The organism is Dyella marensis (assembly GCF_049532885.1).
Lineage (GTDB): Bacteria > Pseudomonadota > Gammaproteobacteria > Xanthomonadales > Rhodanobacteraceae > Dyella_D > Dyella_D marensis.
Genome location: NZ_CP064029.1, coordinates 3,417,022 through 3,864,287, shown reverse-complemented (window position 1 = coordinate 3,864,287; position 447,266 = coordinate 3,417,022). Strand labels below are relative to the sequence as shown.

At 67.7% G+C, this 447,266-nt stretch carries 421 protein-coding genes, 5 tRNA genes, 4 pseudogenes and 1 riboswitch (2 of these 431 only partly in view); of the genes and pseudogenes, 221 read left to right on the top strand and 209 right to left on the bottom strand.

The genetic code is table 11. The features are described from left to right. Together ISN75_RS16845 and ISN75_RS16840 are read right to left on the bottom strand one after the other, a co-directional pair. Positions 1-219, bottom strand: the 5' portion of a protein-coding gene (locus ISN75_RS16845; RefSeq protein WP_167256749.1) for a hypothetical protein. It extends 156 nt beyond the left edge of the window; 219 of the gene's 375 nt are visible here — the first part of the coding sequence; it begins with the start codon at positions 217-219; the stop codon falls past the left edge of the window. Continuing rightward, positions 216-803 (bottom strand): RNA polymerase sigma factor, encoded by a 588-nt coding sequence (locus ISN75_RS16840; RefSeq protein ID WP_167256786.1) that lies wholly within the window; start codon positions 801-803, stop codon positions 216-218. Before ISN75_RS16840 ends, ISN75_RS16845 begins: the two co-directional genes overlap by 4 nt. Before the next feature lie 138 nt (positions 804-941). Here ISN75_RS16840 and ISN75_RS16835 point away from each other — a divergent pair, with 138 nt between their 5' ends. Both ISN75_RS16835 and ISN75_RS16830 read left to right on the top strand, forming a co-directional pair. Then, positions 942-1,247 carry an NAD(P) transhydrogenase subunit alpha gene (locus ISN75_RS16835; protein ID WP_167256750.1) on the top strand — a complete coding sequence of 102 codons (306 nt, stop codon included), beginning with the start codon at positions 942-944 and terminating at the stop codon, positions 1,245-1,247. Further along, positions 1,247-2,674: an NAD(P)(+) transhydrogenase (Re/Si-specific) subunit beta gene (locus ISN75_RS16830; RefSeq protein ID WP_168647951.1), complete on the top strand. Its 1,428-nt coding sequence runs from the start codon at positions 1,247-1,249 to the stop codon at positions 2,672-2,674. The genes ISN75_RS16835 and ISN75_RS16830 overlap by 1 nt, the downstream gene beginning before the upstream one ends. A 21-nt stretch (positions 2,675-2,695) precedes the next feature. Here the strand turns inward: ISN75_RS16830 and ISN75_RS16825 are convergent, their stop codons facing one another. Then, positions 2,696-3,127: a hypothetical protein gene (locus ISN75_RS16825; protein ID WP_167256752.1), complete on the bottom strand. Its 432-nt coding sequence runs from the start codon at positions 3,125-3,127 to the stop codon at positions 2,696-2,698. A gap of 184 nt (positions 3,128-3,311) precedes the next feature. Here ISN75_RS16825 and sufT point away from each other — a divergent pair, with 184 nt between their 5' ends. Continuing rightward, on the top strand, positions 3,312-3,866 hold the full coding sequence (gene sufT / locus ISN75_RS16820) for a putative Fe-S cluster assembly protein SufT (protein ID WP_167256753.1): 555 nt from the start codon (positions 3,312-3,314) through the stop codon (positions 3,864-3,866). A gap of 640 nt (positions 3,867-4,506) precedes the next feature. Continuing rightward, positions 4,507-7,140 carry a protease pro-enzyme activation domain-containing protein gene (locus ISN75_RS16815; RefSeq protein WP_167256754.1) on the top strand — a complete coding sequence of 878 codons (2,634 nt, stop codon included), beginning with the start codon at positions 4,507-4,509 and terminating at the stop codon, positions 7,138-7,140. 143 nt (positions 7,141-7,283) lie between these two features. Here the strand turns inward: ISN75_RS16815 and ISN75_RS16810 are convergent, their stop codons facing one another. The 4 genes from ISN75_RS16810 to wrbA all read right to left on the bottom strand — a co-directional run bounded on the left by ISN75_RS16810 (position 7,284) and on the right by wrbA (position 10,545). After that, on the bottom strand, positions 7,284-7,769 hold the full coding sequence (locus ISN75_RS16810) for an asparaginase domain-containing protein (protein ID WP_167256755.1): 486 nt from the start codon (positions 7,767-7,769) through the stop codon (positions 7,284-7,286). A 121-nt stretch (positions 7,770-7,890) separates the two neighbouring features. Further along, positions 7,891-9,531, bottom strand: coding sequence for an acyl-CoA dehydrogenase family protein (locus ISN75_RS16805; RefSeq protein WP_168647953.1), 1,641 nt, complete (start codon positions 9,529-9,531; stop codon positions 7,891-7,893). 61 nt (positions 9,532-9,592) lie between these two features. Next, on the bottom strand, positions 9,593-9,946 hold the full coding sequence (locus ISN75_RS16800; protein ID WP_168647954.1) for a DUF2069 domain-containing protein: 354 nt from the start codon (positions 9,944-9,946) through the stop codon (positions 9,593-9,595). After that, on the bottom strand, positions 9,943-10,545 hold the full coding sequence (wrbA, locus tag ISN75_RS16795) for an NAD(P)H:quinone oxidoreductase (RefSeq protein WP_168647955.1): 603 nt from the start codon (positions 10,543-10,545) through the stop codon (positions 9,943-9,945). Before wrbA ends, ISN75_RS16800 begins: the two co-directional genes overlap by 4 nt. Before the next feature lie 107 nt (positions 10,546-10,652). On the opposite strand from wrbA, the gene ISN75_RS16790 reads away from it, so the two are divergent. The 3 genes from ISN75_RS16790 to ISN75_RS16780 are packed head-to-tail and all read left to right on the top strand — an operon-like array spanning position 10,653 to position 12,671. Continuing rightward, the gene (locus ISN75_RS16790) at positions 10,653-11,915 is read left to right on the top strand and encodes a YihY family inner membrane protein (RefSeq protein WP_167256759.1); all 1,263 of its coding nucleotides are present in this window, start codon (positions 10,653-10,655) and stop codon (positions 11,913-11,915) included. Beyond that, positions 11,912-12,400, top strand: coding sequence for a TlpA family protein disulfide reductase (locus ISN75_RS16785; RefSeq protein WP_168647956.1), 489 nt, complete (start codon positions 11,912-11,914; stop codon positions 12,398-12,400). Before ISN75_RS16790 ends, ISN75_RS16785 begins: the two co-directional genes overlap by 4 nt. 4 nt (positions 12,401-12,404) lie before the next feature. Further along, the gene (locus tag ISN75_RS16780) at positions 12,405-12,671 is read left to right on the top strand and encodes an acylphosphatase (RefSeq protein ID WP_167256761.1); all 267 of its coding nucleotides are present in this window, start codon (positions 12,405-12,407) and stop codon (positions 12,669-12,671) included. A gap of 13 nt (positions 12,672-12,684) precedes the next feature. On the opposite strand, the gene ppk2 is transcribed toward ISN75_RS16780, so the two are convergent. Together ppk2 and ISN75_RS16770 are read right to left on the bottom strand one after the other, a co-directional pair. Then, complete coding sequence (gene ppk2 / locus ISN75_RS16775) at positions 12,685-13,467, bottom strand: polyphosphate kinase 2 (RefSeq protein ID WP_168647957.1); 783 nt, start codon at positions 13,465-13,467, stop codon at positions 12,685-12,687. 124 nt (positions 13,468-13,591) lie between these two features. After that, positions 13,592-15,694: a tetratricopeptide repeat protein gene (locus tag ISN75_RS16770; RefSeq protein WP_168647958.1), complete on the bottom strand. Its 2,103-nt coding sequence runs from the start codon at positions 15,692-15,694 to the stop codon at positions 13,592-13,594. A gap of 345 nt (positions 15,695-16,039) precedes the next feature. Between ISN75_RS16770 and ISN75_RS16765 the strand changes: the two genes are divergently transcribed. Then, positions 16,040-17,101, top strand: a complete 1,062-nt coding sequence (locus ISN75_RS16765) for a fimbrial protein (protein WP_343821069.1) — start codon at positions 16,040-16,042, stop codon at positions 17,099-17,101. Between the two features lie 61 nt (positions 17,102-17,162). Here ISN75_RS16765 and prfA read toward each other — a convergent pair whose 3' ends face one another. Both prfA and hemA read right to left on the bottom strand, forming a co-directional pair. After that, a complete protein-coding gene (prfA, locus tag ISN75_RS16760) occupies positions 17,163-18,257 on the bottom strand; it encodes a peptide chain release factor 1 (RefSeq protein ID WP_168647960.1) in 1,095 nt (364 codons plus the stop codon). 68 nt (positions 18,258-18,325) lie between these two features. Continuing rightward, the gene (hemA, locus tag ISN75_RS16755) at positions 18,326-19,600 is read right to left on the bottom strand and encodes a glutamyl-tRNA reductase (RefSeq protein ID WP_167256765.1); all 1,275 of its coding nucleotides are present in this window, start codon (positions 19,598-19,600) and stop codon (positions 18,326-18,328) included. A 105-nt stretch (positions 19,601-19,705) separates the two neighbouring features. Here hemA and ISN75_RS16750 point away from each other — a divergent pair, with 105 nt between their 5' ends. The 56 genes and pseudogenes from ISN75_RS16750 to ISN75_RS16475 all read left to right on the top strand — a co-directional run bounded on the left by ISN75_RS16750 (position 19,706) and on the right by ISN75_RS16475 (position 63,381). Further along, entirely contained in the window at positions 19,706-21,442 is a 1,737-nt protein-coding gene (locus ISN75_RS16750) for a tetratricopeptide repeat protein (RefSeq protein ID WP_343203683.1), read from the top strand. Continuing rightward, positions 21,439-22,047 (top strand): lipoprotein insertase outer membrane protein LolB, encoded by a 609-nt coding sequence (gene lolB / locus ISN75_RS16745; RefSeq protein ID WP_343821071.1) that lies wholly within the window; start codon positions 21,439-21,441, stop codon positions 22,045-22,047. Before ISN75_RS16750 ends, lolB begins: the two co-directional genes overlap by 4 nt. Before the next feature lie 59 nt (positions 22,048-22,106). Continuing rightward, positions 22,107-23,489, top strand: coding sequence for a 4-(cytidine 5'-diphospho)-2-C-methyl-D-erythritol kinase (gene ispE, locus ISN75_RS16740; RefSeq protein ID WP_343821073.1), 1,383 nt, complete (start codon positions 22,107-22,109; stop codon positions 23,487-23,489). A gap of 57 nt (positions 23,490-23,546) precedes the next feature. Beyond that, positions 23,547-23,623 (top strand) — tRNA-Gln (locus tag ISN75_RS16735). Positions 23,624-23,680: 57 nt separating this feature from the next. Further along, entirely contained in the window at positions 23,681-24,619 is a 939-nt protein-coding gene (locus tag ISN75_RS16730; RefSeq protein WP_167256788.1) for a ribose-phosphate diphosphokinase, read from the top strand. 165 nt (positions 24,620-24,784) lie between these two features. After that, positions 24,785-25,438: a 50S ribosomal protein L25/general stress protein Ctc gene (locus ISN75_RS16725; protein WP_167256768.1), complete on the top strand. Its 654-nt coding sequence runs from the start codon at positions 24,785-24,787 to the stop codon at positions 25,436-25,438. A gap of 60 nt (positions 25,439-25,498) precedes the next feature. Then, the gene (pth, locus tag ISN75_RS16720) at positions 25,499-26,104 is read left to right on the top strand and encodes an aminoacyl-tRNA hydrolase (protein ID WP_343821074.1); all 606 of its coding nucleotides are present in this window, start codon (positions 25,499-25,501) and stop codon (positions 26,102-26,104) included. A gap of 64 nt (positions 26,105-26,168) precedes the next feature. Beyond that, a complete protein-coding gene (gene ychF / locus ISN75_RS16715) occupies positions 26,169-27,260 on the top strand; it encodes a redox-regulated ATPase YchF (protein WP_343821076.1) in 1,092 nt (363 codons plus the stop codon). 105 nt (positions 27,261-27,365) lie between these two features. Next, the gene (locus ISN75_RS16710) at positions 27,366-27,875 is read left to right on the top strand and encodes a GNAT family N-acetyltransferase (RefSeq protein ID WP_167256771.1); all 510 of its coding nucleotides are present in this window, start codon (positions 27,366-27,368) and stop codon (positions 27,873-27,875) included. 29 nt (positions 27,876-27,904) lie between these two features. Beyond that, a complete protein-coding gene (locus tag ISN75_RS16705; RefSeq protein WP_167256772.1) occupies positions 27,905-28,393 on the top strand; it encodes an acyl-CoA thioesterase in 489 nt (162 codons plus the stop codon). Positions 28,394-28,499: 106 nt separating this feature from the next. Continuing rightward, positions 28,500-28,585 (top strand) — tRNA-Tyr (locus ISN75_RS16700). A 16-nt stretch (positions 28,586-28,601) separates the two neighbouring features. Continuing rightward, a tRNA-Gly gene (locus ISN75_RS16695) sits at positions 28,602-28,675 on the top strand. Between the two features lie 59 nt (positions 28,676-28,734). Continuing rightward, positions 28,735-28,810: transfer RNA gene (locus ISN75_RS16690), tRNA-Thr, on the top strand. A gap of 70 nt (positions 28,811-28,880) precedes the next feature. Next, positions 28,881-30,072 (top strand): annotated as a pseudogene (gene tuf, locus ISN75_RS16685) (elongation factor Tu). A 97-nt stretch (positions 30,073-30,169) separates the two neighbouring features. After that, positions 30,170-30,245 (top strand) — tRNA-Trp (locus tag ISN75_RS16680). 81 nt (positions 30,246-30,326) lie between these two features. Then, positions 30,327-30,737 (top strand): preprotein translocase subunit SecE, encoded by a 411-nt coding sequence (gene secE, locus ISN75_RS16675; protein WP_167258782.1) that lies wholly within the window; start codon positions 30,327-30,329, stop codon positions 30,735-30,737. 10 nt (positions 30,738-30,747) lie between these two features. Then, complete coding sequence (nusG, locus tag ISN75_RS16670) at positions 30,748-31,308, top strand: transcription termination/antitermination protein NusG (protein WP_026633438.1); 561 nt, start codon at positions 30,748-30,750, stop codon at positions 31,306-31,308. A 181-nt stretch (positions 31,309-31,489) separates the two neighbouring features. Further along, entirely contained in the window at positions 31,490-31,918 is a 429-nt protein-coding gene (rplK, locus tag ISN75_RS16665) for a 50S ribosomal protein L11 (RefSeq protein ID WP_167258784.1), read from the top strand. 3 nt (positions 31,919-31,921) lie between these two features. Beyond that, positions 31,922-32,629, top strand: coding sequence for a 50S ribosomal protein L1 (gene rplA / locus ISN75_RS16660; RefSeq protein ID WP_167258786.1), 708 nt, complete (start codon positions 31,922-31,924; stop codon positions 32,627-32,629). Positions 32,630-32,969: 340 nt separating this feature from the next. Further along, positions 32,970-33,497, top strand: coding sequence for a 50S ribosomal protein L10 (gene rplJ / locus ISN75_RS16655; RefSeq protein WP_167258788.1), 528 nt, complete (start codon positions 32,970-32,972; stop codon positions 33,495-33,497). A 52-nt stretch (positions 33,498-33,549) separates the two neighbouring features. Next, the gene (gene rplL / locus ISN75_RS16650; RefSeq protein WP_167258790.1) at positions 33,550-33,921 is read left to right on the top strand and encodes a 50S ribosomal protein L7/L12; all 372 of its coding nucleotides are present in this window, start codon (positions 33,550-33,552) and stop codon (positions 33,919-33,921) included. 231 nt (positions 33,922-34,152) lie between these two features. Then, positions 34,153-38,310: a DNA-directed RNA polymerase subunit beta gene (rpoB, locus tag ISN75_RS16645; RefSeq protein ID WP_167258792.1), complete on the top strand. Its 4,158-nt coding sequence runs from the start codon at positions 34,153-34,155 to the stop codon at positions 38,308-38,310. 25 nt (positions 38,311-38,335) lie between these two features. After that, entirely contained in the window at positions 38,336-42,550 is a 4,215-nt protein-coding gene (gene rpoC, locus ISN75_RS16640; RefSeq protein WP_167258794.1) for a DNA-directed RNA polymerase subunit beta', read from the top strand. A gap of 179 nt (positions 42,551-42,729) precedes the next feature. Continuing rightward, positions 42,730-43,104 carry a 30S ribosomal protein S12 gene (gene rpsL, locus ISN75_RS16635; protein WP_026633431.1) on the top strand — a complete coding sequence of 125 codons (375 nt, stop codon included), beginning with the start codon at positions 42,730-42,732 and terminating at the stop codon, positions 43,102-43,104. A gap of 21 nt (positions 43,105-43,125) precedes the next feature. Then, positions 43,126-43,593, top strand: coding sequence for a 30S ribosomal protein S7 (gene rpsG, locus ISN75_RS16630; RefSeq protein WP_167258796.1), 468 nt, complete (start codon positions 43,126-43,128; stop codon positions 43,591-43,593). Positions 43,594-43,619: 26 nt separating this feature from the next. Next, complete coding sequence (gene fusA / locus ISN75_RS16625; RefSeq protein WP_167258798.1) at positions 43,620-45,737, top strand: elongation factor G; 2,118 nt, start codon at positions 43,620-43,622, stop codon at positions 45,735-45,737. A 47-nt stretch (positions 45,738-45,784) separates the two neighbouring features. Continuing rightward, on the top strand, positions 45,785-46,975 hold the full coding sequence (tuf, locus tag ISN75_RS16620) for an elongation factor Tu (RefSeq protein WP_423385085.1): 1,191 nt from the start codon (positions 45,785-45,787) through the stop codon (positions 46,973-46,975). A 452-nt stretch (positions 46,976-47,427) separates the two neighbouring features. Further along, on the top strand, positions 47,428-47,739 hold the full coding sequence (gene rpsJ, locus ISN75_RS16615) for a 30S ribosomal protein S10 (RefSeq protein WP_014402136.1): 312 nt from the start codon (positions 47,428-47,430) through the stop codon (positions 47,737-47,739). A 20-nt stretch (positions 47,740-47,759) separates the two neighbouring features. Then, positions 47,760-48,401, top strand: a complete 642-nt coding sequence (gene rplC / locus ISN75_RS16610) for a 50S ribosomal protein L3 (RefSeq protein ID WP_167257939.1) — start codon at positions 47,760-47,762, stop codon at positions 48,399-48,401. Between the two features lie 11 nt (positions 48,402-48,412). Continuing rightward, positions 48,413-49,015: a 50S ribosomal protein L4 gene (rplD, locus tag ISN75_RS16605; protein WP_343820728.1), complete on the top strand. Its 603-nt coding sequence runs from the start codon at positions 48,413-48,415 to the stop codon at positions 49,013-49,015. Continuing rightward, positions 49,012-49,305: a 50S ribosomal protein L23 gene (gene rplW / locus ISN75_RS16600; protein ID WP_026635833.1), complete on the top strand. Its 294-nt coding sequence runs from the start codon at positions 49,012-49,014 to the stop codon at positions 49,303-49,305. Before rplD ends, rplW begins: the two co-directional genes overlap by 4 nt. An 18-nt stretch (positions 49,306-49,323) precedes the next feature. After that, positions 49,324-50,145 carry a 50S ribosomal protein L2 gene (gene rplB, locus ISN75_RS16595; RefSeq protein ID WP_167257935.1) on the top strand — a complete coding sequence of 274 codons (822 nt, stop codon included), beginning with the start codon at positions 49,324-49,326 and terminating at the stop codon, positions 50,143-50,145. Between the two features lie 12 nt (positions 50,146-50,157). Beyond that, a complete protein-coding gene (rpsS, locus tag ISN75_RS16590; protein WP_026635835.1) occupies positions 50,158-50,430 on the top strand; it encodes a 30S ribosomal protein S19 in 273 nt (90 codons plus the stop codon). After that, entirely contained in the window at positions 50,430-50,765 is a 336-nt protein-coding gene (gene rplV / locus ISN75_RS16585; RefSeq protein ID WP_026635836.1) for a 50S ribosomal protein L22, read from the top strand. The genes rpsS and rplV overlap by 1 nt, the downstream gene beginning before the upstream one ends. Before the next feature lie 15 nt (positions 50,766-50,780). Continuing rightward, positions 50,781-51,530 carry a 30S ribosomal protein S3 gene (gene rpsC, locus ISN75_RS16580; protein WP_167257933.1) on the top strand — a complete coding sequence of 250 codons (750 nt, stop codon included), beginning with the start codon at positions 50,781-50,783 and terminating at the stop codon, positions 51,528-51,530. 11 nt (positions 51,531-51,541) lie between these two features. Then, positions 51,542-51,955, top strand: coding sequence for a 50S ribosomal protein L16 (gene rplP / locus ISN75_RS16575; protein ID WP_026635838.1), 414 nt, complete (start codon positions 51,542-51,544; stop codon positions 51,953-51,955). After that, the gene (rpmC, locus tag ISN75_RS16570; RefSeq protein WP_167257931.1) at positions 51,955-52,140 is read left to right on the top strand and encodes a 50S ribosomal protein L29; all 186 of its coding nucleotides are present in this window, start codon (positions 51,955-51,957) and stop codon (positions 52,138-52,140) included. The genes rplP and rpmC overlap by 1 nt, the downstream gene beginning before the upstream one ends. 11 nt (positions 52,141-52,151) lie before the next feature. Further along, positions 52,152-52,412: a 30S ribosomal protein S17 gene (gene rpsQ, locus ISN75_RS16565; RefSeq protein ID WP_167257929.1), complete on the top strand. Its 261-nt coding sequence runs from the start codon at positions 52,152-52,154 to the stop codon at positions 52,410-52,412. A 15-nt stretch (positions 52,413-52,427) separates the two neighbouring features. Continuing rightward, a complete protein-coding gene (gene rplN, locus ISN75_RS16560; RefSeq protein WP_026635841.1) occupies positions 52,428-52,796 on the top strand; it encodes a 50S ribosomal protein L14 in 369 nt (122 codons plus the stop codon). A 13-nt stretch (positions 52,797-52,809) separates the two neighbouring features. After that, positions 52,810-53,121, top strand: coding sequence for a 50S ribosomal protein L24 (rplX, locus tag ISN75_RS16555; RefSeq protein WP_167257927.1), 312 nt, complete (start codon positions 52,810-52,812; stop codon positions 53,119-53,121). A gap of 12 nt (positions 53,122-53,133) precedes the next feature. Then, entirely contained in the window at positions 53,134-53,673 is a 540-nt protein-coding gene (gene rplE, locus ISN75_RS16550) for a 50S ribosomal protein L5 (protein ID WP_167257925.1), read from the top strand. Between the two features lie 17 nt (positions 53,674-53,690). Continuing rightward, entirely contained in the window at positions 53,691-53,996 is a 306-nt protein-coding gene (rpsN, locus tag ISN75_RS16545) for a 30S ribosomal protein S14 (RefSeq protein ID WP_167257923.1), read from the top strand. 233 nt (positions 53,997-54,229) lie between these two features. Beyond that, the gene (gene rpsH, locus ISN75_RS16540) at positions 54,230-54,625 is read left to right on the top strand and encodes a 30S ribosomal protein S8 (protein ID WP_167257921.1); all 396 of its coding nucleotides are present in this window, start codon (positions 54,230-54,232) and stop codon (positions 54,623-54,625) included. A gap of 10 nt (positions 54,626-54,635) precedes the next feature. Beyond that, positions 54,636-55,163 (top strand): 50S ribosomal protein L6, encoded by a 528-nt coding sequence (gene rplF, locus ISN75_RS16535; protein ID WP_167257919.1) that lies wholly within the window; start codon positions 54,636-54,638, stop codon positions 55,161-55,163. 44 nt (positions 55,164-55,207) lie between these two features. Then, positions 55,208-55,561 carry a 50S ribosomal protein L18 gene (gene rplR / locus ISN75_RS16530; RefSeq protein WP_026635847.1) on the top strand — a complete coding sequence of 118 codons (354 nt, stop codon included), beginning with the start codon at positions 55,208-55,210 and terminating at the stop codon, positions 55,559-55,561. Positions 55,562-55,674: 113 nt separating this feature from the next. Next, positions 55,675-56,184, top strand: coding sequence for a 30S ribosomal protein S5 (gene rpsE, locus ISN75_RS16525; RefSeq protein WP_167257917.1), 510 nt, complete (start codon positions 55,675-55,677; stop codon positions 56,182-56,184). Continuing rightward, on the top strand, positions 56,177-56,365 hold the full coding sequence (gene rpmD, locus ISN75_RS16520) for a 50S ribosomal protein L30 (RefSeq protein ID WP_026635849.1): 189 nt from the start codon (positions 56,177-56,179) through the stop codon (positions 56,363-56,365). The genes rpsE and rpmD overlap by 8 nt, the downstream gene beginning before the upstream one ends. Before the next feature lie 5 nt (positions 56,366-56,370). Continuing rightward, positions 56,371-56,802 (top strand): 50S ribosomal protein L15, encoded by a 432-nt coding sequence (gene rplO, locus ISN75_RS16515; protein WP_167257915.1) that lies wholly within the window; start codon positions 56,371-56,373, stop codon positions 56,800-56,802. Between the two features lie 4 nt (positions 56,803-56,806). Next, a complete protein-coding gene (gene secY / locus ISN75_RS16510; RefSeq protein WP_167257913.1) occupies positions 56,807-58,132 on the top strand; it encodes a preprotein translocase subunit SecY in 1,326 nt (441 codons plus the stop codon). Between the two features lie 135 nt (positions 58,133-58,267). Further along, positions 58,268-58,624 (top strand): 30S ribosomal protein S13, encoded by a 357-nt coding sequence (rpsM, locus tag ISN75_RS16505; RefSeq protein WP_167257911.1) that lies wholly within the window; start codon positions 58,268-58,270, stop codon positions 58,622-58,624. A gap of 12 nt (positions 58,625-58,636) precedes the next feature. Beyond that, positions 58,637-59,023, top strand: a complete 387-nt coding sequence (rpsK, locus tag ISN75_RS16500; protein ID WP_007513384.1) for a 30S ribosomal protein S11 — start codon at positions 58,637-58,639, stop codon at positions 59,021-59,023. A 13-nt stretch (positions 59,024-59,036) separates the two neighbouring features. Then, complete coding sequence (rpsD, locus tag ISN75_RS16495) at positions 59,037-59,663, top strand: 30S ribosomal protein S4 (RefSeq protein WP_026635853.1); 627 nt, start codon at positions 59,037-59,039, stop codon at positions 59,661-59,663. A gap of 15 nt (positions 59,664-59,678) precedes the next feature. Beyond that, positions 59,679-60,677, top strand: a complete 999-nt coding sequence (locus ISN75_RS16490) for a DNA-directed RNA polymerase subunit alpha (protein ID WP_167257909.1) — start codon at positions 59,679-59,681, stop codon at positions 60,675-60,677. 235 nt (positions 60,678-60,912) lie between these two features. Beyond that, positions 60,913-61,296 carry a 50S ribosomal protein L17 gene (gene rplQ, locus ISN75_RS16485; RefSeq protein WP_167257907.1) on the top strand — a complete coding sequence of 128 codons (384 nt, stop codon included), beginning with the start codon at positions 60,913-60,915 and terminating at the stop codon, positions 61,294-61,296. A gap of 191 nt (positions 61,297-61,487) precedes the next feature. Then, positions 61,488-61,991 carry a disulfide bond formation protein B gene (locus ISN75_RS16480; protein ID WP_167257905.1) on the top strand — a complete coding sequence of 168 codons (504 nt, stop codon included), beginning with the start codon at positions 61,488-61,490 and terminating at the stop codon, positions 61,989-61,991. 22 nt (positions 61,992-62,013) lie between these two features. Further along, positions 62,014-63,381, top strand: a complete 1,368-nt coding sequence (locus ISN75_RS16475; protein WP_343820718.1) for a class II 3-deoxy-7-phosphoheptulonate synthase — start codon at positions 62,014-62,016, stop codon at positions 63,379-63,381. A gap of 70 nt (positions 63,382-63,451) precedes the next feature. Here ISN75_RS16475 and ISN75_RS16470 read toward each other — a convergent pair whose 3' ends face one another. Next, a complete protein-coding gene (locus ISN75_RS16470) occupies positions 63,452-65,059 on the bottom strand; it encodes an amidase (RefSeq protein ID WP_423385084.1) in 1,608 nt (535 codons plus the stop codon). Positions 65,060-65,151: 92 nt separating this feature from the next. Here ISN75_RS16470 and ISN75_RS16465 point away from each other — a divergent pair, with 92 nt between their 5' ends. Then, positions 65,152-65,907: a c-type cytochrome gene (locus ISN75_RS16465; RefSeq protein WP_343820717.1), complete on the top strand. Its 756-nt coding sequence runs from the start codon at positions 65,152-65,154 to the stop codon at positions 65,905-65,907. Next, positions 65,904-67,193, top strand: a complete 1,290-nt coding sequence (locus tag ISN75_RS16460) for a c-type cytochrome (protein ID WP_343820715.1) — start codon at positions 65,904-65,906, stop codon at positions 67,191-67,193. The genes ISN75_RS16465 and ISN75_RS16460 overlap by 4 nt, the downstream gene beginning before the upstream one ends. A gap of 176 nt (positions 67,194-67,369) precedes the next feature. Here ISN75_RS16460 and ISN75_RS16455 read toward each other — a convergent pair whose 3' ends face one another. Both ISN75_RS16455 and ISN75_RS16450 read right to left on the bottom strand, forming a co-directional pair. After that, positions 67,370-67,720, bottom strand: a complete 351-nt coding sequence (locus ISN75_RS16455; RefSeq protein ID WP_343820714.1) for a GFA family protein — start codon at positions 67,718-67,720, stop codon at positions 67,370-67,372. Between the two features lie 32 nt (positions 67,721-67,752). Further along, entirely contained in the window at positions 67,753-68,289 is a 537-nt protein-coding gene (locus ISN75_RS16450; protein ID WP_343820712.1) for a mismatch-specific DNA-glycosylase, read from the bottom strand. A gap of 110 nt (positions 68,290-68,399) precedes the next feature. On the opposite strand from ISN75_RS16450, the gene ISN75_RS16445 reads away from it, so the two are divergent. The 3 genes from ISN75_RS16445 to ISN75_RS16435 all read left to right on the top strand — a co-directional run bounded on the left by ISN75_RS16445 (position 68,400) and on the right by ISN75_RS16435 (position 75,052). Beyond that, positions 68,400-69,506, top strand: coding sequence for a mechanosensitive ion channel family protein (locus tag ISN75_RS16445; protein ID WP_168649573.1), 1,107 nt, complete (start codon positions 68,400-68,402; stop codon positions 69,504-69,506). Positions 69,507-69,670: 164 nt separating this feature from the next. Beyond that, a complete protein-coding gene (rng, locus tag ISN75_RS16440; protein WP_167257888.1) occupies positions 69,671-71,161 on the top strand; it encodes a ribonuclease G in 1,491 nt (496 codons plus the stop codon). 24 nt (positions 71,162-71,185) lie between these two features. Continuing rightward, positions 71,186-75,052, top strand: coding sequence for a YhdP family protein (locus ISN75_RS16435; protein ID WP_343820710.1), 3,867 nt, complete (start codon positions 71,186-71,188; stop codon positions 75,050-75,052). Between the two features lie 7 nt (positions 75,053-75,059). Here ISN75_RS16435 and ISN75_RS16430 read toward each other — a convergent pair whose 3' ends face one another. Next, positions 75,060-76,268 carry a sterol desaturase family protein gene (locus tag ISN75_RS16430; protein ID WP_167257884.1) on the bottom strand — a complete coding sequence of 403 codons (1,209 nt, stop codon included), beginning with the start codon at positions 76,266-76,268 and terminating at the stop codon, positions 75,060-75,062. A 150-nt stretch (positions 76,269-76,418) separates the two neighbouring features. On the opposite strand from ISN75_RS16430, the gene tldD reads away from it, so the two are divergent. Both tldD and ISN75_RS16420 read left to right on the top strand, forming a co-directional pair. After that, complete coding sequence (gene tldD, locus ISN75_RS16425) at positions 76,419-77,858, top strand: metalloprotease TldD (protein ID WP_167257882.1); 1,440 nt, start codon at positions 76,419-76,421, stop codon at positions 77,856-77,858. A 270-nt stretch (positions 77,859-78,128) separates the two neighbouring features. Next, on the top strand, positions 78,129-79,739 hold the full coding sequence (locus tag ISN75_RS16420) for a S53 family peptidase (RefSeq protein ID WP_343820706.1): 1,611 nt from the start codon (positions 78,129-78,131) through the stop codon (positions 79,737-79,739). Positions 79,740-79,839: 100 nt separating this feature from the next. Here ISN75_RS16420 and yjgA read toward each other — a convergent pair whose 3' ends face one another. Together yjgA and ISN75_RS16410 are read right to left on the bottom strand one after the other, a co-directional pair. Continuing rightward, complete coding sequence (gene yjgA, locus ISN75_RS16415) at positions 79,840-80,373, bottom strand: ribosome biogenesis factor YjgA (RefSeq protein ID WP_167257878.1); 534 nt, start codon at positions 80,371-80,373, stop codon at positions 79,840-79,842. Positions 80,374-80,393: 20 nt separating this feature from the next. After that, positions 80,394-80,645 carry a DUF1653 domain-containing protein gene (locus ISN75_RS16410; protein ID WP_167257876.1) on the bottom strand — a complete coding sequence of 84 codons (252 nt, stop codon included), beginning with the start codon at positions 80,643-80,645 and terminating at the stop codon, positions 80,394-80,396. A 119-nt stretch (positions 80,646-80,764) separates the two neighbouring features. On the opposite strand from ISN75_RS16410, the gene pmbA reads away from it, so the two are divergent. Both pmbA and ISN75_RS16400 read left to right on the top strand, forming a co-directional pair. Beyond that, on the top strand, positions 80,765-82,132 hold the full coding sequence (gene pmbA, locus ISN75_RS16405; protein ID WP_343820705.1) for a metalloprotease PmbA: 1,368 nt from the start codon (positions 80,765-80,767) through the stop codon (positions 82,130-82,132). A gap of 116 nt (positions 82,133-82,248) precedes the next feature. Next, entirely contained in the window at positions 82,249-82,677 is a 429-nt protein-coding gene (locus ISN75_RS16400; RefSeq protein ID WP_167257872.1) for a DUF4870 domain-containing protein, read from the top strand. Between the two features lie 53 nt (positions 82,678-82,730). Here the strand turns inward: ISN75_RS16400 and ISN75_RS16395 are convergent, their stop codons facing one another. The 6 genes from ISN75_RS16395 to dnaE form a co-directional block, all read right to left on the bottom strand. Next, positions 82,731-83,624: a polyprenyl synthetase family protein gene (locus tag ISN75_RS16395; RefSeq protein ID WP_423385083.1), complete on the bottom strand. Its 894-nt coding sequence runs from the start codon at positions 83,622-83,624 to the stop codon at positions 82,731-82,733. Further along, positions 83,608-83,865, bottom strand: a complete 258-nt coding sequence (locus tag ISN75_RS16390) for an exodeoxyribonuclease VII small subunit (protein ID WP_343820704.1) — start codon at positions 83,863-83,865, stop codon at positions 83,608-83,610. Before ISN75_RS16390 ends, ISN75_RS16395 begins: the two co-directional genes overlap by 17 nt. A 100-nt stretch (positions 83,866-83,965) precedes the next feature. Beyond that, the gene (gene tilS, locus ISN75_RS16385) at positions 83,966-85,270 is read right to left on the bottom strand and encodes a tRNA lysidine(34) synthetase TilS (protein ID WP_343820703.1); all 1,305 of its coding nucleotides are present in this window, start codon (positions 85,268-85,270) and stop codon (positions 83,966-83,968) included. Then, complete coding sequence (locus ISN75_RS16380; protein ID WP_167257866.1) at positions 85,263-86,015, bottom strand: NYN domain-containing protein; 753 nt, start codon at positions 86,013-86,015, stop codon at positions 85,263-85,265. Before ISN75_RS16380 ends, tilS begins: the two co-directional genes overlap by 8 nt. Positions 86,016-86,164: 149 nt before the next feature. Beyond that, entirely contained in the window at positions 86,165-87,121 is a 957-nt protein-coding gene (locus ISN75_RS16375; RefSeq protein ID WP_167257864.1) for an acetyl-CoA carboxylase carboxyltransferase subunit alpha, read from the bottom strand. 175 nt (positions 87,122-87,296) lie between these two features. After that, positions 87,297-90,845 (bottom strand): DNA polymerase III subunit alpha, encoded by a 3,549-nt coding sequence (dnaE, locus tag ISN75_RS16370; RefSeq protein WP_343820700.1) that lies wholly within the window; start codon positions 90,843-90,845, stop codon positions 87,297-87,299. A 646-nt stretch (positions 90,846-91,491) separates the two neighbouring features. Between dnaE and ISN75_RS16365 the strand changes: the two are divergent. Continuing rightward, positions 91,492-92,935, top strand: a pseudogene (locus ISN75_RS16365) (APC family permease). A 60-nt stretch (positions 92,936-92,995) separates the two neighbouring features. On the opposite strand, the gene ISN75_RS16360 reads toward ISN75_RS16365, so the two are convergent. The 15 genes from ISN75_RS16360 to rpsB form a co-directional block, all read right to left on the bottom strand. After that, on the bottom strand, positions 92,996-93,208 hold the full coding sequence (locus tag ISN75_RS16360) for a hypothetical protein (protein ID WP_343821679.1): 213 nt from the start codon (positions 93,206-93,208) through the stop codon (positions 92,996-92,998). 368 nt (positions 93,209-93,576) lie between these two features. Beyond that, a complete protein-coding gene (gene rnhB, locus ISN75_RS16355; RefSeq protein ID WP_168649517.1) occupies positions 93,577-94,173 on the bottom strand; it encodes a ribonuclease HII in 597 nt (198 codons plus the stop codon). Beyond that, positions 94,170-95,375 (bottom strand): lipid-A-disaccharide synthase, encoded by a 1,206-nt coding sequence (lpxB, locus tag ISN75_RS16350; RefSeq protein WP_343821676.1) that lies wholly within the window; start codon positions 95,373-95,375, stop codon positions 94,170-94,172. The genes rnhB and lpxB overlap by 4 nt, the downstream gene beginning before the upstream one ends. 4 nt (positions 95,376-95,379) lie before the next feature. Beyond that, on the bottom strand, positions 95,380-96,168 hold the full coding sequence (gene lpxA / locus ISN75_RS16345; protein ID WP_167257852.1) for an acyl-ACP--UDP-N-acetylglucosamine O-acyltransferase: 789 nt from the start codon (positions 96,166-96,168) through the stop codon (positions 95,380-95,382). Further along, on the bottom strand, positions 96,165-96,638 hold the full coding sequence (fabZ, locus tag ISN75_RS16340; RefSeq protein WP_167257850.1) for a 3-hydroxyacyl-ACP dehydratase FabZ: 474 nt from the start codon (positions 96,636-96,638) through the stop codon (positions 96,165-96,167). Before fabZ ends, lpxA begins: the two co-directional genes overlap by 4 nt. Then, the gene (lpxD, locus tag ISN75_RS16335) at positions 96,631-97,659 is read right to left on the bottom strand and encodes a UDP-3-O-(3-hydroxymyristoyl)glucosamine N-acyltransferase (protein WP_167257848.1); all 1,029 of its coding nucleotides are present in this window, start codon (positions 97,657-97,659) and stop codon (positions 96,631-96,633) included. The genes fabZ and lpxD overlap by 8 nt, the downstream gene beginning before the upstream one ends. Before the next feature lie 141 nt (positions 97,660-97,800). Next, positions 97,801-100,242: an outer membrane protein assembly factor BamA gene (gene bamA, locus ISN75_RS16330; RefSeq protein ID WP_167257846.1), complete on the bottom strand. Its 2,442-nt coding sequence runs from the start codon at positions 100,240-100,242 to the stop codon at positions 97,801-97,803. A gap of 212 nt (positions 100,243-100,454) precedes the next feature. Beyond that, a complete protein-coding gene (gene rseP, locus ISN75_RS16325; RefSeq protein ID WP_168649514.1) occupies positions 100,455-101,801 on the bottom strand; it encodes an RIP metalloprotease RseP in 1,347 nt (448 codons plus the stop codon). 13 nt (positions 101,802-101,814) lie between these two features. Then, the gene (locus ISN75_RS16320) at positions 101,815-102,999 is read right to left on the bottom strand and encodes a 1-deoxy-D-xylulose-5-phosphate reductoisomerase (protein WP_343821672.1); all 1,185 of its coding nucleotides are present in this window, start codon (positions 102,997-102,999) and stop codon (positions 101,815-101,817) included. Further along, positions 102,996-103,814: a phosphatidate cytidylyltransferase gene (locus tag ISN75_RS16315; protein ID WP_168649512.1), complete on the bottom strand. Its 819-nt coding sequence runs from the start codon at positions 103,812-103,814 to the stop codon at positions 102,996-102,998. Before ISN75_RS16315 ends, ISN75_RS16320 begins: the two co-directional genes overlap by 4 nt. Positions 103,815-103,827: 13 nt before the next feature. Beyond that, positions 103,828-104,568 carry a polyprenyl diphosphate synthase gene (gene uppS, locus ISN75_RS16310; RefSeq protein ID WP_167257840.1) on the bottom strand — a complete coding sequence of 247 codons (741 nt, stop codon included), beginning with the start codon at positions 104,566-104,568 and terminating at the stop codon, positions 103,828-103,830. A 20-nt stretch (positions 104,569-104,588) separates the two neighbouring features. Then, a complete protein-coding gene (gene frr, locus ISN75_RS16305) occupies positions 104,589-105,146 on the bottom strand; it encodes a ribosome recycling factor (RefSeq protein WP_167257838.1) in 558 nt (185 codons plus the stop codon). A 109-nt stretch (positions 105,147-105,255) separates the two neighbouring features. Next, positions 105,256-105,978: a UMP kinase gene (gene pyrH / locus ISN75_RS16300; protein ID WP_167257836.1), complete on the bottom strand. Its 723-nt coding sequence runs from the start codon at positions 105,976-105,978 to the stop codon at positions 105,256-105,258. Between the two features lie 234 nt (positions 105,979-106,212). Further along, positions 106,213-107,091 carry a translation elongation factor Ts gene (gene tsf / locus ISN75_RS16295; protein WP_167257834.1) on the bottom strand — a complete coding sequence of 293 codons (879 nt, stop codon included), beginning with the start codon at positions 107,089-107,091 and terminating at the stop codon, positions 106,213-106,215. Positions 107,092-107,151: 60 nt separating this feature from the next. After that, complete coding sequence (gene rpsB / locus ISN75_RS16290; protein ID WP_167257832.1) at positions 107,152-108,039, bottom strand: 30S ribosomal protein S2; 888 nt, start codon at positions 108,037-108,039, stop codon at positions 107,152-107,154. Between the two features lie 347 nt (positions 108,040-108,386). Between rpsB and map the strand changes: the two genes are divergently transcribed. The 11 genes and pseudogenes from map to ISN75_RS16235 all read left to right on the top strand — a co-directional run bounded on the left by map (position 108,387) and on the right by ISN75_RS16235 (position 120,676). Next, entirely contained in the window at positions 108,387-109,151 is a 765-nt protein-coding gene (gene map / locus ISN75_RS16285; protein WP_167257830.1) for a type I methionyl aminopeptidase, read from the top strand. Between the two features lie 147 nt (positions 109,152-109,298). After that, complete coding sequence (gene glnD, locus ISN75_RS16280; RefSeq protein WP_343821667.1) at positions 109,299-111,941, top strand: [protein-PII] uridylyltransferase; 2,643 nt, start codon at positions 109,299-109,301, stop codon at positions 111,939-111,941. Positions 111,942-112,042: 101 nt separating this feature from the next. Then, positions 112,043-112,870: a 2,3,4,5-tetrahydropyridine-2,6-dicarboxylate N-succinyltransferase gene (dapD, locus tag ISN75_RS16275; protein WP_214573107.1), complete on the top strand. Its 828-nt coding sequence runs from the start codon at positions 112,043-112,045 to the stop codon at positions 112,868-112,870. Then, positions 112,870-113,646, top strand: a complete 777-nt coding sequence (locus tag ISN75_RS16270; RefSeq protein WP_343821665.1) for a hypothetical protein — start codon at positions 112,870-112,872, stop codon at positions 113,644-113,646. Before dapD ends, ISN75_RS16270 begins: the two co-directional genes overlap by 1 nt. A gap of 6 nt (positions 113,647-113,652) precedes the next feature. Further along, positions 113,653-114,012: a Spx/MgsR family RNA polymerase-binding regulatory protein gene (locus ISN75_RS16265; RefSeq protein ID WP_168649508.1), complete on the top strand. Its 360-nt coding sequence runs from the start codon at positions 113,653-113,655 to the stop codon at positions 114,010-114,012. A gap of 1 nt (position 114,013) precedes the next feature. Then, the gene (locus tag ISN75_RS16260; RefSeq protein WP_343821663.1) at positions 114,014-114,508 is read left to right on the top strand and encodes a DUF2165 domain-containing protein; all 495 of its coding nucleotides are present in this window, start codon (positions 114,014-114,016) and stop codon (positions 114,506-114,508) included. Then, positions 114,505-115,569 (top strand): VIT1/CCC1 transporter family protein, encoded by a 1,065-nt coding sequence (locus tag ISN75_RS16255; protein WP_167257818.1) that lies wholly within the window; start codon positions 114,505-114,507, stop codon positions 115,567-115,569. Before ISN75_RS16260 ends, ISN75_RS16255 begins: the two co-directional genes overlap by 4 nt. Before the next feature lie 49 nt (positions 115,570-115,618). Continuing rightward, positions 115,619-116,752 carry a succinyl-diaminopimelate desuccinylase gene (gene dapE, locus ISN75_RS16250; RefSeq protein ID WP_343821661.1) on the top strand — a complete coding sequence of 378 codons (1,134 nt, stop codon included), beginning with the start codon at positions 115,619-115,621 and terminating at the stop codon, positions 116,750-116,752. Continuing rightward, a pseudogene (locus ISN75_RS16245) lies at positions 116,749-118,850 on the top strand (alpha/beta fold hydrolase). Before dapE ends, ISN75_RS16245 begins: the two are co-directional and overlap by 4 nt. 142 nt (positions 118,851-118,992) lie before the next feature. Then, positions 118,993-119,361: an XRE family transcriptional regulator gene (locus tag ISN75_RS16240; RefSeq protein WP_167257813.1), complete on the top strand. Its 369-nt coding sequence runs from the start codon at positions 118,993-118,995 to the stop codon at positions 119,359-119,361. A gap of 1 nt (position 119,362) precedes the next feature. Continuing rightward, positions 119,363-120,676: a HipA domain-containing protein gene (locus ISN75_RS16235; RefSeq protein WP_343821659.1), complete on the top strand. Its 1,314-nt coding sequence runs from the start codon at positions 119,363-119,365 to the stop codon at positions 120,674-120,676. 2 nt (positions 120,677-120,678) lie between these two features. On the opposite strand, the gene ISN75_RS16230 is transcribed toward ISN75_RS16235, so the two are convergent. From ISN75_RS16230 to ISN75_RS16220, 3 genes are all read right to left on the bottom strand, one after another. Next, entirely contained in the window at positions 120,679-121,173 is a 495-nt protein-coding gene (locus ISN75_RS16230; protein ID WP_167257811.1) for a DUF4019 domain-containing protein, read from the bottom strand. Between the two features lie 201 nt (positions 121,174-121,374). Beyond that, complete coding sequence (locus tag ISN75_RS16225; RefSeq protein ID WP_343821656.1) at positions 121,375-123,795, bottom strand: penicillin acylase family protein; 2,421 nt, start codon at positions 123,793-123,795, stop codon at positions 121,375-121,377. 48 nt (positions 123,796-123,843) lie between these two features. Continuing rightward, a complete protein-coding gene (locus ISN75_RS16220; protein ID WP_243868221.1) occupies positions 123,844-124,593 on the bottom strand; it encodes a phosphodiester glycosidase family protein in 750 nt (249 codons plus the stop codon). Positions 124,594-124,774: 181 nt separating this feature from the next. Here ISN75_RS16220 and ISN75_RS16215 point away from each other — a divergent pair, with 181 nt between their 5' ends. Both ISN75_RS16215 and ISN75_RS16210 read left to right on the top strand, forming a co-directional pair. After that, positions 124,775-125,263 (top strand): 8-oxo-dGTP diphosphatase, encoded by a 489-nt coding sequence (locus ISN75_RS16215; protein WP_343821654.1) that lies wholly within the window; start codon positions 124,775-124,777, stop codon positions 125,261-125,263. A 26-nt stretch (positions 125,264-125,289) separates the two neighbouring features. Continuing rightward, the gene (locus tag ISN75_RS16210) at positions 125,290-125,658 is read left to right on the top strand and encodes an NUDIX domain-containing protein (protein WP_343821652.1); all 369 of its coding nucleotides are present in this window, start codon (positions 125,290-125,292) and stop codon (positions 125,656-125,658) included. A 217-nt stretch (positions 125,659-125,875) separates the two neighbouring features. Here the strand turns inward: ISN75_RS16210 and ISN75_RS16205 are convergent, their stop codons facing one another. Then, positions 125,876-127,090: a beta-ketoacyl-[acyl-carrier-protein] synthase family protein gene (locus ISN75_RS16205; RefSeq protein ID WP_167257807.1), complete on the bottom strand. Its 1,215-nt coding sequence runs from the start codon at positions 127,088-127,090 to the stop codon at positions 125,876-125,878. A gap of 8 nt (positions 127,091-127,098) precedes the next feature. Continuing rightward, positions 127,099-127,350 carry an acyl carrier protein gene (locus ISN75_RS16200; RefSeq protein WP_167257806.1) on the bottom strand — a complete coding sequence of 84 codons (252 nt, stop codon included), beginning with the start codon at positions 127,348-127,350 and terminating at the stop codon, positions 127,099-127,101. A gap of 277 nt (positions 127,351-127,627) precedes the next feature. On the opposite strand from ISN75_RS16200, the gene ISN75_RS16195 reads away from it, so the two are divergent. Together ISN75_RS16195 and ISN75_RS16190 are read left to right on the top strand one after the other, a co-directional pair. Beyond that, a complete protein-coding gene (locus tag ISN75_RS16195; protein WP_343203632.1) occupies positions 127,628-128,695 on the top strand; it encodes a GNAT family N-acetyltransferase in 1,068 nt (355 codons plus the stop codon). Positions 128,696-128,699: 4 nt separating this feature from the next. Continuing rightward, positions 128,700-129,572, top strand: a complete 873-nt coding sequence (locus ISN75_RS16190; RefSeq protein WP_167257951.1) for an arginase family protein — start codon at positions 128,700-128,702, stop codon at positions 129,570-129,572. 876 nt (positions 129,573-130,448) lie between these two features. Here ISN75_RS16190 and ISN75_RS16185 read toward each other — a convergent pair. The 6 genes from ISN75_RS16185 to ISN75_RS16160 are packed head-to-tail and all read right to left on the bottom strand — an operon-like array spanning position 130,449 to position 136,761. Next, the gene (locus ISN75_RS16185) at positions 130,449-133,622 is read right to left on the bottom strand and encodes a pilus assembly protein (protein ID WP_343821650.1); all 3,174 of its coding nucleotides are present in this window, start codon (positions 133,620-133,622) and stop codon (positions 130,449-130,451) included. A 32-nt stretch (positions 133,623-133,654) separates the two neighbouring features. Then, positions 133,655-134,194 carry a pilus assembly PilX N-terminal domain-containing protein gene (locus ISN75_RS16180; RefSeq protein WP_343821649.1) on the bottom strand — a complete coding sequence of 180 codons (540 nt, stop codon included), beginning with the start codon at positions 134,192-134,194 and terminating at the stop codon, positions 133,655-133,657. Positions 134,195-134,196: 2 nt separating this feature from the next. Continuing rightward, on the bottom strand, positions 134,197-135,237 hold the full coding sequence (locus ISN75_RS16175) for a PilW family protein (protein ID WP_168649498.1): 1,041 nt from the start codon (positions 135,235-135,237) through the stop codon (positions 134,197-134,199). 14 nt (positions 135,238-135,251) lie between these two features. Beyond that, positions 135,252-135,815, bottom strand: a complete 564-nt coding sequence (pilV, locus tag ISN75_RS16170; protein WP_168649497.1) for a type IV pilus modification protein PilV — start codon at positions 135,813-135,815, stop codon at positions 135,252-135,254. Beyond that, positions 135,812-136,294 carry a GspH/FimT family pseudopilin gene (locus ISN75_RS16165; protein WP_168649496.1) on the bottom strand — a complete coding sequence of 161 codons (483 nt, stop codon included), beginning with the start codon at positions 136,292-136,294 and terminating at the stop codon, positions 135,812-135,814. Before ISN75_RS16165 ends, pilV begins: the two co-directional genes overlap by 4 nt. A gap of 2 nt (positions 136,295-136,296) precedes the next feature. After that, positions 136,297-136,761, bottom strand: a complete 465-nt coding sequence (locus tag ISN75_RS16160) for a type IV pilin protein (RefSeq protein WP_343821647.1) — start codon at positions 136,759-136,761, stop codon at positions 136,297-136,299. Between the two features lie 643 nt (positions 136,762-137,404). Here ISN75_RS16160 and ISN75_RS16155 point away from each other — a divergent pair. After that, entirely contained in the window at positions 137,405-139,000 is a 1,596-nt protein-coding gene (locus ISN75_RS16155) for a hypothetical protein (protein ID WP_343821646.1), read from the top strand. Positions 139,001-139,060: 60 nt separating this feature from the next. Here the strand turns inward: ISN75_RS16155 and ISN75_RS16150 are convergent, their stop codons facing one another. The 12 genes from ISN75_RS16150 to crcB form a co-directional block, all read right to left on the bottom strand. After that, positions 139,061-140,272, bottom strand: coding sequence for a DegT/DnrJ/EryC1/StrS family aminotransferase (locus ISN75_RS16150; RefSeq protein ID WP_343821681.1), 1,212 nt, complete (start codon positions 140,270-140,272; stop codon positions 139,061-139,063). Continuing rightward, positions 140,269-140,721 carry a DMT family transporter gene (locus ISN75_RS16145; RefSeq protein WP_208399892.1) on the bottom strand — a complete coding sequence of 151 codons (453 nt, stop codon included), beginning with the start codon at positions 140,719-140,721 and terminating at the stop codon, positions 140,269-140,271. Before ISN75_RS16145 ends, ISN75_RS16150 begins: the two co-directional genes overlap by 4 nt. Positions 140,722-140,725: 4 nt before the next feature. Next, positions 140,726-141,091, bottom strand: coding sequence for an EamA family transporter (locus ISN75_RS16140; protein ID WP_167257799.1), 366 nt, complete (start codon positions 141,089-141,091; stop codon positions 140,726-140,728). 8 nt (positions 141,092-141,099) lie between these two features. Continuing rightward, positions 141,100-141,942, bottom strand: a complete 843-nt coding sequence (locus ISN75_RS16135) for an alpha/beta fold hydrolase (RefSeq protein ID WP_167257798.1) — start codon at positions 141,940-141,942, stop codon at positions 141,100-141,102. A gap of 160 nt (positions 141,943-142,102) precedes the next feature. After that, positions 142,103-142,585 carry a hypothetical protein gene (locus ISN75_RS16130; RefSeq protein ID WP_343821644.1) on the bottom strand — a complete coding sequence of 161 codons (483 nt, stop codon included), beginning with the start codon at positions 142,583-142,585 and terminating at the stop codon, positions 142,103-142,105. Positions 142,586-142,880: 295 nt separating this feature from the next. Then, on the bottom strand, positions 142,881-143,657 hold the full coding sequence (locus ISN75_RS16125) for a biotin/lipoate A/B protein ligase family protein (RefSeq protein WP_343821643.1): 777 nt from the start codon (positions 143,655-143,657) through the stop codon (positions 142,881-142,883). Then, complete coding sequence (locus tag ISN75_RS16120; protein WP_343821641.1) at positions 143,654-143,944, bottom strand: biotin--protein ligase; 291 nt, start codon at positions 143,942-143,944, stop codon at positions 143,654-143,656. The genes ISN75_RS16125 and ISN75_RS16120 overlap by 4 nt, the downstream gene beginning before the upstream one ends. Positions 143,945-143,995: 51 nt before the next feature. Then, a complete protein-coding gene (gene parC / locus ISN75_RS16115; RefSeq protein WP_343821639.1) occupies positions 143,996-146,236 on the bottom strand; it encodes a DNA topoisomerase IV subunit A in 2,241 nt (746 codons plus the stop codon). A gap of 580 nt (positions 146,237-146,816) precedes the next feature. Continuing rightward, positions 146,817-147,686 (bottom strand): TraB/GumN family protein, encoded by an 870-nt coding sequence (locus tag ISN75_RS16110; RefSeq protein WP_243868214.1) that lies wholly within the window; start codon positions 147,684-147,686, stop codon positions 146,817-146,819. Between the two features lie 31 nt (positions 147,687-147,717). Next, on the bottom strand, positions 147,718-148,758 hold the full coding sequence (locus ISN75_RS16105; RefSeq protein WP_343821638.1) for a proline iminopeptidase-family hydrolase: 1,041 nt from the start codon (positions 148,756-148,758) through the stop codon (positions 147,718-147,720). 75 nt (positions 148,759-148,833) lie between these two features. Continuing rightward, entirely contained in the window at positions 148,834-149,952 is a 1,119-nt protein-coding gene (gene cfa, locus ISN75_RS16100; RefSeq protein ID WP_167257791.1) for a cyclopropane fatty acyl phospholipid synthase, read from the bottom strand. A gap of 105 nt (positions 149,953-150,057) precedes the next feature. Next, positions 150,058-150,444, bottom strand: coding sequence for a fluoride efflux transporter CrcB (gene crcB / locus ISN75_RS16095; RefSeq protein WP_167257790.1), 387 nt, complete (start codon positions 150,442-150,444; stop codon positions 150,058-150,060). Positions 150,445-150,515: 71 nt separating this feature from the next. Continuing rightward, positions 150,516-150,622, bottom strand: a riboswitch (Fluoride riboswitch). Between the two features lie 117 nt (positions 150,623-150,739). Here crcB and ISN75_RS16090 point away from each other — a divergent pair. Beyond that, entirely contained in the window at positions 150,740-151,963 is a 1,224-nt protein-coding gene (locus ISN75_RS16090) for a multidrug effflux MFS transporter (protein ID WP_167257789.1), read from the top strand. An 84-nt stretch (positions 151,964-152,047) separates the two neighbouring features. Here ISN75_RS16090 and ISN75_RS16085 read toward each other — a convergent pair whose 3' ends face one another. The 5 genes from ISN75_RS16085 to ISN75_RS16065 form a co-directional block, all read right to left on the bottom strand. Then, complete coding sequence (locus tag ISN75_RS16085) at positions 152,048-152,554, bottom strand: hypothetical protein (protein ID WP_343821637.1); 507 nt, start codon at positions 152,552-152,554, stop codon at positions 152,048-152,050. Between the two features lie 85 nt (positions 152,555-152,639). Continuing rightward, positions 152,640-152,924, bottom strand: a complete 285-nt coding sequence (gene minE, locus ISN75_RS16080) for a cell division topological specificity factor MinE (RefSeq protein WP_167257787.1) — start codon at positions 152,922-152,924, stop codon at positions 152,640-152,642. A 5-nt stretch (positions 152,925-152,929) separates the two neighbouring features. Next, complete coding sequence (minD, locus tag ISN75_RS16075; RefSeq protein ID WP_167257786.1) at positions 152,930-153,745, bottom strand: septum site-determining protein MinD; 816 nt, start codon at positions 153,743-153,745, stop codon at positions 152,930-152,932. An 81-nt stretch (positions 153,746-153,826) separates the two neighbouring features. Beyond that, on the bottom strand, positions 153,827-154,600 hold the full coding sequence (minC, locus tag ISN75_RS16070; RefSeq protein WP_423385082.1) for a septum site-determining protein MinC: 774 nt from the start codon (positions 154,598-154,600) through the stop codon (positions 153,827-153,829). Positions 154,601-154,608: 8 nt separating this feature from the next. Beyond that, a complete protein-coding gene (locus tag ISN75_RS16065; RefSeq protein ID WP_343821634.1) occupies positions 154,609-155,226 on the bottom strand; it encodes a GNAT family N-acetyltransferase in 618 nt (205 codons plus the stop codon). A 259-nt stretch (positions 155,227-155,485) separates the two neighbouring features. On the opposite strand from ISN75_RS16065, the gene ISN75_RS16060 reads away from it, so the two are divergent. The 7 genes from ISN75_RS16060 (at position 155,486) to ISN75_RS16030 (ending at position 163,733) form a co-directional block, all read left to right on the top strand. Next, positions 155,486-156,709, top strand: a complete 1,224-nt coding sequence (locus ISN75_RS16060) for a sensor histidine kinase (protein WP_167257783.1) — start codon at positions 155,486-155,488, stop codon at positions 156,707-156,709. A gap of 121 nt (positions 156,710-156,830) precedes the next feature. Further along, entirely contained in the window at positions 156,831-157,472 is a 642-nt protein-coding gene (locus tag ISN75_RS16055; protein WP_026635939.1) for a response regulator, read from the top strand. A 225-nt stretch (positions 157,473-157,697) separates the two neighbouring features. Next, complete coding sequence (locus ISN75_RS16050) at positions 157,698-159,044, top strand: polyketide cyclase (RefSeq protein WP_343821633.1); 1,347 nt, start codon at positions 157,698-157,700, stop codon at positions 159,042-159,044. Between the two features lie 178 nt (positions 159,045-159,222). Further along, entirely contained in the window at positions 159,223-160,176 is a 954-nt protein-coding gene (locus tag ISN75_RS16045) for an ABC transporter ATP-binding protein (RefSeq protein ID WP_343821631.1), read from the top strand. Continuing rightward, the gene (locus ISN75_RS16040; RefSeq protein WP_167257780.1) at positions 160,173-160,907 is read left to right on the top strand and encodes an ABC transporter permease subunit; all 735 of its coding nucleotides are present in this window, start codon (positions 160,173-160,175) and stop codon (positions 160,905-160,907) included. Before ISN75_RS16045 ends, ISN75_RS16040 begins: the two co-directional genes overlap by 4 nt. Then, entirely contained in the window at positions 160,904-162,799 is a 1,896-nt protein-coding gene (locus ISN75_RS16035; RefSeq protein ID WP_167257779.1) for a GldG family protein, read from the top strand. Before ISN75_RS16040 ends, ISN75_RS16035 begins: the two co-directional genes overlap by 4 nt. Positions 162,800-162,878: 79 nt before the next feature. Next, positions 162,879-163,733 (top strand): cytochrome c oxidase assembly protein, encoded by an 855-nt coding sequence (locus ISN75_RS16030; protein ID WP_343821629.1) that lies wholly within the window; start codon positions 162,879-162,881, stop codon positions 163,731-163,733. A 62-nt stretch (positions 163,734-163,795) separates the two neighbouring features. Here ISN75_RS16030 and ISN75_RS16025 read toward each other — a convergent pair whose 3' ends face one another. Continuing rightward, positions 163,796-164,266, bottom strand: coding sequence for a copper chaperone PCu(A)C (locus ISN75_RS16025; RefSeq protein WP_168649485.1), 471 nt, complete (start codon positions 164,264-164,266; stop codon positions 163,796-163,798). Continuing rightward, a complete protein-coding gene (locus ISN75_RS16020) occupies positions 164,263-164,880 on the bottom strand; it encodes an SCO family protein (RefSeq protein WP_168649484.1) in 618 nt (205 codons plus the stop codon). The genes ISN75_RS16025 and ISN75_RS16020 overlap by 4 nt, the downstream gene beginning before the upstream one ends. Positions 164,881-164,952: 72 nt before the next feature. Between ISN75_RS16020 and ISN75_RS16015 the strand changes: the two genes are divergently transcribed. After that, complete coding sequence (locus ISN75_RS16015) at positions 164,953-165,330, top strand: DUF423 domain-containing protein (protein ID WP_167257775.1); 378 nt, start codon at positions 164,953-164,955, stop codon at positions 165,328-165,330. A 5-nt stretch (positions 165,331-165,335) separates the two neighbouring features. On the opposite strand, the gene ISN75_RS16010 is transcribed toward ISN75_RS16015, so the two are convergent. The 5 genes from ISN75_RS16010 to ISN75_RS15990 are packed head-to-tail and all read right to left on the bottom strand — an operon-like array spanning position 165,336 to position 169,226. Next, positions 165,336-166,115, bottom strand: coding sequence for a type II CAAX prenyl endopeptidase Rce1 family protein (locus ISN75_RS16010; RefSeq protein WP_168649483.1), 780 nt, complete (start codon positions 166,113-166,115; stop codon positions 165,336-165,338). Positions 166,116-166,129: 14 nt separating this feature from the next. After that, positions 166,130-166,510 carry a DUF3887 domain-containing protein gene (locus tag ISN75_RS16005; protein WP_343821626.1) on the bottom strand — a complete coding sequence of 127 codons (381 nt, stop codon included), beginning with the start codon at positions 166,508-166,510 and terminating at the stop codon, positions 166,130-166,132. A 42-nt stretch (positions 166,511-166,552) separates the two neighbouring features. After that, positions 166,553-166,750, bottom strand: a complete 198-nt coding sequence (locus tag ISN75_RS16000; protein ID WP_167257772.1) for an Arc family DNA-binding protein — start codon at positions 166,748-166,750, stop codon at positions 166,553-166,555. A gap of 11 nt (positions 166,751-166,761) precedes the next feature. Beyond that, positions 166,762-167,634, bottom strand: coding sequence for an SPFH domain-containing protein (locus ISN75_RS15995; protein ID WP_167257771.1), 873 nt, complete (start codon positions 167,632-167,634; stop codon positions 166,762-166,764). Between the two features lie 59 nt (positions 167,635-167,693). Further along, positions 167,694-169,226, bottom strand: coding sequence for a transglutaminase-like domain-containing protein (locus ISN75_RS15990; RefSeq protein WP_343821624.1), 1,533 nt, complete (start codon positions 169,224-169,226; stop codon positions 167,694-167,696). Between the two features lie 247 nt (positions 169,227-169,473). On the opposite strand from ISN75_RS15990, the gene ISN75_RS15985 reads away from it, so the two are divergent. Beyond that, a complete protein-coding gene (locus ISN75_RS15985) occupies positions 169,474-170,988 on the top strand; it encodes an FMN-binding glutamate synthase family protein (RefSeq protein ID WP_168649480.1) in 1,515 nt (504 codons plus the stop codon). An 84-nt stretch (positions 170,989-171,072) separates the two neighbouring features. Here ISN75_RS15985 and ISN75_RS15980 read toward each other — a convergent pair whose 3' ends face one another. The 4 genes from ISN75_RS15980 to ISN75_RS15965 all read right to left on the bottom strand — a co-directional run bounded on the left by ISN75_RS15980 (position 171,073) and on the right by ISN75_RS15965 (position 173,807). After that, a complete protein-coding gene (locus ISN75_RS15980) occupies positions 171,073-171,777 on the bottom strand; it encodes an arginyltransferase (RefSeq protein WP_343821623.1) in 705 nt (234 codons plus the stop codon). Between the two features lie 102 nt (positions 171,778-171,879). Further along, positions 171,880-172,272: a hypothetical protein gene (locus ISN75_RS15975; RefSeq protein ID WP_167257767.1), complete on the bottom strand. Its 393-nt coding sequence runs from the start codon at positions 172,270-172,272 to the stop codon at positions 171,880-171,882. 22 nt (positions 172,273-172,294) lie between these two features. Then, positions 172,295-173,158, bottom strand: a complete 864-nt coding sequence (gene tesB, locus ISN75_RS15970) for an acyl-CoA thioesterase II (protein ID WP_167257766.1) — start codon at positions 173,156-173,158, stop codon at positions 172,295-172,297. Positions 173,159-173,240: 82 nt separating this feature from the next. Beyond that, on the bottom strand, positions 173,241-173,807 hold the full coding sequence (locus tag ISN75_RS15965; protein ID WP_343821621.1) for an N-acetylmuramoyl-L-alanine amidase: 567 nt from the start codon (positions 173,805-173,807) through the stop codon (positions 173,241-173,243). A 64-nt stretch (positions 173,808-173,871) separates the two neighbouring features. Between ISN75_RS15965 and ISN75_RS15960 the strand changes: the two genes are divergently transcribed. The 3 genes from ISN75_RS15960 (at position 173,872) to ISN75_RS15950 (ending at position 177,149) form a co-directional block, all read left to right on the top strand. Then, positions 173,872-174,444, top strand: coding sequence for an alpha/beta hydrolase (locus tag ISN75_RS15960; RefSeq protein ID WP_343821619.1), 573 nt, complete (start codon positions 173,872-173,874; stop codon positions 174,442-174,444). Further along, positions 174,441-176,636, top strand: coding sequence for a bifunctional 23S rRNA (guanine(2069)-N(7))-methyltransferase RlmK/23S rRNA (guanine(2445)-N(2))-methyltransferase RlmL (gene rlmKL / locus ISN75_RS15955; protein WP_343821618.1), 2,196 nt, complete (start codon positions 174,441-174,443; stop codon positions 176,634-176,636). Before ISN75_RS15960 ends, rlmKL begins: the two co-directional genes overlap by 4 nt. A gap of 144 nt (positions 176,637-176,780) precedes the next feature. Then, positions 176,781-177,149, top strand: coding sequence for a hypothetical protein (locus tag ISN75_RS15950; protein WP_167257762.1), 369 nt, complete (start codon positions 176,781-176,783; stop codon positions 177,147-177,149). Positions 177,150-177,215: 66 nt separating this feature from the next. On the opposite strand, the gene ISN75_RS15945 is transcribed toward ISN75_RS15950, so the two are convergent. Beyond that, on the bottom strand, positions 177,216-177,662 hold the full coding sequence (locus ISN75_RS15945; RefSeq protein WP_167257761.1) for a DUF6491 family protein: 447 nt from the start codon (positions 177,660-177,662) through the stop codon (positions 177,216-177,218). Between the two features lie 236 nt (positions 177,663-177,898). Here ISN75_RS15945 and egtB point away from each other — a divergent pair, with 236 nt between their 5' ends. Further along, positions 177,899-179,152: an ergothioneine biosynthesis protein EgtB gene (gene egtB, locus ISN75_RS15940; protein WP_343203718.1), complete on the top strand. Its 1,254-nt coding sequence runs from the start codon at positions 177,899-177,901 to the stop codon at positions 179,150-179,152. 14 nt (positions 179,153-179,166) lie between these two features. Then, the gene (egtD, locus tag ISN75_RS15935) at positions 179,167-180,144 is read left to right on the top strand and encodes an L-histidine N(alpha)-methyltransferase (RefSeq protein WP_168649475.1); all 978 of its coding nucleotides are present in this window, start codon (positions 179,167-179,169) and stop codon (positions 180,142-180,144) included. A 918-nt stretch (positions 180,145-181,062) separates the two neighbouring features. Here the strand turns inward: egtD and mfd are convergent. Beyond that, positions 181,063-184,521, bottom strand: a complete 3,459-nt coding sequence (gene mfd, locus ISN75_RS15930; protein ID WP_343818387.1) for a transcription-repair coupling factor — start codon at positions 184,519-184,521, stop codon at positions 181,063-181,065. A gap of 144 nt (positions 184,522-184,665) precedes the next feature. Continuing rightward, the gene (locus ISN75_RS15925) at positions 184,666-185,280 is read right to left on the bottom strand and encodes a GNAT family N-acetyltransferase (protein ID WP_343818389.1); all 615 of its coding nucleotides are present in this window, start codon (positions 185,278-185,280) and stop codon (positions 184,666-184,668) included. A 182-nt stretch (positions 185,281-185,462) separates the two neighbouring features. Between ISN75_RS15925 and ISN75_RS15920 the strand changes: the two genes are divergently transcribed. Further along, positions 185,463-185,849, top strand: a complete 387-nt coding sequence (locus ISN75_RS15920; protein WP_167253838.1) for an MmcQ/YjbR family DNA-binding protein — start codon at positions 185,463-185,465, stop codon at positions 185,847-185,849. Positions 185,850-185,865: 16 nt separating this feature from the next. After that, positions 185,866-186,255 (top strand): VOC family protein, encoded by a 390-nt coding sequence (locus ISN75_RS15915; protein WP_167253840.1) that lies wholly within the window; start codon positions 185,866-185,868, stop codon positions 186,253-186,255. A gap of 10 nt (positions 186,256-186,265) precedes the next feature. Here the strand turns inward: ISN75_RS15915 and ISN75_RS15910 are convergent, their stop codons facing one another. The 3 genes from ISN75_RS15910 to ISN75_RS15900 form a co-directional block, all read right to left on the bottom strand. Continuing rightward, positions 186,266-187,174 carry a cation diffusion facilitator family transporter gene (locus ISN75_RS15910; protein WP_167253842.1) on the bottom strand — a complete coding sequence of 303 codons (909 nt, stop codon included), beginning with the start codon at positions 187,172-187,174 and terminating at the stop codon, positions 186,266-186,268. 81 nt (positions 187,175-187,255) lie between these two features. Then, the gene (locus ISN75_RS15905; RefSeq protein ID WP_343818391.1) at positions 187,256-187,768 is read right to left on the bottom strand and encodes a Slp family lipoprotein; all 513 of its coding nucleotides are present in this window, start codon (positions 187,766-187,768) and stop codon (positions 187,256-187,258) included. A gap of 140 nt (positions 187,769-187,908) precedes the next feature. Then, a complete protein-coding gene (locus ISN75_RS15900; protein WP_167253846.1) occupies positions 187,909-188,784 on the bottom strand; it encodes a 23S rRNA (adenine(2030)-N(6))-methyltransferase RlmJ in 876 nt (291 codons plus the stop codon). A 158-nt stretch (positions 188,785-188,942) separates the two neighbouring features. Here ISN75_RS15900 and ISN75_RS15895 point away from each other — a divergent pair, with 158 nt between their 5' ends. The 4 genes from ISN75_RS15895 (at position 188,943) to ISN75_RS15880 (ending at position 192,630) form a co-directional block, all read left to right on the top strand. After that, positions 188,943-189,320, top strand: coding sequence for a hypothetical protein (locus ISN75_RS15895; protein WP_343818393.1), 378 nt, complete (start codon positions 188,943-188,945; stop codon positions 189,318-189,320). A gap of 82 nt (positions 189,321-189,402) precedes the next feature. Beyond that, a complete protein-coding gene (locus ISN75_RS15890; RefSeq protein ID WP_343818395.1) occupies positions 189,403-191,136 on the top strand; it encodes a copper resistance system multicopper oxidase in 1,734 nt (577 codons plus the stop codon). Next, positions 191,133-192,065 (top strand): copper resistance protein B, encoded by a 933-nt coding sequence (locus tag ISN75_RS15885; protein ID WP_343818396.1) that lies wholly within the window; start codon positions 191,133-191,135, stop codon positions 192,063-192,065. Before ISN75_RS15890 ends, ISN75_RS15885 begins: the two co-directional genes overlap by 4 nt. A gap of 13 nt (positions 192,066-192,078) precedes the next feature. After that, positions 192,079-192,630, top strand: coding sequence for a cytochrome c (locus ISN75_RS15880; RefSeq protein WP_343818398.1), 552 nt, complete (start codon positions 192,079-192,081; stop codon positions 192,628-192,630). A 104-nt stretch (positions 192,631-192,734) separates the two neighbouring features. Here the strand turns inward: ISN75_RS15880 and ISN75_RS15875 are convergent, their stop codons facing one another. After that, positions 192,735-193,373 (bottom strand): NAD(P)-dependent oxidoreductase, encoded by a 639-nt coding sequence (locus ISN75_RS15875; RefSeq protein ID WP_168646901.1) that lies wholly within the window; start codon positions 193,371-193,373, stop codon positions 192,735-192,737. Positions 193,374-193,437: 64 nt separating this feature from the next. Beyond that, positions 193,438-194,316 carry an MBL fold metallo-hydrolase gene (locus tag ISN75_RS15870; RefSeq protein WP_343818401.1) on the bottom strand — a complete coding sequence of 293 codons (879 nt, stop codon included), beginning with the start codon at positions 194,314-194,316 and terminating at the stop codon, positions 193,438-193,440. Between the two features lie 113 nt (positions 194,317-194,429). Between ISN75_RS15870 and ISN75_RS15865 the strand changes: the two genes are divergently transcribed. Beyond that, on the top strand, positions 194,430-195,335 hold the full coding sequence (locus ISN75_RS15865) for a LysR family transcriptional regulator (protein WP_168646903.1): 906 nt from the start codon (positions 194,430-194,432) through the stop codon (positions 195,333-195,335). A 313-nt stretch (positions 195,336-195,648) separates the two neighbouring features. Here ISN75_RS15865 and ISN75_RS15860 read toward each other — a convergent pair whose 3' ends face one another. The 6 genes from ISN75_RS15860 to ISN75_RS15835 all read right to left on the bottom strand — a co-directional run bounded on the left by ISN75_RS15860 (position 195,649) and on the right by ISN75_RS15835 (position 202,925). Next, a complete protein-coding gene (locus ISN75_RS15860) occupies positions 195,649-196,440 on the bottom strand; it encodes a siderophore-interacting protein (RefSeq protein ID WP_343818402.1) in 792 nt (263 codons plus the stop codon). Between the two features lie 174 nt (positions 196,441-196,614). Next, positions 196,615-197,322, bottom strand: a complete 708-nt coding sequence (locus tag ISN75_RS15855; protein WP_343818403.1) for a PadR family transcriptional regulator — start codon at positions 197,320-197,322, stop codon at positions 196,615-196,617. A 115-nt stretch (positions 197,323-197,437) separates the two neighbouring features. Continuing rightward, the gene (locus tag ISN75_RS15850; protein WP_343818405.1) at positions 197,438-199,567 is read right to left on the bottom strand and encodes an AsmA family protein; all 2,130 of its coding nucleotides are present in this window, start codon (positions 199,565-199,567) and stop codon (positions 197,438-197,440) included. A 229-nt stretch (positions 199,568-199,796) separates the two neighbouring features. After that, on the bottom strand, positions 199,797-200,732 hold the full coding sequence (locus tag ISN75_RS15845; protein ID WP_343818407.1) for a peptidylprolyl isomerase: 936 nt from the start codon (positions 200,730-200,732) through the stop codon (positions 199,797-199,799). A gap of 114 nt (positions 200,733-200,846) precedes the next feature. Continuing rightward, complete coding sequence (locus ISN75_RS15840) at positions 200,847-201,941, bottom strand: alginate lyase family protein (protein ID WP_343818408.1); 1,095 nt, start codon at positions 201,939-201,941, stop codon at positions 200,847-200,849. A 90-nt stretch (positions 201,942-202,031) separates the two neighbouring features. After that, on the bottom strand, positions 202,032-202,925 hold the full coding sequence (locus ISN75_RS15835; protein ID WP_167253870.1) for an alpha/beta fold hydrolase: 894 nt from the start codon (positions 202,923-202,925) through the stop codon (positions 202,032-202,034). Between the two features lie 107 nt (positions 202,926-203,032). On the opposite strand from ISN75_RS15835, the gene ISN75_RS15830 reads away from it, so the two are divergent. The 5 genes from ISN75_RS15830 to ISN75_RS15810 all read left to right on the top strand — a co-directional run bounded on the left by ISN75_RS15830 (position 203,033) and on the right by ISN75_RS15810 (position 206,703). Further along, on the top strand, positions 203,033-203,950 hold the full coding sequence (locus ISN75_RS15830) for a hypothetical protein (RefSeq protein ID WP_167253872.1): 918 nt from the start codon (positions 203,033-203,035) through the stop codon (positions 203,948-203,950). Positions 203,951-204,155: 205 nt separating this feature from the next. Continuing rightward, a complete protein-coding gene (locus tag ISN75_RS15825; RefSeq protein ID WP_167253874.1) occupies positions 204,156-204,578 on the top strand; it encodes a hypothetical protein in 423 nt (140 codons plus the stop codon). A gap of 52 nt (positions 204,579-204,630) precedes the next feature. Next, positions 204,631-205,602, top strand: a complete 972-nt coding sequence (locus ISN75_RS15820) for a LysR family transcriptional regulator (protein ID WP_168646911.1) — start codon at positions 204,631-204,633, stop codon at positions 205,600-205,602. A 102-nt stretch (positions 205,603-205,704) separates the two neighbouring features. Continuing rightward, the gene (locus tag ISN75_RS15815; protein ID WP_168646912.1) at positions 205,705-206,415 is read left to right on the top strand and encodes an SDR family NAD(P)-dependent oxidoreductase; all 711 of its coding nucleotides are present in this window, start codon (positions 205,705-205,707) and stop codon (positions 206,413-206,415) included. A gap of 51 nt (positions 206,416-206,466) precedes the next feature. Beyond that, on the top strand, positions 206,467-206,703 hold the full coding sequence (locus ISN75_RS15810; RefSeq protein ID WP_167253880.1) for a tautomerase family protein: 237 nt from the start codon (positions 206,467-206,469) through the stop codon (positions 206,701-206,703). 40 nt (positions 206,704-206,743) lie between these two features. Here the strand turns inward: ISN75_RS15810 and ISN75_RS15805 are convergent, their stop codons facing one another. The 7 genes from ISN75_RS15805 to ISN75_RS15775 form a co-directional block, all read right to left on the bottom strand. Beyond that, positions 206,744-207,490, bottom strand: a complete 747-nt coding sequence (locus ISN75_RS15805) for a DNA-binding domain-containing protein (RefSeq protein WP_246866617.1) — start codon at positions 207,488-207,490, stop codon at positions 206,744-206,746. Beyond that, the gene (locus tag ISN75_RS15800; protein WP_343818414.1) at positions 207,490-208,335 is read right to left on the bottom strand and encodes a DUF692 domain-containing protein; all 846 of its coding nucleotides are present in this window, start codon (positions 208,333-208,335) and stop codon (positions 207,490-207,492) included. Before ISN75_RS15800 ends, ISN75_RS15805 begins: the two co-directional genes overlap by 1 nt. Positions 208,336-208,566: 231 nt before the next feature. Next, positions 208,567-208,851 carry a hypothetical protein gene (locus ISN75_RS15795; protein WP_343818416.1) on the bottom strand — a complete coding sequence of 95 codons (285 nt, stop codon included), beginning with the start codon at positions 208,849-208,851 and terminating at the stop codon, positions 208,567-208,569. Between the two features lie 45 nt (positions 208,852-208,896). Beyond that, entirely contained in the window at positions 208,897-209,652 is a 756-nt protein-coding gene (locus ISN75_RS15790) for an alpha/beta hydrolase (protein WP_343818418.1), read from the bottom strand. Positions 209,653-209,704: 52 nt separating this feature from the next. After that, positions 209,705-210,136 carry a DoxX family protein gene (locus ISN75_RS15785; protein WP_343818420.1) on the bottom strand — a complete coding sequence of 144 codons (432 nt, stop codon included), beginning with the start codon at positions 210,134-210,136 and terminating at the stop codon, positions 209,705-209,707. Further along, positions 210,133-210,411 carry a DUF2282 domain-containing protein gene (locus ISN75_RS15780; protein WP_343818422.1) on the bottom strand — a complete coding sequence of 93 codons (279 nt, stop codon included), beginning with the start codon at positions 210,409-210,411 and terminating at the stop codon, positions 210,133-210,135. The genes ISN75_RS15785 and ISN75_RS15780 overlap by 4 nt, the downstream gene beginning before the upstream one ends. Before the next feature lie 35 nt (positions 210,412-210,446). Then, positions 210,447-210,860 carry an organic hydroperoxide resistance protein gene (locus ISN75_RS15775; protein ID WP_168646918.1) on the bottom strand — a complete coding sequence of 138 codons (414 nt, stop codon included), beginning with the start codon at positions 210,858-210,860 and terminating at the stop codon, positions 210,447-210,449. Between the two features lie 301 nt (positions 210,861-211,161). Here ISN75_RS15775 and ISN75_RS15770 point away from each other — a divergent pair, with 301 nt between their 5' ends. The 4 genes from ISN75_RS15770 to ISN75_RS15755 all read left to right on the top strand — a co-directional run bounded on the left by ISN75_RS15770 (position 211,162) and on the right by ISN75_RS15755 (position 214,704). Next, entirely contained in the window at positions 211,162-211,701 is a 540-nt protein-coding gene (locus tag ISN75_RS15770; RefSeq protein WP_343818424.1) for a thioredoxin family protein, read from the top strand. A gap of 26 nt (positions 211,702-211,727) precedes the next feature. Further along, on the top strand, positions 211,728-212,468 hold the full coding sequence (locus ISN75_RS15765) for a response regulator (protein WP_168646919.1): 741 nt from the start codon (positions 211,728-211,730) through the stop codon (positions 212,466-212,468). Continuing rightward, a complete protein-coding gene (locus ISN75_RS15760; RefSeq protein ID WP_343818426.1) occupies positions 212,465-213,781 on the top strand; it encodes a HAMP domain-containing sensor histidine kinase in 1,317 nt (438 codons plus the stop codon). The genes ISN75_RS15765 and ISN75_RS15760 overlap by 4 nt, the downstream gene beginning before the upstream one ends. A 119-nt stretch (positions 213,782-213,900) precedes the next feature. Further along, the gene (locus ISN75_RS15755; RefSeq protein ID WP_343818427.1) at positions 213,901-214,704 is read left to right on the top strand and encodes an SDR family oxidoreductase; all 804 of its coding nucleotides are present in this window, start codon (positions 213,901-213,903) and stop codon (positions 214,702-214,704) included. A gap of 3 nt (positions 214,705-214,707) precedes the next feature. Here the strand turns inward: ISN75_RS15755 and ISN75_RS15750 are convergent, their stop codons facing one another. Beyond that, on the bottom strand, positions 214,708-215,073 hold the full coding sequence (locus ISN75_RS15750) for a DoxX family membrane protein (RefSeq protein WP_167253903.1): 366 nt from the start codon (positions 215,071-215,073) through the stop codon (positions 214,708-214,710). 230 nt (positions 215,074-215,303) lie between these two features. Then, positions 215,304-215,819: a hypothetical protein gene (locus ISN75_RS15745; protein WP_343818429.1), complete on the bottom strand. Its 516-nt coding sequence runs from the start codon at positions 215,817-215,819 to the stop codon at positions 215,304-215,306. A gap of 142 nt (positions 215,820-215,961) precedes the next feature. Between ISN75_RS15745 and ISN75_RS15740 the strand changes: the two genes are divergently transcribed. From ISN75_RS15740 to ISN75_RS15720, 5 genes are all read left to right on the top strand, one after another. Next, the gene (locus tag ISN75_RS15740; RefSeq protein WP_343818430.1) at positions 215,962-216,591 is read left to right on the top strand and encodes a TetR/AcrR family transcriptional regulator; all 630 of its coding nucleotides are present in this window, start codon (positions 215,962-215,964) and stop codon (positions 216,589-216,591) included. Next, on the top strand, positions 216,591-216,773 hold the full coding sequence (locus ISN75_RS15735) for a hypothetical protein (RefSeq protein ID WP_167253916.1): 183 nt from the start codon (positions 216,591-216,593) through the stop codon (positions 216,771-216,773). The genes ISN75_RS15740 and ISN75_RS15735 overlap by 1 nt, the downstream gene beginning before the upstream one ends. 125 nt (positions 216,774-216,898) lie before the next feature. Continuing rightward, complete coding sequence (locus ISN75_RS15730; RefSeq protein WP_343818432.1) at positions 216,899-219,844, top strand: putative bifunctional diguanylate cyclase/phosphodiesterase; 2,946 nt, start codon at positions 216,899-216,901, stop codon at positions 219,842-219,844. Positions 219,845-220,124: 280 nt separating this feature from the next. Next, on the top strand, positions 220,125-220,745 hold the full coding sequence (locus tag ISN75_RS15725) for a hypothetical protein (RefSeq protein ID WP_167253920.1): 621 nt from the start codon (positions 220,125-220,127) through the stop codon (positions 220,743-220,745). Between the two features lie 10 nt (positions 220,746-220,755). Next, positions 220,756-222,183, top strand: a complete 1,428-nt coding sequence (locus tag ISN75_RS15720) for an XVIPCD domain-containing protein (protein ID WP_343818435.1) — start codon at positions 220,756-220,758, stop codon at positions 222,181-222,183. Positions 222,184-222,280: 97 nt separating this feature from the next. Here the strand turns inward: ISN75_RS15720 and ISN75_RS15715 are convergent, their stop codons facing one another. The 12 genes from ISN75_RS15715 to ISN75_RS15660 form a co-directional block, all read right to left on the bottom strand. After that, a complete protein-coding gene (locus ISN75_RS15715; protein WP_343818437.1) occupies positions 222,281-223,303 on the bottom strand; it encodes a cellulase family glycosylhydrolase in 1,023 nt (340 codons plus the stop codon). Next, positions 223,300-224,370, bottom strand: coding sequence for a hypothetical protein (locus tag ISN75_RS15710; protein WP_343818438.1), 1,071 nt, complete (start codon positions 224,368-224,370; stop codon positions 223,300-223,302). The genes ISN75_RS15715 and ISN75_RS15710 overlap by 4 nt, the downstream gene beginning before the upstream one ends. Beyond that, positions 224,360-226,747 carry a glycosyltransferase gene (locus ISN75_RS15705; RefSeq protein ID WP_343818439.1) on the bottom strand — a complete coding sequence of 796 codons (2,388 nt, stop codon included), beginning with the start codon at positions 226,745-226,747 and terminating at the stop codon, positions 224,360-224,362. The genes ISN75_RS15710 and ISN75_RS15705 overlap by 11 nt, the downstream gene beginning before the upstream one ends. A gap of 67 nt (positions 226,748-226,814) precedes the next feature. Beyond that, entirely contained in the window at positions 226,815-229,031 is a 2,217-nt protein-coding gene (locus tag ISN75_RS15700; RefSeq protein WP_343818440.1) for a GNVR domain-containing protein, read from the bottom strand. Beyond that, positions 229,028-229,480, bottom strand: a complete 453-nt coding sequence (locus ISN75_RS15695; protein ID WP_167253932.1) for a low molecular weight phosphotyrosine protein phosphatase — start codon at positions 229,478-229,480, stop codon at positions 229,028-229,030. The genes ISN75_RS15700 and ISN75_RS15695 overlap by 4 nt, the downstream gene beginning before the upstream one ends. Then, entirely contained in the window at positions 229,477-230,508 is a 1,032-nt protein-coding gene (locus tag ISN75_RS15690) for a polysaccharide biosynthesis/export family protein (RefSeq protein WP_343818890.1), read from the bottom strand. The genes ISN75_RS15695 and ISN75_RS15690 overlap by 4 nt, the downstream gene beginning before the upstream one ends. Positions 230,509-230,595: 87 nt before the next feature. Then, positions 230,596-231,690 carry an exopolysaccharide biosynthesis polyprenyl glycosylphosphotransferase gene (locus ISN75_RS15685; protein WP_343818442.1) on the bottom strand — a complete coding sequence of 365 codons (1,095 nt, stop codon included), beginning with the start codon at positions 231,688-231,690 and terminating at the stop codon, positions 230,596-230,598. A 284-nt stretch (positions 231,691-231,974) separates the two neighbouring features. Next, positions 231,975-233,231 carry a DUF4785 domain-containing protein gene (locus ISN75_RS15680; protein ID WP_343818444.1) on the bottom strand — a complete coding sequence of 419 codons (1,257 nt, stop codon included), beginning with the start codon at positions 233,229-233,231 and terminating at the stop codon, positions 231,975-231,977. 6 nt (positions 233,232-233,237) lie between these two features. Then, entirely contained in the window at positions 233,238-234,083 is an 846-nt protein-coding gene (locus tag ISN75_RS15675; protein ID WP_208399692.1) for a hypothetical protein, read from the bottom strand. A gap of 371 nt (positions 234,084-234,454) precedes the next feature. Next, on the bottom strand, positions 234,455-235,081 hold the full coding sequence (locus tag ISN75_RS15670) for a DNA-3-methyladenine glycosylase (RefSeq protein WP_343818446.1): 627 nt from the start codon (positions 235,079-235,081) through the stop codon (positions 234,455-234,457). Then, the gene (locus tag ISN75_RS15665; RefSeq protein ID WP_343818448.1) at positions 235,071-235,574 is read right to left on the bottom strand and encodes a hypothetical protein; all 504 of its coding nucleotides are present in this window, start codon (positions 235,572-235,574) and stop codon (positions 235,071-235,073) included. The genes ISN75_RS15670 and ISN75_RS15665 overlap by 11 nt, the downstream gene beginning before the upstream one ends. Before the next feature lie 5 nt (positions 235,575-235,579). Next, complete coding sequence (locus ISN75_RS15660; protein ID WP_208399694.1) at positions 235,580-236,188, bottom strand: helix-turn-helix transcriptional regulator; 609 nt, start codon at positions 236,186-236,188, stop codon at positions 235,580-235,582. 93 nt (positions 236,189-236,281) lie between these two features. Between ISN75_RS15660 and ISN75_RS15655 the strand changes: the two genes are divergently transcribed. After that, complete coding sequence (locus tag ISN75_RS15655; protein WP_343818449.1) at positions 236,282-236,869, top strand: GrpB family protein; 588 nt, start codon at positions 236,282-236,284, stop codon at positions 236,867-236,869. A 136-nt stretch (positions 236,870-237,005) separates the two neighbouring features. Here ISN75_RS15655 and ISN75_RS15650 read toward each other — a convergent pair whose 3' ends face one another. The 3 genes from ISN75_RS15650 to ISN75_RS15640 form a co-directional block, all read right to left on the bottom strand. Further along, on the bottom strand, positions 237,006-237,584 hold the full coding sequence (locus ISN75_RS15650; protein ID WP_343818450.1) for a hypothetical protein: 579 nt from the start codon (positions 237,582-237,584) through the stop codon (positions 237,006-237,008). A 297-nt stretch (positions 237,585-237,881) separates the two neighbouring features. Continuing rightward, positions 237,882-238,643 (bottom strand): LytTR family DNA-binding domain-containing protein, encoded by a 762-nt coding sequence (locus tag ISN75_RS15645; protein ID WP_343818451.1) that lies wholly within the window; start codon positions 238,641-238,643, stop codon positions 237,882-237,884. Continuing rightward, positions 238,640-239,752 carry a sensor histidine kinase gene (locus ISN75_RS15640; protein ID WP_343818453.1) on the bottom strand — a complete coding sequence of 371 codons (1,113 nt, stop codon included), beginning with the start codon at positions 239,750-239,752 and terminating at the stop codon, positions 238,640-238,642. Before ISN75_RS15640 ends, ISN75_RS15645 begins: the two co-directional genes overlap by 4 nt. A 146-nt stretch (positions 239,753-239,898) precedes the next feature. Here ISN75_RS15640 and ISN75_RS15635 point away from each other — a divergent pair, with 146 nt between their 5' ends. From ISN75_RS15635 to ISN75_RS15625, 3 genes are all read left to right on the top strand, one after another. Next, positions 239,899-240,399 (top strand): hypothetical protein, encoded by a 501-nt coding sequence (locus ISN75_RS15635; RefSeq protein ID WP_343818454.1) that lies wholly within the window; start codon positions 239,899-239,901, stop codon positions 240,397-240,399. A gap of 107 nt (positions 240,400-240,506) precedes the next feature. Beyond that, positions 240,507-241,247, top strand: coding sequence for an AraC family transcriptional regulator (locus tag ISN75_RS15630; protein ID WP_343818456.1), 741 nt, complete (start codon positions 240,507-240,509; stop codon positions 241,245-241,247). Beyond that, on the top strand, positions 241,244-241,945 hold the full coding sequence (locus ISN75_RS15625; RefSeq protein ID WP_343818458.1) for a DUF4440 domain-containing protein: 702 nt from the start codon (positions 241,244-241,246) through the stop codon (positions 241,943-241,945). Before ISN75_RS15630 ends, ISN75_RS15625 begins: the two co-directional genes overlap by 4 nt. Positions 241,946-242,001: 56 nt before the next feature. Here ISN75_RS15625 and ISN75_RS15620 read toward each other — a convergent pair whose 3' ends face one another. Together ISN75_RS15620 and ISN75_RS15615 are read right to left on the bottom strand one after the other, a co-directional pair. Next, on the bottom strand, positions 242,002-242,844 hold the full coding sequence (locus tag ISN75_RS15620) for a transporter (RefSeq protein ID WP_343818459.1): 843 nt from the start codon (positions 242,842-242,844) through the stop codon (positions 242,002-242,004). A 76-nt stretch (positions 242,845-242,920) separates the two neighbouring features. After that, the gene (locus ISN75_RS15615; protein ID WP_343818461.1) at positions 242,921-243,640 is read right to left on the bottom strand and encodes a hypothetical protein; all 720 of its coding nucleotides are present in this window, start codon (positions 243,638-243,640) and stop codon (positions 242,921-242,923) included. Between the two features lie 413 nt (positions 243,641-244,053). Here ISN75_RS15615 and ISN75_RS15610 point away from each other — a divergent pair, with 413 nt between their 5' ends. The 7 genes from ISN75_RS15610 (at position 244,054) to ISN75_RS15580 (ending at position 253,570) form a co-directional block, all read left to right on the top strand. Then, a complete protein-coding gene (locus tag ISN75_RS15610; protein ID WP_343818463.1) occupies positions 244,054-244,467 on the top strand; it encodes an RcnB family protein in 414 nt (137 codons plus the stop codon). Positions 244,468-244,610: 143 nt separating this feature from the next. Then, positions 244,611-244,994, top strand: a complete 384-nt coding sequence (locus ISN75_RS15605) for a YciI family protein (RefSeq protein ID WP_168646935.1) — start codon at positions 244,611-244,613, stop codon at positions 244,992-244,994. A gap of 214 nt (positions 244,995-245,208) precedes the next feature. Further along, the gene (locus ISN75_RS15600; protein ID WP_343818466.1) at positions 245,209-246,417 is read left to right on the top strand and encodes an autotransporter outer membrane beta-barrel domain-containing protein; all 1,209 of its coding nucleotides are present in this window, start codon (positions 245,209-245,211) and stop codon (positions 246,415-246,417) included. A gap of 95 nt (positions 246,418-246,512) precedes the next feature. Further along, complete coding sequence (locus ISN75_RS15595; RefSeq protein ID WP_167253961.1) at positions 246,513-247,151, top strand: glutathione S-transferase family protein; 639 nt, start codon at positions 246,513-246,515, stop codon at positions 247,149-247,151. Between the two features lie 390 nt (positions 247,152-247,541). Then, positions 247,542-250,739 (top strand): TonB-dependent receptor, encoded by a 3,198-nt coding sequence (locus ISN75_RS15590; RefSeq protein WP_168646938.1) that lies wholly within the window; start codon positions 247,542-247,544, stop codon positions 250,737-250,739. Positions 250,740-250,800: 61 nt separating this feature from the next. Further along, the gene (locus ISN75_RS15585; protein WP_343818469.1) at positions 250,801-253,173 is read left to right on the top strand and encodes a GH92 family glycosyl hydrolase; all 2,373 of its coding nucleotides are present in this window, start codon (positions 250,801-250,803) and stop codon (positions 253,171-253,173) included. 205 nt (positions 253,174-253,378) lie between these two features. Further along, a complete protein-coding gene (locus ISN75_RS15580) occupies positions 253,379-253,570 on the top strand; it encodes a hypothetical protein (RefSeq protein WP_168646939.1) in 192 nt (63 codons plus the stop codon). A 40-nt stretch (positions 253,571-253,610) separates the two neighbouring features. On the opposite strand, the gene ISN75_RS15575 is transcribed toward ISN75_RS15580, so the two are convergent. Beyond that, complete coding sequence (locus ISN75_RS15575) at positions 253,611-254,594, bottom strand: DNA topoisomerase IB (RefSeq protein WP_343818471.1); 984 nt, start codon at positions 254,592-254,594, stop codon at positions 253,611-253,613. Between ISN75_RS15575 and ISN75_RS15570 the strand changes: the two genes are divergently transcribed. Next, positions 254,593-254,784: a hypothetical protein gene (locus ISN75_RS15570; RefSeq protein ID WP_343818473.1), complete on the top strand. Its 192-nt coding sequence runs from the start codon at positions 254,593-254,595 to the stop codon at positions 254,782-254,784. The genes ISN75_RS15575 and ISN75_RS15570 overlap by 2 nt on opposite strands. 36 nt (positions 254,785-254,820) lie before the next feature. Beyond that, positions 254,821-255,006, top strand: coding sequence for a CsbD family protein (locus tag ISN75_RS15565; RefSeq protein ID WP_168646941.1), 186 nt, complete (start codon positions 254,821-254,823; stop codon positions 255,004-255,006). 68 nt (positions 255,007-255,074) lie between these two features. On the opposite strand, the gene ISN75_RS15560 is transcribed toward ISN75_RS15565, so the two are convergent. Continuing rightward, positions 255,075-255,446: a carboxypeptidase-like regulatory domain-containing protein gene (locus ISN75_RS15560; RefSeq protein WP_167253971.1), complete on the bottom strand. Its 372-nt coding sequence runs from the start codon at positions 255,444-255,446 to the stop codon at positions 255,075-255,077. 449 nt (positions 255,447-255,895) lie between these two features. On the opposite strand from ISN75_RS15560, the gene ISN75_RS15555 reads away from it, so the two are divergent. Further along, on the top strand, positions 255,896-256,423 hold the full coding sequence (locus ISN75_RS15555; protein WP_343818476.1) for a YdeI/OmpD-associated family protein: 528 nt from the start codon (positions 255,896-255,898) through the stop codon (positions 256,421-256,423). A gap of 404 nt (positions 256,424-256,827) precedes the next feature. Here ISN75_RS15555 and ISN75_RS15550 read toward each other — a convergent pair whose 3' ends face one another. Next, positions 256,828-258,087, bottom strand: coding sequence for a delta-60 repeat domain-containing protein (locus ISN75_RS15550; RefSeq protein WP_343818478.1), 1,260 nt, complete (start codon positions 258,085-258,087; stop codon positions 256,828-256,830). Between the two features lie 395 nt (positions 258,088-258,482). Here ISN75_RS15550 and ISN75_RS15545 point away from each other — a divergent pair, with 395 nt between their 5' ends. The 5 genes from ISN75_RS15545 (at position 258,483) to ISN75_RS15525 (ending at position 261,809) form a co-directional block, all read left to right on the top strand. Then, positions 258,483-258,848: a PadR family transcriptional regulator gene (locus tag ISN75_RS15545; RefSeq protein ID WP_026636043.1), complete on the top strand. Its 366-nt coding sequence runs from the start codon at positions 258,483-258,485 to the stop codon at positions 258,846-258,848. Further along, positions 258,845-259,750 (top strand): sensor domain-containing protein, encoded by a 906-nt coding sequence (locus ISN75_RS15540; RefSeq protein ID WP_343818480.1) that lies wholly within the window; start codon positions 258,845-258,847, stop codon positions 259,748-259,750. The genes ISN75_RS15545 and ISN75_RS15540 overlap by 4 nt, the downstream gene beginning before the upstream one ends. A 28-nt stretch (positions 259,751-259,778) precedes the next feature. Continuing rightward, positions 259,779-261,113: a hypothetical protein gene (locus tag ISN75_RS15535; RefSeq protein ID WP_343818482.1), complete on the top strand. Its 1,335-nt coding sequence runs from the start codon at positions 259,779-259,781 to the stop codon at positions 261,111-261,113. A gap of 24 nt (positions 261,114-261,137) precedes the next feature. Beyond that, positions 261,138-261,581 carry a DUF1579 family protein gene (locus ISN75_RS15530; RefSeq protein ID WP_167253988.1) on the top strand — a complete coding sequence of 148 codons (444 nt, stop codon included), beginning with the start codon at positions 261,138-261,140 and terminating at the stop codon, positions 261,579-261,581. Between the two features lie 96 nt (positions 261,582-261,677). After that, entirely contained in the window at positions 261,678-261,809 is a 132-nt protein-coding gene (locus ISN75_RS15525) for a DUF1090 family protein (protein ID WP_343818485.1), read from the top strand. Positions 261,810-261,921: 112 nt separating this feature from the next. Here the strand turns inward: ISN75_RS15525 and ISN75_RS15520 are convergent, their stop codons facing one another. The 3 genes from ISN75_RS15520 to ISN75_RS15510 all read right to left on the bottom strand — a co-directional run bounded on the left by ISN75_RS15520 (position 261,922) and on the right by ISN75_RS15510 (position 265,153). Then, a complete protein-coding gene (locus ISN75_RS15520) occupies positions 261,922-263,121 on the bottom strand; it encodes a DUF1501 domain-containing protein (RefSeq protein WP_168646951.1) in 1,200 nt (399 codons plus the stop codon). A 23-nt stretch (positions 263,122-263,144) separates the two neighbouring features. Next, a complete protein-coding gene (locus ISN75_RS15515) occupies positions 263,145-264,707 on the bottom strand; it encodes a DUF1800 domain-containing protein (RefSeq protein WP_343818486.1) in 1,563 nt (520 codons plus the stop codon). 158 nt (positions 264,708-264,865) lie between these two features. Then, the gene (locus ISN75_RS15510; protein WP_167253996.1) at positions 264,866-265,153 is read right to left on the bottom strand and encodes a hypothetical protein; all 288 of its coding nucleotides are present in this window, start codon (positions 265,151-265,153) and stop codon (positions 264,866-264,868) included. A gap of 141 nt (positions 265,154-265,294) precedes the next feature. Here ISN75_RS15510 and ISN75_RS15505 point away from each other — a divergent pair, with 141 nt between their 5' ends. Then, complete coding sequence (locus ISN75_RS15505; RefSeq protein WP_343818488.1) at positions 265,295-265,900, top strand: class I SAM-dependent methyltransferase; 606 nt, start codon at positions 265,295-265,297, stop codon at positions 265,898-265,900. A gap of 94 nt (positions 265,901-265,994) precedes the next feature. Here ISN75_RS15505 and ISN75_RS15500 read toward each other — a convergent pair whose 3' ends face one another. From ISN75_RS15500 to ISN75_RS15480, 5 genes are all read right to left on the bottom strand, one after another. After that, positions 265,995-267,287: a DUF3472 domain-containing protein gene (locus ISN75_RS15500; protein WP_343818489.1), complete on the bottom strand. Its 1,293-nt coding sequence runs from the start codon at positions 267,285-267,287 to the stop codon at positions 265,995-265,997. Between the two features lie 67 nt (positions 267,288-267,354). Then, positions 267,355-268,605 (bottom strand): DUF3472 domain-containing protein, encoded by a 1,251-nt coding sequence (locus ISN75_RS15495; RefSeq protein WP_343818490.1) that lies wholly within the window; start codon positions 268,603-268,605, stop codon positions 267,355-267,357. Between the two features lie 351 nt (positions 268,606-268,956). Beyond that, on the bottom strand, positions 268,957-269,763 hold the full coding sequence (gene agaR, locus ISN75_RS15490; protein ID WP_167254004.1) for a transcriptional repressor AgaR: 807 nt from the start codon (positions 269,761-269,763) through the stop codon (positions 268,957-268,959). Then, on the bottom strand, positions 269,760-270,962 hold the full coding sequence (locus tag ISN75_RS15485; RefSeq protein WP_343818493.1) for an amidohydrolase family protein: 1,203 nt from the start codon (positions 270,960-270,962) through the stop codon (positions 269,760-269,762). Before ISN75_RS15485 ends, agaR begins: the two co-directional genes overlap by 4 nt. A 115-nt stretch (positions 270,963-271,077) precedes the next feature. Further along, positions 271,078-271,944, bottom strand: coding sequence for a class I fructose-bisphosphate aldolase (locus ISN75_RS15480; protein WP_243867977.1), 867 nt, complete (start codon positions 271,942-271,944; stop codon positions 271,078-271,080). Positions 271,945-272,115: 171 nt separating this feature from the next. Here ISN75_RS15480 and ISN75_RS15475 point away from each other — a divergent pair, with 171 nt between their 5' ends. From ISN75_RS15475 to ISN75_RS15445, 7 genes are all read left to right on the top strand, one after another. Beyond that, positions 272,116-273,255 (top strand): SIS domain-containing protein, encoded by a 1,140-nt coding sequence (locus ISN75_RS15475; protein WP_423385081.1) that lies wholly within the window; start codon positions 272,116-272,118, stop codon positions 273,253-273,255. Beyond that, on the top strand, positions 273,252-274,190 hold the full coding sequence (locus ISN75_RS15470) for a carbohydrate kinase family protein (RefSeq protein ID WP_343818497.1): 939 nt from the start codon (positions 273,252-273,254) through the stop codon (positions 274,188-274,190). Before ISN75_RS15475 ends, ISN75_RS15470 begins: the two co-directional genes overlap by 4 nt. Beyond that, complete coding sequence (locus ISN75_RS15465; RefSeq protein ID WP_343818499.1) at positions 274,187-275,119, top strand: hexose kinase; 933 nt, start codon at positions 274,187-274,189, stop codon at positions 275,117-275,119. The genes ISN75_RS15470 and ISN75_RS15465 overlap by 4 nt, the downstream gene beginning before the upstream one ends. A 99-nt stretch (positions 275,120-275,218) precedes the next feature. After that, the gene (locus ISN75_RS15460) at positions 275,219-277,231 is read left to right on the top strand and encodes an enterotoxin (RefSeq protein ID WP_343818501.1); all 2,013 of its coding nucleotides are present in this window, start codon (positions 275,219-275,221) and stop codon (positions 277,229-277,231) included. 62 nt (positions 277,232-277,293) lie between these two features. After that, positions 277,294-278,778: a hypothetical protein gene (locus ISN75_RS15455; RefSeq protein WP_343818502.1), complete on the top strand. Its 1,485-nt coding sequence runs from the start codon at positions 277,294-277,296 to the stop codon at positions 278,776-278,778. Between the two features lie 98 nt (positions 278,779-278,876). Next, complete coding sequence (locus ISN75_RS15450) at positions 278,877-281,894, top strand: TonB-dependent receptor (RefSeq protein ID WP_343818504.1); 3,018 nt, start codon at positions 278,877-278,879, stop codon at positions 281,892-281,894. Positions 281,895-282,051: 157 nt separating this feature from the next. After that, positions 282,052-283,209, top strand: coding sequence for a metallophosphoesterase family protein (locus ISN75_RS15445; RefSeq protein WP_343818506.1), 1,158 nt, complete (start codon positions 282,052-282,054; stop codon positions 283,207-283,209). Between the two features lie 17 nt (positions 283,210-283,226). Here ISN75_RS15445 and ISN75_RS15440 read toward each other — a convergent pair whose 3' ends face one another. Continuing rightward, the gene (locus ISN75_RS15440) at positions 283,227-284,465 is read right to left on the bottom strand and encodes a hypothetical protein (protein ID WP_343818508.1); all 1,239 of its coding nucleotides are present in this window, start codon (positions 284,463-284,465) and stop codon (positions 283,227-283,229) included. A gap of 121 nt (positions 284,466-284,586) precedes the next feature. Here ISN75_RS15440 and ISN75_RS15435 point away from each other — a divergent pair, with 121 nt between their 5' ends. Together ISN75_RS15435 and ISN75_RS15430 are read left to right on the top strand one after the other, a co-directional pair. Next, a complete protein-coding gene (locus tag ISN75_RS15435) occupies positions 284,587-284,745 on the top strand; it encodes a hypothetical protein (protein WP_343818509.1) in 159 nt (52 codons plus the stop codon). Between the two features lie 393 nt (positions 284,746-285,138). Next, positions 285,139-287,325 carry an alpha-N-acetylglucosaminidase gene (locus ISN75_RS15430; protein WP_343818510.1) on the top strand — a complete coding sequence of 729 codons (2,187 nt, stop codon included), beginning with the start codon at positions 285,139-285,141 and terminating at the stop codon, positions 287,323-287,325. 41 nt (positions 287,326-287,366) lie between these two features. On the opposite strand, the gene ISN75_RS15425 is transcribed toward ISN75_RS15430, so the two are convergent. Next, on the bottom strand, positions 287,367-288,476 hold the full coding sequence (locus ISN75_RS15425; protein ID WP_343818511.1) for a hypothetical protein: 1,110 nt from the start codon (positions 288,474-288,476) through the stop codon (positions 287,367-287,369). Here ISN75_RS15425 and ISN75_RS15420 point away from each other — a divergent pair. Together ISN75_RS15420 and ISN75_RS15415 are read left to right on the top strand one after the other, a co-directional pair. Further along, on the top strand, positions 288,475-289,125 hold the full coding sequence (locus tag ISN75_RS15420; protein WP_343818512.1) for a hypothetical protein: 651 nt from the start codon (positions 288,475-288,477) through the stop codon (positions 289,123-289,125). The genes ISN75_RS15425 and ISN75_RS15420 overlap by 2 nt on opposite strands. A 9-nt stretch (positions 289,126-289,134) precedes the next feature. Then, complete coding sequence (locus tag ISN75_RS15415) at positions 289,135-291,003, top strand: beta-galactosidase (RefSeq protein ID WP_343818513.1); 1,869 nt, start codon at positions 289,135-289,137, stop codon at positions 291,001-291,003. 164 nt (positions 291,004-291,167) lie between these two features. Here ISN75_RS15415 and ISN75_RS15410 read toward each other — a convergent pair whose 3' ends face one another. The 7 genes from ISN75_RS15410 to ISN75_RS15380 all read right to left on the bottom strand — a co-directional run bounded on the left by ISN75_RS15410 (position 291,168) and on the right by ISN75_RS15380 (position 299,665). Then, the gene (locus tag ISN75_RS15410; RefSeq protein WP_343818515.1) at positions 291,168-292,493 is read right to left on the bottom strand and encodes a carbohydrate porin; all 1,326 of its coding nucleotides are present in this window, start codon (positions 292,491-292,493) and stop codon (positions 291,168-291,170) included. A gap of 147 nt (positions 292,494-292,640) precedes the next feature. Beyond that, positions 292,641-294,470: a translational GTPase TypA gene (typA, locus tag ISN75_RS15405; protein WP_167254027.1), complete on the bottom strand. Its 1,830-nt coding sequence runs from the start codon at positions 294,468-294,470 to the stop codon at positions 292,641-292,643. Between the two features lie 194 nt (positions 294,471-294,664). Then, entirely contained in the window at positions 294,665-295,561 is an 897-nt protein-coding gene (locus ISN75_RS15400; RefSeq protein ID WP_168646967.1) for a hydroxymethylglutaryl-CoA lyase, read from the bottom strand. 53 nt (positions 295,562-295,614) lie between these two features. Then, positions 295,615-297,612 carry an acetyl/propionyl/methylcrotonyl-CoA carboxylase subunit alpha gene (locus tag ISN75_RS15395; protein WP_343818518.1) on the bottom strand — a complete coding sequence of 666 codons (1,998 nt, stop codon included), beginning with the start codon at positions 297,610-297,612 and terminating at the stop codon, positions 295,615-295,617. Positions 297,613-297,805: 193 nt separating this feature from the next. Beyond that, positions 297,806-298,324 carry a cupin domain-containing protein gene (locus tag ISN75_RS15390; RefSeq protein ID WP_343818520.1) on the bottom strand — a complete coding sequence of 173 codons (519 nt, stop codon included), beginning with the start codon at positions 298,322-298,324 and terminating at the stop codon, positions 297,806-297,808. A gap of 111 nt (positions 298,325-298,435) precedes the next feature. Next, on the bottom strand, positions 298,436-298,825 hold the full coding sequence (locus ISN75_RS15385) for a VOC family protein (RefSeq protein ID WP_343818522.1): 390 nt from the start codon (positions 298,823-298,825) through the stop codon (positions 298,436-298,438). Between the two features lie 45 nt (positions 298,826-298,870). Next, positions 298,871-299,665 carry an enoyl-CoA hydratase-related protein gene (locus ISN75_RS15380; RefSeq protein WP_343818524.1) on the bottom strand — a complete coding sequence of 265 codons (795 nt, stop codon included), beginning with the start codon at positions 299,663-299,665 and terminating at the stop codon, positions 298,871-298,873. A gap of 173 nt (positions 299,666-299,838) precedes the next feature. Here ISN75_RS15380 and ISN75_RS15375 point away from each other — a divergent pair, with 173 nt between their 5' ends. Genes ISN75_RS15375 through ISN75_RS15365 form a run of 3 tightly spaced genes read left to right on the top strand, consistent with a single transcriptional unit; the run spans position 299,839 to position 302,254 of the window. Beyond that, positions 299,839-300,099: a FeoA domain-containing protein gene (locus ISN75_RS15375; RefSeq protein ID WP_167254040.1), complete on the top strand. Its 261-nt coding sequence runs from the start codon at positions 299,839-299,841 to the stop codon at positions 300,097-300,099. Continuing rightward, complete coding sequence (feoB, locus tag ISN75_RS15370) at positions 300,096-301,955, top strand: ferrous iron transporter B (RefSeq protein ID WP_343818527.1); 1,860 nt, start codon at positions 300,096-300,098, stop codon at positions 301,953-301,955. Before ISN75_RS15375 ends, feoB begins: the two co-directional genes overlap by 4 nt. Then, positions 301,952-302,254 carry a DUF6587 family protein gene (locus ISN75_RS15365; RefSeq protein ID WP_167254044.1) on the top strand — a complete coding sequence of 101 codons (303 nt, stop codon included), beginning with the start codon at positions 301,952-301,954 and terminating at the stop codon, positions 302,252-302,254. The genes feoB and ISN75_RS15365 overlap by 4 nt, the downstream gene beginning before the upstream one ends. A gap of 170 nt (positions 302,255-302,424) precedes the next feature. Here the strand turns inward: ISN75_RS15365 and ISN75_RS15360 are convergent, their stop codons facing one another. The 6 genes from ISN75_RS15360 to ISN75_RS15335 all read right to left on the bottom strand — a co-directional run bounded on the left by ISN75_RS15360 (position 302,425) and on the right by ISN75_RS15335 (position 311,327). Beyond that, positions 302,425-304,290, bottom strand: a complete 1,866-nt coding sequence (locus tag ISN75_RS15360; protein ID WP_343818529.1) for a J domain-containing protein — start codon at positions 304,288-304,290, stop codon at positions 302,425-302,427. Beyond that, complete coding sequence (locus ISN75_RS15355) at positions 304,287-305,969, bottom strand: molecular chaperone HscC (RefSeq protein ID WP_343818530.1); 1,683 nt, start codon at positions 305,967-305,969, stop codon at positions 304,287-304,289. The genes ISN75_RS15360 and ISN75_RS15355 overlap by 4 nt, the downstream gene beginning before the upstream one ends. Before the next feature lie 40 nt (positions 305,970-306,009). Beyond that, complete coding sequence (locus ISN75_RS15350) at positions 306,010-307,746, bottom strand: J domain-containing protein (protein WP_343818532.1); 1,737 nt, start codon at positions 307,744-307,746, stop codon at positions 306,010-306,012. Between the two features lie 126 nt (positions 307,747-307,872). Further along, positions 307,873-309,480, bottom strand: coding sequence for a carboxyl transferase domain-containing protein (locus ISN75_RS15345; RefSeq protein ID WP_343818534.1), 1,608 nt, complete (start codon positions 309,478-309,480; stop codon positions 307,873-307,875). 165 nt (positions 309,481-309,645) lie between these two features. After that, entirely contained in the window at positions 309,646-309,999 is a 354-nt protein-coding gene (locus tag ISN75_RS15340; RefSeq protein WP_167254051.1) for a hypothetical protein, read from the bottom strand. Between the two features lie 146 nt (positions 310,000-310,145). Then, positions 310,146-311,327, bottom strand: coding sequence for an acetyl-CoA C-acyltransferase (locus ISN75_RS15335; protein ID WP_168646974.1), 1,182 nt, complete (start codon positions 311,325-311,327; stop codon positions 310,146-310,148). Between the two features lie 247 nt (positions 311,328-311,574). Here ISN75_RS15335 and ISN75_RS15330 point away from each other — a divergent pair, with 247 nt between their 5' ends. Further along, entirely contained in the window at positions 311,575-314,385 is a 2,811-nt protein-coding gene (locus tag ISN75_RS15330) for a S8 family serine peptidase (protein WP_343818536.1), read from the top strand. A 36-nt stretch (positions 314,386-314,421) separates the two neighbouring features. Here ISN75_RS15330 and ISN75_RS15325 read toward each other — a convergent pair whose 3' ends face one another. Continuing rightward, on the bottom strand, positions 314,422-315,579 hold the full coding sequence (locus tag ISN75_RS15325) for an isovaleryl-CoA dehydrogenase (protein ID WP_167254055.1): 1,158 nt from the start codon (positions 315,577-315,579) through the stop codon (positions 314,422-314,424). A 283-nt stretch (positions 315,580-315,862) separates the two neighbouring features. Here ISN75_RS15325 and ISN75_RS15320 point away from each other — a divergent pair, with 283 nt between their 5' ends. After that, entirely contained in the window at positions 315,863-316,330 is a 468-nt protein-coding gene (locus tag ISN75_RS15320; RefSeq protein ID WP_343818538.1) for a WapI family immunity protein, read from the top strand. Between the two features lie 5 nt (positions 316,331-316,335). On the opposite strand, the gene ISN75_RS15315 is transcribed toward ISN75_RS15320, so the two are convergent. The 17 genes from ISN75_RS15315 to ISN75_RS15235 all read right to left on the bottom strand — a co-directional run bounded on the left by ISN75_RS15315 (position 316,336) and on the right by ISN75_RS15235 (position 339,212). Further along, entirely contained in the window at positions 316,336-317,226 is an 891-nt protein-coding gene (locus ISN75_RS15315; RefSeq protein ID WP_343818540.1) for an aldo/keto reductase, read from the bottom strand. 29 nt (positions 317,227-317,255) lie between these two features. Beyond that, complete coding sequence (gene fabG, locus ISN75_RS15310; protein WP_343818542.1) at positions 317,256-317,984, bottom strand: 3-oxoacyl-ACP reductase FabG; 729 nt, start codon at positions 317,982-317,984, stop codon at positions 317,256-317,258. A gap of 55 nt (positions 317,985-318,039) precedes the next feature. Continuing rightward, complete coding sequence (locus ISN75_RS15305; protein WP_167254063.1) at positions 318,040-318,588, bottom strand: hypothetical protein; 549 nt, start codon at positions 318,586-318,588, stop codon at positions 318,040-318,042. Positions 318,589-318,685: 97 nt separating this feature from the next. Then, the gene (gene yccS, locus ISN75_RS15300; RefSeq protein ID WP_343203652.1) at positions 318,686-320,827 is read right to left on the bottom strand and encodes a YccS family putative transporter; all 2,142 of its coding nucleotides are present in this window, start codon (positions 320,825-320,827) and stop codon (positions 318,686-318,688) included. Between the two features lie 518 nt (positions 320,828-321,345). After that, entirely contained in the window at positions 321,346-322,449 is a 1,104-nt protein-coding gene (locus tag ISN75_RS15295) for a Glu/Leu/Phe/Val dehydrogenase (protein ID WP_167254065.1), read from the bottom strand. A 224-nt stretch (positions 322,450-322,673) separates the two neighbouring features. Beyond that, the gene (locus ISN75_RS15290; RefSeq protein ID WP_167254067.1) at positions 322,674-325,547 is read right to left on the bottom strand and encodes a TonB-dependent receptor plug domain-containing protein; all 2,874 of its coding nucleotides are present in this window, start codon (positions 325,545-325,547) and stop codon (positions 322,674-322,676) included. Between the two features lie 153 nt (positions 325,548-325,700). Beyond that, the gene (locus ISN75_RS15285; protein ID WP_343818545.1) at positions 325,701-326,069 is read right to left on the bottom strand and encodes a hypothetical protein; all 369 of its coding nucleotides are present in this window, start codon (positions 326,067-326,069) and stop codon (positions 325,701-325,703) included. 282 nt (positions 326,070-326,351) lie between these two features. Next, positions 326,352-328,706: a Tat pathway signal protein gene (locus tag ISN75_RS15280; RefSeq protein ID WP_343818547.1), complete on the bottom strand. Its 2,355-nt coding sequence runs from the start codon at positions 328,704-328,706 to the stop codon at positions 326,352-326,354. Positions 328,707-328,715: 9 nt separating this feature from the next. Continuing rightward, complete coding sequence (locus ISN75_RS15275; protein ID WP_343818549.1) at positions 328,716-330,140, bottom strand: amino acid permease; 1,425 nt, start codon at positions 330,138-330,140, stop codon at positions 328,716-328,718. A 28-nt stretch (positions 330,141-330,168) separates the two neighbouring features. Then, a complete protein-coding gene (locus tag ISN75_RS15270; protein WP_343818551.1) occupies positions 330,169-331,932 on the bottom strand; it encodes a DUF885 domain-containing protein in 1,764 nt (587 codons plus the stop codon). A 19-nt stretch (positions 331,933-331,951) separates the two neighbouring features. Continuing rightward, positions 331,952-333,157, bottom strand: a complete 1,206-nt coding sequence (locus tag ISN75_RS15265) for a M24 family metallopeptidase (RefSeq protein ID WP_423385080.1) — start codon at positions 333,155-333,157, stop codon at positions 331,952-331,954. Further along, positions 333,154-334,740 (bottom strand): aldehyde dehydrogenase family protein, encoded by a 1,587-nt coding sequence (locus tag ISN75_RS15260; RefSeq protein WP_343818555.1) that lies wholly within the window; start codon positions 334,738-334,740, stop codon positions 333,154-333,156. The genes ISN75_RS15265 and ISN75_RS15260 overlap by 4 nt, the downstream gene beginning before the upstream one ends. Before the next feature lies 1 nt (position 334,741). Further along, complete coding sequence (locus ISN75_RS15255) at positions 334,742-335,647, bottom strand: dihydrodipicolinate synthase family protein (protein ID WP_343818557.1); 906 nt, start codon at positions 335,645-335,647, stop codon at positions 334,742-334,744. Next, complete coding sequence (locus ISN75_RS15250; RefSeq protein ID WP_423385079.1) at positions 335,644-336,933, bottom strand: FAD-dependent oxidoreductase; 1,290 nt, start codon at positions 336,931-336,933, stop codon at positions 335,644-335,646. Before ISN75_RS15250 ends, ISN75_RS15255 begins: the two co-directional genes overlap by 4 nt. Beyond that, positions 336,926-337,171 (bottom strand): 2Fe-2S iron-sulfur cluster-binding protein, encoded by a 246-nt coding sequence (locus tag ISN75_RS15245; RefSeq protein ID WP_343818560.1) that lies wholly within the window; start codon positions 337,169-337,171, stop codon positions 336,926-336,928. The genes ISN75_RS15250 and ISN75_RS15245 overlap by 8 nt, the downstream gene beginning before the upstream one ends. After that, positions 337,168-338,274: an NAD(P)/FAD-dependent oxidoreductase gene (locus ISN75_RS15240; protein WP_210427670.1), complete on the bottom strand. Its 1,107-nt coding sequence runs from the start codon at positions 338,272-338,274 to the stop codon at positions 337,168-337,170. Before ISN75_RS15240 ends, ISN75_RS15245 begins: the two co-directional genes overlap by 4 nt. Further along, the gene (locus ISN75_RS15235; RefSeq protein WP_343818893.1) at positions 338,271-339,212 is read right to left on the bottom strand and encodes a 4-hydroxyproline epimerase; all 942 of its coding nucleotides are present in this window, start codon (positions 339,210-339,212) and stop codon (positions 338,271-338,273) included. Before ISN75_RS15235 ends, ISN75_RS15240 begins: the two co-directional genes overlap by 4 nt. 139 nt (positions 339,213-339,351) lie before the next feature. Here ISN75_RS15235 and ISN75_RS15230 point away from each other — a divergent pair, with 139 nt between their 5' ends. Continuing rightward, a complete protein-coding gene (locus tag ISN75_RS15230; protein WP_167254086.1) occupies positions 339,352-340,080 on the top strand; it encodes an AraC family transcriptional regulator in 729 nt (242 codons plus the stop codon). A gap of 12 nt (positions 340,081-340,092) precedes the next feature. On the opposite strand, the gene ISN75_RS15225 is transcribed toward ISN75_RS15230, so the two are convergent. The 3 genes from ISN75_RS15225 to ISN75_RS15215 form a co-directional block, all read right to left on the bottom strand. Next, positions 340,093-340,443, bottom strand: a complete 351-nt coding sequence (locus ISN75_RS15225) for a YXWGXW repeat-containing protein (RefSeq protein ID WP_168646987.1) — start codon at positions 340,441-340,443, stop codon at positions 340,093-340,095. A gap of 74 nt (positions 340,444-340,517) precedes the next feature. Continuing rightward, positions 340,518-340,847: a YXWGXW repeat-containing protein gene (locus tag ISN75_RS15220; protein ID WP_167254088.1), complete on the bottom strand. Its 330-nt coding sequence runs from the start codon at positions 340,845-340,847 to the stop codon at positions 340,518-340,520. Positions 340,848-340,989: 142 nt separating this feature from the next. Next, complete coding sequence (locus ISN75_RS15215; RefSeq protein ID WP_343818565.1) at positions 340,990-341,793, bottom strand: M48 family metallopeptidase; 804 nt, start codon at positions 341,791-341,793, stop codon at positions 340,990-340,992. A 112-nt stretch (positions 341,794-341,905) separates the two neighbouring features. Here ISN75_RS15215 and ISN75_RS15210 point away from each other — a divergent pair, with 112 nt between their 5' ends. Further along, on the top strand, positions 341,906-342,508 hold the full coding sequence (locus ISN75_RS15210; protein WP_343818566.1) for a TetR/AcrR family transcriptional regulator: 603 nt from the start codon (positions 341,906-341,908) through the stop codon (positions 342,506-342,508). An 18-nt stretch (positions 342,509-342,526) separates the two neighbouring features. Next, the gene (locus ISN75_RS15205; RefSeq protein WP_168646990.1) at positions 342,527-343,468 is read left to right on the top strand and encodes an alpha/beta hydrolase; all 942 of its coding nucleotides are present in this window, start codon (positions 342,527-342,529) and stop codon (positions 343,466-343,468) included. Positions 343,469-343,630: 162 nt separating this feature from the next. Here the strand turns inward: ISN75_RS15205 and ISN75_RS15200 are convergent, their stop codons facing one another. Further along, positions 343,631-343,966: a hypothetical protein gene (locus ISN75_RS15200; protein WP_343818569.1), complete on the bottom strand. Its 336-nt coding sequence runs from the start codon at positions 343,964-343,966 to the stop codon at positions 343,631-343,633. A 186-nt stretch (positions 343,967-344,152) separates the two neighbouring features. Here ISN75_RS15200 and ISN75_RS15195 point away from each other — a divergent pair, with 186 nt between their 5' ends. Both ISN75_RS15195 and ISN75_RS15190 read left to right on the top strand, forming a co-directional pair. Beyond that, the gene (locus tag ISN75_RS15195; RefSeq protein ID WP_246866601.1) at positions 344,153-345,211 is read left to right on the top strand and encodes a sensor histidine kinase; all 1,059 of its coding nucleotides are present in this window, start codon (positions 344,153-344,155) and stop codon (positions 345,209-345,211) included. Further along, positions 345,208-345,984, top strand: a complete 777-nt coding sequence (locus ISN75_RS15190) for a LytR/AlgR family response regulator transcription factor (protein WP_167254100.1) — start codon at positions 345,208-345,210, stop codon at positions 345,982-345,984. The genes ISN75_RS15195 and ISN75_RS15190 overlap by 4 nt, the downstream gene beginning before the upstream one ends. A 21-nt stretch (positions 345,985-346,005) precedes the next feature. Here the strand turns inward: ISN75_RS15190 and ISN75_RS15185 are convergent, their stop codons facing one another. Further along, positions 346,006-347,055, bottom strand: coding sequence for a hypothetical protein (locus ISN75_RS15185; protein ID WP_343818572.1), 1,050 nt, complete (start codon positions 347,053-347,055; stop codon positions 346,006-346,008). A 27-nt stretch (positions 347,056-347,082) separates the two neighbouring features. Between ISN75_RS15185 and ISN75_RS15180 the strand changes: the two genes are divergently transcribed. Further along, on the top strand, positions 347,083-347,712 hold the full coding sequence (locus ISN75_RS15180) for a YceI family protein (RefSeq protein ID WP_343818574.1): 630 nt from the start codon (positions 347,083-347,085) through the stop codon (positions 347,710-347,712). 1 nt (position 347,713) lies between these two features. Here ISN75_RS15180 and ISN75_RS15175 read toward each other — a convergent pair whose 3' ends face one another. After that, entirely contained in the window at positions 347,714-349,189 is a 1,476-nt protein-coding gene (locus ISN75_RS15175; protein WP_168646996.1) for a PLP-dependent aminotransferase family protein, read from the bottom strand. A 122-nt stretch (positions 349,190-349,311) separates the two neighbouring features. Here ISN75_RS15175 and ISN75_RS15170 point away from each other — a divergent pair, with 122 nt between their 5' ends. The 3 genes from ISN75_RS15170 (at position 349,312) to ISN75_RS15160 (ending at position 355,693) form a co-directional block, all read left to right on the top strand. Continuing rightward, on the top strand, positions 349,312-350,280 hold the full coding sequence (locus tag ISN75_RS15170; protein ID WP_343818895.1) for a transporter: 969 nt from the start codon (positions 349,312-349,314) through the stop codon (positions 350,278-350,280). Positions 350,281-351,000: 720 nt separating this feature from the next. After that, positions 351,001-352,131, top strand: coding sequence for a PepSY-associated TM helix domain-containing protein (locus ISN75_RS15165; RefSeq protein WP_343818577.1), 1,131 nt, complete (start codon positions 351,001-351,003; stop codon positions 352,129-352,131). A gap of 94 nt (positions 352,132-352,225) precedes the next feature. After that, complete coding sequence (locus ISN75_RS15160; RefSeq protein ID WP_167254109.1) at positions 352,226-355,693, top strand: methylmalonyl-CoA mutase family protein; 3,468 nt, start codon at positions 352,226-352,228, stop codon at positions 355,691-355,693. Positions 355,694-355,827: 134 nt separating this feature from the next. Here ISN75_RS15160 and ISN75_RS15155 read toward each other — a convergent pair whose 3' ends face one another. Both ISN75_RS15155 and ISN75_RS15150 read right to left on the bottom strand, forming a co-directional pair. Further along, positions 355,828-357,114, bottom strand: coding sequence for an MFS transporter (locus ISN75_RS15155; protein ID WP_343818579.1), 1,287 nt, complete (start codon positions 357,112-357,114; stop codon positions 355,828-355,830). 72 nt (positions 357,115-357,186) lie between these two features. Continuing rightward, positions 357,187-358,092 carry an SDR family oxidoreductase gene (locus ISN75_RS15150; protein ID WP_343818581.1) on the bottom strand — a complete coding sequence of 302 codons (906 nt, stop codon included), beginning with the start codon at positions 358,090-358,092 and terminating at the stop codon, positions 357,187-357,189. Between the two features lie 105 nt (positions 358,093-358,197). Here ISN75_RS15150 and ISN75_RS15145 point away from each other — a divergent pair, with 105 nt between their 5' ends. The 9 genes from ISN75_RS15145 to ISN75_RS15105 all read left to right on the top strand — a co-directional run bounded on the left by ISN75_RS15145 (position 358,198) and on the right by ISN75_RS15105 (position 367,459). Beyond that, entirely contained in the window at positions 358,198-359,046 is an 849-nt protein-coding gene (locus ISN75_RS15145) for a helix-turn-helix transcriptional regulator (protein WP_167254119.1), read from the top strand. A gap of 122 nt (positions 359,047-359,168) precedes the next feature. After that, positions 359,169-361,475 (top strand): SpoIIE family protein phosphatase, encoded by a 2,307-nt coding sequence (locus ISN75_RS15140; RefSeq protein WP_343818583.1) that lies wholly within the window; start codon positions 359,169-359,171, stop codon positions 361,473-361,475. 14 nt (positions 361,476-361,489) lie between these two features. Continuing rightward, positions 361,490-361,882 (top strand): STAS domain-containing protein, encoded by a 393-nt coding sequence (locus ISN75_RS15135; RefSeq protein ID WP_167254123.1) that lies wholly within the window; start codon positions 361,490-361,492, stop codon positions 361,880-361,882. A 270-nt stretch (positions 361,883-362,152) separates the two neighbouring features. Beyond that, a complete protein-coding gene (locus ISN75_RS15130) occupies positions 362,153-362,734 on the top strand; it encodes a TetR/AcrR family transcriptional regulator (RefSeq protein WP_343818587.1) in 582 nt (193 codons plus the stop codon). Next, a complete protein-coding gene (locus ISN75_RS15125) occupies positions 362,718-364,145 on the top strand; it encodes a nitrilase-related carbon-nitrogen hydrolase (protein WP_343818589.1) in 1,428 nt (475 codons plus the stop codon). Before ISN75_RS15130 ends, ISN75_RS15125 begins: the two co-directional genes overlap by 17 nt. Positions 364,146-364,309: 164 nt before the next feature. Further along, complete coding sequence (locus ISN75_RS15120; protein ID WP_343818590.1) at positions 364,310-364,810, top strand: nuclear transport factor 2 family protein; 501 nt, start codon at positions 364,310-364,312, stop codon at positions 364,808-364,810. A gap of 62 nt (positions 364,811-364,872) precedes the next feature. Then, positions 364,873-365,967, top strand: coding sequence for a sensor histidine kinase (locus tag ISN75_RS15115; RefSeq protein WP_343818592.1), 1,095 nt, complete (start codon positions 364,873-364,875; stop codon positions 365,965-365,967). Then, positions 365,964-366,689 (top strand): LytTR family DNA-binding domain-containing protein, encoded by a 726-nt coding sequence (locus ISN75_RS15110; RefSeq protein WP_343818594.1) that lies wholly within the window; start codon positions 365,964-365,966, stop codon positions 366,687-366,689. The genes ISN75_RS15115 and ISN75_RS15110 overlap by 4 nt, the downstream gene beginning before the upstream one ends. 71 nt (positions 366,690-366,760) lie before the next feature. After that, a complete protein-coding gene (locus tag ISN75_RS15105) occupies positions 366,761-367,459 on the top strand; it encodes a hypothetical protein (protein WP_346949119.1) in 699 nt (232 codons plus the stop codon). 23 nt (positions 367,460-367,482) lie between these two features. Here ISN75_RS15105 and ISN75_RS15100 read toward each other — a convergent pair whose 3' ends face one another. Next, a complete protein-coding gene (locus ISN75_RS15100; RefSeq protein WP_343818598.1) occupies positions 367,483-368,649 on the bottom strand; it encodes a serine hydrolase domain-containing protein in 1,167 nt (388 codons plus the stop codon). An 87-nt stretch (positions 368,650-368,736) separates the two neighbouring features. Continuing rightward, on the bottom strand, positions 368,737-369,465 hold the full coding sequence (locus ISN75_RS15095; RefSeq protein WP_343818600.1) for a hypothetical protein: 729 nt from the start codon (positions 369,463-369,465) through the stop codon (positions 368,737-368,739). 126 nt (positions 369,466-369,591) lie between these two features. Between ISN75_RS15095 and ISN75_RS15090 the strand changes: the two genes are divergently transcribed. After that, positions 369,592-370,794: an aminotransferase class V-fold PLP-dependent enzyme gene (locus tag ISN75_RS15090; protein ID WP_343818602.1), complete on the top strand. Its 1,203-nt coding sequence runs from the start codon at positions 369,592-369,594 to the stop codon at positions 370,792-370,794. A gap of 63 nt (positions 370,795-370,857) precedes the next feature. Here the strand turns inward: ISN75_RS15090 and ISN75_RS15085 are convergent, their stop codons facing one another. The 5 genes from ISN75_RS15085 to ISN75_RS15065 all read right to left on the bottom strand — a co-directional run bounded on the left by ISN75_RS15085 (position 370,858) and on the right by ISN75_RS15065 (position 377,237). Further along, the gene (locus ISN75_RS15085; RefSeq protein WP_343818604.1) at positions 370,858-373,413 is read right to left on the bottom strand and encodes an XVIPCD domain-containing protein; all 2,556 of its coding nucleotides are present in this window, start codon (positions 373,411-373,413) and stop codon (positions 370,858-370,860) included. Next, positions 373,410-373,913 carry a hypothetical protein gene (locus ISN75_RS15080; protein WP_168647012.1) on the bottom strand — a complete coding sequence of 168 codons (504 nt, stop codon included), beginning with the start codon at positions 373,911-373,913 and terminating at the stop codon, positions 373,410-373,412. Before ISN75_RS15080 ends, ISN75_RS15085 begins: the two co-directional genes overlap by 4 nt. Positions 373,914-374,329: 416 nt before the next feature. Continuing rightward, complete coding sequence (locus tag ISN75_RS15075) at positions 374,330-375,223, bottom strand: restriction endonuclease (RefSeq protein ID WP_343818606.1); 894 nt, start codon at positions 375,221-375,223, stop codon at positions 374,330-374,332. Positions 375,224-375,372: 149 nt separating this feature from the next. After that, positions 375,373-376,344 (bottom strand): aldo/keto reductase, encoded by a 972-nt coding sequence (locus ISN75_RS15070; protein ID WP_343818608.1) that lies wholly within the window; start codon positions 376,342-376,344, stop codon positions 375,373-375,375. Positions 376,345-376,355: 11 nt separating this feature from the next. Further along, positions 376,356-377,237 carry an EamA family transporter gene (locus tag ISN75_RS15065; protein WP_343818609.1) on the bottom strand — a complete coding sequence of 294 codons (882 nt, stop codon included), beginning with the start codon at positions 377,235-377,237 and terminating at the stop codon, positions 376,356-376,358. Between the two features lie 66 nt (positions 377,238-377,303). On the opposite strand from ISN75_RS15065, the gene ISN75_RS15060 reads away from it, so the two are divergent. After that, complete coding sequence (locus tag ISN75_RS15060; protein WP_343818611.1) at positions 377,304-377,879, top strand: CGNR zinc finger domain-containing protein; 576 nt, start codon at positions 377,304-377,306, stop codon at positions 377,877-377,879. A 13-nt stretch (positions 377,880-377,892) separates the two neighbouring features. On the opposite strand, the gene ISN75_RS15055 is transcribed toward ISN75_RS15060, so the two are convergent. The 3 genes from ISN75_RS15055 to ISN75_RS15045 form a co-directional block, all read right to left on the bottom strand. Next, complete coding sequence (locus tag ISN75_RS15055; protein WP_343818612.1) at positions 377,893-378,276, bottom strand: arsenate reductase ArsC; 384 nt, start codon at positions 378,274-378,276, stop codon at positions 377,893-377,895. Between the two features lie 52 nt (positions 378,277-378,328). After that, on the bottom strand, positions 378,329-379,546 hold the full coding sequence (locus ISN75_RS15050; protein WP_343818614.1) for a serine hydrolase: 1,218 nt from the start codon (positions 379,544-379,546) through the stop codon (positions 378,329-378,331). Positions 379,547-379,682: 136 nt separating this feature from the next. After that, a complete protein-coding gene (locus tag ISN75_RS15045) occupies positions 379,683-380,603 on the bottom strand; it encodes an alpha/beta fold hydrolase (RefSeq protein WP_343818616.1) in 921 nt (306 codons plus the stop codon). A 205-nt stretch (positions 380,604-380,808) separates the two neighbouring features. Between ISN75_RS15045 and ISN75_RS15040 the strand changes: the two genes are divergently transcribed. Continuing rightward, positions 380,809-381,264, top strand: coding sequence for a helix-turn-helix domain-containing protein (locus ISN75_RS15040; RefSeq protein WP_343818618.1), 456 nt, complete (start codon positions 380,809-380,811; stop codon positions 381,262-381,264). 172 nt (positions 381,265-381,436) lie between these two features. Further along, positions 381,437-383,143: pseudogene (locus ISN75_RS15035) on the top strand (monovalent cation:proton antiporter-2 (CPA2) family protein); the annotation flags it as partial. A gap of 104 nt (positions 383,144-383,247) precedes the next feature. On the opposite strand, the gene ISN75_RS15030 reads toward ISN75_RS15035, so the two are convergent. After that, positions 383,248-383,979: a hypothetical protein gene (locus tag ISN75_RS15030; RefSeq protein WP_343818620.1), complete on the bottom strand. Its 732-nt coding sequence runs from the start codon at positions 383,977-383,979 to the stop codon at positions 383,248-383,250. 268 nt (positions 383,980-384,247) lie between these two features. On the opposite strand from ISN75_RS15030, the gene ISN75_RS15025 reads away from it, so the two are divergent. Next, positions 384,248-385,105 carry an AraC family transcriptional regulator gene (locus ISN75_RS15025; RefSeq protein WP_343818621.1) on the top strand — a complete coding sequence of 286 codons (858 nt, stop codon included), beginning with the start codon at positions 384,248-384,250 and terminating at the stop codon, positions 385,103-385,105. 15 nt (positions 385,106-385,120) lie between these two features. Here ISN75_RS15025 and ISN75_RS15020 read toward each other — a convergent pair whose 3' ends face one another. Beyond that, complete coding sequence (locus tag ISN75_RS15020; RefSeq protein ID WP_343818623.1) at positions 385,121-386,236, bottom strand: hypothetical protein; 1,116 nt, start codon at positions 386,234-386,236, stop codon at positions 385,121-385,123. 167 nt (positions 386,237-386,403) lie between these two features. Here ISN75_RS15020 and ISN75_RS15015 point away from each other — a divergent pair, with 167 nt between their 5' ends. Next, positions 386,404-387,279 carry a LysR family transcriptional regulator gene (locus ISN75_RS15015; protein ID WP_168647019.1) on the top strand — a complete coding sequence of 292 codons (876 nt, stop codon included), beginning with the start codon at positions 386,404-386,406 and terminating at the stop codon, positions 387,277-387,279. Positions 387,280-387,360: 81 nt separating this feature from the next. After that, complete coding sequence (locus ISN75_RS15010; RefSeq protein ID WP_343818625.1) at positions 387,361-388,275, top strand: MBL fold metallo-hydrolase; 915 nt, start codon at positions 387,361-387,363, stop codon at positions 388,273-388,275. 88 nt (positions 388,276-388,363) lie between these two features. On the opposite strand, the gene ISN75_RS15005 is transcribed toward ISN75_RS15010, so the two are convergent. Then, a complete protein-coding gene (locus tag ISN75_RS15005; RefSeq protein ID WP_167254159.1) occupies positions 388,364-389,110 on the bottom strand; it encodes a glucose 1-dehydrogenase in 747 nt (248 codons plus the stop codon). A gap of 150 nt (positions 389,111-389,260) precedes the next feature. Here ISN75_RS15005 and ISN75_RS15000 point away from each other — a divergent pair, with 150 nt between their 5' ends. The 3 genes from ISN75_RS15000 to ISN75_RS14990 all read left to right on the top strand — a co-directional run bounded on the left by ISN75_RS15000 (position 389,261) and on the right by ISN75_RS14990 (position 390,268). Next, entirely contained in the window at positions 389,261-389,599 is a 339-nt protein-coding gene (locus ISN75_RS15000; RefSeq protein WP_343818627.1) for a helix-turn-helix domain-containing protein, read from the top strand. A 39-nt stretch (positions 389,600-389,638) separates the two neighbouring features. After that, a complete protein-coding gene (locus ISN75_RS14995) occupies positions 389,639-390,025 on the top strand; it encodes a hypothetical protein (protein ID WP_343818628.1) in 387 nt (128 codons plus the stop codon). A gap of 93 nt (positions 390,026-390,118) precedes the next feature. After that, complete coding sequence (locus tag ISN75_RS14990) at positions 390,119-390,268, top strand: hypothetical protein (RefSeq protein WP_167254166.1); 150 nt, start codon at positions 390,119-390,121, stop codon at positions 390,266-390,268. A gap of 60 nt (positions 390,269-390,328) precedes the next feature. On the opposite strand, the gene ISN75_RS14985 is transcribed toward ISN75_RS14990, so the two are convergent. The 6 genes from ISN75_RS14985 to ISN75_RS14960 all read right to left on the bottom strand — a co-directional run bounded on the left by ISN75_RS14985 (position 390,329) and on the right by ISN75_RS14960 (position 395,029). Next, the gene (locus ISN75_RS14985; RefSeq protein WP_343818631.1) at positions 390,329-391,153 is read right to left on the bottom strand and encodes an AraC family transcriptional regulator; all 825 of its coding nucleotides are present in this window, start codon (positions 391,151-391,153) and stop codon (positions 390,329-390,331) included. Positions 391,154-391,190: 37 nt separating this feature from the next. Then, positions 391,191-391,982 carry a DUF4198 domain-containing protein gene (locus tag ISN75_RS14980; RefSeq protein WP_343818633.1) on the bottom strand — a complete coding sequence of 264 codons (792 nt, stop codon included), beginning with the start codon at positions 391,980-391,982 and terminating at the stop codon, positions 391,191-391,193. Between the two features lie 26 nt (positions 391,983-392,008). Next, positions 392,009-392,389 carry a hypothetical protein gene (locus ISN75_RS14975; protein WP_343818635.1) on the bottom strand — a complete coding sequence of 127 codons (381 nt, stop codon included), beginning with the start codon at positions 392,387-392,389 and terminating at the stop codon, positions 392,009-392,011. Between the two features lie 101 nt (positions 392,390-392,490). Then, positions 392,491-393,084: a HupE/UreJ family protein gene (locus ISN75_RS14970; RefSeq protein ID WP_343818637.1), complete on the bottom strand. Its 594-nt coding sequence runs from the start codon at positions 393,082-393,084 to the stop codon at positions 392,491-392,493. Continuing rightward, a complete protein-coding gene (locus ISN75_RS14965) occupies positions 393,084-394,307 on the bottom strand; it encodes a DUF4331 family protein (RefSeq protein ID WP_343818639.1) in 1,224 nt (407 codons plus the stop codon). The genes ISN75_RS14970 and ISN75_RS14965 overlap by 1 nt, the downstream gene beginning before the upstream one ends. Positions 394,308-394,438: 131 nt before the next feature. Further along, positions 394,439-395,029, bottom strand: a complete 591-nt coding sequence (locus ISN75_RS14960; protein ID WP_343818641.1) for a hypothetical protein — start codon at positions 395,027-395,029, stop codon at positions 394,439-394,441. Positions 395,030-395,165: 136 nt separating this feature from the next. Here ISN75_RS14960 and ISN75_RS14955 point away from each other — a divergent pair, with 136 nt between their 5' ends. Both ISN75_RS14955 and ISN75_RS14950 read left to right on the top strand, forming a co-directional pair. Beyond that, complete coding sequence (locus ISN75_RS14955; RefSeq protein ID WP_343818643.1) at positions 395,166-395,702, top strand: cysteine hydrolase family protein; 537 nt, start codon at positions 395,166-395,168, stop codon at positions 395,700-395,702. A 233-nt stretch (positions 395,703-395,935) separates the two neighbouring features. Then, positions 395,936-398,860, top strand: coding sequence for a TonB-dependent receptor (locus ISN75_RS14950; RefSeq protein WP_343818644.1), 2,925 nt, complete (start codon positions 395,936-395,938; stop codon positions 398,858-398,860). Positions 398,861-398,922: 62 nt separating this feature from the next. On the opposite strand, the gene ISN75_RS14945 is transcribed toward ISN75_RS14950, so the two are convergent. Together ISN75_RS14945 and ISN75_RS14940 are read right to left on the bottom strand one after the other, a co-directional pair. Continuing rightward, positions 398,923-399,627, bottom strand: coding sequence for a DUF899 family protein (locus ISN75_RS14945; protein WP_167254176.1), 705 nt, complete (start codon positions 399,625-399,627; stop codon positions 398,923-398,925). A gap of 27 nt (positions 399,628-399,654) precedes the next feature. Next, positions 399,655-400,314 (bottom strand): glutathione S-transferase family protein, encoded by a 660-nt coding sequence (locus ISN75_RS14940; RefSeq protein ID WP_343818647.1) that lies wholly within the window; start codon positions 400,312-400,314, stop codon positions 399,655-399,657. A gap of 269 nt (positions 400,315-400,583) precedes the next feature. Here ISN75_RS14940 and ISN75_RS14935 point away from each other — a divergent pair, with 269 nt between their 5' ends. The 3 genes from ISN75_RS14935 to ISN75_RS14925 are packed head-to-tail and all read left to right on the top strand — an operon-like array spanning position 400,584 to position 403,002. Continuing rightward, the gene (locus ISN75_RS14935) at positions 400,584-401,051 is read left to right on the top strand and encodes a MarR family winged helix-turn-helix transcriptional regulator (protein ID WP_343818648.1); all 468 of its coding nucleotides are present in this window, start codon (positions 400,584-400,586) and stop codon (positions 401,049-401,051) included. A gap of 60 nt (positions 401,052-401,111) precedes the next feature. Next, positions 401,112-401,669 carry an isochorismatase family protein gene (locus tag ISN75_RS14930; RefSeq protein ID WP_167254182.1) on the top strand — a complete coding sequence of 186 codons (558 nt, stop codon included), beginning with the start codon at positions 401,112-401,114 and terminating at the stop codon, positions 401,667-401,669. Between the two features lie 46 nt (positions 401,670-401,715). After that, positions 401,716-403,002, top strand: coding sequence for an MFS transporter (locus tag ISN75_RS14925; RefSeq protein ID WP_167254184.1), 1,287 nt, complete (start codon positions 401,716-401,718; stop codon positions 403,000-403,002). A 187-nt stretch (positions 403,003-403,189) separates the two neighbouring features. Here ISN75_RS14925 and ISN75_RS14920 read toward each other — a convergent pair whose 3' ends face one another. Then, positions 403,190-403,690 carry a hypothetical protein gene (locus tag ISN75_RS14920; protein WP_343818651.1) on the bottom strand — a complete coding sequence of 167 codons (501 nt, stop codon included), beginning with the start codon at positions 403,688-403,690 and terminating at the stop codon, positions 403,190-403,192. Between the two features lie 368 nt (positions 403,691-404,058). Here ISN75_RS14920 and ISN75_RS14915 point away from each other — a divergent pair, with 368 nt between their 5' ends. Continuing rightward, entirely contained in the window at positions 404,059-405,399 is a 1,341-nt protein-coding gene (locus ISN75_RS14915; protein WP_343818653.1) for a hypothetical protein, read from the top strand. Between the two features lie 68 nt (positions 405,400-405,467). On the opposite strand, the gene ISN75_RS14910 is transcribed toward ISN75_RS14915, so the two are convergent. Both ISN75_RS14910 and ISN75_RS14905 read right to left on the bottom strand, forming a co-directional pair. After that, on the bottom strand, positions 405,468-405,815 hold the full coding sequence (locus tag ISN75_RS14910) for an ArsR/SmtB family transcription factor (RefSeq protein WP_167254188.1): 348 nt from the start codon (positions 405,813-405,815) through the stop codon (positions 405,468-405,470). Continuing rightward, positions 405,799-406,263: an SRPBCC family protein gene (locus ISN75_RS14905; RefSeq protein WP_343818657.1), complete on the bottom strand. Its 465-nt coding sequence runs from the start codon at positions 406,261-406,263 to the stop codon at positions 405,799-405,801. The genes ISN75_RS14910 and ISN75_RS14905 overlap by 17 nt, the downstream gene beginning before the upstream one ends. Positions 406,264-406,451: 188 nt before the next feature. On the opposite strand from ISN75_RS14905, the gene ISN75_RS14900 reads away from it, so the two are divergent. Beyond that, complete coding sequence (locus ISN75_RS14900; protein ID WP_343818659.1) at positions 406,452-407,285, top strand: creatininase family protein; 834 nt, start codon at positions 406,452-406,454, stop codon at positions 407,283-407,285. A 50-nt stretch (positions 407,286-407,335) separates the two neighbouring features. Beyond that, positions 407,336-408,520 (top strand): YncE family protein, encoded by a 1,185-nt coding sequence (locus ISN75_RS14895; RefSeq protein WP_343818661.1) that lies wholly within the window; start codon positions 407,336-407,338, stop codon positions 408,518-408,520. Positions 408,521-408,669: 149 nt separating this feature from the next. On the opposite strand, the gene ISN75_RS14890 is transcribed toward ISN75_RS14895, so the two are convergent. Then, positions 408,670-408,927, bottom strand: a complete 258-nt coding sequence (locus ISN75_RS14890) for a GIY-YIG nuclease family protein (RefSeq protein ID WP_167254196.1) — start codon at positions 408,925-408,927, stop codon at positions 408,670-408,672. A gap of 66 nt (positions 408,928-408,993) precedes the next feature. Here ISN75_RS14890 and ISN75_RS14885 point away from each other — a divergent pair, with 66 nt between their 5' ends. The 3 genes from ISN75_RS14885 (at position 408,994) to ISN75_RS14875 (ending at position 410,283) form a co-directional block, all read left to right on the top strand. Then, positions 408,994-409,335 (top strand): zinc ribbon domain-containing protein YjdM, encoded by a 342-nt coding sequence (locus ISN75_RS14885; protein WP_343818663.1) that lies wholly within the window; start codon positions 408,994-408,996, stop codon positions 409,333-409,335. Positions 409,336-409,438: 103 nt separating this feature from the next. Next, complete coding sequence (locus tag ISN75_RS14880) at positions 409,439-409,807, top strand: hypothetical protein (protein WP_167254200.1); 369 nt, start codon at positions 409,439-409,441, stop codon at positions 409,805-409,807. Positions 409,808-409,908: 101 nt separating this feature from the next. Beyond that, the gene (locus tag ISN75_RS14875) at positions 409,909-410,283 is read left to right on the top strand and encodes a hypothetical protein (RefSeq protein WP_167254202.1); all 375 of its coding nucleotides are present in this window, start codon (positions 409,909-409,911) and stop codon (positions 410,281-410,283) included. 39 nt (positions 410,284-410,322) lie between these two features. Here ISN75_RS14875 and ISN75_RS14870 read toward each other — a convergent pair whose 3' ends face one another. Next, on the bottom strand, positions 410,323-410,817 hold the full coding sequence (locus ISN75_RS14870) for a VOC family protein (RefSeq protein WP_167254204.1): 495 nt from the start codon (positions 410,815-410,817) through the stop codon (positions 410,323-410,325). Between the two features lie 123 nt (positions 410,818-410,940). Continuing rightward, a complete protein-coding gene (locus ISN75_RS14865) occupies positions 410,941-411,333 on the bottom strand; it encodes a biopolymer transporter ExbD (protein ID WP_343818667.1) in 393 nt (130 codons plus the stop codon). A gap of 167 nt (positions 411,334-411,500) precedes the next feature. Between ISN75_RS14865 and ISN75_RS14860 the strand changes: the two genes are divergently transcribed. After that, positions 411,501-412,385: a DUF3014 domain-containing protein gene (locus tag ISN75_RS14860; protein ID WP_246866603.1), complete on the top strand. Its 885-nt coding sequence runs from the start codon at positions 411,501-411,503 to the stop codon at positions 412,383-412,385. A gap of 430 nt (positions 412,386-412,815) precedes the next feature. Further along, entirely contained in the window at positions 412,816-414,024 is a 1,209-nt protein-coding gene (locus ISN75_RS14855) for a multidrug effflux MFS transporter (RefSeq protein WP_167254208.1), read from the top strand. A gap of 4 nt (positions 414,025-414,028) precedes the next feature. Here the strand turns inward: ISN75_RS14855 and ISN75_RS14850 are convergent, their stop codons facing one another. Then, positions 414,029-414,526, bottom strand: coding sequence for a hypothetical protein (locus ISN75_RS14850; protein WP_167254210.1), 498 nt, complete (start codon positions 414,524-414,526; stop codon positions 414,029-414,031). Positions 414,527-414,727: 201 nt separating this feature from the next. Here ISN75_RS14850 and ISN75_RS14845 point away from each other — a divergent pair, with 201 nt between their 5' ends. From ISN75_RS14845 to ISN75_RS14835, 3 genes are all read left to right on the top strand, one after another. After that, on the top strand, positions 414,728-415,327 hold the full coding sequence (locus ISN75_RS14845) for a 2'-5' RNA ligase family protein (protein WP_167254212.1): 600 nt from the start codon (positions 414,728-414,730) through the stop codon (positions 415,325-415,327). Between the two features lie 80 nt (positions 415,328-415,407). Further along, positions 415,408-416,175 carry a class I SAM-dependent methyltransferase gene (locus ISN75_RS14840; protein ID WP_167254214.1) on the top strand — a complete coding sequence of 256 codons (768 nt, stop codon included), beginning with the start codon at positions 415,408-415,410 and terminating at the stop codon, positions 416,173-416,175. A 4-nt stretch (positions 416,176-416,179) separates the two neighbouring features. Further along, complete coding sequence (locus tag ISN75_RS14835; RefSeq protein WP_167254216.1) at positions 416,180-416,389, top strand: oxidoreductase-like domain-containing protein; 210 nt, start codon at positions 416,180-416,182, stop codon at positions 416,387-416,389. On the opposite strand, the gene ISN75_RS14830 is transcribed toward ISN75_RS14835, so the two are convergent. Continuing rightward, entirely contained in the window at positions 416,383-417,432 is a 1,050-nt protein-coding gene (locus tag ISN75_RS14830) for an HDOD domain-containing protein (protein ID WP_343818671.1), read from the bottom strand. The genes ISN75_RS14835 and ISN75_RS14830 overlap by 7 nt on opposite strands. Positions 417,433-417,620: 188 nt before the next feature. On the opposite strand from ISN75_RS14830, the gene ISN75_RS14825 reads away from it, so the two are divergent. Beyond that, a complete protein-coding gene (locus tag ISN75_RS14825) occupies positions 417,621-418,619 on the top strand; it encodes an LLM class flavin-dependent oxidoreductase (RefSeq protein ID WP_167254220.1) in 999 nt (332 codons plus the stop codon). A gap of 103 nt (positions 418,620-418,722) precedes the next feature. On the opposite strand, the gene ISN75_RS14820 is transcribed toward ISN75_RS14825, so the two are convergent. Then, complete coding sequence (locus tag ISN75_RS14820; RefSeq protein ID WP_343818673.1) at positions 418,723-419,556, bottom strand: DUF72 domain-containing protein; 834 nt, start codon at positions 419,554-419,556, stop codon at positions 418,723-418,725. Positions 419,557-419,710: 154 nt separating this feature from the next. Here ISN75_RS14820 and ISN75_RS14815 point away from each other — a divergent pair, with 154 nt between their 5' ends. The 4 genes from ISN75_RS14815 (at position 419,711) to ISN75_RS14800 (ending at position 424,958) form a co-directional block, all read left to right on the top strand. Then, positions 419,711-420,694, top strand: a complete 984-nt coding sequence (locus ISN75_RS14815; protein ID WP_343818675.1) for a hypothetical protein — start codon at positions 419,711-419,713, stop codon at positions 420,692-420,694. A gap of 96 nt (positions 420,695-420,790) precedes the next feature. Further along, complete coding sequence (locus ISN75_RS14810) at positions 420,791-422,431, top strand: serine hydrolase (RefSeq protein WP_343818677.1); 1,641 nt, start codon at positions 420,791-420,793, stop codon at positions 422,429-422,431. 64 nt (positions 422,432-422,495) lie between these two features. Continuing rightward, entirely contained in the window at positions 422,496-424,115 is a 1,620-nt protein-coding gene (locus ISN75_RS14805) for an alpha/beta hydrolase (RefSeq protein ID WP_343818679.1), read from the top strand. A gap of 324 nt (positions 424,116-424,439) precedes the next feature. After that, positions 424,440-424,958 carry a DUF3761 domain-containing protein gene (locus tag ISN75_RS14800; RefSeq protein ID WP_168647047.1) on the top strand — a complete coding sequence of 173 codons (519 nt, stop codon included), beginning with the start codon at positions 424,440-424,442 and terminating at the stop codon, positions 424,956-424,958. A gap of 295 nt (positions 424,959-425,253) precedes the next feature. Here the strand turns inward: ISN75_RS14800 and ISN75_RS14795 are convergent, their stop codons facing one another. After that, positions 425,254-427,173, bottom strand: coding sequence for a CocE/NonD family hydrolase (locus ISN75_RS14795; RefSeq protein WP_167254233.1), 1,920 nt, complete (start codon positions 427,171-427,173; stop codon positions 425,254-425,256). A gap of 220 nt (positions 427,174-427,393) precedes the next feature. Here ISN75_RS14795 and ISN75_RS14790 point away from each other — a divergent pair, with 220 nt between their 5' ends. Then, complete coding sequence (locus ISN75_RS14790) at positions 427,394-428,269, top strand: AraC family transcriptional regulator (RefSeq protein ID WP_343818682.1); 876 nt, start codon at positions 427,394-427,396, stop codon at positions 428,267-428,269. 4 nt (positions 428,270-428,273) lie between these two features. Here the strand turns inward: ISN75_RS14790 and ISN75_RS14785 are convergent, their stop codons facing one another. After that, positions 428,274-430,724 (bottom strand): DUF3772 domain-containing protein, encoded by a 2,451-nt coding sequence (locus tag ISN75_RS14785; protein ID WP_343818683.1) that lies wholly within the window; start codon positions 430,722-430,724, stop codon positions 428,274-428,276. Between the two features lie 94 nt (positions 430,725-430,818). Between ISN75_RS14785 and nfi the strand changes: the two genes are divergently transcribed. Further along, a complete protein-coding gene (gene nfi / locus ISN75_RS14780; RefSeq protein WP_343818685.1) occupies positions 430,819-431,493 on the top strand; it encodes a deoxyribonuclease V in 675 nt (224 codons plus the stop codon). Positions 431,494-431,659: 166 nt separating this feature from the next. On the opposite strand, the gene ISN75_RS14775 is transcribed toward nfi, so the two are convergent. Further along, the gene (locus ISN75_RS14775; RefSeq protein ID WP_343818687.1) at positions 431,660-432,586 is read right to left on the bottom strand and encodes an AraC family transcriptional regulator; all 927 of its coding nucleotides are present in this window, start codon (positions 432,584-432,586) and stop codon (positions 431,660-431,662) included. A gap of 117 nt (positions 432,587-432,703) precedes the next feature. On the opposite strand from ISN75_RS14775, the gene ISN75_RS14770 reads away from it, so the two are divergent. From ISN75_RS14770 to ISN75_RS14755, 4 genes are all read left to right on the top strand, one after another. Further along, positions 432,704-433,045, top strand: a complete 342-nt coding sequence (locus ISN75_RS14770) for a carboxymuconolactone decarboxylase family protein (protein ID WP_167254241.1) — start codon at positions 432,704-432,706, stop codon at positions 433,043-433,045. After that, the gene (locus ISN75_RS14765) at positions 433,045-434,085 is read left to right on the top strand and encodes a hypothetical protein (RefSeq protein WP_343818689.1); all 1,041 of its coding nucleotides are present in this window, start codon (positions 433,045-433,047) and stop codon (positions 434,083-434,085) included. Before ISN75_RS14770 ends, ISN75_RS14765 begins: the two co-directional genes overlap by 1 nt. A 69-nt stretch (positions 434,086-434,154) precedes the next feature. After that, positions 434,155-435,222 (top strand): class I SAM-dependent methyltransferase, encoded by a 1,068-nt coding sequence (locus ISN75_RS14760; protein WP_423385078.1) that lies wholly within the window; start codon positions 434,155-434,157, stop codon positions 435,220-435,222. Continuing rightward, a complete protein-coding gene (locus tag ISN75_RS14755; protein WP_168647054.1) occupies positions 435,219-435,920 on the top strand; it encodes a pseudouridine synthase in 702 nt (233 codons plus the stop codon). Before ISN75_RS14760 ends, ISN75_RS14755 begins: the two co-directional genes overlap by 4 nt. A gap of 3 nt (positions 435,921-435,923) precedes the next feature. Here the strand turns inward: ISN75_RS14755 and ISN75_RS14750 are convergent, their stop codons facing one another. Beyond that, positions 435,924-436,121, bottom strand: a complete 198-nt coding sequence (locus ISN75_RS14750; protein WP_167254249.1) for a hypothetical protein — start codon at positions 436,119-436,121, stop codon at positions 435,924-435,926. A gap of 225 nt (positions 436,122-436,346) precedes the next feature. On the opposite strand from ISN75_RS14750, the gene ISN75_RS14745 reads away from it, so the two are divergent. The 3 genes from ISN75_RS14745 to ISN75_RS14735 all read left to right on the top strand — a co-directional run bounded on the left by ISN75_RS14745 (position 436,347) and on the right by ISN75_RS14735 (position 439,316). Further along, complete coding sequence (locus ISN75_RS14745; protein ID WP_167254251.1) at positions 436,347-437,903, top strand: protein adenylyltransferase SelO; 1,557 nt, start codon at positions 436,347-436,349, stop codon at positions 437,901-437,903. 118 nt (positions 437,904-438,021) lie between these two features. Continuing rightward, positions 438,022-438,996 carry an alpha/beta hydrolase gene (locus tag ISN75_RS14740; RefSeq protein WP_343818694.1) on the top strand — a complete coding sequence of 325 codons (975 nt, stop codon included), beginning with the start codon at positions 438,022-438,024 and terminating at the stop codon, positions 438,994-438,996. Further along, a complete protein-coding gene (locus ISN75_RS14735) occupies positions 438,993-439,316 on the top strand; it encodes an antibiotic biosynthesis monooxygenase (RefSeq protein WP_343818696.1) in 324 nt (107 codons plus the stop codon). Before ISN75_RS14740 ends, ISN75_RS14735 begins: the two co-directional genes overlap by 4 nt. A 199-nt stretch (positions 439,317-439,515) precedes the next feature. Here ISN75_RS14735 and trxC read toward each other — a convergent pair whose 3' ends face one another. Continuing rightward, positions 439,516-439,953, bottom strand: a complete 438-nt coding sequence (trxC, locus tag ISN75_RS14730; RefSeq protein ID WP_343818697.1) for a thioredoxin TrxC — start codon at positions 439,951-439,953, stop codon at positions 439,516-439,518. A gap of 74 nt (positions 439,954-440,027) precedes the next feature. Between trxC and ISN75_RS14725 the strand changes: the two genes are divergently transcribed. Then, positions 440,028-440,471, top strand: a complete 444-nt coding sequence (locus ISN75_RS14725) for a hypothetical protein (protein WP_343818699.1) — start codon at positions 440,028-440,030, stop codon at positions 440,469-440,471. Here ISN75_RS14725 and ISN75_RS14720 read toward each other — a convergent pair. The 5 genes from ISN75_RS14720 to ISN75_RS14700 form a co-directional block, all read right to left on the bottom strand. Beyond that, positions 440,468-441,883, bottom strand: a complete 1,416-nt coding sequence (locus ISN75_RS14720) for a hypothetical protein (RefSeq protein ID WP_343818700.1) — start codon at positions 441,881-441,883, stop codon at positions 440,468-440,470. The genes ISN75_RS14725 and ISN75_RS14720 overlap by 4 nt on opposite strands. Then, positions 441,880-443,280 (bottom strand): glycosyltransferase, encoded by a 1,401-nt coding sequence (locus ISN75_RS14715; protein ID WP_168647061.1) that lies wholly within the window; start codon positions 443,278-443,280, stop codon positions 441,880-441,882. The genes ISN75_RS14720 and ISN75_RS14715 overlap by 4 nt, the downstream gene beginning before the upstream one ends. A gap of 301 nt (positions 443,281-443,581) precedes the next feature. Next, positions 443,582-444,886, bottom strand: coding sequence for an amino acid permease (locus ISN75_RS14710; RefSeq protein ID WP_343818703.1), 1,305 nt, complete (start codon positions 444,884-444,886; stop codon positions 443,582-443,584). After that, on the bottom strand, positions 444,883-445,968 hold the full coding sequence (locus ISN75_RS14705) for an aromatic ring-hydroxylating dioxygenase subunit alpha (RefSeq protein WP_343818705.1): 1,086 nt from the start codon (positions 445,966-445,968) through the stop codon (positions 444,883-444,885). The genes ISN75_RS14710 and ISN75_RS14705 overlap by 4 nt, the downstream gene beginning before the upstream one ends. An 85-nt stretch (positions 445,969-446,053) precedes the next feature. Next, on the bottom strand, positions 446,054-447,266 hold the 3' portion of the coding sequence (locus tag ISN75_RS14700; protein WP_167254269.1) for a DEAD/DEAH box helicase. 617 nt of this gene lie beyond the right edge of the window; only the last 1,213 of its 1,830 coding nucleotides appear in the window; the start codon falls outside the window, past its right edge; its stop codon occupies positions 446,054-446,056.

Sequence of the window (447,266 nt, the reverse complement as noted above, 5' to 3'; positions counted from 1 at the left end):
GCGCGGCGAGAACACCATCAGCGCGGCCACCGCGATGGCGGCGAAGGCGCCGGCCGGCACCAGCATGCGGGCGAAGCGTGCGTGCGCCGGCGCGGCCGCGGCGGCCAGCGCCTCGCGGCGGGCGGCGCGCAGCTTGCCGGCGGTGGCCGGATCGATCTGCCGGCTGGCCTCGCGGTACAGCGCGCGGGCGCGGCGTTCCAGGTTGTCGGGCGCATTCATCGCCAGTCCTCCAATTGGTCGCGCAGGTTGTGCATCGCGCGCGACAGATGGGTTTTCACGCTTCCTTCGGAGCAGCCCATGGCCTGGGCCGTCTCCGCTACGTCCAATCCTTCGAGCACGCGCAGCATGAAGGCCTCCTGCTGGCGCCGCGGCAGCTTGCGCACGGCGGCGGCCATGTCTTCATAAGACTGCGCGTCCTGCAACCGGTCCAGCGGTCCGGGGCCGTTATCGGCCGGTTCCCATGCCGGCAGCTCGTCGCCGTCGTCGTCGCGGCCTCCGCCCAGCCAGCCGACCACGATGGAGCGCACCTTGCGGCGGCGCTGCAGGTCCACGATGCGGCGGCGCAGGATGCCCCAGAACAGCGGGGTCCATTCCTGCGCGGGCTTGTCGCGGTAGTTGCGGACCAGGCGCAGCATCGCGTCCTGCACCGCGTCCATGGCGTCCTCGCGGTGGCCGAGGCTCATTTCGGCCAGGCGGAACGCGCGGCGTTCCACCTGGGCCAGGAAGGCATCCAGCGAGGTCGGGACTGCCTGGACGTCATTGGCCAGCAGTTCCGCTTCGAGCGTGGAGACGGCGCTGTTCATGGCGCTGTCGTCCGGTTCGTCGGATCGGACATCGGCAGACTCCATCGGTTCGACTCCCCGCCTCAACGCGGCACGCTCGCACGGGTTGACCCGCAACCGTATGATGCGCCGACAACCGCAGGCAGGCAGGGAGGGGTCATGATCGACGGGTTCCTGGCGCTTTACATCTTCATGCTGGCCGCGTTCACCGGCTACGAGATCATCGCGAGAGTGCCGGTGATCCTGCACACCCCGCTGATGTCCGGTTCGAATTTCGTGCACGGCATTGTGCTGGTAGGCGCCATGGTCGCGCTAGGGCATGCGCAGACATCGTTTGAACTTGCGATCGGCTTCATCGGTGTGCTGCTGGGCGCCGGCAACGCGGCCGGCGGCTACGTGGTGACCGAGCGCATGCTGGAGATGTTCAAGACCAGCAAGTCCGCCGGCGGCAAGGAGGCCAAGTGATGGCTTGGCTGCCGACCCTGATCAAGGCCTGCTATTTCCTGGCCGCCCTGCTGTTCATCCTGGGCCTGAAGCGCATGAGTTCGCCGCGCACCGCGCGCGGCGGCATCGTGTGGGCGGGCGTCGGCATGCTGGTGGCGGTGCTGGCCACCTTTGCGCTGCCGGACATGCACAACCGCGCGCTGATCCTGGTGGCGGTGCTGCTGGGCGTGTCGGCCGCGTGGTGGTCGGGCCGACGCGTGGCGATGACGGCGATGCCGCAGATGGTGGCGCTGTACAACGGCATGGGCGGCGGCGCGGCGGCGGCGATCGGCGCGGTCGAGCTGATCGGCTACGCCAGCCGCAGCATCACCCTGCTGGACGGCGGCCGCTTCACGGCCGACGGCGCCGCGCCGGGCACGGCGCAGCTGGTGCTGGCGGTGCTGGGCGCGCTGATCGGCGCGGTGAGTTTTTCCGGTTCGCTGATCGCCTTCGCCAAGCTGCAGGGCTGGCTGGACCGGCGCTTCGTGTTCCCCGGCCAGCGCACGGTGAACATGCTGGTACTGGCCGCCGCGGTGGCACTGGGCGTGGCGCTGGCCTGCGGGCAATTGGGCTTCGGGCTGATCGCCGCGTTCTTCGTGCTGGCCCTGCTGTTCGGCCTGATGATGACCTTGCCGATCGGCGGCGCCGACATGCCGGTGGTGATCTCGCTCTATAACGCCTTCACCGGCCTGGCCGTGGCCTTCGAAGGCTTCGTGCTGCAGAACGAGGCGATGATCATCGCCGGCACCGTGGTCGGCGCGGCGGGCACCTTGCTCACCCAGCTGATGGCCAAGGCGATGAACCGCTCGCTGGGCAACGTGCTGTTCGGCAGCTTCGGCGCGGGCGGCGGCGCGGCGCAGGCGATCGACGGCGCGCAGAAGCCGATCGAGCCGGCCGACGCGGCCGTGATGATGGCCTACGCCGAGCGCGTGGTGATCGTGCCCGGCTACGGCATGGCCGTGGCGCAGGCGCAGCACAAGGTGTGGGAGTTCGCGCAGCTGCTGATCGCGCGCGGGGTGAAAGTGAAGTTCGCCATCCACCCGGTGGCGGGGCGCATGCCCGGGCATATGAACGTGCTGCTGGCGGAAGCCGGCGTGCCCTACGACCTGATCGCCGACATGGACGACATCAACCCGGAATTCCCGGCCACCGACGTGGCCCTGGTGATCGGCGCCAACGACGTGGTCAACCCGCTGGCGAAGACCGATCCGGCCTCGCCGATCTACGGCATGCCGATCCTGGACGTGGCGAACGCGCGCCAGGTGATCGTGGTCAAGCGCGGCAAGGGCACCGGCTTCGCCGGCATCGAGAACGCGCTGTTCTACGCCGACAACGCCCGCATGCTGTACGGCGACGGCCAGGCGGCCGCGGGCCAGCTGGTGGCCGAGCTGAAGACGCTGGATACCTGAGTCCGCCTTGCCGGCGCGGGCTCAGGCCCGCTTCGGCACCGTCTTCCAGGCCACCCAGGCGGACAGCGCGATGCCCACGGCGAACCACAGCAGGTCCAGGCCGGCCAGGTTCAGCCGCACCAGATCGGTCAGCAGCCCGAAGCCTGCGATCTTCATGGCGTCGACCAGGCCCAGCCCCATCAGGCCGGCCACGCGCGCGGCGGCGGTGAGCAGGCAGACATAGGCGCAGGAAAGCGCGGTGGCCAGGGCGGCCAGCACCGCGGCGCCGCGCGGCTCGGGGCGCACCCAGCCGCGGATCAGGCGGCCGAGCAGCCAGCCGATCAGCAGGGCCAGCCAGGGCATTACCCGCGAGAAGAACAAGGTCGGCAGCATCCACACCGCGCCGAAGGCCAGGCCCAGCATCACCGCGCTGACCAGGGCAAAAAGCAGGGAGAACAGCGCGCGCGCGCTCATAAGGGGCGGTGACCGGTAAGCGGGGCTGGCACGTGCGGCTCTTCCCTGAGGGTGAAAGCCCCGAATCATAGCGCGGCCGCATCTTGAGATCGGCTCCCGGCGGCCTGATCTGGGTCAGCGGACGGCATAATAGGCAGCTTGGCCCGGCCTCAAGCCCGGGCTTTTCGACTTTCTCAGGATCGGCATGAGCGGTTTCAGTCTTAGCAGCGAACCTTTCACCCTGGAGCGCGATTGCGACGCCGTGATGGTGCCGCAGGGAGAAACGGTCAACCTGCCGGCCGGGCAGGTGGGCTACATCACCCAGGCGCTCGGCGGCAGCTTCACCGTGTACGTGGAGGGCAACCTGTTCCGCATCGCCGGCAAGGACGCGGACGCCCTGGGCAAGGAGCCGCCCCCGCCGATCGAGCTGCCCGACGACGCCACCGACGCCGACGTGGAAAAACTGGTGTGGCAGCAGCTGCGCACCGTGTTCGACCCGGAGATCCCGGTGAACGTGGTGGAACTGGGCCTGGTCTACGACGTCAGCCTCGACGCGGTCGAAGGCGGCCGCAAGGTCTACGTGAAGATGACCCTGACCGCCCCCGGCTGCGGCATGGGCGACATCCTGATCGACGACGCCCGCACCAAGCTGGAGCTGATCCCCACGGTGAAGGAAGCCGACGTCGACCTGGTGTTCGACCCGCCGTGGAATCATTCGATGATGTCGGAGATCGCCAAGCTGGAAACCGGCATGCTCTGACGCATTGCGCTAGGAAAAAGACCTAGGAAAAAAGCGCCCCTCGCGGCGCTTTTTTTGTGGGTCGCGACACGTTTCGCGCGACCGATTCCTGTCTTCGAAATGCACGCGATAGTCGCGCCTGCAACCATTATTCAGCATTCGTTTATCCAGGGCGAAAGGCATGCTCGCGGCCGCTTCGTTTCAAACGCAAGAAATCGAGGCGGGCATATCGTCATATCGTGCGGGCATGACTTGTCGCCATCACGCATGCGCGTGCAACACGTGCATGCGCAGGTTCGCGCCGCGCCGCGGCATCGTAAAAAGTTGCTGACGCGAAGGTGTCGGAAATCACTTATTTCCAGGGGTTTTGCGCGCATTGACGAAATCGTGCGCCGCCCCTTAGCGTCAATGAATCCGTCGGCGGGGAGGTTGACGGGTGATGCGTGAGCGCCACCGCGGGGCAGCGGTTCGCTCAATAGCAACGCAGAGAGTCAGGCGCGTCTGGGTCAGGAGCGACCAGGGGACAGCGGGCCGGGCGTACACAGGATCGCTGGGCAATCACACACCAAAGGCGCCGCACCCAAGCGCGGCATTTCCATCATGGGGCCGACCGGCCGCATCGGGTCCGTTCGTGCCTGAAAAATGTCTGGGGAGTCACGGAATGAGCAGTCTGAATCACTCGCGGAGCATCACCAACAAGCTGTATCGCAAGGCTCTTCTGCCGGCCGCCGTTTCGCTGGCGATGCTGGCCGGTTCGGCGCAGGCCGCCGACAGCTGGGTCGGCACCAAGACCCATCCGGCGATCGACCGCGCCGGCGCCGGCGTTTCCACCCTGTCCACCGCCGGCGGCGCCGCGCAGTGGACCATCCGCATGCGCGGCAATCCCACCGTGGACAACGCGCTGGTCACCCCGCTGGAGCAGAGCAAGCCGCTGCACATCGCGGTCAGCCTGAAGCTGCGCAACGCCGACCAGCTGCAGCAGTTCCTGCACGAGCTGGCCACGCCGGGCAGCGCGCACTACGGCAAGTACCTCACGCCTGAGCAGTTCAAGGCGGCCTATGCGCCGACCGAGCAGCAGGTGCAGGCGGTGATCGCGCATCTGCGCGCCGCCGGCTTCGGCAACGTCACCGTGTCGCCGAACAACCTGCTGGTCGAGGCCGACGGCAATGCCGGCCACGTGCAGGCCGCGTTCCGCACCACCATGAAGACCTTCCAGTTCCGCGGCCGCCAGCGCGTGGCCAACGACGGCGAAGTGCAGGTGCCGTCCTCGCTCGCCGACACCGTCGAGGCGGTGCTGGGCCTGCAGGACGTCAGCGTCAAGCACACCATGCACCACGTGCTGAAGCAGCTGACCCCGGCCGAGATCCACCCGAACGCGACCAGTGCCACCGTCGCCAGCCACAACCCGAAGGACTTCCCGGCGATCTACGACGTCGGCAGCGTGCCGGCGGCCACCAACACCACGGTCGGCATCGTCACCTGGGGCGCCACCACCACCACCATCAACGACCTCAACACCTTCACCAGCAACGCCGGCCTGCCGACCACTAACGTGCAGACGGTGAAAGTGGGCACGGCCGCGCTGTGGGACGACACCGACGGCGACGGCGAGTGGAACCTGGACAGCCAGACCATCGTCGGCACCACCGGCGGCGTGCAGAAGCTGATCTTCTACACGGCGGCCAACGGCACCAACAACGCCTCGCTGACCGACGCCGGCATCACCGCCGCCTACAACAAGGCCGTGACCGACAACGTGGCCAAGGTGGTCAACGTGTCGCTGGGCGAAGACGAGACCGCCGCGCACAACGCCGGCACCCAGCAGGCCGACGACAACGTGTTCCAGCAGGCCGTCGCGCAGGGCCAGACCTTCTCGATCTCCTCCGGCGACGAAGGCGTGTACGAGTCGCAGGGCGGCGTGCTGACCAATTCCTCGGGCACCGTCACGGCCGACCTCACCGCTTACTCGGTGAGCGAGCCGGCGGCTTCGCCGTACGTGGTCGCGGTGGGCGGCACCACGCTGTCGACCAACGGCACCACCTGGGCCGGCGAGACGGTGTGGAACGAAGGCCTGGCCAACGTCAGCTCCACCGACACGCGCAAGCGCCTGTGGGCCACCGGCGGCGGCGTCAGCTCGTTCGAGACCGCGCCGAGCTGGCAGACCGCCGCGCTCGGTTCCTCGGTGACCAAGCGCGTGCTGCCCGACGTGGCTTTCGACGCGGCGCAGTCCAGCGGCGCGCAGATCGTCTACCAGGGCAGCACCTACGCCATCGGCGGCACCAGCCTGGCTTCGCCGATCTTCGTCGGCGTGTGGGCGCGCCTGCAGTCGAACAACGGCAATGCGCTGCCGTTCCCGACCTCGAAGTTCTACGGCGACTTCCCGAACCACCCCGAGCTGCTGCATGACGTGACCTCGGGCAACAACGGCTACAGCGGCCACGGCTACAACGCCGCGGCGGGCTGGGACTACACCACCGGCTTCGGCAGCCTGGACATCTCCAAGGTCAACGCCTTCGCGGCGGCGAACTGGGTCTCCGGCGGCGGCAGCACCGGCGGCACGCCCACGGCCAACTTCAGCTTCACCACCAGCGGCCTGGTGGCCAACTTCACCGACAGCTCCACGGATACCGGCGGCACCATTTCGTCGCACGCCTGGACCTTCGGCGACGGCGGCACCTCCACCGCGACCAGCCCCAGCCACACCTACGCGGCGGCCGGCACCTACACCGTCACCGAGACGGTGACCGACGGCACCAGCGGCAAGACCAGCTCGAAGAGCTCGTCGGTCACGGTGTCCAGCGGCGGTGGCGGCGGTTCCAGCCAGCTGCTCGGCAATCCGGGCTTCGAGACCGGCACGGCCTCGCCGTGGTCGATCAGCTCCGGCGCGCTGTGCAGCAACTCCAGCTGCAGCGGCCAGACCGCCCACGGCGGCACCTGGTTCACCTGGCTGGACGGCTATGGCAGCAGCCATACCGACACCGTCTCGCAGAGCGTGGCCATCCCGGCCGGCAAGACCTCGGCTTCGCTGACGTTCTACCTGCACGTCGACACCGCCGAGACCACCACCTCGACCGCGTACGACAAGCTCAACGTGCAGGTGCTCAACAGCAGCGGCACCGTGCTGAAGACGCTGGCGACGTACTCGAACCTCAACAAGGCTTCGGGCTACTCGCTGAAGACCTTCGACCTGAGCGCGTACATCGGCCAGACCGTGACCATCAAGTTCACGGGCACCGAGGACAGCTCGCTGCAGACCTCGTTCGTGCTGGACGACGTCAACCTCAACGTGCAGTGAGAAAAATGAAACGGGCCCGGTCGCAAGACCGGGCCCGTTTCTTTTTCCACGTAGGTTGGGGTGAGCCGGAGGCCAACCCCAACATCGCGACAATCGTACGTCTGTTGGGTTCGCCTGCGGCTCACCCCAACCTACATGGATGCTTACGCTTCCTCGAAGCGGTTGGCGTCGCGGTTCTTGCGCACCTTGGCCGGGTCCCAGATGCGGCCGTTCATGGCGATGTACACGCCGTCCGGCAGGGTCTGCACCGCGCCCACCGCGCAGCCGATGTTGAACACCGCGTCCGAACCCTGGAAGCGCGCCGGATTGAGCGCGCCGGTGAGCACGATCACCTTGCCCTTGATCTGGGCCAGTTCGCGCGCGGTCTCCACCATGGTGTCGGTGCCGTGCGTGACCAGCACGTGGCGGTGCGGCTGCGCCTCGATGGCGGAACGCACCAGGGCGCGGTCCTCGGCGCCCATGTGCAGGCTGTCCTTGCGCAGGATCGGGATCACGTCGAACTGGAAGGCGACGCCGAGCTGGCCGAGGATCTCGCCGATCTGCGGCGCGCCGATCTTGTAGTCCGACTTGTCGTCGAAGTAGATCTTGTCGATGGTGCCGCCGGTGGTGACGATGGTCAGGTGCTGCATGGGGAAAGGCCGTGGTGGAGGAAGGGCATTAGTGTAGGTTGGGGTGAGCCATAGGCGAACCCCAACGAGGCGAGGCGTTTGAACGTGGTCATGTTGGGGTTTGCCTGCGGCTCACCCTGGCCTACGCCAGCAGCGCGGTATCCGCCGCATCCAGCGTATCCAGCCGGTCCAGCCCGTGGCTGACGAAGCGCCGCAGCGCCGCCCCTGGCCGCAGGTCGCCGCGCTGGCGCTTGGCCCAGGCCGCCTGCCGCGCCAGCAGCGCCGCCGCCGCGCAGCGGGCCAGGGTCAAGGCCAGGCCGCGCGCGCCGGCTTCCAGCGCGTCGCGCTGCGCGCCGTGCGTGTCCAGCCAGCGCATGGCCGCGTCCAGCGTGTGCTGCACGGCGCTGGCGGCGTGCATGTCGTCGCTGTCGGCCAGCCAATGGGCGATGCATGCGCGCAGGGCCTCGGGCGACTTGCCGGCCAGCGCGCGCAGCGAGTCCAGCGATAGTACGTTCGTGGTGCCTTCCCAGATCGCATACACCTGCGCATCGCGCAGCAGCTGGGGCAGGCCGGTGTCCTCGATATAGCCGGCGCCGCCGAAGCACTCCAGCGCTTCCGAGCAGATGCTTATGGCCAGCTTGCCGGTCCACAGCTTGGCCAGCGGCGTGAGCAGGCGCAGCAGCGCGGCTTCGTCCGGCGTGGCGGCGCGGTGTTCGGCGCGGCCGAGCAGATGCGCCACTTCGAAGCCGAGCGCGAACGCGGCCTCGAATTCCGCCTGCATGCCGGCCAGCGTCTGCGCGTGCAGCGGCTGCTCGGCGAGGCTGCGGCCGAAGGCTTGGCGGCGGCGCGCGTAGTCGCGCGCCAGCTGCAGCGCGCGCGCCATGCTGGCCACCGCGCAGATCGCGTTCCAGCTGCGCGTGACGTTGAGCATCGGCGCTACCTGGCGCACGCCGTGTTCCAGTTCGCCTACCGGCCAGGCGGGCAGGCCGTCGAGATGGATCTCGGCGGTGGGCAGCTCGTGCGTGCCGAGCTTGTCCTTGAGGCGGTCGATGACCAGCTCGGGTTTGCGCTGGCCGTCGTCCATGGTCTCCACATAGAACAGCGCCAGCGCACCCGCGCCGCTGCCGGCGCCTTCGGGGCGGGCCAGCGCCAGGGCGGCTTCGCCGACCACCGCGGAACTGAACCACTTGCGCCCGTACAGCCGCCACTGGCCGTCCGCATCGCGGCGAGCGACGGTTTCGGTGTTGCCCACGTCGGAGCCGCCGGCGTTCTCGGTCATCCACTGGCCGCTGAGCCAGAAGTTCGCCGGATCGCGGCTGAGGAAATGCGGCAGCGCGCGTTCGATCAGCTGCGCATTGCCGGAAGCCTTCAGCGCGGTGGCGGCGCCGTCGGTCATCGCCAGCGGGCAGGTATAGAACTCGCTGGCCAGGTGATAGAGATAGACGCGGGCGAATTCCTCCACGCGCGCTTCCGGATGCGCTTCGTGGCCGGCGGCGAGCACCGCGTGGCGCGTGGTCAGCAGCGGGCCTTCCTGCCAGGCGGGCGTCAGCTCGATGCGGTCGACGCGGCGGCCCCAGGCGTCCCACTGCGTGAGCACCGGCTTGCGCCGCGTGGTGCTGCAGACGCGGCGCCAGGCCAGGCGCGCGTAGTCGCCTAGAGCGTCGAGGTCGGTTTCGATGGCGGCACGGCGCTCCGCCGGCAGCACGCGGTCGAGCAGGTCGACCAGCAGGCGGTCGTCGCGGTACGGATGCGCCAGCTGCGGCGCTTCTTGCAGGAATCCCATGCGGCCCTCCCTGGGCTTGAGAATGCCCGCGGAGTATAGGCCGGCGCTTGTTCGGCCTTCGTCAGCGCGCCGGCCTGCGCTGCACACCCGCGCCCAGCGCGCCGATCAGCAGCAAGGTCAGCACGATCTCCACCAGCGCCAGCCAGCGCTCGCTCGACGAACTCCAGCCCTCGGCGATGCCGTGGCAGAAATAGAACAGCGCCAGGATGCCCACCCACAGCAGCGCGCGGCGCACGTCGCGGCGCAGCGCCAGCAGGGGCAGCAGCAGCGGCAGCACGGTGATCAGCAGCACCAGCCACACCGGCATCAGCTGCGCCGGAAACAACCAGCCGTGCCAGGCGAACTGCAGCAGCACCAGCGCGGCCCACGCGGCCAGGCCGATGCGGTACGCGCGCGGAACCGGCGCCGCGCTCACGTGCCGCTGTCCGCCAGCCGGCGCGCCACGTCGGCCAGGCGCCGGCCCAGCGCACGCGCCAGTTCGCGCTCGTGTTCGCTGATGGCGTTGTCGCCCTGCGCGCCGGACACATGGCTGGCGCCGTACGGCGTGCCGCCGCTCTGCGTGGCGGTGAGCGCAGGCTCCGTATACGGCACGCCGACCAGCAACATGCCATGGTGCAGCAGCGGCAAAGCCATGCTCAGCAAGGTGGATTCCTGCCCGCCGTGCATGGTGCTGGTGGAGGTGAACACCGCGGCGGGCTTGCCGGCGAGCGCGCCGCTGGCCCATTCGGCGCCGGTGTTGTCGAGGAAGTACTTCAGCGGCGCGGCCATGTTGCCGAAGCGCGTGGGGCTGCCCAGCGCCAGGCCCGCGCATTCGAGCAGGTCCTGGCGGCTGGCGTAGGGCGCGCCTTCTTCTGGTTCCGGCGGCTGCGCGGTCTCGGTCACCGGCGCCACCGGCGGCACCTGGCGCAGGCGCGCCTGCAGGCCGGCTTCTTCCACGCCGCGCGCGACCAGCCGCGCCAGGCGCGCGGTGTGGCCGCTGCGGCTGTAGTACAGGACCAGGATGTCTCGGCTCATGCCTTGCGCCTTGGGTTGGGGCGTTCGCTGCGGATCGGTTAGTGTACCGTTCCGTTCCGCCCATGTAGCCGCCGCGCCCCTGGCGGCGGCAGCCGACGAGGACCCGCATGGCCTGGCGCATCGACCGCGACCGCACCACCAGCTTCAGCCGCTTCCTGTGGCAGCGCTTCATCGACGACAAGTGCTTCGAGACGGCCGGTGCGCTGTCCTACACCACCCTGGTATCGCTGGTGCCCCTGGTGGTGGCGGTGCTGGCGATGTTCTCGGCGTTTCCGGTATTCGCCGAATGGCGCAATACGCTGATCAATTTCGTCTTCAACATGGTGCCGGCCGCGGCCGAGACGGTGAAGAACGCGCTGCTGGCCTTCGCCGACAACGCCAGCAAGCTCACCGGCATCAGCGTGATCGTGATGCTGTTCAGCGCGGTGTCGATGATGGTGAGCATCGAGGACCGCCTCAACCGCATCTGGCGCGTGCACCGCCCGCGCGCCTGGGGCTCGCGCCTGCTGCTGTACTGGGCCGCGCTGACCCTGGGGCCGGTCCTGGTGGTGGGTGGACTGGCCGCAAGCTCGTATGTCACCGCGCTGCCGCTGATCAAGAGCGCGGCCAGCTTCAACTTCGGCACCTATCTGCTCAGCGCGCTGCCGTTCGTGGTGACCTTCGTGACGCTGTGGCTGCTCTACGTGGTGGTGCCGAACCGGCGCGTATCGCTGAAGCACGCGGCGATCGGCGCGCTGCTCGGCGCGGTGCTGTTCGAGCTGGCGCGCTGGGGTTTCGCGCTGTTCGTGCATCACGCGCAGACTTACCAGCAGATCTACGGCGCGGCGCTGGCGGCGCTGCCGATCTTCCTGCTGTGGATCTATCTTTCGTGGATCATCGTGATCCTCGGCGCGTCGATCGCCGCGTCGATCTCGGCCTACGAATACCAGATACCGACCGAATGCCTGCCCGAGGGTTCGGAATTCCTCGGCCTGATGGTGGTGCTGCGGCATTTCGTCGATGCGCAGCGCAAGGGCTACAGCGTCGACCCGGCGATCGTGCGCCTGGAAGAACCGTACCTGCGCAGCGGTTCCATCGCCGCCTTCTTCGAAGACCTGCAGCGCGCCGACCTGGTCCAGCGCAGCGAATCCGGCGGCTGGCTGCTCAGCCGCAGCCTGGATGCCACCGACCTGCTGCGCGTTTACCAATATGCGGGTTATCGTCTGCCGCTGGACCCGGCCGGCGAGGCGCAATCGCTCGGCATCAAGTTGCCGGACGAGCTGCTCCAGCTGCTGTGTTCCACGGCCAAGCTGCTGCGCGAGAAGCTGGACGCCAAGCTCGATCAGGTTTTCCCCGCTACGCAAGAAACTTCGAAGGAAGTGGTCGCATGAATCGTTTCACCGCCATCGTCCTCGCCGCGGCCCTGGCCGCCGGCGTGCCCGCCGCGCAGGCCGCCATGCCGGCGCAGCCCACGCTGAAGATCAGCACGCTCGACGGCAAGCCGTACGATCTCGCGCAGCAGCGCGGCAAGTACGTGATCGTCAATTACTGGGCCACCTGGTGCGTGCCCTGCATCAAGGAGATGCCGGACATCTCACGCTTCGTCGCCACGCACAAGGACAAGGTCGCCGCCATCGGCCTGGCCTACGAGGACACCGACAAGGCCGATATCCAGGCCTTCCTGGCCAAGCATCCGGTTAGCTACCCGATCGCCCAGGTCACCCTGGACCAGCCGCCGAAGGATTTCGACGAACCGCGCGGCCTGCCCACCACCTGGCTGATCGGGCCGGACGGCAAGGTGGCCAAGCGCTTTGTCGGCCCGGTCACCGAAGCCTCGCTGGGCGAGGCGGTCGGCCTGCCGAAGGCGGGGAAATAAGGCCATGGCCGCGGCCTTGTTCCGGGTGAGCGGCAAGGTGCAGGGCGTCTGCTTCCGCGCCTGCACCCGCGAGCAGGCCCTGGTGCGCGGGCTGGCCGGCTATGCCAGGAACCTGCCGGACGGCGGCGTCGAGGTGCTGGCCTGCGGCAGCCCCGTCGCCATCGATGCGCTGGAGCAATGGCTGCGCAAGGGGCCGCCGGCGGCGCGGGTCGATGAGGTCGCGCGCAGCGAGTGGAACGGCGAAGAGCCGGAGGATTTCCGCACGGGCTGAGCGCCCGTGCGGCTTACTCGTCCGCGAAGGTATCCGGCACCCACTGCGCCTTGTCGGTGACGTGCTCGCGCCGCGGCTTGCCCTTGAGCTTGGGCAGCTTCACTTCCGGAATGCTGGTCTCCTTGCGCGGGATATGTTCCAGCAGGTGACGGATCAGGTTGACGCGGCCGCGCTTCTGGTCGTTGTAGTCGACCACGAACCACGGCGCGTACGGCCGGTTGGTGCGTTCGATCATCTGGTCGCGCAGCTGGCCCATTTCCGCGTACTTGTTGCGCGAGGCCAGGTCCACCGGCGAGAGCTTCCAGCGCTTGAGCGGGTCCTCGGCGCGTTCGGCGAAGCGTTCTTCCTGCTTCTTCTGGTCCACCGCCAGCCAGTACTTGATCAGGACGATGCCGTCGTCGGCCAGCAGCTTCTCGAAGTGCGGCACGGCGTGCAGGAAGTCCTCGCGCTGCTGCTCGGTGCAGAAGCCCATGGCCGGCTCCACCACCGCGCGGTTGTACCAGCTGCGGTCGAACAGCACGAGTTCGCCGGCGGCGGGCAGGTGTTCGACGTAGCGCTGGAAATACCACTGCGTCGACTCCGCCTCGCTGGGCTTGCCCAGTGCGGCGACGCGATAGCCGCGCGTATCCATCGACTCGGTGATGGCCTTGATGGTGCCGCCCTTGCCGGCCGCGTCGCGCCCTTCGAACAGCACCACCACGCGATGGCCGCTGCGCTTGAGCCAGCGGTGCAGGCCGGCCAGCTCGAGCTGCAGTTCCTCCATGGTCTTGCGGTAGCCCTTGTCCTTGTTGCTCATGTCGGTCTCCAGCGGTTCGGGGCGTAGGTTGGGGTGAGCCGCAGGCGAACCCCAACATGGCCAACTTCAAGAGTCTCGCACCGTTGGGGTTCGCCTGTGGCTCACCCCAACCTACAACGGGGCATCAAAGATCCAGGTCGGCCGGCGGACGCCCGATGCGATGGCGCGCGCCCATGGCCTGGATGGCGCGGCGCAGGTCGTTGGCGAAGCCGGCCGTATCGAACACCGGGCTGTCGGCACGCGCGTCCTGCAGATGGCGGCGCAAGGTGTCCAGCGCCTCGCGGTCCTTGCCCAGGTGCACGGCCATGGAGACGAACGAGTCCTCGTCGTCGGCCACCAGCTCGGGCAGGCCGGCATGGAACAGCAGGCTGGCGCCCTGGCGGCCGGCCAGGGTGCGGCCGATCCAGGTGAGTACCGGACAGCCGGCCCACAGCGCGTCGGCCGCGGTGGACTGCGCATTGCAGGGCAGGGTGTCCAGGAACAGGTCGGCATGCGCCAGCCGCGCCAGGTGCTCGGCATGCGGCAAGCGCGGCATGAAGACCAGGCGGTCCGGATCCACCTCCATCAGGCCGGCGGCCTGGCGCAGGCGCTGGTCGGTGCCGTCGTTGCCGGAATACAGCCACAGCACGCTGCCCGGCACCTGCTGCAGGATCAGCATGAAGCGCGCGAAGCTGGCGGGGTTGAGCTTGTGGTGGCCATTGAAGCTGGCGAACACGGTGCCGCTTTCGGGCAGGCCGCAGTCGGCGCGCGAAGGCGGCGCGGCAATCGGCGTGCGGTCGTCGAACGGCAGCGCGCAGCGCGACAGCCGCACGATCTTCTCGCTGAAGCCTTCGCGCAGCGGTGCGGGCAGGGCCACGGCGTCGGTCAGCAGGTAATCGGTCCAGGCCGCGCCGGCGGTGGCCGGATAGGCCAGCCAGTTCACCTGCACCGGCGCGGGGCGGAATTCGAACAGGTCGCTGTTGGCGCCGCCGCCGTAGCTGCGCAGGTCGAACAGCACCTCGATGCCGGCGGCGTGCACGCGGCGCGCCACTTCCATCGGGGCCAGGCCGGTGACGTCGTGCACGGTGGTGCTTGCAGCAAGGCGCTGGCGGATCGGGCCGCCATCGTCGGGCACCAGGCAGAACACGTGGACCTGGAGCCGTTCGTCGCCGAGTTTTTCCAGCACGCCGGTAAGCAGCTGGCCGATCGGCCGCTCGCCGAAGCCGTTGGAGACGAAGCCCACGCGCAGCGGGTCGATGGCGGTGCGCTGCGCGGGTTCGAAGGCGAGCACGTGGCGCCACGGCGCGGCGATCTTTTCCACGCCCGCGGCAAAGGTCGCGGCGCAGCGGCGCTGTTCGGCGGCGCTGGCCTCCTCGGCGAGAAACGCGAACGGCATGACGCCGTCGCGGCCTTCGGCCACCGCGCGATGCAGGCGTTCGCTCAGTTCATCGAGACCGCGCCAGTCGCACAGGCGGCGCTTGGCGAAGACCAGCATGGCGAGCGCGGCGCCGGCGGCGGCGTCCAGGCGCAGCGCGCGCTCGAACGCTTCGGCGGCGGCGGGCAGGTTGCCGGCGTCGTCCAGCAGCAGGCCGGCGTGGAACGGGTAGAGCGCTTGTTCCGGCGCGCAGCGTTCGGCCTGCAGCCAGGCCTCGGCCGCTTCGTCGACGCGGCCCATGGCGTGCAGCACGCGGGCGCGCATGGCGTAGGCGCCGTCGTAGTCGGGCGCCAGCTGCAGGCCTTCGTCGGTGTGCTGCGCGGCCTGGTCGAGATTGCCCAGTTCCAGTTCGGCCGCGGCGAGATTGAGCCGCAGCCCGGCATGCTGGGGCGCGCCGTGCGTGGCCATGGCGTAGGACTCGCGCGCCTGCGCGTAGCGCCCCACCGCCATCAGCGCATTGCCCAGCGCCAGCAGGATGGCGGCGTGGCCGGGCTGCTTGCGCAGCGCGGCGCGCAGGCGCGCGATGGCGCCTTCGGCATCGCCCTGCTCCAGCTCCACGCCGGCCAGGTTGCATTGCACTTCGACGCTGTCCGGCGCCAGTTCCGCCGCGGCTTCCAGCGCGGCGCGCGCCTCGTCGGCGCGGCCCAGCTGGAGCAGGGCCAGGCCATGCAGGCGGGCGAGCTCGACGTCCTGCGGCGATGCCGCGCGCGCGCGCGCCGCCAGCGCCTCGGCGCCGGCCGCGTCAGCGCGGTCGAGCAGACGGGCCAGCTGGTGATGGAGGGCGAGGAGTTCGGATCGTGAAGCCTGCTTCATCCGCGCACGCTAACCCACGCTGCGGGCACTGCCAATCGCCGGGTGCGTGACCCGATAAGCAGACCGGGTGAGAGGTTCGGAGGGCGGGCAGACCGTTCGCAGGCACGGGAATACCTGGACTGTGAAATCTTGGCGCTCGGATTCAATGCTTTAGAAAAAACCAGAAATGCGTTTCACATAGGGAATGGCTGCGAAATGCCGGCATTTTCCAATGCTATTCCAGTGCATGTCCCCGTTAAATTCTCCTCGGATGGCCGTTTGCGATGTGCCTCGCCGACCCCGAACAGCCGAATCCCGGCTTGCCTGGTGCCTCTCGTGCCAGGACCGCAATTATCGAGCCCATATATGCCCTGCACAGCCAAATCCATATATCTGCAGTTGCTCCTGGCGCTTCTGCTCGCATTGGCGGCTTCAACAGCGAATGCCGCGACAAATGACTGCACCCAGGCGGGCAGCCCGCCGGTGCCATCGACAACACCGCTGACCAATCTGCAAATACCTAGGGACCTGCCGATAGGCGGGGTTATCCCGGGCAGCAGAGTGAACATCAACTGGACATGGACTTGTAAGCCGACGGGCATTACGGGCGGCAAGCGTTGGACCATCATGCCCGATGGCGCATGGGCCGCTACCGCCGTGCAGGGGCTCACCAACGTCTATCAGGTTTCCAGCGGTGACGCGACTGGCGTGTCCGGCATCGGCTTCCGGTTTCTCGATGCGTCAGGCAACTCTGTGCCGTTTGGCCCGGTGGGCTACGCCAATGCCGTCGATATGGGTGACGCTCCCCAGGGCCAGACGAGCTTCCACTGGAGCGGGGCGATCGAACTGGTCAAGACCGCCGATAAGGTATCCGCGGGGACCGGATCCATGTGGCTCATTACCGGTGTGGCCGGCCAAGTCTATGGCAACGAGAATCAGGCAAAGACCAAATGGACCTACAGTTACACCATCAGCAAACCTGCGGTGACGACCTGTACGGTGACCAATCCTACCCAGAGCGTGACGCTTCCGACCGTGTCACGGCAAGCCCTGACGTCGAGGGACGGTAAATGGATGTATGCGGGAGACACGCCATTCTCCATCGATCTGAACTGCAGCAAGGGCGCACATCTTTATATGGTCATGACCGATGCCATTAATCCCCAAAGCCGTATTAGCTATCTTGTCCAACGGGGGGAATGGGGCAAGTGGCGCGGGATACAGATCAAGCGTGGCGATGGGACGCTTCAGAATTTCGGTCCGGATGCTTCCGCCGCCGGCACGGAAAATCAGTTTCTTATTGGCGATACTCCGGACGGCGTGCTGAAGATTCCGCTGCTTGCTCGATATGTCGTAGGTCCCATGGCGGAGCCATTTCCGCCCGGACCGATCGAAGTAAGTATGACTTTTACGTTGTCGTATCAATAGACGGCTGATGCCATCAGCTGTTGGGGGATGACTTTGGACGGCCCACGGATCGGCCGCCAGGTTAATGGTCGGCAAGCGACTTGAGCTCGTCGGCCTGATGCTCGCGGTTCAACGCCGCGACCAGTTCGTCCAGATCACCCTGCATGATCTCCGGCAGCCGATACAGGTCCAGGCCGATGCGGTGGTCGGTGACCAGATTGTCCTTGTAGCGGTAGGTGCGGATGCGCTGGCTGCGGTCGCCGCTGCCCACCTGCAGGCGGCGCGACTCGGCTTGCTCGGCGGTCTGCTTGGACTGCGCCTCGTCGAGCAGGCGTGCCTTGAGCAGGCTCATCGCGCGGGCGCGGTTCTTGTGCTGGCTGCGCTCGTCCTGGCACTCGACCACGATGCCGCTGGGCAGGTGGGTGATGCGGATGGCCGAGTCGGTCTTGTTGACGTGCTGGCCGCCGGCGCCGGAGGCGCGGAAGGTGTCCACTTTCAGGTCGGCCGGCGCGATCTGGATCTCTTCGATGTCGTCCAGCTCCGGCAGCACCGCCACGGTGGCGGTGGAGGTGTGCACGCGGCCCTGCGCCTCGGTGGCCGGCACGCGCTTCACGCAGTGCACGCCGGATTCGAACTTCAGCCGCGAGTACACGCCCAGGCCGTTGACGATCGGGCCTTCCACGCGCGCCACGATCTCCTTGTAGCCGCCATGCTCGCCGGCATGCTCGCTCAGGATCTCCACGCGCCAGCCCTGGCGCTCCGCGTAGCGCGCGTACATGCGGAACACGTCGCCGGCGAAGATTGCCGCCTCGTCGCCGCCCGCGCCGGCGCGCACTTCCAGGAACAGGTTGGCTTCGTCGCGCGGGTCTTTCGGCAGCAGCAGGATCTGCAGTTCGGCGTCGAGTTCGGCCAGGCGCGTTTCCAGGCGAGCGACGTCGTCGGCCGCCAGTTCGCGCATGTCGGGGTCGGCCAGCATGGCGCGCGATTCGTCCAGTTCGCGCTGCGCCTGCTCGTGCTCGCGCAGCGCGCCGACCACCGGTTCCAGCTGCGCGTATTCGCGCGACAGATCGCGGAAGCGGCCTCCATCGGCGAGCACGTCCGGCTGCGCGAGCAGCAGGCCGACTTCTTCGTGGCGTTCGGCGAGGGATTGGAGTTTGCGGCGGATCGAAGGAGTCATGGGCGGGCGCGGAAGAGGGAAGGGACGCGGCCGGTACGGCCAGGAAGCAGCGGCGTTGGACAGGCCCGCTAGCCTTCGGCGTCCGGTTCCTTCTCGTCCAGCCCGTAGAGGCGCCCGGCCGCGTGCAGCAGGTCCATGTCGCCGGCCAGCGCGGCTTCGCGCAGGCGGGCGCTGGGATGGTGCAGCAGCTTGTTGGTGAGGGTGTTGGCGAGGAAGGCCAGCGCCTCGTCCGGCGACCTGCCGCGGGCGAGCATGGCGCGCGCCTTCTCCAGCACTTCGTCGCGGTGCGCCTCGGCGTGCTGGCGCATGTCCACCGCCGGATTGCGCAGCGTGAGCGCGCGGCGCCAGGCCATGTAGCGGTCGACCTGCAGGTCGATGATGGCGTCCGCCTCGCGGGCCGCGGCCTCGCGCGAGCGGCGGTTGTCGTCGATCACCTGGCGCAGGTCGTCGATGCCGTAGAGGAACACGTCTTCCAGTTCGCCCACCGCCGGCTCGATGTCGCGCGGCACGGCGATGTCCACCATGAACATCGGCTTGCGCCGGCGCGCGCCGATGGCTTTCTCCACCATCGGCCGCGTCACGATCGGCAGCCGCGCGGCGGTGGAGGAAATCACGATGTCGGCTTCGGCCAGGTGCTGCGGCAGGTCGTGCAGGCCGATGGCGTAGCCGCCGTGGCGGCTGGCCAGTTCCTGCGCGTTTTCCAGCGTGCGGTTGGCCACGATCAGGCGCCGCACTTTCTTGTCGGCCAGATGCCGCGCGGCCAGCTCGATGGTGTCGCCGGCGCCGATCAGCAGCACGCAGGCCTGTTTCAGGTCGGTGAACACCTGCTCGGCCAGGCGCACCGCGGTGAAGGCCACCGACACGGTATGCGCGCCGATGCGGGTGTCCGTGCGCACGCGCTTGGCCACGGCGAAGGTGTGCTGCAGCAGGCGGTCCATCGGCGCGCGCAGGGTCTGCGCGTCGCGCGCCACCTGGTAGGCGTCCTTCACCTGGCCGAGGATCTGCGGCTCGCCCAGCACCATCGAGTCCAGGCCGGTGGCCACGCGGAACATGTGGCGGACGGCGTCGTCCTCGTCGTGGCGGTAGAGGAACTCGTCGAGCTTGCCGGGAGTCAGCTGATGGTGCCGGCTCAGCCATGCCTCCGGCACCGCCTCGGCGCCCGCGGCGACGCTGACGTAGAGCTCGGTGCGGTTGCAGGTGGACAGGATCATCGCCTCTTCCACGCCGGGCTGGCTGGTCAGCTCCTGCAACGCGGCGCCGGCGTTCGACTCGTCGAACGCCACTTGCTCGCGCAGCTGGACCGGCGCGGTGAGGTGATTGAGCCCGAGGGCGATCAGCGGCATGGTGAGGATCGTTTGGGAGCGGCAGGCATCCGCGGCGTAAACTAGGCCGCGATACTGGCCGTTCCCGGGGAGCGGCGGCTATATGACGGATGAACGGAGAATAGTGTGCTGAGCAGGTGGGCCAAGTTCAAGCAACTGCGGCATTTTGCGATCGGCGCCATCGGCCTGGCCGTATTGGCCGGATGCGCCACGGTACCGGGCCAGCAGGCCGCCAAGCCGGCGTCCGCGCAGCCGCTGGATCACCTGGCGGTGGTCACTCCCGATGAAGACCACGACCTCACCGCCCAGCTGCTGGCCGGCGAGATGGCGATCGTCCGCACCGACCTCAAGTCCGCTGCCGCGGCCTACGCCAAGGCCATGGGGCTGAGCAACGACCCGCGCGTGGCCCAGCAGGCGACCGAGCTGGCCACGGCCATCCACGATCCCGTGCTGGCCGGACGCGCCATCGAGCGCTGGCAGCAGCTGGGCGCCAAGCCGGCCGACCTGGCCACGGTCCGCGCCCAGCTGGCGCTGGACCGGGGCGACACCGGCGAAGCCCAGAAGCAGCTGGACGCGCTGATCTCCAGCGGCGATCCGGACGCCTGGCGCCAGTTCGGCCGCGTGCTGCTCGGCAGCCGCGATACCGCCGTTTCCGCCCGCCTGCTGGAAGCCCTGGCCACCCCGAAACGCCTGCCGTCCGACCCGCAGGCCTGGCTGGCCATGAGCGAGCTGGGCGACAAGCTCGGCCGCCACGCCTACGCGCAGCAGTTGGCCGATGCCGCGATCAAGCGCTTCAACAGCGCCGAGACCTACGCCTGGGCCGCCCAGCTGAAGTACCGCAACGGCGACCGCGCCGGCGCGCAGGCCATGTTCCAGAAGGCGCTGGGCCGCGAGCCGAAGAACGCCGGCCTGCGCATGGCCTACGCCACCCTGCTGGGCCAGGCCGGCGACTACGCCGGGGCGACCAAGGTGCTCGACAACGGTCCGCAGAACACCGAGACCTACGCCCTGCGCGCCACCCTGGCCGCGCGCGCCAACGACAGCAAGGCGATCGCCCGCATCTACGCCCAGCTGCAGCGCGCGCCGCGCGACGTGCGCGACAGCAACAACTTCCTGCTCGGCACCCTGGCCGAAATGCTGGACAAGAACGAGGAAGCGCTGGACTGGTACAACCAGGTGCCGGACGAGGACGACCACGCCTTCGAAGCCGACCTGCGCAGCGCCATCCTGCTGCACAAGATGGGCCGGGCTTCGGAATCCCACGAGCTGCTGACCCAGATGCAGACCGACTACCTCGACCAGCCGGCCCAGCTGCGCCGTGCCTACGAGGCCGACGCCAGCCTGTACATGGCCGACCAGAAGTTCGCCCAGGCCGAGGCGGCCTTCAGCCGCGCGCTGCAGGTGGTGCCGGACGACCCGGAGCTGCTCTACGGCCGCGGCCTGGCCTATGCCGAGACCGGCGACACGGACAAGGCGGTGGCCGATTTCCGCCGCCTGCTGCAGCTCAAGCCGGACGACATCGACGCCACCAATGCGCTGGGCTACACCCTGGCCGACGCCAACCGCGACCTGCCGGAAGCCGAGCAGCTGATCCAGACTGCCCGCAGCGCCAAGCCGAACGACCCGGCCATCGCCGACTCCTGGGGCTGGCTGCAGTACCGGCTGGGCCACCTGGACCAGGCCGAGCAGACCCTGCGCACCGCCTGGCAGGCGCGCAAGGACGCCGACGTCGGCGTGCACCTGGGCGAGGTGCTGTGGAAGCAGGGGCGCCAGGCCGACGCGCGCCGCGTGTTCGACGAAGTGCGCCGCATCGACCCGCACAGCAGCACCCTCCACGACACGCTCAAGCGACTGAATCCATGAGGACTTTCCTGCGTATCGCGGCGGCGGCCGTGCCGCTGCTGCTCGCCGCCTGCGTGTCCGCGCCGGCCGTGCGCATGAAGGGCGATGCCGCCCTGCTCAACGAGCAGGAAGCGCGCGAGCACGCCCTGGCCGGCACCGATCATTGGGTGCTGCAGGGCAAGCTGGGCATTTCCGACGGCAAGGACGGCGGCAGCGGCAGCTTGAGCTGGTCGCAGGACGGCGAGCGCTACGAATTCACCGTGCGCTCGCCGGTGGTCGGCAAGAGCTTCCGCCTCAGCGGCGGCCCCGACGGCGCCCTGCTGGAAGGCGTGGACGGCGGCCCGATCCGCGGGCCTGACGCCGAATCGCTGATGCTCAAGGCGCTGGGCTGGGACGTGCCGCTGCGCGAACTGCGCGCCTGGGTGCTCGGCCTGCGCGCCGACGGCGGCCCGGCGGAACTGAGCTTCGGCACCGACCGCCTGCCGTCCCTGCTGCAGCAGGACGGCTGGAATGTCGACTACCGCGAATGGGACGCCACCCGGCAGCCGCCGGTGCCGAAGAAGGTATTCGCGGAAAAGCCGCCGTACCGGGTGCGCCTGTCGATCGACTCCTGGACGTTTCAGTAAGACCGCTCCGCGGTTAGGCTTGGCGCCCCCGCGGCCGGGCGCCGTCAGCCGGAATCGACATGAGCTATAGCATCCAGCGCGCGCTGCCGGAGCAGGTGGAGGCGCTGTGCGCCATCGAACGCGAGGCCATGGAACTGTTCCGCGGCCATCGCGCCTGGCGCTTCTACGCGCCGGTGGTGATGCCGCCCGACCTGCTGCGGCTGGCGATCGAGCGTGGCCTGGTATGGGTTGCGCTGAGCGACGCGAGCGGCGAGCCGGTGGGTTTTGTCTGGCTGGACACCGAGGACGAGGCCGGCATCGGCCTGGCCGAGATCGACGTGCTGCCGGGCTGGGGCGGCCAGGGCATCGGCGCGGCGCTGCTGGAGCACGCCTGCGCCTGGGCCCGCGCCGCCGGCTATCGGCGGATCACCCTGGGCACCCTGGCCGACGTGCCGTGGAATGCGCCGTTCTATGCCAGGCATGGCTTTGTCGAGGTCGACAAGCGCGATCCGGCCTTTGCCTTCGCGCGCGAGCGCGACCTGGAGAACGGTTTCCCCGACGACCTGCGCGTGTTCATGAGCCGTACCTTCGAGGCGCCGGGAGCGGAGGATTGGACGGTCTGGCCGGCGCCGGCCAAGCTGAACCTGTTCCTGCGCATCACGGGGCGGCGTCCCGACGGCTACCACGAGCTGCAGACGGTGTTCCGGCTGCTGGACTGGGGCGACGAGATCCGCCTGCGCCCCCGCCGAGACGGCCTGGTGCGGCGCCTCACGGACGTCCCCGGGGTGCCGGAAGAACAGGACCTGGCGGTCCGCGCCGCCCGCCTGCTGCAGCCGCATGCGCCGGCCGGTGCCGGGGTGGATATCGAGCTGGAGAAGCGCATCCCGATGGGCGGCGGCCTGGGCGGCGGCAGTTCGGATGCGGCGACGGTGCTGGTCGCGCTCAACCATCTCTGGGGCACGGACCTGACCGAGGACGCGCTGGCCGAACTGGGCCGCCAGCTCGGCGCCGACGTGCCGGTCTTCGTGCGCGGACGTTCGGCCTGGGCCGAGGGGGTGGGCGACCGGCTGCAGCCGGTCGCGCTGCCGCAGCGCTGGTACGTGGTGGTCGATCCGCACGAACACGTGCCCACCGGCGAGCTTTTTCAAGCGTCTGAATTGACACGAAATGCTCAGCCAGCCACAATTTCATCCTTTGCTTCGGGCGAAACAGCCGAGAACGCCTTCGAGCCGGTCGTACGCGCGCGCCACCCCCGGGTGGCTGCGGCGCTGGGCTGGCTGAACAAGTTCGGCTGGGCAAGGCTTTCCGGCAGCGGCGGTTGCATCTTCATCGAGACCAAGTCGCAGGAACGGGCGGAATTCGTCGCCGGTCAGTGCCCGCCTTCATGCTCGGCCCATGTGGCCTTCGGCGTGGAGCGCTCCCCGTTGCTGGAAGCTCTGGCGCGCCATCGCGGCGCCGCCTGAGCCGCAAGAGACAGGTCCCGGCCCGCCGCGAGGCGGGGCCGGGACAAAAAAATTCACTGGGGCGTCGCCAAGCTGGTTAAGGCACGGGATTTTGATTCCCGCATGCGCAGGTTCGAATCCTGCCGCCCCAGCCACTTCGAAACCGAGATGGCCAAAGGCTCACTGCAATGACCGTGGACACGTCCACCCCGATGCTCTTCACCGGCAACGCGCACCGCGCCCTCGCCGAGGATGTCGCCACGCGTCTGGGCGTGCCGCTGGGCAAGGCGCTGGTCGGCCGCTTCAGCGACGGCGAGACGCAGATCGAGATCGAAGAGAACGTCCGCCGGCAGGAAGTGTTCGTGATCCAGCCGACGGGCGCGCCCAGCGCGGAGAACCTGTTCGAGCTGCTGACCCTGGTGGACGCGCTCAAGCGCGCCTCGGCGGCCAGCGTGACCGCGGTGATGCCGTACTTCGGCTACGCCCGCCAGGACCGCCGCCCGCGTTCGGCGCGCGTGCCGATCACCGCCAAGATGGTGGCCAAGATGATCGGCACCGTCGGTGTCGACCGCGTGCTCACGGTGGACCTGCACGCGGACCAGATCCAGGGCTTCTTCGACATCCCGGTGGACAACGTCTATGCCTCGCCGCTGCTGCTGGCGGACATCTGGCGCAACCACTCGATGGACAACCTGATCGTGGTCAGCCCGGACGTCGGCGGCGTGGTGCGCGCCCGCGCCCTGGCCAAGCGCCTGGACGACGCGGACCTGGCCATCATCGACAAGCGCCGCCCGAAGGCGAACGTGGCCACGGTGATGAACATCATCGGCGACGTGGACGGCAAGACCTGCGTGCTGGTCGACGACATCGTCGACACCGCCGGCACCCTGTGCGCGGCTGCTGCGGCTCTGAAGGAGCGCGGCGCCCGCAAGGTGGTGGCGTACTGCGTGCACCCGGTGCTGTCCGGTGCGGCGATCAGCAATGTGGAGAACTCCCAGCTCGACCAGCTGGTGGTGACCAACACCTTGCCGCTGCGCCCGGAAGCCCAGGCCTGCGCCAAGATCCGCCAGCTTTCGGTGGCCGAGCTGCTGGCGGAGACCATCCGCCGCATCGCGTTCGGCGAATCGGTCAGCTCGCTCTACGTGGATTGATTGGGGCGGGAATCGGGAATAGGGAATAGGGAATCGGAAAAAGCCGAAGCGCAACCTCGATTCCCTATTCCCTAATTTACTCAAAAAAAACCGACTCCCTTGGTCGCGAGGGAGTCACTCAAACCGCCGCGAGGCGGATCACAACCTGAAGTAGGAATCGCCAACATGGCACAGATTCATGAAATCAAGGCCGAGAGCCGCAAGGACGAGGGGAAAGGTGCGAGCCGCCGCCTGCGTCGTGCGGACTTCGTGCCGGCCGTCGTCTACGGTGCGGGCCAGCCCCCGCAGAGCATCCAGATCTTCCACAACACCATCCTGCTTGCCGCCAAGCATGAGTGGTTCTTCTCCTCGGTGCTCGACCTGAACGTCGACGGCAAGGTGCAGAAGGTGCTGGTGCGCGACTGGCAGAAGCATCCGTTCAAGCAGCAGATGCTGCACATGGACTTCCTGCGCATCAATGAGAACGAAGCCGTTCGCGTCAACGTGCCGCTGCACTTCCTGAACCAGGAAAAGTCCCCGGCCGGCAAGACCTCCGGCGTGGTGATCTCGCACAACCTGACCGAAGTGGAAGTCTCCTGCCTGCCGAAGGATCTGCCGGAGTTCATCGAACTCGACCTGGCCAGCCTGAAGCCGGGCGAGATCGTCCACCTGTCGCAGCTGTCGCTGCCGAAGGGCGTGGAAATCCCGGCCCTGCACCTGGGCGCCGATCACGACATCGCCGTGGTCACCGCCAACACGGTGAAGGAAGAAGTCGAAGAGGCTCCGGCCGAAGGCGAGGCCGCTCCGGCCGCCGACGCCGGCAAGGACGCCAAGAAGTAAGTCGCACGGCGACTCGCGCCTTTCCGGCGCGGGTCGCCGCCGCGTGCTTGCCGGCTATCCATGGCGGGTCTGCGCCTCATTGTCGGGCTGGGTAATCCCGGTGCCGAATATCTCCGAACCCGGCATAACGCCGGGTTCTGGTTTGTTGACGCCCTCGCGGCGGGGCAGGGCGAGCGCTGGGGCTTCGACGGCAAGCTGCATGGCGAAACCTGCAAGGTGCGCATCGGCGGCGAGCCGGTGTGGCTGCTCAAGCCCGCCACCTTCATGAACAAGAGCGGCCTCGCCGTCACGGCGGCGCTGCGCTACTACAAGATCGAACCGGCCGAATGCCTGGTCGCCCATGACGAACTGGACCTGGACGCCGGCACCGTGCGCCTGAAGTTCGACGGCGGCCATGGCGGCCAGAACGGCCTGCGCGACACCATCGCCCACCTCGGCCACGCCAGGTTCCATCGCCTGCGCATCGGCATCGGCCATCCCGGCCACCGGGACCAGGTCACGCCGTGGGTGCTGGGCCGCCCCTCCGCCAAGGACGAGGACGCCATCCTGGATGGCATCGCGCGCGCGCTCAACGTGCTGCCGCTGGCGGTCGACGGGCAGTTCGACAAGGCGATGCAGCAGCTGCATACACCTGGGAATAGGGAATCGGGAATAGGGAATCGCTAAAGCGTTTCGCCTCTTGCTGGTTTTACTATTCCCTATTCTCCACTCCCTATTCCCGGATCCATCCATGGGCATCAAATGCGGCATCGTCGGCCTGCCTAACGTCGGCAAGTCCACCCTGTTCAACGCGCTGACCAAGGCCGGCATCGCCGCCGCCAACTTCCCGTTCTGCACGATCGAGCCGAACGTCGGCGTGGTGCCGGTGCCGGATGCGCGCCTGCAGGCGCTGTCGGACATCGTCAATCCGCAGAAGGTGATTCCCACCGCGGTCGAATTCGTCGACATCGCGGGCCTGGTCGCCGGCGCCTCCAAGGGCGAGGGCCTGGGCAACAAGTTCCTGGCGCATATCCGCGAGGTGGATGCGATCGCCCACGTGGTGCGCTGTTTCGAGCACACCGACATCATCCACGTGGCCGGCAAGGTCGACCCGATCGCCGACATCGAAACCATCGACACCGAGCTGGCCCTGGCCGACCTCGATTCGGTGGAAAAAGCGCTGAACCGCGCCGAGCGCGCGGCCAAGGCCAACGACAAGGAGGCCCTGGCCAGGAAGCCGGTGCTGCAGAAGCTCGCGGCCGGCCTCAACGAAGGCAGGAGCGCGCGCAGCCTGGGCCTGGACGAGGAAGAAAAGGTGCTGGTGCGCGACCTGTTCCTGCTCACCTTGAAGCCGCTGATGTACATCGCCAACGTGCGCGAGGACGGCTTCGAGAACAATCCGCACCTCGATGCCGTGCGCGCCCGCGCCGTGCAGGAAGGTGCCGAAGTGGTGCCGGTATGCGCCGCCATCGAAGAGGAGCTCTCGCAGCTCGACGACGCCGACCGCGACGAATTCCTCAAGGACCTGGGCCTGGAAGAGCCGGGCCTGAACCGCGTGATCCGCGCCGGCTACACCCTGCTCAAGCTGCAGACCTATTTCACTGCCGGCGTAAAGGAGGTGCGCGCCTGGACGATCAAGCGCGGCTTCACCGCGCCGCAGGCGGCGGGCGTGATCCACACCGATTTCGAGCGCGGCTTCATCCGTGCCGAGACGGTGTCGTACGACGACTTCATCCAGTTCAAGGGTGAGGCCGGCGCCGCCGCGGCGGGCCGCCTGCGCAAGGAAGGCAAGGACTACGTGGTGAAGGACGGCGACGTGCTGCACTTCCTGTTCAACGTCTGACCGGCATCGCCCGCAAGAGCAGCGGCGGCACCTCGCGGTGTCCGCCGCTTTTTTGTTTCCGGCGCCGGCGCTGCCAGACTGTGCGGGGTGTTCTGGGAGAGCGGCATGTCCGGCGAAGTCCATCCATTGCGCCTGCGCCTGGGGCGCCCCGGCGACGCCCGCGCGATCGGCCTGCTGGTGCGCCGGGTGGCGCGCCGCTGGGTGGTGCCGGACCAGCCGGAGGCGGTAGGGCGGGCAATGCTGGCGCGCTTCAGCGCCCGCGGTTTCCGCGAGCGGATGCTGGCGGGGCAGCGCTTCCACCTGGCCTTCCTGGGGCCGGTGCTGGTCGGTGTATCGGGCATGCGCGACGACAGCCACCTGGTGCAGCTCTTCGTCGGCACGCGCTACCACGGCCGCGGCATCGCCCGGAAGCTGTGGCAGCGGACCATGGACGACGCCATCCGCCGCGCCGGCACCCGCCGCTTCACCCTCAATGCCTCGCGCTGCGCGGTGCCGGTCTACCTGCATCTGGGCTTCGTGCCGACCGGGCCGGAAGGGCGTTCGCCCAAGGGCGTGGTCAGCACGCCGATGGCGCTCGTTCTGAGCCGCGCCGGGGCGCGCAAGCCGGCGGCATAATAGGCGTCCTTTCACCAGCCGGAGCCTCCATGTCGGGCACGCAGCACGAAGTCAGTTTCCGTTTCCTGGCCCAGCCGACCGACGTGAATTTCGGCGGCAAGGTGCACGGCGGCATGGCGATGAAGTGGATCGACCAGGCCGGCTATGCCTGCGCGGTGGCCTGGAGCGGGGCGTATTGCGTCACCGCGTCGGTGAGCGGCATCCAGTTCGTGGCGCCGATCCTGATCGGCGACCTCGTGACCGTGCGCGCGCGCCTGATCCACACCGGCCGCTCCAGCATGCACATGGCGGTGGACGTCCTGGCGCGCGACCTGCGCAAGGACGAGCACCGCCTGGCGACCAGCTGCGTGATGGTGTTCGTCGCGCTCGACAGTCCCGAGGGCAAGCCCACGCCGGTGCCGGTGTGGGAGCCGCGCGACGAGGCGGAGCGGCAGCTGCAGGCGCAGGCGAAACGCCTGATGGATCTGTCCAAGGAGATGGAGCAGCTGATCGACGCGAAGGCGCATTCGGACGTCTGAGCGCGGCGCTGCGCGAGGCTTGATTCGCCGGCCCCGCACACGTATTTTTTGCGTGCTCGGGTGTTGACAGAACCAGGCTCGATCCACACAATAGCCGTTCTTTGTTGGAGGAATACCCAAGCGGCCAACGGGGGCAGACTGTAAATCTGCTGGCTTACGCCTTCGGTGGTTCGAATCCACCTTCCTCCACCAGACGAGTTCCGCGCAGGCGGGAGTAGTTCAACGGTAGAACCTCAGCCTTCCAAGCTGATGGTGCGGGTTCGATTCCCGTCTCCCGCTCCATTGATCCTGCTCCAAAGATTGGAACCTGCTCGTAGAGAACCTGGTCTGGCAGTTTTCGTGCTCATGTAGCTCAGTCGGTAGAGCACTTCCTTGGTAAGGAAGAGGTCGCTGGTTCGATTCCAGTCATGAGCACCACTTAGTTGGTCTTCGCGGTTATCGCTCTCCACTTTTTTTCGTTATCTGACTCCATCGGGGTTTAGCGCGCATGGCAAAGGGTAAGTTCGAACGCACCAAGCCGCACGTCAACGTCGGCACGATCGGTCACGTGGACCACGGCAAGACGACGCTGACGGCGGCGCTGACGAAGGTGGGTGCCGAGCGTTTCGGCGGCGAATTCAAGGCCTATGACGCGATCGACGCGGCGCCGGAAGAGAAGGCGCGCGGCATCACGATCTCGACGGCGCACGTGGAATACGAATCGCCGACGCGCCACTACGCGCACGTGGACTGCCCGGGCCACGCCGACTACGTGAAGAACATGATCACGGGTGCGGCGCAGATGGACGGCGCGATCCTGGTGTGCTCGGCCGCCGACGGCCCGATGCCGCAAACGCGCGAGCACATCCTGCTGTCGCGCCAGGTGGGCGTGCCGTACATCGTGGTCTTCCTGAACAAGGCGGACATGGTGGACGACAAGGAGCTGCTCGAGCTGGTCGAGATGGAAGTGCGCGAGCTGCTGTCGAAGTACGAGTTCCCGGGCGACGACACCCCCGATCATCGTGGGTTCGGCGCGTGCGGCGCTGGAAGGCGACCAGTCGGAGATTGGCGTGCCGGCGATCATCAAGCTGGTGGACGCGCTGGACACGTACATTCCGGAGCCGGTGCGTACGCTGGACAAGCCGTTCCTGATGCCGGTGGAAGACGTGTTCTCGATCTCGGGCCGCGGCACGGTGGTGACCGGCCGTATCGAGACGGGCATCATCAAGGTGGGCGAGGAAATCGAGATTGTCGGTATCCGCCCGACCACCAAGACGACGGTGACCGGCGTGGAAATGTTCCGCAAGCTGCTGGACCAGGGCCAGGCGGGCGACAACGTGGGTCTGCTGCTGCGCGGCACGAAGCGTGACGAAGTGGAGCGTGGCCAGGTGCTGGCCAAGCCGGGTTCGATCACGCCGCACACGGACTTCGAGGCCGAGGTGTACGTGCTGTCGAAGGACGAGGGTGGCCGTCATACCCCGTTCTTCAAGGGCTACCGCCCGCAGTTCTACTTCCGCACCACCGACGTGACCGGCGCGATCGAGCTGCCGGAAGGCGTGGAGATGGTGATGCCGGGTGACAACGTGAAGATGAAGGTGACCCTGATCGCGCCGATCGCGATGACGGACGGCCTGCGCTTCGCGATCCGCGAAGGTGGCCGCACCGTCGGCGCCGGCGTCGTCGCCAAGATCACCAAGTAAGTAGTATCATTGGGAGTCGCCCGCCGTGCGGGCTGTGGGATGCCAGGCCGGCATCCCGCAGCAGGCCAGGCGCGCGGCTCCACTGATTTTCAAACGTACGCCAGTAGCTCAATTGGCAGAGCAGCGGTCTCCAAAACCGCAGGTTGGGGGTTCGAGTCCCTCCTGGCGTGCCACCTTCCCGAGGACCGAAGACGGGTGGCGAGTGGTATCCGGGGCTTCGGGGCCCGGTTGCCGGCTCTTATCCGATCGCTTGCATGAATACCAAGGCAGAACAGCCCAAGGGCGCTAACCTCAAGGAGGCGGGCGCCGCCGACATCGCCAAGCTGGTGCTTGCCGTGCTGGTGCTGGTCGCCGGTGTCTTTGCGTACTCCTGGTACAGCAACGATGCGAGCGTCCCCGGCTCGGTGCGCCTGGTCGGCGTGCTGGTGGCCCTGGTCGCGGCGCTCGGCATTGCCGCCACGACCGCGCTCGGCCGCCGCGTCCGCTCCTTCCTGGGCGAGTCCCAGTTCGAAATGCGCAAGGTGGTCTGGCCGAAGCGTGACGAGACGCTTAAGACCACCGGCATCATCATCGTCGTGGTGGTCGTTCTCTCCCTGCTGCTGGGCGTGATCGACCTCATCCTCAAGTCGGTCGTGCTCGACTGGCTGCTCAAGCTGGGTTCGTGAGGTAAAGAGCATGAGCAAGCGTTGGTATGTGGTGCACGCCTATTCGGGCTTCGAAAACCAGGTGCGCAAGTCGCTGGTCGAGCGCATTCAGCGCGCCGGCATGGAAGAGCGCTTCGGCGAAGTGCTGGTGCCGACCGAGGAAGTGATCGAGATGCGCGGCGGCCAGAAGCGCCGCAGCGATCGCAAGTTCTTCCCGGGCTACGTGCTGGTGCAGATCGAGACCGACACCGAGGGCAAGGCCCCCCGGATCGACGACGAATGCTGGCACCTGGTCAAGGAAACCCCCAAGGTGATGGGCTTCATCGGCGGTACCGCCGACCGCCCGCTGCCGATCCGCGACAGCGAAGCCGACAACATCCTCAGCCGCGTCCGCGAGGGCGTGGAGAAGCCGAAGCCGAAGGTCCTGTTTGAGCCGGGTGAAATGGTCCGCGTGACCGACGGCCCGTTCAACGACTTCAACGGCGTGGTCGAGGAAGTCAACTACGAGAAGAGCCGCCTGCGCGTCGCGGTCCTCATCTTCGGCCGTTCGACCCCGGTCGAGCTCGAATTCGGACAGGTCGAGAAGGCCTGACGCAAGCCCCGGCACGGGGCTTGCTTAAAACTTGATCACTCCGTAAACTACGCGGTTCACGCCGGGGCATTTCGCTCGGCGTGTCCGTATTTCTCGGTTCGCTGGAGCGCGGACCGCCCTACATCCAGGGAATGTGCACTGCGAGGAGCCGCAAGGCGCCCGAACTCGCGAGGAAAATCCAATGGCAAAGAAAGTCGTCGGTTACATCAAGCTGCAGGTCAAGGCCGGCCAGGCCAACCCGTCGCCGCCGGTGGGCCCCGCCCTCGGCCAGCGCGGCCTGAACATCATGGAATTCTGCAAGGCGTTCAATGCCGCCACGCAGAAGATGGAACCGGGCATGCCGATTCCCGTGATCATCACGGCCTATTCGGACCGCAGCTTCACCTTCATCACCAAGACCCCCCCGGCCTCCGTGCTCATCAAGAAGGTCACGGGCATCGCCAAGGGTTCGTCGAAGCCGAATACCGACAAGGTCGGCAAGATCACCCGCAAGCAGCTGGAAGACGTTGCGAAGCAGAAGGAGCCGGATCTCACGGCTGCCGATCTGGATGCCGCCGTGCGCACCATCGCCGGCAGCGCGCGCAGCATGGGCTTCGTGGTGGAGGGTTAAGACATGGCAAAGATCACCAAGCGTTTGAAGGCCGCCCAGGCGGCGGTGCAGCCGGGCAAGCTCTATGGCCTGGAAGAAGCCCTGAAGATCGTCAAGGACAACGCCAAGGCCAAGTTCGCCGAGTCGGTGGACGTGGCGGTGCGCCTCGGCATCGATGCGAAGAAGTCCGACCAGGGCGTGCGCGGCTCCTCGCTGCTGCCGCACGGCACCGGCAAGACCATCAAGGTCGCCGTGTTCGTGCCGGCCGGTGAGAAGGCCGAGGCCGCCAAGGCCGCCGGCGCCGACGCCGTCGGCATGGACGACCTGGCCGAGCGCATGCAGGCCGGCGATCTCGACTTCGGTCGCGTCATCGCCACGCCGGACGCGATGCGCGTCGTCGGCAAGCTGGGCCAGCTGCTCGGCCCGCGCGGCCTGATGCCGAACCCGAAGGACGGCTCGGTCACCGCCGACGTCGCCACCGCGGTGAAGAATGCCAAGGCTGGCCAGGTGAAGTTCCGCAACGACAAGGCGGGCATCATCCACGCCACCATCGGCAAGGCCAGCTTCGAGGCCGCGCAGCTCGCCGACAACCTCAATGCGCTCATCGCCGACCTGCTGAAGGCCAAGCCTTCCACGGCGAAGGGCCAGTACCTGCAGAAGATCGCCCTGTCCAGCACGATGGGCGTGGGCGTTCCGGTCGACACCTCCACCGTGGCTGTGTCGGCCAAGTAAGTCATCAAGTCCTGCGCCGGCGATGCTGGCGCAGGCACGTTTTTGAGGGCAGGTGGCGTTCTTCCCGAACGTCGCCGCCGTCAAAGACCGCAGGCGCGATCAGCGCGCGACGACGACGAGCAGGGAGCTCGTATTGGCATGGAATCGCCGTCGTCGGCAGCGGGGTCGCTTAATCGGTTCCCTGGCGGATCCGGCCTGCGCAGATGGTGCTGCCCCTTCTGGAATTTGTTCTGGAAAGGCCACCACCCGGGATCCCTCAGGATCCCCGACGTCACGGAAGGCGTCGCCCAGGACCGCAAGCGGCAGGAGTCGCAAGCGGATTTCAAAGTGGAGGAGTGATATGGCTCTGAATCTCTCTCAGAAGCAAGAAGTAGTCGCCGAACTGGCAGAAGTTGCCGCGAAGGCTCACTCCTTGGTCGCTGCCGAGTATGCGGGCACCACGGTCGAACAAATGACCGCGATGCGCAAGAAGGCCCGCGAAAGCGGCGTGTTCCTCAAGGTTGTGAAGAACACGCTGGCGTCGCGCGCCGTCGGTGGTACCGAGTTCGAGGTCGTCAAGGACGCCCTGACCGGTCCGCTGCTGTACGCGTTCTCGATGGAGGAGCCCGGCGCTGCCGGTCGCCTGATCAAGGAATTCGCCAAGAGCAACGACAAGCTCAAGCCCCGCGTGGTTTCCGTGGAAGGCAAGCTGTTCCCGGCCGCCCATGTGGACGTGCTGGCCTCGCTGCCGACCCGCGAAGAAGCCCTCGCCATGCTGGCCCGCGTGCTGGCCGAGCCCGCTGCGATGTTTGCCCGCGCCGTCAAGGCCGTGGCCGACAAGCAGGGTGGCGGCGAAGCGGCTCCGGCCGAGGCCGCAGCTGAAGCTTGATCGCTCAGTTCGACGAAATTTCTAACCGAATCAATTTCCAGAGGTAATCAAAATGTCCCTGACCAACGAACAGATCGTTGAAGCCGTCGCCGCCAAGTCGCTGATGGAAGTGATGGAGCTGGTGAAGGCCATCGAAGAGAAGTTTGGCGTGTCCGCCGCCGCCCCGGTCATGATGGCCGCCGGCCCGGCCGCCGCTGGCCCGGCTGCCGAAGAGCAGACCGAGTTCGACGTCATCCTGAAGAGCGCCGGCGACAAGAAGGTCGACGTGATCAAGGCCGTCCGCGCCATCACCGGCCTGGGCCTGAAGGAAGCGAAGGACCTGACCGAGGCCGGTGGCGTCGTGAAGGAAGCCGCTTCGAAGGACGACGCTGCGAAGTTCAAGAAGGACCTCGAAGCTGCCGGCGCCACGGTCGAACTGAAGTAATCGGCGCTCTTGCGCGCCGTCAGTTTGATCTAGCGTCAAGCAAGCCTGGGAGCGAAAGCTCCCGGGCTTTGCCTGCTTTAAATGATGCGGGAATAGGGAATGGAGAATAGGGAATCGGAAAGCCCGGCATAGCTCTTGCCGATTGACGATTCCCCATTCTCGATTCCCTGCAATTTCATTCAGCCGGTGTGTGCACCACCGGCGTCACTGCGAACCGAGGCGGTACCCACCATGACCTACTCGTTTACCGAGAAGAAGCGCATCCGCAAGGATTTCGGCAAGCGTCCCCCCGTACTGGGGGTGCCGAACCTGCTGACCATCCAGACCGATTCCTACAGGGAGTTCCTGCAGGAGCAGGTCGCGCCGAAACAGCGCGACGACAAGGGTCTGCACGCCGCGCTGAAGTCGGTCTTCCCGATCGTCAGCTATTCCGGCAATGCGGCTCTGGAATACGTCGACTATCGACTGGGCGAGCCCGCGTTCGACGAGCGCGAATGCCGCAACCGCGGCATGACCTTCGGCGCGCCGCTGCGCGTCACCGTGCGCCTGGTCATCTACGACAAGGACAGCCCGGCGTCGAAGAAGGCCGTCAAGTACGTGAAGGAGCAGGAGGTCTACATGGGCGAGATTCCGCTCATGACCGACACCGGCACCTTCATCATCAACGGCACCGAGCGCGTCATCGTCTCGCAGCTGCACCGTTCGCCGGGCGTGTTCTTCGACCACGACCGCGGCAAGACGCACAGCTCGGGCAAGCTGCTGTTCTCGGCCCGCGTGATCCCCTACCGCGGCTCCTGGCTGGACTTCGAGTTCGACCCGAAGGACGCGCTGTACACCCGTATCGACCGTCGCCGCAAGCTGCCGGTGACGGTGCTGCTGCGCGCGCTGGGCTATTCCAACGAAGAGATGCTCGACATCTTCTTCGAGCACAACGTGTTCCACCTGGGCAAGAAGGGCGGCACCACGCTGGAGCTCGTCGCCGAGCGCCTGCGCGGCGAAACGCTGACCTTCGACCTGGTCGTGGGCGACAAGGTGCTGGTGGAAGCCGGCAAGCGCATCACCGCGCGCCACGTCCGCCAGCTGGCGGCCGAGAACATCACCGCGCTGGAAGTGCCGGACGACTACCCGGTCGGCCGCATCCTGGCGGTCGACATCGTTGACTCCAAGACCGGCGAGCTGCTGGCCTCGGCCAACGACGAGATCACCGCCGACCAGCTCGAGAACTTCCGCAAGGCCGGCATCGAGACGGTGCCGACCCTGTACGTGAACGACCTCGACCGCGGCGCGTACGTCTCGCACACCCTGCGCATCGACAACACCAAGACGCAGCTCGAGGCGCTGGTGGAGATCTACCGCATGATGCGCCCGGGCGAGCCGCCGACCAAGGACGCCGCGCAGAACCTGTTCTACAACCTGTTCTTCACCTTCGACCGCTACGACCTGTCGGCCGTCGGCCGCATGAAGTTCAACCGCCGCGTCGGCCGCAAGGAGATCGTCGGTCCGGGCGTGCTGTACGACCACAAGTACTTCAGCGAGCGCAAGGAAGAGGAAGCGCAGAACCTGGTGCAGTCGCAGGGCGACAGCTCCGACATCCTCGACGTGCTGAAGGTGCTGATCGACATCAAGAACGGCCACGGCACGGTCGACGACATCGACCACCTGGGCAACCGCCGCGTGCGTTCCGTGGGCGAAATGGCGGAGAACACCTTCCGCATCGGCCTGGTGCGCGTCGAGCGCGCCGTTCGCGAGCGCCTGTCGCTGGCCGAGTCCGAGGGCCTGACCCCGCAGGAACTGATCAACGCCAAGCCGGTCGCGGCGGCGGTGAAGGAGTTCTTCGGCTCCTCGCAGCTCAGCCAGTTCATGGACCAGAACAACCCGCTGTCGGAAGTGACGCACAAGCGCCGCGTCTCGGCCCTCGGTCCGGGCGGCCTGACCCGCGAGCGCGCCGGCTTCGAAGTGCGCGACGTGCACCCGACCCATTACGGCCGCGTCTGCACCATCGAAACGCCGGAAGGCCCGAACATCGGCCTGATCAACTCGCTGGCCGTGTACGCCCGCACCAATGCCTACGGCTTCCTGGAGACGCCGTACCGCAAGGTCGAGAACGGCAAGGTCACCGACAAGGTGGACTACCTGTCGGCGATCGAGGAGGGCGACCACGTGATCGCCCAGGCGAACTCGCCGCTGAAGGACGGCCGCTTCGTCGAAGACTTCGTGTCCTGCCGCTTCCGCGGCGAGTCCGAGCTGCGTCCGGCGTCCGAAGTCGGCTACATGGACGTGTCGCCGATGCAGACCGTGTCGGTGGCGGCGGCGCTGGTGCCGTTCCTGGAGCACGACGACGCCAACCGCGCGCTGATGGGCGCGAACATGCAGCGCCAGGCCGTGCCGACGCTGCGTTCGCAGACCCCGCTGGTCGGTACCGGCATCGAGCGCGCCGTGGCGCGCGACTCGGGCGTGATCGTCACCGCCAAGCGCGGCGGCGTGATCGACCAGGTCGACGCCGGCCGTATCGTGGTGCGCGTCAATGAGAGCGAAGTCGGCGACAACGACGCCGGCGTCGACATCTACACGCTCACCAAGTACACCCGTTCCAACCAGAACACCAACCTCAACCAGCGTCCGCTGGTGAACGTGGGCGACGTGGTGGCGAAGGGCGACACGCTGGCCGACGGTTCGTCGACCGACCTGGGCGAGCTCGCGCTCGGCCAGAACATGCTGATCGCCTTCATGCCGTGGAACGGCTACAACTTCGAAGACTCGATCCTGCTGTCCGAGCGCGTCGTGCAGGAAGACCGCTACACCTCGATCCACATCGAGGAGCTGGCCTGCATCGCGCGCGACACCAAGCTGGGCGCCGAGGAAATCACCGCCGACATCCCGAACGTGGGCGAACAGGCGCTGGCGCGCCTGGACGAATCCGGCATCGTGTACATCGGCGCCGAGGTGAAGGCGGGCGACATCCTGGTCGGCAAGGTCACGCCCAAGGGCGAAAGCCAGCTGACCCCGGAAGAGAAGCTGCTGCGCGCGATCTTCGGCGAGAAGGCTTCGGACGTGAAGGACAGCTCGCTGCGCGTGCCGCCGGGCATGGACGGCACCGTCATCGACGTGCAGGTGTTCACCCGCGACGGCATCGAGAAGGACAAGCGCGCGAAGCAGATCGAGGAAATGGAAGTCAAGCGCATCCGCAAGGACCTTGACGACCAGTTCCGCATCCTCGAGGGCGCCATCTACAACCGCATGCGCACGCAGCTGGTCGGCAAGATCGCCAACAGCGGCCCGGGCGGCCTGAAGCGCGGCGCCGAAGTCACCGACGCCTACCTGGACAGCCTGAAGAAGGACGACTGGTTCAAGGTCAACGTCAAGGACGAGGACGTCACCGAGTTCCTCGAGCGCGCGGCCGACCAGGTCAAGCGCCACCGCGAGGAGTTCGACAAGCGCTTCAAGGAGAAGCAGGGCAAGATCACCCAGGGCGACGACCTCGCGCCGGGCGTGCTGAAGATGGTCAAGGTGTTCCTGGCCGTGAAGCGCCGCATCCAGCCGGGCGACAAGATGGCCGGCCGTCACGGCAACAAGGGCGTGGTGTCCAACGTGGTGCCGGTCGAGGACATGCCGTTCATGGCGGACGGCACCTCGGTCGACATCGTGCTGAACCCGCTGGGCGTGCCCTCGCGTATGAACATCGGCCAGATTCTGGAAGTGCATCTCGGCTGGGCCGCCAAGGGCCTGGGCAAGAAGATCCAGAAGATGCTCGAAGCGCAGGCCAAGGTGGCGCAGATCCGCGAATTCCTGGATCAGATCTACAACCACCATGTGGCTGGCGCCGTGCAGCACGTCGACCTGAAGTCGCTGACCGACGAAGAAATCTTCACCCTGGCCGACAACCTGCAGGAAGGCGTGCCGATGGCCACGCCGGTGTTCGACGGCGCCGAAGAGTCCGAGCTGAAGGCGATGCTGCGCCTGGCGGATCTGCCCGAGTCGGGCCAGACCACGCTGTTCGACGGCCGTACCGGCGAAGCGTTCGACCGTCCGGTCACCGTCGGCTACATGCACTACCTGAAGCTGAACCACCTGGTCGACGACAAGATGCACGCGCGTTCCACCGGTCCGTACTCGCTCGTCACCCAGCAGCCGCTGGGCGGCAAGGCGCAGTTCGGCGGTCAGCGCTTCGGCGAAATGGAAGTCTGGGCGCTGGAAGCCTACGGCGCGGCCTACACCCTGCAGGAAATGCTGACGGTGAAGTCCGACGACGTGCAGGGCCGCAACCAGATGTACAAGAACATCGTCGACGGCAACCACGAGATGGCGGCCGGCATGCCGGAGTCCTTCAACGTGCTCGTGAAGGAAATCCGCTCGCTCGGCATCGACATCGACCTGGAAGAGATCAAGTAACCCCTGGGTTACAGGAGCTTATGCAATGAAAGATTTGCTCAATCTGTTCAACCAGCAGCGCGCCACGCCCGATTTCGATTCGATCAAGATCGCGCTGGCCTCGCCGGAGTTGATCCGTTCCTGGTCGTACGGTGAAGTGAAGAAGCCGGAGACCATCAACTACCGCACCTTCAAGCCGGAGCGCGACGGCCTGTTCTGCGCCGCCATCTTCGGCCCGGTGAAGGACTACGAGTGCCTGTGCGGCAAGTACAAGCGCATGAAGCACCGCGGCGTGGTCTGCGAAAAGTGCGGCACCGAGGTCACCCTGGCCAAGGTGCGCCGCGAGCGCATGGGCCACATCGAGCTGGCCAGCCCGACCGCGCACATCTGGTTCCTCAAGTCGCTGCCGTCGCGCATCGGCCTGATGCTGGACATGACCCTGCGCGACATCGAGCGCATCCTGTACTTCGAAGCCTTCGTGGTGATCGATCCGGGTCTGACCGCGCTCGAGCGCGGCCAGCTGCTGAGCGAGGACCAGTACCTCGAAGCCGTGGAAGAGCACGGCGACGAGTTCGACGCGCGCATGGGCGCCGAGGCGGTGTACGAGCTGCTGAAGTCGCTCGACCTGCCGGGCGAAGTGGTGCGCCTGAAGGAAGAGATCTCCTCGACCAACTCCGAGACCAAGCTCAAGCGCCTCACCAAGCGCGTGAAGCTGATCGAGGCGTTCCTGGAGTCCGGCAACCGTCCGGAGTGGATGGTGCTGACCGTGCTGCCGGTGCTGCCGCCGGACCTGCGTCCGCTGGTCCCGCTGGACGGCGGACGCTTCGCGACCTCCGACCTCAACGACCTGTACCGCCGCGTCATCAACCGCAACAACCGCCTCAAGCGCCTGCTCGAGCTCAATGCGCCCGACATCATCGTGCGCAACGAGAAGCGCATGCTGCAGGAATCGGTCGACGCGCTGCTCGACAACGGCCGCCGCGGCCGTGCCATCACCGGCACCAACAAGCGCGCGCTGAAGTCGCTGGCCGACATGATCAAGGGCAAGCAGGGCCGCTTCCGCCAGAACCTGCTCGGCAAGCGCGTGGACTACTCCGGTCGTTCGGTGATCGTGGTGGGCCCGACCCTGCGCCTGCACCAGTGCGGGTTGCCTAAGAAGATGGCGCTCGAGCTGTTCAAGCCCTTCATCTTCGCCAAGCTGCAGGCGCGCGGCGAGGCGACCACCATCAAGGCCGCCAAGAAGCTCGTCGAGCGCGAGGAAGGCCAGGTGTGGGACATCCTCGAGGACGTGATCCGCGAGCATCCGGTGCTGCTGAACCGCGCGCCGACCCTGCACCGCCTGGGCATCCAGGCGTTCGAGCCGGTGCTGATCGAAGGCAAGGCGATCCAGCTGCACCCGCTGGTCTGTACCGCCTTCAACGCCGACTTCGACGGCGACCAGATGGCCGTGCACGTGCCGCTGTCGATCGAGGCGCAGCTGGAAGCGCGCGCCCTGATGATGTCCTCGAACAACATCCTGTCGCCCGCCAACGGCGAGCCGATCATCGTGCCGACCCAGGACGTGGTGCTGGGCCTGTACTACATGACCCGCGAGCTGGTGAACGCCAAGGGCACCGGCATGGTGTTCTCGAGCATCAGCGAAGTGCGTCGCGCCTACGACAACCGCGCGGTGGAACTGCACGCCAAGATCAAGGTGCGCATGACCATCACGCAGATCGACGAGGAAGGCAACCGCAGCAGCTCCGTGCAGCTGGCGGAGACCACCGTCGGCCGCGCGCTGCTGGCCGAGATCCTGCCGGAAGGCCTGCCGTTCTCGCTGGCCAACACCGAGCTGACCAAGAAGGCCATCTCGCGCCTGATCAACTCCAGCTACCGCCTGCTGGGCCTGAAGGACACCGTGGTGTTCGCGGACAAGCTGATGTACACCGGCTTCCGCTTCGCGACCCGCGCCGGCATCTCGATCGGCATCGATGACATGATCATCCCCGAGCAGAAGAAGCCGATCCTGGAAGAGGCCGAGAAGGAAGTGGTCGAGATCCAGGAGCAGTACCAGTCGGGCCTGGTCACCGCCGGCGAGCGCTACAACAAGGTGGTCGACATCTGGTCGCGCACCAACGAGCTGGTGGCCAAGGCGATGATCGACGGCATCGGCACCGAGAAGGTGACCAATGCAAAGGGCGAGATCGTCGCCCAGAAGTCGATGAACTCGCTGTACATCATGGCCGACTCCGGCGCGCGTGGCTCGGTGGCGCAGATCCGCCAGCTGGCCGGCATGCGCGGCCTGATGGCCCGTCCGGACGGCTCGATCATCGAAACCCCGATCAAGGCCAACTTCCGCGAAGGCCTGAACGTGCTGCAGTACTTCAACTCCACCCACGGTGCCCGTAAGGGCCTGGCGGATACGGCGCTGAAGACCGCCAACTCGGGTTACCTGACCCGCCGCCTGGTGGACGTGGCGCAGGACGTGGTGATCACCTCCCTCGACTGCGGTACCGAGGAAGGCGTGATCATGCAGCCGATCGTGGAAGGCGGCGACGTGGTCGAGCCGCTGCGCGAGCGCGTGCTGGGCCGCGTGGTGGTCGAGGACGTGTACGGCCCGGGCGAGGACAACGAGCCGATCGTCACCCGCGACACCCTGCTGGACGAGGCCCTGGTCGAGAAGCTCGACAAGGCCGGCGTGCAGTCGATCAAGGTGCGCTCGCCGATCACCTGCCAGGCTTCGCATGGCGTGTGCGCGCTGTGCTACGGCCGCGATCTGGCCCGTGGCCATCTGGTCAACATGGGCGAGGCCGTGGGCGTGGTCGCCGCGCAGTCGATCGGCGAACCCGGCACCCAGCTGACCATGCGTACGTTCCACATCGGTGGCGCGGCTTCGCGTGCGGCGGCGGTGGACAACGTGACGGTGAAGACCACCGGCACGCTGAAGTTCAACAACCTCAAGACCGTGCAGCACGCCCAGGGCCACCTGGTGGCGGTGTCGCGTTCTGGCGAAGTGTCGGTGATCGACGCCAACGGCCGCGAGCGCGAGCGCTACAAGGTGCCGTACGGCTCGACCATCGCGGTCAAGGACGGCGACCCGGTCAAGGCCGGCCAGACCGTGGCCAACTGGGATCCGCATACCCATCCGATCGTGTCGGAAGTGGCCGGTACCGTGCGCTTCATCGACTTCATCGATGGCGTCACCGTGCAGAGCCAGACCGACGAGCTGACCGGCCTGGAGTCGGCGGTGGTGACCGATCCGAAGCGTCGCGGTACCGCGGCCAAGGACCTGCGCCCGATCGTTCGCCTGGAAGACAGCAAGGGCCGCGAGCTCAAGCTGCCCGGCACCGACGTGCCGGCGCAGTACATGCTGCCGGCCGGCGCGATCGTGTCGATCCAGAACGGCGCCGAAGTGGGCGTGGGCGACGTGGTTGCCCGTATCCCGCAGGAAACCTCCAAGACCCGCGACATCACCGGCGGTCTGCCCCGCGTGGCCGACCTGTTCGAAGCGCGCAAGCCGAAGGAGCCGGCGATCCTGGCCGAGCGCTCCGGCGTGGTCAGCTTCGGCAAGGACACCAAGGGCAAGCAGCGCCTGATCATCAAGGACTCCGACGGCAACGAGCACGAGGAGCTGATCCCGAAGTGGCGCCAGGTCATCGTGTTCGAAGGCGAGCACGTGGAGAAGGGCGAAACCGTGGTGGACGGCGAGCCGAATCCGCACGACATCCTGCGCCTGCTGGGTGTCGAGCCGCTGGCTTCGTACCTGGTCAAGGAAATCCAGGACGTCTACCGCCTGCAGGGCGTGAAGATCAACGACAAGCACATCGAAACGATCATTCGCCAGATGCTGCGCAAGGTTGAGATCACCGAGGCGGGCGACAGCCATTACCTTCGCGGCGAGCAGGTCGAGCGTGTCCGCATCAATGCGGAAAACGACCGCGCCAGCTCGCGCAACGAGCGTCCGGCGGACTTCCAGTCGGTGCTGCTGGGCATCACCAAGGCGTCGCTGGCGACCGAGTCGTTCATCTCGGCCGCTTCGTTCCAGGAGACCACTCGCGTCCTTACCGAGGCGGCGGTCCGTGGCACGCGCGACACCTTGCGGGGCCTGAAGGAAAATGTTATTGTCGGCCGTCTCATCCCGGCAGGTACGGGTTTGGCGTACCACGCGCAGCGTCGTCGCCAGGGCGGTCTTACCGCCGCGGAGCTGGATACCCTTTCCGGCACCGCTTCCCCGGTCTCCTTCGCGGAAGCCACCGTCGGTAGCGACAATGGTTCGGAGTAAGCCCCGTCGGGGACTTGCTCGCTGACATACGAAATGAGGCGCAAGGATTGCGCCTCGTGTTCGAGTCATGGAGGGCAGGGCGTCAGCTTGTCTGTGACGAGCTGCCCATGTTAAATTCCCGCTTCTTGGCAGACCGAGCTGGTTCGGTCTGCCTTTATGTTTCTCAGGAAAAGTTACGCATGTCGACTATCAACCAGTTGGTGCGCAAGTCCCGCAGCCCGAAGAGCTACAAGAGTGCTTCTCCGGCCCTGCAGAACAGCCCGCAGCGCCGCGGCGTTTGCACGCGCGTCTACACCACCACCCCGAAGAAGCCGAATTCGGCCCTGCGTAAGGTTGCCAAGGTGCGCCTGACCAACGGTTACGAAGTCATCAGCTACATCGGCGGCGAAGGCCACAACCTGCAGGAGCACTCGGTGGTGCTCATCCGCGGCGGCCGCGTCAAGGATCTGCCGGGTGTGCGTTATCACACGGTGCGCGGCAGCCTCGACTGCGCCGGCGTCACCAAGCGCCGTCAGTCGCGCTCCAAGTACGGCGCCAAGCGCCCGAAGAGCTAAAGAGCTAGAGGACAACGAGAAATGTCGCGTAAAGGTTCCCATCCCGCCCGCCTGGTCCTGCCGGACCCCAAGCACGGCAGCCAGCTGATCGCCCGCTTCATCAACATGGTGATGAAGAGCGGCAAGAAGTCCGTGGCCGAAGCCATCGTCTACGGTGCGCTCGATCATCTGGGCGAGAAGCACGCCGAGCCGGTCTCGCTGGTCGAGAAGGCGCTGAACAACATTGCCCCCGCGGTCGAGGTGAAGTCCCGCCGCGTCGGTGGTGCCACTTACCAGGTGCCGGTCGAAGTGCGCTCCGGTCGCCGCATGGCGCTGGCCATGCGCTGGGCTATCGAGTCCGCCCGCAAGCGCGGCGAGACCTCGATGCCGCGCAAGCTGGCTGCCGAGCTGCTTGAGGCTTCCGAGAATCGCGGTGGCGCGATCAAGAAGCGCGAAGAGACGCATCGCATGGCCGAGGCCAACAAGGCGTTCTCGCACTACCGCTGGTAAGCAAGTACAGATTCGAGGTTACTACCGTGGCACGCACCACCCCCATCGAGCGCTACCGCAACTTCGGCATCATGGCCCACATCGATGCCGGCAAGACCACGACCACGGAGCGCATCCTGTTCTACACCGGCGTCAGTCACAAGATTGGCGAGGTGCATGACGGTGCGGCAACCATGGACTGGATGGAGCAGGAGCAGGAGCGCGGCATCACCATTACGTCGGCGGCAACGACGGCGTTCTGGAAGGGTATGGATCGTTCCTTGCCCGAGCACCGCTTCAACATCATCGATACCCCCGGGCACGTCGACTTCACCATCGAGGTGGAGCGTTCGTTGCGCGTGCTCGATGGTGCGGTGTTCGTGCTTTGCGCGGTGGGTGGTGTGCAGCCGCAGTCGGAAACCGTGTGGCGCCAGGCCAACAAGTACCACGTGCCGCGCCTCGCGTTCGTCAACAAGATGGACCGCACGGGTGCCAACTTCGAGAAGGTGGTCGAGCAGCTGAAGGCGCGCCTGGGTGCGAACCCGGTGCCGATGCAGGTGCCGATCGGCGCCGAAGACAACTTCGAGGGCGTGATCGACCTGCTCAAGATGAAGTCGATCGTCTGGGACATGGAGTCCCAGGGCATGAAGTTCGAATACCAGGACATCCCCGCCAACCTGAAGGAAAAGGCCGCCGAGGCCCATAGCTTCATGGTGGAGGCGGCTGCGGAAGCGTCCGAAGACCTGATGAACAAGTACCTGGAAGAGGGCGACCTCTCCGAGGAAGAGATCATCAGCGGTCTGCGCGCGCGCACGCTGTCCAGCGAGATCATCCCGGTGTTCTGCGGTACCGCGTTCAAGAACAAGGGCGTCCAGGCGATGCTCGACGCGGTGGTGAACCTGCTGCCGTCGCCCGCCGACCGCCCCCCGGTGGCCGGTGTGGACGAGGACGACAAGGAAGCCACCCGCAGCGCCGACGACAACGCGCCGTTCTCCGCGCTGGCGTTCAAGATCATGACCGATCCGTTCGTCGGTTCGCTCACGTTCTTCCGCGTCTACTCGGGCACGCTCAATGCCGGCGATCAGGTGTACAACCCGATCAAGTCGCGCAAGGAGCGCATCGGCCGCATCCTGCAGATGCACGCGAACGAGCGTCAGGAAATCAAGGAAGTCCGCGCCGGCGACATCGCCGCGGCGGTCGGCCTGAAGGACGTGACGACCGGCGATACGCTGTGCTCGCAGGACCACGTGATCACACTGGAGCGCATGACGTTCCCGGAGCCGGTGATCTCGATGGCGGTGGAGCCGAAGACCAAGTCCGACCAGGAAAAGATGGGCATCGCGCTGGGCCGCCTGGCCGCCGAGGATCCGTCCTTCCGCGTGCGTACGGACGAGGAATCCGGCCAGACCATCATTTCCGGCATGGGCGAGCTGCACCTGGACATCATCGTCGACCGCATGCGTCGCGAGTTCAATGTCGAGGCGAACGTCGGCAAGCCGCAGGTGGCCTACCGCGAAACCATTCGCAAGAGCGACGTCAAGGCGGACTACAAGCACGCCAAGCAGTCCGGCGGTAAGGGCCAGTACGGCCACGTCGTGCTCGAACTGTCGCCGATGTCCGACGAGGACAAGAAGAGCCCGAACGTCAAGGACGATTTCCTCTTCATCAACGAGATCTCCGGCGGCGTGATTCCGAAGGAATTCATCCCGGCGGTTGAAAAGGGTCTGCGCGAAACCATCTCCAGTGGTCCGCTCGCCGGCTATCCGGTGGTGGGCATCAAGGTGAAGCTGGTGTTCGGCTCGTACCATGACGTCGACTCGTCCGAAACCGCGTTCAAGATCGCCGCGTCGATGGGCTTCAAGGAAGGTTTCCGCAAGGCCGATCCGGTCCTGCTGGAGCCGATCATGAAGGTCGAGGTGGTGACGCCGGAAGACTACGTCGGTGACGTGATGGGCGATCTGAGCCGTCGTCGTGGCCTGCTGCAGGGCCAGGACGACACGCCGTCGGGCAAGACCATCAATGCGATGGTGCCGCTCGGCGAGATGTTCGGCTATGCGACCACCATCCGCTCGCTGACCCAGGGTCGCGCTACCTTCACGATGGAGTTCGACCATTACGCCGAGGCGCCGAACAACATCGCCGAGCAGGTCATCAAGAAGGCCTGATAAGGCCTTCCTCCTTCTACAACACAGTTCTTTCAGAGGTTTGAGACATGGCAAAGGGTAAGTTCGAACGCACCAAGCCGCACGTCAACGTCGGCACGATCGGTCACGTGGACCACGGCAAGACGACGCTGACGGCGGCGCTGACGAAGGTGGGTGCCGAGCGTTTCGGCGGCGAATTCAAGGCCTATGACGCGATCGACGCGGCGCCGGAAGAGAAGGCGCGCGGCATCACGATCTCGACGGCGCACGTGGAATACGAATCGCCGACGCGCCACTACGCGCACGTGGACTGCCCGGGCCACGCCGACTACGTGAAGAACATGATCACGGGTGCGGCGCAGATGGACGGCGCGATCCTGGTGTGCTCGGCCGCCGACGGCCCGATGCCGCAAACGCGCGAGCACATCCTGCTGTCGCGCCAGGTGGGCGTGCCGTACATCGTGGTCTTCCTGAACAAGGCGGACATGGTGGACGACAAGGAGCTGCTCGAGCTGGTCGAGATGGAAGTGCGCGAGCTGCTGTCGAAGTACGAGTTCCCGGGCGACGACACCCCGATCATCGTGGGTTCGGCGCGTGCGGCGCTGGAAGGCGACCAGTCGGAGATTGGCGTGCCGGCGATCATCAAGCTGGTGGACGCGCTGGACACGTACATTCCGGAGCCGGTGCGTACGCTGGACAAGCCGTTCCTGATGCCGGTGGAAGACGTGTTCTCGATCTCGGGCCGCGGCACGGTGGTGACCGGCCGTATCGAGACGGGCATCATCAAGGTGGGCGAGGAAATCGAGATTGTCGGTATCCGCCCGACCACCAAGACGACGGTGACCGGCGTGGAAATGTTCCGCAAGCTGCTGGACCAGGGCCAGGCGGGCGACAACGTGGGTCTGCTGCTGCGCGGCACGAAGCGTGACGAAGTGGAGCGTGGCCAGGTGCTGGCCAAGCCGGGTTCGATCACGCCGCACACGGACTTCGAGGCCGAGGTGTACGTGCTGTCGAAGGACGAGGGTGGCCGTCATACCCCGTTCTTCAAGGGCTACCGCCCGCAGTTCTACTTCCGCACCACCGACGTGACCGGCGCGATCGAGCTGCCGGAAGGCGTGGAGATGGTGATGCCGGGTGACAACGTGAAGATGAAGGTGACCCTGATCGCGCCGATCGCGATGACGGACGGCCTGCGCTTCGCGATCCGCGAAGGTGGCCGCACCGTCGGCGCCGGCGTCGTCGCCAAGATCACCAAGTAAGTAGCCCGCCTTCGGGCGAGCGAACACCGGGTCTGAAAGAGCGGGGCGCAAGCCCCGCTCTTTTTTTGCCTGTTTTTTTGCGCAAAGGGCTTCCCATCGAGCTGATGTTCCTATATGCTTGACAAGTTATCCCTTTGCATTCGGGCCTGATCGCTCGAGGCACACAGCGAAATGAGGTGCAGGAAGCGCTTCGAGTTCGCATACAAGGACGTTGCGGGGTCGCATGACGGCAGAGTGACCGCTCTGTTGCCATTTGCGTTTTCGCGTTCTATACTTTTTCGTCTGGGCAGACCGATACCGTCGGTCTGCCCGGTCTTTTAGGGGTCGAATCGCCGGCATTTCCCGGCAGCCGTCGACCCCTTTGCTGCACCAGGTAGTACCAAGGGTTGTGCGGAATGGTGAGAAGCCATTCCGAATCACAGAATCGTTCTTTAGATAACAGGACACGGTTTATGGCGAACCAAAAGATTCGCATCCGGCTCAAGGCGTTCGATCATCGTCTGATCGACCGTTCGGCCAGCGAAATCGTCGAGACGGCCAAGCGCACCGGCGCCACGGTCCTCGGCCCGATCCCGCTGCCGACCAAGATCGAGCGTTACACCATTCTGGTGTCGCCGCACGTCGACAAAGATGCCCGCGACCAGTACGAAACCCGTACCCACAAGCGCGTGCTCGATATCGTTGACCCCAACGACAAGACCGTGGACGCGCTCATGAAGCTTGATCTCGCCGCTGGCGTCGATGTTCAGATCAAGCTCGGCTGAGCGATAGACAGGATACGAAGATGAGTATCGGACTGGTTGGCCGCAAGTGCGGCATGAGCCGACTCTTCACTGAAGATGGACGCTCGATTCCGGTGACGCTGATTGAAGCCACCCCGAATCGCGTCACCCAGCTGAAGACGGAAGATAACGATGGTTACAGCGCTGTGCAGGTCGCGGCGGGCGTCAAGCGCGCCAGCCTGCTGACCCAGCCGCTGAAGGGTCACTACGCCAAGGCGAAGGTCGAGCCGGGTCGTGGTCTGTGGGAGTTCCGCGTGACTGCCGACGAGCTCGGCAAGTACAGCGTGGGCACCGAGATCAAGGCCGATGACGTGTTCCAGGTGGGTCAGATCGTTGACGTCGCCGGCGTGTCGAAGGGCAAGGGCTTCCAGGGCACCATCAAGCGCCACAACTTCACCATGGGTGATGCCACCCACGGTAACTCGCTGTCGCACCGCTCGCCGGGTTCTATCGGCCAGCGCCAGACCCCGGGTCGCGTGTTCCCCGGCAAGAAGATGTCCGGCCACATGGGTGCGGTGAACCGCACGCAGCAGGGTCTGGAAGTGGTCAAGGTCGACGCCGAGCGTCATCTGATCGCGATCAAGGGCGCAGTCCCCGGTGCTACCGGTGGCGACGTCGTGATCCGTCCGACCACCAAGGGTTGAGGAGAGACGCCATGGAACTGAATGTCATTGGCGCCAAGCCGCTCAACGTGTCGGACGAAGTGTTCGGCGGTGAGTTCAAGCAGGCCCTGATCCACCAGGTGGTCGTTGCCTACCAGGCCGGCGGTCGCGCCGGTACCAAGGCGCAGCTGTCGCGTGGTGAGCTGTCGGGTACCACCAAGAAGTTCAAGAAGCAGAAGGGCGGCGGCGCCCGTCACGGCGACTACCGCGCCCCGATCTTTGTCGGCGGCGGTGTCACCTTCGCGGCGAAGCCCCGCAACTTCGAACAGAAAGTCAACCGCAAGGCCTATCGCGTGGCGCTGCGCTCCATTCTCGCGGAGCTCAATCGCCAGGGTCGCCTGAAGGTGGTCGAGAGCTTCGGCATCGACACCCCGAAGACCAAGGCGATGGTTGCCAAGCTGGCCGAGCTGCAGGTTTCCGGTCGTGTGCTGCTGGTGTCGGAAGATGCCAACGAAGCCACCTTCCTGGCTGCCCGCAACATCCCGTACATCCACATGGTGGACGTGCTGGCGCTGAACCCGGTGAGCCTGGTCGGTTCGGATCACATCGTCATGACCGTCGATGCGGTGAAGAAGATCGAGGAGTGGCTGGCATGAGCAACGAACGCATTCTCAACACGCTGCGCGCGCCGCACATCTCCGAGAAGGCGGCCCGTCTTGCCGAGGGCAACCAGTACGTTTTCGTGGTCGCGCCCGACGCGACCAAGGCCGATGTCCGCGCGGCGGTGGAGCAGATGTTCGACGTCAAGGTCGAGCAGGTGAACCTCGTCAACGCCAAGGGCAAGGTCAAGTCCTTCCGTTTCCGCGCTGGCAACCGCCAGGGCAAGCGCAAGGCCTACGTGCGCCTGGCCGATGGGCAGACCATCGACGTGGCGGCCAAGGCCTGAGCCAGGAGTTGAATTGAGATGGCACTGATCACTCACAAGCCGACCTCGGCCGGACGCCGCGACGCAGTCAGCGTGCGTACCCCGGGCCTGCACAAGGGCGCGCCGTACGCGCCGTTGACCGAAGCCCAGTCCAAGACCGGCGGTCGCAACCATTACGGTCGCATCACCGTTCGTCACCAGGGCGGCGGTCATAAGCAGCGTTACCGCATCATCGACTTCAAGCGCGACAAGGAAGGCATCGTCGCCCAGGTCGAGCGCATCGAATACGATCCGAACCGCACCGCGCACATCGCGCTGCTGTGCTACGCCGACGGCGAGCGCCGCTACATCATCGCCCCGAAGGGAGTGCAGGCGGGCGACCGCCTGGTGTCGGGCCACGATGCGCCGATCAAGGCCGGCAACAGCCTGCCGCTGCGCAACATCCCGGTCGGTTCGACCGTGCACTGCATCGAGATGAAGCCCGGCAAGGGCGCGCAGATCGCCCGCAGCGCCGGCGCTTCCGTCCAGCTGGTGGCCCGCGAGTCCGGCTACGCCACGCTGCGCCTGCGCTCCGGCGAAATGCGCCGCGTGCCGGTCGACTGCCGCGCCACCATCGGTGAAGTCGGCAACGGCGAGCACAGCCTGAAGAAGCTCGGCAAGGCCGGCGCCAAGCGTTGGAAGGGCATCCGCCCGACCGTCCGCGGCGTCGCCATGAACCCGGTCGACCATCCGCATGGCGGTGGTGAAGGCAAGACCTCCGGCGGCCGTCATCCGGTCAGCCCGTGGGGCACGCCGGCCAAGGGCTACAAGACCCGTAACAACAAGCGCACGCAGCAGTTCATCGTGCGTCGCCGCAAGTAACAGGAAACCGTCATGCCGCGTTCATTGAAGAAAGGTCCTTTCGTCGACCTTCACCTCGTGAAGAAGGTGGAAGCTGCGGTTTCCACCAACAACAAGCGTCCGATCAAGACCTGGTCGCGCCGCTCGATGATCCTGCCGGAAATGGTGGGATTGACCATCGCCATCCACAACGGTCGCCAGCACGTGCCGGTGCTCGTCAACGAGAACATGGTCGGGCACAAGCTCGGCGAGTTCGCGGTGACCCGCACCTTCAAGGGCCATGGCGGCGATAAGAAGGGCAAGTGATGAGCACCGAAGCCAAAGCAATCCTGCGCAGCGCCCGCATTTCGGCGCAGAAGGTGCGCCTGGTGGCTGACCTGGTCCGCGGCATGCCCGTGGGCCGTGCCAGCGACGTGCTCCAGTTCACCAACAAGAAGGCCGCGCACATCGTTCGTAAGGTGCTGCTGTCGGCCGTCGCCAACGCCGAGAACAACCTCGGCGCCGACGTCGACGAGCTGAAGATCGCTCGCATCTTCGTCGACGAAGGTCCGGCGATGAAGCGCATGTACGCCCGCGCCAAAGGCCGCGGTTCTCGCATCCTGAAGCGCACGAGCCACATCACTGTGGTCGTTGGCAACTGACTGGGGATATAGACGATGGGTCATAAAGTTCATCCCACCGGTATCCGCCTCGGCATTGCCAAGGACTGGAACTCGAAGTGGTACGCCAATAAGGGCGAATACGCCCAGTACCTCGCTGCCGACCTGAAGGTCCGCGAGATGCTGCGCAAGAAGCTGGCCCAGGCCGGCATCTCGAAGATCCAGATCGAGCGCCCGGCCAAGACCGCGCGCGTGACGATCCACACCGCCCGTCCGGGCGTGGTGATCGGCAAGAAGGGCGAGGACATCGAGAAGCTGCGCAAGGAAGTCAGCCAGCTGATGGGCGTCCCGGCGCACATCAACGTCAGCGAGGTGCGCAAGCCCGAGCTCGACGCGCAGCTGGTGGCCGAGTCGATCGCGCAGCAGCTCGAGCGCCGCATCATGTTCCGCCGCGCCATGAAGCGCTCGGTCGGCAACGCGATGCGCCTCGGCGCCCTGGGCATCAAGATCAACGTGTCCGGTCGTCTGAACGGCGCCGAGATCGCCCGCTCCGAGTGGGCCCGCGAAGGCCGCGTGCCGCTGCACACCCTGCGTGCGGACATCGACTACGGCTTCGCCGAAGCGCACACCACCTACGGTGTCATCGGCATCAAGGTGTGGATCTACAAGGGCGAAATCTTCGACCTGGCGCAGGTTGGCCAGGAAGCGAAGGAAGAGCCGTCGCAGCCGCGCCGCGAAGGTGGCGAGGGTCGTCGTGAATCGCGTCGCGAGGGCGGTGAAGGCCGTCGCGAGCGGACGGCGAAGTAAGGAGAGTTGCCATGTTGCAACCTAAGCGAACCAAATTCCGCAAGCAGTTCAAGGGCCGCAACGACGGTCTGGCGTTCAGCTCGAACCTCGTGAGCTTCGGCGAATACGGCCTCAAGGCCACCACTCATGGCGCGCTGACCGCGCGCCAGATCGAGGCGGCCCGCCGTTGCATCACCCGCTTCGTGAAGCGTGGCGGCAAGCTGTGGATCCGCGTGTTCCCGGACAAGCCGATCACCAAGAAGCCGATCGAAGTCCGAATGGGCGCGGGTAAGGGTGGCGTCGAGTACTGGGTCGCTCCGATCCAGCCCGGCCGCATGCTCTATGAAATCGAGGGCGTCGACGAAGCCACGGCCCGTGAGGCGTTCCGCCTCGCCGCCGCCAAGCTGTCGGTGCAGACCCAGTTCGTATCCCGAGCGGTGATGTGATGGCCATGAACGATCTGATCAACAAAACGGCCGACGAGCTGAAGCAGCATCTGCTGGACCTGCGCAAGGAGCAGTTCAACCTGCGCATGCAGAAGGGCACCGGCCAGCTCAACCAGCCGCACCAGCTGCGCCGCGTTCGGCGCGACATCGCCCGCGCGAAGTTCGCGCTCGGCGGCAAGAAGTAAGGACGGCGGATATGAGCGATAACCAGAAGCAGGCGCGCACCCTCGAGGGCCGCGTCATCAGCAACAAGATGGACAAGACGGTGACCGTCCTGATCGAGCGCCAGGTGCAGCACGGCCTGCTGGGCAAGATCATCCGCCGGTCGACCAAGCTGCATGCGCAGGACGACCTCGGTGCAAACGAGGGCGACCTGGTGCGCATCGCGGAATGCCGCCCGCTGTCCAAGACCAAGCATCACCGCGTGGTCGAAATCGTCACTCGCGCGGTCGGCTAAGGGGAGGGTGCAGACATGATCCAGATGCAAAGCACGCTTTCCGCGGCGGACAACAGCGGCGCGAAGGAACTGATGTGCATCAAGGTGCTCGGCGGCTCCAAGCGCCGTTACGCCGCGATCGGTGACGTGATCAAGGTCACCGTGAAGGATGCCATTCCGCGTGGCAAGGTGAAGAAGGGCGAGGTGTACAACGCCGTGGTGGTCCGTACCGCCAAGGGTGTGCGTCGTCCGGACGGCTCGCTGATCCGTTTCGACGGCAACGCGGCGGTCCTTCTCAACAACAAGCTCGAGCCGATCGGCACCCGTATCTTCGGGCCGGTCACTCGCGAGCTGCGCAGCGAGCGCTTCATGAAGATCGTCTCGCTCGCACCCGAAGTGCTCTGAGCGGAGGCTAGACATGAACCGTATCCGCAAGGGTGATCAGGTCATCGTGATCACCGGCAAAAACAAGGGCCAGCGCGGCGACGTGCTGCGCGTGGATGGCGATCGCGTGTTCGTCTCCAACGTCAACGTGGTCAAGCGTCACACCAAGCCGAATCCTCAGGCCAACCAGGCCGGCGGCATCGTCGAGCGTGAGGCTTCGATCCATATCTCCAATGTGCAGCTGTTCAACCCCGCTCAGAACAAGGGTGAACGCGTGGGCTTCAAGACGCTCGAAGATGGGCGCAAGGTCCGCGTGTTCAGTTCTGGCGAGGTCGTGGACGCGTAAGGAACACAAGTCATGACGCGCCTTGAAAAGTTTTATAAAGACGAAGTAGTCAAGAAGCTCACCGAGCGCTTTGGCTACGAGAACGTGATGCAGGTTCCCCGCATCACCAAGATCACGCTGAACATGGGCGTGGGCGAAGCGGCGGCGAACAAGAAGGTTCTTGAGAACGCCGTGGCCGACATGGCCAAGATCTCCGGCCAGAAGCCGATCCAGACCAAGGCGCGCGTTTCCGTCGCCTCGTTCAAGATCCGCGACGGCTGGCCGATCGGCTGCAAGGTCACCCTGCGCCGTGCCCAGATGTGGGAATTCTTCGATCGCCTGATCAACATCTCGCTGCCCCGTACCCGCGACTTCCGCGGCGTGTCGGGCCGCGCCTTCGATGGCCGTGGCAACTACAACTTCGGCATCAAGGAACAGATCATCTTCCCGGAAATCGACTTCGACGCCGTCGACGCGATGCGTGGCATGGATATCTCCATCACCACCACCGCCAAGTCGGACGAAGAGGCCAAGGCCTTGCTGGAAGCCTTCAGCTTCCCGTTCCGCAACTAAGAGAGCGCGAGAGATTTATGGCTAAGACCTCGATGATCAACCGCGATCTCAAGCGGACCAAGCTCGCCAAGAAGTACGCCGCCAAGCGTGCGGAACTGAAGGCGATCGTGCTGAGCCCCACCGCCTCGTACGACGAGAAGATGGAAGCCCAGACCAAGCTGCAGAAGCTGCCGCGCGACGCCAGCCCGACCCGTCAGCGCACCCGTTGCGCCCTGACCGGCCGTCCGCGCGCCGTGTACCAGAAGTTCGGCCTGGGCCGCAACAAGCTGCGCGAAGCCACCATGCGTGGCGATGTGCCCGGCCTGCGCAAGTCCAGCTGGTAAGCAAGACCTGTTAAACGACCCGCCCGGGCCTGGCCCGGGCGGGTTCATACGTCCGGGGGCGGGCTGTTCCAGTGCCGCCGCCGATGCGAAACGCGTGCCGTTATTCGCAAAACCGGAAAAGAGCTGATATAGTCGACAGTCTGCGCAAAGCAGACCGGCGCCTATGCCGGCTTACAACTCAATATTGATTTCCGGTTTTATCGGATATCGGTGCACTCTGAAGGATGTTTTTCATGAGCATGACTGATCCCATCGCCGATCTGTTTACGCGCATCCGCAATGCCCAGGCTACGGGCAAGCAGGCTGTCAGCGTGCCGTCGTCGAAGCTGAAGGTGGCCATCGCCAACCTTCTCAAGAACGAGGGCTACATCCTCGACGCCAAGACTTCCTCGCAGGAAGGCAAGCCGGTGCTCGAGATCAAGCTCAAGTATTTCGAGGGCCGCCCGGCCATCGAGAGCATTTCCCGCGTCAGCCGCTCGGGCCTCCGCGTGTACCGCGGCAAGGACCAGCTGCCGAAGGTCCTGGGTGGCCTGGGTATCTCGATCATCTCGACGTCCGCCGGTCTGCTGACCGATGCCCAGGCTCGCGCCAAGGGCCTCGGCGGTGAAGTCATCGGCCAGGTCGCCTAAGGAGCCGACGATGTCCCGTGTAGCCAAGAAGATCATCAATCTGCCCAAGGGCGTCGAGCTGAAGGCTGGCGCTGAAGGCATCTCCGTCAAGGGCCCGAAGGGCACCCTGTCCACGCACAACCTGCCGGGCGTGTCCGTGGCCGTCGATAACGGCAACGTGAGCATCGTGCTGGCCGAGGGCGCGGACCACAAGTTCGGCGGCACCGCGCGTGCGCTGCTGGCCAACATGGTCAAGGGCGTGTCGGACGGCTACGAGCGCAAGCTCGAGCTGGTCGGCGTCGGTTACCGTGCCGCCATGCAGGGCAAGGCGCTGAACCTGAGCCTGGGCTTCTCCCATCCGGTCGTGTTCAACGCTCCGGAAGGCATCACGCTGGAGACCCCGACGCAGACCGAAATCCTGATCAAGGGTTCGGACAAGCAGCTCGTGGGCGAAGTGGCCGCCAAGATCCGTGGCTATCGTCCGCCGGAGCCGTACAAGGGCAAGGGCGTGCGCTATGCCGGCGAGAAGATCACCCTGAAGGAAGCCAAGAAGGCCTAAGGCGCTGAAAAGCGCGTGCCTATCCGCTTCCTGGAGAGAACACGATGAACAAGAACGAATCCCGCCTGCGTCGCGCCAAGTCCACCCGCTCGCACATCCGCAAGCTGGGCGTGGCCCGCCTGTCCGTGCATCGCACCGGCCAGCACCTCTATGCCCAGGTGTTCGACGCCTCGGGCAAGAACGTGGTTGCCGCTGCCTCGACGGTGCAGAAGTCGATCGCCGAAGGCCTGAAGGGCACCAAGAACATCGAAGCCGCCACTGCCGTAGGCAAGGCGATCGCCGAGCGCGCCAAGGCCGCCGGTATCGAAGCCGTGGCGTTCGACCGTTCGGGTTTCCGCTATCACGGTCGCATCAAGGCTCTGGCCGATGCGGCGCGCGAAGCCGGCCTGAAGTTCTAAGCACCAAGGGGCAGGGCTCTGCGTAGCGCCTGCCCCATCAGCTGTACCTACAACTCCAAGCGGCCCAGCCGCAAGCAAAAGTCCCGGATCTTCCGGGCATGACGGAAAAGAATATGTCTTCTACCGATCGCGAAAATTCAGACGGCCTGCTCGAGAAGCTGATCGCCGTCAACCGCGTGGCCAAGACCGTGAAGGGTGGCCGCCAGATGAGCTTCACCGCGCTGACCGTGGTGGGCGACGGCGAAGGCCGCGTGGGCTTCGGCTATGGCAAGGCGCGCGAAGTGCCGGTCGCCATCTCCAAGGCCATGGAACGCGCCCGCCGCAACATGGTCGCCGTTGACCTCAACAACGGCACGCTGTGGTACGCCGTGAAGGCCAACCACGGTGCGGCCCGCGTGTTCATGCAGCCGGCTTCCGAAGGTACCGGCGTGATCGCCGGCGGCGCCATGCGCGCCGTGCTGGAAGTGGTCGGCGTCAAGAACGTGCTGGCCAAGGCCGTCGGCTCGCGCAATCCGATCAACCTGGTGCGCGCCACCATCAAGGGCCTGCAGGCCGTCGCCTCGCCGAAGCAGATCGCTGCCAAGCGCGGCAAGACCGTTGAAGAGGTGCTGGGCAATGGCTAACAACGAAAAGACCGTCCGCGTCCGCCTGGTCAAGGGCCTGCGCGGCGTGCAGAGCCGTCATCGCCTGAGCGTCAAGGCGCTCGGCCTGAACAAGCTCAACGACGTCCGTGAACTGAAGGACAGCCCGCAGGTGCGTGGTCTGATCAACACGGTCTACTACCTGGTCCGGGTCGAGGAGTAAGCATCATGCGTCTGAATGACATCAAGCCGGCCGCCGGCGCCCGCAAGACCCGCCTTCGCGTGGGTCGCGGCATCGGTTCGGGCCTGGGCAAGACCGCCGGCCGCGGCCACAAGGGTCAGCACGCCCGCGCTGGCGGCACCCACAAGTATGGCTTCGAGGGCGGCCAGATGCCGCTGCAGCGTCGCCTGCCGAAGGTCGGCTTCCGTTCGAAGAAGAAGGCCGAGAGCCAGGAAGTGTTCCTGTATCAGCTGGCCAACCTCAAGGCTGACGTGATCGACGTGGTCGTCCTGCACCAGGCCGGCCTGATCGACAGCAACGCCAAGAAGGTCAAGGTCGTCGCCAAGGGCGAGATCGGCCGCGCGGTCAAGCTGTCGGGCGTGCTCGCCACGGCCGGCGCCAAGGCAGCCATCGAGGCTGCCGGCGGCAGCGTGGAGTAATCACGTGGCGGCAGCCAAGGGCCCTTCGCTCGGATCGCTCGGCAAGCTGACCGAACTGCGTCAGCGCATCTTCTTCGTGATTGGTGCGCTGATCGTTTTTCGCCTCGGTTCGTTCATTCCCGTTCCGGGCGTCAACCCGGAAGCGATGACCAGCCTGATTGAATCGGGCGGCGGCCTGATGAACATGTTCAACATGTTCTCGGGCGGCTCGCTGGCCCGCTTCTCGGTGTTCGCGCTCGGCGTGGTGCCGTACATCTCGGCATCCATCGTGGTGCAGATGATGGGCGCGGTCATTCCGAGCCTGCAGGCGCTGCGCAAGGAAGGCGAGTCGGGTCGTCGCAAGATGACCACGTACACCCGCTTCGGCACGGTCGGCCTCGCGGCCTTCCAGGCCTTCGGCATCGCGGTGGCCCTGCAGAAGCAGGTCGCCAACGGCGGCGCGCCGGTGGTCTATACGCCGGGCATGGGCTTCATCATGGCTTCGGTGGTCGGTCTCACGGCCGGCACCATGTTCCTGATGTGGCTGGGCGAGCAGATCACCGAGCGCGGCATCGGCAACGGCATTTCGCTGCTGATCTTCGCCGGCATCGTGGCGGGCCTGCCCGGTGCGGTGGCGCACACCCTGGGCATGGCCAGCAACGGCGAGCTCAGCGTGATCCGCATGATCATGGTGGTGGGCCTGATCCTGGCCGTGACGGCCTTCGTGGTGTTCATGGAGCGTGCCCAACGGCAGATCACCGTGAACTACGCAAGGCGTTCCGGTGGGCAGCGGGCCTACATGAACCAGACCTCGCACCTGCCGCTGAAGATCAACATGGCTGGCGTGATCCCCCCGATCTTCGCCTCCAGCCTGCTGATGTTCCCGGCCACGGCTGCCACCTGGTTCACCGCCGGCAACCAGTCGCGCTGGCTGCAGGAGCTCACCCAGGCGCTGACGCCGGGCGAGCCGCTGTATGACATCGTGTTTGCGGTCCTGGTCATCACCTTCGCCTTCTTCTATACGGCGATCGTGTTCAATTCCCAGGAAACCGCCGACAACCTCAAGCGGTCGGGTGCGCTCATTCCAGGCATCCGTCCGGGTCGTTCGACGGCCGACTACATCGACAACGTGATGACCCGCCTCACCGGCGTCGGCGCGTTGTACCTGGTGCTGGTCTGTCTGGTGCCGTCGTTCATGCAAAAGGCTTGGCACGTTCCGTTCTACTTCGGCGGCACCTCTCTGCTGATCGTCGTGGTCGTGGTGATGGACTTCACTGCTCAGGTGCAGGCGCATCTGGTCAGTCACCAATATGAAAGTCTGCTCAAGAAGGCCAATCTCCGCCGCAACTGAGGCTGCTGGGGCGACGGAGTAGGGGCCTAAATCGGAGAGCGGCGGCACCTAGGGGCCGCAGGGCTTTCCTGTCGGGATAATTCAGGTTAGAATTGCGCGTTTACCGCGCACGAAACGCATCGGAGAAAGTACATCATGGCGCGCATCGCGGGTGTCAATTTGCCGGTCCACAAGCATGTGTGGGTTGGCCTGCAGAGCATTTACGGCATCGGCCGCAGCCGGGCCAAGAAGGTCTGCGCGGACGCTGGCGTGGTTCCCACCACGCCGATCAAGTCCCTCAGCGAGGGCGAGGTGGAGAAGCTCCGCCAGGAAATCGGCAAGTACGTCGTCGAAGGCGACCTGCGCCGTGAAGTCGGTATCGCCATCAAGCGCTTGATGGACCTGGGTTGCTACCGCGGCCTGCGTCATCGCCGTGGCTTGCCGGTGCGCGGCCAGCGCACGCGTACCAACGCCCGTACCCGCAAGGGTCCGCGCCGCGCGATCAAGAAGTAACGGATTCCTATCATGGCTAAGCCCGTCAAGACCAAGAAGAAGATCAAGCGCGTTGTCACGGATGCCGTGGCCCACGTGCAGGCCTCCTTCAACAACACCATCGTCACCATCACCGATCGCCAGGGCAACGCCCTGTCGTGGGCGACTGCCGGCGGCGCGGGTTTCCGCGGCTCCCGCAAGTCCACCCCGTTCGCTGCCCAGGTGGCCGCCGAGAAGGCCGGCCGCGCTGCTGGCGACTACGGCGTGAAGACGGTGGAAGTGCGTATCAAGGGCCCCGGCCCGGGCCGCGAGTCGGCCGTGCGTTCGCTGAACGCGCTGGGCTACAAGGTCCTGAACATCATCGACGTCACGCCGATTCCGCATAACGGCTGCCGTCCCCCCAAGAAGCGTCGCGTCTAAGGAGCTATAGACCATGGCACGTTATCGTGGAGCTACCTGCAAACTCGCGCGTCGTGAGGGTTCGGACCTGAGCCTGAAGTCCCCGGCGCGCGCGATCGACTCCAAGTGCAAGCTGGAGAACAAGCCCGGCCAGCATGGCGCCAACAAGCGCATGCGCATGTCGGACTACGCCCTGCAGCTGCGTGAGAAGCAGAAGGTCAAGCGCATCTATGGTGTGCTTGAGCGTCAGTTCAGCAACTACTACAGCAAGGCGTCGACCCTCAAGGGCAACACCGGCGAGAACCTGCTGCGCCTGCTGGAAAGCCGTCTGGACAACGTCGTTTACCGCATGGGTTTCGCGGTCACCCGCGCCCAGGCCCGCCAGCTGGTCAGCCACAAGGCTGTGCTGGTCAACGGCAAGAAGGTCAACATTCCGTCCTACCAGGTCCGTCCGGGCGACCAGGTCGCGCTGACCGAGCGTGCGCGCACCCAGCTGCGCGTGCAGGAAGCGGCGACCGTGTTCGACACCATGGACCTGCGTCCGCAGTGGGTCGAAGTGGACGCCAAGAAGTTCGAAGGCACCTTCAAGGCTGTGCCGGATCGTGGTGATCTGCCGTCCGACATCAATGAAAGCCTGATCGTCGAGCTTTACTCGAAGTAATTACCGGAGCCCTGCATGGCAGTTTCGTCAACTAGCGTGCTGCGGCCTCGCGGCCTCAGCGTCGAGCAGCTCGCCCCGAACCGCGCCAAGGTCGTGGTCGAGCCGCTCGAGCGTGGTTTCGGCCACACCCTGGGCAACGCGCTGCGCCGCGTGTTGCTCTCCTCGATCCCCGGCAGCGCCATCGTCGAGGTCGAGATCGACGGCGTGCTTCATGAGTACACCACCCTCGAGGGTCTGCAGGAGGACGTGATCGAAGTCCTGCTCAACCTCAAGGAAGTGGCCATTCGCCAGCACACCGGCGACGAGGTCACGCTGACCCTGGCCAAGAAGGGCAAGGGCGTGGTCACCGCCGGCGACATCACGGTCGACCACACGGTCGAAATCGTGAATCCCGAGCACGTGATCTGCCACCTGACCAAGGACATCTCGCTCAACATGCGCCTGAAGGTGCGTCGCGGCGTCGGCTACCAGCCGGCCAGCTCGCGCCAGCATCCGGACGAGGAAGCTCGTCCGATCGGCCGCCTGCAGCTGGATGCCTCGTTCGCGCCGGTGCTGCGCGTGGCTTACGAAGTGGACGCCGCTCGTGTCGAGCAGCGCACCAACCTCGACAAGCTCGTGCTGGACATCGAGACCAACGGCACCATCGGTGCGGAAGACGCGGTCCGCAAGGCCGCCGAGATCCTCAACGACCAGCTGTCCGTGTTTGGTGACTTCTCGCGTCGCGAGAGCGCCACCGACAAGGCCGAGAAGGGCGGTTTCGACCCGCTGCTGCTGCGTCCGATCGACGATCTGGAGCTCACCGTGCGTTCGGCGAACTGCCTGAAGGCCGAGAGCATCTACTACATCGGCGACCTGGTGCAGAAGACCGAGGTCGAGCTGCTGAAGACGCCGAACCTGGGTAAGAAGTCGCTGACCGAGATCAAGGACGTCCTTGGCGGTCGTGGCCTGGCCCTGGGCATGAAGCTCGAAAACTGGCCGCCGCCGGGCCTGTCGCACGGCATGCAGCTGGGTTGATCAGCCTGATTTGATCAGTCCGATCTGATCAGTGTGTTTGGCGGTCCCCTTTGATCGCCTGCAGTACCCAAGCCCCGGCGGAGCGCCATGCGCATCCGCCGGGCACCAGAAGCGGCCAGTCCTGGCCCGTCTCTTAAGAAGAGCCCGAACCAACAAGGCTCCAAAAGCGGGTAACCGCGGGAAGCCGGTCATTCCGACCGGTTTTTCATAACAACAGACATAGAGAGTAAACGTCATGCGCCACCAGAAATCCGGTCGCAAGCTCAACCGCACGAGCAGCCACCGCGAAGCCATGTTCCGCAACATGGCCGCCTCGCTGATCAAGCACGAGCTGATCCGCACCACCCTGCCGAAGGCCAAGGAACTGCGCCGCGTCGCCGAGCCGCTCATCACGCTCGCCAAGACCGACGGCGTCGCCAACCGCCGCCTCGCTTTCTCGCGCCTGCGCGATAAGGAAGCCGTGGGCAAGCTGTTCGTGCAGATCGGCCCGCGCTACAGCCAGCGTCCGGGCGGCTACCTGCGCATCCTCAAGTGCGGCTTCCGTCCGGGCGACAACGCCCCGATGGCTTATGTCGAGCTGGTGGATCGTCCGCGTACCGAAGCCGTCGACGCCGAGTAATTCCGGCTCCAGGCTGAGCAACACCTAAAACCCCGGTCGGTATCCGACCGGGGTTTTTCTTTTGGGTTCCCTGGCCGGTACCCGCGTAAAAACGCCGCGCAATTTATGCGTGCGCATAGGCCGAAAGCGTGCTGACAGCGCCATGGCGAGCGGGTAATGTCGCCGTTCCGCACCGCAACAGCCCGCTGGCCATGAACCCACTCCGCTGGTCGTACCGCACCTCTTTCCTCGTCGGCTTCCTGATCTGCGCCGGCCTGCTCGCCTTCGCGCTGTATGCCGAATACGGGCTGCACATGGAGCCCTGTCCGCTGTGCATCTTCCAGCGCATCGCCTTCATGGTGATGGGCGTATTCTTTCTGATCGGCGCCGTCCACGGCCCCCGCAGCAAGGGCGTGCGCTGGGTCTATGCGGCGGGTGCGATCCTCGGCGCCATCGGGGGCATCGCCACCGCGGCGCGCCATCTGTGGATCCAGACCCTGCCGGCAGACCAGATCCCCGCCTGCGGCCCCAACCTCGGCTACATGATGGACGCGTTCCCCATGGCCAAGGTGCTGAAGATGGTGTTCACCGGCTCCGGCGAATGCGCCAAGGTCGAACCCATCCTCGGCCTGCCGATGCCGGCCTGGACGCTGTTCTGGTACGTGGCGCTACTGGCGCTGGTGGTGATCGCCGCCACCCGCCGCGTCCAACGCTGAGGTTCGAGAGGAAACGCAGTCCATGAACGCCGATATCCAGCTGTCCACCGTGCCGACCACGTGGGCTCCCGATTCCTGGCAGCAGCGCACGGCGCTGCAGCAGCCGCTGTACGAGAACGCCGGCGAGCTGGCCCAGGCCACGCGGCATCTCGCCAGCCTGCCGCCGCTGGTCACCTCGTGGGAGGTGCTCGCGCTCAAGCAGGCATTGGCCGAAGCACAGGAAGGCCAGCGCTTCCTGCTGCAGGGCGGCGATTGCGCGGAGAGTTTCGCCGACTGCACCAGCCCGGTGATCTCCAACCGGCTCAAGGTGCTGCTGCAGATGAGCCTGGTGCTGGTGCACGGGCTGCGCATGCCCGTGCTGCGCGTGGGCCGCTTCGCCGGCCAGTACGCCAAGCCGCGTTCGGCCGACATGGAAACGCGCGATGGCGTGACCCTGCCCAGCTTCCGCGGCGACCTGGTCAACAGCCCCGAATTCACCCCCGCCGCGCGGCGCGCCGATCCGCAGCGCCTGATCCAGGCGCACGCGCATTCCGCGCTGACCATGAACTTCGTGCGCGCGCTGATCGACGGCGGCTTCGCCGACCTGCATCACCCGGAATACTGGGACCTGGCCTGGGTGGAACACTCGCCGCTGGCCGCCGAGTACCGCCGCATGGTTGCCGGCATCGGCGACTCGCTGCGCTTCATGGAAACCCTGGCCGGTCCGATCGCCGGCTTCACCCGCGTCGACTTCTTCACCTCGCACGAAGCGCTGCTGCTGCACTACGAAGAAGCGCTGACGCGCCAGGTGCCGCGCCACCAGGGCTGGTTCAATCTCTCCACGCATTTCCCGTGGATCGGCATGCGCACCGCCGCGCTCGACGGCGCGCACGTGGAATATTTCCGCGGCATCCGCAATCCGATCGCGGTGAAGGTCGGGCCGTCGGTGACGCCGGACCAGCTGCTGCCGCTGATCGACGCGCTCAACTCCGACGACGAACCCGGCCGCCTCACCCTCATCCACCGCATGGGCAACGCGCAGATCGCCAAGGCGCTGCCCCCGCTGCTCGACGCGGTGAAGCGCGCCGGCCGCCGCGTGCTGTGGGTGGCCGATCCGATGCACGGCAATACCGAGAGCACCTCCAACGGCTACAAGACGCGCCGCTTCGACAATATCCGCGGCGAGCTGGATCAGGCTTTCGATATCCATGCGGCGGCGGGCACGCGCCTCGGCGGCGTGCATCTGGAGCTGACCGGCGAGGACGTCACCGAATGCATGGGCGGTGCGCGGGACCTGAGCGAGGCGGATCTGGATCGCGCCTACAAGTCGATGGTCGATCCGCGCCTCAACTACGAGCAGTCGCTGGAGCTGGCGATGCTGATCGTGCGGAAGTCGCAAAAGACGGTCTGATTCCATCGGTGCCGCAATAAAAAGGGGCGCTCTTCAGCGCCCCTTTTTTATCTAAGCGAAATAGCGCGCTTCAGGGCGCCGTATCGGCCACCACCGGCTTCCCACCCACGGTATCCAGGAACTTCGGCGCCCGCCACGCCTGCGCATGCTGCTCGAAGCCGTACGCAATCGTGATCAAGGCCGGCTCGCTCCACTTCGCGCCGAAGAACACGATGCCCACCGGCAGCTCATGGGCAAAGCCCGCCGGCACCGTGATCGACGGATAACCCGCCACCGCCGCCGGCTGCGAGGCGCCGCCCACGGTCGGGTCGCCGCTCACCACGTGATCGCCCAGCACCGGATCGGTCACGAAGGTCGGACCCCAAGACGGCGCCAGCAGCGCATCGAGGTGATCCTTGGCCAGCGCGGCGTCGATGCCTTCCGGTCCCGCGAAACGCTTCGCCTTGGCCTGCGCTTCCACGTAATCCTTGTCGGTCAGCGGCCCCTTCGCCTGCGCCTGCTCGAACAGCTCCTGCCCGAACCACGGCATCTCGCGTTCGGCTTCGCGCTTATTGAAGGCGATCAGGTCGGCCAGCGTCTTCATCGGCGTGCCGCGGCGCGTGGCCAGATACGCCTGCATATCGTGCTTGAGGTCGTACAGCAGCACGGTGAGTTCCGGATCGCCCAGTTCCTTCAGATGCGGCAGTTCCACCGGATCGACGATCACCGCGCCTTGCGCTTTCATCAGGGCGATCGATTGTTCCAGGATGCGGTCGGCATTCGGCTCCGCGCCGGCCAGCCCGCGCACCACGCCGATGCGCTTGCCCTTCAGGCCGTTGGGGTCGAGAAAGCGCGTGTAGTCGGTGGCGTGCTTGTCCGCCTCCGCCGTGGCGGGATCGCGCGGATCGCTGCCGGCGATCGCGCCCAGCACCGCCGCCGCATCGGCAACGTTGCGCGCCATCGGGCCGGCGGTGTCCTGGTTATGGCTGATCGGGACGATGCCGCTGCGGCTGACCAGGCCCACGGTCGGCTTGATGCCGACGATGCCGTTCGCCGCGGCGGGGCAGATGATCGAGCCATCGGTTTCCGAACCGATCGCCGCGGTGGCCAGGCCCGCCGCGACCGCCGCGCCGGAGCCCGCGCTGGAGCCGCAGGGATTGCGATCCAGCACATAGGGATTGCGCGTCTGCCCGCCGCGCGCGCTCCAGCCGCTGCTGGCGTGGCTGGAACGCATGTTCGCCCACTCGCTCAAATTGGTCTTGCCCAGGATCAGCGCGCCGCTCTTGCGCAGCCGCGCCACCAGGCCGGCGTCGCGCGGCGCCGGCGGCGCGTCGGCCAGGGCGAGCGAGCCGGCGGTGGTGAGCATGCGGTCGCCGGTATCGATGTTGTCCTTCAGCAGCACCGGGATGCCGCGCAGCGCGCCCTTGGATTTCTGCTTGTCGATCCGCGCGGCGAGCTTGAGCGCATCCGGATTGGTTTCCAGCACCGAGCGCAGCGCCGGGCCGTCGCGGTCGATGCGCTGGATGCGTTCGAGAAACAGCTGCGCCAGTGCTTCGCTGCGCAGCTGGCCGGCATCCATGCGCTGGTGCAGATCCTTGATCGAAGCCCAGGCCAAAGCGGGATCCGCCGATTGGGCGGGCAGGGCAGTACTGGCAAGCAGCAGCGCGGCAAACGAGAGCGAAAGCGGCAAACGAGTCACGGCGTGTCTCCTGGGCGCGGCATGATGTCGCGAAGCGGCAGCTTAGCGGCTTCGACCACGGAGCGAGGAAGGGCGGCGCCTATAATCGGCGCATGAACAGAGCCCAGCTGTGCCAGGCCAGGCGTGTGTGCTCCGCCGTCCTGCTGATCGCCGCCATCGCCTTGGCCGGCGCCGTGCACGCCCAGGCGGCGGCCAACGACCCGCCGCACGTGCCGGACACGCTCAAGCAGCGCATCGCCAGCTGCACTGCCTGCCATGGCGAGCGCGGCGAAGGCACGCCGGATAGCGGCTTCTTCCCGCGCCTGGCCGGCAAGCCCGCCGGCTATCTGGCGCGCCAGCTCAAGGACTTCCAGGACGGCCTGCGCAAGTACGGTCCGATGGAATACACCACGCGCTACCTCACCCCGGCTTACATGCGCGAGATCGCCGAATATTTCGCCGCGCAGGAGGTGCCCTACGCGCGCTCGCCGATGCCGCGCATCGCGCCGGATGCCCTCAAGCGCGGCGAGGAACTGGCCACCAAGGGCGACCCGTCGCGCCAGATTCCGCCCTGCGCCGCCTGCCACGGCACCCAGCTCACCGGCGTGCAGCCGGACGTGCCCGGCCTGGTCGGCCTGCCATACGACTACCTCAGTTCGCAGCTCGGTTCCTGGCGCACCAGGACGCGCGCCACCGTGGCGCCGGACTGCATGGCCGAGATCGCCAACCGCCTGAGCGTGGACGACATCAGCGCGGTCTCGGCCTGGCTGGCCGGCCGCGAGCTGCCGGCGGACATGCATGCGCAGCCGGCCGGTTCGATCACGCCGCCGCTGCATTGCGGCGTGCTGAGCGCGGAGGCCAGGCCATGAAGATCTTCCGCATCGGTTTTGCCGTCGTCGTGCTGGCCGGCCTGGGCGTGGCCGGCTGGCTGTTCCTGCGCGGCGGCCAGCCGTCGGTGCCGCGCTCGGCCAGCCAGGTGGATGCCGCCGCGCTCAAGGACCCGGCGCTGATCGCCAAGGGCGCCTACCTCACCCTGGTCGGCGACTGCGCCTCCTGCCATACCGGGCAGGGCGGCGCGCGCTTTGCCGGCGGGCGCGTGGTGGGCACGCCGTTCGGCGACATCCCCGCGCCCAACCTCACGCCGGACCGCGAGACGGGCCTGGGCGAGTGGAGCTTCGAGGCGTTCCGCCAGGCGCTGCACAACGGCGTCGACCGCAACGGGCAGTTCCTGTATCCGGCCTTCCCGTACACCTCGTACACCAAGGTGTCGCGCGACGACGCGCTGGCCATCTTTGCCTATCTGCAATCGCTGGCGCCGGTCCACCAGGCGGCGAAGCAGCCGGGCCTCGGTTTTCCCTACAACGTGCGCAACACGCTGAAGGCCTGGCGCGCGCTGTATTTCCGCGAAGGCGAATACGTGGCGGACGACACCAAGTCGCCGGAGTGGAACCGCGGCGCCTACCTGGTGCAGGGCCTGGGCCACTGCAACGAATGCCACGTCGAGCGCGATGCCTTCGGCGGCATGCGCAGCGACCAGTCGCTGTCCGGCGGCCAGATCCCGGTGCAGAACTGGTACGCGCCGGATCTCAGCACGCAGGCCAACGGTGGCCTCGCCGGCTGGAGCGCGCAGGACATCGTCGACCTGCTGAAGACCGGCCAGTCCGCCAAGGGCACCGCGTTCGGACCGATGGCCGAAGTGGTGGCGCGCAGCACCCAGCATATGAACGAGGCGGACCTGAAAGCGGTCGCCACGTATCTGCAGTCGCTGCCGGCGCGTCCGCGCGTGTCGTACCAGCCTTCACCGCTGGATACCAAGCCGATCCTCGACCAGGGCGCCAAGGTCTATGCCGAACGCTGCGCCGATTGCCACGGCAGGCAGGGCGAGGGCGTGGCCGGCGTGTATCCGCCGCTGCGCGGGAATTCTTCGGTGAACGAGCCGACCGGCATCAATGCGATCCGCGTGGTGCTGCTCGGCGGCTTCGCGCCGGCGACGCAGGGCAACCCGCGCCCGTATTCGATGCCGCCGTTCGCGCAGCAGCTCAACGACAGCGACGTGGCGGCGGTGGTCACCTACATCCGCCAGTCGTGGGGGAACGACGCGCCGCTGGTGCAGGAGCGCGACGTGATCAAGTACCGGCATACGCCGATCGATTGATGGCGCGCTGCGCCTATTCAATCTGCCGCAACTTCTACTACTTCGTCATCCCGGCGCAGGCCGGGATCCAGTGACGTCACCGCTCGCTTGTCGCGAAAGGCAGAAGCTCCCGGCCTTTTCGCTTTCCATGTAGCGCGTCGCTACTGGATCCCGGCCTGCGCCGGGATGACGAGCGTTTAGAAACTGCGCCCGTCCACCGGCACGCGCTTGATTGCCGTCAGATCGACACCCTCCAGACACCGCACATTCACCGCCGTCATCAACTTCCCATCCGGCATCGTCCCCAGCGCAAACGGCGCGCAACCGCACTGCCTGCAGAAGTGATGGGCGATCACGTGCTTGTTGAAGCGATACACGCCGAGCTGGTCTTCGCCGCCGTGGACCTGGACCTGCTCGCGCGGCACGAACCACAGCAGGTAACCCTTGCGGCTGCAGTGCGAGCAATTGCATTCCATCGCCTGCTCCGGCAGATCGGCGCGGTCGACTTCCAGGGTGATCGCGCCGCAGTGGCAGCTGCCTTTGAGCATGGGGAGTCCTCCTTGCCGGGTGAGGCGCAACCCTACGCGCCGCGGCTGCGGCGGACAACGTCCGCCAGCGCCAGCCATGGCGCCAGGTCCCAATGCCCGCGCGCCTGCCCGGATGGCGAGGGCAGCACGAACAAACGCGTCGCGCCGATGCGCTCCGGCTGCGGGCCGTAATCGGCCGCGCGGCCCAGCGCCGCGCGCGCGGCGGCCTTGCTGGTGAAGGCGAGCAGGGCAGGGGCGTAGCGTTCGATCTTGGCGTGCAGGGCCGGGGCGTCGAAGGCGTCGCGCGGCAGTTCGTCGTCGTTGCCTGAGTGCAGCTTGGCTACGTCGGTCAGGCCCACGCCGTAATCCGGCAGCTGCGGATACTCGGCCGGCCGCAGCAGGCGCGGCGTCAGGCCGCAGGCGTGCAATGCGCGCCAGAACATGTTGCCGGGATGCGCGTAATAGGCCTGCTCGGCCGCCGAGCGCTTGCCCGCCGCGGTGCCGCAGAACACCAGGGCCAGGCCAGGGCGCAGCACGTCGGGAAGGATATGCGCCGGCGCGGCGGCGAGCGGGCGGGGAGTGGCGGGCATGACGCGCACTGTAACGGGGCGCCGCGCGTTCATCGATCGACCACGGAATCTGGACATCCCCTGCGGCACGGTAGGGCGTCGTTGTATCCCCTACGCCTCCCCCGCGACGTATGGCCATCGATCTCGCCAGTTTCTGGAACGACCATCCGCTCGGCCGCCTCGGCATCACGGTGGCCATCGCGCTGGCGCTCGCCTTCGTGCTGCGCCGCGTGGCGCGCGCGGTGCTGCGGCGGCTGTCGCGCCGGCACCCCGCCGCCTACGGCATGGTCAGCCGCGCCAATGCGCCGATGGAATGGCTGGTGCCGCTGCTCACCGTGGCGGTGGCGCTGCGCGTCACGCCGGACGTGGAGTCGCTGCGCTTCATGGGCGACGTCCGCCACCTGCTGCTGGTGGCGCTGATCGCCACCACCACCTGGCTGGTGGTGCGCTGCATCGGCGCGCTGGAAGACCTGGTCATCCGCCTGCATCCGGTGGACCTGGCCGACAACCTGCGCGCCCGCAGCGTGGTCACCCAGGTGCGCGTGCTGAGCCGCTCGACCATGGTGCTGTTCATCCTGGCTGGCCTGGCCGCGGTGCTGATGACGATTCCCGGCGTGCGCCAGTTCGGCGCCAGCCTGCTGGCCTCGGCCGGCCTGGCGGGGCTGGCGCTGGGCATCGCGGCCAAGCCGGTGCTGAGCAACCTCATCGCCGGCCTGCAGATCGCCCTGGCCCAGCCGATCCGACTGGACGACGTGGTGATCGTGAAGGGCGAATGGGGCCGCATCGAGGAGATCACCGGCACCTACGTGGTGGTGCGCATCTGGGACGAGCGCCGGCTGGTGGTGCCGCTGAACTGGTTTATCGAGAACCCGTTCGAGAACTGGACCCGGCGCAGCGCCCAGCTGATCGGCACGGTGTTCCTGTGGGTGGATTACCGCCTGCCGCTCGACCCGCTGCGCGCCGAGCTGGAACGGCTGTGCCGCGAGACCCGGGAATGGGACCGGCGCGTCTGCGTGCTGCAGGTGGTGGAGGCCGGCGAGCGCGCCATGCAGCTGCGCGCCCTGGTCAGCTCGGCCGACTCCGGCCAGGGCTGGGACCTGCGCTGCCGCATCCGCGAGGGCCTGATCGCCTTCATCCGGCGCGAATACCCGGACTGCCTGCCGCTGACCCGGATCGACTGGCGCGCCGGCCACGAGGACGAGCCCGCCGCACCGGCCCGTGGCCCGGCGCCGGGCTGACGAAGGCCCCGAACCGGGCGCGGCTGATGAAACCCGCAGCCGCCGAGCCTGTCTCAAGCCAGGAGGCGCCGGCCACGGCGCGAACGGGTTCGCGGCCCGCGCACGGGCGCATCGACGCCCGTCCGCCCAGCCGCTATAAAGACCCTCCGAGAGGGGAGTGTTCGGTGAGTGAAGAGATTCTGATCAATGTGACGCCGCGCGAAACCCGCGTCGGCGTGGTCGAGAACGGCATGCTGCAGGAAGTGCATGTCGAGCGAGCCTCCCGCCGCGGCTACGTGGGCAATGTCTACAAGGGCCGCGTGCAGCGCGTGATGCCCGGCATGCAGGCGGTGTTCGTGGATATCGGCCTGGAGCGCGCGGCCTTCCTGCATGCCTCCGACATCGTGCGCCCGCCGCTGCCGGTGGCCGCCGAGGGCGAGGCGGTGGCGGTGCCGGCCGGCAACGGCCATACCCCGTCCATCAGCGAGCTGGTGCACGAGGGGCAGGAAATCGTGGTGCAGGTGGTGAAGGACCCGATCGGCACCAAGGGCGCCCGGCTGTCCACCCACCTGTCGATTCCCTCGCGCTACCTGGTGCTGCTGCCGCATGCGCGCACCCTGGGCATTTCCGCGCGCATCGAGGACGAGGCCGAGCGCCAGCGCCTGAAAGAGGTGATGACCTCGCTGATCGGCGAAAACCCGCTCGGCTACATCGTGCGCACCAACGCCGAGGAGCAGACCGCCGAGTCGCTGGCCTTCGACGTCACCTACCTGGGCAAGGTCTGGCGCGTGGTGCAGGAGAACATCGCCAAGGCCAAGGTCGGCGAGCGCGTGTACGAGGAACTCTCGCTGCCGCTGCGCAGCCTGCGCGACATGCTCAACGACGACATCGAGAAGGTGCGCGTGGATTCGCGCGAGACCTACGAGAAGGTCGTGAAGTTCGTGCACAAGTTCATGCCGAGCCTGGACGACCGCGTCGAGCATTATTCCGGCGAGCGTCCGATCTTCGACCTCTACGGCGTGGAAGACGAAATCCAGCGCGCGCTGCGCAAGGAAGTGCCGCTGAAATCCGGCGGCTACCTCATCGTCGACCAGACCGAGGCGATGACCACGATCGACGTCAACACCGGCGGCTACCTGGGCACGCGCAACCTCGAGGAAACGGTCTACCGCACCAACCTCGAAGCCGCCCAGGCGGCCGCGCGCCAGCTGCGCCTGCGCAACCTCGGCGGCATCATCATCATCGACTTCATCGATATGACCGACGAGGAACACAAGCGCCAGGTGCTGCGCATGCTGGAAAAAGGCCTGCTGCGCGACCACGCCAAGACCACGGTGTATCCGATGTCCGCGCTGGGCCTGGTGGAGATGACGCGCAAGCGCACCACCGAAAGCCTGGAACGCCAGCTGTGCGAGCCGTGCCCCGCCTGCGGCGGCCGCGGCACGGTGAAGACCGCCGAGACGGTGACCTACGAGATCTTCCGCGAGATCACCCGCGCGGTGCGCCAGTTCAATGCCGAGAAGCTGCTGGTAATGGCCAGCCCGAAGGTGGTCGGCCGCATCCTCGAAGAGGAGTCCGTGGCCGTGGCCGAATTGGAGGAGTTCATCTCCAAAAGCATACGCTTCCAGGCCGAAGAGCATTATTCGCAGGAACAGTTCGATGTCGTTCTCCTCTAGTTCGCTGCGCGGCGAGAGCCCGCAGTGAACATTGCCGCGCGCCACCTGCACCGGATCGCCCGCGCCCTGGGCTGGATCCTGGGCGTGGCCCTGATCAGCCTGGCGGTGCTGGCCGGGCTGATCCAGCTGCTGCTGCCGACCCTGGCCAGCCATCCGCAATGGGTGGCCGCGCAGCTGGGCAAGCTGCTGGAGCGGCCGGTCTCGTTCAGTTCGCTGGAAGGGCGCTGGGAGCCGTCCGGCCCCTTGTTCGTGATGCGCAATACGGTGGTGGCGGCGGGGCCGGGCGAGAGTCCGCTGAGCATCCCGGAGACCGAGCTGAAACTGGACCTGGGCGGCTGGCTGATGCCCTCGCGCCACCTGGTCAACCTGCGCGTGCGCGGCATGCAGCTGGACCTGGCGCGCGGCAAGGACGGCAGCTGGCACGTCAACGGCATCGGCGTGGCCGGCGGCGGCGAACGGCAGAACCCTTCCTTCGGCCGGCTCTCGGTGGAGCTGTGGCTGCGCGACCTGCGCCTGGACATCGCCGACGAAACCACCGGCAAGCACTACGCGCTGCTGGCCAGGCAATTGCGCGCCAGCCGCCAGGGCGGCCGCGTGCGCGTGGGCGCGATCCTGCAGCGCGAAGGCGTGGCGGGCGAGCTGCGCGGCGCCGGCAATTTCCGCGAGGACGGCGCCGACGGCCGCCTGTGGATCAGCGGCAGCAAGATGGACCTGCGCGCCTTTACCGCCGGCGTGGATATGGGCGGCTATACGGTCGACAGCGGCAGCGGCAGCTTTTCCAGCTGGCTGGACTGGCGCGACGCGAAAGTGGTGCGCAACCTCACCCGCGTGGATCTGGGCGGTCTGGCGCTGACCAACCCGCAAGGCCGCCAGGCCCGCGTCGCCTCGCTGCATGCGCTGGGCGACCTGCACAAGACCGACCAGGGCCTGCACGTGCGCTGGGGCGCGGACGACGGCGGCGCGCTGGCGCTGGATGTGCGCAACGGCAGCGACGGCCATGCCGACGAGGCGCTGATCGCCGCGCGCGACCTGCAGCTCAGTGCGCTGGCGCCGTGGGCGGCGCTCAAACCCGAACTCTCGCCCGGCATGGCGCAATGGCTGGGCACCGGCAAGCCGCGCGGCAAGCTGGGCAACGTGGCGCTGCGCTGGACGCGCGCCGACGGCCTGGCCAGCGCCACGGTCGGCTTCAGCGGCTTGGGCATCGACGCGGCGGGCAAGCTGCCCGGCATCGATCACCTCGACGGCACCCTGCGCGGCGACGCCGGCGCGCTGGCCATCGAGCTGCCCGCGCAGTCCACCGTGCTGCGCTTCCCGCATACCTTCCGCAAGCCGTTCGTGCTGCCGCACCTGGCCGGCAGCTTCGCGGCCTGGCACGAGGACGGCGACTGGCATCTGGGTATCGAGCCGCTGGACTTCGAGGGCGAAGGCTTCGGCGGCCATGCGCGCGGCGAGATCCGCCTGCCCGACGCCGGCGGACGTCCATTCCTGGACCTGTACGCCGTGCTCGACCACGCCGACATGGAGGCCGCCAAGCTGTTCTGGCCGACCGACTCGATGTCGCCGCAGGCAATCGAATGGCTGGACCGCGCGCTGGTCTCCGGCAAGATCGAACGCAGCGACCTGCTGGTGCGCGGCGACCTCAAGGACTGGCCTTTCCATGCCAACGAAGGCCGCTTCGAAGCGCGCGCCGAAATCAGCGGGCTGAACCTGGACTACGGCAAGAACTGGCCGCGTGCCGAAGGCATCAACGCGGTGGCCAGCTTCGTCAACAACAGCATGCTGGTGGAGGCCAGCGACGGGCAGTCGCTGGGGGTCAAGGCCGAACGCGCGGTGGCGCTGATTCCCGATCTCGCCCACACCGTGCTGGACCTCAACGTGCATGGCTCCGGCAGCGGCGCCAGCCTGCTCGATTTCGTCAAGCACAGCCCGATCGGCAGCCGCCAGGCCGATGCGCTGAACAAGCTGAGCCTGGGCGGCGCCGGCAGCTTCGATTTCCATCTGTCGCTGCCGATGAAGGACTCGAAGGACTTCTTCCTCAATGGCACGGCCGAGCTGAAGGACGTCGACCTCAATGCGCCGGACTGGAACCTCAAGCTCGACAACATCAGCGGCCCGGCCACCTTCGATGCGCACGGCTTCCACGGCGGGCCGCTGGACGCCGTCTTCCGCGGCCAGCCGTCCAAGCTGGACATCGCCATCGCCGCCGCCACCGGGAAGCCGGACACCGAGTTCTCCGCGCGCCTCAGCGGCCGCTACGGCATGGCCGAGCTGGTGCAGGGGCTGTCCCAGCTCGACTGGCTGAAGGACGTGGCCAGCGGCCGCAGCGACACCACCGTCGGCTTCGACATCGTGCGCCAGGACACCGTGGCCAGCAGCGCGCAGCTGCTCACGCTGGACACCAATTTCGCCGGCATGGCGCTGGACCTGCCGGCGCCGCTGAAGAAATCCGCCGACGGCAGCCTGCCGACGCATCTGGCGCTGACCCTGCCGGTGTCGGGCGGCGACCTGCAGATCGCGCTGGGCCAGGCGATGCGCCAGCGCTTCCGCCTGCCCGACGACAAGCGTCCGCTCGCCGCCACCTTCAACTTCGGCACGCGCATGCCCGACACCGTGCCCGACAAGGGCATCCGCGTGCGCGGCCGCGCCGCGCGCATGGACGTCACCGGCTGGGTGCAGCGCGCCGCGGCCGGCAGCAGCGGCGGCCCGGGGCTGGAGAGCATCGACGTCAGCGCGGACCAGGCCGAAGTGTTCGGCCACGCGTTTCCGTCCATGCGCATCCAGGCGGCGCCGGAAGGCGGCCAGCTGAACGTGGACGTGGACAGCGCGGATATCGTCGGCCGCTTTGTCGTGCCCACCGCCGATCTCGATAAACGCGGCGTCACGGCGCGGCTGCAGCGCTTGTACTGGCCCAAGACCAATAGCCAGTCCGGCGACAACAAGAACAACCCCGGCGACCAGCCGAAAACCGATCCCGCCAACACCGGCATCACGCCGTCCGCGCTGCCGCCATTTCACCTGTGGGTCGGTGATCTGCGCTTCGGTGAATCCAAGCTGGGCGAGGCGCGCCTGGAAACCTGGCCGACCGACCGCGGCATGCATATCGACCAGCTGCGCGCGTTGTCGCGCAGCGTGCAGATCAATGCCAGCGGCGACTGGGAAGGCACCGCCAGCAACAGCCACAGCCATCTGCGCATCGACTTCGCCGCCGAGAACCTCGGCGACATGCTCGGCGCCTTCGGTTTCGCCGGCATGTTCAACGGCGGCAAGACGCGCGCGCACCTGGACGCCACCTGGCCCGGCGCACCCTCGGCGATGGAGCTGGCCAATATGGACGGCAAGCTGAGCATGCAGGTCACCGACGGCAGCATTCCCGAAGTGGCGCCCGGCGTCGGCCGCCTGTTCGGCCTGGTCTCGCTGGTGGAACTGCCGCGCCGCCTCACGCTGGATTTCGGCGACGTGTTCGGCAAAGGCCTGGCCTTCGATTCGATCACCGGCGACTTCGCGCTGGCCGGCGGCAATGCCACCACCAACAACCTGGCCATGCGCGGCCCGGCGGTGGAGATCACCATCAAGGGCCGCACCGGCCTGCGCAGCAAGGACTACGACCAGCAGGCGCTGGTGATTCCGCATGTGGGCAACAGCCTGCCGATCGTCGGCGCGGTAGTGGCCGGTCCGCTGGGCGCGGCCGCGGGCTTCGTCGCGCAGGGCCTGCTGGGGCGCGGCCTCAACCGCGTGGCCAGCGCGCGCTATCACATCGGCGGCAGCTGGGATAAACCGGATATTTCGCTGGTGGAGAAGAAGAACCTCTCCGCCGCCGAAGCCGCGGCGGCGGCGCCGGCACCCGCCGCGCCGGTGCCGGTGCCCGCGCCGGCGAGCAGCGCGGCGCGCTGAAGCGGTTTCAGGACTCGCCCGGCTCCACCGGCCTGGTGCTGCCGCGGAACGGGAACAGCTGCTGGCGCACGAAGCCGTCCGGCATGTAGTCGCCGACCACGCCGTACTTCTCCGGGAATTTCTTCGTCGACTTCACCGCCGTGCCGAACACGTAGTCGAGGAAGGCGTAGTGCGCCGCGTAGTTCTTGTCGATCGCCTCGTCGTCGGAGGCGTGGTGCCAGTGGTGGAAATCCGGCGTCACCACCACGTACTTCAGCGGGCCCCACGGCAGGTGCACGTTGGCGTGGTTGAACACCGCCTGGAAGCCGACCACGATGATGTAGGCATTCATCACGCCTTCGCTGAAGCCCAGGATGTACAGCGGCGCCAGCACGCAGACGCGGGTGAAGATCAGCTCCAGCATGTGCTGGCGCGAGCCGGCCAGCCAGTCCATGGTCTTCACGCTGTGGTGCACCGCGTGGAAGCGCCACAGGAACGGCACCTCGTGATACGCGCGGTGCGTCCAGTACTGCGCCAGGTCCGCCACCAGGATGCACAGCAGCAGCTGCGGCACGAAGGCGATGTCGCGCACCGTCTGCTGGAAACCGCTGCTGACCAGCCAGCCGAACAGATGGTGCAGCAGGAAGTTCACCACCAGCAGCGCCAGCCCCACGATGAAATGATTCACCGCGAAATGCTTGAGGTCCGTCTGCCATTCCTTGCGGAACAGCGACTGGCCCTTGTACAGCGGGAACAGTTTCTCGATCACCACGAAGATCAGGGTGGAGCCGAGCAGGTCGAGGATGAACCAGTCCAGCCCGATATACGGCGTGTGATCCGGAAAATTGCCCACCGGCACGCGCGAGCCGCCCATCGCGGTGGCGGCCACCACCAGCGCGAACGCGACGATATTGATATTGCGCAGGCGCCCGAGAATGACATTGCCGAGCGAGATGCCGCCGGCGATCAGCAGCGCGGCCAGCAGCAGCTGGCGCAGCAGGTCGACCGAATACTTGTGGCGCAGGTCCGGCGTGGTCAGGTACTGCGGGAAATGGAAAGCCAGTACGCCGAGCAGGCTGAGCACGCCGAGCGACAGCGCGAGCACGCTGCTGATCTTGCCCAGGCCGGGCTTCAGCTCGCCGTCGCGGTGCAGCAGTTCGCGGGTGTCTTCGAGTGGTGCCTTGACGGTGCGGTCGATGACCTTCTGGGCCAGCTCGCGTTTGGAGGTGTCGCTCATCGGTGGTCCTTCACGTGGGGCGCCGGCGGTTCCGGCCAGCCTGGAGCATGGTAGCCGGGCGGGGGCGTGCCGCTCCACAACGGCTTTAAACGCGTGGCGGCGGCCCCCACTTGCTACAGTCTTACGTCCCATCGCACAGGCCGTCACCCCATGGATTCATTGATTGCCCAGGCCGAGCGCCGCCTCCTGGCGCCGGGCGGCCTGGCCGCCACCGATCTCGACCGCGTGTTCTCCCAGCTGATGGGGCCGTCGATCGACGCCGCCGACCTGTATTTCCAGCATTCGCGCAGCGAGTCGTGGATTCTCGAGGAAGGCATCGTCAAGGACGGCAACCACTCGATCGAGCAGGGCGTGGGCGTGCGCGCCATCGCCGGCGAGAAGACCGGCTTTGCCTATTCCGACGAGATCGTGCTGCCGCAGCTGCTGGAAGCCTCGCGCGCCGCGCGCGCGATCGCCCAGGACGGCAACGGCGCCGGCAAGCCGCTGGCGCTCAACGGCGCGCGCCAGCTGTACCCCGCGATCGACCCGGTGGAAAGCCTGCCCAACCCCGACAAGATCGCCCTGCTGCGCGAGGTGGACGCCTATGCGCGCTCGCGCGACCCGCGCGTGAAGCAGGTGATCGTGAGCATCGCCGCGGTGATGGACACCATCCTGGTGGCGTCCTCCGACGGCACCCTGGCCGCCGACGTGCGCCCGCTGGTGCGCCTGAGCGTGCAGGTGATCGCCGAGCAGAACGGCCGCCGCGAGCAGGGCCACTCCGGCGGCGGCGGCCGCTACGGCTACCGCGAGCTGATGGAAAACGGCCGCGCCCTGGCCTTCGCCGACGAAGCCGTGCGCCAGGCGCTGGTGAACCTGGATGCGGTCGACGCGCCGGCCGGCAGCATGACCGTGGTGCTCGGCCCCGGCTGGCCCGGCGTGCTGCTGCACGAGGCGATCGGCCATGGCCTGGAAGGCGACTTCAACCGCAAGGGCAGCTCCGCCTTCGCCGGCCGCATCGGCCAGCGCGTGGCGGCGCCGGGCGTCACCGTGGTGGACGACGGCACCCTGCCGGGCCGCCGCGGCTCGCTCAGCATCGACGACGAAGGCACGCCGACCGAGTGCACCACCCTGATCGAGGACGGCATCCTCAAGGGCTACATGCAGGACAAGCTCAACGCGCGCCTGATGGGCATGCAGCCCACCGGCAACGGCCGCCGCGAATCCTTCGCGCAGCTGCCGATGCCGCGCATGACCAACACCTACATGCTGGCCGGCCAGCACGATCCGCAGGAGATTCTCCGCTCGGTCAAGCGCGGCCTGTACGCGGTGAACTTCGGCGGCGGCCAGGTCGACATCACCAGCGGCAAGTTCACCTTCTCGGCGAGCGAGGCGTACCTGATCGAGGACGGCAAGGTCACCCGGCCGGTGAAGGGCGCCACCTTGATCGGTTCCGGCCCCGACGTGCTCACCCGCGTGTCGATGATCGGCAACGACCTGGCGCTCGACGAAGGCGTGGGCGTGTGCGGCAAGGACGGACAGAGCGTGCCGGTGGGCGTGGGCCAGCCGACCTTGCGCGTGGACGGCATGACGGTGGGCGGCACCGCTTCCTGATGTTTGCGATGCGCTTTCGCGCATGCGCTATTCGCGAGAAATCTCGCTGTATTCGCAAGGACTTTCTCGCTTTTTAAAAGGCAAACGAAAGCTTCTTCCCGTGTGCTAGCGGCACGCGGGGAGGGGCGGTGCGTTGCCGGGGAACGGGAGCTTCACAGGGGGAATCCAGACAAGGAACGGCGAGGTATCCGGGTTGCCTGCGTCCGGCGGCGTGCCGCCGGTACTCACGCCCATCACGGGCATCGAAGACAACCTTTTGGAGATGTTTTCATGCAGATGAAGAAGACCTCGTTGTGCCTGGCGCTTGCCGCGATCGTGGGGACGATCGCAGCCGCACCCGCCATGGCCGCAGGACCGAACAACGCGTGGGCGAACACCGCCACGCATGCGCACGAACTGGCCGCGACGGCGACCACCGCGGACCTGGCCGAAGCCAGCCTGCCGGTGCACGTCGAAGTGGTGCTGAAGCTGCAGAACCGCTCGGCGCTCGACGACTTCATCAAGGCCTCGCAGGACCCGGCCAACGCACTGTTCCACGCCCGGCTCAGCACCGCCGATGCGCAGGCGATGTTCTCGCCGAGCCAGGCGCAGGTGCAGGCGGTGGTCGACCATCTGCGCGGCGCCGGCTTCAGCAATATCCAGGTGTCGGCCAACCGCCTGATCGTTTCCGCCGACGGCAACGCCGGCAGCGCGCAGAACGCGTTCGCCACGCGCCTGGTCAAGGCGCACGACGCCGAAGGCCGCGCGGCCTACGCCAATATCGACGACGCCAAAGTGCCGGCCCATCTGGGCGACTCCGTGCTGGCCGTGGTCGGCCTGCAGACCGTCGCGCACCCGCACACCATGCTCAAACTGGCGGCGCGCAGCGGCACCAACGCCACCACCGGCGTGACCGGCCACAATCCCACCGCGTTCCCGACCATCTACAACGTGGGCAGCACGCCGAACGCATCCACGATCACCGTCGGCATCATCAGCGACGGCAACATGACCCAGCCGCTGAAGGACCTGGCCAGCTTCACCAGCGCCAATGGCCTGCCGGCGGTGAACACCCAGGTGGTGACGGTGGGTACGGCGGGTACCGATACCAGCGGCACGCCGGAATGGGACCTGGACAGCCAGGACATCGTGGCGATGTCCGGCGGCGTGGGCAAACTGATCTTCTACGCGGCCAACTCGCTGTCCAACAGCGCGCTCACCCAGGCCTACAACCAGGTGGTGACCGACAACCAGGCGCGCGTGATCAATGTGTCGCTGGGCGAGTGCGAGACGTCCGCCAACAGCGACGGCTCGATGGCCGCCGACGACCAGATCTTTGCGCTGGGCGTCGCGCAGGGGCAGACCTTCTCGGTCTCCACCGGCGACTCGGGTTCGAACGAGTGCAGCAAGGCGCCGCGCGGCACCACGCCGAGCTATCCGGCCAGTTCGCCCTACGTGGTGGCGGTGAGCGGCACCACGCTCAGCACCGGCACCGGCAACAGCTGGGCCGGCGAGACGCTATGGTCCAAGGCCGGCGGCAGCCCGAGCACGCTCGAACCCAAGCCGAGCTGGCAGACCCAGGGTGGCGGCACCACGCGCGACGTGGCCGACGTGGCGATGGATGCGGATCCGAACTCGGGCTCCATCATCATCGTCAATGGCAGCAACGCGCAGTACGGCGGCACCAGCCTGGCCGCGCCGCTGTTCGCGGCGACCTGGGCCCGCATGCTGGCGGGGCATTCGACCCTGGGCTTTGCCGGTCCGCATCTGTACCAGGTGCCGGCTACGGTCTATCACGACATCACCTCCGGCAGTAACGGCGGCGAGACGGCGACGGCCGGCTGGGACTATGCCAGCGGCTTCGGCAGCACCATCGTGACCAATCTCAACAGCAGCCTCTGAGGTTTCGCCACGCGCAAATGCAAAGGGGCGCCGCGAGGCGCCCCTTTGTCGTATCCGCCGGCGTAGGTTGGGGTTCGCCTGCGGCTCACCCCAACCTACGTCATTCGTCTTCGCCGGCGGCGGCCAGATCCTTCAGCAGCTGGAAGATCTCGCGGTACGCGCGCGGCGGCTTGTTCTTCTCGCGTTCCAGCCGCGCCTGGCGCAGCAGCGAGCGCAGGTGCTGGCGGTCGAGCTGCGGATAGGCGGCGATCAGTTCCGGCAGCGCGCTTTCCTCATCGGCGAGCAGCCTGTCGCGGGTGGCTTCTAGGCGATGCATCGCCGCGGTTTCCTGGCGCTGGCGCTCGCGGTTCTCGCCGAGCGCGGCGCGCACGCCGTCGAACACCTCGGTGTCGTGCTTGCGCATGGTCTTGGCCAGAAAGCCGAGCTGGCGCTTGCGTGCGATATGCGAGGTGATCTTGCGGGTGTTGGCGATCTCGCGCAGCACGTCTTCCGGCAGGTCGAGCTTGGCCAGGCGGCTGGGCGGCAGTTCGACCAGCTGCTGCGCGAGCTCCAGCACGGCCAGCGCATCGCGGCGCTGCTGCGTGCGGGTCGGGCCGTAGTCGTGGTCGGGATTGTCGGTGTAGGTGCGATGCACGGGTTCAGTCTCTTTCTGCGTCAGGGCGCGGCGATGGCCGCGCCAATGGCGATGCCGGGTTCGGCGCGTTCGAGCGCGAAGCGCGGCACGGTTTTTCCGTCGACCTGCACCGTCTCGCAGAACATCGCCGCGGGACGCACCCACAGGCCGTGCTCGCCGTACAGCGCCTGGTAGACCACCAGCGTTTCCATGGTCTCGCTGTGGCGGGCGGTGCCGAGCACGCGGTAAGGCTGCCCTTTGTAGTGACGGTACAGGCCGGTCTCCGGCACCATGGCGCTTTTCTCCGCGGCGAGGGCTTTGCATCGGCCGCGGCGCCCCCACGTCGGGAGGCTGCGCGGCTGCTGCTTGGAATGGGCCGCGTATTCTACCCGCCAGTCTTCAGGAAGCCCATGTGAGCGCGATTTCCGTTCCCTCCGACCGCAGCCAGCAGGATCTCGACCGCCTCGCCGATCTCGCCCAGGACGTCATCCGCCGCGCCCGCGCCGCCGGCGCCAGCCAGGCCGAGGTAGCCGCCAGCATCGACACCGGGCTGAGCGTGAACGTGCGCCTGGGCGAGGTGGAGACGGTGGAGCACACCCGCGACCGCGGCTTCGGCCTCACCGTGTACTTCGGCCAGCGCAAGGGCTCGGCCAGCACCGCCGACCTCAACCCGGACTCGATCCAGGCCACCCTGGACCAGGCCTGCGCCATCGCCCGCTACACCGAGGAAGATCCCGCCGCCGGCCTGGCCGACCCCGCGCGCATGGCCACGGTCTTCCCCGAGCTGGACCTGTGGCATCCCTGGGCGCTGGATACGCCGGCCGCGATCGAGCTGGGCCAGCGCGTGGAGCAGGCCGGCCGCGCGCAGGCCGGCATCACCAATTCCGAGGGCGCCAGCGTGCAGGCGGGCGAGAGCCTGTCGGTGTACGCCAATTCGCACGGCTTCGTCGGCCGCGAGCGCGGCACGCGGCATTCGCTGTCGCTGTCGCTGATCGCCGGCGACGAGGACGGCATGCAGCGCGACTACTGGTACGACAGCGTGCGCAGCGCTGACGATTTCATGAGCGCCGAGGCGCTGGGCCGCAAGGCCGCCGAGCGCACCCTGGCGCGGCTGGGCGCGCGCCGCCTGTCCACCCGCCAGAGCCCGGTGCTGTTCGCGCCGGAGCTTGCGCGCAGCCTGGTCGGCCACCTGGTGGGCGCGGTCTCCGGCGGCGCGCTGTACCGCCGCGCCAGCTTCCTGCTCGACCACGCCGGCAAGCAGGTGATGCCCTCGTGGCTGAACATCGTGGAGCGGCCGTTCCTCAGCCGCGGGCAGGGCTCGGGCGCGTTCGACGCCGAGGGCGTGGCCACGCGCGACAGTTCGCTGATCGAGGACGGCGTGCTCGCCCGCTACGTGCTGGGCAGCTATTCGGCGCGCAAGCTGGGGCTGGAATCGACCGGCAATGCCGGCGGCATCCACAACCTGATCGTGGAAGCCGGCGCCGCCGACGGCGGCCGCGACGACTTCGCCGGCATGCTGCGCCGCCTGGGCACCGGCCTGCTGGTGACCGAGGTGATGGGGCAGGGCGTGAACACCATCACCGGCGACTATTCGCGCGGCGCGGCGGGCTTCTGGGTCGAGAACGGCCAGCTCGCCTACCCGGTGGAGGAAATCACCATCGCCGCGAACCTGCGCGACATGTACCTGGGGATCCAGGCGGTGGGCACCGACGTGGACCCGCGCTCGCATCTGCTGACCGGGTCGATCCTGCTGGACAGGATGACCATCGCGGGCGAGTGAGTCCGGCCGGACGGCCGCATAGGCCGCCCGTTGGCTCGGCAAACCGCCGCGCCCCTTGCTAGCATCGGCGCCACCGGCACCGAGGCCGGATCACCGCATGGCCAGGAGAGCACGCAATGAGCGTCCCACCCGAATCCGTCGAGCCTACCGATCCGACACCGCCCTCGGACATGCCGAGCGCCGAGGAGCGCCAATGGGCCATGCTGGCCCATCTGTCGGCCCTGCTGGGCACCCTGGTCACCGGCGCCTGGTTCGGCATCGGCTGCTTCCTGGGGCCGCTGATCATCTGGCTGGTGAAGCGCGAGACGATGCCCTTCGTCGACGACCAGGCCAAGGAAGCGCTGAACTTCAACATCACCATGGCGATCATCGCGGTCGTGCTGCTGCTGATCACCGTGCTCACCTTAGGCATAGGCATCATCCTGGCCGTGCCGGCCGGCATCATCATCGGCATCGCGTGGCTGGTGCTGGTGATCATGGCGACGATCAAGTCGAACGAAGGCGAGCGGTACCGCTATCCGTTCTGCCTGCGCCTGATCAAGTAAGCCGGCTTGCCGGCGCAACGAAAGAGGCAGCCCACGGGCTGCCTCTTTGCGTTTCAGTGGTGGCGCCGCGCCGCGTACAGCGCCAGCCGTTCCAGCAGCGCGCCGCGTTCGCCCAGCGGGGCGATTGCCTGCAGCGCGGTGGCAGTGAGTTCGTCCAGCCGCGCGCGCGAGGCGTCCAGGCCGATGATCGAAGGGAAGGTCGGCTTGTCGTCGGCCGCGTCCTTGCCGGCGGTCTTGCCGATCACGGCGGACTCGCCTTCCACGTCGAGGATGTCGTCGCGCACCTGGAAGGCCAGGCCCACGGCGTGGGCGTAGCGGTCCAGCGCGTCGAGCGTGGCTTGGTCGGCCCTGGCGGCCAGCGCGCCCAGGCGCACCGAGGCGCGGATCAGCGCGCCGGTCTTGCAGGCGTGCATGTGTTCCAGCGCGGCCAGGCTCAGCGTGCCGCCGACCGCGCCCAGGTCCAGCGCCTGTCCGCCGGCCATGCCTTCGGCCCCGCAGGCGCGGCCCAGGCTGCGCAGCATGGCCAGGCAGCGGGCGGGGTCGGTGTGGCCGTCGTTGGCCAGCAGTTCGAAGGCCAGCGCCTGCAGCGCGTCGCCGGCCAGGATCGCCATGGCCTCGCCGAACACCACGTGGCAGGTGGGGCGGCCGCGGCGCAGGTCGTCGTCGTCCATCGCCGGCAGGTCGTCGTGCACCAGCGAGTAGGCGTGGATCAGTTCCACCGCGCAGGCCGGCGCATCCAGCGCCGCGCCGTCCTCGCCCAGCGCGTGGCCGGCGGCGTACACCAGCAGCGGACGCAGCCGCTTGCCGCCGCCCAGCACGGCATAGCGCATGGCGCGGTGCAGGTCGGCGGGGGAGCGTTCTTCGGCGGGGAGGGCGCCGGCGAGAGCCTGGTCGGCGCGGACGATCAGCGCCTTCAGCGCCGGACCTAGATCAAAGTTCGGGTTCAAACGGTTCTGCGCTGTCGGGGTGTTCGGGGTCGAGCAGCAGGCGCACGCGCAGTTCGGCCTGTTCCAGGGCCTGCTGGCAGTGGCGATAGAGGCCGATGCCGCGCTCGAACGAGGCCAGGGAGTCGTCCAGGCTCAGGTCGCCGCCTTCCATGCGCGCCACCAGCTGTTCGAGCTCGTCCAGCGAATGTTCGAAATCGGCGGGAGCAGCGGGTTCGGCAGGGGCGGGTGCGGGCTTGACCATGGCCGGAAAAATTAACGCAGCACCCGCGCGGAATCAATCCGCGCGAGACTGAAAAGCATGTCGGAACGCGCCCGGCCGGCTGGCGGCACAGCACCGCGGCTCAGCCGGCGGGCCGCCAGCGCGGCTGCCCGCCGGCAGCGCGGAACCGGTCCGCGCCGGCATCGCTGCGCCAGCGATCGGCGACGGCGAGCAATTCCTCGCCGGCATAGATCAGCGGACAGGCCGCACGCTGCCACGGCGGCAATTCGCCCTGCTGGAACAGGTCGCGCAGTTCGCGCGTGTGGCGGTCGCCGCTGGGGCGCAGGCGTTCGCCGCCCCGGCGCAGGCGCACGGTCAGCGGCTCGCGCAGCGGCCTGCCTTGCCACTCCAGCAGGCCGCCATCGGGCAGGGGCAGCGGCTGGCCCGTCCATGCCGCCTCCCAGTTCGGCGCGGGCGCCGGTGCCGGCGGCACGGCCCACAGGCGGCCTTTCCAGATGCGCAGGTCGGTGTCCGGCCAGTGGATGCAAGGCACGCGTCCTTCGCGCAGCTCGCGCAGCTGGCGTTCGACCTGTGCGCGTTGCGCCAGGGTGGGGATGCGCCGTCCGCGGGCGCGCAGCCAGTGGTCGAGCAGCGGGTCGCGCAAGGCGGGCGGCAAGGCGAGCCATGCCGCCGCGTCGAGGCTGCCGGTGGCGCGGTCGTGCAGCCGCTCGAATTGCACCAGCCACTGCTCGCGCAGCGTGTCCGCCGCGGCGCGCTGGTGCGCGGCGGCGTGCAGGATGGCATCGATCGCGTGCGGCCAGTGTTCCATCACGCGCGGCAGCACTTGATGGCGCAGATAGTTGCGCGACAGCTGCGTGTCGGCATTCGACGGATCGTCGATCGCCGGCAGGCGATGGCGCAGCACGTACTCGCGCAGCACCTCGCGCGGCGTGCGCAGCAGCGGACGCCACAGCAGGCCCGCGCCGAGCGGACGCAGCTCGCGCATGCCGCCCAGCCCTTCCGGACCGCCGCCGCGCAGCAGCTTGAGCAGCACGGTCTCGGCCTGGTCGTCGCGGTGATGGCCGAGCAGCAGGAGTTCGTGCTCGCGCAGCACGTCGGCGAATGCGGCATAGCGTGCGTGGCGCGCCGCGGCTTCCAGTCCCTCGCCGCCCTGGCGCTGCACCTGCACGCGCACGACGCTGCAGGCGATCTCCAGCACGGAGCAGAACTGCCGCGCCTGCTCGGCCCAGGCGCCGCTGTGCGCATGCAGGCCGTGGTCGACATGCACGGCGCGCAATCCGCGAGCCCGCGCTTGTTCCAGTCCGGCCAGCGCATGCAGCAGTGCGGTGGAATCGGGCCCACCACTGAAGGCGACGCACAGGCCGCCCGCGGGTTGTTCGTGCAAGGCCTGCCGCAGTCGTGCGTGCAGTGGTTCGGCGTTACTCACGAGTCACGGGTTTCTTCGACTTGTTGCGCACGTAGATCACCTTCGGCCGCCCTTCGCCCGGACTGCGCGCATCCACCTCGAACAGCGAGGTGGCGGCGATCAGTTCGCTGAGCTTGTTGTAGCCGTAGCTGCGCGCGTCGAAGTTCGGCCGCTGCTTGGTGATGATCGACCCGACGCCGCCGAGCCCGGCCCAGCCTTCGTCGTCCGAGGCCGCTTCCACCGCGTTGCGCAGCAGGTTGACCAGGCCGCTGTCCTGCTTCAGCTGGGCGGCGGTGCGCGGCTGGCGCGGCGCTTCCTCGTCGGGCTTGGCGAGCAGGATGTCGGTGTAGATGAACTTGTCGCAGGCGGCGACGAACGGGTCCGGCGTCTTGCGCTCGCCGAAGCCGTACACGATCAGGCCGGATTCGCGGATGCGCGCGGCCAGGCGGGTGAAGTCGCTGTCGCTGGAGACGATGCAGAAGCCGTCGAAGCGGCCGGAGTACAGCAGGTCCATCGCATCGATGATCATTGCCGAGTCGGTGGCGTTCTTGCCGCTGGTGTAGCCGAACTGCTGGATCGGCTGGATCGACTGCGTGAGCAGCTGTTCCTTCCAGGTCTTCAGGTGATGGCTGGTCCAGTCGCCGTAGGCGCGCTTGACGTGCGCGGTGCCGTACTTGGCCACTTCGGCGAGCAGGGCCTCGGCGAGATTCGGCTGCGCGTTGTCGGCATCGATCAGGACGGCGAGCTTGGTGCTGTCGCTGGCCATGGCGGCCTCCGGCGGAATGGGCCGGGGGATGATAGCGCTAAGGAAACGCGGCGTAGGTTGGGGTGAGCGCAGCGAACCCCAACGTGAGGATGGCGTGGGAGGCCTGTTGGGGTTCGCCTTTGGCTCACCCCAACCTACGCGCTTCGTTGTTACTCGCTGTACGCGCCGTACCCGCGCAGCCGGTGATAGCGCTGCTCCAGCAGTTCGTCGATCGGCAGCGCCTCCAGCTCGTCGAGCTGGTTCATCAGCACGGCCTTCAGGCGCACCGCCATCGAATGCGGATTGCGGTGGGCGCCGCCCAGCGGCTCGCGCACCACCTTGTCGATCAGGCCCAGCTCCAGCAGGCGCGGCGCGGTGAGGCCCAGGGCCTCGGCGGCGTCCTTGGCCTTTTCGGCGCTCTTCCACAGGATCGAGGCGCAGCCTTCGGGCGAGATCACCGAATACGTGGAGTACTGCAGCATCACCGTGCGGTCGCCCACGCCGATGGCCAGCGCGCCGCCGGAGCCGCCTTCGCCGATCACGGTGCACACGATGGGCACGCGCAGGTCGGCCATTTCCAGCAGGTTGCGCGCGATTGCCTCGCTCTGGCCGCGCTCCTCGGCGCCGACGCCGGGGTAGGCGCCGGGGGTGTCGATGAGCGTGAGCAGCGGCAGCTTGAAGCGCTCGGCCAGCTTCATCAGGCGCAGCGCCTTGCGGTAGCCCTCCGGGCGCGGCATGCCGAAGTTGCGGCGCACCTTGCCCTTGGTATCGCGCGCCTTCTGGTGGCCGATGATCACCACCGGGCGGCCGTTGATGCGGCCGATGCCGCCGACGATGGCGGCGTCGTCCGCGTAGGCGCGGTCGCCGGCCAGCTCGTGGAATTCGTCGCAGATCACGCTGATGTAATCCAGCGTGTAGGGGCGGGCCGGGTGGCGCGACAGCTGGGTGATCTGCCAGGAGCTGAGGTTGCGGAAGATCTCCGCGGTCTTCACCTTCAGCTTCTCGCGCAGCCGGACCACCTCGTCCTCGATGTTGAACGCCTGCCCGTGGCTGGCGTGGCGAAGCTCTTCGATCTTCGCTTCCAGTTCGGCGATGGGTTGTTCGAAATCGAGGAAGTTCGGGTTCATTCGATGCTATGGAGAGACGCAGAAGCCGCGCAGTATACCGGGGCGGCGGGAAAGGCGGAGAACGGGGCCGTATGGGGTGGAGCCGGCAATAGGGAATGGGGAATCGAGAATAGGAAGAGCAGGCGCCCACAAGCTCGTGGGACGGCGCTCTTACCTATTCTCGATTCCCCATTCCCTATTCCCCGCGGCCTTCGGCCGTCCTGACGATGCGCAGCTTGGCCGCCTGCACCCCGGGCACGGCGCGCACGGCGCGCAGCAGGGCCGGGATGGCCTCCACCCGCCATTCGTCGCCCAGCTCCAGGTCGGCCTGGGCGACGGCGTTGTGGTAGCCGTGCAGCACCACGCTGGTGCGTCCGTTGCGGTAGCCGGCCAGGATCTGGCGCAGCTGGTCGACGAAGCCGGGGCCGACGCCGTTCAGCTTCACATGCAGCACGCGGGCGAAGCGGCGGCAGGCGTCGGCCAGGGTGTGGGCGCTGCGCGCGCGCACGGCGAAGCCGCCGCCGGAGAAATCGTCGATGCGCAGGCCGCCCTCGACCACCAGGATCTCGTCGCGCGTCAGCAGCGGCGCCACCTGCTGGTACAGCTCGCCGAAGAAGCTCACCTCGATGATGCCGGTGCCGTCTTCCAGCCGCACGAAGGCGTCGCTCTCGCCGCGCTTGCGGATGGCGGTGACCATGCCGGCCACGGTCCAGGGCGTGTCGGGGCCGCGGCGGAAGCGGTTGTCCTCGTCGCCCTTGCGCGGGCGCGGCGGCTGGTAGCGGTCGGCGATCTCGCCCAGCGGGCAGGTGGACAGCTGCAGCAGTTCTTCGCGCCAGGGGTCGGTGGGATGGCCGGAAAGGTAATGGCCCAGCGTGTCGCGTTCGCCTTGCAGCTTCTGCTCCAGCGGCCATTCGGGGGCGGTGGGCAGGTCGATCTGCACTACGGGCGCTACCGCACCCATCATGGCTCCGAACATATCGTTCTGCCCCGACTGCTTGTCGCGCAGATGCTGCTCCGCCGCCTTGATCGCATCCGGCAGCTGCAGCATCAGGCTGGCGCGGGTCGGCGCCAGCGCGTCCAGCGCGCCGGAAAGAATCAAGGCCTCCAGCACGCGGCGGTTGAGCTTGGTGGAGTCGACGCGGCGGCAGAAATCGGCCAGGTCCTTGTAGGCGCCGCCGCGCTTGCGTTCTTCGGCGATCGACTCGCAGGCGCCCTGGCCGACACCCTTGATGGCGCCCAGGCCGTAGCGGATCACCTTCGGTTCCACCGCGACGAACATGAACTCCGAGGCATTGACGTCCGGCGGCAGTACGGTCAGCCCGATCGCCTTGGATTCGTCGATGAAGGTCACCGCCTTGTCGGTGTTGTCCATGTCCGACGAGATCGTCGCGGCCATGAACTCGGCGGGGTAGTGCGCCTTCAGCCACGCGGTCTGGTAGGAGACCAGCGCATAGGCGGCGGCGTGCGACTTGTTGAAGCCGTAGCCGGCGAACTTCTCCATCAGGTCGAAGATCTCGTCGGCCTTTTCGCCGGAGAGTCCGTCCTTGGCGGCGCCCTCGCGGAACTTGGCGCGTTCCTTCGCCATCTCCTCGAGCTTCTTCTTGCCCATCGCGCGGCGCAGCAGGTCGGCGCCGCCGAGCGAATAGCCGCCCACGATCTGCGCCATCTGCATCACCTGCTCCTGGTAGACCATGATGCCGTAGGTCTCTTTCAGGATCGGCTCGACGCGCGGGTCGGGGTACTGCACTTCCTCGCGGCCGTGCTTGCGCGCGACGAAGCTGGGGATCAGGTCCATCGGGCCGGGGCGGTACAGCGCCACCAGGGCCACGATGTCTTCGAAGCGGTCGGCGCGCGCATCTTTCAGCATGCGCTGCATGCCGGAGGATTCGAGCTGGAACACCGCCACCGTCCTGGCCTGCTGCAGCAGCTTGTAGGTGGCGGCGTCGTCCAGCGGCAGCGCGGCGATGTCCAGCGGCTCGCCGCCTTCCTTCGCGCGGCGCGCGTTGATCGCCTTCACCGCCCAGTCGATGATGGTGAGCGTGCGCAGGCCGAGGAAGTCGAACTTCACCAGGCCCACGGCTTCGACGTCGTCCTTGTCGTACTGCGTGACCACGCCCGCGCCGCCGGCTTCGCAGTACAGCGGGGCGAATTCGGTGAGCGGCTTGGGCCCGATCACCACGCCGCCGGCATGCTTGCCGGCGTTGCGGGTGAGGTTTTCCAGGCTCAGCGCCAGGTCGATCAGCGTTTTCGCTTCCTCGTCCTGGTCGTACAGGTCGCAGAATTCCTTGACGACGCGGTCGGGTTCTTTCTTGGCTTTCTCCGAGCGGCCCAGCGCGCACGACAGCGTGAGGTCGAGCGGGCGCGGTGGAATCAGCTTGGCGATCTTGTCGACCGCGTTGTAGCCCATGCCCAGCACGCGGCCGGAGTCGCGCAGCACCGCCTTCGCGGCCATCGAGCCGTAGGTGATGATCTGGCTGACGTGGTCGCGGCCGTACTTGCGCGCGACGTAGTCGATCACCTCGTCGCGGCGGTCCATGCAGAAGTCGATGTCGAAGTCGGGCATCGACACGCGTTCGGGATTGAGGAAGCGCTCGAACAGCAGGTTGAACGGCAGCGGGTCCAGGTCGGTGATCTTCAGCACCCAGGCCACCAGCGAGCCCGCGCCCGAACCGCGTCCCGGACCCACCGGAATGCCGTTCTGCTTACCCCAGTTGATGAAGTCCGCCACGATCAGGAAGTAGCCGGGGAAGCCCATCTTGATGATCACGTCCAGCTCGCGGTCGAGCCGGGCGATGTAATCGTCCAGGGTGTAGCCGGGCGCCAGCGGATGGGTGGCGAGGCGCTCCTTCAGGCCTTGGTGCGACAGCTCGCGGATATAGCTGCCCAGGTCGTGGCCTTCCGGCACCGGGAAGTTCGGCAGGTAATAGGTGCCGAAGCTCAGTTCCAGCGTGCAGCGCCTGGCCAGCTCGACGGTGTTTTCCAGCGCCTCGGGGATGTCCGCGAACAGCTCGGCCATCTGCGTGGGCGTCTTCAGGTATTGCTGGTCGCTGTACTCGCGCGGGCGCTTGGGGTCGGCCAGCACGCGGCCCTGGTGGATGCAGACGCGCGCCTCGTGCGATTCGAAGTCGCTCTGGCGCAGGAAGCGCACGTCGTTGCTGGCGATCACCGGCAGGTCGAGCTCGGCGGCCAGCGCCAGCGCGGCGGCGTTCCAGGTTTCCTCGCCCTCGCGGCCGCAGCGGGTGAGCTCCAGGTACAGGCGGTCCTGGAACAGCCGCGCGAACGGGCGCAGGCGCGCGGCCGCGGCGGCGACGCCCTGGTTGACCGCGATGCGCGCCACTTCGTGTTCGCGCCCGATCAGGGCGATCAGGCCTGCGCTCGCCTGCGGCGTGAGCCAGGCCATTTCGGCCATCGGCTTGCCGTTGCCTTGGCCTTCGCGCCATACGCGCGAGACCAGGCGCGACAGGTTCAGATAACCGTCGCGGTTCTGGCAGAGCAGGGTGACGCGCGAGGGGCGCGGGTCGTCCGGCATCGACAGCCACAGGTCGCTGCCGCCGATCGGCTTGATGCCGGCCGCGCTGCAGGCTTTGTAGAACTTCACCAGCGCGAACATGTTCGTCTCGTCGGTGAGCGCGACGGCGGGGATGCCTTCGCGCACGCAGGCGTCGACCAGCGCTTTGATGCGGATGGTCGAGTCGACCAGCGAGTATTCGCTGTGCAGGTGGAGGTGGGCGAAGCGGACGGTCATGCGGACTCACGCGGTGAGTTTGGGGAGGCTAGCTGGCGCTTGCGGGCGGGGCAAGATTGACTTCCGCCGAGTTTGTGCGGCGCGGCTTTGCGCCGCGCCCGGCGTAGGTTGGGGTGAACGTGGTGAACCCCAACGGGGGGCTGGTGATGTGCTGTCGTGTGAGTGTCTCGCCGTTGGCGAGGGTTTCGCCCCGCTGCCGCGGGGCGAGTTACTTCTTCTTTGCGTGCCCAAAGAAGAAGTAACCAAGAAGAAAGGGCACCCTGCTTGGCGCCCTCAGCAGCAAAGCTGCTGAGGGTCCGTGAGGGCTGGCCGGGCTTTTTGACAGGGCATCCATGCCCTGATCAAAAAGGCGGGGACATCGTGTCCCCGCCCCCCTGCGGGGGCCTTTTCGTCCAGCCCTCACCGCCGGCGCCAAGGGGACCCGGTAGAGCAAAAGCGCACAAGCGGAACGCCGCGGCTGCGCCGCGAGCTCTTCGCTTGATTGTCGCCCCGCCCGTCATCCCCCTCTCCCCGCCGGGGAGAGGGTCGGGGTGAGGGGCGGCACTTGCCACAAGGCCGCAACCACAGGCCCCACCCGATTCCAGTTGCCACGGCAGCCCCTGGCTGGCATGGTTCCTGGCTCTCTACCGCGCCCCGGAGCGCTCCGATGTCGTTGATCCGTTCGCTGTTTGCCGTGAAGCCTGTCGAGGCCTCGCTCACTGCCGATGATTCGCTGCGGCGGACGCTGGGGCTGAAGGAGCTGATCGTGCTGGGCGTGGGTGCGGTGATCGGCGCGGGTATTTTCGTGATCACGGGGCAGGCGGCGGCGGAGCATGCGGGGCCGGCCTTGACCTTGTCGTTCGTGCTGGCGGGGCTGGCGGCGGCGCTGGCGGCGCTGAGCTATGCGGAGTTCGCGGCGATGCTGCCGGTGTCGGGCAGTGCCTATGTCTACGCCTATGCCACGTTCGGCGAGCTGCTGGCCTGGTTTATCGGGTGGAACGTGGTGGCGGAATATCTGCTGGCGGTTGGCGGTGTCGTCCGTGGCGGTGGGCTGGTCCGGTTACGGCGTGGGTCTGCTGAAGACGCTGGGTATCCATGTGCCGGAGGCGCTGGCCAATGCGCCGCTGAGCTTCAAGGACGGGCATCTGCAGTTCACCGGCGCGCTGCTGAATCTGCCGGCGCTGCTGGTGGTCGCGGCGCTTACCGCGCTGCTGTATCGCGGGACGAAGCAATCCACGGCGTTCGCCAGCGTGGTGGTGGCGCTGAAGGTGATCGTGGTGGTGCTGTTCGTGGTGTGCGGGTTGCAGTACGTGGACCCCGCGCTGTGGCACCCGTACGTGCCGCAGAACCAGGGCGGCGATCACTACGGCTGGGCCGGCGTGTTCCGCGCGGCGACCAGCGTGTTCTATGCCTACATCGGCTTCGACGCGGTGGCGACGGCGGCGCAGGAAACGCGCAACCCGCAGCGCAACGTGCCGGCGGGCATCCTGATTTCGCTGGCGGTGTGCACGGTGCTGTACATCATCGTGGCGGCGGTGCTCACCGGCCTGGTGCCGTACCCGCAGCTGGGCACGGCCGAGCCGGTGGCGACGGCGCTGGCGGCGCATCCGCCGCTGGCCTGGCTGAAGCTGCTGACCCAGGTGGGCGCGGTGGCGGGGCTGACCTCGGTGATCCTGGTGATGCACCTGGGCCTGTCGCGCATCCTCTACACCATGGCCGGCGACGGCCTGCTGCCGACCTTCTTCGGCGCGGTGCACGAGCGCCACCAAACGCCGCACCGCACCACCCTGCTGGTGGGCACGGTGGGCGGCATCCTGGCCGCGGTGTTTCCGCTCAGCCTGCTGGGCGACCTGCTTTCGATGGGCACGCTGCTGGCTTTCGCCACGGTGTGCATCGGCGTGCTGGTGCTGCGCCGCACGCATCCGAACCTGCCGCGCGGCTTCCGCGTGCCGGCCGCGCCGGTGGTGTGCAGCCTGGGCGTGCTGGTGTGCGGCTTCCTGCTGGCGCAGATGAACCTGGCCAACTGGATCCTGCTCGGCGCGTGGACCGCGCTGGGCATGCTGATCTACATCGCCTACGGTTATCGGCACAGCCTGCTGCGCGGGCGTTGAGCGGCAGCCCCGCTTCCGTTGGGGTTCGCCTTTGGCTCACCCCAACCTGCGTGTGCGGGGTCAGGAAATGCGGAAGCGTTCGTTGCCGTCGGGCTGGTCGATGAAGTGATCGAGGCCGCTCACCTTCAGCGGGTGCAGGTTGTAGTCGACGTGGGCGGTATCCAGCAGCGGCGGCGCGTCCTGCGTAGACACGGTGGAGATCGCGGCCGGGTCCGCCGACGGGGCGTCGCCACCGTTCGGGACGACGGTGAGTGGCGTGTTGGGAAGTGTCATGGCTGAACTCCTGCGGCGTCTTGCATGCGCCGCTGGCGTGTTCCGCGTGGCGACGCGGAAGGCTGTACCTTGCGTCCGTGCCTGAAGCGGCGACCGTGCCGCGGAACCGGGGTGGCTCGGCGGTCGGCGGGGCGGTCGGCCCGGCTTCGTCCTGCTTCGAACCTTCGATGCGCGCCGCTGGAGAAGGGTTGCGCGGCGCGTGCCAGGGCGAAGCGCCGGTCGGATGGGCTCGGGGCCTGGTCCGACCGTGGAGCCAGTCTAGACCCGCATCGCAAGAAAAAACCCGTGTCGAAGGGCATGACGGAAATCGTTTGCGGGCAGCGGCTTTTGGCCTCGTTGATGCTTTGCGCCCGTGGGCGAACAGCCGTCTAAAAAAGCACGCCCTGATCGAGCATGATCTTCACCGGCGCAAAGCTGCGGCGGTGCTCGGCGCACGGCCCCAGCCGCTGCAGCGCTTCGAAATGCGCCGGCGTGGGATAGCCCTTGTGCGCGGCGAAGCCATAGCCGGGGTACTGCGTTTCCATCGCCACCATCAGGCGGTCGCGGGTGACCTTGGCCAGGATCGAGGCGGCGCTGATCGCCGGCTCCAGCGCATCGCCGCCGACGATGGCGCGGCCGGGGCAGGGCAGGTTCTTCGGCAGCGCATTGCCGTCGATCCAGGCCTCGTGCGCCACCAGCGACAGGCCCGCGACGGCGCGGCTCATCCCGGCCATGGTGGCCTGGAAGATATTGAGCTGGTCGATCTCGGTGACGCTCATGGCGACGATGCAATGCGCCAGCGCATTCGCCACGATCTGCGGATACAGCGACTCGCGCTTCGCTTCGGTGAGCTTCTTCGAATCGTTCAAGCCGTCGATCGGGCGCTTGGGATCGAGAATGACCGCGGCCACCACCACCGGCCCCGCGAGCGGGCCGCGGCCGGCTTCGTCGACGCCGGCGATATGGCGCAGCGCTTTCCTGTTCATCGCGGACGCTCGATCAGTTCGATGATCGCGTCGGCCGCATGGTCGCCCGCTTCGCCTTCCAGCTCGCCGCGCAGCGCGCGGTGCAATTGCTCGAAGGCGGCGACGATCTCGCCGCGGCGCTGGCTGTCCTGGAACAGCGCGAGCACGGCGGCGGAGAGTTTCTCCGGCGTGCAGTCGTCCTGCATCAGCTCCGGCGCCAGCATGGCCCGCTCGCCGAGGCCGCAGGCGCGGGCCAGGATGTTCGGCAGCGCGTAGACGTCGGTCTTCAGCATGTTCAGCGCGCGCGCGATGCGGTAGCTGATCGGCGACACGCGGTAGCCGACCACCATCGGACGCTTGGCCAGCATGGCTTCCAGCGTGGCGGTGCCGGAAGCGAGCAGCACCACGTCGGCGGCGAGCATCGCTTCGTGCGCGCGGCCGTCGAGCAGGATGGGGGTGTCATCGTTGCCGGGACCTTCGCCGAGCATCGCTTTCAGCGTCGCGTGCACGCGCGTGTTGGCCGCCGGAACGATGATGCGCAGGCCCGGCAACTGCGCGGCCACGCGGCGCGCCGCATCGAGAAACACGCGGCCCAGCTTTGCCACTTCCGAGGCGCGGCTGCCCGGCAGCACGGCCAGCACCGGTGCGTTCTGCGGCAGTTGCAGGAAGTCGCGCGCGCCGACGCGGTCGGAGACCAGGGCGAAGCGGTCCGCCAGCGGGTGGCCGACGAAGCGCGCGTCGACGCCGTGGCGCGCATAGATCGCCGGCTCCATCGGGAACAGGCACAGCACGCGGTCGGCGCTGCGGCCGATCCTGGCCGCGCGCTCCTCGCGCCAGGCCCACACGGACGGGCTGACGTAGTGCACGGTGCGCAGGCCGGCGGCGCGGACGCGCTGTTCCACGCCGAGGTTGAAATCCGGTGCGTCGATGCCGACCACTACCGCGGGTTGCGCCGCGATCAGCCGCGCCACCAGTTCCTTGCGCAGGCGCAGCAGGCGGGGCAGGTGGCTGATCACTTCGGCGAAGCCGAACAGCGACAGCTCGCGGATGTCGTACCAGGATTCGAAACCCTGCGCCTGCATGCGCGCGCCGCCGATGCCGGCGAAGCGGGCGCCGGGGTAGCGCTTGCGCAGAGCCACGATGAGGTCGGCGCCGAGCTGGTCGCCGGAGTCTTCTCCGGCGATGAGTGCGATGACGATGGGGGTTTCGGCGGCTGAGCTCATGGCGTCAGCGTGCGAGAGCCCGCTCGCTGCGATCCAGGAATTCCAGCATCGAGCGCACGTCGTCGCTTTCCTGCGCCAGCGACACCAGCTGCTCGCGCGCGTCGGCCTGGGTCAGGCCGGCCATGTACAGCGTGCGGTAGGCGCGCTTGATCGCGGCGATGCGGGTGGGGTCGAAGCCGCGGCGCTTAAGGCCTTCGCTGTTGATGCCGCGCGGGCGGCCGCGCTGCTCGTTGGCCATCATCACGAACGGCGGCACGTCGGAGCCGACCAGGCAGCCCATGCCGATGAAGGCGTGCGCGCCGACCTTGCAGAACTGATGCACGCCGGAGAAGCCGGACATGATCACGAAGTCGCCGATCTCCACGTGCCCGGCCAGCGCCGAGTAGTTGGAGAACACGGTGTTGTTGCCGATCTGGCAGTCATGCGCCACGTGCACGTAGGCCAGCAGCCAGTTGTCGTTGCCGATGCGGGTGATGCCGCCGCCGTCGCCCGTGCCGCGGTTGACCGTGACGAATTCGCGGATCAGGTTGCGGTCGCCGATGACCAGCTCGGTGCGCTCGCCCTGGAACTTCTTGTCCTGCGGCGCGCCGCCGAGCGAGGCGAACTGGCTGATGCGGTTGTCGCGGCCGATGCGGGTGGGGCCTTCGATCACCACGTGCGGACCGACGACCGTGCCCTCGCCGATCTCCACCTCGGCGCCGATCACGCTGTAGGCGCCGACGCTGACGTTGGCGCCCAATTTGGCGGAAGGATCGATCTGTGCGGTGGGGTGGATGGCGCTGGCCTGGCTCATTTGTCGGACCTCGCCGCGCAGACCAGCGTGCAGGAAGCGACCTTCTTGCCGTTGACGCGGCTCTCGGCCTCGAACATGCCCATGCCGCGCAGCAGGCGCAGCAGCTTCACTTCCATCAGCAGCTGGTCGCCCGGCACCACCGGGCAGTAGAAGCGCGCGTCGTCCACCTTGGCCAGGTAGAACAGCGGGCTGCCGGTGTCGCCCTTCATGCGGCTGCTGATCTGGGTGAGCAGGCCGGCGGTCTGCGCCATGGCCTCCACGATCAGCACGCCGGGCATTACCGGATGGCCCGGGAAATGGCCCTGGAAGAACGGCTCGTTCATGGTCACGTTCTTCAGGCCCACCACGCGGTGGTCCGGCTCCAGCTCGATCACCCGGTCCACCAGCAGGAACGGATAGCGGTGCGGCAGCAGCTTCTGGATCTGCTCCACCGTCACCGGCAGGTGGTAGGGCTCGGTCTTGTCACTCATTGTTGCTGTCCTTCTCCAGCGCCGAAAGCCGGCGCACGTACTCGTCAAGGTGCTTGAAACGGGCCGCATTGCGCCGCCACAGGCGGTTTTCCTGCAACGGTACCCCCGAGGAATACTCGCCGGGCTCGCGGATCGAATGGGTCACCAGGCTCTTGGCCGTAATGGTAACCCGGTCGGCCAGCTCCAGATGGCCCAGCACGCCGGCGTTGCCGCCGATCATGCAGTAGCGGCCGATCTTCGCGCTGCCGGCCACCGCGGCGCAGCCGGCCATGGCGGTGTGCGCGCCGACGTGGACGTTGTGGGCGATCTGGATCTGGTTGTCCAGGCGCACGTCCTCTTCCAGCACGGTGTCTTCCAGCGCGCCGCGGTCGATGGTGGTGTTGGCGCCGATCTCGCAGTCGTCGCCGATGCGCACGCCGCCGAGCTGCGGCAGCTTGATCCAGTGGTCTTTGTCGAAGGCGAGGCCGAAGCCGTCCGAGCCGATCACCGCGCCGGGGTGGACCAGCACGCGCTTGCCCAGGGTCACGCGGGTGACCAGGGTAACCCGCGCCACCAGCCGCGACTGCGCGCCCACCGTGCAGCCGGCGCCGACGATGCAATGCGGGCCGAGCACGGCGCCGTCTTCGATCACGGCGTCTTCTTCCACCACGCAGCAGGGGCCGATGCTGGCCGTCGGCGCGATGCGCGCGGCGGGCGAGACCACGGCGCTGGCATGGATGCCGGCGGGCGAAGCGGGCAGGCGCTCGAACAGCGCGGCGATCTTGGCGTAGGCGACGTAGGGGTCCTTGGCGATGAGTGCGGCGGTGGGACAGTCGCTGAGGTTTTCTTCGCGCAGCACCACCACGCCGGCGCGCGCGCCGGCGAGCTGGGCGCCGTACTTGCTGTTGGACAGGAAGCTCAGCTGGCTGGGGCCGGCGCCGGCCAGGGTGCCGACGCCGTCGATCACGCGCTGGCCGTCGCCCTGGAAGGCCAGGCCGAAGCGTTCGGCCAGCTCGGCCACGGTGTATTGGAAGGTGCTCATGCGGGCTCCCTGGCGGTGCGGGCATTGTAGGGCGCGGGGGGCGCGGCGTCTTTCCGCACGGGCAAAAGAAAGCGCGGCCGTGGCCGCGCTTTCGGGGGTGTTGCGGTGCTTCGGACCCTGCCGGTCAGATGATTGCCCGGCTTAGAACTGGCTGCCGAAGGTGAACTGGATGCGCTCTTCGTAGTGACGATCTTCCTTCTTGGAGCGGATCGGCGTGGCGAAGTTGATGATCAGCGGGCCGATCGGCGCCTGCCACTGCAGCGAGATACCGGTCGAGGCGCGCAGCTCCGAAGCCTTGAAGGCGCTGTAGTCCTTGTACACGTTGCCGACGTCGACGAACCACGACACGCGGGCGGTGTTCACGTCCTTCAGGAACGGCAGCGGGATGAACACCTGCGCCGTACCCAGCACCTTGAACGCGCCGCCGACCGGCTGGGCGTAGGTGTAGTAGCCACCGTTGCAACGGCCGTCCTTGTCGGCCTGCAGCGGCTTGCCGCTGGCGTCGGTGCCCACGCAGAGCTTCGGGCCCAGCGTGTTGTCCTGGAAGCCGCGCACGTCGCGCACGCCGCCGGAGTAGTAGTTCTCCCAGAACGGGAAGTCGATCTTCTGGCCCTTCACGTAGTCGCCGAAGCTGTTGTCGTACTCCTGGCCATAGGTCTTGCCGTAGCCGACCTGGCCGTCCAGGTACAGCACGAAGCCGCCGCCGATCGGCCAGTAGTGGTTGGCCTCGCCGAAGATCTTGTAGTACTGCACGGTGGAGCCGGGCAGCGCGATGTCGGTGGACAGCGTCATCATGCCGCCGCGGGTCGGCGCCCAGTAGCCGTTGCGCGTGTCGTGGGTCCAGCCCAGCTGGCCGGTCCACGAGTGGATGGTCTTGTGGCCGATCGCGTTCTGGTAGTCGATCAGCTGCTGCGGCGACAGGCTCTGCGTGACGATCTGGCCGGTGGAGTCGTAGGTCTGGTAGTCCAGGTTGATCTTGTTGCTGCTCAGGCCGAGGCCGGCGCGCAGGCTGTCGAAGTCGGTGATCGGGATGTTGAGGAAGGCCGAGAACGACTTCTGGCTGCTGGTGAAGTTGACGAAGTCGCTGTTGGCGTCGCCGTAGTCGCTCTTGCTGTACGCGGCGTTGTAGCCGATACCGATGCCGTTGTCGGTCAGGTACGGGTTGAAATAGGTGGCGCTGACGCTGGTGACGTAGTCGCTGCGCTGCGCGGACACCGAGAAGCTGTCGCCCGTGCCCAGGAAGTTGTTCTGCGACACCGAGGCGGACAGGATGATGCCCGAGTACTGCGAATAGCCCACGCCGAACATCAGGCTGCCGGCGGACTGTTCTTCCACCTTCACCGTCAGGTCGACCTGGTCCTCGGTGCCCGGCACCAGCTTCTTGTCGATGTCGACCTTCTTGAAGTAGCCCAGGTGCTGCAGGCGGATCTTCGAGCGGTCGATCGCCGGCTGCGAGTACCAGCTGCCTTCCAGCTGGCGCATTTCGCGGCGCATCACGTCGTCTTCGGTGCGGGTATTGCCGTTGAACACCACGCGGCGCACGTACACGCGCTTGCCGGGCTCGATGTAGAAGGTGAGGTCGACGGTGCGCTTGTCCTTGTCCAGCTTCGGCACCGGCGTGACCTTGGCGAAGGCGTAGCCAATGCTGGCCAGGATGCTCTTGATCGCATCGGAGCTGGCTTCGATCGCCTTGCGGTTGAAGGTCTGGTCCTTCTTCTGGAACACCAGCTGGCGCAGGGTTTCTTCCGGCAGCACCAGGTCGCCGAGCAGGTGGATGTCGGAGACGGTGTAGATCTCGCCTTCCTTCACCGCGGCGGCGATGTACATCTCGCGCTTGTCGGGGGCGATGCTGACCTGGGTGGAATCCACGCCGAAGTCGGCGTAGCCGCGGTCCATGTAGTAGGACTGCAGCTTCTCCAGGTCGCCGGAGAGCTTCTCGCGCGAGTACTGGTCGTCCTTCGAATACCAGGACATCCAGTTGGTGGTGTCGGATTCGAAGTCCTTGCGGATTTCCTTGTCGGTGAACGCCTTGTTGCCGACGATGTTGATCTCTTTGATCTTGGCGACCTTGCCTTCGCGGATCTCGATGTCGATCGCCACGCGGTTGCGGTCGAGATTGGTGACGTGCGGTTCGACCGAGACGTTGTACTTGCCGCGGTTGTAGTACTGGCGGATCAGCTCCTGCTGCACGCGGTCGAGCGAGAGGCGGTCGAAGGTCTCGCCTTCGGACAGGCCGATCTCCTTCAGGCCCTTGCGCAGGTCGTCTTCCTTGATGTCCTTGTTGCCGCGCAGGGTGAGCTTGGCGATGGACGGGCGCTCGGTGACCTTGATCACCATGATGTCGCCTTCGCGGTCGATCTCGACCTCGCTGAAGAACTTGGTCTGGTACAGGGCGCGGATGGCGCGCTGGGCGGCATCCGTGGTCAGGCGGTCGCCCTTGTTGACCGGCAGGTAGTTGAGCACCGTGCCCGCCGAGATGCGGCTTAGGCCATCGATGCGGATGTCGGAAACGACGAACGGCTCGAACGCAAGCGCGTTGGCGGTGAGTGAGGCAAGCAGGATCAGGGCGGCGATACGCTTCATCGTCGATTCCGTTGTTTATGCGGACGCAGCGGCCGCCTTGGCCGCTGCGCGTATGAATTGAGCCGGAAAAGTGCCCGGACTCGAAAAAAAGCGCGCGCCGTTCGCGAGCGCGGCGGAGGATGCTTCAACGCATGGCGCGCCGGCACGGGCGACAACCGGTGTCGCCTTGCCGCGGGCCGGCCGTCCCCCGACGCTGGCGTTGGGCACGCGCGTCACAAGAACAGACTGCGATGGATGTCGTTGTAAAACGCCAGACCCATCAAGGTGAGCAGCAGGAACAGGCCGACGTACTGGCCGGCCATCATCGTGCGCTCACTCAGCGGACTGCCCTTGACCAACTCGATAAGGTAATACAGCAGGTGACCGCCGTCCAAGACGGGGATGGGCAGCAGGTTCAATACCGCCAAGCTCAGCGAGACCAGGGCGAGGAAGCGCAGGAACCAGGCGGGGCCCATGCTGGCCGAGGCATTGGCCACCTGGGCGATGCCGATCACGCCGGAGAGGTTCTTGGTCGAGGCCTGGCCGCTGACCATCTTGCCGATCATGTTGAACAGCGAGACGGTGTTGTCCCAGGTCGCGCCCAGCGAGGCGCCGACCGCGGCCACCGGCCCGTAGCGGCGCACCACCTGTTCCGGCTGCGGCGGCGACACGCCGATCAGCCAGCGCGGCGGCTGGCCTTCCATCGATTCCATGCGCGCGGTGACCGTGAAGTTCAGCGGCTTGCCGTTGCGCTCCACCGCGATGGCCAGGGCCGGCGACCGGGTCGCCTCGGCCACCACCAGGCGCGAGAAGGCTTCGAAATCGGCCACCGGCTGGCCGTTGATGCTGACGATGCGGTCGCCGCCCTGCATGCCGGCGGCGGCGGCCGGGAAGCCGGCGCGCACCACGGCGGCGACCGGCGCGGCGGGCGCGGTCTTGATGCCGAGCTTTTCCAGGTACTGGCCGATGTCCTGCCCGGCGGGCAGCTGGTTCAGCGGCAGGGTGACCACGCGCTCGGCGCCGTCGGTGCCGCGCAGGCGCAGCGGCAGCGGTTCGCGGCCGAGCAGGGCGTTGGCGATGGCGTCGTAGGCATCGCTCAGGGTGTCGACCGGCTTGCCGTCGACGGCGAGCACGCGGTCGCCCGGGCGCACGCCGGCGTCGGCGGCCATGCTGTGCGGCACGGCGGTGACGTTGGGCGCGGCGTCGGGCATGCCGACCACGAACATGGCCCAGAACGCGGCCACGGTGAAAATCAGATTGAAGGCGGGGCCGGCCGCGACGATGGCGATGCGCTGCCACACCGGCTTGCGGGTGAACTCGCGGCCCTGGTCGGCCGGGTCGACCTCGCCCTCGCGGGCGTCCAGCATCTTCACGTAGCCGCCCAGGGGAATGAGGGCGACCTGGTACTCGGTGCCGTCCTTGCCGATGCGCTTCCAGATGGCGCGGCCGAAGCCCACCGAGAAGCGCAGCACCTTGACGCCGCAGCGGCGCGCGACCCAGTAGTGGCCGAACTCATGAAAGGTCACCAGCACGCCCAGCGTGACCAGCAACCAGAAGATCGAGCCGAAAAAGGAATTCATCTGCAAGAGCTTATCAGCATGCGTTGCGGAGGATGCGGCGGGTGGCCTCGCGGGCTGCCCGGTCACGTTCAGTAAGGGACCGGACATCGACCACGGCTTGCGGCGGCAGTTCCATGAGCACGCTTTCGACCACGTCGGCGATCGACAGGAAGGGCAGCGCGCCGGCGAGGAAGGCTTCCACCGCCACCTCGTTCGCGGCATTCAGGACGGCGGTGGCATCGCCCCCCGCGCGCAGTGCCTGGAAGGCCAGGGCCAGGCAGCGGAAGGTGGCCAGGTCCGGCGCCTCGAACTGCAGGCTGCCATGGGCGGCCAGGTCCAGCGGCGGCACGCCCGAATCCACCCGCTCCGGCCAGGCCAGCGCATGGGCGATGGCCGTGCGCATGTCCGGATTGCCGAGCTGGGCCAGCACCGAGCCGTCCACGTAGTCGACCAGGGAATGCACCAGGCTCTGCGGGTGCACCAGCACCTCGATCGCATCGGGGGCGGCCTGGAACAGGTGGTGGGCCTCGATCACTTCCAGGCCCTTGTTCATCAGGGTGGCCGAATCGACCGAGATCTTGCGCCCCATCGACCACTTCGGATGCCGGCAGGCCTCGTCCGGGGTGATGCCGGCCAGCTCGGCGCGGCTGCGGCCGCGGAACGGGCCGCCGGAGGCGGTCAGCACCAGCCGGCGCACGCCGCTGCGGGCCAGCTCGGGGCGGCCGCCGGGCAGGCACTGGAAGATGGCGTTGTGCTCGGAATCGACCGGGATCAGCTCGCCGCCGCCTTCGCGCAGCGCGGCCAGCAGCAGCTCGCCGGCCATCACGATCGATTCCTTGTTGGCCAGCAGCAGGCGCTTGCCGCTGCGCGCGGCGGCCAGGGTGGAGTCCAGGCCGGCGGCGCCGACGATGGCGGCCACCACGGTATCGCACAGTCCGCCGGAGGCGGCGGCGGTAATCGCGTCGTGGCCGGCGGCCACCTCGCAGCGCACGCCGGCGGCGGCCAGGCGGCGGGCCAGTTCGCCCTCCAGCGCCGGATCGCCGATCACGGCGAGATCCGGCCGGTGCCGCTCGCACAGCGCGGCCAGCGCTTCCACCTGGCGGTGGGCGGCCAGCACGCTGGCGCGGAAACGCTGCGGATGGCGCGCGATCACGTCCAGCGTGCTGCCGCCGATGGAGCCGGTGGCCCCCAGTACCGCGATCTGGCGCAGCCCGCTCATAGACCCAGCAGCAATTTGCCGGCGGCGAACACGGGCAGGGCGGCGAACACGCTGTCCAGGCGGTCCAGCAGGCCGCCGTGGCCGGGGAACAGGTTGCCGGAGTCCTTCACCGCGGCATGCCGCTTCATCAGGCTTTCCAGCAGGTCGCCGACGATCGAGGCGACCACGGTCACCATCGACAGCAGGATCAGGCCGACCAGCCCGCCGTCGCGCACCTGCAGCAGCCAGCCGCCCACGCCGGCCACCAGGGCGCCGGCGACGAAGGCGCCGTACACGCCGGCCCAGGTCTTGCCGGGGCTGATGGTCGGGGCCAGCTTGCGCTTGCCGAACAGGCGGCCGCTGAAATAGGCGCCGATATCGGCGGCCCACACGATGGCCAGCGCCAGCACGGTCCACTCGTGCCCGTGCGGCTGGGCGCGGTGGATGCTCATCGCGGCCACCCACGAAGGCAGCAGCACCAGCGCGCCGGCGCCGAGCTTGAACAGCTGGTTCTCGCGGGTCGGCGCGGCGCCGAAGGCGAAGTGCCGCAGCCACACGCAGACCAGCGCCCACCACAGCACGCCCGCGGCGATCAGCACCGCCCACAGCGCGGTATCGCGCGCCCACCACAGCAGGGCGAACAGCACGGCGGCCACCGCCAGCAGGCCGATGCGCACGCCGGTGTCCTTCAGGCCGGACAGGCGCGTCCATTCCCACAGCGCCAGCAGGAAGGCGGCCGACACGAGCGGCGCGAACACATGGGTCGGCGGCCACAGGATCAGCAGGATCGCCAGCGGCGCGAGCAGCAGTGCGGTGAGAGTGCGCTGGAGCAGCATGCGATTCCCTGGGTTAGGCCTTGGCGGCGACCTGTTCGCCGGTGCGCCCGTAGCGGCGCTCGCGGCGTGCATATTCCTCGATGGCCTGCCGCAGGCAAGCCTGGTCGAAGTCCGGCCACAAGGTATCGGTGAAGTAGAGCTCCGCGTAGGCGGCCTGCCACAGCAGGAAATTGCTGATGCGCAGCTCGCCGCCGGTGCGGATGAACAGGTCCAGCGGCGGCAGGTCGGCCAGGCTCATCCAGTGGCCGAGCAGGTGCTCGTCGATCTCGTCGGCGCGGAATTCGCCGCGGGCCACCGCTTCGGCGGCCTTGCGCGCGGCCTGGACCACGTCCCAGCGGCCGCCGTAGTTCACCGCCACGTTGAGGTGCAGCTTGTCGTTGCCGGCGGTATGCGCGATCGCCTGGTTCATGCGCTGGCGCAGGCCCGGCTCGAACGCGCCCAGGTCGCCGACGAAGCGCATGCGCACGCCGTGCTGGTGCAGTTCGTCCACTTCCTTGTCGAGCGCGCGCACGAACAGTTCCATCAGCGCGCCGACCTCGTCCTGCGGACGCTGCCAGTTCTCGCTGGAGAAGGCGAATACGGTCAGCGCCTGCACGCCTTCGCGCAGGCAGCCCTCGACCACTTCGCGCAAGGCCTTGCGGCCGGCGTTGTGGCCGAAGCTGCGCGGGCGGTGGCGCGCCTTTGCCCAGCGGCCGTTGCCGTCCATCACGATGGCGATGTGGCGCGGGATCCGCGCGGCGTCGGCGCCGGTCATGGAGTGGGAACGATGGCGCGTCAGAGCGCCATCAGTTCCTCTTCCTTGGCCTTGGCGATGGTGTCGACTTCCTTGACGAAGCGATCGGTGAGCTTCTGGATGTCGTCCTCGGCCCGGCGCTCGTCGTCTTCGGTGATCTTCTTGTCCTTGAGCAGGTCCTTGACCTGCTGCATCGCGTCACGGCGCACGTTGCGGATCGAGATCTTGGCGTCCTCGCCCTCGTGCGCCACGTGCTTGGCCAGCTCGCGGCGGCGCTCTTCGGTGAGCGGCGGCATGTTCAGGCGGATCACGGTGCCGGCGGTGGTCGGCGTGATGCCGACGTCCGAGGACAGCAGGGCCTTCTCGATCGCGGCGATGTGGCTCTTGTCGAACGGCGTGATGATGATCGAGCGGGCGTCGCCCAGCGAGATCGAGGCCACCTGGTTGAGCGGCATCTCGGAGCCGTAGGCCGGCACCCTGATGTGTTCCACCAGCGCCGTGCTGGCGCGGCCGGTGCGCAGGCGGGTGAGGCTGTGCTTGAGCGAGTCGATGCTTTTGCCCATGCGGGTCTGGGCATCGGTCTTGATGTCGTTGAGCATGGGCATACCCCTTGAACGTGCAAGCCTGGAAGTATAGCAGCGGGGGAAGCCCGCACGGGGGCGGGCTTCCGGGGCTGGCGGGGCGCCCTGGGGCGGCCCCGCGAAGGCGTCAGCGGTCGGTGACGATGGTGCCGATCGATTCGCCGCGCATGATCCGCAGCAGGTTGCCCGGCACGGTCATGTCGTAGATGCGCAGCGGCATGCCGTGGTCGCGGCACAGCGCGATGGCGGCGGTGTCCATCACCGCCAGCTTGCGCTCGATCACCTGGTCGTAGGTGAGCTGGTCGTAGCGGGTGGCGCTGGGGTCGCGGGCCGGGTCGGCGGTGTACACGCCGTCGACCTTGGTGGCCTTCAGCAGCAGGTCCGCGCCGATCTCCACCGCGCGCAGCGCGGCGGCCGAGTCGGTGGTGAAGAACGGATTGCCGGTGCCGGCCGCGAACAGTGCGATGCGGCCCTTCTCGATATGGCGGATGGCGCGGCGGCGGATGAAGTCCTCGGCCACGTCGTGGATCTGGATGGCGCTCATCACGCGGGCGAAGCCGCCGCGGCGTTCGATCGCATCCTGCATGGCCAGCGCGTTCATCACGGTGGCGAGCATGCCCATGTGGTCGCCGGTGACGCGGTCCATGCCCGCGGCGGCGAGGCCGGCGCCGCGGAAGATGTTGCCGCCGCCGATGACCACGCCGATCTGGATGCCGGCCTTCTGGATGTCGATGATCTCGTCGGCCAGGCGGCCGATCACTTTCGGGTCGATGCCGTAGTCGGCTTCGCCCATCAGCGCTTCACCGGAGAGTTTGAGCAGGATGCGGCGATATTTAAGCGGTTCGCTCATGGGGTCTCCGGATTGTGTGTGGCAAAACGCGCGCATTGTAGCGGCTGCGCCGCTCCTAAGGTAAGCGCGAGGCGCCTGGTGGCGCGGGGTGCGACGATGTTTCGTTCATGCTTGCGTGTTTTCGCGGCGTGGCGCGGACGTCCGGCCGTCCATCCATGCGTGCTGCGGCAACGAATCGCGGGCAATAAAAAAGCCGCGGTTTCCCGCGGCTTTTTCATCGCATGCGCAAGCAGGTCAGACCTGCATGGCCTTCTGCACTTCGGCGAGATAATCCTCCTGGATCTTCTCGATGCCTTCGCCCACGACCAGGCGCACCACCTTCACCACGTCCGCGCCTTCCTTCTTGAGGGCGTCGCCGACGGTGACGTTGGTGTCCAGCACGTAGGGCTGGCCGACCAGGGTCACGTCCGACACGATCTTGTTGATCTTGCCGGAGATGATCTTGTCGAGGATGTCGGCCGGCTTGTTCTTTTCCTTGTCCGACATGGCGGCGAGGGCGATGTCCTTCTCGCGCGCGATGAAGTCGGCGGGAACGTCCTCGGCCTTCACGTAGGGCGGGTTCATGGCGGCCACGTGCATGGCGATGCCCTTGGCCAGCTCTTCCGAGCCGCCCTTGAGCGCCACGATCACGCCGATCTTGCCGCCGTGCGAATACACGCCGAGCGGGCCGTCGTTCTCCACGCGGGCGGCGCGGCGCACGTCGATCTTCTCGCCGATGGTCGCGGTCTTGGCCTTGGCGGCCTCTTCGATGCTGGCGAAGCCTTCGATCGCGGCGGCCTTGACGGCCTCGATCTCGGTCACGCCGGCCTTCAGCACGGCCTGCGCCACGGCATTGGTGAAGTCGACGAATTCGGCGTTCTTGGCGGCGAAGTCGGTCTCGCTGTTGACCTCGACCAGCACGGCCTTGCCGTTGTCGCTGGCGGTGGCCACGCGGCCTTCGGCGGCGACGCGGTCGGCCTTCTTGTCGGCCTTGGCCAGGCCGGTCTTGCGCAGGTGCTCGATGGCGGCTTCGATGTCGCCGTTGGTCTCGGTGAGCGCCTTCTTGCAGTCCATCATGCCGGCGCCCGAGCGCTCGCGCAGTTCGCCGACCAGTTTTGCGGTAATGGCAGTCATCTGGGTTCCTCGAAAATCTTTGAAACGCCCCGGCCGGTGCCGGCCGGGGCAGGGGATGGCTTACTCGCCGTCCGCTTCGCCTTCGGCCTGGCGGCCACCGCGGCCGCCACGGCCGCCGTCGCGGCGCGGGGCGCCGGCGCCCTTCTTGGCCGGACCGCGGTTGTTGTCGCGGCGCGGAGCGGCCTTGCGCTCTTCCTTGGCGACCGGGTTGCCTTCCTCGTCGAGCTCGACGAACTCGTTGGCGTCGCCCTGGGCGGCAGCCGGAGCGGCGGCACGGCCCTCGAGGATCGAGTCGGCGGCGGCGCGGGCGTACAGCTGGATCGCGCGGATGGCGTCGTCGTTGCCCGGGATGGCGTAGTCCACCAGCTCCGGGTTGTAGTTGGTGTCAACGACCGCGACCACGGGGATGCCGAGCTTCTTGGCTTCCTGCACGGCGATGTCTTCATGGCCGATGTCGACCACGAACAGCGCGTCGGGCAGGCGGTTCATGTCCTTGATGCCGCCCAGCGAGTTCTCCAGCTTGTCGCGCTCGCGGCGGCGGGCCAGCACTTCGTGCTTGACCAGGCGGTCGAAGCTGCCGTCGGTCTCGGCCGCTTCCAGCTCCTTCAGGCGCGCCACGGACTGCTTGACGGTGCGGAAGTTGGTCAGCATGCCGCCGAGCCAGCGGGCGGTGACGAAGGGCATGCCGGCGCGGCCGGCTTCCTCGGCCAGGGCCTCGCGGGCCGAGCGCTTGGTGCCGACGAACAGCACGGTGCCGCGCTTCTGCGCCACGCCCGACAGGAAGTTCATCGCGTCGGTGAACAGCGGGAGGGTCTTTTCAAGGTTGATGATGTGGATCTTGCCGCGGGCACCGAAGATGTACGGAGCCATCTTGGGGTTCCAGTAGCGGGTCTGGTGACCAAAATGCACGCCGGCTTCAAGCATCTGGCGCATGGTGACTTGTGCCATGGGAAAACTCCTTCGTTGGGCCTTGTCATGTGGCCCGGGGGTTGGGACCTCCACGCATCCCCGGCTTCGACCGCGGTACCCCAAGGGCCCGCGGCACCCCGAAGGCGGTGCCGATGCGTGTGTGGCGTTGGTTTGTCCGATCAAGGACTTAGGCGATCATGCCGCAGCGCGGTTACAATCGTTTTTCGCTTTGCGGCCGGTCGGGAAACGCCATGTATGGCGGGTTCTCCGGGCAGCAAAACTCCGAAATTATAGCCGGCGCGCCGGCATAGCAGCAAGCCGCCGGCCGGTTCAGCCTGAGCTGGGCCCGTTGAAGCCGGGGTTTGCGGCGCCATTTGAGTGGAACTATGGCCGTTACCCTGAAATCCCCCGCCGATATCCAGGCCATGCGCGAGGCCGGCAAGCTGGCCGCCGAAGTGCTGGCCATGCTTAAAGAGCACGTCAAGCCCGGCGTCACCACCGAGGACCTGGACCGCCTCGCCTACGAGCACATCGTCAACGTGCAGAAGGCGATCCCGGCCAACGTCGGCTACAACGGCTTCCCCAAGACGCTGTGCACCTCGGTCAACCACGTGATCTGCCACGGCATCCCCAGCCCGTCCAAGCTGCTGAAGGACGGCGACATCATCAACCTGGACGTCACCGTCATCAAAGACGGCTGGCACGGCGACACCAGCCGCATGTACTTCGTCGGCACCCCGTCGGTGCTGGCCCGCCGGCTGGTGGAGACCACCCACGAGGCGATGATGCTGGGCATCCAGTCGGTGCGCCCCGGCGCCACCCTGGGCGACGTCGGCCACGCCATCCAGAAGCATGCCGAGGCGGCCGGCTTCTCGGTGGTGCGCGAGTACTGCGGCCACGGCATCGGCAAGGTCTACCACGACGAACCGCAGGTGCTGCACTACGGCAAGCCCGCCAGCGGGCTGGAACTGAAGCAGGGCATGACCTTCACGGTCGAGCCGATGGTCAACGCCGGCAAGCCGCAGACCCGCCAGCTGCCGGACGGCTGGACGGTGGTCACCAAGGACCACTCGCTCTCGGCCCAGTGGGAACACACCATCGCGGTGACCGAGGACGGCTTCGAGATCCTCACGCCCTGGCCGGATGCCTGAGGGGCGGGCATAGAGAATGGTAAACAGGGAATCGGAGGGCGGCCGGATGGCCGCCCTTTTTGCTTTACGGGTCGTCATTCGAGCTCGTCGCCGATCCGTCGTGGCAGACTCCTATTCCCGATTCCCTATTCTCTATTCCCTCACCCCATGACCGTCGTGCTGCCCCCGCTGCCCCGCCTGCCCATCGCGGTCCCGCGTTCGGGCGTGTCGACCGAGGCGCGGCGGGCCCTGCGGCAGCTGCTGGGCGACGTCGACCGCGCCATCGCCACCGCCTTCCGCGACGGCGCCGACGCCACCGCCCTGGCGCGCCGGCGCGGCGATTCGGTGTCGCGCATCGTGGCCCACGTGTGGACGGCCTGCCTGGGCGAAGTCGATGGCGCGGCGCTGTTCGCCGTCGGCGGTTTCGGGCGCGGCCTGCTGTTTCCGCATTCGGACGTGGACCTGCTGGTGCTGGCCGAGCGCGCCGAGCCGGCGCGGCTGCGCGCGCTGGAGCAATGCTTCGCCACGCTGTGGGATATCGGCCTGAAAGTGGGCCACGCCGTGCGCGATCCGGCGCAGTGCCGGACGCTGGCCGCGCAGGACGCCAGCGTGTTCACCAGCCTGCTCGATGCGCGCCGGCTGGCCGGCGATCCGGCGCTGGAGCAATCGCTGCAGGCGATCGTCGACGATCCCGCGCTGTGGCCGCCAGCCGCCTACCTGGCCGTGCGCCTGTCCGAACGCGACAGCCGCCACGCGCGCTACAACGACACCGCCTACAACCTCGAACCGAACATCAAGGACGGCCCCGGCGGCCTGCGCACGCTCGATTCGCTGCGCTGGCTGGGACGCCGCCTGGCGCATGCGGACGACTTCGACGACATGGTGGAAGAAGGCCTGCTCGACCCGGCCGAACGCTCCACGCTGGAAGAAGCCGAAGCCACGCTGCGCCGCTACCGCTTCGCGCTGCACCTGGAAGCCGGCCGCGCCGAGGAGCGCCTGCTGTTCGATTACCAGCGCGCGCTGGCCGAGCAGCTCGGCTTCCGCGACGAGCACGAAAAAAATCTCGGCGTCGAACAGTTCATGCAGGGCTATTACCGCGCCGCCAGCCAGGTGGAGCGGCTGGGCGTGCAGATCGCCGAGCGTTTCGAGGAAATGCTCGAACCGCCGATCGAGCCGCAGGCCGTGGGCGCGGATTTCCTGCGCTACGGTTCGCGCCTGGCGGTGCGCGATCCGGATCTGTTCGTGCGCCGGCCCGCGGCCCTGGTCGAAGTGTTCATCCTGCGGCTCGGCGAGCCGGGCATCGTCGGCTTCACCGCCGACACCATGCGCCGCATCCACCAGGCCACCGCGTTCTTCGGCGCCTCGCTGGCCGACGATCCGCAGGTGCTCGATGCCTTCCTGCGCCTGCTGCGCAAGGGCGCGCCGGCGGTGGAAGCGTTGTGGCGCATGAACCGGCACGGCCTGCTGGCGGCGGTGCTGCCGGCCTTCGGCAAGGTGTTCGGGCGCATGCAGTACGACCTGTTCCACGTCTACACCGTGGACGAACACACGCTGCGCGTGCTGCGCAACGTGGCGCGCTTCGCCGACCCGGCCGCGCGCGGCGAATTCCCGCTCGCCTGCGGCATCTGGCCCACGCTGGAAAAGCCCGAGCTGCTACTGCTCGGCGCGCTGTTCCACGACATCGCCAAGGGACGCGGCGGCGACCACTCGGTGCTGGGCGAAGAGGACGCGCGCGCCTTCGGCGCCCGGCTCGGGCTGCCGCGCGAAGACATCGAGCTGATCGCCTGGCTGGTGCGCTGGCATCTGCTGATGAGCGTCACCGCGCAGCGCCAGGACATCACCGACCCCGACGTGGTGCAGCGCTTCGCCGAAGCCGTGGGTGAGCGCGAACGCCTGGACCTGCTCTACCTGCTGACCATCGCCGACATCATCGGCACCAGTCCGCGCTTGTGGAACGCGTGGAAGGACCGCCTGCTCGCCGACCTCTACACCGCCACCCGCTACGCGCTGGCCAGCGACGACGAGCTGCCGCGCGATGCCGCCGCGCGTGTGCGCGAATGCCGCGAGGCCGCGCTGGCGCTGCTGCTCGCCGAAGGCTTCGCGCAGGCCGCCTGCGAACGCGTGTGGCTGGATTTCCCGGAGCAGAGCTTCCTGCGCCACCGGCCCGAGCAGATCGCCTGGCAGACCGCGGCGATCCTGCGTTCGGCCGGCGCCACGCCTTTGATCGAAGTGCATCCGCTGTCGGTGCGCGGCACGACGGAGCTGTTCGTCTACACGCCCGACCGCGACGGCCTGTTCGCCTCGGTCACCGCCATGCTCGACCGCCTGCATTTCTCGGTGATGGAGGCACGCATCCTCAACAGCCGCAACGGCATGGCGCTGGATACCTTCCTGCTGCTGGAATCGGACAGCCAGCAGCCGGCCAGCGCGGAGCGCGCCGAGGAACTGCAGCAGCGCCTGCATCGCGCGCTGTCGCAGCCGGCGCATGCGCACCAGCCGTCGCGGCGGAACATGTCGCGGCACCTGAAGCATTTCCAGGTGGCGCCGAAGATCGCCTTCAGCGCGGTCGGCGACCGCACCCGGCTGTCCCTGGTGTGCAGCGACCGGCCGGGCCTGCTCGCCGCGGTGTCGCAGGCCATGGCCGACGCCGAGGTGCGCGTGCACGACGCGCGCATCGCCACCTTCGGCGAGCGCGTGGAGGATTTCTTCCTGATCAGCGATCGCCGCAACGCGCCGCTGAGCGTGGTGCAGCAGGACCGCCTGCTGCACGCCCTGCTGGACCGGCTGGGCGCGGCCAGGCGCGCGGGCTAGGGCAAAGTCCGCAACACGCGCGATGGACGGCCAAACGGCTCGCCCGCTGCGGCCAATCCCGCTAGCATGGCCGGGTTCTCACCAGCCCCCTTCAGCACCCCATGCAAAGCATCGAATCCCTGATCAACGACGCCTTCGAGCGCCGCAACGACCTCACCCAGTCGGACATCGAAACCTATCTGCGCCCCGCCGTGGAGCAGGTGATCGACCTGCTGGAATCCGGCGAACGCCGCGTCGCCGAGCCGGACGGCAACGGCGGCTGGACGGTCAACCAGTGGATCAAGAAAGCCGTGCTGCTGTACTTCCGCATCAACGGCAACCGCGTGGTCGACGGCGGCTCCGCGCTGGCCTTCGACAAGGTGCCGCTGCGCTTCGCCCACGGCAACGACGCCGAACTGCAGGGCCTGGGCGCGCGCGTGGTGCCCGGCGCGCTGGTGCGCCGCGGCGCGCACGTGGCCAAGGACGCCGTGCTGATGCCCAGCTACGTCAACATCGGCGCCTATGTCGGCGCCGGCAGCATGGTCGATACCTGGGCCACGGTGGGCTCCTGCGCGCAGATCGGCGCGCACGTGCATCTGTCCGGCGGCGTCGGCATCGGCGGCGTGCTGGAGCCGCTGCAGGCGAACCCCACCATCATCGAAGACAACTGCTTTATCGGCGCGCGTTCCGAAGTGGTGGAAGGCGTGGTGGTGGAGAAGGGCAGCGTGATCGGCATGGGCGTGTTCCTGGGCCAGTCCACCCGCATCTACAACCGCGCCACCGGCGAGATCAGCTACGGCCGCGTGCCGGCCGGCAGCGTGGTGGTGGCCGGCAGCCTGCCGGCCAAGGACGGCTCGCACAGCCTGTACGCCGCCATCATCGTCAAGCAGGTGGACGAGAAGACGCGCAGCAAGACCGGCATCAACGAACTGCTGCGCAGCGCCGACTGATGGCGGCCACGGCCGGGGTGAGTGTGGCCGCGGCGCGCAAGCGCGGCTATCTGCTCGCCCTGGCCGGCGTCGTGCTGGCGGTGCTGGCGTTCGCGCTGCCGCCGGTGGCGCAGCCGCAGGCTTACCACGGCTTCGCCGACGCGCGCGGCTGGCTGGGCGTGCCGAACTTCGGCGACGTGATGTCCAATCTCGCGTTCCTGCTGGTGGGCGTGCTGGGCCTGTCCGCCATGCGCGAGCCGCGCGTGCAGGCGATGGGCAGGATCCCCCTGCATGCCTATGCCTTGACGTTCGCCGGCCTCGCGCTGACCGCCTTCGGCTCCGCCTACTACCACTGGGCGCCTTCGGACGCGCGGCTGGTATGGGACCGCCTGCCTATGACCCTGGTGTTCATGCCGCTGCTCGCCGCCACGCTGGCCGAACGCCTGCGCTGGCGCTCCGACCTGCCGCTGCTGGGCCTGTCCCTGCTCGGCGTGGGCTGCGTCGTTTACTGGAACGTCACCGGCAATCTGTTGCCGTATTTCGTGGCCGAGGGCGGCTCGATCCTGCTGCTCCTGCTGGCGGTGGCCCTGTTGCCGACGCCGTGGAGCGGGCGCGCGCAGCTGTTCGCGGTGCTGGGTATCTATCTGGTGGCCTTTGCCTGCGAGCAGGGCGACAAGCAGGTGTTCCAGGCAACCGGCGGCACGGTCAGCGGGCACACCATCAAGCACCTCGTCGCCGCCCTGGCTTTCTACGTGCTGCTGCGCATGCTGCGGCGGCAACAACCCATCGACGGATAGCAACGCATGAGCAACCCCACGCTGTACGGCCTGCCCAACTGCGACACCTGCAAGAAGGCGCGCAACTGGCTCAACCGCTTCGACGTCGAACACACGTTCGTCGACTACCGCGCCAACCCGGTGCCGGCCGACACGCTGAAGGACTGGGCGCACCGGCTCGGCGGCTGGGAGAAGCTGGTGAACAAGGCCGGCACCACCTGGCGCAACCTGCTGCCGCAGCGCAAGAACCCCGGCAGCGATCCGGAGTGGACTTTGCTGCTGAAGGAATATCCGGCCCTGGTGCGCCGCCCGGTGGTGGTGCAGGCGGACGGTTCGGTGAGCGTCGGCTTCACCGACAACGGCTTCAAGAAGCTGTTCGCGCACTGAGATGCCGGCGCGCTACGCCAAGCTGCTGCTGGTCTGCGGGCTCGCCCTGCTGGTGAGCCTGGTGGCGTTCGGCAACCTCACCGACTACGGCAGCAACTTCGCCTTCGTGCATCACGTGCTGGCGATGGACACGATCTTCCCCGGCGCCACCATCCGCTACCGCGCCATCACCACGCCGTGGCTGCAGCACGCGGCGTATGCGCTGATCATCGCCACCCAGCTCGTCACGGCCGCGCTGCTGTGGGCTGGTGCGTGGCGCATGTGGCTGCGCCGGCGCGCACCGGCAGCGCTGTTCGTGCGCGCGAAGGGCCTGGCGACGGCGGGGCTGAGTCTTGGCGTGCTGCTGTGGCTGGCCGGCTTCATGGCGATCGGCGGCGAGTGGTTCGGCATGTGGATGTCCTCGCAGTGGAACGGCGTCGAGACGTCCTTCCGGCTGGTGGCGCTGCTGCTGGGCGCGCTCATCTACCTGGGCCAGAGCGAGGCGGAACCGGCATGAACGATCGCAGCGCACGCCGCTATCTCGCCAACCTGCGCATCGAGCGCGACAACGCCGCGCTGTACGAGCGCCTGGCCGACCTGGCCAGCGACGAACGCAAGCAGCGCGCCTATCGCCGCATCGCGCTGGCGGAAACCGCCAACGCCGCGTTCTGGGAAGCGCAGCTGCACGCCATGCGCGTCGAGGTGCCGCGGCACGAAGCCGGCATCCGCGTGCGCGTGCTGTCGTGGTTCGCGCGCCGCTTCGGCACCGAGTTCGTCATGCCCACCGTGGTGCGGCTGGAACATGCCGACCATGTCGAACCCTCGGTGGACCGCAAGGAGCTGCGCAACCATTTCGCCGAAAGCGCGCCGCTGCGCAGCGCCAGGCGCGACAGCCGCGGCCAGAGCGGCAATACGCTGCGCGCCGCCGTGCTGGGTGCGAATGACGGGCTGGTGTCCAACGTCAGCCTGGTGATGGGCATGGCCGGCGCCTCCGGCAACGACAAGGCCGTGCTCACCGCCGGCATCGCCGGGCTGGTTGCCGGCGCCTGTTCGATGGCGCTGGGCGAATGGCTGTCGGTGAACAGCTCGCGCGAGTTCTACCAGGCGCAGATCGCCGTGCGCGCCGAGCGCCTGGCGGTGGCGCCGGAAGACGGCGCGCGCAGCATCGCCGGCATCTATCGCGACAAGGGGCTGGAGCCGCAAGTCGCCGAGACCGTCGCCGAGCGTCTTTCCGAAACGCCGCGCGCCGCGCTGGATACGCTGGTGCGCGAAGACCTGGGCATCGATCCGGAAGACCTGGGCGGTTCGGCCTACAGCGCGGCCATCTCTTCGTTCTGCATGTTCGCGCTGGGCGCCGCGTTTCCGGTCGCGCCGTATCTGTTCCTCGGCGGTAGTGCCGCGATGCTGGCCAGCGCCGCTGCCACGGCGTTCGCGTTGGCCCTGATCGGCATCGGCACCTCGCTGTTCACCGGCCGCAGCGTGGTGTTCTCGATCGCGCGGCAGCTCGGGATTACTGCCGCGGCAGCTTCGATCACCTATGCCGTTGGACACGTGATCGGCGGCGCGCTGATCGGCTAGTTTCTTCTCCACGGCGAGACCGACCCTCGCTGCATCCATGGGAATCCGCATGTCCGCCGTCTTCGACCTCACCGCCGAACTGATCCGCCGCCGCTCGGTGACGCCCGACGACGCCGGCTGCCAGGCCCTGCTGGCCGAGCGCCTGGCGCGCGTGGGTTTCAAGGTCGAGCACCTGCGCTACGGCGAGGTGGACAACCTCTGGGCCACGCATGGTGAAGGCGGCCCGCTGCTGGTGTTCCTCGGCCATACCGACGTGGTGCCGAGCGGGCCGGCGGAAAGCTGGCAGAGCGATCCGTTCGAACCGGTGGTGCGCGACGGCTATCTCTACGGCCGCGGCGCGGCGGACATGAAAGGCTCGGTGGCGGCGATGGCGGTGGCGCTGGAGGCCTTCGCTGCGGCGCATCCGGAGCATCGCGGCCGCGTCGGTTTCCTGATGACCAGCGACGAGGAAGGCCCGACCAATCTCGACGGCGTGCGCAAGGTGGCCGAACATTTTCGCGCCAGCGGCGAGCGCATCGACTGGTGCGTGGTGGGCGAGCCGTCGTCGAAGGAGCGCCTGGGCGACCTGATCCGCGTCGGCCGGCGCGGGTCGCTGTCGGCGACGCTGACGGTGCGCGGCATTCAAGGCCACGTGGCGTATCCGGAGAAGGCGAAGAACCCGATCCACGCTTTCGCGCCCGCGCTCACCGAGCTGGCGGTGGAACGCTGGGATGCCGGCAATGCGGATTTCCCGCCGACCTCGTTCCAGGTGTCCAACCTCAACGCCGGCACCGGCGCGAGCAATGTCATTCCCGGTGCGCTGGTGGCGCTGATCAATTTCCGCTACAGCACCGCCAGCCGCGCGGACGAGCTGCGCGCGCGCGTCGAGCGGATTCTCGATCGCCATCATCTCGACTACGCGCTGGAGTGGAGCCTCTCCGGCGAACCTTTCCTCTGCCCCGCCGGCGGCGCGCTGCGCGACGCGGTGGTGTCGGTATGCCGCGAGCTGTGCGGCACGGAGCCGGAGCAGAGCACCGGCGGCGGCACCTCGGACGGGCGCTTTATCGCACCGCTGGGCGCCGAAGTGGTGGAGCTGGGGCCGGTCAACGCGACCATCCACAAGGTCGACGAATGCGTCGCCTTGGCCGACCTGGAAAAACTGCCTTCGCTGTACCAGGCCATCTGCGAGCGTCTGCTGGGCTGAGTGCCCGCGGGCGATGGTGGCTACGTTTTCCCCGCACGAAGCACGCACCAAGGAGAAGGGTATGCGCAAGCTGTTGCTCGCCGCGGCCATCGCCGCCGCCGGTCTGTCCGCCACCATGGCCTGGGCGGATACCGCCCCCGCCACCAGCGCGCCGCTGATCGAGCGCGCCAAGCTGTTCGGCAATCCCAGCCGCGTCGCCGGCAAGCTCAGCCCGGACGGCAAGTGGCTGGCCTGGATCGCACCGCTCGACGGCGTACTCAACGTATGGGTGGCTCCGGCGGGCGAGCCGGACAAGGCCAAGCCGCTCACCGCCGAAAAGCAGCGGCCGATCCGCCAGTATTTCTGGGCGCCGGATTCGTCCTCGGTGCTGTACGTCAACGACCGCGGCGGCGACGAGAATTTCCTGCTCTACAAGGTGGACGTGCAGGGCGGCGAGCCGCAGTCGTTGACGCCGTTCCAGAAGACCCGCGTGCGCGTGGTCGGCACCAGCGTGCATATCAAGGACCGCATCCTGATCGGCGTGAACAACCGCGATCCGCGCTGGCACGACATCTACAGCCTGGACCTGAAGACCGGCAAGCTCACCGAGGTGTACGAGAACAAGGGCGAATACGCGGGCTTCGTCGCCGACGATCAGCTCGTCTTGCGCATCGCCGAGAAATCCCGCCCCGACGGCGGCACCGACTACTACCGCATGGCCGACGGCAAGGTCGACGCCAAGCCGTTCAGCAGTGTTGGCCTGGACGATTCGCTCACCACGCAGCCGGCCGGTTTCACCGTGGACGGCAAGACGCTGTACTGGCTCGATTCGCGCGGCCGCGACACCGCGGCCTTGCTCGCCGAAGAGGTCGCCACGGGCACTACCCGCGTGCTGGCGCAGAACGCCAAGGCCGATATCGACGACACGCTCAGCGACCCGGCCACTGGCAAGGTGCAGGCGTATTCCTCGCAATACCTCAAGCCGGAATGGACGGCGCTGGATCCGGCGGTGAAGGGCGACCTGGATTTCCTGAAAGACCAGCTCAAGGGCAAGTTCGAGATCACCTCGCGCACCGACGCCGACGATGTCTGGACGGTGGTGGTGGACCCGGTGGTCAAGCCCGGCACCACGTATCTGTACGAGCGCAAGGCGAAGAAGCTCACCGCGCTGTTCGTCAGCCGGCCGGAGCTGGCGGATGCGACGCTGGCGCCGATGTATCCGCAGGAGATCCGCACGCGCGACGGGCTGACCGAAGTGTCGTATCTGACCTTGCCCGCCGGCAGCGACAAGGCGCATCCGGGCCGCCCCGACAAACCGCTGCCAATGGTGCTGTTCGTGCACGGCGGGCCATGGGCGCGCGACACCTACGGCTACAGCAGCTACCACCAGTGGCTGGCCAACCGCGGCTATGCGGTGCTGTCGGTGAACTACCGCGGCTCGACCGGCTTCGGCAAGAAGTACATCTCCGCCGGCGACCTGCAGTGGGGCCGCAAGATGCACGACGACCTGATCGACGCCGTGCAGTGGGCGGTGAAGAACCGCATCACCACCGCCGACAAGGTCGCCATCATGGGCGGCTCCTACGGCGGCTACGCCACCCTGGCCGGCCTGGCCTTCACGCCGGATACCTTCGCCTGCGGCGTGGACATCGTCGGCCCGTCCAATCTCGCCACACTGCTGAAGACCATCCCGCCGTACTGGGAAGCCGGCAAGGCGCAGTTCTACAAGCGCATGGGCGACCCCACCACCGAGGCCGGCCGCCAGCTGCTGCAGGAGCGCTCGCCGCTGTTCAGGGCCGGGGCGATCAAGCGCCCGCTGCTGATCGGGCAGGGCGCCAACGACCCGCGCGTGAACCAGGCGGAGTCGGACCAGATCGTCAAGGCCATGCAGGCCAAGAACATCCCGGTGACCTATGTGCTGTTCCCCGACGAAGGCCACGGCTTCGCCCGTCCGGAGAACAGCATCGCCTTCAACGCGGTGGCGGAGCAGTTCCTGGGCAAATGCCTGAGCGGGCGCGTCGAGCCGATCGGCGGTGCCCTGAAGGCGTCCAGCGCCAAGGTGCCGAGCGGGAAGGAATTCGTACCGGGCTTGCCGGAGGCGGTGGGGGCAGGCGACTGAGGGGGCCGTCCTGCCAGGGATGAAAAGAGCCGCCCTCGGGCGGCTTTTTTTCTGGGTGCAGTGGGCTCGATCCAGCCGGCCTTTTTTCATTTCGTATATATAGATATTTACAATTTGCGCCGTTTCGTTATAATCTATATGTATGCCAAAGCTTGCCCGCGCCCTCCAGCAGCTCCCTCCGGCAACCTCCGCCGCCATTGAAAAACTCGGCGCCGACCTCGCCGTGGCGCGCCTGCGCCGCAAGGAATCCCTGAAGACCTGGGCCAACCGCATGGGCGTTTCCGTACCCACCCTGCAGCGGCTCGAAGCGGGCGACCCCTCGGTTGGCATCGGCATCGTCGCCACCGCGCTGTGGCTGATCCAGCGCGACGGCGAACTGGGGAAACTCGCCGCACCCGAGCACGACCAGGGCGCGATCGAGATGGATGTCCGCAAGGCCGAGGCGCTGGGGCGCACGCGCGCCCTGGCATCGGCCGAGGCGCGCGCCTACAAGCGCCAGGCAAAGAGCTGAGATGCGCCTGGACGATCTCTACCTCTGGTACCTGGCCGATCCGGCGCATCCGCGCCCGGTCGGCGCCTTGAAGCTGGTCTCCGCCGGCAAGGGTGTTTCGCTGCGCTACGGCGAGGCATGGCTGTCCACCGGCTTCGCCTTGAGCGAGGACCTGCCCCTGGTCGACGTGGAGCAACTGCCGCCCGGCCGGCTGGCCGCCGATGCGCAGCGCGCGGTCGGCGCGGTCGACGATGCGCGGCCGGACCGCTGGGGCGAGAAGGTGATCCGCTTTGTCGACAAACCCACGCGCCTGTCGCTGATGGAATATCTGTATTACGCCGGCGACGAACGCTTCGGCGCGCTGGGCGTATCGACCTCGCCGCATACCTACAGTCCGCGCGAGGGAAGCCCGCTGCCCCGGCTGGGACAGGCGCAGCAGCTCGGCGAGGTGGTGGCGAAGATCGAAGCCTCCGAACCGATCAGCGCCCAGGAAGCGCGCATCGTGCGCGCCGGCGGCAGCCTCGGCGGCGCCAAGCCCAAGGCGCTGATCGAGATCGACGGCGAGCCGTGGGTGATCAAGTTCTTCAACGGCGAGCCCGTCGACACGCCGCTGATCGAGCACGCGGCCATGACGCTCGCCGCGCGCGCGGGCATCGCCGTGGCCGCCACGCGGGTCATTGCGCTGGACGGCCAGCACGCGATCGCCGTGCGCCGCTTCGACCGCACGGCGGGCGGCCGCATCCACAGCATCTCGGCCGGTACGGCCATCCGCGCGGCCACCGCGTCAGGCAGCGAGCCGGAGATGGGTTATCCGGAGCTGGCGCGGATACTGCGGCGCGTCGGCATCGTCGAGCAGGACACCAACCGCAATGACGCGCGCGAACTGTTCCGCCGCATGGTGTTCAACATCCTGATCGACAACACCGACGACCACGAGAAGAACCACTCGCTGCTGGTGGTGAATCCGTTCGATAACGGCCGCCTGAAGCTGGCGCCGGCCTACGACGTGCTGCCGACGAACTCGGGGCAGGGCTATCAGGAATTCATCTGCGGCGCGGATGGCCGGGATTCGACGCTGGCCAATGCGATGTCGCAATGCGAGGCGTTCGGCCTGTCGCCGGCGGAAGCTGCCGCCGAAACGGCTGCGGTGATCGATGTCGTCGAGCAGTGGCGGGAGCACTTCGCGCAAGCCGGCGTAAGCGAGCGCGATATCGACGACCTGGCCCGGCGCATCGATGGCGAAGCGCTGCGCAGCCAGCGCAGCGGATTCGATCCCTCCGGCTACCGGTCCGCTCCTGGCAAGAGCAAGCGGACCAGTCCGTTCCAGCGCAGCTGACGTTACTTGCCCGGCTTCGCCGGCGCGGCCGGCGCCGCGGCCGGAGCGGGCGCGGCCGGCTGCTGCTGCACCGGGCGCACGATGTAGCCGACCGGCACCCAGTTCGTGCCGGCCTGGCTCAGCGACACGGTTTCCACCGCCGGGGCGGTGGCGTGGCGGGCCACGAACACCACGTTGAGGTACTGGCCGGGAGGCAGGCCCTGCGGGTTGTCGACGCGGCCGAGCTGCACCCAGTCGCGGCTCTGGGTGGCGCCGAGCTGCTTCTTCACGCCGTCGAGGTACTTGGCCCAGTCGGCCGAACTCACGCTCTTCTGCATCATCGGGCCGCTGCTTTTCCACATCGCGTCGGCCTGGCCGGCATCGGCCTGGGCCGCCCAGCGCGTGGCGGTGGCGATGGCGCTGTCCAGCGAGGGCAGTTGCTGGGCCTGGGCATGGCCGCTGGCAAGCAGCGCGGCGACGAGGGGCATGGCTGCAAAACGACGGTACTGGTTTGCCATAGGTCTCTCCTTGGGTGGGTTCCGATCAGCGTGACCGCGGTTGTGCTCGCGGGAGTCCGGACGCAAGCCCGTCTTCCACGGGGACGATGTTCGGGTCGCCGGGGGAAACGGGTCCTGGATCATGCGCAATCAGGAAATCTAACGGTTGTGGCGCATGCTGGATTCTGGACGTTTCCAGACCTGTTGTGATCCCGGCGTGCCTTAAGCCTTCCTGGCGGGGCGCAGCGTCAGCACGTGCTGGTCCGGCCCTGGCAGCAGCGGCGTCGGACGGCCGTTGACCCAGTCCTCGTGGCCGGCGCCGTAGTAGGGCGACAGCGGATTGTCGCTCTGGCCGCCGGGCAGCTCCAGGATGCTGCCGGCCTCGTGGCCCGGCATCACGTCCAGCCGTTCGGAGGCGCCGAAGCCGGGGCGCGCCACGCGCGGCATGTTGTCGTCGCCGGGCAGCGGCTCGTCCGGCATGTCCAGCCAGCGGCCGGCGAAGGACGGCAAGGCGCGCGACAGCGGATGGCGGATGGCCGTGCGGTTGTACTCGCCCCAGGTGCGCGCGGCGAGGCCGCCGGGCGGCTTGCCCAGCTCGTCGGCGACCTGGCGCGCGGCGTCCTGCAGCAGCGCGTTCCAGTCGGCGTAGCGCGCATCCAGCAGATGGATGGGACGGTCGCGCACCAGCGCCCAGACCGCCGCCTCGGTGTGGCTGGGGCGCGGCCAGGTGAAGTCCTTGTAGCGCCCGGTCACTTCCTCGGCGAACGGTGCCAGCACCGCTTCGTGCACCTTGTCGCGGAAGGCGCGCACCAGGCGGTAGTCCACGCTGTCGGCGGCGGCGCGGCCGCGCCAGCTGGCGGTGAGCTGGCGCAGCTGGGCCAGGGTGGGATCGGTGGTGCCGGCCAGGGTGTCCTGCAGCAGGCGCTGCCAGCGCACCAGCAGCAGGGCGCGATGATCGAGCTGGATATCCAGCAGGTTGCCCGGGGAGAAGCTGCTGCGCGTGCGCAGGCCGTCGCGGATCTGCTGCGCACGCGCGCCCAGGTCGTGGCCGCCTTCGCCGAGCAAGGCCAGCGCGGTGCCGTCGACGGTGCGGTTGTTGGCGGTCCACAGGCGGCCGTCGGCAGGGTTCTCGATGCGCGGGTATTGCGCCGGCATGGCCCAGCCCTGCCAGCCGGTGCCGGGCTTGGACCAGTCCGCCGGCAGCAGCGGATCGACGCCGCTGCGCAGCGGAATGCTGTTGCCGGTGATGGTCCAGCCGATGTTGCCGGCGCTGTCCGCCGCCAGCAGGTTCTGCGGCGGCATGCCCATGGCGGGGGCGAGGTCGAGCGCGGCGTTGACGCTGGCGGCATGCTCCAGCTTCATCACGCCCAGGTTGTAGGCGCGCGGCAGGTCGCCGATCCAGGCCAGCGCCAGCGGCGTGCCGTCGGTGTCCTGCGCCAGGATCGGACCCCAGCGCGTGCTTTCCACCTTGATGGTGCGCGGCGCGGCGCCTTTGATGCGGATGGTTTCCTCGTGCGTCTCGATGGAGTCGACGCCGTCCGGCACCTGATAGCGCGCGGCGTCCTTCGGGTCGCGCAGCACGCGCACCCAGTCCAGCCAGTCGCCATAGCTGTTGGTGAAGCCCCAGGCCACCTGCCCATTGGAGCCGGCGACCAGGGCCGGCGTGCCGGGCAGGGTCACGCCGCTGGCGTCGCGGCGGCCGTTCGGCGCGGCGGGGTCCGCGTAGCGCAGGCGCGCGCGGAACCAGATGTCCGGCACGCGCAGCCCCAGGTGCATGTCGTTGGCGAGGATGGCCGCGCCGCTCTCGGTCAGGCGGCCGGCCACGGCGAAGTTGTTGCTGCCGGGGCGCGGCTCGTCCAGCGCGGGCGCCAGTGCGACCAGCGCGGCGGCGTCGGAGCTGGAAGCCACCGGCTTGTCGCGCAGGTTGAATACGTCCGCACCCGGAATCACCGGCGGATGCGAGAGATCGCCGCTCAGCGGCGCTTCCCATTCGGGATCCGGCGCCAGCAGGAAATCCACCAGCGGCGAGGGCAGCGCGGAACGCATCTGCGCGAAGCTCAGCTCGCGCTGGTTGCGGCCGTCGCCGTTGAGGTCCAAGTACATCGCACCGATCACCAGGAAGCTGTCTTCCGGTTTCCACGGCTGCGGCTGCGCGCCCAGCAGGAAATATTCCCAGGGCTTCACCCGCAGATCGGCGAGACCGCGGTTCACGCCGGCGGCATAAAGCTCCAGCGTATGCCGGTCCTCCGGCGACAGCTGCGCCAGCGCGGCCTGCGCCGTGGCGCGCAGGCGATGGCGGCGATGTTCGATGTCGGTATCCACCGCCGCGGCGCCGACCAGTTCGGCCAGCTCGCCCGCGGCGACGCGGCGCATCAGGTCCATCGGAAAGAAGCGTTCCTGCGCGTGCACGTAGCCGAGCGCGAAGGTCACATCGTCGCGGCTCTTGCCGTCGATGGTGGCGCTGCCGAGCGCGTCGCGCGCGATGCTGGTGGTGTCGCCCAGGCCTTGCACGGCCACTTCGCCGTCGAGCTTCGCGCGGCTGCCGGCGAGCAGGAACCAGCCAGCCGCCAGCACGCCAACGATCAGGATCGACAGGGAGAGCAGCAGGGAGCGCAGCCAGCGGAAGCGTCGGACTCGGGGCATCGGGAGGCGGATCTTGGGTGGCGATGCTCCCGAGTGTAGTCCCAACGCTCAGGGCTTGGCCGTGGTGAACACCGCGAAGATGCCAGCATAGGGCTTGACCATGAAGGTGGGTGCGCCGGCATAGCCTTCGCCGTCCACATAGAACTGCGAGATGGTGCCGTCCAGGTACAGCGCGTCGCGGCAGCCCAGTTCATCGCGGAAAAGCCGCGCGAAGGTGTGAAAGTTCACCGGCGATTCGCTCACCGCGAACACCACCCGATGCGGCGTCTTCGCGCATACGCCGCTGCGCCACTTCAGGCTGGCCGAATCGTCCACGAAGCGGTCGTTGATCTGCCCATCGACCAAGAGCATCGGCCCCGACTGCGTGGCCCAGCGCGCGGGCTTGGCGTCGGCCTTGAAGGCGGTGCTGGTGCGCACGGCGGCGTGGCCGTCGGCATACACGGCGAACACGCCATTGGGCTGGATCGAGAAATTGCCCGCGGCCGGATTGCCCTTGAACAGATTCAGCGGCACCACGGTGCGGCCGTCTTCCACGTACAGGCCCAGCGGAGCGAACTGGCGGTCGTAGATGCCGGCATTGGCGGCGAACAGCAGGCGGCGGTCGTGCGCCATGCCCCATTGGCGCAGGCTTTCGATGGTGGCGTAGGGCTGGCCGCTTTCCGGGTCCTTCCAGTGCAGGCTCAGCGGCTCGCGTTCCAGGTCCACGCGGACCACGCGGAAGCTCTGGCTTTCGAAGGTGACTTCGTCGCTGTCCACCGCCTGCGCCTGGCGCGAACAGCCGCTGGCGCCGGCGAGCATGGCCAGCGTGGCCAGCCAGTACAGCCATGGGCGGCGGGCAGTGGATGCGGGGAGGGCGGAGGCCTGCATGCGCACGATGGTGGCCGGGGCAGTGGTGCGGGTGCAAGCCCGGCGTGACATTTCGCATCTATCCGAAGCCATGGCCGTTATAGACTGCCGTTTTTCCGCTGCGCGCCGCCTCATGCCTTACACGCCCATCGTCGCCACGCTCGGTTATGTGCTCTCGCCGGATCGGCGCCGGGTGCTGATGATCCACCGCAATGCGCGCCAGGACGACATGCACCTGGGCAAATACAACGGCCTGGGCGGCAAGATGGAGCCGGGCGAGGACATCGCCGCCTGCATGCGCCGCGAGATCCTCGAGGAAGCCGGCATCGAGTGCGCGTCGATGCAGCTGCGCGGCACGCTCAACTGGCCTGGCTTCGGCAAGCAGGGCGAGGACTGGCTGGGCTTCATCTTCGTGATCGACCGCTATGCGGGCGAACCGTTCGCCGCCAATCCCGAAGGCACGCTCGAATGGGTGGAGCTGGACCGCCTGATGGAGCTGCCGATGTGGGAAGGCGACCGCCACTTCCTGCCGCTGGTGTTCGACGGCGACCCGCGGCCGTTCCATGGCGTGATGCCGTACCAGGACGGGCGCATGCAGTCCTGGTCGTACTCGCGGCTGTGACGCGGCGCATCGGGATCGTCGCGGCGATGATCCGCGACAGCGCGGGCCGCGTCCTGCTGGTGCGCAAGCGCGGGGTGGAAGTGTTTCAGCAGCCGGGCGGCAAGCGCGATCCGGGCGATGCGGACGACCTGCACACGCTGGCGCGCGAACTGGAAGAAGAACTCGGCTGCCGCATGCGGCGCGAAGGCGCGCGGCTGCTGGGACGCTTCAGCGCACCGGCGGCGAACGAGCCGGGGTGCGTGGTGGAGGCAGTGGTCTACGAAGTGGCCGCGGACGGGCCGTTCGAGGCGAGGGCGGAGATCGAGGCGCTGCGCTGGGTGGATCCGGCGCGGCCGGGCGAGCTGCCTATCGCGCAACTCAGCCGCGAGCAGTTGCTGCCGTTGCTTGCCGGCTAGAACCCGTCGTTTCGCACCCTCACACCCTCGTCATCCCGGCGTAGGCCGGGATCCAGTGGCGATGCCGTCGGGTTTTCGCCGTAACGCTCAAAAGCCGCGTCTTTCGACGCCTCGCTCGTACGCAGCTTGCCGCTGCTGGATCCCGGCCTGCGCCGGGATGACGAGAGTGGGCGGGTGCGCCGCGATCAGGCCTAACCGGCGCACCAGCGCCGGTGGTTCAAGGCATGCGCCGCAGCGCCACCACCGCATTGAGTCCGCCGAAGGCGAACGAATTGCTGATCGCCGCATGCACCGGCATCTTGCGCGCCTGGTGCGGCACGTAGTCGAGGTCGCAGGCGGGATCGGGTTCGAGATAAGCCAGCGTCGGCGGCACGATGCCGTGGCGCAGCGCGCCGATCACGGCGATCAGCTCCAGCGAGCCGGACGCGCCCAGCGCATGGCCGTGCATCGGCTTGGTGGAGGAGATGGCCAGCGCGCGCGCATGTTCGCCGAACACGCGGTGCAGCGCCGCCGTCTCGGTGGCGTCGTTGGCCATCGTGCCGGTGCCGTGGGCGCTGACGTAATCCACTTCGGACGGCGAGAGATTGCCGTCGCGCAGCGCGTTCTCGATGGCGGCGGCCGCGCCCAGCTCGGACGGCGCGGCGATGTCGCCCGCGTCCGAACTCATGCCGGTGCCGACCAGTTCCGCCAGGATGGTGGCGCCGCGCGCCTGCGCCTGTTCCAGCGTCTCCAGCACGAACATGGCCGAGCCTTCGCCCAGCACGATGCCGCGGCGGCCCTTGCTGAAGGGGCGGCAGGTATCCGGCGCCAGCACGCGCATGGCTTCCCATGCGAGCAGGGTGCCCAGGTTGAGGCAGGCCTCGGTGCCGCCGACCACGGCGGCGTCGACCAGGCCGGAGCGGATCATCATCGCCGCCTGCGCGAACGCGTGGTTGGACGAAGCGCAGGCGCTGGCCACCACGAAGGCCGGGCCGGTGATGCCGTGCGCCATGCTGATCTGGCTGGCCGGCGCGTTCATCATCATGCGGATGATGCCCAGCGGGTGCACGCGCGGCAGCTTGTCGGCGTAGATCCGGTGGTACTGGGTGTCGCGCGTCACTTCGCCGGCCGCGCCGCTGCCCACCACCACCGCCGTGCGCGCGGCGCGTTCGCCTTCGAACGACAGCCCGGACTGCACGATCGCCTCTTTCGCGGCGACCAGGGCGTACTGCGTGGACAGGTCGAGCTGGCTGAGCTTGGCTTCGTCGAAGTGCTGGCCCGGATCGAAACCCTTGACCTCGGCCACCACGCCGGCGGCGCGCACGCGTTCGGGATCCACGCGGGAAACAGGAGCGATGCCGCTGCGGCCCTCGGCCATGGCCTGCCAGACCGAGGGTGCGTCGTTGCCGAGCGCGCAGATCGCGCCCATGCCGGTGATGACGAGACGTTGCATGGAGGAGTTCAGTCGTTCTTCTTGGCGGCGAGCTGGCGCTCGATGGCTTCCACCAGCTGGCCCACGGTGCCGTTGTCGAAGTCCGTGTCCTCGTTGGGGAGGTTGATGCCGAAATGCTCTTCGATGTCGAAGATCACTTCGATGGCGTCGAGCGAGGCGACGCCCAGGTCCTTCAGGGTGGACTCGGGCTTGATGGTGTCGATGTCGATCTTCGCCTGCTTGGCGATGATCTCGGTGGTTTCCTGCTGTACGTTGCTCATGGGTCGTATCCCTGGTCCGTGGCGTTCGCCGCTGGCCGCACCGCGCGGCCGACCCGGCAAGCCTGACCAAGCACGGGGTGCTTGTCCAGACGCGACGGTCCTGTAGTCGGTCGATTCTGCGCGGGTTCGCCTTTCGCCAATCTTTGGGGTGGCCGGGCCAGCCGGCGGCGGCAGGGTAAGCGGCGTGAAAGCCCCGTCGTCCATGCTGCACGGCCCGGCTTGCGGCATCATGCGCGCGGCGTCCGGGACGGCGGCGCCCCACTTGCGGAAACCTTGCGTGCGTTATCTCAACCAACTCGAACCGGATGGCCTGGTCGCGTCGTTCGCGGCGCATCCGCCGCTCGGCTTCCGGGTGCTGGAGGCGCAAGGCACGCCCGCCTTCGTGGCGCCGTTCGACCTGCTGACCACCACCGATGACGCACTGCGCCGCCGCGTGCTGAAGGCGCCCGGCTACCGCTGGTGGGGGCGCCTGCTGCGCTGGCGCACCGCCTTCGTCGGCACCACGGTGTCGGAGTACGCGCTGTTTCCGCGCGAAGCGGACCCCACGGTGCTGCCCGGCGCGCTGCGCCGCGAGCTCGGCGGCGGACAGCGCCTGCTGGTGGTGAAGGACATCCCGCAGGATTCGCCGCTGTGCGACGCGGCCAGCCGCGACTGGTGCGCGCGCTTCGCCGAAGCCTGCCGCGCCGAGGGCTATCTGCTGCTCGAGGGCCAGGCGCTGGCTTACGTGGCGATCGATTTCGCCGACGAGGAGGCGTATCTCGCGCGCCTGTCGTCTTCGCGCCGCAAGGACATCCGCCGCAAGCTGCGCAAGCGCGACGAAGTGGCGGTGGAGACGGTGGCCTGCGGCGATGCGCGCTTTGCCGACGACGCCACCGTCGATGCGTTCTATGCCTTGTACGAGAATGTCTACGCGCAAAGCGAAATCCATTTCGACAAGCTCAGCCGCGCGTTCTTCGCCACCGTGCTGCGCGATGCCGGCAACGGCGGCTTCGCCTTCGTCTATCGCCACCAGGGCGAGCTGATCGGCTGGAACCTGTGTTTCGTCGCCGACGGCAAGCTGATCGACAAATACGTCGGCTTCGCCTACCCGCAGGCGCGCGAGCGGAACCTGTACTTCACCAGCTGGTTCCACAACCTGGCCTGGGCGCGCGAGCGCGGCCTGAGCCACTACGTGGCGGGCTGGACCGATCCGCAGGTGAAGTCCTATCTTGGCGCCAGCTTCACCCTGACCCGCCACGCCATCTGGCTGCGCAATCCGCTGCTGCGCGCCGCGGCGCGCAAGCTGGGCCACCTGTTCGAAAGCGACAGCCAATGGGCGCCGACCCCGACCGATGCGCAGACCTGATTCCATGCGGCCTGGCCCGCTGATCCTGGACTTCGACGGCGCCGTCGGCCCGATCGAGGGCGCCACCACGCTGCCGCTGGGCGACTGGCAGGAAGCGATCCGCTTCGGCTGCACCCTGCGCACCTTCAACCGCCTGCGCCGCCATCTCGCTGAAACCGCTCCGGCCGAGCACGGCACGGTGCTGATGGGTTCGGGCGACTACCACCACCTGACCTGGCCGCTGGTCGAGCGCCAGCGCGCGCGCGGCCCGTTCCAGCTGGTGGTGTTCGACAACCATCCGGACAATATGCGCTTTCCCTGGGGCATCCATTGCGGTTCGTGGGTGCGCAAGGTGGCGATGCTGCCTTACGTCAACCACGTGCATGTGGTGGGCATCACCTCCGGCGACATCGGCGCGGCGCATGCCTGGGAGAACTATCTGCGTCCGCTGCGCGCGGGCAAGCTCAGCTACTGGTGCATGGATGTGGATGTGGCCTGGGCGGCGCGCCTGGGGCTGCAGCACGCGTTCCACCGTTTCGAGGATCCGGATGCGCTGACTTGCGCGTTCGTGGAGCAGTTGCGGCGGGCGCCGCAGGCGACTTATCTGTCGATCGATAAGGATGCTTTCAGCGTGGATACTGCGCGGACGAATTGGGACCAGGGCCGGCTGGAGGAGCACCATGCGATGGCGATTATTGAGGCGCTGCGCGGGCGCATTGTGGCCAGCGACATCAATGGCGAGGTGTCGGCTTATCGCTATCGCACTTGGTGGAAGCGCTTGCTCAGCGGGATGGATGGGCAGGAGCCCGTTCCGCAGAGTGAGTTGGATGCTTGGCAGCTGCAGCAGCGCGCGCTGAATTTTAGGTTGTTGGCGGCTATCGCCGATAGCGTGGCGTGAGGCTGCGCTTCTGGCTCGTCATCCCGGCGTAGGCCGGGATCCAGTTTCTGTATCGTCTGGTTTTCGCGTTATCGCGATTTGGCCGCTTATGCAGCGGGCATTTCGGACGCCTGCCGGCGCCCGAGTTACTTTCTCTTTGCTGGCTCAAAGAGAAAGTAACCAAAGAGAAATAGCCTTAGAGCAAAGGCTCGCGACGCGACTAGAAGGAGCAGTGAGCGGCTGCGGTAACCTGATTAACCTGGGTCTACACGAAACCACAGTGCGTTTACGTAGCGGCTTCTTCAACGTGCCGTTGCCGAGAGGAAATTCAGTGATTGAGGCCAGCTTTTAGGCTTAGCCCTGTTCGTTGCGTAAGCGTACGGCGTAGGTTGGGGTGAGCCGCAGGCGAACCCCAACGTGGCGAGGCGCGTGAAGGTTCGAATGTTGGGGTTCGCCTGCGGCTCACCCCAACCTACGCCACGGCAAGATTTAACGTGGCGCTCCGCCCGCCCCCTCACCCTGCCCTCTCCCCGGAGGGGAGAGGGGTGAAGTCGTGAGGTAAGCAGGAACGAAGAACAAAAGCTGGCCTCAGTCCTTGAACATCCTCTCGGCCACGGCACGTTGAAGAAGCCGCTACGTAAACGCACTGCCGTTTCGTGTAGACCCAGGTTAATCAGGTTACCGCAGCCGCCCACCGCTCCTTCTAGTCGCGTCGCGAGCCTTTGCTCTAAGGCTATTTCTCTTTGGTTACTTTCTCTTTGAGCCAGCAAAGAGAAAGTGACTCGGGCGCCGGCAGGCGTCCGAAATGCCCGCTGCATAAGCGGCCAAGTCGCGACAACCTCACCTAGTCGCTACTGGATCCCGGCCTACGCCGGGATGACGAGAAGGGGGCGCAACCTACTTCACCCCCTCCACATACCAATAAGTGCGCTTGCGCTTCCCCGTCCCCGGCGGCACAACCTTCTGCGTCCCCAGCGAAGAAGTATTGTTGCCGCCCACCAGTCCCAACTGATTACCACCACCAATCAACACCGGCGTCAGCAACGTCCCACCCCCCGAAGTGGGCAACTGCACCAACCCGAAGATCGGCGACGGCGGCATGCCGCCACCATCGAACTTCACGAAGCGGTTCGAGTTGAGCCCGCTGCCGTCGAGGAAACTGATCGCGTAGCCACGCGCAATACCCAGGTTCGGATAGCACATGTTCGGATTGTTGGTCGGATTCGCCGGCTGATTCGTGCCGAAGTAGGTATAGCCGGCCACCGTCAGCGGCGCATTCACCGCCTTCTCGCCCGCATTGGCCAGCGTGACGTAGAAACCGGGGCCGCTGCCGGTGTACAGCGTATTGGTGGCGTCGGTCAGGTTGCTCTCGGTAATGGTGGTCCAGGTGGGGGCCACGCTGTTGCCGGTGCTGGTGTCGCGCAGGCTGTAGAAACGGTTGATCACATTGGAGGCCGCGTTCGAAGCCAGCGGGTGTTCGCGGTCGCCGCTCGCTGCCACCACCGCGTCGTAGCTGCCGGTCGGCACCACGTCCGGCGGATAGAAGAACTTGCGTGCATTGGTGCCGGTGCCGCCGAGGCTGGCGAGTTTGGTCACGGTCCAGTTGGACGGCGAGGTGAGCGCATTCGGCTCCAGGTCCACGCGCCAGATATTGCCGCCGAGGTCGCCGGCGTACAGGCGCTCGATGTTGCCGTCGCCGTCGCGGTCGAGCAGGGTGATGTCGGACGGGATCGCATACGTCATGCCCGGCACCGCGGTGCAGGGGCTGGGCTGGCCGGTGCAGCTGGGGGCGGCGATCCATACCGGCGCGCCGGTGACCGCATCGAGCATGACGACGGCGCGGCCCATGCTGTCGGCGCTCTGCACGGGATCCACGTCCTCGGCGGTGTCGTAGCCGCCGCCCATGATCAGCACAGGGTTGGTATTGCCCTTGATGCGCGCGACCTTCGGCTGCGACCAGGTCATGCCGAGTTCCGGAATATCGGAGCTGGACTTCTTCCACAGGAAGCGCGGCGCGGTCGGCGTGCTCACGTCGAACGCATAGATGAAGCGGCCGCCGCGGCGCGCGGTGAGGTAGATGTAGGTGGTCGCGGGCGTGACGCTCTGGTTCTGGTACACCGTGGTGGTGCCGTCGAAGAAATAATCCTTCGGCTGCGCGGTGGCATCGGTGATGCCGGGCAGCTTGATCACGGGGCTGTTGTCGCGCTGGCGCTTAAGCTTGCCGAAGAACTCCGGCGCGATGAACGACCACAGCTCGCCGCCGGGCCGCACCGTGCCGATGCCGGTGGTCTGGTTGCCGTTGATCGCGCGGAAGTAGCCGTCGTTGGAACCGTAGAACACCACCACGCCGGTGCTGCCGCCGTAGTTGATGATGGCCGGGCGCGAATGCAGCACGTCGCCGTGGATGGACGGGCGCACCGTCACCGCGCCGCCGGGGCCGGGTTCGGCCTCATTGTTCGGGCTGGTGTTGTCGGCGCCGCGCACCCAGTTGATCAGGTTGGGCAGGTCGCTGGCGGTGGTGCCGAGCAGCGCCGCCGTGATGTTGCCGTTGCTGGTGTCGAACTTCGGCATCGCGGTGCCGGTAGGGCAGCTGCCGACGCCGTTGCAGGTGTAGACGGTGCGGCCGGTCTGCGAGGTGAGATAGTCCGCGCGCAGCATTTCGCCCACGCCGCCTTTCTCCACCACTTCGCCGTCCACCGCGTCGTAGGCCAGGGAGATGCCGGAAGGCTTGTTGATCCAGAAGCCGGTCGCCGGCCAGTTGCTCACCACGCTGCTGCCGGGGAAAGCCAGGGGGCCGTTGCGCGGCGTGCCGGCCTGCTGGTCCGAGGTCCAATAGCTCAACGCATTGGGCGAAATAAAGCCGGAGCCGTTATTGCTGATCGCCGAGTTGCCGAGCGAATCCTCGGTGATCACGTTGTTGCCGCTGTCCAGGCCCAGCTGGTACTGCTTCAGATTGCCGACCCAGCGCGGCTGCGCGGTCGGGTCGGGACGGAACACACCGACGTAGACCTGGTTCAGCGATACGCCCTGGCTGTTCACGCTCACCGGCAGGCTGACCGAAGCGAACACGCTGTTGATCGACTGCACTTCGTTGAAGATCTGCAGCAGGTCGTTCACCAGCGCATTGAGCGCGTTCGGGTCGTTGATGTTCACCACGAAGGCCTTGCCGCCGCCGTGGCTGGACATGCTTTGCAGGAACTGCACGTAGTCCGGGTTGCTGCCGTCGGTGACGGCGATGGTGTAGGTGATGATGTTCTGCGGATTGGTGGACGAACCGCCGGACAGGTCGGTCTGGTACATGAACTGCGCCCACTCGTCGCCCCAGTTGGCCTGGTACTTGTTGTTCGGCGGCGGGATCACGATCTCGGTGGGATTGGACTGCCCGGTGGCCTGCTGCAGCGAGGACTGCGCGCTGGGTGAATTGCCGGCATCCTGCGGCTTGCCGTTCTTCACCGCATTGGCGATGTAGATGACGAAGCTCTTCTGGCACACGCCGGAGAGCGGCGAATGGTAGGTGACGCCGGAAAGTCCGGTCTTGCCGGCGAAGTACGCCCACATCTCTTCCATGCCGCCGCCGACCGCGGAGTTGTTGGAGTTGTCGGCCTGGCGGTCCAGCGCCTTGATGGTGGTCTGGAAATTCGCCACGCCCGTGGCGTCCATCAGCGGCAGCGCGCCCGGATCCCTGGCGCGGCCCACATTGGGAAAGCGGAACCAGCCGCCGTTGCTCGACGGATCGAACAGCATCAGGCCCATGTTGATCTTGCCCAGCAGCACCGGGTTGGTGCCGATCGCGGTCACGGCCTGGTACAGCGAGCACTGCTCGAAGCCGACATCCTTGCCGGCATTGTTGGCCGATACCACGCCTGCGGTCGGGCAGCTGAAATTCACTGAGCCGTTCCAGGCGCTGGCGTTGTCCAGCAGGATCAGCAGATTCGGCGAACCGCCGTTCACCGGCGCGCCGGTGTACAGATCGATGTCCTCGCTCAAGGCCAGGCCCGGCACCGCCAGCAGGGCGGCGGCGCAGGCCAGCCGGCGCAGGCGGCGGCTCAAGGATGGGCGCGTGTGGAGCATGGCGGCGTCTCCGCGGAGGCTGCTGGGTGTGTTCATGGACAGGGGGTTCCGACGGGGACGCGTACCGACGCGCCCTGGTGCACGGTGACCGAGGTCGCGCTGTTGTTCGGATCGGTGACGGACGACTGGATTTCCCACTGCGTGTCCGAGCACAGCGAGAACGCGGCGGCGCCGCCGCTGGAGCCGACCACGAGGTCGCCGCTGCTGCTGGTGGGCGTGCGGCAGACGTCGCCCAGCGACAGGTCGCGGTTGAGCACCGGCTTGCTGTCCAGGCAGATCGGCGCGGCCACTTGCGCGGTGAAGTCGTTGTTGCCGTCGCCGGTGACGTCGATCGGCACCGAACTGGCCGGAATCGGATTGAGCGTGAAAGCCTGGTTCATCACCGCCTCCACGCCCTGCTGCGCCACCGAGCGGGCTTCCATGCGGTATTGCTGGTTCGACGCCACCTTGGTGTTGATCATGCTGGAGCTGGCCATGGAGATGGCGAACAGCAGGAAGATCACCAGGAACACCAGCGTCATCATCAAGGTGAAGCCGCGCTGGCGCTGCGCTGGATGCGATGAAGGATGCATGCTCAGTTCTCCCGCACGCCGCCGACGTTCCACAGGCGCGCGACCGCGCTGTAGACGTGGCGCTTGTAAGCGTCGTTGTAGGGGCCGTCCGGCGTCGCGCGGCCCAGGTCGTAGGTGCGCGTGTCGTTCCAGCCGGTCGTGGCATCGAGGTTGCGCGCCAGCACCGTCACGCGCACCGCGGTGACGTTGGCCCAGTTGGTGGTGGCATTGGTCCAGGCGTAGCCGCTGCTGCCGGTGCAGGTGGCGGAGTTGTCGATGGCGGGGTTGTCGACGTAGCAGTCGGGCGAGCCGTTGCCGTCGGTGTCCACGCCGTAGCTCAGGTGCACGTCCTGGATGCCGGCGACCAGCGAGGACACCTGGATCGAGCCGTTGACGAATTCCGCCACTTTCAGGGTCGGCGTGCTGTCGCCGCCGCTGGCGCAGTTGTCGCAGGCCGCCAGGTAATAGCTGCGCACCACGTATTTGCGCAGCTCCGCCGGGCTGCCGCTGCTGCAGGTCTTGCCGAGCAGGGTGAAGTTGGCCGAACTCTTGTCGTAGACCAGCTGCTTGGTGTCGGTGGTGCAGCTCGATTGCTGCAGGTAGTACTCGGTACCGGACACCGCCGCCGAGACATTGCCGGAGGCGTAGTGCACGGTCAGCGCCTCGGTGCCGGTGCTCATGCTGGAAAAACACGCGGGCTTCGCGCCGCCGGCGGCCACGCCCGAAAGCGCCACCGGCACGGTGAGCGGCGAGGTGGTGTTGTCGAAGCCCATCGAGGCCTGCGTCGTATTGCAGGCGCCGGGCAGGTTGTACTGCAGCGTGGCGGGCAGGCCGGGGCGGCCGTAGAAGCCGGCCATTTCCACGTCGCGCACCATCGATTCCAGCGCGTAGCGGCCGTTCTCGACCTGCTCGCCGGTCTTGTTGAACTCGGCGCGCGCCTTGGAGGTGGCGACGTACAGCGAACCCAGCGCGGCCAGCATGGCCAGCCCGATGGTGACGCCGATCATCAGCTCGACCAGCGACAGGCCGCGCTGGCGATGGAGGGGCGGGATGGAAGAAGGCATGCGCATGGCGGCGGTCACGAGAGGCTGGCGATGCGGACTTGCACGCTGACGGCGCGGCGCAGGCTGTCGTCGCCGAATTTGTTCTGCCCGCAGGTCACGCCCGGCGCCGCGGTGGGCATCAGGCCCTGCCACACCACGGTGATGCGGTAGACGTTGTTGGTGGCGTCGATACGCTCGACGCAGCCGATCGCGCCGAGCATCGCGCCGACCTTGTTGCCGCCGGAGCTTTCGCCCGCGCCGAGCAGCGCATTGCGCCAGGCAGCGAGGTCGGCATTGGCGGTGGCCGCCTGCAGCGCGGTGGGCGAGGGCGTGCCGGTGGCGCAGGTGGGCGGCGCGGCGTAGCCGGAGCCGGTGGCCAGGCCGGTGGCGCCGTTGGAATAGCAGGCCGCCACCTGCCGGTTCGCGTTGAGGCGCGAGACCATGTCCTGCACCAGGGTCAGGGCCTGCACGCGCTGGTAGGACTCCATCTCGTTGCGGGTGGAGCGCGCCATCATCATCACCGTGCCCAGCAGGGCGACCGATGCGATCAGCATCGACACCAGCACCTCGATCAGCAGAATGCCGCGCTGGCGTTTCATGAGCAGGCTCCCTTGGTGGTCTGCACGCGCCCGGTGGCGCCCACCGCTACGCACAGCGGCTGCTGCCCCTGCGAGGTGACGGTGGGGTTGAGCGTGAACGACATGCCGGTGCCGGACATGCGCCCGTCGCCGCCGAAATTGAACGAGGTGTTGCCGCCGCCTTCGTTGATGCGCAGGCCGTCCAGCGTGCCTTGCGCGCGGATGGTGCTGGCCGGGGTGACGGCGCTGGCGATGCTCACCGTCCAGCCCTTGCTCCAGTCCGTGCCGTTGGCCACCACGTAGACGGTGCCGTTGCGCTTGATCGCCTCGCTGCGCGCCAGCACCACGGTGGAGGCCAGGTCCATGGTGGCGTTCTTCAGCCGCTGGCGCTGCAGGAACGGCGCCATCTGCGGCACGGCGAGCACGGTCAGCACCAGCAGCACCGAGACGGTGACCATCAGCTCCACGGCGGTGAAACCCCTGGCGTATGCGCGGCGCATGGCTATCGCTTCCAGCAGGTGGTGGAGGTGCCCGAGGCGGTCTTGCTGCCGTTGCTGCCGAGCTTGAGCGTGCCGCAGCCGCTGTCGCGGGTCTGGTTGCCGATCGGGGTGGCGGTGATGGTGTAGCTCGGCGGCGGGCCGGAACTGGTGGCCACCGCGATGGTGTAGTTCGGCGAGACCGTATCCGGCAGCGCGCCGTAGCCGAGCAGCGCATTGCTGGTGGTGTACTGGCGGCTGTCGATCATGTAGCGCTCCTGCGCGCTGGACATGTCGAGCATCACCGCCTCGGCCGCCGCGCGGTTGGCGCGCAGCATGTAGCGGTAATAACTGGGGATGGCCAGCGCCGCGAGGATGGCGATCACCGCCACCACTACCATCAGCTCGATCAGGGTGAAGCCCTGCACCGCACGGCACCGCGCGGACGTGCCGGGCGGCGTGGCGGTGAATGGCGAGATGGGCGCGACCATGTGAAAGCTCCCCCATGAGTTCACTTGGTCATTCCGCGGCGCGGCCTTAATGCGAAAATCCGCCGGCATCGCTGGGAATGGCAAGTGGAGCGTAGGTATCGGGAATATCCAATGTCAATTTGCCGCACGGCCGTTTTCCTATAATCGCGGCCCTAGGCCATCAGGTGTAACAGCCGGTTATCACCCTGGATGGCGGGGAAATCATATGCATCGGGCGTGCCGGGGAAAGTCAGGCGCAAGCCTGGCGAACGAAAACACGAAAAATCGCCTTCCGGCTGATTTTCCACGAGATAACGGCATTGATTTTCGTTAATCGATCGGTCGTCTCTATATCTTTCGGTCTATGCTTTTTGAGGTTATTTAAAGCGGCCCGACCAAAAAGGTCTTTTGCGCCCCATTTGGTCACCCGCCGGCGCATTGGCCTATGCAGTCGTGCGGGCGTCGTCGTAAGGATCCGCTAAGGAAATTGGGTTACCAAGACGGCCAGCTGGCCGTCCGTGGGTACCAGGCGCTCTGCGTTTCACGGCAGCTATGGCAAAGCGTTGCCGGCAGCGTCGAGCTTCACGGCCGCAGGGGGATGGCGCGAACCGGTCTCGAGAGAGGGCGATCGATCGTTCGTTGAACCTAGACCAGGGAGACCATCATGTTCCTCAAGCAGACCGGCGCCGCGGGCGCCGCGTTGTGTATCGCCGTGGGCGCGTCGTGCATGGCAGGCGCGCATGCCCAGGATTCCTCTGCCGTAGAAGTGGCGCCGGCCGCGCAGCACGACACGCTGCATTCACTGCGCGGGGTGATGCCGCGCCCCGATGACTTTTCCAAGAGCCCGCGCGAGCACGCGGCGCGTCCCTTGCCGTGGATCGACGGCCCCGGCTCGCCGCCCGACGGCGCCGTGCAGGGCAGCGCCACCGGCGCCGCGCCGACGGCCGGCAGCGGCGTGGACGGCGTGGGCCAGGGCTTCAGCGGGCCGCAGGGCAGCTTCACGGTGGACAGCGCGCCGCCGGATACCAACGGCGCGGTGGGCGCCACCCAGTACGTGCAACTGGTGAACACCGGCTTCGCGGTGTTCGACAAGGCGAGCAAGCAGGTGGTGTACGGGCCGGTGCAGACCAACACCTTGTGGTCCGGCTTCGGCGGCCCCTGCGAGACCGACAACGACGGCGACGGCGTGGTGGTGTACGACAAGGCCGCCGGCCGCTGGATCATCACGCAGTTCGCCGTGACCGCGGCGCCGTACTACCAGTGCGTGGCGGTTTCGGCCACCAGCGATGCCACCGGTGCGTATTACCGCTACGCGTTCAACTACGGCAGCGTGTTTCCCGATTATCCGAAGCTGGGTGTATGGCCGGACGCTTACTACATCACCTTCAACATGTTCAGCGGCAACAGCTTCTCCGGCGCCAAGCTATGCGCCTACGACCGCAACGCGATGCTGAGCGGACAGGCCGCGACGCAGCAGTGCTTCCAGCTTTCCAGCAGCTACGGCAGCGTGCTGCCGGCGGACCTGGACGGCGCCACCGCGCCGCCGGCGGGCGCGCCGAATTACCTGATGAACTTCGGCACCAACAAACTCAATCTGTGGAAGTTCCACGTCGACTGGAGCAACAGCGCCAACAGCACGCTGAGCGGGCCGACCGCCATCCCGGTCGCCACGTTCTCGGCGGCGTGCAGCGGCGGCACCTGCATTCCGCAGTCGGGTACGAAGCAGAAGCTGGACTCGCTGGCGGATCGCCTGATGTTCCGCCTGGCTTACCGCCGTTTCGCCGACCACGAATCGCTGGTGGTCAGCCATTCGGTGAAGGTCGGCACCAGCAAGCAGAACCCGTATACCGGCGTGCGCTGGTATGAAGTCCGCAGTCCCGGCGGTACCCCGGTGGTGTACCAGCAATCGACCTATTCGCCGGATACCACCTATCGCTGGCTCGGTTCGGTGGCGATGGACAAGCAGGGCAATATGGCGCTCGGCTACAGCGCGTCGAGCAGCACCATCCATCCGGCGATCCGCTACACCGGCCGCCTGGCCACCGATGCGCTCAACACCATGCAGGCCGAGGCGAGCATCGTCGAGGGCACCGGTTCGCAGAGCGGCAATAACTTGTCGCGCTGGGGCGACTACAGCGCGATGACGGTGGACCCGGTGGACGACTGCACGTTCTGGTACACCAACGAGTATCTGAAGACGACGGGTTCGTTCAACTGGAGCACGCGGCTGGCTTCGTTCAAGTTCCCGTCCTGCCAGTAAGCCTGGTGTCCGTTGCGCCACGCAAAACCCCGCTTGTGCAAGCGGGGTTTTGTTTTGCCTTCAGCCGCGCAGCGTGCGCCGCAGCGTGTCGACGATGCGCGCGAACTCGTCGCCGCGCAGCCACGGGCTGTTGCCGATGGTGAGCGAGCGCGCGGCGAAGTCGCGCGCGTTGGGCAGCTCGGTGGCCGGCACGATGTCGCGCAGGTAGCCGTAGTCGGGCAGGGCGTGGATGAACAGGCGGCTGACGCCCAGGCCCGCGGTCCACAGCGTGCCGAGCGCGGCGTCGCGCGCGGCGGCGGTGGGCAGGGTGAGCAGCAGGAAGGGCCATGCGCCCTGCGTGCCCGGTGCATCGTCGAACACGGTGACGCCGGGCAGCGCGCGCAAGGCGTCCAGACGCGACAGCGCCTGCTTGCGCGTGAAATCGAGAAAGGCGGGCAGGCGGGCGAATGCGGCGGTGCCCACGCCCTGGCGCCAGCGGCCGAGCGGATGCAGCGGAATATCGGGGCCGAAATCGTCGCCCACCGCGGCCACGGGATCGCCTTCGGCCAGCGCTTTGCGCAGCGGCTTGCCATACACCGCGTAGAGCAGCGAGGGCCGATAGGCGACCGCATAGCCAAGCAGTTCCGCCGCGCGCTGCAGGCTCCAGCGCAGGCTGGAACGGATCACCTCGCGGCGGCTCGCCATGAAGGCCTCGCGCAGCTCGGCATCACGCGTAATCAGCACGCCGCCTTCGTACAGCGTGAGTCCCTTGCCCACCGCCAGGCTGAAGAAGCCGGCGTCGCCCTGCAGGCCCACGCTGGCGCCGCCGCGGCGGGCGCCCAGCGCCTGCGCGGCGTCTTCCAGCACATAGGCGCCGCAGCCGCGCGCGATCGCCATGGCGGCCGGCACGTCGACCACGCGGCCGGCCAGGTGGGTCGGCACGATGGCCAGGGTGCGCGGGCCGCACAGCGTGCGCAGCTGCGCGGCGTCCATGTCGATGCTGCCGGGGGCGAGATCGCACAGCTTGAGTTTCAGCCCCGCGCGATGGATGGCCAGCGCGACCAGCGGGCAAGTCCAGGCCGGCACCACCACTTCGTCGCGCTGCGGGCGCAGGCGGTGCATGGCATGCAAGGCCACCACCATGGCGGCGGTGCCGGAGCATTCGAGTTGCGGCTGCGCCACGCCGAGCCAGCCGGCCAGCTGCGCGGCGAAGCGTGCGCGGCGCGGCAGCAGGTCCGACAGGCGCAGCGGCAGGCCGGCAGTGGGCGGCAGCTCGCGGCGCATGCGGCTCAGTCTCCGGCGGCAACGCCGAGCGCGCCTTTGGCCTCGGTGGGCGCATCGCCTTCGGGATGCGCGCCGCTCTCGGCCAAGGCGAGGCAGACGATGCCGGCCACGATCACCAGCGCGCCGATCGCGCGCGCCCAGGTCAGCGGCTCGTTGAACAGCCAGATGGAAAACAGCATCACGCTGACCACTTCCAGATGGGTCACCGCGAAGGCCGGGCCGATCGGCGCGTGCTTGAGCAGGGTCATCCAGGTGAAGAAGTTGCCGACGTAGCCGACCACCGCCAGGTAGATCCACGGATGGCCGAACACGCGCACGATCCAGGCCCAGTTGGCCTCGGGCGGAAACGCGTGGTTGCCGGCGTACTTGAAGGCCAGCTGCACCACGGTGTCGAACGCCACCAGGATCAGGAAGCCGAAGAAATAGAAGCGCCCCAGGCGCTGCGGCGTCGATGCCATGCGCTCAGCCTCCACCGGCGATCCCCACGATGCAGACGCCGGCGGTGACCAGCAGGATGCCGGTGACGCGCAGCGGGGTGAGCTTCTCGCGGAACAGGATGCGTCCGGCGATCATGATCACCACGATGTTGATGGAACCGAGCAGCACGCCCTCGGACAGATCGACCAGCGAGAGGAAGGCGATCCACACCAGGAACTCGGCCACGTAGGAGCCGATGCCGATCCAGATCCACGGCCGCGCGGCCATGTAGCGCCAGCGCGCCAGGCCGTCGCCCGCGTTGGGGTCGCCGGCGGCGGCCTTGAAGGACAGCTGGCCGACCGTGTCCAGGGTGACGTTGAGCAGCCACAGCGTGACGGCGAGCGGGCTCATCGGCGCGCTCAGGCCGCGGCGCGCGCGGCGGCTGCGGCGGCCGGGTCGGCGATGCGGCCGAAGAAATCGGCGGAGCGGTCGATCAGCAGGCGGCGTTCGCGGTCGATGGTGATCATGTGATAGCTGTCTTCCAGCAGCAGCATCTCCACCGGACCGGACACCCCGCGCTCGACCAGGTGCGCATTCCCGACGCTGGCGATGTCGTCCTCGGTGGCGTGCGCGATCAGGCAGGGCGCGGTGACCTTGGGCAGGTCGCGCTTCACCACCGCGGCCATCTTGTACATCTCGGCCAGCGACGGCCACGGGTTGCCGGGCAGGCCGGCCGCGGCGCTGTCGCCGCCGAGCATCAGCGAGCTGATCTGGGCGCGGATGCGCTCGTCGCGCAGGCCGTAGGGTTCTTCTTCCTGCACCATCCACTTGCGGCCGATGCCCAGGCGGGTCACCAGCGGCAGCAGGAAGGAAAACTTGCCGTACCACGGCGTGGCCCAGCCGTCGTAGCGGAAGGTGGCGCCGTACACGCCCACGCCCTTGACCAGGTCGGGGCGGTCGGCGGCGAGCTTGAGCGCCAGCACGGCGCCCATCGACAGGCCGGCCACGAACAGGTGGTCGAGCTGGCTGGCGTAGCGCTCGGCGGCGGTCTTTACGCTCTCGTACCAGTCGTGCCAGCTGGTGGCGAGCAGGTCGTCGGCGTCGCCGCAGTGCCCGGCCAGCTGCATGCCGTAGACGTCGAAGCCGGCGCGGTTCAGGCCCTTGCCGACCAGGCGCATTTCGGCCGGGGTGCCGGTGAGGCCGTGGATCAGCATGACGCCGGCGCGCCCGCCTTCGAAGCGGAATTCGACGTTCTGGATCACGGCTGGGAGCCCAGGCTGGGAGAGGTTTGAAGCGTAACGGCTGGGCGCATGATTTCGCGAGAAAGGCTGAGACTGACCGTGCCAGTCTGGCCGGGAGCTCTTTCTAAAAACTTTCGACCTGCTTGCGGATCCAGGACTTAGCGCCGCCGGATCGTGCGCCTCAGCGCCCGTTGAAGCGGCTGACGCCGATCGACAGGCCGATGCTGCCGGTGGGGTGCGAGCAGTCGCCGGTGCGCTGGGTGATGTTCACCGCGCCGCTGTTGTAGGTGCCGGAGCCCCAGTGATTGCCGGTGACCACGCCCATGCCCACGCTGCCGTGCACCTGGGGCTGGTTGTAGGTGGCGTCGTCGCAGTGCGGGCGGCTGGCCTCGGCTTCGGCCTCGTCCTGGGCGGCGGTGCGGCCGCTGGTGTCGCCGTAGTAGACGCCGGGGGCGGGACGATTGGCGTTGGCGCTGGGGCGGGTGTTGACCGGGTCCATCGCCGGCGGGGCGTCGCCGGGCCTGGCCGGCGCGGCGGCCGTGCTGGCGCTGGCCGGGACGCTGCCCGGCGGGAGCTTGAGGTTGAGGCTGCCGGCGGTCTGCGCCTGGGCGGCGGCGGCGAGCAGGGCGGTGGCGAGCGCGATGGGGATGAGCTTGGTGTTCATGGGGTGGCTCCGGGGGCGCTGCCGATAACGGTTGGGGCGGGAGAAGCGTGCACAACGGGGTTGGATGGCCGGACATGCGGCGAAGTTCCAGTTCGAAATTCTTCTCCCCTCCGGGCGACCCGAAGGTAGTCCCTGTGGGAGAGAAGATGCCGGCAGGCAGATGAGGGGCCAATCTTGCGACCCCGTTGATACGGAGCGAAAAAAAGCTCTTGAGTTTCTATCGACCCTCCGCTCATCGCTCCGCCCGGCCCCTCACCCCGGCCCTCTCCCCGGAGGGGAGAGGGGGAAGAGCGGGTTACGGCACTTCGGCGGTCCACTCATGCTTGTGGAACTTGTTCGCCGCCAGTTCGCGCGCGCGAGCCAGCTCGTCCGGCGTCAGCGCCCCGTCGCGCAGGCCGTGCAAACGCCGGAACGTGTCGATCATCCGCTGGATCACCGCCTCGCGCGGCAGGCCGGTCTGGCTGCGCAGCGGGTCGACGCGCTTGGCTGCGCTGGCGGTGCCCTTGTCCGAAAGTTTCTCGCGGCCGATGCGCAGCACGTCCAGCATCTTGGCCGCGTCGATGTCGTAGGCCATGGTCACGTGGTGCAGCACCGCGCCGGCATGGCGCATCTGCGCGGCGCCGCCGATCTTGCCGGCGGCGGAGGCGATGTCGTTGAGCGGCTGGTACCAGGCTTCGATGCCCAGTTCGCGCAGCGCCTCGATCACCCATGCATCCATCAGCGCGTACGACTCCTGGAACGACAGGCCTTCGACCAGGCCCAGCGGCGCATAGATGGAATAGGTGATGGTGTTGCCCGGCTCGATGAACATCGCGCCGCCGCCGCTGATCCGCCGCACCACTTCGATGCCGTGGCGGCGCGCGCCGTCCAGGTCCACTTCGTTGCGCAGCGACTGGAAGCGGCCGATCACCACCGCGGGCGACGCCCATTCCCATATGCGCAGGGTCGGCGCGCGGCGGCCGGCGGCGACTTCGTCGGTCAGCACCTGGTCCAGCGCCATGTGCAGCGCAGGGGGCTGCGGGTCCTGGTGGATCAGCTCCCAGCCGTGCGCGCTCCACTCGCTGCGGCTCATGCCTGCGCGCCCTCGTGCAGGGCGCGGCGCACCGCCACGGCGATGGCCTCGGGCGAGATGCCGTACATCAGCACGTCGGCGCTCAGCGCGCTCTGGATGGCGAAGGCCAGGGTGGCTTCGTCGGCGCTGGCGCTGCGGCCTTCCAGCGCGGCGTTGATGTCGCTCAGCGCGCGGTCCGGCTCCAGGAAGAAATCGCCGCTGACCTGCACTCGGCACAGGCGCCCGGCGTGGACGTCCAGATCCACCACCACCAGCTTGCCGCCGGGCATCTTGTATTCGCCGTGCATGTGCAGCCTCCGGCAGACCGCCGCCCCGGCGCACCGGGGCGGCGCGATGGATCAGCCCGTGGTTTCGATCCGCTCCACGCGGCGCAGGCCGCGCGGCAGCACGCCGCCGCGGCTGGCGCGGTTGCCGCCGAACTCCACCAGGTCGGACCAGCGCAGGGTGAGCTTGCGCTGGCCGGCATACAGCGTGACCTCGCCCTTGCCTTCGGTCACCACCGCCACGCCGGCGACGCGCTCGTCGCCCGAGCTGAGCTTGCTCTTGGGAATCTCGATCAGCTTGTTGCCCTTGCCCTTGTCCAGCTCCGGCAGCTCGGCCACCGAGAACATCAGCAGATGGCCTTCGGTGGTGACCACCACCAGGCGGTCGCGCGAAGGATCGGGACTGACCTGCGGCGGCAGCACGCGCGCGCCGTCGCCCAGGGTGAGCATCTGCTTGCCGGCCTTGTTGCGGCCGGTGAGCGCCTCGAAGCGGGTGACGAAGCCGTAGCCGAAGTCGGTGGCCAGGATCAGGCGCGTGTCGTTGTCGCCCGCGCACAGCGCGTCGAAGCTGGCGCCGGCCGGCGGGCTGAAGCGGCCGGTCAGCGGCTCGCCGTTGCCGCGCGCGGAAGGCAGCGTGTGCGCCGCCGTGGAATAGCTGCGGCCGGTGGAGTCGATCACCGCGATCTGTTGCGTGGTACGCGCCTTCACCGCGGCGAGCAGGCTGTCGCCCTCGCGGTAGGAGAGGCCCTCGGCGTCCACGTCGTGGCCCTTGCCGGCGCGGATCCAGCCCTTCTGGCTGAGCACCACGGTGACCGGCTCGCTCGCCACCAGGGCGCTTTCGTCCAGCGCCTGCGCGGCTTCGCGCCTGACCAGCGGCGAGCGGCGCTCGTCGCCGAACTTGGCGGCGTCGGCGCGCAGTTCTTCCTTGATCAGGCCCTTGAGCTTGGCCGGCGACTTCAGCAGCACGTTGATGCGGGCGCGTTCTTCTTCCAGCTGGTCGCGCTCGGTGTTGATCTTCATTTCCTCGAGGCGGGCCAGCTGGCGCAGCTTCGTTTCGAGGATGTAGTCGGTCTGTTCTTCGCTGAGCTTGAAGCGGGCCATCAGTACCGGCTTGGGCTCGTCCTCGGTGCGGACGATGCGGATCACCTCGTCCAGGTTGAGGTAGGCGATGCGCAGGCCTTCCAACAGATGCAGGCGGCGCTCCACCTTGGCCAGGCGGTGCTCCAGGCGGCGCGTCACGGTGGCGGTGCGGAAGCTCAGCCACTCGGTGAGGATGCGCTTGAGGTCCTTCACCTGCGGACGGCCGTCCAGGCCGATCATGTTGAGATTGACGCGGTAGCTCTTTTCCAGATCGGTGGTGGCGAACAGGTGCTGCATCACCTCGTCCGGATCGATGCGGTTGGAGCGCGGCACCACCACCAGGCGGATCGGGTTCTCGTGGTCGGACTCGTCGCGCAGGTCCTCGATCATCGGCAGCTTCTTCGCGCGCATCTGCGCGGCGATCTGCTCCAGCACCTTCGAAGGGCTGACCTGGTGCGGCAGCGCGGTGATCACGATGTTGCTGTCTTCGCGCTGGTACACGGCACGCGCGCGCAGCGAGCCGGTGCCGCTCTGGTAGATCGCGAGCAGTTCGTTGCGCGGGGTGATGATCTCCGCTTCGGTCGGATAGTCCGGACCCTGGATGTGCTCGCACAGGTCGGCCACCGTGGCGTCCGGATCGTCGAGCAGGCGGATGCAGGCGCTGACCACTTCGCGCAGGTTGTGCGGCGGGATGTCGGTGGCCATGCCCACGGCGATGCCCATCGAGCCGTTGAGCAGCACGTGCGGCACGCGCGCCGGCAGCCAGCTGGGTTCTTCCAGGGTGCCGTCGAAGTTGGCCACCCAGTCCACCGTGCCCTGGCCCAGCTCGCCCAGCAGCGCTTCGGCGATGGGGCTGAGCTTGGATTCGGTGTAGCGCATCGCCGCGAAGCTCTTCGGATCGTCGGGCGAGCCGAAGTTGCCCTGGCCGTCGACCAGCGGATAGCGGTACGAGAACGGCTGCGCCATCAGCACCATGGCTTCGTAGCAGGAGCTGTCGCCGTGCGGATGGAATTTGCCGATGACGTCGCCGATGGTGCGCGCGGATTTCTTCGGCTTGGAGGTGGCCGAGAGGCCGAGTTCGCTCATCGCGTAGACGATGCGGCGCTGGACTGGCTTCAGGCCGTCGCCGACGAAGGGGAGGGCGCGGTCCAGGACCACGTACATGGAGTAGTCGAGGTAGGCGCGCTCGGCGTATTCCTTGAGTGGGATTTGTTCGAAGTTGGCTTGCAGGTTCATTTAGTTACGGGGGGGAGGTGGCGCGCGGGGCGCGCGGGTAGGCCGGGGATGGTGCCAGATTGCACCTTTGGCGTCATTTCCATGGTTGTCATCCTGGCGAAGGCCTTCCTGCTCGTCATCCCGGCGTAGGCCGGGATCCAGTAACGGTATCGCCTGGTTGTCGCGGTGCCGCGACTTGGCCGCTTATGCAGCGGGCATTCCGGACGCCTGCCGGCGCCCGGGTCACTTTCTCTTTGCTGGCCCAAAGAGAAAGTAACCAAAGAGAGAATGGCCTGAGAGCCAAGGCTCGCGACGCGACTAGAAGGAGCAGTGAGCGTCTGTGGTAACCGGATTAACCAGAGTCGACACGAGCCAGGGAGCGGTTTCGTAACGTGCGCTTCAACGTGCCGTTGCGAAGAGGACGTTCAAGAACCGAGGCCAGCTTCTGCTCTTAGTTCCTGCCTGCCTCACGCCATCACCCCTCTCCCCTCCGGGGAGAGGGCAGGGTGAGGGGCCGGCCGGAGCGAGGAGTGGAGGGTCGTTGCTAGTGGCGTAGGTTGGGGTGAGCCGCAGGCGAACCCCAACGTGGCGAGGCGGTGGGTTACTGCCGCTGCACTTCGATTCCCAGCTTCTCCAGCTGCTTCTGCAGGCTGTCGGGGCCGGCGAGGTGGCCTGCGCCTACGGCAACAAACGTCACGCCGGGCTGCTTCATCCGTTCCGCGATGTTTTTTGCCCAGGCCTCGTTGCGCTTCACCAGCATGCGGTCGTACAGCTCGGGGGAGCCTTTGCGCAGGTCTTCGTCTTCGATGCGGGCGATTTCGTCGGTGTCGCCGCGGCGCCAGGCGTCGATCAGGTCGCGGAGGCGGGCGGGGCCTTGGGCTACTTCGTCGAGGCTTTGGCGGAGGAAGGAGAGCTGGAGGGGTTCGGGCATGTCGGCGAGCATGCGCAGCTGCTGCTCGGCGGTTTCCAGGCCTTCGACGGGTTTGTTGGCTTTTTCCATCAGGGCGCGCAGGGTCTTGTCAACGCCCTGGGCGGGGTCCATGCCGGCGCGGACCAGCGGGCCGACGGCCAGGGAGACGGCGGCGAGCCAGGGACGCATGGCCTGGAGGGTGGCGGCGCCGCCGGGGAGCTGGGCCTCTTCGGCGGCGCGTTCCAGCCGGCGGCGGTCGCGTTCGGACAGCTTGCTGGACAGCGGATGCGCGGGGTCGAGGCCGTACTTCATCACCAGCGCCTGCATGTTGGCGGGGTTGTCGTCGGTCAGTTCGATCACCAGCCGGCTGCTGGCGTCCAGGGCCTGGTCCAGCTGCCTCGACGACCAGTTGGCATCGGACGGCAGCAGGTGCACGGTGCCGAACAGGTAGACGGTGGCCTGGTCCTTCTTCGCCACCCACAGGCCGGGGTTGGCGAAGGCGGGAGCGGCGAGCAGCAGGCACAGCGCGAACAGGACGCGGATACGGCGGAACGGCTTCAACGGCAACTCCAGGTGGGACGGCGGGCGGGTGTCAGTGCGCGGCCTGGCCGGCTTCGACGTCGTGCAGGAAGCGGGTGAGGCCGTCGAAGTAGGTGCGCTGGTCATCGTACATCGCCATATGGCTGCCCTTGGGGCACCGCAGGAAGCGGCCCTGCGGCAGCTTCTTCGCCATCGCGGCCATGTAGGCGGGGTCCATGGTGTCGTACTGCGCGCCGATCACCAGGGTGGGCACGCGGATCCGGTGCAGGTCCTTGCTGCGGTCCCAGTGCTCCAGGCGGCCGCTGGCGCCCAGCTCGCTGGGGCCCTGCATCAGCGTGTAGACGCGCTCGTTCAGATGCGCGAAGGCGCGCTGCACCGGGTCGGGCCATTGCGCCTCGGGCATGCGCAGCACGTGCTGCTCGTAATGCATGGGGGTGAGGATCTGCATGTAGCGCGGGTCGGCGGTGCGGCCGCTGGCTTCGAGCTGCTTGGCCTCGGCCAGCAGCTTGGGATCCATCGCCGGCTCCAGCACTTTTTTCGCGTACACGTTATAGGCGGGAATCGAATCCACCATGTTGGAAATCACCAGGCACTTCAGGTGCTGCTGGTATTTCAGCGCGTACTCCATGGCCAGGATGCCGCCCCAGGAATGACCGAGCAGGCAGAAGTTGTCCTGGTCCAGGTGCAGCGCCTGGCGCACCTGCTCCACTTCCTCGACGAAGCGCGCGGTGGTCCACAGCGAGTCGTCCTTGGGCTGGTCGCTGTAGGCCGAGCCGAGCTGGTCGTAGTAGTAGTACTCGACGCCGGCGGAGGGCAGGAAGCTGTCGAAGGCTTCGAAGTATTCGTGGGTGGCACCGGGGCCGCCGTGCAGCAGCAACAGCTTCAGCTTAGGGTTGTTGCCCACGCGCTTGGTCCACACGCGGAACTTGCCCTTCGGGGTGTCGATCACGATGGTCTTGACGCCGCCGCTGAGCACGTCGTCGCGGCCGCTGTTGTCGAAATAGCTGGCGGGGTTGCGTTGGGCGGGCGCGTCGGCGGCGTGCGCGGCGCACAGGCACAGCAGGGCGGCCAGGGTGGCAAGCAGGCGTTTCATCGCGACTCCCCTCATCGACGGCGCTTGGAATGCGGCACTATCCCGCGCCCGTTGCACGGCGGCAAGCCGCGGGATTCAGCGCGGCACGCGGTAGCCGCCGGGCACGCCCTCGGGACTGAGCGTGAGCTGCCACAGCTGGTCGCGCCGGCTGCGGAACACGGCCGCCGACACCGACAGGTAGAACTGCCACATGCGGCGGAAGCGGTCGTCGTAGTTGCCGGCCAGGCGCGGCCAGGCCGCGTCGAAGTTGGCGCGCCAGGCGTCCAGGGTGCGGGCGTAGTCGGCGCCGAAGTTGTGCCAGTCCTCCACCACGAACAGGTCCTGCAGCGCCTCGGCCACCTGCTGCGCGGAGGGGATCATCGAGTTGGGAAAGATGTATTTCTCGATCCACGGGTCCGGCCGCGAGGGCGCGCCGTTGCTGCCGATCGAGTGCAGCACGAACAGGCCTTCGGTCTTGAGGCAGCGGCGCGCCACTTCGAAATAGGTGCGGTAGTTGAGCGCGCCGACGTGCTCGAACATGCCGATCGAGAACACCGCGTCGAAGGGTTCGTCCAGTTCGCGGTAGTCCTGCAGGCGGATCTCCACCGGCAGCCCGGCGCACAGCTCGCGCGCGAACTCGGCCTGCTCCTGCGAGACGGTGACGCCCACGCCCGCCACGCCGTAGCGCTCGGCCGCGAACTTCAGCGCCTCGCCCCAGCCGCAGCCGATGTCCAATACGCGCTGGCCCGGCTGCAGGCGCAGCTTGCGGCAGACCAGGTCGAGCTTGGCGGCCTGGGCGTCGTCGAGGTTGTCCGCCTCGGCCCAGTAGCCGCAGGAATACACCAGCCGCTTGCCCAGCATGGCCTGGAACAGGTCGTTGCCCAGGTCGTAGTGGACGCGGCCGATCTCGTAGGCATGCTCGCCGCGCTGCAGGTTGATGAAGCGGGCTTTGAGGTGCGCCAGCAGCGTGTCCAGCGTCTTCAGTTCCTGGTCCACGTGCGAGCGCAGCAGGCGGGTGAACATGCCGGGCAGGTCTTCGGCATCCCACCAGCCGTCCATATAGGCCTCGCCCAGGCCGAGCGAGCCGTGGGCGAACACGCGGGCGTAGAGGCCGTCGTCGTGCACGCGCAGGTCGGTGGGAGCGCCGCCGTCGAGATGGATGCCGGCGTGTTCCAGCAGGGTGACGGCGCGTTGCTTCAGCGAATCCCGGCTCATGCTTGCCCCTGAATGGTGTGGATGTCGATCAGTGTCTGCCGAGCACTCGAAGCCTGCCGCCAGCGATGCATAGATCATGTCGACGCGGGCGTGGCCGGCCTCTCCTCAGGCGCGCAGCAGCAGGCGGGTAAGGGCGATCCCGGCGACGGTCATCGCGATCGAACCCGCCAGGTGGAAAGCGACGTGGCCGGCGAACCACAGGTATTGCTGGCGCAGCAGCAGGGTGGTCGCCTCGGCCGAGAACGTGGAGAAGGTGGTCAGGCCGCCGAGGAAGCCGGTGGCGACGAACAGGCGCAGCTCCGGCGGCAGGGTCTGGTAGTGGTCGAACACGCCCAGCACGCAGCCCATCAGCAGGCCGCCGACCAGGTTGGCGGCGAGCGTGCCCAGCGGCACGGTGGGAAACAGAGGGTTCAACAGCACGCCCAGCACCCAGCGCAACCAGCAGCCCAATGCGCCGCCGACGCCAACGACCAGGAATCCGGAATAGCTCACTTGCCAAGTCTCCTAAAGGGATCAGGCCCACCCCTCTGGAACCAGGCACGCGCCTGCGCCCCGGCGCGGGCCGGTGTGCAGGCATCATCAGCGCCGGGTCCGAAGCGAATGCAGCGGGCGGCGGCGCGGTTCGTCCGTATCGGCACGGAACGGGAGGCATGCCATCTCCCTTGGGTTGGGCATGCTAGCCGAAGGTGTCGGCATGGCGCCAACCCCGAGCTGACGAGTGGACCATGCGGCCCGGATGGCGCGCCCCTATACTCGCAAGCCTCGCACCCCCCTCCCGTTGCACGCCATGAATGCCACTCCCCGCGCCGTGCAGCGCAGCCTGCCGGTGCTGCTCGCGGGCCTGTCGATGATCGGCCCGTTTTCCATCGATGCGGTGTTCCCCGCGTTCCCGCTGATCGGGGCGCAGTTCGGCGTGGACAACGCGCAGCTGCAGCAGCTGATCAGCGTGTATCTGCTCACCTACGCGGCGATGAGCCTGTTCCACGGCGCGCTGTCGGACGCGGTGGGCCGCAAGCCGGTGCTGGTGGCCGGCATCGCGGTGTACGCGCTGGCTTCGGCGGGCGCGGCGCTGGCCACGTCGTTTCCGATGCTGCTGGCTTGCCGCGGCCTGCAAGGCATGTGCGCGGGCGCGGGCCTGGTGGTGGGGCGCGCGATCGTGCGCGACTGCTACGAAGGCGCGGCGGCGCAGCAGCTGATGTCGCGGGTGATGATGATCTTCAGCATCGCGCCGGTGGTCGCGCCGATGGTGGGCGCGCAGATTCTTTATTTCGGCAGCTGGCACGGCATCTTCTGGGTGCTGATGGGTTTCACCGCGGTGCTGGCCGCGGCCCTGGTGCTGCTGCTGCGCGAAAGCCATCCGCCACAGGCGCGCACGCGTTTCGCGCCGCGCGAGCTGCTGGCCGGCTATGCCGGCTTCGGGCGCGACCGGCCGTTCCGGCCGCTGCTGGTGTCGTGCTCGGTGAACTTCGCCGGGCTGTTCCTCTACATCGCCTCGGCGCCGCGCATCGTGCGCGACCTGCTGCACCTGTCGGCGCAGGGCTTTCCCTGGCTGTTCCTGCCGGTGGTGGCGGGACTGATGACCGGTGCGTGGCTGTCCGGCCGGCTCGCGGTGCGGCGCAGCCAGGTCTATACGGTGAACCTGGGGTACCTCTCGATGCTGGCGGCGTGTGCGCTGCATCTGCTGCTGGCGCTGGTGTCGCCCGAGCCGGTGCTGCCGTGGTCGATGCTGCCGCTGATCCTGCATGGCATCGGCGTGCAGCTGGCGTTCCCGACGCTGACCCTGCTGCTGCTCGACCGCTTTCCGCATCACCGCGGCGGTGCGTCCTCGGTGCAGGCTTTCGCCAGTCTGCTGTTGTGCAGCGTGGTGGCCGGCGTGCTGTCGCCGCTGCTGGCAGGCCACATGCTTTATCTGGCGCTGGGCGCGTCGGGGCTGACGGTGCTCGGCTGGGTGTCGTGGCGGTGGTATCGGCGCGCGGTGGAGACGCGCGAAGCGGTAGGCGAAACGGCGTAGGTTGGGGTGAGCCGCAGGCGAACCCCAACGATGCGATGCATTTGAAGGTGGCGATGTTGGGGTTCGCCAGCGGCTCACCCCAACCTACACCGTGTCGAAGATCGGGTGTCCCTGCGCATCGAGCAGCGCATGCTCGACCAGCCATTGCCGCGCGTTCTCGGCATCCTCGGCGAACCACGCCGCGGTGGAACCCAGGCGGAAGCTGTAGCCCCAGGCGTCCATGTCCGCCATCAGGCGCGCGCGGCCGACGCCGGGCAGTTCGTCGGCCAGCACGATCTGCAGATAGCAGGTGGCGTCTTCTTCGGCGATCGAATCGGTGGCGTCGGTGTGCACCTGCGCGCGCCGCTCCGGCGGCAGCACGATCAGATGGCCGGCCTCGTGCAGCAGCGAATGCACCGGCGTATCGGCGCGTGCGTAGACCATGGTGCCGATGATGCCGGCCTCCTCGTCGCCCCAGAAGCTGCCGGGAATCGGCTGGCCGTCGGGCACGCGCTGCAGGCTCAGGCCGTAGCGGGCGAGCAGGGCGCGCGCGCGTTCTTCCTGGATGTCGGCCAGGCGCAGCACGTGGGGCGGGGCGGGGGTGTCTGGCATGCGTCGCTGCGCTAGGGGCGGGCGCCCGGCGCGGAAGTCGATGAGGAAGAGACGCCGGCGGGCGCGCTGGCCCGCCGGCGGTGCATCAGCCGGCGACCGGAGCGGTCGAACCGGGCTTGTCGTTCTCGGGCAGGGCGACGGAGAGTTCCAGCACCTCGTGCCCGCTGTCGCGCTCGACGTTGATGTTGATCGCTTCGATGTCCACGTGGACATATTTCTTGATCACTTCGAGCAGCTCGTTGCGCAGCAGCGGCAAGTAGTCGGGCGCTCCGCGGGTGGAGCGCTCCTGCGCCACGATGATGCGCAGGCGCTCCTTGGCCACCACGGCGGACGGCTCCGGCCTGCGCTTGAGGAAATCAAGAATACCCATCGCGTTCAACCTCCGAATACGCGCTGGAAGAAGCCCTTCTTCTGCACTTCGAGGAAGCGCAGCGGGCGCTCTTCGCCCAGCAGGCGGGCCACGGTGTCGGTATAGGCCTGGCCGGCATGCGAGGTCTCGTCGAGAATCACCGGCACGCCCGAGTTGGACGCAGCCAGCACGTTTTCCGATTCCGGAATGACGCCGACCACCGAGATGCCGAGGATGTCCTCCACGTCCTTGACGCTGAGCATTTCGCCCACCGCCACGCGCGCGGGGTTGTAGCGGGTCAGCAGCAGGTGCTGCTTGATCGCGTCCTCGCCCTTCTCGGCGCGGCGGGTCTTGCTGGACAGCAGGCCCAGGATGCGGTCGGAATCGCGCACCGAGGAGACTTCCGGATTGACCACCACCACCGCGTGGTCGGCGAAATACATGGCCAGGTGCGCGCCCTTCTCGATGCCGGCGGGCGAATCGCACACGACGTAGTCGAAGCCTTCCTCGGACAGGCCCTGCAGCACCTTCTCGACGCCCTCCTGGGTGAGCGCGTCCTTGTCGCGGGTCTGGCTGGCGGCCAGCACGTAGAGGGTTTCGTAGCGCTTGTCCTTGATCAGGGCCTGCTTGAGCGTGGCCTCGCCGTGCACGACGTTGACGAAGTCGTACACCACGCGGCGCTCGCAGCCCATGATCAGGTCGAGGTTGCGCAGGCCGACGTCGAAGTCGATCACGGCGACCTTCTTGCCCTGGATGGCCAGGCCGGTGGCGAGCGAGGCGCTGGTCGTGGTCTTGCCCACGCCACCTTTGCCCGAGGTGACTACGATGATCTCTGCGGTCAAGGGTTCATCTCCCAGAATTTGTTTTTTGTAATGGTGTTGCGATTAGTAATGTCGCGATCGTTGCAGGCGGGCGATGCCGCGTCAAAGTTTCGCGATCAGCAGTTTTTCACCGTCGAGCCAGCATTGCACAGCCTGGCCTTCGAGGTCCTTCGGCAACTGTTCAAACACGCGGTAGTGGCCGGCGATGGCCACCAGCTCCGCGCGGAAATCGGACACGTAGATGCGCGCCTTGGCATCGCCCTGGGCGCCGGCCATGGCGCGGCCGCGCAGGCCGCCGTAGATATGGATGCTGCCGTCGGCGATCACCTCGGCGCCGTTGGCCACGCCGCCGGTGACGATCAGGTCGCGGTCGCGCGCATAGACCTGCTGGCCCGAGCGCACGGTGCCGTCGTGGTACTGGCCGCCGGGCCCGGCGGGCGCCGGTTCCGCCTCGCGCGCGGCGGGGGCGGGTGCTGGCGCGGGAGCGGCGGCAGGCGCTGCCGGCGCCGGCGCGGCGGCCGGCGGGGCGATGCTGCCGCCGTCGGCGGGTTCGTAGGCGGCGCGGAACTTGGCCAGCAGCGGCAGGCCCATGCGGCGCGACAGCGCCTCGGTCTCGCTGGTGCCGTAGGCCAGGCCCACCGGCAGCATGCCGGCGCTGCGCACCGCTTCGAGCAGGGCGTCGACGATGCCGTCGTCGGGCAGGTTGAGCAGGTGGCTGAGGTCCAGGATTACCGCGGCGCGGGAAAACAGCTGCGGCGCGGCGCGCACGCGGCGCTCCAGTTCCTCGAACAGCGCGGCGGCGTCGGCACGGCGCACGCGCACGCTGGCAATACCGACCTGGCCGAAGCGCAGGTCGCAGACATCGGTGGTATCCATGCGGGCATTCACGGGCGCCGCTCTCCAGCGAGGCGGCGCTTGTCATTGTTATGAGTGGGGCGGGGACGCTCGGCCAGCCAGTTCACGTCGGGCAGGCCGCCGCGCTCCAGGTAGGTCTCGCGCACATAGGGGTAGCTGGGCAGTTCCTTGGCCAGCAGGCTGACCTGCGGACCTTCCTCGCCCATGCGCTGCTGGCCGACTTCCTGGAAGCCGTAGGTGCCGTGGAACAGCAGCACCTTGTCGTCGCGCGGCTCCAGGAACACCTCGCAGGTGAGCAGCGGCGCGCGCACCTCGGCGTAGCTGGTGACGTCGCAATAGAAGATGCGGCCCAGGCCGTGGCGGCGGTAGGCATTGGCGATGACGATGCGGTCGATATAGACGAACTGCGCGTAGCGCTCGCCGAACCACAGGTAATTGGTGCTGTCGTACCCGCCGCCCTCGCGCAGGGCGATCAGGAAACCGGCGATGTGGCCGTCGATTTCGGCCACGCGGAAATAATCGGCGTGGTCGTAGAAGTAACGCAGGTGCCCGGCGTCCAGGGCGAGGATGGTGCGCCCGGCGGCGTTGTTGAGCGCCAGCACGGCATCCAGGTCGTGCTCGCGCACGTCGCGGATGGCAAGGGCCATTCGTTGCTCCGCAATAGATGTTGCCAAAGAGATTGCTCGGGACAGACCGGCTGACGGCCCCACGTATCGGGGCGCATTATGGCACGGGGGCAGGGGGCGCACATATCACGGCGCACCATGTAAAACCTTTGTAAAGCGCACAGTGCGGTGGCCGCGGGCCTGCCTGCCATGGCTTCTGGCAGGCCATGGCTTCTGGCAGGGATGGGCCAGTGACTTCTCGCGCATTGCACCACCGGACCTCCGGCCTATGATGCTTCGCATGCGATGGTCCAACTTCAACCATATCCGGCTGCTGCGCCTGACCGGCCTGTTCGCCTATGTCTGCTCCGGCACGCCGCTGATCATCCAGTGGGCGGTCGAGCGCATGGACCGGCTGCACCAGCCCAATTTCGCCCTGCTGCTGTGGTCGCTCTTCTATCTGCTGTTCGGCGTGCTGTACCTGCTGCTGACCAGCAACCTGGGCTCGCGCCGCAACCTGGGGGCGCGCCTGGTCGGCCTGACCCTGATCACCGCCTCGGCCCTGGCCGTGGGCTGGTACAGCCACAGCGGCCTGTCGGCGATCCTGATGGTGGTGTCCTCGGTGATCCTGCCGTGGCTGCTGCCGTTCTGGCTCAGCGTGGCGTGGATCCTGCTGCAGTGCCTGGGCCTGGCCGTGCTGTTCTCGACCTTCCCGGAATTCAACTACAGCGTGACCCTGGCCCTGCTGCAGGCCTGCATCTATACGGGTTTCTCGGCGGTGGGCTTCGTCGCCTCGGTCATCGCCAGCCAGCAGGCCGAGGAGCGCGAGATGCAGCGCCGGCTCAATTCCGAGCTGCGCGCCACCCGCGCCCTGCTGGCCGAATCCACCCGCATCGCCGAGCGCATGCGCATCGCGCGCGACCTGCACGACCTGGTCGGCCATCACCTCACGGCCCTCACTTTGAATCTGGAAGTGGCCAGCCACCTGAGCAACCCCGCCGCGGCCGAGCACGTGCTCAAGGCCCAGGCCACCGCCAAGCACCTGCTGAGCGACGTGCGCGAGGTGGTCAGCGAGCTGCGCCAGGACGACGCCATCGACCTGACCCAGGCGCTGCGCAGCCTGGTCGAAGGCGTGCCGGGCCTGAACGTGCACGTGGAGACGCCGCCGCGCTTCAGCGTGGAAGACCCGCGCCGCGCCCAGGTGCTGCTGCGCGTGGCGCAGGAAATCATCACCAATACCGCCCGCCATGCCGGCGCGCGCAACCTGTGGCTGGACTTCTGCTACGACGAAGCCGGCGTGCTGCAGCTGCGTGCGCGCGACGACGGCCGCGGCGCCGACCAGTTCCGCCCCGGCAACGGCCTGTCGGGCATGCGCGAGCGGCTGGCGGAATTCGGCGGCACGGTCCAGGTGGACACCGCCGCCGGCCAGGGCTTCGCCCTCAACGTCAGCCTGCCGCTGGGCGAGGAATCGGCCCTGGCGCATGCGCCGACCCGCTTCGAGCCGCCCGCCCTGAGCGTGTCGTGAGTCCGCACCGCCTGCCTTCAGCCATGCCAGAATGGGCGGCCGGCCTGGAAGGCCGCGCCGCTGTCTATCCCGTCGTCCCCGGCGATGGCGCCGGGGAACGCAATCGCTCCGAGGAACCGCGATGATTTCCGTGTGTCTTGTCGACGACCAGAACCTGGTGCGCCAGGGCGTTCGCTCGCTGCTGGATCTGGCTGAGGACATCCGCGTCGTGGCCGAATGCGCCGACGGCGCCCAGGCCGTGCAGGACATCCCCCGCATCAAGCCCGACGTGGTGCTGCTGGACCTGCGCATGCCGAACATGAGCGGCCTGGAAGTGCTGCAGGCGCTGTCCGCCCGCAACGAACTGCCGCCGACCATCATCCTCACCACCTTCGACGACGACCAGCTGGTGCTGCAGGGCCTGAAGGCCGGCGCCCGCGGGTATCTGCTTAAAGATGTGTCGCTCGAACAGCTGGTGGAAGCGGTGCGCACCGTCGCCGCCGGCGGCTCGCTGGTGGCGCCGATGGTCACCCAGCGCCTGCTGGCCGGCGTCGGCCGCATGCAGAACCAGTTCACCAGCCTCGAGCAGCCGGATCCGCTGACCGAGCGCGAGACCGAAATCCTGCGCCTGCTGTCCGGCGGCTACAGCAACAAGGAGATCGCCAACTCCCTGAAGGTGGCGGAGGGCACGGTGAAGAACCACGTGTCCAACATCCTCTCCAAGCTCGGCGTGCGCGACCGTACCCGCGCCGTGCTCAAGGCGCTGGAACTGGGCATCGTCTAAGGCCCCGCGCAGGCTCCGGAAGGCCTGTTCCGGGGCCTTTCGGGGCGCCCTCCGGGGCGGATAGCGTTCCAGGCCATGAACCGGTACCATCGGTGGCTTCGGCGCTGGCCGACCCCTGTCACGAATGCGATTCCTTCGGGTTTTTCATAAGGAAGCGCATCCGTGCCGGACCGGTCTCCGGCGACGCACTCGTGCCGCCAAGAGAGATGTTCGGAGAGCCCTGGAATGATGCGTGTTCTTGAATTCATTGTTGCCCTAGTCATCGTCGTCGTGGTCGGCGTCGTGGTGGGCGTGATCATGCCTGGCAGTGGCCATGTGGAGAGGTCGCTGGTGGTCGGCAAGGACATGCGTCAGGTGTACGACGTGCTCGCCAATTTCCGCCGCTACCCCGATTTCACGGTGCAGCGCAAATACGACCGCAATACCCAGTTCACCTTCTCCGGCAAGGCCTATGGCCCGGGCGCGGAGCTGAGCTGGAGCAGCAACGACGACAAGGTGGGCAAGGGCAAGCTGACCGTTGCCACTGCCGAGCCGTCGTTCGACAAGATCGACTCGACCGCCAAGTCCGCCAAGATCGTCTGGAACCTGGACAACGACTGGCGCGGCCAGGACAAGCACTTCACGCTGGACCTGGATCGCCAGGGCAGCCGCGGCCAGCTGACCAAGATCACCTGGTCGTATGACGTGGCCTACGGCTTCAACCTGATCGACCGCTACTCGAACCTGTACATCCACGGCGACCCGGATGCCTTCATCCAGTTCAGCCTGAACGACCTGCAGAACGTGCTGGCCTCGGTGCAGAACATCGACTACGGCAAGCTGGTCCCCTACATCGAGCAGACCCAGCCCACGCCGATGCTGCTGGTGTCCAGCTCGATCGAGCGCAAGGGCGGCCTCGAGGCGCTGAACGAAGCGACCGACAAGGCCGAGGCCCAGCTGCAGGCCGCCGCCAAGAAGCTGGGCGTGACCGTGACCGGTCCGCGCGTCATCTTCACCACCAACTACGGCGACCAGACCTACACCTTCGACGTGGGCCTGCCGATCAGCGCCACCAGCCTGACGGTCAATGGCCAGAGCCACGAGCTGACCGCCGCCAAGGCGCCGGACCTCACCGCTCCCGCCAGCAGCGGCACCGCTGCCGCGCCGGCCAGCGACAACACCCCCGGCAACACCGACCGCTTCGGCCGCCTGATCGTCGACAACGACGTGCGCGGCGTGCTCGCCTTCGGCGGCCCGGCGCTCAAGGGCATCTGGAACGGTACCGCCGCCGGCGTGCCGCAGACCCGCGACATGCTGAAGGCCTACTCGCAGACCCACGGCTACAAGTTCGACGAGGTGGTCAACCGCCCGTACGACATCCTGGTCAAGCCGGAAGTGAAGCAGGGCGACCAGGTCACCAGCTACGCGCAGTTCGCCATCTACCTGCCGCTGACCGGCGACGCCCCGGAGAAGACCCCGGAGCAGGAAGCCAACCTGCAGCCGCCGTCGCTGGACGCGGGCGCCTCGGAGGCTCCGGCCTCGTCGGGCACCGCTGCCGCTCCGGCCTCGGCCGCCAGCGCCGGCCAGCAGTAAGCCTCAGCGCTGCGCAAGATCGGAAAGGCCCTTCGTTCGCGAAGGGCCTTTTTCTTTGCGCGAGGTTTTTTGCGCAGGCGCGGCGGCGCGAACTTTTCCGCTTCGATGGGGTACATTGCTTCGTCGCTGCGCCGCTCGGGCCCACGACCATTCCGCCGTTTTTCCTTCCGCTCCGGACATGATCGAAACCGAACAGCTCACCCGTCGCTACGGCACGCTCACCGCGGTCGACGCGCTCAGCTTCCGCGCCGAACCGGGACAGGTGCTGGGCCTGCTCGGTCCCAACGGCGCCGGCAAATCCACCGTGATGCGCATGATCGCCGGCTTCCTGCGGCCCACCGCGGGCACCGCGCGCGTATGTGGCCACGACGTGCGCAAGGAATCGCTCAAGGCCAAGCGCGCGCTCGGCTACCTGCCCGAAGGCGCGCCCAGCTACGGCGAGCTGACGGTGCGCGAATTCCTCACCTTCATCGTGCGCTCGCGCGGTCTCCCGGCCGACCAGGGCCTCCGGCGCTTCGAGGAAGTGGTCGGCCATCTGCAACTGGAGGAAGTGCTCGACACCTGCATCGAGACCTTGTCCAAGGGCCTGCGCCGCCGCGTCGGCCTGGCCCAGGCGATCGTGCACAACCCGCCGGTACTGATGCTGGACGAACCCACCGACGGTCTGGACCCGAACCAGAAGCACGCCGTGCGCCAGCTGATCGACACCATGGCGCGCGAGCGCACCATCCTGATTTCCACCCACCTGCTGGAAGAAGTCCACGCGCTGTGCAACCGCGTGGTGATCATCGCCAACGGCCGCCTGCTCGCCGACGCCACGCCGGCGGAACTGGAAGCGCGCTCGCGCTATCACGGCGCGGTGTCCTTCAGCGCGCCGGGCAGCGGCGTGTCGCAGGAGATGCTGGGGCGCCTGCCGCAGGTGGCCTCGATCGAAGTGGATCCGCTGGACGGCCGCATCACCGTGTTTCCGCGGCCGGGCGAACGCATCCTGGAACCGGTGGAATCGCTGCTGCGCCAGCAGGGGCTGGAGGTGTCGGAAATCCAGCTCGAACGCGGCCGCCTGGACGAAGTGTTCCGCCAGATCACCACCGGCCAGTCCAGGCCCGGGCCCGTGCGCGAGGCCGGCGCATGAGTCCCGTGATGGCGGTCGCACGCCGCGAACTGCGCAGCTTCTTCGTCACGCCGGTGGCTTATGTCTTCCTGGTGATCTTCCTGGTGCTGGCCGGCATCCTCACGTTCTATGCCGGCGATTTCTACGACCGCGGCCAGGCCGACCTGCAGCCGTTCTTCGTGATGCATCCGTGGCTGTACCTGCTGCTGGCGCCGGCGGTGTCGATGCGCATGTGGGCGGAAGAGGCCAAGGGCGGCACGCTGGAGCTGCTGCTCAGCCTGCCGATGACGCTGGCGCAGGCCATGCTGGGCAAGTTCCTGGCCGCGTGGTTCTTCATGGGCATCGGCCTGCTGCTGACCTTCCCGATCTGGATCACGGTGAACTACCTGGGTTCGCCCGACAACGGCGTGATCGTCGCCGGCTATCTCGGCAGCTGGCTGATGGCCGGCTCCTTCCTGGCCATCGGCGCCTGCCTGTCGGCGCTGACCCAGAGCCAGGTGGTGGCCTTCATCCTCACCATGGTGGTGTGCTTCCTGCTGCTGCTCGCGGGCCAGCCGCAGGTGCTGGATTTCCTGCAGGGTTCGGTGCCGCGGCGCCTGCTCAACGGAGTGGCGCACCTGAGCCTGCTGCGCCACTTCGAGGCGATCGCGCGCGGCGTGCTGGACGTGCGCGACGTGCTGTACTTCGTGCTGTGCATCGCCTCGTGGCTCACCGCCGGCGTGCTGGTGCTCGACCTGAAGCGCACGCCATGAGCCTGCTGCGTCCCACTTTTTCCCGCCGCGTGCGCGTGATCGGCCTGCTGATCCTGCTGGTGGCCGTATCGGTGACCCTGGCCGTGGCCGGCAGCCGCTGGATGCGCGCCACGCGCTTCGACCTCACCTCGGACCGTCTCTACACCCTCACGCCCGGCACCGTGCGCATCGTGGACAAGCTGCGCGCGCCGCTGCGGCTCACGCTGTATTTCTCCGAGCACTCCACCCGCGACCTGCCGCAGCTGCGCAGCTACGAGCAGCGCGTGCGCGAGCTGCTGCAGGAAATGGTGGCGCGCTCGCACGGCCGCCTGCGCCTGCAGGTGGTGGACCCGGTGCCGTATTCGGACGACGAAGCCGCCGCCGAAGGCAGCGGGCTCAGTCCGCTGAGCGGCGGCACCAACGGCGAGCGCGTGTTCTTCGGCCTGGTCGGCACCACCTTGGCGGGCCTGCAGGACGGCGAGGCCGATACCGAGACGCGTCCCGGCGCCAAGAACCTGGCCATCCCGCTGTTCGATCCGGGCCGCGAGACCTTTCTCGAATACGACGTGGCCAAGCTGCTGTACGAGCTCAACGAGCCGGCCAAGCCGCATATCGGCGTGATCAGCAGCCTGCCGGTGCAGGGCAATCCGGTGCTGGGCGAAGAACCGTGGACGGTGATCCGCCAGCTCGGCCAGCTGTTCGAAGTGAAGTCGCTGGACCCGAACAAGCTCGATCGCGTGGGCGACGACATCCAGGTGCTGCTGCTGATCCATCCCAAGCACCTGTCCGACGCCGCGCTGTATGCGATCGACCAGTACGTGCTGCGCGGCGGCCACCTGGTGGCCTTCGTCGATCCGTATTCGGAACTGGACACCACGCCCTTCGTCGACAGCAACGGCGTGATCGACGACCACGACTCCGACCTGCAGCGCCTGTTCGAGGCCTGGGGCGTGCAGTTCGATCCGCAGAAAGTGGTGCTGGACCGCTCGCGCGCGCTGCGCATCGAGCTGGCCGACAACAGCGCGGCCAACCATCCGGCCATGCTCGGCCTCACCGGCCAGGAGCTCAACCACGGCGACGTCACCACGGCGAGCCTGCAGCGCATCAATCTGTCCAGCGTGGGTTACCTGGATCTCTCGCCCAAGGCCACCACGCGCCTGCTGCCGCTGATGCAGACCACCACCGACGCCGAAGTGGTGCCGGCGCAGCGCGTGCGCGAAGCCACCACCGACCCCAATGCCCTGCTGGACGGCTACAAGGCCGACAACACCCGCTACGTGGTAGCCGGGCGCGTGCGCGGCAGCTTCCCCTCGGCTTTCCCGGAGCGCGCCAAGCAGCCGGGCTTTATCGCGCAGGCCAATGCCGAAGTGATCCTGGTGGCCGATACCGACCTGCTCACCGACCGCCTGTGGGTGTCGTACTCGCAGAGCCTGCTCGGGCCGCTGCAGCTGAGCGCATTGGCCAACAACGGCGACTTCGTCACCAACCTGGCGGACAACCTCAGCGGCTCCTCCGAGCTGCTGTCGATCCATGGCCGCACCAGCTCGCAGCGCCCGTTCACCCGCGTGCTGGCGCTGCAGGCGGCGGCGGACCAGAAGTTCCTGGCCAAGAAGCAGGAGCTGCAGCGCGAGCTGGCCGTCACCCGCAGCCGCTTGTCCGAGCTGCAGCCGGCCAAGGCCGCGCGCGGCGACAACGCCGGCACCGAGCAGCGCGCGGAGATCGAGCAGTTCCTGCAGCGGCAGCTGGCGATCAACAAGGAGCTGCGCGACGTGCAGCACCAGCTCAACGCCGAGATCGACGCGCTGGGCCTGCGCCTGAAGTTCCTCAATATCGTGCTGGTGCCGGCCCTGGTCACGCTGTTCGGCCTGGCGTACGGCTGGCGGCGCTCGCGCCGCAACCGGCGCCGCGCATGATGCGGGCATCTGCCGCAGTCCCGCCGGCAAGGGGCGGGACTATGCTTGGCGCCTGCCGTGCGCCGGGATCCGAACCGCGATGATGTCCAGCCTGCTCAAGTGGATCGTGCCCTGGGAGTTCTCCTGGGTCTTTCTGCTGAGCTTCCTGGCGATCTGCGCGCTGTATCTGCGCGGCAGCCGCCGGCTGCCGGTGAGCTTCAGCCGCAGGCTCTCGTTCTGGACCGGCATGGCCATCGTCTACGTGTCGCTGCACACGTACTTCGATTACTACGCAGAGCACGAATTCTTCATGCACCGCATCCAGCAGGTGCTGCTGCATCACCTGGCGCCACTGCTGCTGGTGGCTTCGTATCCGGGCACGGTGCTGCGCGCGGGCCTGCCGCTGGCGTGGCGCGCGCGTGCGCTGCGGCCGCTGGAGCGTTCCTGGCCGTGGCGCGCGGCGACCGGCGTGCTGCTCAATCCGGCGGTGGCCACGGTGCTGTTCGTCGGCTTCATCCTGATCTGGCTGATCCCGGCGATGCAGACGCTGGCGATGCTGGACTGGCGCATCTACCGCTTCATGAACTGGTCGATGATGCTCAGCGGCCTGAGCTACTGGTGGCTGGTGCTGGACCACCGTCCCCGTCCGCCGGGGCGGATGACGCCCGGCGTGCGCGTGCTGTCGCCGGCCATCACCATGAGCCCGCAGATTCTCGCCGGCGCCATCGTCACTTTTTCCAAGAGCGATCTCTATCCGATCTTCGAGATCTGCGGCCGCGCCTTTACCTTCAACGTGCTGACGGGTCAGCTGGTGGGCGGCGTGATCATGTGGGTGCCGGCGGCCCTGATCGAATCGATCGGCGGCCTGCTGGCGCTGCGGCAGTGGGTGCGCCTGTCGCGCAACGGGCGGATCAAGTCCAAGCGGCAGCTGCAACTCGAGCGTAGGTTGGGGTGATAACCCCAACCATGCGGTGCCCATGCAGATGAGCGATGTTGGGGTTGCCACCCCAACCTGCGTCAGTGGTGGTGCATTTCCGGCATCTCGCCGCCATCCACCGTATTCGCCGGCTTCGCCTCGAACTCCGTATCCAGCGTGCTGCCATCGGCGAAGCGCAGCGTGACGCGCACCTTGTCGCCCACCTTCACCGGCGCGGCCGCCTTCATCAGCATCAGGTGATAGCCGCCGGGCGACAGCGCCGCCTTGCCATGCGCGGGAATCGGCAGCGCATCGACGCTTTCCATGCGGCCCATGCCGGTGTCGGTGCTGCTCTTGTGCAGCATCACGTCGGCGTAGGCCGGGCTGCTGGCCGAGCGCAGCGACACCGCGTGGTCGCCATGATTTTCCAGCACCACGTAGCCGCCGGCGGGCAGGGCGCCGGGCATCACGCGGATCCAGCCGCGGCTCGCCGCGACATGCTCGGCGTCGCCGGCACTGGCCGCGCCCGCGAACAGCAGGCCGGCGAGCAGGAAAGCGCAGCGTGCGTTCATGGCTTGGCTCCGGGGTCGAGCAGCAGATGCAGGTCGTGGACCAGGTCGTCCTGGGCGTCGGCGGCGGTGGAGAGCAGGCGCGCCTTGCCGTCGCGGTCGAACAGATAGATGGCCGAGCTGTGGCTCACTTCGTACTGGCCGTCGGCCTTGTCCGGTTCGCGCGTGTACGCGGAGCGATAGCGCTTGCTCAGCGCCTCCAGCGCGCGCGGTTCGCCGGACAGGCCTACGGCGCGCGGATCGAAGGCATTGACGTAGGCGTGCATCACGTCGGGCGTGTCTCGCGCGGGGTCGACGCTGACGAACAGGATGCGCGCGCCATCGGCGAGCGGACCCAGGCGCTGCATCACCACGTGCAGCTGCGCGAGCGTGAGCGGGCATACGTCGGGGCAATGCGTGTAACCGAAGTACAGCAGCACCACCTTGCCGCGGTAGTCGGCGCCGGTGACCGGCTTGCCTTGGTCGTCGACCAGCTTGAAGTCCAGGTCCGGCATATGGCCGGTGACATTGGTGAGCTTCCACGGCAATTCGTCGCCGCGCTGGCAACCGGCCAGCAGCAGCGCAGCGAGCAGCAGAGGGAGCAGGAACAGGCTGCGGACGAGGCGTCGGGGCTTCATGCGAGAATCCTGGAGCGGCATCGCGCCAGCATACGACACCGGCACGGCCGCCAGCCCGAGGACGCCTTTCCCATGCGACAAAGTGTCAGTTCCGCCGCCGGCCTGCTGGCCGGTTTCGCCGGCGCCAGCGCGGTAATCCTCGGTGCCTTCGGCGCGCACGCCTTGCGCGGTGTGCTGGACGAACGCGGCACCGAGCTGTGGCACACGGCGGTGAATTACCACGTGTGGCATGCGCTGGCCTTGTGCCTGGCGCTCTTCGTGCTCGACGCACCGCACCGGCGCCGCGCGGTGATCGCCTTCGCCATCGGCATCGTGCTGTTCAGCGGCAGCCTGTATGCGCTGGCGCTGGGCGCGCCGCGCTGGTTCGGCGCGATCACGCCGCTGGGCGGCGTGGCGTTTATCGCGGGATGGTTGCTGCTGGGCTGGGGTGCCGCGAAACGCAGTGGCTGAGGGTGTCAGGCCAGCGCTGCCAGCACCAGTTGCGAGCCGACGTGCAACACGAAATCTCCGGCGAAGTGCGCGACCATCGCGTGTTCCAGTCCGTATTTCCAGAACAGCCAGCCGCAGGGCAGGCCCACGATCAGATTGGGCAGCACGATGCGGACGATGGCCAGCGGGCTGCCGGCCATGCCGAGGCTGACGGCGGCAGGAAGATGCAGGGCGCCGAACAGCAAGGCCGCAACTACGATGGCGACGATGAACATCCATGGCCGTACGCCGCCACCCAGGCGCGCCATCAGCCACACCAGCAGGCTCATGGTGAACAGGCGGCACATGATCTCTTCGGTGATGCCGCCCTGGAACATCGCCAGTGCGCCGCGCCATGCCCAGTCCAGCATCCGCGCCGCGGATGGATGGCCGAGCTGCTGCCAGTCGGTGGTGATGGCGATGGTGGGCAGGGCGCTGAGGATGCCCAGCAGGATCGCCCACCACCACCGCTGCGGTGACCGCGGCGGCGGCTGGCGATAGACCCAGGCGCGCAGCCAGGGCGCGGTCAAGCCGTAGCGCTCGCCGAACCACAATCCGAGCCAGGCAAAGATGAAGCTGGGTGGGCCGTACTGAAGCAGTACCAACCCCGCTACGGTGAGGTGCGACATGTGCGCGCCGCCACGCTGCAGCGGCATCAGCACGCCGAATACGTAGGGCAGCAGCGCGAGCGTTGCGATGACCGCTGCCAACCCCAGCAGCAAGGCCAGCTTCAAGCGTGGTAGCGGTGCAGCGGGCAGGGCGGTCATGGCGATGTCCTCGCTCAGTGATGCGGTTGGATAAAGAACCCGGCCACCTTGCCTTGCGCATCGCAGGTGACCTTGGAGTCGATCGTGCTCTGGCCGTAATGCAGCGGCGTGAGCACGACGGTGAGATCGCCGGCCGGTACCACGGTCGCCGCGTCCCGCGCCCCGCGCTCGCCGAACTGCTGCGTCACCGCCGGCCAGATCTGGCCGAGTTTTTCCGGCAGCAGCCTGGCCTTCATGGTGTCGTTGAAATCGCCGGTGGCGCCGGCGTAGTCGCCTTTGTCGAGCGCGTCGAGCAGATGCGCCGAGGCGGTTTCGCACGGCGATTCGGCACGCGCGCCCGCCGCGGCGGACAAACAGATACCCAGGCAGACGATGACTGCCAGCGACTTCTTCACGGTGCGGTTCCCCTGTTCCTGTCGGTGTCGGATTGCGTGGATTTAGGTGGGATCGTCCTGGTCGTCCGCCACCGGCGCGGCCTGGCCGGCCTTGAGGCGTCCGCTCTTGCGCAGCGCTTCGCGCAGTACGTATTCGATCTGCGCGTTGACGCTGCGCAAGTCGTCGTCGGCCCAGCGCTGCATCGCCTCCAGCACGGCGGGGCTGATGCGCAGCGGATAGGCTTTCTTTTCGGCCGGCACGCGCGACTCGCTCAGCCGCCGTAGAGCGTGCCGGCGTTGACCACCGGCTGCGTGGCGCGGTCGCCGCACAGCACCACCAGCAGGTTGCTGACCATGGCCGCCTTGCGCTCTTCGTCCAGTTCCACCACGCCCTGCTGGCGCAGGCTGTCCAGCGCCATGGCGACCATGCCGACGGCGCCTTCCACGATGCGTCCGCGCGCCGCCACGATGGCGCTGGCCTGCTGGCGCTGCAGCATGGCCTGGGCGATTTCCTGGGCGTAGGCGAGGTGGCTGATGCGCGACTCGATCACGCTGACGCCGGCCTTGTCCAGGCGCGCCTGGATCTCATCGCGCAGATGGTTGTTGATCACTTCGCCGTGGCTGCGCAGCGAGGGCTTGCCGTCGTCGTGCGCGTCGTAGGGGTAGTTCTGCGCCATCTGGCGCAGCGCCGACTCGCTCTGGATATGCACGAAGTTCTCGTAGTCGTCGACCTGGAACACCGCCTCGGCCGTATCCACCACCTGCCACACCACCACCGCGGCGATCTCGATCGGATTGCCGTCGCTGTCGTTGACCTTGAGCTTGCCGCTCTCGAAGTTGCGCACGCGCAGCGAGACGCGCCGGCGGGTGAAGAACGGATTGGTCCAGCGCAGCCCTTCCGTGCGCACCGTGCCGGCGTACTTGCCGAACAGCTGCATGACCTGGCCTTCGTTCGGCGCGACCTGGAAGAAGCCCTTCAGCAGGAACGCGGTGAACACCAGCACGACCACCCCGCCGAAGAAGCCGGCCAGCGGCGGCTGGTGGCCGGCCGAGCTGAGTACCAGCCAGATGCCGAAGGCGCCCAGCAGCAGGCAGAAACCGACGAACGGGATACCGGCAAGCGAAAAACCCTGACGCTCATTCATGGTGATACCTCCCTTGGATGGGAGGTATATGATATCAAAATGATGTCACTTGCAAGTGCCTAGTGGCTGCCACCGCCCCCGTTGCCCACCGGGGCGGCCGGTGCCGCCACCACCGGGGCCGTGCTCATGAACTCCCACGAGGGCATCACGTCGACGATCTGCATGGCGTTGAACAGGTTGGTGACGGCGAAGAAATGCCAGGGGTCGCCGTCACCGGTGTCCAGCGCGATATGCGTGCTGTCGAAGCGGCGCAGCGCCGCGTCGTAGCTTTGCCAGCGCCCGTCCACCCAGGCCTGCACCCATTCGTGCGGCACGAACACGCGCGAGGTGCTGGCGTAGCGGTCGGCGTAGACCATGCCGGTGACTACCCGCGCCGGAATGCCCTGGGCGCGCGCCATCGCGGCCAGCAGCACGGCGTATTCGGTGCAGTCGCCCTGCCGCGTGTTCACCACTTCCAGCGCCGAGGCGTAGCCGATGTCCAGGCCGTGCTGGGTGATGTAGTGGCTGACGAAGCTGCGCAGCCGGCGCATCTTCTGCCGGTTGTCGACCGCCGTGCCGACGGCTTCGGCGGCCAGCGCGCGGATCGCCGGCGCGTCGGACTGCAGCCAGTCGTTGGCGCGCAGGTCTTCCGGCTGCGGCGGCGCCTGGCCGCCGGCGTAGGCGTTGCCGATGTCGATCTGCCAGTCGTGGCCGCCCAGGTGCAGCACGCGCTGTTCGTCGGTGTTGATGATCGGCGAGGCGATGTCGCCTTCGATGGTCAGCCGGTAGCGCAGGAAGGAATCGCGCAGGTTCGGCGTGAGCGGCCGCGGCGAATCGACCATGGCGGCGCGGAACATGTCCACGTCCTGCTCCGGCGCCAGCGCGCAGGCCTGGTCGCAGGCGATCATTTCCAGCTGCCGTCCGAGCATCGAGATGATGCCCTTGCGGGCGCGGCCCTGGCTGTCCAGCCACAGGTCCAGGATCTGGTCGCCGCGGTCCTGGTGCAGGCGCTGGCGCTGGTGGCTGAGCGTCTCGGTGCCGCCGGGCAGGTCGACCGGCTCGTTGCCCATCACTTCCACCGCCACGTCCATCACCTGCTGGGTGGCGGGGTCGAACATCGCCATGCGGTAGCGCAGCCCCGGCTGCTTCGCGGCATCGAGCATGGTGCGGCGCTGGGCGTCGTTGAGCAGGGCCTGGCCCGGCCAGGGGATATAGGCGTAGCGCGTGGCGCCGCCCACCGTGGTGGTGATGCGGAACGAGCCGTCGGCCTGGCGCTCGCCGTTCACCGTGCTGTCCATGGCGGACATCGAGGTGCGGGTGGAAAAGCCCAGCGGCTGGCCGGCGGTGCTTTCCACGCTGCGGATCATGTTGCTCAGCGGGATGCTCTTGCCGCTGCGGTTGAGCAGGATCGACAGTGTCTGGGTGGTGGTCACCGTGCCTTGCGCGGTGGCGCGGTCGATGCGCAGGTGGCCGATCTTGCGGCCGCCCAGCAGGACGCTCATCCAGGTGGTGTCGGCGGAGTTGCCGGGCGCGCTGTCGGCGGCCATGGTCCCGGCGACGGGACACGGCAACAGCAACAGCACCAGCAATAGCTTGGCGGTCTTCAGTCGCATATGCGTATCCGTGGGGACGGCTTGGATGACAGTGAATGCCGACTTAAGGCTGTCGTCAATGCGCAATGCAGCGAGACCGGAAATGGGCTGGGGCAAGGCTTGCGGGGCGCTTACGGGCGGCGCGGCTTTTTGCGTTTCCGGGCCGGTGGCCGGAAGCGTTTTTCCGCCCGGCGATTGTGCGAGGATCGGCGGATTCAACCAACCCGACAGTGCGGCGCCGGCCGCACCAACCAGGCAGGGAGCAGGCATGCAGTCCTCGGCATTTGCGCATTGGCTGGTAGTGATCGTGGAGACCTTCGCGGCGCTGTTCCTGCTGCTGCTGGCGATCGGCGTGATGGTGGTGCTGGTGGTGTGGCTGGTGGACCGCAACCAGACTTCCAACTCGGTGTTGCGCAACTTCCCGGTCATCGGCCACTTCCGCTACTGGTTCCTGCACCTGGGCGAATTCTTCCGCCAATACCTGTATTCCAGCGACCGCGAGGAAATGCCGTTCAACCGCGCGCAGCGCATGTGGGTGTACCGCGCGGCCAAGGACGTGGAAAACACCAACGCCTTCGGCTCCACCCGCGACCTGCACGCCGAAGGCCTGCCGTTCTTCGTCAACGCGCCGTTCCCCTCGCTGGGCCAGAGCCACGTCGTGCCCAAGCCGATCACGCTCGGCCCGTATGCGCGTGAGCCGTACAGCCATTCCTCGTTCTTCAACATCTCGGCGATGAGCTTCGGCGCGCTGTCCGCGCCGGCGGTGCGCGCGCTGTCGATCGGCGCGGCCAAGGCCGGCATCTGGATGGATACCGGCGAGGGTGGACTGGCGCCGTACCATCTGGAAGGCGGCTGCGACATCGTGTTCGAGATCGGCACCGCCAAGTACGGCGTGCGCACGCCGGAGGGCAAGCTGGACGACCAGAAGCTGCTGGACATCTGCAGGCACCCGCAGGTGAAGATGGTCAGCATCAAGCTGGGCCAGGGCGCCAAGCCCGGCATGGGCGGCCTGCTGCCGGGCGCCAAGGTGACGCCGGAGATCGCGGCGATCCGCGGCATCGCGGTGGGCGAGGACTCGCAAAGCCCCAACCGCCACCTCGACATCGGCAACGTGCGCGAGCTGATGGATGCGATCGCGCATATCCGCGAACTCACCGGCAAGCCCACCGGCTTCAAGGCGGTGTTCGGCGGCATGGAATGGATCGACGAGCTGTGCGAGGAGGTGCGCCGCCGCGGTATCGAGAGCGCGCCGGACTTCATCATCGTCGATGGCTCCGAAGGCGGCACCGGCGCCGCGCCGCAGACCCTGATGGAAGGCGTCGGCCTGCCGCTGCGCGAAGCGCTGCCGGCGCTGATCAATACGCTGATCACGCAAGGCCTGCGCGAGCGCATCAAGGTGATCTGCTCGGGCAAGTGCATCACCGCCTACGACGTGGCGTGGGCGTTGTCGATGGGCGCGGACTTCGTCAATTCGGCGCGCGGCTTCATGCTGGCGCTGGGCTGCATCCAGTCGCTGCAGTGCAACCGCAATTCCTGTCCCACCGGCATCACCACGCAGAACCCCAAGCTGCAGCGCGGCCTGGTGGTGACCGACAAGAGCGAGCGGGTCTATCACTACGCCACCAACGTGATGCGCGAGGTCGGCATCATCGCGCACAGCTGCGGCGTGGAAGAGCCGCGCGAACTGGACCGCACGCATTGCCGCGTGATGGGCGACGACGGCATCTCGGTGCCGCTGGTGAAGCTGTTTCCGTATCCGGAGGGCTACGTCCCGCAGGCGTAGGTTGGGGTGAGCCGCAGGCGAACCCCAACGATACGATGCGTTTGAACGTGACGATATTGGGGTTCGCCTGCGGCTCACACCAACCTACGGCATGTCCACCCAGCCGTCGATGGTGCGGATCTGCAGCGGCTGGAAGTGGCGCTTGTAGTCCATCTTCGGATGGCCTTCGATCCAGAAGCCCAGGTAGATCCACGGAATGCCGCGGCGGCGCGCCAGTTCCACCTGCTGCAGGATGGCGAAGGTGCCCAGGCTGCGCTCGGTCTCGTCCGGCTCGAAGAAGGTATAGACCGCCGACAGGCCGTGCAGCGACACGTCGGTCACCGCCACGCCGAGCAGGCGCGGGCCCTGGCGCAGTTCCAGGAACAGGGTGGGGCTCCACGGCGCGGTGAGGAAGCGGCGGAAGTCGCTGGCGTCGGCCTCGTCCATGCCGCCGCCGGGATGGCGCTGGCGCAGGTAGCGCTCGTACAGCGCGTGGCGCTCGCTGTTGTAGCCGGCCATGGATTCCACCACCTGCAGGTCGGCATTGCGCTTCAGGCAGCGCCGCTGCGAGCGGCTGGGGCGGAAGCGTTCCACGTCGATGCGGCAGGGCGTGCAGGCCCGGCAGCTGCTGCAGTAGGGGAAGTACAGATGCCCGCCGGCGCGGCGGAAGCCGCGTTCCAGCGCCGGCCCGTACAGCTGGTCCAGGTGCGGGGCCGCCGGATCGATCACCAGGTTCTGCGCCGTGCGGTCGGGGAAATACCCGCAGGCGTGGGGCAGGGTCTGGAAGAGGCGGACGCGATCGGAGCGCATGGCAGATTCTACGTCCGAGGCGGCTTGCCGTGACAAGCGTCTCAAATCCGCTGCACCGGGCCCGTCCATACGGTGTAGGACGGTGCCTAGGCCGCTACCGGGTCAGATCACCCCCATGTAGCGCAGCATCACCACCACGAAGGCGCCGGCCACCGCCAGCATCACGATCCGGCGCACCCGGTTGGCGACGCTGCCGCGGCGCGCCTCGGGGCTGGGGTTGCGGGCCAGGGCCAGTTCCTCGGCGTGGCGGATCACCGGTTCGATGCCCAGCTCGCGCAGCAGGGTGCGGGCGCGGGTGTAGTCGTCGGCCTTGCTGATCCAGACCTGTTCCCAGCGGTCGCGGTTTTCCTTGCGCTGGGAGTAGCTGAAGCGCTCGTAGCTGCGCTTGTTCCAGTTGGAGCGGTTCTCGATCGAGCATTCGATGCCGTGCTCGCCGAGCATGGCGGCGACGCGGTCGATGTTTTCGGGACGGGGAGAGGTATAGATCTGGCGCATGGGGCGATGTTACTCCGTCGGCTCAGGGGCGCAGCCGGATCAGGCCTTCCTGCGCGGTCGAGGCCACCAGCCGCCCGTCGCGGCTGAAGATCTGCCCGCGCGCCAGCCCGCGCGCGCCCTGCGCAGTGGGGCTGTCGAACGAATACAGCAGCCACTCGTCCACGCGGAACGGGCGGTGGAACCACAGCGCGTGGTCCAGGCTGGCCATCTGCACGTTGTGCGTGTAGTACGAAATGCCGTGCGGCAGGGTGGCGGTGCCGATCAGGTTGAAGTCCGAGGCGTAGGCGAGCAGGGCGCGGTGCAGCACGTCCGAATCGCCCACCGGCGCGGCCACGCGGAACCAGATGTGCTGGTAGGGCGGGCGCTTGCTCGGGTGCAGCTTGTCCTGCGGCCACACGTGGCGGAATTCGATCGGCGCTTCCAGGCCCAGCCAGCGCTGCAGTTTCTCCGGCAGCTTGGCCAGCTTGTCCGGCGGCAGCGGCTGCATCGGCGCGATGTCTTCCGGCGCCGGCACTTCGGGCATGGCGGTCTGGTGCTCGAAGCCGGTTTCCTCGATCTGGAACGAGATCGAGCCGTTGAGGATGGGCTGGCCGTGCTGGATCGCCACCACCCGGCGCGAGGAGAACGTGCCGCCGTCGCGCGTGCGCTCCACGCTGTAGACGATCGGCGCGTCGATATCGCCGGCGCGCAGGAAATAGGCGTGCAGCGAATGCGCCGCCCGCGAGCCGTCGACCGTCTGCTGCGCGGCCGACAGCGCCTGGCCCAGCACCTGCCCGCCGAACACGAAGCGCGTGCCGATGTCGCGGCTCTGGCCGCGGAACAGGTTGTCTTCCAGGCGTTCGAGCTGCAGCAGGTCGACCAGCTCGCGGACGTGGTTTTCCGTCATGTCTAAGCAATCCAAGGGGGAATCGGGCCGGCGGCCCGCGCCGCGAATTATAGCCGCGCCGGGCCCTTCACCCCTTCCCCCTTCACTCCTGGACCGGCCGCGCCGACAGGCGGTGCAGGCCGCTGCCGGCCAGCACCTGGTCCCAGGGGAACATCGGGCCGGGGTCGAGCTTGCGCGGCACTTCGCGGCCGGGGTCGTCGCTGGCCGGCAGGCGGGCCAGGTCGAGGTCCTCGTGGCCGGCGATATCGCGCAGCCGGGGGAATTCGCTGCGCAGCTGGGCCAGCAGGGCGCGCAGGGCGTCGATCTGGGCGGCCGGGTAGGGTTCGGTCATGGTCTGGTTGCCGGCATGCCACCAGTCCGGATAGCGGCCCCGGTTGACCAGCTCGATCCCGATCGAATGCGGATTGAAGCCGCGCACGTGGTGCGCCACGCGGGTGCCGGGCACGTAGCGCCAGGTCGAGCCATCGCGGTCGATGTAGTAGTGGCCGCTGTTGCCGGTGCCGCTGTCGTGCACGATGCGCTCGCCGTATTCGCGGGCGGTGGCCAGATCCGGCAGTTCGGTGCAGTGGATGACCACCAGTTCGACGGCGTCGGCGGGGCGTTCGGGGAGGAGATCGACGTACGGAAGAAAGTGGTCGCGGATGCTCATGCCGGCGAGTCTCGCATGCGGCCCGGTATCATGGGCGCCTTGTACCTGCTCGTTGGAGACCGCGATGCGCGGCCAGATCATTCTTTCCCACGGTTCGGATTCCGGCCCGGATGCCACCAAGGTCAGCGCGCTGGCCGCCATCGCCGAATCGCTGGGCTGGTCCACGCAGCGGCCCGACTACCGCGAAGACGACCACCACGGCTACGCCGCCTCGGTGGCGCCGCGGGTGGCGCGCCTGCGCGCGGCCATCGACGCGCTGGAGGCGCCGCCGGTGCTGGTCGGCTCCAGCATGGGCGCGTTCGCTTCGGGCCTGGCTTCGCTGGAGCGGCCGGTGGCCGGCCTGTTCCTGCTGGCCACGCCGGTGGCCATTCCCGGCTACCAGGCGGCCTTCGACCTGCGCCAGGACGTGCCGACGCTGCTGATCCACGGCTGGCACGACGAACTGTGCCCGCTGGACGACCTGCACGACTTCGCCCGCCGCCGCAGCCTGCCGCTGCTGGTGCTGGACGGCGACCATCGCCTGAGCTCCAGCGTCGACACCATCGGCGCGCAGTTCCGCCTGTTCCTCGACGGTCTGACCCTCGACAGCCCGACCCTCGACAGCGCGTCCCTCGACCGCATGGCGGGCGTCCAGTGAGCGCCTACTTCGCCACCTGCCCCAAGGGCCTGGAATACCTGCTGCGCGACGAGCTGGCCGCGCTGGGCGCCGAAGACGTGCGCGAGGCGCTGGCCGGCGTGTACTTCTCCGGCCCGCTGGAGATCGCCTACCGCGCCTGCCTGTGGTCGCGCCTGGCCAGCCGTGTGCTGCTGCCGCTGGCGGAATTCGACGCGGCGGACGGCGACGCGCTGTATGCCGGCGTGGAAGCCATCGACTGGTCGAAACACCTGGCCGCTCACGGCACCCTGGCGGTGGAGGCGGTGACCGCGCAGAGCAAGCTCACCCACAGCCAGTTCATCGCGCTGCGCGTGAAGGACGCCGTGGTCGACCAGTTCCGCCAACGCGACGGCTCGCGTCCGGACGTGGATACGGACGAACCCGACGTGCGCATCCACCTGCGCCTGCGCCGCGATCGCGCCACGCTGTCGCTGGACCTCGCCGGCGCGCCGCTGCACCGCCGCGGCTGGCGCGAAATGCAGGGCGACGCGCCGCTGAAGGAAAACCTCGCCGCCGCGATGCTGGTCCGCGCCGGCTGGCCCGCCATGTATGCGCAGGGCGGCGCGCTGCTCGATCCGATGTGCGGCTCCGGCACTTTGCTGATCGAAGGCGCGCTGATGGCCGCCGACGTGGCGCCGGGCCTGCGCCGCGAATATTTCGGTTTCCTCGGCTGGCTCGGCCACGACATCGCGGTGTGGCGCAGCTTGCTGGAAGAAGCGCGCACCCGCGCCGAAACCGGCCTGCGCGCGCTGCGCCCGTGCTTCTTCGGCAGCGACTCCGACCCGCGCATGGTGCAGACCGCCAAGCGCAACGCGCAGGAGGCCGGCGTGGCCGGTTTCCTCACCCTGGACCGCCACGACGCGCTGCACGTGGCGCCCCCGCCCGGCTATGAGCGTGGCCTGGTCATCACCAATCCGCCCTACGGCGAGCGCCTGGGCGAGCGCGAGGCGATGCCCAAGCTGTACCGCGCGCTGGGCGAAACGCTGAAGCAGCGCTTCGCCGGCTGGCATGCCGCCGTGCTGGCCGGCGATGCCGAACTGGGCCAGGCCATTCCGCTGCGCGCGAACAAGAAATACGCGTTGTACAACGGCGCGCTGGAAACCGTGCTGCTGCTGTTCGAGCTGCGCGCGGCCGACGACACGCCGCGCGAAGCCAAGCCGCTGTCGGCCGGCGCGCAGATGCTGAAGAACCGCCTGGAGAAGAACGTCCGCCATCTGCGCAAGCGGCTGGAACGCGAAGCCATCCATTGCTGGCGCGCCTACGACCAGGACCTGCCGGAATACGCGGCGGCCATCGACGTCTACGGCGACGCCAAGGGCGGCCAGTGGCTGCACGTGCAGGAATACCGCGCGCCGGCCGACATTCCCGCCGAGACCGCGCGGCTGCGCCTGCGCGAGATCGTGCGCGTGGCCGGCGAAGTGTTCGGCGTGCCGCGCGATCGCGTGGCGCTGAAGACGCGCGAGCGCGGCAAGGGCGGTTCCAAGTACGGGCAGTTCGACCAGCGCGGCGAGTTCGTCCCGGTGGAGGAGGGCGGCCTGCAGTTCCTGGTCAATCTCACCGACTACCTGGATACCGGACTGTTCCTGGACCACCGCCTGGTCCGCGCGCGCCTGCGCGAGCTGGCCGAGGGGCGGCGCTTCCTGAACCTGTTTGCTTATACCGCCACCGCCAGCGTCTACGCGGCGGCGGGCGGGGCGCGCGACACCACCAGCGTGGATCTGTCCGGCACCTATCTGGACTGGGCTTCGCGCAATCTCGCCCTGAACGGATTCACCGGGACGAAACACCGGCTGATGCAGGCCGACGCGATGGAGTTCCTGCGCCACGAACGCGAGCGTTACGGGCTGATCTACGTCGATCCGCCGACCTTCTCCAATTCCAAGCGGGCCGACGACTTCGACGTGCAGCGCGACCATGCCCGCCTGCTGCTGGCCTGCGCGGACCGGCTGGCGGGCGACGGGGTGATCGTGTTCTCCAACAATTTCCGCCGCTTCACGCTGGATCGTGCGGCGCTGGAAGAGCGCTTCGAGATCGAGGACTGGAGCGCTGCCAGCATCCCGTTCGACTTCGCCCGCCGGGCCGATATCCACGGCTGCTGGGTGCTGCGCCTGCGTGCCGAAGAGTCGCCCTGGGGCGATAGCGTGCGGCATATTCACAACCGGGGTAAACGCTAGGAAAACGGGGTGAAAATGCTCAGTCCGGATTCAGCCCTCCGGCCCGAGCATGAGCACCGGCAGACAACGCCGGAACGGCCCTCCGCACCACCCTTTCCCGGACCGCCCGCACCGTTGCCGCCGCTCTCTCGGAGACCGAAAGCCATGAACAAGTCGAAGCCTTCCAGCCTCAAGCGCGTGGTCCTTGCCGCCGCCGTGCTGCTGGGTTGCGCGGCCGCCGCCCCGTCCTTCGCCCGCAGCCACGTCAGCGTGGGCATCGGCGTCAATCTGCCGGGTGTCAGCATCGGCTACTCCGACGGCTACCGTGGTCACTATCGCCACCCGTATTACGGCGGCGGCTATTACGCCGGCGGTTACTACGCGCCGCCTGTCTACTACCGTCCGGCGCCGCGCGTGGTGTATTACGACGAACCGGTGGTGGTGGAGCGCCCGGTGTACGTGCGCCGCGTGTACGAAGAGCGCGGCTACTACAGCGACGGCTATCGCACCAGCCGCTATTACGACGGCGATTGATTCCGCCGCGATGCGCAAAAAGAGAGCCCGGCCTAAGCCGGGCTCTTTCGTTTCATGGCGCGTCCGTCATGGCCGCGTCGGCGGCGTGCCGCCGTTGCTGAGGAAGCCGTGCTGCGACGCGTGCTTTTCGAGCTTCTCGAACTTCGCCTTGTCGATCTTGCTCACCGACTGGATCGCGCAGGGCGGCTGGTCGCGCGAGATCACGCTTTCGCCCACCTCGCCGCATACCGCGCCCAGGCCGGCCGCGCGGTTGGAGTCGTTGGCGCGGAACAGCAATTGCTGGCCGATGCCTAAGCGCGGGCAGTCGGCGGTGAGCTTGACCAGGTAGCGGTCCGGACCGGTGCGTGCGATCACGGTGCGGTTGTCCACGACATACCATTCGTTGACGCGATCCGGACGCAGGCATTCGCTGACCGGACGCATCGGCTGGCGCTCGGGTGCCGGACCGTCGGCATGAGCCATGCCGGTGGCGGTGGTCATCGCAAGCAGCAACATGGCGGTGACGGTTTTCATAGGGGTACCTCTAGGGGTGACAGTGCTGCCCGTTGCCGGGGCCCTTGCCTGGTGAAACCACCGACGTCGTGCGCGCGCATTTGAGCGCCGCCCGGCCGCCGCGTGTCAAGCCTTTGCCATCGCCGGATCACGGAAATTGAACGGTTGCTACGGCAAGGTATCTGGATGCGGGTCCTCGAGTCGCCAAGCCCTTCCTATAACGTTCGACGGGGCATTTCGTTGCAACGGAGGCCCGCGTGAGCCTGTCGGATCTCGCCTCGCGCGCCGAGTCGCTGGCGCAGCGCTTCCATCGCGTGCGCAGCCGCACCCTCGGCTTGTCGGCCGGCCTCAGCGCCGAGGACATGATGGTGCAGTCGATGCCCGACGCCAGTCCGGCCAAATGGCATCTGGCGCACACCACGTGGTTCTTCGAGCAGTTCCTGCTCGCCCGCGATCCGGCCTGGCATCCGCCGCATCCCGAGTGGCACTACCTGCTCAACTCCTACTACCAGACGGTAGGCCCGATGCATGCGCGTCCGCGCCGCGGCCTGCTGTCGCGTCCCAGCCTGGACGAGGTGCTGGACTATCGCCGGCGCATCGAAGACGCGGTGGCGCAGCGCATCGAAGCCGGCCTCGACGCCGCAGGCGCAGCCATCGTCGAACTCGGCCTGCAGCACGAACAGCAGCATCAGGAACTGCTGCTCACCGACATCCAGCACGCGCTGTGGTGCAACCCGCTGCATCCGGCCTACGACGCAGCGCTGCCGTCCGCGCAACACCGTGTGCCCGTCGAATCGATGCGCTACATCGACGGCCGCGAGGGCATCGTCGAGATCGGCCACGACGGCCATGGCTTTTCCTTCGACAACGAAGGCCCGCGGCACCGCACCCTGCTGCAGGCGCATGCGCTTGCCAACCGCCCGGTGACGAACGAGGAATTCCGCCTGTTCGTGCAGGACGGCGGCTATCGCGAACCCGCGCTGTGGCTTTCCGATGGCTGGGCCACGGTGCAGGCGGAAGGCTGGCAGCATCCGCTGTACTGGCAGGACGACCTCGACAGCGCCTACGGCCTCGGCGGCATCCGCGCGCTCGATCCCGCCGCGCCGGTGTCCCAGCTCAGCTATTTCGAAGCCGACGCGTTCGCGCGCTGGGCCGGCGCGCGCCTGCCCAGCGAAGCGGAATGGGAAAGCGCGGCCTCCACCCAACCGGTGCACGGCAACCTGCTCGACGAGCGCGCGCAAGCGCCGCGCGCCGCCAGCGGCGAAGGCCTGCTGCAGATGTACGGCGACGTGTGGGAATGGACCGCCTCGCCTTACGTCAGCTATCCCGGCTTCCAGCCGTTGCCGGGTGCGCTGGGCGAATACAACGGCAAGTTCATGAACGCTCAATGGGTGCTGCGCGGCGGCTCCTGCGCCACGCCGCGCGAGCATATCCGCGCCAGCTACCGCAACTTTTTCCCCGCCCAGGCGCGCTGGCAGTTCGCCGGCCTGCGCCTGGCACGCGACCGGTAAGCGAGATAACAACAATGAGCCTGCAAGCCCTGGAACCCCGCGACGACGACCGTCGCCCACCCGCCAGCGAACTGCTGGAAATCGTGCAGCGCGGATTGCGCGCGCAGCCCAAGCGCCTGCCGTCCTGGCTGTTCTACGACGAGCGCGGCAGTGAGTTGTTCGAGCAGATCTGCGAGCAGCCGGAGTACTACCTCACCCGCGCCGAGATCGCCCTGCTCGAAGCGCATGCCGGCGACATCGCCCACACCCTGGGGCCGGACGTGCGCCTGGTCGAATACGGCAGCGGCAATGCGGTGAAGACGCGCCAGCTGCTGGAGCACCTGGTCTCGCCGGTGTGCTACGTGCCGGTGGAAATCGCCTCCGAAGCGCTGGCCGCCAGCGTGCAGCGCCTGGCCGCGCGTTTCCCGTCGCTGCCGATGCAGCCGCTGCATGCCGACTTCACCCGCCCGCTGCGCCTGCCGATCCCGCCGCGCGCGCCGCGCCGCACGGTCATCTACTTCCCCGGTTCCACCATCGGCAATTTCGAGCAGCGCGAAGCGATCCAGCTCCTGCGCACCATGCGCGACGAAATGGGCGAGGCCGGCGGCGTGCTGATCGGCGTGGACCTGAAGAAGGACGCCGCGCGCATCGAGGCTGCCTACAACGACGAGGCCGGCGTCACCGCCGAGTTCACCCTCAATATGCTGGCACGCCTCAACCGCGAGCTGGGCAGCGATTTCCGCCTCGACGCATATCGCCACCGCGCGCATTACAACCCGTTGGCCGGGCGCATCGAGACGCACATCATCAGCACCTGTGATCAGAAGGTGCGGGTGGGGCGGATGCTGGCCAGTTTCGGCGAGGACGAGGCGATGCTGGTGGAGTACAGCTGCAAGTATTCGCCGGAGGATTTCGCCGCGATGGCGCATAAGGCGGGGCTTGAGGTGGCCAAGGTTTGGCTGGATCCGGAGGAGTTGTTCTCCGTGCAGTATCTGGTGCGTCGCGCTGGCTGATTTGATCGGGTTTTCGCGGTGGCGCGATTTGGGCGCTTATGCAGTGGGCATTTTGGGTTGCTCGCTATTTCGGCGTAGGGCGGGATCTTTTTGCGGGATCGCCTGGTTTTGGCGGTGACGCGAACTGGCCGCTTATGCAGCGGGCATTCCGTGCGCCTGCCGGCGCCCGGGTCACTTTCTCTTTGCTGGCCCAAAGAGAAAGTAACCAAAGAGAAATGGCCTCAAATCAAAGGCTCGCGACGCGACTAGAAGGAGCGGTGGGCGGCTGCGGTAACTTGATTAACCTGGGTCTACACGAAACGGCAGTGCGTTTACGTAGCGGCTGCTTCAACGTGCCGTGGCGAAGAGGATGTTCAAGGATTGAGGCCAGCTTTGGCTCTTCGTTCCTGCCTACCTCACCACTACACCCCTCTCCCCTCCGGGGAGAGGGCAGGGTGAGGGGCCGGGCGGAGCGCAACGTTAAATCTTGCCGTGGCGTAGGTTGGGGTGAGCCGCAGGCGAACCCCAACATTCGCACCTTCCCGCGCCTCGCCACGTTGGGGTTCGCCTATGGCTCACCCCAACCTACGCCGTGCGCTTACGCGACGAACAGGGCTGAGCCTAAAAGCTGGCCTCAGTCACTGAACATCCTCTCGGCCACGGCACGTTGAAGCAGCCGTTACGTAAACGCACTGATGTTTCGTGTAGACCCAGGTTAATCAGGTTACCGCAGCCGCCCACCGCTCCTTCTAGTCGCGTCGCGAGCCTTTGCTCTAAGGCTATTTCTCTTTGGTTACTTTCTCTTTGAGCCAGCAAAGAGAAAGTGACTCGGGCGCCGGCAGGCGTCCGAAATGCCCGCTGCATAAGCGGCCAGGTCGCGGTAACGCAAAAAACCAGGCGACAGAAATTGAACCCCGCCCTACGCCGGAATGACGAGCATCAAGCGGGCCTCCGCGCCCCCAACTGCACCAGAATCTCCTGCGCCGTGCGGATGCGCTCCGCCGCCCCGGGCAACTCCAGCAGCACCTTCAGCTTGTCCTGGCCATCCAGCTTGTACACGCGCGGCTGGCCCTGGATCAGGCGGATGATCGCCAGCGGATCCACCTCGGGCTTCTCGCGGAAAGTAATGCGACCGCCGTTCGGCCCGAAGTCCAGCTTGCGGATGCCCAGCGGCGTCGCCATCAGCTTCAGGCCGGCGATGGCGAACAGCGTCTTGGCCTGCTCCGGCAGCAGGCCGAAGCGGTCGATCATTTCCACCTGCAGGTCGCGCAGCGCCTCGTCGTGGCGCGCGCTGGCGATGCGCTTGTAGAGCGTCAGGCGGGTGTGCACGTCGGGCAGGTAGTCGTCGGGGATCAAGGCCGGCAGATGCAGTTCCACCTCGGTCTCGTGCTCGGAGCTGAGGTCGAAGTCCGGCACCTTGCCCGACTTCAGCGCACGCACCGCGCGCTCCAGCAATTCCGTGTACAGCCCGAAGCCGATCTCCTGGATCTGCCCCGACTGCTCGTCGCCGAGCAGCTCGCCCGCCCCGCGGATTTCCAGGTCGTGCGTGGCCAGCGTAAAGCCCGCGCCCAGTTCTTCGAGCGAAGCCAGCGCTTCCAGGCGCTTCTCCGCGTCCGCCGTCATCGCCTTGCGGTCCGGCACGACCAGATAGGCATAGGCGCGGTGGTGCGAACGCCCCACGCGGCCGCGCAGCTGGTGCAGCTGGGCCAGGCCGAAGCGGTCGGCGCGGTCGATGATGATGGTGTTGGCGGTGGGGATGTCGATGCCGGTCTCGATGATGGTGGTGCACACCAGCACGTTGAAGCGCTGGCGATGGAAGTCCGCCATCACCTGTTCCAGTTCGCGCTCGGCCATCTGGCCGTGGGCGATGCCGATGCGCGCTTCCGGGATCAGCTCCTGCAGCTCGCGCGCGGTGCGCTCGATGCTGTCCACCTCGTTGTGCAGGAAGTACACCTGGCCGCCGCGCGCCAGCTCGCGCTGGAACGCCTCGCGCACCGTGGCCGGATCCCACGCGCTGACGAAGGTGCGCACCGCCATGCGGTGCGCCGGCGGCGTGGCGATCAGGGACAGGTCGCGCAGGCCGCTCATCGCCATGTTCAAGGTGCGCGGGATCGGCGTGGCGGTCATGGTCAGCAGGTCGACTTCGGCGCGCAGCTTCTTCAGCTGCTCCTTCTGGCGCACGCCGAAGCGCTGCTCCTCGTCGACGATCACCAGGCCCAGATTCTTGAAGCGGATATCCGGCTGCAGCAGCTTGTGCGTGCCGATGATCACGTCGATCTGGCCTTCGGCCAGGCGCTTCAGCGCGTCGTTCACTTCCTTGGTGGACTTGAAGCGCGACAGCACGTCCACACGCACCGGCCAGTCGGCGAAGCGGTCGGCGAAGTTGCGGAAGTGCTGCTGCGCCAACAAGGTGGTGGGCACCAGCACCGCCACCTGCTTGCCGGCGGTGGCGGCCGCGAACGCGGCGCGCAGCGCGACTTCCGTCTTGCCGAAGCCGACGTCGCCGCAGATCACGCGGTCCATTGCGCGCGGCGCGGCGAGGTCGCCGAGCACGGCTTCGATCGCCTGGGCCTGGTCCGGGGTTTCCTCGAACGGGAAGCTGGCGCCGAATTCTTCCACCAGCTGGCGGTCGATCGGCAGCGATTCGCCGCCGCGCGCCTCGCGCTGCGCATAGATGGCCAGCAGTTCGGCGGCCACGTCGCGCACCTTCTCCGCCGCCTTGCGGCGCGCGCGTTCCCAGGCGTCGCCGCCCAGCGAATGCAGCGGCGCCAGTTCCGGCGCGGTGCCGGTGTAGCGGCTGACCAGGCCCAGCTGCGCCACCGGCACGTAGAGCTTGTCGCCCTTGGCGTACTCGATGGTGAGGAACTCGCCCTCGGTGCCGCCCAGCTCCATCGACACCAGGCCCTGGTAGCGGCCCACGCCGTGGTCGACGTGCACGATGGGCGCGCCGATGGTCAGCTCGGTGAGGTCGCGGATGATCGCGTCCGGATCGCGCGCCGCGCCGCGGCGGCGCTTGCGCTCGGTGCGCACGCGCTCGCCGTACAGCTCGCGCTCGGTGAGTACGGTGATCGCCGGCGATTTAAGCGCGAAGCCTTGCTCCAGGCCCGCGATGGCGATGGCGAATTTAGGTCCGCCGCCGTCCGCCGCCAGGAAGCGCGGCCAGCCGTCGATGCTGTCGGGCTTCAGCCCCGCCGCGGCAAGGGTTTCGATCAGCGCTTCGCGGCGGCCGGCCGAATCGGCGGCGATCAGCACGCGGCCCGGATAGCTGCCCAGGAAATGGCGCAGCGAGGTGCCGGGTTCTTCGCCCTTGCGGTTGAGCGGCAGCTCAGGCGCCGGCTGGGTGCCGATGTCGGCGGCGTGTTCGTGGCCGCTGGGCACCACTTCAACGCGCAGTCGGCGGTTGAGCTGTTCGCGCAGTTGTTCCGGCGGCAGGTAGAGCTCGGCCGGCGGCAGCACCGGGCGTTCGATGTCGTGCGCACGCTGGTCGTAGCGCTCGCCGGTCTGCTGCCAGAACTGTTCGGCCGATTCCAGCGCCTCTTCGCCCAGCAGGAAGACGGCGCCCTCGCCGAGGTAGTCGAACAAGGTGGCGGTCTGCTCGAAGAACAGCGGCAGGTAGTACTCGATGCCGCCGGGCGTCACGCCTTCCTTCATGTCCTGGTACAGCGGGCAGCGGCGCACGTCGATCGGGAAGCGCTCGCGCAGCTTGCCGCGGAAATCCTTGGCGGCCTGTTCGGTGAGCGGGAATTCGCGTGCCGGCAGCAGCTCCACTTTTTCCACCGGCTGCTGCGAGCGCTGGGTTTCCGGATCGAAGCTGCGGATCGATTCCACTTCGTCGTCGAACAGCTCGATGCGGTACGGCTCGCCCGCGCCCATCGGGAAGATGTCGATCAGCGCGCCGCGCACGGCGAAGTCGCCGGGCTCGGCCACCTGCGGCACGTTGCGGTAGCCGGCCGCTTCCAGCCGGCGCTGCTCGGCGGAGAGATCCAGCTTCTGGCCCTTCTTCAGCACCAGGCCGGAGCCGGTCACGTGGCTGTGCGGCGCGATGCGCTGCATCAGCGTGGCCACCGGCACCACCAGCACGCCGCGCCTGGTCGACGGCAGGCTGTAGAGGGTGGCGATGCGCTGGGAGACGATCTCCGGATGCGGGCTGAAGATGTCGTAGGGCAGGGTTTCCCAGTCCGGGAAATGCAGCACCGGCAGGTCGCCGGCGAACAGCTTCAGCTCGTCCTCCAGCGCGTGCGCGCGCTGCGTGTCGCGCGTCACCGCCACCAGCAGGCCGGCGTGCGCGCGGGCGGCTTCGGCCACCAGCAGGGCGCGCGAGGAGCCGTGCGGCGGCGTCCAGTAGCGGCGGTGCTTGGGCGTGGTGGGAAGGGCGGGGAGCAGAATAGGACTGGGCATGTCGCGCTGGCGTTCCGTGGGTTCGGCCAGGACGGCCGCGCCGGTGAAAGCGGGCAAGTGTAACGCGACCGCCCCGGCGAGCCGGGGCGGTCGGAAGTCATATGGGAGTTTGCCGCGGTGTATGCGCCACCGCGGTGCCGCGGCTCAGAGCCGCAGGGAGATCTGCGTGGTGCCGGGTTCCTCCGGGCTCAGGCGGCGCACGAAGCCCAGTTCCTTGCACAGCTGCAGCATCGGGCGGTTCTCCAGCAGCACGTAGCCCCAGAGCTCGGCCAGGCCGCGCTGGCGGCAGTCGTCGACCAGGCGCTGCATCAGCAGGGCGCCCAGGCCGACGCGGGCCCAGTCGCGCTCCACCAGCACCGAGAATTCCGCGCTGTTGGCCGCCTCGTCCACATAGATGCGGCCCACCCCGCGCATTTCCGCCGGCTGCACGGTCTCGTCCATCAGCACGTAGGCGCTTTCGACGGCCGGGTCCACCCGGCTCAGCCGCTGCGCCATCGGCGCCGGCAGCTCGGACATGGCGTGCAGGAAGCGGCGGCGGATGTCCTCCGGCGACAGCCGGCCGAAGCAGCGCTGCAGCGCTGCCACGTCGCCCGGCTCGATCGCGCGCAGGCGCAGCTCGCGGCCGTCGCGGGTGCGGACCAGCTCACCCTTGGGCGAGGTGCGGACCTCGGCCAGCCGGGGGCGTGCGAAGCGCTCGTTGCTGGGCGGGGGCAGGGGACGACGGGCGGGGGACATATCGGTAAGGAAGTTCGCAGCCATGTTCCGTACTTTACCGTATTGTGTGCATCGCAACATGAACAAAACTGGTGTACGGGCGTGGCTTTACGTCGCGCTTGAGTCCGTTCATGTTGCGGCCCGGCACGCCTCCGGGGAGACGGCCTCCGGCCGAGTCGCCACAATGCGCGGACGATCGGCCAGATGGCGCCGACAGGGAGCAGGGCATGGGCAAGGCCGGCAAGGGCATGACGGTGGTTCAGCTGGAAGCCCTGTGCGGGGCCTGGCCGGGAGTGACCCGCGACATCAAATGGGGCGAGGACCTGGTCTTCAGCGTGGGCGGCAAGATGTTCGCCATCACCCGCGCCGAGCAGGCGGCCCATGGCCACCGCCTGGCGCTGAAGGTGGCCGACGACCGCTTCCTGGAGCTGACCGACCAGCCGGGCATCGTCCCATCGCCCTACCTGGCCCGCGCGCACTGGGTCGCCGTGGTGGAGCCGGAGCGCTTCGCCACCGGCGAGCTGGAAGCGATGGTGCGCGACTCCTACACCCTGGTGCGCGCCAAGCTCACCAAGAAACTGCAGAAAGAGCTGGCGCCCCTGCCGCCGGCCTGAATCGACGGGAATAACGATGAAACAGCATCTCGGCGCCCTGGCGCTGCTCGTGGCCGACTACGACCAGGCCATCGCCTGGTACACCCGCGTGATGAATTTCGAGCTGGTCGAAGACACCCGCCTGGACGAGGAAAAACGCTGGGTGGTGCTGGCGCCGCGCGGCTCCACCGAAACGCGCCTGCTGCTGGCCCGCGCCTCCAACGAGGAACAGCGCGCCTCGATCGGCCACCAGGCCGGCGGCCGCGTGTTCCTGCTGCTCAATACCGACGATTTCTGGCGCGACTACGAACGCATGAAAGCCGCAGGCTGCACCTTCTGCGAGGAACCGCGCGAAGAGGCCTACGGCACCGTGGTGGTGTTCCAGGACCTCTACGGCAACAAGTGGGATCTGCTGCAGCGCAAGTAAGGCGTTGCGCTCAGTCCGCCACGTCCGGTTCGAAGAAGCTCCACGCCACGTCCGGGAAGCGCGCCTTCATGGCGCGCTCCACCGCATTGATGTTGTGGATCAGCGCGAGATTGTCCGCCGCCGGCGCCATGCGCGCCTTCACCGAGACCATCACGTCCGGGCCCAGCTGCAGGGTGATCAGGTTCAGCACCTCGGCCACTTCCGGCCGCTCGGCCAGGAACGCCAGCAGCTCCTGGCGGCGGCGCGGCTCCACGCCCTGGCCGATCAGCAGGGCTTTCACTTCCACCGCCACGGCGATGGCGACCACCACCAGCAGCACGCCGATGGCGATGGTGCCGACCGCATCGAACAGCAGGTTGCCGGTGAGGATGGTGGCGAGGATCGCCAGCAGCGCCAGCGCCAGGCCGAGCAGGGCGGCCAGGTCTTCGCCAAAGATCACCAGCAGCTCGCTCGAACGCGTCTCGCGGAACCACTGCCACAGGCCCATGCCGTCGCGCGCCTTGTTCACTTCCTGCATGCAACCGCGCATCGAGATGCCTTCCATCACGATGCCGAACACCAGCACGCCCACCGCCAGCCACGGACGCTGCAGCGGCTCGGGCGAACCGAGCTTGTGCACGCCCTCGTAGATGGAAAACATGCCGCCCACGCTGAACAGCAGGATGGCCACCAGGAAGGACCAGAAATACAGCGCGCGGCCCCAGCCCAGCGGATAGTCCTCGCTGGGCGGGCGCTTGGCCTGGCGCATGCCCAGCAGGAGCAGGCCCTGGTTGCCGCAGTCGGCCAGCGAATGGATCGCCTCGGCCAGCATCGCGCCGGAGCCGGTCAGCACCGCGGCGGCGAGCTTGCTGAGAAAGATGGCGAAGTTGGCGCCCAGCGCCAGCAGTACCGCCTTCAACGAATTCGCATGACCCGACATCGGACTCTTCCCTGAAACCTAAGTAATGAATGAAGCGCGCGTCAGCGGATGCCGACGCCCATGCAGTAAATAAAGCGCGCGTCAGCGGATGCCGACGCCCACGCCCACGCCGAAATGCACGTTGTTCTTGCCGCTGCTCAGCTCGCTGGCGGTCCACACGTGCGACTGGTTCACCTTCACCAGCGGGAACACATACGGCGCCTCGCCGACCTTGCCGGCGCGGCTGCCGTTGATCTGGCCGTCGATGGTCATCAGCGCGCCGGCCGGGTAGTCCATCGGTTCCACATAGCCTGGCATGGTGGCGATAAAGCGGCCCAGGCCGCTGTCGTTGGCCTTAGGGCGCTGCGAGCCATCGAGCGGATAGGCCAGCACTTCGATCTCGCTGCGGTCCGGCAGGTTGCGCACCGCCACCACGCGGCCGCCCCAGATCACCGGCGCATTGCTGTAGCGCTCCGGCGCCTCGGCCACGTTGAACGGCGCGGCGGCGAGGGTGCCGGTGGACTTGTAGATCGGCGCGGGCGCGCAGGCGCTCAGGCCGAGCAGGGCGGCGGCGGCCGCCAGGCGAAGGACGAGATAGGCGTTCGGCATGCGCATGGTCGGTCTCTTGCGTGAGGTGGGACGGTGGGACGGCGCGGGTCGAGTGTCTGCGCGAGGGCGCGCCAGGTCGAGTGTCCGCGCGCGTGCGCGGACGCGGCGCCAAGCTTAGCCGCGGGGCGGCCGGAGGCGATAGCGGCTCAGTCGGCTTCCTGGATCAGCCAGTCCAGCTTCCAGTTGGCCGGGCGCTCCTGCGACAGCAGCCGGCTCATCGCGCGCAGCGGTTCGCGCAGCACCTCGTCGAACTTCCACGGCGCATTGAGGATGACCATGCCCGAGCCGTTGAGGCGCAGCGGCGAGTCGTCCGGACGCAGCAGCAGTTCCGCGCGCAGCGCGCGGCGCACGCCGCTGTGCTGCACCCAGCGCAGGAACGGCTGCACCTGGCTGCGCAGCTTGATCGGATACCACACCGCATACACGCCGGTCGGCCAGCGCAGCAGCGCGGCTTTCAGCGCCTGCTCGATGGTGCGGTACTCGGCTTCCTGCGCCTCGTACGGCGGATCGATCAGCACCAGGCCGCGCTTTTCCTTCGGCGGCAGCAGGCCTTTCAAGGCTTCGTAGCCGTTGCGCTCGTGCACGTGCACGCGGCGGTCGTGATGGAACAGCTCGCGCAGGCGCGTGGCTTCGTCCGGCTGCAGTTCGCACAGCTGCGCGCTGTCGATCTCGCGCAGGGCATTGGCGGCCTGCAGCGGCGAACCCGGATACAGGCGCAGCCCGTCCTTGTTGCCGGGCAGCGCCAGCACCGAGTCCAGCCAGTGGCGCAGCAGCGGCGGCAGCGGGCCGGAAGGAGTGCTCTGGTGCAGGTCGGGGAACAGCAGGCGGGCGATGCCGTCCTTGTATTCGCCGGTCTTGCCCGCTTCGGCGCTGTCGAGCGCATAGCAGCCGCTGCCCGCATGCGTGTCGATCAGGCAGAACGGCGTGGGCTTGGCCTTCATTGCCTCGATCAGGGCGAACAGCACGGTGTGCTTGAGGACATCGGCGAAATTGCCGGCGTGGTAGGCGTGGCGATAGTTCATTCCGCCATTGTAGGTTGGGGTGAGCCCCAGGCGAACCCCAACGTTGCCGCCATGTTGGGGTTCGCCTGGGGCTCACCCCAACCTACGCCATGCGGTGAAGCCGCTTGAAGCCAACTCCAGAGTTGTTCCCCCTGGTGCCCGCTGGCATCCTCCGGCTCATGTTCCATCGCCTCCTGCAATCGCTACGCCGTTCCCGCGCCCTGTTCGCGCTGGCGCTGTGCGCGTGGCTGCTGCTGGCGGGCATGGCCTGGGCCGCGGGCGGCTGCTGCGACGACATGCGGCCGGCGCCGGCCAAGGCGATGCAGATGGACGGCCATGCCGGCATGCATGGCATGCACGACGCGCAACCGCAGGCGCCGCATACGCATGGCCACGCGGCGCCGGATTGCACCTGCGCGCATGCGCCGGCCAGGCTGGATGGCGTCGCCATCGTCGCCGCCGCGCATCCTTCGCCCGAGCGCTTAGGTGCGCCGCGCGGCAGCGAAGCCGCGCCGCAACGGCTCGCCAAACCTCCCTTGAGACCTCCGTCGGCCTGACTGTCGTGCGTGGCGCGGCCGCTACGCCGGCCGCTCTTTATCCATGCCTGCGCGGCAGGCACGAGCATGACGGAGTTTCAGCATGAACAAGCAAGATCCGCGCGGCCTCCAGCTGCCGCGACGGCGTTTCGTACAAGGCCTGGCCCTGGGCGGCGTGGCCGCCGGCCTCGGCCTGTGGCGCGGCGATGCGCTGGCGCAGATCGCCCAAGCGCCACGCGCCGAACTCAGCGGCACGCATTTCGAACTGGAGATCGGCGAGCTGCCGGTCGATTTCACCGGGCGGCGGCGCATCGCCACCGTGGTCAACGGACAGTTGCCCGCACCGCTGCTGCGCTGGCGCCAGGGCGACACCGTCACCTTGCGCGTGCGCAACCGCCTGCCGGTGACCAGTTCCATCCACTGGCATGGCATCGTGCTGCCGGCGGACATGGACGGCGTGCCCGGCATCAGCTTCGACGGCATTCCGCCGGGCGGCGAATACCTCTACCGCTTTAGCGTGAACCAGGCCGGCACCTACTGGTATCACAGCCATTCGCGCTTCCAGGAACAGATCGGCCTGTACGGCCCGATCGTGATCGAGCCGCGCGACGGCGAACGGCATGCCGCGCAGCGCGACTACACCATCCTGCTGAGCGAGTGGACCGATACCGACCCCGAGCGCATCTACGCCAACCTCAAGAAGCAGAGCGGCTACTACAACCTGGGCAAGCGCACGGTGGGCGATTTCGCCGGCGACGTGCGCCGGCAGGGTTTGAGCGGCGCGCTGGCGGAACGGCGCATGTGGCAGCAGATGCGCATGGACCCCACCGACCTCGCCGACGTTTCCGCCATGGCCTACACCTATCTGGTCAATGGTCGCGCGCCGGCCGGCAACTGGACCGGCCTGTTCGCGGCGGGCGAGAAGGTGCGGCTGCGCTTTATCAACGGTTCGTCGATGACCTTCTTCGACGTGCGCATTCCTGGTTTGAAGATGACCGTGATCGCCGCCGACGGCCAGCCGGTGGAGCCGGTGACGGTGGACGAATTCCGTATCGGCACGGCCGAGACCTACGACGTGATCGTGGAGCCGTCCGCCGACCGCGCCTGGACCATCTTCGCGCAGAGCATGGACCGCAGCGGCTACGCCCGCGCCACGCTGGCGCCGCGCGCGGGCATGGCGGCGGAGGTGCCGCCGCTGGATCCGCGCCCGCTGCTGAGCATGGGCGACATGATGGGTTCCATGGGTCACGTGGGCATGGGGCATGAGGGTATGAGCCACGACATGGGCGATATGAGCGGCATGGATCACGGCAACCACGGCATGGCAGCCATGCCCGCGCTGAAGACCGGCGTGGAAGTGGACATGCGCGTGCCGCAGCCGCGCCGCAATCTCGACGACCCCGGCGTGGGCCTGCGCAATACCGGCCGCCGCGCGCTCAGCTATGCCGATCTGCATGCGGTGGATGCGCCGATCTCGCCCGAGGTGGACCGTGAACTCACCCTGCGCCTGACCGGCAATATGGAACGCTATCTGTGGTCGTTCGACGGCACGCGTTTCTCCAACGCCGAACCGCTGCGCCTGAAGCATGGCGAGCGCGTGCGCATCACCCTGGTCAACGACACCATGATGACCCACCCGATCCACCTGCACGGCATGTGGAGCGAGCTGGAAAACGAGCATGGCGATTTCCAGGTGCGCAAGCACACCGTGGTGGTGCAGCCGGCGCAGCAGCTCAGCTACCGCGTCAACGCGGATGCGCTGGGCCGCTGGGCTTACCACTGCCATCTGCTCTACCACATGGAGGCGGGCATGTTCCGCGAGGTGGTGGTGGCATGAGGACGAAGCGCAATGCACTTGCCGCGCTGCTCTTGCTGTTGCCGTTTGCCGCGGCCGCGCAGGACGCCATGCAAGGGCACGAACATCATCATCCACCGGCGCCGGCCAAGGCTCTCGCGCAGCCGCAGGCGATGGACGACATGCCGGGCATGCAGATGGATCCGCAAGATGAGCATGCCGGCCACGCCATGCCGATGCCGGCCGCGTTGCCGCCGAACGGCCACGTTCCGCCGCCGCCTCCGCAACACCAGCCCGCGCCGATGCCGCCGGAGCACATGGTGGACATGATGCAGATGGACGACCTGGCCAAGCGCGGCATGTGGCTGTTCGATCGCCTCGAACGCACACGCGGCGTCGGCGGCGACTACGCCACCGCATGGGAGGCCGAAGGCTGGTGGGGCAGCGACACCAACCGCGTGTGGTTGCGCACCGAAGGCGAGCGCAGCGCGGAAGGCACGCAGGATGCGCGCGCCGAAGTGCTGTGGGGCCACGCGTTCAGCACGTTCTGGGACTGGCAGCTCGGCGTGCGCCACGACTTCGGCCATGGCCCGGACCGCCAATGGGTGGCCGCGGGCGTGCAAGGCCTGGCGCCGTACTGGTTCGAAACGCAGGCGACGTTCTACGCCGGTACGCGGGGACGCACCGCCTTGCGCCTGCAGAGCAGCTACGACCTGCGCTTCACCCAGCGGCTGATCCTGGCGCCGGAGCTGGAAGTGAACTTCTACGGCAAGGACGACCCGCAACGCGGCATCCGCGCCGGCCTGTCCGAAGCCGAAGCGGGCCTGCGCCTGCGCTACGAATTCAGCCGCCGCTTCGCGCCGTATATCGGCGTGAACCACACGCGGCGTTTTGGCCAACCCAATGGTCTGCCCACCGGCCTGCCGCGTCGCGAGACGACCTGGCTGGCCGGCGTGCGGCTCTGGTTCTGAGGAGGATCCTGCGATGAAAGCTTTGCTGTTGTTTCTTGTATTGGCGACGGTTGCCGCGGCGGCCTTCGTGTATTCCGGCGTCTATCCGATCGGCGCCGACCAGCCGCATTGGGCCGTGACCGAACGTGCGGTGGAGGTGCTGCGCGATCGTTCGATCGAGAAGCAGGCCGCCGGTATCGCCGTGCCCGCGCTGGACGATCCGGCGCGCATCCGCCGCGGCGCGATGCATTACGCCGAGATGTGCAGCTCCTGCCATCTGACGCCCGGCATGCGCGATACCGAGTTGCGCAAGGGCCTGTATCCGCAGCCGCCGGACTTGGCGAGGCATGGCGTGCACGATCCGGCGGAGGCGTTCTGGACGATCAAGCATGGCGTGAAGATGAGCGCGATGCCGGCCTGGGGCCGCAGCCATGACGATGCGGCGATCTGGGATATGGTGGCGTTCCTGCAGGTGCTGCCGAAGCAGGACGAGGCGGCGTTCGAGGTGATGGCGGGATCGGCGGGGGACGATGGGCATGGTGGTGGGCATCATCATCACGACGACGAGCATGACGACGATCATTGAACATCGCGTAGGTTGGGGTGAGCCGAAGGCGAACCCCAACGTATCGCCACGTTGGGGTTCGCTGGCCGCTCACCCCAACCTACGCCCGAGTGAAGGCGAGTCGATCAGTAGGCGAGCGTGATGCGCTTGTTCTCCGCATCCCGCTTCTCCACGCGATCCAGCAACCCGGCCGCGTAATCGGCGATCGAAATCCGGCTGTTGCCCTGGGCATCCACCAGCAGTTGCTCGCCACCCACGCGATACTTGCCGGTGCGCTCGCCCGGCTCGATCAACGCAGCAGGACTCAGGTACGTCCACGTAATGCCCTGGCTGGCGCGAAACACTTCCAGCGCCTTTCCCTGCGCCTCCGCTTCCGGCTTCCACGCCGCCGGGAAATGCGCGTCGTCGATCACCCGCTTGCCCGGCGCCACTTCCAGCGTGCCCGCGCCACCCACCCAGAACAGGCGCTGCACGCCGGCCTTGGGCAGGTTTCCGATCAGCACGCGGGCGTTGGCGGGCACCAGCTCCGGATCGCCATCGCGGCGTGCCGACAGGCTGGCCACCGCGGCATCGGCGCCGCGCACGGCGTCGCTCCAGCTTTCCGGCCTGGCTGCGTCGCCGGTGACCACGGTGAGCTTGGCATTCTTCTGCGGCAGGCGCGCAGCATCGCGGACGACCGCGACCACGTCGTAACCGCGCGCGAGCGCTTCGTCGAGGATGCCCTGGCCGATATGGCCGGTGGCGCCGAACAGTGCGATTTTCATAAGCGAGCTCCGGTGAGGGACAGTCGATAAAGAAAGGGGGAGGTTGCGGACGACATGCTGTGGCTTACGGCCATTGCATCTCGCCCTTGCTGACTTTCGCGCTCAGTTCCAGCGATGCTTTCTCGCCGGCCTTGGGGTAGCGCTTTTCCATCGCGGCGACGAGCGCGGCGGCGTCCTTGGCCTTGGCGGCTTCGGCGTCATAGGCCTGGATGTAGCCGCGGGTGTAGCGCACCTGGCTCAGGTCGAACGGCGTGCCTTCCTGGTAGTGGCCCGGGATTACCTTCGCCGGCTTGAGCTGTTCGATGCGGTCGAGCGTGGCGAGCCACTGCGCATGGGATGCCGGCGTCTGCGTATCGGCCATCCATACATGCAGGTTGCCGAACACCACCACGCCGCCGACCACCGCCTTCAGCGAGGGAATCCAGACGAAGCTGCGCTCCGGCGTCGGGCCGTCGAGGCCGACGACGTCCAGCGCGCGCCCTTCGAGCGTCAGGCGGTTGCCTTCAAGCACGTCCGGCACAACCAGTGCGGCGGGCGCATCCTGCTTGAGGATCGGCCCCCAGTACGCGAGCTTCGCCTTCGACGAGGCCTGGATATGCTCCACGGTGGGTTTGCTGGCGACGATCTTCGCGTCGGGGAAGGCGGCGTGCAGCACGTCCAGGCCGAAGTAGTAATCCGGATCGCCGTGGCTGATGTAGATGGTGGTCAGGTGCCGGCCCGAGGCCTTGATCTTCTCCACCAGCTTCTGCGCATCGCCCTTGGCGAACTGCGCGTCGACCAGCACGGCATCGTGCTCGCCTTCGACCAGCACTGAAGCGACCGGAAAGATGCCTTTGTCGCCGGGGTTGTAGACGTCCAGCTTCAGGGGCCGGGCGGCATCCTTGGCCTGGGCCGCGCCGGCCAGGGCGAGGGACAACAGCAGGGCAGTGCGTAGCTTGCGCATGGGAGTGTCTCGCGATGGGAACGGGGCGAAGCATGCGCCGATCATTGATACGGATATACGTATCAACGGGTAATTCACTGTAAAGTCTGGCTTGACAGTGAGCGGAGGCGCGCATGGCGCACGAGGTCAATCTCAACCGACTGGCGGTGTTCGCGGCGCTGGTGCGCGCCGGTTCCTTCACCCGCGCCGCGGAGGAACTGGGCATGACCAAGGCGATGGTCAGCCAGCACCTGGCGCGGCTGGAGCAGGAGCTGGGCGTGACCCTGCTGGTGCGCAGCACGCGGCGCATGTCGCTGACCGAGGCGGGCGCCACTTTCCACGCCGATTGCGTGCGCATCCTGGCCGATGCGGAAGCGGCGATCGAACGCGCCGGCGAAAGCCGCGACGCACCGCGCGGCACCTTGCGGCTTACCGCCTCGCTCGACTATGGCATCGCGGTGGTGGTGCCGCGGCTGGCCAGCTTCATGCGGCGCTATCCGGCGGTGCAGGTGGACCTGGTGCTGAGCGACCACATCACCGACGTCATTGCCGAACGCTTCGACCTGGCCATCCGCGGCGGCTGGCTGCGCGATTCCACCTTGCGCGCCACGCGGCTGGGCAGCTTCCGCCAGCTGCTGGTGGGCGCTCCGGCGTATCTGGCCGAACATGGCACGCCGCGGCGGCTGGACGATCTGGCCGCGCATGGAGCGATCGCAATGTCCGCGCTGCCGGTGCCGCTGCGCTGGCAGTTCACCGGCCCGGGCGGTGCGCGCCGCACCCTCCGCCTGCGGCAGGCCGCGCAGGCCAACAGCGCCGCCGCGGTCCGCGGCCTGGTGCTGGCGGGCACGGGCATCGCGGTGCTGCCGGATTACCTGGTGGAAGAGGACATCCGCGCCGGGCGGCTGGTCGCGCTGCTGGCGCAGTACCGCCTGCCGGAAGGCGGCGTGCACGCGGTGTATCCGGGGCGCAAGGCGCCGGCCAAGGTGCGCGCCTTCATCGACCATCTGCAGGGCGAAATGGCGCCGCCGCTCACTCGATGACGTTGGCGGTGAAGCCCCACAGCAGGACGCAGAAGAGGATCTGCAGGCGGGCCCGGGTGGCGGATGGCATGGAGGGATGGACGGCTAAAAGGATCAATCATTCTAGCCCGGGAACCACACTTCTCCCTCTCCCCGCCGGGGAGAGGGCGGGGTGAGGGGCGGGGCTTGCCACGACGGTTCTTTATGCGAGCTGTTCGCTTAAGGGGCTTGGGGCCAGCCTTCGGCGTTTCGCTTCGGCCGGCCCCTCACCCCAGCCCTCTCCCCGGAGGGGAGAGGGGGTTGACTGAGGTCATTGGGGTTCTTGCGCGCTGAATTACTCGTCCTCGTCGTCCGTGCCGTCGGCCTTCCAATAACCCGTCGCACGCACCCATTCCTTCGGCACGCCACGCTCCGCAAGCATCAAGCGCATGTTGCGCGCGCGCCGCGATTCGGCCGCGATCCAATAGAACGCATCGCCCTTTGGCGACACGCCGCGCAGCGCGTCCTCCAGCAGCGTGCTGACCGCGGCATCCACGCCGTCGCGCTCGAACCATCTCACGTCGCATTGCGCATCGGTAAACAGCACCTGGCGATCGGACCCATCGGGCACTTCCACCAGCACGGTGGCCGACGCCGACGCCGGCATTTCCTCCAGCCAGCGGCCGATCGCCGGCAGGCCGGTCTCGTCCGCCACCAGCACGTAATGGTCGAAATCGTCGGCCACCACGAAGGAACCGCGCGGGCCGCCCGCACCGATGACATCGCCGACCTTGGCCGCATCCGCCCAGGTGGAGGCGGGGCCGTCGCCATGCAGCACGAAATCCACGGTCAGCTCGCCATGCACGGTGTCGTGGTGGCGCGGCGTGTAATCGCGCATCGGCGAAGGATCGGCGCCGGGCGGATACTCAAGGCCGTTCGGCCCGCGCTTGGGGAACACCAGTTCGCCGGCATCGTTGGGGAAGAACAATTTGACGTGATCGTCCGGCGCGCCGCTGAAAAAGCCTTCCAGCTCGGCGCCGCCCAGCACGATGCGCTGCATGTGCGGCGTCAGCCGCTCCACGCGCCGTACTGCGAGCCGGCGCATGCGCACTTCATGCATCACCCTGCGGGATTCGTGTCTGCTCATGAAAACCTCGGAACGAAAGGGGAACGCCACCGCGCATGGCGGGGCGGAAACCGGGTGGCTGGCCGAGGGGCGTGGCGCCGGAGGGAAAGTCGCGATGCGGATGTGGGCCGCGGCGACGGGTATTTCAAGCCGGGCCGCAGCAGCGCGCGGCCCGGCTACATGCCATGGCGCGGATCACTCGCGGCGCGAACCCGCGGCGATATCGGCGGCGGCCTTTTCCAGGATCGAGGCGACGCGCTGCGTCTCCGCCTTGCTCCAGTCGGAGGCGCCGCGCATCAGCAGCGCATGCTTGAGCGCGTGCATCGCATTGCGGATCGACATCGGCAGCGACATGCGCGCCGCCATGCGCGCGCTTTCCTCGGTGCGGCTCATCACCGCCTGCACCGCCGCGCGGTTCTCGTCGAGGAAGGCGCGGCCGGCATCGGTAATCGCATACAGCTTGCGGCCGCCCTGTTCGTTCTCGACCTGGGCATGGCCCAGTTCCTCGAGCATGGTCAGGGTGGGGTAGATCGCGCCGGGGCTGGGCGAATAGTGGCCGTGGAACATCTCTTCGATCAGGCGGATCAGTTCGTAGCCATGGCGCGGCTGCTGCTCGATCAGCGCCAGCAGCAGCAGCTTCAGGTCGCCGTGGCCGAACATGCGGCCACCGCCGCCGCGGCGGCCGCCGCCGCGCAGGCCGGCCCATTCGGCGAAGAAGTCGCCGCCCATGCGGTCGCCGAAGTGGTGGCCGCGGCCGAAGTGGTGTTCGTAGCGTTCGTGGCGCTCGCCGCCTTCCCAGTCCATGTCGTCGGCCTGGAAGGGATGAAAGCGTTCGCGCATGTAGTGGTGATGCAGGTGGTGGTACTGGCGAAGGGCGTGGAAGAAGTGGCGGGGGCTGCGCATGATGAGTTCCGATATATCGTAAGTTGGCGCTGACGATATATCGGAAGAATATCGAGTGCAAGTGTCCCGCCGTCCCGGGACGATATATCGTTTAACCCATAAGTTATTGATGCGGCTAGTTCGAAGGCGTCTTGCCCGAACGCATCTGCTGCAGCACCCGCTGGCAGGTATTCGGCTGGCCGCCCTGGCTGGCCACCACCAGCGGCAGCAGGGCCGCGGCCGGCGCGGCGAGCACGCCCAGCGCCACGGCGCCGCCGCCGCGCAGCAGCAGCGGGCCGGTGTGCACGCCCACGTCGGGGTTCTTCAAGGTGCCGCGCACGTACAGCGGCGAGCGCAGGGTGAATACGCGCAGGCCCTTGCTGTGCGGCTTCACGTCCAGGTCCAGCTGCTCGGTGGCGAAGTTGACCTTGCCGTCGACATTGATCAGCGCGTCCTCGGTGTCGAACACGAACAGCCGCGTATTGAACACGCCGTTGTCGGCGGCGAAGTCCGTGGCGGCGCAGTTGATCTTCACCACCTTGTCGCCGAACAGCTTGCCGATGACGATATTGCCGACGTTGAGGCCGGCGGTTTCGAGCAGGTTCTTGCTGATCGCGCCGTCGTTCATCAGCAGCTTCAGTTCACCGTCCGCGCTGCCGAGCAGGGCGGCCACCGAATTGCCCTGCGCCTTGAGGCTGGCGTCGCCGTTGATCTCGCCGAAGCTGGCATTCATCGCCTGGAAGGTGGGGAACAGCTGCTTCAGTTTCAGTCCGCGCAGGCGCAGGTCGATCGCGCCGCGCATCGGCGCCTGGCTCCCGTCCAGGCGGACGGTGCTGCCGACGCGGCCGCCGGCCACGCCGAAATCCAGCGGGTCCAGCAGCAGCACGCCGTTGTCCAGCACCACGTGGGTCTGCAGCGAATCGATCGGCAGGTCCGCGCCGCGCACGATGCGCGCGCCGGTGAAGTGCACGTCGGCATCCATGGCTTTCCAGCGCTCGGTGCGGAACGGTTCCACCGGCAGCGCCTTGTCCGCCGGTTGCGGCGTGGCGTCGCCACGGCGCTGCTTCTCGGCATTGGAGTCGGCACCGATCAGCGGGGCCAGATCGGAGAACTGCAGCAGCTGCGAGCGCAGCGTGCCGCTGAGCTTGGGCCGCGCACCGCCGGTGACGAAATCCAGATTGCCGGCGAGGTCGCTGCCGCCGACGCGGCCGCGGAAGTTGCGATAGCTGAAATGGCTGCCGCCGCGCGCGAGCTGCGCGACGAGATGGCCTTCAGTGGCATATGGCGGCGTATCCGGCAGCGTAACGCCGGTGATGGCGTAGAGCTTGGCCATGCTGGTGCCGGAGAACCACAGCTTCACATCGAGCGCGCCCAGGTGCAGCGGGTCGGTCAAGGTGCCGACCAGGGCGATATGGCTGTCGCCGATATGTACGTCGGCCTGCAGCGGGAACGGACGGTCGGTGTCCTGCAGCGCGATCACGCCGCCGGTCTTGCCATTGCCCTTGAGCGGCGCGCCCTGGTAGCTGCCGGTGGCCTGCCAGGCGAACAGATAGGCCGTGCGCGAAGCCTTGGCGTCGACTTTGTCCTCGTCCTTCTCCTTGCTCGCCGCCAGCGCCTTGCGCGCGGCGCCGCCGGCCGTGCGTGCGGCCTGGTCGCGCGCATCGTCGGACTGCTGCTGCATGATCTGGTCGAACGGAATCGCCTGCTGCAGCGGTTGCACGTCCACCTGCAGTTTCACCTTGCTCACCGCATCGTCGTAGCCGATCTGCCCGCGGTCGAAGCCGATCGCGCGCAGATCCATCTTCCACGACGAAGGTTCATCGCTCTTGCCGAAGGCGAAGTCCCAGTTGGCCTGGTCCGGCGCCTGCCGTTCGAGATCGACCACCGGGTGTTCCAGCTGCACGCTGGGAATGACGATGCGATGCGCCAGCAGCGGCAACGGCGACACGCGCACGCGCACTGCGTCCAATTGCGCGAACTGCGGCTGCTTCGCCCACTCGGGGTTGGCGATGCGGATATCGCGTGCGATCAGTTCCGGCCACGGAATCCAGCCGCCCAGGCCGCTTTCACCGGGCTCGCGGCGCCATGCCACGCTGAGGTCGCCCTGGATGACGAAGGGCCGGCCCACCGCCTGGCTCACCTTGTCGTTGATGGTGGGCTTGAGGCGATTCCAGTCGTAGGTGGCGATGATCAGCACCGCCAGCGCCAGCAAGGCCACCGGCAGTGCGGCTAACGACCAGATCCACAGCTTGCGGCTTCGCTTCATGCCTTCCTCCCGCGCCACTTCCATCGCGACAGATAACCGCATGCGCGAAAAAATTGTGTATGTGCGGGGTCCTGCGCTCAGAACCCGTTCACGCTGCGCGCAGCGGGCTGATCCTGCACGCGCACGCCTGGCGTAGGTTGGGGTGAGCCGCAGGCGAACCCCAACGGGGCGACGATGTTGGGGTTCGCCTGCGGCTCACCCCAACCTACGCTAGGTGCTGAGGCAGTGCTCAGGGCTTCGCTTCGCGCACCGGGATATTGATGCTGCACAGGTCGATCTTGCCCGCCGGGTTGCGATAGAAATCGTCGCGGCGGTTGCGCTTGGCTTCGATCAGCGCGGCGAAGGTGGCGCTGTCGGTGCGCAGCACTTCGATATTCGGACGCTCCTTCGCCGGCATGTCGGCAGCGAGCTTCACCGACTCGATGGTGGTGCGCTGCTCCGGCTTCTCGTAGAAACCCAGCGGACCGGTGCCGCGCGGGAAGGCCGAGAGAAACTCCATGCCCTGGATCACGCGGCCCGCCACGGCGAGATTGCGGTCCAATCCGCGCGGGGCCTGGCCGATGATCGCGTACAGCGAGCTGCCGCTGCCGGTGTCGGGACCGACGTCGCGCGCCACGCCCACCGCGCCGTAGCAATGTGTCAGCCATTCCTGTCCGCTGGCCTTGTCGCGCGCGGCGGGGAAGCCTTCGCTGAAGCCCACTTCCGGTGCATACACGTCGCCGTCCGGCAGCGCGGTCCACGGCAGCTTGGCGTCGATCGGGCGGGTGTATTCGGAAGGCACGGTCTTCTTGGCCTTGCCCAGCGAACGCAGCTTGTTCTTGTCGCCCTTGTCGTCGTCTTCCGGATCGCCCCACTGCGTGACGAAGTTGTCCTGCACGCGGATGATGGCCAGGCCGTCGAAATAATGTTCGTGCACCAGGGTGCGGATGTTGTCGGCATGCAGCGGAGTGAAATCCGGCGCCAGCTCGATCAGCACCTTGCCCTGCGGCAGGCGCATCTCCAGCAGGTTGTTCGGGTCGGGCTTGCGCCATTCGGCGGGCTTGGACTGCTGCAGCAGCTCCTTCGGCGTCGCCGACTTGGTCGCCGGAGGCGTGTCGGCCAGGGCCGGCAGGGCCAGGGCGCAGAGCAGGGAAAGGCCGAGCAGGCGCGGAACGGGTCGGGACATGGCGGACCTTGGCGGTGTGGTGGAAACCCGCCGGAAGGTAGCAGAGTGCGCGGCCGGCGACGCGGGCCCCGGGTCATTGGCGCAGGTCATTGACCCGGGGTCATTGATCCGGGGTCATTGGCCGTAGGAGCAGGCGCCGATCCAGTCGGGCGGGGCGGGGGACAGCCGCTGGGCCACCGGCAGATAGCCGTCGTCCAGTTGCGCGGCCAGCCAGTACAGCGGGGCGGCGGTCTTCGGGTCCCACGGGCCGCTGTAGCCCTTCTCGCCGGCCTGCTCGCGGTCGCGGTCGAACTTCACCCGGGTGTGCACGAACTCCTCGTGCGTCCTGCTGCCCTCGGCATAAGGGCGCAGCCAGTCCAGCGCCTTCGCCAGCGAGGCACCCTGCGGCGTGGCGTAGCGCAGCCAGTCGTCGCCGAAGGGTTTGGCGGCGAGTGCTGCGGCAACCAGCGGTTGCAGGTCGTACACCACGTAATGCAAGGCATCGCGTTCGGCAAAATCGATCACTTCGCCGTCCGGCTTGATGTTGTCGGCGACCTGGCGCTCGAACAGTGCGTGCGCGGTTTTTAGCATGGCCTGGTCGCCGAGCGCGGCGGCGGCGAGCGTCACCAGCTTGATGCGGTGGCTTTGCCAGTTGTTGGTCGCGGTGCCGGGCTTGTGTTCCGTGGGAAACGCGTGGATGCGTGCGATATAGCCATCGCCCAGCTTGCGCAGCAGGGCGCGGGTGGCGTCGCGCGTCGATGCGGGCAGGGCGGCGGAGGTCAGCACGTAGGCGTCGATCAGGCCGTCGAGATTGGTTTCGTCGATCGGATTGAAATCCGGCTGATACGTGCTCGACCAGGCGGCGAGATAGGCGTCGACCTGATGCAGATAGCGCGCATCGGCGCTCAAGCGCCAGGCCAGCGCCGCCTGCCGCATCAGCGGCCAGTCGCGTTCGGCTTCGATGCTCTGGTCTCGAATGCCCTGATGGGGAAGCGTGCCTTCGGTGTGCACATGGGCGAGCGCGTGGGGCTGGTCGTCCAGATGTTTTTCCGCGGCAGCGAGGACTTGTTTGGCGGATACATTCTGCTCTCCCGCGCCCGGTGCCTTGGGTTGGCACAGGGTGATGGCGCGCGGTGGCGTCATGGTTCCGCGCATCTGCGCGGTGGCGGTGGCGGTGGCGGTGAACAATGCAGCGATGGCGAGCGACAGCGCAATGGATCCACGTGGCATGACGGCTCCTGGCCTTCCTTTTGCGCCAGTGTGCCGCGCCGGGCGCCTGCCGGAGGTGAGGCAAGTTCCTGCGGTCAGCCGCGGTCCGGGTTATGCCGAGGGCTGCGCCGTACGGGCCGCGCGCGTGCCGAACCAGGCCAGCGCTTCCTCCCACAGCGGCTGCGCGTGCTGGCGGAAATAGCCCATATGGCCCAGCGACCCGAAGCCTTCCTTCTTCGCATCGACGTCGCGCCGTTCCAGCGGCGCCTGGCGATAACCGCCGACGAAGGCATCGCGCGAGCGCGGCAGCGCCCACAGATCGTCCAGCGCATTGGCGGCGACGATCGGCGTGCGCACGCGGGCATAGACGTCGGCGATATGCGCCATCGCCGGATCGTCGAAGAAGTAATGCGGAAAGCCGCACCAGCGGCGCCAGTCGCGATACACGCCGATCGGCAGGTCTTCGCCCGCGCCCAGCGATTTCCAGGGCATATAGCCCATCAGCCGGGTCAGTACCGGCAGCAGTACGTTCCACGCCAGCCAGATGCGCGTGCGCTCCGGCTGCGGCATCCAGCCGTGCCAGCCGGCGCCGACGCCGAACAGATAAGCGCCGGCAAGGCGCTCGTGATTGGGCAGCAGGCCCAGCGCGTGGCCGCCGAAGGAGTGGCCGACGAGATACAGCGGCGTCGCATCGGCGGCGAAGTGATCCACCGCCGCGGCAAGGTCCAGCGTGGCCCAGTCGAGAAAGCTCATCTCGAAGCCTTTCAGCCTGGCCGGGCGCGAAGCACCGACGCCGCGGTAATCCATGGTGAGGACGGAATAGCCGCGCGCATTGGCGAATTCGGCGAAGCGGCGATAAAAACCCTGCGGCACGCCGGTGGCGCTGCCCACCACGATGCGTGCCGTCTCGTTGCCATGGGCGCGATAGAACACGGCGCCAAGCCGATAACCATCCTGCGCCACCAGGGTGAGCGTCTGGCCAGAGTGGGTGGGGATAGCATTCATGCGAGCTCCTTTCGCCTTCGCCGGTCCGGCCCATGGTAAACGAGCGGGCATTGCCGACGCAGCGATATGCACTAGGCTTGCGCCAGGACCAGCCAGGGTGAAGGACCATGTTTCGCGCCACCAACATCCATACCGGCCAGGACGTCGATGCCGAGGACCTGTGGTCGATGGAGCCGGTCGACCCGGATGGTTTCGTCTGCCCCGACTGCGGCTCCAAGGTCTATCCCACTTCGTATCGCCCGGAAAACCTGCGCCGCGCCCATTTCGCCGCCAAGCCGAAATGCCCGCCGTGGTGCCCGAGCAATGGCGAGGCCGACCTGCTCAAGCGTGCCCGCACGGAATCGCTGAGCGAGGACGACGGCAGTTTTCCCGGCTATATGCCCGCGGGTTTTCGCCTGCCGGTGGAAACGGCGCCGGCCGAAGGCGCGCCAGGCGCGGGCGCCGTCGAAGGCGAAGGCAAGGCACGCCGTGCACCCGCCGCACCGCCGGAGCAGGGCGCACGCCAGCGACCGCGCGTCACCACGAGCTTTCGCGATATCTGCCGCGCCTATCTCAACTTCCCCAACGACCGCCATCGCGAGCTGCACTTTCTCGATCTGTACGGCACTACCTACGACGAAGTGATCTGGCGCCTGCGCACCAGGCAGGAGCATCTGATCCGCTATCCGATCCCCCATCTTTTTCACGGCCCCATCGGTTGGCGCGCACCCGAAGTCACCGACGCCCACGCGCTGATCGAGATGGACGTAAAGGAATGGCACGACGGCAAGCCCGGCCGCCCGTACCAGGTAAAAGTGCTGTGGGGCGACTGGACCCAGCGCCAGCGCAACGCCCTGCTGCGCGAAGTGGAAACCGCCAGCAACGAAGCCAGGGACCTGAAGAAGGCTGGAAGCAAGGACCGCAGCCTGCTGTTCTTCGTCGGACAGCAGGAGAAGGGCGACGACGCCATCTTCGTGGTGACGGAGCGCAAGCTGATCTGCTGCCTGACCGGTTTCGACGGACGCCCGGCGAAGCGGAAACCCTGAGGCCGGAGACGCGTGAAGGCATGGTCACAATCGCATGTACAGCCCATGTTCTAATCGCGCCACGTATACGGAAACGCAGCTTGAGAAAGGAGTCCCCATGAGCATTCGCGCCGAAGTGACGGTGGTGGACGGTTCGAGGCATCGGGCCTTTCCGCAGCTCATACGCCAGGCGCCGGCCGGGTGCCGGTGAGTCCGGGGAGCCAGGATGGACATCCCGTCACTGATGTACGAAACCGTCTCCTCGCTGGCCTGGTCGATGTTCGAGGCGAGCGAAGCCGGGCAGGCGGCTATCTATTGGCGCAGCTATAACGCCTTGCTCGCTTATTGCGAGGAACAGGAAGCCCAAGGCGTGCGCCATCCGTTTCCATGGGAAACACTGGCCGACTTCACGCACGACGACCTCGCCGCCGTGCCGCTTTATCTGCATGCGCTGGGGCAGGCCGAACAGGCCGACGCTTATCGGGCGTCGATTCTGCTGGAGCTGGCCCGGCGCTACGTCGGCTGTGGCCAGGCCGAGGCTGCGTGGGGTTGCGCTTCACAGGCCAATACGCATGCCGCTTCGGTGGACGATGTGGATCTGAAGCGGGACATCAGCGTTCTGTTGCTCAAACTTTCCGCTGAGCGGTGAGTCCGGCAACTCGTCATTCCGGCGCAGGCCGCTACGTAGCGAGGCAATCTCCATGGACCGCATCGACGCCATGAAAGTCTTCGTCGCCGCGCTCGACGAAGGCAGCCTCGCCGGGGCCAGTCGCAAGACGGGGCGTTCGGCGGCGGCGGTGAGCCGCGCCATTGCGTTTCTCGAAGCGCACGTCGGCGTGCCGCTGCTTCATCGCACCACGCGTTCGCTGAAACTGAGCGAGGCGGGCGAGCGCTACGCCATGGCCTGTCGCAAGGTGCTGGCCGATCTCGAAGAAGCCGACCGCAACGCCGCAGGCGAGCGTTCGGTGCCGCGCGGCACGCTGACCATTTCGGCCACCGTATTCGCCGGCGTGGAAATCCTCCGGCCTATCGTCGATGCGTACATGGACGAATTCCCCACGGTCAGCGTGCGGCTGCATCTGCTGGAGCGGCCGGTGAATCTGGTCGAGGAAGGCATGGACCTGGCGCTGCGCATCACGCATCTGCCGGATTCCACCCTGGTCGCGCATCGCATCGGCGAGGTGCGGCGGGTGGTGGTGGCGTCGCCGCGTTATCTGGCGAAGCATCCGCGCATCGTGGAACCGGCGGACCTCGGCAAGCATCAGCTGATCGCGATGACGCATATGGGGCCGGAGTCGTGGAGCTTCCCGCCGCAGGAGGGTTCGTCGGTGCCGCGCGCCGTGGCGTTTACGCCGCGCCTGGTGGTGAACAACGTGCGCGCCGCGATCGATTCGGCGGTCGAAGGCCATGGCGTGACGCGCCTGCTTTCCTATCACGTGGCGCCGCAGATCAGGGCGGGAGGGCTGCGCATCGTGCTGGCGGATGCGGAGCCGGCGCCGATACCGGTGCATCTGGTTTCGCCGTACGGCCGCCTGGCCGTGCCGAAAGTGCGCGCCTTCGCCGACTTCGCGCTGCCGCGCCTGCGCGCGCGTTTCGCCAGCTTCGCCAAGGAAGTGGAGATGGCGCCGGATGCGCCGATTCCACCGCGGCGCGGAAGAATGTCTGCCGGGTGACGGGGATTCGCTGGTTTCAGGTGTGCGCCTAGATTGGAGGCATCGGGCAGGCAGCCCGATCGGCGATAAGCCGAACCTCCTTTCCCCCAAGAGACGCACCCCATGAACAGCCAACAGAAAGTCGCCATCGTCACCGGCGCATCGCAAGGCATCGGCGCAAGCCTCGTCAGGGCTTTCCGCGACCGCAACTACCGCGTGCTTGCCAATTCGCGCTCGATCCAGCCGTCCAGCGATCCGGACGTGATCGCCGTAGCCGGCGACATCGCCGAGCGTGCCGTCGCCGAACGCATCGTGGCGGAAGCGCTGGGGCGCTTCGGCCGCATCGACACCCTGGTCAATAACGCCGGCATTTTCACCGCCAAGCCGTTTACCGCATTTACAGCGGAGGATTACGCCGCCAACATCGCGGTCAACCTCACCGGTTTCTTCCATATCACGCAGCTGGCTATCGCGGAGATGGAGAAGCAGGGCAGCGGCCACGTGGTGAGCGTCACCACCAGTCTTACCGATCACGCGATCGACGGCGTTCCGGCGGCGCTGGCCGCGCTGACCAAGGGCGGCCTGAATGCCGCCACCAAGTCGCTGGCCATCGAATATGCCAAGCGTGGCGTGCGCGTGAATGCGGTATCGCCCGGCGTGATCAAGACGCCGATGCACGCACCGGAGACGCACGGCTTTCTCGCAGCGCTGCATCCGGTGGGCAGGATGGGCGAAGTAGCCGATATCGTCGATGCCGTGCTGTACCTGGATTCGGCGGGCTTCGTCACCGGCGAGATCCTGCACGTCGACGGCGGCCAGAGCGCCGGTCACTGAAACGGATGGGCCGGCCGTGGCCGGCCCTTTCATCACCGCGAGGAAAGCGTCATGCCTTATATCAATATTCAAATTACCCGCGAGGGCACCGCGCCTGGCCGCAATGCGGCCACCGCCGAAGAGAAGGCCGCCCTGATCAAGGGCGTCAGCCAGCTGATGCTGGATGTCTTGGACAAGCCCTTGGATTCCACCTTCGTGGTGATCGACGAAGTGGAGACGGAGAACTGGGGCTGGGGCGGCTTGCCGGCGCTGGAATATCGACGGCAGCGCGAAGCGGCGAAGAAGTAAGCCGGGAGGCCGCGCGGGCAGTGCCGCGCGGCCGTGGCGTTCAGTGGCTTACGCCAACCACGATGCCCGAGCCGATCCATTCCGCCAGCAGCTGGCCCGCACGCGCAATGCCTGGCTCTTCGCCGAGGCGTTCGGCCAGCGCATCGCACAGCGCGCCGAAATGCCCGTCTTCCTGCAAGGAAAGCAGGGCCGCATGTTCGATCGCATCGACCTGGCGCAGGCGTGATATGAAGCCCTGGCGCCAGGCGACGAGACCTGCCGGTGCTTCGAGCATTTCAGCCTCCGGCACCGGCGTTTCGTCCTGCAGCGCCGACCAGATCGCCATCGCGTTGGTGGTGGCTGCGCGGTGGCGCAGCCCGGGGCTCAGGCGCAGCTTAGCCGTCTCCCAATCGACGCCATCGAGATCGGTGGGCGAGAGCGCCGCCGCATCGGCCGCGACGAAAACCTCCGACAGCGTCCATTCGATCCACGCAAGCTCCTGCAGGTCGGGATTGTGCGGATACAGCGCCTGCAGGCTGTCGGGGAGATCGGCGCCATAGGCGTCGAGGGTCCACGAGGAAGGCGGTTGCCGGTCGATGTAATGGATGGCCAGCTGCAGGAAGGCCTCGTCGCCCATGGCCAGCTTCAGTTGCGGATAGCTGGCGCGCAACACGTTGACCAGTTGCGTACGGTAGTTGTTCTGGTAGGCAGCCAGGCCGCGCGTAGCGACCAGGCCACGACGCAAACCGTCGTCGTCTCCCGCCCGCACCAGCCAGTCGCTGAAATCCCGCTGCATTTCGGCCAGCATCACGCAGCTTCCTTCACCGCCGCATGGCCATCGCGCAAGCTTCGGGCGATAGCCAGTTCGGCGAGCAGCTCCGGCAGCGGCGGAATGGCGTCGTCGCGTTCGATCATGGTGGCGACCGGGCCGAACATCGCGGTGGCGGCGGCATACAGCGACCACACTTCGTCGTTGACCGGCTGGTCGTGGGTGTCGATCAGCAGATCCTGGCCCTGGGTGTGTCCAGCCAGGTGGATCTGGCGCACGCGGTCGGCGGGTATGCCGTGCAGATAGGCCTGCGCATCCCAACCGTGGTTCTGCGCACTGACATGGATATTGTTGACGTCCAGCAGCAGGCCGCAGCCGGTGCGGCGGCTCATCTCGGCAATGAATTCCCATTCGGTCATGGTGGACGCCGCGAAGCTGACGTAGCTGGACGGATTTTCGAACAGCATCGCGCGGCCCAGCGCTTCCTGCGCCATGTCGATGTTACGGCAGACCACGGCCAGCGTTTCCTCGGTGTAGGGCAGGGGCAGCAGGTCGTGCGAATTGAAATGGGCGAAGCGCGACCAGCTCAGGTGATCGGAAACGAACAAGGGCTCGATCGTATCCGCCAGCTTGCGCAGGCGCTTCAGGTAATCGACGCGCAAACCATCCGCGGACCCGATCGACATGGACACGCCATGCAGGATCACCGGGTGCCGTTCGCGCACGCGGCGCAGGATGTCCAGTGGCTGGCCGCCATCGACCATGAAGTTCTCGGAGATCACTTCGACGAAGTCGACCGGCACGTCGGTGTCGAGAAAGTCGCGGTAGTGCTCGCGGCGCAGGCCGAGGCCGTAGCCGTCGAAGGTGGGGATGGCGTGGGACATGGTGTTGCTCCTGCGTTCGCTTGAAAAAGGAGGTTGATTGCTCGCCTCGACCAGCCCCCTCTCCCGAGAGGGCTGGGGTGAGGGGCCGGGCGGAGCGCGACGTCGAATCTGGAGGAGGGCTCAAAAGCTTTTCTCCGCTCCGTTGAAATCTCGTGGCGAGCCCCGGCCCCCTCATCCGCCCGCCGGCACCTTCTCCCCGGAGGAGAAGGGAGGCTCCGACTTGGAGCCTATTTACTTTGGCTCAGTCAACGTCCCGCCCGCCGCCAGGCACTCCGCCTTCGTCTTCACGACGACGCCCTGACCTTTGCAGTCATTAAGCCCTTTGCAATCGTGCTTCGAAGTGGCGCAAAGGCTCTCGCCCTTGCAGCTGTTGACGCCATAGCAGCGCACCGGTTCGCGCTGCTGCGAACCCTGGTCGGCCGCCTTGACCGGCGAGATGACGGAAGCCGCGGCAATGGCGATGAGTGCGGCCGCAGCAGCGAGGCTGGAACGGGACTTGGTAGCGATGATGCTCATGAGATGAATCCTTGAATGGATGAAATGGAATAAGAGAGAAGAAACTCAACGCACGCCGTTGGCGGCGTCCTCGATCACCCTGGCTACGGCCTCGGGCTGCGAGATGTACACGGCGTGGCTGGCCTTGATTTCGGTGACCTTGGAGCCGGCGCGCTGGTACATCCAGCGCTGCAGGTCGGGGCTCAGCGCGCGGTCGTCGGTGGTCACCACGGCCCAACTCGGTTTGCTGTGCCAGGCGGCGACCTGCATGGTGGCGCCGAAGGCGGCGGTGCTGGCGGGCACCTGCGAGACGGCCATGAAATCGGTGCGGTTCTTGCCGAGGTCGCCGGCGAAGTCGTCGCCGAACTTCTGCGGATCGAAATACAGATGGCCGTCGCGGGTCGGCATCACGTCGTTGCTCGGCGAAGGCATCGAGCCCACCACCTGCGACAGGCTCTCGCCCACGTCCGGCTGCACGCCGGCGACATAGACCAGCGCCTTCACCTTGTCGCGGTTGCCGGCCTGGGTGATCACCGCGCCGCCGTAGCTGTGGCCGACCAGCACCACCGGGCCGTCCTGCTGGCGGATCAGTTCGCGCACCTGTTCGGTGTCGTTGGCGAGCGTGTCGATGCGCGGCTGCGCAACGACCACCTTGTAGCCCTTGTGGATAAGGATGTCGTGGACGACGCGCCAGCCGGAGCCGTCGACGAACGCGCCGGGCACGATCACGACGTTCTTGATGGCGGGCGTGGGCGCCTCGGCGGCGGTGGCTGCGCCGGTGGCGACGGCCATGGCGATGGCAATACCTAGCAGGGTACGCATGGAATGGATTCCTGGTTGACTAAGCGGTTGGAGTGGGTTGGCAAAAAGAATTTCAGCGTTGGCGCCGCCGCAGGCGGTCGAGCGACCAGTCGCCGCCGCCGTAGACGATCAGCGGCAGCAGCAGGGCGGCCCAGGTCAGATGGGTGGGCCACGCCAGCGGATAGACGAAGATCTCGATCACCGCGGTCATGCCCAGCAGCGCCAGCGCCGACCAGCGGGTGAACAGGCCGGCCACCAGCAGCACGGGGAACAGATGCTCCGCACCGGTGGCGAGCCGGGCCGCCCAGTCCGGCGGAATCACCGGCAGGGCGTACTCGGCGACGAACAGGTCGTAGGTCGACTGCTTGATGGTGAGAAAACCTTCGACCTTGGTGCGTCCGGACTGGAAGAACACCGCGGCGATGGCCAGCCGCCCGATCAGCAGCAGCGCGGCCTCCGGCAGCGCGCGGGTCCAGCGCGACGTGGCCGTCGCCACCGTGTTCATTGGCGAGGCTCCAGCGTGCCGTAGCCCTTGGGCGTCTTGATCGTGGTGCAGGTGCCCTTGTCGACCAGCACCCAGGCATTGCCCTGGTAGTCGGTCTTGGACGTGCCGGCGCAGGTGGTGCCGGCGCCGGCGGCGCAGTCGTTCTTGCCGGCGAGAGAAACGCCGTAACATTTTTCCATGGGCTTCCTCTGCGCTTCGTCGGCATGGGCCGAGGCGGCGAAACAGGCGAGGCCGAGGGCGAGGGTGGCGGCGAGCCTGGCGTGCGTGCGGTGCATCGGTGTTCTCCTTGCGATGGTGTGGGCGTAAGGGGTCAGATCAGGTGGATCGCGACGTCGATGTTTCCGCGCGTCGCCTTGGAGTACGGGCAGGTCTGGTGGGCGCCGTCGACGATGGCCTGGGCGGTATCGCGATCGAGGCCCGGCAGGCTCACGTTGAGCCGCGCCTGCAGGAAGTAGCCGCGCTCGGGCGTATTACCGAGGTCCACGTCAGCCTGCACTTCGGTGCCGGCCGGCAGGCGCACGCCGATCGACTGCGCGGCGAAGCCCATCGCGCCGATAAAGCAGGCGGACCAGCCGGCGCCGAACAGCTGCTCGGGATTGGTGCCGGCACCCGGCGCACCCGGCGGGGTCAGCTGGATGTCGAGGCGGCCGTCGTCGCTGCGCGACTGGCCGTTGCGGCCGCCGGTGGTGGTGGTCTTGCCGGTGTAGAGAACGTTGCTGCTCATGGGATGGTTTCCTGGTGGTTGGCCATCGCGCCGGAATGGCGGCGGCCGGTGGACACAGGAAACCGCGGCGGCGTATCCCGCTTGTGTCGCCGCAGGTGCCCAAAGGCAACGCAATGTGTAGCGGGCGGGGGCCGATACGTTTCGATACAAAAGCCGCGGCGCGGGCGCCGGTGCGGGCCCGGGCGGCTTGTACATTCGGATACAAAAAGCCGCTTCGGCGGACATGGAGGGGATAAGGCGCGGCGCTTCAATACGCACCTGGGCAGCGCATGCGCTGCATCGCCATCACGAGGACATCCCCATGCGTTATCTGAAAATCACCGCCGCCGCCCTGTTCCTGGCCGCCGCCTGCGTGGCCGTCTGGCCCGGCACCACGCCAGCTGCTCTAGCGCCGGAGCGCGAGGCGCGCTCCGCACCGGAACTGGCCGGCGCCGGCCCGTGGTTCAACTCCGCGCCGCTCACGCTGGCCGACCTGCAGGGCAAGGTGGTGCTGGTGGAGTTCTGGGCGCGCGAATGCATCAACTGCATCCACGTGCTGCCGCACACGCGCGAGTTGCACGACCGCTATGCCGGCGACGGCCTGGTGGTGATCGGCGTGCACACGCCGGAATACGACGAGGAGCGCGACCCCGCCGCGCTCAAGGCCGCCATCGCGCAGTACAAGATCGACTGGCCGGTGGTGGCCGACAACGACTACAAGCTGTGGAATGCCTATGGCAACCGCTACTGGCCGGCGCTGTATCTGATCGACCGCAACGGAAAGCTGGTCTACAGCCACTTCGGCGAGGGAAACTACCAGCAGATCGAGCAGCGCGTGCGCACGCTGCTCGGCAAGGCCTGAACGGGCGCGCCGCAACGGGGCAAGGTATGGACCACATCGACAACATCCTGGTCGTGGACGACGACCGCGAGATCCGCAACGGCGTGGTGGACTACCTGCGCAAGAACGGCCTGCGCGCCAGCGCGGCGGTGGACGGGCGCGACATGTTCGCCCAGCTCGACGGCTCGGCCTTCGACCTGGTGGTGCTGGACATCATGATGCCGGGCGACGACGGCCTGGTGCTGTGCCGCACGCTGCGCGGCGGCAAGCACCGCGCGCTGCCGGTGGTGCTGCTCACCGCGCGCGACGACGAGACCGACCGCATCGTCGGCCTGGAGATGGGCGCGGACGACTACGTGACCAAGCCGTTCGCGCCGCGCGAACTGCTGGCGCGGATCAAGGCGGTGATCCGCCGCACGCGCATGCTGCCGCCCAACCTGCGCGTGACCGAGGCGGCCAGCGAGCTGGCGTTCGGCCGCTGGCGGCTGGACACCACTGCGCGCCACCTGCTCGACGAGCACGGCACCATCGTGCCGCTCAGCGGCGCCGAGTTCCGCCTGCTGCGCGTGTTCCTCGACCATCCGCAGCGCGTGCTGTCGCGCGACCAGCTGCTCAACCTCACCCAGGGGCGCGACGCGGAGCTGTTCGACCGCTCGATCGACCTGCTGGTCAGCCGCCTGCGCACGCGGCTTTCCGACAATGCCAAGGACCAGGCCTACATCAAGACGGTGCGCAGCGAAGGCTATGTGTTCAGCATGCCGGTGACCGTGCCGGGCGAGGGCGCATGAGCGCGCAAGCCGCACGCACGCCGCGCTGGCTGCCGCGCAGCATGGCGTCGCGGCTGTATCTGATCATCGTCGTCGGGTTGGCGCTGGCGACCGGGTTGTCCTTGGCCTTGGCGTTCTACGAGCGCTTCGAAAGCGCAACCGCGGTCATGCTCAATACGGTGGAGCACGACGTGGCCACCTCGGTCGCCGTGCTCAATCGCCTGCCGGCGGCGGAGCGCGCCGATTGGCTGGGGCGGCTGGAGCGCGACAACTACCGTTACCTGCTGGACGCGGGCAAGCCGGGTTTTCCGCTGATTTCCCAGCGCTCGCGCGAGTTGTCGCAGCGCATCGCCAACGAAGTCGGCCCCGCGTACCGCGTGCATGCCGAGGCGATTTCCAAGGTGCCGGAACGCTACCAGGTGCACTTCACCCTGGGCGATGGCACGCCGCTCACGCTGGAAGTCACGCCCGCGCTCAAGCCGGTGCAGCCCTGGCTGCCGCTGGTGCTGGTGCTGCAGCTGGCGACGGTGCTGCTGTGCGCGTGGCTGGCGGTGCGGCTGGCGACGCGCCCGCTCAGCCGGCTGGCCGAGGCGGCGGAGGCGATGACGCCGACCGCCGACGGTCCGCGCCTGCATGAGGACGGCCCCACCGAAGTGGCGCAGGCCGCGGTCGCCTTCAACACCATGCAGGAGCGCATCGCGCGGCATCTGAAGGAGCGCCTGCACATCCTCGCCTCGATCTCGCACGACCTGCAGACGCCGATCACCCGCATGCGCCTGCGCGCCGAAGGGCTGGCCGACGGCGAGGAGCGCGACAAGCTGCTGGGCGACCTGAAGGCGATGGAGCACCTGGTGCGCGAAGGCGTGGCCTATGCACGCAGCGCGCACGGCGGCGCGGAGACGCCGGTGCGGCTGGATATGGATGCGTTCCTGGAGAGCCTGGTGTTCGACTACCAGGACATCGGCAAGCCGGTGACGCTGGAGAGCGTGGCCGGCGGCACCGCGATGGTGCGCCGGCAGGCGCTGCAGCGCGTGCTGGGCAACCTGGTCGACAACGCGATCAAGTACGGCGGCTCGGCCGAAGTGTCGTCGTGGCGCGACGCGGGCGGCGCCTTGTGCATCGCGGTGGCCGATCGCGGGCCGGGCATCCCGGAAGACGAACTCGAACAGGTGCTGCAGCCGTTCTACCGGCTGGAGGCTTCGCGCAACCGCGACACCGGCGGCGCGGGCCTGGGCCTGGCGATTGCCGCGCAGTTGGCATTGGCGATCGGAGGTGCGCTGAAACTTGCCAACCGCGAGGGCGGTGGCCTGGTGGCGACGGTCAAGCTGCCTTGAATTGGCGTGGCGTGGGGCATGTCATAAAAGGTGGCATCTTCGACATTTAAGTCGAGACCCGCCAGGCATACAAAGTCCGCATCTGCCCGGCATCCCGCTGGCGCATGCGGAGCATCGACATGAGCACCCACGCACACGGCACCGCCCTGATCACCGGTGCCTCCACCGGTATCGGCGCCATCTACGCCGACCGCCTGGCCCGCCGCGGCCACGACCTGATCCTGGTGGCGCGCAACCGGCAGCGCCTGGACGAACTGGCCCGCCGCCTCACCGACGAAACCGGCCGCTCGATCCAGGTGTTTCCCGCCGATCTCGGCGATCCGGCCGGCGTTGCCGGCGTGGAGCAACTGCTGCGCACCGATCGCAGCATCTCGATGCTGGTGAACAACGCAGGCATGGGAGCGGTGTCGCCGCTGCTGGAATCGGATGTGGCGCGCATGACGCAGATGATCGAGCTGAATATCGGCGCGCTTACGCGTCTCACCTATGCGGCGGTGCCGGGTTTCGTCGAGCGCGGGCAGGGGGCGGTGATCAATATCGCTTCGGTGGTGGCCATTGCGCCGGAGCTGCTCAACGGCGTGTACGGCGCCACCAAGGCCTACGTGCTCGCGTTCACCCGCTCGCTGCAACACGAACTCGCCGCGCAAGGCATTCGCGTGCAGGCGGTGCTGCCGGGTGCGACGGCGACGGAATTCTGGGCGGACTCCGGCAAGCCCGTGAGCGAATTGCCGCCGGCCATCGTGATGACGGCGGAGGCGATGGTCGATGCCTCATTGGCCGGCTTCGACCAGGGCGAGGTGTTCACCATTCCGGCGCTGCCGGAACTGGGCGACTGGGCCGCCTACGAAGGCGCCCGCGAAAAGCTGCTGCCGCAACTCTCGCGTGCGCAGCCGGCGGTGCGCTACCTGCGCGCGGTGGATTGAGCTTCAGGCCCGTGCGATCGCCAGCAACGCGCCTGTCAGCGCCAGATTGGCCTGCCAGGCGCGGATCGCCGCTTCGCGCGCCGCGCCTTCGGCGCGCCGGAAGTCCAGCATCATCAGCGAGGCCAGCACGGTGAATGCGGCCAGGCCCAGTGCGGCGAGGCGCAACTGAAACTGCAGCGCGAGCATCGTTCCGGCGATGAGCTGGAAGATCGAGCCGATGGCGAGCGTGGCGTTTGCGCAGGGAATGCGGCGCGCGGACAAGGTGGCGGACAGGCCGGCAAAGTGGCGGAAATGCAGCGCGCCGTTCACGGCGTAGTACAGGCCGAGCAGGACGTAGCCGAAAGAGGCCAGCCATGGAAGTGCAAGCATGCGGGACGCCTTGGATCGCCGATGGATCCAAAGTGTCCGCAAGGCGCAAGCGCGGTGCGGTCCCGATCTTGCTGAATCGGCGCGGCGCTATCCCGCTCCTTCGAGCTGCGCGGCCAGCCGCGGCTTCAGCGCTGGCCATTCCTCGCTCACGATGCTCGCGCCGGTTCACCGACCTGCGGGCGGCGAAGGCGTTCGCCCTGGCGATTCGATGACGGCCGGCTTGCGGCGCCTCAGGCGGCAGCCGCGCGCACCGATGCCTGCGGGGCGGGTGCGCGCAGCAGCAGATAGAACGCGGCGACGTGGGTGATCATCAGCAGCGGCACGTAGATCACCGGGATCGCATACGCGGCGCCCAGCTCGCCCGCCGTGGCGGGAAGGCCCGCCTGCACGGCGTGGTAGTAGTCCAGCAGCAGGTCGGCCATGCCGACCGCGTTGAAGGCCACCACGCAGGTCCAGAACATCGGGCGCATGCGCACCGTCATCAGGGCCAGCAGGGCCAGTACGCCAGTGGCCAGATCCGCATAGGCCGCGAAGCCGGCGAAGCTTGCCGGCAGATGCGGACCGACGACGCCGGGCATGATGAATACCAGGCCGAAGAAGCGGAAGCTGTGCAAGGTGGCGATGGCGCGGAGCGCATCGATGCGCTCCATCGAGCGCAGCCAGGGCCAGAGATAAGCGCGGAAGCAGAGCAGCCAGGCAACGTAGCCAAGGATCATCTGCGTCAGAAAGATAGCGGCAGGCAACATGTCGGCCCCCCATCGGGTGGTGGCTTGGGTCTATGCCGGAAACGCCGCGGGCGTGGAAAGCGCCGCGGCTCCATTTGGTACCGGGTGGTACCGGTGAAACTCATGCTACGGTACTGGAGGGTACCAATGCAAGGATCTTTACGTGAAGAAGCCAGCCAGCGTCGAAGCCGGTCCAGCGCCGGTGCGCGAGCGGATACTGCACGCCGCCATGGAAAGCTTCATGGAGCTGGGCTACACCGAGGTCAGCACCTTGAAGATCGCCACGCGCGCCCAGGTCTCCAAGCGCGAGCTGTATGCGCTGTTCGGCAGCAAGCAGGCGATGCTCGCCGCCTGCGTCGCCGACCGCGCGGAGCGCATGCGGTTGCCGACCGGCTTGCCAGCGCCGCTCCATCGCGAAGAGCTGGCCGCCATGCTGGCGAAGCTCGGCGCCACCGTGCTGCGCGAAGTGACGCAGCCTGGCGTGATGGCGGTCTTCCGTCTCGCCATCACCGAGGCGCAGCGCGCGCCCGAAGTGGCGGCAACACTCGATACCGCCCGCGCTTCGATCCGCATCGCGGTGCACGACCTCGTCGCCCAGGCGCAAGCATCCGGCATGCTGGCCGCCGGCGATCCGCGCGAGATGAGCGCCCGCTATCTTGCGCTGCTCTGGGGCGACCTGATGATCAGCCTGCTGCTGCGCCTGCGCGAGGCGCCCAAGGCGAAGGAATGCGAACAGCGGGGCGGCCAGGCCGCCGCGGATTTTCTGCGGCTCTATCCGGCGGCGAGGCGCTGATGCCGATGCAGCTGGACGAGCTTGGCGAGCGCATCGGCGGCCCCTGCCGTCCGCGCGCCATCGAACCCTGCTGCCGCCAACGGGACCTGCAACGCCAGCGCCACGCGCTGCGCAACCATGTGAGCGTCGCGTCACGGAAGATGCTGCACAAGCACGCCGGGCGGGGCTGCCCTATGGCCTGAGCGCAGCGCTCGCGTTATCGTCGCCTCATGCCATGGGGCTTGCGCGTGCGCAGGATGCGCGCCGCGGTCCCTGGCCACCGGGCCGATCCGCGCATACGGCGTCAGGGGGAGGAAGCAGGCAGGTCATGGCGACGACGAGCGGTCCGCCGAAAGGGCCATCCCTGTTGAGCATCTTCGTGTTCGGCAGCCTCACGGCCGTGCTGCTGTTCGCCGTGCTGATGAGCGGCCTGCGCTCGGATTTGCGCGCCCAGCTGGGCGAGAGCAGCCACCGCACGCACGAAGTGGCTGCGCACGTGTCGCAGGCGGTACGCATGCCGCTGCGCTTCAGCGCCAATTCGCTGACCTTCATCGCCGAGGAATCGAACCGGCTGCACAGCGTGGCGCCGGAGCAGAGCGAGGTGCTGCTCAAGGGCATGGTGGCGGAGATCATGCGGCGGCAGCCGCAGATCCTGCACATCGACGTGGTGGATGCGGCGGCCTCGGCCTCGTCGGGCACGGTGCCGGAGGTATCGACCGGCACCGTATGGGCCTCCTGTGGCATGGGCGAGCTGCGCACCGTGGGCGCGCCATGCTTCGGCCCCGTGGAGAAGACGGCCGGCGGCGAAGTGATGTACGTCGCGGCGCCGTTCGACGAGCATCGGCGGATCGTGGCGGACATGCAGGTCGCCGCGCTGGAGCGCGCGGTGGTGAACGTGCCGCATGCGAACGACATCTTCTTCGCGCTCGAAGATGCGCAGGGCCGCGCGATCGTGCAGGGCGGCGATGCCAGGGCCGCCGCCGCGGATGCCAACGCATTGGTGTCGCCATGGTGGGTGCGCCATCTGTTCGGCTGGCAAGGGCCGCTGCCGTTGCGGGCCACCACGGCCATCGAGCCGTATCCATTCAAGGTCGTCGCCGGCATCACCTACCAGAAGGCGCTGGCGCCGTGGCGCCGGCAGGTAATCGCGGCCACCGCCTTCTATCTGTTCTATCTGTTCGCCTTTGCCAGCCTGCTGGGCGTGATCTATCGCTCCGGCAAGGTGCAGCGCTATTACATCGAGCACCTGCAGGCCAAGACGCAGGAACTGCACACCGCGCAGCGCGTGGGCCGCACGGCGATCTGGACGTTCCAGCAGGGCCGGCTGGCCTGCACCGACGAAGAGGGCGAGATCTTCGGCCTGCCCGGCGGGAGCAAGGCGGCGAGCGTGCGGGCATTCCTGGCCATGGTGCATCCGCAAGATCGTGCGCCGCTGATCGCCCAGGCCGGCGCCGCATGGAGGAACCAGGACAACCTGCGCGCCGAATTCCGCATCCGTACCGCCGACGGCAGCGAGCGCAGCCTCTCCGCGGGCGGCAAGGTGGTGGTCGGCCAGGACGGCGCACGGTTCATGACCGGCACCGTGGTCGACGTCACCGAACAGGCGCAAGCGCACCGGCGCCAGGCCGAGAGCGAGCAGCGCTTCCATTCGCTGTTCGACCGCAATCCGTTGCCGTTCTGGGTGTTCGATGCCGAGTCGCTGCGCATTCTCGAGGTGAACGCCGCGGCGGTGCAGGTTTATGGCTATACGCGCGAGGAGTTTCTCGCGATGACCATTTTCGATCTGCGCGATCCTGGCGAGAGCCCCGGTCTGGTGGCGTACCTGGCGTCCGGTGACGCGCGCGGCGCGCCGAAAGTGTGGACGCATCGAACCAGGCAGGGCCGGGCGATCGAAGTGCGCATCCATGCCGCCGACATCGTCTTCAACGGCGTGCCGGCGCGGCTGGTGCTGGCCGAAGACGTCGGCCAGCAGCTGGCGGGCGAACGCGAGCTGGCGTATCGCGCTTCGCACGATCCGGTGACGAAACTGCCGAACCAGCATGCCTTGCTGGCGAAGCTGGACGAGCTGGCCGCCGAAGGCCAGCCGTTCGGTGTCACCTATGTTCAATTGCTGGGCATGGATGCGGTGGCCGATACCTTCGGCATCAACGTCGCCGCCGGTGTGCTGCGCGCGATGACCGCGCGGCTGGTGCAGCGGGTGGGCGGCGATGGTTTCCTGGCGGCGGTGAACGACGAAGCATTCGCCTGGGTCGCGCCGCGCGAGCGCATGAGCGAGGCCGCGCTGCAGGCGGTGGTGCAGTGCGCCGCGGATCCGCTGTATTTCGAGGAAACCCAGCACCAGATGGAGATCGTGCTCGGCGTCGCCAGCTACCCCAAGGACGGCGGCCAGGGCGACGTGCTGTTCGCGCGCGCCGCGCTGGCCGCGCATGCGCATGTGCGCAGCCACCGTTCGGTGCATTACTTCGAGCCGGCGCTGGCGCAGCAGTCGAAGGAGCGCATGCAATTCTCGGCCAGCCTGCGGCGCGCGGTGCGGCGCCACGAGTTCGAAATGTATTTCCAGCCGATCACCGGTTTTCCCGACCAGCGCCTGATCGGCCTGGAAGCGCTGATGCGCTGGCCGCAGGCCGACGGTTCGCTGATACCGCCGTCCACCTTCATTCCGGTGTGCGAGGAGTCCGGCCTGATCGTGCCGCTGGGACGCTGGGTGCTCAGCCAGGTGGCCAAGGCCAGCCTGCAATTGAAGGAGGCCGGTTTCGACGACCTGCCGATCGGCGTGAACATCTCGCCCGCGGAGCTGCGCGGCAGCGATCTGGTCGCCAACCTGCGCGCGGTGCGCGCGGCCTACGAGCTGGCCGACCACGCCATCCATATCGAGCTTACCGAGACCTGCCTGATCGAGCACCGCGACAAGGCCATCGAAGTGATGCGGCAGCTGCGCGCCGATGGCGTGGCGGTGGCGCTGGACGATTTCGGCACGGGCTTTTCCAGCCTTTCCTATCTGCACGACCTGCCGATCGACATGCTCAAGATCGATCAGGCCTTTATCCGCGGCGTCGACAGCGACGCGCGCTCGGCGACGATCTGCGATGCCATCATCGCGCTGGGCAAAAGCCTGGGCATCCGCGTGATCGCCGAAGGCATCGAGCGGCCCGCGCAATACCAATGGCTTTATCGCCATGGCTGCGATGGCGCGCAGGGTTTCTACCTGGGCCGGCCGGAGCGGCTCGCGGATTTCCTGGCGCAGTGGACGCCGGCCAGGGCAAGGGCGGAGTAGGCGGGGCGCCAGGCGCCTGCACCCCTGGCCATTCGGTCTACTTGAAGGCCACCAGGGCCGCGAGTACTTTCCCCCGGCCTCGCGGCGGGGAAGCAACAGTGCGCTGGTCCGCAGTTTTCGCCGGCGCGGCGCCTTAACCTGACGCGCACATTCGGGTTGGCAAACTGATTCATCGAACGTCAGGGACAGGCGCGCCGCGGCCACGCGGGCGACCACGACGAAGCACGGGGCAGCACAGGGACTGGATGTGCCAAAGACACGAAGCGGACAAGGATCTCGCATGCATCATGCAGCTTCGCGCACACCGGCCGCGGGCCGGTTCATGCTGTTCGCCGCCATCGGTATGCTGGGCGCCGGCCCGCTCCTGGCCGCGTCCGGCCAGCCACACGATCACGTCAAGGAGAAACATGCGATGACCACGTCGGCAGCTACCGACTCTCTCAGCGCGAGCCAGGCGCTGCAGCGGACGCTGGAACTGATCCGCGGCAGCAAGAGCGTCGCGGACATCACCCCGGAGTCCATGCAAGGCGCGTTCGGCGTGCCGGTGAAGAAGGTCGACTCGGAGGAGTTCGGCTACGGCCAGCGCCTGCCGGGCAACTGGGCCTTCAGCATCATGCGCCAGGAAGTGGACGGCGAAGGGCGCGTGGACCTGAACTTCGATCCGCTGCCGGGTACCCAGGCGGCGCTCAAGGATATCTGCGAGCCGGATTTCGCCCGCTTCACCGCGGAGCTCGAATCGATGGGCTTCGCCCGCCATTCCGCGCACGGCGAACACAATCGCTGGACCTACGACGCGTTCGAGCGTCCGGGCATGCGCGTGGAGGTGTATCCGGAGGTGGAACACGCCGACAACGGCGAGCCCTCCGGCCCGACCTGCGTGAAGATGGTGCTGGTACGGTAAGGAGACCGTCATGCCTTTGACTACACAAGCCCAGGCGGTGGTGGATGCGTTCGGGCACCAGCCCGGCGTCACCGCGCAACAGCTGCAGAACCTGCAGAACACCCTCAACGGTTCGCCCGCGCTGACCCAGGAGGTCAACGACGCGGTGGCGGCGGGACACCTGCAGCGCATCGTGCCGCTGAACAATCCGCACGCGGGCGGCGAATACAGCCCGCAGGACAAGGAAATGCGGCTGCCGCTGACGATGCTCACCTCGCCAGCGCACGGCAGCTACCAGGCTGGCGAAGCCACCTTCGTGCTGGGCCACGAGCTGCAGCACGGCTTCAATGCCGCCGAGAAGGCCCAGGCCAGCGCCAGGTTCGGCCAGGAGCTCACCGCGGTGGCGCAGTCGCCCGGCCACCAGCACGACTACACCGCGCCGATCGGCAACCTCATTGCCGCCAGCCGGCGCGACGAGGCGGGCGCGGAGATCTCCGGCTGGAATGCGATCGTCAGCGCCGCGCAGAAGGATGCGGCGGACCACCATCGCCCGGCGCCCACGCTGCAGGACATCTACAAGCAGCAGCCGTTCCGTATGAATGACTTCATCGACGTGGACCGCAGCCACGTGCCGCCGACCTATTCGATGAAGCCCAACCTCGAGGTCGACGCCAACCTGCACATGGCGACGTCGGCGAAGAACCTCGAAGGCATGGGGCAGAACTACTTCGACCGTGCCGGCGGCCTGGGCCACAACGGCAATTCCAGCTACGCCAACTATTACGGCGCCAACGCCATCAGCGACGCGATCCGCTTCGAGCGGCACTACAATCCGCCGCAGCCGGGCGTGCCCGCGCACGAGCTGCGGGTGGACATGGCGAATCTGCGTCTGAGCCCGAACATCGTGGCGCAGAACGGCATCGACCTGGGCAGCAACACCACGCCCGTGCCTTATGTCGACCGCAGTTCCGGCACGTCGGTGGATGCCACGTTCCGGCACAGCGCCACCACGCATACCTACCAGCCGATCGCTCCTCTGCCTTCCGGCGCGGAACCCGGCGTGACGCGCCTCGACCAGGCCTCGCATCCCGACAACGGCCTGTATCGACAGACCCTGGACGCCGTGCACCGCCTGGACGCGCAGGTCGGCCGCCAGCCCGACGTCAGCAGCAACAACCTCGCCGCGGCAGTGGCGGTGCAGGCGCGCCGCGACGGCCTCAACGAGATCAACCACGTCGTGCTGAGCGAGGACAAGAGCAAGGCCTTCGGCGTGCAGGGCGACCTGCATTCGCCCACCAAGCAGATCACCGAGGTGGGCACGGCGCAGGCGGTCAATACCTCGGTCGCGCAGAGCAGCCAGCAGTGGCAGCAGCACCGCGCCGCGCAGCCGGAGCAGCAGGGCCAGCATCAGCAGCAGGGTCAGCAGAACCAGCAGGCGCAGGCCCAGCAGGGGCGATAGACCGGCCTGCGATCCGGCGAATCCGATGCCGGCTTGAAAATGAGTGACCGAAGGCGCCGCTTGCCGGCGCCTTTTTTCTGGGCGGCACTCAACGGACCTAGCGTTCGTCGCGCTGCACTGGCGGCGGCTGCGGCCTGCCGCAGCAGGCGCGCAACGCGCGCAGAGCTGGCAAGGGCCGATACTGCCGGTCGAACAGGCCGAAGCGATGTTCCGGATCGCTGGCCGAATCGCCATCGTTGACCAGGTCGTACCACCAGACGCCGCCGATGTGCGGATCGCGCCGGGCCAGCCGCATGAAGCGTTCCAGATAATCGGCGACCAGCTCCGGCGCGTAGCCGGCATCGTGCGCAGGCCAGCCGATTTCCGTGACGTACATGGTCACCGGCCGTCCCCGCTGTCTGCTGAGGCGGGCCTGGATGTCCTGGACCCAGCCGATGGCGGCTTCCGGCGTATGCGCAAACAGCGGACGGCCGTAGTTGTACGGATGGATGCTCACGCCGTCGATGACGTCCAGCACGCCGCTGCGGCCGAACGCCTCGAACCAGGCCGTATCGTTGTCGGTCGCGCCGCCGGCGATCACCTTGGCCCGCGGATCCGCCGCTCGGATGGCGGCCGCCGCGGCGCGGACCAGCGCCGCATAGTCGCCGACGCTGCCCACGCTCCGGGGTTGCGCGGTAGAGCCGGCGCCGATATTCCATTCGTTCCAGATCTCGTAGTAGCACGCCTTGCCCTTGAGCCGGCCGGCGAGCCAGCGTGCATACGCCGCAAAGCCTTTTCGTGCTTCGGGCGTGGTCACCAGACCGCCGGTCTCGTACAGCGGATTGCCGTAGTCGACGATGATCAAGGGGCAGAGGCCCTGCGCGGGTGCATCGTCGGCTGCGCGAATGACGGCATCGAGATCGGCTGGTACGTCGTAGATGCCTTTCTTCCGCTCCACGGCCGACCAATAGACGTCGTCGCGCCAGGAAGTGGCGCCGGCTTCCCTGATCATACGCTCGACGGTATGCGGGGCCAGGCCGCGATGCCAGCGATGCGTCTGCACGCCGATCTCCATCGTTTCGGAGGCATGCGCGCGGTTCATCGCGCCGATCAGCAGCAACGCGAAGAACAGATACTTCATGGCTGCCGTTCCCGCCGCCAGTCGAATTCGACCGCAAGCAGCAGAAGGAACAGCATGATGCCCACCTTGTGCCGGAAGTAGGAACCGAAATCAGGCTCGAACAGTGCCGACACCATGGTGAAACCCAGCACCGCGCTCGCCGCGAGCGAACGGACGGCGCACTGCGGCCGCCGCCACGCACGCCACAGGCATGCCGTCAGATACGCCTGCAGCACGACGAACGGTGTGTATGCGAGCGAGACAGGCAGCAGATTGAATGGCAGCAGCATCGTGCCGAAAGTGACGATGCGATTGCCGAGGAAACCCCAGGCCTGGCCATCGTCGAAGTAATATTCGATGCGGCTGGCCGACACGCCTTCGAGATAGCCGGCGCGGCCCTGGTCGAGCAGGGCCAGCGGCAGCCGGTGATAGCACAGCAGCAGCGCGCCGCCCATGCCGATCAGGCCGGCGATCCACCAGCGCTGGCGCCGCCATAGCGCGAAGTTGTAGAGGAAGATCAGCGCATACGCGAGGTAGTAGATGCGGAAGTACAGCCCGCAGACCGCCATGGCGGCCGCATACGCCCATGCGCAGCCGCGCAGGCCGAGCACGCCGGCACGATAGGCGCCGAGGGAGGCCGCCATCACCGCAAACGGGATCAGTTCCTTGGAAATGCAGAAGAAGAACGGCGATAGCAGTACGACCAGTGCGAAGAACACCGTCATGTTCGCCGGCGTGGCGCGCAGGCGCCAGCGCATGGTGAACGTGGCGATGCCGGCGAAGAACGAGGCGCCGAAGACCAGGTTGGTCAGCAGCAGATCGTCGCTGTAGCGCAGGCCGTAGTCGTCGAGGCGGATGCCCAGCGCAGCCAGGCCGCGCAGCAGCGGATGCAGCACATAAGCGGCCGCCCCGTAGGAGTTGCCGAGCCACTCGAGCCTGGGCCGTTCGCGGATGATGGTGAGTCCGTCGAAGTACAGCTTGTCGTGCCACACCAGGGGAATCAGCGCCGACAGCGTCGCCGCGGCGAGAAAGCAGAACAGCAGCAGGTTCAGGCGTCCGACCAGGCGGTTCAGATCGTCATGCGCCATGGGCGATCCTTGCGTAGAAGCGATCGAAGCGTGGTATCGCCTGTGCGATGTCGAAGCGTCCGGCGGCGGCGTCCAGGGCATGGCGCGACATGTCGTGCCACGTATCTGGAGCTTCCAGCAGCTGCCGGATGCGCGCGGCCATGGCCGGCGCGTCGTCCAGCGCCACCAGGAAACCGTTGCGGCCATGCTCGATCACGTCGCGGATCCCATCGACGTCGGTGCCTACCACCGGAATGCCCAGACAGTTGGCTTCGGCCAGCACATAGCCGAAGCCTTCGTAGGTCGAGGTGAGCACGACCACGGCTGCTTCGGCCATGCGCGCCACGATCGTCTCGTAAGGCAGCCAGTCGGTGACCTGAAGGTCGGACGGCTGCAGGCCGGCATCGCGCATCATCGCGGCGAGCCTGGCGCGGTCGCCGGGATAGTGCCCGGCGCCGATCAGATGACATCTGGCCTTGGTGTCGCGGCGCAGTTCGCGCACGACCTGCAGGAACATCGGCAGGTTCTTCTGATCGCTGATGCGGCCGGGCAGAAGCACCTCGCGGCGATCCGTGCATACCCTGCGCCCGACCATCAAAGTCGTGGCGTCCACTGCATTGGGCACGCAGGTCACGCGCGCCGGCGTGCAGCCGATGTCAGCGATGGCGCGCTGGTACTCGGACGGCGATGTCGCCAGCACCCCGCTGCGCGACAGGCGGTCGAGCGCGCGTTCGGCCATCAGGTAGAGGCGCCGCCGGGAGCCCTGCTGTCCGAGGTAGTAATAGGCGTGCGGCGTATAGACGACTTTACTGTCCAGCCCCAGGCAGGCGAGCCGGCCCAGCAGGCCGGCTTTCGAACTGTGCAGGTGGACGATGTCGGGCCTGCGCTCACGGATGAGGCGGCGCAGACGCCATAAACAGCGTAGGTCGCTCAAGGGGGCGATGGCGCGCTTCATCGGCAACAAGGTCACCGGCATGCCTGACGCGCGGGCGAACTTTGCGAGCGCGCAGGTTCGGGGCAGCACGAAGGCCAGCCTTGTCCGCCGTGGATCGCCGTGGGCGGCCAGCAGGCGCAGATAGGTTTCGACGCCGCCGAGGCAGCCGGTGACATGGATGACGTCGACAGGACCATGGAGCGGTGGGCGATGCGCGCGATCGGGTGCGGCTATCGAAGGCCTTTGGTTGAAGGCGCCGATGAAGCCCGCCAGGACCAGCGCCTGCGTTGCGACCATGCCCCATGCGGATGCCTCCGCACCGCGCGGCGCGAGCACGAACATCAAGCCCAGGCCCAGCGGCAGCATCGAGCACGCATAGACGCGGAACAGCCGGCGCGGGTCGGCCTGGGCGCGCAGCGCGGCGCGATACACCGCCACCGCTACCCATAGCGGCGGCAAGAGCGCGGCGATGCACAAGGTCTTGGCGAAGCCGGCATAGCTGTCGCCGTAAACCAGCCGGATCAGGCTGTCGCTGAGTCCCGCGACGAGCAGGCTGCCGAGCGCACTGACGCCGAACAGCAGGCTGCTGGCCAGATGGATGCGCCGCCGCTGCGCGGCATGGTCGCCATCGCGATACGCCGCGGCGAGCATGGGCAGCCAGGCGGTGCAGGCGCCGGCGAGCAAGGTATTGACTGGCGCCACAAGGTTGAGCACCGCGCGCAAGCCACCGTTCTGGGCAGCATCGCCCCACAGCGGCATGACGAACAGATAGCCATTGCCCGAGGCCCAGATCAGCAGCGCCGCGGGCAGCGCCCAGACCGCGTAGCGGCCGATGCCGCGCAGGCTGGCGCGGAACAGGCCGGAGAAATACCGGTCGGGCCGCCGCAGCGAACACCACAAAGGCCACGAGGCCAGCGTCGCGCCCAGCGCGATGGACTGCATCGGCTGCCAGCCATCGCCGCGCCATGCGTAGCCGATTGCCATGCTCGCCAGGGTGGCGCCGGCATAGATCAGCGTGGACAGCAGCACCGGCCAGGGCCGCGACTGGCGGTAGCAATACGGCTTGACCGACCAGTAGCAACTGCTGGCGATCAGCGCCAGGAAAAACGCTGGCGTGCACGCGGTGCGCAGCGGCGGCAGCCACAAGCCCGCCAGGGCCAGCAGCGTAGCCGCGCCGGCGGCGAGCAGCAGCGCGCTCAGCGCGATCGGCAGCGAACCGTAGCGGCGCAGGCCTCGGCGCACGATGCCGCCGAGGCTGAAGGTTTCGCCGATCAAGGCCGAATGCACGATGCACAGCATCACGATCAGCGCATAGGCGAACGCGAAGTTGCCCAGCGCGACGCTGCCGCCGAGGCGGGCGATCAGCGCGCCGAGAATGAAATGCGTGGCGGCGAGGACCGCCTGGTCCGTCGCCCCGATGACGGATTGCGCGCCTTCCCGGCGCAGGAAACGTAGCAGCTTCATGGCGTATCGAAGCTGCCGGAGCGTCGGCGGTGCACGGGCGCGTGGCGCGGATCGATGGCGGCCGACGTCATGCCGTCGCCTCGCCCGCTTGCGGTTCGTAGCTGTAGCGATAGCTGCCATAGGCCGCATTGCGCAGGTCGGCCTGGATGCCATTGAGGATGATCCCCGCCAGCGGCACGCCCGCGCGATCGAGGCGCGCCTGCATTTCGGCGAGTTCGGCTTCGCTGCTGACGCCATAGCGCGCCACCGCGTAGACCAGGCCGGCCTGCCGGGCCAGCAGGACGGCATCGGCGACCGGCAGGACCGGGGCGGTATCGACCAGCACGATGTCGTACGCGGCCGCGGTGGCCGCCAGCCACGACGGCAGGCGCGGCCGGTGCAGCAGTTCGATCGGATCCTTGACCTTGGCGCCCGCACCGATCACGTCCAGGCCCTGGATGCCGCTGTGCTGGATGACGCCCGGCGGCAGCAGAAGATCGCCGCGCAGCTGCTGCGTCATGCCCGGCGTCGTGCGCAGGCCGAAGGCCTCCGCCAGCGCGCCGCGTCGCAGGTCGCCATCCAGCAGCAGCACCCGCCGGCCGGCCTGTGCGAGGACGATGGCGAGATTCGCGGCGACGAAGGACTTGCCGATGCCGGCCGTGGCGCCGGTGACGATCACCACGTTGTTGCGTGCCTCCAGCAATTTGAGCTGCAGCTCGATGGCCAGGCCACGCAGGCTTTCCACCACCGGGTCGTGCGCATGCGTAAGCGCGAGCGGCCGTTCCGGTGTGGAAGGTCCGCGCCAGCTCCAGCGATGGCGCCCAGGCTGCCGGCGCAGCGGCAGCAGCGACACGACGGCGTTCCCGCTGCGGCGCTCCAGTTCGCGCGGATCGGTGACGGGCCCACGCCATAGCGCGCGGCCGAACGCTGCCGCGATGCCCGCGATCAGGCCGAGCACGAGGGACCCGAGCACGACCAGCGCGCGGCGAGGCCTGACCGGCTTCTCTTCCACGTCGGCGGCATCGACGACGTGCACGTTGCCGACTTTCCCGGCCTTGAGCAGGCGCAGCTGCTGCGCGCTGTTGAGCATGGCCGTATAGAGCTCGGCGCTGACCCTGGCTTCGCGGGTCAGGCGCATCAGCGCCTGTTCGGTATCCGGCAGGGTCTTCACCTGGGTTTCCAGCGTCTGCAGCTCCTGCGTCAACCCGCCGGCCTGGCTGTCGATGGCCTGGATCGCTTCGTGTCCGGGCTGAAGGTCCTGCAATCGTGCGCGGCGTTCCTGCCCGAGCAGGCTCAGGCGGGTCTGCAGCGCCACCATCTGGCCGAGTTTCAACTTGGCGCTTTCGCCGAGGTCGATGACTTCGTGCCGGTCGCGGAAGGCCAGCAAGGCATCTTCCGCGGTTTCCAGTTCGCGCTTGAGCGCAGGCAGTTGCTGCTGCAGAAAATCCAGCGATTTCTGCGCCTGCTCGGCCTTCTGCGCGCTGTTGAAATGCACGTAGGCGTCGCCGAGCGCATTCAGATAGCGCGCCGTGCGCGCCGGGTCGGCACCGTCCAGGGTCACCGTGATCACGCCGGCGTCCTTGGCCTTGGCGATGACGCCGATGCGTTCCTGCACGTCGGCAATGGCCTTCAGGCGCGGCTGGCGCTGCAGCTCGAAACGCGAATTCTCCGCGGCATCGATCGAGCCGATTTGCAGGATCGCCACGCCCAGCGGAGTGTCCAGCCGCAGCGGCGCCCCCGCCACACCGGCGGCTTGCTTCGCCATGCCCGGTACGGCGACACGGTAACGCCCTTGCGCGAGTGCGGTGACGGTAAACGTCCGTCCATACAGGGCGCGCGGGAGATCGAAGCGATCAACCCGCAACGATGCCTCGCCCCACACGTAGCCGCCCAGCGCGGGCCGCGGCGCTGCCACGCCCGCACGGCCGGCGAACAGGTGGCCGAGCAGCGGCAGGCGCAGGGGCCGGACGACGATGTCGTAGCGGGCGTCGTCGATCGCCGCTCCGATCACGCGGCGCGAGCGCAGAATCTGCATCTCCGCGTCGTCCGAGGATTTCACGCCGAGAAAATCGCTGAGCGAGCCGAGCAGCTGGTTGCTCACGCTGCCGGCATTGCTGTCGATCTGGATCATCAGCTCCGAGCGGTAAATGGGCGTGGCGAGCAAGGCATAGGCGAGGCCGAGCGCGAACGCGCCCAGCACGGTCTTGCCGATCAGTGCCCGCGCGCGCCAGAGCATGTCGAGCAGGGCGATCAGGTCGACCGCCTCGGCGGGTGCGCCGGCCGTGTCGCGCGTCGACGCGCTCATCGCGCCGCTCCCGCCGGCGGCGCGGTCAACGACGCCAGGCGCGCCGTCCAGGCCTCGACTGCGCCGGCAAGCTGGCGCCGGCATGCATCGAAGGCGGTGCGGGGTTGGCCATAAGGATCGGCGATCGGTGCACTCTCCATCAGCTGTACGCGCCCGCGCAGCGACGGATGCTGCTGGTGAATGAGCTCGCGCAGCATCTCGTCCATGGTCAGGATCAGGTCGTGGCGGCTGGCCAGTTCGCGGGTCAGACGCTTGGTGCGATGCGCGGAAAGATCGACGCCCCAGTCGTCCATGGCGGATATCGCCAGCGGATGCGCCGGCTGTGCCGGCGGCGCACGCAGGCCAGCCGAATCGATATGCAGCCATGGCATGGCGTGGCGCGCCATGCACGCGGCCATGGGGCTGCGGCACAGATTGCCCACGCAGACGAACAGCACGCTGCGGATCATCGGTCGTCCCCCGCGCGCCGGCTGTTGTAGAGCACCATGCTGCTGGACAGCAGCAGGTTCATCACCCGGTTCCAGCGCACCAGGCCGGATGGCTGCACATAGACCAGATCGTTGGGTCGCAGCGGAAAGCGCGCCGCCAGGGCCAGGCCGACCGGGGTCCTGGCGTCGAGGCGATATACCGTGGGCGTCGACGCGGCGTTCTCCAGCCTCACCACATAGACATTGCGCGAGTCGGCCGACACCTGGCTGATCGAGCCGGCCTCGGCGAGCGCTTCGCCGAGACTGAGCGAACCACCATGCAAGGGCAGGGGGCGCGGCGCGCCCACCTCGCCGGCGACGAAGACCGGATGATCCATGCGTTCGTCGATACGGATGCGGTCCTGGTCGCGCAGATGGATGCGTTCCGAGCCGATGCCGTGGCGGCCCAGCGCAGGGAGATCGAGGCGGTAAGCCTGGCCGTCGCGATAGAGCCAGATCCAGCTGGAATCGCCACTCGGCGACAGGCCGCCCGCGTCGGACAGCGCCTGGGCGAGCGTCATCGGCACATCGGTGATCGCCTGCTTGCCCGGCGAACGCACGGCTCCAGCGACGTAGATCTTCCGGCTTCGGTACTCCAGCACGCGCAGATTCACTCGCGGTGCGTGGAAGAAGCGGGACAGCGCCGCCGCCAGGGCATCGCGCGCCTGCTCCACGGTTTTTCCGGCGACGGGCAGGGAATCCGCATAGGGGAGCGACAGCCGCCCTTGGCCATCGACCGCGAAGCCTTCCGCCTTGGCCGCCACAGCGTCTCCGCGCATGGCCGGCGAGGCGAGTTCGGGATGATGGAGCACGCTGATGGCGAGGACATCGCCCGGTCCGATCGCGTAGCCGGTGCTGGCCGGTACGGCGGTCAGGGCAAGCACCTGCTCGGCCGGGCCGGCATCGGCGGCATGCTGCTGCAGTTCGTCGATCCGGGCCGTGATGGTGACGACGGGCGGCATGCCGGCATCCGCCTGCATGCCCGGCGCGAAGGCGCAGCCGCCGGCCATGGCCACGGCGGCAACAGCGGCCGCGCGAACGAGATATCTGCAGCGAAACATAGCGTGGTTTCCGTGGTGGACGCGGCGGCCGTCCGCTCAATAAGCGTTCTTGTCGGTAAAGCCCTTGGCGATCGTCATCGCGACGATCTTCAGGTCGAGCCAGAACGACCAATGCTGGATATAGAAAAGATCCAGGGCGATGCGCTGGGCCATGCTTTCCACCTTGGCGGTTTCGCCGCGCAGTCCATGCACTTGCGCCCAGCCGGTCATGCCGGGACGGATGCGGTAGCGATACATGTAGCCGTCGATCAGGCTGCGATAGAAATGGTCGTGTTCGAGCGCATGCGGCCGCGGTCCCACCAGCGACATCTCGCCGCGCAGCACATTGAAGAACTGGGGCAGCTCGTCAAGGCTGGTCCTGCGCAGGAAGCGGCCCAGCGCGGTGACGCGCACGTCGTTCCTGCCGGCCTGCGTCAGGCTGCCGCCGCTTTCGGCATGGGCGGCCATGGAGCGGAACTTCAGGATGGTGAATTCGCGGCCATCCAGTCCCTGACGCCGCTGCCTGAAGATGGCCGGCCCCGGTGAAGTCGCCTTCACCGCCGCGGCCAGCACCAGCAGCAGCGGCGACAGCAGCACCAGTACCGATGCGGCGAAGGCGCGGTCGAACACGGGTTTCAACCAGTGCATCGCGCGGCGCCGGGGAGAGGCCACCAGGTCGATGAAGGCGTAGTCGCCCAGCGTGATGCCGGTGGGGTTGAATACCGGAATGTCGCGCGCGTCGATCAGCAGGCGCACATTGACGAAATAGTGCTGCATCGCCTTGAGGTAGTCGCGCACTGCATCCGTGGCGAGGATGGGCAGGGCGAGCCATAACTCGTCGAACTGCCGGCATGCGGCCAAGTCCTGCAGCATCTCCATGCCATGCAGGACGGGAATGCCCTGCAATGGCTCGCTGGGTCCGCTTGATTCGTCCACGCCGATCACCGCCACCGGGCGGTAGCGCTGCAGCAGCGTGGGATGCTGTGCCGACCAGCGCGACAGATGCGCGATATCGCCGGCCACGATGACGCGACGCGGGGCGTGGCCCTGGGCGAGCGAGCGCCTAATGCTGCGTACAAGCAGGTTGGCCATCAGTGCCAGCAGGGCGACGCAGAGAAACAGCCCCAGCTTGTCCGCGGATGCGGGTGCCACGATTGCCGCAGAGCTTGCGGCGGCACCGTGCGCGGCAAAGCCAGGGAGCTGCGCGGTCAGCCCACCGGACAGGGTCGATATCCAGGCTGGGGACGGAGGCAGCACGACGGGCAATCCTGTGGAATAGTAGTTGGCGGGGTAGGAGTTCCCCGATTTCCACAGGATGGCCGACGAGCTTGGCGCGCTTAACTGGATTATTCCGGCGTCTTGATCTTGCTTGGATATTTCAGGGCAGTGGATGGAACTTTGCCGGGAATGGACGAGCCATTCCCGGCCTTGTGCATTTACAGCGAGAAACGCAAGGCGCTGGCGCGCCGCTCGACCAGGCCCATGGCGGGCTGGTCCTGCAGGCGCAGGTCGCGCAGCTCGTAGGGCGGTGCCACGCCGTGCAGGCTGGCCGGATCGAAGTGCAGGCGCAGCTCGCCGGCACCTGCTTCCAGCCACGCCGCCGACTGCGCATAGGCCACAGGAACCTGCTGGCCGTCGCCGCCGCGTGCGTACAGCACGCCGGACACCGCATAGCGGCTGCTACTGCGGATGTCGACACCGAGTGCGATATCCACGCCGCCATCGCCGGCGCGCCGCGGTTCGGCATTGCCGATGAAGCGCGCATCGGGCACCGCCACCGCCACCGCGGTGTTGACGTTGCGGCGCACCTCGCGGCCGTTGGCATCGGTGCCGGTCACGGTGCTCTGCACTTCCCACAGGCCGGGCATGGAAGCCTGCTTCGCCGGGGTGGCCATGGCGACGAAGCTGCCGTCGCTGCGGCGTTGAAAGCTCAACGGCGTGGTTTCACCGTCGGGCGAGCGCAGCACGCCGGTGGCGGCGCTCAGTGCGCGCTGCTGCGCGCCATCGCGCAGGTTCAGCGCCACCTGCAGGTTGCCGCCGAGCAGCAGCTCGGGACGATCGGCCTGCGCTTCCACCACCAACGGGCTTTGCGGCTCGTAGACGTAGACGACATAGCGCCCGTGCGCCTTCGGTGCCTGCAGCGTGGTGCGTCCGGCGCCCAGTTCCGTGCGCAGCTGCAGCGCCATCGAAGCATCGGTGGCCTCCATGCCGGCGGCCTGCAACTGCGCGGTGTCGGCGACGTGGCGCGTGGCCGCATTGCCGTCGAAGCGCTTGCCGCCCACCTGCAGGCGCAGGTCGGCCGGCTGCAGGCGCGTGCCGCCCTGGCCGGGGCTGAGGCGGATGATCGCGCCGGGTGCGGTGGTGGCAAGATCGACGCCGCGCTGCAGTTCGGTGTCGCTCACTTCGCGCCAGTATTCGCGGCTTTCGCGGCGCACCGCCTGCGGCGTGGCCTGCAGCGATTCGCTGGCGTTCAGTGCCCAGCTCACCTGGATCGGCTGCCGCTCTTCATGCACCTGCGGCGCGGCCGGCGCGAGCCGGCTCGATACCGCGGCGGTCGGGCTGGCCATGCGGGCATGCACCAGGGCGGGCACCAGGTCGCCGGCCTGCGCGGGCAGCAGGTTCTGCGTGGCGGCGAAGGCGGACAGGGGCAGGGCGCCGGCGAGCAGCGCCAGCATCATCGGTCGAATGCGCATGGCGGCTTATCCCTTGATGTCGTTGGCGAGGATGGATTCCAGGCCGAAGCAGGCGCGGCGGCTCTGGTTGTGGTTCAGCACCGCGCCCCCGCTGGTGCGCTGCGTATCGCGGAACCACACGCTGCCGGCGGCGGAGGAGCTGCTGCAGTTGATGAAGCCGTCCGAGCAGCTGTCCAGCCAGTTCTGCGTGATCTCCAGGCCCACGCTCTGCGCATAGCCGCCGCAGTAGCTGTCGCCGTTCCACACGGCCGAAGTCACGTCGGTGCCGACCACCGCGCGGAAAGCCACCGGCAGCGCAGGGCGGCCGGCGGTACCCAGCAGGTTCTGCTGGTTGTAGGTGGCCATCCAGCTCACCTGCTGCATGCGCACGGCGTCGTTCTGGTAGCCGAGCAGCCAGCCCAGCGCCGACTCGAATACGTTGCCGTTGATCACCGCATCGGCCAGCGGCGTGCCGGCGCTGGATGGTGCGATCGCATTCACCCGCACGATGCGGCGGATGATGTTCGGATAGCGTGCGTCGTAGGTGGGATTGGACAGGATCCAGCGCATCACGTTGCCGCCGTTGGAATGCGTGATCACGATCAGGCGGTCGATATTGCGGGCGTTGATGAAGTCGGTGAGCTGCTGCGCCAGGCAGCCGGCGGCGCGGTTGTCCCACATGTATTGTTCGAAGTCGCAGTTGACGACGAGCAGGTTCTGCTTGTCGGTGAGCCCGTTGCGCACGCCTTCGACCATGGCCGATTGCCAGTAGTCGTTCGCCGCGTCGGTCTGCTTGCCGGTGCCGTGCACCAGGGCCACGCCGGTGGCTGCATGGGCCGTGGCGCAGGCCAGGCCGAGCAGCAGGATTCCCATCAAAGTTCCGATCGAACGTCGCACGTCAGTTCCCTCCTTGAGTGGGCGCATGGCGTGCAGCCATGCGCGGGTATGGCGTCCGTGCGGGACGAGCGGTGTCGTCGGGAACGGCGCGCCTGCGAGCCGGGCGCGCATGGAGAGCGATGGCGGCGATGCCTGGTGCCGGCTTCCATGCGGACGTAGGGCTGAGCGCGGGGAATCTAGCCGGCGGATCGCCACGGATTCTGTGAAGCGGTGCGGCTATCTTCGTTGCAGCGACATGTCACGCACGCAAGGTGCCGCAACTGCGGGGGCGGCGTGAGCAGGCCGTGATTCTGCAAGTTCTCGCGTTTCGAACGTTTTGAACGAAGCGCGCCGGCGGGCGAAGGTCTTCAGGCGCGCTGCGCTGCCGTGCCGGAGACGTAGCGATTGCCGGGCACGTACCAGCGCCACGGGAAATCCTTGGCGACGCTGATGCCGATGCGCGGGCCGCCGACGATGCCGGCTGGCGGCGCGACGCCATCGTCGACGACGGTGTAGCCGTCCTTGGCGCTCACCAGGTCGATACCGTCCTGTTCGCCGTCGATGCCCAGTGCCTGTGTGAGGCGCGCCGGGCCGCGGCACAAGTCGCGATCGAGTGCGCAACGCGGACGCGCCGCACGCATCCGGGCCAGGCCGTGCAGCGGTTCCAGCGCGCGGATCAGCACGGCGCCGCCGGCGCCTTCCGGACCGCATACGCAATTGGCGCACCAGTGCATGCCATAGGTGAAGTACACATACAGATGTCCGGGCGGGCCGAACATGGTCGCGTTGCGCGGGGTCTTGCCGCGATAGGTGTGCGCAGCGGGATCGACGGCGCCGGCATAGGCTTCCACTTCCACGATGCGGCCGGCGCGGCCATCGGCGGCGGCGAAGATCTTGTTGAGCAGCAGCGGCGCCACGGTGACCGAAGGGCGGTCGAAGAATGCACGCGGCAGCGGCGTGCCGGGCCAGTGGATCGATGTAGCTTTAAGGGCCACGCGTTTCGTCCCTGGTATCCGATGCGAAACGCGCTGCGAGCGTTGCGCCCGAATACATGCTGTCGTAGGTGATCTCCCTGCCGGCGAAGTGTGGAGGAACGTAGTCCGCCGCCGCCTGTTCGCTGTCGAAATCGATCTCGAAGATCGCCAGCGCGGGTGATGAAAGGTAGATGTCGATGGCGCCGCCCTCCACGGCGTAGCGTTGCTTGTGCACGCGCAGGCCGGGCAGGTCGCGGAGCGCCAGATATTCGTCCGGCGACAGGTAGAGGTTGGTGATCGGATTGGCCAGCGTATCGCCGCGGCCGTATTTCTTGCACAGCTTGTAGACCATCTCGCCATCCGGCGCCTCGATGCGGCGCAGGCGCAGCAGGCTTTGCTCGATGTAGCAGTCTTCGATGCGTCGGCAGGGCAGGCGGGTGAGCTCGGGCAGGCGCGAGGGTTCCACCAGCCAGCGCCGTTCGATTTCCGGCAGCGAATATTTCGGCGGTTTCATGCGCGCTACGGGTCCTGGCCCTGGCCCAGCGAAGCCTTCCAGGTTTGCCAGGTTTCGAGATAGTCGGCGCGGTTGAGCGACTCGGCGAGTTCGCTGATAAAGCCGTACTCGGCTTTCAGCAGGGCAAGCCGGTAGTCCTCTTCGATCAGGAAGATCCATGGCACGTTGTCGCGCCTGGCCTGGTCGAACATCGACTCGATGGTTTCGATCTGCGCCTGCATGGCGCGTTGCCGCTGCAGCAGCAGTTCCACGGCTTCGCTGGGTTCCATCACGCTCAGCAGCGACAGCGCCACGCCGAACTGCGGGTATTCGTGCTGGGGCGTGGCGGTCCACTCGCGCATCCATGCGTAGAGCTCGTGCCGGCCCAGGGTGGTCAAGGCGTAGACCGTCCGTTCGGGCCGCGAGGTATCGCGCAGGGTTTCGTGCTCGACGATGTAGCCGGCCTTGAGCAACTGCTCCACCACCATGTAGAGCGAGCCGCGGTTGTACTTGATGTTGCGGTCCTTGCCGGTGTCCTTGAGCCGCTTGCCCAGCTCGTAGGGATGCATCGGGCCGGTCAGCAGCCAGGCCATGACGGCCAAAGCCAGCGGATTGGACACTTTTCGACTGCTCACCGGGCCTCCTGTCGCTGCCGTGGGGCAGTGTCGGTGGCTCGATGGTTGAGATCAACTAGTCAGCATCAACTATTTAGCCTATAGTGCCGGCCCATGACCCCGAACCCGCCCGCATCCGATGCCCCCGACCTGCAGCGCCGGCGCGTCTTGGTCGAGGCCTACGATCCCGCCTGGCCGCAGCAGTTCGAGCGCTTGCGGGAAGGCATCCAGGCCGCAGTCGGGGACGCCGCCATCGCCATCGAGCATGTCGGCAGCACCTCGGTGCCGGGGCTGGCGGCCAAGCCGATCATCGATATCGACGTGATCGTGCCGTCCCGCGCCGGCATGGCGGCGACGATCGAGCGGTTGGCCGGGATCGGCTATCTGCACGTCGGCGACCTGGGCATCGAAGACCGCGAGGCGTTCGAACCGCCGCCGGGTTCGCCGCCGCATCACCTGTATGCCTGCGTGCGCGGCGGCGTGGCGCTGGAAAATCATTTGAAAGTGCGCGACTACCTGCGCGCCCATCCGGGCACCGCGCAAGCCTATGGCGAGCTGAAACTGCGGCTGGCGGATCAATACCCTTACGAGCCGTTCCGCTACAGCATGGGCAAGACGGATTTCCTGCTCACCATCCTGAGCGAGGCAGGCTGCCGCGCCGAAGACCTGCGCGAGGTTCGCCGCGTGAATACCGGCAGTTGAGATACGCGGAATCCTCAACGAGGATCGGCGGGCAGGCACGATGCATCACCGCTTTGCGGCACGACTGGCTTTGCGGATCCCGCGCCGCATAAGCGTGGCGCGGGACCATAAGTCCATCGTTCAAGCCAGATCGCCCTTAGAGTGGCAATACATTGAAAATATACGTGCCGCTGGCGCTGATCATCCCTTGCGCCGAGTTGCAGGTGTCGTTCAAATTCAGGGTGCCGTTTGCCAGCAGCGGAGTCAGTACGACATTCCCGGTGGCGGATGCGCCCTTATAGAGACCGTCGGTAATCGTGCCGGTCGATACGGTGACGATGTTCCCGTTCACCACATTGGCGCTGCTGACGAAGCTGTAGGTGCTGGTCTGGCCGTTCGCCCAATGCAGCACGCGCGTACCGGGGCCGCCGCCAAGCAGATCCAGGCAGGAGGCCGTGCGCGAAATCTGCGCCTGGGCCGTGGCGGGCATCAAGATCGGGGCCGAGGCATGAATGCATACCGGAAAGTTATCCGCCGTGGTGACGGTCAGCGGGTGCGGCGTATTTGTCAGGCCGGGCGCAAAGCTCACGGTCTCCGTACCGGTGCAGCTGACCAGGTTGGCGGCTTGGGCCCGCACGGGTGTCGATAACACCAGGACGACCGCAAGCCAGGCAATGACGATCAGTGCCAGGCGAAGCCCGAGCGATGCCCGGGACGAAAGGGTGCTTATGAACATGGCGATCTCCTTCTGGCGCGCCGTGGCGGAAGGAAGCGTGCGGATCGCGGGCGCTCCGGCGGGTCCGCAGCGGTTATTGAGAAACACATGCAAGCTTGTAGCCGCCAATGGCCGGTCGACCATGCGGATATAAATCGTCCGATCCGGGCGGCCCGCTGTTAATACTGCAAATGGAATTACCTGCGCGCATCGCGCCATGAGCGCTGCGGCATTCCGCGAACCGGGTGTGAAAACGGGCTGCTTGCCAAGTGACGAAGACGTCGGCGTGAGCGCGGTCGCTTCAGCGGGAGCGTCCAGTCATCCCATGCTGTCCAACCGCAACCGATGCCGGAACCGCCGGCTCACCCGCAGCTCGGTGCCGTCGGCCAGCGTGAGCAAGGCGTCGCGCGTCGGCAGCAGGGCGAACCTGCGCACGCGCTCGAGCGCGACGATGGCCGAGCGGTGGATGCGTGCGAAGCGCGCAGGATCGAGACGCTGCTCGATCCCATCCATGCGCGCATGCAGCATGTGCATGCGCGGGCCGCAGTGCAGGATCACGTAATCGCCGCTGGCCTCGATCCAGTCGACCTCGTCCACGGGTATCCACAGCGTCCGGCCGCCCTGCCTGGCCTCGAAGCGGGTCAGCCATGCATCGCCGGGCGACGCGCCGGCGTGCAACAGGCGCAGCAGCTTGTCGACCTGCTCGCCGGCCCGTTGCTCGTGCAGGCGGTGCCGAGCGATCCGCAGCGCTTCGTCGAAGCGGTCGTCGTCGATCGGCTTCATCAGATAGTCCAGCGCATGCACGCGGAACGCTTCCAGCGCATAGGCATCGTAGGCGGTGAGGAAAATCACCAGCGGCAGCTCGGCAGGATCGAGCTTCGACAACATCCCGAAGCCATCCATGCCGGGCATCTGCACGTCGAGAAAGAGCAGGTCCGGGCGCAGGGCCGTGATCCGTTCCAGCGCGCTCTCGCCGGAGTCCGCTTCGCCGACGATCTCGACGTCGTGCGCCCGCCGCAGGCACACCCGCACGCCGCGGCGCGCCAGTGGTTCGTCATCGACGACAAGCACGCGGATCATGCCGCCGGACCCGCAGCCGCACCCGCAAGCCGCGGGATCTCGATAAGCGTTTCCCAGCCACCATCCGGCGTGCCTTGCGCGGCGAAGCGACAGCCATCGCCGTACCGCGCGGCAAGCCGGGCACGTGTGTTCGCCAATCCCAGTCCGCCGCCTTCCGGACGCTTGCTCAGCATGCCCTCGGCACGATTGCGGATAAGGATGCGCACGACCTCGCCATCTCCCGTCACGCTGAGCGACAAGCTGCCGCCTTCGGCGAACGGCGCGATGCCGTGGCGGATCGCGTTCTCCACCAGCGGTTGCAGCAGCAGGTGCGGCACCGGCGTATCCAGCACGCCTGCATCGCACTGCACCGTAGCGGCCAGGCGCGCGCCGAGGCGGATCTGCTCGATCTCGATGTACTGCTGCACCTGGGTCAGTTCTTTGGCCATGCTCACGTCGCCTTGCCGCGTGGGCTCCAGGGTCGAACGCAGGAAGTCCGCCAGCAGCGCGATCATGCGCCGCGCCGCACTGGTTTCGCCTTCGCCGACCAGGGTGGACACGCCATTGAGCGTGTTGAACAGAAAGTGCGGCGTGATCTGGTAGCGCAATGCCTTCAGCTCCGCGTCGCGCGCCAGCGTTTCGGCGAGCAGCCACTGGCGCTCGCGCTGCTGCGCTTCCTGCCAATGCCAGGCACCGCGATAAAGCGCGGCCCACGCCACCAGCATCAGCGTAGGGCTGAAGGCGTTGGCGAAGCCGACGAAGGCCACCGCATACCAATGCGCCGACTCCGCTGGCGGATGGCCGAATGCCGTTTCCAGCGCGGCGCCGGTGGTCGAGCACACGATGCCCATCGCATAGGCGCAGGTGATGACGATGCCGAAGGTGCGCGGCCATGAAGCCTTCGCCACCGCCAGCCGATGGCTGATGGCGAGGATGGCCGGGCTGCACAGAAATGCCATCGCCGTGGTGCCGAGGAAATACATCAGCACCGGAAAAACATTGCGATAGGGCAGCGCGCCCAGCGCACTGACCACGCCATAGCCCAGCCAGCCACCGAAGTGGATCAGCCAGAACCGGGGGCGCTGCCTGGGATCGATGGATTCCGTCATGGGCAGCAGAGTTTGCGCCACGCCAGGTATGCGTGGAAGCCATCCGCGTACCGGTTGACGGCCGCAAGCGGTCCGTTCGCCGAAAAGCGCAACTGCACCGCCGGCACGGTTGCTAGCCTGCCGGCCGACTCCAGCGAGGAGTCTGGCCTGGAATGCGGGAGCACACGATGGCGAACGATGCATACAACGAGTCGACGCGGCTCATCATCAGGGCGACCTTGATCGCCGGTTTCCTGGACCTGAGTTCGGCCTTCGTCTATGCCATGCTCGAAGGCCACCCGCCGCTCGGCGTGCTGTTCGCCATCGCCTCCGGCGTCTGGCCCGGGGCGCGCAATGCGGGTCTGGCGGGCATGCTGGCGGGCGTGCTGCTGCATTTCGCCATCATGAGCGTGATGGTCTGGGTCTATGTGATGCTGGCGCGCCGGCGGGAGTGGGCCGTGCGGCATCCTTTCATCGCGGGCAGCCTCTATGGCCTGGGCCTGTGGTGCGTGATGTACCTGATCGTTCTGCCGCTGCGCTGGCCGGCGATCCTGCAGCGCGTGAGCATGGTCAGCCTGGGCGAACAATGGTTCAGCCATATCGTGCTGGTGGGTGTTCCGATCGCGCTGCTGGCCGCGCGCGACAGGCAGCCGCTGCTGCGGAAGGTCGCCATGGCGATGGATGGTTGATACGGCGCGCGCGAGCCAGGCCTGGCCGCCGCGCCCCACGACGACCCGCACTTCCAGCCGCACGCCACCGTTGCTATAGAGCGGCTAGAACGCGCGAGGTGCGACGCATGGCGACCCCACACGGCTTTCGCATGGCACGGCGCGGCATCGAGCGTCTCGCGCCCGGCTATGCGCCGCCCCGGCACCAGCACTACGAAGCCTACGCCACCGTGCTGTTGCGCGGCCGCTTCGAGCAATCGGGCTACGCCGGGCGCATGCGCGTCGCGGCAGGCGACGTCCTGGTGCAACCTACGCTCGATTGCCATGCCGACCGCATGCTCAGCGCCGGACTGACCGTGCTGCGCCTTGCCTGGCCGCGCGACGCGGGATGCGGCGGCGTCCATGCCGGCTGCGACGTGGACATGCTGGCGCGCCTGGCCGAGCGCGACGTGGTGGAAGCGGCCGTGGCCCTGCGCGAGCAGCTTGCGTACAGGCCCATGCGGCCAGCGCTGATGGAAGACCCCGCCGACGTCCTCGCCGCTGCCTTGATGCAAACCGATGCGCCGCGGATCAACGCATGGGCCGAGCACATGGGCCTTGCGCGCGAGACGGTGTCGCGCGGCTTCGCCCGCCTGTACGGCGTATCGCCCAGCGGCTTCCGCGCCGATGCGCGCGCACGCGCCGCATGGCTGCGCATCACCGGCGAATGCAAGCCGCTGGCGGAGATCGCCGCCGATTGCGGTTTTGCCGACCAGGCGCACATGACGCGTGCCATAACACGCCTGACCGGCGCCACGCCGACGGCCTGGCGCGCCAGGTCACATTCGTTCAAGACGCGCGCGAACGGCGGCGCCAAGCTGCCGGAATGATCACTCTTCTGCTCGCTCTTGCCCTGGCCGGCCCCGCCGAAGCTCCGCTCGAAACCACGCTGCGCGCGAAGGACCAGGCGCTGCTGGACGCCATCGCCCCCGGCGACCGTGCGCTGTGGGAACGCATGCTGGCGGACGACGCCATCTACGTCGACGAGAACGGCACGATCATGGACCGCCAGGCCTTCCTGACCTCGCTGGTGCCGCTGCCGCATGGTGTCAGCGGTTCCATTGCGATCACCGATTACCGCGTGCAACGGCATGGCGACAGCGCTTTCGTCATCCACCGGGACGAAGAGCGTGAGATGTTCCACGGCCAGGCGCTGCTGGCGCATTACCTGATGACGGAAACCTGGCGGCTCGAACGGAACGAGTGGAAGCTGGCTTCCGCGCACGTCTATGTAGTCAACGACGATCCACCGGCGATCGCGTTGCCGGCGGCAAAACTCGCCGAGTACACGGGCCGCTACCAGGCGGCGCCGGACTTGCGCTACGTGGTGCGTATCCAGGACGGCAAGCTGATGGGCGGCGCCGAAGGTGGACCGCTGCAGCCGCTGCTGGCCGAAGCCGCCGATGTGTTGTTTCTCAAAGGGCAACCGCGCAAGCGTCTGGTATTCCAGCGCGATGGGCGCGGCGCCATCGCCGCCTTCGCCGCGCGGCGCGAAGGGCACGATGTGATCTGGACCCGGCTGCCTTAGCCCGGTGCTTCAGGAAATCCAGCGCGGCTTCCCATGGCGGGAAGCCGCGCTGCCGCTTAGAACGAGTACGCCACCGAAGCACCCACGCCCCAGTCCGGACTGCCGTCGGTGAAGCCCTTGCTGGCATACACCTGCGCCTTCCACTGGCTGGCGAACTTGTACGAGTAGTAGCCGGTCACTTCGCTACGCGAGAAGCTCGTGCTGGCGGCTTTCTCGCGGTAGTCGTAGTACGCGCCGATGCTGCTCTGGTTGTCGATCTTGTAGCCCAGGCCGACATTCGCACCGAACACGTTGTTCAGGCGGATGTACTCGGAGCTGCCCAGCCAGGTGTAGCTGGCGCCGCCGAACACGGTCCAGCGGCCGAAGCCCTTGTACAGATCCACCGCTGCCGTGTAGTCGTTCTTGCCGGTGCCCAGGCCCTTGTCTTCGTCAGCCGTGCCGAACTTCACCTTGCCGGTGACATCGATGCCGAAGTTGGCGGCGTCGTTGCGGTAGGCCGAGTACGTGGCCGATGCAATGACATCGCCCAGGCCCGACGCCGAGCCCGTGGTGGTGTCGGCGGTGGTCGTCGTGGTGCCGCCCGATTGCCCTTTGCCTTTGCCCTTGCCGCGGCCATTCGGATTGCCGTTCTTCACCGGGCCTACGCCCGGGATCACGTTGTCCGGACCGGACACGCGGATGTACGGCACGACCAGCTTCAGCGACCAGTCGCCGGTGTCGTAGCCGAACGAAACCGGCACCTGGGTGATGTCGGTGGTTTCGGAAGTGCCGTACTTGCCGGAGGTGTAGTCGACGCCGGCGCCGATTTTCACGGTGGGCGCGTCTTCGGCGTGCGCCGCCTGGGCCATCAGGCCCAGCACGCCGAGGGCGGCGAGCGTGCTTGCATTCTTCAGCTTCATGTTCATTTCCTTGGGGCAGCAGCAAAAAGAAGGCCCTGCGCGGGCCTCCTCGTCTTGTCGTAGTTATCGGGCAGGCTCAGCGGCCGCCGTGTTCCGGCTTGTCGGGGCGCTCGGGCTTGTCCGGGCGATCGGCCTTGGCCGGGCGGTCGGGCTTGTCGGGACGATCGGCCTTCGCCACCTTGTCGGCTTTGTCAGCCTTGTCGGCCTTAGCGACCTTGTCCGCCTTCGGGCCGTGCTCGATGTCGGCGGTCGATGGCAGCGGGCCGTGCGCCTTGGCCTGGCCCATCACCTCGCCGACCTTGAAGCCGAGCGACTTGGCGATCTGTCCCCAGCCTTCGCCGGACGCACGCGCGGCGAGCACGCCGGACAACTGCACGGTGCCAGTGGAGGTGGTGATGGTGCCGCCGTTGAGCGCGGCTTGCAGATCGGCTGCCGTCGGATTGGCAATGCCGGCCTTGGTCAGTTCGGCCTGGGCCAGTGCCAGCGCGATATTGACGTTGCCCCAGCCCATCGGGCCGGTGGCCGGCGTAAAGGTGGTCTGCACGGCCGGCGTGGTTGCCGTGGCCGGCGTCACCAGCACTACCGACGTGCCGCCGCGCAGGCCGGTGACCAGCGCGTTGGCGTTGCCGGCAGAGCCGGCGAAGCTGGTGTAGGACGTGCTGATGCGGGTGGATTCCACCGTGGTGGTGGTCGTGGTCGTCGTCGTCGGTGCGGCCGCCTGCGCGGTCGCGCCTCCGGCGACGCCGAGGCCGATGGCCGCACTCAATACGGAAAACGCGAGGAAATGTTTTTTCATGATTCGCCCTGGCAACGCATGTGGGTTTGATGGGTTCCCCGCGAGGTACCGCTGCAAACGCGGCCGATGCACTCCGCACCTTTCATGTGGCATCGCAGCAGAATTGCGTGCTCCATGGCCTCGGCGGCGGATACTGTCCGAGTGAAGGAAATAAAAAAAGAATGCGCGCGCATAAAGTTCAGCGATCTGACGGAAATGCTTCAGCTGCGAGTTAAACGTCGGATCACGATGTGTTTTCCATCACGGAAACAAGGGTTTTTCCTTGCATCAAGCTTTCTGCAGGGAAAGCGATTCAGCGTTTCGGATGGCCGATATCCGGCGCATATTTTTGCGTTGTGGCATGGCGCGAGCTAACGTGGCGCGCGGTCATCGAAGGCCATGCATGTCCCACCCACTTTTTCGGGGAAGCCAATATGAAGCGCTTTTTCTCTCTGGCCATCGCGGCGGTCCTGCTTGGCGGCAGCGCACTTGCTCTGGCGTCTCCGCAGGACGGTCATGGCCACGGTCGCGGTCATGGCAACGGCAATGGCAATGGCAACGGCAACGGCAACGGCAACAGTCAGCAGTGGGACGACGATGGTCCCGGCCGCGGCCACAACCCCAAGAACGAGGGGCGCCATGACAACGGCAGGCATCTTGGCTGGTACAAGCGGGGCGAGCGCCTGCCGGATCGCTACTACAGCCGCACGTATTACATCACCGACTACGAGCGCTATCACCTGCGCCGCCCGGAACCTGGCTATCGCTGGGTACGCGCCGATGAAGGCCAGTTCTATCTGACGCTGATCTCCAGCGGCGTGGTGATCGATATCGCCACCGGGCTTTGATCCCGATCGGCGCGCCGCGGAGAGCTTGCTCCGGCGCGCCGCGCACCGCTCAAAAAAGTTTCTCCGGCGGTGTCGATTTTCGCGATACCCATTCGTCGTTTCCCTAAGAGGCCGATCCATTCGGCCCGAACCGGAGAACGGCGATGCGCGTGATGGTGCTGGTCAAGGCGACCGAAGACAGCGAGCAGGGCTTCAAGCCCACGGCCTGGAACATGCGGATGCTCGAGGCGATGGACCGCTACAACGATGAGCTGGCCAAGGCCGGCATCATGCTGTCCGGCGATGGCCTCAGGCCTTCCTCGGACGGCAAGCGCGTGGCCTTCGACGGCGCGGGCCGCCTGGTCATCGATGGGCCATTCGCCGAGACCAAGGAGCTGGTGGCCGGCTTCTGGCTGTGGCAGGTGAAGGACATGGACGAAGCGGTGGCGTGGGTGAAGCGCTGCCCCAATCCGATGCCGGGGCCGAGCGAGATCGAGATCCGGCCCTTGTACGAGATGGACGATCTCGGCCTGGGTGCGGATGCCTGACATGTTCAGGTATGTGCCTATGGGTTGCGATCGCCCCGGGCCAAATCGGCATGGGGCGCGGTATCGCTGCAGCCATGTATGTACCGCTCTGAAACCGCGAGTGTGTGCCATTGCACGAAGCGCGGTCGTATCGGCCCCATGCACACATAAATTTGCAAGGCGATGCAGATACTCGGTGGTTGCCACGCCCGGTGGCGATCATCGAGAGCTTTGCATGAATATCTGCAACCGTAATCCCGGCGCGCCGCGGGCTGGCGCCCGGCGCATCCGCCACGTGCTGGCCATCGGCGCCGCACTGGCCGCCGCGCCGTTGACCGCCGCCTTCGCGCAGAGCCAGCCTTTCGTCGCTGCCGGTTCGTCCAACCAGGTGGCGGTGGCGAAGGCCTTGCAATCGCTGCCCGCACGCAGCGCCTTGCGCACTTCGCTGCAAAGCCAATGGCCTGCCGATCCAGCCGCAGCCGGCGCTGCCTACGATCGCCTCTCCGGCGAGATCCACGCCGCGGTCGGCACGCAGATGATCGAGGACAGCCATTTCGCCCGGGACGCGGCTTTTGCACGGCTTTCCTGCGCGGCCGGCTGCGCCGACGGCAGCCATCTGTGGGCGCAGGCCGCCGGCGGCTGGAGCCACCAGGGCAACAACGGCAATGCCGGCGCCATCTCGCGCGACATGGGCGGCGTGATGGGCGGCGTCGATACGCTGATCTTCGACAACCGCTGGCGCGTCGGCCTGCTGTTCGGCTACGACCATGCGCGCATCGACGCCGACAGCCGCGACTCTACCGCCACCACGCACGACACCACCTACGGTGCGTATGCGGGCACGCAGTGGGGTGCGTTCACGCTCAAGCTGGGCGCGGCGTACGTGCGCCACGACATCGCCACCGACCGCTTCGTGCAGGTGCCCGGGCTCGCCGCGGCGCACCTCGGCACGGATTACTACGGCCATACCGCGCAGGTCTTCGGCGAACTCGGCTACGGCGTGCATTGGGGCGGCAGCACCTTGCAGCCGTATCTGCAGCTGGCCCAGGTGCGGCAGAACTTCGAGTCGTTCCGCGAATCCGGCGGCGCCGCGGCGCTGGCCGGCGGCAGCCACGACGCGGACGTGACGTACTCCACGCTCGGCGTGCATTTCGTGGCGGACAGTTTCCAGCTCGGCACGGTGGCGGTGAATGCACGCGCCGGCCTGGCCTGGCGCCACGCCACGGGCGATGTGGACGTCAACCACGCCTTGGTCTTCCGCGCGGGCGGCAGCGCGTATGACCTGCACGGGCTGGTGGTGAGCCGCAACGTCGGCGTGCTCGATGCCGGCCTGGATTTCACGCTGGCGCCCGACGCCGTGTTCTCGCTGAGCTATACCGGTCAGGCCGGCAGCCAGCGCCTGGTGGATCAGAACGTAACAGCAGCGATGTCGGTGCGCTTCTGAGGCGTGTGCCTAAGGGCGGTGGCCGGACGACCATCGCCCTTAGGCACCACGTGCAGGGTGCGCTCACTACAACCTTTGCACGGAGGAAGCCAGCCATGAGCATCACCATTACCGCATTCGAGAAGTCGCCCGACGGCGGCAAGGGACTGGCGCGCGATACGCGTGTCCGCTGGGCGCTGGAGGAAGCGGGGCTGCCGTACGAGGTGCGCCTGGTTTCACCGAAGGCGATGAAGGAGCCGGCGCATCTGCGGCTGCATCCGTTCGGCCAGATTCCCACCTACGAGGAAGACGGGCTGGCTTTGTTCGAAACCGGCTCGATCGTGTTCCATATCGCCGAGCACCATGCGCAGCTGCTGCCGCGCGATGCGCATGCGAGGGCGCGTGCGATCACCTGGATGTTCGCGGCGCTCAATTCGGTGGAGCCACCGATCCTGGATCTGGTCACCGTCAGGATCATCGAGGGCGACAAGCCCTGGTCCAAGGAGCGCACGCCCCTGGTGCAGGAGCGCATCCGCCAGCGGCTGCATCAGCTGGCCGCCCGCCTGGGCGATGCGGAATGGCTCGATGGCGCATTCAGCGCGGGCGATCTGTTGATGGTGTCGGTGTTGTTGAGGCTGAGGCCGTCGGGGATGCTGGATGAGTTTGCGAGTCTGGCGGCCTATGTCGCGCGGGGCGAGGCGCGGCCGGCGTATCAGCGTGCGTTTGCGGCGCAGTTGGCGATCAATGCGGCTTGAATCGTGGTGATCCGCCACTCTCCGTACCGCCAACCTGGCGCGACCATGCGAGACAGCATCGTTCCGGCCTGCGCCGGAATGATGGGCCAAGAGTTTTTCTCCGGCGGCCATCTAGCCGCCTGAAACCCCTGGGCTTCCCACTCAACTTTTTGCGACGCAGCGTGACAGCTCGCCCGTTCAGCGCCTTAATTGGCGCCCGGGGATTTAGATCGATCCAAATAAAGCGTGATTCGGTTCATGCCGCGGAGACGACAGAACTGACGCTTTTCCGGCGCCGTTAGTTTCAATCGATCCAATGACAGAGGAGGGCAAACGCGCATCCGCAGCACGTGATCGAACGGGGGATATCAGCGCCGATGCAAAACGGCGCGCACCATGTAGGGGAGAGCAATGACTTACCAGTCGCATGTGTTCACTCGCAAACCGCTGTACATCGCACTCGCTTTAGCCACTTTAGCCATGGGCAACGCACCCACGGCAGCCTTCGCCACACAGCCGGCCGCAGCTGCCGCGACGCCTGCCGCCACACCGGCGGCGCAACCGCAACAGGCCGCCGACGGCGCGCAATCCAGCAGTACCGACGAGAAGAAAACCGGCAAGGACAAGAATGGGGACAACCGCAACCCCACCACCTTGCAGACGGTCGTGGTCACCAGCTTCCGCCAGTCGGTCGACCAGAACATGCAGGACAAGCGCGATTCCAATTCCATCGTCGAAGTGATCAATGCGCAGAACATCGCTCAGTTCCCGGCCAAGAACATCGCCGATGCCCTGGCGCACGTACCCGGCGTGGTGATCAGCCGCGAGTCGGGCGAAGGCAAGACCGTCAGCATCCGCGGCCTCGCGCCCGAGCTGACGCTGACCCAGTTGAACGGCAACTATGTGGCATCGGCCGACACCTCGGCGGGCCTCTCGCGTTCGTTCAACTACACCTTGTTCCCGGCCAACATGTTCGCGGACATCAAGCTCTACAAGAGCCTTGAAGCGCGCCTGGACGAAGGCGGCATCGGCGGCAACGTCGACCTGCGCACGCGCCGTCCGCTGGAGATGGCGGCGAACGAAGGCTTCATCTCCGGCACCGCCGCCAGCTCCGACACCAGCTCGAAGACGGAACCGCAGGTCTCCGCACTGTGGTCGTGGAAGAACAAGGACGAAACCTTCGGCGTCCTCGTCGCGGGCTCCTACCAGAAGCGCCAGGCGACCACCTACGAAGCCGATGCCACCAGCTGGCACTGGTGGTCGGACAACTGCACGGACCACACCACCTGCACCCAGCCGCCGGTGAACGTCAACGGCAGGCCGTATCCGTCCGCGGTCAACAACAACATCGACCTGTGGGGCAATGGCGTCGTCGACCAGGCCGGGCACGTCTCCAACGGCTTCTGGATGCCGCAGCAGTTCGCCACCAGCCGCAACGACCTGACCCTGAAGACCAAGGGCGCCCAGGCCACGATGCAGTTCAAGCCGAGCGACCACTTCCTGCTGACCGGCAACTACTTCCGCTTCCAGCGCCAGCAGACCCAGATCACCAACACCCTGGAAATTCCCGAGTGGGGCCTGCCCAACAACAGCAACTACGCCGACCAGAACGGCCGCCTGCTCGCGCCCAACGGCCTGACCTTCGACAAGTCCGGCACGATCGTCACGGGGGCGAACTACGTGTTGCCGCCGGCGGGCGTCGGATGCAATGCCGCGGTGAATCCGGTCACCGGCGCCGCCCGCCAGGCGGTGGACGTGTGCTCGACGGAAATCCCGTGGCTCAACGGCAATTACTCCGTCGAGAAGGCCACCTCGCAGACTCTCAACCTGGAAGGCGAATGGGATAACGGCGGCAGCCTCAGCGGCTCGTTCAACGTCGGCCGGACCTGGGCCAAGGGCGGCCCCTCCATCGAACTGGGCATGGCGGCCAAGCCGCGCAATTTCGTGAACGGCCAGTGGGTGGACGGCAGCACCGGCGCGGCCTGGACCTTCAGCGGCAAGCCGGGCATCGTCGCCGACCAGTCGGTACTGCAGAACATGCTGGCCGGCGCGGGCCAGGTCGACCTCGGTTCGACCGGCTCCAACATGGTCAATACCCGCACCTCGCAGAACTTCGCGCAGGCGGACTTCACCTGGGCGTTCGAGTCGTCGTGGCTGCAGTCGCTGCAGTTCGGCGCCAAGTACAGCGATGCCAATGCCGAACAGCAGAGCAACGAGGTGCGCTGGTACTGCAAAGGCACCACCTCGCAGTTCCAGACCTGCGATCCGACCGCGGGCCAGCTGCCGGCGAGCTTCCTCCTGCCCAATTACCTCAACGGCGCGAACCATGCCTACGAGGACAGCATCTTCCCGGCGATCAATTTCCCGGCGTACTACAACCATCTCAATTCGACCTACGACCGGGTGATCTACAACAAGCCGCAGAACAAGTCGTCGATCGGCGAGAAGATCGCCGCCGCCTACGTGCAGGCGAACTTCGACACGGGCACCATCCGCGGCAACGTCGGCCTGCGCTTCGTCTCCACCAAGCAGGACCTCACGGTCGCCAACCAAGTCACCACCAACAACGCGGTGTACTACCACGATGCCGGCGGCAACATTCTGATCTGCCCGGCCTCGGGCATCAACGCGGGCGGCGGCAAGTGCGCGCCGGGCGACTTCCAGTACCTGCCGCGCGAAGTGGCGGTGGTGGAGAACTTCACCAACTCGACCACCAACAAGCGCTACAACAAGCTCCTGCCGAGCTTCAACGTCGCCTGGACCATCGCCGACCAGTTCGTCCTGCGCGCCGCCGGCTCGCAGGCGCTGGCACGCGCCAACTACACCGACCTGGCCCAGCTCGGCCAGCTCACCAACAACACGCAGGACTACTACAACGACCGCAAGCAGTTCGGCGCGCCGCTGCCGGGCTGGTACGGCTCCGGCGCCAACGCCGAGCTGAAACCCTTCACCGCCACCCAGTTCGATCTCGCCGGCGAGTGGTACTACGCCCCCCACGGCGTGGTCGGCATCGACCTGTTCCAGAAGAAGGTGAAGAACTTCGTCGTCCCGGTCACCGTCAACAACATCGACGTGAACGTAGGCGGTACCCAGACCAACTTCCGCCAGTACAGCACCAATGCCAACGGCCGCTCCGGCACGTCGAAGGGCATCGAGCTTTACGCGCAGCACACCTGGGACTCGGGCTTCGGCTATATCGCCAACTACACGCTCAACAAGACCAACGAAACCGCGGTGACGCTGGGCGACACGCAGGTGGGCAAGGCGGAGCTGATCGGCAGCGCGAAGTACGCGGCGAATATCTCGCTGTTCTACGAAAAGCACGGCCTGCTGCTGCGCGCCAGCGAGAACTGGACGGGCCGCACCATGCAGGGCCTGGCCGCGGGCTTGCCGATCTATGCACAGCCGTATCACCAGATCGATCTGAACGGCGACTACGAGATCAACAAGCACTTGATGGTCACCGCGTCGATCATCAACTTCAACAAGGCCACGCCGCACACCTACCTCGGTGGCGACACGCGCGCGCGCCTGGTCCAGTTGATGTATCCGGGCCGGCAGTACTACCTGGGCGTGACCTACAAGTTCGGTGGAGACAGCAACCGGTAAGCAGGAACGACGGGGCCGGGTGCATCACCCGGCCCCTGTTCTTTTCCAGAAGGAAAACCGCATGAATACCTCCATGGCACGCCTTCCCCATCGTGCCGTCGCGGCCGCGCTGTCGGCGCTCGCCGTGGTGACTTCAGCGATGGCCGCACCGGCGCAGGACTCCATGCATGCGGCTCCCGCCACGGCGCCGGTGGACATCGCCAATCCCCTGGTCGGCACCGCCCCGCTGGACCGGCAGGAACTGATCGGCAATGCGCCGCCTCCGGGCGAGCCGCTGTATTCCGGCATGACCCCGCCCGGCGCGAGTCTGCCGCAAAGCTCGACCGAAGCGGCGCCGGTCAATATCAATGTCGATCTCAGTTACCCGACCGGCGTGGCCACTTCGTACGGCTATGGACGCCCTACGATGATCGGCTTCACCGGCGGCGGCGGTTCGACCTATGGCGGGCGCGGCACGCCGATGGTCATGCCGGTGGTGGGCGACTGGACGGTGCCGCCGGATTACACGCCGGCGTATTACGACAAGGCCAGCGAGCGAGCGTCGCCCGGTTACTACGCGGTGGATCTGGCCAGCTTCCACACCAGGGCGGAGCTGACGGCGACGCAGCGGACCACGCTGATGCGCTTCACCTTCCCGGCGAGCCGCCGGTCCAACGTGGTGATCAATCTGCGCCGCGCTGGCGGCGAGGTGGAAGTGGTTGGCGACCGTACGATCCGCGGCGTCAGCACGGATGGCCGCGCGTCGCGCGACCCCAATGGCGCCTGGTTCGTGGCGGAGTTCTCGCGGCCGTTCGCGGCGTTCGGCAGCTTCCATGCAAACCGCGAGCACGAGGGTTACGGTATCGGTGGGCAGGATGTGGAGGCCAGCCGGCGCAAGATTTCCGGCAGCTATGCCGGCGCCTACGTCACGTTCGATACCCAGGCCGGCGAGCAGGTACTGGTAAAGATCGCGCATGGCCACAGCGCCGAGGAAGCCGAGCAGCGGCTGCGTGCCGAAGATCCTGCGTGGGATTTCGACGGGATCCATGCGCGCGCCCGTGCAGCCTGGGCGCAGCTGTTCGAGCGCGTCGAAGTCACCGGAGGCACGCCGAAGCAGCGCATGCTGTTCTATTCGACGCTGTACCACTCGTTTGCCAGTCCGCGCCTGGTGGCGCGCAAGGGCGAGCGCTTCATCGACAGCAAGGGCCAGGTGCAGGTCGCCGGCTACGACCGCTACGGCCCCGTGCCATTCTGGGATACGGGCCGCAACCAGATCGTGCTGCTGATGCTGCTGGAACCGAAGGTGGTGCAGGACATCATGCGTTCCGAGCTGGATATGGCGCGCGAGCGGGGCTACATGAACACCTCCTTCCATGGCGACCATGCGGTCTTTCTTTACGACGGCGCGTGGCAGCGCGGCATTCCGTTCGATTACGCCTCCGCCTATGCGTATCTGCGCAAGAACGCCACCGACCCGAACGGGCCACGCGGTTATCTGGCCGAGTACATCAAGAACGGCTGGATCTCCGATATCGTTCCGCCGGGAAATCCCAGCCCGCCTTATGCCGGCGGCAAGGCTGGCGCCGCGACCACGCTGGAATACGCCTGGGACGACCATGCGCTGGCCGATGTCGCCAGGCGCCTGGGCAAGGCGGAAGACGCGCAGATGTTCATGCGCCGCGCCGCGAGCTATCGCAACGTATTCGATCCTTCGGTGGGTTTTGTTCGTGGACGTACCGAGGACGGCCAGTGGATTTCGCCATTCGATCCGGGCGAGCCGTACTACAACTTCATGATGAAGGAGGCGTCGGGTTGGTCCACGCTGTGGCTGGTGCCGCATGACGTGCAGGGCCTGATCGAACTGCTCGGCGGACGCGATGGATTCAATGCCAAGCTGGACGCATTCTTCTCCACGCCTTATCGGCCCAAGGGTATCTGCCGCGATTGCACCGGCCTGATCGGGCAATACGTGCAAGGCAACCAGCCGGATCAGCAGGCCGCCTATCTCTATGCGTGGAGCGGGCAGCCGTGGAAGACGCAGGCGCTGGTGCGCCGTGTTCTCGAAGATCTCTACGGCAGCGATGCCAGTGGTTATGGCTATCCGGGCATGGACGACCAGGGTTCGACCTCGTCCTGGTATGTGCTGAGCGCGATGGGTTTCTATCCGGTCGATCCGGCGACTCCCGATTACATTATCGGCAGCCCGATTTTCGACCGGGTGCGTTTGCGCATGGGCAATGGCAAATCGTTCGAGATCGTCGCGCGCAATAACTCGGCGAAGAATATTTATATCCAGTCCGCGACGCTCAATGGCAAGCCATGGAACAAACCATGGTTCAGCCATGCCGACATCGCTGGCGGCGCGACGCTGGAACTCCAGATGGGGCCGGAGCCGAACAAGGCGTGGGGTGCGGATCCGGGCGATGCACCGGCGTCGATGACCGCCGCGCACTGAAGCCGGATTACTGGTTATTCGAATTCCAGGGAGGCAACGCCAAGCTGAGACTGAGGCTTCGTGCATGTGCCCCTTCACTTTGATATGGGGCGCCTTCATTTGTCGCAGACGCGGCGTTCTGCCTCGACGTCCAAGAATGTCCCCGCGGCCGTAAACGCGCACGCCGGTCCGCACCCATTCGCCATGTGCGCACGAGGACTTCAACATGCCCAATACCAACAACCCCGGTAATCGCGGTGGTGATCACGCCTCGCACGAGCAGCACGTCAAAGCAGGCCAGCAGAGCCACAAGAACGATAGCGACAGCAGCAACAAGCAGGCAGGCTCCAGCGGCCAGCGTGGCGGCAGCCACGAGCAGCACGTGAAGGCTGGCGAGCAGAGCCACAAGAACCGTTGATCTTTTCAGGGCGGCCTTCGGGCCGCCCGCGCGGCGGCGCTTACCGTTTCTTGAGGTAACGCAGTACCGCCGATTCCAGCCGCCGCGGGTGACGACTCTTTTCCGGCGGCACCATGCGCGACAGACTGCCGTCTTCCCAGCCCGTAAAAGCGCGCGGATGGATGTATGAAGCGCGGCAGACGCTCGGTGTATTGCACAGCACACCGGCCACTTGCTTGACTATTTCGTTGACCGCCTGCTGCCTGGCGCGCTTGGGTTTGTCAGGCGGCACCGGCGTGCGCGCCAGCAGGCCGATGGCATATACCGTGCCGGACCAGGTGCGGAAATCCTTCGCGGTGAAATCGCCGCCGCCGATTTCGCGCAGATAATCGTTGACCATGCCCGAGTCCACGGCCTGCCGTTTGCCGTCGTCGTCCAGGTATTGGAACAGGCGCTGCCCGGGCAGTTGCTGGATGCGCGACAGCAGCCGGACCAGGCGCGGGTCGTCGAGCTCGATCTCGCTGCGGCGTCCGCTCTTGGCTTTGAAGCTCAAGCGTAGTCGGCCGCGCCGCGGATGCACGTGATAGGAGCGCAGGGTGGTCAGGCCATAGCTGCCGTTCTCGCTGGCATACGGTTCGTTGCCGATGCGGATCTGCGTGGTGTCCAGCAGGCGCACCACCAGGGCGAGCACTTTTTCCCTCGGCCATCCCGGCAGCGCCAGGTCGGCGCGGACCCTGCGCCGGATACGCGGCAGCGCCGCGCCGAAATCCCTGATGTGCTCGAACTTCCTGCCGTCGCGGATGCCGCGCCAGCGCGGATGGTAGCGATACTGCTTGCGTCCCTTGGCATCGCGGCCGGTGGCCTGAAGGTGGCCGCGCGGATGCGGGCAGATCCATACGTCGCGATAGGCCGGCGGTATTGCCAGCGCTCGGATGCGTGCCAGCACATCTTCCCGCGTCACGCGGCGGCCTCGTGCATCCAGATAGACGAAACCCTTGCCGCGGCGATATCGCCGCAAGCCTGCCTGATCGTCGCTGACATACATGAGCCGCACCGCCGCGGCGTCCGATGCGGCAGCAGCAGGTTTTCGTCGCGCCATTCCCGATTTCCTCGCCGGAGGTTTTCAGGTTTTCATCCGCGATGTGAAAGCGCCGCTTGAGCCAGATGAAAGTGAAGGCGAATGCTTAAACGCTATGCCTGGATTTCACGGCCGTGCCACCGCGTTCTTCCTATAAAAACGCCTGCCGTAATGCGGCGAACTGGAGGATGTCATGGACAAGAATCGCATCGAAGGCACCAAGCACGAAGTCAAAGGCGCCATCAAAGAAGGCGTAGGCAAGATCACCGACAATCCGGCCAAGCAGGTAGCCGGCAATGTCGAAAAGAATGCCGGCAAGATCCAGAAGGAGGTCGGCAAGGAACGCGATCGCCAGCGGGACGAAGACGAGCGCCATTGATCCGCGCCGCGTCGTTCGACAATGGCCCTGGTGCCATGCCGCGACGGCATGGCACCGGGCCTGGGCGATCAGTGATTGAACACCCCGGTGCACTGGTCGTTCTCGCAGGTGAAATCCACCTGGGAGGCGCGGCCTGCGAAAAGCGGAATGCCACCCACCGTGGCGAGCGTCTTGCCATCGCGCTCCAGCGACACCTCGTAGGTGCCCGGCGGCAGCGCGGAGAGGTTGTAGCGGCCCTTGCTGTTGGGCGAGCCGTGGCGGGTGATGCCCTTGTCGCTGTGCACGGTGACCGAGGCGTCCGTGGGGCTCTTGCCGAGAATGCTGGAGCTGGTCGACTGCGCGTAGGCGGCGTTGACGGCGACGATGCCGAACGCGCTCACGGCAATCGCCGTCATGAGCTGGAACGCATGGCGGCGTGCGGTTTTCTGGCTGGTCTTCATGTGGGTTCTCGGAGATGGGGGCACGGCAAACCGGTCGACCGCTTGCGCAGCAGCCGGTTTGCGATCGATGTCAGTTGAAGCGAGGCAGTGGGGACTGCCGAGGTCATTATCTTTTAGCGGAAGCGTTTTTTCTTGCGACTTCTTCGCGCCCGATCGCCCGGATCATTTTCTCCAATGACCCATGGCGAAGGCGTGCCTAAGTTACCCAAGGCGACTCGGGCGAGACATGTGAAAGTCGTAATGGATTTTTTCGGCGCGGGCCGGCTGGTGTCATGCCGGAGGATCAAGGAAAACCGGAAGGCGCTCTGGGGGAAGCCGGACTACAGCATGCAGGCATCGTCCCGGCCGCTGGCCGCGGACTCGTTTGACAACCGCCACGCCGGCCGGAAAATCGCGATGCGCCGATGGCGCTTCTTTGACCGCCGCATGACGTACCGGAGCCTGATGCGATGGACAGTACGGACATCCTGCGTTTCCGCGCCACGATCGGGATCAACAACATCAATCCTTACGTGCTGGTGAGTGCGCGCGATGCGCAACGGCTGAAGCAGGGCTGGCGCAGGCCGATGCCGGTGCGGGTCCGGGTGAACGGCGTGCCGGAGGCGTGGTGGCGTATCAATATGATGCCGCTGGGCGACGGCTCGTTTTACTTGTACCTGCATGCCGAGGTGCGCAAGGCGGCAGCCAGCCAGGTGGGCGATGCCGTCGACGTGGAGCTCGCGTTCGACGATGGCTATCGCAGCGGACCGGTCCATCCCATGCCCCCGGAGTTCAGTGCGGCGCTGGAAAGCAATCCGGTCGCGCGGCAGGCCTGGGAGGCTTTGATTCCAAGCCTGCAGAAGGAAATCCTGCGCTATTTCCAGCAAGTGAAATCAGCCGAGGCCAAGGCGCGGCATCTCGAGCGCGCGATGTATGTGCTGTCGGGTGGCCAGTCGCGTTTCATGGCGCGTTCGTGGAGCGGCGGCCAAGTAAGCTGAATCATTGCCCCGGACCGGTGGCGTCGAAAGGCCATGCCTGCCTGCATTGACGACCGCATGACGCAACCTTGATCGTCAGCGGGCCATGTTGGCGCTACCGCCCTGGGAGCCGCGCATCATGAGCGAGAGCAAAGAGCAGAAGCATAAACCGCGTCGACCTGCGGGGACCTCCGGCTATCCCGAGCCTCAGCCGGTGCCGAATCGCAAGGGCAGCAGCATGCCCGATGCCCAGACGCCGCATGAGCCGCAGAATTCTCCACGGCAGAAGCCCAAGCCTTCCTCGTAGCTGCCGTTGCATCCACCCTGTGCCACCTTCATTCCAAAGTAGACGCATGTCGCCCCCTCCCGCAGCGAGCGGGAGGGGGCTTTCCTGATGCAGCCCTTGAGGCTGGCGATACAGCAGATTACTGATAGCGCGCTACAACGAACGTCGTCGGCGAGTTGCCGTAACCCGAGACGACGATCTTGCCGTCGCTCTGGATGGCGAGCCCCTGGATCGCGGCATTCGCGCTGCCGACGGCGGTGGTCACCGGACCGAAGCTGTAGTCCTGGTTGCCGAGCTGGTCGTAGCGATTCAAGGTCAGCTGGCGATAGCTGCCTGCACTGGAGTAGCCACCGACGATGATGCCGCCGCCGGCATCGATGGCCACGTCGCTGCCGATCGCATCGCCGCTGCCGATCGCGGTAAGCACCTTGCCCGTGCTGGCACCGAAGCCGCTGTCCAGCGCGCCGGCGGTCGTGTAGCGGACCGCGGCAAAGCGGTAGTAGCCGCCGCTGCTGCTGTTCGCATAACCGGCGGCGACGATCTTGCCGTCGCCCTGGATCGCCAGCGACGTGGCGATGGCGGCGTTGCCGCTGAAGGTGCCGCCCACATTGGTCAGGACCTTGCCGCCGGTACCGAACGTGGTGTCCAGCGCGCCCGTGGTGGTGTAGCGCGTCAACGCGAAGACGGTGCCGCCGCTGGACGCATAGCCGGCCAGTACCGGCTTGCCGTCGGCCTGGATGGCCAGGCCGTTGGCGTAGGCCGAGCTGGTGCCGAGCGCCGAGGTGACCATGCCGGTGCCGCTGCCGAAGCTGTAATCCAGGCTGCCGCTGCTGGTAAGGCGCGCCAGCGCAAAGCTGGAGCCCGCATAGCCCGCCACCCAGATCGAGCCGCCCTGCACGGCAACGGCGAAGGCTTCCGAGGCGCCCGCATAGAAACTGACGGTCGCCTTGCCCGAGCTGCCGAACGTCGTGTCCAGCGAACCATCGGTGTTGTAGCGATAGACGGTGAAGTTGCGGATGGAGCTGAAGTTCGGGCACGAGGTGCCTGCGACGACGATCTTGCCGTCGGTCTGCAGGGCGAGTGCGCGCGCCTGTCCCGAGCAGCTGCCGGACGGCGTGGTGGTGACCTTGCCGGTGCCGTTGAAGCTTGTATCCAGCGCACCGCTGGCCGTATAGCGCGCCAGCGCGAAGTCGCCGCCGACGTCCTGGCCGGCGGTGACGATGCGGCCGTCCGGCTGGATGACCGTCCGGGCAGCGGAACCGTAGGCGCCAAAGGCGGTGGAGGTGATGCCGGCCGAACCGAACGCCGGGTCCAGCGATGCGGCCTGGGCGAACGTTGCAACGGCGCTGACGGCACTGATGGCGATGCCGAGCGATACCTTCATGGTGGTGCTGATCACTGATGCTTCTCCCTGTTGAATAACGTCAAATCTATTTGAGGCTCAATGCAAATCACCTTCGCCAGCTGCGTGGCCCCCTGCCAGCAGCGCTGCCCTCCCTGAAGTGAAATCGGATCTTGATGGATCCCCCCTGCGCTGGCCTGACGGCGATCGGCTGATCGGCCGGAAACCCTGGCCCGAGGCGGGTCCGCAAGCGGTCGTTGCGACCCGGTAATCATCCAATTTCGCTGTCTCACGGACTGCGCCGATCGGGGTTTTTATTCGTGCAACCGGCACATGGATGGGCATGCCCGGGAGTCCATTCCCAGCGCCACCCCATGACTTCCAGCGCATGGACTATCCATAACTTCACACTATGCTTCACTCAAGGCTAAGTAGCCCAGAGGGTGAGCCAGGTGGAAGACGTCGCCGGCCTGTTGAAGAAATTCCAGAAGGAGCTGTCGGCAGGCACCGTGTCCCTGGTGCTGCTGGCGGTACTGGGTCAGTCGCGGCAGCCGATGTACGGCTACCAGATCGCCAAGCGGCTGGAGGAAGTGGGCGAGGGCGTGCTGGCGGGGAAGCAGAGCGCGCTTTATCCGGTGCTGCGCAACCTGGAGGCCTACGGCTTGCTGGAAAGCGAAGTCGAGCCTTCGGTCAGCGGGCCGCCGCGCCGCTATTACCGCATTACGAAGCTGGGCCGCGAAGCGCTGCGCGAGTGGGTGGCGGCGTGGAGCGCTACCCGCGATTCCGTCGATACCGTCTTGCAAGGAGGGGTGACATGAACACGCCGCGCACCATCGCGCAATACCTGGAGCAGCTGCGCGCCGCGCTGGCCGGTGCCGATCCGGCGCTGATCCAGGACGCGCTCTACGACGCCGAGGAACACCTGCGCGCCGAGCTGCAGGAGCATCCGGGCATATCGCAGGAAGACATGCTGGCCAAGGTGGTGGGCAGCTACGGTTCGCCCGAGGAAGTGGCCGACATCTACCGCGACCAGGAGATCAAGATCCAGCGCGCGCTGCGTCCGCCGCCGCCGCCGAAGCGCCATTCGCTGTTCGGGCGCTTCTTCGGCGTCGCCGCCGATGCGCGCACCTGGGGCTCGCTGTTCTACATGCTGCTGGCGCTGGCCACCGGCATCATCTATTTCACCTGGGTGATCACCGGCATCTCGATGTCGGCGGGCCTGGCGGTGCTGATCGTCGGCATTCCCTTTATCGTGCTGTTCTTCGGCACGGTGCGCGGGCTGTCGCTGATGGAAGGGCGCATCGTGGAGACGATGCTGGGCGTGCGCATGCCGCGGCGTCCGCCATTTCCGGTGGCCGGCCGTTCGCTGATGAGCCGCATCGGCGCCATGTTCACCGACGCGCGCACCTGGACCACCATGCTGTACATGGTGCTGATGCTGCCGCTGGGCATCGTCTACTTCACCATCACCGTGACCCTGCTGTCGGTGTCGATCGCATTTATCGGGGCGCCGCTGGCCTGGACCTTCGGTGACTTCGACCACGAACTGGCCACCATCAACTGGGGCTATGGCGCGCACGTTCCTACGTTCGGCGATGCACTGGTGCTGCTGGCCGTCGGCGTGCTGCTATTGTTCGCCACGCTGCACCTGGTGCGCGGCCTCGGCCGGATGCATGGGCTGATCGCCAAGAGCCTGCTGGTGTCGCGCAGCGTCAACTGATCCCTGCCAGTCCGTCGCCGGAGGCCTCATGCTTCGTACGCGTTCGTGCCTGATCTTCGCGCTGTGCCTGTCGTCGAACTTCGCAGCAGTGGCGGCGGATGCGCCGCCTTTCGAGCCCGCACAGGCGAAAGCCTGGTTCGCCGAGGCGACGCAGCAATGCCAGAAGGACGGCGGCAAGCTATGGGGTGCCAGCCTGTGCGGCCCGATCATGCTGGTCGATCCGCCCACCCGCCGCGTGATCGCCAACCAGGCGGACGCGCAAGGTTTGCTGAAAGCCGAGCAGGGCGTGTTCACCGGCCACCTGCCGGACGACGTCTCCTTCGCCAACAGCTCGCTGGACTGGGCCGGCGTGCGCTGGGCGCAGATGGGCTGGCCGCTGCCGGCGGATGCGGGCCAGCGGCGCGTGCTGATGGCGCACGAGTCCTTCCATCGCATCCAGTCGCAGGTGGGCCTCGATCCGCCGCATGAGCTGGGCAACGATCAGCTCGACACCTTGCAGGGCCGCTACCTCATGCAACTGGAGTGGCGTGCCCTGGCCAAGGCCGTGGCGGCCGCCGACGACAAGGCACGGCGCAGCCACGCCGCGGATGCGCTGCTGTTCCGCGCGGCGCGCTACCGGCAATTTCCCGACGCCGCGCAGAGCGAGCGCTCGCTGGAACGCAACGAAGGCCTGGCCGAATACACCGGCATCGCGATCGGCGCGGTGTCGCCCGCAGAGCGCACCGCGCTGACCGCGGACGACCTGGTTTCGCACGTGTCGGCGCCCAGCTTCGTGCGCTCGTTCGCCTATGCCACGGGGCCGGGCTATGGCCTGCTGCTGGATCGCTATCTGCCGGCGTGGCGGCAACGCATCAGAACGCCGGACACTGGACTCTCCGATCTGCTTGCCGGTGCACTGGGCATCAAGAACGCCAACGCCACCGACGCCGAGGTGCAACGCCACGCCATCGCCTACGACGGCCCCGCGCTGCTCGCCGCGGAACAGGCGCGCGAGCAGCGCCACCAGCAGGACATCGCGCGCTACAAGGCGCTGCTGGTCGACGGCCCGCGCCTGGTGCTGCCGCTGCACGAGCCGAAGGTGATGTTCAATCCCAGCACCCTGGTGCCGCTGGGCGAGGCGGGTACGGTCTATCCCACCATCAAGGTGCTGTCGGACTGGGGCGCCATCGAAGTGAGCGCGGGCGCGTTGCTGGCGCCGGACTGGAAGCATCTCTACGTGGCCGTGCCGGGCAAGCAGGCCGCACGCACGGGCACCATCGCGGGCCCGGGCTGGACGCTGAAACTCAACGACGGCTGGCGGATGGATGCCGGCGAACGACCGGGCGACCTGCTGGTGTCGCCTGCCAACCAGGGCGCGCACTGAGCGCACCGCGCACGAGGTTCTTAGATGCAGGACACGCTGGGATTTCTGATCGGCCGCTGGAGCGGCGAGGAACAGATCGCCACCACGCGCTGGGGCCAGGGCGGCCCCGCCACGGCGGAAGTGGATGCGCGTATCGAGCTGGGCGGCAAGTCGCTGGTGATCGATTATCGCGAGCAGCGCGACGGCAAGCCGGCACTGCAAGCGCACGCGGTGATTGCCGCGGGTCCCGAACACGATCGCTTCGAACTGTTCTGGTTCGACAGCTACGGCTTCGTGCCGTCCGCGCCGGCGCCGGGCCATTGGGACGGCAAGCGCCTGGTGTTCCTGCGCAGCTCGCCGCGCGGGCAGACGCGCCATGTGTACACGCCGAAGGACGACGGCAGCTACACGCTCGCGCTGGAGAGTTCGTTCGACGGCGGCGTGCAGTGGGAAGCGGTGATGAGCGGCACGTATCGCCGCATCGCCTGATCCGGCGAGCTCTCGCCAGCGACCTCATTCGGGATCTTGGCTCCGAACTTTAGGAAGCACACCGGGCCATAGCGCGCCCATGCGTTTTCTCCATGCATGGCTGCCAACCCCGGCGATCGCCTCCGCCTGGGCGAGGCGCAGGCCACCGGCAAGTCCGACAAGATCGCCAAGAAACAGCGCCGCCTGGAAGAAGCGCAACAGGAGCTGCGCGAGGCGCGCGATCGATAACCGTAGGTTGGGGTGAGCCGAAGGCGAACCCCAACAGTGCGATGCGCATGGACGCGCCGATGTTGGGGTTCGCCTTCGGCTCACCCCAACCTACGGATAAGGTGGCGCTGTTCTAGACCAGTTGCAGGTCGCGCGGCTTCGCGCCTGGGAACACCGCCTGCAACTGGCTTGGCGACAAGCCCCAGGTGCGCGCGAACAGGCCGCCGAGCACGTCGCGGTAGTTGTTCAGCACCGGATAGTCCCGATTCTGCAGCAGGTTCTGCGCGTTCACGGCCACCTGTTCGCCGGCGATACGGCCGCCGCGCACGCGGCCACCGAGCACCCAGTACACCGTACCGTGGCCGTGGTCGGTGCCCTTGTTGCCGTTCTCGCGGAAGGTGCGGCCGAACTCCGAAACCACCACCACCACGGTGTTGTTCCACTCGTCGCCTAGCGCGTCGGCATAGGCGGCCAGACCCTGGCCGAGATTGGTGAGGTTGTTGGCCAGGGCACCGTTGGCGCCGCCCTGGTTGACGTGCGTATCCCAGCCGCCGACGTCGACAAAGCCCACGCGGTACTGGTCGCGCATCATGGTGGCGATGCGCTGCGTTTCGGCGGCGAAGTTCTTCGCGGTGGTGGCGCCGCGGTTGGCCTTCATCATCTCGTCCTGCAGGTCCCTGGAGACCTTCTGGCGCAGCTCCAGCCCGTCGGTGGCGGCGGCGGCGAGCGTGGTGCCCTTGTACATCTCGGCCAGGATGGCCGACTGGCGTTCGTCGAAGGCCGGCTTGGCCACGCCGCGCAGCGAGATATTCGGGATGTCCTTGCCGCCGCCCTGGAAGCTCAGCGGCAGCGCATCGGTGAAGGCGATCGAAGGCACGTTCGACAGCGAGCCGGAAAGCCGCGCGAGGAAGCCGGAGCGATAGTCGCTGCGCTGGCCGGTGGGTTCGCCGGATTCGATATTGTCCTGCGTCTCGAAATGGCTGCGCGACATATCGTCGGTGCCGGCGAACGGCACGAAGGCCAGCTGCTTGCGCTGCCACAGCGGATAGAGCGAATCGCGCAGCACCGGGTTGAGGCCCCACTGGCCGTCCAGCGCGATCGCGCTGTTGGCATTGGCCGCATCGGGGCGCGCGATGGCGATGGTGGGGCGCGATTCGTAATAGAAGTCGCTGCCGCAGGGCACCAGCAGGTTGTTGCAATCGTAGCCGCCGCGCAGGAACACCAGCAGCAGGCGCGGCGTGCTGGCCGGCGCCGCGAACAGGCGGCCGGAGTAGCCGAACATCGGCGAGGCGGCGGCAGCCGCGGCGGCAAGCAGGAACTGGCGGCGGTTCATGGCGATCCCTCAGCGATAATCGATCAACGGTAATTGAAGTCAGGCGACGACAGCAGGAAAGTGTTCCACTCCTGCTGCGAGGCGGCCTTGCCCAGCGCATCGCGCGTGGCCACCGAAAGATGCGGATCGATCGCGTCGTAGTACAGCCGCGTGGTCAGCATCGGAAAGCCGGGCGCCACGCCGTTGCTGCCCTCGGGCACGAACAGGCGGTTGTTGCCGGTGCCGATGGCGCGCGCGATCTCGAAGCGCTTGGCCATCTGGCCTGAACTGGCCCAGCCGGCGGCGTCCAGCGGCCAGCCGTCCGGCGTGAGGCGGCCATAGATCGGCTCGCCCAGCTGGTTGAGCCAGTTCAGCAGCGGACGCGCATTCACCACCGGGCGGCCGTCGTAGGCCAGGCGCACCGAGGAGACCACGAACTGCATCGGGTCCTTGAACTTCTTGCCGCTGTCGGCGGTGAATTCCTTGGCCTCCAGCATGGTGCGCAGCACCTTGGCGATATCGCCGTCGCTGCGCTGGAAGGTGCGCGCCATCTTGTCGACCAGGCCCGGCGGCGGCTCGTCGGCGACGAAATAGCGGGCCAGCTTGGTGGCGATGAATTTCGCGCAGGCGGGCTGGCGGGTGATCAGGTCCACTGCCTTTTCCACTTCGTCGAAGCCGCTGCCCTTGATGCGCTGGCCGAGCAGTTGCTTGTCATCGAAGTCGTGGCGCATCGGGTTGAACTCGAACAGGCCATCGCGCACGTAGAGCGAGGCCATCTTCGGATTGATGCGCTGCTTGTCGGCCGGTGGCGCGATGCCTACGCCGGTGAGCACCAGGGCCAGCTGCTGCACGTCCTGCTGCGTGTAGCCGGAACCCACGCCCAGCGTGTGCAGTTCCATCAGCTCGCGCGCGTAGTTCTCGTTGACGTGGCCCTTGGCGTTCTGCGCGTTGTCCAGGTATTCGAGCATGGCCGGGCTTTTCAGCGTGGCCATCACCAGGTCCTTGAACTTGCCCAGCGCATGCGGGCGGATGCTTTCCTCGGCGAAGCGCGCGGCCACCCAGCGCACGCGCCCCTTGGCCCCGTAGATGCTGAAGTGGTTCAGCCAGAACCACACCATCTGTTCCTTGAGCTGGTTGGATCCATAGACGGCGCGCAGCAGGGCGGCTTGCTGGGCCTCCTGCAGCAGGCCGTTGCCACGCTGCTGCAGGGCCTTGCGCGCCTCCACCTTGGCATCGCCGTCGGGCATGTCCTTGATGCGTTCCTGCTCGGCCTGGTACGAGGCGATCAATTGATCGGGCGGTGTGCTCACCACCTCGTAGCCGCGGATCAGCTGGTCGATCGCCGGCGGCAGCTCGTCGCCGAGCTTGTCGTCCAGTTGCGCATCGAGATAGCGGTCGCGGCCGAGCTCGCGATAGCGCGCCACGCTGGCGCTGTCCAGGCCGAAGCCGTCGCGGCGCAGCCAAGCCACGTCGTCGGCGCCGAGCGCGTCGCGGCCGCGTGCGGAAGCGGGCGGCGCGGCAAGCGCGAGCGTCGCGGCGCAGGCGAGCAGCAGGGTGGAAAGGTGTCGGCGTAATGCCTGTGGGCGGAATGGAGCGGAGCGGCGCATGCGTCTTGGCTTCCTGGCGGTTGACGTCGGCGAGGGTTGCGGGAACTGACAACGCGTCACCTTGCCATGCGTCGACACGGGCCATCCGTGGACCGGGCCGCATTCGGCCGGCATTCACCACCCGGGCCGCCGCATGAACTTGCGGTGGCCGGGCGCTTTCAGAACTCGTCGACGAACTCCACCGCGATATCCAGCTCGCGCGTGGCCAGCAGGGCGACGTTGCGCACCAGCTCGGCTTTCTTCTGCGGCGCTTCGATCTCCACGCGCACCACGTCGGCCTGGTTGTCGTCGACCAGGTCGCTGGAACTGGAATCGTCGCGCATCTCGTCCATGGATTCTTCGTCCACGTCCTCGACGTGTTCGATGCCGTCGATGCCGCGGATCGCGCCGATCAGCGTATCGATCTTGTCGCGGTTGCCGGAGACGCGCATTCGGATCATGGGCATGGCGGAGTACCGGGTGCTGCGGATGCGCCGACATGCTGGCGCGGGGCCTGTATGCAACGGGTGATGCAAGCGGTAAGGATCAGTAGTGGCGACGCGGCTTTTCATGCTGCAATAAGCGCAGTGCCAACCGACGCATCGCCCATGCCCAAGACCTACGACCGCGCCTATTTCGACAAGTGGTACCGCAACCCGCGCCATTCGGTGGCCTCGCCCACGGAGCTGCGGCGCAAGGTGGCGATGGTGGTGGCGGTAGCCGAGTACTACCTGGGCCGGCCGATCAGCAACGTGCTGGACGTGGGTTGCGGCGAGGCGCCGTGGCGCGCGCCGCTGCGCGCACTGCGGCCGGGCATTGCCTATCGCGGTCTGGATGCCAGCGAATATGTGGTGGCGCGCTACGGGCGCAGCCGCAATATCGGCTGGGCGCGGTTCGGGCAGCTGGCGGAGCTGCGCTTCGACGAGCGCTTCGACCTGATCGTCTGCACCGACGTGCTGCATTACCTCAAGCCGGCGGAAATCCGTGCGGGTCTGGGCGGCATCGTCGACATGCTGGAGGGCGTGGCCTTTCTGGAGGCCTATACCAGCAAGGACGACGTGGCCGGCGACCACGACGGCTTCGCCTCCCGCGCGCCGTCCTGGTATCTGCGCAACTTCCGCGAGGCGGGGCTGCTGCCATGCGGCTCGCATTGCTATCTGGGGCCGCGGCTGGAACGGCGCATCGCGGCGCTGGAGCGGGCGCAGCTGGCCTGAGCCGGGCCTGGCGCGAGTTCGACTGCGGGCGGGCTTTCCGCCTGAAATGCTGGCTCCCTCCCGGGCGGAGGGAGCCAGGATCGCTATGCGGCAATCAAGGCAGGTTGTCGAGGTCGACGTCCGGCGGCGTGCCATTGGCCGTGCGCACGAAGGTCTGACCCGATGCGACGGACGGCGTAAAGAAGCCGTCGTTGCGCAGATAGAACGCGTTGCCATCTTTCAGGCCGCCGGCGAAATCCAGGCGCTGCTTGTTCAGGCCGGTGGGGTCGACGTCGTAGTAGGCCGAGGTCAGCTCGGTCCACGCTCCACCTGCGGGCTTGGCCCACTCGTTGCCGTAGGTGGCGCGGCGGCCGATAAAGCCGTGGTCCGGATCGAACGATTCCAGGAACGAATACAGGCCCTTCAGATACGTCGCCACGCCGGGATATTTCCAGGTGGCGATCAGATGCCAACTGCAATTGCCGTGCGAGCTGTGCGCATTGCACTGTCCGCGCGAGGCCGCATCGGCGAACCACGAACTGAACAGCGTATTGCCCGCATCGTCGAGCTGCGCGCGAGTGATGAAGCGATAGGTATGGCCCGCTTCCCATGGGTAGACCAGGTAGCTCTGGCCGCCGGTGCCTTCGCCGCCGAAGCCATTGGTGGTGACGCCGGGACCTTTGCGCACCAGGGTAGTGCTGCCGCCGCTCGGCGGGTCCCATACCGAGAACAGCACGCGGCGTTCGGTGGGCGAGTTCACCTGGATGCCGAAGTAGCCGACGTTGAAGCCGTTGGCCATGTAGTACGAGCCGACCGGATCCTCGCCCACCGGCACGGTGATCTCGCTGTAGAAGTATTCGGTATTCGCCGGCGCCTTGAAGCCCAGGTGCACCGAGGGGCCGCGGCGCGACCAGTAGAAATTGTCCGGATCGTTGGCGTAGGTCAGGCCAGCCGCGGCGGCGCTGCCGGAGACCTGCAGGCCGCTGATATCGCCGTAGTAGCTGCCGTCGGTGGACACGCCCTGCAGATCCACGCGCACATAGCCAGGCTGCGCCACGGTAAAGCTGCCGGCGTCGAACGGACCGGCCGCGGCGCTGCTGAGGTTGGCCAGGCGCGACTGGCCGTTCACCGACACCTTCACCGTGCTGTGGCTGGCACCGCCGAGCGAACCGACCAGGGCGAGTTTCAGTTCGCCGGCCTGCTGCACGTCGAAGAACACGCTGACCACGGCCTTGTTGGAATCCCAGTTGTGCAGGCCGTCGTCGGCGATGGTCTCGTCGGCGGTGGGCGCGGGATGAGTGACGTAGGCGTTGCCGCCGAGCGGCACAGTGTTGGTTGCGTCCTGCGCCATGGCGGCGCCGGACATGGAAAGCAGCGCGACGAGGCTGCGGTACATGATCGATCGCATGATTCCCTCCCAGTGGATGACGGTGATGCGTCCCGCGGCCGGCGCGGGATAAAGCGGCGCGGCTGCCTCAGGGCAGGGCGTTGAGATCGATGTCCGGCGCGGTGCCGTTCGCGCTGCGCACGAAGGTCTGGCCGGAAGCGACGGATGGCGTAAAGAAGCCGTCGTTGCGCAGATAGAACGCGTTGGCGCCGCTGAGGCCGCCGGCGAAATCCAGGCGCTGCCTGTTGAGGCCGGTGGGGTCGACGTCGTAATACGCGGAGGTGAGCTCAGTCCAGGCACCGCCCGCCGGTTTCGCCCACTCGTTGCCGTAGGTGGCGCGGCGTCCGATATAGCCGCGTTCCGGATCGAAGCATTCCAGGAACGAATACAGCCCGCTGAGATAAGCGCTGGTGCCGGGGTATTGCCAGGTGGCGATCAGGTTCCAGGTAGCCGGGGTGGCGGCGTCGGAGAACCATGACGTGTACTGCGTATTGCCGTTGCCATCCGGTTGCGCGCGGGTAAGGAAGCGATAGGTATGGCCCGCCACCCAGTTGAAGACCAGGTAGCTCTGGCCGCCGGTGCCTTCGCCGCCGAAGCCATTGGTGGTGACGTTGGCGCCCTTGCGCACCAGGGTGGTGCTGCCGCTCGGCGGATCCCACACCGAGAACAGCACGCGCCGTTCGGTGGCGGAATTCACCTGCATGCCGAAGTAGCCGACGTTGAAGCCATTGGCCATGAAGTAGGAGCCGATCGCGTCCTGCCCGGCGGGGACGTTGATCTCGCTGTAGAAGTATTCGGTGTTGGCGGGCGCGGTGAAGCCCAGGTGCACCGAGGGACCGCGGCGCGACCAGTAGTAGTTGGCCGAATCATTGGCGTAAGTCACGCCCGCGTTGGTGGCGCTGCCGGAAACCTGCAGGCCGCTGATGTCGCCGTAGTAGCCGCCGTTGGTGGACACGCCTTGCAGATCCACCTTGACGTAGCCCGCCTGCGCCACGCTGAAGTTGCCCGCACTGAACGGACCCGGCGAGGTGCTGCTGAGATTCACGTTGTGCGACTGGCCGGCGACGGTGACTTTCACCGTGCTGCTGCTGGCGCCGTTGAGCGCGCCGGCCAGGGCAAGCGACAAGGTGCCGGCCTGCTGCACGTCGACGTAGACGCTGATCACCGCCTGGCTGGAATTCCAGTTGTGCAGGCCGGTGTCGTTGATCAGTTCGTTCGCGCTGGACGAGGTTTGCGTGATGAAGGCATTGCCACCCAGTGGCACGGTACTGGTGGCTGCGTGCGCGGCGGTGGACATCGCAAACAGCAAGGCGAGGCTTTGGTACGCAATCGATCGCATGACTCCCTCCCAAGTAGTGACGTTTCGATTCGTCAGGCGGACCGTCCCCAGCGGTCCGGTGTTGCGGGTCAGGCAGGTTTCGCGTCGCGTCGACCGTTATTCCGGTTTCGTTTTCGTTTTAAGCGAAAATGAAAGTTATTGATTCAAAACGGAAGTTAATCGACGGAAATCGGAGGATAATGAAAGTTATCGGCGATGCAAGTGCTGCGCATCGCAGTAGCGCGATGAAGGGGGGAGGGGGCGCCGTAGGTTGGGGTGAGCGCAGCGAACCCCAACACGCTCCATGCAGGCGCGACGCATCGTTGGGGTTCGCTGCGCTCACCCCAACCTACGTCGTGTGCTGCTAAGGATTCAGACCAGCATCACTTCCACGCCCGCCGCACGCAGTGCTTCCACTGCCTTCGGCTCGGCGCTGTTATCGGTGATCACGCGATGCAATTGCTGCACGGGCGTGATCACCGAGAGGCTGCGCTGCCCCAGCTTGCTCGCGTCGAACACCGCGATGGTTTCGCGCGATACGCGGATCATCAGCGCATTGAGCGAAGCTTCCAGCGGATCCGGCGTGGTGACGCCCACCACCGGATCGAGTCCGTCCACGCCCAGAAACAGCTTGTCGGCGGAAAGCTTGGCCAGCGCCTGTTCCGCGTCGGGGCCGACCAGCGAATACGAGGTCTCGCGCAGCAGGCCGCCCAGCATCATCACGCGGATATTGGAAAGGCCCGACAGCTCCAGCGCGATATTCAGCGCATTGGTGATCACGGTCAGCGACTCGAATTTCTGCTGGCGGATCTGCCGCGCGATCTCCACCGTGGTGGAGCCGGAATCGAGAATCACCGTTTCGCCATTCTGGATGAGCCGCGCCGCGGCCTGGCCGATGCGCAGCTTCTGCGCGTGATGGCGCGTCTCCTTGATGTTCAGCGGCGTGTCGTGCGCATTGGGCGCGGTGGCGGGCAGGGCGCCGCCGTGCGAGCGGGCGATGGCCGACGTGCGCGCCAGCGATTCGAGGTCGTTGCGGATGGTGACGGCCGAGGTGCTGAACTGCCTGGCCAGCTCTTCCACCGTGGCCCGGCCCTGCTTCTCGACGTATTCGACGATCAGGCGGCGACGCTCTTCCACCAGCAGGCGGCGCGTCGGGGCGGAGGCTCGGTTTGGAGTCATGGAAGGCCTAGAAGTCGTGCGGCGTTGTCATGGTATACCTTGCGCAGGATAGCGTCTGGCAGGTCCAGCCCATAGATGGACCAGCGCCCTTGCGGCGGGGTTTCCGCGGGGGCGTAGTCGAAGTACTCGTCGTCGGTTTCCAGGAAGCGGTAGTAGATCTCGTACAGCGCGTCGCCGAACAGCTGCTGCGGCACGTCGTCGCCCCAGGGCGAGGGCACCGCATCGGTGCCGAACAGGATGCGGTCCTGGAAGCGCTCGAAGAAGCGCCGCGCCGTGCGCGGCTGGCGGCCCAGCTCGCCGATGCGCGCGCTGATGTCCACCAGGGTATTGGGATAGCGCTCCAGGCAGGCCGCCACGGCTGCGAGGTTTTCCGCGCCGTTGCCCACATGCATCAGCGCGAAGGTGGTGTTCGGGTGGCGTGCGATCAGGCGGTCGCGCGCGGCGATCAGTTCGGCATTGCTGGGGAATTCCGGGCCGTAGAACGACCAGTCCGGATGCCTCGCCAATTCCTCGTAGCGCTCGTTGCCCGCGTCGGTGGGCAGGAAGAACGCCTCCGGATCGGAGACGTGCATGAACACCGGCAAGCCCAGCGCGGCGCAGGTTTCCCACATCGGGTCGAAGCGGCGGTCGTCGATCGCCACCAGCGGGCCTTCGTCGATGCGCTCGCGCAGGTACAGGCCCAGCGTCTTCAGCAGCTTCAGGCCGCGCGCGCCGGCGCGGTGGGCATGCACGATGGCGTCGGCCTGGCGGTTGGCATAGTCGGCTTCGCCGAACAGGCCGAACGAGGGTTCGGTCAAGGTGAGGAAGCGGCCGGGTGCGGCCTGGTCGAAGGTGCGGATGGCCTGCTCCAGCCCCGCGCCGGTGCCGCCGGTGAGGTTGACCAGGGTGCGGATGCCCTTGCGATCCATCACCGGCAGCAGGTCTTCCGGTGTTGCAAAGACGGTGATTTCCTCGCCCACCGACACGCCGTTGCGCACGTTGGCGGTCCAGGTGAGGTGGGTGTGCATGTCGATCACCGGGAAGCGCGGGCGCTCCACCCGGGTCTGCTTCACGTGCAGCATGCTGCGCGGCTTGAAGTCGAACAGGCGCAGGCTGCTCTTGCTCTCGTCCGGCGCGGTGGCGAGCTGGTTCTTGCCGCTGTCGATGCGGACAGTGCCGGCGCCGGTGGGCGGGGAGCAGCAGAGGCAGGGTTTGGGCATGAGAGCGTTTTCTGGTCGCGTAGGTTGGGGTGAGCGCAGCGAACCCCAACGTGGTGACGGCGGTGCACGGGTTGTTGGGGTTCGCCTGCGGCTCACCCCAACCTGCGTCCGACGATCAGCGCGGGTACCTGGCCATGATCTTGTGCACCTCGTGCACCAGCGCCACCGCCTGGTCCAGCGGGCGCAGCCACATGTTGCGGCCGAACATCACGCCCTGCGCGCCGGAAGCCATGTAGAACTCGACCTTGCGCAGCACCGCCGCATCGTCGTCGTTCTTCTCGCCGCCGGAGAACAGCACCATGGTGCGGCCGGCCGAGCGCACCACGCGTTCGGCACGCGCGGCGGCATCTTCCTGCAGCTGGTCGTACGGCGCCGGTGCATTCGTGCGGTGGTCGTTGGGCTCGTGCAGCTTGACGATGTCCGCGCCCATCTCGATCGCCACGCGCGCCGCATAGTCCTGCGCGAACAGGCTGTTCTTGCCGCCCTTCGCCTCGATCGCCTCGCCGCGCGGATACGACCACATCACCAGCGGCATGCCGTAGCGCTCGCAGTCCTGGCGCACCTTTTCGAACTGGCGGATCTCGTCCGCCTGGCGCGGCGAACCCACATACATGGTGTAGCCCACCGCGTCGGCGCCCAGGCGCACCGCATCCTCGACCGAAGCGAACAGCGGCGAGGTGGCTTCCGCGTCGCTGGGGATATTGGTCTTGCCGTTGAGCTTGAGGATCAGCGGAATGCGCCCGCAGTACTCGCCCATGTACTTCTCGGCCAGGCCTACGCCCAGCGCGATGGCGGAGAAGTTGCCTTCCACGGCGAGGCGGAACTGGTAGTCCGGATCGATCGCGGGCGGATTGGGGAAGAAATCGGTCGGGCCGTGTTCCAGGCCCTGGTCCAGCGGCAGCACCAGCAGGCTGCCGTTGCGCGGGCCATGGCCGTACAGCAGGCGCCACAGGCGGGTGCGCTTGCCGTGTGAAAGCGCCAATTTCGAAAACCGTTCGGAAGTTTTCGAAAGGGCTTGTGTGCTCTGAATCATTTCGAATACCCTGCGTTTCGTGATCGAACGGTTTCACATTCGAGCGAAACGGCCGAAATGTCAATAGTTGATAAGAAAACGAAAGAAAACGATGGTCTTTCCGGACTGCGCAGCCGCCCCGTGGCGGAGCAGCAGACGGCCGGCTATGCCGACACCTTGCGCGAGGTGCTGCAGCAGCCCGCCACCTGGCGCGGCACTGCGGCCCTGCTGCGCGAGCCGGCGGTGCGCGAGCGGCTGGCGCGCGCCATGTCGCCGCGGCCGCCGCACATCGTGCTGACCGGTTCGGGCAGCTCTATGTATATCGGCGAATGCCTGGCGCCCACGCTGCAGCAGGGCCTGGGCATTCCCGCGCAGGCGATCGCCGCCGGCACCTTGCTTACGCACTGGCGCGGCGTGCTGCCGCCGGGCGAGGGCCTGCTGATCTCGCTGGCGCGTTCGGGCGACAGCCCCGAAAGCTGCGGCGTGGTGGACCGCGTGCTGGCCGATGCGCCGGCATGGCGGCACCTGGTGATCACCTGCAATGCCAACGGCAAGCTCGCCACGCGCTACAACCACGATCCGCGCGTCACCGTGCTGGTGCTGGACGAGCGCACCAATGACCGCAGCCTGGTGATGACCAGCAGCTTTACCAACCTGCTGCTGGCCGGTTCCGGCCTGCTGCTGGACAGCGCCGACGTGCTGACCGGGCAGGCCGTCGCCGCGCTGGCCGCGGTGGTCGACTACCTGTTCGACGAACAAGCCGTGGCGCTGGCGGAACTGGCTTCGCGCAACGTCGAGGGCGCGGTGTACCTGGGCAGCGGCGGCGGCATCGGCGCCGCGCACGAGGCGGCGCTGAAGATGGTCGAGATGACCGGCGGCAAGGTCATCACCATGGCCGAGACTTTCCTGGGCCTGCGCCACGGGCCGATGTCGAGCATCCGCCCCGGCACGTTGATCGTCGGCTTCCTGTCGGCGGATCCGGCGGTGCGCGGCTACGAGCTGGACCTGCTGCGCGAACTGGACCGCAAGCAGCTGGGCCTGGCCAAGCTGGTGGTGGGCGAGGGCATTCCCGCCGACGTGCTGCGGCCCGGCGACGTGGCGATCGAACTCGCCGGCCTGGGCCACCACGGCGAACTGCCTTCGCTGCTGGCGGACGTGGCGGTGGGCCAGCTGCTGGCATTCTTCCGTTGCCTGCGTCTTGGCGATCGCCCCGATGCACCTTCGCAAGGCGTGCTCACGCGCGTGGTGCAGTCCTTCACGTTGCACGGAAACGGCGCGTGACGACGGCCGTGCCTGGGCGCGTGCTGGTGGTGGGCGAGGTCAATGTCGACCTGGTCCTGAAAGGCCTGCATGCCGAGCCCGCGCCGGGCCAGGAAGTGCTGGCCGACGATTTCCTGATGACGCCGGGCAGTTCCTCGATGATCTGCGCGATGGGGCTGGCGCGGCTGGGCAATGCGGTGGCGTTCCATGGCCGGCTGGGTGCGGATGCGTGGGGGCACTACTGCCTCGGCGCCATGCGCGAGGCCGGCATCGACGTCGCTTCGCTGCAGCCGGAAGCCAGCTTGCGCACCGGCATCACCGTCTCGCTGTCCACGCCGCGCGACCGTGCGCTGGTGACCTTCAGCGGCGCCATCGCGGCGCTGCGCGCGGAAGATGTCAGCGATGCACTGCTGGCGGACGCGGGCCACCTGCATGTGTCTTCGTTCTATCTGCAGAAAGCGCTGCGCCCCGAGATCCGCCAACTGTTCGCGCGCGCCCGCAAGGCCGGGCTGAGCATCTCGCTGGATCCGGGTTTCGATCCCGAGCAGCGCTGGGGCGACGATCTGCGCGGCGTGCTCGAAGACGTCGACGTATTTCTGCCAAACGAAGAAGAGCTGCGCGCGCTGACCGGCGAGACCGACGTGCGCAAGGCGCTGGCCGCGCTGGACAACGGCCGCACCCTGATCGTGGCCAAGCGCGGCCGGCAAGGCTGCGCGGTGCTGCATGACGGCGCGCTGCTGATCGCACCGGCGCTCGCCATCGAAGCGGTGGACAGCACGGGTGCCGGCGACTCCTTCGATGCGGGCTTCCTGCATGCGTGGCTGCGCCAGCTGCCGCTGCGCGACTGCCTGCGCTGGGGCAATGCCTGCGGCAGCCTGTCCACGCGCGGCATCGGCGGCACCACGCGCCAGGCCAGCGCGGACGAAGTCGCGGCCTTGCTGGCGGGCGCCGCATGATCACCGTCGCCGGCTTCAACACCGCGATCGACCGGCTGTATACGCTGGACGCGCTGGAGCCCGGCGTAGTTCAGCGCGCCGCCGCGGTGCAGGCGTATCCCGGCGGCAAGGGCCTGCACGTGGCGCAGACCATCGCCGCCTTGGGCGAGCCGGTGCAGCTGGTCGGCCTGACCGATGCCTTCCATCGCAACCTGATCGCCCGCCGCATGAGCGAGCGCGGCGTGCTGTTCCACGGCGTGGAAATTCCCGGCGAGCTGCGCCACTGCCTGGCGCTGCGCGAGCGCGGCGGGCGCATGACCGAAGTGCTCGATCCCGGCCCGTTGCTGCAGCCGCGCGCGCAGCAGCAATTGCTGGACACCTTGTGGCGCTGCGTGGAAGACACCGACGCCATGGTGTTCTCCGGCAGCCTGCCGCGCGGTTTCGAAGCAGATACCTATGCCGCGCTGCTGCGCCAGATCGCGCCGCGCCACTTGCCCTGCCTGGTCGACGCCAGCGGCGAAGCGCTGCGCCTGGCCGCCGCTGCCGGCGCCTTCCTGCTCAAGCCCAACCGCGACGAGGCGGGCCAGCTGGCCGGCCGCGCGGTGGACACGCTGGAAGACGCCGCCGCCGTGGCGCGCGAGCTGCACACGCGCGGCGTGGCCTTCCCGGTGATCACGCTCGGCGCGCAGGGCGCGCTGGGTTTCGACGGTGCGGCCTGCTGGCACGCCTCGCTCGCCATCGCGCACAGCGCGAATGCGGTGGGCTCGGGCGATTGCTTCCTGGCCGGCGTGGCGGTGGCGCTGCGGCGCGGCCAGGAGCCCGCGCAGGCGCTGCGCCTGGGCGTGGCCTGCGGCGCGGCCAACGCGCTGCACGAGGAGACCGGCTATGTGCAGCGGGCGCAGGTGGAAGCGCTGCTGCCGGAGGTGCAGCTGGTCCGCTACGACGGTTGACGACACCGCGCGACGCCGTGGGAGCGGCGGCGCGCGGGACGGTGTTATGAGGCCACGGGGAGGACCGTGGTGTTTTCCAGAACTGGAGAGAACTGCGGCATGTCACCTGTATCCGTATCCGAACTTCCGCCTTCGCTGCGGCCTGCGTTAGCCAGGCCGCGCCGCAAATTCATCGCCGTGCTGCTCGCCGTGCTCGGCATCGGCTCCGCCCAGGCCGCGGATGATGCGGCCTTCGGCAACAACGCCATCGCCGCGCGCTGGTCGTATGCCGACGGCAAGCTCGATCGCCTGGTGGTGGACGACAAGATCAACCAGCGCCCGCTGGAGGTCACCGCCCCCTTCGTGCTGACCCTCGCCGACGGCAGCAAAATCACCACGGCCGACATGCGCGCCAGCGCTGCGCCGAAGACAGCGGCGCTCAAGGCCAATGCCAAGGCTTCGCGCCTGGCCGAGCGCCTCAAGGGGCAGTCGGTGCGGACCAGCTTCACAGACGCCGATGGCCGCTTCCGCGTCGACTGGCAGCTGGTGCAGCGCGAAGGTTCGGATTACCTGCGCGAGATCGTCACCGTCACGGCGCTGAAGCAGGACGAGGCGATCAAGCGCATCGACCTGCTGCAGGCGAAGATCGCCGATGCGGAAGTGATCGGCACGGTGGCCGGCTCGCCGGTGGTATCGGGCCGCGATTACCTCGGCTTCGAGCATCCGCTGTCCGGCAGCCAGGTGCACGGCAGCAAGGTGAATCTGTGGATCGACCGCGAGCTGCCGCTGCGCAAGGGGCAGTCGGTGACCTACTCGGCGGTGATCGGCGCCACCCATGGCGACCAGCTGCGCCGCGATTTCGCCGCCTACGTCGAACGCGAACGCGCGCGGCCTTACGCGCCATTCCTGCATTACAACTCCTGGTACGACATCGGCTACTTCACGCCCTACACGGAAGCGCAGGCGCTGGACCGCATCCATGCCTTCGGCGAGGCGCTGAGCGTGAAGCGCCACGTCAAGCTCGATTCCTTCCTGTTCGACGACGGCTGGGATGACCGCAGCGGCAGCTGGCATTTCAGCAAGGACTTCCCGCACGGCTTCCTGCCGCTGCGCGACGCCGCCGCTAAGTACGGTGCGGCGCCCGGCATGTGGCTGTCGCCGTGGGGCGGCTACGGCCCGCCGAAGAAGGAGCGTGCCGAGCGCGGCGCGCAGGCCGGCTACGAGATCATCGACGGCGGCCTGGCGCTGTCCGGCCCGAAGTATTACCAGCGTTTCCACGATGCGGTGATGGAGCTGGTGACCAAGGACGGCGTCAACCAGTTCAAGTTCGACGGCACCGGCAATGCGGACAAGGTATTCCCGGGCAGCGTGTTCGACAGCGACTTCGGCGCGGCGATCCAGCTGATCGAGGACATCCGCGCGGCCAAGCCGGGCACCTATATCAACCTGACCACCGGCACCACGGCTTCGCCGTTCTGGCTGCGCTACGCCGATTCGATCTGGCGCGACGGCGAGGACGACGACCTCACCGGCGTGGGCAGCAAGCGCGAGCGCTGGATCACTTACCGCGACCGCGAGACCTACCGCAATATCGTGGTGAAGGGGCCGCTGTTCCCGCTCAATTCGCTGATGCTCCACGGCATCATCTATGCGAAGGAAAACCGCAACCTCGGCAGCGATCCGGGCCACGACTTCGCCAGCGAAGTGCGCTCGTACTTCGCCACCGGCACCCAGCTGCAGGAGCTCTACATCACGCCCACGCTGCTGACCGAAGCGGACTGGGACGTGCTGGCCGAGGCCGCGCGCTGGGCGCGCGACAACGCCGAGGTGCTGCGCGATTCGCACTGGATCGGCGGCGACCCGGGACGCCTGGACGTGTACGGCTGGGGCGCGTGGTCGCCGAAGAAATCCATCGTCACCTTGCGCAATCCGGATGCGCAGCCGCAGACGGCGGTGCTCGACCTGGCCCGGCAACTGCAGCTGCCGGCCGATGCCGCGCGCCACTTCGGCGTGCGCGACGTGTGGAAGACCGGCGGCGGGCAGGTGCCCGCTTCGCTCGATGCCGACCATGCGGCGACGGTGCAGCTGGCGCCGTTCGAAGTGCTGACGCTGGAACTGACACCCACACGCTGAGCGGATCCAGCCGTCCGGCACGGGAGGTGCGCGGACGATCGGCGATCTTCGGGGAGGTAGGCATGACCACGTTCGAGCGCACGAGGCGCGGACTGTTGAAAGCGGCGGCCCTGCTGCCGCTGGCGGGTACGCTGGGCGGGCTGGCGCGGGCAGCGGAGCGGGCACCGTCCGTGGCCGATGCGGCGCAGGCGAGTTTCGCGATCAAACCGGAAGGAACGGGGCGCGTCGTCAGCGAGTCGCTGGCGAGCCTCAGCTACGAGACCGGCCAGCTGGCCGATCCGACCTTCTTCTCGGCCGGCAATCGCTCACTGGTGGAACTGCTGCGCCGCATGAATCCGCGGGGCGTGCTGCGCATCGGCGGCAATACCAGCGACTTCACGGTGTGGAGCGAATACCGCGGCACGCTGCCGCCGCAGCCGGCGCGCAAGGGCGGACCGCAGCATCCGGTGGTGCTTCGGCCGGAAGCCCTGCGCGAACTGGCCGGCTTCCTGCGCGCGACCGGCTGGAAGCTGATCTTCGGCGTCAATCTGAAGATCGGCGTGCCGGCGATGGCGCTGGAGCTGGCCCTGGCCGTGCGCAAGGCGGTGGGCGACGACCTGGTGGCGATCCAGATCGGCAACGAGGCGAACAACTACGCCAAGGACTACGCCAGCTTCGAGGCGATGTGGCTGCCGTACGCCGAAGCGTTGCGGAAGGCCAGCCTGCCGCTCGGCGGACCGGATACCGGCGCCAACTCCGACTGGGTAGCCGAGTTCGCCCGGCGGCACGGCAAGGACAGCGTTTTTCTCAGCCGCCACTACTATCGCGATGCCGCGCCGCGCGGTTCGATCGGCGACCTGCTCGGCGGCGATCCAGGTTGCATCGAAGATACCGAGCGCCTGGCGGGCCTTGCCGATGCCACGCATCTGCCGCTGCGCCTGACCGAAGCCAACTCGTATTACTTCGGCGGCCGCGACGGCGTCAGCAACGTTTTCGCTTCCGCGCTCTGGGGCGCGGACTTCATGCTCGCACTGGCGCAACTGGGCGTGGCGGGCATCCATTTCCATGGCGGCACGCTGGCTTCGGTGGAGGCTTCTCTTGGCCGCGAAGCCAATGCGTCCACCACGGCGACGGACATCGCCGCGCGCCGCGATGCCGTGAGTTCCCGCTATGCGGCCATCGCCGGCAACGTCGAACTGGGTTTCCAGCCGCGGCCGCTGTTCCACGGCATCGAGCTGGCGCAGCGCTTTGCCGGCGCACGCATGCTGCCGGCGCGCTTCGACACCGGCGGCGCCAACCTCGGCGCCTATGCCGCGCGGCGCGGCGACAGCGTGCTGGTCGCCTTGATCAACAAGGACTGCCTGCGCGACGCCGACGTCGCCGTCGGCGGCCTGGCCGGCTACGGCAAGGGCAACACCATGCGCCTGCGCGCGCCGGCGCTGGACAGCCGCGATGGCGTGAGCTTCGCCGATGCCAACGAAGACGTGCACCTGGATACGCAAGGCGCGGCGCGCATCGCCGTGCCGCGCGGCAGCGCCGCGCTGCTGAGTTTCGAACGGATGGTTTGAAAGGGCCGGCATGGACGCCGATAGCTGCCGGCCGCGCGCCGGCAGCGGGGAAGGAGCGGTCAATCAATGAGCCATAAAACGATTGGGGAGTTGCCGAAATGAACAAGCGTCAAGCCAAGTACCAGAGTCTGTGTCCAAGCCCATTGAGCCTGTTGATCGCGCTCAGCCTCACCGGCGGCATCGCGCATGCGCAGTCCACCACCGGCAGCATCGTCGGCCAGGTGCCGGCGGGCATGGGCGATACCGTCACCCTGCAGAGCGGCAATGGCCTGCAGCGCGACGTGGCGGTGGACGAGCGCGGCCGTTATTCGGCCAACCAGCTGCCGCTGGGCAATTACACGGTGACCTTGAAGCGCGGCGGCCAGGCCGTGCAGACGCGCGACAACGTGGCCCTGCGCGTGGGTGCGGCCACCGACGTGTCGTTTACCGAGGCCGCCACCAAGAACCTCGAAGGCGTCAGCGTCTCCGCCAATGCACTGCCGGCGATCGACGTGACCAGCGTGGACTCGCGCACGGTGATCACCTCCGAGCAGCTGGCCAAGCTGCCGCTGGGCTATTCGGCCGAAGCGGTGGCGCGATTGGCGCCGGGCGCGGTGAACAACGGCGGCGGCTTCACCAGCGCCACCGGCGGTTCGCTGGTCAGCTTCGGCGGTTCGGGCGCCAACGAGAACGCGTACTACATCAACGGCTTCAACACGACCGATCCGCTGAAGTCGGAGGGCGGCCTGACCTTGCCCTACGGCTCGATCGACCAGGAAGAAGCCTACACCGGCGGCTACAGCGCGCAGTACGGCCGCTCCGACGGCGGCGTGCTCAACATGGTGGGCAAGCGCGGTACCAACGAATGGCATTTCGGCGGACGCGCGAGCTGGGAGCCGGCTTCGCTGCGTTCCTCGGCCAAGAACTTCTATTACGAGAACGGCCTGCCGAATCCGCCGCTGCCGACCGGCTCGCTGTATTCGCCGCGCGAGAAGAACGAATACTGGATCACCACCTACGACGCCTATGTCGGCGGCCCGATCGTCAAGGACAAGCTGTTCTTCTTCGCCTCGGCGGAGATGTCCAAGCAGCAGGGCAGCTCGGTCGGCACGGTGACCAGCAGTTCGCCGTACCAGACCTACCAGTACAAGATGCCCAAGTGGTACGCGAAGCTGGACTGGAACATCAACGACAGCAATATTGTCGAACTGACCGGCGCCTCCAACAAGCGCTCCTACCAGGGCAACCTGTACCGCTACGACTTCCAGAACATGGTGCCCGGCCGCCTGGTCAGCCATGCCGACAGCACCAAGAACGGCGGCGACCTGTGGACGGGCAAGTACACCGGCTACCTGACCGAGAGCCTCACGCTCACCGCGCAGTACGGCAAGATGAAGACGCGCGCGTTCCAGCAGCCGGTCGGCTATGCCCCGGATCTGACCTACGTGTCGGGCATCACCGCGCAGAACCCGGCCATCGTCGGCAGCCAGCCGCGCTTCAACAACCAGACCACCACTTCGCTGTACGACCCGGACCGCGGCAACACGGTGACCAACCTGCGCGTGGCGCTGGAGTACAAGCTGGGCGACCACACGCTGACCGCCGGCATCGACAACCTCACCGCCGAAGCGCTGAACCAGGGCAGGGTGACTTCCGGTCCGGGCTACAGCTGGAGCTATGGCCATTCGGATCATCCGACCGCGCCGCTGGATCCTGGCCTGGGCGTGGGCCCGACCGCGGGCTTTCCCAACGGCGCCACCGGCTATTACGTGATGAGGAACGTCAACAGCCAGCTGGCCAACGTCAAGACGGTGGAGCATGCGCAGTACATCGAGGACAACTGGCAGTTCAACGACCGCCTGCTGCTGTCGCTCGGTATCCGCAACGACCAGTTCACCAACTACAACGCCAATGCGCAGCCGTACATCAAGCAGACCGCGCAGTGGGCGCCGCGCCTGGGCTTTGCCTGGGACGTCAACGGCGATTCCAGCTTCAAGGTGTTCGGCAATATCGGCCGCTACTACCTGGCCTCGCCGCTGGAGCCGGCGCTGAGCGCCGCCGGCGCGCAGACCAGCACCACGCAGTACTTCACCTACAGCGGCATCAATCCGGACGGCACGCCCAGCGGGCTGACCCAGATGTCGCCGCCGGTCTCGGCCAACAACAACTTCGGCGTGCTGCCCGACCCGAAGACGGTGACGGCCAAGGACCTGAAGTCGATGTACCAGGACGAGTACATCCTGGGCTTCACCAAGACCCTGGGGCAGGAGTGGGTGTACGGCGCCAAGGCCACCCGCCGCGTGCTGCGCAGCGCGATCGACGACTTCTGCGACGTCGACCTGATCACCGCCAAGGCGCAAGCGCTGGGCTACAACGTCAGCTCGCTCAACAGCTGCTATCTGATCAACGCTGGCCGCGCCAACACCTTCGTGGTGGTGGACGACGCGGGCCAGCACCACGACGTGAAGCTCAGCCGCGAGGAACTCGGCTTCCCGGACATGAAGCGCAAGTACTACGAGCTCGACCTGTTCCTGGAGCATCCGTTCGACGGCAAGTGGTACGGCAAGCTCGACTACGTGTTCTCGCGCAGCTATGGCAATACCGAGGGCTGGACGCAGTCGAACGTGCAGTCCGACGGCCCGAGCGAATCGGCCGACTGGGACAATGCGCCGATCATGGTCTACAGCAATGGCGACCAGGGCAACGACCACCGCCACCAGATCAAGCTGTGGGGCTATTACCAGATCACGCCGGAGTGGCTGGTGTCGGGCAATGTGTCGTTGATCTCGGGTGCGCCGAATGTGTGCCTGGGGCTGTTTCCGGGCGACAACCCGGATCCGTCCGGCTATGGCTCCTCGTACCACTTCTGCCGCGGCGTGCCGGTGACGCCGGGCAGCATCGGCCGCCTGCCGTGGCAGCGCCAGGTGGACCTGGGCGTGAAGTACACGCCGGACTTCGCCGCGCACAAGCTGGGCCTGCACCTGGACGTGTTCAATGTGTTCAACAGCCAGCCGGTGGTGAACATCACGCCGAACCTGTATGCCAAGTCCGACGGCACCCTGAATCCGCTGTACGGCACGCCGCGCGTGATGCAGGCGCCGCGCTACCTGCGCTTCTCGGTGACTTACGACTATTGATGAGCGACGGCACAGGGACGTGCCTTTCCATGGAATGCCCATCCGGCCACATGGCGTGTCCGGATGATTTGAACTGCAGCGGGCGGAGATATCGATGGCCGGTTTGGGGCTAATCAAGGCAGGTTCGATCCTTATTTTCCTGTGCGGGATATCGACCATGCATGCCCAGCCGGTGCCAGCCAAGGCCGCGGCGGCGCCCGCCGCCGTGGACGACGACGCCAACGCGCCTTACAAGGTCTACGACGCCACGCCGGCCATCACCATGGGTCCGCTGCTGCTGGACATGGCCGAGGACTCGGTGGTGATCGAGTGGATGACCGATGCGCCAAGCGACGCCAAGGTCAGCTACGGCGAGCATGCGCTCGACCATGAGGCGGTACCACAGGTCGATGGCCTGTTGCCGGTGGGCACGATGCATCGCGTGGTGCTGCGCGGATTGCAGCCGGGGCGCACCTATCAGTACCGGGTTGCCTCACGGCGCGTGGTTGCGTTGCGGCCGTACTGGCCGGACCGCGGCAGGACCGCGGAGAGTGATGTCTACAGCTTCACGACGTTCGATGCGTCCAAGCCGAGTACCAGCTTCGCGACGATGACGGACACGCATGAAAACGTCGAGCGCGTCCGCGCCCTGGCGGAACTGGCGCAGCGCCAACCGGTGGACTTCGTCGTGCATACCGGCGACGGCGTGCATTACGCCACCGGCGAGAATCAGGTGAAAGACAAGTTCCTGGAACCGCTGGCGACGGGGCTGCAGGGCCGCATGCCGCTGCTCTATGCGCGCGGCAACCACGAATACCGCGGCGAGTTCGCCCGTTCGCTCGGCGACTATCTGCATGCGCAGGAAAGCCGCTACTACTACACGCGCGACCAGGGGCCGGTGCATCTGGTCGTGGTCGATACCGGCGAGGACAAGCCTGACGCCACCAACGTCTATGCGGGCCTCAACGATCTGCGCGCATACCGTGCAGAGGAATACGCCTGGTTCAAGCGTGTGCTGGCTGAAGAGCCACGGGTGCGCGCTGCGCCGTTCACGGTGGTGCTTGGCCACGATCCCGCATGGGGTTGGCTGGACGGCGCCGATGGCGAATGGACGAAGCGCGCGAACGAAGCGAAAGTCGACCTGTTCATCGCCGGCCATCTGCACCGGCTGGAACGGGTGAAGCCGGGCGAGCGCGGCAACGACTTCACCATCCTGGCGCTGGGCCAGGACCAGATCGCGCGGGTCGAAGCCGATGAGCGCGTGCTGAAAGTGAGCGTGATCGATCGGACGGGCAAGACCGTGGAGGCCTTCGTGCTGAAGCGGCGGGATAAATAGCGGCAGGTGTCGCCCTGCTAGCGGGGCGCACGGAAATGGCTGCTGACATCCAGATTGACGTCGCGCGGGGACGGGAAGGGTGTGGTGGCCGCAGGTGAATGCGGTCCTGCACTTGCGCTTGTCGCCGCCGCGGCGATCTGGGGTTCCGCACGAGCGCGTTTGGTGGCACGTGAAGTGGAAGGGTCAGCAACGACCTGCGTTGTCTGCCTGCCGTGAACCGCGGCGGGCCGAGTCGGACCCGCGACAGTGCCGGCAGGCGGGGAATCCGCGCGCCTCCGCTTGGCGCTTCCAGACGCAGCGCCCGGGGGCGGCTGCTGTGACGCCGCGGAAGAGGCGCTTGCCGTCGCGGCCTGGTGGGTGGAGCGCGGCGCTGCGACGGAGGTGCCTGAAGCCGCCGCGGGTGGAGGCAGCGCCAGTGGCGGAGGTTGCATATAGCTGCCGCCGGCGATGGCTGCTCCGGTCGGACCGGTGGGATGACGCAAAGGCGAATGAGGCGCGTCGGGCAGCAAGTGCCGCCCGCTGTCCTGGAGATCGCCCATCGCGCCGCTCATCAGGCGCATTACCGTGGCCTGATCGGCGGCGGACAGCGCGCGGTGATAGCGCGAGAGCTTGGTCTTGGCTGCGTTGCGATCGCTTTCATAGGTCTTGCGCGCTCCCCGGTCCTTGAGCTTGCCCGCATCCTTGACCCTGGCGGCGCGTTCTCCGGGCGCCATGCTCATCACCATCAGCGCGGCCGAGGCTACGCCGGCCGAAGGGGGCGTCAGATCGGGCGCCCGCAGCATCTTCATCATCTGCACGCGATTGAAATCGTGTCCCGCAGCCTGGCCGGCGGTATGCGTATCCGAGCCGCTATGTCCGGCCGCGCCGCCGCCGGGCACGCTGACGAAGGTTCTGCCCGTATCCGTACGCGCACCATCGCTGGCGTCCATGACGGGCCTGACGTTGGCCTCGCGGATCTTCCCGCCGGAGAAATGGCGCAGCGCCGACTTGCTCTTGGTGGCGGGCAGGGTCGACTCCACCGCACCCTTGGTGCGGCCGGACAGAAATACCGCCATGTCGGTGGGGGCAGCCGCTTCGTGGTATCCGGTGCTATGCGCGGACGCGGCCTTGGTCGGGTTGGAGGCGGCGCGGAATTCCGCCGAGGTGGTCTTGTTGCCCTTCACGATCTTTTCGGTGGCTTCCTTCTTGAACGCTCCGGCCTTGGCCTGCGAAGGCGTCAGTGTCCGGTCGTCCGCGGCGCGATAACGGGGCGCCATGGGCGGCCGCGACGCGGGAGTGAGGGGCGTCACCATCGGCGACAGCGTGCCTGCCGCGGCGGCGGTTGCCGCACGGCGCGGATCATGTTGAGACGATACGGATCGAGTGGCCGGCGATGGCGTGCGCAAGCCCGCCGCCGGCATCGGCGACAGCGATTCCGGCGAGCTGGCGGCGGCCGGTGTCGTCCCCATGCCTGCCAGCGCCCCGGATGAAGGCACCACGGGTGATGGTGACGAAGGAGGCATGTGCCGGGCGGGCAAAGACCCCGTGGCAGCCTGAGGCTTATGCGACATCGTCAACGGCGCCGCGGCGCCGAATGGGCGGGGCGGCACCAACGGCGTCGACGGCGGCATGCGGGTCAGGCCGGGTGACGCATGCGTCCTTGGCATGGGCGGCGGTAACCGCAGCGGGGGAGCGGTGGGTGGGGCAACGCCGCCAGGCGCACGGCCCGACGGCCGCGCGGCAGGGGGCGTGCCCTGCGGCTTGGCTGATCCCGAACCACCGCCTGCTGCGTCCGGCTTCCCTGGCATTGCCCTGATCCCCATCAAGGACCCCGAAGACTAATCGCGGTCGCCGCCGCCTGCCAGTGAGCCGGCGGCCGGTGCCGCCGGCACCGCGAGGCAGGCGCGCGAGCAAGTAATCTGGCGGCTCTGGCCCATGGGAGGAGTACCGATGGCTCGCACCGGCACGATGAAGGGGTTGCTGGCGGGCGTGCTGGCCGTGGCATCGTGCGCTGCCTATGCCGGCGCGGCTTTCGAAGTGGGGCCCGCACGCGCGGCGTTGCAGCGCCTGCTGCCGCATCATGCGCAGCAGATCGCGCTGGTCGCACTGCCGTCCGGCACGGAAGAGCGCTACCGCATTCGCGGCCTGGCGGGCCATATCGAGATCGCCGGCACATCGCCACTTGCGCTGCTGGCCGGCGCGGAGGCTTATCTCGAACACGTGCCGCAAGTGAGCATCGGCTGGCCGGGCGACAGCCTCGACCGGCTGCCCGCCACGCTGCCTGCGCCGACGCATCCGATCGAAAGCCACGCGGTGGTGCCCGACCGCTTCGCGCTCAACGACGTCGACGATGGCTATTCCGATGCCTATCTCGACTGGCCGGGATGGGAACACAAGATCGACCTGCTCGCATTGCGCGGCATCAACGAGGTGTTCGTGCCGGTGGGCGCGGAGGAGGTGTACCGCCGCGCGTTCCGTGAGTTCGGCTATAGCGATGATGAACTGCGCGCGTGGATTCCGGCACCCGCGCATCAGCCGTGGTGGCTGCTGCAGAACATGTCGGGTTTCGGCGGGCCGATATCGGCGCAACTGTTCGCGCAGCGAGTGGCATTGGGTCGCCGTATCGTCGAGCGCCTGCGCGAACTGGGCATGCAGCCGGTGCTGCCGGGTTATTTCGGCACGGTGCCGCCGGGCTTCGCGGCGAAGCAGCCCGGTGCGGCGCTGGTGCCGCAGGGCGAGTGGGTGGGATTCCAGCGGCCGGACTGGCTGGATCCGCGCGATGCGCATTTCGCCAAGGTGGCTGCTGCGTTCTATCGCCACCAGCGAGAGCTGTTCGGCGATGGTGTGCTGTACAAGATGGATCTGTTGCATGAGGGCGGCAGGGCTGGCGACGTGCCGGTGCGTGACGCGGCGAAGCAAGTGTTCGCTGCGCTGGATGCCGCGCATCCTGCCGCGCGCTGGGTGCTGCTAGGCTGGCAGCACAATCCGCCGCACGCGGTGATGGAAGCGGTGCCGCACGAGCGCCTGCTGATCGTCGATGGCCTGTCCGATCGCTACAACGGCATGGACCGCAAACGCGATTGGGCGGGCGCGCCGTTCGCATTCGGCACCATTCCCAATTTCGGCGGCCACACCACGCTGGGGGCGAACGCCGATGTGTGGATCCGGCGCTTCGCCGCGTGGCGGCGCGAGGATGCGGGCTCGCTGCGTGGCATCGCCTATATGCCGGAGGGCAGCGGCACCGATCCGGCCACGTATGCGCTGTTCACGGCCCTGGCCTGGACGCCGGTGCCGGACGATGCGCCGCGCTGGCTCGAGCGCTATGCGGTGTACCGCTACGGAGGCGGCGACGCTCATGCGCGCGCTGCATGGCGGATCCTCGCGCGGACCGCTTATGCGATGCCGTCGGGCGAATGGTCGGAACCGCACGACGGTCTGTTTGGCGCAAGGCCGAGCCTGGATGTACGCAGCGCGGCGACCTGGTCGCCCACCGCTGCGCGCTACGATCTCGCACGCTTCAACGGCGCCGTATGCGAGTTGCTCGAGGTGGCGCCGGCATTGCGCACCACCTCTGCGTATCGCCACGACCTGGTCGACATCACGCGGCAGGCGCTCAGCAATCAATCGCGGCTGCTGCTGCCGCGCATCAAGGCAGCCTACGAAGCGAAAGACACGAAGCAGTTCCAGGCACTGACCACCGCATGGATGGACGACATGGCAATGCTCGACCGCCTGCTCGCCTCCGATCCCGACTTCCTGCTCGGCCGCTGGCTGATGCACGCAAAGGCCGCCGCGCGCGACGATGCCGAAGCTGCGCAGCTCGAATACGACCAGCGCTCGATCCTGGCCAGCTGGGGCGACCGCTCGGGTGCCGACCGCGGCGGCTTGCACGACTATGCCAATCGCGAGCTGGCGGGCCTGGTCGGCGGGCTGTATGCGCAACGGTGGCGGCGTTTGTTCGACACGCTGCTGGGTGGATTGAACGGCAGTCGGACGCAGCCGATCGATTGGTACGCGATGGAGCAGTCCTGGGCGCGCTCGCGCGAGCCGTACGTTACGGAACCCGCCGGCGATCCATGGCGCCTCGCCGGGGAGGTCGCGCATCGGTTGCGGTTCTGCGCCGCTGCCGGCGACTGAGCCGGATCGTCATCCGGTCGCGGCAGGCTGCGCGCGTACGGCTATTTGCGATCGGAACGGAACGAACTGGTGATGTCCATGGCGATGCCGCGGGCATCGGCGCCGGATCCGCCGGCCGCGGTGCTCGGCGTGGTCGGCGGCGTGGCGGTGGCGACGGTGGTCGTGGTGGTGGCCGTCGTGGCCAGTCTCGGGGGCGCGGTGACGACAGGCGTGCCGATCGTCGGCGTCTGGTGCGTGCTGGATGTCGACGACGAGCTCGACGAGCTGCTGGCGGGTATGGGCGCGAACGCGGACGGCGGCGGTGTCGGCGTAAGCACGGGCGGCATGGGCAGGTAGCCGCCGCCGCTGAGGGCGGCCCCGGTACCGCCGGTCGGATCGCGCAGCGGCGAGTGGGGACGGTCGGGCAGCAGGCGGCGGCCGCTGTCCTTGAGATCGCCCATGCCCTGCTTGGCCAGTTTCATCACGACGTTCTGCTCTTTCGGCGGCAGCGACTGGTAGTACGCGCCAAGCTTGCGCTTGGCGTCGTTCCTGCGCTCCTCGTAGCTCGAGCGGGCCTGCACGTCCTTGAGGTTGCCGGCGCCTTGCGCGGTGCTGGCGATCTGGCCCGGAGCGACGCTCATGACCGTCATGGCGCCGGCGACGGTGCCTGCCACGCCGGAGGTGACGCCGGGTTCCTGCAGGGTGCGCATGCCCTGGTGGCGCAGGAAGTCGTGCGCCGCGGCCTGTCCCGTCGTCTTGACGCCGGAGCCGGTATGGCCCGCGGGCTTGCCGCCGGGCACGCTCAGCACGGTCTGCGCGGTATCCGTGCGCGCACCGTCGCTGGCTTCGGCGACGGGCCTGACGTTCGGTTCCAGGATCGTGCTGCCGGCGTACTTGGGCAGCACGCTGTTGCCGCTCCAGGCCGGCATGGTGGCCGTGCCGTCGGTGTTGACCTTGCGCCGCGACAGGAACCGCATGGCGTCCGTCGGCAGAAAGCTCTCGTGGTAGCCGCTGCTGTGCCCGGAGGTGGTCGGGTTGGACGGTGAGCGGAACTCGCTCTCGTCGATCGGCTTGGCCTGCACCACTTTTTCGGTACCGGCGGGGCGGAAGCCGCCGGAAGAAGCCTGCCCCGAGGTCAACGTCTTGTCGGACGAGGCCTTGTAGCCAGGCATGGGCGACAGCGTCGGCGGCGCGGTCGGCGGCGGTGGCATCGGCGACAGCGAGCTCGATGGCGATGCTGCACCGGACGAGGTGGCCGGCGCGGTCGAATGCGTCGCGCCGCCATGCAAGGGCAGCATGGGCGAAAGCGCTGAGGAGGAGGTGGTGGACGAGGGCGGCGGCGTGGAGGTCGTCGATGCCGTGGTGGTGATCGAAGGCCGTGGCGCGCTGGTCGCGCCACTGCGTAACACGGGCGACAGCGTGGTCGGCCTGGGCGATGGCGTGACCATGGGCGACAGCGTCGTACTGGACGTGCGCGTGGACGAGGTGGACGAACGCTGCAGTGGCTGCCCCGAGGTCGAAGACGACGACGAAGGCGTGGAACTGCGCGGGCGCCCGCCTCCCGAGCCGCCGCTGCCAGAACCGCTCCCGCTCCCGCTGCCGGAGCCGCTGCCGCCCGTGCCAGAACTCCCTGTTCCGTGTGGCATGACCCTGATTCCCCCTCAAGGACCCCGGAGGTTACTCCGGGCCCGGGGCGCTCGCCAGGGCGCGGCAGCCGTGGGCATTCGCGCACGGCGGGGCCTGCCGGCCCGCGCTACCATCGAACGGCTTTCGCCCAGCCCGGACGCCACGCGGATGCGCCTCCATCCCCTGCCAGCCTGAGGAGTTCCCGTGCGGCGAAGAGCCTTCCTGCGCCTGAGTGCGCTCGCACCGTTGGGTGCATTGAGCCTGCGTGTCGACGCGGCAACCGCTCCGCCGAAGCATGCGGAGCCTGCGCCCGATGGCCGCGTCCATCGCTTCGCACTCGGCAAGCGCGAGTTCCTGCTGGATGGCCGTCCATTCCAGATCCGCAGCGGCGAGATGCATCCGATCCGCGTGCCGGCGGAGTACTGGACGCAGCGCATCTGCATGGTCAAGGCGATGGGCCTGAACACGGTAGCCATCTATCTGATGTGGAACGCGCTGGAACAAGAACCCGGCGTGTTCGATCTGGAAAGCGGCAACCGCGACTTCGTGCGCTTCATCAAGCTGTGCCAGCAGCAAGGCATGTGGGTGTATCTGCGGCCCGGGCCGTACGTATGCGCCGAATGGGATTTCGGCGGGCTGCCGCCGTATCTGCTGCGCGAGCCGGACATCCGCGTGCGCGACAAGGACGATCCGCGCTACATGCGGGCAGTGGCGCGTTATCTGGACACGATCGCGCCGCATATCGCGCCGCTGATGGCGGACAAGGGCGGGCCGATCCTGATGGTGCAGGTGGAGAACGAGTACGCCTCGTTCGGCGGCGACCTGGCGTATCTGCAGCGGATCCAGGCGATGTGGCGCGAGCGCGGCATCGAGGGGCCGTTCTCCATTTCGGATGGGCTGGGCACGATCCAGAAGCAGCAGACGTATCTGCCCGGCAGCGCGCTGGGCCTGGACGGCGATACCGATTTCGCCGCGGCGCAGGCGATCGCCGGCGAGGCGCCGGTGTGGGTGGGCGAGGGTTATCCCGGCTGGCTGACGCATTGGGGCGACCAGGAGTTCCAGCGCGGCGATTACGCGGCGACGCTGAAGAAGCTGATGGCCGAGGGGCGCTCGTTCAATCTGTACGTGGCGCATGGCGGCAGCAATTTCGGTTTCGGCGCGGGCGCCAATGCGGATGCCGATTACGGCAAGTTCGATCCGGTGATCACCAGCTACGACTACGGCGCGCCGATCGACGAGCGCGGCGCGGCGACGGCGGATTACCGCGAGTTCCGCCGCATCATCGGCGAGAAGCTGGCACAGCCGCTGCCGGCGGTTCCCGCGGCGCCGCCGGCGATGCGGTTCGCGAAGTTCGAGCTGCAGCCGTATGCGTCGCTGTGGGAGAACCTTACGCCAGCGAAGCCGCTCGATCAGGGGCCGGTGGCGAACGAGCTGCTGTTCGGGCAGGACCACGGCATGGTGCTGTATCGCGCGATGTCACCGAAGGGCGGGCGCCTGTCCGTCGAAGGCGTGCGCGATTACGCGACCGTGTTCGGCGCGGGGCGTTATCTCGGCTACATCTCGCGCGTGCGCAAGCCGGGCTTGCGCGAGGCCACCTACGTGGAGGTGCCGGCGCCGCATGCGCAGGATGGCGAGGCGATCGAGATCCTGGTCGACAGCTTCGGGCACGTCGGCTATGGGCAGGCGATGGCGGACCGCAAGGGCATCGTGGGTGAGATACGGCTGGATGGCGAAGTGCAGCGGCACTGGTCGGCGCATGGCTTTCCGCTCGACGATGCTTATCTGGCGGGGCTGCGTCCGCTGGCGCGCAAGCCGGAGCGGCCGGGGCTGTTCTTCAAGGGCACGCTGGCGCTGCAGAAGACGGCGGATACCTACCTGGACATGAGCGCCTGGGACAAGGGCTATGTGTGGGTGAACGGGTATCTGCTAGGAAGGTATTGGCGGATCGGGCCGCAGCAGCGGTTGTTCTGTCCTGCCTCGTGGTTGAAGGCGGGAGAGAACGAGGTGCTGGTGTTCGATATGCATCGCACGGAGGAGGCGGCGATCGAGGGATTCGAACACCTCCACGCCTAGCCGTCATTCCGGCGTAGGCCGGAATCCAGTAGCGACAGTGTTGGATTGTCGCGTCATCGCCCAAAAGCGAAATGCGTGGGCGATATCGCGACAATCGAGCCCCGACGTCACTGGATTCCGGCCTGCGCCGGAATGACGAGGATTGAGAGGTTGTCGCGGTCCCGTCAGAACTCCACGTGCGCACGCAGCGCCACGAATCTCGCCGGACCGCGGTCGCGGTTATAGCCAGGGTGCCGCACCCACTGGACATCCGGGCTCAGCGTCAGATGCTCGAACGGCACGAAGCTGTAGTACGCCTCCATGATTTGTTCGCGGCCGTAATTCAAGGCGCCGTCGCCCAGCACGAAACCGCTGCCGCCCAGCTCCAGATATTCGCGGTGCGGCGAAGACAGCGCATTGATCGCCAGGCCCAGGCTGAAGTGATCCTGCTGGCGTCCCCAATGCGTGCCGGACAGCTGGAAACCGCCGCTCAGCGTGCGATCCACTTCGGTGAACGCGAACGACTCGTTGCGCCCGTCGTTCCAGCCGGCACGCATGAATAAACCGGTTTCCCCGCCATCGGCCAGCGGCAGTTCGCCATTGAGGCCGATGCCGTACTTCTTGCGGCCGGGGCGGTCGTCCGCGCGGATATCCGGCGTGCTGCCGGTGGCCAGCGCCTGCGCTATCACGGTGCGGTACACGCCCATGCTCGCCTGGTTCTGGAACAGCAGGGCGCGCAAGGCCCAGCCATCCTTGTCCGGCTGGAGGGTCAATTCCAGCTGCTGCCCGCGCGCCTTGCGCAGCGATTCCACCAGGCGCGAGCCGTTCGCTTCGGTGGGCATGCGGTAGATGCCGTAGCGCAGGCTCCAGCCCGCTTCGACCAGGCCCAGCATCAGGCCTTCGGTGTAGCCGCGCGTGTCGGCGGCGAAATCCCAGGCCACGTTGTTGAACAGCGCCCAGTTCATGAATTGCGTGCGGGTGCCGTCGGCGTAGCGGTTCTTGTCGAAGTCGTCATTGATCGCCATCTTGCCGATCTTCACTTCGATGCGGCGCGCGGCTTCCTTGCCGGGCAGCTGGTCCATGGCGCGCTCGTTGTCCTCGGTGTCGTCGCCCAGCGGCAGGGTCCAGCGCAGGAAGCGGCGCGCGACGTAGGGCGATTTGCCCAGGTTGGCGGAGCCGGAGCGGATCACGTCGCCGTTGGGCAGGCCGGCCATGCCGGTGGCGCCGCTGACGCCCTGGCCCTTGAACATCTCCACGTCGAAGTAGAACTGGAAATGCGCGGGCAGGGCCACGCCGAAGTAGGCGCCGAAGGTGTGCGAGCGGGCGGTGTCGGTGCGTGCGCTGAGGCTGAGCGGGCCCGAGTAGGGCGAATGCACGCGGTCCTGGTGCTGGTCGATCAGGGTGTATTGCGCGCCGAGGAATTGCGGCACGAACACCGGTGCTTCGTCAGCGCGCAGGGCCGGGCCGGCGGACAGCAGGGCGGCGACTGCCAGGAAACGCAGCGATTTCATCCTTACTCCGTGGCGGCGCGGCCCATGTTTCCGCGGCAAGGCGCATGGTGGCATGCGGGTGTGGCACGTCAACGTCAACGATGTGCCGGCACCGGAAACGGAAAGGCCGCCTTGCGGCGGCCTTTCGTCAAAGCATCCAACAGCCGATCAACCGCCGCGCGAAGCCTTCTTGCGGTCGTTCTCGGTGAGGTGCTTCTTGCGCAGGCGGATTTCCTTCGGGGTGATCTCGACCAGCTCGTCGTCGTCGATGAAGTCCAGCGCCTGCTCCAGCGAGAACTTGATCGCGGGGGTGAGCTGGATCGCATCGTCCTTGCCGGAGGCGCGCATATTGGTCAGCGGCTTGGGCTTGATGGCGTTGACGGTGAGGTCGTTGTCCTTGGAGTGGATGCCGACCAGCTGGCCTTCGTACACCGCATCGCCTTCGGCGGCGAACAGCTTGCCGCGCTCCTGCAGCGGCCCCAGCGAATAGGCGGGGGTGTTGCCGGCGGCGTTGGCGATCATCACGCCGTTGAGGCGCTTGGCGATCTGGCCTTCTTCCTTCGGACCGTAGTGGTCGAACACGTGGAACAGCAGGCCCGAACCCTGGGTCAGGGTCTTGAACTGGTTCTGGAAGCCGATCAGGCCGCGCGCCGGGATCATGTACTCCAGGCGCACGCGGCCCTTGCCGTCCGGCTCCATGTTCTTGAGCTGGCCCTTGCGCACGCCCAGGCGCTCCATTACGGGGCCCTGGTGGATTTCTTCCACGTCGACCACCAGCTGCTCGATCGGCTCCATCTTCTGGCCGTCGATCTCCTTGATGATCACTTCCGGACGCGACACGGCCAGCTCGTAGCCTTCGCGGCGCATGTTCTCGATCAGCACCGACAGGTGCAGCTCGCCGCGGCCGGAAACCAGGAACTTGTCGGCGTCCGAACCCTGCTCGACGCGCAGCGCCACGTTGTGGACCTGCTCGCGCTCCAGGCGCTCCTTGATCTGGCGGCTGGTAAGGAACTTGCCGCCGGAGAGGTCCTTGTTGCCGGCGAACGGCGAGTTGTTCACCTGGAAGGTCATGCTGATGGTGGGCTCGTCCACGGTCAGCGCGGGCAGCGCCTCGGGGGTGTCGAGCGCGCACACGGTGTCGGAGATGGTCAGCTCCTGGATGCCGGAGATGGCCACGATGTCGCCGGCCTCGGCGGTCTCCTGCTCGATGCGCTCCAGGCCCATGAAGCCCAGCACCTGCAGGATCTTGCCCTGGCGCTTCTTGCCGTGGCGGTCGATCACGGCCACCGGCATGTTCTTCTTCAGGGTGCCGCGCTGGATGCGGCCGATGCCGATCACGCCGACGAAGTTGTTGTAGTCCAGCTGGCTGATGCGCATCTGGAACGGGCCTTCCGGATCGACTTCCGGCTTGGGCGCGTGCTTCATGATCGCTTCGTACAGCGGGGTCATGTCGCCTTCGCGGGTCTCGGGGTCGAGCGAGGCGTAGCCGTTCAGGGCCGAGGCGTAGACGATCGGGAAGTCCATCTGCTCCGGCGTGGCGCCGAGGCGGTCGAACAGGTCCCACACCTGCTCCACCACCCAGTCGGGGCGGGAGCCGGGGCGGTCGATCTTGTTGACCACCACGATCGGCTTGAAGCCCATCGCGAAGGCCTTCTGGGTCACGAAGCGGGTCTGCGGCATCGGGCCGTCCATCGCGTCGACCAGGATCAGCACGGTGTCGACCATCGACAGCACGCGCTCCACCTCGCCGCCGAAGTCGGCGTGTCCGGGCGTGTCCACGATGTTGATGCGGTTGCCCTGCCAGGTGATGGCGGTGTTCTTGGCCAGGATGGTGATGCCGCGTTCCTTTTCCTGGTCGTTGCTGTCCATCACGCGCTCGGCGAGCACGGTGCGCTCGGAGAGCGTGCCGGACTGCTTCAGCAGCTGGTCGACGAGCGTGGTCTTGCCGTGGTCGACGTGGGCGACGATGGCGATATTGCGCAGATTTTCGATGGACATGGAGTGGGCTCGGGCGGCCGGAATGGCCGTCGCGTGGTTTTCTCAAGGGCGAATCGGCGGATTATACGGGCTTATGTGACAACTTGCTTGTCACTGCCTGTTTTGCTCCCTCTCCCCCTCGGGGAGAGGGCCGGGGTGAGGGGCCGGGGCTCGCGAAAACGCCTGTTCGCGGCGAAGCGCCCTGAAGAGCCCATTCAGGCAGCAGTGCGCGCCCGGGTCACCCGGCTGGCGGTTTCCTTGTGCAGTTGGGCGGCCAGCCAAGCCCCCGCCGCCACCAGCAGGTCCAGGTTCACCCCGGTTTCCATGCCCATGCCGTGCAGCATGTAGACCACGTCCTCGCTGGCCACATTGCCCGTGGCGCCCTTGGCGTACGGGCAGCCGCCGGTGCCGGACACGGCGCTGTCCACCACCCGCACCCCTTCCTCGAGGCAGCTGAGGATATTGGCCAGGGCCTGGCCGTAGGTGTCGTGGAAGTGCACGGCCAGGGCGGCCATGGGCACCTCGGCCGCCACGGCCTTAAGCATGGCGCGGGCCTTGGCGGGGGTGCCGACGCCGATGGTGTCGCCCAGCGAGATCTCATGGCAGCCGAGCTGGTGCAGGCGCGCGGCCACGCGCACCACGTCCGCCACCGGCACCTCGCCCTGGTAGGGGCAGCCCAGCACCGTGGACACGTAGCCGCGCACCTTCACGCCTTCGGCCCGGGCCAGTTCCAGCACGGGGCGGAAGCGCTCGATCGATTCGTCGATGCCGGCATTGATGTTCTTGCGGTTGAACGCCTCGGAGGCCGCGGTGAACACCGCCACCTCGGTGGCGCCCACTTCGCGCGCGCGCCGGTAGCCCTGTTCGTTCGGCACCAGCACGGGGTAGCTCACCCCGGGCACCTTGCGGATGCCCTGGAACACCTCGGCGGCGTCGGCCAGCTGCGGCACCCACTTGGGGCTGACGAAGCTGGTGGCCTCGATGGTGGCCAGGCCGGTAGAGGAGAGGCGGTCGATCAGGGCGATCTTCACGTCGGCCGGGAGCATGGCCTTTTCGTTCTGCAGGCCGTCGCGGGGGCCGACTTCGACGATGCGGACGTGGTTGTCGTTCATGGCGGTGGTGACCCGTGGCAACGTGAAGGGAGATGCGTCCGGCGCGGCGCCGGTCAAGTGGCGAAGCGCACCAGCACGGCGTCGGCTTCGACGAAATCGCCCTGCGCGGCGCCGATGCTGTCGATGGTGCCGGCGCGCGGGGCCTTGAGCGCCAGTTCCATCTTCATCGCTTCCATCACCAGCAGCTCCTGGCCTTCTTCCACCTGGTCGCCCGGCCTGGCCTTGACCAGCACGATGCGGCCCGGCATCGGCGCCGCCACCTGGTTGCCGCCGCCGCCTTCCTTCGCGGCCCACTCGAACGCGGCCGCGCGCATGAACGCGTGGCGGCGGCCGTCGGCGTCGTGCAGCAGCACGCGCTGCGCATCGGCGCGCAGCGGCAGGCGCAGCGCTTCGCCGTCGAAGCGGGCGCTGAGCGCATTGCCGTCGTGGCGCGCGCCCTGCACCTGGCAGCTGGCCTCGCCGTGGCGCAATTGATAGTTGCCGTCGTGGCCGTGGGCTTCCACTTCGTAGCGCTGCTCGCGCAGCGACAGCGCCACGATGCGCTTGCCGGCATGGCCGACGCGCCAGGCGTCGGCGCGGGACCAGGGCGAATAGGGATCGCTGCCATGCGCGGCCTGCGCCGCCACGGCATGTTCGTCGTGCAGCAGCGCGGCGACGGCGGCGGCGAACAGCAGCTGCGGCGCGGGCGCGGCGTCGCCGGCCAGGAATTCCTCGAGGTGGCGGTCGAGATAGCCTGTGTCGATGCGGCCTTCCACCACCACCGGGTGGCGCGCCAGGCGCTCGAGGAAGGCGATATTGGATTTCGGCCCGGCGATCTCGCAGGCCATCAGCGCTTCGCGCAGGCGCTGCAGCGCTTGCGCGCGATCGCGGTCGTGCACGATCAGCTTGGCGATCATCGGGTCGTAGAAGATGGTGACCGTGTCGCCTTCGATCACGCCGCCGTCCAGGCGCACGTGGCGCGACGGTGCCGGCAGGCGCAGGCGCAGCAGCTTGCCGGAGCCGGGCAGGAAGTTCTGTTCCGGGTCTTCCGCATACAGGCGCACTTCGATGGCATGGCCCTGCGCGTGGATCTGATCCTGGCGCAGCGGCAGCGCTTCGCCGGCGGCCACGCGCAGCTGCCATTCGACCAGGTCGACCTTTAAGGTTTCCTCGGTGACCGGATGCTCCACCTGCAGGCGCGTATTCATTTCCATGAAGAAGAATTCGCCGCTTGGGCCGACGATGAATTCCACCGTGCCCGCGCCGACGTAATCCACCGCGCGCGCCGCGGCTACCGCCGCCTCGCCCATGGCGGCGCGGCGTTCCGGCGTGAGGAAGGGCGAGGGCGTTTCTTCCAGCACCTTCTGGTAGCGGCGCTGCGCCGAGCATTCGCGCTCGTTGAGATGGATGACGTTGCCGTGGCTGTCGCCGAACACCTGGAATTCGATATGGCGCGGATGCTCGACGTAGCGTTCCAGGATCACCCGCGTATCGCCGAAGGCATTGGCCGCCTCGCGCTGCGCGGAGGCGAGCGCGTCGGCGAATTCCTTCTCGGCGCGCACGATGCGCATGCCCTTGCCGCCGCCGCCCGCGGCGGCCTTGATCATCAGCGGGAAGCCGGTGCGGCGCGCCTGCTCGGCGAGGAAGTCCGCGTCCTGGTTGTCGCCGTGGTAGCCCGGCACCAGCGGCACCGCGTGCTTTTCCATCAGCGCCTTGGCGGCCGCCTTGGAACCCATGGCGTCGATGCTGGCCGGGCGCGGGCCGATAAAGGCGATGCCGGCCTCGGTGCAGGCGCGCGCGAAGGCGGTGTTCTCGGACAGGAAACCGTAGCCAGGATGGATGGCCTGGGCGCCGCTGCGCCGGGCTACGTCGAGGATGGCGTCGGCGCGCAGGTAGGAGTCGGCCGGACGCGGCCCGCCGATCGGCCAGGCCTCATCGGCGAGGCGCACGTGCTGCGCATCGGCATCGGCCTCGGAGTACACCGCGATGGTGTGGATGCCCAGGCGGCGGCAGGTGCGGATCACGCGGCAGGCGATCTCGCCGCGGTTGGCTATGAGTACGCGCTCGAACATGCACGGGTCCGTCGTAGGTGGGGTGCAAAGTCCGTAAAACTAGCAGAACGGGCGTTTCAGGCCGATGCGCGGCGCAGCATTCATGCGAATGGCGTAGGTTGGGGTGAGCGCAGCGAACCCCAACGATGGCGTGCCGGCGGCTATTTGTTGGGGTTCGCTGCGCTCACCCCAACCTACGTCGACGATGAGGGCGTTATTCGCCTTCCCAGTAATCCACCGACTCGCCCTGCCTCCCCACTACGCGGAAAAACTGCGGCATCCCGTCCGCCCCCGGGCCGTACTCCGCCATCACGCCGTACTTCTTGCTGTCCGGGTACTCGCACACCTCCGGATACTGCCGCGTGCTGATGCTCAGATAGCGCAGCTCCTTGTCGCTGGTGTTGGCGATCTGGTGCGCGGTCTCCGGCCCGCCGGGCGGGCAGGCGATGATGTCGCCGGCGCGGATGGGGTGGCGTTCCTCGCCGATGCGCACTTCGCCTTCGCCATCCAGCACGAAGAACATTTCCTCGTTCACGCGATGGTTGTGGAACGGATAGCCGCGCTTGCCCGGCGGCAGCACCGTCACGTTGTAGCCGAGCTTCTGCGCGCCGAGCTGCATCGAGATGCGCGCGATGCGCGGGCCGTAGCGTTCGGCGGCGGTGCCGGTGGGGGCGAAGGCGAGCGGGATGGGCTGCGGTTCGACGTCGGCGACATTGACGATTTGGCGGGCCATGGCAAGTCCTGGGTAGGTTGGGGTGAGCCGGAGGCGAACCCCAACAATGCGATGCGCGTGGAGGTGGTGGTGTCGGGGTTCGCTGCGCTCACCCCAACCTGCGCCGCGGCGTCAGGCGGGCAGGTGGCAGACGGCTTCCACGTTATGGCCGTGCAGATCCAGTACGAAAGCCGCGTAGTAGTTGTCGTGGTAATGCAGGCGCAGGCCCGGCGGGCCGTTGTCGGTGCCGCCGGCGGCCAGCGCCGCGGCGTAGAAGCGGTCGACCGCTTCGCGCGTCGGCGCCACGAAGGCCACGTGGATGGCCGACAGCGGCGCGATCGGGTCGGCGCTGATCCAGAAGCTGGGCTTGCCGTCCTTGCCGAAGCCGGCATGCGAGCGGCTGCCCGTCACTTCCTGGGTGACTTCCATCGCCAGGCCGCCGCCGAGCGGGGCCAGCACGCGTTCGTAGAAGGCCTTGCTGCGTGCGTAGTTGGAGACGGGCACGCCGATATGGTCGAGCATGGAAGCTACTCCTTGCAGGGAATGACGGTGGCTGGCGCGGCGAGTTTATGCCGGCGCGGCCCAGGCCGCAGCGCGCTTGTCGAGGAAAGCGCCGAGTCCTTCCTGGCCTTCGGCGGAAACGCGCAGGCGGGCGATCAGTTCGGCGTTCTCGCGGTCGAGGCGCTCGGCCTGCGCCTGGTCCTGCCCGGCCACGCGCAGGGCCAGCCGCTTGGCCTCGGCCTGGGCGACGGGGCCGGCCTTGGCGAACGCGGCCAGCACGGCGTCCACCGCGCCGTCCAGTTCCTGCGCCGGCACGCACTGGTGCAGCAGGCCGATGCGCTGGGCGGTGGGTGCGTCGAACAGTTCGCCGGTCAGGAACAGGCGGCGCGACTGGCGCAGGCCGATCGCGGCGATCACGTACGGCGAGATCACCGCCGGCACCAGGCCGAGCTTGACCTCGGTCAGGCCGAACTTCGCGCCGTCCACGCCGATGGCGATATCGCAGCAGGCGACCAGGCCCACGCCGCCGCCGTAGGCCGCGCCGTTGACCCGCGCGACGGTGGGCTTGGGCAGGAACTGCAGGGTGCGCATCAGCGCGGCCAGGCGCAGCGAATCCTCGCGGTTCTCCGCCTCGCTGGCCTTGGCCATGCCGCGCATCCAGTGGAGGTCGGCGCCGGCGGAGAAGCTGGCGCCCGCGCCGGTGAGCACCACCGCGCGCACGGCCGGGTCGCGGCCGGCGGCGGCGAGCGCATCGGTCAGTTCGGCGATCAGGCCGTCGTCGAAGGCGTTGTGCACCTGCGGGCGGTTCATCGCGATGGTGCGGACGCCGGCGCGATCGGCGAGCTGGAGGCTGGTGTACATGGCGGCCTGGAGGTCTGGGGAAAGCGCCTAGGTTAGTCAAAGGCGGCGGCCAACGGCCAAGGGGCAGCAAGAGCTTGCGATCCACCCGTAGGCAATGGCGCAGCCGGTGTTGATTCCCCCGTTTCCATCACAACCTGGTTACAATGCGAACCATTCTTATTTGAGTGTTGGCCGTGCGACTGTCCGACCTGCCGAAAGGGGCGCCTGCCGTGGTGGACCGAGTGGACGATGTGCTTGCCGGCGATCCGATCGCGCAACGCCTGCGCGACCTGGGTTTCGTCGCTGGCGAGCCCGTCCGTGTGGTGGCCCGCGGGCCGCTGGGCGCGGATCCGCTGCTGATCCAGATCGGCTCGACGCGCTTCGCCCTGCGCCGCAGCGAAGCGGCGCGCGTCACGGTGCGCACGGAAGAACACGTCCAAGGAGTGCACGGATGAGTGCCAGCACCCTGCGCATCGCCCTGGTGGGCAACCCCAACTGCGGCAAGACGGCGCTGTTCAACCAGCTCACCGGCGGCCGCCAGAAAGTGGCCAATTACGCCGGCGTCACCGTGGAGCGCAAGGAAGGCCGCTTCACCGCGCCCAGCGGCCGCGTACTGCACCTGATCGACCTGCCGGGCACCTACAGCTTCGACGCCACCAGCCCGGACGAGCAGATCACCCGCGACGTCTGCGCCGGCGCCTATCCGGGCGAGCCGGCACCGGATCTCATCGTCTGCGTGGCCGACGCCACCAACCTGCGCCTGCACCTGCGCTTCGTGCTGGAAGTGAAGCGCCTGGGCCGCCCGGTGGTGCTGGCGCTGAACATGATGGATACGGCGCGCCGCCGCGGCATCGATATCAACGTGGACGAACTGCAGCGCCGCCTGGGCATCCCGGTGGTCGAGACCGTCGCGGTGAAGCGCGGCGGCGCCAAGGCGCTGATCGAGCGTGTGGACGGTGCGATTCCGGAAGCGCCGGCCGCCTTGCCGGACGACCCGGCCAGCCGCGCCGACCTGCACGGCCAGGTGCGCGAGCTGCTCGCCGCCACCGTGGCGATGCCGCGCAGCACCGACGCCATCGACGACGCGCTCGACCGCTGGGCGCTGCATCCGGTGTTCGGTCTCGGCATTCTCGCGGTGCTGATGTTCCTGATCTTCCAGGCCGTGTTCTCCTGGGCGCAGCCGGTGATGGATGCCATCGCCGCCGGCGTGGCCGCGCTTGGCGGCTGGGTGACCAGCGCGCTGCCGCAGGGGAGCGCGCTGCACAGCCTGCTCAACGACGGCGTGTTCGCGGGCCTGGGCGCGGTGCTGGTGTTCCTGCCGCAGATCCTGATCCTGTTTCTGTTCATCCTGGTGCTGGAGGAATCCGGCTACCTGCCGCGCGCGGCCTTCCTGCTGGACAAGCTGATGTTCAAGGCGGGCCTGACCGGGCGCGCCTTCATTCCGCTGCTGTCGAGCTTCGCCTGCGCCATCCCCGGCATCATGGCCACGCGCAGCATCACCGACCCGCGCGACCGCCTCACCACCATCCTGGTGGCGCCGCTGATGACCTGCTCGGCGCGCCTGCCCGTGTACACGCTGCTGATCGCCGCCTTCATTCCGCAGCGCACGGTGTGGGGCATGTTCAACCTGCAGGGCATCGTGCTGTTCACGCTGTACGTGGCGGGCATCGTCAGCGCGCTCAGCGTGGCCTTCGTGATCAAGCGTTTCCGCAAGGACAAGAGCGAGCACGCGCTGCTGATGGAGCTGCCCTCGTACCGCCTGCCGAATCCGCGCGACATCGCGCTGGGCCTGTGGGAGCGCGCGCTGATCTTCCTCAAGCGCGTGGGCGGCATCATCCTGGCGCTCACCGTGCTGCTGTGGTTCCTGTCCAGCTTCCCGGCGCCGCCGGAAGGCGCCACCCAGCCGGCCATCGACTACAGCCTGGCCGGCCGCCTGGGCCGCGCGCTGCACTACGTGTTCGCGCCGATCGGCTTCAACTGGCAGATCTGCATCGCGCTGATCCCGGGCCTGGCCGCGCGCGAAGTGGCGGTGTCGGCGCTGGGCACGGTGTACGCCATGTCTGCGGCCGCGGGCGGCGACGATGCGCTGGCCAGCCAGCTCGGTCCGGTGATCGCGCAGCAGTGGTCGCTGGCCACGGCGCTGTCGCTGCTGGCCTGGTACGTGTTCGCGCCGCAGTGCATGTCGACCATGGCGGTGATCCGCCGCGAGACCAATTCCTGGCGCAACGTGGCGATCACGGCGGGTTACCTGTTCGGCCTGGCCTATCTGGCTTCGCTGATCACCTACCAGGTGGCGAGGGCGCTGTCGTGACTGCGTTCGCCATCGTGCAGGCGGTGATCATCGGCGCGCTGGTGCTGTGCAGCGCGCTGTACGCCTTTCGCAAGCTGCTGCCGGGCCTGAGCACGCGCTGGCTGGCGGCGGCTTCGGCCTCGCTCAACAAGCCGTGGCGCAAGCCCTGGCTGCGCGCCCTGGGCCGCCGGCTGCAGCCGGCGCAGGCCACCGGCAACTGCGGCGACGGCTGCGGCACCTGCGGCAGCTGCGGGCCGACGCCGCCGTCCGCGGCGCGGCCCGAGGCGCAGCCGCTGGAATTCCGTCCGCGTCAGCGTTGACGCTTCTGCTCGTCATCCCGGCGCAGGCCGGGATCCAGTGGCGTTACCGCTGGATTGTCGCGCAAGGGTGCAAGAGCTTCGGCCTTACGTCATCGCTCAGATGAGCCATGTCGCTACTGGATCCCGGCCTGCGCCGGGATGACGCTGTGTAGGCAGCGCTTCCCTATCGATCAGGCATCACCGCCGCGCCGGAAGCGCAGCTGCTTGCGCTGCTTGAACAGATCCACCATCCAGAACATTACGGCGCCCGCCGCGGGCAGCCGCGCGTCGCTCAGCAGCACCACGGCCGCGATGATCACCAGCACGCCGACCAGCGTATCCGGCAGCTTGCTCAGCCATGAGCGCTTGCCCGGATTGCGCGCGCGCATGCGCAGGAAGCCGAGGGCCAGCGCCGGTATCGCCAGCAGCTGGGCGGGGAACAGCAGGGGCTTGCCGTCGTCGATCTGGCCCAGGCTGTAGATGGCGAACGCGGCCAGCGCCAGCACGGGCACGAAGGCCATGCGCAGCAGCGGCCATGGCGTCACCGGTTGTTCCGGCTGCTGCTGCCAGCGCCAGGCCACCAGGAACAGCAGGTAGTAAGCCCAGGCGCCGGTGGCGATGCCGGCCAGGACCGGAAAAACGTTGCGGCCTTCGGGGTCGTCCACGACCGCATACAGCAGCGTGCCGGACAGCAGCAGCGCGAAGCAGCGGATCGCACCGACGATCACCCGCGGCCGCGTCACCACGAAGCGCTCGGCCGCGCCGATGCAGAAACGCGTGAGGCGCGGATCGAAGAAGCTGTCGAGCAAGGCCACGTTGCCGCCGCACAGCCGCAGCGCGAAGCGCCCGAGCGAGCTGAGCCGGTGCGGGATCAGCGCGGCGAACGCGATCCACCACCAGCGGAACGGCTGGCGCAGGCGCTGCAGTTCGCGCCAGGCCTGGTTCGGCATCGGATAGGGTTTCTTCGGATCGCGCGTGGTGGCGGCGAGCGCCTTCTTGTTGCGCTCGTGCATCAGCCAGGCCAGCTCCAGGCGCGCGGCGAAATCCTGCGGCGCCTGCCCGGCCTGCGCCAGCAGCGGGCGCAGGCCGAAGAACTGGATCAGCAGCGCGGCGCAGGCCGCGGGCATCGGCGGACGCTCCAGCCACAGCCGTTCGAACAAGGGCCGCGCGGCGGCCTGGCGCACGGCGAAGTTGCGCAGCGCCGGCTGCACGCACAGCACGGCTTCCAGCGCCGCGCGGTCGCCGGCCAGCGCCTGCGCGCTGAGCCAGGCATAGAAGCCGTCCATGTCCAGCCACTGCGCATTCGCGCCCCAGGGCTGCATGGTGGGCGAGTGGCGCTTGACCAGCTGGTAGCGCTCCTGCGCGAGGTTGCGCAGCTGGTGCAGGTGCATCGCGTCGACGCCGCTCTGGGTGTGCTCCAGATCGAAGAAGCCCAGTGTGGCGTCCATGCTCGCCGCGTCGATCGGCGGCACTTCCTGCAGCAGCCGCTGGATCAGCGCGCGCCCCACCTGCTGCTTGATCTGCAGCGACCATAGCGCGGGCTGCTCGTGCAGCCAGGTTTTCAGCTGGCGCGGGTCGCCCAGCGGCGCCAGCTTCAGATAAGCCTCGATAAAGACCTGCAGATCGAAGACCTGCGGCGCCGCGGCGGTGGGCGGCTGGCCGAACTGCACGGGGCGCCACGGCTGGTGCCTGTCCGGCACGGGCGGCGGCGGGGGCATCGGCGCGGGCGGCACGTTCGGTACATGCGGCATCTGCGGTGCGGACCGCATCGGCGGCAGCTCCGGCATAGGCGGCGGCTGGACCGGCGCGGCGATTTCTCCGGCGCGCTCCAGCTCCTCGCCGTCGTCCTCTCCGGCTTCGTCCTCGTCTGGCGCCATCGCCATCATCGCCGCGCGCGCCTGCCAGGCCAGGGCGTGCTGATACATCTCGTGCAGCTGCTGGAAGCCGGCCGGATCCTCGTCCGGACGCACCGTCCGCAGGCGCCTGGCATAAGCGCGCTTGATCTCCCGCTCGTCCGCTTCCGGCGGCAGGCCGAACCAGTCGAGCGGGGACTTCACAGGCTGGCCTCGAGCGTGTCCAGCGCCTCGCCGAAGTGGCGGCGGTGCTCGCGGATCATCTGTTCGTCCTGGCTTTCCAGGATCGAGCGGAAGCGCGCGATCCAGTGCTGCAGCTGGTCGCGTGCCTGCACGTATTCCTCGTACAGGCGTTCGGCGCGGGCGAGCATGGCGATGTTCTCCTGCTTGTCGCGCGGATGCACCTTGATGCCTTCCAGCGCCAGCAGGCGCGCGCGGATTTCCTCGGGGCTGAGCACGCCGGGGTTCTGTTCCAGCACCAGCTCGTGGCGCTCGCGCGTGGCGATCACCTCGGCTTCCACCTGCAGCACGCCGTTGACGTCGTAGGTGAAGCGCACGTTCACCGCGTTCTCCTGGGTGCTGCGCTGCGGCGGCAGGGGAATGTCCAGCTCGCCCAGCTTGATGTTGCGCTCGACCATCGGGTTCTCGCCCTGGAACACGCGCAGCTTGATTTCGCGCTGGTGGTCGCGGGTGGGATAGAACTGCTCCTCACGGCTCACCGGCACCGTGCTGTTGCGGTGGATGATCGGCGCGAAGAAGCCGTCCTGCTCGGTGCCGCCTTCGTCGCGGCGCGATACCGCGATGCCCAGCGTGTAGGGGCAGACGTCGGTGAGGATCACTTCGTCCAGGCGCTGGTCGCGCGCCTTCATGCCGGCCGCCGCGCAGGCGCCGAGCGCGATGGCCTGGTCGGGGTTGATGTGGCGCAGCGGCAGCCGGCCGAACATGCGCGAGACCAGGCGCGCCGCCAGCGGCATGCGGCTGGCGCCGCCGACCAGGATGATCTCGTCGAGCTGGTTCGGCTGCAGGCGCGCATCGCGCATGGCGCGTTCCAGCGGCGCGCGCATGCGCTGCACCAGTTCCTCGCTGAGGCGGGCGAAGCGTTCCTCGTCGATGTTCCAGGACAGCAGCTCCTCGCCGCGCTTCCAGTTCACCTGGGCCTGGCCGGCGCCGAGCTCGCGCTTGGCCTGCTCCAGGCGGCGGCGCAGCTGGCCGCGTTCCTGCGGCGACAGCTCGCCCAGCTTGTGGTCGGCATGGAAGGCCGTTTCCAGCACGTCGAGGAAATCCTCGCCGCCGAGATAGTTGTCGCCGGCGCTGGCATGCACTTCGACCACGCCGTCGAACATCTCCAGGATCGACACGTCGAAGGTGCCGCCGCCCAGGTCGAACACCAGGAAGCGCGTGCCGTCGCGCTGTTCCTGCAGGCCGTAGGCCAGCGCCGCCGCGGTGGGTTCGTTGATCAGCCGCTCCACGCGGATGCCGGCCAGCTCGCCGGCGGCGCGGGTGGCCTTGCGCTGCGCGTCGGAGAAATAGGCCGGCACGCTGATCACCGCCTCGCTCACTTTCTCGCCGGTGGCCGCCTCGGCGTCGGCGATGAGCGTGCGCAGGATCAGCGCCGAGAGTTCTTCCGGCCGGAACGTGCGGGCGCCCAGGCGGGTTTCGCGCGCGGTGCCCATCCAGCGCTTGAAGGCGGCGACGCTGTCGCCGGGGTGGCTGATCATGCGGTCGCGCGCGGCCTGGCCGACGATCACGTGGCCTTCCTCGTCGACACTCACCACCGAAGGCGTCAGCAGTTCGCCCAGCGCATTGGGAAACAGTGTTGAACCGGCTTCGCCGTAGCGGCCGACGAGCGAGTGGGTGGTGCCTAGGTCGATGCCGACGATCATGCTTGCGAACCCTTGTCGATAAATGAAACCCGCGGCGCGCTCAGCGCACGCCGGGCGTGGCCTTGCGCGTCAGCCAGGACTGGCCCATGCCCCAGAACACCATGGCCAGGGCGGACGTCCACTGGAACCACAGCGTGCTGCCCACGACGTAGCTGCGGAACGCGCAGATCGCGCCCATCAGCAGGATCACCCTGGGCAGGTATTTGTTGGCGTCCTCGCGCTTCAGATACGTGAGCAGCGCCAGCAGCATCGCCGACGCCGCCACGCCGTTGGAGACGTGATGCGGCGGCGGCAGCTGCGCGGCAGCGGCCAAGGAGAGCGCGGCGAGCAGCGGAACGAAGCTCGCCTGGATCGCCGTGGCCAGGCGCGAATGCGGCCCCGGCAAGGTCTGCCAGAACAGCAGGAAGTTGAACACGACGACATAGAGCGGCAGGGCGAACGTCGCCAGTATCGCGATGTCGACATAACGCCGCGGATCTGCCGCGGGCCCGGCCTGCCAGGCGACGAAAAAGCAGATCGACGCTTCCGCGGCCAGCGCAGCCAGCAGGCGCACGCCCCATACGATCAGCTTGGGCCGGGTCAGCTGGCCCGGCGCGCCGGCTTCGCTCCAGAAATACAGCGAGCGGTGGTCGAAGTAGCGGCCGAGCAGGCGCACGTGGCGGCCATGCAGGCCGACCGCGGCGCGCAGCCGGAAAATGAAATCGCCCAGTTCGCGCGGCAGCGACAGCGACAGCGCGAGCAGCAGGATGCGCGGCCAGCTGAAGGGGCGCGCAAGCTGGTCGCGCAGGCGGCGCGTGCGGGCCACGTCGATATAGCGCTGCTGCGGGTCTTCCACCGCGCGCGCCAGCAGGTTCACGCGGGCCGGCGCCATCAGCCAGGCCAGGTGGCGTTCGGCCACCGCCGACTGCGTGGCCTGCGCGTCGCCGCCCAGCGCCGCGTCCGTCCATGCGAAGAATTCGGCGAGCTGCTCGTAGCACATGCGCGGCATCGGCCGCGGTTCGGCGCGCAGCCAGTCCAGCGCGGCGCGGCCGGCCTGCTGTTCTTCCGCCAGCGACCAGGCCATGTTGCGCAGGCTGAGCCAGGCCCACAGGTCGGCCGGGTCGCCGGCCGTGCACAGCTCCTGCAGGCGCGCCAGGAAACTTTCCGGTTCGAAGCGTGCGCCGAGCCGCGGCTGTTCCGGGTGCTGGGCGAGATAGCGGCCGATCGGCACGTAGCGCTGGTGGCAGGTTTCGCGCAGGTAGAAAAGCAGGGGGCCATCGGCGCCGCGGGCGACCTGGTCCAGTTCGAAGTAGTCCAGCAGCGTATCGATGCAGGTCGCCGGCATCGGCATGGGGTTGTGGCGCAGCTGCCGCAGCACGGCGTCGCCGAGCTGCTGCTTGAGCCGCAGCGACCACAGGCCGGGGTGGTGCTCCAGCCAGCCGCGCAGCGCGGCGGCGTCGCCCTGGACGGCGATCAGCGAGAGTTCGCGCAGGAAGTCGTCGGGGTCGACCTGGATCGCGTCGTGGCGTTCCATCGCCGTGGCGGGAGGCGCGTGCGGGACTGGCTGCGGGCGCGGGGAGCGCTCGGCGGGAGCTGGCGCAGGCGCGGCAGGCGCGGGCATGGCGACGCGGTTGCGGCACCACTGCAGCGCCTGCTGGTAGGCATCGTGCAGGCGCTGGAAGCCGGCCGGGTCCTCGTCCGGCCGGTGCTGCTTCAACAGCTGCGCGTAGGCGCGCCTGATCGCCTGCTCGTCGGCGTCGGGCGCCAGGCCCAGCCGTTCAAAGATGCCGTGGATCATGCGGTTCCCTGCCGTGGTGCCGGTCCTCTCCCTGGGGCCGGCCCATCGCGCCGTCCGGCGCGATGGCTGCTATGCGTTCTGCGTGCACGTTCCGTCCCCCTGTCGAAAGAGCATGCCGCGTTTCGGCTACATACGGAACACGCCGTAGCGCTGCGGCTCGATCGGCGCATTGAGCGAGGCGGAGATGGCCAGGCCCAGCACGCGGCGGGTGTCGGCCGGGTCGATGATGCCGTCGTCCCACAGGCGCGCGCTGGCGTAGTAGGGGTGGCCCTGGCACTCGTACTGCTCGCGGATCGGCGCCTTGAAGGCTTCCTCGTCCTCGGCGCTCCAGCTCTTGCCGGCTGCTTCCAGGCCGTCGCGGCGCACGGTGGCCAGCACCGAGGAGGCCTGCTCGCCGCCCATCACGCTGATGCGCGCGTTCGGCCACATCCACAGAAAACGCGCGCCGTAGGCGCGGCCGCACATGGCGTAGTTGCCGGCGCCGAAGCTGCCGCCGATCACCACGGTGAACTTCGGCACGTGCGAGCAGGCCACGGCGGTGACCATCTTGGCGCCGTCCTTGGCGATGCCGGCGTTCTCGTACTTCTTGCCGACCATGAAGCCGGTGATGTTCTGCAGGAACACCAGCGGCACGTTGCGCTGGTTGCACAGCTCGATGAAGTGCGCGCCCTTGAGCGCGCTCTCGGCGAACAGGATGCCGTTGTTGGCGACGATGCCCACGGGGTAGCCGTGGATGTGGGCGAAGCCGCAGACCAGGGTCTTGCCGTAGCGCGCCTTGAATTCGTGGAATTCGGAGCCGTCGACGATGCGCGCGATCACCTCGCGGATGTCGAACGGGCGGCGCGTGTCCTGCGGGATCACGCCGTACAGCTCCTCGGCGGGGTAGCGCGGCTCGGCCGGCGGGCGCAGCGCCAGCGGGATGTCCTTCCGGCGATTGAGGCTGGCCACGATGTCGCGGGCGATCGACAGCGCGTGGGCGTCGTTCTCGGCGAAGTGGTCGGCCACGCCGGAGACGGACGTATGGACGTCCGCGCCGCCCAGCGCCTCGGCGTCCACCACCTCGCCGGTGGCGGCCTTCACCAGCGGCGGGCCGCCCAGGAAGATGGTGCCCTGCTCGCGCACGATGATGGTCTCGTCGCTCATCGCCGGCACGTAGGCGCCGCCGGCGGTGCAGGAGCCCATCACCACGGCGATCTGCGGAATCCCCAAGCCCGACATGCGCGCCTGGTTGTAGAAGATGCGGCCGAAGTGTTCCCGGTCCGGAAACACTTCGTCCTGCAGCGGCAGGAAGGCGCCGCCGGAATCGACCAGGTAGACGCAGGGCAGGCGGTTTTCCAGCGCCACTTCCTGCGCGCGCAGGTGCTTCTTCACGGTCATCGGGAAATACGTGCCGCCCTTGACGGTGGCGTCGTTGGCGACCACCACCACCTCGATGCCGTGCACGCGGCCGATGCCGGTGATGATGCCGGCGGCCGGCGCGGCGTCGTCGTACATGCCGTGCGCGGCCAGCGGCGAAAGTTCGAGAAAGGGCGAGCCGGGATCGAGCAGGGCGCGGATGCGTTCGCGCGGCAGCAGCTTGCCGCGCGCGGTGTGCTTCTCGCGCGCCTTGTCGCCGCCGCCTTCCGCGCTGACGGCCAGCTGGCGGTGCAGGTCGTCCACCAGCGCGCGCAGGTTGGCGCTGCCGGCCTGGAATTCGGGCGAGCGGGTATCGAGCTGCGAGGTAAGGACACTCATGAGGCGAGGGCGCGTTCGAAGGGAAAGGCCGGATGATAGCGGCCGGCGCGCCGGGGCCGAAACGCACCGCCGCATTTCCTCGCGCGGCGCCGCGCTATTTCTCGCGGACGAAAAAAAACCGGCCGCTTGCGCGACCGGTTTTCCTTGAAGCAGATCGCTAAGGGATTACTGACCCTTGGCGGCGTCCTTCGCCTTGTCCGCAGCGTCCTTGGCGGCGCCGGCAGCGTCCTTGGCAGCGTCGGCGGCCTTGGAAGCGGCATCGGCAGCCTGCTCCATGGCGGCGGCCGGAGCGGTGCCGGCAGCAGCCGGGGCAGCAGCGGTCGAAGCCGGAGCAGCAGCCGGAGCGGCGGCGGTCGCGGCGGCAGCCGGAGCCTCGGCAGCCTTCTGAGCCTGGTCAGCCGACTGCTGAGCCTGGTCAGCCGACTTCTGGGCGTCCTGCGCGGAATCCTGCGCGCCGTTGCTGCAAGCCGCCAGCAGCGCGACGAGCGCGGAGGCGAGTAGGGTACGCGTGAACTTCATTGTTGAATCTCCTTTGCCGTGGAATGCCGTTTGGCGGGCGTATTAATAGCGCTTTCGCGGAATTTGCGCCACATCTTTATTTAACAAGGCCATAGCCGGTTATCCCCCTTTCATGGGGGTACCGGCCGGGCCATGCCTGTTCTGCTTTAGAGCAGTTCGACCGCGATGGCGGTGGCTTCGCCGCCGCCGATGCACAGCGAGGCGACGCCGCGCTTCAGGCCGCGGGTCTTCAGCGCGTTGAGCAGGGTCACCACCAGGCGGGTGCCGCTGGCGCCGATCGGATGGCCGAGCGCGCAGGCGCCGCCGTTGACATTGAGCTTGTCGTGCGGGATGCCCAGCTCGCGCATCGGCGCCATGGCCACCACGGCGAAGGCTTCGTTGACCTCAAACAGGTCCACGTCCGCGACCTTCCAGCCGGCCTTTTCCAGCACCTTCTGCATGGCGCTGACCGGGGCGGTGGTGAACCATTCGGGTTCCTGCGAATGGGTGGCGTGCGCCACGATGCGCGCCAGCGGCTGGATGCCGCGGGCCTTGGCGTCGTCGGCCGAGAGCAGCACCACGGCGGCGGCGCCGTCGGAAATGCTGGAGGAGCTGGCGGCCGTGATGGTGCCGTTCTCCTTGCGGAAGGCGGGCTTGAGGGCCGGCACCTTGGCGATGTCCGAGCGGCCCGGCTGCTCGTCGGTGTCGACCACCACGTCGCCCTTGCGGCCGGCCACGGTGACCGGGACGATCTCGCCGGCGAAGGCGCCGTTCTGCTGCGCGGCCTGCGCGCGCTTGACCGACTCGATGGCGAAGGCGTCCTGCTCCTCGCGGGTGAAGTGGTACTTGTCGGCGCACAGCTCGCCGAACACGCCCATGGCCTTGCCGTCGTACGGATTGGTCAGGCCGTCCCAGGCCATGTGGTCGACCAGCTGGCCGTCGCCGTAGCGGATGCCGGTGCGCGCGTTGACCATGTGCGGCGCATTGGTCATCGACTCCATGCCGCCGGCCACCACCACGGCGGACGAGCCGGCCTTGATCAGGTCGTGGCCGAGCATGATGGCCTTCATGCCCGAACCGCACACCTTGTTGACGGTGGTGCAGCCGACGGCGGTGGGCAGGCCGGCCTTGAGCGCCGCCTGGCGGGCCGGGGCCTGGCCGAGGTTGGCGGGCAGCACGCAGCCCATCAGCACTTCATTGACGTCCTGTGCGGCGATGCCGGCCTGCTCCAGTGCGGCCTTGATGGCGGTGGCGCCCAGCGTGGGGGTGGGCACGCCGGTGAACTGGCCGAGGAAAGAGCCGATGGCGGTGCGCTTGGCGCCCGCGATGACAACACTGACGTCCGACATGGAGATCTCCGCAAGGACTGGGTGGGCAGGGGATGCCCGTAGGGTGTGTAGCGATCGCCGGATTATCGCAGCCGCCTACCACTGTCGGCAAACCGTTGCCGCGCCAAGGGTTTGCATGCGACCTCCGTCATTATTCCTTCGCAATTCGTTGCGCCGGCTTTGTGCCAACATTAGCCGCAGGAATCGCCGGCCGCGGGCAAGCCGCGCCGGCTCTGACATGGGTCGTCAAAGCCTGGGGATCAAGATCATGGGTATGGGGAACGGTTATCCGCGCCAGCGCGAAGTGTGCCTGGCCGTCGTCGTGGCATTGGGCCTGAGCGCCTGCGGCGGAGGCGGCGGCAGCGGCAATGTCCGCGTCTCGCCGAGCACGCCGCCAAGCACGCCCTCGACACCCTCGCAGCCGTCCAGCCCGCAGCCGCCGATCGACGCGCAGCTCACGCTGACCGACACCAATGCGGCGCACGCGCAGGGCTATACCGGCCAGGGCGTCACCATCGGCGTGGTCGACAGCGGCGTCATGCGCAACCACCCGGCGCTGGCCGGGCGCGTGCTGGCGGACCTGATCTACGTCGACCCCAGCGTCAACAACACCAGCATCGACGACGTGGTCGGCCACGGCACCTGGGTGTCGCAGGTGGCCGCGGGCAAGCCGGTGGGGCAGTTCGTCGGCGGCATCGCGCCGGGGGCGGACATCGTGTCGGCGCGCATCATCGCCGACAAGGCGCCGACCGACGACGGCTCCGGCCAGGGCAACCGCGTCACCACCGCCGACCCGCTGGGCGCGATCAACGACGATCTGATCGCCAACGGCGTGAAGGTGATGAACAACTCCTGGGGCGGCCTGTACTGGGACGCCACCGCCACCGCCACCACGCAGAGCTTCCACGACGCCTACAACCGCTTCGTCAACAGCTGGGGCGGCCTGGTGGTGTTCGCCGCGGGCAACGATTCCAAAGCCAACCCGAGCGACGTGGCGGCGCTGCCGGCGCGCGCGCCCGACCTCACCCGCGGCTGGCTGACGGTGGTGGCGGTGGACAGCAACAACCCCACCAAGCTGGCCAGCTATTCGAACGCCTGCGGCATCGCCATGAACTACTGCCTGGCCGCGCCGGGCAATCTCATCGTCACCGGCAAGGACGACACCGCCGCCAGCACCAGCTACTACATCATCACCGGCACCTCGTTCGCGGCGCCGCAGGTGTCGGGTGCGGCGGCCCTGGTGTGGCAGGCCTATCCGTATTTCAGCAACGACCTGGTGCGCCAGACCCTGCTCGGCACCGCGGCGGATCTCGGCACGCCCGGGCCGGATACCACCTTCGGCTACGGCATGCTCGACGTGGGCAAGGCGGTGAACGGTCCGGCGAAGTTCGACTGGGGCGACGTCACGGTGAACTTCGCCGGCAGCTCCAGCTGGAACAACCCGATCTCCGGCGCCGGCGGCCTGATCAAGCAGGGCACCGGTACCTTGCTGCTGACCCAGCCGTCCACTTACACGGGCCTGACCCAGGTGCAGGGCGGCGTGCTGTCGGCGAAGTCGCTGGCTTCCGGCGTGGCGATCAGCGCGCAGGGCACGCTCACCGACACGCACGGCATCGGCGGCAACGTGGCCAATGCCGGCGTGCTCACCGTGCGCGGCGGCGACGTCAACGTGGCCGGCAGCTATCAGCAGATGAGCGGCGGCCGGCTCGCGCTGGAACTGGGCTCGGCGCTGCGCACCGGCGGCAGCGCCACGCTGGGCGGCGGCGATCTCTACGTGATCGGCGCGGGCTCGGGCTATGTCGCCAATGCGCATACCAATGTTCTGGTGGCGAACGGCGGGCTCACCGGCACGTTCTCGGCGGTCAACACCGCGTCCAATGTGTTCCTCAATGCGTCGATCAATTACGACGCCACCAGCGCCTGGCTCAACGTCACCCAGGTGCAGGTGACGGCAGTGCAGGGCATGAGCTACACCGCCGCCTCGATGGGCGCGGCGCAGCGCGTGGACGGCGCCTTCCAGCAGCTCAATACGCAGCTCGCGCAGAACGGCGCGGGCGGGCAGGCGGCGGCGTCCGGCTTTATCCAGGGCGCCGCGCTGCTGCAGCAGTCGCCGAACCTGGGCTCCGCGCAGCAGTCGCTGGAAAGCCTGTCCGGCCAGCTGCATGCGGCGAGTGCGGCGATGACCTTGCAGGCGATCGACGCCAGCACGCGCGCGTTCTCCGACCGCTTCGACGAACTCGCGCAGGCGCCGCAGGCCGGCGGCTGGGCGCAGAACCTCGGCTACCAGGGCTCGATGGCGCGCGCCGGCTACGGCAGCGTCGGCATGGACCTGAGCGGCTGGATGGTCGGCCAGGACCGCCGCCTCGGCCCCAATGGGTTCGCCGGTTTCGCGGTGGCGCAGATGCAGGGCCTGGGCCGCCTGGCCGAAAGCGCCGACCAGGGCCGCAGCCGCGCGGTCGAGGGCAGCCTGTATGCCGGCGTCATGCGCGATTCCTGGTATGCGATGGGCCGCCTCGGCATCGGCGGCTACCAGGAAAACATGCGCCGCCAACTGCAGCTCGGCGACGCCACCACCGCGGTGGCCAGCGATACGCGCGGCCGCTACGGCGTGGCCTACGGCGAAAGCGGCTACCGCTTCGATGCCGCCGGCCTGCGCGTCACGCCTTATGTGGACGTGCAATACACGCGCATCCAGCGCGACGGCTTCAACGAACTGGGCGGCTACGGCTTCGGCCTGAAGTCGCCGGGCCAGACCATCGAACGCTGGCAGGCCGGCGCCGGCCTGCGCGCGGCGCGCAGCTGGCTGGTGCCCAGCCTGGGCCGGCTGGATCTGAAAGCGCGGCTGTCCTGGCAGCAATCGTTCGCCACGCGCGGCGACGTGTTCGACGCCAGCTTCACCGGGCTCAATCAATGGGCGCCGCTCGGCGGCATCGGGCTGGCGCGCTATGCGGGCCTGGCCGGGCTGGAACTGGACTGGCGCTTCTCGCCGCGCGGCGCGCTGCTGCTGGGCTACGACCAGTACTTCGGCCAGCGCGACCAGTCGAGCATGGCCACCCTGGCGTATCAGTACCGCTGGTAGGCAGGGCGCGGCGCCGGCGCGCGCTCCGCCGGCGGCTCAGGACTTGCCGTGGAACAGCTCGCGGCCGATCAGCATGCGGCGGATCTCGTTGGTGCCGGCGCCGATCTCGTACAGCTTGGCATCGCGCAGCAGGCGGCCGGCCGGGAACTCGTTGATGTAGCCGTTGCCGCCCAGCGCCTGGATCGCTTCCAGCGCCACCTTCACCGCGTTCTGCGAGGCGTTGAGCAGGCAGGCGGCCGGGTCGATGCGCGACTTGCTGCCGTGGTCGAATTCCTGCGCCACCATGTAGGCGAAACCGCGCGAGGACTGCAGCGCGGTGTACATGTCGGCAACCTTGGCCTGCATCATGCCGAAGGTGCCGATCGGCGCATTGAACTGCTTGCGCTCGCGCACATACGGCAGCACCAGGTCCATCGCCGCCTGCATCAGGCCGAGCGGGCCGCCCGAGAGCACCAGGCGCTCGGTGTCCAGGCCGCTCATCAGCACGCGCACGCCTTCGTTGACTTCGCCCACGATATTTTCGGCGGGGATCTCGCAGTCCTCGAACACCAGCTCGCAGGTGTTGGAGCCGCGCATGCCCAGCTTGTCCAGCTTCTGCGCGGTGCTGAAACCCTTCATGCCCTTTTCGACGATGAAGGCGGTCATGCAGCGGCTGCCGGCCGGACGCGGCGCGGTGCGCATGTAGACCAGCAGCACGTCGGCGTCGGGACCGTTGGTGATCCACATCTTGGAACCGTTGGCAACCCACACGTCGCCGCGCAGCTCGGCCTTGCAGCTCATCGAGCCGACCACGTCGGAACCGGCGCCGGGCTCGCTCATGGCCAGCGCGCCCACGTATTCGCCCGAGCACAGCTTGGGGATGTACTTGCGGCGCTGTTCCTCGTTGCCGTTGTGGAACAGGTTCTGCACGCACAGGTTGGAATGCGCGCCGTAGGACAGACCCACCGAGCCGGAAGCGCGCGAGATCTCTTCCATCGCCACCATGTGCGCGAGGTAGCCCAGGCCGGTACCGCCGTAGGTCTCCGGAACCGTCATGCCGAGCAGGCCCATCTCGCCGAACTTGCGCCAGAGGTCGGCCGGGAAGACGTTGTCGTGGTCGAGCTGGGTTGCGCGGGGAGCAATCTCCTTTTCCGCGAAGGCGTGCACGCTTTCGCGCAACAGGTCGAGCTCTTCACCGAGGGAAAATGGACGCATCGGAAGCTTCCGGCAGAGGCGGGGGAGCCGGAAATGCTAACGCAGGAGCGGTGCCGGCCTATGGCGCAGCGCACCACGACGCCGTCGGGGGCGGCATCGGGCTGGAATAAGTCCGATTGCTTCTGTCCGTGAGGTGGATCACAGTTATGCAGAATAAGTGGGTGGGGGCACCTCAGGGACTATGGATGTGAGAGGTTTTCTCGCGCTCCCGGCATTGCTCGGGGGCTTGAGCGCTTGGGCGCGCCGGCGGCTGCGCAGGGGAGTCTGGACACGCGGCGCATCGGTGAGCATCGAGCTGGGCGGACTGCGCCTGCGCGTGCTGCGCCGGGAACAGCCGTCCGCCGCCGACGCCTGGTGCCGCAATCAACTGCTGGTCGACGCCCGCTGCGAAGCGCAGGAGCGCGCGCTGCACGCGCACGGCACCTTGCTGTCCGCGGTGGATCTGCAGGCTTGGTGCCTGAAACTGCCGCCGCTGCTGGAAGGCGAGCTGACCGAACTGCATCTGTGCAGCGTCAGCGACCGCATCGGCCTGCATCTGCAGCGGCCGGTGCAGGAAGACCTCACCGCCGTGACGGTGGCCCTGGTCGATCCCGCGCGCGACGGCCAGACCCTGTACGACGCCTGGCACGCCGGCCGCGGCCTGCTGTTCCTGGTCACGCAGATCCAGCTGCAGGAATTCTTTGCACAGCTGGAGCGCGCGATGCATCGCTTCCCGGTGCGCTACGGGCACGCGCAGCGGCAGCCGGCGTAGCAGGCTCAGGGCACCGGGTGCCCTTGGCTGGCGGTCCAGATCGCATACCAGTCCTCGTTGCTCAGCCGCACTTCCAGTGCGGCTACCGCTTCGCGCAGGCCTTCGATGCGGCCGCTGCCGGTGACCGGACAGGGCCGCGAGGGATGGCGCAGCACCCAGGCGAAGGCCAGCGTGGCCAGGCTGATCCGCAGCCGCGCGGCGATCGCCTCCATGCAGGCACGCACGCGCACGGCCTGTTCGTCGGTGCCGGTGAACAGCCGGCCGCCGCCCAGCGGCGACCAGATCATCGGCCGCAGGCCCAGCTGCTGGGCCTGGTCGAGCGTGCCGTCGTCGAGCGCATCCAGATGCAGAGGCGACAGTTCGAGCTGGTTGGTAAGCAAGGGCACATGCCGGTGCAACAGCGCGAACTGGCTGGCGCTGTGGTTGGACACGCCCCAGTGGCGCACCTTGCCTTCGCGGGTGAGCGTGGCAAAGGTGTCGGCCAGTTCCTCCGCATCCATCAGGTAATCGGGGCGGTGGATCAGCACCAGGTCCAGCTGATCGGCATGCAGGCACTGCAGCGAGCGCTCCACCTGCGCGCGCACGTAGGCCGGCGTGGTGTCGTAGTAGTTGATCGGATACGGCCGCTTGGCCGAACGCAGGCGGATGCCGCACTTGGTCACCATCTGCATGCGCCGGCGCAAAGCCGGTGCTGCCTTCAGCGCCGCACCGAAGGTGGCTTCCTCTTCGTAGTCGCCATAGATGTCGGCGTGATCGAACGAGGTGATGCCCAGCTCCAGCGCCTGCTCGATCCAGCGCACGCGCGCCTGCACGTCGAGCTTCCAGCTGGTGAGCCGCCACAGGCCGGCGACGATGGGAGAGAGCTGCAGGTCAGGTACGGGGAAGGGCGATGGCATGATGGCTCTTTCGTTCTATCCAGAAGATGTCAGCACAAGCCGCCGTTGACCGCGAGCACCTGCCGCGTGATGTAGCCCGCCTCCGGACTCATCAGAAACTGCACCGCACCGGCCACTTCCTCCGGCGTACCCATCCGCTGCATCGGGATCGCCGCGAGAATCTCTTCCAGCGGCAGTCCGGCATCGACCATATCGGTATCGATCAAGCCCGGCGCCACGCAGTTGACGGTGATCCTGCGCTTCGCCAGCTCCAGCGCCAGCGCCTTCGCCGCGCCGATCACGCCGGCCTTGGATGCGCTGTAATTCACCTGCCCGCGGTTGCCGATCAGGCCGGACACCGAGGTGATGCACACGATGCGCCCCGGCGCGCGGCGGCGGATCATCGGCATCACCAGCGGATGCAGCACGTTGTAGAAGCCGTCGAGGTTGGTGCGCAGCACCTGGTCCCAGTCTTCCTCGCTGAGCGCGGGAAACGCGCCGTCGCGGGTCAGCCCCGCATTGCACACCACGCCGTAGTACGCGCCATGCGCGGCGACATCCGCTTCCAGCGCGGCGGCGCAGGCGGCGCGGTCGGCGATATCGAACTGCAGCACGCGCGCCTGCCGGCCCAGCGCCTGGATCGACGCCTGCACCGCCTCGGCCTCGTCGCGCCGCGAGCGGCAATGCAGCACCAGCTCGTAGCCCGCCTGCGCCAGGCGCAGGGCGATGGCGCGGCCGATGCCGCGGCTGGAACCGGTGACCAGGATGGTGTCGGTCATGCGTGGCTGTCCTCGATAAGCGCAGCGGCAACGATAGCGAAGCGGCGCGCGGCGATCACGCCGCCTGCCGCAATACGCGCCGCCGCACCAGCCATTCGCCGGCGAACAGCGCGCCCATGGCCAGGTAGGCGATCAGCCCGTTGTACAGCGTCCACCAGCGCAGCGGCGCCCACAGCGTAAGCGCGGCCGAGGCCAGCGCATTGGCGGCGAAGAAGCCCATCCACAGCCAGGTCACCTTGCGCGTGTACGGCACGGCGGCGGCGGGCAGCTGCGGGTCCTGCACGCGGGCGATGCGTTCGATCATCGGCGGCCCGTAGCGCAGGGTCAGCCCGAAGGCGAGCAGCAGCAGCGCGCAGACCAGGGTGGGATACCAGCGCAGCAGCTGCGATTCGCCGCTGAGCGCCAGCAGCGCGCAATAGGCCAGCGCCGCGCCCAGCATCCAGCGGCCGCCCGGCTGGTTCCACAGCGCCGGCGCGCGCAGCAGCCAGGCGGCGCCCAGCGCCAGCGCAAAGATCTGCGGCGGCACGTATCGCATGCCGGCATACACCAGGAAGGGATACAGCACGCCGACGGCGAGCAGCAGGAAGGAAGTGAGTTTGCGCATGCGGCCGGTCGGCACTCCACGAAGCAGGCGGGGCTCGCCACCTCCGCGACTATGCGCCCGCGCGGTGCGCGGGCCGGCGGCATGCTACCAGAGGCGGCTAGCTGTCCCGCACTTCCAGCGCCAGCTCGGCCAGGCGCTCGCGCTGGGCCAGGATCAGGGCGAGCTGGCCCAGCACCAGGCGGGCGGTCTCGTCGCCGCCGGCATACGCGGGCATGGTCAGCAGCAGCGGCGCAGGTTCGTTCGTCTCCACGGATTCGGCCAGCTGCTCCAGCGCTTCCACGGTCTGCGCGCCGCAGGACTGCACGGCCTCGCGCGCATGCCCCGCGGCCAGCGCCTGCCGATTGGCGCCGAGTGCCGAAAGCTGGCTGAGCAGCACGTGCGCCGCGCCCAGGAAGCGCAGCAGGGATTCGCCGCCGCGCCGGTGCCGGCCCGGTTCGCGCAGCATGTTGGAGAGCACTCCGCTGAGGTTGGCATCGGCGTTGTGGGCGTCGCGCCGCGCGATGCGGTAGGGCAGGTCGTCGCGCCGGCCGTCGGCGTACTGCGCCAGGATGCTGGCCAGATAACGCGCATCGCAGCGCAGCGTGTCGGCCATCACCTGGTCCAGGCGCCGCCCCTGCCAGTCGGGCAGCACCAGGTGGATGGCCAGCGCGGCGATCGCCACGCCGATCAAGGTGTCGACCATGCGCGGCCACATCACCTCGTAGCCATTGCCCACCTGGTTGAAGCACAGCACCACGAACAGCGTGATCGCCGCGGTGGCCAGCGTGTAGCGCCGCTGGCGCGCGGCGAAGAACACCACGCCGGCCACGATCAGCAGCGGCACCTGCGCCGGCCCGAACGGCAGCAGCCGCAGCGCCGCCCAGCCAGCCACCAGCCCCGCCAGCGTGCCGGTGGTCCGCTGCAGCAGGCGCCGCCGCGTGGCGCCGTAGCTGGGCTGGCACACCAGCAAGGTGGTCAGCAGGATCCAGTAGCCGTTCTGCGGATGCACCACGCGCAGCACCGCATAGCCGGCCAGCAGCGCCAAGGCCAGGCGCAGCGCATGGCGGAAGCGGAACGAGCGCGGCGTGAACTGGATGCGGATGCGCTCCCACGCCTCGGCCAGGTTGCCGGGGCCGGGGTCCTGCAGGGCGCTTTCCTCGCCGGGCACCGGGCCGCTCGCCGGCTGCTCGCGTTCGAGCAGGGACTGGATCGCATCCATATTGCGCAGCAGCGCATCGAGCGAACGCAGCAGGTGCGCATCCGGCGGCGTGGCCTGGGCATGCAGCGCCTCGATCGCATCGCGCACGTCGTCCAGCGCGGCGCGCGCGCCGTCGTCGACCTGCAGCGGCGTGCGCAGGCGCAGCGTCCGCGCGCGCTGGCGGCACAGGCCGGCGTGGCGGCGCAGCAGGTGTTCGCAGCGGAACAGCACGTCGCTGTGGAAGAACGCTTCGGCCAGCGCGTCGTACGGGTAGTGCGAGGAGCTGACGCGCTCGTGGATGTCCTGCGCCGCGAAGTACAGGCGCAGGCGTTTCGCGGTAGGGCCGCTGGGCCGGCGCGGGCCGATGCGGTCGATCAGGATCAGCCGCGTCTCGTTGAGCGCCTGCACCACTTTCTCGTTGCGCATGGCGAGCTCCTGCTGCAGGGCCTCGCGATCCACGCCCGGCAGCGGCGCGAACAGCGCCGCCTTGCCTTCGAGATAGCCGGCCAGCGCATCGAAGGTGCGCGCCAGCGCATGGCGCACCGCCTGCTGCGGCGACAGCGCGCTCCACAGCAGCGAGAGCAGGCCGTACCACGCCGCGCCGGCCAGCAGCAGCGCCGGTTCGCGCAGCGAGCCGGGATGCGCGCCGGCATCGGCCGCGATCATGGTGTACACCGACAGCAGCAGGGCGGAGCCGGCGATGGTCGCGTAGCGATGGCTGGCCGCGCCCAGCATCACCAGCGCGAACGTCGCCAGCGGCAGGCCCAGCGCAAACAGCACCGGATGCGGCAGCAGCAGCTGCACCGAGCTGGCGGCGACGGCATAGCAGGCCAGCGTCACCAGCAGGGTGGCCAGGCGGCTGCGCCAATGGTCTTCCGTTTCGGCCAGCGCGCAGGCGATCACGCCGAGCAGGGCGGGGATGGCGTCGGCGAAATGGCCATCCGCCAGGCAGTACAGCACCACGCCGCCAAGGCCGAGCAGCACGCGCAGGCATTCGGCAAAACGGTCGGAGCCGCGGATGCGGCGCCAGGTGTCGGCGATGGAGGATGGGGCCAGGGTCACCCCACAAGGATACGGAAAGCCCCTCCCCCTCCGGGAGAGGGGGAGGGTACGGGCGGCGCGGTGCGTCCCGCTCCGCCCGCCCCCTCATCCGCCTGCCGGCACCTTCTCCCGGAGGGAGAAGGGTTCAACCTGAGAAGCTGAGGCAGAGCGCACCGCTCAAGCGGCCCTCAGTTCTTGAACATCCTCTCGGCCACGGCACGTTGAAGCAGCCGTTACGTAAACGCACTGATGTTTCGTGTAGACCCAGGTTAATCAGGCTACCGCAGACGCCCACCGCTCCTTCTAGTCGCGTCGCGAGCCTTGGCTCTTAGGCCATTCTCTCTTTGGTTACTTTCTCTTTGGGCCAGCAAAGAGAAAGTGACTCGGGCGCCGGCAGGCGTCCGAAATGCCCGCTGCATAAGCGGCCAAGTCGCGACAACCCCATCTAGTCGCTACTGGATCCCGGCCCACACCGGAATGACGAGTAAAAAAAAACGCCCCCCAAACGGGAGGCGTTCCCAAACACCAAAGCGCGCCGCTTACTGCCCGCGCATACGCCCCGCAAACCGCGGCGCACCATTACCCATATGCGGCAACTTGATCTTCCCGATCGAGGAAATCCGCTCCTCCGCCAGGCGATCAGCCGCCTTATACGTCGGCACACCCTCAGTCTTCGAAATCTCGAAAATCCGACCCAGGTTGTAATAAATGGTACGCATCATGCGCATCGCCCGCTCACGGTTATACCCGTCGATCTCCAGCGACACATTCATCACGCCACCCGCGTTCACCGCATAATCCGGCGCATACAGCACCCCGCGGCGCGTCAGCTCATCACCGATCGAATCGGTAGCCAGCTGGTTGTTGGCCGCACCGCAGATGATCTTCGCCTTGATGCGATCAATCGTCTGCTCATTGAGCGTGCCACCCAGCGCGCACGGCGAATACACGTCGGCGTCGACGTCATAGATTTCGTCCAGGCCCACGGCCTCGCAACCCAGCTCATCCACGCAGCGCTGCACCGCATCCTTGTTGATGTCGGTGACGAACACCTTCGCCCCCTGCTCGCGCAGCAGCTTGATGAACTCGCTGCCCACGTGGCCGCAGCCCTGCACGGCGTAGCTGTACTTGCCCACGTCCTCGTTGCCGTGCTTGACCTGCAGCGCGGCCATCAGGCCCTGCAGGGTGCCGAACGCGGTGAACGGCGAGGGGTCGCCCGAGCCGCCGTGCACCTGGTGCACGCCGGTCACGTATTCGGTTTCACGGAACACGTATTCCATGTCGTTGACGTCGATGCCGACGTCTTCGGCGGTGATGTAGCGGCCGTTGAGCGAGTTGACGAAGCGGCCGAAGGCGCGGAACAGCGCTTCGGACTTGTCCTTGGACGGATCGCCGATGATCACCGCCTTGCCGCCGCCCAGGTTCAGGCCGGCCACGGCGTTCTTGTAGGTCATGCCGCGCGACAGGCGCAGCACGTCGTTGACCGCGTCCTGCTCGGTCTTGTACGGCCACATGCGCAGGCCGCCGAGGGCCGGGCCCAGCACCGTGTTGTGGATCGCGATGATGGCCTTCAGGCCGGCGTCCTTGTTGTGGCAGAAGACGACTTCTTCGTGACCCGTTTTGGCGATGGTTTCGAAAATCATTGGAACGGTGACTCCACGGTGGGGTGGCGCGGTTGGGGATGCGGTGGTCGGTACGGCGGCCGCGGGGCGGCGTGCGCATGCCTCTAAAGTCAAAACCCCGACCGGGGGTCGGGGTGTCAACACAGTCCATAAGTCTAGCGGGTCACCCGGCAGGGCGCTGTTGCGTTGCAGCAGGGGCGGCGCGGCACCGCGCGCCAGCCCTTGGCCCGCCTCGTTTCACTCGATCAAAACGTCAGCGTCGCCCGGGCCCAGTAATAGCGGCCCATCACGTCGTAAGTGGCTACGTCGGTGTTCGAGTTGTTCACGTTGTTCTGGTACAGCAGGGGCGGCTGCTTGTCGGCCAGGTTGTCCACGCCGATGTCGAAGCGCGTGCGCCAGCCCTTCACTTCGTAGCCCAGCTGCACGCTGTGGTAGGCGTACGCGCCGACCTTGCGCACCACCGACGGTACGGTCAGGTCGGCCGACAGCTGCTGCCGCGCGTCGGGGCTGCCTACCTCGGTGCGGCCGACATAGCGCAGGCGCCAGCTCGCGCTCCACGGACCCTGCGCCCAGTTCAGCGTGGCCAGCCCGCGCCAGCGCGGGAAGTTGCCATAGGCGTAGGTGTAGCGGCCGGCGTTGTGGATGGTCACCGAGGTGGCGTCGGACGGGTCGGGATTGACGTCGTAGCGCGCCACGTAGGTGGTATCCAGGCGCAGGTTGAAGCGGCCGTAGCGCTCGGTGTTGAAGCGATACGCCACGCTGCCGTCGACGCCCTTGGTGGACAGCGCGCCCAGGTTCACCGTCGGCTCCGCCACGTAGTTGATCGCGCCGCTGGCGAAGCGGTGGATAAAGCTGCAGAACGGGCTGGCCGGGTTGGCATAGCACTGGTTCAGCACCGTCTGCGCCGAGATGGCGGTGATGGTGTCGTTGAGGTTGATGCGCCACACATCCGCGCTCAGCGACAGGCCCGGCACCCATTGCGGGTCGTACACCACGCCGAAGTCGAAGGATTTGCCTTGCTCCGGCTTCAGCTGATAGCCGGCGGCAAGCGAGCCGGAAGTCTTGGCCGAGATCTCCGGATTCGCCTGCCGGTAGCTGCCGTCGGTGGGCACGCTGGCGCAGGCCTGCGGATGGCCGCCCGTATAGCCGTTACAGGGGTCGTTCACGGTGGGCGCGTCGCCCGCGATGCCGCCGTACAGCTCGCTGATGTTCGGCGCGCGGAACACCTCGGACACCGTGCCGCGCAGCAGCAGGTTGTCGATCGGCCGCCATTCCACCGCCAGCTTGCTGTTGGTGCTGCGGCCGGCGCTGCTGTAGTCGGACCAGCGCGTACCCAGGGTGAGGTTCAGCGCCTGCGCCCAGGGCTTGCCCGACAGCAGCGGGATCAGCGTTTCGGCGTAGGCCTCCTTCACGTTGAAGCTGCCGGCGAGCACCGAGCTGCAGAACTCCACCACGCCGCACAGGCCGTTGAGGTCGGCCACCGCCAGCGGATCGGTGCGCGTGGACGTGCTCTCCTTGCGGTAGGAGAAACCGGTGGCCAGGTTCACCGTGCCGGCGGGCAGGTCGAACAGGCCGCCGTTGGCGTTCGCTTCGAACTGCTTCACCGTATACGCGGTGGTGGTCACCGGATTGCGCTGGATGTTCTTCAACGCCGCGATGGTGGTGGGGTCGTTGACGTTGAAAATATTGATCGGCGTGCAGCCGGCGATCGGATTGCCCGGCGTGCCGCAGGTCACCTTGCCGCTGGACGCATCGAGATACGAAGGCCCCAGGCCTTGCTGGAAGCCGGCGTAATCGAGGAAGCCGTAGTTGACCGACTTCTGCCGTACCTTGCCGTAGTTGAATGCCGCATCCCATTGCCAGCTGCTGTCGCCGAAGCCGCCGCGCAGGCCCGGTGTCACCTGCAGGTTGTAGGTGTTGTAGCTGTAGCGGCGATAGCCCAGGGTAGTGAAGCGCGTATTGAAGTCGCCGTTGTTGGCGCCGCTGACGCGGTCGGTGCCGAAGTCCACGCCGAACGGGTTGTAGTAGTTGTCCTTGGACACGATGAAGTTGTCGCCGTTGGCGAACACCGGCACCGGCGCGATCTGCGATTCGGACTGGGTCTTGGTGTAGTAGAGGTTGGCGTAGGCTTCGAGCTTGTCATTGAGCTTGTACTTGCCCAGCACGAAGAACTGGTCGCGCTTCTGCGGCGTCTGCAGGATGTTGTCGCCCTGGTAGTTGTAGCTGTCCGCGACGCTGTAGCAATGATAGTCGCCGGGCGTGGTGGCGCCGCTGACGCCGGCGTTGAGCGCCACGCGCGACGTGCAGCCTAGGGCCCTGGCCTGCGCGCCGGGCAGGGTGATCGCGCCGTATGGCGTGGCCGAGGAGCCGCTGACGATCACCTTGCCGCCGGTGAGGTTGAGCGCGTCGCGCGAGAACGAGCGGTCGCGCGCCGATACGGCATCCAGGCTCTGGTGCCCTAATCCGGCGATGACGCTGCCACGCTCGTTGCCTTGCCCTGCGGTCAGCGTGAAGTTGCGGCGGGTGCCGTCGCCGCGGCTGCTCTGGGCGAAATCGCCCGACAGCTGCACGCCGCTGAAATGCTCGCGCAGGATGAAGTTCACCACGCCGCCGATCGCATCCGAACCGTAGATGGCCGAGGCGCCGTCGCTCAGCACTTCCACGCGGTCGATCATGTTGGCGGGGATGCTGTTGACGTCGTTGTAGGCCAGGCGCACGCCGTTGACCAGGATCAGCGTGCGCTTGTCGCCCATGCCGCGCAGCGAGATGGTGGCCGCGCCGGTGCCGCCGCCGTTATTGGTATTGGCATTGGTGGCGTTGCCGGCGATCGACGGCAGTTCCTGCACCAGGTCGCCGAGCGTGGCCTTGCCGGTGGCGGCGATCTGCGCGCGGTCCAGCGTCACCACCGGGTTGGCGGTTTCGACGTCGACGCGGCGGATGCGCGAACCGGTGACGGTGACGGTTTCCAGGCTCTTGGCTTTCTGCGGATCGGCGGCGTCGGGCGGCGGCGCGTCCTGCGCCCAGCCAGGTGCTGCCATGGCGACCGCGGTGCTGGCGATGGCGAGCTTGACGGCGAGGCTGAGCGCGCGTGGATGGCGACAGGCGGAACGTGGATGCATGGGCGGATACCTCGTGGTGCCAGTGATGGGGCATGCGCAACGGCCGTCCCTGCGGCGATTGCGTTTCGTCGGGCAACAGCACGCCGTGCCGGGCTGGCGGCCCGGCCGGGTGCGTTGCGTTGCTGCGGCCCGCGCGAGGCGGGCGTGACGCGCTCAGCCCTGGCCGGGCGCGTCGGATTGCTGGCGGTACACGGTGTGGCGCCCCCCGTGGAATTCCTTTAGCGGTCGCGCCGCGACGGCCTCGAAACGAAGCCCGTGCGCCGAAAGCGTGCGCAGCCGGGCGGCCGCTCCAGGCCGCCCGGCTGCCACGCCCGGCGCCGGCCGGGGTCTGGGTTTCGAAGGGGAAGCGGCGTGCGGGCCGTCGTCGTCATGGGAGCGAATGCTGGCATCGAAACGCGCGAATGCATCGGCAACCGAGCCGGTACGGCACCAGAACGAGTCAGCCGGCGAGTGGCGGAATTTCGCCGCGGCGGCAGCCTTCGTCAGGAATCGCTTGCGGTGATCGCTACATCCGGACGGCATGCCCTCTCCCCGTGCGTGCGGCCGCGCGTGGACGCGGCGTGGCGGTTGGCGGCGCGTCCCCCGATGCGCATGGTTTCATCCTGCCGTCACATGCGCGGGGCGTCTTGTCGTATTTGGGAAAGAGGCGTGCGGAATTGCGCATAGTGGTTTCAGCGCAGCGCAACGTACTCCCTCTCCACTCCTGGGAGAGGGCCGGGGTGAGGGGTCGGGGAGCGAAGTGCATCGCTTCGCCCGTACCCTCATCCGGCTGCCGCCACCTTCTCCCGAAGGGAGAAGGGTTTCTCAGATAAACGTTGCGGAAATTTGCACGACTTCGGTGGCCTTGCCATCCAATCGCACGCTCTCCCCACGCCGCTCCTTCACCACGGCTCCCTCGGCGCGCACATTCCCCAGCCGCTTACCTTCCGGCGCCCGAAGACTCAACCACACGGCACCGGGCACACGTTCCGGCAGCCTGACCTCCCCCGTCACGCCATGCCCGCCATCCGGCTGCAGACGCACATCCACGCGCCCCCATCGCGTCGGCGCGCCGCGCATTTCGATGGCTCGATCTCCACCCATCCACCGCCGCGGCACCGCGCGCGCCAGGTGCAAGACCTCGCCCTCGCTGTCCTCGAACACCACCATCCACCGCAGCAGCAACGGCATCGTCAACTGCGCCGGCATGCAGAACAGCGGCATGCCGCCGCTCAGGTCGCTCACCTCGCCCGCGGTCCAGCTGCCCGGCGTATGCGCGTGATAGCGGTGCGCGTAGAGGAACAGCAGGTACTCGTCGATCCGCCCCAGCCGCAGCAACTGCTGCGCATAGCCGTAGGAAATAAAGCCCAGGATGTCGCGTCCGTCCGGCGAAGGCGGCGCCACGTTCGCCACCACGCCGATCGAGGTGGCGCCGTGGCCGCGCATGCAGTCGATCACCAGGTGGGCGAGGTCGTCCGGCAGCACGTCCGCCTGCAGCAGTTCGGCATAGGCGCGATGCGGCCATTGCTGTTCGCTGGGCTTTTCCTGCAGCAGCGACTGGCGGAAGGTGAGCTTCGCGCCGGGCAGCGGGCCGACATAGGGCGGATGCAGATCGTGGCGGACATTGGCGCGCACGCTGCGCACGAGCTGCGCGGCGAGTACGCGCGAACGCTCCTGCCAGCGATCCGCCAAGGCCTTGCCACGGGCATCGATGCGCTCCCACACCGCCGCCAGATCGCGCAGGCCGCGCGAAGCCAGCGCACTGTTGGCGTAGTAAGGCTTCCACCACAGCTGCGGCTCGGGGAACAGGCAGGCGTCCGACTCGTTCCAGCCATGCAGCAGGCCATGGCCGGGGTCGTTGTTCGGCAGGCGCAGGCTGACATCGTGCAGGTCCAGCAGGATGCGCGCGGTGGCTTCGATCTTGCCCTGGTGCTTGCGCAGCAGCGCCGCGTCGCCGGTGTAGTGCAGATAGCGCGCCAGCAGCGACAGCGTCAGGCCGAACTGGCCGGTTTCCGCGCCGCGCATGTTGACCATGCCGTCGGCCTGCACGAAATCGGTGAAATAGCCGTCCAGCACTGCCGCGGCCTGCGCGTTGCGGCCCCATTCGAGGTTCGCGTAGAGCGAGCTGGTGAACGTGTCCTGGAAGCCGTCGTACTCGTTGCCGTAGTAGTCGCGGTCCACCGCGCCGTACTTCGGATAGCTGCCACCGGGCCGCACCACCAGTTCGCGCGCGAACGCATGGCGCGCCATGTCGGCCCAGCTCGGATCCGGCGTGTGCATGGCGCAGGCATCGGCAAGCTGTTGCTGCCAGGCATCGTGGAAGCGCAGCAGGGCGCGATAGAAAGCTTCCGCCGATGGCGGCTGCCGCGTGGGTGGATACGAGGGATAGCTGTAGCCGTAATGCACTTCGCTCACGCGCCCATGCTCGACCAGCGCGGTGCGGTGCCAGGTCTGCACCACGAAGCGGTCGGCCGCGTCGACGTCGGCGAACACCAGCACGTCGTACCAGCGCCCCTCGCCCAGCGGGAACACCTTGTGCACCGCCGGCAGCCAGCCGCCGAGCAGGCCTTCGCGCCGCTGCGGCGCGAGCTTCTCGTCGCGCAGCGCCGCCGTTTCCTGCATGGGCTTGAAGGTGCGCGTGCGGCCGTCCGGAAACACCGGCATGGTGTCGGCGCAGGCCACGTTGCCGACGAAGGTGGTCCACGGCAGGCGGCCGTTGTAGTCCTTCGGGTCCAGCGTCGAGGCGAGCGGAGGCGCGGCGAGGCGTACCTGTTCGGGATCGGGTTCGCCGCGCTTGAGCAGGCGGTCGGCCAGCAGGTCGGCGTCGGCCAGGGCCAGTTCCTTCAGCGCGAGGCCGAGATAAGGCGTGCCCGCTTCGGCGGCGCAGGACTCGGTGCGCTTGCCCAGCACGCAGCCGCCATCCGGACCGGCCAGGGTGATCGCGCCATCCGGCGTGCTCAGGTCTTCGAATACCGACCAGGCGGCGCCTTGCACATCGAAACCCGCGAGCCGCGCATGGCCTTCGGTGGAAAGCTTGGCGAGCGGGATGCGTGGCGGCGGCGCCAGCGTGCCGGCGCCTCCCGCCGGCGCGCCCGACTGCGCCGATGCCCCTTCCCAACCCACCAGCCCCGCGGCCGCGCTCGTCGCGGCCAGGCCTTGCAGAAAACGACGCCGATCCATTCGATTCCCCTAAACCGTTTCCGATGCCGGCGTGTTCCGCTGAGCCAGGCGGCTATGCCTGCGCCCATACCCCAGATACACCATGCAACCCACCAGCAGCCAAAGCGCAAACCGCATATAAGTCACCGCCGGCAGCCCCCAGATCAGCCAGCAGGAAAACCCCACGCCGATCAGCGGCACCACCGGCACCCATGGCGTGCGGAACGGCCGGTGCAGATCCGGCCGCCGCCAGCGCAACACCGCCACCGCGGTGCAGATCACGATGAAGGCACCGAGCACGCCGATATTCACCAGCTTCGCCAGCTCGTCCAGCGGAAACAGCCCCGCCGCCAGCGCCGTCACCGTGCCCAGCAGGAAGGTCGCCCGATGCGGCGTGCGCCAGCGCGGATGGATGCCGGCGAACCATCCCGGCAGCAGGCCGTCGCGGCCCAGGCTGAAGCCGATGCGCGCGCCGGCCAGCAGGTTGGCGAAGATCACGCTGGTGATGCCGCACACCGAAGCCAGCGAGATCACCGCCATGGTCCACGGCATGCCGATGCGGATGAACGCGTTGGCCACCGGCGCGTCGTTGTCCAGCGTGGTGTAAGGCACGATGCCGGTCAGCACCAGGCAGATGGCGAAATAAAGCAGCATCGCGATGCCCAGCGACAGCAGCACCGCGCGCGGCAGGTCGCGCTGCGGGTTGCGCGATTCCTCGGCGGCGGTGGTCAGCATGTCGTAACCGAACACCGCGAAGAACACCACGGCCGCGCCGGTTACCACGCCATGCATGCCGAACGGCATGAACGGATGCCAGCGTTCCGGCTTCACGTAAGCCGCGCCGGCGATCACGATCAAGGCGGCGCCGGCGATCTTGATGCCGACGATCAGCGTGTTGAAGCGCGCGCCCCATTCCATGCGCACCGCGAGCAGGGCGGTGATGGCCACCGAGATCAGGATGGCCGGCAGGTTCACCACGCGTCCGGGGCCGGTGCCCCATGCGCCTTGCGCCCAGGTGGGCAAGGGCAAGCCGAAGTTGTTGAGCAGCACCTGCGCGTAGCCGGACCAGCCCACCGCCACCACCGCGGCGATCAGCGCATATTCCAATAGCAGGTCCCAGCCGATGATCCATCCGGCGAATTCGCCCAGCACCGCGTAGCCGTAGGTGTAGGCGCTGCCGGTGACGGGAATCAGCCCGGCGAACTCCGCGTAGCACAGTGCCGCCGCCGCGCTGGCAATGCCGGCGAGCAGGAAGGACAGCAGCACGGCGGGCCCCGCCTGCGTCGCCGCCACCGTGCCGGTGAGCACGAAGATGCCCACGCCGATGATGCCGCCCAGGCCGATGGCGGTGAGTTGCCACAGGCCCAGCACGCGGCGCAGGCCGGTGCCTTGGTCCGCCTCGCGCTGCAGGCTTTCCACCGGCTTGCGCCGGGTGATGTCGTCGATCAGGCCCATCGGTTCCTCCCCGAAACCACAGTGTTCGTTACGGCGCTTGCGCCTGCGCGTAAGGCGACTTGCCACCCTTGGCGATAAAGCGGTCCACCTGCTGCTGCAGCACGGGCAGCGGCACGGAGCCGAGCGACAGCACGGTGTCGTGGAAGGCGCGCAGGTCGAAGCGTTCGCCCAGGGCTTTTTCAGCCTTCGCGCGCGCATCGACGATCGCCATCTCGCCCAGGTAGTACGACAGCGCCTGGCCCGGCCAGGCGATATAGCGGTCCACCTCGGTCTCGATCTCGTGCTCGCTCAATGCGGTGTGGTCGCGCATGAAGGCCTGCGCCTGTTCGCGCGTCCAGCCGAGGTGATGGATGCCGGTGTCCACCACCAGGCGGCAGGCGCGCCACATCTGGTAGCTGAGATAGCCGAAGCGGTCGTACGGCGTGTCGTACATGCCCATCTCCACGCCCAGCCGCTCGGAATACAGCGCCCAGCCTTCGCCATAGGCGGAGATATACGTGTAGCGGCGGAAGTCCGGCAGCCCCTCGTGCTCGGCGGCCAGGGGCATCTGCAGCGCATGGCCCGGCGCGGATTCGTGCAGGGTCAGCGCGGTCAGCGAATACAGCGGGCGCGAGGGCAGGTCGTAGGTGTTGACCAGGTAGATGCCCGGGCCGCCGCGGCCGCCCGTGTAGAACGGCGCCAGATCCGGCGGCACCGGCTCGATGGCGAAGCGCTGGCGCGGCAGGCGGCCGATGTACTGGCCCAGCTTGCCGTCGACGCGCTTGGCGATCCACGCGGCGTCCTTGAGCAGCTCGTCGGCGCTCTTGGGATAGAACTTCGGGTCGGTGCGCAGGTAGTGCAGGAACTGCGCGAAGCTGCCTTTGAAGCCGGTTTCGCCGATGGTGCGCTCCATCTCGGCGCGCAGGCGCGCCACTTCGCGCTGGCCGGTGGCGTGGATCTGTTCGGGGCTCTGGTCCAGCGTGGTGAACTCGCGGATCTGCGCCTGGTAGAAGGCCTTGCCGTCCGGCATGGCTTCGGCGGCCAGGGTGGTGCGGGCCTGCTTCATGTAGGTGTTGCGCATGAAGTCGAGCAGCCTGGCGTAGGCGGGAATCACCTGCCGTTCGATGGCGGCACGCGCTTGCGCGCGCAGCTGTTCCTGCATGGTGGCCGGGATGGTGTCCGGCATCTTGCGGAACGGCGTGTAGAACAGGTTGTCGTCGCCCTTGGCGTTCGCCACGTCGGCAATCGATTGATCGCGCCCGGCCAGGGTCACGCGCGGCACGCTGAAACCGCGCGCCAGGCCGGCGCCCATATTGGCGATCTGTTCGTCGAAATAGCGCGGGATATCGCGCAGCTGGCTCAGGTAGCGGCGATAGTCGTCCGCGGTGCGCATGGGCTTGCGCGCGGTGAAGCCCAGGTCGGTCCAGAACGCCGTGTCGCTGTTGAACGGCATTTCCCAGGTGCGGAAGCGCTGGTCGGCCAGCAGGGTTTCGATCTGTTCGCGGTAGACCGCGTAGTTCACCGCATCGTCGCCGTGCAGCTGCTGCGGCGCGATGGCGTCGAGCCGCTTCAATACGTCGGCCCAGTAGCGCTGGCGCTGTTCCTGCGTGGCTGGATCGACCTTCGGCAGATGATCGGCCGCCTCGCCCTCGCCGTCCTCGTCGTCGCCGCCGGCGAACTGCGCCTGGCGCCATTGCCATTCCTGCGTGTAGATCGCGCGGAAGCGTGCGTCCGCATCGTCGGCGGCGTGGGCGAGGAGAGGAGCGATGGCGAGGCAGATGGCGCAGGCAAGATGGGCGATCGGTCGTTTCATCGGCTCCTATCCGGGGGCGTCAGGCGAAGGGCTGGTCGATGGCCGGCGAGGGCGGGGTGAACCAGGCCGCGCCGTCCTCGGTGACGTAGAAGTGGTCCTCCAGGCGTATGCCGAAACGCTCGGGCACCACGATCATCGGTTCGTCGCTGCAGCACATGCCCGGCCGCAGCGCGGTGCGCGAGCCGCGCACCAGATAAGGCATCTCGTGGATGGCCATGCCGCAGCCATGTCCCGTGCGGTGCGGCACGCCGGGCAGGCGGTAGTCCGGACCCAGGCCCGCGCCTTCCACCACGGCGCGGGCGGCATCGTCGACGCTGGCGCAGGTGACGCCGGGCCGCACCGCTTCGAACGCGGCGCGTTGCGCGGCCTGTTCGAGTTCCCAGATGCGCGCCTGCTCGGCGGTGGGCGTGCCGAAGCAGTAGGTGCGCGTGATGTCGGAGTGGTAGCCCTGCACGGTGCAGCCGGTGTCGATCAGCACCAGCTGGTCGCGCTCCAGGTATTGCTCGCCGGGAATGCCGTGCGGGTAGGCGGTGGCGTGGCCGAACTGCACGATGCAGAAGGTGGACCCGTGGTCCGCGCCCATCGCGCGGTGCGCTTCGTCGATAAAGCGCACCAGCTCGGTGCGCGAGATGCCTTCGCGCATCAGGCCGGCGGCAAGGCGGTGCACCTCCAGCGTCATCGCCGTGGCCTGCTTCATCAACGCCAGTTCGGCGGAAGATTTGCACATGCGGCAGCCGTCGACGATCGCGCTGGCGTCGGCGATGGGTTTGCCGCCGAGCACGGCGCGCAGGCGTTCGGCCACGGCGAAGGACGCCGCCGGATCGAGCGCCAGACTGCCGGCGCCGCGCTCGGCCAATGCGTCGGCGACGAGCTGCTGCGGGTCCTCGTGTTCTTCCCACAGGCGCACCTCGGCCGGAATGCGCAGCACCGCGGCGAGCGAGCCGGCCTCGAAGCCGGGGCAGATCAGGATCGGATCGCCCTGCGCGGTGAGCAGCATGCCGACCAGCCGCTCGCTCACGCCCCAGGCCACGCCGGTGAAATAGCGCAGCGAATTACCGGCGGTGACCAGCAGGGCGTCGAGCCGCTGCACGCGCAGCAGCGCGCGGGCGTGTTCCAGGCGGTGCTGGTATTCGTCCGCGCCGATGGCGGGCGCGGCGGCTTGCCACGGCTGCAGGCGCGCGCGCGCCTGGGCGGGATCGAGGCCGCCGATCTGGCTGGAACTCATGCGTTCTTGCTTCCCAGATCGTCCACGCACCAGCAGCCATCGATCTGCCGCGCCACGCCGCCGGGGTTGTGGTCGCGCAGTTCGGCCGGCAGCAGGTGTTCGGGCAGGTTGTCGTAGCAGTGCAGGGCGGCGAAGCGGTGGATCGCCGCCGGCATGCCCACCGCGGTGAAGCCCGCATGGCCGGTGCTCGGATACGGACCGCCATGGTTCATGGCCGGGCTGACCGCCACGCCGGTGGGCATGCGGTTGCCGATCAGGCGGCCCACGCGCGGACGCAAGGCGCGCGCGACGGCGGCCGACGCTTCGTCGTCGGTGCTGCCGGTGTACAGCGTGCCGGTGAGGTTGCCTTCGAAGGCATTGGCCACCTCGACCATCTGCGCCAGGCCGTGCGTGCGGACCAGCAGGCTGGCCGGGCCGAAGGCTTCGGTCTGCAGCGCCTGCGGTTCGCGCAGGAACTGCGCGGCGTCGACTTCCAGCAGCGTGGGCGCATGGCGGTAGCCGGGCGAGCCGGCCACGCCGCCGGCCAGCAGCTGCGCGCCGGCTTTGCGCAGCGTGGCGATGCCGTGCTGCAGATGTTCCAGCACGCCGCGCGAGAACAGCACGCCCGGCGCGGCCCCGGCGAAATGGGCCTTGGCCGCTTCGACGAAGGCATCGCCGGCATCGTCGCGCGGCACGATCACCACGCCGGGATTGGTGCAGAACTGGCCGCTGCCCATGGTGCAGGAGGTGAAGAACTCCTGCGCCAGCGCGGCGCCGCGTTCGGCCAGCGCCCCCGGCAGCAGGAACACGGGATTGACGCTGGACAGCTCCACATAAGCCGGCACGCCCGCCGCATCGGCGGCGGCCTTCAGCGCGAGTCCGCCCGCGCGGCTGCCGGTGAAGCCGATCGCGCCCAGGCGCGCGTCGCCGGCCAGCTTTCCGCCGATCGCATGATCGAAGTGATAGAGCATCTGCACCGAAGCCGGCGGCAGGCCGGCCTGGCGCAGCGCCGCGAATGCCGCGCGCGCCAGGCGCTCGCTGGTGGCCGGATGCGAGGGGTGCGCCTTGGCGATCACCGGATTGCGCGCGGCGATGGCCGAGGCGAAATCGCTGCCGGCGATGGCGTTGAAGGCGAACGGGAAATTGTTCGGGCCGAACACCAGCACCGGCTTGCCCAGCGGCGCGAAGTGCGAACGCAGGTTGGCGGCGGTATCGATCACCGGCTGCGTCCACGCATAGCTGCGCACGGCCTTCGCGGCCAGGCGCAGCTGGTTGGTGGTGCGCGGCAGTTCCACGGCGGCCAGGCGCGGCTGCTTGGGCAGCCCGGTTTCGGCGTGGGCGGTGTCGACCAGCGCTTCGGCGTCGGCTTCGATCGCATCGGCATATGCTTCGAGGAAGGCGGCGATGCGTTCCGGCGGGGCGGCGGCCAGTTCGGCGGCCGCCGCGGTCGCGGCGGCGAGCGCCGCCTCGACATCTTGCGCGCCGCAGACCGGGAAGGCCGGGCCGATCGCTTCGCCGGTCGCGGGATTCTCGGCACGGAACTGGCCGGCCGGCGCGCTTGCCGCGCGCCAGTCGCCGTCGATCAGGATGGGCTGAATATCCATGTCATACCTTGGGTGAGTGGGCCATGGCGTGATCGATCACGCGCAGTGCAGCTTCGCGCTGTTCGCCGACCAGCGCCAGCCGCGGCGCGCGCACGTGTTCGCTGCCCATGCCGACCTTGGCCTGCACCAGCTTGATCAGCTGCACGAAGGTCGGCACCGTGTCCAGGCGCAGCAGCGGCAGGAACCAGCGATACAGCTCCAGCGCCGCATCGGCGCCGCCGTCGCGGGCCAGCTCGAACAGCTTCACCGATTCCTTCGGGTAGGCATTGACCAGGCCGGCGATCCAGCCGCGCGCACCCATCGCCACGCCTTCGACGATGGCGTCGTCCATGCCCACCAGCAATTCCACGCGGTCACCCAGCAGGGCGCGGATGCCGGCGAAGCGGCGCACGTCGCCGGAGGATTCCTTCACCGCCTGCACATTGGGGAATTCATGCGCCAGTTCGGCGATCTGTTCCGGCGCGAAGTCCGTTTTATAGGCGACGGGGTTGTTGTAGAGCATGCAGGGCAGGTCGGTGGCCGCGATCACCGCGCGCAGATGCGCACCCATTTCGCGCCAGTCGGTGGAATACACATACGGCGGCAGCACCATCAGGCCCGAGCACCCAAGTGCTTTCGCCTGCTGCGCCAGGCGCACGGCTTCGTCGGTGGACAGCGCGGCGATGCCGGGAATGACCGGCGCGCGGCCGTCCAGCGCCTGCACCAGGGTGCGGATGATGGCGAGCTTTTCTTCGAACGAGAGCGTAGCGGCTTCACCCAGCGAACCGAGCGGCACGATGCCGGTGCAGCCGGCGTCGATCAGCTGGTTGGCATGCTTGGCGAGGAAGGCGTGGTCGACCTGGCCGTCGGTAGTGAATGGCGTGGTGATGGCGGGAATCACGCCGCGCCAGATGGATGCAGTGCTCATGTCGTTGACCTCGATGCGTCGTCGGAAGGGGAGGTGGCGAGCCCCGCCAGGGTGGCGAGGCGCGCGGGAAACAAAGGTGGGCGGCCGGCGCCGCGCGGGAAGCGGCCCAGTTCCGCCAGCGCGGTGCCGCAGATGCGGCCCTGGCAGGCGCCCATGCCGCAGCGGGTGGCGAGCTTGGCGTCGCGCGCGTCGGCATAGCCGTCGAGCGCGCCGAGCGTCACGTCTTCGCAGCGGCAGATCAGGGTCTGCGGCGTGGCCAGTGCGTGTACGCGCGAGCCCGGTGCGAAATGCCGGGCCAGCAGTGCGCCGAAGCGGCGGGCGCGATCGCGTTCCGGCAGCAGGACGCGGGCTTCGTCGGCATGGCCGCTGGCCATATGGCCGGCGATGGCGCCTTCGGTGCGCGCGGCCGCCAGGCCGCCGATGCCGCAGGCTTCGCCCGCGGCGAAGACGGCCGGCACACTGGTGCGCAGCAGTTCGTCCACCTGCACGTGCGGATGGGTTGGCGCGTGGTCGAGCGCGCAGCCGAGCAACTGGGCGAGTTCCACGTTCGGCACCAGGCCGTAGCCGACGGCGAGCAGATCGCAGTCCACGCAGGCGGTGCCGTGGGCGTCTTCGATTTCCACCACGCGCACGGCGTCTTCGCCATGCGCGTGGCGCACGATCGAACCGAAGCGATACGGCACGCCCATGAGTCTGGCGCGCAGGGACAAGGCTTGCGCGGCGCGAGCGGGCCAATGCAGCAGTTGCCGCGCGAAGGCGTGCACGCTGTCAGAGGAGGCCTGTTCGTGGATGCCGACGACTTTCGCGCCGTGCGCGCGCAAGGTGGCCGCGGCGGCGAGCAGCAGCGGCCCGCTGCCGGCGATGACCACGCGCTTGCCGGCCACCGGCCAGCCTTGCTTGGTCAGCGCCTGCAGGCCACCCGCGCCGCTCACGCCCGGCAGTGTCCAGCCGGGGAAGGGCAGCAGCAGTTCGCGCGCACCGGTGGCGAGGACGAGGGCGCCGTAGGTGAGCAGGGCGGAGCCTTCCGGCGTTTCCACGCGCAGCGCGTCGTCTTCGCTGGCGATCACGCTGTGCTGCGCCAGCAGGTTCACGCCATGCAGGGCGGCGATGGCGTCGCGCGCGGCGCGCGGCGCCGGCTTGCGCACATCGTGGCGCCACACCTGGCCGCCTGCGCGCGGTTGGGCGTCGAGCAGGCCGACGCGCGCGCCATGCGCCGCCGCCGTGCCCGCCGCCGCCAGGCCGGCGGGGCCGGCGCCGACCACCAGCACGTCGTAGCGCTCAGTCATGGCTGTCCACCTGCATGCCGTCGCGTGCGGGCGTGATGCAGGCGCGCTGGTGCGCGACGCCGTCGATGCGCACGCGGCATTCGAAGCACACGCCCATGCCGCACAGCGGGGCGCGCGTTTCGCCGCCGACCGAGGTGCGGAAATGCAAGGTCCAATGCGCCACCGCGGCGGCGACGCTGGCGCCGGCCGGTACTTCGACCGGCTGGCCATTGACCTGCAATCGCACCGTGGCGCTCATGCGGCCAGCCTCGACGGCGCGTAAGGCGCCGGATCGAGCGCCGGCTGGCGCTGCTGGATCAGGTCCAGCAGCAGGCGCGCGCTGCCCAGGGCGGTAGTGACGCCCAGGCCTTCGTGGCCGGCGGCCACCCATTGGTCGGTGGCGCCGGGTACGGCGCCGAGATAGGGACGTCCATCCGGCGTGGTGGGGCGGAAGCCCGTCCACGCGCGCAGCGCCTGCAGCTCGCGCAGCGCGGGCACGAAGGCGAAGCAGCGTTCCAGCATCCGGCGCAGCATGGCCGGCGATACGGCCGCATCGGTGGCGCTGAATTCGCGCGAGGAGCCGAGCAGGATCTGCCCGGTGGGACGCGGCTGCACATTGAAGGCGACGCTGCTGTCCGCATCGCCGTGCGCGCTGTCGGCATAGCCCAGTTCCAGCAGCTGGTGCCGCAGCAGGCCGGGATAGCGGTCGGTGATCACCAGATGCCCCTTGCGCGCGCGCATCGGCAACTGCGGCAGCAGCGCGGGCAGGGCGCAGCCGGTGGCGACCAGCACCGGGCCGCTGAGCGAGGAACCATCGTCCAGTTGCGCGCCGCCGCGGCGCAGCGCCTGCACACGGCGTCCGGCATACAGCACCGCGCCGCGCGACTGCGCGCGGGCAACCAGGTGCCGCGCCACGCGCGGCGGATACACCACGGCCTCGCGCGGCACCAGCATGCCGCCGCTCATGCCGGGGGCGAGCTCGGGTTCCAGTTCGTAGAGCTGCTGGTCGTCCAGCAGTTGCGCTTCCACGCCGGCCGCGGCCAGGCGCGCGGCGCGTGCCGCGGCGGCGGCCAGCTCGCGCTCCTCGCGCGCCACCCACAAGGTGCCGCAGCGGCTGAATTCGGCTTCGGGCAGGTCGGCGAAGGCTTCCCATTGGCGCAGCGAGTAGCGCGCGAGCGCCAGTTCGGCGGGGTCGTCGTCCATCGCCACCAGATGCCCCATCGCCGCCGCCGTGGCGCCGCCGCCGATCGGGCCGGGTTCGACGATCGCCACGCGCAGGCCATCGCCGCTGGCTGCGTCCGCGCAGGCGGCGCCGACGATGCCGGCGCCGATCACGATCAGGTCGTAACCGGGCACGCTCATTCCGCGCCGCTGCCCCAGGTGAATGCGTCGGCTTCGTCGAACAGCAAGGTGGATCGCGCCACCACGAAGGCGCTGCCGGTGATGCGCGGCTTCACGCCGCGCGCCGAGGATGTGTAGGTGGCTTCGAACTCGCTGCCCGCGCCGAGGATGCTTTCCTGCCGCCACACCTCGCCCGGGGCGAGCTTGCCGTCCGCGGCCAGGCAGGCCAGCTTGGCGCTGGTGCCGGTGCCGCAGGGCGAGCGGTCGTAGGCCAGACCGGGGCACAGCACGAAGTTGCGGCCGGCCTTGGCGCCAAGGTCGGCATTGATCTCGATATGGTCGATCTCGCCGCCTTCGGCGCCGGTGATGCCCTGCGCTTCGAGCACGCGGCGGATCGCTTCGGTGTAGGCGGTGAGTTCGCGCTGGTGGTGGATCTCCAGCGGCAGCGGGGTGTCCCTGGTGATGAAGAACCAGTTGCCGCCCCAGGCGATGTCGCCGGTGACGTCGCCGTAGCCGGGCACGCTGATCCTGACGTCCTTGGCGTGGCGGTAGCTTTCGACGTTGTCGATCGACACGCGGCCATCCGCATGCAGTTCCGCGCCCACCGTGCCCACCGGCGTCTCGATCTTGTGCAGCCCGGGGCCGATGCGGCCCAGGTGCTGCAGCGTGCGCACCACGCCGATGGTGCCGTGGCCGCACATGCCCAGATAGCTGACGTTGTTGAAGAAGATCACGCCGGCGCAGGCCTCCGCACTCTGCGGCGGCAGCAGCAGGGCGCCGACCACGGTGGCCGAGCCGCGCGGCTCGCAGGCGATGCCGGCGCGCCAGCGGTCGAAATCGCGGCGGAAGCGTTCGCGCTGCTCCATCAATGTGCCGGCGCCGAGGTCGGGGAAGCCGGCGATGACGGTGCGGGTGGGTTCGCCGCCGGTGTGCGAGTCGATCACGTCGATGGTATGCATGCCGGACATGCTCGCCGCCGCGGCGGTGGGCGTCTAGCAGGGCTTGGCATCGCTGCATGCGGAAATCGGCATAATGCGCCAGGCCGGTTTTGTGCCATGCTGCGATTGCACAAGGTTTCGCGACGGGGCAGGACCTGCGATGGACATGAAGATTTCGGCCGACGAGCTGGAGGCGCTGTTCGACGCCTTGCCCGACGTGGTGTTCTTCGTGAAGGACGGCCAGGGCCGCTACACGCATGCCAACCTCACCCTGGTGCGCCGGCTGGGCCTGAAGCAGCGCGCGGACGTGATCGGCCGCAGCGTGGTCGAGCTGTTTCCCGCCACGCTGGGCGGCTCCTACGCCTCGCAGGACCGCCGCGTGCTCGACGGCGAGGTGATCGAGAACCAGCTCGAAGTGCACATCTTCCCTAACCGCGTGCCGGGCTGGTGCCTGACCTGCAAGCGGCCGCTGCTGAAACGCGGGGAGGTGCACGGCATCGTCGGCATCTCGCGCGACCTGGGCAAGCCGGATGGCCGCCACCCCACCTATGTGCGGCTGCGCCGCGTGCTCGCCTATCTGCAGGAGCACTACGCCGAAGGCGTGCGCGTGGCGAAGCTGGCGGAGCTGGCCGGCGTGTCGGTGGCGCAGCTGGAGCGGCATTTCCGCCGCGTGTTCCAGCTGACGCCGCAGCAGGTGCAGACCAAGCTGCGCATCGAAGCGGCCATGCGCCTGCTGCGCGGCGACCAGAGCGTGGCGGCGATCGGCCTTGCCTGCGGCTTTGCCGACCAGAGCGCGTTCGCGCGGCAGTTCAAGGCGACGGTGGGGATGACGCCGCGGGATTACCGGGCGATGGCCGCCGGCGCCATGCGTGCGGCGCCGGCGGCGTAAAGCGCATCGAACTCAGCCGTTCACCCACACGCCGACGTTCAGATGCCAACCGTCGTTGCGGTGTTCGTAATGCGGATGGACGTAGTGGTAACCGGGACGCTCGACTTCCCAATGCCCCGGCACGGCGACGTATTCGCGCCCGGTCCAGCGCCAGTAGCCGCGCGCCCATACGTAGCCGGGGCGCCGTGCCGGTTCCACTTCCACGATCCGCTCCGGCGGCGGTTGCGGTGCGATCACTTCGACCACCTCGCGGCGGACGATCGGACGTTCCACCACCACCGGGCGGTCGTGCACCACGCGTTCTTCCACGCAACCGCTGGCGAGCATGGTGAGCGCGGCCAGCGCCGCGATTCGGATCTGCATCGGAAGTACCCCTTCTTCGAGAGTCAAGAAAAACGCGGCTGCCTCAAGGCAGCCGCGTCGGAATCGAACCGGGCTCAGTGGCCCCAGTAGCCGTCGTGGAAGCGCCAGCCGCCGCGGTACGGCTCCCAGCGCGGCGCGCGATAGACGTAGCCGTGGCGCGCCGGAATCCAGCGGCCGACCACCCACACGTGGCGGCGGGCATACGGATCCCAGCGCCAGTAGCCCGGCGCCCAGGCGTAGCCGACGCGCGGCGGCGGCACCACTTCGTAGCGCGGCGCGGGCGGGGCGACGTTGATGCCCACGGAAATCTGCGTGCGGGCAGCGGCATCGGGGGCGTAGGCACAAGCGCCCAGGCCCAGGCCCAGCGCGGTCAGCACGGCGAAGCTTCGTGCCAGCGTGTTCATGCGGTTTCTCCTCGGCCACGCAGCGTGTGGCTCGCACGGAAAAACGGCATGGGCCTGCGCCTGTTGACCGCGGCCGGCCGGCTCGTTCAGACATGGGCAGGGTGGAAGGCGCGGCCGCGGTCAGGCGCGGCCGCGCAAGCCGCTACATGGCGCAGTTCGGTTTGTGCCCGCTGGCGCGCGCCTGCTCGTACACCGGCATCAGCTGGTCGGCCTGCCTGGTCAGCGCCTGCTGGCGGTTGTACGAAGCCGGATGGGTCGACATGAAGGCCGGCTGCTTGGGACCGCCGGGAGCCTGCGCCGCCATCCTTTCCCACAGCGTGGGGGCCGAGCGCGGATCGAAGCCGGCCTGCGCCATGTAGCGCTGGCCCAGCGTGTCCGCCTCGCTTTCCTGCATGCGCGAGAACGGCAGCAGCATGCCGACCTCCGCGCCGACGCCCAGCGCGGCCGCGGCGTAGCCGACGTTGGTGCCGCGGCTGGCGGCATAGGCGCTGCCGGCGACCACCGCCACCTGGGCGGCGATGTTGTCGGACATGCGCTCGGCGCCATGGCGCGACACCACGTGCGACAGCTCATGCCCCAGCACCACGGCGAGCAGGTCCTGGCTGGAGGCCACCTTGAACATGCCGCGGTTGACGCCGATGCGCCCGCCCGGCAAGGCGAAGGCATTGGGCGTGTTGTCGTCGATGATCTGCACTTCCCACTGCTGCGTATTCCACGGCGCCGGCAGCACGGCTACCAGGGCGTTGGCGACGCAGGTGGCGTAGGCGCGCTCCTTCGGCGCGTCGGCGAACTTGCCCTTGGTGCGCATATCGTTGAATGCGGCCAGGCCCATCTTCGACATATCCCCGTCGGAGACCATCATCAGCTGCTTGCGCCCGGTGGGCGAGGTGGAGCAGCCACAGAGCAGGGCGCCTAGGGCCAGCACGAGCGGCAGGCGGAATTTCATGCGTTTTACCTCCCTGGAAAACTGGTCCGAAGCATAACCTTGCGTTCGGCGGCGCATTGTGTGCCAGTTTGGCACTTGAAAAGAACGAACGGTCGTTCTATTTTTAGGCCCCATGAACACCACCACCGCCCCCGGCAAGCGCGCCGCCACCCGCGAAATGATCCTGGACCGTGCCTACGCCATGGCCTGCAACGACGGCCTGGAAGGCTTGTCGATCGGCACGCTGGCGCAGGCGGCGGACATGTCCAAGAGCGGCGTGTTCGCGCATTTCGGTTCGCGCGAAGACCTGCAGCTGGCCGTGCTGGAGCTGGGCGCGCAGCGCTTCATGGACAACGTGCTGCTGCCCGCGCTGAAAACCCCGCGCGGCCTGCCGCGCCTGCGCGCCATCGTGGAGAACTGGTGCGACTGGGCACAGCGCTACGAGCGCGGCTGCGTGCTGCTGTCCGCCGTCGGCGAATACGACGGCCGCGACGGCGCCCTGCACGATGCCGTGGTGCGGCAGCAGTCCGGCTGGCGCGGCCAGCTGGAAAAGGCCATCGGGCAGGCGGTGGACGAAGCGCATCTCGGCCTCGGCACCGACGTCAGCCAGCTCGCTTTCGAGATCTACGCCTTCATGCTCGTGCTGCATCACGACGCCGGCCTGTTCGGCTTCGAGGAAGCGCGCCGCCGCACCTTGTCAGCTGTCGATCGCCTGTTCGCCAGTTATCGCACCTGAACCCCCAGGAGCCAGCCCATGCCCCGCACGCAACGCGCCCATCGCCCGCACGGCCGCCCCAGCGCCGGTCTTCTGCTGAAACTCGGCGCGGTGCGCGCCAGCTTTGCCGTCGGCGGGCGCCTCGCCCCGCGCCGCACGGTGGACCGCGCCGCGCGCCTGTTCGCCACGCCGTTCGCCAGCAGCCGCAGCCGCGCGCTGGCGGCACGGCCGGACGAGGCGATGCAGCAGGGTGAGCTGGAGGTCGGCGGAGAAAAGATCGCCACGTACGTATGGGGCGATCCGGCGACGCAGCCTTATGCGCTGCTGGTGCACGGCTGGTCGAGCTTCGGCCTGCGCTATCTGCCCTGGGTGCAGCGTTTGCGCGAATCAGGCCTGGCGGTGGTCGCATTCGACCAGCCCGGCCATGGCCGCAGCACGGGGCGCCTGTGCACGCTGCCGGATTTCATCGCCACCATCCGCGCGGTCGGCCAGCACTATGGTCATGCGGCGCTGGCGATCGGCCATTCGCTGGGCGGCGCCGCGCTGGCGTTGGCGCAGAGCGAAACCTGGTTGGCGCGCCAACTCGTGCTGGTTGCGCCCGCGGCCGACATGGAAGCCGCCACCGGCCGCTTTTTCCGCTTCGTAAGGCTGGGCGACCATCTGCGCGAGGCGTTCTATGGCTGGCTGGAACGGCGCACCGGGGTGATGGTGCGCGATCTGCAGGTGCACAAGCACTTGCCGGCGCTGGGCCAGTCAGGATTGGTGATCCACGATCTCGACGACCGCGACGTGCCGTGGGAAGAGGGCGAACGCTATGCCCGCTACTGGTCGGGCGCGCGTCTGCTCACCACGCAGGGGCTGGGACATCACCGCGTGCTCGATGCGCCGGAAGTGATCGAGGCGACCTTCGCCTTCCTGCGCGGCGAGACGGTGGGCGAACGCGTGGTCGCCACGCCAAACCTGCCTTACGGCGTGGCGTAGGTTGGGGTGGCAACCCCAACATCGTCGCTTGCGAGGTAACCGCATCGTGTTGTTGGGCGGCAGCACGCGTCCCGCGTGATAGCTGCGTAGGTTGGGGTGGCAACCCCAACGTTGCCGCTTGCGAGGTGGTCGCCATCGTGTTGTTGGGGTTGTCACCCCAACCTACTTGGGCGGTAGTGCACGTCCCGTGCGGTAGCTGCGATAACGGCACACGTCGAAGTTGCGCTGCAACAGCGAGCGCCCGTCGGCGAAGGTGGCGCGCAGATCGCGGCGGCAACCTTCCTGGCCATCGATCGCCACCGTTACCGCGTTGCCACCACCGATCAGCGGACGATCGCCGATAGGGACCGCGCGAAACGCCTCCGTCCCCGCCGGCGCAACGGCCAGCGCCACCAGGCTGGAAGGCGCGTCGTTGTAGACCTCCAGATAGCGCGTCTGCGCGGCGGCAACCGCTGGCAGCGACACGCAGGCGAGCAACACCGCAAGGCGACGGTTCATGGCTTCCTCTCCACAGATGCCGCCCGGGCGGCGATGCGCGGATTGGGCGCGAAGCGCCCGTCGGAAGCGGCCGCAGCGGGACGGATCGTAGCCGGCGCGGGACGAATGGCAGCCGTGACCTCCGAGTCTGTTCGCCAGCGGCCGGGCCTGTGTAGGATGCGGACGCCTCGTGGATGGAGGAGTGCGATGCGATTCTGGCGTTACCTGGCCGCGTGGAGCGTGCCGGCCGTGCTGTTCGCCATCCAGGGCTACAGCATGGATGCGATGCGCGGGCATACCTGGAACGCCGGCGACTACATCCGCTGGGCGATGGTGCAGTGGTACACGCTGGCCGTGCTGGCGCCGGGCGTGTTCGCGCTGGCACGCCGCTTCACCGTCGACAGCACCGCGCAGTGGCGCTACGCGCCGGTCTATGTCGCCGGCAGCCTGGTGTTCTCCGCCTGCGCCGTGCTGATCGGCGCCACGCTCGGCCATCTGCTGGAACCCGGCAACCCGCCGTTCGACGACCAGTTGCAGCAGTTCATCGACAAATACGTCTTCATCGATTTCTTTATCTACTGGGTGCTGGTGGTGGGCTGGCATGCCATGCGCTTCTTCCGCGAGAAGGACCGCCGCGCGGACCAATTGCAGGCGCTGCTGGCGCAGTCGCGCCTGCAGGTGCTGAAGATGCAGCTGCAGCCGCATTTCCTGTTCAACACCTTGCATGCGATCACCACCTTGATCCGCGAGGAGCCGGAGGTCGCCGAGGACATGCTGCTGCGCCTGAGCGAATTGCTGCGCGTCTATCTCGATGAAGACCGCCATGAAATCGCCCTGGCCCGCGAGCTGGAACTGCTGGACCTGTACCTCGGCATCCAGCGCGTGCGCTTCAAGGACCGCCTCGATACGCGCGTCGATGCGGCCGTCTCCGCGCTCGGCGGCGCGGTGCCCGGCCTGATCCTGCAGCCATTGGTGGAGAACGCCATCCATCACGGCATCGGCCGGCATGCCGGCAGCGACACGGTGGAAGTGTTCGCGCATCGCGACACCGACAGTCTTTATCTCGAAGTGCGCAACCGCAACGGCGTGCTGGAAGTGACGCCGGAAGAAGCCTTCACGCGCGGCATCGGCCTGTCCAATACCCGCTTGCGCTTGAAAGAGCTGTATGGCGATCTCGCCACCGTCTATATCGACGCGCTGTCGCCGCAGGGCGTGTCCTGCCGCCTGCGCCTGCCGTTCCGTGCCCTGGGCGCGGCGGCCGCATGAGCATCCGCGCCTTTATCGTCGACGACGAGCCGATCGCGCGGCACAGCATCGCGCGCCTGCTGCGCAAGGAGCCGGAGATCGCCATCGCCGGCGAATTCGGCGATGGCGCCAGCGCGCTGGAGGCGATCCGCCAGCTGCGGCCGGACCTGGTATTCCTGGATATCCAGATGCCGGAGATGACCGGCATCGACGTCGCCGCGGCGCTGGGCGAAGAAAATCTGCCGGCTACCGTATTTGTCACGGCTTATGAGCAATACGCCGTGCGCGCGTTCGAAGCGAACGCGGTGGACTACCTGGTCAAGCCTTTCAGCAGCGAACGCTTCGACGCCGCGTTACGCCGCGTGCGGCGGCGGTTGGCAGGCGAGGGCGGCGACGCCGCGCCCGCACGGGTATGGCAAGCGCTGGCCGAGCTGCGGCGCGAACAGAGCTACGCGCGCCGCTTGCCGATTCCGCTGGATGGCAGCGTGATCCTGCTGGAGGTGGCGCGCATCGACTGGATCGAAGCCAACCGCAACTGCGTGCGCCTGCACGTGGGCAAGGACACCTACGAGCTGCGCGAGACCATGGCTGCGCTGGAAGAACGCCTCGACCCGCGCCAGTTCGCACGCGTGCACCGCTCGGCCATCGTCAATATCGACCGCATCCAGGCGATCCACCCGTGGTTCAAGGGCTATCACATGCTGGTGCTGAGCACCGGGCAGGAGCTGCGCATGAGCCGCTACCAGCACGATGCGTTCCGCGACCTGGTGCGGCTGAATGCGCGGACGCCGTAGCGGCGTCCGCGCAGGAGCGGATCAGGTGTGGTCCGACTGATTGAGCAGGTGCAAGCCGGTGCCAAGAGTGAGCACGCCGTCGTCCGGCAAGGCATCGATGCCCAGCCCTTCGGGCTTAGGCTTGCTGCGGTATTCGTCCATCCACGGCACCGGTTCCTTCGGGCCGGGGATATAGGTGTGCCAGGTGGCGTCACGCGCATCCTTCTCGGTTGGCGCGTACTGGTGGTAGGAGATCGCCACGCGGACGATCCAGCCGTCGGCATCCTTCAGCGGACCGGCAGATGGCGGGTTGAAGGTCCACAGGCGCACGGCGCGGGTGCTGACTTCGGCCAGCGTCTTGCGCATCTCGCGCATGACCGGCTCGGAGCCTACTTTGTCCAGATTGACCTGTTCGGCGGTCACATGGCTGATGCTGCCGTCACGCTCGACGCGCGCAACCATGAAGACGGTGCCGGTCGGATAGGTACCGCCTGCCGGGCGTGCGGGGCCGGCCTGGCGGATGCTGCCGCCCTGCTGCATCTGAAAGTTTGCCCTGGCGGAAAAAGTGGGGCGTGCGCTGTGATCCTTGATCGTGACGAGCTCATCGCGATGGTCACTTGGGCTGCCGAAGGAGGCGCTGACGACGTGCAGCTGATACCCGTCGCCATCGGGCGAAGCCACCACGCGCAGGTGCATGGGCGCCTTCGCCTCCACCGGCTTGCCGTTCTCCAGCACCGGTTCGAAGCGCCAGCTGGAGGAGTACTGCTTGATCAGCGCGGTCACCGCGTCCGACTCTTGCCGGTCGAGGTCGAAAGAACTTACCGTGCCGTCCGGCGCCACGACGACGTGACCATTGACCAGCAGGCTGGACTCAGCCTTTGCGCGCACTTCGCTGGCGGTTTGCGCCACGGCTATTCCGCAAGTTGCTGCGCAGAGCAGCAACAGCCCTAAACGTTTCATCGACTTCCCCTGGTTGTCTTGCCGAGGCTCGAGTATGTCGCGCGGCGATGACAACCCGCTAGAGGTGACGTGTCGATTTTCGACATCGTGGTTCGTCGCCTTGGCAAGCCGGTCATCGCACCGGCGAAACATCCATCGTCTACTCGAGGAACGCCAACCATGCACGCCATCGCCCACCGCCCCCTGCGCACCCTGCTCGCCACCGCCGCCCTGGCCCTGGCCGACGCATCCGCGCACGCCGCTTCCGCCACCTACACCATCGACCCCGCCCACACCTACCCGAGCTTCGAGGCCGACCACTTCGGCGGCCTGTCGGTATGGCGCGGCAAGTTCAATCGCACCAGCGGCAAGATCACGCTGGACAAGGCCGCGGGCGCCGGCACGGTCGACATCACCGTGGACATGGACAGCGCCAACTTCGGCCTGGACAAGATGGACGAGGCCGCGCGCGGCCCCGAGCTGTTCGAAACCGCGAAGTACCCCAAGGCCACCTACAAGGGCAAGCTCGCCGGCTTCGTCGACGGCAAGCCGACCAAGGTGGTGGGCGAATTGACCCTGCACGGCGTGACGCGCCCGCTGGAGCTCACCGTCAACTCGTTCAAGTGCATGCCGCATCCGCTGTTCAAGCGCGAACTGTGCGGCGCCGACGCCAGCGCCAGCTTCCAGCGCGACGACTACGGCATGGGCGCCGGCAAGGACTACGGTTTCAAGATGGACGTGGCGCTGCGCATCCAGGTCGAGGCGCTGATCGATGAAGCCGACGCCAGGAAAACCGCCGGCGCGCACTGATTCACAGGCAGCTTTTCAGCCGGCGCACCGCCTCGTCGAGCGCGCGTGCGTCGGCGCCGCCATAGCCCATGATCAGCCCGCCCCGCGCGGGCGGCTGCGCGTAGCACAGCGACAGCGGCCGCGCGGAGACGCCTACCTGTCCGGCGCGGCGCGACAGCGCCACGTCGTCCACGCCCGGCGGCAGCAGCGCCACCAGCTGCATGCCGGCTTCGGCGCCGATCACTTCGAGCTGCTGCGGCAGATGCGTGCGGATCGAGGCGACCAGGGCCGCGCGCCGCTCCGCGTACAGCACGCGCATGCGGCGGATATGCCGTGCGAAATGGCCTTCGCGGATAAAGTCGTTCATGGCCAGCTGCGGCAGCGTGGCGGTGCAGGTATCCAGCGCGTCGCGGCAGGCGGCGAAGGTGTCGACCAGGTCCTTCGGCACCACCAGGTAGCCCAGGCGCAGGGCGGGGAACATCACCTTGCTGAAGGTGCCGACGTAGATCACGCGCTCTTCGGTATCCAGGCCTTGCAGCGAGGCCACCGGGCGGCCGCCGAAGCGGTATTCGCTGTCGTAGTCGTCCTCCACGATCCACGCGCCGGAGCGCGCGGCCCAGCGCAGCAGCTGCATGCGCCGCGCCGCGCTCATGGTCATGCCCAGCGGAAACTGGTGCGAGGGCGAGATATAGGCCAGCCGCGCATCCGGCGCCCGGCGGATGCCTTCGGCCACGTCCAGGCCTTCCTGGTCCACCGGCACCGGCACGATGCGCGCGCCGATGGTGCCGAAGGCCTGGCGCGCGCCGGGATAGCCGGGGTCTTCCAGCCAGGCGCGGTCGCCGGCATCGAGCAGGGCATGCGCGCAGATCTGCACGCCCTGTTGCGAACCGGTGGTGATCAGCACCTGCGCCGCATCCACGCGCACCGCACGCACCGCGCCGAGATAGTCGGCGATCGCTTCGCGCAGCAGCGGGCAGCCGCGCGGATCGCCATAGACCAGCGACTCCGTGCTCGGCGTGCGCGCGTGGCGGTTCAGCAGCCTGGCCCACAGCTCGGTCGGGAAATGCTCCAGCGCGGGCAGGCCGACGCGGAACGCGCCCTGGCTGTCCAGCCAGGTCTGCTCCGGGGTGCGCATGGCGGCCACGCGCTGTGCCACCCGTCGGTTGGCGTTGTGCCTGGCGACCGGAACCACGGACAGCCGCGGGCGCGCGGGCTTCAGTGCCGCCGCCGGGATCGAGCGGGCCACGCAGGTGCCGGCGCCGACGAAGCTCTGCAGATAGCCTTCGGCCAGCAACTGCTCGTAGGCGCTGAGCACCGGCAGGCGCGACACGCGCAGCTCGGTGGCCAGGCTGCGGGTGGATGGCACGCGCTGGCCGGGGCGCAACTGCCCGTCGGCGATGGCGCGGCGGAACCATTCGGAAAGCTGCTGGTAGATCGGCACGCCGCTGCCGTTTTCCAGCGCGATCGGGGGCAGGAACGAAGTGGACGCTCGCGGCATGGGGGTGGGCCTCAAGTGGTCATGGCGGATCATAGCCAAGTGGCTATTCGCCCTCGCCACTGCCATTCGTAGTGTTGCCCGGCGGCGCATAGCCGGGCAGGAGAGCGGAGACGGACTTGAGCGTGGGGCACATCATGAAGGGCAGGGCGAAGCGTGGGTTCCTGGGTGGGCTGGCATGCCTGCTGGCCTCGGCGGCGATGGCGCAGGACGCCGGCGCGCGGATCCGCCAGTCGCGCGACGACGCCTGGTGGACCGGCCCCATGCTGGCCAACGGCGCCGAGACCTTGCCGCAGGGCCATATGCTGATCGAGCCCTACATCTATGACGTGATGACGCCGGGCGTCGATGCGTTCGGTTCGCGCGCCTACGTGCTGTACGGCCTGACCGACCGCATCACCGTCGGCGCCATCCCGATCATCGGCTACAACCGGGTAAGCAACGGCCCGAACAGTTCCGGCATCGGCCTGGGCGACCAGATCCTGCAGTTCCAATACCGGCTGATCCGGTTCCACGAAGGCAGCTGGGTGCCGACCGTCTCGCTGATGGTGCAGGAAGCGGTGCCCACCGGACGCTACGACCGCCTGGGCCGGCGCCCCGCCAATGGCATGGGCGGCGGCGCCTACGCCACCACCGTGGGCCTGAACATGCAGAGTTTCTTCTGGATGCCGAACGGACGCATCCTGCGCGCGCGCCTCAATGCCACCACCACTTTTGCCGGACGCGCGGACGTCGAAGGCATCAGCACCTACGGCACCGGCCAGGATTTCCGCGGCCATGCGCGCGGCGGCGACAATTTCTACGTGGGCGCCGCGCTGGAGTACAGCCTGACCACGCGCTGGGTGCTGGCGCTGGACCTGACCTACAGCCACAACGGCAACACCTGGGTAAAGGGTTTCAACGTAGTACCGGGAATGGAGCCGGTGCGGGTGAGCAACCGCTTCGGCCGCAGCGATGCGGTGGGTTATGCGCCGGCGATCGAATACAACTGGTCGCCCAATATCGGCGTGCTGCTCGGCGTGCGGGTGATTGCCGGCGGCAACAACACCAAGCGTTCGGTGACGCCGGCCATCGCACTTAATTACGTGCGCTGATTCTGTTCCCTCTCCGCTCCGGGGTGAGCAATGGTCTTGCCTCACTGTCTCATCTTCGTCATCCAGGGGGAGGCCTGACGAGCGCGTAGCGCGAAGAACGCCCGCGGGGCGGCCCCGAAGGGGTGAGCGAAGCGAATCATCCAGTGGCGGTATCGCTCGGTTGTTGCGCTGGCGCTTGGGTGTCTCGCCTTTGGCGAGTGTTTCGTGCCGCTGCCGCGGCCCGAGTTACTTCTTCTTTGCGTGCCCAAAGAAGAAGTAACCAAGAAGAAAGGGCACCCTGCTTGGCGCCCTCAGCAGCGTAGCTGCTGAGGGTCCGTGAGGGCTGGCCGGGCTTTTTGATCGGGCATCCTGCCCGAGTCAAAAAGGCGAGGACATCCATGTCCTCGCCCCCCTTGCGGGGGCCTTTTCGTCCAGCCCTCACCGCCGGCGCCAAGGGGACCCTGAAGATCAAGAGCCTAAGCGCGCAAGCGGAACGCCGCGGCTGCGCCGCGTGCTCTTCGCTGGATTTTCGCCTCGCCCGACATCCCCCTCTCCCCTCCGGGGAGAGGGCCGGGGTGAGGGGCCGGGCGGAGCGATGCGCGGAGGGGCGAAAAAGCCAGAGCACTTTGCTTCGCGCCATGGAAACGCTTAGCCCCTCATTCGCCCCGGGGCGCTGAAAGATGCGAACCATTCTCATCCCTATGCTAAGGTCGCGCCCCTGATTCCAGGCCAGCGCGACCGATGCCCGCCACCTCCCGCCCGACCGCACGCCACCCTTGGCGCCTCCGCGACCCGCTGCGCAAGCTGCATCTGTGGCTGGGCCTGAGCGTCGGCCTGGCGTTCGCGGTATTGGCTTTGTCCGGCACGGTGTTGGCATTCCAGACGGACCTGTTGCGCTGGCGCCATCCGGAGTTGTTCGCGCATGCGCTGCCGACGCCGGAGCAGCGCGCCGCCATCCTCGAACGCATCCACGCCACGGAATGGCCGGCGCCCTTGCGCGCGATCGACACGCCCACCGCCGACATGCCGATGTGGCAACTCTCCCTCGGTGGGGAAAAACGCGTTTATCTCGATCCAACGGATGGACATCAGCTGCTGGTGCGCTCCAAAAACGACGATTTCGTGCTTTGGTTGCGCGATCTGCATACGCATCTGCTCAGCGGACACAACGGCGAAACCGCACTCGGCGTGCTCGGCCTGGCGGAGCTGAGCCTGATCCTGATCGGCCTCACCCTGTGGTGGCCGCGCCGCGGGCATTGGCGCCACGCCGTGCGCATGTACGCGCAACCGCCGACGCGCCGCCGGCGCAGTTGGCACCAGGGTGTCGGCGCGCTGCTGTTTCCGTTCCTGCTGCTCAGCACGCTTACCGGCGTCACCCTGGTCTACAAGGACACGACGCGCAGCGCGCTCGCCGCGCTGTTCGGCGACAAGTCGTCGAAGCCGCCGAAAGCGCCGGCCGTCACGCCGAGCGACGCGCCGCTGCAATGGTCCGCCGCGCTCGCCGCCGCGCAGGCCGCGCTGCCGCAGGCCGAACTGCGCCGCATCACCTTGCCGAACGACCAGAACGCCACGCTGACCATCCGTGCACGCGGCCCGCAGGAGTGGAATGCGGTGGGCCGCAGCGTGGTGGTGGTCGATCCTTACAGCGCGAAGGTGTTGTCGGTGTACGACGCGCAGACGCAAGGCGGCGGCGCGAAGCTGGTCGACAAGATCTACCCGGTGCATTCCGGCCAGGTTGGCGGCGTGCCGTGGCAACTCGTGATTGGCGTGGTGGGTGTGCTGCCGGCGTTCTTCCTGGTCACCGGTTTTCTGTTCTGGCGTACGCGCACGCGCCACCGCAAACATGCGCAGCAGATGCTTGGCAAGGCCTGAGCCGTACGCCCAGGCAAGCGCGCTGCAGCAAGCGCTTAACGGCATTCCACACTAGAATTGCGCGTCTTACGCACACCCTTCCGTTGGAGTTGCCATGAGTTCCCCCGCCCAGCACGTTTCTGCCAGTGCTGCAGTGCACGAAAGCCGTCCCCTGCGCTTCGTCACCGCCGCCAGCTTGTTCGATGGCCATGACGCGGCGATCAATATCATGCGCCGCATCATCCAGTCGCAGGGCGCGGAGGTGATCCACCTGGGCCACAACCGCTCGGTGGAGGACGTGGTCCGCGCCGCCCTGCAGGAAGACGCCGACGCGATTGCGCTGTCCTCGTACCAGGGCGGCCACGTCGAGTACTTCAAGTACATGGTGGACATGCTCAAGGAACATGGCGCCGCGCATATCCGCGTGTTCGGCGGCGGCGGCGGCACCATCACGCCGGAAGAAATCCGCGAGCTGCAGGCCTACGGCGTGGAGCGCATCTACCATCCGAACGACGGCATGAAGCTAGGCCTCACCGAGATGATCGAGGACGTGATGCGCCGCACCCGCGAGGCTGCCGACCAGCGCGCCCATGCGGAGCAGGCCACCGCCGTCGCGCCGCGCGTGGATATCGACGACGAGATCTCGATCGGCCACATGCTGTCGGCGATCGAGGAAGGCCAGCTGCCCGACGCCGAGCTCGAACACCTGCGCAAGCAATGGAAGATGGCGGGCAAGCAGACGCCGGTGCTGGGCGTCACCGGCACCGGTGGCGCGGGCAAGTCCTCGGTGGTGGACGAACTGCTGCTGCGCTTCCTGCATGCCTTTCCGGAGATGCGCATCGCGGTGCTGGCGGTCGACCCGACCCGCCGCCGCAGCGGCGGCGCGCTGCTGGGCGACCGCATCCGCATGAATTCGCTGCGCAGCCATCGCGTGTACATGCGCTCGATGGCCACGCGCCGCCAGCACGCCGCCACCAGCGTGGTGCTGCACGACTGCATCGACTTCCTCAAGGCGCAGCCGTACGACCTGGTGATCGTGGAAACCGCCGGCATCGGCCAGAGCGATTCGGAGATCGTCGACCTGGTCGACTTCCCGATGTACGTGATGACCAGCGACTACGGCGCGGCCAGCCAGCTCGAAAAGATCGACATGCTGGACTTCGCCGAACTGGTGGTGCTCAACAAGTTCGACAAGCGCGGCGCCGAAGACGCGCTGCGCGACGTGCGCAAGCAGTGGAAGCGCAACCGCACCGCCTTTGCCCTGAAGGACGAGGAGGTGCCGGTCTATCCGAGCATCGCCAGCCAGTTCAACGATCCGGGCGTGACCTGGATGTTCGCCAACCTGTGCCGCCTGCTGCGCGACAAGCTCAGCCTGCCCGCGCCGAAGTGGACGCCCGATCTGGACACCTCGCTGAAGGAGCCGCGCGCCACCGTGCTGATTCCCGGCAGCCGCGTGCGCTATCTGGCCGAGATCGCCGAGCAGGGCCGCGGCATCAATACGGAGATCGAGCGCGAGGCGGAATTCGCCAGCAAGGCGCAGCACTACTACGAGTCGCTGAAGGACCTGGGCGATGCGCGCCTGCCGCGCGAGCTGTCGCGCTACGACAGCGAGTCGCTGCACGAGGAGGGCGCCGACCGCACGCTGCTCACGCTGCGCCAGCGCTATAACCAGGCGGTGAAGGAGCTGAGCCACGAAGCCGTGCACCTGCTGCACGACTGGCCGGCGCGCTACAAATCGGTCACCGACGAGTACAACGAGTACAAGGTGCGCGACAAGACGATCCGCGTCGAGAACTATCGCGAATCGCTGAGCCACCAGAAGATCCCGAAGGTGTCGCCGCCGAAGACGAAGGACTGGGGCGACCTGTTGCGCTTCCTGATGCGCGAGAACCTGCCGGGCTATTACCCCTACACCGGTGGCGTGTATCCGTACCGCCGCACCGGCGAGGATCCCACCCGCATGTTCGCCGGCGAAGGCACGCCGGAGCGCACCAATCGCCGCTTCCATTACCTGAGCCAGGGCGGCGCGGCCACGCGCCTGTCCACCGCGTTCGACTCGGTCACGCTGTACGGCGAGGACCCGGCGCCGCGCCCGGACATCTACGGCAAGATCGGCAACTCGGGCGTCAACGTCGCCACGCTGGACGATATGAAGAAGCTGTATTCCGGCTTCGATCTCAGCGCGCCCAGCAGTTCGGTGTCCATGACCATCAACGGTCCGGCGCCGATCATCCTGGCGATGTTCATGAACACCGCGATCGACCAGAACGTGGAGAAGTACCTCAAGGCCGATCCGGCGCGCTGGAGCGCGGCGCAGAAGAAGATCGCCGCACTGCATCCGCATGGCGGTCCGCGTTATTCCGGCGAGCTGCCCAAGGGCAATGAAGGCCTGGGCTTGGGCCTGCTCGGCATCACTGGCGACCAGCTGGTGGATGCCGAAACCTACGCGCGCATCAAGGAAGAAACCCTGCAGACTGTGCGCGGCACCGTGCAGGCGGACATCCTTAAAGAAGACCAGGCGCAGAACACCTGCATCTTCAGCACCGAGTTCGCGCTGCGCATGATGGGCGACATCCAGCAGTATTTCGTCGACCACAAGGTGCGCAACTTCTATTCGGTGTCGATCTCCGGCTACCACATCGCCGAGGCCGGCGCGAACCCGATCAGCCAGCTGGCCTTTACGCTGTCGAACGGCTTCACCATCGTGGAGTACTACCTCGCGCGCGGCATGCACATCGACGACTTCGCGCCGAACCTGTCGTTCTTCTTCTCCAACGGCATGGACCCGGAGTACACCGTGATCGGCCGCGTGGCCCGCCGCATCTGGGCCCGCGCCATGCGCGAACGCTACGGCGCCAGCGCGCGCAGCCAGATGCTGAAGTACCACATCCAGACTTCCGGCCGCTCGCTGCACGCGCAGGAAATCCAGTTCAACGACATCCGCACCACGCTGCAGGCGCTGTACGCCCTGTTCGACAACTGCAACAGCCTGCACACCAATGCCTACGACGAGGCGATCACCACGCCGACCGAGGAAAGCGTGCGCCGCGCGGTGGCCATCCAGCTGATCATCAACCGCGAGCTGGGCCTGAACTTCAACGAGAACCCCTGGCAGGGCAGCTTCGTGGTCGACGCGCTTACCGACCTGGTGGAAGAGGCCGTCTACCGCGAGTTCGAGGCGATCAGCGAGCGCGGCGGCGTGCTCGGCGCGATGGACACCATGTACCAGCGCGGCAAGATCCAGGAAGAGTCGATGTACTACGAGCAGAAGAAGCACGACGGCAGCCTGCCGCTGATCGGCGTGAACACCTTCCTGCCCAAGGATCACGGCGGCGAGATCGCCACCGAGATCGAGCTGATCCGCTCCACCGAAGAGGAGAAGGGCCAGCAGATCGACAACGTGCAGGCCTACGCCAAGGCCCGCAACGGCCTGGCCCCGGAAAGCCTCAAGCTCCTGCAGAACACCGCGCGCGAACGCCGCAACGTGTTCGAGCAGCTGATGGAAGCGGTGAAGTACAACTCGCTGGGGCAGATCAGCCACGCGTTGTACGACGTGGGTGGCGAGTACCGCCGCAACATGTAAGCAGGTTCCTCCCCTCTCCTTCCGGGAGAGGGGGTGAGGGCGCCGCCACCTTCTCTCCCACGGGGACTATCTTCGAGTCGCCGGAGGGAGAAGGGTTGGGCTTGGAGACCGAGGGGAAGACGAGAGGTTACTTGCTAGTACCAGCGGCGCGGCCGCACCGGCAGCGTCTCCGGCATCCGCGCCAACACCGGCAGCACCAGCAGCGCAACCGCGGCGATCATCACGCCCGGCAGCACCTTCCATCCGGTCGCGGTAATCAGCAGCTCGGCCAGAAACGGCGTCAAGCCGCCGAAGATCGCCGTCGCCATGGTCACGCCCAGCGCCAATCCGCTCAAGCGGCCTTCGCCGGGAAACTGCTCGGCGGTTGCCGGCGCGCCCACGGCACTGACACCGCCGGCAAGGCAGGCCAGCACGATCGATGCCAGCGCGATATCCACTTCCTTCCCGCGCGCCATCCACTCGAACATCAGCAAGGGCAACAGCACGCCCGCCGCCGCAAGCCACACCAGCACCGGCCGGCGACCGACACGGTCGGACAGCGCGCCCGCCAGCGGTGTGACCAGGATCACCGCCACCGCGGCCAGCGTCGACAGCCACAACGAGCGTTCCTCGGCGAGGATGCCTGAGGAGCTGAGAAAAGCCGGCACGTAGGTGATGCCCACGTAGTACGTGATCGAACCGAGCGCCGAGATGGCGAAGGTGCGGAACAGGGCAGGGCGATGGTTAGCCAGCGTATGGCTCAGCGGCGACTCCGGCACGGTGTGCTGCCGCACCTGCCGCACGAAGTCCGGCGACTCCTCCATGGTGGAACGCGCGATCCACACGCAGCCGGCCAGCGCCGCACCGACGAAGAACGGGATGCGCCAACCCCAGGCATCCAATTGCGCCGTGCTCATGGCGCTCACCGTCAATGCGGAAATGCCCACCGCCAGCAGCGCACCGATCTCGCTGGCGGCCGAGGCCAGCGAAGTGATCAGCCCACGCCGATCCTTGCGCGCGCCCTCCAGCAGATACGCCACCACGCCGGTGTATTCGCCGCCGACGGAGAACGCCATGAAACAGCGCAGCAGCAACAGCAGCGCACCCGCCGCCGGGCCGATGCTGGCATGCGACGGCAACAGCGCCGTGGCCAGCATGGCCAAGGTCATCAGCATCATCGACCACAGGAGGGTGCGGCGCCGCCCGATGCGGTCGCCGATATGGCCGAACACCATCGCACCCAGCGGCCGCATCGCGTAGGAGATGGCGAAGCCGGCGAGCGTCGCCAGCAGCGAACTCTCGCCGCCACCGAAGAACACCCGCGACAGCACGGTGGCGAAATAGAGATAGAGGGTGAAGTCGTACCACTCGACCACGGTCGAGAGGGCGGCGACCGCCATGGAGGCGCGGGAGATTTCGGCAGTGCCGGGCTTTTCGGTCATGCGGTGACGGCGGCCGGGTACGGGAACCGCGATCCTAGCGCGATCCGCCGTACCTGGCCCCTCTAGCCGCGATCAGGCGGCGATACGCGGGAAATAGGCCTCGCGGTCGAGATCCTCGATCAGGCCCGGCCCGGTGGGCATCCAGCCCAGCGCTTCGCGCGTCTTCGCGCTCGATGCGGGTATGTCGGCACCGAAGAAATAGGCGAGAAAGCCGAAATGCTCCTGCGCTTCCTCGCGCGTCCTGGTCACCACCGGCAGGCCCAGGCGCTGCCCGATGACTTCGGCGATCCGCCGCGTCGCCACGCCTTCCTCCGCCACCGCGTGATAACACTTGCCTGCCGCACCGTGCTCCAGCGCCAACCGGTAGAGGCGCGCGGCATCCAGGCGATGCACCGCCGGCCAGCGATTCCGCCCATCGCCGATATAAGCCGATACGCCACGCTCCCGCGCGATGCGGATCAGCCACGGCACGAAGCCATGGTCGCCGTCGCCGTGCACGGTAGGCGACAGGCGCACGATGCCCGAGCGCACGCCGCGTTCGGCCAAGGCTACGGTCATCACTTCCATCGGCAAGCGCGGCGAGCCATGCGAGGCGGCATCGGCCACGTCGTCCTCGGTGCCGATGCGTCCCGGTGCCAGCATGCCGGTGCCGGTGGTGCCGATCAGCGGCTTGCCGGAACCGGCCAGCGCTTCGCCCATCGCTTCGACCGCGCGGCGTTCGGTCACGGCGTTTTCGGCGTAGCGCGAGAAGTCGTGATTGAAGGCGGTATGGATCACGCCATCGCAGGCGGCAGCGGCCTCGGCGAGCCGTTCCGGTTGTTCCAGCGAGGCATGCAGGATGTCGACGTCGCGTCCGGCCAGCACTACGGCCGAAGCCTCCGAGCGGGCCAGCGCCAGCACCTTGTGGCCGGCGGCGAGCAGATCATCGACGACAGCGGAACCGACGAACCCTGTCGCGCCAGCAACGAATACACGCACAATGCATCCTCCAGGTTTGGGATGCGCGGCATCGTCCTCGCGCGGCGTGCGCGGATGAAGCCGTGGCGTTATACGGGTATACGGACTAACAGGCTCGGCAAGCAGATGAATACGACGGTGGCCAACGACAACCTGCTCGGCGCCTATCTGCGCGATCGCCGCGAACGGCTCGATCCGTCCGCGCTCGGCTATCCCGCCGGGCGCCGCCGCACGCCGGGGTTACGCCGCGAGGAAGTGGCGCAGCGCGCGAACGTCAGCGCCACCTGGTACACCTGGCTGGAGCAGGGGCGTGGCGGTGCGCCCTCCGACGAAGTGCTGGACCGCATCGCCCGCGCGCTGCTGCTGAGCGAGATCGAACGCCAGCATCTGTTCCTGCTGGCGCTGGGGCGCCCGCCGGAGATCCGCTACCAGGCCAGCGAAGGCGTGGCGCCGCGCCTGCAGCGCGTGCTCGATGCCTTGCCGTGCAGTCCCGCGATGGTGAAGACCGCCACCTGGGACGTGCTGGCCTGGAACCGGGCCGCGGCCGTGGTGCTTACCGACTACGGCAAGCTCGAACCCGCCGAGCGCAACGTGCTGCGCCTGATGTTCTGCAACCCCGAGGTGCGAGCGCACCAGGTCGACTGGGAAAGCGTGGCGCGTTTCGTGGTGGCCGCGTTCCGCCTGGATGCGGCGCGCGCGGGTGCGGTGCGCAGCGTGCAGGCGCTGGTGGACGAACTGAGCGAACGCAGTGCCGAGTTCGCCGCGATGTGGCAAAGCCAGGACGTGCAGCAGCACGGCGGCGGCACCAAGCAGCTGCGGCATCCGACGCTCGGTGCGATCGCGATGGAGTACTCGGCTTTCGCCGTCGACGGATGCCCCGACCTGAGCATGGTGGTCTACAACCCGGCGACGCCGGAGGATGCGCAGCGCATTCGCCGCCTGATCGAGGCGGCGGGGTCCGACCGTAGCGCGTGATGTGCAGGTGGCGTGAAGAAGCTCGCGGCATAGAGCAATCCATATCGCACGATTGTGATAGCGCTCTCTTCCTGAAACCTGCCGTGGATCGCAAGATGCGACGCACCAGGGGGGAGCGTCACATGGTGTTGCGCAGCATTGCGTCGCGACTGGCCGCCTGGGTGCTGGCCGGCACCCTGCTCGTGGTCGTGGCCGGCGGGTTCCTGCTGTTCCGCGTCATCCGCGAGCAGATTCTGCAGCAGACCCATCGCGAATCCGCGGTGCTCGCCGGCGACGTCAGCCATCGCATCCAGCACCGCCTCGACAAGGTGGCCGATACCGCGCAGACGCTGGCGGCGCTGATCGGGCCGCGGCCGGATGACGCGGAAACCCTGATCGGCGATGCGCTGAGGCACAACGCCGATCTCGCGGGACTCGCCGCGGCCTATGTGCCCGTATCGATGGATGCGGCATCACCGGGCCGCTCGCCCTTCGTCAGCCGCCAGGGCGACGGCAGGCTCGTCACGCGCGACCTGCTGAAGGATCCCGCGCCGTACTGGACACAGGCCTGGTTCCGCACGGGGCTCGGCTGTTCCGTCGGTTGCTGGCAGCAGCCGTTCTTTTCGCAATCGCGGCAACGCCAGTTGGTCAACTACTCGGCCGCCATCCTGGCGGGCGGCCGCGCGGTGGGCGTGCTCAATGCCGATGTCACGCTGGAGTGGTTGCAGGGCGTGCTGCAGAACTTGAACAAGCCCAAGGGCACCGAGGCCTTCGTGATCGACCGGCAAGGTGTCTATTTCGCCACCGACGGTCCGGTGCTGGCCGGTCGTCGTGCACAGGACGAGCTGGTCGCGGCGCTGCGCGGCGATACGGACGAACCCATCCGGCATACCGGCATCCTGGCCGCGCATGCCGGCGCGCCGGTGTGGATCTATCACGCGCCGATCGACGGCACCCATTGGCAGTTCGGCCTGGTGGTGCCGGAGGAGCAGATCTATGCGGGTGTGCGGCGCACCTTCTCGGTGGCCTTGTCGGTGGGCGCGCTGGCGCTGCTGAGCCTCACGCTGCTGACCCTGGTGGTCACGCGGCGCGTGCTCAGTCCGCTGGGCGTGTTGACCGAGCGCGCCGAGCAGGTGGCGAAAGGCGCCCTGGATTTCGCCTTGCCCACCGTGCGCCGCCGCGACGAAGTCGGCCGCCTGACGCATGCGTTCGACCGCATGCGCCACGAGTTGGCCGACCATCTGGCCGAGCTGGGCCGGGTCGCGCGCGAGCAGCAGCGCCTGGCCAGCGAGCTGGAGATTGCCCAGCAGATCCAGACGGCGCTGCTGCCCGGCGCGCATTTCCTCGACGCGCGCTGCCACAACTTCGAGCTGCATGCGGTGCTGAAGCCGGCGCGCACGGTGGGCGGCGATCTGTACAGCTATTTCATGCTGCACGACCAGCGCTTCTACATCATGGTCGGCGACGTCTCGGACAAGGGTATTCCCGCCGCGCTGTTCATGGCCCGCGCCATCACGCTCGCCAAGGCCCTGGCTCCGCGCGCGCAATCGCCGCAGCAGCTTTTGCAACTGCTCAACCAGGACCTGTGCCGCAACAACGACGGCTGCATGTTCGTCAGCCTGCTGTGCGGCCTGCTGGATACCGCCACCGGGCATTTCTCGATGGCCAGCGCGGGCCATGAGCCGCCGGTGCTGTGGGGCGACGGCCCACCGCGGTTGCTGGACATCGAAACGGGGCCGGCATTGGGCCTGGATGAGGAGGCCACCTACAGCTCGCGGCGTGTGCGCCTGCGGCCGGGCGAGACCTTGCTGATGTATACCGACGGCATCACCGAAGCGACCGATGCCAGCCTCAGCATGTACGGCCAGGAGCGTATGCTGGCTTGTCTGGCGCGCTATGCCGCGCAGGCCGAGGGCGATCCGGCCGGCTATCTGCTGGCCGACGTGGAGGCGTTCGCCGCGGGCCATGGACAGGCCGACGACATCACCGTGCTGGCGCTACGCTGGCACCACGCCGGGGCAGACGGGAGTGCGTCCATGCTGGACCTGACCATGCCCGCTTCGATCGAAGCGGTATTCGACGCCTTGCGGCACTGCGACGAGCAGCTCGCGAGTGCCGGCGTCGCCCAGGGCGTGCGCGACGACGTGCGCCTGGTGCTGGAAGAGCTGATGGTCAATATGGCCGAGCACGGGCGCCCACCTGATGGAGACGCGCGGATCGAGTTGCGCATGGCCCTGGCCGCCGATGCCGTGCTGGTCGACCTGCATCACGACGGCCAGGCCTTCAATCCTTTGCTGTCGCCCGTGCCGCAACTTACCGGCGACGTCGCCGACCGCGAGATCGACGGCGGCCTGGGCATCCACCTGGTGCGCGCCATGGCCAGCGATTTCAGCTACGCACATGACGAGCAGGGCAACCATCTGCAGTTGCGTTTCATCCTTCCTTCCTGAGCGGAGGCACGACCATGAGCTTCAGTCTTGATACCGCTGCCCTGTCGCCGGAGCGCAGCACCTTGCGCCTGCACGGCCGGCTCGATGCGTTGACGTTCGGCGATTTCGACGGCGGCGCCGCGCCGGTGCTGGAACAGATGGGGCAGGGCGGCACCGTGGTACTGGACCTGTCCGCGCTCGATTACATCAGCAGCGCGGGCCTGCGCAGCATTGCCAAGATCCGCAAGGCCATGCGCGCGCGCGAAGGGCATACCTTGCTGGTGAATCCGCAGCCGCAGGTGCGCAAGGTGTTCGAGATCGTCAAGGCGGTGCCGGTGAGCGACGTGTTTTCCAGCGTGGCAGAGCTGGATGAGTATCTGGACCGGATTCAGAAGAGGGTGTTGGGTGGGGAGGATGACGACGTTTGATCGCTTGGGCCGTTGCTAACTGAAACCCTTCTCCCCTCCGGGGAGAAGGTGGCGGCAGCCGGATGAGGGGCCGCTCTAGCGGTGGCCTTTCTACGGAACGAATGAAGAGCTTTTTGGCCTTCTCGACCCTCCGCTCACCACTCCGACCGGCCCCTCACCCCAGCCCTCTCCCCGGAGGGGAGAGGGGGCAAGGGCGCGGGTGGCGTGGGGGCAAAGCCCTGCCATCAGTCACCTTTGCCAACCCGCGCAAGGCATGTATACACTGTATACATGCCGAAACTCACCACCCCCGAGAAGATCCTCCGCGCCGCCCACAAGCTGATGGACCGCCATGGCGCGGATGCCGTCACCATGCGCCGCGTCGCCGAGGCGGTGGGCATTACGCCGATGGCGATCTACCGCCATTTCCCCAGTCGCGAGGCGCTGCTCAAGCGCATCTCCGACGACAGCTTCGCCAGCGTGGCGCAGGACTGGTCGGAGCGCGCGAGCCATCCGGATGTCTACAAGGGCCTGCTGCAGTCGATGGAGCAATACCTCGACTACGCGCTGACCCATCCGAACCTGTTCGACCACGCTTTCTCCGTGCGCCGCGACGACGCGCGCCGTTTTCCCGAGGATTTCCGCGACCGCCAGTCGCCCACGCTCACCGTCATCGCCGACAAGCTGGCCGAAGGCATGGCGCAGGGGCTGTTCCGAAAGTTGGATCCCTGGGACGTGGCCATGACTTTATGGGGCCTGGGCCACGGCCTGATCTCGCTCTACCGCGCCGGCCGCTTCAGCTACGACGAACGGCAGTTCCGCGCTTTCTATCTGCAATCACTGGAGACCGTGTTCGATGGCATCAAGCCTTGATTCGCGCCGGCTCATCGCCGGCCTCGCCGCCACCGCGCTGTCCGCGCTGGCCTATGGTTTCGGTACCGGCTTGCAGCCGCTGCCCTGGCTCACCTGGCTGGCGCCTTTGCCGCTGGCCTTGCTGGCGCCGCATGTCAAAGCGCGCTGGCTCGCGCTCGCGGCCTTCTTGGCCGGGGCGCTGGGTGCGCTCAATCAGTGGCATTACCTGCACGGCGTGATCGGCCTGCCGGTGCCGGTGATCGCGCTGTTCACCGCACTGCCTGGCGTGGTGCTCGCCTTGTGCCTGCTGTTGTTCCGCCGGCTGCTGCTGCGTGGACATGGCATCGCCGCCATGCTGGCCATGCCGGCTTTATGGGTGGCGATCGAATACGCCAACACGCAGACTTCGCCGCATGGCACTTTCGGCAGCCTCGCCTACAGCCAGATGGATATGCTGCCCGTGCTGCAGCTGGCTTCGATCACCGGCTTGTGGGGCATCGGCTTTCTGTTGCTGCTGATGCCGGCGGCGCTGGCGGTGGCATTGACGCGCAAGGCCGCGCCGCATGCGCGTCTCGCCGCGGTGGCCGCGATGGTGGTGGCGATGGGCGCGACGCTGGCTTACGGCTACGCACGCCTGCATGCACCGGCGACCGGCTCGATCAGGATCGGCCTCGCCTCGATAGAAAAGCCGGTGCGCCCCGCCTTGTCGGCGCCGGAAGGACAGGCATTGCTGGAGCGCTATCTCGCCGCGATCGACCGCCTCGCCGCCAGCGGCGCCACCGTGATCGTCACGCCCGAAACCGCCTTCGCCACCGGCGAAACCACCGTGCCGGCCTTTGCCGAAGCGGCGCGCCGCCATGGCGTACTCCTGGCCACGGGCATCGACGCCAAAGGCGGCGCGGACGGCGAGCGCAACGCGCAATGGGTTTTCCGTCCCGGCCTGCAGTCGCCGGCCACCTATGCCAAGCATCACCTGATCCCCGGCTTCGAAAACCAGTACACGCCCGGCGCTACTTACACCATGCTCGAAGGCTCTCCGCGCATCGGCCTGGCCATCTGCAAGGACATGGACTTCCACGATATCGGCCGCGCCTATGCCGACCGCCAGGCGCAGCTGCTGCTGGTGCCGGCCTGGGATTTCGGTGTCGACGGCTGGTTCCACGGCCGCATGGCGATCATGCGCGGCGTGGAAAGCGGCTTCGCCATCGCCCGCGCGGCGCGTGCCGGACGCCTGACGCTGAGCGACGACCGCGGCCGGGTGGTGGCCGAAGCGTCCAGCGAGCAGCATGATGCGGAACTGGTCGGCGAACTGCCGCTGCACGCATCGCGCACGTTCTATGCGCAATGGGGCGACTGGTTCGCCTGGGTGGATCTGGCGCTGCTCGCCATCCTGCTGGTGTGGGCCTTCGTGGTGCCGCCGCCTTCGAATTGAACCGTCGGCGGAAATGCGGATGCCCTCTGTGCCGACGAGGCATGCCGGTGCGGCAGATGGTTTGAACCGGTTCGCCGCAGGCCATGCACGTGCCGCCGCATTTCGCTGGATCGAGGCGGCGGTGGTCCCGCCTAATCGGCGCACCCCACACCTTCGGAGTCGCCGTGAAAATCCTGCTTCCCGCGCTGTTTGTACTTGCCGCATCCCTGGCTCCCGCCGCGCAGGCCAAGGAGGCGCCTAGCGTGGCGCAGTCCCGCAGCCAGATCCAGCAACTGGTCGAGCAGTTCAAGACCGCGATCAAAGCGCACGATGGCGAAGGCATGGCCAGGCTGTTCATGCCCGGCAGCTCCTGGTTCCAGACCCTGGACGATGCCTCCTACGAGAAGGTCAAGGTGAAGGAACCCAACGCCCGGCAGGTGACGCCGGGCGACTTCCAGAAGTTCTCGCAGTTCGTGGGCAAGGCGAGCAAGCCCATCGAGGAGACCTTCGACAACGTGCGCATCGAGACCGACGGCAGCATCGGCACGGTGTACTTCGATTACGTGTTCCTGGAATCGGGCAAGCCCACCAACCATGGCGCCGAGACCTGGCAGCTGGTGCGCACGCCGGATGGCTGGAAGATCAGCGCGATGCTGTACTCCGTCGTGCTGGATGACAGGCACTGAGCTTCGGGCTAGGGTGCGCCGTAGCCGGCGACGGACCGGCGCACCTTTCGGGCACCCAAGCCATGCAAGCCTCGCCGACGCGACCCGCCGTTCCACCGTTCTGGCTTCCGCTGGTGGCGGGATTGCCGATTACCTTGTGCATGGCGGTGATGGCCTTGCCCGAGCTTGGCCGCGCGTATGCCGGCGCCTATCGCCTGTTCTTTGCGGTGGCCTATCTGTTCTGGATCGTGCCGCTGAGCGTGCTGCAGCGGAAGCTGTGGCAACGGCGCACCGTGGCCTGGCTCACGGCGGTGGTGCTGCTGGTGGCGACCTATGTGCCGTCGGTGATCAACAACGCCATCGGCGGATGGGCGGCCGTGCGTGTGGGGTTGTTGCCGTCGCTGCCGCTGCAACGCATCTTCACGGGGCTGGATGGCTGCTGGCTGGCGCTGATTGCCTACTGTGCGATCCATGCGCTGGTACTGCATTACACCGAGTTGCAGCACTCGCGCCTGCGCGAAGCCGAGGCCGCGCGTTTCGCCCGCGACGCGCAGTTGCGCGCCTTGCAATACCAGCTGCAACCGCACTTCCTGTTCAATACGCTCAACAGCATTTCCTCGCTGGTGGCCGATGGCCGCGGCGCGGACGCCACGCGCATGCTGGCGCGGCTCGGCGACCTGTTGCGCGATTCGCTGGAGCGCAGCGACGCCCAGGAAGTGACGCTGGCCGAAGAACTCAGCACCACCGGGCACTATCTGGATATCGAGAAGGCCCGCCTGGGCCGCCGCCTGAAGGTCGATGTGCGCATCGGCGCCGGCGTGCTGCAGGCGCTGGTGCCGCCGCTGCTGCTGCAGCCGCTGGTCGAGAATGCGATCCGCCATGGCATCGCTCCGCGCGTGGAGGGCGGCACGTTGGCGTTGCAAGTGGAGCGGCAAGGCGAATGGCTGGATATCGAGTTGCGCAACGATGGCGTAGCTCCGGTTGACGCAGGCGGCGAGCGTAATGGCCGTTCCAGCGCGGTGGGTTTGACGAATGTGCGCCAACGCTTGCTGGCGCTTTATCCCGGCACGCACGATTTCCAGATGAAGCTGGCGGACGACGGCGCTTGCCGCGTCAGCATCCGCCTGCCGCTGCGCCTGGCTCCATCGTCCCGCGGCGCCGAGGCGCTTAGCGCATGATGCGCGTGTTGGTGGTGGACGACGAGCCGCTGGCGCGCGGCGGTGTTCGCGCGCGTCTTGCCGCGCATGCCGATATGCAGCTGGTGGGCGAGGCAGCCGATGGCGAGGAAGCGATAAAAAGCATCGCCACGCTGCGGCCGGATCTGGTGTTCATGGACGTGCAGATGCCCGGCCTCGACGGCCTCGCCGCATTGCGCCTGCTTCCGCCCGCGGAGCGGCCGCTGTCCATCCTGCTCACCGCCTACGACCACTTCGCGGTCGGCGCCTTCGAGATCCAGGCGCTGGACTACCTGCTCAAGCCGGTCGACGACGAACGCTTCCGCGAATCGCTGGACCGTGCCCGCGCGGCGTTTCGCCATCGCGCGGTGGGCGAGGCCGCGCCGGTGGCTTATGCCAGGCGATTCAGCGTGCGCACCGGTCAGCGCATCGCGGTGATCGACGCGGACGAGATCGACTGGATCGAAGCGAGTGACGACTATGCCGGCCTGCACGTGGGGCCGCGCGTGCATCTGCTGCGCGAACCCTTGCATCAGCTGGCCGGACGGCTCGATCCGGCGCAGTTCGTGCGCATCCACCGCTCGGCAATCGTCAAGCTCGACCGGGTTGCGGAGCTGGAGCCGCTGGTCAACCGCGATTGCCTGCTGCGCCTGCGCGATGGCACGCCGCTGCGGGTGAGCCGCACCTACATCGACCAGCTCAACGCAGCCCTGGCGGCCCGCTGATGGCGTAGGATCGGCGGGTGCCAGGAGCGGGGAAGGGCAGCGTTGTGATCAGGAACATCTTGGGCTGGGGCTTGATCGTGGTCCTGCTCGCCGGAGGGATCCTTGCGGTTGGCCTCGGCCACTCCGCCCGGCGGCATGCCGACAGGACGGCGCAGCCGCAGCCGGTCCTGCTCTGGTTCGGGGCGGATGGCGTCGTCCATATCGATGAGCGGAAGTCGCTGCTGACGCATTGGCAGGACAACTGGCGGCTTGCGTTGGGGTTGAACTCCGGGGTTCCGGTTCGTGTAGGGGCGGATGACGGCGTTGCGTATGCTCTGGTTGAAGAGGCTCTGGGCGAGGCGCGGCGGCGGGGTATGCCGGATATCGGCTATGCGGTCGACCGGAACGGGCAGGCCTTGGCGCTTTCTTCATTGACGCCGGCCGACGTATTGCCGCCGCCGGGGCCGCATGTTCTGTCCATCGAAGCTGACGGGCGGATGGCATTGGACGACACGCCGCTCGACGGGCGTGCCCTGGGCGAGTGGCTGAAGCTGTCGGCGGCGCCCGGTTATCCGCGCGGTGCGGATACGCCGGTCGAACTGAAGGTCGATCCGGCGGCGACTTACGGAAGCGTCAGGCCGGTGCTGGCGGCGCTGGCCGCGGGCAAGCCGCGGCGTATCGCGGATTTCGAGCAGGGCAGCGCCTTGGTGCGGCAACTGGTGCCGGCGCCGGTGGAGCATCCGATACCGATACCCAACTGCCCGCAGATGTCCAAGTTCGGTTGCCGCTAGGCGCCCGGTTGGCGTTCGTCCGGTCAGGGTGATCCGTGGCTGGCGCCGGCCGCGGCATGAACCGCTACGGCGATGGCCTTGAGCGCGCTTTCCGTACCTTCGCAAGTGTCGTTGGCGAACAGGGCGAAGCCTTCGCCCTGGGCCGGAAAGAGCACGACCTGGCTGGACATGCCGCCGCTGCCTCCACCGTGCGCAAGCATCGGCTGGCCGCTTGCGTAGGCGAGGTTCCATGGCATGGCTACGCCTTCCTGAGGCGTGCCGACCAAGGGTTGGCGCATGCGCTGGACGACCGGGTCCTTTCCATCGAGTTGCCAATGCACGTACTTCGCCATGTCCTCGGTGGTGGAGTACAAGCCCCACGCCGCGCCGGCGTTGCGCAGGTGATAAGGCATCGGGCGGCCTTCGCGGTTGAAGCCAGGGAGCAGGCGTGCGCGGTCGGCGCCTTCCACGGCGAAGCCGGTGGAGTCCATGCGCAGTGGCTTGAGCACTTGCTGATGCATCAGCGTCTCGAACGGCTTCCCGTAGACCTGCTCCAGCCCCAGGCCGATGACCAGGTAACCGGCGTTGGAATACGCCTCCTTGCTCCCGGGTTCGCTGCGCAGCTGGGTGCCGTGCAGGGCGGATAGCAGGGTGTCGTGATTCAGTCCCTTCTGCAGCGCCATCAGCTCGTAGGGCAGGGTGTTGAAATCCTTCTTGGCGAAGATCGCGTCCGAGTCGGGGATATCGCGCGGCATGCCGGCGCGGTGGGTGATCAGGGTTGCCAGCGTGATCGGCTTGCCCTGCCAGGCGAGGTTGGCGTAGTCGCCCGGGAGATAGGGGCGGAAGTCGGCATCGACACGCATTTTTCCTTCTTCGACGGCACGCGCGGCGAGTGCGCCGGTGAAGGTCTTGGTGACGGAGGCGATCTCGTAGATGCTCCGGCGGGTCGGCAGCTGGCTGCCGTGCGGCTTGGTCGCGCCGTAGTTGTAGAAGAAGCGGCCTTCAGGTGTTACCGCGGCGAGGGAGAGGCCGACGTGGCAGCGATTCTGAAAGTAGCTGGCGGCGGCATCGTCGACGGCGCGATCGAGGGGCGAGTGGTGCGGGTTGTCGCTCTGCACGGAGGATTGAGCCGGTTCACCTGCGATCAGCGCGGTAGCGCATAGCAAGGCAGCGAGGCCGAACAGCTGCTTGGCTTGAGGGGATGGCTGCATGGTCTGCTCCGGGGAACGGGGGGCGACGCCATCGTCTCTTATGGCTGGCGCCTGGCCTTGTGTCGGAGGTCATGGCGGGTTTATGAATCACGCAGCTGCCGTCGAAGCTTTGTCGCTCACTGTCGGCGCGATTTCTTTCGCGGGGCTGGCTTCCACGGGTTGCCTGTCTTTGACAGCTAGCGCGCGTTTGAGCGCGATTTCGAGGGACCGCCCGCGGTGCCTAGTGCCGATATTGATCAGGCATAGCCAGTAGAACCAGGCGAGCACCAGATAGATAACGATTTCGGGCCAGCTGATGTCGGGCGGCCAATGCACGCCTTTGAACTGCGCGGCGATGGCGATCAGGATCGGGAGGATTCCAAGCTTTTCAACGCCTCCCACCAATAGCGGCTGTTTTTCGCGGAAGCGCTCTTGCCGCATTTCTGCGTAGTCCGCCAATTCCGCGATCTCGTCGCGCGGGAATTGCACGATCCACGCAATTAAATCTCTGTAGTGTCCGAAGTCGTAGTCGAGTTGTTCGGCATATTCGGTGCGTTCCTCCTTGAAGCTTGGCAAATGCAGCGGCCAGCTCGAAGCGATGGCGAACGCCACGGCAACGACTTCCACTACGACGAAGGAGGCAGCTATGGCGAGCGTGTACCACCGGCCATCGGGCAGCGCTTTTATGGAAAGAAAGTAGCAGGCAATCGCCAGCAAGGCGGTGGCGTAGCCATACTTTTCCTTCGTAGAGAACCCTACGGCTACGCTCGGGTGTTCGGGTAGCTGATCAATGCGCTCGTTCAATGCCTTGAACGTCAGCTCGGCTTGCTGATCCATGCGTTTTCTCCCCTGTCGTGCTTCCAGCATAGCGCCCTTCGCCGGTCCACCGGCGAGTATCATCGGGGACTTGCAACGAGGCGACATCGCCGGCGTTGAGACCCTCTTGCCCAGGAAATCCGCGTCGTGACACTCGCCATCCCTCCCTTGCTTGCGCGCGATCTCTTCGACCTCTCGCCCGATATTCTCTGGCTCTCCCATTGCAAGGACGGCCCGATTCCCCGTGCGGCGGCACAGCAGCTGACTCGTCTTCTCGACACCGAGCTGCAGCCGTGGTCACTCCGCTGGAACGAAGATTTCCTCGACATCCAGGCATCGCTGCGCCAGGCCGGCGCCACCCTGTTCGGCGTGGACCTGCAGGACATCAGCCTCACCACCTGCACCTCCACCGGCCTGCAAGCCATCTCGCTCGGCTACCCGTGGAAGGACGGCGACGAGGTGCTTATTCCCGTAGGCGAATTTCCCAGCAACCGGCTGCCCTGGCTGGCATTGGAGCCGCGCGGTGTGCGTTGCAGGGAAGTGCCGTTGTGGCCCGGTCAGGCCGTCAACGCAGCCGTGCCGCCCCATGCCGGTATCGAACCGGAGCAGCGCTTGCTCGACGCCATAGCGCCGAACACCCGCATCGTTTCCGTCTCATGGGTGCGCTATCAGGACGGCCTTCGCCTCGACCTGGCCAAGCTCGGGCGAGGCTGCCGCGAACGCGGCGTCCATCTGGTGGTGGACGGCATCCAGGGCGCCGGCACGGCCGTGCCGTCCTTCGAGGGCGTCAGCGCCTTTGCCACCGGTGGGCATAAAGGCTTGCTTGGCCTGCAAGGGCAGGGGCTGCTGTGGACGGATGCCTCATTCCGCGAGCAGCTGATGCCGGTCGGAACCTGGCTGTCAGCGCCGGATGCATTTTCGCAAGCGGGCACGCAGGCTAAGGCAAGCTCGCCATGGGCGGCCGATGGTCGCCGCTTGGAGGCAGGAAGTCCCTCGATCCTGTCGTGCGCGGTGCTGGCCAGTTCCATCCAGATGCTGCTCGATCATGGCGGTGTAGCTGCCGTCCAGGCTCATGTCGAAAAGTTGCAGCGAGGCTTGTTGATCGAGCTTGCGACGTCCGCAGCATGGAAGGGCGAGGCTGCGCGCTTAAATGATCTGCTGCAGGCAGGCCGCCTGGGATCGATCCTGTCCTTCGTCCCGCCCGCGGACCGCTACGAGCGGCTGCTGAAAGATGCAGAGGCCATCGGCATCAGCACCAGCATCCGCGAAGGCTATCTGCGCGTGGCGTTCCACGGCTGGCATTCGGGCCAGGATGTGGAGCGTTGCGCGGCGTGGCTGATGGCGGACTGATGCCGGCGGCGTGTCCGGTATCTGCGCCGGACTCGCACTGAGTGCTCGCGGGCAAAGCGTCCGCTACCGCCCCGGCCCGGCCTGCTGCTGGTTCGGCTGCCCCTGCGCCTGCGTTTGTTGCGCCTGCTGCCCCTGCGCTTCCTGATGCTGCTGCATCGCCTTCGGCCACTGCGCCGAGCTCTGTTCCAACGGTATGTTGGCCGCGGCGGTGGGTACGCTGGTCTGCCGGTCGAGGAAATGATCCTTCGCGCCCGGGGTGGTCTGCGTCGCCCATAGCTTGCTGTGGTCGGGGCTCAGCGCGACGTGGTCGATCCGGCTCAGTCCATCCGCGCGGGCCTGGACCACGACGGCCGCGGTGATGTTGTCGGTGTGCTGGTCCGGCTTGCGGCCCAGCTGCTGGTCGATGGCGGCGACCTGCGCACGCGTCTGGCCGAACAGCTGGTGATCGGGGTGCTGCGGATCGTCCAGGCGCAGCGGCGCCGCCGGTGCAGCCGGTGCAGCCGGCGCGGTGGTCGAGGTGGTGGTCGGGGCCGGGGGCGCGCTGGCTGAGGGAGCCTGTTGCGCCTGGCGCGTGGCGTTCAGTTCCTCCTTGATATTGCCTTCGGCGGCATTCGTGCCCCACAGCATCCCGGGGGTATTCCACTGCCCCTTGGCGTCGCGCGTGTAGGTGTGGCCGTCGGAAGCTTCGAGCACGCTGCCTTGCGTCTTCAGCGTGTTGTTCACCACCGGCGGCACGCCGCCGAACTGGTTCCAGCCGCGCTGCTCGTAGGCGGTCTTGTAGTCCTGTGCGATGTGCTGGGCCGAATGCGCCAGGTTGTCCTTCACGATCTGCTGCGAGGCGCGCTCGAGTTCCGCGGCGCGCTGCGGGCTGGCGACCTCGGTGCGGTAATCCATCACGCGGTAGTCGATCAGGCTGGCCGCGACGGTGCGGCTCCACTGGTGCGTGTCCGGGCTGCGCGTCCACGGCGCTTCGCGCAGGCTGTGCGTGTCGCGCTCGTTGGCCGGGAGGGTGTAGGGATCGCGCGGCGTCGGCGGGTGCGCCAGGGTCAGGCCGATGGCGACATTGGAAGCCTTGTAGTCCAGCTCGTTCTTGAGCGCGGGGCTGGCGGTCAGCGTTTCGTACTTCTGCACCGGCATGCCTTCGCTGTAGCGCATGGCCTCGTAATCGAGCTCGCCGGTGGGATGCAGCCGCGTCCAGCCCTGGTCCGGATGCTTGGGATCGAAATGCCAGTGATTCCCTTGCTTGTCCGACTGGTTATAGATGTGGTGGTAGTCGATGGCCTGCGCCACTTTCTCGCCGCCGATCGCGCCGACGATGCCGCCGAGTCCGCCGGCAATCAGCGCGCCTGGCCCGGTCTCTGAGAACACCAGCGCGCCACCGGCCGCTCCCGCTTCGGCACCGGCCAGCATGCCGCCGGTGCGTGCGTAGAAATGGCCTACTTCGGAATTGGCGCCGACCACGTTGCCTTGCTGGCGCAGATCTGAAGCGCGTGAGGAGGTATGCGCGGCGTCGTACAGCACAGCTGCGGTGCCGACCACGCCCAGCGCGCCCTTCGCCACCGAGCCGGCGCTGACTTCGCCGCGGGCGGCGCTCTTGGCGGCCTCGCCGGGGCGGATGCGTACGTTGGCTTCCGTTTCGCCGACCACGCCCTTGGGTGGGCCGGTGGGCGGGTGCATCTCCGTAGCCTTGGCGCGCGTCTCGCCGAGCTTAGGTTCCGCCGGCGGATGAGCGACCACGCCCGTGTGCGTAACCTTCCACGCCTTGCTCGCCGCCGACATCTGGTCGAGGTTGAGCTTGGAGAAATCGCTGAGCGGCTGGCCGAACACGGTTTTCTGCGCGGCGTTGTAGCCGCTGATGAGGTTGACGTTGGCGCGGAACTCGGCGAGCGAAGCCGGCTGGCCATTGGCCTTCACCGTCACGTCGGCCAGCGATTTCTCCAGCTTCTGGAATTCGGCGGCGGATTTGCTCGCGAAGGTGAGCGGATCCGAACCGAAGTCGCTCATCGGATGGCCGTTGACGATGGTCTTCGGGCTCTTCAGCGCCTCGGGCAGTTCGAAGTTGGAGAAGCCGCGATTCGGCGGTGCGTTCTCGACGAAGGCGACGATGGGGCGGCCGCTATGCACGGCGTTCTCCATATACGGCGCGCTGCCGGCGTTCCACATCATGTCCTGCAGCGCGCCGGCGGTGTTCTTGCCGTAGACCTCGATGCCTTCGGAGGCGAGGTACTTCGTAAACTCCTGGTTGACCGTCTTGAACTCGGCGGTGGCTTTGCACCTTTCGATGTACTCGCCCCAGGGCGTGTGGCCGATGATGTCCGCGCGGCCCTTGGTGTCGGCGACGTATTCGGAAGCATTCTTGTAGTTGCTTTTGCCGGCGGCGTCGCTGCCCGAGAAAGCCACGTAATCGACGCCGGCGGGAAGCTTGGGCGGATGCGCCGCCATCTCCTTGGCCACGTAGTCGGCATAGCTGCTGGTGGCGTCGGGGCCGGAACCGGGCGACTTCAGGTAGGCGATGACCCGGTCGATTTCGGCGGCCGAAAGCTTGTTGCCATGGGCATTGGTGGCGCCGCCCATGGTGGTGCGCACCACGTCTTCGAATACGAAAGGAGGCGTCGTCATGAGCGCACTCCCGACAGCGGATGCATCGGGATGTCCACCGCGGCGACCAGGATTTCCTGCCCGGCATCCTGCGGCGCCGCGATGCCATGGCGTTGCAGGGCGCCCGCGTCGATCACCACTTCGTAGCGGACGTCTTCGTCGTAGTTGTCGGTGCGGTCCTGGAAGGTCTTGACCAGGCCATCGGCCAGCCCCCACAGGAAGCTGCGGTCGTCGCCCGGAAACTCCAGCCAGCCCTTGAGCTGCAGCGCCCATTCGAAAGTAGCGTCCTGGCCCAGGTTCAGCACGAAGGTGCGCTGCGTGCGCCCGCCGTCCTCGCTGACCCGCTGCGTGCCGTTGCAGCCGAAGCCGAAGCGCTTGTCGCCCTGGTAGACGCCGAACTGATATTCCGTCTCGCCCGGCTGCTCGGCCGGCTGGATGCGGGATTCGAAGATCTCGATACCGTGCTGTCGATCCACGGCCGAGCCGTCGTTAGCTTCGAAGCGCAAAGGGGTGAATGACATGGCGATGATCCGGTGGGGGCGCGGGGCGGGTCAGGGGCTTGTCTTCAGAAGCTGCAGGCGCGGGTCTGCGCCCTCGGTCGTACGCGAGGTTTCGGTCTGAAGATCGGGGAGAGCTGCGTTGAGCATGGGGCTCGCCTCCTGCAAGCGGGGATCGGCGGTTCCTGGGGCCGGCCTGGAGCAGGAAGGTACGCCGCTATGGGGGGCGGTGCAACGCTGTAGTACTGGCTAGTGATTTGTCTGGAAAGCAGTTCTGGTGCGGGTTTCAGGCGGGTGTGCGCCAGCAGGGTCGGCGTGTTTAGCCTTGCGGTCTTGGCCAGCTGCGATGCCGATCACATTCGCAAGTTCCTGCTGGCCGGGACCCTTCTGGTCGGGCTAGCCATTCTTTGTGGCTGATGGTCCGTGGCGAGTCGATCGCTTTATGCCGGTCTGGTGCCCATGCATTTTGGAAACTTCGCGCATCCCCAGAACGGTGCCTTGGTTTGTTTGTTGAATCGCTCGATCATGGCATCGCCGCATCGCGGGCAGGCGGGTGGTGCCGCAGTTTCGCTTGCCGCGGATTCGGCTTGTCTGGTCGGAGCGAGCGGCGACGAGGGTGGCGTTTGGACAGGCGCGGGCTTCGCCGGTAACTCCGCTTCGGCAGGAGAAACGGGCTTCTTCGATGCAACAGGCTCCGCCTGCGCCGCACGTATCATCGCCAGCAACGCGTCCCCGTGTATGAGCTCAATGGGCTTCCCCTGCGCAAAGCGCCGTGCATCGTCCGTATAGGAGCCAACAGCCACGATTTTTACGGCGGACGCTCCATGGTGAGCGAGCAGGCCATACATCTCGCGGACGACATTGACGCTGACCTGGCGGCTCCGCCATTGCTTGCATTGCACCAGCGTGACCGCCCCGGCTTTCCTGAGCACCAGATCTATGCCGCCATCGGCGCCGCCCAGCCCCGTCTCCTGCACCCCGTAGCCCTGTCTGCGGAACGCCTCCCCGACCAGCATCTCGAACTGCTGCCAGCTCATGGCACGCACGCTATCGAGGCCGGTCTGTGTATCCAGCAGGCGTTTGCGCTGGCGCTGTTTGAAATAGGAGATCAAGGCGCCGAACCAGCAGGCTCCCAAAGCCAGCCAGGCGAATGGAGCCCAGACGCCCATTCTGGCTTGCTGGCCCATTGCCGTAGCCAAAGGGTGATCGCTGGAGGAGAGCACCCAGCCTATGCCGTAGCGGATGCCGAAATACGCGATCAGCCCAAGCACGATACCGGCTGGCCACGGCAATGAAGAAACGATGTCGATCCCGCTTTCCCTGCGCCTTGCCATAACTCCCCCTGAGTCGCGACCGCCGGTCAGGGGCGACCATACTGCGGTCCTCTTCGGTAGGGAAGGCAATATCAGGCCGGGGCAGATCGGGCGAGATAATGGCCGGCATGCCGTATTGCATGTATTTCGGCAAGCCTTTGACGAAGGGTTTAGTCGTGGCCCAGTACGCGATGCGGCCGATAGGGTGCTTCCAGCTTGGCCAGTTCGATCGCTGAGAGACTGAGTGCCAATGCTTCCACTGCTTGCTCCAGATGTTTCATCTTCGTCGCTCCAATGATTGGTGCGGTTACTTCGGTTCGATGTAGCAACCATGCCAGCGCGATCTGCGCTTGCGGTTGTTCGCGTTCTGCTGCCAGTTCCGCCACCGCATCCACCACCCGATAATCGTCCTCGCTGTAATACAACTCCCGCGCAAACGCATCGCTCTGCGCGCGCGTCGTATCCGCCTTGTTCCTTGGCCTCGCCAGAAACCCGCGGGCCAGCGGACTCCATGGAAGTACCCCAATCCCCGCATCCCGGCACAGCGGCAGCATCTCCCGCTCTTCCTCGCGGTACGCCAGGTTGTAGTGGTTCTGCATCGAGACGAAGCTTGTCCAGCCGTGCCGCTCGGACGTCATCAGCGCTTTCTGGAACTGCCACGCATACATGCTCGATGCACCGATGTAGCGCGCCTTCCCGCTGCGCACGATGTCGTGCAGCGTTTCCAGGGTTTCCTCCAGCGGCGTGCCGTCGTCCCAGCGGTGGATCTGGTAGAGATCGACGTAGTCCATGCCCAGGCGAGCGAGAGAGGCATCGATGGCATGCAGCAGATGCTTGCGCGACAGGCCGCGCTGGTTCGGGCCGGTGCCGGTGGGGTAGTAGGCCTTGGTCGCCACCACCACTTCCTCGCGCCGCGCGAAGTCGCGCAGCGCGCGGCCCAGTACACGTTCGCTGTCGCCGCCGGAATACATGTCGGCGGTGTCGAAAAAGTTGATGCCCAGTTCCAGCGCGCGGCGCAGGATGGGGCGGCCCTGTTCCTCGCTGAGGATCCATGGCTTGGCCTGCGGGTTGCCGTAGCTCATGGCGCCAAGGCACAGGCGCGATACTTTCAGGCCGCTGCGGCCGAGGTTGATGTATTGCATGGCTGTCTCGCTCATTCCGGTGGCCGGTGCAGCGCAACTCCGGCGGCTACCAGCGCCACGCCCTGGATCTCGACCGGTGTCGGCATCTGGCGCAGCACCAGCACGCCGATGATCACCGCGGTCGCCGGCAGCAGCGCCACGAACAAGGCGTAGGTTGCGCGCGGCAGGCGTGCCATCGCGAGCTGGTCGAACACGTAGGGGATGACGGAAGAGCTCAGCCCCACGGCCAGGCCCGCACCGAGCGCCAGCGGATCCAGCAGCGCGGGCGCGGCGTCGCGGAAACCGAGCGGGGAGATCGCCACGCCGGCGACGATCATCGCGGCGCCCAGGCGGTCGATCGGGCTGGTGTCCGGATCGGCGCGGGACACGGCATGCGCCAGCACAATGTACGCGGTGAACATCGCGGCATTGGCGAAGGCCCAGAAGAACGCCTCCGGCGCGCCGCCGAAACGCACCTGGGTCAGCAGCGACACGCCTGCCGCGGTAAGGCCGAGTGCGACGATATTGCGGCGGGAACGCACGCCGGCCAGCGCCAGCGCCACCGGCCCGATGAATTCGATGGCGGCCACGGTGCCCAGCGGCAGGGCGGCGATGGCCTTGTAGAACGAGTAATTCATCAGCGCGAACACGCCGCCCAGCGCGACCATGGTGGCCTGGGCGCGCCGCGTGGACGCCAGGAACGCCCGCCATGGCCTGCGCCACAGAGCGAACACCAGCGCCGCCGACACGATGCGCAGCCAGGCCACGCCCGCCACCGGCACGCGTGCGAACAGCAGCACGGCGAACGACGGGCCCAGGTAATGGAAGATCGCGCTGCCGACGAAGAACGCATGCGGAGGGATCCGTTCGGCCAGCGGCGGCCTGGTTGAATTTTTACCATCTATAGTATTCATAGCGGTGATGTTTATACGCCCGAAAAACTCACCTGTCAAAATCGAATAGCTGGTAAGATGCGCCGCATGGACGCACTCGACCTGAACCCGGATGGCTACGGCGGCACCTACAAGCTGGTGGGTGGACGGCCCAGCCTGGACTTCGTGAATACGATCAGCTGGCCGGATACCGAGCGCGAGCACGATTGGCTGGCGCTGCCGGAGAATGCGCGGCGCTGGTTCGCCGCGATGGAGCTGCCGTTTCCGCGCGGAAAGACGGTCGACGTTGCGCCGCTATATAAGGCGCGCCAGTTGCTGACGCGCGTGCTGCGCCCGCTGGCGCATGAGCAGACGGTGCCGGAAGCCGCGCTCGCCGAACTCAGCAAGGCGGTGGCCAAGGCTTACCAGTCGCGGGCGATCGACCCGCGCACTCTCGCCTGGCGCTGGCCGGAACCATCCACGGCGCAGGACGCGCTGACGCCGCTGCTGCTCGATGCCGCGGAACTGGTGACGGCCGCCGACCACGAACGCCTGCGCTATTGCCCGTCCTGCGACTGGCTTTTCCAGGACCAGACCCGCAATGGCCAACGCCGCTGGTGCGATATGGCGGACTGCGGCAGCCGCGACAAGGCACGGCGGTACTACCACCGGACGAAGGCCTAGCCTCCGGTCCGCGTCAAAGGCTTTCCAGCAGCCGTTTCACCCGCGCAGCGATCTCGTCGCGTACGGCGCGGTAGCCGTCGTCGTCCAGATGCTTGGGGTCGGGCAGGTTCCAGTCCTCGCGCCGCCGTGCGGGAACCCATGGGCAGCTGTCGCCGCAGCCCATGGTCACCACGGCATCGAACTCGCCTTCGACTTCGTCCAGCGACTTGGAAGTGTGCACACTCAGGTCGTAGCCCAGCTCCGCCATGAAGCGCAGCGCCTTGGGGTTGATCTGGCCGGAAGGGCGCGAGCCGGCGCTCTGTGCATCGACGCCGGAACCGCCGTAGATATGCGCGAACGCTTCGGCCATCTGGCTGCGGTTGGCGTTTTCGATGCAGACGAAGAGGATGCGTTTCATGGAAAAGGTGCGGAGGTCCGGGCGATCAGTTTAAGCGCACGACCATCCGAATTTATGGTGTATCCACCGCCAGATCCTTGGCATACGTCCGCCCCAGCCCGATGACGTCGGCGCTGAACTTCGCATAGCCATACGGCCAGTGATCCTCGTCCGCATCCTTGCGCTCGGCGATCTGCCGTACGGCGACCAGGTGCGCCTTCGGCACGATCACGATGTAGTTGCCGAGATAGCCGTTGGCTTCCCAGGCGACGATCGGGGTGCTGGCGAAAAGGTCGTCGTCGACGAGGTGGTTGCTCTTCATCATGTCGTGCATGTCCGCGCGGGACACACCCTCCGCGGTGATGGCCGCAACGACGTCGCGCGCGGTCGGATAGACCTTCGCCGCGACGCGCGCCAGCTTGTCGGCGAGGGCGGTGTCGCCTCCCGCGCGCACGCGCTCGACCACGGCGGAGTTGAAGCGAATGCCGTCGCCGCGCCGCCACCAGAGCAGGCCGTAGCCGGTGGTGAGCGGCGTGCTCTGGCCGACCATCTGCTTGATGTAATCCGCGTCGATCAGCTGCTTGCCTTGCCAGCGGCCGTTATCCAGCACCAGCTGGCCGATCTTCGCGGCGTCCTGCGCGGTGGACATCCAGCCGGCCATGGCCATGGGGTGGCCGGCCTTGTCGCGGTTCTCCGGATTCCACGGCGCTGCCTTGATGCCCATCGGGGTGAGCAGCTCGTCGGCGATATAGACGTCCATCGGCTTGCCGGAGGCTTTTTCGATCACGCCGCCGATCAGGTTCATGGCCTTGTTGTTGTAGCTGAACTTCGTGCCAGGCGGGTCGCTCAGCTCTGCGGCGAGTGCGAGCTGGTAGACATCGGGCGCCGGATAGATCTCCACCGGAGCCATCGGCACGTTCTGCATGCCGGAGGTGTGATTGAGCAGCATGCGGACGGTGATCTTCGCCTTGCTGCCCTGCTTCCATTCCGGATAGAAGTCGCTCACCGGTTCGTCGATCGACTTGAGCTTGCCTTGCGTCACCAGTCGCCCGACGGCCAGGCCGATCAGCGACTTGGTGGACGACATCATTTCGATCGGGCCGGCGGACGCGCCAGGGCGGCGGTAGTCGACCAGGGTCTTGCCGTCGTGCACCACCAGCAGCGTGTCGCTTTGCGCGGCCTTGGCATCGTCGACGATGGCCTTGAGCGCGGTATCGCTGCTGCCCGCAAGTGCGGAACCGGCGGTTAGTGCCAGCGTGGCAAGCACGAACCATGGACCGAGGCGCTTCATGCCATTTCCCTACGTCATTGGATGGCGTGCATCCTAGGTGCTGGGCGGGCGGTATGAACAGGTGACTGACGACCCATGCAAGGCGCTTCGCAATGGCGGTTGTGAAAGCCATGCGAAGCGCCCCGCGATGGCGTACTCAGGTTCGCTGCAGGAAGGCGGTCACCAGCTGCGCGATCTCTTCCGGCGCATCCTCGAAGCTGTAGTGTCCCGCGCCCGGCAACCGGTGCACTGGCGCCCCGGGGAACAGCTCGGTGAACAGCGGCAGGAAGTGTTCCGCGTGCAGCGTGCGGTCCGCCATGCCCCAGATCGCGATGGCGGGCTTGGCGCTGATCGCCCGCCAGGTGGCTTCGTCCGCCACAGGGAACTCGTGCGCGCCGAGCGCGAAGCCCTTGGCCCAGCCGAGCGCACCGGCGCATTCGGCTGGCGTGGCGAAGGGCGCGCCGTAGGCACGCAGCCAGGTGTCGTCGATCAGCGCGTTGTTCTCGAAGCCGTTGAGCTTGAGCGTGCTGAGGATGTTGTAGCCCAGTTCGTCCAGCACGCCTTCCAGCCGGCCTTCCGCGTTGGCCTGGACGATCCAGCGGAACCATGGCGCTACCTGTGCGTTCGCGGTCACGCGGTCCGCCAGGCTGGCGTGGCCGAACGGCGTGGGGCCGTTGACGGAGACGATGCGGCGGATGCGGTCCGGGTGGCGGGCGGCCAGGCCCATGCCCATCGGTCCGCCGAAGTCGTGCAGCACCAGGGTGATGCCGCGCAGGTCCAGGGCGAGCACGAAGCGTTCGAGATTGTCGATATGGTCCTGGATCCAGTAGCGCCGCTCCGGCGGCGTGGCGCTCTTGCCGAAGCCCATATGGTCGGGCACCACCACGCGATGCGTGGCACGCAGCGCGCCGATCAGATGGCGGAACAGATAGCCCCAGGTAGGTTCGCCGTGCAGGCACAGCACGATGTCGCCATCGCGCGGGCCTTCATCCACGTAGTGCATGGCGAAGCCGGGGGCGTCGGTGAAATGCGGAGCGAACGGAAAGCTGCCATCGAAAGTTTCGTCTGGACGGATCATGAGCGGGTCTCGGAAGAGGGCAGGGACATCCGCGCGGGCACGGCGCGGCCTCACCCGCCGCGGATGTTGTCGGTTGCGTAAGGAGCCGCGCGCCACCGCGCGCCTTCGGGCGGTGACGTTGGTTTCAAATTGAAACCTGTTGCCTTTGTAGCAGCGTAGGTTCTATCTTGCAACCACTTGGCCGATGGACGGCCTGGATACCGCCATGGTCAAACGCGTCACTCAGGAAGATTCGCTCTGCGGCGTCGCCCGCCCGATGGACGCCATCGGCGACGGCTGGTCGCTGCTGATCGTGCGCGATGCGTTCAATGGCATGCGCCGCTTCGGCGAATTCCAGAAGAGCCTGGGGCTGTCCAAGAACATCCTGGCCGCGCGGCTGCGCCACCTGGTGGCGCACGGCATCATGGAAGCGGTGGCTGCTGCCGATGGCGGCGCTTACCAGGAATACGTGCTTACCGGGAAAGGCCGTGGCCTGTTCCCGGTGCTGGTGGCGCTGCGGCAGTGGGGCGAGGACTTCCTGTTCGAGCGCAAGGAGGCGCGCGTGATGCTGGTGGACAAGCAGACGGGGCGTCCGCTGGAGAAGCTGCAGCCGCGCGCATTGGATGGGCGGGACGTGGCGCCCGAGGACACGGAAGTGCGCATGCCCGTGCGGCGGCGTTGATCGGCCCGGCGTCGGATGTGCCTGTTTGAGTTCCTGGCGGAACGGCCAGCACGGCGCCGCGCAAGGACGGCAATCGCGAGTTGCATGTCACGCCCGGCATGACCTGGCCCCCTTCCGCGCGGCCCGCTTTGCTACGCTCCGCGCACAATTCCGGCGAGGGGAAGCCAGGCGCATGGCGGTGGAACACCAAGGGGTGGCGTTGCTGCCGGTCATTACGTTGCTGGCGGCGGGTGTCGTCGCGGCGCCCTTGTTCAAGCGGTTGGGCCTGGGCGCGGTGCTGGGCTACCTGGCCGGCGGCCTGGCGATCGGGCCGTTCGGGCTGAAAGTCTTCACCGATCCGGCGGCCATCCTGCAGGTGGCCGAGCTGGGCGTGGTGATGTTCCTGTTCCTGATCGGACTGGAGATGCATCCCTCGCGGTTGTGGAGCCTGCGCCGGCAGATCTTCGGCCTGGGGTTGGCGCAAGTAGCCGTCTGTGCGGTTGCGCTTACCGCGGTGGGCGTGCTGACGGGTTATCCGGTGGCGCCGTCGTTCGTGGCTGGCGCGGGCTTCGTGCTGACCTCCACCGCGATCGTGATGCAGCTGCTGGAGGAGCGGCGCGAAGTGAACGAGCCGAGCGGCCAGCGCATCGTCTGCGTGCTGTTGCTGGAAGACCTGATGATCGTGCCGCTGCTGGCGGCGGTGGCGTTCCTGGCGCCGATCGCGCCGGGCAGTCCGGTGGCGCATCACGGCATCGACTGGCGCGCGATCGGCATCGGCGCGGCGTCGATCGCGGGCCTGCTGCTGGCCGGGCGCTATCTGCTCAATCCCTTCTTCGGCCTGCTGGCGAATGCGCGTGCGCGCGAGGTGATGACCGGCGCCGCCCTGCTGGTGGTGCTCGGCTCGGCCTATGCGATGCAGCTGGGCGGCCTGTCGATGGCGATGGGTGCATTCGTGGCGGGCGTGATGCTGTCGGAGTCCTCGTACCGGCATCAGCTCGAAGCGGACGTCGAACCGTTCCGCGGCATCCTGCTGGGCCTGTTCTTTATCGCGGTGGGCATGTCGCTGGACCTGCGCGTGGTGGCGGCCAGCTGGCGCAGCATTCTGTGCTACGTGTTCCTGTACATGGCCGCCAAGGCACTGGTGATCTATGCGGTGGCGCGGCTGTTCCGTTCCTCGCACCGCGAGGCGCTGGATCGCGCGGTATTCATGGCGCAGGGCGGCGAGTTCGCCTTCGTGCTGTACGCGGCGGCCGCGGCAGCCGGCATCATCAATGCCGAGCAGAACGCGCAGCTGACCGCGATCATCATTCTTTCCATGGTGCTGACGCCGATCGCCATCGCGGCGATGAATGCGGTCCGCGCGCGCATGCGTCCATCCACCGACGGCTACGAGCGGCCCGACGGCCTGAATGGCGCGGCGCTGGTGATCGGCTTCGGGCGGGTGGGGCAGATCGCCAGCCAGTTCCTGTTCGAGCGCGGCTATGAGATCTCCATCATCGACACCGACGTGGAGATGATCGACACCGCGCGCAGCCTGGATTTCAACGTGTACTACGGCGACGGTACGCGCCTGGACATTCTCGAAGCCGCCGGCGCGGGCCGTGCCGGGGTGGTGCTGGTATGCGTGGACAAGGCCGACGAAGGCACGCGCATCACCGAGCTGGTCAAGGCCGAGTTTCCGCTGGTGCCCGTACTGGTGCGCGCGATCGACCGCCGCCACAGCATCGATCTGATCAAGGCCGGTGCGGACCTGGAAGTGCGCGAGACCTTCGAGTCGGCCGTGCTGCTCGGCGAGGCGGCGCTGGAAAAGCTGGGCGTCGGCCGCGAGGAGATCGAGGAGATCGCGCGGCGCCTGCGCGAGCGTGACCGCGAACGCCTGCAGATGGAGCTCACCGGCGGCATGTTCGCGGGACGCGCGTTATTCCGTGGCAAGCGCCATGCGGCGGATGCCGATGAGAGCTGAAGTGGCGCGGCATGTGCCGCCGCGCCACGGCCGTACTGCTACTACTGCACAGTGAGGAAGTAGGTCAGCGACCTGGTCATGCCTGTCATATCCGTCATGCGGCTCACCAGCGTGTGCTGGCCCGGACGCAGCGGGCGGAACATCAGGTAGTAGCCGTAGTTCACCACGGGTTGCCAACCGGTGGTGATGCAAGGGTCTAGCGTGCTCTGCAGGCTGGGATCGCCCTTGAGCGAGAACAGGTTTTCCGAGGTGTAGAGATAGTCGTTGACGGCGCGGATGGGCCGGCCGTCCAGCGTCACCTGCATATTGCCCATCATCGGATAGGTCTTCGCATCCGCGACGAGGAAGTCGTACAGCGACTGTCCCGGCTTCGGCCCGAAGTTCGGATCCGGACACGGAAAGGTATCGCTGACGAAGCCGACCATCAGCAGCAGCGCCTTGCCGTGCGGCACCGTGCAGCTGCGCGCGACGTCGCCGGCCATCATCATCGGCATGGCGGTGGGCGCGAGGTTCCATACCGGGCCGTCCTGGCCCGAGGCGCAGAACGCACCGGTGCTGTCGAACAGCGGATTGCTGGCATCCGGCTGCGCATACAGCCATTGGATGGAACGGTCGGCCCAGCCATAGATGCTCTTGCCGAACGGGCGCGAGTCCTTGGGGTAGAGCTGGGGGTTGGGTCCGAAGCCGGACAGGTCGTTGCCCGGCGGCTCGGCCGCCTGCGCGGTGACCAGGGTGGTACAGGCGAACAGCAGACCGCAGAACGTCTTGCGCATAACGCTCTCCTTGTGGGTATGCATGCGCGGAAGCGTGGGGTGGGGACGGTGGGTTTCCGCCAGTCCAGCTTGGGCGCATGCGGCGGTGCGCGCTTCCAGAAACTTGCGCGTTTGCATCTGGCCACCGCGCGGGTTGCGCAACGCAACCGCACAGCGTGCCGCCTCACGCGGCGGCGCGCTTCCGAAAACGTGCTTTCGTGCGCGGGCTCCGCCTGCACCGCCGTCGCGGGCGTATGATCGGCCCGGATGCCGGCGGGGGCTTAGGCGTATGTCCATAGTGCAGACGGTGCTGAGCGCACCTCACTTCACGGTGATGACGCAGGATTGCAGCTATCCGCGCATCAACTGCGGCCACGGCGAAGGCGAACCCGCGCGCTTCCTCCTGACGCGGCGCGGGGCGTTCTCGATCCAGGTCGGCAACCGGACCTGCCTGGCGCGGCCGGGACAAGCCGTATTCCTGGGCCGCGACGTGGAGTACCGCGTATCGCATCCGGATCATCGCGGCTGCGCCTGCTGCACCGACGTGTGGCTGGACGATGCGTGGCTGGATCCGCTGGGGCTGGAAGGCGCCGGCACGCCAGTCTGCCTGGACGTCCAGCACGGCCTGCAGCTGCAGCACGCGCACGTGGAGATGCTGCAGGGCATGCGGCGGGGGGCGGATGCCTTGGAGGCCGAAGAGGCCTTGCTGACGCTGCTGGATGGGCTGATGCGCGGCAGCGAGCCCGTGCCGGCATCGAGCAAGGGCACGGCGCGGCAACTGCAGCGCGTGCAGGAAGCGATCGTCGCCAACCCCGGCGAGAATCTTGGCGTGGACGAGTTGGCGCGGATCGCCGGCTGCTCGCCTTTTCATCTTTGCCGCATCTTCCGCCAGGGCACCGGGCAATCGCTGCGGCAGTTCCGCCTGCAGCAGCGCCTGGGGACCGTGCTGGGACGGTTGGGAGAGGGCGAGGAAGATCTGGCGGCGCTGGCCTGCGACGTGGGTTTCAGCAGCCATAGCCATATGACGGATGCATTCCGCCTGGCACTGGGCGCATCGCCGAGCGATCTGCGCGAGCAGTTGCGGACCAGCGAACTGAAACGGCTGCGGGCGCGGCTGACGGGAAATCAGGACGCGCGCCCGCATTGAGTCGCCTTGGAGAGTTCAGGGCGAGTGGCTGGCAACCGCCACCTTTCCGGCATCCGCCGCGCGCTTCGACGCATTGACCCAGTTCACCTCCCAGGTCTTTCCGCCATCCGCGGAGAACGCCTGCTCGTCGCCATTCGAACCCTTGGCGAGATTGAGGAAGGAAAAGCGCGCCAGGATGGCCTTGCCGTTGTACGGCTCCTGGTCGTAGAAATCGCCGCGCCCATCGACGAAGGCGCCGATCATCGGCGAGCTGAACTTGCCGTTGTCGCTGCTGACGAAGTTGAGGCTCCACTGGTGCGCCACGGGATTGAACAGGCGCAGCGACAGGAACTGCAGATGGCCGGACGGACCCTGGGTGTCGATCTCGGCAAGGTTGGCGCGGCCGTTCCACAGCTTGCGCACGCGCACCGTGCCGTCGAGCGGCGTCCAGCGGGTGCTGCCCGCGAGGGGATGCTCCAGGCGTGACATATGGATATCCCAGTTGCCGAGTTGCCAGTCGAAGTCGTGCTGCCCGGCTGCGTTGCCCACCGGCTTCATCGGGGTGACCGCTTCGCCCGGTTTGTAGCGCGTGAGGTCGGCGATGAAGTTCGCCTCCCAGGTCTTGCCGCCGTCGTCCGAGTAGTCCTGCTCGTAGCTGTGCGTGTCGGGCGAGGTGACCGTCCAGATCCCGCGCACCAGCACGGCGCGGCCCTTGTAGAGCTCCTGGCTGTAGAACTCGCCGCGGTTGCGTTCGAAGTGGCCGACCGAAGGCGCTTCCATCACGCCGCTGTCGCTGTTGGTGAAGTACTGGCGCCACTGCCGGGCGGCGGGGTCGTAGAGGAACACCGTCATGCCCTCGAAGCGTCCGCCGGCGCTGTCGGCCTCGATCTCCTCGACCTGGGCCTTGCCGTTCCAGATCGGGTTCACCGTGACGGTGCCGCGCATCTCGTTCCACTCGCTGCGCCCCGACAGCGGTTCCTTCAAGGTGCGGATATGGGTGTGCCAGGTGCCGATGTTGAAATCGAAATCGTGGCTGCCGTCGGCGCGCGCCTGCGCGGCGGCCGCGGTGGGCGGCTGATCCGCCAGGGCGCCTGCCGGGGCGAAACCCAGGGCGATGGCGGAGCAGAGCAGGATCTTCGCGGTTGCTTGCATGGCACGGCCTCGAACGGAGGGAAGTGGAGCGGAGGCTACGCGCCCGAGTGGCTCGCTTGAATAGCCACATCTATCGCAGATGACATGACCACTTGGATGGAGCGGCGCATTGCGGCGCGGCCGGCCATGCCGCACATTGCGGCTCTTTCGCCTGGGGAATGCGCCGAATGGAATGGAGCGACGTCAAGGTCTTTCTCGCGGTGGCGCGGGAGCAGTCGCTGGGTGCCGCGGCCAGGTCGCTGGGCATCAGCCATCCCACCGTGGGGCGGCGCCTGCGCGCACTGGAGGCCGCCACCGGGCAGGCGCTGTTCCAGCGGCACAACGAAGGTGCGGTGCTGACCGAGGCTGGCGAGGCGGTGCTGCGGCTGGCCGAGGACATGGAAGCGAGCGCGCTGGCGATGCAGCGGCGGCTGGCCGGGGGGAGCGAACGGCCCGAAGGCGTATTGCGCGTTTCCGCGCCGGACTGGTTTGCGTCGTCTGTGCTGCCGCCGGTGCTGCATGCCTTGCAGCGGCAGCATCCCGGCATCGTGCCCGAGCTGATGGCCGGCACGCGCTTGTTCGATCTGTCGCGCCGCGAGGCGGACATCGTGTTTCGCGTGGTGCCGTTCGACGAGGCGGACATCGTGCAGCGGCGCCTGATGTGCGTGCCTTACGCGGTGTACGCCGCGTGCGAAGCGGAAGCGCCGGCGGCCGACGGCGAAGGCGCGGCCTTGCTGGCGATGGACGCGCCGGGCCTGCACTACCCGGATGTGGCATGGCTGCGCCAGCGCCTGCCGCGGGCACGTACCGTGTTTGCCACCAACCACCGCGGGTTGCAGGCGCGGTTGTGCGCACGTGGCATGGGCATTGCGGTTTTGCCGCGGCCGGTGGGCGAACAGATGGCCGGCCTGCGCGAACTGGATCTGGGCGGTCTGCCGCCCGGCCGCGAGGTGTGGATGGGCTATCACCGCGATCTGCGCCGCATGGACCGCCTGCGTGCGCTGGCCGACCTGGCCGCGCGGATGCTCGGCGACGGAGTGCTCGATCCGCCCTTACGGAATTGAACGGCGGCGGTACGCGGGCGTCAGTGTCCGGGGCGCATCGTGCGGCGCATCCTGGCTGCCTCGTCACCGTGAGGAACAGCCATGTGTCCATCCGTTCCGCTTTCCGTTCGCGCCATGGAGGCGCGAATGCCGCCGTCTTCCGTGCATGCGGCGATGCGCTTGGGCAAGTTCAGGGTGTTTGCCCTCTCGGATGGCGATTTCGATCTGGCGGCCGTGCAGTTGCTGATCGAAGAACGGCCCGGCCGGGTGAGCGAGCTGCTGGAGCGCGCGCAGCTCCCACCGGTGGTGCGCAGTTCCGTCAATGCGTTCCTGATCGACACGGGCGAAGCCCGCGTTCTGGTCGATGCGGGCGCAGGGGAGCTGCAAGGCCCGGGGCTGGGGAGGCTGGAGGCGTCCTTGCGCAAGGCGGGCCATGCGCCGGAGGACATCGATGCGGTGCTGCTGACGCATCTGCATCCCGATCACGTGGGCGGGATCGCACGCGCGGGGCGCAGGGTGTTTCCCGCCGCGGAGGTATGGGTCGATGCGCGCGAGCTGGTGTTCTGGTGCGATGGCACGCGCAGTGCGCAGGTCGATGCGAGTGTGCGCGCCAGTTTCGATGGTGCGATGGCGTCGCTGCGGCCTTACGAGTCAGCAGGCGTTCTGCGCAGTTTCCGGCCTGACGAGCAACCGGTTCGCGGGCTGCGCACGATGGGGCTGGAAGGGCATACGGCCGGGCATACGGGTTTTATGGTGGAAAGCGAAGGCGAGCGCCTGATCGTCTGCGGCGACGTGCTGCATGTGGCCGCGCTGCAGCTGGCGGAGCCGCGCCTGGCCATCCGCTACGACAGCGAGCCGGCGCTGGCGAGCGATGCGCGCGAGCATCTGCTTGCAACTGCTGCCGGGCGCGGCGATTGGCTGGCGGCGGCGCATGCGCCGTTTCCCGGCATCGGCAAAGTGCGGCGCGATGGCCCGGGTTATGCGTGGCTGCCTTTGGCTCAAGCCACTGCGGCTTGAGTTGCCGTGGTAGTGCAGTACGCACACAGCAGAGCAGGCCGGGGTCAGCCTGTGGCTTTCCCCAGCCTGCTTGCGCGAATCGCTGGGATCAGCGCGCGCCGCCCGCGGCGTACAGCTTCTCGCCGGTCAGCCAGTACGAGTCGTCGGAAGCCAGGAACACCGCGATCGAAGCAATGTCGTCCGGCTGGCCGATGCGGCCGAGCGGGGTGTGCGCGATGGCCTCCTGATGGAAGTCCGAACCGATGAAGCCGGCGGTCACGGTGCCTTCGGTTTCCACCATGCCCGGGTTCAGCGCATTGACGCGGATCTTGCGCGGGCCCAGCTCGCGCGACAGCACGCCGGTGATGGCGTCGACCGCGCCCTTGGTGGCGGTGTAGACCGAGCCGCCCGGCGGCACGATACGGGTGACCAGCGAGCCGATGTTGATGATGCTGCCGCCGTCGTTCATATGCTTGGCCGCGGCCTGGGTGGTCAGCAGCAGGCCCAGCACGTTCACGTTGAACTGCTTGTGGAAATGCTCTTCGGTGATCTGCTCCAGCGGCGCGAACTCGTACACGCCGGAGTTGTTCACCAGGATGTCCAGGCGGCCGAATTCCTTGACCGCGGCGTTGGCGATGGCCTCGGCGTCGGCGGCCAGGGAAACGTCGCCCTTCACCGCCACGGCCTTGCCGCCGGCCTTGGTGATGGCCTCGACCACGGCGTCGGCGCCGGCCTTGCTGGACGCGTAGTTGACGACGACGGCGGCGCCTTCGGCGGCCAGCGCCTTGGCGATGCCGGCGCCAATGCCCTTGGATGCGCCGGTAACCAGCGCGACTTTGCCTTTGAGCTTGCTCATGACGGATTTCCTGTCAGGTGATGGAAGGGCGAACTGCCCGGTTCAGTAATTCAATAGTTCGCAACATATGAACTAACGAACTGCAAGTCAAGGGCTGCTAAGATCGCCGCCATGAGACCGCTAGTTCACCCCTCGATCGAAGACGTCACCGTGGAAGGCATCCTCCACGCCTTGGCCGACCCGGTACGGGTGGCCATCTATGCCGGGCTCGCCGCTTCGGAGAAGGGCACGAGCTGCTCGGCCTTCCTGCAGCTGGACGACCGCGAGATTCCGAAGTCTACGCTCTCCCAGCATTTCCGTGCCTTGCGCGAAGCTGGCCTGATCCGCAGCGAACGGCAGGGCGTGGAGATGCGCAACACCACGCGCTGCGGGGAGATCAACCAGCGCTTTCCCGGCTTGTTGCCGGCGGTGATGGGGGCGTATCAGCAGCAGCTGATGGATCGGATGAAGGCGGCGAAACGGAAAGGCGGCAAGGCCAGGGGCGTTTGATCGTCCGCTCCGCGGAGCGCGGATCTGCATGGGGGACGTATGTTTCGCAACTGGCTCCTGCTCGGCGTGGCGCTGGCGCTGGCGCTTGCCGGTTGCGGCGGCGTTCGCGACGGAGGGTCCGAACGTCAGCTCGAACACGATCGTGCGGTAGCTCGCGCGCATATCGACGAGGCGGCATGCCGCGGCAAGGGTGGCTCTGTGCAAGGCGTCGGCATGCTGGGCATGCCGGCGTGCGTGGTGCCGTTCGCCGATGGCGGCAAGCCTTGCAACGACAAGGCGGATTGCCAGGGGCGATGCCTGATCACGGAATTCGTGGCGGACAAGAGCACTCCACCGACCGCAACCTGCCAGCGGGACAACCAGCTGTTCGGCTGCTGGAGCGAAGTGCTGCATGGCCAGGCGCAACCGCGCTGGTGCGTCGACTGAGTGCGATCGCTAAATAATCTGACAGCGGCGAGCCCTCCCGGATGGCCCAATGAGCTCACCCGGACGTCGGGTGCCATCAACGAGCCCAAGGCCATGTCTGAGAAAACCTGTGCCGCCTGCGACTGCGAACTGGATGCCAACGCGATCCAGGTGAAGATCGGCGGCAAGACCGTCGAAGTGTGCTGCGAGGAATGCGCGGAGAAGTTGCGGGAAGCGCATGCTTCGGCCGCTTCCGGCCGTTGAGCCGCAACGTAACCGCAAGCCGGGCCGCCGCAAAGGCGGCCCTTTTCGTCGGCGAAACACTCAGGTCGATTGCTTGAACGCGCTCGGCGAGCGGCCGTAGGCCTGGCGGAAGGCATTGGCGAAATGGCTGTGGCTGGAGAAGCCCAGATCCGCGGCGAGCGCGGAGAGATCTTCGCTGCGCGGCACCAGGTCGAGCGCGCGCGCCAGGCGCAGATGCAGGTGGTAGCGATACAGCGGCACGCCTTCCACCTGGCGGAATACCTGGGTGAGATAGACCGGCGAGCAGCCGATCTCGGTGCCGATATCGGCCAGGGTCCAGCGCCGCGACAGATCGCTGGCAAGCAGCACCTTTACGCGATCCGCGAGCCGGCGCCGCGCATGCGTGGCGGCCGGCTCGCGCGTACTGCGCGGACCCAGGCTGCGGCCGATCAAGGTGAGCAGCAGCGCTTCGGCTTCGAGCGGCTCGATGCTGTCGCCTTCGAGGTTGTGGCGCAGCAGGGCAACCAGCGCTTGCGCGCGCGGGTCGATCGGTTGCGATTGGCGGTTGAAGCCGACCTTGTCGCCGCCCTGGCGCAGCAGCGCACGCGGTGCCAGTTCTTCCAGCATGGCATCGGGGATTTCCACCGAGAGGCAGGCGTCGCCGCCATTCACCGGATGGCTGACCTGATAAGCCTCGCCCGCATTGAAGAACAGCATGTGGTTGGCATCGGCCACGGACTGGTCGCTGCCGACGTGGCGCACATAGATGCCGCGATACGGAAACACCAGGTTGGTCGAAGCGGCGCATTCCTCCGCGCTGCGATGCCGGCAGGCGCCGTCGCAGCGCACGTTGCGCAAGGCAACGGTGTCGGTGCTCAGCCAGCGGTCGACGTGGAAGGCGGGCATGAGGCGCAGGATAGCCTGATTGGGGTGCCGAAGTGGTTCAGGGGAAGCCGAAAGCCAGGCTCGAAAACGAGGTTTCGAAGTCCACGTCGTCGCTGGCGGGCAGCGGGCGGGTCCAGATGACGTTGAGCAGCCAGCTGCCGTGCGCCGGTACGGTGAAGACGGCGCGGCCGGCGGCGTCGGTGCGATGGGTTTCCACAGGGCTTTCGTCGTGTTCCAGGCGGGTCAGCTTGACCAGGGCGCCGGGCAGCGGGTGGCCGAGATAGAGGACTTTGACGGGGAGTTCGTCGTGGTGGGGCAGCGCGTAGGGGTTGCGCTCGGGGACGATTTCCAAGGCCAGGCCGAGCGGGCGGGTGACGGCGTCGGAGCCACCCGCGCCCGGCGCGCCAACCTGCACCAAGGCCTTGGCATGGCGCCGATAGCGTTCGGTGCCGTCGCGGTCCATGCGATGCGTTCGTTCGCGTTCGACCAGGGCCGGTGTCAGGCCCTCCGCCCGCAGGTAGTCGTTGAAACGGATGGCCGGCAAGGAAGTCATCGCGCCGTTGTCGGTTTCCAGCACCAGCAGATGCGTGCCGGGCACGGCCAGCGGCGCATCGGCATCCGCTTCGGCGGCGCCAAGATGCAAGCGGGGGCGCAGATCGCCGATGGCTCCATCCGGCGCCAGGTCTTCGAAGCGTGCAATGCGCCGCGCAGGAATCGGCGAGCGCTGCCGATAGGGGCCGTGGCCCACTTGCAACGTCAACTGCACCGCGCTTTGGGGCGCGAGCCAATACGGCGACGGTTGCAGCCAGAAGTCGTGCGCGCAAACCGGCCATGCGGCGAGCGCGAACAATGCAGTAGCGATCCAGCTGCGCATGCTCATTCGAGATGATCCGGCAGATAGCCCGGCGTCACGGGCAGATAGGGCAGGGCGGCGGCAAGCACGGCGACGGCGATCAGCCAGCTCGACACCACTTTGGCGGCGATCGGCACGCGCCAGTGCACCGCCAGCGCGGCGGGAACCAGCGCCAGTGTGCATAGCCAGGCGACAGGCAGGTGGAACCAGCGGCCTTCGAAAGCGATCATGGCGCCGCTCCACATTCCGGCATCGGCCGCCAGCAGCAGGGCGAGCCGCGCAGGAACCCCGTCACGCAGATGCACCATCGCGGCACAAGCTACCGTGCTGAGCCAGCCGCATAGAAACACCGCATCAACGGCTGCTGCCGGCGGCTTCAACGCAAAACCCATGGTCGCCGCCATCGCCACCAACCCAAGGCATGCCAACCACACGCGCCGCGGCGCAAACGCCAAAGCCACGCCGAACGCGGCGCACAGCAACATGGCCGCCGGCACGCCGCCCCTCATGACACGGCCTTCAGCAGAAAGCACAGGCCGGCGACGCCAATCGACGCACCCATGCCTCGCGCCACCAGTTTGCCAACCGGTTGCGCACACAGCAGGCCCAGCGCGATCCCCGCCACGTGCAGCAGGCCCGTCGCCAGCACGAAACCGCTGCTGTAGCCCACCGGGTCGGCGGCCGCCGGCAACTCGCGGCCATGCGCATAGCCATGGAACAACGCGAACAACGCCACCACCGCGACCGCCGCCCACGCCGGTGCACGCCATGCCAGCGCAATGCACAGACCCAGCACCAGCACCGACAGCGCGATGCCGCTCTCCACCGACGGCAACGGCGCGCCGAACATGCCGAGCATCGCCCCGCCCACCATCATCGCGGGGAACACCACCGGCAGCAGATGCACCAGCGGGCGGCCGAGAAACGCGCCCCACAAGCCGACCGAGACCATCGCCAGCAGATGATCCGCGCCGGACAGCGGATGGGCGAAGCCGGCGAGAAAGCCGCCGGCCAGGCCCGTGCCCGTATGCGCATACGCGGGGAGCGAAAGGACGCAGCAGCCGAGAAAAGCGCTACCACGGATGGATGGCGTAGCCATCACTGATACGCCCCGGTGGCAGCGGCCTGCGCATCGGGCGCCGCGAGGAACGGAAAGACGCTGTCCGAATGCTCGCGCTCATCGCGCGTCAAGCCATCGCTGACGCTGTCCGGCGTGCCGTCGACCAGCATCGAACGCCATACGTTGGAGGCGCTGTAGTTCGGCGTGCGCCCGCCGCAGTCCTTCGCCAATTCGCGATTGCCGCCCAGTGCCGCGCGTTCCACCGCGAAGAACCGCGTGCAGGTGGCCGAAGCGCTGTTCACCCACAGGCGATCGTCGGCGAGCAGCGCGGCAAGCGCGTGGTAGCGGCGTGCCGGCGCGGCCTTGCCGTCGGCCAGCCACTGGTTGCCGCACTTGCCGTCGAAGCCGTCGTACAGCCCCAGATTGCTGGCGATCTCGTCGACGAACTTCGCGCCGTCCGCGGGCGTCGCCATGTTGTAGGTCTCCTTGAATGCGTCGCTGATCTCCTCCGGGGCGAGCGTGCCGAGCAGGGCATTGCCGGTGAGCGGGCGGCCGGCGCGATCGATCTGCCGCGTTGGCCCCTGGGTGGCGGCCCATACCGCGAGCAGCGGGCCTCCCTTGTTCACCGCGCCCAAGTCGATCGAGATGACGATGGCCGAGGTGGTCCAGCCGGCGAGCAGGTTCTTGGCCGGGCCGCCCTGGGTGTGGCGCCACTCGTCGGCCACCGCGCGCACGGTGGGCGCATCGAAGGCCGGGCAGCCCGCGGCGTCCACCTTGGCGCCGGCTTCGAGCGCGGCGTGCGCCTTGTCATAGGCGGCGCGCGTGCCCTTGACGTTGTTGAAGAAGGGATCGTCGCGCGGGCCGGCGAAGACGCGGAAGCTGCCGTGTTCGCTGACCAGTCCCTTGCTGTCGCCAGGGTTGCCCTGCGCCTTGTCGGCATCGCCCGCGGTGCAGGTGACATCGGTGCCCGAGCGGAAACGGCAGCGCAAGGTGGTGCTCGCCGTGCTGTGGCCGAAGCGCTTGCCGCTGTCGATATGGAAGACGTAGTCGAGCTTGTCCGAGAACGTATGCCCGACGATGTCCATCACCAGGTTCAGGTGCTTGCCATCGGGCGCGGTCCAGGCATAGAGGTCGCCGATATCGGCGCGCGGGTCGCCGATCACCGAGGGGGTGTCGAGATGGTCAGAGGCTTGGGCGGCATGGCCCAGGCTCAGGGCGAGGCAGGCCAGCGCCTGCAGCCGCATTGCAGCTGTGCGATTCATGGGTTTCTACTCGTGTGGATGAGGCACGAGCAGTAGGCCCGAGGGGGCAAAACCGGGCTATCAAAATCTTTAGCAAGCCGCCGGCCGGCACCCTGGCGGGCCGGCGGCGTCAGGCGAATGAGGATCGAAGCTCAGACGCGCGTGTAGCGCATGATCCAGTTGGTTTCCCAGCTGCGGCCTTCATCCGGCGAGAAGGCCTGCTCCCATTGGCAGGTATCGGCGGTGACCGGCGTAAAGATGCCGCGCACCTTGACCGGCTTGCCCTCGAAGGTTTCGTCGGCGAGGAAGGTGCCGACGCCGCCCGCGAAGCGCCCGGAGCCGGCGGCTTCGATCGAGGTGGGTTTGCCGCCGTCCAGATACCAGTCGGCCCATAGCCCGCTGGCGGCGTCGTAGGCGCGGATGCCTAAGCCGTTGTAAGTCTGGCCGCCGCGGCGCGATTCGCTCTCGTTGACGTTGACCAGCCCGCCGAGCAGGGCCTGGCAGCGGGAGCTGCCTTCGAACTCGTCCCAATCCCGGCTGCCGGCCAGGCGCTTGCGCAGGCGGCGGTGGTGCACGCGCCAGTTGCCGAGGAAGAAATCGAAGTCATGCGCGCCGGAAGCGGCCGCCGCCACGGGCGGCGCCATGCCCAGGCCGCCAAGGGCGACGAGCATGGTGGGCAGGGCGGGCAGGCTGGCCAGGGTCCATTGCAGGAGCTGGCGGCGGTGCGTGTCGATCTCGCGCATGCATCACCTTGGCTTGAGTTGGGGTGGCGCCACCATGCGTGGCCTGCGGCGGAGCGGAAATAGCCACTTGGCCAGCCTTCGCCGGACCACTTCGCCGAAGGCTATGATCCTCGTCCCGTCTCACGCCCTCTTCGCCATGACTTCCGCCCTACTCGTGATCGACATGCAGCAAGGCCTGTGCAGCGGCGAATGGGCCGCACACGATATCGACCGCGTGCTGCAGCGGGTGAACGGGCTGATCGATCGCGCCCGGGCGGCCGGCGTGCCGGTGGTGCTGATCCAGCACGAAGAGGGCGAAGGCGACCTGGTGCACGACACCGCCGGTTGGCAACTGGTCGACGGCTTGCATGCGCGGCCTGGCGACCCGCGCGTGCGCAAGCTGACGCCGGATTCGTTCTACGAAACCGAATTGGGCCAGCTGCTGCAGCAGCGCGGCATCGATCATCTGGCGATCTGCGGGCTGCAGAGCGATTTCTGCATCGACACCACGGTGCGGCATGCGCTGGCGCTGGGATATCACGTGACTTTGGCGGGCGATGCGCACTCGACGGTGAACAACGAGGTGCTGCCGGCGGAACGGATCACGGCGCATCACAACTGGGTGCTGGCGAGACTGCAGACGTATGGCACGCGGATGGAGGTCGTGCCCGCGGAGGCCGTGCCGTTTGCGTAGGACCAGTCTGATTTTTCCTTACGCGCTCTACCCGTCGTTTTCACGCTGCTGAACCTTCCCTCAGTAAGTTGTTGCGCCGCGGAATGACGCGGCGCTGACGCTCGCTCATTCTCCGCGGCGAATCCGGGCACGCGCCATCCGAAGAGCGGGCATCTCGCGATGACTTGCTCCATTGGCGCGTATGCCTGCCGGTGCCATGGGGGGCACCCAATAAAAGAGGGAGGAATGGAGTCATGAGTCAGGGCCTCGCGCCGCGTTCGCGGCTGGTCATTGCACGCAAGCCGCTCGCTGCGGCATGTATCGCCGCTTTGCTGGCATCGGGTATCGCCAGTGCACAGGACGCGCAGACAACCGCCAAGCCGGCGGACACCACGCAGCCACAGCAGGCACCCGCCAGCCAGGCCCAGGATGCCAACAAGAAGCCGGCCCCGGGGCAGGTCAGCAACCTGCAGGAAGTGGTGGTCACCGGTATTCGCGGCAGTATCGAGAGTTCGATCCGCGCGAAACAGAATTCGGACAGCATCATCGAGGCGATCTCGGCCGAGGACATCGGCAAGCTGCCGGATGCGAGCATCGCGGAAAGCCTGGCGCGTTTGTCGGGCCTGGCGACGCAGCGTGTGGACGGCCGCGCGAACATGATTTCGATCCGCGGCCTTTCGCCGGATTTCGCCGGTACCACGCTCAACGGGCGCGAGCAGGCCACCATCGGCGAGAATCGCGGCGTCGAATATGACCAATATCCCTCTGAGCTGATCAGCGGCGCCGCGGTCTACAAGACGCCGGATGCCAGCCTGGTCGGGCAGGGGCTGTCCGGTACGGTGGATCTGCATACGATCAAGCCGCTGGACCTGCCCAAGCGTGCCATCGCCATCAATCTGCGCGGCGAGCACAACACCAACGGCAACCTCAATCCCGGCTCCGGCGTGGGCGATATGGGGCATCGCGCGAGCGTGTCGTATATCGACCAGTTCTTCGATCACACGCTGGGCGTGGCGGTTGGCTTTGCGCAGCTGGATTCGCCGATTCAGGAGAAGCAGTATCAGGCGTGGTGGTGGAGTGTGGACAACGGGCCGGATGGCATCGAGCCTGGATTCAACAACACGCACACGCCGGGATTGCCCAATAGTGTGCTGTCGCAGGAAGGCATGCAGTTGCGTGCGCAATCGGAGAATCAGTTGCGCAACGGCTTGATGACGGTGCTGGAGTGGGCTCCGGGCGAGCACTACCACACTACACTCGATCTCTATTACTCGACATTCAACGAGCGCACTTACAAGAACGGTGCGCAATGGTCGAACAGCCCCTACGAAAACTGGGGTCCGCCGGTCTATAGCAATGTTGGCATCACGCCCGGCGTGCCGTATCCGATTGTCACTTCCGGCGTCATGGGCAATGTAGTGCCGGTCCTGCAGAACGAATACGTCAAGGAAAAGGACAAGTTGTTCTCGGCCGGCTGGAATCATCAATACGATTTCGGCAACGGCTGGGTACTCACCGGCGACCTGTCGTATTCGATGGCCAAGAAGCGCCTGCGCGACGCCTATCTCTTCAGCGGACTGGAGGGCGATCCCACCACGAGCATCGCCTTCCGCACGCCTACGGGCTACGACTATCCGGATTTCAGCCCTGGCGTGGATTTACGGGATCCCGCGCGCGTCGTATTCACCGATCCGTATAGGTACGGCTACAACGGACGCGAAGAGTTCGACAAGCAGAAAGACACGATCAAGGCAGCGCGTTTTCAAGTGTCGCATCCAGTCGGTTGGATATTCAGCACGGTTGATGTAGGCGCCGCTTACTCGGAGCGCAAGAAAACCAAACAGGCCGATGTGTATTTCGCCTATCTCAATGGCAACGGCGATGATGCGGCGCACGGTCCCTACGACAAGAGCTTCAGCGCACCCGTCGGCTCCGCTTTCCTGCGCGGTCCGACTTCGCTCGGTTACGGCGGTATTCCCGGTGTGCTGAATTACAACGTGCTTGATGCGCTGGGCAGCCAGTTCTATCTGGTGCCGAGCAATGGTCTCGCGGACTGGAACCGCAACTATTCGATCACGGAAAAGGTTCCGGTTGCGTACGCCAAATTCAATATCGATACGCATCTGGGTGACGTACCGCTGCGTGGCAATATGGGTGTGCAGTTCGTTCGCACGGACCAGTCCTCCACGGCGCTGCAGACCAATGGCAACGACCTGGTCGGCAGGCTTTCCGGCGGCGCGAAGTACAACAAGTTCCTGCCCAGCCTGAACCTGGTTGCCCAGATTGCAGACGGACAGTACTTACGCTTCGGTCTGGCCAAGACAATGGCGCGCGGGCGCATCGACGACGAGAAGGTAGCCTCGTCAGCCAGCGTGTCGCATGTGGATACGGGGCCGCAGGCTGGACAGAACCTGTGGTCGGGGAGTGGCGGCAACCCGCAGTTGCGGCCGTATATCGCTGTGGGTACTGACTTGTCGTGGGAGAAATATTTCGGCAAGTCCAGCTACGTTGCTGTCGCGGTCTTCAACAAGAACCTGCTCAATTACATCTACAACAAGACGGTAGTCATCAATTTCCCGCAATCGGGATACCAGAACGACACTCCCACTCTGACGCCGACGAGCGATTTTGGTCTGTTCACGCGTCCCGAAAACGGCACTGGCGGCCGCATGCAAGGCTTGGAGCTGTCCGGGGCCTTCGAAGGCGGCCTGATCTCGAACGCCCTCGACGGCTTCGGCATGCAGGCGAACTTCTCGCTGACCAACAGCTCGATCCCCGTGAGTTCGGTATCCGCTGTGCCGGGCGGCCCGAAGACCCTGCCGGGCCTTTCGCGCAAGGTTGCCAACCTGGCGCTCTACTACGAGAAATACGGCTGGTCGGTGCGCATCGCCGAGCGCTATCGCTCTTCGTTCACCGGCGAGAGTTCGCCGAAGTTCGATCAGCTCAGCTATGTCACCGTACTGGCGGACAAGCAGACCGACTTGCAGGTCGGTTACGAGTTCGACCAGACCAGCCGCTGGGGCGGCCTGTCGCTGCTGCTGCAGGTGAACAACCTCACCAACTCGCCGGAGAAGACCATGCAGGTGGCCGGCTTGCCCAACGGCATGGAGCTGGGACGCCCGCTGGACTACAACACCTGGGGCCGCACGGTGATGTTCGGCCTGAACTACAAGCTCTAAGCCACCAGCTATTTCGACACAAGAAACGCCCGGCATTCGCCGGGCGTTTTCTTTTCAGTACATCAGTCGTACTGCAACCGTGGATACCAATCTTTCCCGCGCCCCTCCGGCGTCATATCCAGCAAAGTCCAGATCGGCATCGGATCCGGCGCGCCGCGCGGGTCCTGGCCCGGGTCGGCGGTGGCCATGCTCATTTCCTCGCTCCAGAAATGCCGGATCGTGCCGTCGCGCCGCGTGAATACGTTGAGCGAAGGCATGTCGCTGCCATCCGGCGCGATGCCGCGGAAGTCGCGGGTGTAGTCGCCATTGAGGTCGGTATACAGCGGCAGGTCGCGCCAGCCGCGCTCCTGCTTGAAGGCGAGCAGGCGCCCGATCGGCGCGCCGGCGATCACGGCCAGCGCCACGCGCTGCTGGATATCGCGCGCCTCGCCATCCCACGCGCCGAGCAGCGAGGTGCACATGGGGCAGGGCCGTTCGCGTTTTGCGCCGAACATGTAGCTGTAGACCAGCAGGGTCTGCTTGTCGCCGAACAGGTCGGCGAAGTCGGCGGGGCCGCGCTCGCCTTCGAAGCGGTAGTTGCCGTCGATGGTGGGGCCGGGCGGCAGCGCGCGGCGCTGCGCGGCCACGCGTTCGATATGCCGGCGCAGCTCGATCTCTTCGGCCAATAGCGCCGTGCGCGCCTTGCGGTATTCCGCGCTTTCGCCGGGAATGGCGACGCCGGAACGCGCGGCCAGTTCGGTGGCGGGAACCAGGGGAGTTGCACTCATCTTGTCGTCCTCCTGCGGGTGGGGATGTCAGTCGCGGTCCGGCGCGCCAAGCGGGAACAGCGGGCGATAGGGGCGCGCTTCGTCCACCGCGCGCGCGAACGAGGGGCGCGCGAGCAGCCGCTTGCGGTAGGCGATGACGTTGGCGAAGGCCGGGTCGATCGGATGGGTCCAGTCGGCATAGAACAGGAACGGCCCCGCGCCGCAGTCGGCCAGCGTGAAGCGCTCGCCCGCGGCCCAGGTGCGGCCCGCCATGGTGCGGTCGAGCCAGCCATAAGCGGCGTCGAGCATCTCGCGTGCCTGCGCCACGCCATGCGCGTCCTGCGTGCCTTGCGGGCGGATCGCGTCGAACACCACTTTCTGCTGCGGCGTGGAAATGTAGTTGTCGAAGAAGCGGTCCATCGCGCGCACTTCCAGCGCTTCGCGCGGGTCCTCCGGCAGCAGGCGCACCGGGCCGGGATGGTGCAGGACCAGGTATTCGATGATGGTGCTGGCCTCCGCCACCATGCGGCCGCCGTCGACGAGCACGGGGAAGCGCTTGACCGGCCACATCTCCAGCCACTGCCCAATCGCTTCCGGATGCTCGGGCGACAGCTCGCGCCATTCGAACGGCGTGCCGTTCTCGTACAGCGCGACCAATACCTTCTGGCTGTAGGAGGAAAACGGGTGGGCGTAGAGCTGCAGGGCCATGGGAACTCCGGTCGGTTCGAGGGGACATGAAGGCGACGAACGGGCCGTTGGCGAATCGACATCCTTCCACTCGTCATTCCGGCGCAGGCCGGAATCCAGTAGCGATCACGTCAGGTCAAGTGAGGGCGCCCCACGCGATGCTCTTGGTTTCGCGCGACAACCGGGCGCTACCGCTACTGGATTCCGGCCTGCGCCGGAATGACGGCTTCGCAGGCATATAAGAAGGAAGACTTTGCAGTTTTCCTTCGCAGCCATTACGATCTCGCCCCATGCCCACCCCAGCCCCCAGGCCCGACGCCACCCACGCTCTCGCCGTGGAAATGCGCATGGTGTTCGGCCAGCTCGCCCGGCGCCTGCGCAAGCAGGGCCGCACGGATCAGCTGACCTCCGCGCAGACTTCGGTGCTGATCCAGCTCGAACGCCATGGCGCGGCCACGGTCACCGCGCTGGCGCATGCCGAGGGCGTGCGGCCGCAGTCGATGGGCGCCACCGTCGCCTCGCTGGAAGCGCTGGACCTGGTGGCCGGCGCGCCGGATCCAGCCGACGGCAGGCAGACGCTGTGGACCCTCACGCCCGCCTGCCACGAGCTGGTACGCGCCAGCCGCGCGGCGCGCGAGGACTGGCTCGACCGCCTGCTGCGCGAGCAGCTCGACCAGGGCGAGCAGACGCAGCTTGCCGCCGTGATGCCGCTGCTGCGCCGCCTGCTCGATGCGTCGACGGAGCCGCGCGTAGCCTGACCGTTTCCTCCCCCGCGCGCCCGCGCGGCGCGTGTTCCCCGCACGTCACGGAGTTTCCCCATGAGCATCACCGCGATCGACGCGAACACCGCACTGATCCTGATCGACCTGCAGAAGGGCATCGTCGCCTATCCCACCGCGCATCCCGTCGACGCCGTGCTCAGGCACGCGCGCGAGCTGGCCGATGCATTCCGCCGGCACCGCTTGCCGGTGGTGCTGGTGAATGTCACCGGCGGCGCGCCGGGCCGCGTCGAGCAGCGCGCGGGCGGCGAGCGTCCGGCGGACTGGGCCGAGCTGGTGCCGGAGCTGGGTGTGCAGGCCAGCGATCACCGCGTGAGCAAGCAGACCTGGGGGGCGTTCGCCGGCACCGACCTGGGCAGCTACTTGCGCGGGCACGGCGTCACCCAGGTGGTGATCGGCGGCGTGTCCACCAGCATCGGCGTGGAATCCACCGCGCGCCAGGCCTTCGAAAGCGGCTTCAACGTGACGCTGGCGATCGACGCCATGACCGACACCCGCGCCGAAGCGCACGACAACAGTGTCGCGCGCATCTTCCCGCGCCTGGGCGAAACCGGCAGCACGCGCGAGATCGTCGAGCGCCTCGACGCGCGCGCATGAGCGCAGCCGCATCCGCACTCGCATCCGCACGAACGGGAGCACGCCGGTGCTAGGCGCGTTCCGCTCGCTGCGCAGCTACAACTACCGCGTGTGGTCGGCCGGCGGCCTGGTTTCCAACGTCGGCACCTGGATGCAGCGCACCGCGCAGGACTGGCTGGTGCTGACCGAGCTGACCCACAAGAACGCCACCGCGGTAGGCATCGTGATGGCCTTGCAGTTCGGCCCGCAGTTGCTGCTGCTGCCCTTGACCGGCTATGCGGCCGACCATCTGGACCGCCGCAAGCTGCTGCTGGTCACGCAGGCGCTGATGGGCGCGCTGGCGCTGGGCCTGGGCCTGCTCACGCTGGCCGGATGGGTGCGGCTGTGGCACGTGTACGTGTTCGCCGGCCTGCTCGGAGCGGTGGCGGCGTTCGATGCGCCGGCGCGGCAGACCTTCGTGTCGGAACTGGCCGGCGAGGACGACCTCTCCAATGCGGTGGCGCTCAATTCCACCTCGTTCAATGCGGCGCGCATGATCGGCCCCGCGGTGGCCGGCGCGCTGCTGGCCTCGATGAGCGCGGGCTGGGTGTTCCTGCTCAATGCCTTGTCGTACGTGGCGGTGCTGGCTTCGCTGGGCCTGCTGCGCACGGCGGAACTGCATCCGCGGCTGCATGCGCAGCGCAGCCGCGGCGGCCTGCTGGAAGGCTTCCGCTATGTGTGGGGGCGGCACGATCTGCGCGCGGTGCTGCTGATGCTGTTCCTCATTGGCACCTTCGGCCTGAACTTCCCGATCTTTATCGCGGCGATGGTGGTGAAGGTGTTCCACGGCGAGGCGGACCAGTACGGCTTGCTCACCTCGCTGATGGCCGCGGGCTCCGTCGCCGGCGCCTTGTTCGCGGCGCAGCAGGCGCGGCCGCGGCTGGGTTATCTGATCGGCGCGGCGCTGTGCTTCGGCGTGGGCTGCGTGCTGGCTTCGGTGATGCCGACCTATCTGTGGTTCGGCGTGATGCTGATGCTGGTGGGCATGGCCGCGCAGACCTACACCACCTCGACCAACAGCCTGGTGCAGCTGTCGACCGCGCCGGCCATGCGCGGGCGGGTGATCGCCATTCAATTCGCCATCGCCCTGGGCGGCACGCCGATCGGCGCCCCGCTGGTGGGCTGGGTGGCCGACACGCTGGGGCCGCGCTGGTCGCTGGGGCTGGGCGCGTTGTCGGGGCTGGCGGCGGTCGCGGTCGGCCTGCGCTACCTGGTGCGCTATCGCCAGCTGCGCATGTTCGTCGAAGGCGGGCGCCTGCGCTTCAGCGTGTCGCTGGCCACCGAGGCCAGCCGCGCGGCGGCGGAAAAAGCCTAGTTCCCGAAAAAGCGCGGCCCCCAAAAAAAAGCCGCGTCCGCCGGGTGTGTCGGCGGACGCGGGAAACGGCGCCTACAGGGGTGGAGAGGCGCGAGCTACGAGGTTGGTCCGGCTTCCCGGCCGGGCGCGGGAGATATGCCGACCCGGGCGTGAGGCGGCCGTGAAAACGGCCGCCTCCGCGGTTCGCTTATTGCGGTGCGATATGCGTGCTGCACTCCACCGGGTCGGTGCAGGGCAGGTCGAAGGCGCGCAGGTTGTGCGAGCCGTCCGCCGCCGGAGCGGCAGTGAGCTGCACGGTGCCGTCGTTGTAGACCAGCTCGCCGCCGGCCGGCACGGCGCTGCCGGCCGGGGCCACGCTCAGGCCGGCGCCGCTGCCCATCGGCAGCACCAGGAACTGGCCGCCGGCGGTGGCGAAGGCGCCCATCACGCGGCCGTTGAGGTTGTTGATCTGGACGAAGCGCACGCCGTCGCGCTCGAACACGTACACGTGCCAGTGCGGACTGGCGCTGACGTCGGGTGCATTGGGCCAGGCCTGGCCCAACCCCGACGACTGCGAGCCAGGCGATTGCGGCGCGGCTTGGGCCGCCAGCGGCGCCAGGGCCAGCGCGAACAGGACGAGCAGCGCGCGCCGGAACAGCCGGCGCGCGCTGCGGTGTGGATTGGCGTGATGTAGATCGGACTGGGTCATGGCCTTTCCCCTTTCATGGATGTGGTGGTTACGCACTGCACGAGCGTCCCAAGGCTAGCGCCGTCCGCTCGCAGATGCTGGGACGTCCGGGCAGGCTTTCAACGCAATGCCCGCTCTCTGGAGAGACTGCGTACCGTCACATCGTCTGCACGGCCCTGGCGCGACCTTACCGCCGCCGCGCCAGGGGGGCGCATCAGGGGGCAACACCAAGACATCTCCCAGCCCAGGTTCCTGGCGACGCAGGTCGCCGGCAAGCGATCGGCATGAGGCCGGTCCGGGGCCAGCCGCATTCCGGACAGACGCAGGCGCGGACGCAAGGTCCGCGCCCAGGGGGTTCATCTATCCAACAGGGAGCAGATGCAATGCGCATGAATCGATCAGGGGTATTGGCGGCGCTGGCCGCGCTCAGCTTCGTCGCTGGAGCGGCGAATGCGGGGACGTTTCCGGATTTCGGCTACCAGCCGCCGTCCAAGCTGTACAGCGGTCCGTTGTTCCAGCTGAGCCAGGATTATCCGAAGCAGATGCCGAATTCGACGCCGCCGGCGTTCTTCAACCTGCTGCCGAAGCAGTTCAGCAGCAACTTCGAGACCTGGCGGCCGTACGTGGACGCGGTGAAGAAATACTGCCTGGAAGGCAACGTGGAAACCGACTGGGTGGTGCAGAAGAACCCGGTGCGCAAGTGGTACCACGCGCCGTGGCAGCACTATGGCCCGGATGGCCGCGAAGGCGTCCATGGCCTGACCAAGGAAGCGCAGATCCAGCCGCAGCAGCTGGCTGCGAGCCAGAAGACCTCGGGCCAGACCTACGCGGTGGGCATCTACAATGACCTCGGCGCCTACACCTTCGGCCAGGTCTGGAAGGATCCGCAGAATCCCGATCCGCGCTACACGTCCAAGCCCAACAGCTTCCCCAACGGCACCGTGGTGTGCAAAGCGCTGTTCGCCGACGTGGTGCTGTCGGAAGTGCCGTTCCTGCAGAATCCGGTGCAGTGGGATGCGTACATCACCGACGCGTTCAAGTCCTCCAACCGCGTGATGCGCAAGGTCGCGCTGATCCAGATGGACTTCGCCGTGCGCGATACGCGCGTGCCGGGTACGGGCTGGCTGTTCGGCACCTTCCAGTACAACGGCGCCGTCACCGGCAAGCCCGGCTGGGACAACCTGGTGCCGGTGGGCATCATGTGGGGCAACGATCCGCAGGACAACGGCAACACCTACAGCAACCCGCAGCCGACGCAGACCAGGATCAACCCCAACCTGCGCGAGACCGCGATCAACGCCAACACCAAGGAGCTGCCGCCGACCCACCTGGGCTGGAATGGCCGCCTCAACGGTCCGGTGGACAATCCGGTCAGTGCCTGCATGAGCTGCCACATGACGGCCGAGGCGCCGGCGGTGTCGCCGATGAATCCGACCTTCCAGTCCAATCCGCCGCCGGTGGGTTCGAAGGAATGGATGCGCTGGTTCCAGAACGAGCCGGCCGGCTGGCCGTTCGATCCGGGCAAGGCGCTGAGCACCGACTACAGCCTGCAGCTGGCCGGTGGCCTGCAGAACTTCTATGACTGGAAGTGCAACCAGGGCGGCGTGTTCGTCAGCGGCGGCAATGCCTGCACCAACCGTCCGGGGCCGCGCCTGCAGCTCAATGCGGTGCCGCAGCCGACCAAGATCTTCAAGGTGACCCGCGATCCGGGTCTGGACGAAGTCCACTGATGAAGCCTTGATATCGTCCCGGCGCAGGTTGGGGTGAGCCTGTGGCGAACCCCAACCTGCGCCGGGTTTTAGTTCTCGACGAAATCCTTCAGCCGCAGCAGCGCCGCATCCCACTGCGCCGCGATCGCATCCAGCGAACGCCGCGCTTCGTCCAGGCGCGACGGCTCCAGTTCCCAGCGCCGCTCGCGCCCCAGCTTCGCATCGCGCACCAGCCCCGCATCCGCCAGCACCTGCAGGTGCTTGGTGACGGCTTGCCGGCTGATCTCGGTGCCTACGGTGAGCTGGGCGATCGACATGGCGCCGCCGGCGCAGAGCAGGGCGACCAGGCGCAGGCGGGTGGCGTCGCCGAGCGCGGCGAAAATGGGCGCGGCACGCTGCAGCGCGGGTGCGGCGATCGGTTTACTGCGTGTCGACATAGCGGCGGATGTTGTGCATCTGTTCTTCCCAGCCCCCGCTGTTCATGCGGTAGGCCTCGTGGCGGCGCGCGACCGGGATCTGGTCGAAGCCCGATTCGACCACGCGCAGCAAGGTGCCGCCAGCGTGGTCTTCCAGCATGAACTCGACCAGCGTGGTGGGTTCGTCCGCGTAGTCGTGCTCGCGGTCGACGGCATAGGGATGCCAGCGGAAGGAGAAATAGCGCTCCGGCTCGATGCGCTCGACCAGCGCTTCCAGCACGAGGTCTTCGTAGCCGGGATAGGTGAGGTTGCCGCGCGTGTACTCGCCGGCGACGAAGCGCTGGCCCTGGAGTTTCACGCCGAACCAGGCGCCGAAGGATTCGGCGTCGGCGAGCGCCTGCCATACGCGCGAGCGCGGGGCCTTGAGCTGGACCTGGCGTTCGATGCGGTCGGTCGAGGGAATGTTCATGCGGTCCTCCGGTGCGGGTGGGGAAGATTAAATGCAACTTGATGGTTGCATGTTAGGGATCCCGGTCGCGAAATGCAACCTATCGGTTGCCTGTCGTCGAGGCCGCTTTTTGCCCGCTCCCAGTCATGTTCCGCCGCGGCCATGGTGCTAACGTGTCGCGCCGTCGTAACCGCTGCACGAATCCCCGCATGACTCATCCGCTCCGGCGCGCTTTCGCCGCCATCCTGCTGTTGTTCGCCGTCGCGCAGTGCGCATCCGCCCAGACGCCGCGCAGCGTGATGCTCGAAGACCTCACCTGGACCGAACTGCGCGCCGCGCAGCAGGCCGGCAAGACCACCATCATCATTCCCATCGGCGGCACCGAGCAGAGCGGGCCGGGCGTCGCACTGGGCAAGCACAACGCACGTGCGCTTTTTCTCGCGCGCCGCATTGCCGAGCGACTCGGCGACGCGCTGGTGGCGCCGGTGGTGGCCTATGTGCCGGAAGGTGCGATCTCGCCGCCGCAAGGGCATATGAAATTCCCGGGCACCATCACCGTGCCGGATGCGGCGTTCGAAGCCAGCCTGGTTTCCGCGGCGCAGAGTTTCGCGGCGCACGGTTTCCGCAACGTGGTGTTTCTCGGCGATCATGGCGGTTATCAGAACGATCTGAAACGGGTGGTTGCGCAGCTCGACAAAGCCTGGTCCGGTAAGGGATGGGCCGGGAAGCCGGTGCATGCCTTCGTGCCCGCCGCTTATTACCAGGCCAGCTCCGACGGCTTCGCCGCAATGCTGCGCCAGCAGGGCTATCGCGACGACGAGATCGGCACCCACGCCGGCCTCGCCGACACCTCGCTGCAACTGGCCGTGGCGCCCGAGATGGTGCGCATGGATGCGTTGAAGCGCGGTCCCAGACTCGGCGCGGCCGACGGCGTGTTCGGCGGCGACCCGCGCCGTTCCAGCGCGGCGCTCGGTCAGGCTGGCGTCGATGCTATCGTTGCGCGGACCGTGGAAGCGATCCGCCAGGCCACGGCCGGCCGCTGATCGCACGGCCGGGCTTTCCCTCTCCCTCGAAGAACAATACGGAACTCCCCATGAAGTCTCGTTCCCTTTGCGCGCCGCGGCTTGCCATCGTTGCAGGCGCGCTGGCCGGTCTTGGCCTTTCCTTCGCCGCGCCGGCGGCGCCGGTGCAGACCGTGGCGGGCATGCCCGCGGTGATCAATCCGGCCAACATGTACACCGAAGCGCGCGCCGGCAATTTCAGCCCGGCGGTGAAGGGCGCGCTGCAGCGCATCTACGTGCCCAACCTGCGCTCCGATACGGTGTCGGTGATCGACCCGGCCACTTACAAGGTGATCGACACCCTGCCGGTGGGCCGCAGCCCGCAGCATGTGGTGCCGGCATGGGACCTGCAGACGCTGTGGGTCACCAATAACGCCGAGGGCCGCAGCGACGGCAGCCTCACCCCGATCGATCCGAAGACCGGCAAGGCCGGCAAGGCGATCGAAGTGGACGATCCGTACAACATGTACTTCACCCCCGACGGCAAGGAGGCCATCGTGGTGGCCGAAGCGCACGCGCGCCTGGACTTCCGCGATGCGCACACCATGCAGCTGCGCAGCAAGCTCGAGGCGCCGGAGTGCAAGGGCATCAACCACGCCGATTTCTCCATCGACGGCCGCTACGCCATCTTTACCTGCGAATTCGGCGGCAAGCTGGTCAAGATCGACATGGTCAACCGCAAGGTGCTGGGCTATCTCGACCTGAATGCCAAGGGCATGCCGCAGGACATCCGCGTCTCGCCCGACGGCAAGGTGTTCTACGTGGCCGACATGATGGCCGACGGCGTGTACCTGGTGGACGGCGACAGCTTCACCAAGATCGGCTTCGTCAAGACCGGCATCGGCACGCACGGCCTGTATCCCAGCCGCGACGGCAGCAAGCTGTACGTCGCCAACCGCGGTTCCAACCACGTGCACGGCGAGCGCCGCGGCAACAAGAAGGGCGTCAACAAGGGCAGTGTGTCGGTGATCGATTTCGCCACGCGCCAGGTGGTGGCCAACTGGCCGATCCCCGGCGGCGGCAGCCCCGACATGGGCAACGTGAGCGCCGACGGCAAGACGCTGTGGCTGTCGGGCCGCTACGACGACCTGGTCTATGCCTTCGACACCAGCACCGGCGCGGTGCGCAAGATCAAGGTCGGCGCCGAGCCGCACGGCCTGGCGGTGTGGCCGCAGCCGGGCCGCTATTCGCTGGGGCATACGGGCATCATGCGCTGAGTTGCGCTTGCTTTTATTGGTTTTGGGTCAGCCAAAGCCGCGATGGCGTAGGTTGGGGTGAGCCGCAGGCGAACCCCAACAGCTAGGGCGCATCGGGCGCGTCGCATCGTTGGGGTTCGCCTGCGGCTCACCCCAACCTACGCCGGTTGTCATGGGGTGAGAAAACCGGGCTTCTTCGCTTTCGGCAGCTGCTTGATTTCCCATTCCGCGCGCGACGCCGCTGCCCGGTCCGGATAGCTCTTCGACCCCAGCAACCGCAGCGGCGGGTGCGACCGCGTATACCGCGCGCCCTTGCCATCGACATGCGCCCGGTACCTCGCATCGAGGTCATTGGTGATCCCCGCGTAGTACGACCCATCGCGGCATTCGATCAGGTAGAGAAACCAGGGGCGTTCGTCGCTGGGCACGGCGCGGGCGGCAGGAGGGAGGCGGGCGATATAATCGCCGACCGCCTACTTCGCAGGAACCCCGCCATGTCCGACATCCCCGCCTGTCCGCGCTGCGGCATGGAGAACACCTACCCGGACGGCGACAACTACGTCTGCGCCGACTGCGCCCACGAATGGCCCATCGCTGCCGCCGCCGCGCAGGAAGACGCGCTGGTGGTGCGCGACGTCAACGGCAATGTGCTCGCCGCCGGCGACACGGTGGTGGTGATCAAGGACCTCAAGGTGAAGGGTTCTTCGATTCCGCTGAAGCAAGGCACGGTGATCCGCAACATCCGCCTGGTCGACGGCGATGCGGAACATATCGAAGGCCATTCGGACAAGATCAAGGGCCTGGTGCTGAAGGTCTGCTTCCTGCGCAAGGCCTGAGCCGGCATGGCGGCGCGCCGCGCGTCACGGAACCGGCGCTAAAGAAAACCCGGGCGCGGCCGATAGCGCGGTAATCGCCAACCGTCCGGAAGCCTGCCGCCCCATGCAAAAAACGCCCGCCCGCCTGAGCGGCAACCGCGTCGACTGGGACGACGAGCGCCTGTCGGCCCTGCTGAAGAAGACCGAAGGCTGGACCCTGGACAACCGCGACACCGCCGAGCCGCTCGACGTGCAACTGCACGTGGGCTGGGGCGCCTCATCGGGGCGCCACGCCAGCCTCGTATGGGAGCGCGATCAGGCCGTGGTGCTGGTCACCGGCTTCGCCATTCCGGTGGGCGAGCACGTGCGTATCGACCGCCATGCCGGCGAGGAAGTGCGCAGCGCCTGGGGTGTGGTGGTGGACGGCCGCGAAGGGTTCCGCGCCGAGGACCGCGAGGCCGGCGCCTGGGTGCATTGGGTGCATGTGCGCTAGGGCCTGATTTCGCTACCGGGCGGCCGCGCTGTTCACCCAAACCCGGCGCGAAGGCGGCACAATCGGGCGCATGCCGGTCCCGATCGCGAGGTGACGCGCCCATGTCCTTCCAGAAGCCCCCGTCCAAGTGGAACGCCAACCAGGTCGACTGGTCCGATCCCGACCTGAAGGCGCTGCTCGACCGCTCGGAAGGCTGGACCCTGGACAACCGCAGCGGCTTCGAGGCGCAGCGGGTGGAAGTGCATATCGGCTGGGGCGCCAGCGGCGGCCGGCCGGCCCTGCTGGTATGGGAGCGCGGCCAGGCCCTGGTGCTGGAAACGCAGTTCCCCATCGCCAAGGACGAGAAGCTGCGCATCGACCGCCATACTGCCACCGGCCTGCGCAGCGTGTGGGGCGTGGTGGCCGACGGGCGCAAGGGCACCCGCACGGACGACGAGGAAAACAACATCTACGTGCACTGGGTGCACACCCAGTAAAGCGAGGCGCACCGGCGGCAGCCGGCGCGCCCCCGGCTCTTACGCAGCCGCCTTGCGGATCTGCTCCAGGTCGATCTTCTGCATCTGCATCACCGCGCCCATGGCGCGCGCGGCCTTGTCCTGCTCCGGGCCGGTCATCAGCGTGATCAGTTCTTCCGGCACGATCTGCCACGACAGGCCGTAGCGGTCCTTCAGCCAGCCGCACTGGCTTTCGGCGCCGCCGTCGGCGATGAGGCCGTTCCAGAAATGGTCGATCTCCTGCTGCGAGCGGCAATGCACCACCAGCGAGAACGCTTCGGAGAGCTTGAAGATCGGGCCGCCGTTGATCGCGGTGAACGACTGGCCGTCCAGCTCGAACGCCACCGTCATCACGTCGCCTTCCTTGCGTCCGGCCGCCTGCGCCACTTCCCTGGTGTAGCGCGCCACGTGGGTGATGCGCGAGTTCTCGAACAGCGACACATACAGTTGGGCGGCCTGCTCGGCCTGGTCGTTGAACCACAGGAACGGGGTGATGCGCTGGAAGCGGGCGGTCATGGCTGGATCCTCTTGAGTGGATGGCAAAGGGCGCCGCGGTGGCGTTCCATCCAGGCGACGAACCAGGAAAAGCGAAATCGACAAGGGGACGGAAAAATATTTCCGTCCCCTGCGCCGCGAGCTTCAGCGCGCGAAATCGATCCCGGCCAGGCCTTGCGCCTTGGCCTGCGCCAGCACGTGGGCCACCGCCTGATAGGCGGCGCCGTCGGCGGCATTGATGACCAGGCGCGGCGGCTCGGCCTGCTGCGCGGCGACGGCCAATTGTGTGTCGAGCTGCGCCTGGTCGATCGGCGTGTCGTTCCAGTACAGCGAACCGTCGGCCTGGATCGCCAGGCGGATCGGCTCGGCCGCCGGCAGCGCCTTGCCGCCGGCGGTGGGCAGGTCGATGCGGGTGCGGTGGGTGATCACCGGCGCGGTGATCATGAAGATGATCAGCAGCACCAGCAGCACGTCCACCAGGGGCGTGACATTGATGCTGGAGATGGCACTGCTTTCGGCACGGACAGAGAAAGCCATGTTCTTCCTCCTGGGCGAAGCGTCGATGTGGACTTGCGGATGCCGCAGCCAATGGGGGATGCCGCGGCGAGTGCAGGTTACTGCGGCGCACGCGGAGCTTGCCATGGGGGCGCCGCGGCCACGCGGGATGAACCATCCGGGACGAGGCCAGTCTCATCGTGGTGGTCATGAAGCAGATGAGGTGCGCGGCAGTGAAGAAGCAGCAGAACTCGTACGGTGCGTGGCTGGTGGCGGTGGTCGTGGTGGCGGCGGCGATTGCGGGCGGTGTCTATCTCTGGCGCAAGGGGCTGCAAGGCGCGCAGGAAGCGCCGTCCGCTCCGGCCGCCGCGGCGAGCAGCGGGATGCCGGCGCCGCCGTCGTCGGCGATCCGCCATCCCATCGCCGATGCGGGGCCGGCGTCTGCCTCCACCGCGCCGCTGCCCGCGCTCGACGGCAGCGACGGCACCGTCGCCGACGAACTCGCGCAGCTGGGCGGCGGCGATCTCACCGGCCTGTTGCTGCGCGAGCAGATCATCCCGCGCATCGTCGCCACCGTGGATGCGCTGCCGCGCCAGGGCGTGGCCACGCGCATCCTGCCGCTGCGCACGCCGCGCGGCGCTTTCGCGGTGGACGAACAGGAAGGCAGCATCGAACTGTCGCCGCGCAATGCGGAACGCTATGCGCCCTACGTGCGCGTGGCCGAGGCGGTGGACGCGCGCAAGGCGGTGGCCTGGTACGTGCGCTACTACCCGCTGTTCCAGCAGGCGTACCGCGAGCTGGGCTATCCGCGCGGCTACTTCAACGACCGGCTGGTCGCGGCGATCGACGACATGCTCGCCACCCCCGGCAGCGCGGTGCCGATCGCATTGGTGCGCGGCGATACCTATTACCGCTTTGCCGATCCTTCCCTGCAGGGGCTTTCCGCGGGACAGAAGCTGCTGCTGCGGATGGGGCCGGAGAACGCGGCGAAGGTGAAGGCGAAGCTGCGGGAGATCCGCGCGGCACTCGCAGGACAAGCGCCGCAGCGGGGAACTCTTCTCCCCTCCGGGGAGAAGATGCCGGCAGGCAGATGAGGGGCGGGTGCTCGCGGTAGCGCTGCTGCGGAGCAAGGAAAAGCTTTGAGCGCTTTGTACGACCCTCAGCTCACCGCTCCGACCGGCCCCTCACCCCAGCCCTCTCCCCGGAGGGGAGAGGGGGTATGTTGAGGTGATCGGGATGTGCAGCCCCCAGACCGAACTCTGCCCCCTCTCCCCGAAGGGGAGAGGGGGCAGAGTGCTGGCACTTTGCGACGTTTCTTATCGCTGCTCGCCAACAGCGTGCTGTAAAGTCCTTGGCCGTCCCGCGGCGCAAGGCAGCTCGACGGGCTTGCATTTCTATACTTTCTGGTTCAATAATTCGCGCCTCGCCGAGGCTCCCATTGCTGCCGCCACGCCAGCCCGTCCTGGCCGTTCCGGCTGCCCCGCCCCGGCCACCCGCTTCCGCTCTCGCAAGGAAACCCCACCCATGAATACCCGGCTTTTCGGGGCGGCGCTCATTCTGGGCCTGCTGTCGGCCATCGGGCCGTTCGCCATCGACATGTACCTGCCGGCGCTGCCGACCATCCGCGAGGCGCTGCATACCGACGTCGACACCGCGCAGCTGAGCCTGATGGTGTTCTTCGCGGCGGTGGGCATCGGCCAGCTGATCTACGGGCCGGTATCGGACATGGTTGGCCGCAAGCCGCCGATCTACTTCGGCCTGGTGCTGTTCGCGCTGGGCAGCATCGGCTGCGCGATGGCGCCGGACATCCACACCCTGATCGCGTTCCGCTTCGTGCAGGGCCTGGGCGCCTGCGCCGGCATGGTGATCCCGCGCGCGATCGTGCGCGACATGCACACCGGCCACGACGCCGCGCAGCTGATGTCGCTGCTGATGCTGGTATTCAGCGTGTCGCCGATCCTGGCCCCCCTCACCGGCAGCCTGGTGATCCGCCTGGCCAGCTGGCGCGGCATCTTCTGGACGGTAGCCGTCGCCGCCGTGTTCGGCCTGGTGCTGGCGGCGACCGCGCTGAAGGAAACCCGGCCGCGCGAAGCGCGCGTGGCGAGCAACGTGCGCAGCGCGCTGTCGGCCTACGGCACCCTGCTGCGCGATCCGCACTACCTGGGCCTGGTGTTCATCTGCTCGTTCGGCGTGGCGAGCTTCTTCGCTTATCTGGCCAATTCGTCCTTCGTGCTGATCGACCACTACGGCCTGTCGCCCACCCTGTATGGCCTGGCGTTCTCGGTCAATGCGGTGGCGTTCATCGGCGCGGCGCAGTTCACCGGCGGCCTGGGCAAGCGCTACGGCCTGCCGCGGCTGGTGCGCACCGCGGTGGTGGGCTACAGCGTGGTGATGGTGGCGCTGCTGCTGCTCAATCTCGCCGGCATCGACAACCTGGGCGTGCTGATGGCCCTGCTGTTCGTCGGCTATGGCTTCCTCGGCCTGGTGATGCCCAGCTCCGCCGTGCTGGCGCTGGAAGAGCACGGCAAGATCGCCGGCACCGCCTCGGCCCTGCTCGGCACCATCCAGTTCGGCACGGGCGCCGTGGTGATCGGCGTCGTCGGGCGTTTCCTGGATGGCACGGCGCGGCCGATGCTGGCCGGCATCGCGGCCTGCTCGGTGATCGCGCTGGTGCTGGCGCAGCGCACGCTGCGCCACCGGCCCGCACCGGTGGCGGAAGCGTCGGCGGACTAAACGATCAAGTCAGCACGGTGTGGGCGTGGAACGGCAGCAGGGTGGCGCCGGTCCGCGCCACCGCCGGTTCGGCCAGTTCGAGCTTGTCCTTGCGCGCATCGAGCACCACCAGGATGCGGCCGGAGGCGATCTCGTCGCGGAAGCGGCGATGGATCACGTCCGGCACCTCGCTGCCGATCAGCGCGCCGGTCCAGCAGCCCACCGCGGCACCGGCCACCGCCGCGAAGCCGGCGCCCGCCAGGGGCACGCCCAGCGGCGGCACGGCGGCCGCCAGCAGGCCCAGCAGCAGGCCGGAACCGCCGCCGCAGGCCACGCCGCGGATCGCCGAGGGCACGAAGTCGGTGCGGCCGGTCATGCGGTGATCGGGGATCCTGGCCAGCTCGATATCGTCGCGGGCGACGAAGCAGATGTCGCTGTCGTCGATACCGGCGTCGAGCGCGGCGCGCATCGCGGCGCGCGCCGCGTCCACATCGGGCGTGCTGAATACGCAGCGGGTCTTCATGGCGACCTCCCGCCGGCGAACCGGCGCGGTGAGCCCCGCGCGGTGCGGTCGTCCGGGCCGCCGCGCGAGGCGTGGCTTCCTGCGGCGTATTGTTGGCCTGCTTGAGTAAGCAGGGCGTGCGCTGCTTGTTATCGCCGCGTGGCGCTCCCGGCGCCGCATGGCTTGCGCTAAGGTGCGCGCCGATGCACAGCGGATGCCGCCATGACACCGAACGTCTTTGACTCGCCCCAGCTGGACCTGCTGGGCGGCCAGGCCGAGCCCGCGCAGACCCACCGCCTGTTCTTCGCCCTGCTGCCGGACGAGGCCACGCGCGCCGCTTTCGCCGGCGTCGCCGACATGCTGAAAGCCGGCCAGCCCGGCCTGCGCCTGCGCTGGGTGTCGCCGGCGCGCTACCACGCCACCGTGCATTTCCTGGGCGACCATCCGATGCTGCGCGACGACATCGTGCAGGCCGCCACCCGCGCCGGCGATGCGCTGCAGGCCGGTGCCTTCGAATGGACGCTGGACTACGCGGCCAGCTTCCACGGCCGCGAACCGCCCTGCATCCTGCGTTCGCGCGAGGTGCCCGCGCCGCTGCTGCAGCTGTGGAGCCAGCTGCGCGAAGGCCTGATCCGCGCCGGCCAGGGCGCGCATCTGTCGCGCACGTTCACCCCGCACGTCACCCTGGGCTACAGCCGCGGCGGCCTGCTGCCGGAGCTTCCGGTGGGGCCGCTGGCCTGGCGCGTGCAGCAGCTGGCGCTGGTGCACAGCGTGGTCGGGCAGGGCGATTACCGGCTGCTGCACAGCTGGCCGCTGGCCTGAGCGGAGGTGCCGAAGGTCCTGGCTCCCGGCCCGCGGTTTAGGCGCACAATGCCGCTCCCAACCCACCGCGGAGTCCCGTCATGCGCACGACCGTTCTCGCAGCGTTGATCGTCCTTGCCCTGCCGCTGGCCGCCGCGGCACAGCCGCCGAAGCCCGCCGGCGCCATGCCCGCCAACGTCGCCGCCGCGGTCGCCGATCCGGCGCGCAAGGCGGACGCCGCCAACGACGCGCGCCGCAAGGGCGGCGAGCTGCTGGCCTTCGCCGAAGTGAAGCCCGGCCAAAGCGTGGTCGACCTGATTCCCGGCGGCGGTTACTTCACCCGCTTGTTCAGCGCCGCCGTCGGCGACGGCGGACATGTCTACGACGTGTGGCCCAACGAGTATGCGCAGGAAGCCGATTCCGACGTAAAGGCCTCCAACGCGCTCGCCGCGCAGCCGCACTACAAGAACGTCAGCGTGCTGCTGCAGCCGGGCAACCAGTTCAGCGTGCCCAAGCCGGTCGACATGGTGTTCACCTCGCAGAACTACCACGACTACCCGGACAAGTTCATGGGCAAGATCGATCCGGCCGTGCTCAACAAGCAGGTGTTCGATGCGCTCAAGCCCGGCGGCCTGTTCGTGATCGTCGACCACGTGGCCGAAGCCGGTTCCGGCATGCGCGACACCGATACCTTGCACCGCATCGATCCGGCCATCGTCAAGAAGCAGGTGGAAGCGGCGGGCTTCGTGTTCGACGGCGAAAGCAACGTGCTGCGCAATCCCGCCGATCCGCACGACATCAAGGTCTTCGACAAGGCCATACGCGGGCATACCGATCAGTTCGCGTACCGGTTCCGCAAGCCGGGTTGAGCGCTTGAGCGGCTCTGAAGAACAAGCGCCGGGAGGCTCCGCGCCTCCCGGCGATCCGCGGCCGGTAAGGCCCATCGAACCCGACGCGCTCGACTGCTGCGGCGAGGGCTGCGTGCCCTGCATCTACGATCTGTACGAAGCGGCGCTGGACCGCTACAAGGCGGCGCTGGCGGAATGGCTGGAACGCCATCCGGAAGCGCCCAAGGATCAGTAGCCTTTTTCGCGCGGCACGGAATCGAACTGGTGCTGCAGATCCTGCTGGCAGCGCGCGACCTGCGCCGGTGCGAAGCGCGCCGGCCAGGCTTCGCTGAGATCGGGCATGGCCTCGAGCGCGCGATGATCGCGCAGCAGCTGCGCCATCGACAGGTAATGCGCCACGTGCAACGTCTTGCCGAGCGGAGACAGCGTTTCCGGCGCCTGTTCCTGCGCATGTTCGGACAGCGCCTGGATCACCGCGCCCGGCAGTTCCCAGTGGCGCGCGGCGCGCAAGGTCAGGCTCGCGCCCAGCTGCGCGCAGCCTTCGAGGAAGGCGGGGCTCAGCGTCTCGGGCGCGGCAATCTCTTCCATGCTCAGCAGATGGATCACCGCACCGGTGCCGGTATTGCACACGATGCCGGCCAGGTAAGCCTCGAACGGATCGCAGCCGGCGAACTTGCCGAGAAACGCGCTGGCATGCGCGCAGCGTTCGGCGTGATCCCACAGCCGCTGTCCCGCCACCAGGCCGTGCACGCCAGCGCTGGCCTGCAGGATCGGTTTCATCATGTGCTGGGTCGCCACGCGGCGCAGCCCGTCCTGGCCCAGCAGCACCACCGCGTGCTGCAGGCTCTGGATCGAATGCAGGGTGCGGTAGTAGATGCTGCGGCTGACCCGCATCACTTCGCCGACCAGCATCGGATCGCGCCCGACCAGGCGCGCCAGCTCGGCGCCGGCCACGTCGTCGTTCTTCAATGCCAGCAGCAGCTGCGGCAGCACCGCGGGCAGGCGCGGCAGGCTGCGCACGTCGAAGCGCTCGGCCACGATCTGCAGGCGCCGCAGCAGGGCGGCCTCGTTCGGGTTGGCACCCTGGCGCGCGTCGGGCAGGCCGAGCATGAAGCGCTGGAAGCGTTCGGCCAGCGCAGCCAATTCCGGCGCGGGGGCGGGCGCAGGCGCTGCCAGCGGAGCGGCCGGCGCCCTGGCCGGGCGCTGGAACTGCGCGCGCGCCAGCGGCTGTACGGCGGGCAGGGGCGAGGGGGCGAAGAAGCGCCTTAGCCAGTACATCGTGTGGTTCTCCCCTGCTGCCGCGGACGCGGTCTCCCCGCCGGGTTATCGGCTGCCCGGATCGAAGCTGTAGAGCATGGGCCGCCCGCGTCGCCGGCTCTGCAGGCCGGTCGACATTTTCTGTACCGGGGAGGCTGGCAATGCCCCGGTCCGCCCCCAGATCGGGAGCTTCGCCGCGAGGACACTCCATGATTCCGTTTTCCGTACTCGATCTGGCGCCGGTCACCCAGGGCAGCACGCCGGCGCAGGCCTTCGCCAACAGCCTGGACCTGGCCCGCCTGGCCGAGCGCCTGGGCTACCGGCGCTACTGGCTGGCCGAGCACCACAACATGCCCGGCATCGCCAGCGCCGCCACTTCGGTGCTGATCGGCCATATCGCCGGCGGCACCTCGAGCATCCGCGTCGGCGCCGGCGGCATCATGCTGCCCAACCACGCGCCGCTGCAGGTGGCCGAGCAGTTCGGCACGCTGGCTTCGCTGTATCCCGGCCGCATCGACCTGGGCCTGGGCCGCGCGCCCGGCACCGACCAGCCGACGGCACGCGCGCTGCGCCGCTATTACGAGAGCGCCGATGCGTTCCCCGAAGACGTGCAGGAGCTGCTGAGGTATTTCCAGCCGGCGCAGGCCGGCCAGCCGGTGCGCGCGGTGCCCGGCGCGGGTATCGACGTGCCGGTGTGGATCCTCGGCTCCAGCCTGTTCGGCGCGCGCCTGGCCGCGGCGCTGGGCCTGCCGTATGCATTCGCTTCGCACTTCGCGCCGGATGCGATGGACGAGGCACTGGCGTTGTATCGCCGCGATTTCCGCCCGTCGGAACACCTGGCGCGGCCTCACGCGATGCTCGGCATCAACGTGATCGCGGCCGAAAGCGATGCGCAGGCGCGCAAGCTGTTCACCACCCAGCAGCAGAGCTTCATCAATCTGCGCCGCGGCATGCCGGGGCTGATTCCGCCACCGATCGACGACATCGAGAGCTACTGGACGCCGACCGAGAAGTTCGGCGTGGAGCGCGCGCTGGCCTGTTCGGTGGTGGGCGATGCGCGTTCGGTGCGGGAGGGCTTGCTCGCGTTTATCGGGCGTCACCAGCCGGATGAGCTGATGATCACGGCGAATGTGTTCGAGCATGCGCTGCGCCGCAGGTCGTACGAGATGGTGGCGGCGATCCGCGAAGAACTCACCGCCGCGGCCTAGGCGGATCAAGCCGGCGTAGGTTGGGGTGAGCCGCAGGCGAACCCCAACATCGCAACATCCAAACGCACCGCATTGTTGGGGTTTGCCTGCGGCTCACCCCAACCTACGCCGTGCGGTCGACGCGTTTCTGCAGCGCCATCGCCGCCGCCGGATTCAGATGCTTCGCCGCACTGATGAAATAAACGAACACATCGCGCGGCTCCGCCTTCGCCAGCGGCGCCGCGAAATGCGGCAGCTCTTCGCAATCCTCGCCACGCGCCCAGCGCTGCGCGCGATCGGCCCACTCGTCCAGCGCGGAGGCCGGATACCCCGTCGCCTCGCCATCCGCGCTGCGCATCAGCCGCGCATAGGCGAAATCGCCGGTCAGGTCGGCGATATTCGGATACTCCGGCGAGTCGGTGTACACGGTGGGAATACGCCGCTCGCGCGCCAGCGCCACATACGCATCGCTGAGAAAACTGCGATGCCGCACCTCCAGCACGTGGCGCAGCGGCTTGCCGTTCAATTGGCGCGGCAGCAGGTCGAGAAACGCGGCGATGTCGTCCGCATCGAACGCGCGCGACGGCGGCAACTGCCACAGGATCGGCCCCAGCCGGTCGCCCATTTCGGCCAGGCCGCCGTGCACGAAACTGTCGATGCCTTTGCCGGTGGCCGCCAGGCGCTTGCCCTCCGTGACATAGCGCGGCGCTTTCAAGGAAAACACGAAACCTTCCGGCGTCTCCGCCGCCCAGCGGCCGTAGGTCTCGGCCTTCTGCGCACCGTAGTAAGTGCCGTTGATCTCGATCGCGCGCAGGTGCCGGCTGGCGTATTCCAGCTCGCGCCGCTGCACCAGTCCTTCCGGGTAGAAATTCTTGCGCCAGGGTGCGTAGTTCCAGCCGCCGATGCCGGTGCGGATGCGTTCGGCGCGGGGCGTGGCGCTGCTGAAGAGATCGTCCATCGGGTCGGGTCGCTGGCTTGGCGGGGCGCGGTGGCGGGGCGGCGATGATGCCATGGCGGCGCGTGAACCCGCGGTCGTGACTTCAGGCACGCGCCGCGCGCCGGGGCGAAGCGTATCCAGGCGCATCGCCGTTACGGCATCGACGGATCCGTCCATGAAACCGTTCGCTTACGCCCTGCTGTCGCTGGGTCTTGCCGTGGCAGCGAACGCCGTGGCCGATACACGCGACACCGTGCCGGAAATCTTCGCGCCGGGCGTGGTGTCCGGCCCGGCCAACGAAGACTCCGCCACGTTCTCGCCGGACGGCCACACCGTGTTCTTCGACCGCATCAGCTGGCCGAACGCGGTGATCCTGGAATCGCACAAGATCGGCCACGCCTGGTCCGAGCCGCGCATCGCACCGTTCTCCGGACAATGGCTGGACCACGATCCGGCGATGGCGCCGGACGGCTCCTTCATCGTGTTCACCTCCAACCGTCCCGACACGCCCGGCGGCAAGGCGCTGGATGGCGTGATGGCGAACGGCAAGGTGCAGCATGCGGCGGGCGGGCATCTGTGGCGCGTCGAGCGCAAGGGCGACGGCTGGGGCGAGCCGGTGCGGCTGCCGGATGCGGTCAACAGCAGCACGCGCACCTATGCGCCGAGCGTTGCCGCCGATGGCAGCGTGTATTTCCAGCGTCCGGGCGACGACGACGAGTTCCGCCTGTACCGCACGCAGTACCGCAACGGCACCTACGAGGCGCCGGAGCTGGTGGTGCTGGGCGACGCGGCCGCGCACAAGCTCGATCCGGCGATCGCGCCCGATGAGTCTTTCATCGTGTTCGACGCCGATTACGCGGGGAAGGGCAAGGCCGACCGCCTGTACATCGCCTTCCGCGAAGGCAGCGGCTGGGGCGCGCCGGTCGACCTGGGCGATGCGGTCAACGTCGGCGACCCCTGGGGCGCGCACCTGGGGCCGGACGGCCGCACGCTCTACTTCAGCAGCCATCGCGCGGAGAAAGTGAGCTATCCGCGTTCGCATGAGCAGGCCGAGAAGGACCTGGCGCGCATGCAGGCCTGGGACAACGCCAGCGAAAACATCTGGTCGGTGTCGCTGGCGCCGTGGCTGGAAAGCCGCGGCAAGCCCGCGCACGACTGAGTTGGCAGGCGCCCCGCGGCGGCTGTGACTTTCCGCGCTGGCGCCGGCGCGGCTTTGCCGCGATAGTTGGCCGCTTTCGCCAAGCTGGAGCCGACGATGTCCCGACGAGTCCTGTCCCCGCGCCTGGCCTGCTGCGCCGCGCTGCTGGCCTTTGCCGCTTCCCCGGTCTGGGCGCAGCCGCCGCTGCCCGATAGCGCGCCGGCCGCCTCCGCCAGCGCGGCGCTGCCCGCGCAATTGCAGGACTTCACCGCCTACGTCGACAGCGCGCGCAAGCAGTTCGAGGTGCCGGGCATCGCGGTGGCCATCGTCAAGGACGGCAAGGTGGTGCTGGAGCAGGGCTTCGGCGAGAAAGAGGCCGGCAAGTCCGGCGCGGTGGATGCCCACACGCTGTTCGCCATCGCCTCCAACACCAAGGCCTTTACCGCCGCCTCGCTGCAGATCCTGGCCGAGCGCGGCAAGCTGAAGATGGACGACCGCGTGATCGACCATCTGCCGTGGTTCCAGATGTCCGACCCGTACGTCACGCGCGAGATGCGCATCCGCGACCTGCTCGCCCACCGCAGCGGCTTAGGCTTGGGCGCGGGCGACCTGCTGTACTGGCCGCCCACCAGATACAGCACCAGGGAAGTGGTGCAGCGCCTGCGCGAGGTGCCGCTGGCCACCAGCTTCCGCAGCGCCTACGCCTACGACAACATCCTGTTCGCGGTGGCCACGCTGGTGATCGAGGAAACCTCGGGCCAGAGCTACGCCGACTTCGTGCGCGACAACCTGTTCAAGCCGGTAGGCATGGACGAGTCGCTGGTCGACATGACCTATCTGAAGCCCGGCATGGACGTAGCCATGGGCCACGCCAAGTTCGATTTCAAGGACCTGAAGCCGGTGCCGCCGATGGCCTGGGTCAACAACCCCGGCGCCGGCGGCATCTATGCCAGCGTGCACGACCTGACCAAGTGGATGAACGTGCAGCTGGCCGGCGGCGCGCTGCCGGACGGCAAGCGCCTGTTCAAGGAAGAAAGCCAGAAGCAGATGTGGTCGATGCTCACGCCGATGCGCATCGGCGAACCGCCGGTGCCGGAACTGGCCGCGGTCAAGCCGAACTTCGCCGGCTACGGCGAGGGCTGGTTCCTGACCGACTACCGCGGGCAGCGCCTGGTGTGGCACACCGGCGGCTGGCCGGGCATGGTCTCGCGCCTGACCCTGGTGCCGGAGCTGAAGCTCGGCGTGGTGGTGCTGACCAACCAGGAATCCGGCGCCGCGTTCAACGCGGTCACCTATCGTGTGCTCGATGCGTACCTGGGCCGCGACAAGACCGATTGGGTCGCCGCGTATGCCGCCGCGGTGAAGAAGTCCGAAGACAAGGCCGACGACAGCTGGAAGCAGCACGAGGCCGCGCGCGACAGGAACGGCAAGCCCTCGCTGGCCGTCGCCAGGTATGCCGGCACCTATCGCGACCGCTGGTACGGCGACGTCGTGGTCGCGCAGGAGGGCGGCAAGCTGCGCCTGACCTTCAGCAAGACGCCACAGCTGGTGGGCACCATGACGCCGTGGCAGCACGACACCTTCGTGGTGCGCTGGGACGACCGCTCGCTCAATGCCGACGCCTTCGTCAGCTTCACCCTCGATGCCGACGGCGCGATCCGCGAGGCGCGCATGGAGCCGATCTCGCCGCTCACCGATTTCAGCTTCGACTTCCAGGACCTGCGCCTGGCGCCGGTGAAGAACGCCAAAGACGATTGAACCCCGGCGGCGGCGCAGGGGGCTGCGCCGCCGTCTTCCCCATCCGGTTTTCAGGGAGAACGCCATGCTGCTTCGCCGTCCCGTCGCCGCCGCGCTGCTGGGCCTTGCGCTCATCGGCAGCGCGCAGGCCCGCAACGATGCGCCGGTTGCGCATCACTATGTCCAGGTGCAGCTCGGCGGCGCGCAGACCGCGCCGGTCGGCGGGCGCCTGCTGCTGTTCGTCACCAGCGCCGCGGCGGCCAAGGCCGAGGCGAAGGACGGCAAGGTGGAGGAAGTCGACGTCAATCCGCTGCATCCGGACCAGACCCTGGTGGCCGCGCGCGAAGTGGCGCGGCTGGCGCCCGGCGACACGGTCAGCCTGGATGCCGACGACATCGCCTTTCCCGGCCCGCTGGCCAAGCTGCCGGCCGGCGACTACCTGGTGCAGGCGGTGCTCGATGCCAACCACAACTACAACTACAGCGGGCGCGGCGCGGGCGACGTGGTCAGCGAGGTGACGCCGGTGCATCTGCCGGCGGCGACGCTGCCCGTGCTGCAGTTGAGCAGGGCGCTGCCGGCGCGCGAAGCGTGGACCTTGCCGCCGTCCACCTCGAAAGACATGCGCGATGCGATGGCTGCTGCGCGCGAGCATGCGCGGCCGATCGATTTCGTCAGCCCCGCGCTGTCGGCGTTCTGGGGCCGGCCCATCCATATGCGCGGCTGGGTGCTGCTGCCGCCGGACTACGAGGCGAAGAAGGCCGAGCGTTATCCGGTGGTGTACTACACGCACGGCTTCGGCGGCGGCGGCGACCGCCTGTACGGCCCGATCGCCAACAGCTACGCGGCGACCGCCAAGGGCGAGATGCCGCCGATGATCTGGGTGTTCCTGGACGAGTCCAGCCCCACCGGTACGCACGAATTCGCCGATTCGGTGAACAACGGCCCCTGGGGCAAGGCGCTCACCGAGGAGCTGATCCCGTCGCTGGAAAAGCAGTACCGCATGGACGGCAAGGCGCAGGGCCGCTTCCTCAACGGGCATTCCTCCGGCGGCTGGGCCACGCTGTGGCTACAGACGCGTTATCCGAAGGTGTTCGGCGGCACCTGGTCGACCTCGCCCGATCCCAGCGACTTCCACGATTTCACCGGCGTGGACCTGTACCTGTCCGATGCCAATGCCTTCCGCAAGCCGGACGGTTCGGCCAACCCGCTGATCCGCGACAAGGGCAAGGTGCTCGCCACCTTCGAGCAGTACGCCAGGCTGGAGCGCGTGCTCGGCGAATACGGCGGCCAGCTCGCCTCGTTCGACTGGGTGTTCTCGCCGCGCGGCGCGGACGGGCGTCCGCAGCCGATGTTCGATCGCGATACCGGCGCGGTCGATCCGGCGGTGGCGGCGTACTGGATCGAGCATTACGACATCGCGCACCGCCTGCAGAAGGAATGGCCGGCGTTGAAGCCGGACCTGGACGGCAAGATCCACCTGATCGTGGGCACCGCCGATACGTTCTACCTGGACGGCGCGGCGCATCGCCTGAAGGCCGTGCTCGACGGACTGCATGCGAAGGCCGAGGTGCGCTTCATTCCGGACCGCACGCATTTCGATCTGTACGTGCAGGGCGACGACCGCTGGGCCTTGCTCAAGCAGATCACCTGGGAGATGTACGGCATCGCGCGTCCGGGTTCGACGTTGAAGCCGCCCGCGAAATAAGGTGTGCGGCGTAGGTTGGGGTGAGCCTTCGGCGAACCCCAACGATGCGATGCGTCTGGATCGGGCCATGTTGGGTTCGCCTCCGGCTCACCCCAACCTACGCCAGCCGGTTTGCGACGGGCGGATGAAAGCCCTGCGCAAGAGCTTGCGAAACAGCACGATGAATGATGAACGCGCCATGCCCCCACGCATGGCGCGTTGTTTTTTTTGATGCATAGTCGCGCCGCGTGCGCCGGTCGGCGCATGTGTTTCGCGGCGGCATGGGGGCAAGGGCGGCACCCGCGGCGAAGCAACGGAAGGTCAATCGCGCTGGAGGGAGTACAGATGAAATCGTTCGTTTCGATCGCAGTGATGGCGGCCTGCCTGTTGGCCGGTCCGGCCGTGTTCGCGCAGCAGGCGTCGGCGCCGGCCGGTTCCACCGGCCAGTGCAAGGACGGCAGCTACACCGATCACGCCACCAAGAAGGGGGCCTGCTCCGGCCACAAGGGCGTGAAGGAGTGGTACGCCGCGGCCGCCGCGGCTGCGGCTGCCGCACCGGCGGCTGCGCCTGCTGCCGCGGCTCCCGCCGCACCCGCGCCGACGCCGCAGGCGGCTCCCGCCGCAGCGTCGGCACCCGCCGCCGCGGCCGCGCCGAAGAAGCCGATGCCAATGCCGCCGTCGCCCAACTCGCAGCCGGCGCCGGGCGGTGGCCCGGGCATGGTGTGGGTGAATGCGAGCAGCAAGGTCTATCACTGTCCGAGCGACAAGTGGTACGGCAAGACCAAGCAGGGCTCGTACATGAGCGAAGCCGATGCGAAGGCCAAGGGCTATCACGGCGATCATGGCAAGGCTTGCACGCCGTAACCGCGTAGCGTCGCGGCGTTGAAAACAGAAAGGGCTGGCGTTTCCGCCAGCCCTTTTTTGTTTGGTACATGCCGCGCGCTATCCAGGCCGTCATCCCGGCGCAGGCCGGGATCCAGTGGCGACACCGCCCGGTGATGACGCGGCGCCACCAAGCCAGCATTGGGACGTAAGCACGACAGCGTGCAAGGTGGTCGTTACTGGATCCCGGCCTGCGCCGGGATGACGCACCAGGGCAGGCCGTTTCGTTTTTTGTGTTGCGCGACGTTGGGGTTCGCTGTGCTCACCCCAACCTGTGTCACTTCACGACTGGCAGGCTGATCGCGCTCAGCGTCCCCGGCGCGTGCCACACGCGCTGCGTCGCCTTGCGGTAATCGCCCGGCCTGGCGTCGAAGATGTTCGGCACGAAGGTCTGCGGATTGCGGTCGTACAGCGGGAACAGCGTGGACTGCACCTGCACCATGATGCGGTGGCCGGGCTGGAACACGTGGTTCACCGTCGGCAGGCCGAAGCTGTACAGCAGCGGCTGGTCCGCGGCGATCGCCTGCGGATGCTCGAAGCTGGTGCGGTAGCGGCCGCGGAAGATATCCAGCGAGATCGGCAGCTCGTAGCCGCCCATGTCGGGGTCGGAGGCCACCGTGTCCGGATACACGTCGATCAGCTTCACCGCCCAGTCGCTGTCGGTGCCGCTGGTCGACGCATACAGGTTCACCTGCGGCGCGCCGCCGACGTGCAGCGGCGCCGTCAGCGGTTCGCTGACGTAGGTGAGCACGTCCGGACGGCCGTCGACGAAACGCTGGTCGGTGACCAGCCAGCGCGTCCACGCATCGTGGTCGGCGAAGTGCACCGGGCGCGGCAGGTACGGCACCGGCTTGGCCGGATCGGAGACGTATTCGTCGTACTTCGACGCACTGCCGGCCGGCGCCTCGAACGAGAGCTTGCCATCGGCTTCCAGGTACAGCGCCTTCGGCTTGCTGGCGCAGCCGCTGTCGCAGCTGAGCGGCCAGGTCTTGAAGCGGTCCCAGCGGTTCTCGCCGGTGTTGTAGATCAGCACCGGCGGCGTGTTCGCCTTCGGCGCGCCGTCCACCAGGTACTGGTCGAAGAACGGCTTGAGCACGTCGCGGCGGAACTGCAGGGCGGTGTCGCCGTCCCACTTCAGCGGGCCCAGCGAGGTGCCGTCGTAATTCACCTGGCTATGGCGCCACGGGCCCATCACCAGGAAGTTCTTGTCGTTGCCCTTGTCCTTCGGTTCCGTCGCCTCGTAGCTGTGGATGGCGCCCCACATGTCTTCCTGGTCCCACAGGCCCTGCAGCCACATGGTCGGCACCTTCAGCGGCTGCTGCGCCATGATCTTGTCCAGCGCCTGGCCCTGCCAGAACGCGTCGTAGGCGGGGTGCTCGTCCAGCTTCTTCCAGAACGGCAGCTGCTCGAAGCCGTTGGCGCGCGCGTAGTCGCCGGCGGAGCCGGCTTCGAGGAAATTGCTGTAGTCGTCGTAGCCGTCGCGCGGCGCGGACGAGCCCTTGCCCTTCTGCGCGGTCTGGCCGCGGATATAGTCGAAGTTGGTCTGGCGGTAGGCGCCGTAGTGGAACCAGTCGTCGCCCATCCAGCCGTCGACCATCGGGCTTTCCGGTGCGGCCACCTTCAGCGCCGGATGCGGGTTGATCAGCGCCATCACCACGGTGAAGCCTTCGTACGACGAGCCGAGCATGCCGACCTTGCCGTTGGATTCGGGCAGGTTCTTCACCAGCCAGTCGATGGTGTCGTAGGCGTCGGTGGAGTGGTCGACTTCGCTGGAGTTGAGCGGGCCGCGCAGCGGGCGCGTCATCACGTAATCGCCTTCGGAGCCGTACTTGCCGCGCACGTCCTGGAAGACGCGGATATAGCCGCCGCGCACGAACACTTCGTCGCCCTGCGGCAGCTCGGCCAGCATGCTCGACGACTCCAGCCGCGCGGCGCGGCCGCTGGCGTTGTACGGCGTGCGGGTGAGCAGGATCGGCGCGTGCCTGGCGCCCTTGGGGATCACGATCACGGTGTGCAGCTTCACGCCGTCGCGCATCGGGATCATCACCTCGCGCTTGACGTAGTCGAAGCCCGTGGTGGGCGATTCGAACTTGGCCGGGATGTCCGGCGTGAGCGGCGCGGTCTGCGCCTGGGCAAGGCCGGCGCCGAGGACGGCGGCGAGCGCGGCGGCAAGAAGAAGCGGGCGGCTGATCGACATGAAACCTCCAGGCAGGGCCGCAAGGCGGTCCATCGCGGGCGGCGTGAAGGGGATGGGAGAATGAACGCCGACTTTACGGTCATCGCCGGATGGTGCCCACCATGACTTCTTGCCTATGGCTTGCGCTGCTTCCGGGACGGGTGCCGTATGCGCAGGATCGGAACCGCGGCGGCGGAGTAGTGCGCCGATCCTGGGCGGCGCCACCTCACGGAGAGCCAGCATGAAAGACCAGACCCGCCACCGCTACGTGCAAGGCATCGAGCGCGCGGTCGCGCTGCTGCAGCGCGCCGTCGACAGCGGCGCCGAGCTGCCCGACCCGGCCCAGCTGGCCGAAGCGGCGCATCTGTCGGCCTTCCATTTCCACCGCATCTACCGCGCGCTTACCGGCGAAACGCCCGGCGGCACGGTGCTGCGGCTGCGCCTTCTGCGCGCGCTGAAGCTGCTGGCCGATCCCGCGCAACCGGTGACCGATGCCGCGCTGGCGGTGGGCTATGAAACGCCGCAGGCGTTCGCGCGCGCGTTCCGCCAGGCCTATGGCGCCTCGCCCAGCGAACTGCGCGCGCAGCCGGAGCGCGTGGCGCAGGCGATCGAGCAATCCAGCCGCGCGCCGACGCCTGCGCACGAAGCGGCGGAGCTGCGCGTGGAAGTGGTTTCGATGGAGCCGTTCCGGGTGATCGCGGTGCGCCATCGCGGGCCGTTCGACGGCCTGGACAAGGTCTATCTGCGGCTGTTCGAGTGGGCGGCCACGCAGGGCCTGGTGGAGCACGTCAGCGGCGTCTACGGCGTGCTGCACGGCGATCATCGCGACGCGCCGCCGGAAGGCGTCGATTTCGACTGCGCGGTGGCGTTCGATCGCCCGGCGGAACCGGGCGCGGGCCTGATCGCCGAACAACTCGGCGGCGGCCAGTGGGCGCGCTATCGCCACGTCGGCAGCTTCGACCTGCTCGACGACGCCACCGACGCGCTGCTCGCGCACTGGCTGCCCGGCAGCGGCCGCGAGCTGCGCGACCTGCCGTTCTTCCATCACTACCTGGACGACCCCGAGCAGACACCGGAAGCGTTGCTGCGCACCGACATCTACCTGCCGGTGGCATAGGGCGTCAGCTGGCCGGCGGCGTGGCCGGCGGCGGCGCGCCGAACTGCGCGTCGACGCTGGTACGCGATTCCGATGGCGGACGGCGCAGCACCATGTCCTGCGGCGTCGACATCGGCAGCTGCGCGTTGGCCAGCCGCTCGAGCATCTCGAACAGCAGGTCGCTCTTCACCGCGGCGACTTCGCGCGGGCTGCCGACATAGGCCGTGCACACGAAGATCAGCGACTGTCCGTCGATGGTGTCCAGCTGCACGCTGGGCTTGGGCGTTTCCAAGGTGGAGGGGTGTTCGCCCATCGTGCCCAGCAGCACCTTGCGCGCCTTGCCGGCGTCGGTGCTCAGCGGCAGCGGCAGGCGGATCTGCACGCGGCCGAGCGCGCCGGCCTGGGTCACGTTGCGCACGTTCTGGGTGATCAGCTGCGAGTTCGGCACGATCACGGTGGAGCGGTCGCCCTGCTGGATTTCGGTAGCGCGCACGTTGATGCGCTTGATGTCGCCTTCCACGCCCGCGCCCGGCAGGCTGACCCAGTCGCCGACCTTCACCGGCCGCTCGGCCAGCAGGATCAGGCCCGAGATGAAGTTCTGCACGATCGCCTGCAGGCCGAAGCCGATGCCCACCGACAGCGCCGAGGCCACCCAGGTGATGCTCTGCAGGTCCACCTTCAGCGCGCCCAGCACCAGCACGAACACCAGCACGCCGCAGACGTAGCCGAGCAGGGTGACGATGGACATCTGCATGCCCGGGTCCAGCGCGGTCTTCGGCAGCAGCTGCTGCGACAGCCAGCGCTTGACCAGGCGGATCGCCGCCACGCCGGCCACCAGCACGCCGAGCGCGCTGAAGATATTGCCCGGCACGATCGACAAGGTGCCGATGGTGCGCCCGGCGAACAGCTGGCTGCCGCGTTCGAACAGTTCGTCGGGGCCGGCGTTGTAGGGCGACAGCAGCGAGGAGATCGCCAGCAGCAGCAGGAGCGCGCGGGTCACCCCGGACAGCACCACCGCGGCTTGCTCCATCCGCACGGGCGACACGCCGAAGGATTCGTGCATGCGCGAACCGGTGCGCGAATCCGGCGAGAGCAGGCTCTCGAACACGTCGTTGAGCAGATGCATCAGCAGGTACACGGTGCCGACGATCACGCCGCCGCGCAGCATCTGCCGCGCCTCGAAGAAGGCGAGGGCGATATAGCCGGTGAGCAGGCTCAGCGCCAGCGTTACCACGCCGGCGAACGCCACCGCCACCAGCAGGCCCACCCACAGCGGCCGCTTGCCGGGCGCGGTGCCGGCGGCGAGCAGGGCGCGCCGCGCGCGGCCCATGCGCAGCAGCGCCGCCGCGATCAGCCCCGCTACCAATAGCGAGAGCAAGCCGTTGACGGCCACCGTGGCCGACAGGGATGCGGAAACCTGCGCGGTGATGCGCTCGGCCAGCCCGATCAGCAAGGTGCACCAGGCCAGCAGCGGCGGGAACGGACGCAGGCGGCGCGCGAGATCGTCGCTCAGCGCCGGCATGCGCCACGACGGACGGCCGGAGCTGAGCAGCGCGCGGCCCAGGCCGGCGATATACGCGGCGATCCAGGCCAGCATCACCAGCGATGCGAACAGCCCGCCGATCTCCTCGCCCAGGGTGCCGTTCCAATCCAGCCCCAGGTACAGCAGATAGGCGGCGAAGCCGAAGGTGAGCGTGGTGCCCAGGGTGATGAACAGCGCCAGCGCGCTGCGGCGCAGATGGCCGGCCGGCATGCGGTCGCTGGTCAGGCGCAGCAGCGCCTGTTCCAGCAGGCGGCGGCCCACCGCGAACAGCGCGATGGCGGCCAGCGTGCAGATAAAGAACGGCGTGCGGTTGCCGGGCTGCCAGGCCTTGCTCATCGCCGTCCAGGTATCGCGGCCCAGTTCCGCCAGGCCGGCGCGGTCGTCCGGCGCATTGCGCGACAGCGAGGACCAGAACGCGAGGCTGAGCGGCGAGGAGGTGCGCTGGCTGAGCCGCGCTTCGAACAGCTGGCGGCGCAGCCCGACGATCTGCCCGGCAAGCTGGGCGCTTTCCAGGCTCACCGTCTTGGCCTGCTTCATCTGCGCATCGAGATCGGCCTTGTCCTTGCCCAGCTGCTTGCGCTGGTTGGCCACCTCCGGCGGTTCGCCGGGCTGGCCTTTTTCCGGCGCGGGCCCGAGCACGTCGAGCTTGGCTTTCAGCGCATCGGACTGCGGCGACAGCGAGGCGACCAGCTGATCGGCCTGCTGCTGCAGCGCCTGCGCGCGCGAGCGCAGGTCCTGCAGGGCGGCGTCGCCGAGCTTGTCGGTGTCGGCCAGCGTCTGGCGCAGCTGCTCGAGCTGGCCGTTGAGCTGGTCCACGGTGACCGGTGCGGCGGCGGCGGAGGACGGTGCATCGGGAGCGTCCTGGGCCAGGGCCAGGGAGCCGCCGCCGATGGCGAGGATGAGGATCAGCGCGATGCGAAGCAGGATGGACATGGCGGCATGATCCGGAGGCATGGGTGTACGGTCAATCAAGCCTGCGCCTTTTTTCTTGACGGGGTGTTCAGCGCCCCGGCGTCAGGCTTCCCCGATGGACTGGATGACGATGGCCGAGGCAGTGCCCGCATGGGATGGCGACGTGGCCAAGGCGCGCGCCTTGCAGAGTGCGCTGGCCGGGCGCGTCAGCCTGGTGGAGGATTTCGCCGAACCCGCGCGCATCGCCGGCGTGGATGTCGGTTTCGAGGAACAGGGCGCGATCACCCGCGCCGCCGCGGTGCTGCTCGATGCGCGCAGCCTGCAGCCGCTGGCGCATACGGTGGCGCGGCTGCCGACGCGCATGCCGTATATCCCCGGCCTGTTGTCGTTCCGCGAATTGCCCACGGTGCTGGAAGCGCTGGCGGGCTTGCCGGAGCAGCCCGGGCTGGTGTTCGTCGACGGGCAGGGCATCGCGCATCCGCGCGGGCTGGGCATTGCCGCGCACCTGGGCGTGATCACCGGGCTGCCGACGATCGGCGTGGCGAAGACGATCCTGGTCGGCGTGCACGAGCCGCTGGGCGAGCGGCGCGGCGACAGCGTGCCGCTGATGTATCGCGGGCGGACGATCGGCACGGTGTTGCGCAGCAAGGAGCGGGTACGGCCGCTGATCGTGTCGCCGGGGCATCGGGTGAGTATCGAGGGCGCGGCGCGGCGGGCGCTGGCGGCGTGCACGAAGTACCGGTTGCCGGAGCCGACGCGGTGGGCCGACAAGTTGGCTTCCCGCCGCTGAGCTCTTAACCCCCTCTCCCCTGCGGGGAGAGGGCTGGGGTGAGGGGGACCTACGGAGCGATGAAGCAAGAGCACAGAAGCGAGCGACGCTTCGTCGATCCGCCGTCTCGAGCACCCGCCCCTCATCCGGCTGCCGCCACCTTCTCCCCGGAGGGGCGAAGGATTCACTAGATGTGTTCTTCCTCTCGCGTGTGCTCCCGCCGAAACCTCGCCGGCGTCGTCCCCATGTAATGCCGGAACGCCTTCCCGAACGCCGCCTCCGACTGATACCCCACGTCCTGCCCGATATCACCGGTGCGCCGCCGCGTACGCAGCAGCAGATCGCCGGCGATCTGCATGCGCAGGCGCGCCAGGCATTCCCCCGGCGTCATCCCCGCACGTTCGCCGAAATGCCGCGCGAAACTGGCGCGCGACATCGCCGCGACACGGCCCAGCTCCTCCAAGGTCCACGGGTGCGCAGGTTCCGCCAGCATCGCCTGCACCGCGCCGCCCAGGCGCGCGTCGGCCAGCAGCGGCAGCAGGCCGTGCACGTCGCCGGTGGCATACGCGCGCAAGGCCAGCGCGAACAAGGCATGGGTCAGCGCGGTGACCACGGCCAGCGCGCCGGGCTGGCGCTGGCCGGCCTCGTGCCGCATCAGCGCCACCAGCGCCTGCAGGGCTTCCATCCCGGCCGTGTCGCGCAGGGAAACCTTCAGCGTGCCGGGCAGGGTGGACAGCAGCAGGCTGGCCGAGGCGGGGGCGTAGCGGAAGCGGCCGCACAAGAGGTCCAGTTCCGGCGCGCCGTCGCCGTTGCGGCGCAGCGGCAGCAGGCCGTCGTGTTCCACCCGCACCGGCGCCGTGCGGCGCTGCCCGCGGCGGTCGCGGATCAGATGGGCGGCGCCGTGCGGGAAGATCACCAGGTCGCCGGCCTGCATGTCCAGCGAGGGCTCGCCGGCGGGTTCGATCGCGCAGCCGCCGTCCAGCACCAGGTGGAACAGCGCTTCGCCGCGCGGCGCCTCGGCATGGTCGACGGCGAAGCCGCCGGCGAACTGGCAGCGCACGTCCAGGTTGCCCTGCAGTTGCGCGAGCTGGATCAGACGGCTGAGGGCGTCCATGAGACGTTCGCGCCAACAATGGAGTCGCGCGAGTATTCAGCGCAGCGGCGGGCGGCGCAACACTGCGCAGCACGGCGGGCAGGCCGCCCGCTCCCTGCCATCCCGAGGAGAACCGCCATGCTCGACTGGGTCCAATACCGCAACGAACTGCTGGGCCGTATCGGCGAAATCGGCAAGCTCAGCCCCGGCACCCTGGCCGGCTACCAGACGCTCAGCAGCGCCGGCGAAAAGACCGGCCACCTCGACGGCAAGACGCGCGAACTGATCGCGCTGGCGGTGGCCGTGACCACGCGCTGCGACGGCTGTATCACCGTGCATTCCGCCGCGGCCCTGAAGCAGGGCGCCAGCCACGAAGAGATCGCCGAGGCGCTGGGCGTGGCGGTGGCGCTGAATGCGGGCGCGGCGCTGGTGTATTCGGCGCGCGTGCTGGATGCGGTCAGCGCGCACGAAAAGGCTTGATGCGCAGATCCGGCCGCGCGCTCGCGCCGCGGCCGGAACTCGCACGGCATACCAACTTCCAGAGAGACGCGCACATGGATGCAAAGCAGGCGACCGCGGCGGTGCCGTGGCCGGTGAGTCTGTTCGCCAGCGTGATGGGCCTTGCGGGCTTGTCCGCGGCGTGGCGGCTGGCGGCGCGTTACGGCGCGCCGGGCTGGATCGGCGATGGCCTGGCCATGCTGGCGTGGCTGACGTTCCTGTTCCTGGCAGGCGTGCAGCTGCGCCGTGTGTGGAGCGATGGCAAGACGTGGCTGGCGGAACTGCGCCAGCCCGCCACCGCACCGTTCCTGGGCACGTTCTGGATCAGCCTCCTGCTGCTGCCGATGCTGGCGCCGCCGGGCTGGCCGGCGCGCGCGATGTGGCTGCTCGGCGCGGCGGGCATGGTGGTGTGCGCATGGAGGAATTTCCTGCAGTGGACGGCCGGCGCGCTGGACGAAGGGCAGGTGAGCGCGGCCTGGCTGATTCCGGTGGTCGGCCTGCTCGACGTGCCGCTGGCGTTTCCCGCGCTCGGCTGGCCCGCCCTGCGCGAGTGGATGCTGTTCGCGCTGGCGGCGGGTTTCGTGCTGGCGATACCGGTGTTCGCCCTGGTGTTCGGACGGCTGGTCTCGCACACACCGGGGGCGCAGCCGACGCTGCTGATCCTGCTGGCGCCGTTCGCGGTGGGGTTTTCCGCCTATGTGGCGATGGCCGGCGAAGTGGATGCGCTCGCGCGCTCGCTGTTCTATCTGGATCTGTTCCTGCTCGCCGTGCTGCTGCCGCGCGTGTACTCGATGCTGCGCGGGCAGCCGTTCCGCCTGAACTGGTGGGCGCTGAGCTTTCCGCTGGCGGCCAGCGCGGTGGCGGCGCAGCGTTATGCGCTGGCGATGCCGGGCTGGTTCGGCCGTTCGGTTGCCGTGGCGCTGCTGGCGCTGGCCACGCTGGCGATCGGCGCGCTGGCCTGGCGCAGCCTGCGGGGCCTGGCGCGGGGCGACGCGATGGTGCCGGTGCCGGCCGCGCGTTGAACGCCGTCGGCGCGGAAAACCGCCGCGCCGCGTAAAATGCCGCCGTTTCCGCTTTCGAAAGGCCGGCCGGTGAATGCTGCCGCTCTGTCCTCCGCGCACGTGGCGCTGGAGGCCCTGTTCGTTCCCATCGCCACGGGGCAGCTGCGCCTGCCGCCGGACGGGCGCGTGCTGTTCCTGCATGCGCGCGACGGTTTCCGCCTGCGCGAGATGGCGCAGCCGGGCTGGATCTGCGCGCAGAGCTTCAAGCCGTTCGCTGCGGAGCTGGAGCGCAGCGGCCTGCGCGTGGGCGACCCGGCGGTGGACGAACATTTTCCGCTGGTACTGGTGCTGCCGCCGCGGCAGCGCGACGAAGCGCGCGCGCTGTTCGCCCGCGCGGTGCGGCATGCGGCGCCCGGCGGCATCGTGCTGGCGTGCATGGCCAATGCCGGCGGCGCGCGCTCCGGCGAGGCCGACCTGGCGCAGCTGGCTGGCCCGGTCGCGCAGTTGTCCAAGCACAAATGCCGCGTGTTCTGGAGTGCGCCGCTCGGCGAGCGGGTGAATCACACGCTGCTCGAAGCGTGGGCCGCGTTCGACCAGCCGCGCCAGAACGCGGCCGGCTACTGGAGCCGCCCAGGCCTGTTCGCCTGGGATCGCGTCGACGTCGCATCCGCCCTGCTGGCCGCGCATCTGCCGGCCGGCCTGCGCGGGCGCGTGGCGGATCTCGGCGCGGGCTACGGCTATCTGTCCGCGCAGGTGCTGGCGCGCTGTCCGCAGGTGGAGGCGATCGATCTCTACGAAGCCGAAGCGCGCGCGCTGGAGCCGGCGCGCATGAACATGGAAGCCGCGCGGCAGCAAAGCGGCGTGGCGGAGCGCACCGAAGTGCACTGGCACGATGTGGCGGCGGGTCTGCCGGCCCGCTACGACGCCATCGTCAGCAATCCGCCGTTCCACCAGCAGGGACGCGAAGACCTGCCCGAACTGGGCCGCGCGTTTATCGCCGCCGCAGCGTCGGCACTGCTGCCGCATGGAAGTTTCTGGATGGTCGCCAACCGGCACCTTCCCTACGAGGCCACGCTTGCGGGCCGTTTTGCCGAAGTGCGCACCGTGGTGGCACAGGAGGGTTTCAAAGTGATCGAGGCACGGGGCGTGCGCGCATGAAGCTGGTCAAGCTGATCGCCAATCTGGGCTATGGCAGCCGCAAGGACGTGGCCTGGATGTTCCGCGAGGGCCGCATCACCGACGCGCAGGGCGAGGTGCTGTATGCGGACGACAAGGTGCCGCACGAGCAGATCCACGTCGACGGCGAACCGCTGGATCCGCCGCCGGGCCTGGTGCTGATCATGCACAAGCCGGTCGGCTATACCTGCTCGCGCAAGGACCAGGGCCGGGTAGTGTTCGACCTGCTGCCGCCGCGCTACCGCATGCGCGATCCGGCGCTGTCCACCGTGGGCCGGCTGGACCGCGACACCTCGGGCCTGCTGCTGTTCACCGACGACGGCGCGCTGCTGCACCGGATCATTTCGCCGCGCGCGCAGGTGGCCAAGGTGTACGAGGCGGAACTGGCCAGCGATCTGCGCGGCGACGAAGGCGCGCTGTTCGCCAGCGGCACGATGATGCTGGAGGCCGAGCGCGAACCGCTGGAGCCGGCGCAGCTGGAGGTACTGGGGCCGCGCCGCGCGCGCCTGTCCATTACCGAAGGGCGCTACCACCAGGTGCGGCGGATGTTCGCCGCGGTGGGCAATCACGTGGAGGCGCTGCACCGCGCCTCGGTGGGCGGCCTGGTGCTGAGCGAAGGCTTGGAACCCGGCGCCTGGCGCATGCTTGCGCCGGGCGAGGTCGAGACGATCTTTAGCTGAGCCTCAGGACTCGGCCGGCACGGAAAGCATTTGCTGGCGTGCCCGCGCCAGTTCGTCTTCGCGGCGCGAACGCGCGCCGGGCTGCCAGGAAACCAGGTGGAATTCTTCGGCCTTGTGCTTGTTCTTGGCGTCCTGGCCCGCTTTCGCGGCGATCATCCCTGCGATCCGCTGGATTCCGCGTCCGAGCGCGAAACCCGCCATTGGCATCTGCATAGTCTGGAATCCCCCTTAGGCCGCCCCTGCGCGGCCGTGAACGCATAGTAAACAGAAAAACAGGGATGTGTGTGAAGTGTGAAATCCATTAGGTCGAAGGTAACGCTCCGGTCGGATTTGCTCCTTGCAAAGTCCGTACCGGCGCCATCGGGCCGGCCTTGCGTTCGTCTTGCAGTGCCGCATATGGATGGAAAGTTCAGGCCGCTCCCCGCCATGCAAAAACTCCGTTTCGACAATGCCTTCGTGCGCGAACTTCCCGCGGACCCGGCGCAGGGTGCTGCAGTGCGTCAGGTCGCGGCGGCGTATTCCCGGGTGGAACCGACGCCGGTCGCGGCGCCGCGGCTGATCGCCTGGTCGGCCGAGATGGCCGCCCAGCTGGGCCTGGCTGAGCGGGATCTGGCCCGTCCCGAGTTCGCCCGCGTGTTCGCCGGCAATGCGCTGATGCCGGGCATGGAACCCTGGGCGGCGAACTACGGCGGGCACCAGTTCGGCGTGTGGGCCGGACAGCTCGGCGACGGCCGCGCCATTTCGCTGGGCGAATTGGTGGATGAGCACGGCCACCGGCAGGAGCTGCAGTTGAAGGGCGCAGGACCCACGCCGTATTCGCGCGGCGCCGACGGCCGCGCGGTGCTGCGTTCGTCGATCCGCGAATTCCTCTGCAGCGAAGCGATGCATCACCTGGGCGTGCCGACCACGCGCGCGCTGAGCCTGGTGCTCACCGGCGACCAGGTGGTGCGCGACATGTTCTACGACGGCCATCCGCGCGAGGAACCCGGCGCCATCGTGTGCCGCGTGGCGCCGTCGTTCATCCGCTTCGGCAACTTCGAATTGCCGGCCTCGCGCGGCGACACGGCGCTGCTGCGCCAGCTGGTGGATTTCACCATCCGCCGCGATTTTCCCGAACTGCAAGGCGAGGGCGAAGCGCTCTACGCCGCCTGGTTCGGCCAGGTCTGCGAGCGCACCGCGCTGATGGTGGCGCACTGGATGCGCGTGGGCTTCGTGCATGGCGTGATGAACACCGACAACATGTCCATCCTCGGCCTCACCATCGACTACGGCCCCTACGGCTGGGTCGACAACTTCGATCCCGACTGGACCCCCAACACCACCGACGCCGGCCGGCGCCGCTACCGCTACGGCCAGCAGCCGGGCATCGCCTGGTGGAACCTGAGCCGCCTCGCCGGCGCCTTGGCGCCGCTGTTCGGCGGCGTGGAACCCCTGCAGGCCGGACTGGACCGCTATGCCGACGCCTTTGCCGCGGCGGACCGCCGCTTCGTCGCCGCCAAGCTGGGCCTGGCCGAATGCCGCGACGAGGACATCGAGCTGATGAAGTCGCTGCAGGCGCTGCTGGCGGAAGGCGAGGTGGACATGACGCTGTTCTTCCGCGCGCTGTCCGAGGTGGATCCCTACCTGCCGTCGCTGGACCCGCTGCGCCACGCCTTCTACGGCGAGGCCGGCCTGTGGCGCACCGATGCCGGCTTCCAGGCCTGGCTGGCGCAGTACACCGCGCGGCTGGTGGAGGATCCGCAGACGCGCGAGGCGCGCCGCGCGCTGATGCACGGCGTCAATCCGCGCTACGTGCTGCGCAACTACCTGGCGCAGGAAGCGATCGACCGCGCGGAGCAAGGCGACTACGCCGGCATCCACGAACTGCTGGACGTGATGCGCCATCCCTACGACGAGCAGCCGGGCCGCGAACGTTTCGCGCAGAAGCGGCCGGACTGGGCGCGGGAGAAGGCGGGCTGTTCCATGTTGTCATGCAGTTCCTGACCTTCCGGGTCAGGAACTGACCTGCCATGGCGGCGTGCCGCGTCGCTTCGCCGGCCGGCGAAACGACGGCGCGCGAAAGCGATCAAGCTGACGGGCAGTTCCCCACGAGGCCCGTCGCATGTCCCTGCTGCTCGCCATCGGCCTGTCCGCCGCGCTCCCCGCCATCCGCACGTACGACCTGCCTGCGGGCGATGGCCAGCACGTGGCGCTGCATTGCATCGAGCCGGAAGGTCCGGTCCGCCACGCCGCCTTGTTCGTGCACGGCGCCAGCTTTCCCACCATGCTCGCGGCCGGTTTCGAATTCGCACCGGGCGATTCGTGGATGGCCTTCATGGCGCGCCGCGGCTTTATCTCCTGCGGGCTGGATTTTCTCGGCTTCGGCGCATCCTCGCGCCCGCCGGCGATGGCCGGTGCCGCCAATGCGGCGACGCCGGTGACGCGCGCGCCGGAAGCCGCGCGGCAGATCGCGCTTGCGATGCAGGAGCTGCGCGGCAAGCGCCATCTGGACGTCCATCTGATCGCGCATTCCTGGGGCACCATTCCCGCCGCCGAATACGCCGCCGAGCATCCCGGCACGCTGGCTTCGCTCACCTTGTTCGGACCGGTGGTGCCGACCGGTGCCGCCGACAAGCCGGACACCACCGCGTGGTGGAGCATCACCGCGCAGGAGCGCTACCGGCAGCTGCTGTTCGAGCAGGTGCTGCCGAAAGACCTGCGCCTGATCGAGCCGGCGGTGACGCAGCGCTGGGCCGCGGCATTCGATGCCTCGGTGCCGAAGCTGCGCGGCGACGCGCCGGATGCGCTGCGGATTCCTTCGGGGCCGGGCGCCGATATCGCCGAGGCGCAGGGCGGCCGCTATCCCTATGACGCGGCCAGCATCGCGGCGCCGGTGTTCGTGGTGTACGGCGACTACGACACGGTGGTGAACGACGCCCAGGCGGCGGACTTCCTGCACCGCTTCAGCGCCAGCCCGCTGGCCTGGCGCCTGCGTATCGACCACGGCACGCATGTGCTGCACCTGGAGCGCTATCGCCGTTCGCTCTACCGCAGCGTCGCCGCGTTTATCGATGCGGCGGAAGAGGCGAAGCCGTGATCGCGGTGATCTTCGAAGTGTGGCCGGCGGAAGGCTGCCGCGAGGCCTATCTGGATATCGCCGCGCAGCTGCGGCCGATCCTCGACGGTATCGATGGCTTCCTGTCGATCGAGCGCTTCGAGAGCCTGGCCGAGCCGGGCAAGCTGCTGTCGCTTTCGTTCTGGCGCGATGAGCAGGCGGTGAAGACATGGCGCGAGCTGGAAGCCCATCGCGCGGCGCAGGCGCGCGGGCGCGGGGGCGTGTTTCGCGATTACCGGCTGCGCGTGAGCGAGGTGCTGCGCGATTACGGCATGCACGATCGCGCGCAGGTTCCACGCTGACGCTGCGCTACTCCCTCGCGGAGCGGTGAGCGGAGGGTCGCTGAAGCCTCTGCCCCCTCTACCCTCCGGGGAGAGGCCTGGGGTGAGGGGGCGGGCGGAGTGGTGAGCGCAGGGTCGTTACAAGCTCAAAAGCTTTTGTTCGCTTGGTAGCAATGGCATCGCCAGAGCGGCCCCTCATCCGGCTGCCGCCACCAACAGGTCAGCGCAGCGCATCCTCGATAAACCGCCGCAACTGCATCGCCGTCGGCGCGCCCACCTGCCGCGCGATCTCGCGACCGCCGCGCAGCGCCAGCAAGGTGGGAATGCTCTGCACCCTATAGCGCTGCGCGAGATCCTGCTGCGCATCGACATCGACCTTGGCGAAGCGCACTTTCGGCTCCCACTGTCCGGCGGCTTGGGCGAACAGCGGCGCGAAGCTGCGGCATGGCGCGCACCAGGTCGCCCAGAAATCCACCAGTACCGGCAGGTCGCCGCGCAAAGCCACCTTGTCGAAGCGCGCGGCATCCAGCTCCATCGCCCGGCCTTCGAACAGCTTCTGCTTGCAATGGCCGCAGGACGGCTTGTCGGCCAGCCGCTCCGTCGGCACGCGATTGAGCGAGCCGCAGTGGGGGCAGGGGACATCGGTGGTGGCGGACATGGCAGACTCCGGCGGTCGGATTCGACGCGAAGATAGCGATGGCTGCAACGAAAGCAAGCACCGGCAGTATCGGCATGCGGGTCCTGCGCCTGGCCGGCGTGCTGTGGACGTCGCCCAACACTGCGCTGGGCCTGCTGGCCGGACTGTGCTGCCTGATGGCCGGCGCCAGGCTGCGCTGGCGCGGCGACGAACTGGCGCTCACCTTCGTCCGCGTGCCATGGCGCGGCGGCGGTGCGCTCACCCTGGGCAACGTCATCCTGTACACCGGCGACGAACTGGATACGCCCTGTCTCACCTACGCCCATCGCGCCGGCCGCGGCGCGGAAGCGCCGGTGTCGCTGGCCGCGCACGAACGCGCCCACGTCTACCAGTACATGCTGCTGGGGCCGCTGTTCCTGCCGCTGTACCTGCTGTGCGGCGGCGTCAGCGTACGCAATCCGTTCGAGCGCGCCGCCGACCGCTATGCGCGCGACGGCGGCGCCTCCTGGTGGCCCTGGGTCAAGACAGCTACGGCTTAAAGCGGGTAGCGCACCACCAGGTTGATGCTGTTGTTCCAGTAGCCGGAGCCGCCATTGCTGGCCGAGGCGGCGGAGCTGCGCCCCAGCTGCAGGTCGAGGCGGCCGTTGCCGGGCAGGCGCCCTTGCAGCGAGAGGCCGACGGTGTAGATGCCGGCACTGTTGCCGTCGATCACCTGCCGCCCGCCCGACACCACCGCGCGCAGCTTCCACTCCGGATTGATGCTGTACACGCCGACCAGGCCGAACTGCCCCGAGCGGTAATTGCGCGGATTGAAATACACGCCGTGGCTCGGTTCGCTGCTGTGGAAGATGCGGCCGGAGAACTCGGCGCCGATCGCCGCGCGGGTGCCGGGAAGGTCGTAGGGGCTGAGCAGCACGCGCAGCACGCCGCCGTCGCGATGATTGCCGTCGTTGAAGTTCTGCCGGTAATAGGTGGGCAGCACGTACAGCCGCGGCGCGGGGCGCACGCTGACGCCGGCGCTGAACAGGTTGTAGAGCAGGTGATGGTCGATGGCGGTGTCGGTCGGCACCGGCGCGCGCTCGGCACCGGCGCTGAAGCTGAAGACGTCGCTGGGCTGCAGCGTCCAGTCGGCGTTGCCCTGCAGGTAATGCCAGCCGTTGGCGCGGCCCGGGCCCGCGTGCAGGTTGATGGTGTTGTCCTCGCCCACGCGCAGCTGCGCGGTCAGCGAGAGGTCGTCCATGCGGCGCGAGCGGCCGTCGTGGTCCAGGTGCGTGGTGCCGGCGGCGACGCCCCAGCGCTGGCTGAAGTCCTCGCTGGACGAGGGCGCGAAACGATAGGCCGCGCCGACGCGCCAGGTATCCAGGCCGTCGCTGTCGTGGCTGTAGCCGAAGCCGCCTTCCAGCTGCGCGGCGCGGTTGAAGGCGACGTCGTCCTTGAGCAGGCGGTATTGCGTGCCGACGTAGCCGGCGGCATCCGGCGCGGGCGCGGCATCGAGATACGGCTGGCCGCGGTCGAGCCAGCCCAGCGCCTGTTCGGCGCGCAGCAGTTCCACCGTGGGGCGGGTCTGGCTCATCGCATACGGCGCCACCAGGGCGCGTGCCTCGCGCGGGTAGTCGCGTGCATTCAGTGCCTGCGCCAGGCCGGTGGAGGCGGCCTGGCGCGCGGCGTCGTCCGGCGCCGCGTCGCGGGCGATGCGGAAGGCGCGGTCGGCGGCGGCGTAGTCGCCCAGCCACAAGGTGGACTGGCCCAGGCCTATGGCGGCGGCGTAGCGCTCCTCGGGCGAGCCTTGGCCGGCAAGCGCGGCGGCGAAATGATCGCGCGCCTGCGCGGGCTGGTTGGCGGCGATCGCCGCGCGGCCGGCGCGCAGTTCCGCCGCGGGCGCGGCGGCCTGCGCGTGCAGCGCCGCGACGGGCGCGAGCGACAAGGCGAACAGCAGGCGTGGCGCGTTCATTTGGTCCCCCAGCGCTTGCGCAGCTTGAGCAGTTCGGACGCATAGCCCAGCACGCAGCCCGGCTGCAGCACGATGCCGTAGAACAGCGTGTACACCAGCAGGCCCAGCGGGTTGTGGCGCACCTTCAGGCCCTGCGCGCGGAACATGCGCGACTGGATGAAGAACATCAGGTAATTGACCAGGCCGGCCATCGGCAGCACCAGCAGGGTCATCGGGCCGGCCAGCCAGTAGATGCCGAAGCAGGCCAGCACCAGTCCCGGAATGAAGACCAGGGTGTAGACCAGGTCCATGTACGGAAACAGCAGGTTCCACCAGATGAAGAGCGTGCTCATGCGGCGCTGGAACAGCAGCGCGCCATGTTCCTTGAACGCTTCGATCAGGCCGCGCGACCAGCGCTGGCGCTGGCGGATGAACTGGCGGAAGGTGGCCGGCGCATTGGTGAACGCCACCGCGTCCTCGCAATAGCCCACGCGGTGGCCCATGCGCAGGATCGCCCAGGTCAGCACGATGTCCTCGCCCACGTCCTCGGGCCAGCCGCCGGCCTGGCGCAGGATGTCGGTGCGGTACAGCGAGAACGCGCCCTGCGCCACCAGGGTGCCCTGGAACAGGCTCTGCAGGCGCTTCACCGCGGCGATGCCGTGGAAGTAATCCCACTCCTGCATGCGCGTGATCAGGTTCTGCCGCGAATTGCGCACCAGCACGGCGCCCGCCACCGCGGCGGTGTTCGGCGGATCGCTGAGATAGCGCTCGACCAGCCGGCGCAGCGCGTGCTTGTACAGATAGGAATCCGCGTCCAGCGTGATGGTCAGCGGCTGCGTCGCATGGCGCAGGCCGACGTTGAGCGCGTTGGCCTTGCCGCCATTGCACTTCAGGTCGATCACGTGCAGCCAGGGATGGCTGACGCTGCGCAGCCGGTCCATGGTGCCGTCGGTGGAGCCGTCGTTGATCACGATCACTTCCAGCGTGCCGCCGTAGTACTGGCGCTCGATGCTGGCGATGGTGGAGAGGATGGAGTCCTCTTCGTTGTACGCAGCGACCAGTACGGTGATGCCGGGCAGTTCGGCGTCGGACACGTAGCGGCGCACCGGGCGGCGGTCCATCAGCAGGCCGAACACCAGGAAGGCGTTCATGAAGCCCGGCAGGATGGCGATGCCGAAGATCATGATCATGGCCAGCACGTTCCCTTCGACCGCGGCCAGGTCGTGCAGCCAGCGGCGCGCCAGCAGGTACGACACGATCGACCAGGCCAGCGCCAGCGCGACGGTGAGCGCGAACTTCAGGCGCACCGAAAGGTAGTAGCGGCGGTGCCGTTCGCCGTCGGCGGGCCTGGCCGGCGCGGATTCGAGCGGCGGCAGCGGCCGCGGATAGCTGGACCAGTCTTGTGCTTGCGTGCTCATAGGCTTTCCCCTGGGTGGCTCCCGCAGGCAAAGGCATCCCGGCCCCTGCCGGCATGGAGCCGGAGTGGAACGTGTCGCTGTTCGATAAAGGCGGTCCCGCTGCGTGCTGTCGGCGGGCGTCGATCCCGGTGTTTCGCTGGATAGGCGGCAAAAGCTATGCCACGCGTGGCGTGGCAAAAATATTTAAGTAAAACAAATGATTAGCTTTGAACCCCTGGTGCGGAATCCTGAACGGGATGCGAAAATTGTTTGCGCCAGGTCACAAAACGTCAGGGCCTGACTCGGCCTAAAGAGATAGGCCTCAGCGCTCCGGCGACACCCGCCGCGCCGCCGGCCGACAGCGTTGCCACAGGAACACCGGCAAGCCCAGCAGCAACAGCACGCCGCCCCACAGCAAGGCCTCCGCGCCGGTGCCGATCAACGCCCACAGGCTGTAGGCCAGCGCCAATGCGGCCGCGGTGCGGCGCGCCACGCTGGCGCCGCGGTCGATGCGCCACCAGGCCAGCACGCTCAGCACGTAGGGCAGCAAGGTGGCCGCGGTCGACAGCAGGATCGACAGCGTGAACAGCGCCACCAGCGACTTGCTGCCGTTGGCGGCGATCAGCACGCTGGCCAGCACGCTGCTGAGCAGCAGGCCGAACCACGGCGTGCCGCGTGCGTCGGTGCGCGCGAACGGGGCGGGGAACAGGCCGTCCTGCGCGGCGGCGTACGGCGTCTGGCCCTGCAGCAGCACCCAGCCGTTGAGCGCGCCAAGACACGAGACCGTCGCCACCAGTCCCATCGCCCAGCCGGCGGCCGGGCCCCAGGTCTGCGCGGCCGCGGCGGCCATCGGTGCGGCCGAAGCCTGCGCCGCGCCATGCGGCAGCAGGCCGATCACCGCGGTGCAGGCGAGCATGGTGGCGACGCCGGCGATCAGCATGCCGGCCACGGTGGCGCGCGGCACCGTGCGCTGCGGATCGCGCACCACGCCGGTGGGCACGGTGGCCGCTTCCAGGCCGAGAAAAGCCCACAGGGTGAGCGCGGCGGTGGCGGTGGTCACCGACGTGAGCGCCTGCCCGCTGGGATTGAAGGGGCGGTACGCCGCGCCGTGCACCAGGGCCAGGCCGCAGACGCCGAACACCAGCAGCGGAATCACTTTCAGCGCGGTGGTCACCAGCTGCATGCGGCCCGCCTCGCGCACGCCGGCCGCATTGATCGCGGTGCACAGCCACAGCACGCCCAGCGCCGCCGCGGTGCCGCGCCAGGGCGTGGCATTGGCGGCGGGCCAGATCGCGCCCAGGCTGCCGGCGAAGGCCACCGCGATCGCCGCGTTGGCCGTCCACACGCAGGTCCAGTAGCTCCACGCCGCGACGAAGCCGGCGCTATCGCCGAAGGCCAGCCGCGCGTAGGCATAGGCGCCGCCGTGGTTGGCGACCATCTGCGACAGCCATGCGTGCACCAGCGCCAGCAGCAGGGCGCCGCCCATGGTGAAGGCCCAGCCGAGCAGGCTGGCCGCGCCGAACGGCGCCAGCGCCGCCGGCAGCACGAACACGCCCGAACCGATCATGTTGCCCACCACCAGGGCGGTGAGCATCCACGGGCCCAGCAGCCGGGCCGGCGCCTTCATGCCTGCGCGCTTTCGCGGTACGCGCGGCGCAGCAGTTCGTGGAAGTGGTGCACGGCGTTCTCGCGCAGCGGATTCAGCCGGCCGGCTTCGTACGAGCCGGAAGCCAGCCCGCGCTGCACGTCCTCGCAGATGGTCACGTCTTCCACCTGCACCTCGTCGCTGAAGGCGATGTCGGCGGCGCGGCGCGCCTGTGCGGCGTCGCCCGGCTCCGGCGCGTAGTAGAAGTCGAATTCCACGCGGCAGCGGTCCACGCCCAGCGGCAGCACGCGGTTGGTCTGCAGGCGGCCGGGCAGGATATTGAGCATGGCGTTGGGATACAGGAAGTAATACAGCGCCTCGCCGCTGCCATAGAGATCGGACGCGCTTTCCAGCGGGCTGTACTGGTACGAATACCACTGCGCCGTCTCGGTGATGTAGCTGCGGTAATCCAGCAGGCTGTTGAGGCCCGGATGGATGTGCGGCACGTGGTAACCCTCCAGGTAGTTGTCCACGTACACCTTCCAGTTGCAGGCCACGTCGTAGCCGACGCGGTGATGGAATTCGAAGTCCGCCAGCGAACGGTCCGGCCCCAGGCGCTGGTCGATGCCCGCCACGAACTGCTCGAACGGCGGCGCCTCGCCCACCGCCACGAATACCAGCCCCTGCCACAGCTGCACGCGCACTTCCGGCAGGCGGATCTGCGCGGGGTCGAAATCCGGCGTGCGGCCCATTTCCGGCGCGCCGCGCAGCACGCCGTCCAGGCCGTAGGTCCAGCCGTGGTAGCGGCAGCGCAGCACCTTGGCGCCCTTGCCGTCGCAGCTGGCGATCGGGCCGGCGCGATGGCGGCAGACGTTGTGGAAGGCGCGGATGCTGTCGTCGTCGCTGCGCACCACCAGCAGCGGCAGGCCGGCGATCTGGGTCACCAGGTGGTCGCCGGTTTCCGCCAGCTGCGAGCGATGGCCGACCAGCTGCCAGCTCGGCGCGAACACCGCGCGCGCATCCAGCGCCGGTGCGGCGGGATGGGTATAGAACCGGGCGGACAGCGCCAGCGCATGGTCCAGCGCCTGCGGCGCGAGCACGTCGGGCGAAAGCAGTTCGGTCATGGCGGATTCCGTCGGCGGCGAATCCCGAGTATCGACCCGGCGCGCCGGCGGCGTGAAGGAGCGCCGCAGCATGCGGCGCCGCAGGTTATTGCTGCAGCTGGGTCTGCACGTCGTTGATGGAGTTGCGGATGCGCACGGTGAAGATCGAATCGGCGTGGTGGATCATCACCAGCCGCTCGGTGGCGCGCGTCATCGCCACGTACAGCAGGCGCGCTTCCTCCGCTTCGTCCTTGCCCGGCATCGGCAGCGAGCCCAGGCCCGGGATGATCACCAGCGGGAATTCCAGGCCCTTGCTGGAATGCATGGTAACCAGCTTGACCGTGTCCAGCCCCGGCTCGAACAGCGCGCGCTTGCCGTCGCCGTCGGCCAGCGTGCTTGGAACCTCCGCGCGCTGCAGCGCCTCGTGCAGGCGCTCGCCTTCCCACTTGTTGCGGAAGATCACCGCGATGTCGGCGAGCGGGCGGCCCAGCGTGCGCTCCTCGCGCAGGCGGTCGATGATGGCCGGCAATTGATCTTCGGTGCGTTCCACACGGACCAGCTCGGGCAGGGCGCCGCGGCGGCCGGCGCTTTCCGGCGCCACCAGCGGCACGCCGTCCTCGTCGGCGTCGTCGTGGCCGAGCAGCAACTCGTTGGCGAAGCCGCGCGCCACCGAAAGGATTTCCAGCGTATTGCGGTAATTGAGCTTGAGGATGGTGGTGCGGCCCTGCGCCTGCACGCCCAGGCTTTTCCAGCTCAGGCGCTTGCGGTCCGGCTTGCCGTAGATGTTCTGCGCGTCGTCGTACAGCACCAGCAGCGAGTTGGTGCTGGGGTCGATCATCTGCACGATCAGCTTGTACCAGTCCGGCTCGAAGTCGTGGCCTTCGTCGATCAGCACGGCGCCGTACTGGAAGCGCGGAATCTGGCCCTTGTCGACGCCCTCGATCACCGCCGGCGGCAGCGCGTCGAAGAAGCCGCGGCCCTCCGGCGGCAGCGGCACGTGGTAGGCGCTGAGCATGGCGCGGCACCACTTGTGGAAGTTGTAGACCTGCACCTTGTCGCTCAGGCCGCGCTCGCCCATCAGCTGGTCCAGCCGCGCGGCCAGTGTCTTGTTGTAGCAGAGCACCAGGATCGGCTTGCTCAGCGCGCGCGCCAGATGCATGGCGCGGAAGCCCAGGATCATGGTTTTGCCGGAACCGGCCACGCCGTGGATGATGCGGTGCTCATCGCCGAGCGAACGCGCCAGCTGCTCCTGCTGCGCGTCCATCACCTTGATCAGGTCGGGAATCTCCACCTTGGCCACCGCGCCGGCGGTGGACGCG

What these genes read in the sequence shown, in the direction of transcription:
- ISN75_RS16840 (WP_167256786.1), bottom strand. Translation starts at nt 803, where the DNA reads ATGAACAGCGCCGTCTCCACGCTCGAAGCGGAACTGCTGGCCAATGAC.
- ISN75_RS16835 (WP_167256750.1), top strand. Translation starts at nt 942, where the DNA reads ATGATCGACGGGTTCCTGGCGCTTTACATCTTCATGCTGGCCGCGTTC.
- ISN75_RS16830 (WP_168647951.1), top strand. Translation starts at nt 1,247, where the DNA reads ATGGCTTGGCTGCCGACCCTGATCAAGGCCTGCTATTTCCTGGCCGCC.
- ISN75_RS16825 (WP_167256752.1), bottom strand. Translation starts at nt 3,127, where the DNA reads ATGAGCGCGCGCGCGCTGTTCTCCCTGCTTTTTGCCCTGGTCAGCGCG.
- sufT (WP_167256753.1), top strand. Translation starts at nt 3,312, where the DNA reads ATGAGCGGTTTCAGTCTTAGCAGCGAACCTTTCACCCTGGAGCGCGAT.
- ISN75_RS16815 (WP_167256754.1), top strand. Translation starts at nt 4,507, where the DNA reads ATGAGCAGTCTGAATCACTCGCGGAGCATCACCAACAAGCTGTATCGC.
- ISN75_RS16810 (WP_167256755.1), bottom strand. Translation starts at nt 7,769, where the DNA reads ATGCAGCACCTGACCATCGTCACCACCGGCGGCACCATCGACAAGATC.
- ISN75_RS16805 (WP_168647953.1), bottom strand. Translation starts at nt 9,531, where the DNA reads ATGGGATTCCTGCAAGAAGCGCCGCAGCTGGCGCATCCGTACCGCGAC.
- wrbA (WP_168647955.1), bottom strand. Translation starts at nt 10,545, where the DNA reads ATGAGCCGAGACATCCTGGTCCTGTACTACAGCCGCAGCGGCCACACC.
- ISN75_RS16790 (WP_167256759.1), top strand. Translation starts at nt 10,653, where the DNA reads ATGGCCTGGCGCATCGACCGCGACCGCACCACCAGCTTCAGCCGCTTC.
- ISN75_RS16785 (WP_168647956.1), top strand. Translation starts at nt 11,912, where the DNA reads ATGAATCGTTTCACCGCCATCGTCCTCGCCGCGGCCCTGGCCGCCGGC.
- ISN75_RS16780 (WP_167256761.1), top strand. Translation starts at nt 12,405, where the DNA reads ATGGCCGCGGCCTTGTTCCGGGTGAGCGGCAAGGTGCAGGGCGTCTGC.
- ppk2 (WP_168647957.1), bottom strand. Translation starts at nt 13,467, where the DNA reads ATGAGCAACAAGGACAAGGGCTACCGCAAGACCATGGAGGAACTGCAG.
- ISN75_RS16770 (WP_168647958.1), bottom strand. Translation starts at nt 15,694, where the DNA reads ATGAAGCAGGCTTCACGATCCGAACTCCTCGCCCTCCATCACCAGCTG.
- ISN75_RS16765 (WP_343821069.1), top strand. Translation starts at nt 16,040, where the DNA reads ATGCCCTGCACAGCCAAATCCATATATCTGCAGTTGCTCCTGGCGCTT.
- prfA (WP_168647960.1), bottom strand. Translation starts at nt 18,257, where the DNA reads ATGACTCCTTCGATCCGCCGCAAACTCCAATCCCTCGCCGAACGCCAC.
- hemA (WP_167256765.1), bottom strand. Translation starts at nt 19,600, where the DNA reads ATGCCGCTGATCGCCCTCGGGCTCAATCACCTCACCGCGCCGGTCCAG.
- lolB (WP_343821071.1), top strand. Translation starts at nt 21,439, where the DNA reads ATGAGGACTTTCCTGCGTATCGCGGCGGCGGCCGTGCCGCTGCTGCTC.
- ispE (WP_343821073.1), top strand. Translation starts at nt 22,107, where the DNA reads ATGAGCTATAGCATCCAGCGCGCGCTGCCGGAGCAGGTGGAGGCGCTG.
- ISN75_RS16730 (WP_167256788.1), top strand. Translation starts at nt 23,681, where the DNA reads ATGCTCTTCACCGGCAACGCGCACCGCGCCCTCGCCGAGGATGTCGCC.
- ISN75_RS16725 (WP_167256768.1), top strand. Translation starts at nt 24,785, where the DNA reads ATGGCACAGATTCATGAAATCAAGGCCGAGAGCCGCAAGGACGAGGGG.
- pth (WP_343821074.1), top strand. Translation starts at nt 25,499, where the DNA reads ATGGCGGGTCTGCGCCTCATTGTCGGGCTGGGTAATCCCGGTGCCGAA.
- ychF (WP_343821076.1), top strand. Translation starts at nt 26,169, where the DNA reads ATGGGCATCAAATGCGGCATCGTCGGCCTGCCTAACGTCGGCAAGTCC.
- ISN75_RS16710 (WP_167256771.1), top strand. Translation starts at nt 27,366, where the DNA reads ATGTCCGGCGAAGTCCATCCATTGCGCCTGCGCCTGGGGCGCCCCGGC.
- ISN75_RS16705 (WP_167256772.1), top strand. Translation starts at nt 27,905, where the DNA reads ATGTCGGGCACGCAGCACGAAGTCAGTTTCCGTTTCCTGGCCCAGCCG.
- secE (WP_167258782.1), top strand. Translation starts at nt 30,327, where the DNA reads ATGAATACCAAGGCAGAACAGCCCAAGGGCGCTAACCTCAAGGAGGCG.
- nusG (WP_026633438.1), top strand. Translation starts at nt 30,748, where the DNA reads ATGAGCAAGCGTTGGTATGTGGTGCACGCCTATTCGGGCTTCGAAAAC.
- rplK (WP_167258784.1), top strand. Translation starts at nt 31,490, where the DNA reads ATGGCAAAGAAAGTCGTCGGTTACATCAAGCTGCAGGTCAAGGCCGGC.
- rplA (WP_167258786.1), top strand. Translation starts at nt 31,922, where the DNA reads ATGGCAAAGATCACCAAGCGTTTGAAGGCCGCCCAGGCGGCGGTGCAG.
- rplJ (WP_167258788.1), top strand. Translation starts at nt 32,970, where the DNA reads ATGGCTCTGAATCTCTCTCAGAAGCAAGAAGTAGTCGCCGAACTGGCA.
- rplL (WP_167258790.1), top strand. Translation starts at nt 33,550, where the DNA reads ATGTCCCTGACCAACGAACAGATCGTTGAAGCCGTCGCCGCCAAGTCG.
- rpoB (WP_167258792.1), top strand. Translation starts at nt 34,153, where the DNA reads ATGACCTACTCGTTTACCGAGAAGAAGCGCATCCGCAAGGATTTCGGC.
- rpoC (WP_167258794.1), top strand. Translation starts at nt 38,336, where the DNA reads ATGAAAGATTTGCTCAATCTGTTCAACCAGCAGCGCGCCACGCCCGAT.
- rpsL (WP_026633431.1), top strand. Translation starts at nt 42,730, where the DNA reads ATGTCGACTATCAACCAGTTGGTGCGCAAGTCCCGCAGCCCGAAGAGC.
- rpsG (WP_167258796.1), top strand. Translation starts at nt 43,126, where the DNA reads ATGTCGCGTAAAGGTTCCCATCCCGCCCGCCTGGTCCTGCCGGACCCC.
- tuf (WP_423385085.1), top strand. Translation starts at nt 45,785, where the DNA reads ATGGCAAAGGGTAAGTTCGAACGCACCAAGCCGCACGTCAACGTCGGC.
- rpsJ (WP_014402136.1), top strand. Translation starts at nt 47,428, where the DNA reads ATGGCGAACCAAAAGATTCGCATCCGGCTCAAGGCGTTCGATCATCGT.
- rplC (WP_167257939.1), top strand. Translation starts at nt 47,760, where the DNA reads ATGAGTATCGGACTGGTTGGCCGCAAGTGCGGCATGAGCCGACTCTTC.
- rplD (WP_343820728.1), top strand. Translation starts at nt 48,413, where the DNA reads ATGGAACTGAATGTCATTGGCGCCAAGCCGCTCAACGTGTCGGACGAA.
- rplW (WP_026635833.1), top strand. Translation starts at nt 49,012, where the DNA reads ATGAGCAACGAACGCATTCTCAACACGCTGCGCGCGCCGCACATCTCC.
- rplB (WP_167257935.1), top strand. Translation starts at nt 49,324, where the DNA reads ATGGCACTGATCACTCACAAGCCGACCTCGGCCGGACGCCGCGACGCA.
- rpsS (WP_026635835.1), top strand. Translation starts at nt 50,158, where the DNA reads ATGCCGCGTTCATTGAAGAAAGGTCCTTTCGTCGACCTTCACCTCGTG.
- rplV (WP_026635836.1), top strand. Translation starts at nt 50,430, where the DNA reads ATGAGCACCGAAGCCAAAGCAATCCTGCGCAGCGCCCGCATTTCGGCG.
- rpsC (WP_167257933.1), top strand. Translation starts at nt 50,781, where the DNA reads ATGGGTCATAAAGTTCATCCCACCGGTATCCGCCTCGGCATTGCCAAG.
- rplP (WP_026635838.1), top strand. Translation starts at nt 51,542, where the DNA reads ATGTTGCAACCTAAGCGAACCAAATTCCGCAAGCAGTTCAAGGGCCGC.
- rpmC (WP_167257931.1), top strand. Translation starts at nt 51,955, where the DNA reads ATGGCCATGAACGATCTGATCAACAAAACGGCCGACGAGCTGAAGCAG.
- rpsQ (WP_167257929.1), top strand. Translation starts at nt 52,152, where the DNA reads ATGAGCGATAACCAGAAGCAGGCGCGCACCCTCGAGGGCCGCGTCATC.
- rplN (WP_026635841.1), top strand. Translation starts at nt 52,428, where the DNA reads ATGATCCAGATGCAAAGCACGCTTTCCGCGGCGGACAACAGCGGCGCG.
- rplX (WP_167257927.1), top strand. Translation starts at nt 52,810, where the DNA reads ATGAACCGTATCCGCAAGGGTGATCAGGTCATCGTGATCACCGGCAAA.
- rplE (WP_167257925.1), top strand. Translation starts at nt 53,134, where the DNA reads ATGACGCGCCTTGAAAAGTTTTATAAAGACGAAGTAGTCAAGAAGCTC.
- rpsN (WP_167257923.1), top strand. Translation starts at nt 53,691, where the DNA reads ATGGCTAAGACCTCGATGATCAACCGCGATCTCAAGCGGACCAAGCTC.
- rpsH (WP_167257921.1), top strand. Translation starts at nt 54,230, where the DNA reads ATGAGCATGACTGATCCCATCGCCGATCTGTTTACGCGCATCCGCAAT.
- rplF (WP_167257919.1), top strand. Translation starts at nt 54,636, where the DNA reads ATGTCCCGTGTAGCCAAGAAGATCATCAATCTGCCCAAGGGCGTCGAG.
- rplR (WP_026635847.1), top strand. Translation starts at nt 55,208, where the DNA reads ATGAACAAGAACGAATCCCGCCTGCGTCGCGCCAAGTCCACCCGCTCG.
- rpsE (WP_167257917.1), top strand. Translation starts at nt 55,675, where the DNA reads ATGTCTTCTACCGATCGCGAAAATTCAGACGGCCTGCTCGAGAAGCTG.
- rpmD (WP_026635849.1), top strand. Translation starts at nt 56,177, where the DNA reads ATGGCTAACAACGAAAAGACCGTCCGCGTCCGCCTGGTCAAGGGCCTG.
- rplO (WP_167257915.1), top strand. Translation starts at nt 56,371, where the DNA reads ATGCGTCTGAATGACATCAAGCCGGCCGCCGGCGCCCGCAAGACCCGC.
- rpsM (WP_167257911.1), top strand. Translation starts at nt 58,268, where the DNA reads ATGGCGCGCATCGCGGGTGTCAATTTGCCGGTCCACAAGCATGTGTGG.
- rpsK (WP_007513384.1), top strand. Translation starts at nt 58,637, where the DNA reads ATGGCTAAGCCCGTCAAGACCAAGAAGAAGATCAAGCGCGTTGTCACG.
- rpsD (WP_026635853.1), top strand. Translation starts at nt 59,037, where the DNA reads ATGGCACGTTATCGTGGAGCTACCTGCAAACTCGCGCGTCGTGAGGGT.
- ISN75_RS16490 (WP_167257909.1), top strand. Translation starts at nt 59,679, where the DNA reads ATGGCAGTTTCGTCAACTAGCGTGCTGCGGCCTCGCGGCCTCAGCGTC.
- rplQ (WP_167257907.1), top strand. Translation starts at nt 60,913, where the DNA reads ATGCGCCACCAGAAATCCGGTCGCAAGCTCAACCGCACGAGCAGCCAC.
- ISN75_RS16480 (WP_167257905.1), top strand. Translation starts at nt 61,488, where the DNA reads ATGAACCCACTCCGCTGGTCGTACCGCACCTCTTTCCTCGTCGGCTTC.
- ISN75_RS16475 (WP_343820718.1), top strand. Translation starts at nt 62,014, where the DNA reads ATGAACGCCGATATCCAGCTGTCCACCGTGCCGACCACGTGGGCTCCC.
- ISN75_RS16465 (WP_343820717.1), top strand. Translation starts at nt 65,152, where the DNA reads ATGAACAGAGCCCAGCTGTGCCAGGCCAGGCGTGTGTGCTCCGCCGTC.
- ISN75_RS16460 (WP_343820715.1), top strand. Translation starts at nt 65,904, where the DNA reads ATGAAGATCTTCCGCATCGGTTTTGCCGTCGTCGTGCTGGCCGGCCTG.
- ISN75_RS16455 (WP_343820714.1), bottom strand. Translation starts at nt 67,720, where the DNA reads ATGCTCAAAGGCAGCTGCCACTGCGGCGCGATCACCCTGGAAGTCGAC.
- ISN75_RS16450 (WP_343820712.1), bottom strand. Translation starts at nt 68,289, where the DNA reads ATGCCCGCCACTCCCCGCCCGCTCGCCGCCGCGCCGGCGCATATCCTT.
- ISN75_RS16445 (WP_168649573.1), top strand. Translation starts at nt 68,400, where the DNA reads ATGGCCATCGATCTCGCCAGTTTCTGGAACGACCATCCGCTCGGCCGC.
- ISN75_RS16430 (WP_167257884.1), bottom strand. Translation starts at nt 76,268, where the DNA reads ATGAGCGACACCTCCAAACGCGAGCTGGCCCAGAAGGTCATCGACCGC.
- tldD (WP_167257882.1), top strand. Translation starts at nt 76,419, where the DNA reads ATGGATTCATTGATTGCCCAGGCCGAGCGCCGCCTCCTGGCGCCGGGC.
- ISN75_RS16420 (WP_343820706.1), top strand. Translation starts at nt 78,129, where the DNA reads ATGCAGATGAAGAAGACCTCGTTGTGCCTGGCGCTTGCCGCGATCGTG.
- ISN75_RS16410 (WP_167257876.1), bottom strand. Translation starts at nt 80,645, where the DNA reads ATGGTGCCGGAGACCGGCCTGTACCGTCACTACAAAGGGCAGCCTTAC.
- ISN75_RS16400 (WP_167257872.1), top strand. Translation starts at nt 82,249, where the DNA reads ATGAGCGTCCCACCCGAATCCGTCGAGCCTACCGATCCGACACCGCCC.
- ISN75_RS16390 (WP_343820704.1), bottom strand. Translation starts at nt 83,865, where the DNA reads ATGGTCAAGCCCGCACCCGCCCCTGCCGAACCCGCTGCTCCCGCCGAT.
- ISN75_RS16380 (WP_167257866.1), bottom strand. Translation starts at nt 86,015, where the DNA reads ATGGCCAGCGACAGCACCAAGCTCGCCGTCCTGATCGATGCCGACAAC.
- ISN75_RS16375 (WP_167257864.1), bottom strand. Translation starts at nt 87,121, where the DNA reads ATGAACCCGAACTTCCTCGATTTCGAACAACCCATCGCCGAACTGGAA.
- dnaE (WP_343820700.1), bottom strand. Translation starts at nt 90,845, where the DNA reads ATGACCGTCCGCTTCGCCCACCTCCACCTGCACAGCGAATACTCGCTG.
- ISN75_RS16360 (WP_343821679.1), bottom strand. Translation starts at nt 93,208, where the DNA reads ATGACACTTCCCAACACGCCACTCACCGTCGTCCCGAACGGTGGCGAC.
- rnhB (WP_168649517.1), bottom strand. Translation starts at nt 94,173, where the DNA reads ATGAACAGGAAAGCGCTGCGCCATATCGCCGGCGTCGACGAAGCCGGC.
- lpxB (WP_343821676.1), bottom strand. Translation starts at nt 95,375, where the DNA reads ATGAGCTCAGCCGCCGAAACCCCCATCGTCATCGCACTCATCGCCGGA.
- lpxA (WP_167257852.1), bottom strand. Translation starts at nt 96,168, where the DNA reads ATGAGCCAGGCCAGCGCCATCCACCCCACCGCACAGATCGATCCTTCC.
- fabZ (WP_167257850.1), bottom strand. Translation starts at nt 96,638, where the DNA reads ATGAGTGACAAGACCGAGCCCTACCACCTGCCGGTGACGGTGGAGCAG.
- lpxD (WP_167257848.1), bottom strand. Translation starts at nt 97,659, where the DNA reads ATGAGCACCTTCCAATACACCGTGGCCGAGCTGGCCGAACGCTTCGGC.
- bamA (WP_167257846.1), bottom strand. Translation starts at nt 100,242, where the DNA reads ATGAAGCGTATCGCCGCCCTGATCCTGCTTGCCTCACTCACCGCCAAC.
- rseP (WP_168649514.1), bottom strand. Translation starts at nt 101,801, where the DNA reads ATGAATTCCTTTTTCGGCTCGATCTTCTGGTTGCTGGTCACGCTGGGC.
- ISN75_RS16320 (WP_343821672.1), bottom strand. Translation starts at nt 102,999, where the DNA reads ATGAGCGGGCTGCGCCAGATCGCGGTACTGGGGGCCACCGGCTCCATC.
- ISN75_RS16315 (WP_168649512.1), bottom strand. Translation starts at nt 103,814, where the DNA reads ATGCTGCTCCAGCGCACTCTCACCGCACTGCTGCTCGCGCCGCTGGCG.
- uppS (WP_167257840.1), bottom strand. Translation starts at nt 104,568, where the DNA reads ATGACCGGCGCCGACGCCGCGCGGATCCCGCGCCACATCGCCATCGTG.
- frr (WP_167257838.1), bottom strand. Translation starts at nt 105,146, where the DNA reads ATGCTCAACGACATCAAGACCGATGCCCAGACCCGCATGGGCAAAAGC.
- pyrH (WP_167257836.1), bottom strand. Translation starts at nt 105,978, where the DNA reads ATGAGCGAACCGCTTAAATATCGCCGCATCCTGCTCAAACTCTCCGGT.
- tsf (WP_167257834.1), bottom strand. Translation starts at nt 107,091, where the DNA reads ATGACTGCCATTACCGCAAAACTGGTCGGCGAACTGCGCGAGCGCTCG.
- rpsB (WP_167257832.1), bottom strand. Translation starts at nt 108,039, where the DNA reads ATGGCACAAGTCACCATGCGCCAGATGCTTGAAGCCGGCGTGCATTTT.
- map (WP_167257830.1), top strand. Translation starts at nt 108,387, where the DNA reads ATGGCCGTTACCCTGAAATCCCCCGCCGATATCCAGGCCATGCGCGAG.
- glnD (WP_343821667.1), top strand. Translation starts at nt 109,299, where the DNA reads ATGACCGTCGTGCTGCCCCCGCTGCCCCGCCTGCCCATCGCGGTCCCG.
- dapD (WP_214573107.1), top strand. Translation starts at nt 112,043, where the DNA reads ATGCAAAGCATCGAATCCCTGATCAACGACGCCTTCGAGCGCCGCAAC.
- ISN75_RS16270 (WP_343821665.1), top strand. Translation starts at nt 112,870, where the DNA reads ATGGCGGCCACGGCCGGGGTGAGTGTGGCCGCGGCGCGCAAGCGCGGC.
- ISN75_RS16265 (WP_168649508.1), top strand. Translation starts at nt 113,653, where the DNA reads ATGAGCAACCCCACGCTGTACGGCCTGCCCAACTGCGACACCTGCAAG.
- ISN75_RS16260 (WP_343821663.1), top strand. Translation starts at nt 114,014, where the DNA reads ATGCCGGCGCGCTACGCCAAGCTGCTGCTGGTCTGCGGGCTCGCCCTG.
- ISN75_RS16255 (WP_167257818.1), top strand. Translation starts at nt 114,505, where the DNA reads ATGAACGATCGCAGCGCACGCCGCTATCTCGCCAACCTGCGCATCGAG.
- dapE (WP_343821661.1), top strand. Translation starts at nt 115,619, where the DNA reads ATGTCCGCCGTCTTCGACCTCACCGCCGAACTGATCCGCCGCCGCTCG.
- ISN75_RS16240 (WP_167257813.1), top strand. Translation starts at nt 118,993, where the DNA reads ATGCCAAAGCTTGCCCGCGCCCTCCAGCAGCTCCCTCCGGCAACCTCC.
- ISN75_RS16235 (WP_343821659.1), top strand. Translation starts at nt 119,363, where the DNA reads ATGCGCCTGGACGATCTCTACCTCTGGTACCTGGCCGATCCGGCGCAT.
- ISN75_RS16230 (WP_167257811.1), bottom strand. Translation starts at nt 121,173, where the DNA reads ATGGCAAACCAGTACCGTCGTTTTGCAGCCATGCCCCTCGTCGCCGCG.
- ISN75_RS16225 (WP_343821656.1), bottom strand. Translation starts at nt 123,795, where the DNA reads ATGCCCCGAGTCCGACGCTTCCGCTGGCTGCGCTCCCTGCTGCTCTCC.
- ISN75_RS16220 (WP_243868221.1), bottom strand. Translation starts at nt 124,593, where the DNA reads ATGCTCGCCGGCGCCAGCGGCTGTTCGCGCCAGGCGCAGGCGGTGGAC.
- ISN75_RS16215 (WP_343821654.1), top strand. Translation starts at nt 124,775, where the DNA reads ATGCCTTACACGCCCATCGTCGCCACGCTCGGTTATGTGCTCTCGCCG.
- ISN75_RS16210 (WP_343821652.1), top strand. Translation starts at nt 125,290, where the DNA reads ATGATCCGCGACAGCGCGGGCCGCGTCCTGCTGGTGCGCAAGCGCGGG.
- ISN75_RS16205 (WP_167257807.1), bottom strand. Translation starts at nt 127,090, where the DNA reads ATGCAACGTCTCGTCATCACCGGCATGGGCGCGATCTGCGCGCTCGGC.
- ISN75_RS16200 (WP_167257806.1), bottom strand. Translation starts at nt 127,350, where the DNA reads ATGAGCAACGTACAGCAGGAAACCACCGAGATCATCGCCAAGCAGGCG.
- ISN75_RS16190 (WP_167257951.1), top strand. Translation starts at nt 128,700, where the DNA reads ATGCGGCCTGGCCCGCTGATCCTGGACTTCGACGGCGCCGTCGGCCCG.
- ISN75_RS16185 (WP_343821650.1), bottom strand. Translation starts at nt 133,622, where the DNA reads ATGCTCCACACGCGCCCATCCTTGAGCCGCCGCCTGCGCCGGCTGGCC.
- ISN75_RS16180 (WP_343821649.1), bottom strand. Translation starts at nt 134,194, where the DNA reads ATGCATCCTTCATCGCATCCAGCGCAGCGCCAGCGCGGCTTCACCTTG.
- ISN75_RS16175 (WP_168649498.1), bottom strand. Translation starts at nt 135,237, where the DNA reads ATGCCTTCTTCCATCCCGCCCCTCCATCGCCAGCGCGGCCTGTCGCTG.
- pilV (WP_168649497.1), bottom strand. Translation starts at nt 135,815, where the DNA reads ATGAAACGCCAGCGCGGCATTCTGCTGATCGAGGTGCTGGTGTCGATG.
- ISN75_RS16165 (WP_168649496.1), bottom strand. Translation starts at nt 136,294, where the DNA reads ATGCGCCGCGCATACGCCAGGGGTTTCACCGCCGTGGAGCTGATGGTC.
- ISN75_RS16160 (WP_343821647.1), bottom strand. Translation starts at nt 136,761, where the DNA reads ATGGTCGCGCCCATCTCGCCATTCACCGCCACGCCGCCCGGCACGTCC.
- ISN75_RS16155 (WP_343821646.1), top strand. Translation starts at nt 137,405, where the DNA reads ATGTTCCTCAAGCAGACCGGCGCCGCGGGCGCCGCGTTGTGTATCGCC.
- ISN75_RS16145 (WP_208399892.1), bottom strand. Translation starts at nt 140,721, where the DNA reads ATGGCATCGACGCCGCAGCGCCTGGGGCGCTTCTATTTCTTCGGCTTC.
- ISN75_RS16140 (WP_167257799.1), bottom strand. Translation starts at nt 141,091, where the DNA reads ATGAGCCCGCTCGCCGTCACGCTGTGGCTGCTCAACGTCACCCTGGAC.
- ISN75_RS16130 (WP_343821644.1), bottom strand. Translation starts at nt 142,585, where the DNA reads ATGAACACCAAGCTCATCCCCATCGCGCTCGCCACCGCCCTGCTCGCC.
- ISN75_RS16125 (WP_343821643.1), bottom strand. Translation starts at nt 143,657, where the DNA reads ATGAGCCGCAGCGAGTGGAGCGCGCACGGCTGGGAGCTGATCCACCAG.
- ISN75_RS16120 (WP_343821641.1), bottom strand. Translation starts at nt 143,944, where the DNA reads ATGCACGGCGAATACAAGATGCCCGGCGGCAAGCTGGTGGTGGTGGAT.
- parC (WP_343821639.1), bottom strand. Translation starts at nt 146,236, where the DNA reads ATGAACCTGCAAGCCAACTTCGAACAAATCCCACTCAAGGAATACGCC.
- ISN75_RS16105 (WP_343821638.1), bottom strand. Translation starts at nt 148,758, where the DNA reads ATGAAACGCCTGCTTGCCACCCTGGCCGCCCTGCTGTGCCTGTGCGCC.
- cfa (WP_167257791.1), bottom strand. Translation starts at nt 149,952, where the DNA reads ATGAGCCGGGATTCGCTGAAGCAACGCGCCGTCACCCTGCTGGAACAC.
- ISN75_RS16090 (WP_167257789.1), top strand. Translation starts at nt 150,740, where the DNA reads ATGAATGCCACTCCCCGCGCCGTGCAGCGCAGCCTGCCGGTGCTGCTC.
- ISN75_RS16085 (WP_343821637.1), bottom strand. Translation starts at nt 152,554, where the DNA reads ATGCCAGACACCCCCGCCCCGCCCCACGTGCTGCGCCTGGCCGACATC.
- minE (WP_167257787.1), bottom strand. Translation starts at nt 152,924, where the DNA reads ATGGGTATTCTTGATTTCCTCAAGCGCAGGCCGGAGCCGTCCGCCGTG.
- minC (WP_423385082.1), bottom strand. Translation starts at nt 154,600, where the DNA reads ATGGATACCACCGATGTCTGCGACCTGCGCTTCGGCCAGGTCGGTATT.
- ISN75_RS16065 (WP_343821634.1), bottom strand. Translation starts at nt 155,226, where the DNA reads ATGGCCCTTGCCATCCGCGACGTGCGCGAGCACGACCTGGATGCCGTG.
- ISN75_RS16060 (WP_167257783.1), top strand. Translation starts at nt 155,486, where the DNA reads ATGCGATGGTCCAACTTCAACCATATCCGGCTGCTGCGCCTGACCGGC.
- ISN75_RS16055 (WP_026635939.1), top strand. Translation starts at nt 156,831, where the DNA reads ATGATTTCCGTGTGTCTTGTCGACGACCAGAACCTGGTGCGCCAGGGC.
- ISN75_RS16050 (WP_343821633.1), top strand. Translation starts at nt 157,698, where the DNA reads ATGATGCGTGTTCTTGAATTCATTGTTGCCCTAGTCATCGTCGTCGTG.
- ISN75_RS16045 (WP_343821631.1), top strand. Translation starts at nt 159,223, where the DNA reads ATGATCGAAACCGAACAGCTCACCCGTCGCTACGGCACGCTCACCGCG.
- ISN75_RS16040 (WP_167257780.1), top strand. Translation starts at nt 160,173, where the DNA reads ATGAGTCCCGTGATGGCGGTCGCACGCCGCGAACTGCGCAGCTTCTTC.
- ISN75_RS16035 (WP_167257779.1), top strand. Translation starts at nt 160,904, where the DNA reads ATGAGCCTGCTGCGTCCCACTTTTTCCCGCCGCGTGCGCGTGATCGGC.
- ISN75_RS16030 (WP_343821629.1), top strand. Translation starts at nt 162,879, where the DNA reads ATGATGTCCAGCCTGCTCAAGTGGATCGTGCCCTGGGAGTTCTCCTGG.
- ISN75_RS16025 (WP_168649485.1), bottom strand. Translation starts at nt 164,266, where the DNA reads ATGAACGCACGCTGCGCTTTCCTGCTCGCCGGCCTGCTGTTCGCGGGC.
- ISN75_RS16020 (WP_168649484.1), bottom strand. Translation starts at nt 164,880, where the DNA reads ATGAAGCCCCGACGCCTCGTCCGCAGCCTGTTCCTGCTCCCTCTGCTG.
- ISN75_RS16015 (WP_167257775.1), top strand. Translation starts at nt 164,953, where the DNA reads ATGCGACAAAGTGTCAGTTCCGCCGCCGGCCTGCTGGCCGGTTTCGCC.
- ISN75_RS16010 (WP_168649483.1), bottom strand. Translation starts at nt 166,115, where the DNA reads ATGACCGCCCTGCCCGCTGCACCGCTACCACGCTTGAAGCTGGCCTTG.
- ISN75_RS15995 (WP_167257771.1), bottom strand. Translation starts at nt 167,634, where the DNA reads ATGAATGAGCGTCAGGGTTTTTCGCTTGCCGGTATCCCGTTCGTCGGT.
- ISN75_RS15990 (WP_343821624.1), bottom strand. Translation starts at nt 169,226, where the DNA reads ATGCGACTGAAGACCGCCAAGCTATTGCTGGTGCTGTTGCTGTTGCCG.
- ISN75_RS15985 (WP_168649480.1), top strand. Translation starts at nt 169,474, where the DNA reads ATGCAGTCCTCGGCATTTGCGCATTGGCTGGTAGTGATCGTGGAGACC.
- ISN75_RS15980 (WP_343821623.1), bottom strand. Translation starts at nt 171,777, where the DNA reads ATGCGCTCCGATCGCGTCCGCCTCTTCCAGACCCTGCCCCACGCCTGC.
- ISN75_RS15975 (WP_167257767.1), bottom strand. Translation starts at nt 172,272, where the DNA reads ATGCGCCAGATCTATACCTCTCCCCGTCCCGAAAACATCGACCGCGTC.
- tesB (WP_167257766.1), bottom strand. Translation starts at nt 173,158, where the DNA reads ATGACGGAAAACCACGTCCGCGAGCTGGTCGACCTGCTGCAGCTCGAA.
- ISN75_RS15965 (WP_343821621.1), bottom strand. Translation starts at nt 173,807, where the DNA reads ATGAGCATCCGCGACCACTTTCTTCCGTACGTCGATCTCCTCCCCGAA.
- ISN75_RS15960 (WP_343821619.1), top strand. Translation starts at nt 173,872, where the DNA reads ATGCGCGGCCAGATCATTCTTTCCCACGGTTCGGATTCCGGCCCGGAT.
- ISN75_RS15950 (WP_167257762.1), top strand. Translation starts at nt 176,781, where the DNA reads ATGAACAAGTCGAAGCCTTCCAGCCTCAAGCGCGTGGTCCTTGCCGCC.
- ISN75_RS15945 (WP_167257761.1), bottom strand. Translation starts at nt 177,662, where the DNA reads ATGAAAACCGTCACCGCCATGTTGCTGCTTGCGATGACCACCGCCACC.
- egtD (WP_168649475.1), top strand. Translation starts at nt 179,167, where the DNA reads ATGAGCCTGCAAGCCCTGGAACCCCGCGACGACGACCGTCGCCCACCC.
- mfd (WP_343818387.1), bottom strand. Translation starts at nt 184,521, where the DNA reads ATGCCCAGTCCTATTCTGCTCCCCGCCCTTCCCACCACGCCCAAGCAC.
- ISN75_RS15925 (WP_343818389.1), bottom strand. Translation starts at nt 185,280, where the DNA reads ATGGCTGCGAACTTCCTTACCGATATGTCCCCCGCCCGTCGTCCCCTG.
- ISN75_RS15920 (WP_167253838.1), top strand. Translation starts at nt 185,463, where the DNA reads ATGGGCAAGGCCGGCAAGGGCATGACGGTGGTTCAGCTGGAAGCCCTG.
- ISN75_RS15915 (WP_167253840.1), top strand. Translation starts at nt 185,866, where the DNA reads ATGAAACAGCATCTCGGCGCCCTGGCGCTGCTCGTGGCCGACTACGAC.
- ISN75_RS15910 (WP_167253842.1), bottom strand. Translation starts at nt 187,174, where the DNA reads ATGTCGGGTCATGCGAATTCGTTGAAGGCGGTACTGCTGGCGCTGGGC.
- ISN75_RS15905 (WP_343818391.1), bottom strand. Translation starts at nt 187,768, where the DNA reads ATGCGCATGCCGAACGCCTATCTCGTCCTTCGCCTGGCGGCCGCCGCC.
- ISN75_RS15900 (WP_167253846.1), bottom strand. Translation starts at nt 188,784, where the DNA reads ATGAACTATCGCCACGCCTACCACGCCGGCAATTTCGCCGATGTCCTC.
- ISN75_RS15895 (WP_343818393.1), top strand. Translation starts at nt 188,943, where the DNA reads ATGTTCCATCGCCTCCTGCAATCGCTACGCCGTTCCCGCGCCCTGTTC.
- ISN75_RS15890 (WP_343818395.1), top strand. Translation starts at nt 189,403, where the DNA reads ATGAACAAGCAAGATCCGCGCGGCCTCCAGCTGCCGCGACGGCGTTTC.
- ISN75_RS15885 (WP_343818396.1), top strand. Translation starts at nt 191,133, where the DNA reads ATGAGGACGAAGCGCAATGCACTTGCCGCGCTGCTCTTGCTGTTGCCG.
- ISN75_RS15880 (WP_343818398.1), top strand. Translation starts at nt 192,079, where the DNA reads ATGAAAGCTTTGCTGTTGTTTCTTGTATTGGCGACGGTTGCCGCGGCG.
- ISN75_RS15875 (WP_168646901.1), bottom strand. Translation starts at nt 193,373, where the DNA reads ATGAAAATCGCACTGTTCGGCGCCACCGGCCATATCGGCCAGGGCATC.
- ISN75_RS15870 (WP_343818401.1), bottom strand. Translation starts at nt 194,316, where the DNA reads ATGCGCAAGCTACGCACTGCCCTGCTGTTGTCCCTCGCCCTGGCCGGC.
- ISN75_RS15865 (WP_168646903.1), top strand. Translation starts at nt 194,430, where the DNA reads ATGGCGCACGAGGTCAATCTCAACCGACTGGCGGTGTTCGCGGCGCTG.
- ISN75_RS15860 (WP_343818402.1), bottom strand. Translation starts at nt 196,440, where the DNA reads ATGAGCAGACACGAATCCCGCAGGGTGATGCATGAAGTGCGCATGCGC.
- ISN75_RS15855 (WP_343818403.1), bottom strand. Translation starts at nt 197,322, where the DNA reads ATGCGCAGCCCCCGCCACTTCTTCCACGCCCTTCGCCAGTACCACCAC.
- ISN75_RS15850 (WP_343818405.1), bottom strand. Translation starts at nt 199,567, where the DNA reads ATGAAGCGAAGCCGCAAGCTGTGGATCTGGTCGTTAGCCGCACTGCCG.
- ISN75_RS15845 (WP_343818407.1), bottom strand. Translation starts at nt 200,732, where the DNA reads ATGTCCCGACCCGTTCCGCGCCTGCTCGGCCTTTCCCTGCTCTGCGCC.
- ISN75_RS15840 (WP_343818408.1), bottom strand. Translation starts at nt 201,941, where the DNA reads ATGCCACGTGGATCCATTGCGCTGTCGCTCGCCATCGCTGCATTGTTC.
- ISN75_RS15835 (WP_167253870.1), bottom strand. Translation starts at nt 202,925, where the DNA reads ATGAATGCTATCCCCACCCACTCTGGCCAGACGCTCACCCTGGTGGCG.
- ISN75_RS15830 (WP_167253872.1), top strand. Translation starts at nt 203,033, where the DNA reads ATGTTTCGCGCCACCAACATCCATACCGGCCAGGACGTCGATGCCGAG.
- ISN75_RS15825 (WP_167253874.1), top strand. Translation starts at nt 204,156, where the DNA reads ATGGACATCCCGTCACTGATGTACGAAACCGTCTCCTCGCTGGCCTGG.
- ISN75_RS15820 (WP_168646911.1), top strand. Translation starts at nt 204,631, where the DNA reads ATGGACCGCATCGACGCCATGAAAGTCTTCGTCGCCGCGCTCGACGAA.
- ISN75_RS15815 (WP_168646912.1), top strand. Translation starts at nt 205,705, where the DNA reads ATGAACAGCCAACAGAAAGTCGCCATCGTCACCGGCGCATCGCAAGGC.
- ISN75_RS15810 (WP_167253880.1), top strand. Translation starts at nt 206,467, where the DNA reads ATGCCTTATATCAATATTCAAATTACCCGCGAGGGCACCGCGCCTGGC.
- ISN75_RS15805 (WP_246866617.1), bottom strand. Translation starts at nt 207,490, where the DNA reads ATGCTGGCCGAAATGCAGCGGGATTTCAGCGACTGGCTGGTGCGGGCG.
- ISN75_RS15800 (WP_343818414.1), bottom strand. Translation starts at nt 208,335, where the DNA reads ATGTCCCACGCCATCCCCACCTTCGACGGCTACGGCCTCGGCCTGCGC.
- ISN75_RS15795 (WP_343818416.1), bottom strand. Translation starts at nt 208,851, where the DNA reads ATGAGCATCATCGCTACCAAGTCCCGTTCCAGCCTCGCTGCTGCGGCC.
- ISN75_RS15790 (WP_343818418.1), bottom strand. Translation starts at nt 209,652, where the DNA reads ATGCGTACCCTGCTAGGTATTGCCATCGCCATGGCCGTCGCCACCGGC.
- ISN75_RS15785 (WP_343818420.1), bottom strand. Translation starts at nt 210,136, where the DNA reads ATGAACACGGTGGCGACGGCCACGTCGCGCTGGACCCGCGCGCTGCCG.
- ISN75_RS15780 (WP_343818422.1), bottom strand. Translation starts at nt 210,411, where the DNA reads ATGCACCGCACGCACGCCAGGCTCGCCGCCACCCTCGCCCTCGGCCTC.
- ISN75_RS15775 (WP_168646918.1), bottom strand. Translation starts at nt 210,860, where the DNA reads ATGAGCAGCAACGTTCTCTACACCGGCAAGACCACCACCACCGGCGGC.
- ISN75_RS15770 (WP_343818424.1), top strand. Translation starts at nt 211,162, where the DNA reads ATGCGTTATCTGAAAATCACCGCCGCCGCCCTGTTCCTGGCCGCCGCC.
- ISN75_RS15765 (WP_168646919.1), top strand. Translation starts at nt 211,728, where the DNA reads ATGGACCACATCGACAACATCCTGGTCGTGGACGACGACCGCGAGATC.
- ISN75_RS15760 (WP_343818426.1), top strand. Translation starts at nt 212,465, where the DNA reads ATGAGCGCGCAAGCCGCACGCACGCCGCGCTGGCTGCCGCGCAGCATG.
- ISN75_RS15755 (WP_343818427.1), top strand. Translation starts at nt 213,901, where the DNA reads ATGAGCACCCACGCACACGGCACCGCCCTGATCACCGGTGCCTCCACC.
- ISN75_RS15750 (WP_167253903.1), bottom strand. Translation starts at nt 215,073, where the DNA reads ATGCTTGCACTTCCATGGCTGGCCTCTTTCGGCTACGTCCTGCTCGGC.
- ISN75_RS15745 (WP_343818429.1), bottom strand. Translation starts at nt 215,819, where the DNA reads ATGTTGCCTGCCGCTATCTTTCTGACGCAGATGATCCTTGGCTACGTT.
- ISN75_RS15735 (WP_167253916.1), top strand. Translation starts at nt 216,591, where the DNA reads ATGCCGATGCAGCTGGACGAGCTTGGCGAGCGCATCGGCGGCCCCTGC.
- ISN75_RS15730 (WP_343818432.1), top strand. Translation starts at nt 216,899, where the DNA reads ATGGCGACGACGAGCGGTCCGCCGAAAGGGCCATCCCTGTTGAGCATC.
- ISN75_RS15725 (WP_167253920.1), top strand. Translation starts at nt 220,125, where the DNA reads ATGCATCATGCAGCTTCGCGCACACCGGCCGCGGGCCGGTTCATGCTG.
- ISN75_RS15720 (WP_343818435.1), top strand. Translation starts at nt 220,756, where the DNA reads ATGCCTTTGACTACACAAGCCCAGGCGGTGGTGGATGCGTTCGGGCAC.
- ISN75_RS15715 (WP_343818437.1), bottom strand. Translation starts at nt 223,303, where the DNA reads ATGAAGTATCTGTTCTTCGCGTTGCTGCTGATCGGCGCGATGAACCGC.
- ISN75_RS15710 (WP_343818438.1), bottom strand. Translation starts at nt 224,370, where the DNA reads ATGGCGCATGACGATCTGAACCGCCTGGTCGGACGCCTGAACCTGCTG.
- ISN75_RS15705 (WP_343818439.1), bottom strand. Translation starts at nt 226,747, where the DNA reads ATGAAGCTGCTACGTTTCCTGCGCCGGGAAGGCGCGCAATCCGTCATC.
- ISN75_RS15700 (WP_343818440.1), bottom strand. Translation starts at nt 229,031, where the DNA reads ATGAGCGCGTCGACGCGCGACACGGCCGGCGCACCCGCCGAGGCGGTC.
- ISN75_RS15695 (WP_167253932.1), bottom strand. Translation starts at nt 229,480, where the DNA reads ATGATCCGCAGCGTGCTGTTCGTCTGCGTGGGCAATCTGTGCCGCAGC.
- ISN75_RS15690 (WP_343818890.1), bottom strand. Translation starts at nt 230,508, where the DNA reads ATGGCCGGCGGCTGCGCCTTCGCGCCGGGCATGCAGGCGGATGCCGGC.
- ISN75_RS15680 (WP_343818444.1), bottom strand. Translation starts at nt 233,231, where the DNA reads ATGCGCATTCGACCGATGATGCTGGCGCTGCTCGCCGGCGCCCTGCCC.
- ISN75_RS15675 (WP_208399692.1), bottom strand. Translation starts at nt 234,083, where the DNA reads ATGGGAATCCTGCTGCTCGGCCTGGCCTGCGCCACGGCCCATGCAGCC.
- ISN75_RS15665 (WP_343818448.1), bottom strand. Translation starts at nt 235,574, where the DNA reads ATGAAACCGCCGAAATATTCGCTGCCGGAAATCGAACGGCGCTGGCTG.
- ISN75_RS15655 (WP_343818449.1), top strand. Translation starts at nt 236,282, where the DNA reads ATGACCCCGAACCCGCCCGCATCCGATGCCCCCGACCTGCAGCGCCGG.
- ISN75_RS15650 (WP_343818450.1), bottom strand. Translation starts at nt 237,584, where the DNA reads ATGTTCATAAGCACCCTTTCGTCCCGGGCATCGCTCGGGCTTCGCCTG.
- ISN75_RS15645 (WP_343818451.1), bottom strand. Translation starts at nt 238,643, where the DNA reads ATGATCCGCGTGCTTGTCGTCGATGACGAACCACTGGCGCGCCGCGGC.
- ISN75_RS15635 (WP_343818454.1), top strand. Translation starts at nt 239,899, where the DNA reads ATGGCGAACGATGCATACAACGAGTCGACGCGGCTCATCATCAGGGCG.
- ISN75_RS15630 (WP_343818456.1), top strand. Translation starts at nt 240,507, where the DNA reads ATGGCGACCCCACACGGCTTTCGCATGGCACGGCGCGGCATCGAGCGT.
- ISN75_RS15625 (WP_343818458.1), top strand. Translation starts at nt 241,244, where the DNA reads ATGATCACTCTTCTGCTCGCTCTTGCCCTGGCCGGCCCCGCCGAAGCT.
- ISN75_RS15620 (WP_343818459.1), bottom strand. Translation starts at nt 242,844, where the DNA reads ATGAAGCTGAAGAATGCAAGCACGCTCGCCGCCCTCGGCGTGCTGGGC.
- ISN75_RS15615 (WP_343818461.1), bottom strand. Translation starts at nt 243,640, where the DNA reads ATGAAAAAACATTTCCTCGCGTTTTCCGTATTGAGTGCGGCCATCGGC.
- ISN75_RS15610 (WP_343818463.1), top strand. Translation starts at nt 244,054, where the DNA reads ATGAAGCGCTTTTTCTCTCTGGCCATCGCGGCGGTCCTGCTTGGCGGC.
- ISN75_RS15605 (WP_168646935.1), top strand. Translation starts at nt 244,611, where the DNA reads ATGCGCGTGATGGTGCTGGTCAAGGCGACCGAAGACAGCGAGCAGGGC.
- ISN75_RS15600 (WP_343818466.1), top strand. Translation starts at nt 245,209, where the DNA reads ATGAATATCTGCAACCGTAATCCCGGCGCGCCGCGGGCTGGCGCCCGG.
- ISN75_RS15595 (WP_167253961.1), top strand. Translation starts at nt 246,513, where the DNA reads ATGAGCATCACCATTACCGCATTCGAGAAGTCGCCCGACGGCGGCAAG.
- ISN75_RS15590 (WP_168646938.1), top strand. Translation starts at nt 247,542, where the DNA reads ATGACTTACCAGTCGCATGTGTTCACTCGCAAACCGCTGTACATCGCA.
- ISN75_RS15585 (WP_343818469.1), top strand. Translation starts at nt 250,801, where the DNA reads ATGAATACCTCCATGGCACGCCTTCCCCATCGTGCCGTCGCGGCCGCG.
- ISN75_RS15580 (WP_168646939.1), top strand. Translation starts at nt 253,379, where the DNA reads ATGCCCAATACCAACAACCCCGGTAATCGCGGTGGTGATCACGCCTCG.
- ISN75_RS15570 (WP_343818473.1), top strand. Translation starts at nt 254,593, where the DNA reads ATGAGCCGCACCGCCGCGGCGTCCGATGCGGCAGCAGCAGGTTTTCGT.
- ISN75_RS15575 (WP_343818471.1), bottom strand. Translation starts at nt 254,594, where the DNA reads ATGTATGTCAGCGACGATCAGGCAGGCTTGCGGCGATATCGCCGCGGC.
- ISN75_RS15565 (WP_168646941.1), top strand. Translation starts at nt 254,821, where the DNA reads ATGGACAAGAATCGCATCGAAGGCACCAAGCACGAAGTCAAAGGCGCC.
- ISN75_RS15560 (WP_167253971.1), bottom strand. Translation starts at nt 255,446, where the DNA reads ATGAAGACCAGCCAGAAAACCGCACGCCGCCATGCGTTCCAGCTCATG.
- ISN75_RS15555 (WP_343818476.1), top strand. Translation starts at nt 255,896, where the DNA reads ATGGACAGTACGGACATCCTGCGTTTCCGCGCCACGATCGGGATCAAC.
- ISN75_RS15540 (WP_343818480.1), top strand. Translation starts at nt 258,845, where the DNA reads ATGAACACGCCGCGCACCATCGCGCAATACCTGGAGCAGCTGCGCGCC.
- ISN75_RS15535 (WP_343818482.1), top strand. Translation starts at nt 259,779, where the DNA reads ATGCTTCGTACGCGTTCGTGCCTGATCTTCGCGCTGTGCCTGTCGTCG.
- ISN75_RS15530 (WP_167253988.1), top strand. Translation starts at nt 261,138, where the DNA reads ATGCAGGACACGCTGGGATTTCTGATCGGCCGCTGGAGCGGCGAGGAA.
- ISN75_RS15525 (WP_343818485.1), top strand. Translation starts at nt 261,678, where the DNA reads ATGGCTGCCAACCCCGGCGATCGCCTCCGCCTGGGCGAGGCGCAGGCC.
- ISN75_RS15520 (WP_168646951.1), bottom strand. Translation starts at nt 263,121, where the DNA reads ATGAACCGCCGCCAGTTCCTGCTTGCCGCCGCGGCTGCCGCCGCCTCG.
- ISN75_RS15515 (WP_343818486.1), bottom strand. Translation starts at nt 264,707, where the DNA reads ATGCGCCGCTCCGCTCCATTCCGCCCACAGGCATTACGCCGACACCTT.
- ISN75_RS15510 (WP_167253996.1), bottom strand. Translation starts at nt 265,153, where the DNA reads ATGCCCATGATCCGAATGCGCGTCTCCGGCAACCGCGACAAGATCGAT.
- ISN75_RS15505 (WP_343818488.1), top strand. Translation starts at nt 265,295, where the DNA reads ATGCCCAAGACCTACGACCGCGCCTATTTCGACAAGTGGTACCGCAAC.
- ISN75_RS15500 (WP_343818489.1), bottom strand. Translation starts at nt 267,287, where the DNA reads ATGCGATCGATCATGTACCGCAGCCTCGTCGCGCTGCTTTCCATGTCC.
- ISN75_RS15495 (WP_343818490.1), bottom strand. Translation starts at nt 268,605, where the DNA reads ATGCGATCGATTGCGTACCAAAGCCTCGCCTTGCTGTTTGCGATGTCC.
- agaR (WP_167254004.1), bottom strand. Translation starts at nt 269,763, where the DNA reads ATGACTCCAAACCGAGCCTCCGCCCCGACGCGCCGCCTGCTGGTGGAA.
- ISN75_RS15485 (WP_343818493.1), bottom strand. Translation starts at nt 270,962, where the DNA reads ATGCCCAAACCCTGCCTCTGCTGCTCCCCGCCCACCGGCGCCGGCACT.
- ISN75_RS15465 (WP_343818499.1), top strand. Translation starts at nt 274,187, where the DNA reads ATGATCACCGTCGCCGGCTTCAACACCGCGATCGACCGGCTGTATACG.
- ISN75_RS15460 (WP_343818501.1), top strand. Translation starts at nt 275,219, where the DNA reads ATGTCACCTGTATCCGTATCCGAACTTCCGCCTTCGCTGCGGCCTGCG.
- ISN75_RS15455 (WP_343818502.1), top strand. Translation starts at nt 277,294, where the DNA reads ATGACCACGTTCGAGCGCACGAGGCGCGGACTGTTGAAAGCGGCGGCC.
- ISN75_RS15450 (WP_343818504.1), top strand. Translation starts at nt 278,877, where the DNA reads ATGAACAAGCGTCAAGCCAAGTACCAGAGTCTGTGTCCAAGCCCATTG.
- ISN75_RS15445 (WP_343818506.1), top strand. Translation starts at nt 282,052, where the DNA reads ATGCATGCCCAGCCGGTGCCAGCCAAGGCCGCGGCGGCGCCCGCCGCC.
- ISN75_RS15440 (WP_343818508.1), bottom strand. Translation starts at nt 284,465, where the DNA reads ATGGCGCCCCGTTATCGCGCCGCGGACGACCGGACACTGACGCCTTCG.
- ISN75_RS15430 (WP_343818510.1), top strand. Translation starts at nt 285,139, where the DNA reads ATGGCTCGCACCGGCACGATGAAGGGGTTGCTGGCGGGCGTGCTGGCC.
- ISN75_RS15420 (WP_343818512.1), top strand. Translation starts at nt 288,475, where the DNA reads ATGGGCGACAGCGTCGGCGGCGCGGTCGGCGGCGGTGGCATCGGCGAC.
- ISN75_RS15425 (WP_343818511.1), bottom strand. Translation starts at nt 288,476, where the DNA reads ATGCCTGGCTACAAGGCCTCGTCCGACAAGACGTTGACCTCGGGGCAG.
- ISN75_RS15410 (WP_343818515.1), bottom strand. Translation starts at nt 292,493, where the DNA reads ATGAAATCGCTGCGTTTCCTGGCAGTCGCCGCCCTGCTGTCCGCCGGC.
- typA (WP_167254027.1), bottom strand. Translation starts at nt 294,470, where the DNA reads ATGTCCATCGAAAATCTGCGCAATATCGCCATCGTCGCCCACGTCGAC.
- ISN75_RS15400 (WP_168646967.1), bottom strand. Translation starts at nt 295,561, where the DNA reads ATGAACGACAACCACGTCCGCATCGTCGAAGTCGGCCCCCGCGACGGC.
- ISN75_RS15395 (WP_343818518.1), bottom strand. Translation starts at nt 297,612, where the DNA reads ATGTTCGAGCGCGTACTCATAGCCAACCGCGGCGAGATCGCCTGCCGC.
- ISN75_RS15390 (WP_343818520.1), bottom strand. Translation starts at nt 298,324, where the DNA reads ATGGCCCGCCAAATCGTCAATGTCGCCGACGTCGAACCGCAGCCCATC.
- ISN75_RS15385 (WP_343818522.1), bottom strand. Translation starts at nt 298,825, where the DNA reads ATGCTCGACCATATCGGCGTGCCCGTCTCCAACTACGCACGCAGCAAG.
- ISN75_RS15380 (WP_343818524.1), bottom strand. Translation starts at nt 299,665, where the DNA reads ATGTACACCAGCCTCCAGCTCGCCGATCGCGCCGGCGTCCGCACCATC.
- feoB (WP_343818527.1), top strand. Translation starts at nt 300,096, where the DNA reads ATGAGTGCCAGCACCCTGCGCATCGCCCTGGTGGGCAACCCCAACTGC.
- ISN75_RS15355 (WP_343818530.1), bottom strand. Translation starts at nt 305,969, where the DNA reads ATGATCGTCGGCATCGACCTAGGCACCACCCACTCGCTCGTCGGCCGC.
- ISN75_RS15350 (WP_343818532.1), bottom strand. Translation starts at nt 307,746, where the DNA reads ATGATCCACGGCATCTTTGAACGGCTGGGCCTGGCGCCCGACGCCGAC.
- ISN75_RS15345 (WP_343818534.1), bottom strand. Translation starts at nt 309,480, where the DNA reads ATGAGTGTCCTTACCTCGCAGCTCGATACCCGCTCGCCCGAATTCCAG.
- ISN75_RS15340 (WP_167254051.1), bottom strand. Translation starts at nt 309,999, where the DNA reads ATGAAGTTCACGCGTACCCTACTCGCCTCCGCGCTCGTCGCGCTGCTG.
- ISN75_RS15335 (WP_168646974.1), bottom strand. Translation starts at nt 311,327, where the DNA reads ATGTCGGACGTCAGTGTTGTCATCGCGGGCGCCAAGCGCACCGCCATC.
- ISN75_RS15330 (WP_343818536.1), top strand. Translation starts at nt 311,575, where the DNA reads ATGGGTATGGGGAACGGTTATCCGCGCCAGCGCGAAGTGTGCCTGGCC.
- ISN75_RS15325 (WP_167254055.1), bottom strand. Translation starts at nt 315,579, where the DNA reads ATGCGTCCATTTTCCCTCGGTGAAGAGCTCGACCTGTTGCGCGAAAGC.
- ISN75_RS15315 (WP_343818540.1), bottom strand. Translation starts at nt 317,226, where the DNA reads ATGCCATCGCCCTTCCCCGTACCTGACCTGCAGCTCTCTCCCATCGTC.
- fabG (WP_343818542.1), bottom strand. Translation starts at nt 317,984, where the DNA reads ATGACCGACACCATCCTGGTCACCGGTTCCAGCCGCGGCATCGGCCGC.
- ISN75_RS15305 (WP_167254063.1), bottom strand. Translation starts at nt 318,588, where the DNA reads ATGCGCAAACTCACTTCCTTCCTGCTGCTCGCCGTCGGCGTGCTGTAT.
- ISN75_RS15295 (WP_167254065.1), bottom strand. Translation starts at nt 322,449, where the DNA reads ATGATTTTCGAAACCATCGCCAAAACGGGTCACGAAGAAGTCGTCTTC.
- ISN75_RS15290 (WP_167254067.1), bottom strand. Translation starts at nt 325,547, where the DNA reads ATGCATCCACGTTCCGCCTGTCGCCATCCACGCGCGCTCAGCCTCGCC.
- ISN75_RS15285 (WP_343818545.1), bottom strand. Translation starts at nt 326,069, where the DNA reads ATGCCGTCCGGATGTAGCGATCACCGCAAGCGATTCCTGACGAAGGCT.
- ISN75_RS15280 (WP_343818547.1), bottom strand. Translation starts at nt 328,706, where the DNA reads ATGGATCGGCGTCGTTTTCTGCAAGGCCTGGCCGCGACGAGCGCGGCC.
- ISN75_RS15275 (WP_343818549.1), bottom strand. Translation starts at nt 330,140, where the DNA reads ATGGGCCTGATCGACGACATCACCCGGCGCAAGCCGGTGGAAAGCCTG.
- ISN75_RS15270 (WP_343818551.1), bottom strand. Translation starts at nt 331,932, where the DNA reads ATGAAACGACCGATCGCCCATCTTGCCTGCGCCATCTGCCTCGCCATC.
- ISN75_RS15265 (WP_423385080.1), bottom strand. Translation starts at nt 333,157, where the DNA reads ATGAGTTCCAGCCAGATCGGCGGCCTCGATCCCGCCCAGGCGCGCGCG.
- ISN75_RS15260 (WP_343818555.1), bottom strand. Translation starts at nt 334,740, where the DNA reads ATGGATATTCAGCCCATCCTGATCGACGGCGACTGGCGCGCGGCAAGC.
- ISN75_RS15255 (WP_343818557.1), bottom strand. Translation starts at nt 335,647, where the DNA reads ATGAGCACTGCATCCATCTGGCGCGGCGTGATTCCCGCCATCACCACG.
- ISN75_RS15250 (WP_423385079.1), bottom strand. Translation starts at nt 336,933, where the DNA reads ATGACTGAGCGCTACGACGTGCTGGTGGTCGGCGCCGGCCCCGCCGGC.
- ISN75_RS15245 (WP_343818560.1), bottom strand. Translation starts at nt 337,171, where the DNA reads ATGAGCGCCACGGTGCGATTGCAGGTCAATGGCCAGCCGGTCGAAGTA.
- ISN75_RS15240 (WP_210427670.1), bottom strand. Translation starts at nt 338,274, where the DNA reads ATGAGCGTGCCCGGTTACGACCTGATCGTGATCGGCGCCGGCATCGTC.
- ISN75_RS15235 (WP_343818893.1), bottom strand. Translation starts at nt 339,212, where the DNA reads ATGCATACCATCGACGTGATCGACTCGCACACCGGCGGCGAACCCACC.
- ISN75_RS15230 (WP_167254086.1), top strand. Translation starts at nt 339,352, where the DNA reads ATGGACATGAAGATTTCGGCCGACGAGCTGGAGGCGCTGTTCGACGCC.
- ISN75_RS15225 (WP_168646987.1), bottom strand. Translation starts at nt 340,443, where the DNA reads ATGCAGATCCGAATCGCGGCGCTGGCCGCGCTCACCATGCTCGCCAGC.
- ISN75_RS15220 (WP_167254088.1), bottom strand. Translation starts at nt 340,847, where the DNA reads ATGAACACGCTGGCACGAAGCTTCGCCGTGCTGACCGCGCTGGGCCTG.
- ISN75_RS15215 (WP_343818565.1), bottom strand. Translation starts at nt 341,793, where the DNA reads ATGAAATTCCGCCTGCCGCTCGTGCTGGCCCTAGGCGCCCTGCTCTGT.
- ISN75_RS15210 (WP_343818566.1), top strand. Translation starts at nt 341,906, where the DNA reads ATGAACACCACCACCGCCCCCGGCAAGCGCGCCGCCACCCGCGAAATG.
- ISN75_RS15205 (WP_168646990.1), top strand. Translation starts at nt 342,527, where the DNA reads ATGCCCCGCACGCAACGCGCCCATCGCCCGCACGGCCGCCCCAGCGCC.
- ISN75_RS15200 (WP_343818569.1), bottom strand. Translation starts at nt 343,966, where the DNA reads ATGAACCGTCGCCTTGCGGTGTTGCTCGCCTGCGTGTCGCTGCCAGCG.
- ISN75_RS15195 (WP_246866601.1), top strand. Translation starts at nt 344,153, where the DNA reads ATGCGATTCTGGCGTTACCTGGCCGCGTGGAGCGTGCCGGCCGTGCTG.
- ISN75_RS15190 (WP_167254100.1), top strand. Translation starts at nt 345,208, where the DNA reads ATGAGCATCCGCGCCTTTATCGTCGACGACGAGCCGATCGCGCGGCAC.
- ISN75_RS15185 (WP_343818572.1), bottom strand. Translation starts at nt 347,055, where the DNA reads ATGTTTCGCCGGTGCGATGACCGGCTTGCCAAGGCGACGAACCACGAT.
- ISN75_RS15180 (WP_343818574.1), top strand. Translation starts at nt 347,083, where the DNA reads ATGCACGCCATCGCCCACCGCCCCCTGCGCACCCTGCTCGCCACCGCC.
- ISN75_RS15175 (WP_168646996.1), bottom strand. Translation starts at nt 349,189, where the DNA reads ATGCCGCGAGCGTCCACTTCGTTCCTGCCCCCGATCGCGCTGGAAAAC.
- ISN75_RS15165 (WP_343818577.1), top strand. Translation starts at nt 351,001, where the DNA reads ATGCCCGCCACCTCCCGCCCGACCGCACGCCACCCTTGGCGCCTCCGC.
- ISN75_RS15160 (WP_167254109.1), top strand. Translation starts at nt 352,226, where the DNA reads ATGAGTTCCCCCGCCCAGCACGTTTCTGCCAGTGCTGCAGTGCACGAA.
- ISN75_RS15155 (WP_343818579.1), bottom strand. Translation starts at nt 357,114, where the DNA reads ATGACCGAAAAGCCCGGCACTGCCGAAATCTCCCGCGCCTCCATGGCG.
- ISN75_RS15145 (WP_167254119.1), top strand. Translation starts at nt 358,198, where the DNA reads ATGAATACGACGGTGGCCAACGACAACCTGCTCGGCGCCTATCTGCGC.
- ISN75_RS15140 (WP_343818583.1), top strand. Translation starts at nt 359,169, where the DNA reads ATGGTGTTGCGCAGCATTGCGTCGCGACTGGCCGCCTGGGTGCTGGCC.
- ISN75_RS15135 (WP_167254123.1), top strand. Translation starts at nt 361,490, where the DNA reads ATGAGCTTCAGTCTTGATACCGCTGCCCTGTCGCCGGAGCGCAGCACC.
- ISN75_RS15130 (WP_343818587.1), top strand. Translation starts at nt 362,153, where the DNA reads ATGCCGAAACTCACCACCCCCGAGAAGATCCTCCGCGCCGCCCACAAG.
- ISN75_RS15125 (WP_343818589.1), top strand. Translation starts at nt 362,718, where the DNA reads ATGGCATCAAGCCTTGATTCGCGCCGGCTCATCGCCGGCCTCGCCGCC.
- ISN75_RS15115 (WP_343818592.1), top strand. Translation starts at nt 364,873, where the DNA reads ATGCAAGCCTCGCCGACGCGACCCGCCGTTCCACCGTTCTGGCTTCCG.
- ISN75_RS15110 (WP_343818594.1), top strand. Translation starts at nt 365,964, where the DNA reads ATGATGCGCGTGTTGGTGGTGGACGACGAGCCGCTGGCGCGCGGCGGT.
- ISN75_RS15100 (WP_343818598.1), bottom strand. Translation starts at nt 368,649, where the DNA reads ATGCAGCCATCCCCTCAAGCCAAGCAGCTGTTCGGCCTCGCTGCCTTG.
- ISN75_RS15095 (WP_343818600.1), bottom strand. Translation starts at nt 369,465, where the DNA reads ATGGATCAGCAAGCCGAGCTGACGTTCAAGGCATTGAACGAGCGCATT.
- ISN75_RS15085 (WP_343818604.1), bottom strand. Translation starts at nt 373,413, where the DNA reads ATGACGACGCCTCCTTTCGTATTCGAAGACGTGGTGCGCACCACCATG.
- ISN75_RS15080 (WP_168647012.1), bottom strand. Translation starts at nt 373,913, where the DNA reads ATGTCATTCACCCCTTTGCGCTTCGAAGCTAACGACGGCTCGGCCGTG.
- ISN75_RS15075 (WP_343818606.1), bottom strand. Translation starts at nt 375,223, where the DNA reads ATGGCAAGGCGCAGGGAAAGCGGGATCGACATCGTTTCTTCATTGCCG.
- ISN75_RS15070 (WP_343818608.1), bottom strand. Translation starts at nt 376,344, where the DNA reads ATGCAATACATCAACCTCGGCCGCAGCGGCCTGAAAGTATCGCGCCTG.
- ISN75_RS15065 (WP_343818609.1), bottom strand. Translation starts at nt 377,237, where the DNA reads ATGAATACTATAGATGGTAAAAATTCAACCAGGCCGCCGCTGGCCGAA.
- ISN75_RS15060 (WP_343818611.1), top strand. Translation starts at nt 377,304, where the DNA reads ATGGACGCACTCGACCTGAACCCGGATGGCTACGGCGGCACCTACAAG.
- ISN75_RS15055 (WP_343818612.1), bottom strand. Translation starts at nt 378,276, where the DNA reads ATGAAACGCATCCTCTTCGTCTGCATCGAAAACGCCAACCGCAGCCAG.
- ISN75_RS15050 (WP_343818614.1), bottom strand. Translation starts at nt 379,546, where the DNA reads ATGAAGCGCCTCGGTCCATGGTTCGTGCTTGCCACGCTGGCACTAACC.
- ISN75_RS15045 (WP_343818616.1), bottom strand. Translation starts at nt 380,603, where the DNA reads ATGATCCGTCCAGACGAAACTTTCGATGGCAGCTTTCCGTTCGCTCCG.
- ISN75_RS15040 (WP_343818618.1), top strand. Translation starts at nt 380,809, where the DNA reads ATGGTCAAACGCGTCACTCAGGAAGATTCGCTCTGCGGCGTCGCCCGC.
- ISN75_RS15030 (WP_343818620.1), bottom strand. Translation starts at nt 383,979, where the DNA reads ATGCGCAAGACGTTCTGCGGTCTGCTGTTCGCCTGTACCACCCTGGTC.
- ISN75_RS15025 (WP_343818621.1), top strand. Translation starts at nt 384,248, where the DNA reads ATGTCCATAGTGCAGACGGTGCTGAGCGCACCTCACTTCACGGTGATG.
- ISN75_RS15020 (WP_343818623.1), bottom strand. Translation starts at nt 386,236, where the DNA reads ATGCAAGCAACCGCGAAGATCCTGCTCTGCTCCGCCATCGCCCTGGGT.
- ISN75_RS15015 (WP_168647019.1), top strand. Translation starts at nt 386,404, where the DNA reads ATGGAATGGAGCGACGTCAAGGTCTTTCTCGCGGTGGCGCGGGAGCAG.
- ISN75_RS15010 (WP_343818625.1), top strand. Translation starts at nt 387,361, where the DNA reads ATGTGTCCATCCGTTCCGCTTTCCGTTCGCGCCATGGAGGCGCGAATG.
- ISN75_RS15005 (WP_167254159.1), bottom strand. Translation starts at nt 389,110, where the DNA reads ATGAGCAAGCTCAAAGGCAAAGTCGCGCTGGTTACCGGCGCATCCAAG.
- ISN75_RS14995 (WP_343818628.1), top strand. Translation starts at nt 389,639, where the DNA reads ATGTTTCGCAACTGGCTCCTGCTCGGCGTGGCGCTGGCGCTGGCGCTT.
- ISN75_RS14990 (WP_167254166.1), top strand. Translation starts at nt 390,119, where the DNA reads ATGTCTGAGAAAACCTGTGCCGCCTGCGACTGCGAACTGGATGCCAAC.
- ISN75_RS14985 (WP_343818631.1), bottom strand. Translation starts at nt 391,153, where the DNA reads ATGCCCGCCTTCCACGTCGACCGCTGGCTGAGCACCGACACCGTTGCC.
- ISN75_RS14975 (WP_343818635.1), bottom strand. Translation starts at nt 392,389, where the DNA reads ATGGCGGCGACCATGGGTTTTGCGTTGAAGCCGCCGGCAGCAGCCGTT.
- ISN75_RS14970 (WP_343818637.1), bottom strand. Translation starts at nt 393,084, where the DNA reads ATGGCTACGCCATCCATCCGTGGTAGCGCTTTTCTCGGCTGCTGCGTC.
- ISN75_RS14965 (WP_343818639.1), bottom strand. Translation starts at nt 394,307, where the DNA reads ATGAATCGCACAGCTGCAATGCGGCTGCAGGCGCTGGCCTGCCTCGCC.
- ISN75_RS14960 (WP_343818641.1), bottom strand. Translation starts at nt 395,029, where the DNA reads ATGCGCGAGATCGACACGCACCGCCGCCAGCTCCTGCAATGGACCCTG.
- ISN75_RS14955 (WP_343818643.1), top strand. Translation starts at nt 395,166, where the DNA reads ATGACTTCCGCCCTACTCGTGATCGACATGCAGCAAGGCCTGTGCAGC.
- ISN75_RS14950 (WP_343818644.1), top strand. Translation starts at nt 395,936, where the DNA reads ATGAGTCAGGGCCTCGCGCCGCGTTCGCGGCTGGTCATTGCACGCAAG.
- ISN75_RS14945 (WP_167254176.1), bottom strand. Translation starts at nt 399,627, where the DNA reads ATGAGTGCAACTCCCCTGGTTCCCGCCACCGAACTGGCCGCGCGTTCC.
- ISN75_RS14940 (WP_343818647.1), bottom strand. Translation starts at nt 400,314, where the DNA reads ATGGCCCTGCAGCTCTACGCCCACCCGTTTTCCTCCTACAGCCAGAAG.
- ISN75_RS14935 (WP_343818648.1), top strand. Translation starts at nt 400,584, where the DNA reads ATGCCCACCCCAGCCCCCAGGCCCGACGCCACCCACGCTCTCGCCGTG.
- ISN75_RS14930 (WP_167254182.1), top strand. Translation starts at nt 401,112, where the DNA reads ATGAGCATCACCGCGATCGACGCGAACACCGCACTGATCCTGATCGAC.
- ISN75_RS14920 (WP_343818651.1), bottom strand. Translation starts at nt 403,690, where the DNA reads ATGACCCAGTCCGATCTACATCACGCCAATCCACACCGCAGCGCGCGC.
- ISN75_RS14915 (WP_343818653.1), top strand. Translation starts at nt 404,059, where the DNA reads ATGAATCGATCAGGGGTATTGGCGGCGCTGGCCGCGCTCAGCTTCGTC.
- ISN75_RS14910 (WP_167254188.1), bottom strand. Translation starts at nt 405,815, where the DNA reads ATGTCGACACGCAGTAAACCGATCGCCGCACCCGCGCTGCAGCGTGCC.
- ISN75_RS14905 (WP_343818657.1), bottom strand. Translation starts at nt 406,263, where the DNA reads ATGAACATTCCCTCGACCGACCGCATCGAACGCCAGGTCCAGCTCAAG.
- ISN75_RS14900 (WP_343818659.1), top strand. Translation starts at nt 406,452, where the DNA reads ATGACTCATCCGCTCCGGCGCGCTTTCGCCGCCATCCTGCTGTTGTTC.
- ISN75_RS14895 (WP_343818661.1), top strand. Translation starts at nt 407,336, where the DNA reads ATGAAGTCTCGTTCCCTTTGCGCGCCGCGGCTTGCCATCGTTGCAGGC.
- ISN75_RS14885 (WP_343818663.1), top strand. Translation starts at nt 408,994, where the DNA reads ATGTCCGACATCCCCGCCTGTCCGCGCTGCGGCATGGAGAACACCTAC.
- ISN75_RS14880 (WP_167254200.1), top strand. Translation starts at nt 409,439, where the DNA reads ATGCAAAAAACGCCCGCCCGCCTGAGCGGCAACCGCGTCGACTGGGAC.
- ISN75_RS14875 (WP_167254202.1), top strand. Translation starts at nt 409,909, where the DNA reads ATGTCCTTCCAGAAGCCCCCGTCCAAGTGGAACGCCAACCAGGTCGAC.
- ISN75_RS14870 (WP_167254204.1), bottom strand. Translation starts at nt 410,817, where the DNA reads ATGACCGCCCGCTTCCAGCGCATCACCCCGTTCCTGTGGTTCAACGAC.
- ISN75_RS14865 (WP_343818667.1), bottom strand. Translation starts at nt 411,333, where the DNA reads ATGGCTTTCTCTGTCCGTGCCGAAAGCAGTGCCATCTCCAGCATCAAT.
- ISN75_RS14860 (WP_246866603.1), top strand. Translation starts at nt 411,501, where the DNA reads ATGAAGCAGATGAGGTGCGCGGCAGTGAAGAAGCAGCAGAACTCGTAC.
- ISN75_RS14855 (WP_167254208.1), top strand. Translation starts at nt 412,816, where the DNA reads ATGAATACCCGGCTTTTCGGGGCGGCGCTCATTCTGGGCCTGCTGTCG.
- ISN75_RS14850 (WP_167254210.1), bottom strand. Translation starts at nt 414,526, where the DNA reads ATGAAGACCCGCTGCGTATTCAGCACGCCCGATGTGGACGCGGCGCGC.
- ISN75_RS14845 (WP_167254212.1), top strand. Translation starts at nt 414,728, where the DNA reads ATGACACCGAACGTCTTTGACTCGCCCCAGCTGGACCTGCTGGGCGGC.
- ISN75_RS14840 (WP_167254214.1), top strand. Translation starts at nt 415,408, where the DNA reads ATGCGCACGACCGTTCTCGCAGCGTTGATCGTCCTTGCCCTGCCGCTG.
- ISN75_RS14830 (WP_343818671.1), bottom strand. Translation starts at nt 417,432, where the DNA reads ATGTACTGGCTAAGGCGCTTCTTCGCCCCCTCGCCCCTGCCCGCCGTA.
- ISN75_RS14825 (WP_167254220.1), top strand. Translation starts at nt 417,621, where the DNA reads ATGATTCCGTTTTCCGTACTCGATCTGGCGCCGGTCACCCAGGGCAGC.
- ISN75_RS14820 (WP_343818673.1), bottom strand. Translation starts at nt 419,556, where the DNA reads ATGGACGATCTCTTCAGCAGCGCCACGCCCCGCGCCGAACGCATCCGC.
- ISN75_RS14815 (WP_343818675.1), top strand. Translation starts at nt 419,711, where the DNA reads ATGAAACCGTTCGCTTACGCCCTGCTGTCGCTGGGTCTTGCCGTGGCA.
- ISN75_RS14810 (WP_343818677.1), top strand. Translation starts at nt 420,791, where the DNA reads ATGTCCCGACGAGTCCTGTCCCCGCGCCTGGCCTGCTGCGCCGCGCTG.
- ISN75_RS14805 (WP_343818679.1), top strand. Translation starts at nt 422,496, where the DNA reads ATGCTGCTTCGCCGTCCCGTCGCCGCCGCGCTGCTGGGCCTTGCGCTC.
- ISN75_RS14800 (WP_168647047.1), top strand. Translation starts at nt 424,440, where the DNA reads ATGAAATCGTTCGTTTCGATCGCAGTGATGGCGGCCTGCCTGTTGGCC.
- ISN75_RS14795 (WP_167254233.1), bottom strand. Translation starts at nt 427,173, where the DNA reads ATGTCGATCAGCCGCCCGCTTCTTCTTGCCGCCGCGCTCGCCGCCGTC.
- ISN75_RS14790 (WP_343818682.1), top strand. Translation starts at nt 427,394, where the DNA reads ATGAAAGACCAGACCCGCCACCGCTACGTGCAAGGCATCGAGCGCGCG.
- ISN75_RS14785 (WP_343818683.1), bottom strand. Translation starts at nt 430,724, where the DNA reads ATGTCCATCCTGCTTCGCATCGCGCTGATCCTCATCCTCGCCATCGGC.
- nfi (WP_343818685.1), top strand. Translation starts at nt 430,819, where the DNA reads ATGGACTGGATGACGATGGCCGAGGCAGTGCCCGCATGGGATGGCGAC.
- ISN75_RS14775 (WP_343818687.1), bottom strand. Translation starts at nt 432,586, where the DNA reads ATGGACGCCCTCAGCCGTCTGATCCAGCTCGCGCAACTGCAGGGCAAC.
- ISN75_RS14770 (WP_167254241.1), top strand. Translation starts at nt 432,704, where the DNA reads ATGCTCGACTGGGTCCAATACCGCAACGAACTGCTGGGCCGTATCGGC.
- ISN75_RS14765 (WP_343818689.1), top strand. Translation starts at nt 433,045, where the DNA reads ATGCGCAGATCCGGCCGCGCGCTCGCGCCGCGGCCGGAACTCGCACGG.
- ISN75_RS14755 (WP_168647054.1), top strand. Translation starts at nt 435,219, where the DNA reads ATGAAGCTGGTCAAGCTGATCGCCAATCTGGGCTATGGCAGCCGCAAG.
- ISN75_RS14750 (WP_167254249.1), bottom strand. Translation starts at nt 436,121, where the DNA reads ATGGCGGGTTTCGCGCTCGGACGCGGAATCCAGCGGATCGCAGGGATG.
- ISN75_RS14745 (WP_167254251.1), top strand. Translation starts at nt 436,347, where the DNA reads ATGCAAAAACTCCGTTTCGACAATGCCTTCGTGCGCGAACTTCCCGCG.
- ISN75_RS14740 (WP_343818694.1), top strand. Translation starts at nt 438,022, where the DNA reads ATGTCCCTGCTGCTCGCCATCGGCCTGTCCGCCGCGCTCCCCGCCATC.
- trxC (WP_343818697.1), bottom strand. Translation starts at nt 439,953, where the DNA reads ATGTCCGCCACCACCGATGTCCCCTGCCCCCACTGCGGCTCGCTCAAT.
- ISN75_RS14725 (WP_343818699.1), top strand. Translation starts at nt 440,028, where the DNA reads ATGCGGGTCCTGCGCCTGGCCGGCGTGCTGTGGACGTCGCCCAACACT.
- ISN75_RS14720 (WP_343818700.1), bottom strand. Translation starts at nt 441,883, where the DNA reads ATGAACGCGCCACGCCTGCTGTTCGCCTTGTCGCTCGCGCCCGTCGCG.
- ISN75_RS14715 (WP_168647061.1), bottom strand. Translation starts at nt 443,280, where the DNA reads ATGAGCACGCAAGCACAAGACTGGTCCAGCTATCCGCGGCCGCTGCCG.
- ISN75_RS14710 (WP_343818703.1), bottom strand. Translation starts at nt 444,886, where the DNA reads ATGAAGGCGCCGGCCCGGCTGCTGGGCCCGTGGATGCTCACCGCCCTG.
- ISN75_RS14705 (WP_343818705.1), bottom strand. Translation starts at nt 445,968, where the DNA reads ATGACCGAACTGCTTTCGCCCGACGTGCTCGCGCCGCAGGCGCTGGAC.